We start from the raw sequence: 461373 nt of genomic DNA, 5'->3' as shown, positions 1-461373 counted from the left end.
GCCGAGTGGCGCGGCCGCGAGGTTCCCTCCGTGCTGCTGAGTGGCAACCACGCAGCGATCGACGCCTGGCGGCGGGAGCAGCGCATCGAGCGCACCCGACGCGTGCGACCCGAGCTGCTGCCCCGCGAGTTGCGGGGCGAGTCCCGCGGTCGTCACGCGGCCGAGTGACGGGCGAGCACCGCTAGGCTTGAGCCATGCGTGATGTTCTCTCCGCCGTCGTCGGCAAGACGGTGCGGCAGGTGGCCAAGCTTCGCGGCGGCGGCGGTTCCGCGCTGCCCGGCCTGGTCGTCGAAAAGCTCGATCCCGGGTTCATGGGCCGGGTGCTCGGCCGCCTGCCCTACGGGGTGATCGCCGTGAGCGGTACCAACGGCAAGACCACCACCACGAAGATGATCGTGGAGATGTTGCAGGCCAGGGGCCTGCGCGTGTTCACGAACAAGACGGGTTCGAACTTCTCGCGGGGCGTGGTCGCCGCGGCGATCCAGGAGTGCTCGCTCGGCGGCCGCCTCGACGCCGACATCGCGGTGCTCGAGCTCGACGAGGCTCACGCCATGTACTTCATCGACCGGGTGAAGCCGCGATTCACGCTGCTCCTCAACGTGCTGCGGGATCAGCTCGACCGCTTCGGCGAGATCGACACCACCGCGAAGCTGCTGCAGCGCATCGCGGACGCGACGACCGAGGGCCTCGTCGTCAATCGCGAGGATCGCCTGGTCGCCGCGATCGGCGAGCGCACGCGGGAGCGGGCGGGATCGGGCGGCGGATCCGGATCCTCGTCCCCGCAGCCGGCCCTCCGCCCCGAGGTGCGCGAGTTCGGCCTCTCCACCGCGCTGCTCAGCACCTTCCCGAGCGACGACGACTTCCACGCGACTCCGCTCGAGGGAGCCGCCGAGGCGGCTCCCGAGCGGCCCGATGCCGACGTGACGCTCGTCGAACTCGGCGACCACGAGGCCGTGTTCAGGATCGAGGGAGAGGACCATCGCACCTCTCTGAAGCTCGAGGGCCTCTACAACACCTTCAACGCGGCGGCCGCGCTCGCGACGGTGCGCCTGGCGCTCGACGCCGGCCCGCTGCCCGGACACGCCGCGCGTCACCGCGACGCCGACACCGATGGAGCGCTCATCGCCGCGCTCGCGGAGGTGCGCCCGGCCTTCGGGCGCGGTGAGCAGTTGCAGCTCGACGGGCAGCCGCTCGAACTCGTACTCGTGAAGAACCCCGCTGGCTTCAGGCTGGGGCTCGCCTCGTTCGACGCGGCGGGCGTCGACGTGATGATCGCGATCAACGATCAGTACGCCGACGGCCGCGACATGTCGTGGCTGTGGGACGTCGATTTCACGTCGCTCGCTGAGGGCGGGGTCGATACGGTGAGCGGCACGCGCGCCTGGGACATGGCGCTGCGCCTGGAGCATGACGACGTGCCGGTGGGGACCGTGGAGGAAGATCTGGGCCGAGCGCTGGTCTCCTTCCGCGAGCGCACGCTGGTCGAGGGTGCCGCCTCGCGCCCGCGGCGCATCTACTGCACCTATACCGCCATGCTCGAGCTGCGCCGCGCGCTGGCCGAGCTGACCGATGTGGAGGACATCTGGTGAGCGCGAACGAGAACCGGCTCGAGCGCGAGCTCGTCATCGTGTCGCTGTACCCGCGCGACATGAACATCTACGGCGACCGCGGCAACGTGCTGTCGCTCGCCAGGCGGGCGCGCGCTCAGGGCTTCGAGCCCCGGGTCGTCGAGGTGAACCCCGGGGACCCGCTGCCCGAGCGCGTCGATATCGTCGTGGGCGGCGGCGGTCAGGATTCGGGGCAGGGCCGCGTCGCGAGGGATCTCGCGCTGCGCGCCGACGAGATCCGGGCTCTCGCCGACGCCGGTACCCCGATGCTCATGGTGTGCGGCCTGTACCAGCTCTTCGGTCACCGCTTCGTGACCTACACGGGCGAGGAGCTCGTGGGGATCGGCGTGCTCGACGTCGAGACGCGCGGCGGCGACGTGCGGATGATCGGCAATATCGTGCTCGAGTCCGACGAGTTCGGCGAGATCATCGGATACGAGAACCACAGCGGCAACACGAGACTGGGGCCGGGTTCGCAGCCGCTCGGCCGGGTGACCCAGGGAGCGGGCAACAATCCCGACGACGGAGTCGAGGGAGCGCGCACCGGCAACGTGATCGGCACCTATCTGCACGGCTCCCTGCTGCCCAAGAATCCTGCGCTCAGCGACTTCCTCATCGGCGAGGCGGCGCGCCGCCGCTACGGCTCCTTCGAGCCGATCGCCGGGGTGGACGAGACGGTCGAGCGAGCCCGGGCGAGCGCGAAGCGACGCCCGCGCTGAAAAAAATTTATATGCACGGGAATATAGTTCTGGATCGGCCGGTTGTCGTTCTGTGAGGCCGTCGAGCGGCGGCGCCAACAGCAGAAAGGCAACAACATGAGCATCACCGCAGATCAGATCCCCGGTTACCGCGTCGGCACCTGGAAGGTCGACCCCACGCACTCCGAGGTCGGCTTCTCGATCCGTCACCTCGCGATCAGCAAGGTGAAGGGCAAGTTCGAGCAGTTCGACGCGACCTTCGTGACGGCGGAGAACCCGCTCGACTCCTCCGTCGAGGCCACAGCCGAGGTCGCCTCGATCAACACCAACGAGAAGAACCGCGACGGGCACCTGCGCACGGGCGACTTCTTCGCGGCCGAGGAGTACCCGCAGCTCACCTTCGTGTCCACCGGTGTGCGCGAGGAGAACGGCGAGTTCAAGGTCGACGGCGATCTCACCATGCGCGGCGTCACGAAGCCCGTCACCTTCGACTTCGAGTTCGGCGGCTTCGGTGAGGACGCCTACGGCAACTACAAGGCCGGCTTCACCGCGACCACCGTCGTGAAGCGCGAGGACTTCGGCCTCACCTGGAACGCGCCGCTCGAGAAGGGCGGCCTGCTGCTCGGCTCCGACGTGACCGTCACCCTCGACATCCAGGCCTCGCTCGAGAAGTAGGTCTCGCACGCGAAGCGCGGACCCGCCCCTCGAATCGTGGAGGGGCGGGTCCGCTGCGTGCTACTCGAGCTCGCCGACGATCCTGCCCCGCACCCGGCGCAGATCCTCCATCAGCGAGCCGATGAGCACCCAGTGGTCCGGGTGCGGCTGCGGGATCGTGTAGGGCTTCGTGAGCGCCGGCGGTTCGACCGCCTCTGAATCGTCTCCGGTGAGCGAGACGAGGCGTTCGAGGTCGTGCGCGGCGCGACGCATCTCCTCGACCATGCCCACGACCGAGGGATCGGTCACGAGATCGGGTTCGTACAGGTCGTAGACGGCGCGCGACATGCCCCCGATCTGCGTGACGATCGGCTGCAGGCGCTGGAAGAGCGCGTCATCCTCCGCGAGGCCGCGGCGGTAGCGGCGGCTGCGAGGGTTGAGGCGCAGGCTCTCGCGGGCCTGGCGCAGCAGGCCGTGCACCCGGGTGCGCTCGCTCTGCAGCGATCTGGCGTCGTCGTGCATCTGCTCGAGCCAGTCGTCGTCGCGCGGCTCGTCGAGGGCGTCGGCGATGCGCCGCAGCGACGCGGCGGCGTCGGCGGTGAGCGCGACGATGGCCTCGTGCACGGGCAGCGTGCGCACGGGGGCCGCGACGAGCGCGTTGATCGCGACGCCGATCAGGGCGCCGATGAGGGTCTCGACGAGGCGCTCCACGCCGTAGAGCAGATCGAGGCCGCCGAGCGCGATCATCAGCAGCGCGCTCACGACGATCTGGTTGGCGGCGCTCGGGGTCATGCGCAGCACCCACCCGAGCGCCAGGCCTGCGACGAGGGCCGCGATGAACAACCAGGAGTGCTGGCCCAGCAGCTCGCCCGTGATGAGCGCGACGGTCACGCCGAGCAGCACGCCGACCACTCGCTCGATGCCCTTGCTCAGCGACTGATCGACGTTGTCCTGCACCACGAGCAGCGCCGCGATCGCCCCGAAGATGGGCAGCTGCTCGGGGAAGACGAGCAGGCAGGTGAACCAGGCGAGCACCATCGCGGCGAGCGTCTTGACGACCTGCACCAGCGGGGTGCGCCGCTCGGCGATGAAGCGGCCGGTCAGCTGCCGGGGCGCTCGGCGCCAGCGCGCGGCGGAGTGCTCGGTCACAGGAGGTCCAGTTTGTGGAGCTCTTCGCGCAGCGTCGCCCCGTCCGGGCCGTAGACCCACGGGACGCCGCTCGTGCTGCGGTGCAGGCGGGCCTTCGAACGGCCGCCCGCGAGCACGGCCTCGCCCACCGAGAGCTGCCGGATCGCAACCGCTGCGACGCTGCTCGGGTGCTCGGTGGCGAATTCGTGGTACAGCGCCTCATCGTGCTGGCCGTCATCGCCGAAGAGCACCCAGCGGGTGTCCGGGAACTCCCGCACGAGGCGCTGCAGCTCGCGGCGCTTGTGCTCCTTGCCGCTGCGGAACCAGCGGTCGTGCGTCGGCCCCCAGTCGGTGAGCAGCAGCGGGCCCATGGGGTAGAGGTTGCGAGCGAGGAAGCGGCTGAGCGCGGGGGCCGCGTTCCAGGCGCCCGTCGACAGGTAGAGCACGGGTGCGCCGGGGTTCGCGGCGACGAGATGGTCGAGCATGACGTTCATGCCGGGAGTGGCGGATCGCGCGTGCTCGTCGAGCACGAAGCTGTTCCAGGCGGCGACGAACGGGCGCGGCAGGGCGGTGATGAGGATCGTGTCGTCGACGTCGGAGATGACGCCCAGCTTCGCCGCGGGGTCGACCACCGCGACCGGCGCGTCCGCCGGTTCGCTGTCGCCGGCCTGCAGGGTGATCGTGTGCCAGCCGGGGGTGAGGGAGACCGGCACGATGGCGTCGATCACGCCGCCGCGGTCGGCGGTGATCTCAGTGACGAAGTCGCCGTCGATCGAGACCCGCACCTGCTGATAGGGCACGTTGAGGCTCGTGAAGGTGCGCCAGCCGCGCACCCGCGACACCGCCGCGACATCCGGGCGCAACCGAGTGTGCTCGCGGCTCTCGGGTTTCAGATAGAGCACCCGCCCGAGCACGCGCACCCAGCCGTCGCCGCCGTAGCCGATGTACGGGATCACGGACGGCACCTTGCCTCGGGCGACCGCTCGACGCGAGCGGCGGCTGTGCACCCAGTCCTCGAGGCGCGCCGCGAGGCGAGGACGATTGTCGGGCTGGGCGTTCGGGGTCACGGATCCAGTCTAGGGGTCGGCGCCTCCGCGTCGGCGTGACGTTCGGGCTGTCTCGACGCCGAGAGAAAACTCACTCGGCATCGAACAAAAACTCTTTCGGTGTCGAGTTAAAACTCTTTCGACGTCAAGCCAAACTCGCAGCAAACTCACAGAAAGAGTAGAATTCGAGGTGGCCGGTCGCCGACCGGCAGCTCCGGCGAGAATGACATCTCGTGGCGGAACTCACTAAGGGAGTGCGTGCCTTGGTGAGGCCGCCCTCTTCGTTCAGGAGCGATACATGAACGAATTCTTCGATGCGCTGACGCTCGCGCGCTGGCAGTTCGGGCTCACGACGCTGTACCACTTCATCTTCGTGCCGCTCACGATCGGCCTGAGCCTGCTGGTCGCGATCCTGCAGACCGTCTGGGTGCGCACCGGCAAGGTGAAGTACCTCCGGCTGACCCGCCTGTTCGGCAAGATCTTCCTCATCAACTTCGCGATGGGGGTGGTCACCGGCATCGTGCAGGAGTTCCAGTTCGGCATGAACTGGTCGAACTACTCGCGGTTCGTGGGCGATATCTTCGGAGCGCCGCTCGCGATGGAGGGCCTCATCGCCTTCTTCTTCGAGGCGACCTTCATCGGCCTCTGGATCTTCGGCTGGGACAAGCTGCCGAAGAAGATCCACGTGCTGACCATCTGGTTCGTCTGGATCGGCACGGTGCTCTCGGCCTACTTCATCCTCGCGGCCAACGCCTTCATGCAGAACCCCGTGGGCTTCGAGATCAACGAGGAGCGCGGTCGCGCCGAGCTCGACAGCATCGGCTCCGTGCTGCTGAACCCCGTCGCGCTCACCCAGTTCCCGCACACGCTGTTCGCGTCGATCATGTTCGCGGGCGTGGTGATGGTCGCGGTCGCGGCCTGGCACCTGCAGCGAGGCCAGTTCGTCGACGAGATGCGCACGACGCTGCGCTTCGGCGCCTGGACCAATATCCTGGCCTTCCTCGGCGTCGGTCTCACCGGCCACGAACTCGGCATGGTGATGACGCAGACGCAGCCGATGAAGATGGCGGCGGCCGAGGCCCTGTACAACAACGCGAGCGGCGCCGACGCCTCGTTCTCCATCTTCAGCTGGGGCACCCCGGACGGCGCGCACGAGATCTTCTCGATCCGCATCCCCTATCTGCTGTCCTTCCTCTCGAACGGCACGTTCGACGGCACCGTCGAGGGGATCCGGGATCTGCAGGCCGAGTACGAGACGGCCTTCTGCGGTGCGGATTCGGCGCTCACCTGCCCGAGCGACGGCAGCTTCGTGCCGATCGTGTGGGTCACCTACTGGGCCTTCCGCTGGATGATCGGCCTCGGCGCCTTCGCCGCGCTGGTCTCGGCCGTGGGCCTCTGGATCACCCGCAAGAACGCTGAACTGCCGACCTGGGTCTGGAAGGTCGCGATCTGGACCGCGCCGATCCCGATGCTCGCCTCGCTCGTCGGCTGGATCTTCACCGAGATGGGCCGTCAGCCCTGGATCGTGTTCGGGGTGATGACCACGGAGCAGGCCGTCTCGCCCGGTGTGCCGGGATGGGCCGTGCTCGTATCGCTCATCGTCTTCACGCTCGTGTACGGCGGGCTCGCGGTGCTCGAGTTCAAGCTGATCACCCGAGCGGCGAAGGAGGGGCCGCCCGAGATCGAGATGAGCGGCGGCGCCGGCGACGACGAGGGCGAGCCCGACCAGCAGAAGCTGGCCACGGTCTACTGAGAGAAGGAACGGAAACATGGAACTCACCACACTCTGGTTCCTCATCGTCGGGGTGCTGCTCATCGGCTACTTCGTGCTCGACGGCTTCGACTACGGCGTCGGCATGTCCCTGCCCTTCCTCGGACGAGACGACACCGACCGCCGGCTCATCATCAACACGATCGGCCCGGTCTGGGACCTCAACGAGACCTGGCTCATCGTGGCGGGCGCTGCGCTCTTCGCCGCGTTCCCCGAGTGGTACGCCACGATGTTCTCGGGCTTCTACCTCGCCCTGCTGCTGATCCTCGTCGCGCTGATCCTGCGCGGCGTCTCGTTCGAGTACCGGAACCAGGGCAAGGGGCGGCAGTGGACGCGCTGGTTCGACCAGTTCATCTTCTGGGGCTCGGTGCTGCCCCCGCTGCTGTGGGGCGTCGCGTTCGCGAACCTCGTGCAGGGGCTGCCGATCTCGCTGCTGCCGCAGGGAGGCTGGATCTACGAGGGCACGCTGCTCACGCTGCTCAACCCGTACGGTCTGCTGGGCGGCATCGTGATGCTGCTGATCTGCTTCACGCACGGTCTCGTCTTCATCTCGCTGAAGACGCTGGGGGACATGCGCGAGCGGGCCCGGAAGCTCGCGACGAAGGTCGGGATCGCGGCGATCGTCGCCGGCGCAGCATTCCTGCTCTGGACGATCCTCATGCATCTCGATCACGAGATGCTGTGGCTGATCGTGGTCTGCGCGGCGGTCGCCGCGGTCGGCCTGATCGGCGGGTTCGTCGCGAACCTCGTCGGCCGCGAGGGCTGGGCCTTCACGGGTAACGCCGTCGCGATCACCTTCGCGCTGCTCACCATCTTCATGGCGCTCTTCCCGTACCTCATGTACTCGACGATCGACCCGGCGTTCTCGATGTCGATCGAGGGAGCCGCGAGCTCGCAGAAGACGCTCGAGCTCATGACCTGGGTGGCCGGCTTCACACTGCCGCTCGTGCTCGCGTACCAGGCGTGGACCTACTGGATCTTCCGCAAGCGCCTCACCCGCGAGGCGATCCCCGCCGGCGCGCACTGAGCGGCGGACCCGTGCCCGGTGACCATGCGGTCCGCCGCACCGGGCGCGGATCCGCCCACCCTCTAGGATTGACCCGATGAAACCACTCGACCCGAGGCTGCTCCGTCACGCGCGTGCCGCCCGCGGCGTACTCCTGGTCGGAGCGGTGCTGGGGATCGTGCGCACGATCGCGATCCTGGCCTGGAGCTGGCTGCTCGCGCAGGCGCTCGCGATCGTGGTGCTGCCGGCTCTCGGAGGCCTCGGCGGCGGGGCCGGTCGGGTCGCGGAGGGGGTGCTGCCCGCGGAGCATCTGCCGTCGCTGCTGCTCGGCGCGCTCCTCTCGCTGTGCGTGCGCTCCGCGGCATCGTGGGGGATGGACGCGGTCGCCGCGCGCGGTGCGGTGCAGGTGAAGGCGCAGTTGCGGGGCGCGGCCCTCGACGCCCTCGATGCCGGGTCGCCGACCCGGGAGGGCGGCGCGTCCGACGCCGAGCAGGCCACCGTGCTGGGGCGAGGCCTCGATGCCCTCGACGGCTACTTCTCGGGCTATCTGCCCCAGCTGATCCTCACCGCCGTCGCCACGCCGCTGCTCGTGCTCGCGGTGCTGCTCGCCGACCCCGTCAGCGGGATCACGGTGCTGATCGTGTTCCCGGTGATCCCGGTCTTCATGATCCTCATCGGGCTCGCGACGCAGGCTGTGCAGGATCGCCAGTGGGCTCAGCTGCAGCGGCTGTCCAGCTCCTTCCTCGACGCCGTCTCGGGCCTCGCGACACTCAAGATCTTCGGCCGCGAGCGCCGCCAGTCCGCCCGCATCGCGCGCGAGACCGAGGAGTACCGATCGCGCACTATGAAGGTGCTGCGGGTCACGTTCCTCTCGGGGTTCGTGCTCGACCTCGCGGGCACGTTCTCGATCGCGCTGGTCGCGGTGACCGTCGGCACACGGCTCGTCGACGGCGCCTTCCCGCTCGCTCTCGGCCTGTTCGTGCTGCTCCTGCTGCCCGAGGTGTTCATCCCGATCCGACAGGTCGGCGCCGCGTTCCATGCCTCGACCGAGGGGCTCGCGGCATCCGCGCAGGTGTTCGAGCTGATCGAGCGCGAGCGCGAGTCGCCCGGCGCGCCCGCTCGGGTGGAGCGCGCGGATCGCGTCGTGCTCGACGGGGCGGTGCTCGTTCGCGGCGGCCGGGCCGTCGTCGGGCCGGTCTCGCTGACCGTGGAGCCGGGGGAGATGGTCGGGATCGCCGGCCCGTCGGGCGCGGGCAAGTCATCGCTGCTCGCCGCGCTGCTCGGCTTCATCGCGCCTTCGGAGGGTCGGATCGCGCGCCCCGCCGAGGTCGCCTGGAGCGGCCAGCGACCCGGCCTGCTGCAGGGCTCCGTCGCTCAGAACATCGCGCTCGGCGAGGCCGTCGCCGATCCTCGGCTCGTGCGCCGGGCTCTCGCCGCGGTGGGCCTCCCCGAGATCGACCCCGAGACGATGCTCGGCGCAGGAGGAGCCGGTCTCTCAGGTGGTCAGGCCCAGCGCGTCGGGATCGCCCGCTGCCTCTACCGGGCGTGGCGACACGGCGCCGCCGCTCTGCTGCTCGACGAGCCGACCTCCGCGCTCGACGCCGAGAGCGAGGCGCTCGTGTGCCGGGCCCTGCGCCTCGAGGCGGAGGCGGGTCGCGCCGTGCTCGTGGTCAGCCACCGACCGGCCGTGCTCGGCGCCGTGGACCGGGTCGTGCGCGTCGAGGCCGGGGTGCTGTCATGAGCCGTGGATCCGTGCTCGCCCGGGCGATGCCCTCCGCGCGGCGGCGCGCCCCAGGAACGCTGCTGGGTGTGCTCGCCGACGCGTGCGTGGTCGGCCTGCTGGGGCTCAGCATGTGGCTGATCGTGCGCTCGGGGGAGCAGCCTCCGATCCTGCACCTCACCTTCGCCGTGGTCGGCGTGCGCGCCCTCGCGATCGGCCGCGCGGCGTTCCGGTACACGGAGCGGCTCTTCAGCCACGATGCCGCCCTCGCCCAGCTCGCGACGCTGCGCGCGCAGACGTTCGAGGCGCTCGTGCCGCGAGTCCCGGGGGCGATCGAGTCCCACCGCCGCGGCGAGGTGCTCGCGGCGTTCGTCGACGACGTCGACCAGCTGCAGGACGAGCCGCTGCGCGTGCGCCAGCCGCTCATCGTGAGCGGTGTCGTCGTGCTGCTGAGCCTGCTCGTCATCGCGCTCGTCTCGCCCCTCGCCGCTCTGATCCTCGCGAGCGCGCTGCTCGTCTCGGGAGCACTCGCCGCCTTCCTCGCCGAGCGCTTCGCCGGCGCCGAGGATCGCGAGCTCAGCGCCGCGCGGGCCGGGCTGACAGACGCGCTGCTCGAGCGCTTCGCCTCGGCCGAGGTGCTCGCGGCCTTCGGCGCCACCGGCATGCAGCGGCAGCGGATCGCGGACGCCGAAGCCAGGCTGTCGCGGGTGCAGCTGCGCCGAGCGCGCGCCGCGGGACTGACCGGGGGATTGCTCTCACTCGGCGCGGGCCTCGCCTCACTGCTGACGCTCCTCGCGCTGATGCCCGGGCTCGGGGACGGCGTCGGGGCCGGTGGAGGCGCGGGCGGCGGGGTGCTCAGCGCGCCCCTCCTCGCGGCGGTCGTCGTGGTGCCCGCCGCGGTCTTCGAGGTGTTCGCGCAGGTGCCGGCGGCTCTCGCGGCGCGGCGGGCCGTGCGGGCGAGCGCGGATCGCGTGGCGCTGCTCACCGAGGCCGCCCTGCCGCCCGAGATCCCGATCGACGCCGTGCCGACTCCCGATTCTGTCGATGAGCATCCGCGTCGCCCCGGCCCGCTCATCTCAGTGCGCGACCTCGCAGTGCGCCACCCGGGTGCCGGGAGCGACGCAGTCGCGGGTGTCGACTTCGACCTGAACGCCGGGCAGACCCTCGTGGTGACCGGTGAGAGCGGGGCCGGCAAGAGCACGCTCGCGCTGGCGCTCGTGCGCTTCCTCGAGTATCGGGGCTCGTACCGGCTGCGCGGGATCGAAGCCCGCGAACTGCCGATCGCGCAGGTGCGGCGCGTCGTCGGCCTCTGCGAGCAGACGCCGCACCTCTTCGATGCCGACCTGCGTCAGAACCTCAAGTTCGCGCGCGACACGGCGAGCGACGACGACCTGATGGCGGTGCTCGACCAGGTCGGGCTCGGCCCGTGGGCACGGGCTCGCGGCGGGCTCGACGCGCCCGTGGGGGAGCACGGCGCGCTCGTCTCTGGCGGTCAGGCCCAGCGGATCGCGCTCGCGCGGGCCATCCTCGCCGACTTCCCGATCGTCGTGCTCGACGAACCCACCGCCGGGGTCGACCGCGAACTCGCCGATCGGCTGCTCACCGACCTCGTGGGAGCGGTCCCCTCGGACCGAGCGGTGATCCTCATCACCCACACCGAACTGCCGGCCGGGATCGACGCCCGCCGGCTCGCGCTGCCGCGGAGGTGAGCTCGCGCGGGGGAGCGGTCACTCAGGAGGCGGCGTCTTCCTCGGCCGACCCCGGCGCGGCATCGGCTTCGCCCCCGGGTCTCGGCCGGCCTCCGCGAGCGCGCGCCTCAGCAGCACCTCGATCTGGGCGTTCACCGAGCGCAGATCGTCGGCGGCCCACTTCGCGATGGCCGCGTGCACCGCGGGATCGAGCCGCAGCAGCAGTTGCTTCCTGCTGCGGCCCGATCCCGTCTCGTCCTCGTGCGGCATCTCAGCTGTAGAGCGATCCCGCGTTGATCACCGGCGTGGCCCGCTGGTCGCTCGTCAGCACGAGCAGCAGGTTCGAGACCATCTGCGCGCGCCGCTCGTCGTCGAGGGAGACGATGTCCTCGTGCTCGAGACGGGTGAGCGCCTGATCGACCATGGTCACCGCGCCCTCGACGATCTTCTCGCGCGCCGCGATGATCGCGCTCGCCTGCTGGCGCTGCAGCATGGCCTGGGCGATCTCGGGGGCGTAGGCCAGCGACGAGATGCGCACCTCGAGCACCTCGAGACCCGCGATCGCCACGCGCGCCGCGACCTCCTCGGCGAGCTCGGCCGAGACGAGATCGGTGCTGCCGCGCAGGGACTGCTCGCCCGGGCCGGGCTCGTCGTAGGGGTGCGTGGTGGCGACGTGACGCAACGCCGCTTCGGCCTGCGTCTCGATGAACTCGTCGTAGGCCTCGACCGCGAAGACCGCCTTGGCGGTGTCGGCGACCTGCCACACGACGATGGCTGCGATGTGGATCGGGTTGCCGTCGGAGTCGTTGACCTTCAGCTCGTTGGTCTCGAAGTTGTGCACGCGCACCGACACCTTGCGCCCCGTGGTGAAGGGGGCGACGAAGCTGATGCCGTTGTTCCGCACCGTGCCGACGTAGCGGCCGAAGAACTGCCGCACCGAGGTCTGGCCGGGCGCGACGATCGTGAACATGGTGAAGACCAGCACGGCCGCGATGACGACCACGATGCCGAGGGCCAGCATCACCCCGCCGGACGCTTCGCCCTCGTCGAGCAAGAGGCCGCCTCTGATGACGAGCGCCCCGCCGCCCGGGATCGCGAGTATGCCGAGCAGGAACGCGGCGATGCCCGCGGCGCTGCCCCGATGCCAGGCGGGGCGCTCGGAGATGTCGACGCGGATGCCGTCGTGGCCGACGGGTTCGGTGGCGACGGGTTCGGGGCTTGCGGTCATGACGGCGCTCCTCTGCTTCCGATCGATAAGTGCTATAAAAACGATATCACTTTTTGGGGACGCGGCCGGCGGCGCTCGCTGCGAAAGAGACGCTTTCAGCGAGACTGACTGTTTCGGGGCCTCTGAAACAGTCAGTCTCGGCGAAACAGTCGGTCTCGGTGCGGCGCCGGTGCGACGAAGCGGCGAATCAGGGTGCGACGGGCTGCCAGGTCCGGTCGAGCGCCTCGCGGAACCACCGGAGGCGGTGCTTGACCGGCGCGGGCGCGGGCGCGCCGTCGACGCTCGCGACGACGCGGATCCCGTGCAGCGCGTTCACCGCCCAGATCTCGGCGCGCGCGAGCTCCGCGGGCTTCGGCCGTGCCGGGGTGAGCGCGCTCGTGCGGCCCTGCTCGGGCTTGCGCCCTACGAGTCGCTGCTGCGCGGCCTGTCGCAGCAGCCCCTCGGTCACGGACTCGACCCGGTTCCCGCGATCCCTCGCCCGCTCCTCGGCGATGTAATGACCGGACTGATCCGTGTCGTCCGTCCACCAGATCAGGCTCGTGGTCGCGCCCTCGACCGCGCAACCAATCGCGTCGAGCAGCAGCGCCTCGGCGCCGAGTTCGCGGTTCAGCTCGGCGAGGCGCGGGATGTTCGGGCCCTTGAGATACGGGCGTTCGAGGAGCACCCCGGGGGCAGAGCGCAGCTCGATCGTGTCGCCCAGCGCGGGCAGTGGCCGCAGCGAAAGGGCGAATTCGGAATCGCCCCCGGTGCGCTCGGAGCCCCAGAGCTCGAGGCGGGGAAACCCCTCGCCGTACTCGGCGATGCGGTGCAGGGCCTCGTCGAGGAACAGGTCGATGCGTTCGAGAGTCTCGGCTTCGGCGTCGCTCTTCTCGGCGGACGGCATCTGCGCGAGCACCGAGCGGCGAAAACGATCGAGATGCTCGTCGAGTCCGCGCACCTCGGCGGCGCCCGTGCGAGGGTTCACCCGCACCCGGAACGAGTCGGCGACGAGCAGTGCGCCCGGCTCGGCACCGGGCCGTGCGGCTGTCTTGGCGCCGTCCGATGCAGCAGTCACGCGTCCCAGACTACTCGCGCGGTGCGGGCATATGGGCTCGGACCGGCTGTGTGCGTGCGCTCGGTAGGGTTATCGGGTGACAGGGAGACTGGTCGGGTCGGGCGACGCCGTGGCCGCGGCGCGCCTGCTGGCCGCGAGCGGCAGACCGTGGTGCTGGTTGGACGGCGAGGCCGCGGCGCCCGGAGAGCCGCGGGTGAGCTACTTCGGTGTGGCGAGCGAGGTCAGGATCGCCGAGCCCGGTGCCGAGCGCGAGTTCCTGGCCGGTCTGCGAGCCGCTCCCGAGCGGCCCGACGCGCCGGCGATGCCGGGCTTCCACGGCGGGTGGGCCGTTGCTCTGAGCTACGAGTTCGGCGTCGCGCTGCTGGGGCTGGAGCCGGCGCGGGACGCCGGAACCGGGCTCCCCGCGCCGGCGTTCGCGCTGCGGCTCGACGGGGTGCTGGCGATCGATCACGAGCGCGGTGCGTCCGAGCTGCGCGGCGATACGAGCGAGCTGGAGGCGCTGCTCGACACGCGCCTCCCCGGCGACCTCCCATCCTTCGGACCTCACCGTTATTTCGGATCGGAGCCGGTGAATCGGTCCGAAACAACGGCGACATCCGAAGAAAGGGACGAGCGGCGCCTCTGGCGACGCACGGACGCGGACTATGCGCGCGAGGTCGAGGCGTGCCGATCCGCGATCCGCGACGGCGAGGCCTACGTGCTGTGCCTCACGGACACGGCCGAGGTGCGGGGGCGCTTCGATCCGCTCGAGCTGTTCCTGCGGCTCCGTGCCCGGGGCGGGGCCGTGCGCGGGGGTGTGATCGCGGCGGGGGATCGCGCACTGGTGAGCGCGAGCCCGGAGCGCTTCCTGAGTGTGCGGGGTCGCCGGATCCTCACCCACCCGATCAAGGGCACCAGGCCGCGGGGAGCGGACCCCGAAGCCGATCGCGCCCTCGCCGAGCAGCTCGCGGCCGACCCCAAGGAGCGCGCCGAGAACCTCATGATCGTCGACCTCATGCGCAACGATCTCGGCCGGGTGTGCGAGGCGGGATCGGTGGGCGTCGAGGGGTTTCTGCGCGTCGAGAGCCACCCGCACGTGCACCAGCTGGTCAGCACCGTCGCGGGAACGCTGCGTGCGGGGGCCGACGTCTTCGACGCGATCGAGGTCTGCTTCCCCGGCGGGTCGATGACGGGGGCGCCGAAGCGGCGCGCGGTCGAGATCCTCCGCGAGCTGGAGGGCGCGCCGCGGGGGCTCTACTCCGGATGCTTCGGCTGGGTCGGTGACGGGGGCGACGCCGAGCTCGCGATGACGATCCGCAGCGTCGAACTGCGAGCGGTCGACGGGGCGCCGGGTCTCGCGCTGATCGGGGCCGGGGGCGGGATCACGGCCGACTCCGATCCCGAACGCGAGACGGCCGAGAAGCACCTCAAGGCCGCCCCGCTGCTCACCGCGGTCGGCGCGCTCAGCTCGTCCCCGCATCCGCGGTATTCTTGAGGAATGTGTGCGCCCGCGACAGCGGGCGATCCCGAACTCCCCAACGATATCGAGGTGTGTGTGAGCGAGCGGCAAGCCGGCGGCGAGAAGAACGAGGCCGCGCAGCGGGCGCGTGAGGCCGAGGGCTACGACTTCCAGGCGATCCAGGATCGGTGGCTTCCGGTCTGGGACGAGCTGAAGCCATTCGAGGTGAGCGGCGACAGCGGCCGCCCGGCGAAGTACGTGCTCGACATGTTCCCCTACCCCTCGGGCGACCTGCACATGGGCCACGCCGAGGCGTTCTGCTTCGGCGACGTGCTCGCGCGCTACTGGCGCGGCCGCGGCTACGACGTGCTGCACCCGATCGGCTGGGACTCCTTCGGGCTCCCGGCCGAGAACGCCGCCATCAAGCGCGGCGTCGACCCCCGCGAGTGGACCTACGCGAACATCGACCAGCAGAAGGCGTCGTTCCGCACCTACGCGCCCTCGTTCGACTGGAGCCGCGTGCTGCACACGAGCGACCCCGAATACTACAGGTGGAACCAGTGGCTGTTCCTCAAGATGTACGAGAAGGGCCTCGCGTACCGCAAGGCCAGCTGGGTCAACTGGGATCCGGTGGATCAGACCGTGCTCGCCAACGAGCAGGTGCTGGCCGACGGCACCTCCGAGCGCTCCGGCGCCGTCGTGGTGAAGAAGAAGCTGACGCAGTGGTACTTCCGCATCACCGACTACGCGGATCGCCTGCTCGACGACCTCGACCAGCTCGAGGGCAAGTGGCCCACCAAGGTGCTGAACATGCAGCGCAACTGGATCGGCCGCTCGCGCGGCGCGGAGGTCGAGTTCGAGATCGAGGGCCGCGCTGAGAAGGTGCCGGTGTTCACCACCCGGCCCGACACGCTGCACGGCGCGACGTTCATGGTGGTGGCGCCCGATTCCGACCTCGCCGCCGAACTCGCAGCCGGGGCCTCTCCGGAGGTTCGCATGCAGTTCCAGGCCTACCTCGAGCAGACCCAGAAGCAGACCGAGATCGAGCGCCAGAGCGCCGATCGCGAGAAGACGGGCGTCTTCCTCGACCACTTCGCGGTGAACCCGGTGAACGGCGAGCGCATCCCCGTCTGGGCCTCCGACTACGTGCTCGCGGACTACGGTCACGGCGCGATCATGGCCGTGCCTGCGCACGACCAGCGCGACCTCGACTTCGCGCTCAAGTTCGAGCTGCCCGTGCGCGTCGTGCTCGACGTGCGCGACGAGGACGGCGCGCAGCTGCCTGATCCCGCCGAGGGCGGGGTCGCGCTCGCGGGTGACGGCACGCTGATCAACTCGGGGGACCTCGACGGTCTCGCGAAGACCGAGGCGATCGCGAAGGCGATCGAGATCCTCGAGCAGCGCGGCACCGGGCGCGCCGCCACCACGTACCGCCTGCGCGACTGGCTGATCTCGCGCCAGCGCTACTGGGGCACGCCGATCCCGATCCTGCACGGCACCGGCGAGCACGACGGCGAGATGAAGCCCGTGCCGCTGGATTCGCTTCCCGTCGAGCTGCCCTCCTCGGAGGGGCTCGATCTCAAGCCGAAGGGCTCGTCGCCGCTCGGCGCCGCGACGGAGTGGGCCTCAGTCGTCGATCCCGACACCGGTGAGAGCTGGACGAGGGATCCCGACACCATGGACACCTTCGTCGACAGCTCCTGGTACTACCTGCGGTTCCTCTCGGCGAACGACGACACGCAGCCCTTCGACCCGGCCGAGGCGAAGCGCTGGGGGCCGATCGACCAGTACGCCGGCGGCGTGGAGCACGCGATCCTGCACCTGCTCTACTCGCGCTTCATCACCAAGGTGCTGCACGATCTCGGCTATCTCGACTTCGAGGAGCCCTTCACGGCGCTGCTGAACCAGGGCATGGTGCTGCTCGACGGCGCGAAGATGTCGAAGTCGAAGGGCAATCTCGTCGAGTTCGCGAGCGAGCTGCGCGAGCACGGCGCCGATGCGCTGCGCGTGACCCTCGCCTTCGCGGGGCCGCCCGAGGACGACATCGACTGGGCCGACGTGTCGGTGCAGGGCTCGGCGAAGTTCCTGGCGCGCGCCTGGCGCATCGCTCAGGACGTGCAGGACGGCGGGGCACCGGTCGGCGCCTCGTTCGACGGCGGCGACCCCGCGCTGCGCAAGCACACGCATCACCTGCTCGCAGACGCTCCCGGGCTGGTCGAGGCCTACAAGTTCAACGTCGTCGTCGCCCGGCTCATGGACCAGGTCAACGTCACGCGCAAGGCCATCGACTCCGGCTGCGGCGTCGCCGACCCCGCTGTGCGCGAGTCGGCCGAGGCTATCGCAGTGATCCTCTCGCTGTTCGCGCCGTACACCGCCGAGGACATGTGGGCGAAGCTCGGGCACGAGCCCACGGTCGCCCTCGCAGAGTGGCCCGCGGCCGATCCGTCGCTGCTCGTCGAGGCCGAGGTGACCATGGTGGTGCAGGTCGACGGCAAGGTTCGGGATCGACTGACGCTGCCGGCATCGGTCACCGAGGCCGAGGCCGAGGCCGCCGCGCGGGCGTCGGCGGGCGTGCAGCGCGCGATCGGCGACCGCGAGATCGTGAACGTGGTCGTGCGCGTGCCGAAGATCGTGAGCATCGCCACGAAGTAGCCTTCCGGCTCAACCGGGCGTCTCGAACTTCGCTCACATCACGGGGTTTCCGCGCTAGCGGTCGACTTCTCCACAGATGCCGATATCCGGGCTTCGGGGGTGCCCCGCGCGGCTTAGCGTTGCTCCATGAGCCACGTAGAGCAGAGCGAGACCGGGCGCCCGGCGCGAGGCGCCGGGGTGTGGAGCCCGGAGGCCGTGCTGGAACGGGGGCGGTGGCGAGAGCAACCGCCCCCGGGCAAAGTGCCGGCGTCTCCTCCGGCGCTCGAGCAGGAGGAACGCGCCGGCGTTCGGCAGCGGCTGAGTCGCGCGGTCGCGGTACCGCTGCTCGCGGGCACCGCGGTGTTCGTCCTCGCTGTGCTGATCGCGATCGTCGCGGTCGTGCTGCGACCTGACGCGGGAGGCGCGGAACTGCTCGCGGCGGAGGGCACCCGAGAGCCGGTCGTCGAGGAGCCGGGCGGATCCACGGCCGCGTCATCGGCGCCCGCATCATCGCCAACGGCGTCATCGCCGGCGGTCGATGCGAGTGATTCGCCTGTATACGTGCACGTGGTGGGCGAGGTCGTGCGCCCCGGAGTGGTCGAGGTGGACGGCGGGACCCGCGTTGCCGAGGCCATCGAGGCGGCCGGGGGCGCCACCGATGCCGCGATGCTCTCCGCGGTCAATCTCGCGCGGGAGGTCGTCGACGGCGAGCAGATCCTCGTGCCCGACGCCGAGCAGGCGCGTGCAGGCGGGCCTGCCGGCGGAGGTGCGGGAGCGGGTGCCGGATCTGGTGCCGCCGCGGGCGCGGGTGCAGGTGCGGGTACGGCCGCAGGCGCGGGGGCAGGTGCGGGTACGGCCGCAGGCGCGGGGGCAGGTGCGGGTACGGCGGCGACTGGCCCACTGGATCTCAACACGGCCGACTCTGCGGCGCTCGAGACGCTGCCGCGGGTCGGGCCGGCGCTCGCGCAGCGCATCATCGAGTGGCGCGCCGCCAACGGCCGATTCGAGTCGGTGGAGCAGCTGCTCGAGGTGCCTGGGATCGGTTCGAAGACCCTCGAGGGCTTCCGCGAACTGGTGCGCGTATGAGCGGTCGCGAGCGGGAGCAGGCGGTGCGCGCGGCCGGGGCCGGTGCAGCCTGGCGCGCGCGTTCGCCGCCCGGCACCTGGCGCCTGTTCGGACCCGCCCTTGCGGTGTGGGCCTGCGCCGCCTTCGGGGTGTCGCATCCGGGCAGCGGTCGGATCTTCGCGTTGGCCGCTGGCGGCGCGGGAGTGTGCGCGATCGCGATCGCGATCGTGGCGGCCCGCAGGAGGGACGGCAGGTCGGCCGGCGCGGTAGCCGTGGGAACCGCGGCTCGCTCGGTCCTTCGGCACGGTGCGGTGGCTCTCGCGGCGCTCCTGCTGCTCGGCTCCGTCATCGACTCGGGGGAGCGGGTGCGCGCCGACCCGGTGCTCGCGCAGGCGGCCGACGAGCGTCGGGAGCTGGACCTGGAGGTGGTGCTGCGCGGGTTTCCGAAGGCTCAGGCGTCGGCCTTCGGTGGGGCGCGCAGCTGGGTGCCGGCCGAGGCGCGGGGTGCGACTGGTGCGGTGCCCGTGGTGCTCTGGCTCGACGAGCAACCGCGCGCCGCGGACTGGGCGCCCGGTGCACGGCTGACGGTGCGCGGTGCGCCGGTGGCGCTTGAGCCCGGGTCCGCGGCCGCGTACGGAGTCGGGGTGACGCGGGTGGGACACGAGGCGCCCGAGAGCTTGCTCGAGCGGCTCGTCGACGGCACCGGCGGTATCGCCGCCCGCCTGCGCGCGCACCTGCGCGATGCAGCAGCGAAGACGCCGCGCGCCGAGCTCGTGCCCGGCCTCGCGGTCGGGGACACCTCGCTCGTCGGCGAACAGCTGCAGCTGCGCATGCAGCAGAGCTCGCTCACGCACCTCGTGGCGGTCTCCGGTGATCTAGTTGATACGACAGATGCGTGGATATTCCCCGCTCCGGCAGTGATGGGCTAGTTTGCTCCCTCTGGGATAATGCTCGTATATGAGCAAGAACGAGCACCAGCCCGCCGCATGGCAGCGATTCCGCGAGCACGTCGATGCCCACCGGATCAGTAGGGGATACCAGACCGCGTACGACTTCCAGGCGCGCTGGCGCTTCGCGAGCTCGTTCAGCGCGGTGGAGGCGACCGGCTACTCGCCGACCGGCGATACCGTCGAGGGATACTTCGCGCTGCTGAAGATCCTGCTCGCCTGTACGGCGCGCGAGCAGCTCGCGTCGCTGCTCGGCACCGACTACAAGAAGCTGAGCATCGTCGATCCCGGCCTCGCCGCGCGCACCAGGAAGCACCTGTACGGCGACGGCTCGACGAAGTTCGCCGAGGCGCTGAGGAAGCCCGAGATGAGCGGCGCATACAGGCACCTCGTCCCCTACTGGAAGGGCGAGGAAGACGACGTGCAGAAGCTCGTCTTCACGATCAGGCACGGGGTCGCGCACGGTGCGCTCACGCCGTCCGGGCTCGCGCTGAAGGGCAGCGAGACGAACAAGCGGCTGCTGCTCGACCTCGCCGACGCTGTGCTGGCCGACTCCGACGAGCTCTTCACTGCGTGGGTGGACGAGGAGACGGACCGCAGGACCGGCACGCCCACTCCGTAGGCGCAGCAGCGGTGGGAGAGGGCAGCTGCCGAGCCGCTGCCGGGTGAGGGTGTGAAGACCCAGTAGGCGATGCGCCTCTGGGACCGCGACGGGAGTCGTCGCGGGAAGAGCGCACCACGAAGGAGCCCGCCATGCCCGAGAGTCCGCTGCCGCAGACCGTCACGACCCACGACATCACGGAGTTCCCCGTCAAGATCAGGGCTCCATTTGGCGTGGTGACGCTCGTGAGCCCCGTCGCGTTCCTCCACGACGTGCACTTCGCCTCGGGCTTCTACGTCGAGGGCGACACCATGGGCGACCGCGCCATACTGTTCCTCGTGGACGACGAGGAGTTCGAGGTCGTCTGAGACCATCGCATCAGCGGCTGTGCCACGCGCACAGACCGCAGCAGGAGCCGTCACGGGCAACCGTGACGGCTCCTGCTTCTATCGTGCCCACCCTGAAAGCACCAGCCGGCGAGCGGGGACTACGAACGTCCGAGGTCCCCGATAGCCTTTACGTAGACGGACTCTTCGACGACGATACGAGGTTGGAATGCTTGGTTACCGCACTGTGCTCAACGCGGACTACACAGACGCCAATCGGGAGAAGATACTGCGTGTTCTGAAACAGTGGACCACGAAGCGCAAGCGCTTCCCTTCTCTTCCTGTCGAGGGCACCGTCACTAACAAGAACGGCGCCAGGCTCAGCGCGACCTCCTTCTCGGTCGAGGGTTCCAGCGGCATGCGGTGGGAGCTGGTGGAGGAATGGGAAGATCCGGGCTGGCAGAGCATCGTCTCAACCACCGGGATCGCCGTCACGCACATCACCATAATCATGTCGAATGGCCGGCTGTGGCTATGGGTGGACATCGAGCCCCCTACTTTGACGCTCGTCGACCGGGAGGGCAAGCAGCGCGAAGAGGTCCAGTACACCGGTACGCCCGGCTTCGTGTCTGAGCTTCTCGCTGCCGTGGAGATGAGAGACGGGCGCGCTGAGCCCATGTCCGGGTTTCAGATCATCCCATCCGCTTCCTACGTCGACGAGCTGGTGTCGGTGCTTGAGGACGAGACCCGGTTGGGGGCAGTCTTCGTCACGGCCCCTCCCCAGCACGTGTCCGTCGACAGCTGGAAGCAGCAATCCGACGATCGCTCCTACGCGATGCAGGGTCTCGGGTTCGGCTACGTCCTTTCCGCTGAGGCTCTCCGCGAGTTCAACAGTCGGGCAACCCTCGGCCATTCTGTCCCCTCGGGCGGGATGCGAACTTTCGTCCCAGGCGCTGACCTGTCCAGCGCGGAGGACTCCTTCAACCACAGGCTGATGCACCCCTCGACGCTGCGTGACACCGACGACAGGAGGATCCGCAGAATACTGCGGAATGCGCAGATCGAGCGACTCCGTACGATCCGGCTCCCAGCGGAGCTCCGAGAGGCTGACTACGAGTTCCTACGTAAACGACGGATGCAGCCCTTCGATGTGCTCCATGAAGGCACGACAACAGAAACTGCGCATGCCGGGGATCGGCCAGACGCCGGAGCGCTTGCCGCTGAGATCGAGGATCTTCGTCGGCGCCTCTCCGAAGCAGAGGAACTGGCTCTGGAAGCGATGGACGACATCACCAGGCTCAAGTCCGAGCGTGACGAAGCGATCGAAGAGGCCGAGTTGAACCGCATGGAAGCGGAGGACTCCTACCTCAGATACTCGGAGCAGGCCCGTCAAGTGGACAAGCTGAATGCCCGCAATGAGCACCTGCAGCGCGAGCTCGCCAGCGTCGGCGCGGCCGCCGCAGCTTGGTCCCATGGAGAGGAGCATGAGGAGAGCCGCCCAGCGACGTTTGCGGAGCTGTTGCAGCGCCTGGGCGATCTGCACTCCGACGGAACCCTGCCGGGGGTTCGCTTCTCAGGCATCCGAGACGACACCATTGAGCTTGACGAGCATTCCGGTCTGGGCCAAGCAGCTGTCGAAAAGGTCTGGGATGCTCTGCTGACTTTCTCTGCCTATTCGACTATGAGAGCCGAGAGCAAGTTCGATCAATCGCTGAGCCACTATGTCAAAGACGGATCGCATGGCGGTTACCTCAGCATCGGCCGTATTGTCTGGAGCGAAGGAGAACAGGTAAGCAATCCCGGGGCCTTCCGAAGGCAACGGATCTTCCCTGTCGACAAGAAGGTCGATCCTTCGGGCACCCTCTTCATGCCAGCGCATCTCAGGATCTCGAACCTTAAGGGTGTCGCGCCTCGTCTCTATTTCGAGGACACGTACTCGGCGGTCGGGTATGTGACCGTTGGATACATCGGGTCTCATCTGGACAACACCTTGACGTCCTAAGCCTGCTTTGCCGTGGCGGGTCGCATAGAGCAACGATCGGCTGTCGTGACTTCCAGGGATTAGCGATCCTCCTCCGACTCTTCATCGGGCAGCCGCAGCGCTTCCCTGAGTCGATCGGATTCGATCAACGACCTCGTGCCTCCTGCACTCCTGCCCCCGCCGAACACCGCCACAAAGGCCGCCTCGTCTTCCTCGTCCAGAAGCGTGTCCGCCTCGACGAGCATCTGGTTCGCCAGGTCCGCGACTTCCTGGGTGGTGAGCTCGCCCATGGCTCGCTGGAGTTCGCGGAGATCCTCGTCGTCTCTGATCTTGACGCCATCCAAGGCACGTAGCTCCTCGGCGATGACAGCCGCGGTGAGCATGATCCGGAGCAGCCGACGCTTCACCTCAGCACTGCTTATGGGCCGGCGCGCGCCTTCGAGCACGGTCTCGATCTCCTGCGAGAAGCCTACTGAATCCAGCTGGATCGGTTCGACCGCTTCTACGGCGTCGACCCTGGCGGTGGCCTCCTCCTTCGCACGGGTGAGCCTCCTGAGCGCCGCCTTCGCGGAGGGCAGGGTGGTGCTCTGGAACCAGTCCTTGACCGCTGGGGCGGACTTCTGGACGACGATGGTGGTGACGACCGTCGCGCCGGCAACGAGCGCGTAGCCGATGATGTCCGCCAGCGGGTTCTGCTTCACCTCGATCCAGTCGGCCTGACCAGCAACCTGATTGGTGTTGTCGTCCAACGCCGCGCCGAGCTTCGCGCCCGGGGTCTTGCCGGAGTCGGCCAGGTGCATGCCGTCGGGGACGATAGGTCGGTAGACGGGCTCTTTCATGGCTCTCCTTCGCGCGCGTGCTTGAGCAAGAGCCTACCGAGAGCCGCGACCGCAATGGCACGAGTGCACAGCGGCAGAGCTACCGCAGGTGCTCGAACGGATCGACCACCGAGTGCACGCCGTGCTCCGGGCAGACGAACGCGATCCTCGCGCCGAGGCCGTCGGCACCGGTCGGCTCCGGCCTGCAGTCGGCGCCGCATTCGCCGCAGGTACGGTAGAGCTCGTCGCCTGAGCCGTCGCCGAAGCGTACCCACACGTCGTCTGGGATCTCGACGTCGTTCCAGTCGAACTCCGGCACTCCTTCGTCGCTCATGCGCTCGACCCTACGGGCACCGCGTTCTGGGCTGTCAAGCCCTCACGGCAGGTATCTCTTCGGCCCGAGCATCGGCAGCGGGCGCCCCGGCGGATGAGGATGGCGCGGCTTGCCCTGCCCGGTCAAGGAGTCGAGCGTGTAGATCTTCACGCCCATGCCCGACAGCAGCGCTCGGACGTCGGGCAACGCTCGCCTCAGCGTCGCCGAGCCGCCCATGTTCCCCCAGGCGCCGAGCACCTCGGACGCTTCCACCAACCCGAGCACGTGCTCGATCGCCTCGCAGTTCGCAGCGGACAGTCCAGCATCGTAGGGCCTGAGCGCCTTCGGCTTGGGCGAGCGCTCCGGGTACAGGTTCAGCATGAGCCAGCCCGAGTGCTCTCGTCTGGACACTTCGATGACGTGGTTCACCGTGCGGTCGGACTCGGTCTCGCGGGCGTGCGACGGGTTCATGCCGATCACGACGAGAGGCGGCGACCCGGCGGAGCGCACTCCGATCCGACCCAGCGCGAACCGGTGCCCGGCATCGGCCGGGTCCGGATCCCAGAAGTCCGGCTCCTGGCCGACGGGGTACTCGATCATGCGTCCGCACCGGCCTTCGCGCTCTCCTCGGCGAGCACCGCGTGCACGCTCCCGACCGACACGTCGAGCACACGGGCGATCACCCGGATCGACTCGCCCTTCTCGCGGCGCGCGAGGATCACGGCGCGCTTGTCGTCGTCGATGACGCGCGGGCGCCCGCCGACGCGGCCGCGCTTGCGGGCGGCGTCGAGGCCGTTCTTCGTCTTGCGGCTGATGTCGCGCCTGCGGTCCTCGGCCAGGGCGAGCGCCAGGTCGAGGATGAGCGACCGCTCGGTGTGCTCGCCAGCGGCGATGCCCTCCAGCACCTTCACCGCGATGCCGCGCTCGAACAGCTCGGTGAGCACGATCAGGCCTTCGAGCAGGTTCCTGCCGAGCCGGTCCACCTCCTGCACCGTGAGCATGTCGCCGTCACGCAGGTAGTCGAGGGCCGCCCTCAGCCCGGGGCGCTCGTCGACCGAGAGCCTGCCGCTGACCTTCTCCTCGAACACCTTCACGCAGATCGGGTCGAGCGCGTCGTGCTGCCGAGCGGTATCCTGCCCCTTCGTGCTCACCCGCACGAGTCCCACGAGTGCCATCAGTGCCGCCTCCGTTCAGAAAACCTGTTCAGTATCCATGCTCAGCACTACAGGTATTTGAACGGGTTTCTGAACACTTTTCGCGCCTGCGTGGCGGACTCCCAGCCCCCGTGTTCAGATTCAATTAATGGCCGTTTGTTGAACGACGAGTCGCTCCGTCGCGAGGGCACGGTCGTCGGTGACCTGGCTAGCCCATCCCGAGCTCTTCGGCGATCTCTTCCAGGGTCATCCCTGCACCGCTGTCGAACGCCACTGCTGCTGCCTTCTCCCCGCGCGGATCGCTTCCGCGTCCCTGGAAATCGGGGACGACCAGCGCGTAGAGGCCGTAGTCAGCGGCCTCAGGGTCGCGCTGGGGGGACTTTACGATGAGCTGCTTCCTTTCGTTGGCGCGACGACGGAGCAGCATGAGGTTCGGTGAGGATTCCATGCCATTCAGGCTAAATGGCACCCTCTCTCGCCAGAGAATATGTGCGTCTGATGTTCCCGAGCTGACGCAGCGGAGCAGACATAACCCCGGGGCATTACCGCCTCCGGATCTCTCGCTTACGGGGATTCGGGCGGACCAATAATAGGATTAGTCCATGGCGGATGAGCACGACGAAGCAGTCGACACACTAACCCTTCGGTTCACTGGTGAAGACGAGAACGGTGTGGCGATTCACGAACTCCGCGCCGCTCACGTGGCTGAAGTGCTCCAGGGCGTCGTCGGATTGGCCAGCGACTTCGACAAAGCGGGGGCGTTCAGCACCGAAGGACCGAGCGGCGCTGAAGTTCTGGTTCGTCCAGCGAAAGAGGGGTCTTTCCTTATCGAGGTCGTGCGTGTCCTTAGCGAGAACTGGGAGACTGCCGTCACCGCCGGGGCCGCAGCTGGAGTCCCATCGCTCAGCAGCGTCATCTGGTGGGCGACCCGATCGGCACGAGCCGACGTAAAGGACTTCGACTATCTCGAAAACGGAAACGTCAAAGTCACATGGCAGGACGACACCTCGCAGGAAGTCCCATCGGCCGCATGGGATGAGCTCCAAAAGCGAACTCGCAGGCGGAAGAAGCAGCTCCGGCAGATCATGGCGCCGCTCAGCGACCCCAAGGTGACATCTTTGGAAGTCGCGACCCCAACGTCCTCGGATGACGATGACATCGCGCAAGATGATGCGCCGGAAGTCTTCGTGCTGACGAGGCCCGACTACAACGCAGTCAAACCCGAGGATGACATCGAAGAATCGCAGGAGATTTTCGAGGTAGAAGCGAAGATGTCCGCGATAGACTTCGACGACCCAACAAAATGGAGGGTGAAGACGAAGGATCGGTCGAGGTCAGCCAGCGTCGAGGATCAGGACTTCCTAGGCAAAGTAGCCAAAGGCCTGGCAATCAGGAAGAACGACATCTTCCGCCTGCGGATAAGAGAAGACGTGACCAAGAAGAACGGTCGGACACGAACCGTCTGGACGGTGCTCAAAGTCGAGAGCTACAGGAGAGCGGCAGGTGACGACGAATCGTAAGAGTGCACCGCGGCGCCGTCTGGACATCGCCAGTCTCACCTTGGCCACCATTGGTCTCGTGTTCGGCCTCCTGGCGTATTGGCTCGTCATTCACAACGGACTCACACCGCTTCTGCTTGTTCCTTCAATCATCGCGTTGACGATTGGGCTCACCCACTTGGTCAAGCAAGAAGCACCGCGGTAGTAGACAAGCCGGAGCAGCCAAGGATCCCCGGTATCTCCTTCCTCCTGACGTCAGTACCCCACAGCAGCTTCGTCGTACGCGAACCGTGCATCGGAGTGGTCCAGTACCTTCGCGCGCACCTCGGTGAGCTTGAAATCGAGCACACGCAGCTTCCCGTCGATCCGGCTGATCGCCTCGATCCTGTGGAACCGGTCGCCGTAGACCTCGGCGAATCTCGCCATGCCGTGCAGCTTCCATGCGGCGTCCGGCAGCCAGTGCCCGTGCGGGTCGACGATGCTCGCGCGCACACCGTCCTCCGTGTCGACGAAGAACAGGAAGTCCGGCCGCAGCGTGCGCCACTCGCCGTGCGAGTCGCGGTAAGCGATGCTCATGGAGTCGCGGCCGCCGGTCGGGTTTCGGTACCAGGCGAGGGCACCGGGACGCGCCATCTCCGTGTCGAGCACCTCGACCTCGTCGGGGTTCAGCTTGCCCACCGGGAACATGCCCTCCTTGTCCGAGAGGAGGTGCAGCGCCCGCCGTTCGAGGAGCTGCTCGCCATCGCCGACGGTGCGCTTGGTCTCCTCCTGGCGGTTCTTCGGCAGCGCCATCGAGATCAGCTGCGGATCGGTGCTCATCGCGGTGATCTCCGCGTAGAGGCTCTGCCGCGACTCGGGCAGGCCCTTGATCGCGACGCGGTGCTCGTCGAGCCACTCCTTCGAGATGGAGTCGGCCTCCTCGTCGAGCTTCGCGCGCGTCTGCGTCAGCATCGCGAGGGCGGCGACCCGGACATAGGCGTCGCGGTAGTCGTCCTCGTCGTCGGCGTCAGCCGTGAGGTGCTCGATGTAGCTGCGCGCCACGTCGGGCGTGATCGTGCGCGCGCCGCTGCGATATGAGTCCTGGATCGCGCGATCGTCCGATTTCTCACGAAAAGATCCGTCAGCACGAGTTCCGCGTCGCTGATTCCCATGAAGGGTTGAGCCTGCGACCGTGAGCACGTCCTCGCGAGCCTTGGCGAGGTCCTTGGCGTACTGGGCCGCTAGTCCGTTCAGCACGCCGTGGAGACGTTCGTGGGCAATCTTGCCCGCATCCGCCACGAGCCCGTCTGCTGCGAGGGCGTGCGCCAGCGATGTGACCCGCTTGATCGGGTTCGCGTGCTTGCGGGGCAGCGTCTCGGCGGGAAGGGACTGGAACAGCTCCCAGACCTCGTCGGGCACTGCGTCGTTCGGCGTCATGAGCTGCGGGTCGACGAGCACGCGCTGGCCCGTGTCGCCGCCTCCCGTGAGGTCGTTGCCCATGATCTTCTCCAGCACGAGGCTGGCCGTCGCCTTGCTGAACTTCGGCAGGATGCACTCGACGCTGTTGAGCAGGTCGTCGCCCTCGACGCGTCGTGCCAGGGGCGTGCGGATCATGCGCCCGAGCAGCTGCGTGATGTGTGTCTCGTCCTTCGCGGGACGGAACGACACCATCACCTCCGCTCGCGGGCAGTCCCAGCCAGTGCTGATCGCGTCCTTGGCGAGCAGCACACGGATGTACGAGGCATCCTGCACGCGCTCCGGCGAGATGTAGGGCACGCTGTGCATGCCGAACGTCTGGGCGGTGTGGTCGCCGAACACGTGGGCGATCGCGTCGGACTCCAGCTCCGGCCACTCGTCGCGGATCACGTCGATCGCAGAGGCCACCTCGTCGGCAGCGGGCTTGTTCGGTACCTGGAGCACCATCAGCGGCTTGATCGGCTCGGTGCCCTGCTCGGCCGCGTACGTCGCCCACGCGTCCGAGAGCGCCTTCACCTTGCGCACGCCGCGGCGCAGCAGCACCGTGTTGAAGTCGCCGGTCTCCGCCGGGAAGTCGAGCACGATGTCGTCCTTCAGGAGACCCGACTCCTGGATGCGCACGGGGTCGACCTGCACTGTGCCGAGGTGCACGCGGTTCGACTGGACCTCGGCCTCCGTCATCGCGGCCTCGAAGCGCTGCACGGTCGCCGAGATGCCCCACACGATCGGCACCGGCGGCACGCCGCTGTGGCCGTTGATGAGGCGCTTTACGATCGTCGGGGTGTCTGACGGGCGCTTGCCCATGCCGCGGTGCGCCTCGTCGAGGACCATGTAGAGCGTGAGGTCGTCGTCCTCGATCGTGCTCCGCAGCGTGTCCCAGAACGTGAACGGCACGGTGTCCGGGTGCGACTGGATGCCGTCGAGGGTGTTCGAGTCGTCGTGGCCGCGCACGAGCAGGCTGTTTCGCGAGAGCTTCGACGTGTTCAGGAAGTACACGTGGCCCGGGAGCAGCTTCGGGTAGCGGAACGGATGCTCTACGGTCACGAGCCTGTTGCGCAGGCGGTCCGAGGCCTGCTCAAGCCGGTGCCGGGTCTGCTGGTTCAGAGCGGGATCGTCACTGAACCACAGCACGACGGCGCCCTCGTCGGGCACGACGTCGAAGTCGTCGCTGCCCCAGAACATCGCCTCGATCACGGCGGCGGCCATGACGGTCTTGCCCGCACCCGTCGTCGCGGTCAGCGCCACGGACGAGACCCGCTTGCTCGCGCTCCGGTAGAAGTCCCGCGCGGAGGCGAGCTCGCGCAGGGTGTCGCCGACGGCGTCGGCCTGGTAGTCCTTCAGTGTGAACCGCATCAGATGTCACCTGTGCTCTCGCAGTTGCGCAGGTAGTCCTCGTAGAGGCGCACGGTCTCGATGCCCGGGATCTCGCTCGCGACCTGCTGATAGCGGCCGTCGTCGTCGGTGACGACGTAGGCGATGCGGATGCCCTCACGGCGCTGGAGCTCGGCGATGAAGTCGCTGGCGAGGTCCAGGTCCTTGAGTATGCCGTAGCTGTCGGCGACGGCCCAGCCGCCCTCTATCGAGTCGATCCGCTCACCGGTGGCCCCGGCGCGCAGCCAGAGCATCGGCGCGATGGCGGCGAACGCTTTGTCGGCCTCGACCATCCACGGTGACTCGTAGCTCAGGGTGAAGAACGCTGCGTTCTCCTCGAAGCCGTCGGCCATCGGGAACTCGTCGACGAACTTGTAGTCGCCCTTGATCGGCTCGCCGTCCGGCGTCTCGCCGGTGATCGCGGCGCGGATGCGGGGCTTGGTGATGTAGTCGCAGATGCCCCACTGTTCCCACTCGGCATCGCCGGGGCGGAGCCCCTGTTTGCGGAGCTTCGTCTGCTCATCGGCCGACACCTCGTTGTTCGTTACCGAGATGCACTGTCGTCGCCCGTCGTCCTGTTTGTTTAGGCGCATCACCGCATGAGCAGTCGTGCCTGAACCTGAGAAAAAGTCGAGAACGACAGCGCCGGGCTTTCGTTTCACAAAGAACCGGAGGATATCTTCCACCGCGTATAGCGACTTCGGGAAGGGGAACTTACGGTCTTGCAGCATTCCGTTGAGAAGTTGAGACCCATGGCGCGTGGCGTCATGGCTTTGCATGGTCCACTGATCCGTCGGAACAAAATCACGAGCCCCTTGAAGCGAACCGATCACAGACCCGTCTTTACGGCGACCGATGATCGTGATCACGCCGTCGACAATCCGGCGCTGCTCACCCCTGGCGAGATAGTAGAGACGAGTCTTCTCGCCGTTTAGCTTTCCAACCTTCACGTATCCCTCCGACGCAGCTTTGCGCGCAGCAGGAGCGCCAAGCTGCCATCGTCCCTCGGAGCCGTCGTTCCTGATCGGCCAAACCACAACTGTCCCTGGATCGGCTGGCGTGTCTTTCCGATCAGCGGTCTCTCCGATCGGGTCACCTATTCGTTCAATTCGCCCCGATTCGATGCCGATAAAAATCGGATAGAAGGTGTCCGCGTGGCCCTGGCGCTGTGGACTGGACCCGCTGCGCCAAAGCGTATTCCAGTACAAAGAGTCGCTTGTTGACACCTTCTTGGCCCCCCAGTCGCCAGCCAAAGGGAGTGGAACCGGCGCTGCATCACCCAGCATCACAACGAACAGGTATTCAGTTGAACGCGCGAAATAGCCGTCACGAGCCACACCGCCCGGTTTGATGACACTTGACACCATCTGGATACGTGCCTCGGGGAAGGTCTGCTCCAACAACAGCCCGAGCCGTAGGTACTCCTTCTCGTCGATCGTGACGATCAGGACCGAGTCCTCCGGCTTCAGCAGTCGCTTCGCGAGCTTCAGACGGCGCTCCATGAACGCCAGCCACTTCGAGTGGCGGTAGAGGTCGTCGCCCTCGACGTAGTCGTTGTTGTATTTCCAGTCGCGGGAGCCCGTGTTGTACGGCGGGTCGATGTAGATCGCGTCCACGGAGTGCTCGTGCGTGAACGTGAGCAGCTCAAGCACATGGAAGTTCTCGCCGTTGATCACCGTGTGGAACGGCTTGTCGCCACCCCGCTCGACAGTGCCGTCTGGTCGGAGGCCCGGATAGATGCGGTCGCGGAACTCGGCTACGAGGACCAGGTCCTCGACCGGCACAGACTGCGCCTCTCGCTCCTCGCCGTTCGGCGTCGACACCTCGGCGATGCCGCCGCTGATCGAGTCGACATGCCAGAGGCGCTGATCGCCCCGCTCGGTCGAACCCCTGGGAGGGAGCACGCGGACCTTGTTGCCCTTCCGGATGCGGTGCCCCGCCAGTTCGACGGCCTCGGGCGCATGGCGCTCGAAGTTCAGGCCGAACGGCAGGCGCTTCTGGAGCGGACGGATCTCGTCGTCGAGATCCTTCGCCAGCTTGGGATCGAGCTGTTCCAGCGTGCGCAGCAGGTCCGACAAGCGCGACATCGGCACCCCTTTCTGGCAAGACGAAAGAGCCCGCTATTGCGCGTGCGCAACGCGGACTCTCTCTGATCCTACTGATTGACGAGCAGGAGCGCGAAGGGCGTTCCGCTCCGGGCATGTTCGTCTCGCCCGGCTCCCGCCGGGCCGGGATCTCTTCCGGGAGCAGCACCAGGCGGCGTAACCGCGTCGATTCACAGAGCACGACTGCCTGCCGCCGGTGCTGCCTCCCGATCCGAGCATCCTGACGAGGAGGACACCATGACCACTGCCACCGAGACGATCACACCCCGCGTCTGGATCGGCTGCCTGGCCTGCTACAACGCTGGCAGGCTCGTCGGCGACTGGCACGACGCCACCGACGCAGCTGAGGTGAGCACAGCCGACGTGCACGGCCGCCAGAGTTCCCATGAGGAGCTCTGGTGCTTCGACATCGAGAACATCCCCGTGCGCCGCGAGATGAGCCCCCACGAGGCCGCCGAGTGGGGCAGGGTCTTCGACGAGGTCGACGATCACCAGCGAGATGCCCTCTACGCGTGGGTCGCCTCAGGCGACTACGTCGCAGAGGGCACAGGCGAGCTGCCGTGCACCTCAGATTTCGAGGAACGCTACTGCGGTCGCTGGGACTCGTTCGACGACTACGCGCGCCAGCTCGCCGACGACGTCGGACTGCTGCGCGACGTGCCCGAGGAGATCGCGACCTACTTCGACTGGGACAGCTGGACCCGAGACCAGCGGTTCGACTACAGCGTCGTCGATGCCGACACCGGCGTCCACGTCTTCAGGAGCTGCTGATGAGCGCGCGTGAGATCAGCGACGAGAAGTGGATGCGCTTCTGCCTCGACTGCGACCCGCCACGCCTGTGCCACCGGGAGCTGCTGTTCTTCCCGGACCTCGGCGTGCACCGGATCAGGATCTGCCCCGAGCACGGCGCCTGCGCGATGGAGACTGTGCTGTCCACTACGGGTTCTCCCTCTGACAGAGGAGATGTCCGATGAGCGTCCTGCTCGACCGTGGCACACGGTCTCAAGAGCTCTCCATGAGGCGCAAGCAGGCCGAGCTCCAGGAGCTCGTCTCCGCCTCGGAGAGGGCGTCGCTGCTGTCTGTGTCCGTCGAGGACCTGCTGCGCCTCCTGGGGGCCGTCCAGGCCCAGGTGCACGCGTGCAGGAAGGCGGTGGTCGCCGAGGCCCGCGCGACGGGGCACGGCGACAGCGAGATAGCGGCGATGCTGAGGCTGCATGTCAGCGACTTCGCGTCACGGTTCCCGGCCGCGTGAGCGCAGCGCGAAGTACCAGAGAGAGAACAGAGAGATCCCCGCAGCATCGTGCTGCGGGGATCTCTCTGTCCTGTTGACGCTGGCTCGACTAGCCGATCTGCTGCATGCTGTTCCAGCCCGTGCCGATCTGGACACGGGAGCCGAGCGAGCCGCCGTCCTTTCCTGGGTACAGCCAGAGCCTCCCGGCCTTGTCCCGGGCGATGACGTCGGCCCGGCCGTCCCCGGAGAAGTCGCCTACGCTGTTCACCAGGTACGGCGACCAGCCGCCGGTGCCGATCAGCGTGCGCGACTCGGAGGGGAAGCCCACGTTCCGGTGGTTGCTCGGGTACGCGTACAGAGCGCCCCCGGGACTCCTCACGATGAGGTCGGCCATGCCGTTGCCGATGATGTCGCTGCCTCCGACCGGGCTCCAGCCCTTCCAGCCGGAGTAGTGCTTCTTCTTGCTCGTGATCTTGCCGCTCTTGCTCAGGGTCCACGAGTAGAGGGCATGGTCTCCCTTGCCGACTCCGACCAGGTCGGCGATGCCGTCGCCGCTGATGTCGCCGGGCGACACCAGATCGCGGATGGACTTGAAGCCGGTGCCGATCAGCGTGCGCGAGCCGAACAGACCATTGCTCCTGCCTGGGTAGAAGTACAGCTTCCCGTCGCGCTTGTCCATCGCGACGAGGTCCATGTACTCGTCGCCGCCCACGTCGCCGACGGTCACGATGCGCATGTTCTGCCAGCCACCGTTGCCGATGACCTTGCGCGCCGCGAACCCGCCCTTGCCGTTGCTCGGGTAGACGTAGAGCAGGCCGCTGCTGTGCGCTGAGACGATGTCTGCCCTTCCGTCGCGGTTCCAGTCGATGGTGCCTGCGACGGCGGTCTTCGCCGTCGGCTCCGGCTTGCCGACGAAGCGCCAGACGTCGTAGCTGCGTCCGGTGCGGTCCTTCTCGGTCTTCAGGGCGTTCACGTGAAGCGCGGGCATCCTCGCGGTCTTCGACCCCTCGCCGCCGTAGGACGCCTCGGCGACGACCTCCTTCAGGCCGCCGTGGTCGCCGACCCACATGAACGTGTGGCCCGAGGCCTTGCCGTTCGCGAGCTTGAACGGACGGGTGAGGAAGATGTCGCCCGCCTTGTAGTCCTGCGGACGGTAGTCAGCGGTCGTGCCGATCTTCTTCCACCCGTTCTGCGGCTTGGTGACGTAGTGCCACTGGTTGAGGGTGAGGTTCGACGGGAACGACGGGTCCAGCGTGTTGTTGACGACCGTCGCCGTGAACGAGCTGCAGTTCGCCCAATAGCGGTCGTCCCGGGGCATCGAGATGTTGCCGGTGCCCTTCGTGAGGCCCACCGCGCGGGTGCGTGCCTGCTGGTACGACTTGTGCACGCGGGGGCGGTCGAGCGAGCCTCCGCCGGTGAACGAGTCCGGGTGGCTCTTCTTCCCGTACGCGGTGCCGGTGCCGTAGAGCGGGAAGCTCAGCGAGACCGCGAGCCTGCCGGCAGAGGCGTAGTCGGGCTTCGACGGCGGCGCGGTCGCCTTGGCGGCGAGCGCCTGGGGGCCCGCCGCGAGGAGTGCGCCCAGCTGCCGCGGCGTGATTGCGTCGCTCGCGTCGGAGGGCTGGTCCTCCAGGGCGATGCCCTGGTCGAGCGCCTCGTCGGGGCCTTCCGCGGGCGTGGTGAAGACGACCCCTGCCTGAGGCGCGGGCGGGGAGGCGTGCGCCGCCTGCGGGATCGCGGTCGCGGCGAGGAGCACTGCGAGGCAGGTCGCCGTGCACGCCTTGAGGACCCGTGCGGGTCCGGTGTTGATGCTCATTGGTCACTCCTTGGTGATGCGCGCTGCGCGCGCCCGGTGTCTGGGACGAGCGCTGACCGCCCGTCGGCATGTCTCCCGGGGCCGCCTGCGGCGGCCCGTGGCTTTGCGCGCTGCGCTCGGCGGATATGCTGGAAGGGGCGGCCCTAGAGGCCGCCCCTTCCAGTGCGCGAACTAGGCGACGGTGCTGTCGCCCGAGGTGTCGGCCGCCGTCATCCTGCGGCGCAGCACGGCGGTCCCGAAGCCGAGCGCGGTGAGCAGCGCGGCGATGCCGCCGAGCAGCCCGGCCTTGGCCCCGGTCGATGCGAGCGGATCTCCGGTGACGGCGCCCTTCGGGTCGCCGTTGTCCGGCTTCTTCGGGGACGGCAGGACGTCGGTCTCAGTCGAGTCCTCCTGCTCGTCCGCGCCGGGGCTCGTGGCGGTCGCGACGTTCACGACCTTGCCTGCCTCGACGTCGGCTGCGGTGATCACGTGCGTGAACTCGCCCTCGCAGCTCGCGGTCGACTTCTCGTCGGCCGGAACGCCGTCGCCGGCGTGGGGAGCGAGCACGGTGCCCTCCGCGAGGCACTCCTGGCCCTCGATGCCGAGCATCTCGTCGGTGAGCTTCACGCTCTCGATCGGAGAATTGCCGGTGTTGGTGACCTCGAAGCCCCACGAGATCGTGTCGCCGGCGTCGCCGTCGATGCCGTTCTCGTTGGTGTCCTCGACGCCCGTCACGGACTTCTCGAACTCGAACGACGGGGCGAAGGCGTCCTCGTCGACCTCATCGGTGGTCGGCGGCGCGTCCTCGGGGGTGAGCGTGGCGACGTTCTTCACGCTGCCCGCGAGGCCGTCCTCCTCGGTGATGACGTAGGAGAAGTCGCCCTCCTGCTGCTCGACGGCGAGACGGGTCTCGCCCTTCGGCAGCGAGTCGGCGAGCACCTCGTAGTCGGCGAGCCCGAGGAGCTCGTCCTCCAGCTTCGCGGAGTCGAGGGGGCCGTTGCCGGTGTTCTTCACCTCGAACTCGTAGCGGATCGTGTCCCCGGCGTCCCCGACGAAGCCGTTCGCGTTGGTGTCCTCCACATCGGCGACGCGCTTGTCGAGGTCGGCTCCGGGCTTGAGGATGTTGACGAGCTCGTCGTCATCGCACTTCGAGAGCGCATCGCCGGTCTCGCAGATGTTCTCGCCCGTGACCGCAGCGACGTTCTTCGAGCTGTCGCCGACGGTGTCGAGCACCTTCGCCTTGACGGTCACGACGCGGCTCTCTCCCGGGGCGATGTCCTGGGCGGGCCAGGTCACCTTGCCGTTCGCGAGCTTCCCGCCGTCGGAGGCCGAGACGAACCCGAGGCCGGTCGGCAGCGCGTCGGTCACGACGACGCCGTAGGCGGTGCGGTACTCCTCGGTGTTCTTCACCGCGATCCGGTACTCGACGGTGTCGCCGACGAGCACCTTCCCCGTGCCGACGCGGGTCTTCTCGGTCGTCACCGCTGCAGAGCGGATCTCGCCGTCGCCGGTCCCGCCGATGGCGGCGGAGCGCACGACTCGGTTGAAGATGCCGGACTTGTCGCCCGTCTGCGTCCCGTCCTGCACCGGCGAGCCGACAGTGGTGCCGTGGATCTCGGAGTCCGCCTCGTAGTCGAAGCTCGGGCGGTCGACCACGTAGTTCACGCGGATGGAGACGCCCTGGATGAGCTCGCCGTCGGTCGGCACCACGGTGCCGGCGGGGAGAGTCGCGATGACCGACCCGTCGGGCTGGCACTCGCTGTCCGCGCGGACCTCGGTCGTCGGGACAGCGAGGCCGTTCTCGTCGAGCCAGCGGATCGAGAACGCGCCGGGCCCGCAGATCTGGGTCATGCCCGGGGTCTTCGGGTGGACGACGACCTTGACGCTCGCGGGGTCGAGGGGCTTGCCCTCGCTGCCGGCACGGACGTCGCGGTACTGGGCAATGTACTGCACGTACAGCTCGTTGTCGGGGGAGAGGATGCCCGCGCCGCCGAGCACGCCGGTCATGTTCGGAGCGTTGCGGAGGACGTTGTACGCGTCGCCCGTGCTGAGCTCGGCGCCGCTCGGGGTCGCGAAGTCGACCGGCAGGCCGTAGCGGTTCTCGGCCGTCGCCTGCGGCGTCAGGGAGAACTCGAACGACGCGGTCACGTTCTGCAGGGTCCGCACGCTGTCGGCGAGCACGAAGGTGACGGTGCCGTTGCTGCTGCTTCCCTTGGCGGTGGCGACCAGCGTGCCGTCCGCCGTCTTGATCTCCAGGCCGCTGAACGCCTTCACCCGGTAGTCCGCGGTGTCGGCCTTCAGGACGATCTCGTCGCCGGGCTCGGCCCCGTCGGGGATCTTCAGGTCGCCGCTGACGACGACGGTGCCGCTCGTGTTCGAGAGGAGCTTTCCTCCGTCGGGCGCGTTCGCGGGGGCGTCAGGTCCGACAGCTCCGTTGCTCCAGTAGTTCTGGCCGACCGTGTCCCAGCCGGAGAAGATGCCCGGGTAGTTGGTGTCGGGGATCGCGGCGTTCGCCGCGGCGGGGAGGCCTGCGCCGCCCAGGCCGAGGACCATCACGCCGGTGAGGATCCTGCGGAGCGCCCTGCGCCCCGGCTTCTGCTTTGCGGCCGAATGGCCGCGGGTGGTCAAAGTACTCATAGAGCAACCGCCTATTCGCTTCTTGCTGCGGGCCGCGTATCAGATACGGCACGCGCAGCGGACATCTACATGGGATGAGGTCGCGTCAGGAGTTGTGTCGTGGAGGTCGTCCCTGATCCGAGCTCCTAAAGCCCGGGGGTGCCTCCTCCAAGCCTATCAGAGATTCACTCGTATATCACGCAATAACTAGCCTCTGAACTGGAGTTTTGCCGCGTCCGGCATAGTGTGGAAAGGCGCATTTTCTGCTCGTATTCGAGCAGAAACGTAGCTCTGTGCGCGGTTCTGCGGGGGCAGGGGAAACAGAACGGAGGGGAGTGGCATGAGCGCCGAAGAGGTGCTCGCGCAGTGCTCCGCGCCCTCGCTGGACGGCCGCCGCATCTGAATGAGGTCTCTCAACGTCGAGGTAGGCCGCAGGTGCGCCACGGCGGCACCGTCCGCGGCGCTCACAACCACTGCCGGCGCGACCCTGTGCGAGCACCCGTTGGGACCGGAACGTACCAGGAACGTACCACGAAGCGGTGCTCGTTCGAGGTGCGTTTCGCGTTCGCGGAACAAGCGGCAAAACTCCTGGTCACAGCACGTTTCTGGCACGCAAGGAGGGGTGCCGCGAGCAAAACGTACCACTTAGCGTTCCACGAAAAAACGACGTTCTCGGCCCCTAAACTGCACGCTGACCAGGGGTTTCATCCAAAACGTACCAGGAGTACCAACATTTCTGAAGTCTTTACATGTGCGTGTGTGCGTGCGCGTATGCGTGTATATGGTTCACCATTTTGTGGTACTCCTGGTACGTTTCTCTCTATATTTATTGATAAATCAGTAAAAAAGAGTGGAAAAACGTACCACGAAGGCCTCCAGAACGTACCACGAAGCCGAAAAAACGTACCACGAAGCATTTCTAAGTGGTACGTTTTGCCCTCGTAGGCTCCCGAAGCGCCTGTCACAGCCCCTGTCCGAGCTCCTCCTGGGCGGGGATCCCTCCTCCCAGAGCGGGCTCGCACGAGGGCTGAGGGGGTCTTCGCGGTGCGCTGCGGCTGGGCTGCAGCCGCGCCATGCGCCGCCGCTCCCGCGGCCCGAGCAGCCTCCCGTGGTGGGGATCGCCTGCCTCCCGAGGGCCGCGCCGCAGGCGCGATCGACGCACTGCGGCCGCCGCCGCGCGAGCTCTCGCTGCACGCGAACAATCCGCGCTCCGGCAGTGCTGCGACTACTTGGGCTTCCGCCGACCCTTCGGGTTCGCGTCGGCAGGCCGCTGCCTCGCCGCAGGGAGCTCCTCCCTGACCTCTCCCGCGAGCAGGCCCGCTGCGTCTACGCCCAGGTGGCCCGCGTAGTCGTCGAAGGTGTCGAGCGTCACGTTCCGCTCGCCGCGCTCCAGCGCCGCCAGGTAGCGAGGTGTGACCCCGATCCTCTCGGCGAGCTGCTCCTGCGTGAGGCCCCAGTGCCTTCGCTGCGCAAGCAGTCCCGCGCCGAGCCGGCGTCTCAGAGATTCCCCCATAGCTATCAAGCGTTTCGACCGGAACGCGTGCGTACCAGGTACAGAAGCGTTCCTATTGCGCTAGGGTCTGTTCATAGACGAGCAGAAATGATGCCCGTTGAGCAGAGACGGGAGCCACCGCCCGGTCGCTTCGCCAGCACCGGAAGACTCCAGCCCCCAACGGCCCGACCTGCAGGCGATACGCACGAGCAGGAAACGAGGCAACGCCATGCGCGCCATCATCAAGAAGAAGTCCATCGCGATCGCAGCTGCGGGGGCGGCCGTACTGCTCGCCCTGACGGGCTGCTCGGGCGCGCAGCCAGGCGACGGCAGCCGGGCTGCACCAGACAACGGCGCACCGAGCGACGCGCAGACCGGCGGTGCGGGAACCTGGGACTTCACGAGCGTCGAGGCGATGTCGCAGAAGCAGTCGATCACGTTCACCATCCCGGACGACCTCGCGAGCACGGTGCCCGGCTACGAGGAGGAACGGCTGTTCAGCTCGGTCACGATCACGGGCCTCGTGGTCGAGGACGACCCCTCCCGTTGCGCCGCGCGGCTCGACTTCGAGCCCGCGCCGGGCGTGGACCTCGTCGGCATGATGAACGAACGTGCTGCGAAGCTGAACGCCGAGCCCAACCGCTCCTCGGGGCCTGCGACCACGGCGGAGCCCGCTGGGCTGCTCTACGGGGCCGTAGGCGGAGACTCCAGGTTCGTGCCCCAGATCGGAGAGCCGGACTTCGAGAACCCTTCGGAGACGGGCCTGTGGCTGTCGGAGGACTTCACCCGGCTCACGCAGTTCACCAGGTGCGCCGCGCAGCCGTTCGACCCCGACGTGGAGGGCGTCGAGGTCGTGCTGCCGTATCTCAAGACCGAGAAGCACATCTACCCGCTCAGCGTCGCGAACGTCTCCGTGATGAAGAACGGCGATCTCGCGGTGCTGTCCGCCGAGGTGCGCGACTTCAGGCTCGACAGCACCGGCACCTGGATCGCCGACTGAGACGGAACCGCGCAGCAGCCATGCCGAAGAACGAGACGGAGTACCTGCAGGAGCGCTACCGGCCCAAGACCTGGCGCATCGAGAGCCTGCTCAACGAGCGCGCCGCCGAGGGCTGGAAGGTCGAGCTCATCGAGCCCAGGGACGACCTCTACATCGTCACCTACTCGCGCGAGATCCCGGCCCACGTGCCCGCGCCGCGCACGGAGACCCGAGTCCGGTCGACCAAGACCACAGTCACCCAGTCGGTGAACCTCCAGCAATTTAATGAGGATCTGAACGAGCAGCTCCGCGCGGGATGGACGCTCCAGCACCTCGCGACGTCGGTGATCCCGATGCAGCCGCTGCACACGGTGTACTACACCTGCGTGTGGCAGAAGGTCGAGGAGCGCACCGAGTGACCCTGGCGTCGCAGGCGCGACGCACGACCAGCAGAGCACTGGCCCCGCAGCATCGCGCTGCGGGGTCTTCGCTTTCACCGTGAGCATCGACCTGCTCGGAGGACCACTCTCCCCGAGGGGCTCGCAGACAGGAGGACCAGATCGCTCTCGACACCCCAGAACAGCACCTCGCCGAGACCAGACGAGGACCACGCTTATGACACTCCGGAGGACCACGCCGAGGACCACCGAAACCGAGGAGTGACCGAGCTTCGCACGAGCTTTGACCGAGGTTCGACGCCGGATCGACAGAGAAAGCACCGAGTCTCGACGGAGCTTCGACGCACACCTGACGGGGCTTCGACCGGCTTCTGACCGAGGTTTGACGTGTCCGAGGAATGACCGAGATTCGACCGACCTTTCACCGATTTTCGACGGACTTTTGACCGAGAAATGACCGAGCTTCGACCGAGGCAAAAAACACCGAGCTTCGACCGATTTTTGACGGAGCTTCGACGCACATTTGACCGAGGTTTGACCGGCAGTCGACCGACTCCTGACCGACGAATCACCGAGCTATGACCGAGGCAGAAATAACCGAGTAATCACCGAGCTTCGACCGAGTTTCGACCGACCTTCGCCCGAGTTTTTACCGACAGATCACCGAGCTTGACACGAGACGTTTTCACCTCGTGCCAACCTCGGTCAAAACCACAGCAATCAACCGACGCTCGACCGAGCCGCTACTCGTACTGCTCCTCGTCCTCGTCGGGGCCCTCCAGGAAGGCAGGGCCCTCGTCCTCGACCGGCTCATAGATGCCGAGGGCCAGCTGGCCGCGCAGCTCGTCGCGCTCGTCGTAGCGGCCCAGGTCGTGCATCCACGCGGCCACGCGCTTCTTCTCCTCGCGGAGCACCATCTGCTCGTAGACGAGCGGATCAAGCCGGTCGCCGTGCTCGCGCAGGAACTTGTCGCCGATGCCCTTCGGCACGGTGCGGTCGTCAATGCGGTGACCGTTGGCGAGGGCGAGCAGCGCCGCGCGCTCGAACTCCGGCAGCGCGTCCAGCACCGCCTGCACGCGGGGCGTGACGGGGCGCGCAGGCTGCTCTTTCCTTGAGATACCAGGCGAAGCAGGCACGGCGACGGGCACAGCAACAGGCCCCGGAGCGGGAGCGGAGGGGCTCGCAGTGCGCTCTGCAGCGCCCTCGGCAGGAGCGGCAGGACCGTAGTAGCCCAGCATCTCCTCGATCTCCTCGACCGAGTAGTCCAGCAGGCCGCGGCCGTCGACGAGGCCGTCCTCGTCTGTGCTTTCCGGCCCTTCCGTGGACGGAGCGGGAGCGGAGTCCACGGGCTGAGCAGTGCCCGTTTCCTCCTCGTCTACGAGAGGAATCTCGTGCGCAGCAGCCTCGGCGAGACGCGCTTCGCGCTCCGCCAGCGCCGCCGCGACGCGGGTCTTCTCCGCCTCGCTGCGCGCGGCCTGCTCGGCTCCGAGCTGCGCGAGCCTCTCGCGACGGGCCGCCGCAAGGGCATCGGCCTCGGCATCAGCAGCAGCCTGCGCGGCCTCGTCCTCTGCTGCCCGGCGAGCAGCGCGCTCCGCGATGCGGGCATCAGCGGCAGCATCGAGCGCAGCCTGCCGCGCATCAGCCCTTTTCTCCTGGTCTTCGAGGCGATCCTTCCACCCGGCGGGGTCGCTGCGCAGCTCTGCGGCGAGCCTCAGCACCGTCTCGTGGTCGCCGGAATCATAAGCCTCGCCAGCGAGGTCGTAGTCCACGGCCAGCGCAGCAGAGAACTCCTCCTCCATGCGGTCGAGCTGCTCGTCGCGGGCGTACGCCAGCACGTCCCTGCGGATCGCTGCGAGCTCGGCAGGGGTCGGCGCCTCCACGGGCCGCGGAGGGCCCGCCACGACGCGCTCAGGCCGCCTCTCGCGCGGGATCCCCGCAGCATTGGCGGCCAGCTGCCTCACGGCGCTCTCGTGAGCGTAGTGGTCGCCCAGCGTGGTGCCGCGGACGTTCTGCTTCATGTCGGGCAGCCGGTAGCTCAGCGCGCGGCGCTCCCGGGGCGTGCCAGCGCGCGTTATCCGCTCGTTTACGAGCACATCCTGCTCGGCCATCACTTCAATAAACGCAGCCAGCGACACCGCGCGGGGGTCGTCCATCGCAGACTCGAACGCGTCGCGGATGATGTCGTGATTAGATTTACCGCCCTGCTTCGCCATGCGGCGGTCGCGGCTGCTGCGCTTCTCCTTGCGGCGCTCGGCAGAAGAGGGGAGCCGCTGCGGCCCCAGGCCGTACTGCGCGCCGTGCTCGGCCAGGAACTTGTCAGCCCGGTCGCGCATCTTCTCGACGTCGGTGAGGTCGCCAGCGAGCTTCGTGCCCGCCTTGTAGAGCTTGCCGTCGACCACCTGGTCGGCGTACAAAGTAGCGTTCCGCACCACGTGCACGTGGAACGCCCTGCCCTTGCCGTCGGCCTGCCCGGTCGCCATGAACTGCTCGCCCGGGTAGTCGGTGCGCATCATGTCGTTGACGAAGGCGAAGGCGTACGCCACCTGCTCGGGATCGTCGGGGTTCACCTCGTCAGGTCCGAACGACACGATCATGTGCCGCGCCTCGGCCTGGCGCACGGTCCCGCCCGGATGGCGGACGTGAGTAGCAGCCTCGCCGTCGCGCGCCTCGCGCCAGATGCGGCGGCCGTTCGGCCTGGTGACGCGCACGTGCGTCGCGATCTCGCCCGGCTCGGGCAGCGCGTAGCGCGCGGGCGAGGTGCGCGTCGCGCCCTGCGTGCCGAAGCGCCTGCGCGTCACCGCGAAGTCGACCGCCACCGTCTCCGGGCGGCAGTGGTTCCCTGCGACGTGCAGCACGCGCTCGGCAGGGTCCTGCCCGGGCTTGGGCTTGACCGTGTAGCGCGCCAGGCGCGCTGCCACCTCGGTCGACGACACCACGATGACGGGCATGTCAGCGCACCCCTTGCAGCGCGCGGTGCTGCAGCGCGGCGTCGCGCTGCGCATCGCGCTTCATCGTCCGCAGGAGCTCCTCCAGCACGCGCCCGACGCGGTGCACGGCGTCGGCGGGCACCGCCTCGCCGCTGTTCGCGAGCTTGACGATCTGGTTCCAGTTGTTGCCGATGCGCTGCAGCTGGAACGCCTGCTCGGCGTAGCGCTTCGACACGTCCTGCAGGGCGTCGCGGAGCACCACGAGCGCCTCGGGGTCCTCGTGCAGGGCAGCGCGCCTGCGCTGCGCGAGCCGCTTCTCCAGCACGGCGTCCACCTTGTCCACCGAGCCCGAGGCGAGCGCCTCGTGCACCGCTCCCACGGCTGCGCGGAGCGCATCCGAACGGCTCCCGCCGAGCTGCTCGCGCAGCACGTCGAGGGCCGCGAGCTCCTCGGCCGACAGCCTGACGGCGACGACCTCGCGAGCCCCAGAGGTCGCCGCGCTGCGCGCGTCGGCTGGCGTGCCAGTCGCTCCGCTCGGGCCCGCCTGGGCGGGGTCGGACGCCTTCGCTGCCGCTGCGACATCCTCGCCAGACGTCGGGCGCTCTCTGTTCTTCGCTCTGCTCATCACCTGCGCCCTCCGAGTCCTCAGTCACCTGCACTGTCGCCACGGGCCCTTGCCGCTACGCACGCAGGCGCCTCCGGGCTCCATTTTAGGTGACTGAGTACTGGCAAGCAACCTGACCGTTTACGTTCTTCGCTTCGCTCGAACTCAACAGTCAGGCCGGTCGTGTCTGTCTCGCTCCGCTCGACATCCACTTCCTTTGCTTGCGGGAGGGCTGCCGCCCTCCTCGACCACCCGCACACGATGCGCTCTCCGAACCTGTTCGGTTCCTCCATCGCAACGTGGTCATGCCGACCCTCGCGGCTCGTCATGACACGCTCGCCGCACCGTGCGTTGCACGCCGCCGCTCGCTCTGCAGCGCACGTCTGCAGCACCCTGACACGGGTGCTGCAGAACGTACGCTGGCTCGCGTCACACGCGACGCTCGCGCGGTGCTCTGCTGTCGCTCGGCAGTGCCTGCCGAACGGCGCAGACCACCGCTCCGCACGAGGGAGGGGACCTCCCGTCGTGCGGGGGCATAGCCCCCGCCGGGTGGGGGTGTGAGAAGAGTGCGAAGACGCACGCGCACCCACGCAACGCACGCCAGCAGCACCACCCGCGCAGGAGGTGCGACCCCACGAGGAGACACCCCCTCCCAAGAGCGCCAGCACGAACAGCGCCGACACCAGCGAAGCGGCGATGCGCAGGCGCCCCAGCTACCGGGCAAACCAGCCCGAAGAACCCGAGCAGGGAGAGCACGACGACAAGGGCGCGAGGCACGCAGCGCGGGCCCGGAGCGGCAGCGGGGAGGGGCGGGCCCAAGAGCGATCGGAACAGCCGCAACCGCGCGTCAAGAGAACCACACCGAGGACCACCGCAGAACAAGGCCCGAGGACCACGTCCTGACCCCTCGGCTGCGGAGCGGGAGCGGAGCCGCCGTGTGGTCCTCCTGGCACGTCACGAGATAACCAATGTGGTCCTCATCGCTTCTTCCGGCCCTGCAGCGGGAGCGGAGGGGGCGGTGACGGGCGCATCGCGCGCACCCAGAAGAACAGCAACGACAAACACAGAGAGAGAAAGAGCACCATGACCGAAAGCAGCAAGATCGGCGAGACCGGCGACGGTAAAGCAGCCGCCGCCCCCGACTGGACCGTCGTCTCCTCGGCGACGGTCTACGACCTCAGCTACATGGACGACCGGGGCTCCAAGCAGCTCCTGCTGATCGGCTACGACAAGTCGCACGCCATCCATGCGGCGCTGGCGCACCTGCGGGCGGTCTCCGGCCCGCAGGGCTACGCGAAGCGCACCCGCAGCGGCTGGATCGCCCGCAATGATCCGCACAGGCCCGAGGGACGCAGCAAGCGCACCGTCAACGCGCTGATGCTCGTGCACGGCTCGGAGGGCGACCCCTCGGGGGTGCGTCCAGGAGTCAACACCGAAAGGCACGCAGTGCTGCGCGAACGCCGGGCCGACGGCATCACGACGGGGCGCAGGTTCGAGGCCCGCTTCGCCACCGTCCCGGACGAGAACATCTTCTTCCCGGAGGAGACCGATGGAAACCCTTCGGGTATCGTGCGCGTCTCGTTCGATGAGCAGCACGAGAGGAAGGCGCGCCACCTGGCACCGCAGCCGACGATCCATGTGCTGAATGCCCCCGGAGCATGAGGCGTGTGCTGCGCTTGCTGGTACGGGCAAGCGCAGCACGGCGTCGCAGTGCAGGCACTGGTGCATCGCACAGAACGACAAGAGAGGAGACCGCGCCATGGCCGAGGACGACGAGCGCAGCAGCGCTCCCGCGACCCCGATGACAGAGGCAGAAGTCGAGGCCCGCCTCGCCGCAGCAGACGGCGTCCTCGGCGCTGCTGGACACGCCGTCACCGATCCCGTCACACGCGAGATCGTCCGCCGCAAGATCCGCGGTGAGATCACCGGCGAGGAAGCAGACCGGCTCATCCTCGCGCATTGCGGAGTCACGCCTCGGGAGTAGCGCCCACGAGGCCCACCCTTTTCGAATCGCGGCCGAAGCCTCCGCGTGCCATCCAGCACGAGCACGGCTGCCACCACTCGGACGCGCCGCACTCCTGCGACTGGGTCGACCACGGCGACGAGTGCCCATGGAGGCCAGCAGGCCCCACGCGATAGAATAGAAGCAGAGGAAGGCAGGCCTGAGATGCTCACCAAGGAACAGCGGCGCGAGCTCGCGATCGACACGATGGCGAGCTGGGCCCTCGAAGGCATGGAACCCTCGCCAGAGGCAGTCGGGAGGATCAGCGCCTTCGTGGAGGGAGACCTCTCGCTCGACGAGTTCATCGCCGAGGCGAAGGCGGCCGCCGCTTGAGCGAGGAATTTGTCGACCCGTACCCGTACCCCGGATCGCACGTCCTCCGCAACCTCCTCGACCAGCGCACCGCCCAGGGGCTCGCAGCAGCGGAGTACGAGCTGACGCTCGGCGCTACGAGCTCGGTGCCGCGCGCAAGCAGGAGGAGTTCTACCGCCGATTCCCGGAACTGCGGCCCGGGCAGGACGACGAACGCGGCCCTGAAGCACTCGGGCCCGAGCTCGGCTGACGCATGACGAGCGCGCTCGGGCAGAAGAGCCATCCTCCGGCAAGCGGCGGCCCCGCAGCAGACACGGGCACGCAGCCGCTCTTCGCCGACTCCGTGCTGCAGGTGATCTACGACGCGGCCGAGCCCGAGCCGGGCGGCGGCTGAGCGCATCGACGGTCGGCACGACAAGCAGAGACCCCCGAGGCACGGCGCCTCGGGGGTCTCTGCTTTCGCTCGTGCCGCACAGCAAGCACAGACTCACAGCCCGAGCGCCCGCCGGAGCTCGGTGCTGCGCTTCGCCTCGCCGAGGTCTCCCGGGCTCTCCACGATGTTGTGGAGGCGGTACAGGTCCTCGACGAGCCGAGAGCGACGCTCCTCGCGCTTCGCGGTCACCCTGGCCTGCAGAGTCTCGACCTGAGCGAGGGCGCGCTCCAGACGCTCCTCCTCGGTGAGGGGTCGCTTGCTCGTGCGCTTCCGGGGCGCAGCAGTCTCCTGAAGCACAGGGCCGACCTCCTGCTCGTCGTCGTGCTCGTAGGGGGTCGCCTCGTTGTCCTCGGCGTCCAGCGCCGCGTAGTCGATGTTGCTCATGATGATGCCTCTCTTCCGTGTGCGTGCCTGTCCTGCGTCCTGCTCAGAGCTCCATCCCGACCCCCTTGCTGGAGCCCCCAGCAGGCTCAGAGGACTCGTAGAGCTCGGGGTGCCGGTGCTGGAGCTCTGCGAGGCGCTCCTGCGTCGACGGGCCGGCAGCGGCCGGCTGATCCCGCTCCTCGCCGAGGACGACGACGAGGCGACCCGAGGGGTCCGTCTCATGCGCCAGCACCTCGCGGAAATGCGCCTCGAACACCACTTCGCGCTCGTTGCGGCTGCCGACGTCCAGGCCGCCTCCGCTGCGCATGCGCAGCAGGAGGCCCTCCTCGGCCGAGCGGCCGACCGTGCCGGCGCTGAACCGGCCCGCCTCCTCGGCCGAGGTCGTGAACGACGCGAACGGGCGGTCCTCCGAGGCCACGGGGACGAAGCCCCCGACGGGGAACGCGCTCTCCGCCCAGTCCCGGGCGCTTACGCCGTCCGGGGCCCGCAGGCCCCGGTGCACCTCGCGCTCCTGCACCGCTGGAGCGCGGCGGATCAGCCCCTTGATCGCGTCCTCCATGTACGGCGTGACGCGCATGTTGCCCCGCCACTCGTCGACCGAGGCCTCCTCGGCGAGGGACCACCCCTGTGCGGCGGCGTGCTCCGACAGGACGGCCTCCGGCACGGATGCCGCGTTGCCGTCCCAGCCCAGCCCGCGGGCGGAGCGCACTGCCTCCTCGTCGGAGATGTCGCAGTAGGCGCCACCGGGCAGGAAGTACCTCGCCATCCCCGGCCGCGCGGCGAGGAAGCGGTGCGCGTCGCCCAGGCCCTCGAACCCTGTCGTCAAGTCAGGCGCCGGTCGTGCCGCGTCGGGCGCCCGATCTCCTGGTGCGTATCGGGGGAGCGGGAGACTCTTGCGGGGCCGATCCGACCTCTGCTCGTCGATGCTCATGGTGCTTCTCTCTTTCTCTTCTTCTCGGTTCGTGCCTCTGGACTCAGCGAGGGCGCTTCCGATCCATGCGCGCAGCGAGCCTCTGGTGGCCTCCCTGCGCGGCCCAGAAGTGCAGCGCCGCGGCGAAGCAGCCCAGCGCCCCGAGTGCCAGCACGGTGATCGCCAGCATGAAGAAAGTGCGCTCGTCCATCAGGAGCTCCTCTCGTAGGTGTTCTCAAGGCCCGCAGCGGCAGCGGAGGGCTCGGGGGCGTCGAGCGGCAGCAGCGCGGGCGCGTCGACGCGGCGCAGGCACCAGCGGAAGTTCGCCGGGAGGTTGTTCGGCACTCCCAGCCGGGCCGGATCCTTCCCCCTGTAGCTGGAGTTGTACCAGTCCTCAAGCGCGTACGTGGCGACGAGCGGCTCCGGCGAGGCCATGCGCTTGGCAGTCGCGGTCTTCGCTTCCTCGGGCTTGTACCAGGACTCGGAGCCCTCGATGATCCGTTCCAGGTCGTCGAGGAACGTGCGACGGCCCATCGGCTTCCCCGAGGGGTTCGCCTTTGCGACCCAGGCCTTGAAGAGGTCGTACAGGAAGTTCGCGGGCAGCAGGTCCCAGACGAACTCGTCCTGGAACTCGTCCCAGAACTCCCGCACAGGGTCGTTGCGCAGCTTCGACTGCTCCAGCAGGTCCAGCGACGCCTGGGGCGCGACGAGCTCGTAGTAGGGCTGGAGGTCCACGAGGACCTTCTTCAGCACGTAGCGCAGCACCTCGGGGCGCTGAACAAAATCAGCCTTGATGCTCTTGTCCTCGCCTACTTCGAAGTGCTTCGTGAACGGCACGAACAGCTGCCGGCGGTAGAGAGAATCAGACTTGTCCTTGAACCTCGGGAACTCGTTCAGGCACTGCACCATGAAGCCGCGGAACTGGAACGTGATCGCCCGCAGTCCCTTGCGGTTGACGTGCAGCACGTCGTTCGTGATGACCGCCTTGAGGTTCGCGACCTTGTCCAGGAAGACGCCGACGTCGTTCTCGTCGACGATGATCGCCGTTGCGGACAGCAGCGACTCCAGCATGAAGTCCTTGCCCAGCTCGTCGAGCGGCACGCTCGCGAAGCGGCCCTCGCCGACGAGCGCGCGCTCCAGCTCGCACTCGGTGCCCTTGCCGTTGTTGCCCTTCGTGCTGAAGAACCACGCAGACTTGTTCCAGCGCACGTTCGGGCGCACCAGGGCGCCGCGGACCTGCCAGATGAGGCTCACCAGCGCGGGGTCGTCGAAGAGGCCCTCGGTCCAGCTCTCGACGTCCCACGTCGTGCCGTCGGCACGAGTGATCACGGGGTTCGTCGCCGAGAGGTCGAGCGGCGTGCCGGCCTTCTGCGTGAAGACCATGCCCGGCGAGAACGGCAGCAGCTCGCGGCGAGTATAGTGCCAGACGCCGTTGGCTACGGGCACGAGATCACGATCCGTGCTCTGCTTCACCCGTGGCGCCTGCTCGTGCAGGAACTGCCTGACCTCGGCCAGCTCGCGCGTGCTGATGCTGCTGTCGTAGAGGCGGGCGGCGCGGCTCAGCGCGGAGGCGGAGCCCGAGTACAGGCCGGCGTCGTCGCCCTCGGCCACGTAGATCGCCAACAGGTCAGCGTCCTCCTCGCCGCCCGTGGACGGCTTGATCTTAACGACGTGGTGCAGCGCGAGCAGCACCAGGCCTATGACGTGGGGCGGCAGCCTCTTCAGCAGGGGGAGCTGGTTCTTCTCGTTCGCGTCGGCCCTCGGGCTCACGGCGACCTTGTTCATCGCGTTCTGCAGCTTCAGAGCCTTGTTGATGCGGGAGAGGAGCTCGTCTTCGATGAGAGCAGGGCTGGGCACGGTGCCGCCGCCCTGGACGCGCTCGCGGGCCTCCAAGAGGTACGCGACAGCCCCGCCCTGGACGATCGTGTTGAGCGTGTTGCCGCCCTTGCTCGGGGACGAGGAGAACACAGCAGCGAGAGGTGGCAGGAACGCCTCGGTTCCTGTATCGTTGATCTCAGCGCCGCCAAACGCTTTGTTGGAGCCCTCGACCACGTCGGGGGCTTCTTCTTTTGGCGGCGACGCTCCGGGGCGAGGAGCGGCAGTGGCGGTCTCGGTCATCTCACTCGCCCCCGGTCACGACGAGGGCGTCCGCGAGCGCCGAGAGCACGACGTCGCGCTGCTCGGGCCGCAGCGGGGGAGCCGCCTCCGCCACGCGCTTCGCCCAGAGGCGGAGCGTGGCGTCGTCGGCCGTGCGCGCGCCGGCGAGCACGGGTGCCGGGCCGAAGAGCGCGTCGAGGTCTCCCGTGGAGACGCGGTGCTTGCCGTTGACGATCTGCGACGGCAGCTTGCCGTCCGCGATCCGGCGCATCAGAGTGACGCGGGACACGCCCGTGTAGATGACCGCCTGGGTCAGGTCGAGATGGTCGCCGCCCTCGCGTCCGACGAGGATGGTCCTGTTGCGCTCCGCCATGATGGCGGCCTCTCCGCAGAAGGGCGCGACGAGCGCTCACCGAACGGTGAGAGCTTCAGTCGCCTGCCGGCTTCTGGGACCTGCCCTTGCGCCCTCCCGCTTGAGAGGATGTTCAGGGGTGTGCGAAAAGTGTGGGACTCGTGTTACGTCGGTGGGCAGTCACTTCCATTCCTCCGACGCCGCCGAAGCGGGGGCATTGTTCTTCAGGTCTCTGTTGCTCCAAGCATATCTTGTGCCTGCCTGAGGTGGCAAGCACAACATGTAGTGTGTCGCGAAGTCTCCTGGGGCGACCGGGGCAGCGCTCCCGCTCGTCGTCGAGGATGAGGGATCCCTTCCCTGCGCAGGGTGCTCGGCGTGGGCGAAGAGGATCAGGAGCCCGTCGTCGCGCGAGGCGACGACGGGCGGTGATAGACGCTGGCTTCTGAACGTCTATCGAGCGTCTATCACCTATTCGTTGGTAATCCAGGCGAAACGAGGGGTCGATAGACGTTATAGACGAATAGACGGTGGCGAGGCCCGCGTGTGCGTATGCGCGCGTGTGCGCATACGTGTGAGAACTACCTAGTGTCTATAGCGTCTATAACGTCTATAAATCTGAAGTATCTGCTGATAAACCAGCAAACATGACATCCAAAACGATAGACGTTGCGATAGACGTTGGCTCGAAAATATAGACGTTAGAGGCTCCGAGACGGTCTGTGACACCTTCTGAACGTGCTCAGCTGCATCAAGCGACCTCACGCAGCCCACCGCCATGCGCCCGTCCGCCCGAGCGGCCTCATGCCCGACGAGCTCTCCCTCCCCATCGACCGTCCGAGGCGCAGCGGGAGCGCAGCCGCGGACCCCGAGAGGTCGCCAGACGCCACGAGGCTCTGCAGGCGCCCGTCTCGTCGCCCTCTCCGTGGCGCAGCGGGAGCGGAGGCGCGGGGCGAGCAGGCACCGTCGTGCTACTTCCAGCCCGGCACCACACGCTCCGGGTGGATGCCCTTCTGGCCTCGGACGCCGCGCTTCACGCGAGGTGCGAGCACTGCAGCGATCAGCCGCCTCTTCGAGAGCAGCTCCATCTCCGCCCAGGCCTCGCGGATGCTGCCCTCGCGCACGAGGCCCAGCACCCAGGGGTCCACCTCGGCGAGCTGCTCCAGCCTCCGCTGCGCCTCGGCGATCTTCGGCTCCACGCGGGCCTGCTGGTCGAACAGCAGGTCCAGGTTCCGCTCCTGTTCTGCGCGCTCCCTGACCTGCTCCAGCCACTCGCGGTGGCTGTCAATTTCTGCGAGCAGGTCCCGGCGCTCCTGCTCCGTGCTGTCGCCGCGATCACCGATACTCGCGAGAAAATCTGGACGCTCCAGCCTCGCGAGCAGCAGCTCCTCGACGATCAGGTCCAGAGACTCCTGCTTGATGGCGACGTGGAACCCCGCCTTCTCGCCGGGCACCTGCCTGCCGGAGTTCCCTGCGCACAGGTACGTCGGGTAGTGCGGCCGGTCGACGACCATCACAGGCTCGCCGTTCTCGTCGAACATCGGCCGCAGGTCGCGGGTCAGCCGCTGCTTCATCGCGACCTGCATCTCGGGCTTCCCGTCGCTGCCCATGACGGCGTTGCCGTCCTCGTCGAGCACCGGCACCATCTTCCTGCCGCCGGCGTTCTGCTTGCCGACCTTGAGCGGAGCCCCGCACACGTCGCAGAACGCCAGCCCGCTCAGCAGGTGCTTGAACTCGCGGTATGCCTCGGGGCGCTTCCGCTCGGGCGGCGACATCACCGCCTGCAGCTTCAGCCACTGCTCGTGCTCGATGAGCGCCGGCCACACGGCGTCGCTCACCACCTCGCCGCGGTGCTGGCGCTTGCCCGCATACGCGGGCATGGAGAGCATCTGCTTCACCGCGCTCCCGTCCCACCCGCTGTGTTCGCGGTGCTCTTTGCGTTTTGGCCGCCGCGGGGCGATGCCGCGCGCGTTGAAGTCCTTGGCGATCCCGTGGAACGACTCGCCGGCCATGACCCTGCGCGCCGCCTCCTTCACGACGGGCGCCTGGTCGGGGTGCTCCTCGACCCGCACGAGCTCCCTCGTCTGGGGGTCGTAGACCCGTCGGTAGCCGTAAAGGTTCTTTCCGTGGGGCTTGCCCTCCTTCGCCGCGTCTCGGACGTTGCGACGGATGCGCTCGCTCGTCTTGTCGCTCTCGTACTCTGCGTCGACGGCGTCCTCGTGCAGCGAGCGCCTGTCGCGGGCATTGGCAGGGTCGTACAACCTGCCGTGCGTCGTGACCCAGATCTTGACGCCAGTCTCCTCGCAGAGCTCGATGAGCCGTGACCACTCGCTCACCCGGCGCGAGCCACGCGACGACTCCCAGATCGCGAGCACGTCAGCGCCGAAGCGTCCGGTCTCAAGGTCCGAGACGAGCCGCTCGAAGTCTTCTCGCTCGCCCCGGGCGTAGCGGGACGCAGACCTGTCCACGTCGCGGTACGGCTCCGACGGGTGCAGTTCGAAGCCCTCCCTGGCGAACGCGGCGACGTTCTCGTGGTGCTGCTGGTCGGGCGACTTGCCCGTCTTCTTGTCGTCGCGGGACACCCGCAGGTATTCGCGGACTATTAGCTGCTTCATATCACTCACCTCTGGTAGCAACTATATCTGGCAAATTTGATGCTTCGTTCTTAGACGACGGTGAGCAATTTGTGAACTACTTTTCCCCGGTCAAACGCTATTTGTAACCCACCTTGAAATACTTGGAACAGGTGACTTTTTGGGCGCTTCTGAATGATCCGTGAGTCACCGGCCGGGGAGTGCGGGGCGGTGGCCGTCGAGGCTGAGCCTGGTGAGGGCGATGAGGGAATCGGTTGAACGGAATCCGAGGGTGGTGCGGGTGATGAGGGGGATCTTGGTGTTGACCGACACGATGCGCCCGGTGGGCAGGCCATGCGCGACGGCGGCGAGGATCCGGTTTTGGTCTTTCACGAACGAGCGTGGCACTTTCACGAACACGGGGCCCTGGCATATGGATGATCAGACCGAGGCCTTCTTTGCGCAGGTAGACGGCGTAATGTAGCTTCGAGTCGGTATTCGCGATCCACGCGAGTTTCTCGGTCTAGGACCGATAGATAGGTAGTCGGCTCTCCGCGCTTGAAAGGGATCCAGTGCCCTCCCTCCCACGCCATTCATGCGCGGTGTGAGCCAGCGTCTGCAGCTTTCTCTCGAACGAATGACAGATTCTCTGCCTTGTCTCGTTGTTTCTTGTAGAGGGGTCGAGCTAATTCGGCGTTGATCTTCTCTAAGTGGGCTGTGCAAGATTGGTCTTCCCCCCCCCAACATGGTCAACCTTGCACAGTAGGTTCAGGTTGGAGTTCAACTCATCTGAATCTAATCGGCCGTCGCTTCCCCAATTTCCCCAATAGCGGCGGCCGATTCTCGTTTGTGCCGGCAATGCGGAGAGAGGCGTAGATGGACGAGGACGAGCTGGATAGGCTTGCGCAGCTCGCTCGGGAGGGCGATCGCATGGCCGCTTCGCAGTTGTTGGTCGAGGTGATGCCTCGACTTGCGGTGATCTCCCGTCGGGAGGCGAAGGGGCTGTTGGAGCCTGAGGACCTGCAGGCGCATGCGGTTGAGAAGTTGCTCGGACTCTGGGCGGAAGGTGAGGGGCCGGCAAATGGTGTTGTCGGTTACCTGGTTCGCACGATGCACAACCGCGTCATTGACGAGGCCCGTTCACCTCGATCGCAGACCAGGAACCTGCATGAGACTGAAGACTTCGCCTCCGATGAGGATCCTTCCAAGCTCGTCGAGTTCGACCGGGAAAAGCGCTGGGTGCAAGGCGCGTTGAAGCGGTTGGTGCCGGACCAGCGCCGCGTGATGATCGGAATCTACGCAGAGGATCTGAAGCCTGCGGACTTGGCCGAGGAACTCGGCAAATCTCCGAATGCCGTGTATTCACTACATCGCCGTTCGAAGATCGCATTGCGTCGGGCGACGTTGCAGGAAGCTCTGGTCGAGGGAGCTCCGCCAGTATGTCGTGATGCCGCTGAGCAACTGCCGGATGTTATCGAGGAGGACATCGAAGAGACGCGAAACGGCGGCGCTGCAGGGATGGCACACATCACCGGATGTGACCGCTGCCGCGCAGCGTGGAGTCGATTCGGATCGATTACCTCGGCACTCGGCATCGGTGGTCTCCTCGCCCTCACTGTCAACAGCTCGACACCTGCAGTCGCACTGACCAGCGACTCGACCGCACTGTCGTACGGGGCAAAGGATTCCGCGGGCAAGCCCGGGCCTATCGAAAAGTCAAGTGGGGATGCTTCCGGCGAGCCGAGGCCTCGATGGCGGTGGGCGGCGACGGGAGCTTCCTTGGGCCTGTTGGCTGGTGCAATCGGCGGACTTGCGATCTGCAGGTACGCGGACCCCGTAACTCCGCCCGTACCATCCGGCGCCCTGACCATGTCGGTTGAGAACCGCGGTGATGTGCGGGTCACGGTCGGATTTTCCATCGACAGTGATAGCTGGGAGCAGGAGCAGTTCGAGCTCGCCTTCCCAGAATCGTTGTCACTCAAATACACTCCCGACGGTTGGGACTGCGATGAGTCCACAAGCAGCGTCCGGTGCGAAGACACCGGTGATCGGCCATTGCACGGCACGTTCGTCTTCGACGGTGATGGATCGCTGGGTGATGAGCTTCGAGTGAGTCTGCGAGCGACCTCTGAAAGCAATGAATTTCGAGGATACGCGTCATCCGAAGTTCCTCGGCCCGGTGACGCCATCACCACGCGAGCTGACGTGTTGGCAGGCGACAAATGAGCCGAAGTTGCTCGCCTCTGAATGACGTCTTCTCGGACCGACACGCCGGGTCTCGGGGGCTTGAGACAGATTTTCAGATCGAGCTCGTGGTTCTAACTGAGAGGGGTATCTCTGCCTGCGAGCAAGGCACCTGATCTCATCTCAGGAACGCGTTCGACATGACTGTCTGGACATCAAAGAGGGGAAGTGTGATGCGGCGTACGCATAACGGGAATCGTTTGGGCGTGAACCAGAGTTCAAGATCTCGCTTGAAAGCGTGCGGACGTGTTCTGTCGACGCTGCTTCTCTGCGGTGTGCTTGCCTCCTCCGCAGTTCTCCCCGCGCAGGCGCTGGACTCGGGAGACGATGTCTCTGAGACGCAAGAGTCTCAAGAAACCACACAAACAGCCGATGAGCAGAGCGGTTCCGACGCTTCCGCGGATGTGGCCGAAAGTGAAGAGTCGACGGAAGTAACCGATGACTCGACGACTGACGAGAAATCGGAAGAATCAGGCGAGACGGAAGACGAGGCTGTCGAGCCGTCCGACGAAAATAGCGACAAAGGTGATACCGATTCTTCGGCCCAGCAGAAGCCGGTGAGCTCGCGTGCGACCTCATTCGACTTTTGCAGTCCCCAGGACGTGTACGCGCTATCCGGGTATCAAACGCCGGGTTCGGATGCCAGTATTTTGCAGGTCAATCTCACCACACGCGCGACGACGAAAGTCGGAAGTTTCGGAACAATTCCGACGACTGCCGGTCAGGCCAACGCGATGGGCATTACGTCTGATGGTGGAACTGCGTACGCGCTTTTCAGTGACAGTGGATCTCCCGCGACGCTTACGGTGAGAGAGTTCTCTGCTGCCACTGGCGACGCCTCAACCGTTGCGACTCGCACCACAAATCTCGGGCATTCGATCATTGCTGGCGCTGTGAATCCCGTCGACGACGTCTACTGGGTCGGGGGCCGTGAAAGTGCCGGAAGCAACTATTGGCGCTTCTCTGCGTACGAGCCCGGATCGAATCAGCTGGTGAATCAGTTCCGGATGAACCTCGGCCACGACGCAGGCCAGGGTGACCTGTTGTTCGATCCGCAGGGGAATATGTACATCCTTGCGACCAATGGTTCAGGGTCGGCGACCGCCGCGAATCAGAACCTGTGGGTGATCCCGGCGGCGAGCATTGCTACGGCGGTCGAGAACTCCTCCCCGACCGTACTCGTGCAGGGTGCGAAGAAGGTGGTGCGGCTCAGCGAAGCCACTCGCACCTACCACAGCGTCGCGTGGGGAGCGGATGGCTACATCTACGCGGCGTCGTCGGCTAACGGCAATGGTGGGGTGCAGCGGACGCTGCATCGGATCAACCCCGTGACCGGCACGGATACGCCCTTGGGCAATATGTCTGGGACCTACCAGTCGTACATCACCGACTTCGCCTCGTGCGCCAACCCCAACACGCTGACGCTGCAGAAGGAGATCGTCGACCGGGCGGATTCGGCCGATCAGTTCGCTCTGCGCATCACCGGTTCCGGAATCCCGTCGGACTCCGAGGCGGCGTACGGCGAGACTTCGGGCGACGCCAAGGGCGTCCAGGATGACGCAGCGGCGATCGCGGGCCCGATTCCTGCGCTCCCCGGGGGCACCTACTCCTTCACCGAGACGGGTATCGGTGGGACGAGTCTTGCGCACTACGACTCGACGTACGTCTGCGTGAACGAATCGGATACCGAGGTCGCATCCGGCACGGGAACGACGTTCGATTACACGGTCCCGGCCTCTGCCAACGGCACTGCGGTCACCTGCACGTTCACGAACAAGCCGAAGCCGGCGGAGCCGATCGGAACCTGTGAACCCTCCCAATTGCTCGGGGTGACGCAAAACGGTCGAGTCTGGTCTGTAGAGGAATCTGATGGCGCCACTGCCGCAGTCGGCAGCTGGGCGTCTGTCTACAACAGTTGGACACCCTCGTATGCATCACCTGAGTCACCGGTGAAGATCGGTGTGAACGGGCTTGCGCGCGCCAGCGATGGCACCATGTACGCCTATGCGCGCGGTTATGTGGCGCGCTCCGACCTGGGACAGAACTACAACCTGCGAATCCGGTTGATGGTGAAGGAGCCGGGCGGCACCTGGAAGTTGTGGAGCGGAGGCAGTAGCAACGGTACGTTCCCCTACTCGTACGAAGTCACCAATGCGCCCGTTGCCGGCGCGATCGATCCCAAGACCGGTCACTACGTGTGGGGCGGTTTCCAAAGCGGCTACTTCGTAATCCGCGAGATCGATCTCACCACGGGTAAGAGCTACGTGACCGGTCGTGTGTCTGTCGGCGCCTCTGCGGTCAACGGCGACATCGCCTTTGACGAGGCGGGCAACCTTTATATCGTCGGACAGGGCGGCGGAAAGCTCTACGTGACGACGGTGACTGCCGCGGACCTCGCAGCGAACCGCACGGAAGGGGGCGGGTACAACTCGTGGCCGTCGAAGATTACTCCGGGGAAGACCGTGAGCAGCAACTACAGCTCAGAGGTGAACGGTATCGCCGTCGGTGAGCATGGAGACCTGTACGTTAGCACGACCCGCTACATCTATCAGGTCAATCCCCTGTCGGGAGCGCTGGTGCTGCAAGGACCGGCGGCGGAGAACCCCCATTACACCGGGTCGGGCGCATCACAACAGTCCGGATTCAATACCGACATGGCCTCATGCGCGTCGAACAGTCCGACCACGCTTACAGTGCAGAAGGACCTGCGTGACGGTGGCGAGTCGAATGACCAATTCACGCTGAGCGTCGCGCACGAGGGCAACGAGGTCGCTTCGGCGACGGCGCAGACGCGCGTCAGCGGCAGCACCATCCTGGCGGAGAAGACCGGCCCTACCTGGGTGCAGACCGGTTCCGAACTGGAGCTCACCGAGACGGGCGCGAATCTTGCAGCCTACGATTCATCCCTGAACTGCGTTATCGACGGCACCGGCGCGCCGGTCAACGTAACGGGTGCGGGGACGACAACCGGCTCGATCACGGTCCCTGAGGCGGCCGGTGGCAAGAACATCACGTGCACGTTCACCAATACGCCGGTCGTCGAAGGTGAAGTCGACTGGAGCAAGACCGACAGCGACGGCAACCGGCTGCAGGGCTCCGTCTGGACCCTCACCGGCCCGTCAGGGAGCGACTCCACTACGGTGACCGTCAAGGACTGCGTCGCAAGTACGGCGGCGGGCTGCGCCGACCAGATCGACAAGGACCATCGGGCCGGCTACTTCACGGTGACCGCATTGCCCGCCGGAGCATACACCCTCACCGAGAAGCAGGCACCCGCAGGGTACCTGCTGAGCGATGAGGTGCACCACTTCGACATCGGTACTGACTCCGGACAGACTCTCGAAGCGGATCTCGGTCCGATCGTCAACTACCTCAGGCCAGCGCTCGTGATCCCGCTGACCGGTGGGCTGGGTACGGATCTGTTCTTGATCCTCGGCGGCATTCTCGTCGCGTTGCTCATCGCTGGCGCGCTCTACCGGCGGTACTCGATGAGACGAGCTTCGCCCGGATCAGACGCCATTGCGGCCTGATCTGTCGCTGAAAAGACCCATCACAAAGACTTCTGCGGACTCCCGCAGATGAAGAAAGGAAACCCAATGACTGTACAGACCACCTCCCGGCGCCGCCGGGTGGTCGCTGCGGCGGGAGTCGCGGCGCTGAGTATCGCAGGACTTCTGGGCGTCACAGCTGCCCAGGCTGCGCCTGCGTTCGGTGATATCGATGCCAATGCAACCGGTTCGATTACCGTTCACAAGCACGAGAACCAGGGTGGCACTGCGGTAATCGGCGATCCCGCTGGCGGCTCGACGCTACCGAACCCGATCGAGGGTGCCGGTTTCACGGCTTACTCGCTGACCGGAATCGACCTGACCACGAACCAGGGCTGGGATGATGTCAATGCCGCAGTTGTGTCCGACTGCGATGCGACGCTCAATGGCACCTCGATCAAGGGTGCGTCCGCTGGCACTGGAACCACTGACGCCGACGGCGAGCTGACTTTCGGCGGCCTGGATGTCGGTGCGTACCTCGTATGTGAGACGAGTGTTCCTGCCAATGTGGATACGCCCGCTCAGCCGTTCATCGTGACGATTCCGTTCCCGGACAATCAGGCTGGCGCTCCGTCGAACAGCAATGGCTGGCTCTATGACGTGCACGTCTACCCGAAGAACACGCTGAAGTCCGAGCTCACGAAGACCGTGGACGAGCAGACCAAGGTCGGCCTCGGCGAGACCGTCAGCTTCCCGATCTCGGCGAGCGTGCCGCGCATCCCGGCCGAGAACTACTTCACCGAGTTCGGCATCGTCGATGACATGAGCGACGCGTTCACTGACGTGAAGGTCGTCAGCGTGAAGGTCGACGGCACCGACGTGGACAGCTCCTACTACTCGCAGACCGCCGACGGCGACAACCCCGTGAAGGTCTGGTTCAACGCCGACGGCCTGGAGTGGCTCAAGACGCAGGGCGGCAAGAAGGTCATCGTCACGGTCTCCGGCACCGTCACCAAGGTCGGCGCCATCGAGAACGTCGCGAACGCACGGATCTCGCACGAGCCGGGCGAGCCGACGGATCCGCCGACCGAGCCCGAGCCCTGCAACCCGGACGATCCCGAGGACCCCTGCATCACCACCCCGCCCGTGTACACCAACTGGGGCGACGCGAAGCTGCTGAAGGTCGACAAGGCCGATGGCGAGTCCACGCTCAAGGGCGCCAAGTTCGAGGTGTACGCCGCCGACAACCCCTACGCCGCCGACTGCACCACCACCTCGCCGACCGGTTCGGCCATCTCGGTGAACGGCTCGACCGAGTTCACCTCGGACGCGAACGGTGTGGTGAACATCGCCGGCCTCTTCGTCTCCGATAGCGTGAATGCCCCGCAGAACGCGCCTCAGCGCTGCTACTGGGTGAAGGAGACCGTCGCCCCGGCCGGCTACGTGCTGCCGAGCGACCCCAACTTCTCGATCACCGTGAAGACCGGGACGACCACCGGCGTCGACCTCACGGTCGAGAACGAGAAGACCACCGTGCCCGGCCTGCCCCTCACCGGCGCGCAGGGTCAGATCATGTTGGTTGCTGGTGGCATTGTGCTCATCGCGCTCGGCGTGACGCTGTACAGCATCCGCCGTCGTCAGCAGCATGCAAACCGCTGATCGATAACCGGGATTGAATCCCAGGGCGGTGGGGCGCAGTGCGCGTCCCACCGCCCATCGCGTATGACGAAACTCCAAGGAACCATGGTCACCGAAACCCTCATGTCACAAGACGAACCCAGGCACGGGGAACGAGCGACGCCTGCGAAGCGACAAAAGCGGCGATGGCGCCCAAGCTGGCTCACCTGGACGATCGTCACCTGCGGAGTCCTTGGCCTTGCGGTTCTCTTGTACCCCACGGCCTCAGCATGGGTTACTCAATACAACCAGTCGCAGATCACCGGCGACTACGCGGCGAAGGCCGAGAACACCGATCCCGATGCGGCGCAGCAGCTGAAGCTCGCGAAAGAGTACAACGACGCGCTGACCTCCGGTGTCGAGCTCAAGGCGAACGCCCACGTACCTTCCGGCACCGGTACGAGCACCGACCCGTCGCTCGACTACAACAAACTGCTTGCCGTGGATAAGACCGGGCTGATGGCGCGCCTCATGATTCCGGGAATCGACGTTGACCTTCCCATCTACCACGGAACCTCGGACGAAACACTGCTCCGTGGTGCTGGGCATCTGGAAGGGTCACACCTGCCCATTGGCGGCGACGGTACTCATTCTGTGATCACCGCGCACCGTGGGCTCGCATCAGCGCGAATGTTCACGGACCTGGACAAGGTCAAGAAAGGCGACACCTTCACGATCCAGGTGCTCGGAGAAGTCCTGACGTATCAGGTCATTGATACCAAGGTCGTGGACCCCGAGGACACTGATTCGTTGCGAGCTGTCGAAGGCGAAGACCTCGTGACCTTGGTCACCTGTACGCCTCTGGGTATCAACACACACCGCATTCTCGTCACCGGCGAACGAGTTACCCCCACGCCAAAGGCGGATCTGGAACGTGCTCATAAGCAACCGGACGTGCCCCGTTTCCCCTGGTGGCTACTTATCCTGGGTGTGAGTACCATCGGGCTAGGGATATATGCGTGGCGAGCCGGATACGCCGATGCGCAATTGGCCGAATCTCGCCGGCAAAAGCGTTCATCTTCGGACAATACTGAACCAGCATCTCTTGAAGCGGACGCGAATGAGTAGTTAGCTGTGGGCGCCAGCACCGCGCGTATGGTCTGGCGAGGGAGTAGACATGAAATGGTGGAATGAGGCAGAGCGACTCGTATATCGATCTAGGTTTGAATCGGTGTGGTCGGCTCTGCCCAGACTTCTTGTGCTCGCAACCTTGCCCGGGTGGGGCAAACGAACGTTCATGCTGCAAGGCGCTGAATACTTTCAGCGACAAGATCCGACAACACAGGTCATGTGGGCGGAAGCCGGCGCCGACATCGGCGCGCAGCTCGATGCCGCGTCCACTGAGCCCGAGTCTTCGGTACTCGTCTGCATCGACGCCAGAGACGTCCAAGACGGCTTCTGGGAGGGTCTTTCCGAGGCATTGAACGCTCGCCCTTGGGCAACTGCGGTGGTCGCATCGTATGACGCGCCACCGGAGACAGTATTCGACCAGAACACTTCGCTGACCCATGTCATCATGCATGAGCAGGATCTCGCGTTCGACGCGATCGAGCTTCAGGAATTGAGTGCGTTGCTCGCGACTTCGGGGGCGGTATTCGACACCCTTGTTGGCGGCCAGGAACGAGGATGCGCCGCGCTCATCGGGAAACGGATCACCAGGATGCTCTCTCGTGGAGGACAGGGGGCTTGGACGCACACCAGTCCCACTGTTGAAGCTGGGCTCCTCAACATGATTCGAGCGGAGAGCGCGACAGGTAGTACCTTCAGGCGCTCTCATATCGGGGCCGTCTTGAGCAGCGCGTTCGAGCTTCCCAGCTTCACTGCGGACCTTATCGATTGTGCGGCTGGTGGGCGACGACAAGCTGATGCAATGATCTCCAGGCTCGTCGCGCTGCCGCTTTTCGATGCCGATGAAGATGGCGAAACGGGAGACGAGCAGTGCGTGTGGACCCCTGCGTCCTGGGAGTCGTTGAAAGCAAATGAGAGCCGCGAGGAAACTCAAGGACGACTGAATCGAGGGCTGATAAGAGTTCAGAAGGCCGGTCGCCTTGTGCTCGAGCTACGTATCCTTCTGGAACTCGGTTGGGTCGACAAGGCTGAAGAACTTGCGAAGCAGGCCTATCGCCGACTACTGCTCCTGTCCGACACGCGAACCGCGCAAATGGTGCAGCAGGATCCCTCGATCACTGCGCAACGCCATCCGATGCTCATGATGATGCGCAACCAGTTCGTTCTGCGGACGGAAGGGTTCTCACCTCGTTTGCGTGTCCAAGACCAAGAGGTACTTGTCGAACTTCGCCGCGAAACCGCAACAGGCTGGTTCAATGAGGTGTCAAGAGTCGGTTGCATCGGATACGCAGCCTCCGCGGCAGGGAACCGGAAGACCGCCGAGAGGTACCTTCACAGCCTCGTTGAGTTGATCACCGAGGCCGAGCTTGCGGTGCACGCGAACGCGAACGAAACAGACCGACTCAAGATTGTTGACGCATGTTTCCTCGGCTATTGGTCGGCGCTGCAACTCGATCGGCCCGAGGAAGCGCTGGTCCTGGCGGAGACCATGAGCGCTTGGGGTAAGGCGACCGACCGGTTGCACCAATTCGACTCCGTTTGCCTCGAAGCGGTTATGGACAACGCTGGGCTGAGGTCACTTGAGTCTGACGGCGTCGCACCAATCTGCGATCCGTTCAATCAGGCACATTCGTTCATCGCTCTTGAAGACGGCAACGATGGAGCAGCGCTGCAAGCGGTGCAGAGGTTCATCGCGGAACTTGGAACCCACAACACCCGCTCATCGCCAGATGGCTTCGGCCTCATGCTCCTCGCCATCACGTCGCGAGACGCGGCGACGGTCGACAGAATCGAATCCGCGCTGATAGACAGCGCAGACTTCTGGGACGATCATCGACCAAGCACGTTCGTCACTTGGGCCGGTACCTTGGCGCTTTCCGCTATCGGAGCGAAAGTCGAAGCGCTGAAATGGGTCAACCGTATCTCCGATAGCAATGATGTGTATGCGCATCTCACGCGTGCCTCGTACGCCCTGTGGGACAGCCGACCAGATGAAGCTCTCAACGAGATTTCAGCTGCGCTGAAACTCACCAACCAACCTCGGACCGCGATCTGCGCGCAACTACTGGGGATCGCGGCACACGTTCAACTCGGGAACCATGACCAGGCACAACTACGTCTAGAGGAAGCCTGGCGAAGCCGACCCGCGCCGCGCCTCTTCCGATTCGCGTTGCGTCTCCTCCCGCAAACAGCATTCGGCAAACTTCATGCGCACGTTCCCGAGTCGCATCCAGCGCTCCGAACAGTATTCTCGGCAGCCGCAACAGATCACCGAACGTTGACCTGGGCTGAGAGGCCAAACTTGACTCCGACGGAGCGCGAGATCTTGAAGATGCTCAGCCAAGGGGCTTCCAACACTGCAATCGCCAACGCACGGTACATCACAGTCGGAACCCTTCGCACACACTTGAAGTCCCTCTACAAGAAACTTGGTGCTACGAACCGCGCGGAAGCGCTCACTCTCGCTTCCAGGTTCGAACTCATCGAATTTTGGGAAGGGGATACTCACAGGGGTGAGATTCCTCGATAACACCCAGCAGGATCTTAACCGTTACCTAGCCTCAGAAATAGAGGACGGGCAGCTACATGTGGTTGCCCTTTCAAACAGGGGGTAACGGGTGGAATCTGTACTGGCGCTGAAAGCAGAAGCGTGTCATAAGTCGGCTGAACCAAGCAACGATCATGCTGTTCCATGGTCTGGTTTGTCCGCTGACCGCTCAAACTGGCAAGAGATAACAGCGAAAAATGCTGCCGGCTGCATCACTGATCTGAGCGCGATGGCCGCTCACATCGGTAAGCAGTACCTCGACGGCGAAGACCTCCTGGCCGAGGTACTTGAACGGACGATGCAGCTCTGGGCAAAAGGCCGCGGCCCGACGCACAACGTCAACGGATACCTCGTGAACTCCATGCGAAACCGCGTGATCGACGAACACCGTTCTCCCCGCTCGCAAGTGGTCGGAATACCTGACAGGTACGAGGAACACGCTGTCCATGGTAATCCCGAAGCCGAATTCGAGCTCCGAGAACTCCGAGATGCCATTGACAACGCCCTCATGCAATTGCCTTACGCCAGCCGAGCGCTTGTGATCCGAGTGTTTGTCCTGAACCAGAAAGTCGGGGAGTGCGCTGCAATCACGGGGATGTCCGCAAACGCGGTATCGCTGCGGCTGTCCCGCGCCAAACGCACGATGCGCCTGCTGCTGGAATCAGATCCGAGAGTCAATGAACGATATGCCGCGTAAATCATGCGGGATCAAACGGTATGAGGAGCATGTAGGGTCTGATGCACGTTTAGGTGACATTCAACATGGCTAGTTTCGGCTGGCCTGGAAGGATGAACCTATGCCTCCTCGTTACCCGAAAGAGTTCCGTGATGACGTCATCCGGATCGCGGTAAATCGCGGCCCGGAAGTGACACTCGTGCAGATCGCGAAGGACTTCGGCATCCACGTCGGAACCCTCGATAAATGGCTTCGAGAGGAACGCGTTGAACAGGGCCAGAAACCCGGCGTGACCCGGTCTGAGAATGCTGAGCTGCGTGAGCTTCGTAAACGGAACAAGCTCCTTGAGCAAGAAGTGGAAGTGCTTCGTCGTGCGGCCGCGTATCTCTCGCAGGCGCATCTGCCGGGAAAAGGCTCTACCCGCTCGTGAAAGAGCTCGCCAATGACGGGGTCCCTGTCGTGGTGTCGTGCCGGGTATTGAAGCTTTCCCGCCAGCCTTACTACCGCTGGCTCCGCAACCCAGTGACTGAGCGTGACCTTACGCAGGCGTATCGCGCGAACGCGCTCCACGACGCCCACCTTGAAGACCCCGAGTTCGGGTACCGGTTCCTCGCAGACGAAGCGAAGAGCCTCGGCGAGCAGATGGCTGACAGAACTGCGTGGCGGCTTTGTCGTGATCAGCAGTGGTGGTCAGCGTTTGGGAAGAAGAAAGCCCGCGGGAAAGGCAGAAAGCCTGGCCCGCCCGTTCATGACGACCTGGTGCAGCGCGAGTTCGTGGCCGCTGCCCCGAACGAGTTATGGCTTTCGGACATCACCGAGCATTGGACTGGTGAAGGCAAGCTCTATCTCTGCGCGGTGAAAGACGTCTTCTCCAACCGGATTGTCGGCTACTCCATCGACGCGCAAATGACCTCCTCGCTTGCGGTGACCGCGTTGAACAACGCTGTGCTTCGCCGCGGTGATGTCGCAGGGTGTGTGCTGCACACGGATCGTGGATCTCAGTTTCGAAGCCGGAAACTACAGCGCGCGCTCACCGGTCATAGGATGGCCGGCTCGATGGGGCGTGTGGGTGCTGCGGGCGACAACGCGGCTATGGAATCGTTCTTTAGCCTGCTCCAGAAGAACGTCCTGAATCGCAAGACCTGGGCCACCCGAGACGAACTCCGGTCAGCAATCGTGGCATGGATCGAGCGCACCTATCATCGACGCCGCAGACAGGCCCGGTTGGGACGTTTGACGCCGGTCGAGTACGAGACCATCATGAACAAACAGGTCGCACTCGCTGCCTAACCAAACTGTCACCTCAACGAGCATCAGACCCCTGCGCTTATACGAACGCCTGCGTTGCAGACTCGCGGTGGTTCTCATCGTGGACGTCTTCGAATGCGCTGCTCGCTGCCGCGCATCCTTGCCGGCGATCACTGCTGCGCTCTTACTGCGCAACTTGCGTGATGGCAGAGACTCTTGTGCGTCGCGTTTGTTGCCTGGCATCTCCTGATTTACTGCAAAGGCGGTACCACCTCTGGGAACAACTATATCTGGGGCGAACTGCGCGCTGGTGACCGGCGCTGCGATCTGGTGCGCGGGCCGTCTCGGGGCCGGGCGGCGAACGAGGATCCTCCTCGCCGCGGCCATGCTGGCCGGGTTCGTGCTGGTGGTCGGTCCCGATGCCAGCGTGCAGCGAGCCGCCCTGATGGCCGTCGTCGTACTGGCCTCCGGGTTCGGCGGCAAACGGGCCGTCTCGCTTCCGGGCCTCGGCGCGGCGATGCTCGTGATGCTGCTCGCGAACCCCTGGCAGGCCCTGCAGCCCGGCTTCGCGCTCTCGGTGGCGGCGACCGCGGGGATCCTGCTGCTCGTGCCCGAGATCGAACGGCTGTTCCGCCGTGTGCTCCCGGTGCCGCGCTGGGCCGTGCTGCCGGTCGCCGTCGCGCTGTCGGCGCAGCTCGCCTGCGGCCCGCTGCTGCTCTTCCTGCAGCCGGGAATTCCGGCGGTCGGCATACTCGCCAACGTGGTCGCCGATCCGGCCGCACCGCTCGGCACGGGCCTCGGTCTGCTCGCGCTGGTGATCCTGCCGTTCTCGGCCGCCGCGGGGGAGTGCGCGGTGATGCTCGCCGGCCTCCCGGCGCGCTGGATCTCGGCCACCGCCGAGGTCGCGGCGCGACTCCCGTTATCGACCTGGCCCTGGCCCGACGGGTGGCCGGGCGCGCTGCTGCTCGCGGCAGTCGAGTCGGCCGTGCTCCTCGCCTGGGCGCTCGCGAGCCGCAGGGTCCGCCTGCCCGAGGACCGCGAGGCCGGCCGAGTGCCCTGGGTGGGGACACGCGGGCTCTCGGTGAGGGGCCGCGCCCTCGTCGCCGGGCTGCTCTGCGCGTCGGCCGGCGCCTTCACCGGGCCGGTGCTCATCGCGCCCGCGGTCGACAGGATCGGAACGCCGAACGATTGGAGCATCGTCGCCTGCGATGTCGGTCAGGGCGATGCCCTGCTTCTGCGAGATCCCTCCAGCCCGGCGCGGGTCATGCTGGTCGACACCGGCGACGACCCGGAGGCACTGCGCACCTGCCTCGATCGCTTCGGCGTGCGACGACTCGCCCTGCTCGTGCTCACGCACGACGACCGCGATCACGTGGACGCGCTGGGCGAGGTGCTCGATCTCGCCGACGCCGCGCTCGTGGCCCCCGAGAACCGCGCGGACGGTTCCGGCAGACCCGTGCTCGCACAGCTTCGCGATGCCGGCGTTCCGTATCGGGTCGGGGCTGCGGGGCAGCGCGGCGGGAACGACGGACTCGCGTACGAGGTGCTCGCTCCCCGGGCCGGCAGCGTGCCCGCCGACACGAACGCCGCCAGCGTCGTGCTCCGGGTGCGGGCCGGGGGCGTCACGGCGCTGCTGCTGGCCGACACCGGAGAGGACGAGCAGCGAGTGCTCCGGGCGGGCGGCGCCGACCTCTCGGCGGAGGTGGTGAAGGTGGCGCATCACGGCAGCCGCGACCAGGATCACGCCCTCGCGGGCGCCGCCGGGGCGGAACTCGCACTCATCTCGGTCGGCGCAGACAACGGCTACGGTCACCCGGCGACGGACACGGTGGCGGCGTTCGAAGGAGCGGGGTCCCGCACCCTGCGCACCGATCGCCACGGCTCGCTCGCCGTCAGCGGCCCGCCGGGTGCGCTGCGGGTCTGGGCCGAGCGCGCCGTCCCCGTCAGCGGTGACGACTAGGGTTGAAGGGTGGCAGCAGCAAGAGGCTCGAAGAGCAAGATCCCGCAGGTCGACTGGACCGACGCTCGGCCCGAGCCGGTCGTGCTGATCAGCGGACCCGAGACCTTTCTCGCCGACCGCGCGGGTCAGGCGATCCGCGCCGCGCTGCTCGAAGCGCACAGCGATCTCGAGGTGCACGACGTCGACGCCGCCTCGTACACCGCGGGCGAGCTCTTCACCATCGCGAGCCCCTCGCTGTTCGCCGAGCCGAGGCTCATCCGGGTCGAGGGCGTCGAGAAGTGCTCGGACGCCTTTCTCGAGGACGCGAAGCGCTACGTCGCCGAACCCGCCGACGACACCACGCTCGTGCTGCGGCACGCGGGCGGGCAGCGGGGGAAGGCGCTGCTCGACCTGGTGCGCGGTGGCGCGGGCGGCGTCGAGGTCGTCTGCGCCGAGGTGAAGAAGGATCAGGATCGCCTGGCCTTCGCCCAGGCCGAGTTCCGTCGGCTGGGCGCGCAGATCACCCCCGGAGCGCTGCGCATGATGGTCGCGGCCTATTCCGGGGGCATCGGCGAGCTCGCGGGCGCCTGCGCGCAGCTCGTATCCGATGCGGGTGTGCGCCTCACCGAAGAGGAGGTGACCCGCGCCACCGAGGGGCGGGTCGAGACCAACGCGTTCAAAGTCGCGGATGCGGCGACCGCCGGGCGGGGCGCCGAGGCGCTCGTGCTGCTGCGCCAGGCGCTCTCGACCGGTACTGATCCGATCCCCATGCTCGCCGCGCTCAATATGAAGGTGCGCGCGATGGCCCGCGTCTACGGCGCGGCCGGTTCGAGCGGGCAGCTCGCGAAGGAGCTCGGCATGGCGCCCTGGCAGGTGGATCGCGCGCTGCGCGAGGTGCGCGGCTGGCGCGAGGAGGATCTCGCGAGGTGCATCGATCTCGCCGCTGAGACGGAGTGGATGCTGAAGGGCGGCAGCCGCGATCCCGAGTACGCGCTCGAGAAGTTCCTGCTGTTCGTGGCGAAGCGCGGGCGGTGATCCGGCCCGTCAGAACTCCGGTGATTTGCGGAAGGCCGGTAGAGATCGGCCCTCGGGGACCGGTCTGGCGCGAATCACCGGTCTCGTGCGAATCACCGGTCTCGCGGGTATGCATCCATCGGGTGCCGACCGCGACGAGCCTGAGAAAGCGAAAGGCCCCGCCGGAGCGGGGCCTTTCGTGAGACTGCGGAGTGCGAGTCGCTTAGAGCGCGGCGACCTTCGTCGCGAGCTTCGACTTGCGGTTCGCGGCCTGGTTCTTGTGGATGACACCCTTCGAGACGGCCTTGTCGAGCTTCTTGCTGGCGACGGCGAGCTTCTGCTCGGCCGCGGCCTTGTCGCCCGCGGCGATGGCCTCGCGAGTGGCGCGCACGAGGGTGCGGAGCTCGCTCTTGTAGGCCTTGTTGCGCTCGGTCGCCTTGCGGTTGGTCTTGATGCGCTTGATCTGCGACTTGATGTTTGCCACTGTGAGTGGTCTCCTTCTACATAAGAATTGACGGGTTGTTCCGCTCGGTGAGAGAGGGCACCTCGCGGACTGTGTGGATTTGACCACACGCAAGCCAAGAGTCGAGTTTAGCAGAGTCGGGCTGGAACGGGCGAGACCGACACGGTCGACTCCGGGAGGACCTCGTCGCCTACGCGGACGGTGCCGGGAAGCCCCTCGTGCGAGGCCGGGAGGAGCAGCCTGCCGAGCGTCGGCTCGCTCTGCCCGAGGCGCTGCGTCAGCGTCGTGAGGATCCGCGCATCGCGCACGCCGCTATCGGGGTTCGCGTGGGTCGCGAGGCACCGCACGATGGGCCCCTCGGTGCGGAACACGATGCCGCCGATGCGCACCGCCCCGCTCCAGGTGAGCTCCTCCCACGCCCCGACGCCGTCGATGACGATGTTGGATCGGAACCTACGGTCGTCGACGGGCGCTCCGGGCGCTTCGAGCGCCGCGCTCAGGTCGGCTACGCTCGCGCGGCTGTGGAGCGAGACGTAGCCGCGCGGGCGATCCTGGAAGCGGGATCGAACGCCGTCCCCGACCAGTTCCAGGGGGAGTCTGCCGGGCCGGCGCAGTCGCGCGCCCTCCGCGGAATCGAGCACGAAGGCGGTGACCGCCTCGACGAGCGCCCGGCGGCCCTCCGGATCGAGCCCCTCGTCGGCCAGCACCTCCGCGCCGTGCAGGATGCGCACGCGCAGGGCGTGCTCGTCGTATCTCAGGCGCAGGGCGGCGAGCGAGGGAAAGTCCTGCAGCGCCAGCCCCTTCGCCTTGGGCCAGTAGTCGAGGCCGTCGCGCTGCTCGGGGGAGACGGCGTCGGCGAAGCGGAAGGCCAGCACGCGGTCTCCGGCGACGCGACCGTCGGGCTGCACGGTGAGGGCATCCACGGCTTCCGGGGTGAACCCCTTCACGGGGTAGCGGTAGAGGGCGACGACGCGGGGCATGGATCCGATTCTCCCAGGAGGCCGCGCGATCCGCGCAACCGAGTGCTTCCGCTACCGCGAGTCGTCGAGCTGCAGCCGATAGCCCATGCCCGGCTCGGTCAGCAGGTACCGGGGATGCGAGGGATCGGGCTCCAGCTTCTTCCGCAGCTGCGCGAGGTACAGACGCAGGTATCCCGTGTCCCTGGCGGGTTCGGCGCCCCAGATGCGGGTGAGCAGCATCTGCCGCGTCACGAGCCTGCCGGCATTGCGGATCAGCAGCTCCATGATCAGCCACTCCGTCGGTGTGAGTCGGATCCGGCGCTCCTCGCCACCCCCGGTGTCGACGACCGTGTGGGCCGCGATATCGACGGTGACGGTGCCCAGTCGCGCCGCGGGGGCCTCCTGCACCGCTTCGTGCCCGGGCTGACGGCGTGTGAGGGCCCGGATCCTGGCGAGCAGCTCCTCGATCGAGAAGGGTTTGACGACGTAGTCGTCGGCGCCCGCATCGAGCGCCTCGACCTTGTCCGAGGATCCGGCGCGCCCCGACACGACCAGCACGGGCATCTCCGACCACCCGCGGATCGCGCGGATCACGTCGACCCCGTCGAGCCGGGGCATGCCGAGATCGAGCAGCAGGAGGTCGGGCCGCCGATCCGCGACCGTCGACACGGTCTCCGCGCCGTCGGCGGCGGTGATGACCTCGTACCCCTTCGCGGTGAGGGTGATGCGCAGCGCGCGGAGCAGCTGCGGGTCGTCGTCGGCGATGAGGATCTTCACGGTGTCGCCCCCTCACGAGGCGGCGGGGTCGAGGACGGCAGCGACACCACCATCGTGAGTCCGGTGCCGGGCGTCTGCTCGGGGCGGAGCTCGCCGCGCATCGCCTCGACGAAACCGCGGGCGAGCGCGAGGCCGAGCCCCAGGCCCGTGGTGTTGTCGGTGTCGCCGAGGCGCTGGAACGGCATGAACACCTCGTCGCGGCGGTGCTCGGGGATGCCGGGGCCGTGATCCACGACGCGGATCTCGAGCCGGTCGCCCGCGACCGCGGTCTCGACGCGCACCGCCGCCCCGGCCGGCGAGTGGCGCACCGCGTTGGCGAGCAGGTTCACGAGCGTGCGCTGCAGCAGCACCGGGTCGCAGATCACCTCGGCATCGCCGTGATCGAGCGTCAGCTCGACATTGCCCGTGCCGAGCTGCAGCTCGTCGAGCGCGGGCAGGATCGCCTCCGCGGGGTCCGTGGCGATCTCGGCGACGGAGATCACTCCCGCCTGGAGCCGACTCGCGTCGAGCAGATCGGTGACGAGGGCGCTGAGCGCGGCGAGGCTCTCATCGGCCGTCTCGAGCAGCGCCCGCCGATCCTCTTCCGAGAGCTCCGAGCCCGCGGCGCGCAGCCCGCCCACCGAGGCGGCTGCGGCGGCGAGCGGTCGGCGCAGGTCATGGCTCAGCGCCGACAGCAGCGCGCCGCGCAGGCGATCCGAGTCGGTGACCGTCTCGAACTCGTCGACGGTCACCGCGAGGCGACGGCGTGTGCGCGCGTTGCGACCGACCACGATACTGACGAGCACCGCGATCGCGATGTGCAGCAGCAGCACGAGCACGTGGATCGGGTCGGCGATCGTGATCTCGCGGTAGGGCACGATGAACGTGAGATCGATGACGACACCGGAGAAGAGGGCCGCGAAGAGCGCCGGCCAAATTCCCCCGAGCAGGGCGACGGCGACGACGAGCAGCTGGTAGCTGAGCACCTCGAGCGCCGTGGTCTCCGCACCGTGCAGGAAGCGGAGGGGGACGAGCAGCAGCAGCCCGCCCGCGAGCGCGAGGGCGAACCCCGAGAGCTGGCGGGCCAGACTCAGACCGCGCTGCTCGCTCATCTCGTCCTCGCTCTCGTCGGTCGCAACAAGCGTATGCCGTCGCGGCGCGGCGCGCAGGATCAGGCGGCGTGCACCCATGGCCTTCGCCTCTGATCCGGCTCGGCCTCCCTGATCACCTCGCGCGTCATCGGGGCGATCTCGCCGTCGCCGAGGAACAGGAATCTGATGAGGTGGTGCAGCGGGTGGCCCTCGGTCCACCGGAAGTAGACGTGAGGGGTGCAGTCGACCTCGCGGCGCAGGTGCAGCGCGATGGCGGCGATGCCGTTCGCCACGGTGCTGCCCCGCGCGGTGAGGATGCGGAACCCGTGCCGCTCGACCCCGTGCACGACCAGCTCGTCTTCGAAGTCCGAGCTGTCGTACACCTCGATCTCGATGAACAGCACGTCGTCGTCGGGCAGATCGTGCGCGACTCGTGCGTGCTTCAGCTTGGCGCGGTAGCGCTCAGCGCTCACGTCGTTCGGCGTGTGCGCAATGAGTCGGAGCACACGATCCGATCGTGCTTCGACCATGGCGGCCGCGGCCGCGTCGAGTCGCACCGAAGTCGCGCGCAGCTCGGTGGAGCGGGCCACGCGGGATACGAAGCTCACGACGACGATGCCGACGATGAAGCAGGCCGCGATCTTGATGCCGTCGGGTCGCTCGATGATGTTCGCGATCGTCGTGTACAGGAAGACCGCGGTCGCGATCCCGAACCCGATCGCAGCCCGGTGCTGGCGTCGGCGTCGCGCGACGAGGGTGACCGCGATCGCAGCGGAGGTGATGAGCACCAGCACGCCCGTCGCGTAGGCGCCGCCCTGCGCGTTCACGTCCGCCTGGAACAGGACGGTGATCAGGAAGGCGATGCCGGTGAAGACCAGCACGAGGGGGCGGGTCGCCCTCGTCCACGCCGGCGCCATCCCGTAGTGGGGCAGGTAGCGCGGCACGAGGTTCAGCAGACCCGCCATGGCCGAGGCGCCGGCGAACCAGAGGATGGCGATGGTGATCAGATCGTAGGCGGTGCCGAAACCCTCTCCGAGGTAGGCGTGCGCGAGATAGGCGAGGGCGCGGCCGTTCGCGGATCCGCCCGCCTCGAACTCCTCGGCAGGGATGAGCGCGACGGTGGCGATCGACGAGGTGATCAGGAAGCCGCTCATGATGAGGGCCGAGGTGGTGAGGAGCCTGCGTGCGCCCCTGATGCGGCCCGCGGGCCGCTCCTCCGTGTCGCCGTCATCGCCCCGGATCTGCGGCATGACCGCGACGCCGGTCTCGAAGCCGGACAGGCCGAGCGCGAGCTTCGGGAACACGATGAGCGCGACCGCGACGACGAGCAGGGGGTCTCCGTGCTGCGTGGTGAGCGCGCCCCACCAGTCGCCGAGCGCGACGGGGCTCGCCACGAGGTGCGCGACGGCGACCGCGAGCACTACGAGGTTGAGGGTCAGGAACGCGGCGACGAGCACGGTGGCGAGCCGGATCGCCTCGCGGAACCCGCGCAGGAAGACGCCGCCGAGCGCCGCGAGCAGCACGAGCGTGACGATCACGTTCTGCCCGTGCAGCGGCTCGGGCGCGAAGGGGTTCTCGATGAGGTGCGCGGTCGCGTCGGCGGTCGAGAGCGTGATCGTGATGATGAAGTCGGTGGCCGCGAAGCCGAGCAGCACGAGCACGGCGAGCTTGCCGCGCCAGCGGGGGAGCAGCTTCGCGAGGATCGAGATGGAGCCGGTGCCGTGCGGGCTCTCCTGCGCCACCCGGCGGTAGATGGGCAGGGCGCAGAGCAGGGTGACCGCGACCAGCACGATGGTCGCGATGGGTGCCACCGCCCCCGCCGCGAGCGCCGCGATCGCCGGCTGGTAGCCGAGCGTGGAGAAGTAGTCGACGCCGGTGAGGCACATCACGCGCAGCCAATGCGCCCGGCGCCGGCCCTCCGGGCGTCCGTGCGGCCCGGTCTGGCGCCCCGGCGACTCCGCGGTGTCGGCGAGCAGCCAGCGACCCAGGGCCCGACCGCGCCGTGGCTCCGGCGCCGGTTCGGAGGCCCGGTCGGTGCTCGGAGTTCTCTCGAGTGACGAGACCGTCGATGTGTGCTTCACCCCTCCATACAAGCGCTGCGCACCGGCTCGCGGGGCGATCCTCACGATTTCCATACGGCCCGGGTACATCGGAAGCGGCGCTCGCAGGGGAGGGCGCCGCCGCTGTGGGATAATGGCGGGCAATGTCTCCTCGCAGCGTGAACCCCCCAGTGCCGGCATCGACCGACCCCGCGAAGATCCGCAATTTCTGCATCATCGCGCACATCGACCACGGCAAGTCGACCCTTGCCGACCGCATGCTGGGCATCACCGGCACCGTCTCCGACCGAGACATGCGCGCGCAGTACCTCGACAACATGGACATCGAGCGCGAGCGCGGCATCACGATCAAGTCGCAGGCCGTGCGCATGCACTGGGCGCAGGGCGGCGTCGACTACGCCCTCAACATGATCGACACGCCGGGCCACGTCGACTTCAGCTACGAGGTCTCGCGCTCGCTCGCCGCCTGCGAGGGCGCGATCCTGCTGGTCGACGCGGCGCAGGGGATCGAGGCGCAGACCCTCGCCAACCTGTACCTGGCGATGGAGAACGACCTCGAGATCATCCCGGTGCTCAACAAGATCGACCTGCCGGCGGCGGACCCCGAGCGGGTGGCCGGCGAGATCGCCGATCTCATCGGCGGGGATCCCGACGACATCCTGAAGGTGTCGGGCAAGACGGGCGCGGGTGTCGAGGAGCTGCTGGATCGCGTGGTCGAGCGGATCCCCGCACCCGTGGGCGAGATCGACGCTCCCGCGCGCGCCATGATCTTCGACTCCGTCTACGACCCGTACCGCGGCGTCGTCACCTACGTGCGCATGGTCGACGGCCGACTGACCCCGCGCGAGAAGATCCTCATGATGTCCACGAAGGCCGAGCACGAGGCGCTCGAGATCGGCGTCTCGTCACCCGGTCCGATGCCGACGAAGGGGCTCGCCGTCGGCGAGGTGGGGTACCTCATCACCGGTGTGAAGGACGTGCGCCAGTCGAAGGTCGGCGACACCGTCACCACCAAGCTGAAGCCCGCGCAGGATCCGCTGCCCGGTTACACCGACCCGAAGCCCATGGTGTTCTCGGGGCTGTACCCGCTCGACGGCAGCGACTACCCGATCCTGCGCGACGCACTCGACAAGCTCAAGCTCTCCGACGCGGCGCTCCAGTACGAACCCGAGACCTCGGTGGCGCTCGGCTTCGGCTTCCGCTGCGGCTTCCTCGGCCTGCTGCATCTCGAGATCATCTCCGAGCGCCTGCGCCGCGAGTTCGACCTCGACCTCATCGCGACCGCGCCCAGCGTGATCTACGAGGTCACGACCGACGACGGCAAGACGGTCACCGTCACCAACCCGTCGGAGTACCCGGACGGCAAGATCTCGAGCGTGCGCGAGCCGGTCGTGAAGACGGCGATCCTCGCCCCCAAGGACTACGTCGGCGCCATCATGGAGCTCTGTCAGAGCCGTCGCGGCAGCCTGCTCGGCATGGAGTACCTCGGCGAGCGGGTGGAGCTGCGCTACAGCATGCCGCTCGGCGAGATCGTGTTCGACTTCTTCGACCACCTGAAGAGCCGGACCCAGGGCTACGCCAGCCTCGACTACGAGCCGATGGGGGATCAGGAGGCCGATCTCGTGAAGGTCGACATCCTGCTGCAGGGCGACAAGGTCGACGCGTTCAGCGCGATCGTGCATCGCGACAACGCCTACCACTACGGCACGATGATGACCGAGCGGCTGCGCAAGCTGATCCCGCGCCAGCAGTTCGAGGTGCCGATCCAGGCCGCAATCGGCGCGCGCGTCATCGCTCGCGAGAACATCCGCGCGATCCGCAAGGACGTGCTCGCCAAGTGCTACGGCGGCGACATCAGCCGCAAGCGCAAGCTGCTCGAGAAGCAGAAGGAGGGCAAGAAGCGCATGAAGATGGTCGGCCGCGTCGAGGTGCCCCAGGAGGCCTTCATCGCCGCGCTCTCGGGCGATGTGGAGGGCAAGGAAGCCGCGAAGAGGTGAGCGCGATGAGCAAGGACAAGAACCAGCCCACCAGGCGCAGCAGCCACGTCGAGATGCCCGTCGCCTACGCCGCGGTCGGCGCGTCGAAGTCGCCCGACCTGCTGCGATTCCCGCCCGAGGGCAGCACCCCGTACGAGGAGGAGCTGCGGCTCGGCAGCGGCCAGGATCGCTTCCTGCTGGCGTCGAGCCTGCTGATGACCTGGGGGGCGCAGCGCGGCAGCGGCGTGCGCGTCGAGGACGTGGTGCGGGGCTCGGGCGAGCACTACTCGGGCGTGAGCTTCGACGAGGACGGGCAGCCGCAGGCCGCCGGCGAGGTCGAGGAGCACTTCGGCCCCGAGGGCGAGCCCTACCTCGTGGCCGGCACCACTGCGACGCTGCACGCGGAGGGGCAGGATCCCCGCAGCGTGCTCATCATCTACACGGTCGACGAGGAGCGCCGAGCGGGCTTCGCGTGGGGCACGCGCGACGAGGCCGGGGCCGTGGGCGAGCAGCTCTTCGTCATCGAGCACCGCGAGGACGACACGGTCTGGGCCGTCGCCCGGGGCTTCCTCTCGGCGCCCAAGGGAGGCCTGCTCGGGCTGAAGGCCCGCTCCGATCTGCGCACCGCTCTCGACGCGGTGAAGACGCAGCTCGCGGCGCTCGCGCCCGGCGCGGTCGCGGGCACCGTCCCGCCCGGGGCCGCGGATGCCGACGGCCCTGGTGCCGACTCCGGAACCACCGATACCGGAACCGACACCGGCGAAGATGCCGAGCATTCTGCCTGAGGGCGATCCGGCTCCCGCTGACGGATCCCTGCCCCCGAGCGTCGCCGACGGCGCCTCCGAGCGCCGCTTCGGGGTATACGTGCACGTGCCGTACTGCCGCGTGCGCTGCGGCTACTGCGACTTCAACACCTACACGGCCAGCGAGCTCGGCGGCACCCGGCGCGACGACTACGCGGGGCAGGTGCAGCACGAGCTGGGCTTCGGCGCCGAGGTGTTGCGGCGCGCCGGAGTGCCGGATCGCCGGGTGTCGACGGTCTTCTTCGGGGGCGGCACGCCCACGCTGCTCCCGGCCGCCGATCTGACGGCCATGTTGGGGCGGATCCGCGACGAGTGGGGGCTCGCCCCCGGAGCGGAGGTGACGACGGAGGCGAACCCCGACTCGGTCGACGAGGCGTACCTCGCCGAGCTCGCGGCGGCCGGGTTCACCCGGGTGAGCTTCGGCATGCAGTCGGCGGTGCCCCACGTGCTCGCGACGCTCGATCGCACGCACACGCCCGAGCGCGTTCCGCTCGTCACCCGCTGGGCGCGGGAGGCCGGGCTGCAGGTGAGCGTCGACCTCATCTACGGCACGCCGGGGGAGTCGCTCGCCGACTGGGAGCGCTCGATCGATGCCGCGCTCGCCACGGATCCGGACCATATCTCGGCATACGCGCTGATCGTCGAGCAGGGAACGAAGCTCGCCGCGCAGATCCGCCGCGGCGAGGTGCCCGAGCCCGACGAGGACCTGCACGCCGATATGTACGAGCTCGCCGACGCGCGCTTCTCAGCCGCGGGGTTCTCGTGGTACGAGATCAGCAACTGGTCGCGCACCCCCGAGACCCGCTCCAAGCACAACCTCTCGTACTGGACAGGCGAGGACTGGTGGGCCGCCGGTCCCGGTGCGCACAGCCACGTCGGCGGAGTGCGGTGGTGGAACGTGAAGCACCCCGGCGCCTACGCACAGCGCATCGCGGCGGGGATCTCGCCGGCGCACGCGAGGGAGGCGCTGAGCGAGGAGGCGAGGCACGAGGAGCGCGTGCTGCTCGAGACGCGGATCGCCGATGGCCTGTCCGCGGAGGTGCTCTCGGCCGATGAGCGCCGCGCGATCCCGCAGCTCATCGCCGACGGGCTCATCGACGGGCGGGCCGCGATCGCCGCTCCCGGACGGCCCGCGCGCGTGATCCCGACCCTGCGCGGGCGCCTGCTCGCCGACACGGTCGTGCATCGCCTGCTCGGCGGGTGAGCCGCGTCCCCGGGGTTATCAGGACCGTCTCGGGGTTCGCTGTCGGCGTGCGTCGCTGCGGGCGCTTACGAGGGTGCTGCGGTAGACTTGGCACTCTGAAGAGACGAGTGCCAGGAAGGATGGTCGGTCGCATGGTGTCGGAGCGCAGCCTCGCGGTGCTGCACGCAATCGTGAGCGACTACGTCTCATCGAACGAACCCGTGGGGTCCAAGGCCATCGTCGATCGGCACAGCTTCGGGGTCTCCGCGGCCACGATCCGCAACGACATGGCGCTGCTCGAGGAGGACGAGCTGATCGCTCAGACGCACACCTCCTCGGGCCGGGTTCCCACCGACAAGGGCTACCGCCTGTACGTCGACACGCTCGCCAGGATCCGCCCGTTGAGCGCCGCCCAGCGGTCCGCCATCGAGCGCTTCCTCGGCGAGTCGAGCGACCTCGACGACGTCATGGCGCGCACGGTCCGACTGCTCGCGCAGCTCACCAATCAGGTGGCGGTCGCGCAGTACCCGTCGCTGCGCCGCACGGTCGTGCGCCACATCGACCTGGTCGCGATCGGGGAGGACCGGGTGCTCTGCGTGCTCATCCTCGGCAGCGGCGTGGTCGAGCAGCAGGTGGCGTGGCTGCCGGCCTCCCGGGTCACCGAGGCGTGGGTGCACGGCCTGAAGCAGCGGATCTCGGAGACCGCGGTCGGCGCGGACGTCGAGACAGCGGTCGCCGCGGTGACGGACCTGGTCGAGCGCGTCTCCGAGTGGGCGCAGCCCGACGAGACGGAGCTGGTGCGGCGGGTGCTCTCGGTCGTATCGAGCCAGCTGCAGGCCAACCGCAGCGAGCGCATCGCCGTGTCGGGCGCCGCCAACCTCTCCCGCCCCGGCGAGTTCGCGGGGTCGCTGCCCGCGGTGCTCGAGGCGATCGAGGAGCAGGTCACCCTGCTGCGCCTGTTCGGCGAGCTCGCGCAGGACGGGCGCGACGTGTCGGCCTCGATCGGGCGGGAGAACGCGCGCTACGGCCTCGCGGCCACCTCCGTGATCGCCTCCAGCTACGAGCGCGAGGCCGACTCGGTGTCGAAGCTGGGCGTGCTGGGGCCCATGCGCATGGACTACGCGGGTAACATCGCTGCGGTGCGCGCGGTGGCGCGCTATCTCAATCACTTCCTGGGCGAGGAGCAGTAGCTCCCGCGGGCGCGTGTCGTGCGCGCCGCCGCGTCCAGTCATCGAACTCACCGAACAACACCCCTGAGGAGCACAACGTGGCCGATCACTACGAGACTCTCGGCGTGTCGCGAGAGGCGACGCCCGAAGAGATCAAGAAGGCCTATCGCCGGCTCGCGCGCGAGCTGCACCCCGACGTGAATCCGAGCGAGGATGCGGCGGAGCGCTTCAAGAACGTCACGCACGCCTACGACGTGCTGAGCGACCCCGAGCAGCGGCAGCGCTACGACATGGGCGGCGGCCAGGGCGGTGCCGCCGGCTTCGGCGACATCTTCGAGACGTTCTTCGGGGGCGGCTTCGGCGGCGCGCAGCGCGGCCCGCGCTCCCGCTCCGAGCGCGGCGACGACGCCATGATCCGCGTCGATGTCTCACTCGAAGAGGTGATCTTCGGGGCGCAGCGCGACATCACGGTCAACACCGCGGTGCTGTGCGAGGTCTGCCAGGGCAGCTGCTGCCAGCCGGGCACCCACCCGGTCACGTGCGACGTCTGCGGCGGTCAGGGTCAGGTGCAGCGCCAGGTGCGCTCGCTGTTCGGCAACGTCGTCACGATGCACCCCTGCGGCAGCTGTCAGGGCTACGGCACCGTGATCGAGCACCCGTGCGTCGAGTGCGGCGGCAAGGGTCGGGTGCGCGAGCGCCGCACGATCCCGATCGACATCCCCTCGGGCATCGACACCGGCACCCGCCTGCAGATGCGCGGCGGCGGCGAGGTCGGCCCGGGCGGCGGCCCCAACGGCGACCTGTTCGTCGAGTTCCGCGTGATGCACCACGACGTGTTCAGCCGGGACGGCAACGACCTGCTGTGCACCATGCAGGTCTCGATGACCGACGCGGTGCTCGGCACCACGGCGAAGCTGAAGGCCCTCGACGGGGAGGTCGAGGTCGACGTCGTGGCCGGCACGCAGTCGGGCGACGTCATCACGGTGCGTGGGCGCGGTATCCAGGGGCTGCGCAGCACGACCCGGGGCGACCTCAAGATCGCGGTGCAGGTGAACACGCCGATCAAGCTGTCGAAGCGCGAGCAGGATCTGGTGCGCCAGCTCGCATCGCTGCGCAGCGACGATCCGCCGCACCTGGGCGAGTTCCAGCAGGGCTTCTTCGGCAAGCTGCGCGACCGCTTCTTCCGGCAGGGCTGACCGGGCGCGGCGCCGATGGCCAATCTCTACTACCGCGAGGAGCTCGCCGACGGTGAGTTGCGCCCCGGTGCCCTCGTCGAGGTGACGGGCGACGAGGCGCGCCACGCGGTGCGCGTGAGCCGCCTGCGCCAGGGGGAGCGGATCCTGGTCGGCGACGGCGCCGGGACTCTCGGGGAGGGGATCGCCGAGCACGTGGCGAAGGATCGCTTCGCGGTGCGCATCGATCGCGTGGAGAGCGTTCCCGCGCCCTCGCAGCGGCTCGTGCTGGTGCAGGCGCTCGCGAAGGGCGATCGCGACGAGCGCGCGGTCGAGCAGGCCACCGAGTTCGGCGTCGACGACATCGTGCCGTGGCAGGCCGCGCGCTCGGTGTCGCGCTGGGACGGCGCCGGCGGTGCCGAGAAGGCGGCGAAGGGCGTCGCGAAGTGGACGCGGATCGCGCGAGAGGCCTCGAAGCAGTCGCTCCGGGCGCGCGTGCCGGGTGTGACCGACCCCGCGACCCTCTCCGATCTGTGCGAGCTCGCCTCGCGCCCCGACGCCGAGGTCGTCGCTCTGCACCCGCGGGGCGGGCGCCGGCTCGTGGAGTGGGCCGCGGGCGATTCGGCGCGGCTGGCCGAGCGGATCGTGCTCGTCGTCGGCCCCGAGGGCGGCTTCGCCGATGAGGAGCTCGACGCCCTCGAGGCTGCGGGGGCCGTCGTGCGGGTGCTCGGGGAGACCGTGCTGCGCACGTCGAGCGCCGGCCCCGCGGCGATCGCCGTGCTGAACGCCGCGCTCGGCCGCTGGTAGCCGCGGCCTCTGCGGCGGTAGACTGACCCTTATGGCACAGGACACGATTTTCGGCAAGATCGCCTCGGGCGAGATCCCCGTCGAGATTCTCGCGGAGACGGATCGCGTCATCGCGTTCCCCGATATCGCCCCTCAGGCGGCGATGCACATCCTCGTGATCCCGAAGACCGCGGAGTACGAGAACGTCGCCGAACTCGCGGCGGGCGATCCCGAGCTGCTCGCCGAGATGATCACGGTCGCGAAGCGCCTCGCCGACGAGCGCTCGAACGGCGAGTTCCGCATCATCTTCAACAACGGTGCGAGCGCGGGTCAGACCGTGTTCCACGTGCACGCGCACGTGCTCGCGGGCGATCTCGGGGAGGGTTCGCTCGTTGGAGCCTAGAGAGGGAGCCCGTGAACTCGACTGACGCTCAGGCGGCCGGGGAACCGGAACTGCAGCGCACCGTGCTCCTGGCCGGTGTCGACCTCGCCTCGTTCCTCGGCCACCGGGACCAGCTCATCGCGGATCTCGAGGCGCAGCACCCGCGGGTCGCGTTCCACGCCCGCGACCAGGTGCTCACGCTGCGCGGGCCGGCCGCCGAGGTGCTCGCCGCCGAACAGGTGGTGCACGAGATACTACAGATCGCGAAGCTCAGCGGAGCCGTCTCGCGACACGATGTGAAAGAGGTCACCCGAATGGTGCACGAGGGCAACGGGCCCATGGCTGCGCAGGTGCTCAGCGAACCCATCCTGACGGTGCGCGGCCACGCCGTTCGCCCCCAGACCCGCGGGCAGCGGGCCTACGTCGATGCGATCGACGAGCACACGATCGTGTTCGGGATCGGCCCGGCGGGCACCGGCAAGACCTATCTGGCGATGGCGAAGGCCGTGCAGGCGCTGCAGCGACGCGAGGTCGCGAAGATCATCCTCACCCGCCCCGCGGTCGAGGCCGGAGAGCGGCTGGGCTATCTGCCCGGCACGCTCGAGGACAAGATCGACCCCTACCTGCGGCCCCTGTTCGACGCCGTGGGCTCGATGATGGATCCCGACGTCGTGCCCAAGCTGCTCGCGAGCGGCACCATCGAGGTCGCGCCGCTCGCCTACATGCGGGGGCGCACCCTCAACGAGTCGTTCGTGATCCTCGACGAGGCCCAGAATACGACCCCCGAGCAGATGAAGATGTTCCTCACCCGTCTCGGCTACGGCTCGAAGATGGTGGTGACCGGCGACATCACGCAGATCGACCTGCCGATCGCCGCGAGCGGGCTGCGCGTGGTGAACCGCATCCTGCGCGGCGTCGAAGACATCCACTTCGCCGAGCTCGGCTCCGACGACATCGTGCGGCACAACCTGGTCAGCCGCATCGTCGACGCCTATTCGGCCTACGATCAGACCAGGCAGAAGGGAGACGCCGAGTGAGCGTCGAGATCAACAACGAGTCGGGCATCGAAGTCGACGAGGCCCGGCTGCAGCGGCTCTCGGCGTTCGTGCTCGAGTCCCTGCACGTGCATCCCGACACGGAACTCGGAGTGGTGATGGTCGACGAGGCGGCGATCGAGCAGCTGCACGTGCAGTGGATGGACGAACCCGGCCCCACCGACGTGCTCAGCTTCCCCATGGACGAGCTGCGCCCGGGCCGGGTCGATGCGCAGACCCCCGCGGGGCTGCTGGGCGACGTCGTCATCTGCCCGCAGGTCGCCGAGGTGCAGGCCGACGCGGCGGGGCACGACCTCGAGCAGGAGATGTCGGTGCTGCTCACGCACGGCATGCTCCACCTGCTCGGCTTCGACCACGCCACCCCCGACGAGGAGGCCGAGATGTTCGGTCTGCAGCGCGATCTGCTGCTCTCCTTCGCCATGCGCGAGCGGGGCCGCAGGTGAGCGCCGATCCTCCCAGCGGCCCGGTTCGACTGCCGCATCGGCTCTCCGCGACGGCGAAGCGCATCGGGGCGCTCGTCGCGCTCGGCCGCGGCCGCGTGCGCGACGAGGAGCAGCTGCTCTCGATCGTGGACCAGGCCGCTGAGCAGGATCTGCTCGAGGACGACGACCGCGACATCATCCACTCGATCGTCGAGTTCGGCGACACCGTCGTGCGCGAACTCATGGTTCCCCGCACCGACATGATCACCGTCGACGCGAGCCAGTCGGTGCGCGAGGCGCTCGAGGCGCTGCTCGCCTCGCGCCACTCGCGCATGCCGGTCGTCACGGGCGGACCCGATGACGTGGCGGGGATCGCCTACCTGCGCGATGCGAGCGGGTTCGTGCTGCGCCGCCCGGAGGAGGCCGAGGTCGAGCGCGTCACCCGCATCATGAAGCCCGCGATGTTCGTGCCCGAGCTGCAGCCGGCCGACAAGCTGCTGCGGCAGATGCAGCGCGAATCGAACCACCTCGCGCTGGTGGTCGACGAGTACGGCGGCATCTCGGGGCTCGTGACGCTCGAGGACCTCATCGAGGAGCTGCTCGGCGACATCGCCGACGAGCACGACCGCGAGGTGCCCGACGTGGCGCAGCGCGAGGACGGGTCGTTCCTGGTGAACGCCCGGTTGTCCGTCGAAGACCTGGGTGAGCTGTTCGGCATCGATCTCGAAGACGACGAGGTCGACACGGTGGGCGGGCTGGTGTCGAAGCACTTCGGCCGTCTCCCGGAGACCGGGGACACCGTGACCGTCGAGGGCATCGAGCTGACGGCGGCGGACACCGAGCGCAGACGGCAGCGACTGCTGACCGTCGAGGCCCGCTGGGTGGGCCCCGAAGAGGAAGAGGAAGACGAATGAGCGAGCAGCGAGCCGAGGGGGCGGATCCCGGGTCCGTGCGGTCCGAGAGCGGCGAGACGGCGCAGCCCGAGTTCCGCGCAGGCTTCGTCTCGTTCGTGGGACGGCCCAACGTCGGCAAGTCGACGCTCACCAACGCACTCGTCGGCGAGAAGATCGCCATCACGAGCCCCAAGCCGCAGACGACCCGCCGGGCGATCCGCGGCATCGCGCACCGCCCGGACGGTCAGCTCATCATCGTCGACACCCCGGGTATCCACCGCCCCCGCACGCTGCTCGGCGAGCGTCTCAACGCGCTCGTCGAGACCACCCTCGGCGACGTCGACGTGATCGGCTTCTGCGTGCCGGCGAACGAGAAGCTGGGGCCGGGCGACCGCTTCATCAACGAGCGGCTCGACGACTTCCCGCGCGCCAGGAAGGTCGCCGTCCTCACCAAGGTCGACGAGGCCTCGCAGGGGGAGATCATCGACCAGCTGACCCGTCTCGGCGCGCTCCGCGAGTGGGACGCCGTCGTGCCGATCTCGTCGATCACGCGGGAGCAGCTCGACGTGCTGAGCGACGTGCTGCTCGGCCTCATGCCCGTCTCGCCGCCCCTCTACGAGCACGAGACCACCACCGACGAGGGCGAGGACGACCGGATCGCCGAGCTGATCCGGGAAGCCGCGCTCGAGGGCGCTCGCGAGGAGCTGCCGCACTCGCTGGCCGCGACCGTCGACGACCGCGAGGAGCGCGAGCCCGACCGCGAGGGCGAGCTCGGCCTGCTCGAGATCTACGCCTCGATCTACGTCGAGCGCGACAGTCAGAAGGGCATCGTGATCGGCAAGGGCGGAGCGCGCCTGCGCGAGGTGGGGGAGCGCGCCCGGCGGGAGATCGAGTCCCTGCTGGGGCGCCGGGTGTACCTCTCCCTGCGGGTGAAGGTGCTCAAGGAGTGGCAGCGGGATCCGAAGGCGCTCGGCAGGCTCGGGTTCTGAGTCGGCGTGCGCGGGCCGGGTGCGATCCGCACCCGGTGAAGCAGTGCTATAGTGTCCTCATGCTGTTCGGCTCGCTTCTCCTTAGCTGCCGCGACGAGTCCTAATCTTCAGGCCTCCCTCGTCGCGGAGTTTCGTGTTGGCTGAACCCAGGACCCAGACGAGAAAGTTTTCGAGCCCATGAAGAACACGCAGCAGCCCTCCGGTATGCCGGTCCACCGCTACCGCCCGTACCACGAGATCATCAAGGTCGACCTGCCCGACCGCACCTGGCCCACCAAGCGCATTACCGAGGCTCCGCGCTGGTGCGCGGTCGACCTGCGCGACGGCAACCAGGCGCTCATCGACCCGATGAGCCCCGAGCGCAAGCGGATCATGTTCGACCTGCTCGTGAAGATGGGCTACAAGGAGATCGAGGTCGGCTTCCCCTCGGCGAGCCAGACCGACTTCGACTTCGTGCGTCAGCTCATCGAGGACGACGCGATCCCCGAGGACGTGACCATCCAGGTGCTCACCCAGGCCCGCGATCACCTGATCAAGCGCACCTACGAGTCGCTCATCGGCGCCAAGCAGGCGATCGTGCACCTCTACAACTCGACGAGCATCCTGCAGCGCGATGTCGTCTTCCGCTCGGATCGGGCCGGCATCAAGCAGATCGCCCTCGACGGCGCCAAGCTCTGCCGCGAGAGCGAGTCGATCTGCGAGGGCACTCGGATCTACTACGAGTACTCGCCCGAGTCGTACACCGGCACGGAGCTGGAGTACGCGGTGGAGGTCTGCAACGACGTGCTCGAGATCTTCGAGCCCACGCCGGAGCGCAAGGTCATCATCAACCTGCCCGCGACGGTTGAGATGGCGACGCCGAACGTCTACGCCGACTCGATCGAGTGGATGAGCCGGCACCTGAACCACCGCGAGAACGTGATCCTCTCGCTGCACCCCCACAACGACCGCGGCACCGCCGTCGCGGCGGCCGAGCTCGGCTACATGGCCGGGGCCGACAGGATCGAGGGCTGCCTCTTCGGCAACGGCGAGCGCACCGGCAACGTCGACCTGGTCGCGCTGGGCATCAACCTGTTCACCCAGGGGATCGACCCGCAGATCGACTTCTCGCGTCTCGACGAGGTGCGCCGCACGGCCGAGTACTGCAACCAGCTGCGGGTGCCGGAGCGCAGCCCGTGGGCCGGCGACCTGGTCTACACCGCGTTCTCGGGTTCGCACCAGGACGCGATCAAGAAGGGCTTCGAGCGCATGGCCGAGGACGCCGAGGCCGCGGGCAAGTCCGTCGACGACATCGAGTGGGCCGTGCCCTACCTGCCCGTCGACCCGAAGGATCTGGGGCGGTCGTACGAGGCCGTGATCCGCGTGAACTCGCAGTCGGGGAAGGGCGGCGTCGCCTACCTGCTCAAGACCGATCACAACCTGGATCTGCCGCGGCGCCTGCAGATCGAGTTCAGCGCCGTGGTGCAGGGGCTCACGGACACCGAGGGCGGCGAGGTCTCGAGCGACGAGATCTGGCGCATCTTCCAGGACGAGTACCTGCCGACCACCGACTCCTCGTTCGAGCGCTGGGGCCGCTACGAGCTGTTCCGCACCTCGTCGACGAGCGCGGGCGACGGTGTGACCGAGCTCACCGCCGACTACCGCGACGGCGAGGGGGAGCACCGGCTGACCGCGCGCGGCAACGGCCCGATCGACGCGTTCATCAACGGTATCAACGACAACGGCCACTCCGTCACGCTGTTCGACTACGTCGAGCACGCCATGAGCTCGGGGGGCGACGCGGTCGCCGCGGCGTACGTCGATCTCGAGGTCGACGGGCAGCGGCTGTGGGGTGTCGGCATCGATCCCGACACGACCCGCGCGACCCTCAAGGCCATCGTGTCGGCGGTGAACCGGGCGGCGCGCGCGGTTGCGGCGGCTCAGCCGGAGGCTGCGACGGTCGGCGCCTGACCCGATTCCCCCGGTTGTTCGTAGATATCTTCGAATGATCGGTGTGGCGCGGGCCCGTATCTCGGAGGTGCACCCTAGGCTGGGTGCGTGATTGCTTCGATAGGCGGGCCCGTGCTCGCATCCGGTGCCGGTTGGGTCGTCGTGGGTGTCGGCGGGATCGGCATGCGGGTGGAGGTGCCGAGCGGGCGTGTATCCCAGGCCTCGGTGGGAGAAGAGGTGTCGCTGCAGACGTCGCTCGTGGTGCGCGAGGACTCGCTCACGCTGTTCGGCTTCGCCACGCAGAGCGAGCTGGAGGTGTTCGGCCACCTCATCGCGGTCTCCGGGGTGGGGCCCCGCAGCGCGCTCGGCGTGCTTTCGGCGCTGAGCCCCGCGGAGATCGCCCGCGCCGTCGCCGCGGAGGACGAGAAGCCGTTCCGCAAGGTGTCGGGCATCGGCCCGAAGACCGCGAAGCTGATCGTGGTCTCACTGGCGGGCAAGCTGCCCGAGCTCGCCCTCGACGACGACTCCTCGGCCACCGCGGCGGCGGACCCCGCGCAGCTCGCGGCCGACGCGGTGAGCGAGGGCCTCGTGGGTCTCGGCTGGTCCGATGCGGATGCACGTCAGGCGGTGCAGGACGCGCGGGAGGCCGGAGCGCCCGATGATCACGCCGGTCTGCTGCGCGCGGCGCTCGCGCTGCTGCAGGCGGCTCGCGGCGGCACGGGGGCCCGCCGATGACGGGGGAGCTGTCGCCCCAGGCTTCGCCGTCGGAACGGGGGTACGAGGGAGCGCTGCGTCCGTCGACCCTGTCGGAGTTCGTCGGCCAGTCCAAGGTGCGACGCCAGCTGGGCCTGCTGCTCGAGGCGGCGACCATGCGGCAGCACACCCCCGACCACATTCTGCTCGCGGGCCCGCCAGGTCTCGGCAAGACCACGCTCTCCATGATCGTGGCGGCCGAGCTCGACACGCCGCTGCATCAGACCTCCGGCCCCGCGATTCAGCACGCCGGCGACCTCGCCGCGGTGCTCTCGGCGCTCACCCCCGGCGAGGTGCTCTTCGTGGACGAGATCCACCGCATGGCGCGCAGCGCCGAGGAGATGCTCTATCTCGCCATGGAGGACTTCAAGGTCGACATCATGGTCGGCAAGGGCGCCGGCGCCACCTCTGTGCCGCTCGAACTGGCCCCGTTCACGCTCGTCGGCGCCACGACCCGGGCGGGTCTGCTGCCCAATCCGTTGCGCGACCGCTTCGGCTTCACCGCGCACCTGGAGTTCTACTCCGACGACGAGCTGGCGAGCGTGGTCAGGCGCGCGGCGCGCCTGCTCGACTTCGCGCTCTCGGATCAGGGCGTCGAGGAGATCGCTCGGCGATCCAGGGGCACGCCCCGCATCGCCAACCGTCTGCTGCGGCGCGTGCGCGACTACAGCCTCGTGCACGAGACGCCCGGCGACACCCCCAGCGTGCAGGCGGCGCTCGCCCTCTACGACGTGGATCAGCACGGCCTGGACCGGCTGGACCGCGAGGTGCTGCGCGCCGTCGTCGAGCGCTTCGGAGGGGGGCCGGTCGGCCTCTCGACGCTCGCCGTCTCGGTCGGCGAGGAGTCCGAGACCATCGAGGCGGTCGTTGAACCGTTCCTCGTGCGGGCGGGCCTGCTCACGCGCACGCCCCGGGGGCGCGTCGCGACCCGCCTGGGGTGGGAGCACGTCGGCATGGAGCCGCCCGCGGCTCCGGCAGGCGCTCCGACGCTGCTCTGATCGATTCGTCATTCTGCTCGCGAACGAATGACCGGTCCGAATGATCCTGTGTCATGGGTTCTCAGCCTCGGCACGGTAGGCTAATACAATCTGTGCCTCGCGGCTCCGCTCGGGAACCGCTCCAGCGAAAGGACTCTCGTGGCTCTCGACCCGATCAGCATTCTCATGTTCGGACTCATCGCAGTTCTGATCTTCTTCATGTTCCGCAACGGCAAGAAGCGCCAGCGCGCGATGCAGGAACTCCAGAACGGTCTGCGTCCCGGCGCCGAGGTGATGCTGCAGTCGGGCATCTACGGCACCATCGAGTCGATCGACGAAGAGGACAACCGCGCGACCCTGCGCAGCGGCACCACGACCATCGTCGTGCACCGCAACGCGATCTCGCAGATCGTGACCCCGGTCGAGGGCGCCGACGAGGCCGAGCCGACCAGCCCCGCCTTCGCCCCCGACGATGATCCCGAGTTCGGCGAGCGACTCGCGAAGGGCGCCCCCGACAGCACTACCGACGAGTCCCGCCCCGCCGCCGACGCCGGCGACGAGTCCGATCGCCCCGAGGGCGACGACCGGACCGACGGGCAGACCCCCCGGGCCTGATCCGTCACTGCCGCGGAAGAGGACCGCGGCATCTCCCACTCCACTCATAGAGAAAGCAGTCAGTCTTGGCGTCCACACCCGCGGTGCGGAGGGCTCGTCGCTCCCTCGTATTCCTCCTGGTTCTGATCGTCGGCCTTGCGGGGCTCATCACCTACGGCGTGTTCCGCAGTGACGCGACGTGGACGCCCAAACTGGCGCTGGACCTGCAGGGGGGCACGCAGATCCTGCTCGCCGCCGAGCAGACCGACGGTCAGGCGGTGAGCGGAGACCAGCTGCAGCAGGCGGTGTCGATCATCCGCCAGCGCGTCGACGCGGCCGGCGTCTCCGAGGCGGAGATCACGACGCAGGGCGGCCAGCACATCTCCGTGGCGATCCCCGGAAAGGCCGATGAGGCCACTCTGAAGCGCATCGAGGCGTCTGCGAAGCTCGACTTCCGCCCCGTGCTCGCGGCCGGGATGGGCGTCGACCTCACGCAGCAGGGCGGCGAGGGCCAGGAAGCCGAGGCGGAGCCCGAGCAGGAAGCTCCTCCGACGGACGTCGATCCCGATCCGCTGCCCACCGAGGCCGGCGATACCGCATGGATCACCCCCGGCCTGCAGCAGCAGTTCGACGCGTTCACCTGCGGCTCCGAAGAAGCCCTCGACACGCGCGACGCCCCCGCGGACCGCCCGCTGATCACCTGCGACGACACCGGCGTCGAGAAGTACATCCTGGGGCCGGTCGAGCTGAGCGGCGACGTCATCACCGATGCGGTCGCCCAGATCGGCACGACGAACACCGGCGCGAGCACGGGCGAGTGGGAAGTCCGCGTCACCATGAACAGCAAGGGCGCCGACGCGTTCGGCAAGATCAGCACCCGCCTGTACGGGGCTGCCGAGCCTCAGAACCGCTTCGCCTTCGTGCTCGACGGCAGTGTGCTCTCGGCTCCCACCATGAACGGGCAGATCCTCGACGGTCGCCCCGCCATCAGCGGCAACTTCACCCAGGAATCCGCGCAGGCCCTCGCCGACCAGCTCAAGTTCGGCGCCCTGCCCATGGACTTCACGGTGCAGAGCCAGGAGGACATCTCGGCGACGCTGGGCTCGAACCAGCTGCAGGCGGGCCTGCTCGCGGGCCTCATCGGCCTGCTGCTCGTGGTGGTCTACTCGATCTTCCAGTACCGGGCGCTCGGATCCCTCACGATCGCATCCCTCGCGATCGCGGCGGTGCTCACCTACCTGCTGCTCACATTCTTCTCGTGGCGTCAGGGTTACCGCCTCTCTCTCGCGGGCGTCGCCGGCATCATCGTCGCGGTCGGCTTCACCGCCGACTCGTTCATCGTCTACTTCGAGCGCATCCGAGACGCGCTGCGAGACGGATTCAGCATCGAGAGCGCGGTGGAGCACGGGTGGAAGCGCGCGTTCCGCACCGTGCTGGCATCCGACGGCGTGAACTTCCTCGCGGCCGTGATCCTCTTCATCCTCGCGGTCGGCAACGTCAAGGGCTTCGCGTTCACCCTCGGTCTCACGACCCTGGTCGACGTGCTCGTCGTCGCCCTGTTCACCCACCCGATGATGGCACTGCTCGCCCGCACCCGCTTCTACCGCTCCGGCCACCCGGCCTCGGGGCTCGATCCGAAGCGCCTCGGCGCGGTGTACCGCGGGCGGGCGCAGTTCCGCGAGCCCGTCGTCTCGGGCAAGGGCGCCGGTAAGAGGAACGCGCGCAGCCAGAAGGAGGCTGAACGCCGCCAGACCATCGCGGAGCGCAAGGCCGCGGAGCAGGGCGCCTCCCTCGAATCCGCATCCACCGGAAAGGAGAGCTAAGCATGGCTCGCTCATTCGCCGAATTCGGCAACGCTCTCTACACCGGCGAGAAGTCGATCGACTTCGTCGGCAAGCGCAAGACCTGGTACACGATCTCGATCGTCCTCATCGTGCTCTGCGTGCTCGGCCCGCTCCTGCGCGGCGGTTTCACCTTCGGCATCGAGTTCACGGGCGGCAGCCAGTTCCAGGTGCACATCGCGGGGGACGGGGATCGCGATCCCGCGACCGCCGAGGCCGCCGTCGCGGAGGTGCTGCCCTCGGCCGCGCCCCGCGTGGCGCAGGTCGGCCCCACTGACATCCGCGTGCAGACCGAGGCCCTCGACGACGCCGAGAACCGCGAGGTGACCGCGGCCCTCGCCAAGGCCTACGGCATCGCCGAAGACGAGGTCACCTACTCCTACATCGGCCCCGCCTGGGGCCAGGACATCACCAAGCAGGCGGTCATCGCGCTCGTGGTGTTCCTGCTGTTCGCCGCGCTGGTGATGGCCATCTACTTCCGCACCTGGAAGATGTCGCTCGCGGCCATCATCGCGCTGCTGCACGACCTCGTGATCACCGCGGGCGTCTACGGCATCTCCGGGTTCGAGATCACGCCCGCTGCGATGATCGGCTTCCTCACCATCCTGGGCTACTCGCTCTACGACACGGTGGTGGTCTTCGACAAGATCCGCGAGAACACCTCGCCGGGCGAGCTGAACGACCGGCGCACCTTCGCGGAGTCGGTCAACCTCGGCATCAACCAGACGCTCGTGCGCTCGATCAACACCTCGATCGTCGCTCTGCTGCCCGTCGCCTCGATCCTCTTCATCGGCGCGTTCGTGCTCGGCGCGGGGACGCTGCGCGATATCTCGCTGGCACTGTTCATCGGCATCCTGGTGGGCGCCTACTCGACCATCTTCATCGCTGCGCCCTCGTACGCGCACCTGCGCGAGGGCGAGCCCGGCATCAAGCGGCACGACGAGAAGGTGCTCCGCGCGCGCGGTACGAAGCCGAGCTCGGAGGAGCAGCGGGACGGGGCAGCGGTCGACGCCTGACTCGGTTCGTGGGAATGACCTCTCGTGGTGTAACGTTCAAACATTCGAGGAGGTCTGAGTTTGGTCGCGAATGACGTCACGCAACAGAGCGGTGCGACAGCGCTGCGCAGACTGGTGCCGAGGATCTTCTCCCGAGGCAGCTCTCCCGGTGCCGTCGACCAGCTCATACGCACGGTGCGCGCCAACTACCCGCGCTCCGATCTCTCGGTCATCGAGCGCGCCTACACGGTCGCCGAGCGCGCGCACCGCGGGCAGAAGCGCCGCAGCGGCGAGCCCTACATCACCCATCCGATCGCGGTCGCGCAGATCCTCGCGGAGCTGGGTGTCGCCCCGGTGGCCATCGCCGCGGCGCTGCTGCACGACACCGTCGAGGACACGGAGTACACCCTCGAGCAACTGACCGAGGAGTTCGGCGAGGAGATCGCCATGCTCGTCGACGGGGTGACCAAGCTCGACAAGGTCAAGTACGGAGACTCCGCGCAGGCCGAGACCGTGCGCAAGATGGTGGTCGCGATGTCGAAGGACATCCGCGTGCTGGTGATCAAGCTCGCGGATCGCCTGCACAACGCGCGCACCTGGGGCTTCGTGCCGAGCGACTCCGCCAAGCGCAAGGCGCAGGAGACCATCGAGATCTACGCCCCGCTCGCGCACCGGCTCGGGATCCAGTCGCTGAAGGCCGAGCTCGAGGATCTCTCGTTCGCGGTGCTCAAGCCCAAGCTGTACGCCGAGATCGAGAATCTGGTGACGCAGCGCAACCCGCAGCGCGACGAGCTCGTCGGCAACGTGATCAGCTCGATCGAGAGCGACCTCCGCGAGGCGAAGATCCGCGGCGAGGTGACGGGCAGGCCGAAGGAGCTCTACTCGATCTACCAGAAGATGGTGGTGCGCGGCCGCGATTTCGACGACATCTACGATCTGGTCGGCATCAGGGTGCTCGTGAACTCGATCCGCGACTGCTACGCCGTTCTCGGTGCCGTGCACGCGCGATGGACCCCGATCCCCGGCCGCTTCAAGGACTACATCGCGACCCCCAAGTTCAATCTGTACCAGTCGCTGCACACGACGGTGATCGGCCCCGACGGCCGAGCGGTGGAGATCCAGATCCGCACCGTCGAGATGCACCAGCGCGCCGAGTACGGCGTGGCCGCGCACTGGAAGTACAAGCAGCGGCAGCAGGGACAGCAGGCCCCGGGTTCGAGCGACATGGCCTGGCTCGCGCACATCTCGGACTGGCAGGCCGAGACTGAGGATCCCAGCGAGTTCCTCGACGCGCTGCGCTTCGAGATCGGTGCGAAGGAGGTGTACGTCTTCACTCCGAAGGGCCGCGTGATCGGCCTCCCGGCGGGCGGCACCCCGGTGGACTTCGCCTACGCCGTGCACACCGAGGTCGGGCACCGCACGATGGGCGCCCGCGTGAACGGACGCCTGGTGTCCCTGGAGACTGTGCTCCAGAACGGCGACGTGGTCGAGGTCTTCACCTCGAAGGACCCGAACGCGGGTCCGAACAAGTCGTGGCTCGAGTTCGTCAAGAGCAAGCGGGCGCAGAACAAGATCCGCCAGTGGTTCACCAAGGAGCGCCGCGAGGAGGACGCGGAGAACGGCAAGGTCGAGATCACCAAGGCGTTGCGCAAGCAGGCGCTCCCGCTGCATCAGGTGATGAACTCCGACGCGCTGCAGCAGGTCGCGCTGCAGCTGCGGTACGCCGATGTGACCGCGCTCTACGCTGCAGTCGGGGCCGGGCACGTGTCGGCGCAGTCGGTGGTCGAGAAGGTCACCGCGCTCGTGTTCGACGAGCAGACCTCCACCGAGCCGGCACTCGCGACGCTGCCCATCCTTGAGGCGCCGCGCGCGAGCAAGGTCTCCGATTCGAGCGGGGTCGTCGTGAAGGGCGCGTCCGGGGTGCTCGCGAAGCTCGCGAAGTGCTGCACCCCGGTTCCGGGCGATGAGATCAAGGGGTTCGTCACCAAGTCCGAGGGCGTCTCGGTGCACCGCGTCGACTGCCACAACTTCCTGAACCTGCGCGAGCAGCAGGACCGCGTGGTCGACGTCGAGTGGGCGCCGACCTCGAAGAGCCTGTTCCTCGTGCAGATCCAGGTCGAGGCCCTCGACCGCTCGGGCCTGCTCTCCGATATCACCCGGGTGCTCTCCGAGCACCACGTCAACATCCTCTCGGCCTCGGTCAACACCTCCACCTCGCGTCTCGCGATCAGCAAGTTCGTCTTCGAGATGGCGAACGCCACTCATCTCGATCACGTGCTGGGCGCTGTTCGGCGCATCGACGGCGTCTACGACGTCTATCGCATCACCAACTGACGGCTGAGCCGGCGCTGCTGGGGCGCCGCGCTCCCGCAGCCTCGTCGAGACGGGCGAGGGCCGTGGCCCGGTACTGCGGTCTGCCGCGGGCGATCCGCGAGCAGATCGCCTCGATGCCGCCCTCGCTCATGCAGCCGAGGAGCCGCACGGCAACGCGGTGCGACAGCGGGAACGGGCCGGGGGCTCTGAGCAGATCGCATGCGGTCTGCTCAGGGGTCGTGACGACCAGGCCCTCGTCCAGGCGCCGCAGCTCGTGCTCCGCATAGGCGAACTGATGCAGGGCGATGTCCGGAGCCGTGCCGTGCCGCGCCGGGCGGCGTCGCCCGACGGTCGAGAACTCCAGCGGGCGTCCGGGCTCGCGGCAGGCTCCCCAGACCCATGCGGCGGTCATCCGCACGGCGATCCGGTCGGGCGTCAGCCAGGCCCCGAGCGCGGCGGCGCGCACCCTCGGCGTATCGGGCCAGCCCGCGCCGCGGAAGCCCGGCCCGCAGCGCACCAGCGTGCCCCGGAGATGCTCGGCGAACCGCACGGCCTCCGGCCAGCGGTCGAATCGGGGGAGTGCGGGTCGGAGCGGTGCGTCCATGCCTCAATGCTCGACCCCGAGCACCGCAAAAACCAGTCCCCGGGGTCGAATGTGGATAACTCGCCGCATCACAGGCTGATCGGCCACCTGTGAGCGAATGGCGCTCAGTCGCCGATCGCCGCGAGCCACGACTGCTGCGTGGCCAGCTTCTCCTCGACCTCGGCCTGCGCCTTCGCGTCCCCGGCCGCCCGAGCCGCCTCGAGCTGCTCGGTGAGCTCGGCGATGGAGGCTTCGAGCTGACCGCGCAGACCCTCGCTGCGGGCCTTCGTCTCCGGATCGGTCTTGCGCCAGTGCTCTTCCTCGAGCCCCTTCACGTGATCCTCGATCTTGCGCAGACGCGACTCGATGTCGCGCAGAGCCTCGCGCGGCACTCGGCCGATCTCGTCCCAGCGCAGCTGCACCTCCGTGAGCGCCTTGCGCGCTGCGGCGTGGTCGCGCTGCTCGAGGATCGGAGCGGCCTCATCGAGCAGCGCCTGCTTGGCGACGAGGTTGGCGGTGTACTCCTCGTTGGTCTGGGCGGCCTCGGCGGCCTTGGCCTCGTAGAGCACGTCGCCGGCGGCCTTGAAGCGCGCCCACAGCTGATCGTCGAGCTTGCGGCTCGCGCGACCGGCGGCCTTCCACTCGTCGAGCAGCGCACGATATGCGGGGATGCCCTCGACGCCCTTCGGCGCGAGTGCCTCGGCAGCAGCGATGATCCGCTCCTTGCGCTGCTTCACGTCCTTGTTGTTGGCGTCCATCTGCGCGAAGTGCGCGCGGCGGGCCGAGTCGAACGACTGGCGCGCGGTGCGGAAGCGCTTCCACAGCGCGTCGGCCTGAGACTTCGGGATCTGTGGCCCGCTGCGCTGCGACGACTGCCAGTCGGAGAAGAGCTGCTCGAAGGCCTGGCTCGTGTCCTTCCACCGGATCGAGTTCTCGGGTTGAGCCGCGAGCCGCTCCGCCTCGGCGACGATGGCCTCGCGCTTCGCGAGCGCCTCCTGGCGCGCAGCCTCGCGCTCGGCCTGCTGCTTCTCGCCGAGCTCCGCGGTCTTCTCGCCGAGCTTCTCGACGCGAGCGCGCAGCGCGGCGATATCGCCGACGGCCGCGGGCTCGACGAGCTGCTCGCGCAGCTTCGCGACCGTGTCGGCGGCGGACGCATCGGCGGTGCCGCGGGCGACGCGGGCCTCGAGCAGCACGATCTGACCCTCGAGATCGGCGTACTTGCGAGTGAAGTAGGCGAGAGCCTCCTCCGGCGTGCCGTCGGGGAACGAACCGACCACGCGTTCGCCGTCGCCCTCGCGCACGTAGACGGTGCGGTCGTCGTCGACTCGGCCCCAGGGCGTTTCGTTGATCGCTTCGCTCAAGGTTCTGCTCACCTGTCGTGTGGGGCCGGCTTGCCGACCAGTAACGGATAGACCCCTCCACTATGCCACAGCCGGGTTTGTCAGGGGTGCTCGGTAGCATTGGGAACGTGGAAACCTACGCTGCTCCCGCTCATACGGCACCCCTCGCGGTCCGCATGAGACCGCGCTCGCTCGACGAGGTCGTGGGGCAGCAGCATCTGCTGCGCCCGGGGTCGCCGCTGCGCACGCTCGCTTCGGAATCGGGAGGCGGCGGGGGCGCGGTCTCCGTCATCCTCTGGGGGCCTCCGGGCACGGGCAAGACCACGCTGGCGCAGGCGATCGCGCACTCGAGCGGTCGGCGCTTCGTGGAGCTCTCCGCGGTGACCGCCGGCATCAAGGACGTGCGCACCGTGATGGAGCGGGCGCTGAACGACCGGGATCTCTACGACATCGCGACCGTGCTGTTCCTCGACGAGATCCACCGGTTCACCAAGGCACAGCAGGACGCGCTGCTGCCGGGCGTCGAGAACGGGTGGGTCACCCTCGTCGCGGCCACGACCGAGAACCCGTCGTTCTCGGTGATCAGCCCACTGCTCTCGCGCTCGCTGCTCCTCACGCTCGAGCCTCTGGACGACGCTGATCTGCGCAGGCTTCTCGAGCGCGCCATCGCCGATCCACGCGGGCTCGGCGGCGAGGTGGCGGCCGATGAGGAGGCGCTCGACGCCCTCGTGCAACTCGCCTCGGGTGACGCGCGCCGCGCCCTCACGGCGCTCGAGGCTTCGGCCGCCTCGGCGCTCGCCGCGCGATCCGCGGGCGACGAGGGCGACGGGAACGAAGGCGATGAAGACGACGAAGGCGACGAAGGCGACGGCGCGGGGGCTCCGGTCGCGCTGACCTCCGATATCGTCTCCACCGCGGTCGACCGCGCGCTGCTGCGATACGACCGCAACGGCGACCAGCACTACGACGTGATCAGCGCGTTCATCAAATCCCTGCGGGGATCCGATCCCGACGCGGCGATCCACTATCTCGCGCGCATGATCGAAGCGGGGGAGGATCCGCGCTTCATCGCGCGGCGGTTGATGGTGCACGCGGCGGAGGACGTGGGGCTGGCGGATCCGCAGGCGCTGCCGATCGCGGTCGCGGCCGCCGAGGCCACGCAGCTCATCGGGCTGCCCGAGGCGCGGATCCCGCTGGCGGAGGCGACCATCTACATCGCCACGGCGCCCAAGTCGAACGCGGTCATCACGGCGATCGACACCGCGATCGCGGACGTGAAGGCGGGGCGGTTCGGCCTGGTGCCGAAGCACCTGCGCGACGCCCACTATCCGGGAGCGAAGCGGCTCGGGCACGGCAAGGGCTACGTCTATCCGCACAGCGACCCGCGCGGGGTCTCGCGCCAGCAGTATCTGCCGGAGGAACTGGTGGACCGCGTCTACTACTCGCCCACTCAGCACGGCAACGAGCGCGAGGTGTCCGATCGTCTCGAGAAGATCCGACGGATCACGCGGGGGTAGGGCCGACAGAGGTAGAACTCCGACGCATCGGCTGCGGCGGGGCTGCGCCGATATCTGCTAAGCTAGACGCTGGCCAACACCGCTACCGCGCTCGGCTGCGCGCGGAGAGTCAGGTGGCAGGCGCCCTGTAGCCGGGTTTCTGCACTGGTCGTTCCCTCACCGAAGACGGTTTGCTGCGTCGCGTGCATTGCGAGCGAGAGTTCGTGAATGCGGGCGCAGCGTGGCCGAGAGAACACGCGGCTCGATCCCGAGCCGCACAGCACAGAAACCCGAAAGGATCCACGTGTCGACTACGTCGCGTACCCGTTCACAGACCCGCCGCTCGCGCGCGCTGGGCATCGCCCTCACCCCGAAGGCGGCCCGCTACCTCGAGAAGCGCCCCTACGGCCCCGGCCAGCACGGCCGCACCAAGCGCAAGAGCGACAGCGACTACGCCGTCCGTCTGCGTGAGAAGCAGCGTCTCCGCGCCCAGTACGGCATCCGCGAGAAGCAGCTGACCATCGCCTTCAAGGAGGCTCGTCGTCAGGACGGCCTGACCGGTGAGAACCTGGTCGAGCTGCTCGAGATGCGTCTCGACGCGCTCGTGCTGCGCGCCGGCTTCGCCCGTACCACCGCGCAGGCTCGCCAGCTCGTCGTGCACCGCCACATCCTCGTCGACGGCAAGATCGTCGACCGCCCCTCCTTCCGCGTGAAGCCGGGCCAGCTCATCCACGTCAAGGAGCGCTCGGAGGGCCTCGAGCCCTTCCAGGTCGCCGCTGCCGGTGGCCACGCTGAGGTTCTGCCCGCCGTCCCGGGTTACCTCGAGGTCGAGCTCGACAAGCTCCAGGCCCGCCTGGTCCGTCGCCCGAAGCGCGCCGAGGTCCCCGTGACCTGCGAGGTGCAGCTCGTGGTCGAGTACTACTCGGGTCGCTGAGCCCCGAGCACCGTACGCCGAGGGGGCGTCGGGATCCGAGAGATCGGGATCCGGCGCCCCTTCGGCGTTTCGTCTGACGCGCGGAACGCTGTCGGCGGCTACCGCTAAGCTTGGGAGATGCTTCTCGCGCGCGGTCGCCAGGCCGCGCGGAACGCCGCTAGGAGGAATGGGAACATGCGCAAACTGCTGTGGCTGATGACCGGAGTGGTGCTGGGATTCATCGGCGCCCACTTCGTCAACCAGACGCCCGAGGGCCGGCGATTCTTCGCTCGCGTCAATCGCGGCCTCGATGAGCTGGGGAGCGCCTTCGTCGCCGGGTACCGCAAGGCCGAGGCCGAGGCCGACGAGGCGCTCGACGACGTCGAAGACGCACTGCGCAAGCTGCGCGAGCAGCGCTGATCCCGCACACCATCACCGCCCCACCCCAGAAGGACCCCGACCGGATGCAGACCGCCGAAATCCACCGCCGCTGGCTCGACTTCTTCGAGAAGAGGGGGCACACGGTCGTGCCCTCGGCCTCGCTCGTGAGCGACGATCCCAGCCTGATGTTCACGGTCGCCGGCATGGTGCCGTTCGTGCCCTATCTCTCCGGCCTCGTCCCCGCGCCGTACCCGCGCGCGACGAGCGTGCAGAAGTGCATTCGCACGAACGATATCGAGGAGGTCGGCAAGACCCCCCGCCACGGCACGTTCTTCCAGATGTGCGGCAACTTCTCCTTCGGCGACTACTTCAAGGAGGGCGCGATCCGCTTCGCGTGGGAGCTGCTCACCACGAGCGAGGAGGAGGGCGGTCTCGGCTTCGATCCGAAGGACCTGTGGGTCACCGTCTACGAGGAGGACGACGAGGCGATCGCGCTGTGGAAGCAGCACTCCACGCTGCCCGACGAGCGCATCCAGCGACTCGGCAAGGACACGAACTACTGGTCGACCGGGCAGCCGGGTCCGGCGGGCCCGTGCTCCGAGATCTTCTACGACCTGGGACCCGATCATGGCGTTGACGGCGGCCCCGCGACGGACGACGACCGCTACGTCGAGATCTGGAATCTGGTGTTCATGCAGTATCAGATCGCCGACGTGAAGTCGAAGACCGACTTCACCATCGTCGGCGACCTGCCGAAGCAGAACATCGACACGGGCATGGGGCTCGAGCGCGTCGCCTTCATCAAGCAGGGCGTGCAGAACATGTACGAGATCGACCAGGTGCGTCCGGTGCTCGACCGCGCTGCCGAGCTGGCGGGCAAGACCTACGGCGCGAATCACGACGACGACGTACGCCTGCGCGTCATCGCGGATCACGTGCGGAGCGGGCTGATGCTCATCGCCGACGGCGTCACGCCGTCCAACGAGGGCCGCGGCTACATCCTGCGACGCCTGCTCCGCCGGGTCATCCTGTCGATGCGCCTGCTCGGCTTCGACGGGCCGAGCTTCGCGGAGCTGTTCCCGGTGTCGCGCGACGCCATGAAGGCCGCCTATCCCGCGGTCGAGCGCGACTTCGACTTCATCTCCCGTGCGGCCTACGCGGAGGAGAAGACGTTCCTGCGCACGCTCGCGTCGGGGATCCAGATCCTCGACACCGCCGTCGCCGACGCGAAGAGCGCCGGCGCCGAGGTGCCGGGCGACACCGCCTTCCTGCTGCACGATACGCACGGCTTCCCCATCGAGCTCACCCTGGAGATCGCGGAGGAAGCGGGCGTCGCCGTGAACCGCGAGGTCTTCGCCTCGCTCATGGCGGAGCAGCGCGAGCGCGCGAAGGCGGATGCCAAGGCGAAGAAGGGCCAGCGCGCCGACCTCTCGGTCTACAAGGAACTGCGCGGGCTGGGCGAGACCGCCTTCGTCGGCTACGACGAGCTGAACCACGAGAGCCGGGTGCTCGGCATCGTGGTCGACGGCGCCCCGGTGCCCGAGGCCCGAGAGGGGCAGATCGCCGAGATCGTGCTCGCGGAGACCTCGCTGTGGGCTGAGTCGGGCGGGCAGGACTCGGATCAGGGCGTCATCGTCGGCGACGGCTTCGAGGCCGAGGTGCTCGACGTGCAGAAGCCCGTGCCGGGCCTCATCGTGCACACGGTGAAGGTGACGATCGGCGTCGTCGGCCTCGATGCGCGCGCCGAGACCCGCGTCGACGCCGACTACCGGCGCGGGGCGACGCAGGCGCACTCGGGCACGCACATCGTCCACGCCGCACTGCGCGAGGTGCTCGGCTCGAACGCGCACCAGGCCGGCTCCTACAACAAGGCCGGGTACCTGCGCCTCGACTTCACGCACAGCGAGGCGCTCTCCGCCGAGACGAAGAGCGAGATCGAGGAGATCTCGAACCTCGCGATCCGCAGCGACTACGACGTGGTCACGCGCGAGATGCCGCTCGACGAGGCGAAGGCCATCGGCGCCATGGCGCTCTTCGGCGAGAAGTACGGCGACCGTGTGCGCGTCGTCGACATCGGAGGCCCCTGGTCGCGGGAGCTGTGCGCGGGCACCCATGTCTCCAGCTCCTCCGAGGTCGGCATGATCAGCCTGGTGTCCGAGAGCTCGGTCGGTTCCACCAACCGGCGTGTCGAGTCGCTCGTCGGCATCGAGGCGTTCCGCAACTTCGCCGCCGAGCGCGCGATCGTGCAGCAGCTCACGAGCGGCCTGAAGGTGCCGCGCGCCGAGCTGGTGACCAAGGTGCAGGATCTCGGCGCTCAGCTGCGCGCGGCCGAGAAGAAGGTCGCGGCCCTCGAGGCAGAGAAGCTCGGCCAGCGCGTTCCCGAACTGCTCGCGGGCGCCGTGGAGGTCGGCGGCGTGCGGGCCGTGCTCGGCTCGCTCGGCTCGGTCGGTTCGGCCGACGACGTGCGGTCGCTCGCGCTGCAGCTGCGCGATCGTCTCGGGTCCGACGCCGGCGTCGTGGCGCTGGCCGGCGAGGCCGGTGGCAAGCCCGTCGTCATCGCCGCCACGACCGCGGCGGCGAGGGATCGGGGTGTGCGCGCGGGGGATCTCGCCAAGCTCGGCGCGAAGGTGCTCGGCGGCGGCGGCGGCGGTAAGCCGGATCTCGCCCAGGGCGGCGGCACCGATCCGGCGAAGATCGATGACGCGCTCGCCGAGATCCGGCGACACCTGGCAGGCTGATGCGCAGCGGCGTACGTCTCGGCATCGATGTGGGCAAGGCCCGTATCGGCGTCTCGCGCAGCGACCCCCACGGCATGCTGGCGACCCCCGTCGAAACGGTGCCGCGCGACCTCCGCGGTGACGCCGACCTGGCGCGCATCGTCGAGATCGCGGCCGAGTTCGACGCGCTCGAAGCGATCGTCGGGCTGCCGCTCAACATGCGGGGGGAGCGCACCCTCTCCACCGACGACGCGGCGGGCTTCGCCGAGCGCCTGGCCGCGCGCCTCGTGCCGACCGGTGTGCCCGTGCGCCTGGTCGACGAGCGCCTCTCGACGGTGTCGGCGCAGGGCCATCTGCGTCAGGCCGGTAAGAAGACGAAGCAGAGCCGATCGATCATCGACCAGGCCGCCGCCGTGGTCATTCTGCAGCACGCGCTCGACATCGAACGCGCGCGCGGCGAAGCACCGGGTCAGCCGGTCACGACCCCAGAGCCCCCCGAGGAGGAGACTCGAACATGAACGCTCGCACCCGCGACGACTCCCGACGCACCGGCCGGCGGGTCCTGATCTCGCTGCTGGTCGCCCTGGTGCTGCTCGGCGGCCTCGCCGCGGCGGGCGGCTACCTGTGGACGCAGTACGGCGAGCAGATCTCGCTGGCCATGGGGTGGTCCACGAACGACTACGACGACAGCGACCAGGGCGAGGAGACCACGGTCACCATTCGGGAGGGCGAGATCGGCGAGGACATCGCGGCCTCGCTCGAGAAGGCCGGTGTGGTGAAGACCTCCGACGCGTTCTACGAACTGCTGCTCGCGCAGGAGCCGCAGGTCGAGTTCTTGCCGGGCATCTACACGGTGCGCGAGCGCATGAGCTCCCAGGCCGCGCTCGAGGCCCTGCAGGATCCTGAGAACCGACAGCAGCTGAGCGCCACGCTCCCGGAGGGGCTCACGATCGAGGGCACCCTCGAGCTGCTGTCGGAGGGCTCGGGCATCCCCTATGAGGAGTTCGTCGCGGCTGCCGAGAATCCAGCCGCATACGGGCTCCCCGAGGGTGTGCCCTCGCTCGAGGGCTGGCTGTTCCCGGCGACCTACGAGTTCTCGCCCGAGATGACCGCCGAGGACATCATCGGGCTGCTGGTCAGTCATCAGGTGCAGGTGCTCGACGAGTTCGGGGTGGCCGAGGCGGATCGCGAGCGCGTGCTGACCATCGCCTCCATCGTGCAGCGGGAGGGCCGGAACGAGGACTTCTCGAAGATCTCCCAGGTCATCCACAAGCGCCTCGAAGTCGACATGGCGCTCGGCATGGACTCGACCGCCCAGTACGGTTCGGGTGAGCACGGCAGCTTCTGGTCGAGCGACGAGGCGCTCAGCGACGACAACCCCTGGAACACCTACGTGCACAAGGGCCTGCCGATCGGGCCGATCTCGAACCCGGGGCGCGCGGCGATCGACGCCGCGCTGCACCCGGCCGACACGGACTGGCTGTACTTCGTGAACGCGCCCGGCGGCGACGGCGCGCTGACCTTCACGACCAACGAGGCCGAGCACGAGGCCGCGATCCAGGAGTACCGGGACTGGTGCGCCGCGACGCCGGACAGCGGGTGCTGAGGTGACGGGCCCCGACGCGCGCGGCGGCGAGAGCGAGCGCGCCCCGATCACCGCGCTGCCAGCAGCGGCGCTGGCGGTGCTCGGCTCTCCGATCGCCCACTCGAAGTCGCCGGCGATCCACGCCGCGGCCTACGCGGAGCTCGGGGTCGACTGGAGCTACGGACGCGAGGAGCTGCAAGCCGACGACCTGGCGGCCTACCTCGCAGGGCTCGGACCCGAGTGGCGGGGGCTGTCGCTCACCATGCCGCTCAAGGAGGAGGCGCACCGGCTCGCACTCGTGCGCGATCCCGTTGCGGAGGAGAGCGGCGTGGTCAACACCCTGCTGCGCCTCGGTGCGCCCGCGCCCGGCGGGGGCACCGCGTGGGCCGGGTTCAACACCGACGTCGGGGGGCTGGCCGCCGCGATCCGCCGCGCCGGACTCGACGCCGCGCACACGGTCGTGATCGGCTCGGGCGCCACGGCCGTGTCGGCGGTGCTCGCGGCCCGTCGCCTCGGGGCGCTGCACGTCGAGGTGGTCGCCCGCAACGTCGAGAGGATCGCCGATCTGGTGGCGCGCTTCGGCGACTCCCGGGAACCGGGGGCTGACACCGCCCTGCACATGTCGGGCACCCCGCTGAGCCAGGCGGTGCATCTGGCCGCCCACTGGAGCGTACCGAACCCGTTCAACCCCGCCGAGGGCGCGCCCACACTGGTGATCTCGACCCTCCCGGGGGGTGCGATCAGCGACGTCGAACTGCCGGAGGCGCTGCTGCAGACGCCGCTCTTCGACGTCGCCTACGATCCCTGGCCCTCACCGCTGGCCGAGCGCTGGCTCGCCGCCGGGGGAGTCGCGCACTCCGGCGAGGGGATGCTCGTGGAGCAGGCCCTGCTGCAGATCAGGATCTTCGTTGCCGGCGATCCCGCTGTGCCCCTGCCGGACGAGGCGCGCCTGCTCGAGGTCATGCGAGACGCGGCCGACTCCTCGGGTGTGGGAAGATAGCAGGTATGCTGCGTTGGCTTACTGCCGGAGAATCTCACGGCCCTGAACTCATCGCCGTCCTCGAGGGGCTGCCCGCCGGCGTGCCCGTCTCGCTCGACGGGATCCGCGAAGACCTCGCTCGTCGCAAGCTCGGTTACGGCCGCGGCTCGCGCATGAAGTTCGAGCAGGACGAGCTGCACCTGTCGGGCGGCGTCGTGCACGGCGTCTCGATCGGCGGGCCGGTCGCGATCCGCATCGGCAACACCGAGTGGCCGAAGTGGACGGAGGTCATGAGCGCCGAAGCCGTCGAGCTCACCGAGAAGTCGCGCGGCCGCGGCGCCCCGCTGACGCGGCCCAGGCCGGGTCACGCCGACCTCGCGGGCATGCAGAAGTACGGCTTCGACGAGGCGAGGCCCGTGCTCGAACGGGCGAGCGCCCGTGAGACCGCGGCGCGCGTCGCGCTCGGGGCGGTCGCGCGTTCGTTCCTCGCGGAGCTCGGGATCCGGCTCGTGAGCCACACGATCTCGATGGGCGAGGTCGAGGTGCCCGAGGGGGCGCCGCTGCCGCGCCCCGACGACGTGACGACGCTCGACGCGGATCCGCTGCGCTGCTTCGATGCGGCCACGAGCGCCCGCATGGTCGAGGAGGTCGACGACACCAAGAAGACCGGCGACACCCTCGGCGGCATCGTCGAGGTCCTCGCCTACGGCCTGCCGCCCGGGCTCGGATCGTACGTGCACTGGGACCGCCGCCTCGATTCCCGCATCGCCGGGGCGCTCATGGGCATCCAGGCGATCAAGGCGGTCGAGGTCGGCGACGGCTTCGAGACCACGCGTCGCAGAGGATCGGCCGCGCACGACGAACTGCACCTCGCCGACGGAACCATCGCCCGCGAGACGGATCGAGCCGGCGGCATCGAGGGCGGCATGACGACGGGCCAGGTGCTGCGCGTGCGCGCCGGCATGAAACCGATCGCCACCGTACCCCGCGCGCTGCCCACCGTCGACATCGCGACCGGCGAGGAGGCGAAGGCGCACCACCAGCGCAGCGACGTCACCGCGGTTCCGGCCGCGGGCGTCGTGGCCGAGGCCATGGTCGCGCTCGTGCTCGCCGATGCGGTGACCGAGAAGTTCGGCGGCGACAGCCTGCCCGAGACGCGGCGCAATCTCGAGGCGTATCTCGCGGCGATCCCCGAGCGGCTGGCGACCGTCATCGAGTCGTGAACAGGAAGCGGCGAGCGGGTCGCGAGGCCGGACCGCCCGCGGCGAAGCCCAAGCCCGCGCCTCCGGCGAAGCCGGCGCCCCCGAAGGACACCACCGGGGTCGGAGCGGGTGCCGGGGCAGCGGCGGGCTCAGCGGGGCGCACCGACGCGGGGTCATCCGCGGGAGGCCCCGCGGGTGCATCCGCGGGCGCGGGTTCTCGCGGCCGGTCGCGTCGACGGCGGCGCCGGCGGTCCGGCGCCAGGCTGCCGGACCGGGCGGTCGTGTTCGTCGGCCCGATGGCCGCCGGGAAGACGAGTCTCGGCAAGCGGGTGGCGCGCGAGCTCGGGGTGCCGTTCATCGATACCGATGCGGTGTTCGTGCGGCAGCACGGGCCGATCGCGGAGTTCTTCGAGCGGCACGGCGAGCCGGAGTTCAGGCGCCTCGAGGCCGAGGTGATCGCCGCCGAGCTCGCGGTCGAGGGCGGCCGCATCGTCGCGCTCGGCGGGGGAGCCGTGCTCTCCGACAGCACCCGGCGGCTGCTCGCGAAGCATCCCGTGGTGCTGCTCATGACCACCCAGGAGGCCGTGCTGCGCACGGCGAACCTGGCGCGCAGGCCCCTGCTGCGCGACGACCCCGAGGCGTGGGGGCGGATTCTCGAGGAGCGCCGGCCCCTCTACGAGGAGGTCGCCGACGTGACCTACCGCACCGATCGGGCCACCAAGGAGCAGCTCGCGCGCCGCGTGGCGCAGTGGGCTCGCAGTTTCAGGAAGAGGAGCGACAACGCATGAGCGACACCCCGACCCTCATCGAGGTCAGCGGAGAGAACGCGTACACCGTCACCGTCGGTCGAGGCGTGCTCGACCGGGTGCCCGACGCGCTCGGCGACCGCGTGGCGAAGGTGCTCATCGTGCACACGGCCACCGTCGGCAGGCTCGCCGACGAGCTGCGCACTGCACTGCAGCAGCGCTACGGGCAGGTGCTGCTCGCCGAGGTGCCCGACGCCGAGGCCGCGAAGCGGGTCGAGGTGGCGGCCTTCTGCTGGCAGATCATGGGCCAGGCCGACTTCACGCGCACCGACGCGGTGATCGGGCTGGGCGGCGGTGCCGTCACCGACCTCGCCGGCTTCGTCGCCGCGACCTGGCTGCGCGGTGTGCGGCTCGTGCAGATCCCGACCACGGTGCTCGGCATGGTCGACGCCTCGGTCGGCGGCAAGACCGGCATCAACACCGCCGAGGGCAAGAACCTGGTCGGATGCTTCTACGCGCCCGCCGCGGTCGTCTGCGATCTCGATCTGCTCGCGACTCTGCCGAAGAACGAGATCCTCGCCGGTTTCGCCGAGGTCGCCAAGTGCGGTTTCATCGCCGAGCCCGAGATCCTCGACATCCTCGAGCGCGACGTGGAGCGGGCGACGGATCCCTCGACCCCCGAGTTCCAGCGCGCGGTCGAGCTCGCGATCGGGGTGAAGGCACGCGTCGTCTCCGAGGATTTCCGCGAGGGGGGTCTGCGCGAGATCCTCAACTACGGACACACGCTCGGGCACGCGATCGAGCACGCAGAGCGCTACCAGTGGCGGCACGGCGTCGCGATCTCGATCGGCATGATGTACGCCGCCGAGCTGGGGCGGATGGCCGGCGGGCTCTCCGACGCCGTGGTCGAACGGCATCGCAAGATCCTGAGCTCCCTGTCGCTGCCGCTCTCGTACCCCGCCGGCCGCTGGCCCGGTCTGCTCGCCGCGATGCAGCGCGACAAGAAGGCACGGGCCGGGATGCTGCGCTTCATCGTGCTCGACGACATCGCGAAGCCGCGCGTGCTCGCCGGGGTCGACGAATCGATGCTGCAGTTCGCCTACCAGGAGATCGCCTCCTGACAGTCGCCGGCGATGGCCGCGGATCCGCCCCGCCATCGCTCTTACCTCTTCCGCAGCGAACCCGCTGCAGTGTTTCCGAATATGACGCGCCTCGGGCGAGACACGCTCACGACCGATAGATTTGACGGGCCACGCGGAACGACCGTTCTGCGACACCCACCTGACACAGGAGTTTCCCATGAGCCTTCGACGCCGACTCTCGGGAGGCATCGCCCTCCTCGCCGCCGCAACCCTGCTCGCGGGATGCGCATCGGGCGGAGGCTCCGAGGAGGCCGGCACCGGCGATCCGGCCGACGCGCCGAAGATCACCTTCCTCTACTCGCCCTACGCCGACTACGCACCCTTCTTCATCGCTGAGGAGAAGGGCTACTTCGAGGACGCGGGGCTCGACGTCGAGCTGATCTCGAAGAGCGGCAGCTCCGGCGAGACCTACCAGCAGGTGAGCACCGGCAGCATCACCGCGGGCGGCGCGACCTGGGGCGCGGGCCTGTTCAACGCGACCAAGGCAGGGGCCTCGCTCTCGGTCATCGCCAGCGTGTCGAAGGTGCCCGACGAGGGCAAGAACCCGGCGCCGCTCATGGCCTCGGAGGAGTCGGGCGTCACCGACGCGAAGCAGCTCAAGGGCAAGAAGATCGGCATTCCGGGCGACGGCGGATTCGGCATCTACTCGGTGCACCTCGCGCTCGAATCGGTCGGCCTCAGCCTCGACGACGTCGAACTCGTGAACCTGAGCCCGGGCGACATCCCGCCCGCCATGGCGAACGGCTCCGTCGACGCGAGCTGGACCATCGAACCGATCTCGTCGGCCATCACCGCCGAGAACCTCGGGCACGAGCTGCTGAGCGTGGACTACCAGGCCGGCGTCGAGCTGGGCGCCCTGGTGTTCAACAGCGAGTACGTCGAGAAGTACCCCGAGGCCGTGACGGCGTTCACCGCGGCGTACCTCCGCGCGGTGCAGGAGCTGGAGGCCGGCGGCTGGCAGGATCCGGGCGACCAGGAGATCATCGCCGAGTACACCGAGCTGCCCGTCGAGACGCTCACCTCCATCGGTCTGACGCTGCAGGATCCCGACGGCGCCATCGACTGGGAGGACGTCGCCCGCCAGGAGCAGTTCTTCCGCGAGCGCGGCACCCTCGAGTTCGACGGCCCCTCGGGCATCGAGGAGGTCTTCCGCGAAGACATCCTGCAGGATGCGGTCGCGCAGGCGTCGGAGCAGGCAGATACCCAGTGACGGCGCCCGGCATCTCCATCCGCAACCTCTGGAAGGCGTTCCCGGACGCCGAGTCGAAGGGGGACGTGCTCGTCGCGGTCGAGGACGTCTCGCTCGAGATCGGCCAGAAGGAGTTCGTCTGCGTACTCGGCCCGTCGGGCTGCGGCAAGAGCACGCTGCTGCGGGTCGCCGCGGGGCTCGAGAAGCCGAGCCTCGGCGAGATCGAGACGCAGAGCCGGCCCTCCGTCGTGTTCCAGGAGCACGGGATCTTCCCCTGGCTCACGGTCGCCGAGAACGTCGGATACCCGCTGAAGCTGCGGGGCGTCCCTCGCGCCCAGCGGCGCGAGCGCGTGCGCGAGCTGCTCGATCTGGTGGGGCTCTCGGACTTCGGCAGCTACTATCCCGCGCAGATCTCGGGCGGTATGCGTCAGCGCACCTCGGTGGCGCGCGCCCTCGCCGATGACGGCGACGCCCTGCTCATGGACGAGCCGTTCGGCGCGCTCGACGAGCAGACCCGCGTCGCTCTGCAGCAGGAGCTGCTGCGCATTTGGGAGCAGACGTCGAAGTCGGTCATGTTCATCACGCACAGCGTCGACGAGGCGCTCACGCTCGCGGATCGCGTCGTGGTCATGTCGCACCGGCCCGGTCGGATCGTCGCCGAGATCGAGATCCCGTTCGAGCGGCCGCGCGACATCATCGAGCTGCGGCGCGATCCGCGCTATGGCGAGATCACCTATCAGCTCTGGAACCTGCTCGAGCAGGACTCGGCGGGGGAGGAGGCGGCGTGACCGCGCAGACGGAGAACGCGCAGTCGGGCGGCGTATCGCGCGCGGAGGTCGAGCAGCGGCTCGCGGTCGCGGTGCAGGCGGAGAAGGGCTCGCCGTGGGTGCGGCGCATCGGCCCCTACACGCCGCTGCTGCTCATCCTCGTGTGGGAGGTGCTGAGTCGGGCGGGAGTGCTCGACGCTCGCTTCTTCCCGCCCCCGAGCTCGATCGTCGAGACGTTCGTGAAGATGCTCATGGACGGCGTGCTCCTCGAGCACACCGCGATGACGCTCTCGCGCATCCTCATCGGCTTCCTCATGGGGGCGATTCCCGGCGTGCTGCTCGGCGTGCTGCTCGGTACGATCAGACCCCTGCGACAGCTGCTCGAGCCGATCTTCGCGAGCCTGCTGCCGATCCCGAAGGTCGCGATCTTCCCGCTGCTGCTGCTCATCTTCGGTCTCGGCGAGACCAGCAAGTACGTGATCGTCGCCATCGGCGTGTTCTTCTACCTGTTCTTCAACACGATGAGCGGTGTGATGCAGACACCGGCGCTGTTCGAGGACGTCGCGCGGGCCAACGGCGCCACGCGACTGCAGCGCTGGTTCACCGTGTCGTTCCCGTACGCTCTGCCCTCGATCTTCACGGGTATGAAGCTCGCCACGGGCGGTGCGTTCGTGATCATCGCGGCATCGGAGTTCGTCGGTTCTCAGAGCGGTCTCGGCTATCTCATCTGGAGTTCGTGGTCGACGTTCGCCGTCTCGAAGATGTACGTGGGGATCGTGACGATCTCGGTGCTCGGCTACGGCGCGACGGCGCTCGAGGGCTTCATCGAGCGCCGCGTGGTGCCGTGGGTGAAGTATTGAGCGAGCGCCGATGAACGCGATGGTCGAGGTGCCCGCCGATCGTCTGCGGCAGCAGATCGCGGCGGTGCTCGCCCCCTACGCGGAGGCGGGTGCGGCGCGCGGGATCGCGGCGGAGGACGCGGATCGTGCGGCGCTGTGGCTCGTGCAGGCCGAGCAGCTGGGGCTCGGCGGATTCGGCCTGGACATGCTGCTTCGAGACCTGACGAGGCTCGATTCCGGCGGCGGGCTCGAACCGGGCCTGGAGGAACCCGCGGAGCGAAGCGCGGCCGGCGTGGAGCCCGGCGCAGCGGTGACCTCCTTCGACGCGGCGGGTGTCCCGGGGCCGCTCGCTCTCGCCGCGGCGGCGAGGATCTCAGCCGGCGGCGCATCTACGCACGGCATCGGCCTCGTCGGCATCAGCGGCGTCGGGGCGCTCGGCGTGCTGGGTCTCGCGGCGCGTGCGCTCGCTGAGGAGGGCAATTTCGCGCTCGTCTCGGCCCAGGCGCCCGCGATGGTCGCACCCTGGGGAGGCCGGGAACCGGCGATCGGCACGAATCCGCTCGCATTCGGGGCGCCGCGAGACGCCGCACCGCCGCTCGTGGCCGACTTCGCGACCTCGCAGCTCACCCTCGCCGAGCTACGGCTCAGGCGCGAGACCGGGGAGGCGCTGCCCGCGGGCACCGCTCTCGACGCGGCGGGCGCGCCCACGACCGACCCCGCGGCGGCGGCTGCGCTGCTGCCGGAGGGCAGGCTCGGATCGCTGGCCGGGCTGCTGGTCGAGGTGCTCGCCGGGGCCGCGGTGGGCGGGCGGACACCGAGAGGCGATGCCGCGGCGGGCCGCGGGGCCGTGGTGCTCGCGCTGGATCCGATGCGAGCGGGCGGCGGGCGGATCGCCGAGACCGTCGCCGAGATCGCCTCGGACTGGCGCGCGGCCGGCGGCCACGTGCCCGGCCGCTTCGACGCGCTCTCCACGCCGGAGGCGCCGCCCGCGATCTCGGTGGAGCGGGGTCGCTACAGCGCTCTGGTGAATCTGGGCGCGGCATCGGCCGCGTCGTCTCCGACGCAGCACGAGGAGGAAGCATGAACGACGGGCTGCCGAGCACGGGGCTGCGGATCGAGGCGACGCCGCGATCGGGGCTGCTCTCCGAGCGCCGCCGCATCGTGATCGAATCCGCCGTGCCCGGTTCGCTCGTGACGGTGCGGGCCGAGACGCAGCGCGGAGCGGAGCTCTGGGCGTCGCAGGCGACCTTCCTCGTCGACCGGGAGGGGCGCGTCGATCTCGACCGCTCGGCGCCCGTCTCGGGCGACTACCGCGTGGCCGACGCGATGGGACTGTTCTGGGCGCAGCGACGGGAGACCGCGAACGGGGGTGCGATCGAGCCGGCGGATGTCGGCGAGCCGATCCTGACCCGCGTCGTCGCGCGCGCAGAGCCCGGCACCGGTCTGCTCGATGTGCCCGCCGAGGGCGTGTTCTCGCGAGGCGCCGCGCCGGCGTCGGCGGAGACGACGATCGAGCAGCGGCTGCTCGCCGAGGGCGTGGAGCGCAGCGAGGTGCGGACGAACGGACTCGTGGGCACCCTGTTCCGGCCGGCCGGACCCGGGCCGTTCCCGACCATCATCGTCATGAACGGCTCGGGCGGTGGCATCAACGAGTCTCGGGCAGCGCTCTACGCCGCGCACGGCATCCAGGCCTTCGCGCTCGGCTACTTCAAGGCGCCGGGCCTGCCCCGCTACATCTCGCGGACGCCGCTCGAGTACTTCGAGCGCGCGCTCGACTACGCGCGCGCCGAACTCGATCCGCTCGGCGGCGCGCCGCTCGTGAGCGGGCAGTCCCGCGGCGGCGAGCTCACCCTGCTGCTCGCCGCGACCTTCCCCGACCGCATCCTCGGCGTCGTCGCATTCGTGCCCGCGGCGTTCGTCTTCGGCGCCCAGGGCGCTGCCGACCCCGCCGAGGGGTGGAGCGGCCCGACCTGGACCCGCGGCGGAGCCCCGCTCGAGCACCTCTGGCACGACAACGCCGAGGTCGACTGGCAGCCCTGGAACGACGACCCCGCGCCCACCCGGCACTCCGACGTCTACGTCGACGGCCTGCGCGACCGTGAGCTGGCTCGGGCGTCGCGGATCCCGATCGAGCGGTTCGCCGGCCCGGTCGCGTGCGTCTCGGGACTCGACGACCGGGCCTGGCCCTCGAGCATGGCCTCGCGTATCGTGTTCGACGCGCTCGAGCGCCACGGCCACGCGGCCGAGCGCCTCCACCTCGACTACGTCGACGCGGGTCACGGGATCACGATCCCGCACCTGCCGAGCACCGAGATCGAGCGGGTGCACCCCGTCTCGGGGGTGCACTACTCGAACGGCGGCACGGCCCGCGGCAATGCCGAGGCCAGCGCCGATTCCTTCGCGCGCGTCTGCGAGTTCGTGCACCGCGCGGCCGGAGGACGGACTTCAACCCATGAACAGTAAGGAGCACCGATGCCGGTAACCGAGCACCTCGCAGGCCAGTGGCGGGAGTGGCGCCACAAGCACGTCTCGGATCTCACGCGCCCCTACGGCTGGACGGCTCTCGTCGCGCAGTACTGGCTGCACGAGGGCGCCTCCGGGGTCGAGCTCGAGCTGCTTCCCGGCACCTGGAGCGTGGAGGGCGGCCGCGTCATCTTCACCCCTCCCGCCGAGGGGCCGACCCTCTCGGTCGACGGGGAGTACCCCACCGGGCCCGTGGAGATCGTCACCGGCCGCAATCAGACCTACGGCCACGGGGCGAGCGTACCGGTCTACTTCGGCGAGTGCGAGGTCGAGACGGTGCCGCGCACCAATGACGCCGGCGATCGCATCTTCGGGGTGCGCGTGCGCGATCCGCGCGTCTCCGTTCGCGCCGACCAGATCGGCCTCACCGCGTTCGACTACGATCCCGCGTGGCGCATCCCGGCCGTCTTCACGCCGACCGAGCGCGACGACGTCGAGCAGGAGACGGTCGAGCGCGGGGTGCGCGAGACCACCAGCCGCATCGGCACGCTGCGCTTCGAGCACGGTGGGCGGGAGTACGAACTCGCGCTCATCGGCAAGGACGCGGGGGATCGCGTGCAGCCCGTCGCCCACATCCGGGATCTCACGAGCGGATCGATCACCTACGGCGCCGGCCGGGTCATCGAGCTCCAGTTCTCCGAGGACGGCGAGGGGCGCATCGACTGGATCGACTTCAACTACGCGGTCGCGCTGCCCTGCGCGGTCACGAACTTCGTGACCTGCCCGCTGCCGCCGCGACAGAACCACCTCGACTTCGAGGTGCTCGCCGGCGAGAAGAAGCCCGAGCACGACGTCGCCCGGGTACTCACCTACGAGGCGCCCGCCGGCTGAGCGGTTCCGCTCGCCGCGCTCCGCAACCCCCTTGCGCCCCGTCGCGACCCGCCATGAGGATGGGAGTGGCGGCGGAGACTCCGCCGCCACGGCGAAGGGGGATCCCATGACCACGGTTGCGCAGAACATCGTCGACACGCTCGAGGCGAACGGGGTGGAGCGCGTCTACGGCATTCCCGGTGACTCGCTCAACGGGTTCACCGACGCGCTGCGCACCTCCGACATCGAGTGGGTGCACGCCCGGCACGAGGAGGGCGCGGCCTTCGCCGCGGCGGGCGAGGCCGGGATCACCGGGCGGCTCGCGGTGTGCGCGGGCAGCTGCGGGCCGGGCAACCTCCACCTCATCAACGGTCTCTACGAGGCTCAGCGGTCTCGGGTGCCGGTGCTCGCCATCGCGGCGCACATCCCCAGCGCCGAGATCGGGTCAAACTACTTCCAGGAGACGCACCCGCAGGAGCTCTTCCGGGAGTGCTCGGTCTACGCCGAGCACGTCTCGAGCCCCGCGCAGATGCCGAGGCTGCTGCGCATCGCGATGCAGGCCGCAGTCGAGCGCCAGGGGGTCGCCGTGCTCGTGATCCCCGGTGATGTCGCACTCTCGGATGTGCCGACCGAGGAGGTCGCGAGGATCACCACCGCGCGCCCGCGAGTGCTGCCGGAGGCCGAGCAGCTGGAGCGGGCTGCCGAGCTGCTGAACCGCGCGAAGAAGGTCACGATCCTCGCCGGCGCGGGCGTCGCCGGCGCGCACGACGAGGTGATCGCGCTGGCCGACGCCCTCGCGGCCCCCGTCGTGCACGCGCTGCGCGGCAAGGAGCACATCGAGTACGACAACCCCTTCGACGTCGGCATGACCGGCCTGCTCGGTTTCGCCTCGGGATACCGGGCCATGGAGGCGGCCGACGCGATCCTCATGCTCGGCACCGACTTCCCCTATCAGCAGTTCTACCCGGCCCGCGCCGCGAAGATCCAGGTCGACGTGCGCGGCGAGCAGCTCGGCCGCCGCACGCCGCTCGATCTCGGGCTGGTCGGCGGAGTGCGCGAGACCGCCGAGGTGCTCCTGCCGCTGCTCGAGCGCAAGAAGCGCCGCGGCCACCTCGACGACTCCCTCGAGCACTACCGCAAGACGCGGAAGAAGCTCGACGAGCTCGCGACGCCGACACCCGCGGGCAGGGCGATCCACCCGCAGTACGTCGCGCGCCTGGTCGACGAGCTCGCGGCCGACGACGCGGTGTTCATTCCCGACGTGGGTTCCCCGGTGGTGTGGGCCGCGCGCTATCTCACCATGAACGGCCGGCGCCGCCTCATCGGATCGTTCAGCCACGGCTCGATGGCGAACGCGGTCTCGCAGGGGATCGGGGTGCAGGCCTCGCACCGGGAGCGGCAGGTCGTGGCGCTGGCCGGCGACGGGGGCCTGGCGATGCTGCTGGGCGAACTGCTGACGCTCGAGCAGAACGCGCCGCTGCCCCTCAAGATCGTGGTCTTCAACAACTCGTCGCTGAACTTCGTCGAGCTCGAGATGAAGGCCGCCGGGTTCGTGAACTACGGCACCGAGCTCAAGAATCCGGATCTCGCGGCGGTCGCCGGTGCGATCGGCCTGCACTCGGTGCGCGTGAGCGATGCTGATCGGCTCGAGGACGCCCTGCGCGACGCCTTTGCGCACGACGGGCCCGCCCTCGTGGAGGTGATGACCGACCGGCAGGAACTCTCGATGCCGCCCTCGATCAGCGTCGAGCAGATGAAGGGGTTCACCCTCTACGCGCTGCGCTCGGTGCTCTCCGGCCGCGGCGACGAGGTGCTCGACCTGGCCCGCACGAACCTGCGGCAGATCCTGTAGTCGCGCCCGTGGGCGCGGCTTCGGTCCCGTTCGCCTCGATCGCCCCTCGCGCAATCTGGAGATTGCGCGTAGAGTGAGGGTCATGAGCATCGCACTTCCGATCCGGCCAGGCACCGCCCTCGGCGACGGCTTCCGCATGCTGCTCGAGGCCGCGGGCAACGGTGCCCTGCTCGCGGAGCTGCTCGGGGTCACACCGTCCCAGGTGACGCGCTGGAAGCAGGGCACGCAGACCCCGTCGCCCGAGTCGGCACGCACCATCATGGACTTCGCCTACATCGTGGCTCGCGCCGAGTCGACCATGCACACGAAGGTCGTGCCGATCTGGCTCGACTCGCCCAACCAGTTCCTGCGCGGATCGACCCCCCGGGAGTGCATCAAGCTCGGGCGCATCGCCGAGGTCATCGGCGCGATCGACGCCGAGGATGAGGGCGCATACGCCTGAGCCCCGGGCCCGAACGATGCCGTCCGAAACGATGCGGCTGTACCGCTGCTACCCCCGTGTACCCGGCGCCCGTCGGGGGCGACCGGGACACTGGTCGTACGTGCCGAGCCCGCAGTTGCACGGCCGATGGGACAACGCCGATCTCTACGACTCGTGGTACTTCTCGCGTTCGGCGGTCGGCGCGGTGGCCGAGAGCTTCTACAACAAGCATCGCTGGATCGCAGAGGTGTTCCTGACGCCGGCCGGTCACCCGAGGGCGATCGCGGAGTTCGAATTCTCCGGAGCCCCGCTCCTCGACCTCGACGACGCGGCGACGCTGCTGCGCCTGGGCGTCGCTCCGAGCCGTGTCGTGGTGCAGGATCTGAGCACTACGCAACAGCTCGCCCGGCGGATCTCCGAATCCGACGAGGGAACGCACGCCGGCATCTCGTGGTGGTCGTCGCAGATGCCCTCCGAGACCTCGGTGCTGCTGTGGGGACGGGATCGGCAGCCGCCGCCCGGGCTCCGGCTGGTCGGAGTGCAGAGCCTCAGCCTCGAGCATCCCGCCGTGGTCGAGGCGGCAGCGCGGCTCTTCAGGGTCGTCGGCTGATCGGCCTTCGAGGCCGGGCGTCTCCGGTCGGACGGCGGTGTCAACCGCTCGGCTGGTCAGCCAGTACGGCCGTTCAGATCCGGAATCCCTGGCCCTGCAGGATCAGCGCGAGCACCCGGCGATCCTCCCGGTGCATCACGCCCTCCACGAAGCGCGAGAGCGCCCGTTCGAGGGAGACGGCGCCCCCGCTGCCCGCGACCTTGTGCAGGATCGCGACGAGGGTGCGAGGCGCGAGCACGGCCTCCTCGAGGCCGGGGCGCCCGTCGATCTCGCGCTCGGTGCTCACGTACTCGCCGAATCCCTCCCCGTGCTCGCCCGCGAACACCTGCTGGCTGATGAACGCGGCCCGTGCCACTCGGAACAGCTCGTCGACGCCGATCCCCGGCGGCAGGTCGCCGCGCGGGTCGGCCACCGCGGCCGCCGCGAGCAGTGCGTTCTCGGCCGGGAACTCCTCGTAGCCGAGCCCCGTGTCGGGGTAGTGCACACGGTAGGCGTTCGCACCGAAGCGGTTCACGAGTTCGGCGCTGAGGCGGTCGAGCCCCCGGTAGCGGTGCGGCGTCTGCTCGTTGGCGGTGGCGAGGATCGCGAAGCCCGGTGCGATCCGCACCTCCCGCCCCGCGTCCTCCTGCACCCCGAACGAGTCGCCCGGTCGCAGCTGCAGCACGCGGTTCAGACGCTTCAGGAACTCGGCCGGCATCGCGTTCACCTCGTCGAGGATCACCGGACGCCCCTGCGTCATCGCCCGCAGCAGCGGCCCCGGCACGAAGACGCTCACCGTCGCACCGCCGTCGGCGCGCAGCTCGTGAGTGCCGATCAGCTGGGCGCCCGTGATGTCGCCGTAGCCCGAGACGAACTCAGGATCCCCGCCCACCGCGAGCCGCGAGAGATGCTCGGCGAGCGCCGTCTTCGCGCCGCCCGTCTCACCCACGAGCAGCACGGGGTCCCCGCGCAGCACCGCGGGCAGCGCCTCCGAGATGATGCCGCGCATCTGCGCGGTCTCGAGCAGCCCGCCGCGCAGCTGCCGCGCCGCCTCGCGGAGCCGCAGTGTGCCGAGGGCTTCGAGCACCCCGTCGCGGCGGTCTTCGGAGACGATGGCGGATCGCCAACCGAGCTCGGGGGAGGCACCCGCTGCGGCGCGGAGCTCCCGCGCGCGGATCGCCTCGGATGCGGTCGGGGGCCTGCCCGCCGCGACCGCGCGTCCGATGACAGCATCCGCCTCGGCCAGCAGCCGGGCGAGGGCAGCGCGTTCTCGCCGCGCGGCCACGGCGACGCGGAGCACCGCGGCCCGCTCCGTGAGGGCACGGTCGATCGCCGAGCGGTTCTCGGGATCCTCGAGGATCGTCGCGAGCCGGGCTTCGAGCCGCTCCAGATCGGCCCTGTGGTCCGCGGCCTCGGCGTGCGACGCCGCAGCGGTGAGCGCCCGGCGCACCCTGCGGCGCTCGTCGGTGATGGACCTCGCCTCGTGCAGCACGGGGTCGGCGTCGAAAGCCAGCATGCTCGTCACGCTATCACTGGAGCGGCGCGATCCGGGCGACAGCCGGCCGGCGCGGGCTGCGGCGGCGGCCGGATAGGGTGTGGGCATGGTCGATCATGGCGCAGAGGAGCGGGAGCGGCTGCGCGCGGCCGGCGCGCTGATCGGCGTGCCGGTCTCGGTCTCCGAGGGAGACGCCTGGGAGCTCGACGCGCACGGCCTGCGGGTGGGGCTCGGGTGGTACTCCCGGCGCGGACACGGCCACGACGAGGCGGTCGCGCTGGCGCTGCTGCAGTTGTGGGAGAGCGTGCGCGATGAGCGGACGGCTCCTGACCGCGCGCGCCGCCGGCGCTCCGTGGTCGCCGCGCGCCCCGAGCTGGAGCCCATCGTGGCCGCGGTGGCTCGGCTGCAGGCCGGGGCGGAGCTGCTGGCGGGTCTGCCGGGGCTGCAGGATCGTCTCGCTGCGGCGGTGCGCCGCGGCCTGCCGGCGCAGCCGGGGGAGCAGCCGAGGCACCTGCAGTGGGTGTCGCTGCTGCTGGAGGCCGGGTTCGGGGGCGCAGCCGAACCCGACCCCGATCTCTCACCGGACGTCGCGGCCGAGTGGCGGTCGCTGGATCGGCACGCGCGGGACGCTGGGCGCGCCGCGGCCGGGGTGGGTGCGCAGGTCGAGCTGCTGCGGCGGGTGCTCGGGCCGGATCCCCGACGCGGCCCCCTCGAGCGATTCGAGCGGGCGCTCGCACTGCTGCTCCCTCCCTACGAGCGCCTGCTCGCGCTCGACGCGGCCGAGCGCGGTCTCGGGGATGCCGTGCGGGGCGCGGCGGCGCAGGAGCACGAGGGCGGGGCCGCCCCCGACGACCTGGGCGCCGCCGGTGCGGGCGGCGACGCCGAGCAGGAGGCCCCGGAGGAGGGGGATCAGCGAGGCGACGCCGCGGCTTCGGGCGAGGACGAGCGGGCCCGCGCCGGCGAGGGGAAGCAGGGCGCCGAGGGCGCCGACTTGTTCGCGGCGGAGCAGGCGGGCTTCGTGAGCACCGTGCTGGCGACCCCGATGCCGGCGGAGGGCGCCCTGCTCGAGGCTGCGGCGCTGCCCGAGATCGAAGCGGCTCCGCGGCGAGGCGAGGAGCCGAGGGAAGCGGGCGGCGGGGCCGGAGCCGGGGGCCGCGCCCCGTCGGACTACCGGGCGCGGGTCGCCGAACTGGCCGGGGCGATCGAGCGGATGCGACAGGTCTGGGCGCGCGTCATCGCGGAGCGGGTGGCGCGCGTGCGGTCGACGGGCCGCCGCCCCGCAGCGGAGGGCGAGACGCTGAGCGCGGATGCCCTCGCGCGCGCGGTGGCGGAGGCGCGCGCCGGGGTCGCGCGGCCCGCCGCCTTCCTGCAGCGGGAGATCCGACCCCGGCGGCGCCGGCGGGCGGGCAGCACCGACTACGTGCTGCTCGTCGATCGCTCGGCCTCGATGCAGGGGCGCATCGCGGAGGCCGCGGCCGACGCGGCGCTGATCATGCTGGAGGCCCTCGCCGGCGTGGAGCGCGACATCGCCCACGCCGAGCAGCGGGTCGGGATCGACCTGGACCTCGATATCCGCACGGCCCTCGTGGTGTTCGACGCGGAGCCGCTCGTGGTGAAGCCCCTGAGCCACGGGCTCGACGACGAGGTGCGCCGCGTCATGCACGGCACGATCCGCGCGCCCCGGGGTTCGACGAACGACGGTGCCGCGCTGCGGGCGGCGGCCGTGCAGCTCGGCGTGGTGCCGGGGAGGGAGGGATCCCCGACCTCGGCGCGGGACGGCGTCGAGCGCCGGCGCATCGTGCTGCTCGTCAGCGACGGCGGATCGAACGATCCGGCCGCGGCGGCGGGGGAGCTGCGGCGACTGCGAGCTGCCGGGGCGGCGGTGCACGGCATCGGAATCGGCTCCGACGAGATCGTGCGACGCTACGCTCCGAGCAGCCGGCGCATCGACGAGCCGGGCGCGATCGCCGAGGCGATCCTCGAGCTGGTGGAGGATGAGCTACCGTGAGAGAGGAGTTCATCGGCAGGGGAGGGCGCATGACCGCGACAGAATCGGGGGACCGGATCCGGCTCGTGCGGGCGCTCTTCCCCGATCTGGCGCGCGAGCTCGACGCCGCGCTCGCGGCGGCCGGCGGGAGCGCCTCCGAGAGGTTCGACGCCTGGCTCGACCGCGAGGCCGAGCACCTGCGCTCCGGGGCGCTCGCATCGGTCGCCTTCGGGGACGCACTCGACCAGGCGCAGCGGGAGCGCTTCGAGCGGGCGTTCGAGACTGCTCGGACCGTCGGGGGCTGGATCGGTCTCGCGCCGCCCGAGCCCGAAGCCTTCGCCGAGGCGGGCGTCGACCTCGACGGTCTGGGAGCCGCGCTGGCCGCCGATCCCACGCTCACCCCGGTGCCGGCCCCGTTCGGGATCGGAGCGGAGGGGTGGCGCCGGCTGTACGAGCGCGCCGCGAGCGAGGAGGGCCCGCTCGCCCGCTCCGTCGGCGGATCCCCCCTCGTGCTCGGAGGCGAGGCGGAGCGGGAGTTCTCACTGCTCGATCGGGCCCCTGACGGGGTCCCGGTGGTGCGCTCACAGCATGCGGGGACCGGCTGGACGCTGCGCCTCGTTCCCGCGGGGCTCGCACCCGCAGTGCTCGGCCTGAGCTTCGAGCACGGGCCGCACCCGACGCTGCCCGAGATGCTCATGCTGCAGCTGATGCGCGCGGTGTCGGGGGAGCCGCTCGTCGACGCCCGCAGCTTCACCTGGCTCGCGCACCCGCTCGCGGGCGGGCGCCTGGCGGCTCGCCACGTCTACGACGCGGCCGAGCGCGCGGTGCGCATCAACTGCCGGGAGATCGGCAACCAGGGCCCGCACCTCGGCGCCCGGCCGCCGATCGGCTGAGCGGCGGGATCCGGGCGGAGCCGCCACCGGCGCCGGGCGGCGGCCGCCCGAGCGAACCGTCGTGTGACGGAACATGACACGCCGAGGTGCGACGCGCGAAACCGCGGTGTCAGAATGAGGCCCCGGTCAGCGCGCGACCCTCCGCGCCGACCGGCTCCGAACGGAAAGGCCATCGATGACCCACCCGACCACCGCCCGCGCCGTCGCGGAGGAGCAGCTCGCCGCACTGCCCTCGGACTACGCTGCTCTGAGCGCGCGCTTCCAGCCGATCTTCGACGAGATCGCCGCCGGCGCCCTCGACCGCGAACTCCACCGCACCCTGCCGTTCGACGAGATCCGCGAGCTGAACGCCGCCGGATTCGGCACCCTGCGCGTGCCGGTCGAGCACGGCGGTCCCGGAGCCACGATCGAGACGCTCGTCCGGCTGCTGATCGACCTCGCGCAGGCCGACTCGAACGTGGCGCACCAGTACCGCTCCCACTTCGGCTTCCTCGACTCGCTGCGCTTCCAGCCTGAGGAGATCCAGCGCGTCTGGTACCCGCGGATCCTCGCCGGCGCGACGGTCGGCAACGCCTCCACGGAGAAGGGCGGCAACGCCCTGGGGCGCCTGAGCACGGTCATCTCCGAGACCCCGCGCGGCGCGGTGCTCGACGGCCGCAAGTTCTACACGACGGGCACGATCTTCGCCGACTACACCCGCGTCTCCGCGGCCGTCGAGGGTCGCGACGGCCGCCGCTTCGCCGTCGTCCCCACCGACGCCCCCGGCGTGACGGTGCTCGACGACTGGGACGGTTTCGGGCAGCGGCTGACCGGCACGGGCACCGCGGTCTTCGAGCGCGTCGAGGTCGAACCGGCCGGGCTTCTCGACCGCATCCCGGGCTCGAGCGACGCGGTGCACGAGGCGGCGTTCTTCCAGCTCATCCTGCTCGCGGTGCTCTCGGGCATCGCGCATGCCGCGCGCCGCGACGCCGCGGAGCTCGTCTCGCGTCGCGCTCGCACCTTCAACACGGGATCGGGGCTGCCCTTCCGCGACGACCCGCTCGTCCAGGAGGCCGTGGGACGCATCGCCGCCAAGGCGTACAGCGCCGAGGCGATCGTGGTGCAGACCGCTCGGGTGCTCGACGAGGGCGTCGCGGCGACCGCCGGCAACGCGCCCGCACCCGATGAGGTGCAGTACTCCGAGGTCGCCGTCGAGCACGCCCAGGTCACCGTGCCCGAGCTCGCGCTCGGCGCGGCGCAGGAGCTGTTCCTCACCGTCGGGGCCTCCGCGACCTCGACCTCGAAAGCGCTCGACCGGCACTGGCGGAACGCCCAGACGGTCGCCACCCACAACCCGATCGCCTTCCGCGCGCGTGCGCTCGGCGACTACTGGATCAACGGCGTGCTGCCGGAGGGCCTGAACGCCATCGGCGATGCCCCCGCGAACCCCGCCGAGAACGGAGCATCATCATGACCACGGCACTCCTCGAGCGGCCTCCGGTCGCCGCCCCGGCGAAGCCCCATGAGAAGCGCCGCGTGCTGCTCGCCGCGTTCTCGGGAACGACGATCGAGTGGTATGACTTCTATCTCTACGGCACCGCGGCCGCCCTCATCTTCAACGTGCAGTTCTTCCCGTCGGACAGCGCCTTCGCGTCGACGATCGCCTCGTACGCGTCGCTGGGCGTCGGCTTCCTCGCGCGGCCCCTCGGCGGTGTGATCGCGGGGCACCTCGGCGACCGCATCGGTCGCAAGTCGCTGCTCGTCGCATCCCTGCTCCTGATGGGCGTCGCCTCCTTCCTGATCGGGCTCGTGCCGAACTACGCCGCGATCGGATGGTGGGCCGCCCTCGCGCTCGTGCTGCTCCGCCTCGTGCAGGGCCTCGCCGCGGGCGCGGAGTGGGGCGGATCGGCGCTGCTCTCGGTCGAGCACGCGCCGTCCCATCGCCGCGGGCTCTTCGGATCATTCACCCAGATCGGTTCGGCGGCCGGCATGCTCCTCGCGACCGGCGCCTTCGTCATCGTGCAGGCGCTGACCACGGACGAGCAGTTCCAGGCCTTCGGCTGGCGCATCCCCTTCCTGCTCTCGGCGGTGCTCGTGGCGATCGGACTCTGGATCCGCCTCGGCGTGCGAGACGCGCCCGAGTTCCTGGAGCTCAAGGAGTCCGGCCGCACCGAGCGCACGCCGGTGCGCGTGATCCTCGCGCGGCACTGGCGCCCGCTGCTCGTCACGATCGCGCAGCGCATCGCCCAGAACAGCATCTACTTCCTGATCACCGTGTACGTGCTCGGCTATCTCGTCGACACGCACGGCGACCGCGAGGCCGGCGTGCAGGCCGTGATGATCGCCTCCGCGGTGGGTCTCGTGACGACCCCGTTCTGGGCCTGGCTGTCGGACCGGGTCGGCCGCCGATCCGTCACAGCCTTCGGCTTCGTGATGATCGGCGTCTTCGTCTGGCTCTTCTTCGGCTACCTCTCCGGCGAGTCGCTCGCGCTGCTCCCGCTGCTCATGATCCTCGGCATGAACGTCGCCCACGACGCCGTCTACGGCCCGCAGGCGGCGTGGTTCGCCGAGCAGTTCCCGGTCGAGGTGCGCTACTCCGGCGTGAGCCTGGGCTACCAGCTCGGCTCGGTCATCGGCGGGGGGATCATGCCGATGGTGGCGGCGCTGCTGCTCCAGCTGGGAGGGGGCGCACCGTGGCTGATCTGCGCGTACGTCACCGGTATCGCCGTCATCTCCCTCATCGCGACCCTGGCCGCGAGGGATCCGCGAGGCGCGGCCGTCCGCGCGGCCCGCGCGTCGCAGCAGTAACCCGAGAACCGAGCGAAGGAAGACATGACCCGCGAGATCCTGCTGAACGCGTTCGACATGCTGGCCCCCGTGCACCAGTCGCCGGGGCTGTGGCGGCACCCCGACTCCGGCGTCGAGCGCTATCGGAGGCTCGACTACTGGACCTCCCTCGCGACGACGCTCGAGGAGGGCGGATTCGCCTCGCTGTTCCTCGCCGACATCGTGGGCGTGTACGACGTCTACGGCGGCAACGGCGACCAGGCCGCCCGCGGCGGGGTGCAGTTCCCGCTGCTCGATCCGCTCGTCGCGGTGCCGGCGATGGCCGCGGTCACCGAGCACCTCGGCTTCGGCGTGACCGCCTCCGTGTCGTACGAGCACCCGTACCTCCTCGCACGCACCCTCACGACGCTCGACCACTTCACCGACGGGCGCGTCGCCTGGAACATCGTGACGAGCTACCAGGACTCCGCGGCGCGCAACATCGTCGGCCGCGACGCGCAGGTCCCGCACGACGAGCGCTACGACCGGGCCGACGAGTACCTCGAGGTCATGTACCGGCTGTTCGAGGGCTCCTTCGCGCCGAGCGCGGTGGTCTCCGATCGCGAGCGGGGCGTGTTCGTCGACCCCGAACGGGTGCGCGAGATCCGGCACGACGGCGAGCACTTCCAGGTGCCGGGGCAGGCGCTCGCCGAGCCGGGGCCGCAGCGCACGCCGTTCCTGTTCCAGGCGGGCGCCTCGAAGCGGGGGCAGCGGTTCGCGGTCGATCACGCCGAGGCGATCTTCTTCTCGGGAGGCAGCACGGCGCTCGTGCGCAAGTGGGTGGACGGTGTGCGCGACGGCCTCGAAGCCGAGGGGCGCCCCCGCGACGCGATCAAGATCTTCACGCTCGCGACGGTCGTCGTCGCCGAGACCGACGAGGCCGCGCAGGCACGCCTCGACGAGTATCGCTCGTACGTCGACACCGAGTCTGCGCTCGCGCTCTTCAGCGGCTGGACCGGCGTCGACTTCGCGGGCGCCCGGCCCGAGCAGGAGCTCGAGCACATCGTCACCGACGCGAACCAGTCGGCGCTCGCCTCCTTCACCACGCTCGCCGACGGCACGACGTGGACGGTGCGGGATCTCGCCGAGTTCGTCGCGATCGGCGGTCGCGGCCCCGTGATCGTCGGATCGCCGCAGACCGTCGCCGACGAGCTCGAGCGCTGGATGCGTGAGACCGGCGTCGACGGCTTCAACATCTCGGCCGCGGTGCGCCCGGCCGATCTCGAGCGCTTCGCGCGGCTGGTGTCCCCGGAGCTGCGCCGCCGGGGCCTCCTGCGGGAGCCCGCGGCGGAACCCGTCACACTGCGCGAGCGGCTGGGCGGCCGCGGCCCGCACCTCGCCGAGGACCACCGCGGCGCCGCATACCGCTTCACCGGCTGAAGCGCCGGATCCGCCCGGTCGGGTCCGGCGACCGCTCCCGCCGTGCGCGGTCGCGGGTTCCGGCCGCCTGTCAGAAATGCGTCGTCAGGTTACAGCCCGGTTTTTCGACGGGTTCGCGTTCGTGCATTCTGGTGCCTATGCCCGAACCCGTCGCATCACCCAGCGCCGCCCCCGCGGGGCACGTGCGCATCGCAGAGGTCGAACGCACCTTCCCGACCAGGGAGGGAGCTCGCACGGTGCTGCGTGACCTGTCGCTCGAGGTGCGGCCCGGGGAGATCATCGCGGTCGTCGGCCCCTCCGGCTGCGGCAAATCGACGCTGCTGCGCCTGATCGGCGGGCTCGACCTGCCGACGGCCGGATCCATCACGCTCGACGACGAGGGGATCAGCGCGCACGACGATTCGACGGCGATCGCGTTCCAGGAGCCGAGGCTGATGCCCTGGCGCACGATCGCGCAGAACATCGCGTTGGGCCTGCCCCGCGGCACCCGCGGGCGTCAGGCGAGGGAGCGCGTCGCCGAGCTGCTCGAGCTCGTGGGGCTCGCCCACGCGGCGGATCAGCGCCCGCGCGAGGTCTCCGGCGGCATGGCGCAGCGCGCGTCGCTGGCGCGCGCCCTCGCCCGCAGCCCGCGCGTGCTCCTGCTCGACGAGCCGTTCGGCGCGCTCGACGCGCTCACCCGCCTGAAGATGCACGACCTGCTGCTCGACATCCACCGGGCCCAGCCGACCACGGTCGTGCTGGTCACCCACGACGTCGAGGAGGCGCTCTACCTCGCCGACCGCGTGCTGATGCTCCGCAATCTCCACGCCGCGCAGGCCGGACCCCCGCGGCCCCGGGCACGCATCGTCGCCCTCGGTTCGTCGTCGGGCATCGACGCGCTGGGATCCGTCCGCACCCCGGGCGCCGCCCCCGAGACGGCGCCCGACTCGCGCCGCACGGACGGTTCGATCGCCCGCCTCGTCCCCGTGCCCGGCACCCGCCCTCGCGACCGCGGCGCCCGCGCCTTCACCGATCTGCGCACCAGCCTGCTCGACGGGCTGGGGGTCCACAAGCTCACTACCAAGGAGAACGCATGAGCACCATCACCCGCCGAATCATTCCCGCCACCGCTCTCGCCGGGGCGACGGCGCTGCTCCTGGCCGGCTGCGTGCAGGGGGAGGGCGCCGAGAGCGCCGCCGCGAACGCCGAGGGCGGCGAGTGGTCGACGAGCACCCTGTCGCTCGACTGGGCCACCTACAACCCGCTCAGCCTCGTGGTGAAGGATCAAGGTCTGATCGAGGAGGCGCTCGGCGACTCGGTCGAGGTCAACTGGGAGCAGTCCGCCGGCAGCAACAAGGCGAACGAGCTGCTGCGCTCCGGCTCCGTCGACATCGGCTCGACGGCGGGCTCGGCCGCGCTGTTCGCCCGAGCCAACGGTTCTCCCATCAAGGTGATCGACATCTACTCGCAGCCGGAGTGGTCCGCGCTCGTCGTCGGCCCCGACAGCGATATCACCGATGTCGCGCAGCTCGAGGGCAAGTCCGTCGCGGCCACGAAGGGCACCGACCCCTACTTCTTCCTGCTGCAGGCGCTCGAAGAGGCCGGTCTGAGCCTCGACGACGTCGAGGTGCAGAACGTGCAGCACGCCGACGGCCGGGCGCTCCTCGACGGCGGCTCGGTCGACGCGTGGAGCGGGCTCGACCCCATCATGGCGGCGGCCGAGGTCGAGTCGGGCGACAAGCTCATCTACCGCAACGTTGATTTCAACACCTACGGCTTCCTCAACGCAACCGAGGAGTTCATCACCGATCACCCGGATGTGGCGCAGGTCGTCGTCGACGCCTACGAGGAGGCGCGGGTCTGGGCGCTCGCGCACCCCGAGGAGGCGGCGCAGCTGCTCGCCGACGCGGCCTCGATCGATCTCCAGGTCGCGAAGACCGTGATCGAGGAGCGCTCGAATCTCGACGTCTCGGGCGTGCCGGGCGACGCTCAGGTGCGGGTGCTCGAGAAGATCGCCCCGATCATCGCCGAGTCGGGCGACGTCAAAGGCGGCCAGGAGGCGATCGACGAGGCCATCTCGTCGATCGTCGAGGACGAGTTCGCCCTGAAGGCGACCGAATGACCGCAGATACGGCCGCGGTCGCGGGCGCGGCGCAGCAGCGCACCTCGCCGCGACCCTCCCCGTGGTCGCGCACCTGGGTGAGGGTCGCCGGCGGCTTCGTCGTGCCGGTCGCCATCATCGCGGTGTGGCAGTTCGTCACGGGATCGGGCATGGTACCCGAGTACCGGCTCCCGAGTCCCTGGTCGGTCGTGGAGGCGGGGATCGAGCTCGTGCAGCGGGGCGAGCTGTGGCTGCACGTCGCCATCTCGGTGCAGCGCGTCTTCATCGGCTTCGCGGTCGGCTCGCTCGTGGCGCTCGCGATGGCGGCGATCGTGGGGCTGTCGCGGATCGGCGGCGTGCTGCTCGCCCCGATGCTGGTCGCGTTGCGCGCCGTCCCGTCGCTGGCGTGGGTGCCGCTGCTCATCCTGTGGATGCAGGTCGGCGAGGAGTCGAAGGTGACGCTCGTCGCCATCGGCGCGTTCTTCCCCGTGTACACCACGGTGGCCGACGCGCTCAGGCACGTCGACCCCCAACTGGTCGAGGCCGGGCGCACCTTCGGCCTGCGGGGCTGGTCGCTGTTCCGCACGGTGCAGCTGCCCGCCGTCGTTCCCGCGGTCGTCTCAGGCCTGCGGCTCGCGCTCGCGCAGTCCTGGCTGTTCCTCGTCGCGGCCGAGCTGCTGGGCGCCTCGATGGGCCTCGGGTGGATGCTCAGTGATTCGCAGCAGACGGGGCGGGTGGATCGGATCCTGCTCGCCATCGTGCTGCTCGCCCTGCTCGGCACGATCACCAACGCGATCCTCGTGCTGTTCGAGAAGGCCGTGCTCAGGAGGTGGATGTGAACGCCGAAGCGCGTCTCGCGGAGACGCGAACCTTCCCCGCACCCGCCGCCCTGGCGGCCGAGGCGAACGTGGACGCGTCGATCTACGCGGCCGCGGCCGCCGACCCGATCGCCTTCTGGGAGCGCGCGGCCGAGCGGTTGCACTGGGCGGAGCGGTGGCGCACCGCGCACACCTGGGAACCCCCGCTGGAAGGACCCGACGGCCTCACGGTGCCCCGGGCCGAGTGGTTCGCGGGCGGCTCGCTCAACGTGGCGTTCAACTGCGTCGACCGCCATGTGGAGGCCGGCCGGGGCGACAAGGTCGCACTGTACTTCGAGGGCGAGCCCGGCGATCGCGAGGCCGTGACCTACGCGGATCTGCAGCGCCGGGTCTCGCAGGCGGCGAACGGGCTGCTCGCGCTCGGCATCGAGCCGGGCGATCGGGTGGTCGTGTACCTCCCCGTGCTCGTCGAGACCGTGGTGATCGCCCTCGCCTGCGCGAGGATCGGCGCGGTCCACTCGCTCGTGTTCGGCGGCTTCTCGGCCGAGGCCGTGCGATTCCGCCTCGAGGATACAGGGGCCAGACTGCTGGTCACGAGCGACGGGCAGTACCGGCGCGGCAGGGCGGTCGAGGTCAAGTCGGCGGCCGACGAGGCGGCGCGGGATCTGCCGCACCTCGAGCACGTGCTCGTCGTGCGCCGCACGGGTCTCGACGTGCCGTGGACCGAGGGGCGGGACGTGTGGTGGCACGAGGCGATCGGGGCGCAGCCGGAGCACCATGATCCCGAGCCCTTCGACGCCGAGCACCCGCTCTTCATCATCTACACCTCGGGTACCACGGGTAAGCCGAAGGGCCTCGTGCACACCTCGGGCGGCTATCTCGCGCACGCGAGCTGGGCCCACTGGGCGCACTTCGACGCGAAACCCGACGACGTGCACTGGTGCACCGCCGACCTCGCGTGGGTCACGGCGCACACCTACGAGATCTACGGCCCGCTCTCGAACGGGCTCACGCAGGTGATCTACGAGGGCACCCCCGACACCCCGCACCGCGGACGGCACCTCGAGATCATCGAGCGCTACGGCGTGACCGTGTACTACACGGCCCCCACGCTGATCCGCACCCTCATGACCTGGTTCGGCGACGAACTCCCCGCCGCCCACGAGCCGAGCGGACACGACCTCTCGTCGATCCGGCTGCTCGGCACCGTCGGCGAGGCCATCAACCCCGAGGCGTGGGTCTGGTTCCGGCGCAACTTCGGGCGCGACGAGGTGCCGGTGATCGACACCTGGTGGCAGTCGGAGACCGGCGCCGCCATGATCGCGCCGCTCCCCGGCGTCACGACGCTCAAGCCAGGATCGGCGACGGTCCCCCTGCCCGGAATCGATATGGCCGTCGTCGACGAGCACGGGGAACCCGTCGCCCCGGGCCGCGCGGGAACCCTCGTCGCGCGCCGCCCCTGGCCGGGCATGGCGCGCACCGTCTGGGGCGATCCCGAGCGCTACCGCGACTCGTACTGGGCCGCGTACGCCGGCAAGGGGGAGCACGGGGGCTACTACGTGGCGGGGGACGGAGCCACGGTCGACGCCGACGGCTGCATCTGGATCCTCGGCCGCCTCGACGACGTCGTGAACGTCTCGGGGCACCGCCTCTCGACCATCGAGATCGAGTCGTCGCTCGTCGCGCACCCCGCCGTCGGCGAAGCCGGCGTGACCGGCGTGAGCGATGCCGTCACCGGGCAGGCGGTCGCCGCGTTCGTGGTGGACGGCGCGGCCGGGGAGGCCGACCACGACGAGCTCCGCGCGCGGGTCGCCCGAGACATCGGGCCGATCGCGAAACCGAAGATCGTGGTCCGCGTGCCAGAGCTCCCCAAGACCCGCTCGGGCAAGATCCTGCGCCGACTGCTCGCGCAGTTGTGGCAGGGCGACCCGCTCGGCGACACCACCAGCCTGCAGAACCCCTGGGCCGTCGAGGGCGTGCGCGAAGCCGTGCGCCTGGCCCAGCACCAGCATCTTCCAGAGAAGGAGAACAGATGAGCGAGCACCGTTTCGGGTTCCGCACCCGGGCCCTCCACGCGGGCGGCACACCCGACGCCGCCACCGGCGCGCGAGCCGTGCCGATCTACCAGACCACGTCGTTCGTGTTCGACGACGCGCAGGACGCGGCGAGCCTCTTCGCCCTGCAGAAGTACGGCAACATCTACTCGCGCATCGGCAACCCCACCGTCGCGGCGCTCGAGGAGCGGATTGCCTCGCTCGAGGGCGGCATCGGCGCGGTCGCGACCGCGAGCGGCATGTCGGCCGAGTTCATCACCTTCGCGGCGTTGGTCGGTCAGGGCGACCACATCGTCGCCTCGGCGCAGCTCTACGGCGGCACCGTCACCCAGCTCGACGTGACGCTGCGCCGCTTCGGCGTCGACACGACGTTCGTCGCGAGCTCCGACCCCGAGGAGTTCCGCCGCGCGATCCGCGCGAACACCAAGGTGCTGTACGTCGAGGTGATCGGCAACCCCGGGGGAGAGATCGCCGATCTCGAGGGCCTCGCGGCCGTCGCGCACGAGGCGGGCATCCCGCTCGTCGTCGACGCCACCCTCGCGACGCCCTACCTCGTGCGGCCGATCGAGCACGGCGCCGACATCGTGATCCACTCGGTCACGAAGTTCCTCGGCGGGCACGGCACCACGCTCGGCGGCGTCGTCGTCGAGGCCGGCACCTTCGACTGGGGCAACGGCAAGTTCCCGTCGATGACCGAGCCCGTCGAGTCGTACGGCGGCATCCGCTGGTGGGACAACTTCGGCGAGTACGGATTCCTCACCAAGCTCCGCAGCGAGCAACTGCGCGACATCGGTCCGGCGCTGAGTCCCCAGGCCGCCTTCAACCTGCTGCAGGGCGTCGAGACGCTGCCGCAGCGCATCGACGCGCACGTCGCGAACGCCCGGATCGTGGCCGAGTGGCTCGCGAGCGACCCCCGCGTGTCGTTCGTCACCTGGGCGGGACTCGACGGCCACCCGCATCAGGAGCGCGCGCAGAAGTACCTGCCGCTCGGCCCGGGATCGGTGTTCGCGTTCGGGGTACGGCCCACCGGCAGCTTCGATTCCGAGAGCGAGCGCCTGCAGGCGGCGCGCGAGACGGGTTCGACCTTCATCGACTCGCTGCAGCTGGCGAGCCACCTCGCGAACATCGGCGACGCCCGCACGCTGGTAATCCACCCGGCCTCCACCACGCACCAGCAGCTCACGCCCGAGCAGCTCGAGGCCGGGGGAGTGCCCGCCGACCTCATCAGAATCTCGGTCGGTCTCGAAGACCCGGAGGATATCGTGTGGGACCTGGATCAGGCCCTCGTACAGGCGACAGGAGCGCACCGATGAACGACAACACCCCCGACACCGCTGCGGATACCGCCGCGGGCGCGGCTTGCGCCCTGCCGGCTCCCGCTCCCGAGGCGGCACGTGCGGAGCGCACCTGGCGCGCGCCGAACGCGGCGGAGCGCCTCGGCATCCTGCGCCGGGCGAAATCGATCGCGATCGTCGGCGCGTCGAACAATCCCGCGCGGGCGAGCTACTTCGTCGCCACCTACCTGCTGACGAGCTCGCCCTACGACGTGTACTTCGTGAACCCGCGAGCCGATCGGATCCTCGGGCAGCAGGTCTACGCGTCGCTCGCCGATCTGCCGGTGGTGCCCGACATCGTCGACGTGTTCCGCAAGCACGACGATCTGCCCGACGTCGCACGGGAGGCGGTCGAGATCGGCGCGAAGGCGCTCTGGCTGCAGCTCGGATCGTGGAACGAGGAGGCTGCGCGCATCGCCGAGGCCGCCGGGCTCGACGTGGTCATGGACCGCTGCGTCAAGATCGAGCACGCCCGCTTCCACGGCGGTCTGCACCTCGCCGGCTTCGACACCGGCGTCATCTCCTCGAAGCGGCAGGTCGTCTCGCGGTAGCCGCGCCGAGGCGGCCCGTACTACGCCAGGCGGGTCGCCTCGGTCTCCGCGTCGAGCTCTGCCGCGGCCCTGACCTCGTCGCGGCGACCGTCGGCCGAGAGCCGCAGGCCCGTCTCGCTCGCCGAGAGCAGGTGTTTGAGCGCGCGGGTGAGCGCGCGGAAGCCCTCGGCCGCCACCGCGACGTCGGGTGCCGAGTGGTCGATGCCGAGCGCGGAGAGCGCGTCGCCGATGGCGCCGGCCGCGAGGTAGTCCTCGACCGCGAACTCGCCGTCGTCGCCCGCGAGCACCAGGTTGATCGCGGTGCGCCCGCCGCGGTCGAGCTGCTCGCGGAACACCGCGTTCGCCGTCGCGGTCGCATTGCGCAGCGAGCCCGCGAACACCGTCGGGCGCCCGGCGAGTCCGACGGCCTGCGCGGCCAGCTCGTCGGGGGAGCCGATCGCGTCGACGACCACCACGATGTCGGCCTCCGCGAGGCGCGCGAGCGCCGCGGCGCCCCATCCGAGTCGGACCTGGTACGTCGATTGCGCGCGGGAATCAGTCATCCCGCCAGTGTACGAGCGGCGCGGCACCGCGCCGGACTTCGAGGTCACGGAGCGTCACAGTAGCGGTCTCGGCCCTGGCGCGCCGCGGACGACGGCGTAGAATCGCGGACATGGCATATGAAGTCTCGAAATCGGAAGATGAATGGCGCGAGCAGCTCACCGAGGAGCAGTACGCGGTGCTGCGCCAGGCCGGTACCGAGCGCGCGTGGACGGGCGAACTGCTCGACGAGGAGCGGGCGGGGCTCTACACCTGCGCCGCCTGCGGCAATGAGCTGTTCGTGAGCGGCACCAAGTTCGACTCCCACTGCGGCTGGCCGAGCTTCTACGACGCGGTGAACCCCGACGCGGTCGAGCTGCTCGAGGACAACTCGCTCGGCATGGAGCGCACGGAGGTGCGCTGCGCCCGCTGCGGCGGTCACCTCGGGCACGTCTTCCCCGACGGATTCGGCACGCCCACCGGCCAGCGCTACTGCATGAACTCGCTGTCGCTGGACTTCAAGCCGGAGGAGTGAGCGGCGGGAGCGCTCCTCCCGCCCCTAGCTCCACACGCTGGGCGCAGCCGCGCGCGTCGACGGCAGGCGGCTCGCCCGACCCCACGCGAGGACGTCCTCCGGGACTCGCAGCCGATCAGGATCCGCCCCGCTCTTCTCGATGACCTCGGGCACCGGCACCGTGCCGCCGTCGCGACGGAGAATGCGACCCCGCACCACGGCGCGCGCGTAGACCTCGGCGCGCCCCTGCGCATCGGGGCGCACGAAGCGCTGCTCGATGAACACCGCCTGATCGTCGAAGCCGAGGATGCGCGACTCGATCCAGAACCGCATCCACGGGTTCAGCGACTTGCGATACGAGATCGTCTGCCCCACGACGACGGAGTACCAGCCCTCGCGCTTGAACAGATCGACGACCCCGTTGCGCTGGATCAGGTCGAAGCGGGCGACATCCATGACCGACAGGTACTTGCCGTTGTTCATGTGCCGCAGCACGTCGAGGTCCGTGGGCCAAACCCGGAAGCGGGATCGCGAGACGTCGCCGAAGCCGAGGCGGCGTCCCCGCGGAGCCACGAACCAGAGATGCCAGAAGGTGCGGAAGAGCATGTGCATCTCGGCAGGATAGGGTTGCCCCGACCCGCCCGCACCCCGTTTGTGGGGGACCTGCAAGTCTTCGCACCCGGAAGCGGTGTAAACTGTATCGGCGCTGCTCTGGCGCTCGAACCCGATAGAACCCGGAGAATACCCGTATGGCAACCTCGAACGACATCAAGAACGGCACCGTGATCAAGGAGAACGGTCAGCTCTGGAGCGTGGTCGAGTTCCAGCACGTGAAGCCGGGCAAGGGCGGCGCCTTCGTGCGCACCAAGCAGAAGAACGTCGTCTCGGGCAAGATCATCGACAAGACCTACAACGCGGGCGCCAAGATCGAGACCGCCAACGTCGACCGCCGCGACTACCAGTACCTCTACCAGGACGGCGCGGACTTCGTCTTCATGGACAAGAGCGACTACGACCAGCTCACCGTGTCGGGCACCGTCGTCGGCGACGCGGCGAAGTTCATGCTCGAGAACCAGGACGTGCAGATCGCGCTGCACGAGGGCGACCCGCTCTACCTCGAGCTGCCCGCCTCGGTCGTGCTCGAGATCACCTATACCGAGCCCGGCCTGCAGGGCGACCGCTCGACCGGCGGCACCAAGCCCGCCACCGTCGAGACCGGCGCCGAGATCCAGGTGCCGCTGTTCCTCGAGACCGGCACGAAGGTCAAGGTCGACACCCGCACGGGCGACTACCTCGGCCGCGTCAACGACTAGTACCGTTGTCAGCCCGGACCAAGGCGCGCAAGCGCGCCCTCGACATGCTCTTCCAGGCCGATGTGCGCGGCGAGTCGATCATCACGATCGTGAACGCCGAGGCGCAGCGGGCCTCGGGCGAACCGGATCGCGCGGCCTCCTGGCTGTACGCCCGTGAGATCGTGGACGGCGTCACCGACCACCGCGACCAGATCGACGAGCTCATCATGAGCTACGCGCAGGGGTGGACGCTGGAGCGCATGCCCAACGTCGACCGCGCCCTGCTGCGCCTCGCCACCTGGGAGATCCTCTTCAACGAGGAGGTCCCCGCGGCCGTCGCGATCGACGAGGCGGTGGAGCTCGCGAAGGAGTACTCCACCGACGACTCCAGCCGCTTCGTCAACGGCGTGCTCGGCCGCATCGCCGACTACGCCCAGGCGTAGTCCGATCCGGCCCGACCGACCAGGCCAGGATGCGGAACACCCGCGCTGAAGTGCGCCCGGAAACACCCCTCGAAAGGCGGATTTCGCACGAGATACGATTGCATCGCGTGCGAAATCCGCCTTTCGGCTATGATCCCGTGGATCATCGAACCGGCGGCTCGGGGGAGCGGGCGGCTTCGGGGGGAGCGGGCGGTGGCAGTTCGGGATCGGGTGGCGGGGCGGTTTCGGGAGCCGACCGGCCTGCTATTGTTGAAGGAAATGAGTTCCTTTAAGTCCGTCCTGTGAGGCGGGAAAGGAGTACCGGGACTGTGCGTACCCTCTTATACGCCGACGACATCTCGCGGGCGCTGACTCGCATCTCGCACGAGATCATCGAGGCGAACAAGGGAACCGGCGACCTGATGCTCGTCGGCATTCCCCGCCGCGGCAGCCTGCTGGCCCATCGCATCGCCGCGATCATCTCGCGCATCGAGGGAGTCGACGTGCCGGTCGGGAGCCTCGACGTCACGATGTACCGCGACGATCTCTCGCGACAGCCGGCCCGCGCGCCGCAGCCGACCGAGATGCCGGTGGCCGGCATCGACGGCGTCACGGTCGTGCTCGTCGACGACGTGCTCTACTCGGGCCGCACCGTGCGCGCCGCCCTCGACGCGCTGAACGACCACGGCCGCCCGCGCGCGGTGCGTCTCGCCGCGCTCATCGATCGCGGGCACCGCGAACTGCCGATCCGCGCCGACTACATCGGCAAGAACCTGCCCAGCTCCAAGCACGAGCGCATCTCGCTGCGGCTCGAGGAGCTCGACGGCATCGACGAGGTCGCGATCGGCGGCATCGATGAGGGGGCTCGCTCATGAGGCATCTGCTCGATACGCGCACGCTGAGCCGTGACGACGCGATCCTCATCCTCGACACCGCCGAGGAGATGGACGCCGCCCAGCAGCGCGAGGTGAAGAAGCTGCCGGCGCTGCGGGGCAAGACCGTGGTCAACCTCTTCTACGAGGACTCGACCCGCACCCGGATCTCGTTCGAGGCGGCGGCGAAGCGCCTGAGCGCCGACGTGATCAACTTCAGCGCCAAGGGTTCGTCGGTGAGCAAGGGCGAGTCGCTGAAGGACACGGCGCAGACCCTGCAGGCGATCGGCGCCGACGGCGTGGTGATCCGGCACCCCGCATCGGGCGCCCCGGACCGCCTGGCCCGCAGCGGCTGGATCGACGCCGGCGTGCTCAACGCGGGCGACGGCACCCACGAGCACCCCACGCAGGCCCTGCTCGACGCGTTCACCATGCGCCGGCGCCTCTTCGGCGACGCGAGCCGGGGCCGCGACCTCGACGGCGTCTCCGTGGTCATCGTCGGAGACATCGCCCACTCGCGCGTCGCCCGTTCGAACCTGTGGCTGCTGAACGCGCTCGGCGCGCAGGTGAGCTTCGTCGCCCCCGAGACCCTGCTGCCCTACGGCGCACGGGAGTGGCCGGTGAAGCTGCACCACTCGCTCGACACGGCGCTGCGCGAGGAGCGGCCCGACGTGGTCATGCTGCTGCGCATCCAGACCGAGCGCATGCACGCCGCCTTCTTCCCGAACGAGCGCGAGTACGCGCGCAACTGGGGGCTCGACGACGCCCGCCTCGCAGGGCTCACGGAGCGTGCGATCGTGATGCACCCCGGCCCCATGAACCGCGGCCTCGAGATCTCGTCGCGCGCCGCTGATTCCGCTCGCTCGACCGTGCTCGAGCAGGTCGCGAACGGCGTCTCGGTGCGCATGGCGGCCCTGTACCTGTTGTTGAGCGGATCCGAACGGAGCACCCATGAGTAACCCCGACATCCTGATCCGCGGCGCTCGCCTCGCGGCCGATCTCACGGAGCGCGGCGGCGACCTCCTCGCTGCGGAGCCCGTGGACCTGCGGATCTCCGGCGGCCGCATCGTCGAGCGCGCGGTGCATGGCGGCCTCGCGCCGCACGACGGCGAGCGGATCATCGACGCCGACGGCCTCGTCGCGCTCACTGGCTTCGTCGACCTGCACACCCACCTGCGCGAGCCGGGGTTCGAGCAGTCGGAGACGGTCCTGACCGGAACGCGGGCGGCCGCGGCCGGCGGTTTCACGAGCGTCTTCGCGATGGCCAACACCATGCCGGTGCAGGACACCGCGGGCGTGGTCGAGCAGGTGCAGTCGCTCGGCGACGCCGCGGGGTACGCGACGGTGCGCCCCATCGGAGCGGTCACCGAGGATCTCGCGGGGGAGCGCCTCAGCGAGATCGGAGCCATGGCGCAGTCGCGCGCCGCCGTGCGCGTCTTCTCCGACGACGGCAAGTGCGTGCACGATCCGCTGCTCATGCGGCGCGCGCTCGAGTACGTCAAGACCTTCGACGGCGTCATCGCGCAGCACGCCCAGGATCCCCGCCTCACCGAGGGCGCGCAGATGAACGAGGGCTCGCTCTCGAGCGAGCTCGGCCTCAAGGGCTGGCCCGCCGTCGCCGAGGAGTCGATCATCGCCCGCGACGTGCTGCTCGCCGAGCACATCGGCGCGCGCCTCCACATCTGCCACCTCTCGACCGCGGGTTCGGTCGAGGTCGTGCGATGGGCGAAGGCCCGCGGCGTGCAGGTGACTGCGGAGGTCACCCCGCACCACCTCATCCTCACCGAGGAGCTCGTGCGCAGCTACGACGCGCGCTACAAGGTCAACCCGCCGCTGCGCCGCGAGGAGGACGTCCGCGCGCTGCGCCGCGCCGTGGCCGAGGGCGTCATCGACATCATCGCCACCGATCACGCGCCGCACCCCATCGAGGCGAAGGAGTGCGAGTGGGACGTCGCGGCTTTCGGAATGGTGGGGCTCGAATCGGCGTTGCCGATCGCGCTGCTCACGCTCGTGAACGAGGGGCACGCCAGCTGGGCCGAGATCGAGACGCTGCTCTCCCGGAAGCCGGCGGAGATCGGCCGCCTCGAGGGGCACCCGGCGGCGCTCGCCGAGGGTGAGAACGCCGACCTCGTGCTCGTCGACCCGAGCGGCGCGAGCGAGTTCGACCTGTCGAGCCTGCGCGGCCTCAGCGTGAACTCGCCGTACTTGGGCATGGAGCTGCCGGGCCGCGTCGCCTACACGGTGCGCCGCGGCTACCTGACGCTCGACGACGGCGAACTGGTCGACGCGCCGAGCGTCGCCGCTGCCGCGGATCAGGCTCGGGAGGGCGCCCGATGAGCGCCTACTCGCTCGCGCTGCTCTTCGGCGCCGTCGGCGTGCTCGTGCTCATCGCGATGTGGTTCGCCTGGCGCGCCCGCGGCGAGCGTGATGCCGCGGTGACCGCTTCGTCGCGGGAGCCGGGTGGAGAGGTCATCGAGCGCTTCCCGCGCGCGGCATACGTCTCGACGACCGCGGAGGAGGCTCCGCTCGAGCGGATCGCCCTGCCCGGCCTGCGTTACAAGGGCTACTCCGATCTCACCGTGCGCCGCGACGGCGTCACGATCGAGGTCACGGGCGAGCGACCCGTGCACATCGCAGCGGATCGCGTGCTCGGCGTCGGCACGACCGGGATGCGGATCGGCAAGGCCGTCGAGCAGGGCGGGCTCTCGCTGCTCGTCTGGCGGGCCGAGCGGGCGCGCGACGGCGAGACGCCCGGCGAGACCGCCGAGAGCGGCCGCGTCCTTGAATCCAGCTTCCGCTTCGCGGACCCCGCCGAGCAGCGGCGCTTCGCAGAGGCGATCTCCGCGCTCCGCGAGAGCGAAATCCAGCACCCGGCATGAGTGTCAGAGGTGCCCGAGACAATGAACAGACCGCACACGACCCAGGAGGACTCGTGACCACGAATTCGATCGAAACCGGAGTGACCGCTCCACCGGCCTCCGCACGGCCCGAGGGCGGCGCGGTGCTCGTGCTGGAGGACGGCACGCGCTACTCCGGACGCGCCTACGGCGCCACCGGCCGCACGCTCGGCGAGGTCGTCTTCTCGACCGGCATGACGGGCTACCAGGAGACGCTCACCGATCCCTCATACGCGGGCCAGATCGTGCTCATGACCGCCCCGCACATCGGCAACACCGGTGCGAACGACACCGATATGGAGTCTCGCAAGATCTGGGTGTCGGGCTTCGTGGTGCGCGACCCAGCACGCCGCGTCTCGAACTTCCGCGCCGAGCGCTCGCTCGACGAGGATCTGGTGAACGACGGCGTCGTGGGCGTCTCGGGCATCGATACCCGCGCCGTGACGCGGCACATCCGCTCCGCCGGAGCCATGCGTGCCGGCATCTTCTCCGGCTCCGACCTGAGCCTCTCCGACGCCGAGCAGCTCGCGCTCGTGCGCGAGCAGGCCGAGATGGCCGGGCGCAACCTGTCGGCCGAGGTGTCGACCGCCGAGCGCTACGACGTGCCCGCCGCGGACGGTGTGGAGCGCGTGGGCTCGATCGCGGTGCTCGACCTCGGCATCAAGCGCGCCACGGTGCAGTACCTCTCGGAGCACGGCTTCGACGTGATCGTGCTGCCCGCCTCGACCTCGCTCGACGAGGTGCGCGCCATCGCCCCCGACGCGCTGTTCTACTCGAACGGCCCGGGCGATCCCGCCGCCTCCGACGAGCAGGTCGTGCTGCTGCGCGAGCTGCTGCGCGACGGCGTGCCCTACTTCGGCATCTGCTTCGGCAACCAGCTGCTCGGCCGGGCGCTCGGCTTCGGCACCTACAAGCTGCCCTTCGGCCACCGCGGCATCAACCAGCCCGTGCTCGACAAGCGCACCGGCCGCGTCGAGATCACCGCCCAGAACCACGGCTTCGCCGTCGACGCGCCCATCGAGGGCGTGCTCGACGCACCCGAGGGCTTCGGCCGCGTGCAGGTGAGCCACTACAGCCTCAACGACCAGGTCGTCGAGGGGCTCGAGTGCCTCGACATCCCCGCGTTCTCGGTGCAGTACCACCCCGAGGCCGCGGCGGGCCCGCACGACGCGTTCTACCTCTTCGATCGATTCCGTCAGCTCGTCAAGGACCGCGCCTCGACTTCGACCAGCTCAGTCAGCGGCGCGGAGGAGACCCACTAATGCCCAAGCGTTCAGACATCAACTCCGTCCTCGTCATCGGCTCCGGCCCGATCGTGATCGGCCAGGCCTGCGAGTTCGACTACTCCGGCACCCAGGCCTGCCGCGTGCTGCGCGAGGAGGGCGTGCGGGTGATCCTCGTCAACTCGAACCCGGCGACGATCATGACCGACCCCGACTTCGCCGATGCGACCTACGTCGAGCCGATCACCCCCGAGGTGATCGAGTCGATCATCATCAAGGAGAAGCCCGACGCGATCCTGCCGACGCTCGGCGGCCAGACCGCGCTCAACGCCGCGATCTCACTGCACGAGCTCGGCATACTCGAGAAGCACGGCGTCGAACTGATCGGCGCGAAGGTCGACGCGATCCAGCGCGGCGAGGACCGCCAGATCTTCAAGGATCTGGTGATCGAGTCGGGCGCCGACGTGGCGCGCTCGCACATCGCACACACCCTCGAGGAGGCCAAGGAGTTCGCGAAGGATCTCGGCTACCCCCTCGTGGTGCGACCCTCCTTCACGATGGGCGGCCTCGGTTCCGGCTTCGCCTACACCGAGGAGGATCTGGTGCGGATCGCCGGCGACGGCCTGCACTACAGCCCCACCAGCGAGGTGCTGCTCGAGGAGTCGATCCTCGGCTGGAAGGAGTACGAGCTCGAGCTCATGCGCGACACGGCCGACAACACGGTCGTGGTCTGCTCGATCGAGAACGTCGACGCGGTGGGCGTGCACACCGGTGACTCCATCACCGTGGCCCCCGCCCTCACCCTCACCGACCGCGAGTTCCAGAAGCTGCGCGACATCGGCATCGACATCATCCGGCGCGTCGGCGTCGACACCGGCGGCTGCAACATCCAGTACGCGGTCGACCCCGCGACCGGGCGCGTCATCGTCATCGAGATGAACCCCCGCGTCTCCCGCTCCTCGGCCCTCGCGTCGAAGGCGACCGGCTTCCCGATCGCGAAGATCGCGGCCAAGCTCGCCCTCGGCTACCGGCTCGACGAGATCCCGAACGACATCACGCAGAAGACGCCCGCGAGCTTCGAGCCCACGATCGACTACGTCGTGGTGAAGGCGCCCCGCTTCGCGTTCGAGAAGTTCCCTGCCGCCGACGACACCCTCACCACGACCATGAAGTCGGTCGGCGAGGCGATGGCGATCGGCCGCAACTTCACGACGGCGCTGCAGAAGTCGCTGCGCTCGCTCGAGAAGCGCGGCACCTCCTTCCACTGGGGCGAGGAGACGCGCTCCGTCGAGGAGATCCTCGAGACCATCAAGCGCCCCACCGACGGCCGCATCGTCGATGTGCAGCAGGCGCTGCGCCTCGGCGCGACGATCGAGCAGGTCTTCGAGGCCACCTCGATCGACCCCTGGTTCCTCGACCAGATCGCGCTGATCAACGAGGTCGCGGAGGCCGTGAAGGCCGCACCGCAGCTCACGCTCGACGTGCTGCGCGAGGCCAAGGACCACGGCTTCAGCGACGCGCAGATCGCGGCCATCCGCGGGGTGAGCGAGAGCGAGATCCGCGGGCTCCGCCACGGCCTCGGCCTGCGTCCGGTCTACAAGACGGTCGACACCTGCGCGGGCGAGTTCCCGGCGCTCACGCCCTACCACTACTCGTCGTACGACCTCGAGACCGAGGTCGCGGCCTCCGACCGCAAGAAGGTCGTGATCCTCGGCTCCGGCCCCAACCGCATCGGTCAGGGCGTCGAGTTCGACTACTCGTGCGTGCACGCCTCCTTCGCGCTGAGTGAGGCCGGCTACGAGACGATCATGATCAACTGCAACCCCGAGACGGTCTCGACCGACTACGACACGAGCGACCGCCTCTACTTCGAGCCGCTCACCCTCGAGGACGTGCTCGAGGTCATCCACGCGGAGCAGGCGTCGGGAGAACTCCTGGGCGTCGTGGTGCAGCTCGGCGGCCAGACCGCGCTCGGTCTCGCGCAGCCGCTCAAGGACGCCGGGATCCCGATCCTCGGCACCACTCCCGAGGCCATCGACCTCGCCGAGGAGCGCGGCGCGTTCTCCGGCATCCTCGAGCGGGCCGGCCTGCTCGCCCCGCGCAACGGCACCGCGATCGACGAGGAGGGCGCCATCCGCGTCGCCGAGGAGATCGGCTACCCCGTGCTCGTCCGTCCCTCCTTCGTGCTCGGCGGGCGCGGCATGGAGATCGTCTACGACACGGCCTCCCTGCGCGGCTACTTCGAGCGCATCGAGGGCCACGCCCTCGTCGGCCCCGGCCACCCCCTGCTCGTCGACCGCTTCCTCGACGATGCGATCGAGATCGACGTCGACGCCCTCTACGACGGCGAGCAGCTGTACGTGGGCGGCGTGATGGAGCACATCGAGGAGGCGGGTGTGCACTCGGGCGACTCCAGCTGCACGCTGCCGCCCGTCACGCTCGGTCACGACCAGATCGCCCGGGTGCGCGAGGCCACGCTCGGCATCGCCGAGGGCATCGGCGTGCGGGGCCTGCTCAACGTGCAGTTCGCGATCGGGCAGGGCGTGCTCTACGTGCTCGAGGCGAACCCGCGCGCCTCGCGCACGGTGCCGTTCGTGTCGAAGGCGCTCGGCATCCCGCTCGCGAAGGCCGCCTCGCGCATCATGGCCGGGGAGACGATCCAGCAGCTGATCGACTCCGGCTTCCTGCCCGAGCGCGACGGCTCGCGCGCACCCATCGACGCGCCGATCGCCGTCAAGGAGGCGGTGCTGCCGTTCAAGCGCTTCCGCACGAACGACGGCCTCGTCGTCGACTCGCTGCTCGGCCCCGAGATGCGCTCGACGGGCGAGGTCATGGGCATGGACCGCGACTTCCCGACCGCGTTCGCGAAGAGCCAGTCGGCGGCGGGGAGCGAGCTGCCGACCTCGGGCACCGTGTTCCTGTCGGTGGCGGATCGCGACAAGCGCTCCGTGGTGCTGCCCGCGCTGCGGCTGCAGGAGCTGGGCTACCGGATCCTCGCCACCCAGGGCACGCAGGTCGTGCTCGCCCGCAACGGCATCTCCTCCGAGGTGGCGCGCAAGCACAGCGCCCACGCGGAGGGCGACACCATCGTCGACCTCATCAACCGCGGCGAGATCGACATGATCATCAACACGCCGTCCGGCAGCTCGGCGCGCGCCGACGGCTACGAGATCCGCGCCGCGGCCGTCGCCGCCGACAAGCCCATCTTCACGACCGTGTCGGAGCTCTCGGCCGCGGTCGGTGCGATCTCCGCCCAGAAGGTCGGCTTCGACGTGAAGTCGCTGCAGGAGTACCAGGCGGACCGCGATGCCGCCCTCGCCGAGGCGGCATCGGCGCGATGAGCGGCGTCTCCTTCGGTGCCAGGCTCGCGGCGGAGTTCGCCGCGGGCCGGCACCTGTGCGCCGGCATCGACCCCCACGCGCCGCTGCTCGCGGACTGGGGGCTCGCCGACGACGCGGCGGGCGCCGAGCGGATGGGCCGGGAGGTCGTCGCGGCGGCCGCCGGTGTCGCGGCCTGCGTGAAACCGCAGATCGCGTTCTTCGAGCGGTTCGGCGCCGCGGGGTACGCGGCACTCGAGCGGGTGCTCGCCGACGCGCGCGAGGCCGGGCTGCTCGTGGTGGCAGATGTGAAGCGGGGCGACATCGGGTCGAGCTTCGGCGCGTACGCCGATGCCTGGCTCTCGCCCGGGTCCCCGCTCGAGGCCGATGCGATGACCGCTGCCGCGTATCAGGGCTTCGACAGCCTCTCGGGGGCGCTCGCCCACGTGCGCGAGCACGGCAAGGGGCTTTTCGTGCTCGCCGCCACCTCGAACCCCGAGGCGCGCGAGGTGCAGCGTGCGGTGCGCGAAGACGGCCGCACGGTGGCCAGCGCGATGGTGGACGACGCGCAGACGTTCAATACCGAGTTCTCGTCGGATGGGGTGGGTTCCGTGGGCGTCGTGCTGGGCGCGACGCTCGACCTCGCCGATTTCGGCATCGACACCGCGCGGCCCGCGGCCGCACCCGCACTGCCCGTGCTCGCGCCCGGCTTCGGCCACCAGGGGGCGCGCATCGAGCAGGCCGCCGAGATCTTCGGCGGCATCGGCCACGCTCTCCTCGCGAACGAGTCGCGCAGCATCCTCGCGGGCGGAGCCGACGGCCTCCACGGACGCGTGCGTCAGCGCGCAGAAGCGATCGCCTCTGCGCTCGCGGGTTCGCACGGTTAGGCTTGTCCGGGGGAGAGGAAGCAGAATCATGAGCACGAACGGGAACTCGCAGGGGCGCACCATGCCCGAGGTCGACCGAGTGGCCGCCAACCGCGCCGCTATCGCGGCTCGAAGAGCGCGCGCCGATCTCAAGCGCAGACTCCGCAGCGGAGAGGTCTCCCCGCTGCGCGTGCTCGAGCAGTCCCGAGCCCCCGGCAGCACCGAGGCTTCGCTGCGGATCACCGACTTCCTGCTCTCGTTCCCCGCCATCGGCGCGGTGAAGGCCGATCGCGTGCGCGAGGATCTCGGGATCTCGGAGCGCAAGCGCCTCGGCGGCCTCGGAGCGCTGCAGCGCGAGCGCCTCGAGCGCTTCGTACGCGAACGCACGGGCGTCTCGTCTGAACGTCCGCCGCTCACGGTGCTCGCCGGTCCGACTGCGGTCGGCAAGGGCACGGTCGCCACCTACATTCGCGAGCACTACCCGGAGGTGCGGCTCTCGGTCTCCGCGACGACCCGCCCCCCGCGCCCCGGCGAGGAGCACGGCAGGCACTACTTCTTCGTCGACGACGAGGGCTTCGACCGGATGCTCGCCTCCGATGAGCTGCTCGAGTGGGCGACCGTCCACAACAAGCACCGCTACGGCACCCCGCGCGGGCCGGTGCTCGAGGCAGCCGAGCGCGGCGAGCTCATGCTGCTCGAGATCGACCTGCAGGGGGCTCGCCAGGTGCGTGCCAGCATGCCCGAGGCGCGACTGGTCTTCCTCGCGCCGCCGAGCTGGGAGGAGCTCGTGGATCGCCTCGTAGGAAGGGGCACGGAGAACGCGGAGGAGCGCGCCCGCCGTCTCGAGACCGCGAAGGTGGAACTGGCCGCCGCTGAGGAGTTCGACGAGATCATCGTGAACGATGAGGTGGCGCGGGCCGCAGCGAGGCTCGTCGAACTGATGCGCGGCGAGGCGTAGTGCAGCTGCTCGAAGCGATCGACGAGGTCGCCTCACTCGATCCCAAGCAGTTCTTCGGCATCCCGCTCGCGCTGATCGGCGCGGCGCTGCTCGCCTTCGGTGCGCAGTACCAGTCGCGCGGCCTCAACAAGGTCGAGCGCATCGTCGGCGCGAGCGCCGGCTCGGGGCTGTCGCTGCGCCACGTGCTCGGGCTGCTCAGGCGCCCGTCCTGGGTCACGGGCACCCTGCTGCTCGGGCTCGCCGTCGCCTTCCAGATCGGCTCGCTCGCGCTCTCTCCGATCATCATCGTGCAGCCGATCGGCGTGGTGGGCCTCGTCATCACCTCGATCCTCAACTCCCGGTTGAGCGGTGTGCGCCTCGACCGGCGCGTACGGTTCTCGATCACCCTCGCGGTGCTCGGGATCGTCGTGTTCGTGACCATCGCCGCCTTCACCGCGACCGACCGACCGGTCACCGACGCGAAGCTCACCATCATCCTCATCACCTTCGCCGTCGTACTCGCGTTGGCGCTGCTCGCCTTCATGCTGCTGCGCCATCACCGGGTCGCGCTGCTCTTCATCGTCGGGGCAGGGGTGCTCTACGGCTTCGTCGCGACATTCGCGAAAGCCGTGATCGGGCGATTGCAGCAGGGGGAGTTCGAGACCCTCACCTGGCTGTGCGTCGCGGCGCTCGTCGTCGGTGCGCTCCTCGGCATGGTGTTCGTGCAGAACGCCTACTCCTCGGGCCCTCCCGATCTCGTCGTCGCGGGACTCACGGTGATCGACCCGATCGTGGCCGTGCTCATCGGCATCATCGTGCTGCACGAGGCCGCGAACGCCCCCGTGTGGGCGTCGCTGGTCTTCGTCGGCTCGGGCGCGATGGCCGTGGTGGGTGTGATCGGTCTCGCCAAGTTCCACCCGCAATCCGGGCATTCCGCGCTCGACGGGGCCCCGCAGGGTGCCGCGGGCACCGAGGGCGCGCGCGCAGGGGGTGCCGAAGGCACCGACGCCGAGAGCACCGGCACCCGCTAGGAAACCCGCGCCCGCACCGGACTCCGCGCCGTGAAAGCCCCCAGTCGACACCGCGAGGATGCTTGGGCGATTCCTAATACTTGACAAAATTAGGTTCGCCTAACCATCATGTGATGTGGCGCGGGCAGACTGCGCCTCGGGCGCTCGCCCGATCGTCATCCGGAAGGAAACGCTCTTGCGCGTCTCACGACTCCTCAGCGGCGCAGCCGCGATCTCGCTCACCGCCGCACTCGCCGCATGCTCCTCGGGAGGGGCCGAGCAAGGCGGGAGCCCGTCCTCGAGCGAGGGGTTCCCGATCGAGATCGAGCACGTCTACGGCACCACCACCATCACGGAGAAGCCCGAGCGCGTCGCGACGGTCGCCTGGGCGAATCACGAGGTGCCCCTCGCGCTCGGAGTGGTACCGGTGGGCATGAGCAAGGCGACCTGGGGCGATGACGACGGTGACGGCGTGCTGCCCTGGGTGGAGGACAAGCTCGAGGAGCTCGACGCCGAGACGCCCGTGCTCTTCGATGAGACGGACGGCATCGACTTCGAGGCGGTCGCCGACACCGAGCCCGATGTGATCCTCGCGGCGTACTCCGGCCTCACGGAGGAGGAGTACGACACGCTCTCGAAGATCGCGCCCGTGGTCGCCTACCCCGACACGCCGTGGGGCACCTCGCTCGACGACATGATCGAGCTCGACTCGACCGCCATGGGGATGCAGCAGGAGGGCGAGGCCCTCATCGAGGACCTCCACTCGCAGGTCGATGCCTCGCTCGCCGCCCACCCCGAGCTCGACGGCAAGAAGGTGCTCTTCGCCTACCTCAACCCCTCCGATCTCTCCAAGATCGGCTTCTACACGGTGCACGACACCCGCCCGGGCTTCCTTGCCGATCTCGGGCTCCCGCAGCCGGAGATCGTCGAGGAGGAGAGCGCGAAGACCGACGAGTTCTACGTCGAGCTGAGCTCGGACGTCGCGGATCGCTTCGCCGACGTGGACGTGTTCGTCACCTACGGCGATGCCGAGGGCGAGTTCGTGAAGCAGCTGCAGGCGGATCCGCTGCTCTCGAAGATCCCGGCGATCGAGGAGGGCCGGATCGCGATCCTCGAGGACGCCACACCGCTCGCGGCGTCGGCCAACCCCTCGCCGCTCTCGATCGGCTGGGGCATCGACGACTACTTCTCGCTGCTCGCCGACGCGGCAGCGGGGCAGCGCGCGGAGTGAGCCCGACGACGGCCACTCGCACCGCGGCCCCGACCGCACCGGCGCTCGTCGGGATCCTGCGCCGGGGCGCGGCCCGGCGCGGAGCGTGGATGCTGCTGCTCGTCGCGCTCGTGGTGCTGCTCGGGGCCGCCTCGGTCGCGATCGGCGCCCGCGACGTCAGCGCGGGCGACATCCTGGGAGCGCTGCAGGGATCATCGGACACTGTCGGTGAGAGCGCAGTGCTGAAGCGGCTGCCGCGCACCGTGCTCGCGGCGCTCGTGGGTGCGGCCCTCGCCGTCGCGGGCACCGCGATGCAGGCCGTGACCCGCAACCCGCTCGCCGAGCCCGGCATCATGGGCGTGTCGAGCGGGGCCGCGCTGGCGGTGGTGGCGAGCATCAGCTTTCTCGGAATGCACCGACCGTTCGCCCTGATGGGCGTGGCCATCGGGGGCGCGACGCTCGCCGCGCTCTTCGTGTACACCGTCGGCTCCCTCGGCAGCGGCGGCGCTACGCCCTACAAGCTCGCGCTCGCGGGCGCCGCGAGCGCCGCGGCCTTCATCTCCCTCACGAACGCGATCATGCTGCCCCGCGTCGACCTGCTGCGCACGTTCCAGTTCTGGCGCGTCGGCAGCGTCGGCGGTGCGAGCTGGGAGAGCATCGCGGTGGCACTGCCCTTCTTCGCGGTCGGAGCGCTCATCTGCGCGTGGACGGCGCGAGGAATGAACTCCCTCGCGCTCGGCGACGCCCTCGCGACCGGCCTCGGCGAGCACGTGCTGCGGACCCGCGCGCTCGCGGCGTGCGGCGCGGTGGTGCTCTGCGGAGCCGCGACCGCCGTGGCCGGCCCGATCGGCTTCGTCGGCCTGCTCGTGCCGCACCTGTGCCGCAGCGTCATGGGCCCGGATCACCGCTGGCTGATCCCGTGCTCGGCGCTCGCGGGCGCGGCGCTGCTGCTCGCGGCCGATGTCATCGGCCGGGTGCTCGCGCGCCCCGAGGAGCTCGAGGTCGGTGTGGTCACCGCATTCCTCGGTGCCCCGTTCCTCATCTGGATCGTCCGTCGCCAGCGGGTGAGGGAGCTGTGAGCACCGCACTGATCGCTGAGGGTCGGCGCCGCCGGTCCCGCCGCCGCTGGGCGGCCGCGGCCGCGCTGGCCGGGTCGGTGCTCATCGCGTTCGCCGTGATGCTCATGGTGGGCCGCACCTTCTACGGTCTCGACGAGGTGATCCCCGCGGTGCTCGGAGATCCCGTGCCCGGAGCCGCCTTCACGGTGGGCGAGCTGCGCCTGCCGCGCGCGACGCTCGCCGTGCTCACGGGCTTCGCGTTCGGGATCGCGGGGGCTACCTTCCAGACGATGCTCGGCAACCCGCTCGCGTCGCCCGACATCCTCGGCATCAGCTCCGGCGCCGGCGCGGCCGCGGTGTTCGGGATCGTCGTGCTCGGCCTGAACGAATCGGCGACCTCGGTCTTCGCGCTCGCCGGCGCGATGGCGACCGCCGCCGCGATCTTCCTGCTCTCGAACCGCGGCGGCTTCGCGGGAACGCGGTTCATCCTGATCGGGATCGGCCTCGCCTCGATGCTGCAGAGCATCACCTCGTACATGCTCGCCCGGGCGGCCGAGTGGGATATCCAGCGCGCCATGCAGTGGCTCACCGGCAGTCTGACGGGCGCGGGTTGGGAGCAGCTGCTGCCGCTCGCGATCGCGAGCGGCGTGCTGGTGCCGGTGCTGCTCGTCGGCAGCCGTTCGCTCGAGCTGCTGAGATTCGGTTCGGACGCGGCGACGGCGCTGGGCGTCTCCGTGGGACGCACCCGGCTGGTGCTGATCGTGGCCGCAGTGGCCCTGCTCGCCTTCGCGACGGCGGCAAGCGGCCCCGTGATGTTCGTCGCGTTCATGGCCGGGCCGATCGCCGCGCGACTCGCCGGGCCGGGATCCTCGATCCTCCTGCCCGCCGGCCTCACCGGCGCACTGCTCGTGCTGCTCGCCGACCTGGTCGGCCAGAACCTGCTCGGCGAGCGCTACCCCGTCGGGGTCGTCACGGGCGTGCTGGGTGCGCCCTACCTGATCCTCCTCCTCATCCGCATGAATCGCACAGGACACGCCTCATGACCGCTTCCCCCCACCAGCTCACGGCCGAGCGCCTGAGCGTCGCATACGGCGACCGCAGAGTCCTCGACGGTCTCGATCTGGCGTTCGAGCCCGGCAGCATCACCGCGATCGTCGGGCCGAACGGCTGCGGCAAGTCGACGCTGCTGCGCAGCTGCGCGCGCCTTCTCAAGCCGCTCGAGGGCGCGGTGCTGCTCGACGGCAGCGCCGTCCACGCGCGGTCGACGAGGGAACTCGCGCGCGTGCTGGGGCTCCTGCCGCAGAACCCCATCGCCCCGGAGGGGATCACGGTCGCCGACCTCGTCGGTCGGGGCCGGCACCCGCATCAGCACGCGATGGCCCGCTGGAGCGCCCGCGACTACGAGGTGGTCGCAGAGTCGCTCGAGGCCACCGGCACGAGCGAGCTCGCCGATCGCGCGGTCGACGAGCTCTCGGGCGGGCAGCGGCAGCGGGTGTGGATCGCGATGGCGCTGGCGCAGGAGACCGAGGTGCTGCTGCTCGACGAGCCGACCACCTATCTCGACGTCACCCATCAGCTCGAGGTGCTCGACCTCGTCCGCGACCTGGGCCGTGAGCGCGGCACCACCGTCGTGATGGTGCTCCACGACCTCAACCTCGCCGCGCGCTACGCGGACGTGCTCGTCGCCATGCGCGACGGAGGCGTTCGTGCCGTCGGACCCCCGGCCCAGGTGCTCGATCCGCCGGTCGTGCGCGACGTCTTCGCGCTCGACTGCCAGGTGATCGCGGATCCCGTCAGCGGCACCCCACTCGTCATCCCGATCGGAAGGCATCATGTCGACAACGCAGTGTGAGCAGCAGACCGAGCAGACACCCTTCACGGTAGTGCGTGCACGGGTCGAGGAGGTGGTGCGGATCTCGCCGAGCTTCATCCGGGTGACGTTCGCGGGCGACGAGCTGCGCGGCGCGGGCAATCCGCATCGCACGCTCGACCAGCGCATCAAACTGATCTTCCCTCCCGCCTCGGGGCAGCTCCCTCGCCTCGCCGACGATGCCGACTGGTACGCGGCGTGGCTCGCCGTGCCCGAGGAGTCCCGCGGTTCGATGCGGACCTACTCGATCCGGGACCTGCGCGTCGGCGATGACGGCGAGACGCGGCTCGTGGTCGACTTCGTGCTGCACCTCGAGCCCGGCGCGACGGGGCCGGCCTCGCTCTGGGCGAGCGCCGCGCGCGTCGGCGACGAGCTGCTCGTCGTCGCGCCCCGTCGGGGCCGTCTCGACGGCGGCGGGATCGAGTTCGCGCCCGGGGACGCGGCCAGCATGCTGCTCGCGGGCGACGAGACCGCGGCTCCGGCGATCGCGAGGATCCTCGAGGAGCTCCCCTCCGACGCGCGCGGCATCGCCTTCATCGAGGTGCCCCTGCGCGAGGATCGGCTCGCGATCGACGCACCCTCGGGCTTCGAGGTGCGGTGGCTGCCGCGGGGAGGCGCCCTGCACGGCGCCTCGCTGATCCCCGAGGTGCTCGCGCACCTGGGAGAGCACGGCCGGGGCGCGATCCGGCCGGACGACCGCGGAGGGGACGCCGGGCCGGTCACGGCGGAGATCGGCGTGGAGCAGCTGCTCTGGGAGACCCCGCAGTACTCGGGCTCCGGCGAGGCGATCGAGGCCGGGCCCGACCACCACGAGCGCTACTACTGGATCGCGGGGGAGAGCGGCGTGGTGACGACTCTGCGGCGCCACCTCGTGCGCGAGCTCGGGATCGCCCGCTCCCAGGTCGCGTTCATGGGCTACTGGCGCCGCGGCGTCGCGATGAAGGGCTGAGCCCCGCGTCCCGGACGGAACGCGGACACCGTCCCCTCGCCCGGGATCCAGAAGCGCCAGGGAAAGGCATCGCCGCCGGCCTCGCCGGCCACCCCCACGCGCGGCCCGCTCGCGATCTCATCGGGCTCAGCAGGTGGTGCCTCGAGCGCGAACGGCGCGGCGAAGAGGTCGAGCCCGTCGTGCGTCTCGCGAGCGATCCCGAGCGCCGCCGCGACGTTCCCCGGGCCTCGTGCCAGCATGCGCTCGGGCACCGGGGCCCCGCCTCGTTTCGCAGCGCGTCGCCGCTGCGCGATCGCGTGACCCGCTACGACCTCGCCGGCCCGGATCAGCACCCCGGAAGCGGTGCCCTCGGGCGAGCACACGAGGTTCAGCGCGAAGTGCATGCCGTAGCTGAAGTAGACGTAGGCGTGGCCCGGCGGCCCGAACATCGATGCGTTGCGCGCGGTGCGGCGATCCTTCGAGTGCGAACCGGGGTCGTACGGCCCGGGGGTGCCGACGCCGTGGTAGGCCTCGACCTCGGTCACGCGGATCGTCACCGTGCCGATCCCGCCCGTACCGTCATCGCCGGTCACGCTCAGCGCGGCGCCGAGCAGCCGCGGGGCGACCTCGAGGGCGGGGGAGAGGAAGAGCTCACGATCCATCCCTCCATCTTCTCGCAGGCGTCGTACCGTACCCTGGAGGCAGCGCCCCGGCACGCGCGAGGGGGCCGCCGAGGAGGTCGATCGTGAGTCAGCAACCCGTCGTCTACACCGCGGGCAACCCCCGCCTCCCGTGGTGGCCGCTGCTCCTGGCCGGAGCGCTCATCGCCGCCATCGGTGTCGGCTTCCTGGTGTGGCCCTTCTTCGCGGCGAGCTGGCTGCTAGTGGTGCTCTTCGGATCCGCGCTCATCGCGAACGGACTCGCGCTGCTCACGCGCGCCGGCGGCTCATCCGCGGCCCTCGTCGGCGGGATCGTGCTCATCGGAGCGGGCGTGCTCGCGATCGTCTTCTCCGATTTCACGGTCAACGCGATCGTGGCGTTCGTGGGCGTCGGCCTCGTGGTCTTCGGAGTGCTGTGGATCGCGATCGGCGCCAGATTCGCCGGCCGCAGCCCGGCCCTGCTCGTGCCGGGAGTGCTCGTGCTCGTCGGCGGGATCGTCGCCCTCGCCTGGCCGGGGCTCGCCCTCGCCGTCGTGGCCGTGATCGGAGGGATCTGCCTCGTACTGCTGGGCTCGCTCATCATCTGGACCGCGAACCGGCTGCGCCGCACCCGGCCCTCTGCGACCACCATCGTCATGTGAGGAGCACGGCGAATGCCGCGCGCCCGACTCCGGAACCGGCGGTGAGGCCCGATATAGTTGACGCTGTTCACCCCCGATCACGAGGTCGCCACATGCCAAGCACCACCCGCGGTTCGCAGAAAGCGCGCGATACGCTCGACTTCCTGCGCGGCAGGATATCGAGCGGGGAGTGGCCCGTCGGCGATCTGATCCCGAAGGAGCCCGAGCTCGTCGAGCTCATCGGGGTGGGCCGCTCCACCGTGCGCGAGGCCGTGCGATCCCTCGCGGCATTCGGCATGCTCGAGACTGTTCCCGGCGTCGGCACCTTCGTGCGATCCCGCACCCCCGTCAGCTCGATCCTCTCGGAGTTCCTCGCCGATCACGACCTCGAGGAGGTGCTCGTCTACCGGCGATCGCTCGAGATCGAGGCGGCGCAGCACGCGGCCGTGCACCGCACCGAGGAGCAGCTCGCAGAACTGCGCGCCGCGCACCAGCGCGTGCACGAGGCGATCGCCGACGACGCCGCCCCTGACTCGCTCGACACCTGCAATCGCAGCACGGCGCCCGATTCCTTTCACCGTCTCGTGGTCGAGGCCAGCGGCAGCAAACTCCTGCTCGACCTGTACCTCGGCGTAATGTCGGTGCTGGAGGGCGCGAGCACCGAGGGCCGCGTGATCCTCGGCACCACGCTCGAGACGATGCATCGCGACCACGGTGCCGTACTCGACGCGATCGCCGCTCGGGATGTGCGCGACGCGGCGCACTCCATGGCGCTGCACGTCGACCGCGACCTGGGGCTGCGCACCGACATGCTCGACTTCAACGGGCAGACGGAGCGCGCCACCTCACTGATCGACGCCGGCTACGACCCCGATCAGCTCGAGGCGTGACGCACCGCGGCGTCTCTGTAGGGCAGGCGGGGCTTGAACCCGCGACCGACGGATTATGAGTCCGCTGCTCTAACCGACTGAGCTACTGCCCCCTGGCAACCGTTCCATCTTACGGGACTGCGGATCCTCGTGCTCGCGCGCAGCATTTCACAAGACCGCTTCGACTCCTCGCGAGAGGTCAGAAAAAGTTTTGAGCCGCGAGAATCGCAGCCCTTCTCGACCTCTCGGAACCGGTCACCGGCCTCTGGACGAGGGCTCGATCGGCCCCAGATCAGACGTTATACATCAGATCTACAGGCAACCTGATGATACGGTGCAATTCATGACCGAGAACGTTCAGTCCGCTGTTGCCCCGCTCACCGATCCGCTTCCCTACGACGCGCTGCTGCTGTGCTCCTTCGGGGGCCCGAACGGCACCGAAGACGTCATCCCGTTCCTGCGCAACGTGACGCGGGGCAAGAACATCCCCGAGGAGCGTCTCGCCGAGGTGGGGGAGCACTACCACCGCTTCGACGGACGCAGCCCCATCAACGAGCAGAACCTCGCGCTGGTCGCGGCGCTCCGCGATGAGCTCCAGCGCCGCGGCATCTCCCTCCCCGTGGTGTGGGGCAACCGCAACTGGCACCCCTACACCGTCGACACCCTGCGCGACGCCTCCGCGTTTGGCGCGCGCCGCATCCTGACCATCGTCACGAGCGCCTACGCCTCCTACTCGGGCAGCCGCCAGTATCGCGAGCACCTCGCGGCGGCGGTCGCGGAGCTCGGCGGCGATGCGCCCGAGATCGATGTGCTGCGCCCCTTCTTCAACGACCCCGGCTTCGTCGACGCGAACCGCCACGCGATCGAGGAGGCGGCCTCCGGTCTCGAGGGAGGGCTCGACGGAGCGCACATCGTCTACGTCACGCACTCGATCCCCGACACGATGCAGGATGCCTCGGCGGTGACCGGCCCCGGATACCGCGAGCAGCACGAGGACGTCCGGGCCACCATCGACGCGGCGCTCGCCCAGCGCTACGGCATCGAGATCACCTCGTCGCTCGCCTACTGCTCGCGCTCGGGCGACCCGCGCACCCCCTGGCTCGAGCCCGACATCAACGACCACATCGAGTCGCTGGCCGAGCAGGGCGTCCGCAAGATCGTGATCGCCCCCATCGGCTTCATCTCGGATCACATGGAGGTCGCTTTCGACCTCGACGTCGAGGCGCTCGAGACCGCTGCTGAGCACGGGGTCGCCGCCGTACGCGCAGACACCGTCGGCGTGCGCCGCGAGTTCGTCTCCGGCCTCGTCGACATGGTGCTCGAGCGGGCCGCGCGCGAGCGCGGGGAGCAGGTCGAGGCCCGCACCACCGGATCGCTGCCCGCGCTTCCCGACAACGCGCCCGCCGGCAGCTGCCGCATGCGCCACGGCGAGGTCACCGGCATCCCGGTGATCGCCGGCACCGAAGACTGACGGTCGCGAGAACGATCCCGGCCGAACCCGATCACGAACCGCACGAACACGAGGACCCATGAGCACCGAATCATCCCGCCCGACCGTCGATCACTCCGCCGTCGCCGAGGCGATCAACGCCGACATCAACTACACCATGTACGCGGTCTTCCGCGTCGAGCGCGCCACGCCGACGGTCGGCATATCGGCAGCATGGAGCGGGATCGTGCGCGGCCTGCTCGCTGAGCTCGATTCCATCGACGGGCTCACGACCCGCGGCTGGTACGACCTCGCAGGCTACCGGGCCGACGCCGACATCCTCGTCTGGTGGCACGCGCCGACCGCCGAGGCGCTGCAGCAGGCCTATCGAACGGTGCTCGAGTGGGCCGGCGGCCGCCTCGCGCCCGTCTGGTCCTCGATCGGCGTGCACCGCGCCGCCGAGTTCAACCGGGGACACGTGCCGGCGTTCCTCGCGGGCGACGATCCTCGCGGGTACGTCTGCGTCTATCCGTTCGTGCGCGGGCGGGAATGGTACCTCCTGCCCGACGCCGAGCGCCGGGAGCTGTTGCGCGAGCACGGCGCCGCCGCGCGCGACTACGGCGATGTGCTCGCGAACACGGTCGCCGCGTTCGCGCTCGGCGACTACGAGTGGCTGCTCGCCTTCGAGGCCGACGAGCTCACCCGCATCGTCGACCTCATGCGCGAGCTGCGCGCGACGGGGGCACGGCGCCACGTGATCGAGGAGACCCCGTTCTTCACCGGGCCTCGTCGCGAGCCGGGCGAACTGCTCGCCCGCGTCGTATCCTAGGCGGAGCGCGTCCGGCCCGGTCACGGATACGAATACCGCTCGAACGAAAAACTCCCGTTGGGAGGCTGTTTAGGCAAGCCTTCTCTTGCTTGCGGATCGAGCGGATCGGCGTATCGTTGGGGGTGTACCGAGCGGAGACCTGCTCCCCGGCAGACAAGATGGAGGTTCAGCATGACTACTCTTGAACAGCAGCCGATCGCAGCGCAGGGCGAGTTCAGCCGCCTCTCCGGGGTCGCGCAGTACCTGACCCCCGTGCTGCACGATCTGATCGCACTCGCGGTGAACGCGAAGCAGGCGCACTGGCACGTGCGCGGCAGCAACTTCATGGGGGTGCACGAGTTCCTCGACGAGGTCGTGGCGCACGCGCAGGAGGCCTCCGATACCGCGGCCGAGCGCATGGTCGCCCTGGGGCTTCCGGTCGACGCCCGCATCGGCACCGTCGCGGCCCAGACCACCACTCCCGAGATGACCGTCGGCTTCCAGCAGTCCGACGTGACGGTGCGTGAGGTCGTGGCGCAGCTCGACGCGACGCTCGAGACGATCTATGCCGCCGTGAAGGGACTCGAGGAGATCGACCCCGTCAGCCAGGATGTCGCGATCGCGTTCGCGCAGCAGCTCGACAAGGATCGCTGGTTCCTCTTCTCGCACTACGCCGACTGATACGCGCCTCTGCTTCGAAGGGCCGCGTCTCTCGCTTCGAGAGGCGCGGCCCTTTCGCGTGCTCGCACTCCGCAGCGTAAACATCGGATGAAGTGTGCTATGTTTTTTCAGTAAGGCTCGCCTTACTCACATCACATGTTGATTTTCAGATGTTCGGAGGGCCGACCCGCATGATCGCCACGCTGCTCATCGGCCTGCGCGAGGGCCTCGAGGCCGCCCTCGTCGTGAGCGTTCTGCTCGCCTACGTGAAGAAGCTCGGCCGGCGTGATGCAGCCCTCAAGATCTGGCTCGGCGTCGCCGCCGCGATCCTGCTCTCCCTCGTCATCGGAGCCGTGCTCACCTACGGCGCGTACGGCCTCTCCTTCACTGCCCAGGAGGCCATCGGAGGCGCACTCTCGCTCATCGCCGTGGGCATGGTCACCTGGATGGTCTTCTGGATGCTGAAGATGTCGCGGGGGATCAGCGGCGAGCTGCGCTCCCAGCTGGATCGCGCGCTGCTCGGCAACGGCTGGGGCGTCGCGGCCGTGGGGTTCGTCTCTGTGGCCCGCGAGGGGATCGAGACGGCTCTCTTCATCTGGGCGACCACGCGGGCGAGCTCCACGACGCCGCTCCTCGGCTTCCTCAGCGCGGTCTCGGGGATACTCGTGGCCGCGGCGCTCGGTTGGCTGCTGTATCGCGGCATGCTCAGGATCAACCTCACCGTGTTCTTCCGGTGGTCGGGTGCGCTGCTCATCGTCTTCGCGGCCGGTGTGCTCGCCTACGCCGTGCACGATCTGCAGGAGGCCGGCCTGCTTCCCGGTCCGTTCGCCGAGGCACCGCCGGGCGCGGGAGCCCTCGCCGCCTGGTACGGCGAGGCCGCCTGGGCCTTCCGCGTGTCGAATGTCATCGCACCCGATGGCGTGATCGGAGTCCTGCTCAAGGGCGTTCTCGGCTTCTCGCCGGAGATGACCAGGCTCGAGGTGCTCGCCTGGGCCGCCTACATCGTCATCACCCTCCCGCTGTTCTTCGCCGCCTCGTATCGAGGCGTGCGCGCCTCCGGAAAGGAAACCCCGTGCCCACCACCAGTCACCGCCGCGGCCTCTTCGCACTAGGCGTCATCAGCGTCGCGACACTCTCCCTGACCGCCTGCGTGCCGAACGCCGGCGCCGGAGGCGCCGCCCAGTCCATCGCGGTGTCCGCCGGCGACAGCTCCTGCGACGTCGAGACGGCCAAGGCGCAGAGCGGCACCGTCACATTCACCGTCACGAACGACGGTTCCCAGGTGACCGAGTTCTACGTGCTCGGCAGCAACCGGCTCACGATCGTCGGCGAGGTCGAGAACATCGCCCCGGGATCGAGCCGCGACCTCACGGTGCAGGTGGGGGCGGGAGACTACTTCACCAGTTGCAAGCCGGGCATGATCGGCAGCGGTGTCGGCCAGGCGGCATTCACCGTCACGGGCGGCGCGGTCGAGGCCTCTCCTGAGGAGAGCGCCGTGGTGTCCCAGTACATCGGCTACGTCAAGGCGCAGGCGGAGGAGATGGTGCCCCAGGTCGAGGCGTTCGTCGCGGCTTACGAGGCAGGAGACGACGAGACCGCGCGCCGCCTGTTCCCGATCGCCCGTATCAACTACGAGCGCATCGAGCCGACGGCCTCGCAGTTCGGCGAGCTGGATCCGCGGATCGACTACCGCAAGCCCGGCGCGATCGAGGAGGGGTTGCCGTTCACCGGCTTCCACCGCATCGAGCAGGACCTGTGGCTCGACGAGGCCATCGCGAACTACTCGACGCCCGAGAAGGACCACTACCCGAAAGACGACCTGCAGCCGCTCACCCCCGAGCAGCGCAAGGAGGTCGGAGACCAGCTGGTCGCCGACGTCACCGACCTGAAGGAGAAGGTGTCCAGCCCCGACTTCACGCTCACGCTCGCGGACATCACCGAGGGCGCGAAAGGCCTGCTCGACGAGGTCGCCGCGCCCGACGGCAAGCTCCCCGGCGAGGAGAACGAGTTCGCGCACACCGACCTCTACGACTTCACGGCGAACGTCGAGGGGGCACAGGTGGGATTCGACACCGTGCGCGGCCTGCTCGTGGCGAACGGCGGAGAAGACCTCGCCGCCGAGCTCGACGAGCGCTTCGCCGACATGTTCGCATTGCTCGAGACGTACGGAGACTACGATTCCGGTTTCGTCCCGTACGACACCGTCGACCAGGCGCAGCGCAACGAGCTCGCGGCGAAGCTGACCGCGCTGAGCGAGTCGATGTCGAGGCTCACCGCCGGCGTCGTGCGGAGCTGACGGGTGGCGGTCGAACAGTCCGAGGACGGCAGGCCGGTGGATCCGGGGGCGACCCCGCAGCCCCTGCGCCCCTCGCGCCGCGGCCTCCTCGGCATGATCGGGGCCGGAGCGGCGGGTCTTGCGATCGGGGGTGCGGGCGCGACCCTCGCGACGGGGCGCGTCAGTGCCGAGGCGAGCACCCGCACGACCGGCGAGGTGCCGTTCCACGGTGCGCATCAGGCGGGGATCGTCACTCCCGCGCAGGATCGTCTGCACTTCGCAGCGTTCGACATGGTGTCAGGCGCGGGTCGCGACGAGCTCATCGAGCTGCTGCGGGACTGGACCGCGGCGGCCGAGCGCCTCGTGCGCGGCCGAGAGGTCGGTACCGGCGTCGAACCGGGCAACGGTCTGCTTCCGCCAGACGATACCGGTGAGGCGACCGGTCTCGGCGCCGGTCGCCTCACACTCACCTTCGGGCTGGGGCACGCGCTCTTCACCGGTCGCGACGATACCTCGAGTGCTGACCCGTTCGGGATCCGAGATCGGCTTCCCGAAGCGTTCGAGCCGCTGCCCTCCTTCGCCTTCGATCTGCTCGACGCGACGCAGAGCGGGGGAGACCTCTGCATCCAGGCCTGTGCCGATGATCCCCAGATCGCCGTCCACGCGATCCGCAATCTCGCGCGCATCGCCGCCGGCCGCGCGCACCTCTCATGGAGCCAGCTCGGATTCGGCCGCACGGCCTCGACCTCTCGTACGCAGGACACCCCGCGCAACCTCTTCGGTTTCAAGGACGGCACCGCGAACGTCATGGCCGAGGACGGTGACGCACTCGCGCAGCACGTCTGGGCGGGCGACGAGGCGCCCGAGTGGATGCGCGGCGGGAGCTACCTCGTGGCGCGCAAGATCCAGATGACGATCGAGAGCTGGGATCGCGCCTCGCTCGACGAGCAGGAGCGAACCTTCGGGCGGACCAAACGCGAGGGCGGGCCGCTGAGCGGCGGCGGCGAGTTCGAGGAGCCCGACTTCGAGGCGACGCACTCCGCGGACGGGTCCTCCCACCCGGCGATCGATCTCGCCGCTCACCTGCGCCTCGCGCATCCGCGGCAGAACGGCGGCGCGCGCATGCTGCGGCGCGGCTACAACTACGTCGACGGCTCGAACGATCTCGGCCAGCTCGGCGCGGGGCTCTTCTTCATCTCGTTCCAGCGCGATCCCGCGACGTTCGTGCGCGTGCAGCGCTCGCTGAAGCAGGATCTGCTCAACGAGTACATCCGGCACGTCGGCTCCGGCCTCTGGGCGATTCCCGCCGGGGTGCAGCCGGGCGAGTTCGTGGGGCAGGCGCTCTTCGATTAGCCGAGCACCGGATCGGCCGCCTCAGACTCCCTATGGCCGCCTCAGGCCCCCTGGGGCAGGCTCAGGGGCCCGAGCTCAGCGGCGGGCTTCGCCGGCCTCGAGTCGAGGTACTCCTCGACGAAGCGGCCGAGCACCATGTGCGAAGCGCGCACGTCGGCGCGCTCGACCCCCTCGAGGATCGAGTCGATCTCGGCCGGTAGGAAATAGCCGTGGTCGGCGTATGCCCGCACCCGCGAGGCGAACGACGCCGTGTCGAGTTCGGGGTGGAACTGCGTGGCGTAGACGTTACGGCCCACGCGGAACGCCTGGACCGGGCAGGTCTGCGAGCTCGCGAGCACGACGACGCTCGAGGGCACCTCGGAGATCGCCTCCTTGTGACCCACGAAGGCGTCGAACTCCGCCGGAAGCTGGTAGAACAGCGGATCGAGCGCGCCGGCGGGCGTGAGACTGATCCGCACCGCCTGCGAACTCTCGCCGTAGGTGCGATCCACCCGCGCTCCCTGATGCGCCCCGATCGTGCCGATGCCGTAGCAGACGCCGAGGAACGGGAAGTCCGCGCGTACGACCTCGTCGAGCAGTTCGGCGAGCTCCCGCTCGACGCGCAGCTCGGTCTCGGACTTGCGCTCGACGGGCTCGCTCACCGTGAACGGGCTGCCCGCGAGGATGATGCCCGAATAGCACCCGAAATCGACCGGCCCGAGCGGCGCACGGTCGATCCGCCGCCACGCGAGCTCCTCGGGAAGCAGCCCCGTCAGCCGGCAGTACGCCGCGTGCTCGTCAGCCGCGACATCGTCTTCGCCACGGGTCGTGATGAGCAGAAACGGCTTCATGACTACTACCGTAGCGCCATGAAGCCGTTCCCGCGGTCGCGTAGCGAAGTGTTACGACCGGCTCACTCGTACGAGCGGATCGCGACGACGGCGTTGTGCCCACCGAAGCCGAAGGAGTTCGAGATGGCCAGCTGCGCGCCGTCGCCGAGCGGCTGCGCCTCGACCGATGCCGAGAGCGGGATCTCGGGATCCTGGTTCACGAGATTGATCGTCGGAGGAGCGACGCGGTGGTGCACCGCGAGCACGGTGAAGAGCGCCTCGAGGGCGCCCGTGCCGCCGAGCAGGTGCCCCGTCGCCGCCTTCGTGGCCGAGACCGGGATCTCCTTGACGCGGTCGCCGAACACACGATGGAGGGCCGTGTACTCGGCGATGTCGCCGACCGGCGTCGAGGTCGCGTGGGCGTTGATGTGGGTGACCTCGTCGGGAGCCGCGCCCGCCTGCGAGAGGGCGAGCTCGACGGCGCGCGCGGCGCCCTTGCCCTCGGGGTCGTTGGCGGTGATGTGGTACGAATCGGCGGTGACGCCTCCGCCGGCCACCTCGGCGTAGATCTTGGCGCCGCGGGCGAGCGCGTGCTCCTCCGTCTCGAGCACGAGCGCCGCCGCGCCCTCGCCCATCACGAAACCGTCGCGATCGGTGTTGTAGGGGCGCGATGCCGTCTCAGGCGAGTCGACGCGCTTCGAGAGCGCCTGCGCCGAGTTGAATGCGGCGAGCGTGATCGGGTGGATCGCCGCCTCGGCGCCGCCCGCGATGACCACGTCGGCGAGGCCGAGCTGCAGATGCTCGTACGCGTTCGCGATCGACTCGGTGCTCGAGGCGCACGCGGAGGCCACGGTGCGCGCGAAGGCGCGGGCCTCCAGGCGCATGGAGACCGCTGCAGCGGGAGCGTTCGGCATGAGCATCGGGACCGTGAGCGGCATCACGCGGCGCGGTCCCTTCTCCTTGAGCGTGTCCCACGCGTCGAGCAGGGTCCAGAGGCCGCCGATGCCGGTGGCCCAGTCGACGCCGAGTCGCTCCGAGGGCACCTCGGGCTCACCGGCGTCGGCCCAGGCCTCCAGGGCGGCGACCAGCGCGAAGCGGCTGGAGGGGTCGAGACGCTTGGCCACCGGGCGCTCCAGCACCTCGGCTGGGTCGACCTTCGCCGTGCCCGCGAAGTTCACGGCAAGGCCGTACTGCTCGGCCCAGTCGTTGTCGAGCGTGTGGATACCCGACTCTCCCGCGAGGAGGGCCTGCCAGCTCTCGGGCGCGGTCCCGCCGATGGGGGAGGAGGCGCCGATACCGGTGACGACGATCTTCTTGCTCATGCTTGGGTGCTCCGCGATCTGGTGTGGAACGAACGTGGGGAAAGATTAGGACGGAGGGGCCGGGTCGGGACCCGGCCCCGTTCCGTAAGCCTTAGGCCTGAGCCTTGGCGATGAAATCGACGGCGTCGCCGACGGTCTTCAGGTTCTTGACCTCTTCATCGGGGATCTTCACATCGAACTTCTCCTCGGCGTTGACGACGATGGTCATCATCGAGATCGAGTCGATGTCGAGGTCATCGGTGAACGACTTGTCGAGGGCGACGACGTCGGCCGCGATCCCCGTCTCGTCGTTGATGATCTCGGCAAGACCTGCGAGGACCTCTTCGTTGCTGAATGCCATGGTGTGTTTCTCCTTGATATGGGTGGGGTAGTAGGAAGTGTACGTGTGGAGGGCGTCGGGGGAAGGCCGACGCGCTACGGCAGCTCGATGATCTGAGCGCCGTAGACCAGGCCCGCGCCGAAGCCGATCGTGAGCGCGAGGCCGCCTGAGAGTTCGGGATGCTCTTCGAGGAGCGCGTGCGCGGCGAGCGGGATCGAAGCCGCGGACGTGTTGCCCTGGGTCTCGATGTCGCGGGCGATGACGACCGACTCGGGAAGCTTGAGCTGCTTCGCGAACTCGTCGACGATGCGCATGTTGGCCTGGTGGGGGATGAATGCGGCGAGATCGCCGGGCTCGACGCCCGAGACCTCGAGGGTGCGCTGCGCGACCTTCTTCATCTCCCAGACGGCCCAGCGGAACACGGTCTGGCCGTCCTGGCGCAGAGTCGGCCAGGGCACCTCGCCAGGGTTGCTGCGGTACGCATCGAAGGTCGAGGTCATGCGGATCGTGTCCCACTTCTCGCCGTCGGAGCCCCACACGGTCGGCCCGATGCCCGTGTGATCGCTGGGCCCCACCACGACGGCCCCTGCGCCGTCGGCGAGCAGGAAGGAGATGCTGCGATCCGTCGGATCGATGAGCTCGGAGAGCTTCTCCGCTCCGATCACCAGCACGTTCTTGCAGGTTCCCGAGCGCACGAGCGCATCTGCCTGGGCGACGCCGTAGACGTATCCGGCGCACGCGGCGGAGATATCGAATGCCGCCGCGGGGGTGAGGCCGAGGCGGTAGGCCGCCAGCGAAGCCATCGAGGGGGTGACCGCGACGTTCGAGATGGTGGAGATGATCACGCCGTCGATCTCGGAGCGATCGAGACCGGAGCGCGCGATCGCCTCCTCCGCCGCCTCGACCGCGAGATCGACCGCTCCCTGATCCCGGCCGGCGTAGCGCCGCTGCACGATGCCGGTGCGCTGGCGGATCCACTCATCCGACGAGTCGATCGGCTCGATCACATCGGCGTTCGGAACGTCCCGGTCGCCCCTGGCCGCGCCGATGGAGAGGACCCGCGTGTGAGCGGGACCGGTCGGCTGCACGAGTGATGCCATGTGCGTGAGTCCTTTCGGTCAGACTGTCAGGCTGCCGGAGCAGTCTCGGTGATGAGTGCCACGGCGGTATCGAGGTCGGCGGGGGACTTGATCGCGACGCTCGGCACGCCCTTGAGCCCGCGCTTCGCGATGCCGGTGAGCGCACCCGCGGGCGTCAGCTCGATGAGGCCCGAGATGCCGGCCGTCTGGAAGCCCTCCATGCAGGCGTCCCAGCGCACCGGGTTCGCGATCTGCGACACGAGCAGCTCCACGAAGCGAGCTCCGTCTTCGACGATCGACCCGTCGGCGTTGGTCCACAGGCGATGGGTCGGCGCGGAGGCGGTCACTCCCTCGGCCGCTTCGCGCAGCACGGGGATCGCGCTCGCCATGTAGTCCGTGTGGAAGGCCCCGGCGACCTGCAGCGGGATCACCCGTGCGCCGCGAGGGGCATCTTCGGCCAGAGCGGCGAGCGACTCGCGCGCGCCCGCGGCCACGATCTGACCGCCGCCGTTGCGGTTCGCCGGGGTGAGACCGTGCGCCTCGATCTTGGCGAGAACATCGGCCTCGACTCCGCCGACCACGGCGGCCATGCCGGTCTCCGCCTTCGTCGCGGCCTCCGCCATGGCGCGACCGCGCACGCCGACGAGTCGCAGCGCGTCCTGCTCGGAGAGCACACCCGCCGCCGCCGCTGCCGCGAACTCTCCCACCGAGTGTCCCGCGATGCCGGCATCGGCGACCGAGGTGCGGGCGGACAGCTCACGCCAGGCGAGCAGGCTCGCGGCGACGATCAGCGGCTGCGCGACCGCGGTGTCGCGAATGGTGTCCGCATCACTCACCGTGCCGTGGGCCACGAGGTCGACTCCGGCGCGCTCCGAGGCTTCGCCGAGGAACTCGCGGCTGCCCGGCAGCTCGAGCCACTCGTTCAGGAATCCGGGGGTCTGTGAGCCCTGTCCAGGGCAGGCGATGACAATCACGCTTTCCAGTTTCTCAGATCAATGGCCCGAATCCTGCATATGGCGCACCATAAATCGTGAAAAAGGTTGTGCGAACCCGCTCATCGGCCTCCGGCGCGTCAAGACTCGGCGGCCTCATCGGCCGGCGCGGGCTCGGATCCCTCGATCAGGGGGACCAGACGCGACCCGAGCGCTCGGCTCAGCGATCTCGCGTAGGTCATCGTCAAATGATCAGAGTCGCGATACACTAGGACCTCCCCGATGACTGCCGCGCAGGAGGTCCCCGGGCAGATGTACTCGTTGAGATCGATCAGCGAGGCGCCCGGCGTGATCGATGCCGCCTCCACCAGGGCGAGGCCGCGGTCGTCGAAGACCTCCGATCGCGGTCGGGCGCACTTCGAGAGCTCGCCGCCATGCTCGGCCACGCACTCGGGCACGTCGTACTTCAACGAGGGTGTATCGCGAATGGCGATCACGGGGACGCCGATCTCGATGAACTGCTGCCAGGCGGCCGAGTGCAGTTGCGCCATACCGGAGATACCGCCCGTGGCCGGCCCTGCCGAATGGGTGTAATTGGTCGCGATGACCGCCGCGAGCTCGGACCGAGCGAGCAGTCGCTCCTGCACCTCCGCGTTCCAGAGCATGCACGTCTCGTAGACCGAGTCGTCGCCCCTGCGCAGCTCGCCGGCTGCGAACGGGCAGGCGTCGTGGAGGTAGACGTCGACGCGCCACCCGTGTTCGATCGCGATCGGCTCCAGCGCAGGGATCCACTGTTTCGCGTGCGAATCGCCCACAAGGGCTACCTGGATTCCGTCGCTCGGACCGAAGCTGCATGACTGCACCTCCGTGCCCGCGACCTCCGTCGACGGGCAGTTGTGCCAGTCGGCCGCGGCGTTCACCGGTGCCGGGGCGATGCGAGGAAAGGAGTCGGCGGGTTCCACGCCGGCCGGTGGCTCAGGCAGCGTGAGCGCTCCCTGAATGATCTCCTCCGGCCGGCCGTCGGTATCGTCCCCGGTATCCAGGCCGCTCGCCGGAGCGGTTGCGGCCGCGGCCGCGCGCGCCTGATCCTTGTTGACTCCGTCCTGATACACGACCCACATGCCGAGAAGCGCAGCGACCATCGTCATCGTCAGGCCGACCTGCATCGCTCTGACGGGTTCGGCCTCGAGGATCTCGGACTTCATGATCGGTTTCTCGACGAATCGGTAGCATCCCCAGGCGAGGATCATGGACAGCGCTGCGAGCAGCAGCGCGAGGCTCACGGAGATGCGCTCCACCATGGCGGTCGCGACGACGATGACCGGCCAGTGCCACAGATAGAGGGAGTACGAGATGTTGCCGACGAACAACGCGGGTCGGACTCCGAGCACCCCCGCCGGGCCGAAACGGGATGGCCTCGCCCCTCCCGCGATGACGAGCGCCGTCGCCGCCGCGGGGAGTAGAGCCGCTGATCCCGGATACGGTACGGTCGCCCCGATGAGCATGAGGGAGGCCGCGATGCCGGCGATCCCTGCCCAGCCCAGGAAGGCGAGAAGCGAATCGGACAGCTTCTCGGTATATCCGATCGAAGCCGCGAGAAGCGCACCGAGCGCAAGCTCCCACACTCGCGTGGGCGTCACGAAATAGGCGGAGTCGGGGCTCGCGGCGGTCATCACGATCGAGAGGGCGAATGACACCGCCGTGACCGTCGATAGCACGCAGATGACGGTCGGCCTGAATCTCCGACTGGAGATACCCGAGCCGCGGTGGCGACCGCGCGTGAAGAAGAAGCCGATGGCGATCAGGAGGAACGGCCACACGAAGTAGAACTGCTCCTCGACGCCGAGGGACCAGAAGTGCTGGAGCGGGCTCGGCGCCGCATCCTGGCTGAGATAGTCGACCGACACCGCCGCGAGCCGCCAGTTCTCGACGAAGAAGGCCGACGCGATCACGTCCCACCCGATGGACCCCCAGCGCGGCTCGGGCAGGAAGAGCAGGGTGAGGCCGACGGTCGCGGCGAGCACGAGCGCGGCGGCGGGGAAGAGGCGCTTTGCACGGCGGGCGTAGAAGCTCCGCAGGGAGATCGTCCCGGTGGATTCGATCTCGCGGAGCAGGAGCCCGGTGATCAGAAAGCCGGAGATCACGAAGAAGATGTCGACGCCGACGAACCCGCCGGGGAGCGCCGTCGGAGCCAGGTGATATATGAGAACCGCCAGCACCGCGATCGTGCGCAGTCCCTGGATGTCGCGGCGAAACGTGCGCTTCGTCGAGGAACGGGCTTCGCCGGTGAGGCGGTTCTGAAGTGTTGCAGCGGGTGCAGCTGTGGGCATGCGATCTCGTACTCCGGTAGCCCCCCCTGCCTTCGATGTGTCCGATGCGCCTGCGACGGGGCGAACCCCGTCCCCGCTCTCGCAGACGAGGCCAGCCTAACCGACCGGCGAGCCGGCCTCAAACAGCTGTCATCTTGACGACGACGCCGCACCCGGGCGGCGTCCGCTCTGCGCGATCGAGCCGGCGATGAGGGCGGACTGCAGGATCAGGGCCTCCCGGGCCCCGGTCGCATTCCAGCCGATCACCTCGGACACCTTCTTGAGCCGGTAGCGCACCGTGTTCGGGTGCACGAACAGCTCTCGCGCCGTCGCTTCGAGCGAGCGACCGTTGTCGAGGTAGCACCACAGCGTCTCGAGCAGCTCGCCCGAGTGGGCCGCGAGCGGTTCGTAGATCTGCTCGATGAGGGTGCGGCGAGCGAGTCCGTCGCCCGCGAGGGCGCGCTCCGGGAGCAGGTCGTCGGCCGCGACCGGGCGAGGCGCGTTGCGCCACGACCGTGCGACGGCGACGCCGGCGAGCGCCGCGCGGGCGCTCCGCGAGGCGTCGACGAGGTTGTCGACCGTCGGGCCGAGCACCAGCGGACCGTCCGAGAAGCCGTCGGCGAGGCGCCCGGCGATCTCGAGGAAGCTGAGCGGGGGATCGATCGGGGCGACACCGTGCTGCTGAGCGTCGAGGCGCCCGAGCACCAGCACGAGGCGCGAGCCCTGCAGACCGATCAGAGCGTCGGCACCCGCGTGTCTCGCCGAGCGGCGCAGCTGATCCACGTCGACGACGCGTTCAGCCGTGCCCACGAGCACCGCGGCCTCGCCGTCGCCGTGCCAGCCGAGCGCCGCGATCCGGCTCGGCAGTTCATCATCGCTCTCACCGGTGAGGATCGAGTCGACCACCAGCGCCTCGAGCCGCGCGTCCCACAGTCCGCGCGCCTCCGCGGCCCGCGCATACACGTCGGCGGCCGCGAAGGCCACGTCGCGCGAGTAGTGCAGCACCGCCTCGCGAAGCGCTTCGCTCCGCGGCGCGACTCGCTCCTCGACGACCGACACCACGACGCGGATCAGCTGCAGGGTCTCCTGCAGGCTGATCGAGCGCAGCAGCTCGCGCGGTGCCGCACCGAACACGTCGGAGGCGATCCACGGGGTCGAACTCGGATCCTCGTACCACTGGATGAAGGAGCTGATCCCGGTCTGCGCGACCAGCCCGACCGACGAGCGCCGACTGGGCGGCATCTTGCCGTACCACGGCAGCGTCTCGTCGAGTCGGGTGATGGTGCGCGTGGAAAGCTCGCCGGTGATCGTTCGCAACCAGGCGAGCTCCTGCTCTTTCGTGCGATCCATGCGCGATCGCTCGATCAGGCCTCGCCGCCCGCGCCGCCGGTCGTGCCGGCGTTCACGTCGTTCAGCCGGTACTGCTCGGCTGCACGACGCGGCACGTCGGCGTCGATGCGGCCCTGCGCGGCGAGGCGCTGCAGCACCTTCACGACGACGGACTCGCGGTCGATGCCGAAGTAGCGGCGGGCCGCGGCGCGGGTGTCGGAGAACCCGAAGCCGTCGGCGCCGAGCACGGAGTAGTCGCCCGGAACGTAGGGGCGGATCTGCTCGGGCACCTGGGTCGACCAGTCGCTGACGGCCACGACCGGGCCCTCCGCGCCCTCGAGCTTCTGCTGCAGGTAGGGCACGCGGGTCTCGCCGCCGAGATTGCGGAAGTTGTGCTGCTCGGCGGCGGCGCCGTCGCGCTGCAGCTCGTTCCAGCTGGTCACGCTCCACACGTCGGCCGCGACGTCCCAGTCCTGCGCGAGCAGCTCCTGCGCCTCGATCGCCCAGGGCACGGCCACGCCGGACGCGAGGATCTGAGCGCGGTTGCCGCGATCCGGAGCCTCGCTCACCCGGTGGATACCGCGCACGATGCCCTCGACATCGACGTTCTCGGGCTCCGCGGGGTGCACGATCGGCTCGTTGTAGACCGTGAGGTAGTACATGACGTTCGGATCGGGGTGCTCGCCGCCGTACATGCGCTCGATGCCGGAGCGCACGATGTGGCCGATCTCGTAGCCGTAGGCCGGGTCGTAGGCGACGACCGCGGGGTTCGTCGAGGCCAGGGCGAGCGAGTGCCCGTCGGCGTGCTGCAGGCCCTCGCCCGTGAGCGTGGTGCGGCCCGCGGTGGCGCCGATCACGAAGCCGCGCGCCATCTGGTCGCCGGCCGCCCAGAAGGCGTCGCCCGTGCGCTGGAAGCCGAACATCGAGTAGAAGATGTAGACCGGGATCATCGGCTCGCCCTGCGTCGAGTACGACGTGCCGACCGCGGTGAAGGCGGCCGTCGCGCCGGCCTCGTTGATGCCGACGTGCAGCAGAACGCCCTGCGGGCTCTCCTTGTAGGCCAGCAGCAACTCGCGGTCGACCGATACGTAGTTCTGGCCGTGCGGGTTGTAGATCTTCGAGGTCGGGAAGTAGGAGTCCATGCCGAAGGTGCGGGCCTCGTCGGGAATGATCGGCACGAAGCGCGCGCCGAAGCCCTTGTCGCGCATGAGGTCCCTGAGCATGCGCACGAAGACCATCGTGGTCGCCGCCTCCTGCGTGCCGGATCCCTTCGACGCGACCGCGTAGCTCTTGGGCTCGGGCAGCGTGACCGGCACGTGCTTGGTGCGACGCGCGGGGAGGTAGCCGCCGAGCGCGCGGCGGCGCTCGTGGATGTACTCGATCGCCTCGTCCTTCTCGCCCGGGTGGTAGTAGGGCGGGAGGTAGGGGTCGGCCTCGAGCTGCGCGTCGGAGATGGGGATGTGCATGGTGTCGCGGAAGAGCTTGAGGTCTTCGAGCGTCATCTTCTTCATCTGGTGGGTCGCGTTGCGGCCCTCGAAGTGGGGGCCGAGGCCGTAGCCCTTGATCGTCTTCGCGAGGATCACGGTCGGGCGGCCGTTGTGCTCGGTCGCGGCCTTGTACGCGGCGAAGACCTTGCGGTAGTCGTGACCGCCGCGGCGGAGACCCCAGATCTGGTCATCGGTGTAGCCCTCGACGAGCTTCAGCGCGCGCTCGTCCTTGCCGAAGAAGTGGTCGCGCACGAAGCCGCCGTTCTCGGCCTTGTAGGTCTGGAAGTCGCCGTCGGGCGTCGTGTTCATCACGTTGAGCAGCGCGCCGTCGGTGTCCCGCTCCAGCAGGTCGTCCCACTCGCGGCCCCAGATCACCTTGATCACGTTCCAGCCGGCGCCGCGGAAGTAGCTTTCGAGCTCCTGGATGATCTTGCCGTTGCCCCGCACGGGGCCGTCCAGGCGCTGCAGGTTGCAGTTGATCACGAAGGTCAGGTTGTCGAGCCCCTCGTTCGCGGCGACCTGCAGCTGGCCGCGGCTCTCGACCTCGTCCATCTCGCCGTCGCCGAGGAACGCCCAGACGTGCTGGTCGGAGCAGTCCTTGATGCCGCGGTTGGTGAGGTACTTGTTGAACTGCGCCTGGTAGATGGCGTTGATCGGGCCGAGACCCATCGACACGGTGGGGAACTGCCAGAAGTCGGGGAGGAGGCGCGGGTGCGGGTAGCTCGGGAGGCCGCCGGCGAGGTGCGACTTCTCCTGGCGGAAGCCGTCGAGCTGATCGGCGCTCAGGCGCCCCTCGAGGAATGCGCGGGCGTACATGCCGGGGGAGGCGTGGCCCTGCACGAAGATCTGATCGCCGCCGCCCGGGTGATCCTGGCCGCGGAAGAAGTGGTTGAAGCCGACCTCGTACAGCGAGGCCGCCGACGCGTACGTCGAGATGTGGCCGCCGACGCCGATGCCGGGGCGTTGCGCGCGATGCACGGTCATCGCCGCGTTCCAGCGGATCCAGGAGCGGTACCGGCGCTCGAGCTCCTCATTGCCGGGGAAGTCGGGCTCGTCCGCGGAGGCGATGGTGTTGACGTAGTCGGTGGTCGGCACCTGGGGAACGTTGAGATGCAGCTGTCGCGAGCGGTCGAGCAGGCTCGTCATGATCTCGCGGCCGCGACCGGCGCCCCGCTCCTCGACCACGGCGTCGAGCGACTCGCGCCACTCGGCGGTCTCCTGAGGATCCATATCGTCACGATCGGGCGCGTAGGGATCCTGCGTGTTCACAGCCAAGGTTGTGCTCCAATCACCACTCGGCGTACCGCGGGGCGAAGCGGGTTGGTGCAGTCGCTCACGGCATGCTCGGTCACTCCCGCCGGTCCGCGGGGTCACCCCAGACTATCGAAGTTCCACGAAGAAACGCGCATTTCCCTTGTCGAAGGTGGCCTAGTCGCACAAGATTCGCGGTCGATTACTAGGCGGGGAGCATTCGCGGGCGGAACGGGAGTCGATAGTGTGGGATCGACCGCACAACGATGGCGCCCAGTGCGCCGGTAAGGAGGCACCATGGTGCTCGAGGTCGGCGCACAGGCGCCCGATTTCACGCTCTCGGATCAGCACGGCGAGGAGCTGACGCTGTCGGAACTGGTCGCGGAGGGGCCGGTCGCGCTCGTCTTCTTCCCGTTCGCGTTCTCCGGCATCTGCACCGGCGAGCTCTGCGAGCTGCGCGACAACCTGTCGATCTTCGCCGATAACAAGGTGCGCCTGCTCGGCATCTCGATCGACTCGGTCTACGCCCTGAAGGCGTGGGCGGATCAGGAGGGCTACGAGTTCTCGATCCTCTCCGACTTCTGGCCGCACGGCGAGGTGGCGAAGCAGTACGGCGTCTTCGTCGAGGAGGCCGGTATCGCGACCCGCGCCACGCTCCTGATCGGCGAGGATCGTCGCGTGCTCGCCTCCTTCGAGACCGCTCCGGGCGAGGCGCGCGACTTCGCGGCCTACCGCGAGGCGCTCGAGGCGATCGCCTGATCCGAGCGGATTCGCGACACCGTTGACGGTGTCGATTCGCGACCGCGCGGCGGCTTCCCCTATGCTTGGGAGGTCCGCCTCGCGGGCGCGCGCCTGTAGCTCAGTTGGTTAGAGCATCTCGTTTACACCGAGAGGGTCGGGGGTTCGAGTCCCTCCGGGCGCACCGTTTCGTTCCGATCTCCTCGCCTGCGCTCAGGAGCCTCGACCGTCGACGGCACGCGCTCTGTGCCGCCGCACCGCGGCGCGATTCGCGCAGCGCACCGAGCAGTAGCGCTGCCGCCCGTTGCGGGTCACATCGACGACCACTGCCTCGCAGGGGTCCCCGGGATCCTCGCCCGCAGCGCAGCGCGCGAGTCGGTGCATGCCGCGGGTCGTCAGGTGCAGGGCGGTGCCCACGCTGATGACCGCGAAGAGCACTCGGGGGAGCGAGGTCGCGTCGTCGTCGCGGTAGTGGAGGTGCCACCCCTCGTCGTGGTGGTCGGTGAGACGCGGGTAGGCGGCTGCCCGCGCCATGTGGTCGTTGAGGATGCGGGCGCGGCTGCGGGGATCCGGGGCGTCGACGACGGTCAGCCAGTCGTCGATGACCCGGCGCACGCGCCGATGGTCGCCGGGCTCCTCGGGGAACTCCACGGTCATGCCCACCTCGCGCGCTCGAGCCACGATGCCCTCGCGGTCATCGGGCCAGTCGTTGGCGAGCGATGCGGCCAGGAGCACGGCGTACTCGCCGTAAGGGTTGAGATGCATAAGGGCATTACATCACAGTGGGAGCATGTTCAACACGACGAGCCATCCAGAACGACGAATCGCACCAGCATCCCGGCCTCACGAGCACGGCTGGCGGATAGAGTCTCGACACGCCACATCGACGGGGTACGTGCTGTATGTGCGCTGCAGCGCCTGCGGCGCCAGAAGAGTCGATATCCAAGAGCGGCCCGACCAGCCGCCTGTCGGCATCACGACAGAGCTCTGACCCCCGAGAGGCGGGTTTCGCACGGCGGGCCCGAGATGCTCATGCGAAACCAGCCGCTCGGCGGGAAGCCTCAGCGCATCACGCCGAGCGGGGCAGCGCAGCCTCGATCGCCGCGATGATCCCGGGGTCGTCCGGCTCGACCTGCGGCCGGAACCGCCGCACCGACCCGTCGGGGGCGACCAGGAACTTCTCGAAGTTCCACTTGACCCGCCCGCGCTTCCCGTCGTCATCGGGCACCTCGTGCAGCAACGCGTAGAGCGGATGCTTGTTCCGCCCGTTCACCCGGACCTTCTCCATGAGCGGGAAGGTCACCCCGTAGCTCGTCGAGCAGAAGGTCTTGATCTCGTCGGCCGTGCCGGGCTCCTGATTCAGGAACTGGTTGCACGGGAAGCCGAGGACCGTGAAGCCTCGATCCGCGTACCGCCGCTGCAGCTCCTCGAGCTTGGCGTACTGGGGTGTCAGTCCGCAGCGCGACGCGACGTTCACGACGAGCACCGCGCGATCCGCGTACTCCGCGAGCGAGGTGGGCTCGCCGTCGATCGTGGTCAGGGGTACGTCGCGGAGGTCCATGCGTCCAGCCTACGCCCGCCCCCCTCATGACGGGGGCCTCGCGGCCGTCGAGGCACGAGGGGGTCGACTCGCGGAATGATTCGGGATCGCCCCGTGTTGAGGACTCCGTCCGAGCATGCGGTCGCGCCCGCGGCCGCCGAGACGAGGGAGGACCACCGGAATGACCATCGATCCGCAGGCCGAGCACATCGGGGCCGCAGCGCTCAAGAGCGCCTTCCGCGAGCACCCCGCGGGCGTCGCACTCATCACGGCGCAGACTCCCGAGGGCCCCGTCGGTCTCACGGCATCGAGCGTCGCATCGGTCGGGATCGATCCCGCAGCGCTCTCATTCTCGGTCACCCGCGCGACGGGCAGCGCCGGCGGCATCCTCGCAGCTGACACGTATCTCGTACACCTGCTCGATGCGCGGCACGCGGCGATCGGCGCCGCCTTCGCGGTCTCGGGCTCCGAGCGATTCACGCCCGAGCAGAGCTGGACGACGCTGCCCACCGGCGAGCCGCATCTGCCGAACACGCGCGTCGCGCTGCGCTGCCGCACCCTGCACTCCCTCGGCGTCGGGGCCTCGGTCGTGGTGGTCGCCGAGGTGCTCGACGCCGTGTTCGGCGAGCCGGCGGATCCGATGGTGTACCTCGACCGCGCATTCCGCACGCTCGCTCCCGTGGAGTAGCGGCCCGCCCGCGCTACTCCACGACCGCGATACCGACCGTGTTGAGACCCTTGGCCTTGTCGCGACGCTCCACCGCGTTGCTGAGCAGCACGAGGCTCAGGCCGAGCGCGGCCAGCACCACGCCGACCCAGCCGGGCGCCAGGTAGCCGAGGCCGGCCGCGATCACCACGCCGCCCAGCCAGGCGCCGAGGCTGTTGCCGATGTTGAACGCGGCGTGGTTGATCGCGGCGCCGAGCAGCGCCGCCTCGTCCGAGATGCGGACCAGGCGGGACTGGATCGACGGGATCAGCAGCGACGAGGTGACGCCGAGCATGAACACGCAGACGAAGAGCCCGACCGGATGCCACGCGAACTGCGTGTAGAGCACGAGCGTGGCGATGAAAGCGCCGAAGCCCCAGGTGACCGTGCGGCGGGGGCTGCGGTCGGTGGCCCACCCGCCCAGCACGTTGCCGATCGTCATGCCGATGCCCAGGCAGGCGAGCACCCACGGCACAGTGGTCGGGGCGAAGCCCGTCTCGCGCGTCGTGACCTCGGCGATGTAGGAGTAGACCGCGAAGAACCCGCCGAAGCCCACCGACCCGACCGCGATCATCACCCAGATGCGGGGGTTGCGCAGCGCCGAGAGCTCGCGCATCGGGCTGCGCTCCGGATTGCCCGGGTAGCGCGGCAGCGCGGCGAACGAGAGCAGCAGGGTCGTCGCGAAGATCAGCGCGACGAGCGCGTAGGCGGCGCGCCATCCGAACAGCTGGCCCATCCAGGTCGCGAGCGGCACGCCCACCACGTTGGCGATGGTGAGGCCTGAGAGGGCGAGCGCGATCCCGCGCCCCTGATTGCCCGGCCCCATGATGCGTGCGGCGAGCAGCGATGCCACGCCGAAGTACGCACCGTGCGGCAGCGCCGCGATGAACCGGAAGAGCGCCAGCGAACCGAAGCTGGGCATGCAGGCGGACGCCACGGTGCCGACGATGAAGAGGCCCAGCAGCCAGAACACGAGCCGCGTCTGCGACACGCGCGCCGCCAGCACGGCGAAGGTGGGCGCGCCGACCACCACGCCGAGCGCGTAGGCCGTGATCAGCATGCCGGCCTGCGCGATCATCCGGTCGGGCTCCTGATCGAAGCCCGGGATCAGGTCGCTCGCGATGTCGGGCAGCAATCCCATCGTGGCGAACTCGGTCACGCCGATGCCGAATCCGCCGAACGCGAGCGCGAAGAGCGCGACCGCGCGGCGGAGCGGGGAGAGGGAGGGAACGCTCACCAGCCGCGTGCGAGCCAGGCGTCGAGATCCGGCATCTCCGCCGCCACCGTCGTGCGCTCGCCGTGCCCGGGGCGCGCGACCGTCTCCTCCGGCAGGGTGAAGAGTCGCGTGCGGATCGACTCGACGATCTGCTCGAAGCTCGAGTAGTCCCACCGGGTCGCCCCGGGGCCGCCCTGGAACAGGGTGTCCCCGGAGAAGACCGTGCCGAGCGCCGGCGCGATGAAGCAGACCGATCCGGGAGTGTGGCCCGGCGTGTGCGCGACGGCGATCTCGACGCCCGCCACGACGAAGTCGGCCCCATCGGCGAGCTCGAAGTCGGGGAGCGTCTCGCCGTGGGTGTCGCGCCAGAGGAAGAGGTCCGCGGGGTGCAGGTACACGTGGGTGTCGAGCATCCGCGCAGCCTCCACCGCGGCGTTCACGTGATCCTCGTGCCCGTGGGTAAGCAGGATGCCCAGGGCCTCACGATCGCCCACCCCGCTCACGATCGCCTCGGCGTCGTGCGAGGCGTCGATCACCAGCGCCTGCTCATCGTCGCCGACGATCCAGATGTTGTTCTCGAGCTCGACCCCCTCCGCGGGGTACCCGGGGCGACCCGCGCCGACGAGGCCGCGGGTCACCACCCGGTCGATCCGTGCTTCCGACATGATCTCTCCCGTTCTCAGCCGCGGGTCACGACGACGGGGCAGGGCAGCGCCTGCAGCACGCCGTGGCTCACCGAGCCGAGCAGCAGCCGCGAGATGCCGCCGCGGCCGCGGCTGCCGACGACGAGCATCTCCGCGCCCTCGGCGGCCTGCACGAGCGCCGCGACCGGAGGCGACTGCACGATCTCGCGACGGATCTCGAGATCGGGGTAGCGGTCGGCCAGACCGGCGGTACCGATCGCGATGGCCTCCTCGGCAGCCGAGCGCTGGGACTCGACCAGCTCCTCGCTCCACAGGTACTCGAGGCCCGGCGTGAGCGGCGGCATCCACGCGTACACCGCGATGAGGGGCGAACCCCTGAACGACGCCGCCTCGGCGGCGACCGCGATCGCCCGCTTCGAGGCCTCCGACCCGTCGACGCCGACGACGACGCCGCGCTTCGGCTCCGCCGATGCGGTGGTGGGGATCACGGCCACCGGGCAGTGAGCCGTCGCGGCGACCTTGACCGCGCGCGTGCCGAAGAACGAACCGGCGAACCGGCTGCCGTTGTGGGCGCCGAGGATCAGCAGGTCGGCGCGCTTCGACGCCTCCTCGACCTCCGCGATCGGGTGACCGACCACCGCGGTGCCCGAGATCTTGCCCTGGAACCCGAGGCTGCGGGCGTACTCCATCTCGGCCTGCAGCATCTGCTCGGACGCCTGCTGGGCCTCCGAGAGGAACGCGACGCTCTCGGAGAGGAAGGAGTCGTCGGCGACGTGCAGCAGCTCCACCTCGGCTCCGCGCTCGGTCGCTCGGTCGAGGCCCCAGGCGAGCGCGGCCCGGCTCTGCTCGGATCCGTCTACTCCGATGAGATACTTCGCTGACATCTTCGTTCCTTTCTCTCGGGTTCCGCTGCGGGCCCGGTATCAGGCCTCGCGCGCCGGAAGGTGCGCGGGATGGTTGCCCGCCAGCTGCTCGATGATGCGCACCACCTGGCAGCTGTACCCGTATTCGTTGTCGTACCAGACGTACAGCACGGCGCTGTCGCCCGTCACGATCGTCGCGAGCCCGTCGACGATGCCTGCCCGGTTCGAGCCGACGAAATCGTTCGAGACGACCTCGGGCGACTCGACGAAGTCGATCTGGGTGCGCAGCGCGCCGGTGAGGGAGACCTCCTCGAGGAAGGCGTTGATCTCCTCGCGCGTGGTCTCCTGCTCGAGCTGGAGGTTGAGCACGGCCATCGACACGTCGGGGGTGGGAACGCGGATCGCGTTGCCGGTGAGCTTGCCCTCGAACTCGGGGAGCGCCTTCGAGACCGCCTTCGCCGCACCGGTCTCGGTGAGCACCATGTTGAGGGCGGCGGAGCGGCCGCGGCGGTCGCCCTTGTGGAAGTTGTCGATGAGGTTCTGGTCGTTGGTGTACGAGTGCACCGTCTCGACGTGCCCGCGCTTCACGCCGAAGCGGTCGTTCACGACCTTGAGCACCGGCGTGATCGCGTTCGTGGTGCACGACGCCGCGCTGAGGATGGTGTGCTCAGGGGTGATCTTGTCGTTGTTGACCCCGTAGACCACGTTCAGCATGTCGCCCTTGCCCGGCGCGGTCAGCAGCACGCGGGCGATGCCCTTGTTCTGCAGGTGCTGGCCGAGGCCCTCGGCGTCGCGCCACCGGCCGGTGTTGTCGACGAGGATCGCGTTCTCGATCCCGTACTCGGTGTAGTCGACGCTGGCGGGGTCGTTCGCGTAGATGACCTGGATGCGCACGCCGTTCGCGAGGATCGCGTTCTCGTCCTCGAGCACCTTGATCGTGCCCTTGAACGGACCGTGCACCGAGTCGCGCCGCAGCAGGCTGGCACGCTTCACGAGGTCGTTCTCGGAGCCCTTGCGCACCACGATGGCCCGGAGGTTGAGGCCGTTGCCGCTGCCCGAGTGGTCGATGATGATGCGGGCGAGCAGGCGCCCGATGCGCCCGAAGCCGTAGAGCACCACGTCGGTGCCCTCGCCGCGCGGGGCGCCGATCGCCGGCGCGAGCTCCTCGCGGAGGTAGGCCTCGAGGTCGTCGCCGCCCGAGGCGCGGAATCCGTTCGCGAGCAGCGCGAGGTCGACCGAGACGGGGCCGGGCTGGATCTTCGCGAGCGCCTCGACGATGGCCGAGGTCTCGGTCAGGGGCAGCTCGACATCGTCGATCTTGTGGGCGTAGTAGTGAGCACGGATGATGTCGATCGGGGAGCGGCCCACCAGGCTTCGTCCGTGAACGGACATGACCACGTCGTGGTCGCGGTAGAGCTGGCCGATCAGCGGGATCATCCGCTCTGCGAGTTCCTGCTTCGCCTTCCAAGCTTCGAGGTGAGCATCAGCACGCTGAATCATGTGAACGGAGGGTTCCTTTCAACACTGTCATGAAGAGAATTCGGCCTGCCCGCCGGGGACGCTTGTTCGTCACGTCAAGTATCCCATGACGGCGCCTGAATGACGCCGTGTGACACCCTGATTTCCGCTCGGGCGCGCGATCCCGCACCCTTGAACCCGTACCTGCCGCGCCCCGAGCGGCATCATCTCGACTCGCACATCGATCATGAGGAGCATCATGACCTTCAGGAAGCGCGGCGTCCTCGCCGCCTCGATCACCGCCCTCGCGCTCGCGGCCACCGCTGCGCTCGCGGGCTGCTCGGCCTCCGACGATTCGGGGGAGAACTCCGACGCGGCGTCGGAGACCGTCCGCATCGGCGTCGTCGGCGCCAGCGACCCCTACTGGGAGACCTTCACCGAGGCCGCGGCGGCCGAGGGGATCAAGGTCGAGCTCCAAGATTTCACCGACTACAACCAGCCGAACCCGGCGCTCAGCGAGGGCGAGCTCGACCTCAACCAGTTCCAGCACATCCAGTACCTGGCCGATTACAACGTCTCGAACGACGACGACCTCGTCGCCATCGGCTCGACCGCGATCTACCCGCTCGGCGTGTTCTCGACCAAGCACGACAAGCTCGAGGACATCCCCGAGGGCGGCACCGTCGCGATCCCCTCCGATCCCAGCAACCGCGCCCGCGCGCTCAACGTACTGCAGGCCGCCGGGCTCATCGAGCTCACCGACGGCGGCAGCCTGTTCTCGACCCCCGACGACATCGACGCCGACGCCTCCAAGGTCGAGGTCACCGAGATGGACGCCTCCTTCACCGCGACGTCGCTCTCCGACGTCGATGCGGCCGTGGTCAACAACGACTTCGTCACCGACGCCGGTCTGAAGTTCGACGAGGCCCTGTACCAGGACGATCCCGAGGACGAGGGCGCGAAGTACTTCATCAACATCTTCGCGGCGAAGGCGGAGGACAAGGACAACGAGACCTACAAGAAGCTCGTCGAGATCTACCAGACCGATGAGGAGGTGCAGGCCGGCGTCTTCGAGAACTCGGGCGACAGCGCGATCATGCTGAACACCCCGGTGTCGGAACTGCAGGAGATCCTGACCGACGCCGAAGAGCAGGTCCGCGAGAACAAGTAGCCGTCGACCCGCGCGAGCGGGGCCGGCAGCGCATAGGATCGGGGCGTTCGGTTTTCCGGGCGCCCCGATCCGCATCTGCCCGGCGCCCGGAGCGCGGCACCGGGCAGAAGGCAGCAAGCAGGAGGGAGACCGCGTATGACGCGCGTCCAGATGATCGGCGTCTCGAAGCGATATCCGGGCCGCGGCAAGGCCGCCGCCCCGGTGGTCGCGGTCGACGACGTCTCGATCGATGTCGCCTCCGGCGAGATCCACGCCATCATCGGCTACTCGGGGGCGGGCAAGAGCACGCTGCTGCGGCTGGTGAACGGTCTCGAGCAGGCGAGCTCGGGCCGCATCCTCGTGGGTGACGACGAGATCACGAGCCTGCCCGAGTCGAAGCTGCGGGCGGTGCGCGGCGGCATCGGCATGATCTTCCAGCAGTTCAACCTCTTCCACTCCAAGCGGGTCTCGAAGAACATCGAGTACCCGCTCGTGGTCGCGGGGGTGTCTCCGGCCGAACGCAAGCGCCGCGCCGCGGAACTGCTCGACTTCGTCGGCCTCGGCGACAAGGCCGACGCCTACACCGACCAGCTCTCGGGTGGGCAGAAGCAGCGCGTCGGCATCGCCCGCGCGCTCGCCACGAACCCCGGCGTGCTGCTCGCCGACGAGGCGACGAGCGCCCTCGATCCGCAGACCTCCCAGGAGGTGCTCGCGCTGCTGAAGCGCGTCAACGAGGAGTTCGGGATCACGATCATCCTCATCACGCACGAGATGGAGGTCGTGCGCGAGATCGCGGATCGCGTCACGGTGATGGACGGCGGCAGGGCCGTCGAGCAGGGCGACGTGTTCGAGGTGTTCTCGAATCCGCAGAGCGCGACCACGAGGCGCTTCGTCTCGACCGCGCTGCCGACGGAGCCCGAGGCCGAGCACCTCGAGCAGCTGCGCGAGCGCCACCGCGGCAGGCTCGTGACCCTGACGTTCCGCGACGGCGACGTGGATCAGCCCGTCGTGTTCCGCACCCTCGCCGAGCGCGGCGTCGGCGTGAGCATCGTGCACGGCGGCATCACCGACGTGGGCGGCCGGAGCTTCGGCAAGCTCACGCTCGAACTCATCGGAGACGATCTGCGCGTCGAGCACGCGATCGCGGCGCTCGCGCAGGAGACCGACCTGGAGGTGCTGGCCTGATGCGCGCATCCAACATCCTCGCCGAGAACGGCAAGATCGACGACCTCTTCAAGCTCTTCGAGAACGGGAGCTTCCTCGAAGCGACCCTGGAGACCCTGCAGTACGTGGTGGTCGCGATGGCCGTCGGCGGCATCCTCGGCCTCGTCATCGGAACGGCGCTGACGGTCACGCGCTCCGGGGGGATCCTGGCCAACCGACCGGTGTTCTGGGTGCTGAACTTCCTCGTGAACTTCTTCCGCCCGATCCCGTTCGTGATCCTGCTCGCTGCGATCCAGCCGCTCGGGCGCCTGATCGTCGGCACCGGCATCGGCGACCGATTCCTCATCTTCGTGCTCTCGTTCGCCGCGACGTTCGGGATCGCGCGGCTCGTCGAGCAGAACCTGCTCACCGTGCCGCCGGGGGTCATCGAGGCCTCGCGCGCCATGGGGGCCGGCCCTCTCCGCACGATCCTCACGGTGCTGATCCCCGAGGGGCTCGGCCCCCTCGTGCTCGGCTACACCTTCGCCTTCATCGCGGTGGTGGACATGACCGCGATGGCCGGTGTCATCGGCAGCGGCGGCCTCGGAAACCTCGCGCTGCAGTACGGCTACCGGCAGTTCAACCCGTGGATCACCTGGTCGGCCGTGCTCGTCATCATCGTCATCGTGCAGCTCGTGCAGCTGCTCGGCAACGTGTTCGCCCGCAAACTGCTCCGGAGGTAGCCCGTGTCACCCGCCCCCTCTCAGACCCTCGCCGACCTGCAGCGGGTCGCGGAAGAACTCTGGCCCGCCGCGACCGCGGAGGGGTGGGACCGCGTCGGACTCGTCTCCGGCGCGAGCGATGCGCCCCTGCGCCGCGTGCTGCTCGCCGTCGACGCGGTGGCCGTGACGGTCGACGAGGCCCTCGAGTGGGGCGCCGACGCACTGCTCACCCACCACCCGCTGCTGCTGCGCGGCATCCACACCGTCGCGGAGGACACCTCGAAGGGCGCGCTGCTCGCGAAGCTGATCCGCGGCGGCTGCGCGCTGCTCGCCGCGCACACGAACGCCGACCAGCCCGAGGGAGGGGTGTCGGCGGTGATCGCGGAGCGCCTGGGCCTCCGCTCGGCCGAGGCGATCGCGCCCGCCGAGGGGCCGAGACCCGGAGAGGTGTTCGGCATCGGTCGCGTCGGCGACCTCGAGACCCCGATCGCGCTCCGCGAGTTCGCGGAACGGGTGGCCGCGATCCTGCCGCGCACGGCGAGCGGCGTGCGCGTCGCCGGAGATCCCGAGCGCCCGATCTCCCGAGTCGCTCTGCTCGGCGGCGCCGGTGACAGCCTGCTCGACCATCCGGCCGTGCGCGCGGCCGACGTGTACCTCACCTCGGATCTGCGGCACCACCCCGCGCAGGAGTCGCTCGAGCAGTCACTCGCGACCGGCGGCCCCGCCCTCGTCGACGTCGCGCACTGGGCGAGCGAGTCGCTGTGGCTCGAGGGGGCGGCCGAGCTGCTCTCGGAGCGGCTGCCAGGCGTCGAGTTCCGCGTGAGCGGGATCCGCACCGACCCCTGGAGCTTCACGGTCGGCGCGGAACGACCGACCGCGTGAACGGCGCCCCTGCGCCCCGGTAGGCTGGACCCATGAAAGCCAGCCCTCGCCAGCAGCAGCTGCTGCTCGACCTGCAAGACCGCGACAACACGATCGCCCGGCTTCGCCGCAAGCGCAGCACGCTGCCCGAGCGCGCCGAGCTCGAGGGCCTGACCGACGAGGCGGAGCAGGCCAAGGCTCGCTTCATGGCGGCGCAGCGCGAACTCGACGCGCAGAACGCCGAGATCGCGCGCGTCGAGGCCGACGTGCAGATGGTGAGCCAGCGCCGCGAGCGCGACGAGCAGTTGCTCGCCGCCAGCACGTCGTCGAAGGAAGCGCAGGCGCTGCAGAACGAGCTCGACACGCTCACCCGCCGCAAGGGCGAGCTCGAGGATCGCGAGCTCGAGCTCATGGAGGTGCAGGAGCGCGCGCAGGCGGAGTTCTCGGAGGCTCAGCAGGTGCTCGCCGGCGTGGATGAGCGCCGCGCCGTCATCAGGGCGAAGATCGCGGAGGCCGAGCAGCGTCTGGACCGCGAGATCGCGTCGAACAGCGAGGAGCGGGCCGGTCTCGCGGCCGAGCTGCAGCGGGACCTGCTCGACCTGTACGAGGAGCTGCGGGGCCGCATCGGGATCGGCGCCGCGCGCCTGCGCGGGAGCGTCTCGGAGGCGAGCAACATGTCGCTCACGCCGGCCGAGCTCAGCGAGATCCGCGCCGCCGCGCCCGACGAGCTGGTGTTCTGCCCGGGCACCGGCGCCATCCTGGTGCGCGTCGAGGGGGAGTAGCGGCCTGGGTGCCGCCGCCGGCTCCGCGTGAGCGCCGAGCTTGCCGGCCTTCCTGTGTGTTCTCTGCGCCGAGATACGGGTTTCGCAGGCCGATCCGCGGGTCCTCGTGCGAGATCCGTATCTCGGCGCGGTAGACTGGACTCCGGGATGGGCCGGCGGACGGTCGCGTCGCGGATCGCTTCGGCGGTGCCGCGCCGAGGAACGTCCGGGCTGCACAGAGGAGGACGGTGGGTAACACCCACCCGGGGCGACCCGCGAGAAAGTGCAACAGAGAGCAGACCAGCCTTCTCGGCGCAGCCGGGAAGGTCCGGGTGAAAGGGTGGTGTAAGAGACCACCGGCGTTCGTGGTGACACGGGCGGCCAGGCAAACCTCGTCCGCAGCAAGGTCAGACAGCAGACGTCGACGCTCCTCGCCGAGTCTGCGGGTAGACCGCTAGAGGGTACTGGCAACAGTGCCCCGAGATAGATGACCGTCACCGGCCGGTTCGCCGGCCGGCACAGAACCCGGCGTACAGCCGGCCCATTCCCCCGCCCCTCCGCTCCGGACGGGGCCGCAGTGTCCGGGCTCATCGACTGAGCGCCAGAATCGCGACGAAGACGGCGACGAGGATGTCGAGCACGGCGCAGAACCGAGCGAGCGCGCGGTCGACGACGCGGTCGACGCGATGGTGATGGATGTCCCATATCGCGTGGCCGAGGAGCGCCGCTGCGACGAACAGGCAGCCGGCCATCGGGCTCAGTTGCAGCGCGACGAAGGTGATCGCCCCGAGAATCAGCATGGCCACAGCCTGCAGCGGGAACGACCACCAGGGGCGGACGCGGCGCCAAGCGATCCCCGCGGCCAGGAGCACCGCGGCCAGGGCGAACAGCCAGGGGAGGGCGTCGAGGCCGGCGAATTTGTCCAGAGTGATCAGGAGGAAGGTGGCGGCGAACGCGATCCACGCCGCCGCACGGTGCCCGCTGGCTCCGGCCGCGAGATACACCAGCCCGGAGGCCGCGATGACAGGAGCGGCATCCCGGGCGTCGGTGAGCCCGTACACGGTGCCGGCTGCGACGAGCATCCCGAGCGCGGCGGGCCAGATCCATCGCCACGCCGCGCCCCGCTGTCCGTTCGCATCTGCCACGGCGTGGCCCCTCTTCGGTGGGGTGACGGCTACCATGTCGACTCCTGTGAGCATCGCGGTACGGGTTGCATAAACCGTACATCCAGGTTCAAGTTAATGGAAGGGCGCTCTCCGATAAAGTGAACATCAACGTCCAGCCTCGGAGGTCACACGATGCCCGGAACCCAAGCGACGGCGAGAGAGCCCCTACGGGGCGGACCTGCTCGCCCGAAGCGCGCCGATGCGCTGCGCAACATCGAGGCGATCATCGACGCCGCGACACGATTACTCGCCATGAACCCCGAGGCGAGCATGAACGAGATCGCGAAAGAAGCCGGGGTCGGCCGCATCACGCTCTACGGCCACTTCGAGTCGCGGGCGGCACTGCTCCGCGAGGTGGCCGACCGCGCCATCGCCCACAGCGAGCAGGAACTCGCTCTGGTGGATGTCGGAGGGGATCCGCGAGACGCGCTCGGCAGATTGCTGGAGGCCTCGTGGGCACTGACGCATCGTTACGGGGCTCTCGTGATCGCCGCCTCGCAAGCGCTGTCGCCCGAGCAGCTGCGCCGTGCCCACGACGAGCCCTTCGCCCGCGCTCGCGCGCTGCTGGAGCGCGGTCGGGAGGCGGGGGAGTTCCGCGACGGCGTCTCGATCGACTGGCAGCTCAGCCTCGCCCAGGCGATCCTGCACGGGGCTTCGGCCGCGGTCCACCGAGGCGACATCTCCGCCGACGAGGCACCCGCCCTGGTCCGCGACGCCGTACTGGCGACCCTCACCCGCTGATATCAACCCACTCGCTCAAGCGCGTGGGATGTCGTTGCCGGTGGGCCGGTATTCGATCAGCAGGATCCTTCCATCGAGGACGCGCTGAGAAACGAGCTCGAGCTCATCCGATGCGACACCCGAGAAAGCGGGTTCGCGTCCGGCATCCCCGGCGAAGAGGGGGAACATCATGATCCGGAGCCGGTCGACCAGCCCCGCCTTGAGCAGTTGGCGGGCGATGGACATGCTGCCCCAGGTTCGCAACGGCACGTCTCCGTCGGCCTTGAGGCCGGTGATCTCGGGGATGAGGTCGCGGCTGATGCGGGTGTTCGGCCAGTCCACGCTCTCGAGACTCGAGGAGAACACGATCTTCTCGAGCGCGTCGACCCCGGCACGAGTGTCGCCCCAGGCCGCGTCGGGCAAGGAGGCGAGAGCCTCGTAGGTGCGCCGTCCCATGATCACACGCTGCGGTTTCGCACTCTCGGCAGCGTTCCACTCGGCGAGGTCGGGGCCGAGGTAGCCGAAGTACCCGGGCAGCCCGTCACTGCCGGCCCATCCGTCGACCGAGATGAAGAGGTCGACCGTCAGCGTGCCTGCCATGATTGCTTCCCTTCCTGTAGACACCCTCGGCCACCGCCCGGTATTGAACCGAGGTGCACGAGATGCTGTAATCGTACACGGCAGTTCAACTTAATCGGAAGACCCCTCATGACCGATTCTGAGTACGGACGGAAGGAACTCACTCTGATGCCCACGGACAACGACACCCAGATCTTCGCCGGCCTTCCCGTTCGCGATCTCTCAGCCGCGCTCGATTGGTATACGGCATTCTTCGGACGCCCGGCCGACGAGGTGGTCGGTGACGAGGCGATGTGGCAGGTCGCTGAGACCACCTGGCTCTTCATCGCCCCGGATGAGCTGCGCAGCGGCGGCGGCCTCATCACCCTGGGCGTGGGCGACCTGGAGCCCTACCTGTTGCGGTGGCGCGCCGCGGGAATGGCGCACCAACCGGTCGAGACCTACGGCAACGGGGTGAAGCACGTCACCATCGTCGACCCCGACGGCAACAGCCTCTCCCTCGCTTCGCGCGGCTGAACGGACGGTGCGGGGGAGCATGAATCCGGTGGCGATGGCGGCAGGTGGAGCGGGGTGTCGACGGTGAGACCGCCTCTGCATTCCACTCGGCCATCTCGCCCGATAGGGGAGGAGATCGAACTCAGTACGGGTACCCGCGCTCGATGAGGAAGACGCCTCCCGACGCGAGCGCGTAGACCAGGAACGTCACAGCGATCCACGGGCATGCCCACCGGCTCGTCTGGTATTCGGCCCGTCGCAGCGCGGGCAGCATCAGCAGCAGGCCGATCACCTGCACGATCGCGAGCGCGATGTACGACCAGTCCTCGAAGACCCACGCCAGCGGAGCGAAGTGCAGGGCGACGCAGAGTCCGATCCACCACCCGTACCATCGCGTCTGATCGCGTCTCGCGAGCGCGATGCAGCCGCCCCCGATGACCACGGCCTCGGCAAGCACGACCAGACCGAACACCCAGTAGCGTCCGTCGAGCGCTGTCGGGGTCGACCAGTTGCGCCACACGAGGATCCCGAAGCCGATCGCGGTCAGGATCCCGATCACCGAACCGGCTCCCAACCAACCGCGGAGCCGTGGCTTCGGGTCCTCCTGCGACCACCCGAACCAACCGGCGGCCATGACTGCCAACCACGCGATCGCGAAGGCCTGGCCCCTCAGGAACTCCGTGAACATGATGCCCTCCCCGTCTTCGCAGCCGAGCCGTTGGTCAGATACTCGCACAGCATCCCGGGAACCTCTCGCAGCCTCGTGGTTTTCCTTGACGGGCGACCTCGGTCGATCTACGGTCAAAGTACATACCGCGGGGGCGACGGCGCGCCGTGGCTCAGCGGGCCTCGAGGCCGGAGGAGGGATCGCATGGGTCTTCTCACGTTCAGCATCAACGTCACCCTGGACGGTTGCGTGGATCATCAGGAGGGCATCGCCGACGACGAGACGCACGCCCACTTCACCCGCCTCATGGACGAGACCGGAGCGATGCTGTGGGGCCGCACCACCTACGAGATGATGGAGAGCTACTGGCCGGCGGTCGCCCGCGGCGAGGTCGAGGCGCCGGCGGCGGAGCGCGACTGGGCGCGGGCACTCGAGACCAAGCAGAAGTACGTGGTGTCATCGACGCGGAGCGACTTCCCGTGGACCAACAGCCATCATCTCACCGGTGACCTGCGCACGGCGGTGCAGGAGCTCAAGGACCGGACACCCGCTGGGGTGCTCGTCGGCAGCGGCAAGCTCGCGACGGCGCTCGACCGTCTGGATCTGATCGACGAGTACAGCTTCCTCGTGCACCCCGCGATCGCCGGCCACGGCCCGACCCTGTACCAGGACGGCCTGCCCGGCACCCGCCGCCTCGAGCTGATCTCGTCGATCCCGCTCAGCAACGACGCCGTCGTCATGCACTATCGTCGGGCCGAGCCGGGGTGAGCGCTCCGCGAGCGATGATGAGGGGCTCCGGGCCGAAGCCGTCGAGTGCGGCCCTCCGACCTCTCCGCTATGGTCGATCAGGATGAAGAATCTGAAGCGCTGGGCCGTCGTGCTCGTCGTACTCGCGGTGCTCGGCGGCGTTCTCGAGCTCTCGCTGCGCGCGGTGATCCCGTCGGCGATCGAGGGCGGCGCGCGGCTCGCGCTGCGGGTTCCGCAGGCGCAGGCGGTCACCGTCGACACCGAGGGCTCGATGCTCTTGAACGCCCTGCGCTGGCGCGTCTCCGACGTCACCGTCACCGCCGACGGCGTGCCCCTCGCCGAGGATGTGACGGCGAGGGCGACCCTCGAGGTGGGCTCGATGCCGTTGTTCCCGGCGTTCGGCAAGCTCAGAGACGGCACGGCCTCCTTCGCAGTACCGCCCGAGCAGCTCGACGGCATGGTGCGGATCGTGAGCCGCGGGCTCGCGGACTGGGGAGAGATGCGCGACGGCGAGCTCGTCGGCGGGGGAGTGCTCACCGATCAGCAGTTCGACCTGCCCTACAGCCCCGCGTTCGAGATTCCCTACGAGGGGGCAGTGGGTCTCGGGGTCGAGGCGGGTGAGATCGTGGTCACCCCGAGTGATGTGATCGTGCAGGATCAGGGGCCGGTCGGCGCCTTTCTAGCGGGGGCGATGAGCGAGCCCCGGAGCATCTGCTTCGCCGACCGCCTCCCGGCCGGAGTCACGCTGACCGGAATCGAGGTGCGCCCCTCCGGCGAGGTCATCATGCAGGCGGCCCTGTCGGAGAGGCTGCTCTCGAGCCCCAAGGAGCGATTCCGCGGCACCTGCCAGTAGGGGTGACGTGCCGCCGAGCGGTCCCGTCATCGTCGCCCTCCGGTCGGCGGTGCGTCATCGGCATCGGGGGTGAATATCTGCTCGATGGGGAGGGAGAAGGTTGCGGCGATGCGGAAGGCGAGCGGCAGCGAGGGATCGTAGCGGCCGGTCTCGAGCGCGTTCACGGTCTGGCGCGAGACCCCCAGCGCCTCGGCGAACTGCACCTGGGTCCAGCCCCGCTCCGTGCGCAGGCGCCTCACCTCGTTCTTCACCGATCGACCCGGAGGGTCAGCACCATCGCGGCGATGCCCCAGGCGGACATCCCGCCCGAGAAGACGATCCACTCCGGCATGGGCACGTCGAGGCCGCTCATCCGGAGCATGCCGACGGTGACCGCGACGAGCATAGCGACCCCGAAGCCCACGGCGAGACTCTTCACCAGCAGCTGCCGCTGCATCTCATCGATCCTGCGGAGATGCCCGAGCAGCGCGACGACGATCCAGAGCAGCGGGAGGATCGGCAGGACCGCTAACGCGATCGCGAGCGGCGTACCGCGCTCGGCGTCGAGTATCTGGCTGAGCACGAGCAGCAGCACGTACAGCACCATCGCGGCGCCGAACTGCCGGTTGTACCTTCGTCCGGTACGCGCCTCGGCCTCGGTGCGTCTCTCGGACGCTTCTCTTCTGGTCATGACAGCGCCTTTCCGGGGTCGCGGAGCATGTCTCTGCCGCTCATCGCAGCGCCGCCTCAGTCCGACACGGTGAGCAGCTCGAACCCGTCCTCGCGCACCACGATCGTGTGCTCGAACTGCGCGGTGATGCTCTTGTCGCGCGTGGTGACGGTCCAGCCGTCATCCCACTGATCCCACTCGTGCGAGCCCAGCGTCAGCATGGGTTCGACCGTGAACACCATGTTCGGCTTGATCACGTCGCCGTAGGCCGGAGCGGAGTCGTAGTGCGGGATGATGAGCCCCGAGTGGAACGAGGCGCCGACGCCGTGGCCGGTGAAGTCGCGCACCACCCCGTAGCCGAAGCGCTTGGCGTACGTCTCGATCACGCGGCCGATCACGTTGACCTGGCGGCCCGGCTTCGCGGCCTTGATGCCCCGCATCATCGCCTCGTGCGTGCGCTCGATGAGCAGGTCGACGTCCTCCGAAACCCGCCCCACCCGGAACGTGCGATTGGTGTCGCCGTGGAAGCCGTCGAGGTAGGCCGTGATGTCGACGTTCACGAGATCCCCGTCGCGGAGAACGGTGTCGTCGGGAATCCCGTGGCAGATGACTTCGTTCACGGAGGTGCACGAGGAGGCCCGGTAACCGCGGTAACCGAGCGTCGACGGGTAGGCGCCCTGAGAGACGACGAACTCATGGGCCACCCGATCGAGCTCCGCCGTCGTCACGCCGGGGCGCACCGCCTCCCCGACGGCGTCGAGCGCGCGCGAGGCGATCCGTCCCGCCGCTCTGATGCGACCGATCTCGTCCTCGGAGTAGGTGTTGTCTCCCGTATAGGCGGGAGGCACCGCGAGCCCGACGTAGGGCGGCCGTGCGATGTGCTGGGGGACGGTTCGCTGTGGGGGAACCGAGCCCGGGATCAAATGTCCGTGTGCGTCGAAGGGCATGCCTCTAGTCTATGAAGGGAGAGACCCACGACACAGGGAGGCCGCAATGAGCAAGCGCGACTGGGGAGTCGAAGACCCCGAGGAGACGTACTGGTACAACACCCGCACCGGGCAGGTCGAGGAGGGCCCCCAGTCGCTCGGCATCGACCGCATCGGGCCGTTCAAGACCCGCGAGGAGGCGGCGAACGGGCCCGCGAAGCTGCAGGAGCGCGCGAAGGAGTGGGCCGAGGAGGAGGCGCAGGAGGATTCCTGAACGCGCGCCGTGCTCCTGCGCGCGGCGCGCAGGAGCAGCCGCCCGCCCTGAGCCGCTTCCGCGGAAACGGCCGCTGAAACACGAATGTCACAGGGGCGCGCTAGTCTGGCAATAATCGTCAACTGAGCGAACGGAGCCGGTGTGAGCAAGCAGCGCGATTTTGTTCTTCGCACCATCGAAGAGCGGGGCGTGAAATTCGTACGCCTGTGGTTCAGCGATGTCTCCGGCACGTTGAAATCCGTGGCGCTCGCACCGGCCGAGGTCGAGGGCGCGTTCAGCGAGGGCATCGGCTTCGACGGCTCCGCGATCGAGGGGCTGACTCGCGCGTATGAGTCCGATCTGCTCGCGGTGCCGGATCCCTCGACCTTCCAGCTGCTGCCGTGGCGCAGCATGTCGGCGCCGACGGCCCGCATGTTCTGCGATATCCGCACCCCCAACGACGAGCCCGCGGTCGCTGATCCCCGTAACGTGCTGAAGCGCACGCTCGCGCAGGCTGCGGAACAGGGATTCACGTTCTACACGCACCCCGAGATCGAGTTCTACCTGCTGAAGTCCGCACAGTACGGGCCGGAGGGGCCCGTGCCGGTCGACCGCGCCGGGTACTTCGACAATGTTCCGGGGGGCACGGCGCATGATTTCCGGCGCGAGAGCGTGGCCATGCTCGAAGAGCTCGGAATCTCCGTCGAGTTCAGCCACCACGAGGCCGGCCCCGGCCAGAACGAGATCGACCTTCGCTACGCGGACGCGCTCACGACGGCCGACAACATCATGACGTTCCGCACGGTCGTGAAGGAGGTGGCGATCGCCCAGGGCGTGCACGCCACCTTCATGCCGAAGCCCCTCGTCGGCCATCCGGGATCCGGTATGCACACGCACCTCTCGCTCTTCGAGGGCGATACCAACGCCTTCTACGATCCGGCCGCCCGCTACCAGCTCTCGCAGACGGGGCGACGCTTCGTCGCCGGCCTGCTGCGCCACGCGCCCGAGATCACGGCCGTCACCAACCAGTACATCAACTCGTACAAGCGACTCTGGGGCGGTGACGAGGCGCCGTCGTTCGTGAGCTGGGGCCACAACAACCGCTCGGCGCTCGTGCGCGTTCCCATGTACAAGCCGGGCAAGGGCGGCGCCGCACGCGTCGAGTACCGCGGCATGGACAGCGCGGTGAATCCCTACCTCGGTTTCTCGGTGCTGCTCGCCGCCGGCCTCAAGGGCATCCGCGACGAGTACGAGCTGCCGCCCGAGGCCGAGAACAACGTGTGGGCGCTGAGCGACGGCGAGCGACGGGCGATGGGCTTCGACCCGCTGCCGACGAGCCTCGACCACGCGCTCGCGGTCATGGAGCGCTCCGAGCTCGTCGCAGAGACGCTCGGAGAGCAGGTCTTCGCGTACTTCATCCGTGACAAGCGGCGCGAGGTCAGCGAGTACCGGGCACAGGTCACCCCCTACGAGCTCGGCTCGATGCTCGACACGATCTGAGAGAGGCCGGACGGTGGCCGAGCAGACGGTGCTGCGTCTCGCCGATGTGGCGCGCGCCGGGTTCCAGGACCTCTCCGAAGCGCGCGAGGAGCTGCACGCGCTCGGCCGCAGCCTCGACGCGCCCGTCGATGCGCTGCTGCGGGCGTTCGCCCGCGCAGCGGACCCAGACGCCGCGCTGATCCGGGTGAGGCATCTCGCCGAGTCCCACCCTGAGCGGATGCGGGATCTCGAGCCGCGGCATCTCCACAGACTCTGCCTGCTCGTCGGCGCCTCGCCGGCCCTCGGCGACTTCTTCGCGCGGCGCCCCGAACGACTCGCCGAGATCCTCGACGCAGGCGGCCGAGTGATCGAGGCCGAAGAGGCCCGCTTCGAACTGCTCGATGCCGTGCAGGGCGGGGAGGACGGCGGACCGCTCGCCGCGGAAGCCGGGTGGAACGCACTGCGCGTGCGCTACCGGGAGCTGCTCTCCGAACTGATGCTCTTCGATCTCCGGCACGGGCGGAAGGGCCGGGCGCCCGAGGTCTTCGAGCGGGTCGCGACCTCGCTCTCGGCGCTCGCGGGCGCGGCGATTGAGGCATCGCTCGCCGTCGCGCGCGCGAGCCTCGCCGCCGGCTGCTCGGGCCCCGCCGTGAGCGACGAGCGCATCGCGGCCGCCCGTCTGGCAGTGGTCGCCATGGGCAAGTGCGGCGCCGAGGAGCTCAATGTGGTCTCCGACGTCGACGTCGTGTTCATCGTCGCCAGCACGGACGACGAGGTACTCGGAGACGACGCGCTGATCCGCGTCGGCACGAGACTCGCGAGCGAGACGATGCGGGGCATCCACGATCCCGCCCTCGAACCCCCGCTCTGGCAGCTCGACGCGAACCTCCGCCCCGAAGGCCGCCACGGCGCACTCGTGCGCACGCTCGGCTCCATGCTCAACTACTACGAGCGCTGGGCCAAGGCGTGGGAGTTCCAGGCCCTGCTCAAGGCGCGCCCGCTCGCGGGCGATATCCGCCTAGGGGGCGAGTTCGTCGAGCGAACGCGCGACATGGTGTGGGCGTCGTCGTCGCGCGAGGACTTCGTCGGATCGGTGCAGCGCATGAGGCAGCGCGTGACCGAGCACATCGCCGACGGGGAGCTCGAGGTGCAGCTCAAACTCGGCCCCGGCGGGCTTCGCGATATCGAGTTCAGCGTGCAGCTGCTGCAGCTCGTTCACGGCCAGTACGACGATCGCCTGCATCTGCGCGGCACGCTGCCCGCTCTGCGCGCGCTCGTCGACGGAGGCTACGTGGCGCGCAGCGACGGCGAGCGGCTCGCTGCCGACTACCGGTTCCTGCGTGTGCTCGAGCACCGGCTGCAACTGCGCGAGCTGCGCCGCACGGCCCTCATGCCCACCGATGAGGAGGGGTTGCGCGTGCTCGCGCGCGCAACGGGCCTCGCCGAGACGGGCGAGGTGCTGCTGCAGACGTGGGAGCGCACCAAGCGCGAGGTGCGCGAGCTACACCTCAAGATCTTCTACGCCCCGCTGCTCAGCGCCGTCGCCTCGCTGCCCGAAGAGGAGCTCGTGCTCGGCAGCGACGAGGCGCGCGCCCGGTTGGTCAGCATCGGCTTCCGCGACCCCGACGGGGCGATGCGGCATCTCGCCGCCCTCACGCGCGGCACGTCGCGACGCGCGCGGATCCAGCGCAATCTCATGCCCGTGCTGCTGCAGTGGTTCGCCGAGGGCACCGATCCCGACTACGGCCTGCTGGCCTTCAGACGCGTCAGCGAAGCCAACAGCGAGACCCCGTGGTACCTGCGGCTGCTGCGAGACGGCACCGAGGCCGCCGAACGGCTCACGAGAGTGCTGTCCTGCTCGCGGTTCGCGGCCGAGCTGCTCGAATCGCTTCCCGAATCCGTGGCGTGGCTCGAACGCGACGAGCAGCTGCGCCCGATGAGCCGCGCGCAGCTGTTCGCCGAGATGCGATCCCTCTCCTCCCGCCGCCCCGGCGCCGAGGCGGCGGCCACCACTCTGCGCACCGTTCACCGCAGGGAGGTGCTGCGCCTCGCCATGGGCCGCATCACCGGCGTCATCGACGATGCCGAGGTCGCGATGGGCCTCGACGCAGCCCACACCGCGCTTCTCGACGCGCTGCTCACGGCCATCCGCATCGATGCGGCGGCGAAGTGGGAGGGCGACCCGATCGAGCTCGCGATCATCGGCATGGGGCGCTACGGCGGGGGAGAGCTGGGATTCGCCTCGGATATCGATGTGGTCGCGGTGTTTCGCGCGCCCGACACGGTGGCTCCGGATCGCGCCTCGCGTGAGGCGGTGCGGCTCATCTCGGAGCTCCGGCGCCTCGTATCGGATCCGCGATTCCCCGTCGACCTCGACTTCGACCTGCGCCCCGAGGGCAAGAACGGCCCGCTCGCGCGCAGCCTCGACGCCTACCGCGCGTATTACCGCCGCTGGTCGGTTACGTGGGAGGCGCAGGCGCTGCTGCGTGCGAGGGCCGTCGCCGGCGATGAGGGCCTCGGCGCCGACTTCATCGACATGGCCGATGAGGTCCGCTATCCCGCGAGCTTCGGAGAGAACGAGGTACGCGAGGTACGCAGGATCAAAGCGCGGGTCGAGGCCGAACGGCTGCCGCAGGGAGCCGATCGCAGACGCCACCTCAAGCTCGGCCCAGGGGGAATCAGCGACGTGGAGTGGCTGGTGCAGCTGCTGCAGATGCGGGCGGGGGCGCAGCACGGCGAGTTGCGCACCGTGTCGACCCTCCGCGCGCTCGAGGCCGCGAGCACGCTCGAGATGCTCGACCCGGGCGATGTCGAGCATCTCGCAGACTCCTGGCGCTTCGCGAGCCGCGTGCGCTCGGCTCTGAAGCTGTGGACCGGACGTGCCTCCGATTCGCTGCCGGTCGATCGCAACGACCTGGAGGGCATCGCGGGCGTGCTCGACCTGCCCCGTGGGCGCACCTTCGAGCTGGAAGAGCGGTGGTTCGCGGTCTCCCGACGCGCGCGTGCGGTGTTCGAGCGGGAGTTCTTCGGGTACTCGGACGACGACGTTCGCTACCCGCTTCCCTGAGCCGTTCACCGTCACGTCACGAAATATGCGACCCGTGTTCACCAGGGGGACTAGTCAAATCAGCGCAAGAAGCGTAACCTGATTGTTATGAAGTACCTACAGTCATTCCTCGAGGCCATCCTCGCCGAAGACGGTGCTGAGCTCGAAGACGAACTCGAATCCTGACTCGGTGAACCGATCGCGACACCGCTGTCGCCCGACACCAACTCGAAAGCCCCCGGCCGCTTGGCCGGGGGCTTTCGGCGTTCGGGCGGCTCCCATGGGCAGAGCACCACTCGACAGACGAGTTTGCACGCAATCATCTGATGTAGATAAGGTGAGGATTGCTTTAATCGGATGATCGGGGTCACAGCCCCGCCAGGGGAGGCATGTTCATGGCCCATCGCGACTTCGTCACGCACCCGCTCGTTCTGCGCAGGCTCGACGTGCTCGCGGTGCGCGACGTGACCCCGCGGATGCGTCGGGTGACCCTCGGAGGGCCGGAGATGGGCGGGTTCGAACGCGACGGCCTGACGCTCGGCCCGTTTCACTCGCCGACGTTCGACGATCACGTCAAGGCGATCTTCGCCGACCCCGCCGAACTGCCCGACGTGCTGCCGACGCAGTTGGCCCAGGGCATCGAGTGGACCGCTGCGCCGGCGCGCATCGCCCGAGACTACACGCCCCGCCGTGTCGACGCCGCCTCCGGCGAACTCGACCTCGATTTCGTGCTGCACAGCCACGGCCCGGCCTCCGACTGGGCTCGTGAGGCCCGCGTCGGCGACGATCTGTGGATCGTCGGGCCGAAGTCGTCGATCGTCCTGCCCGAGCGGCTCGACTGGATCGTGCTCGTCGGCGACGAGACAGCGCTTCCCGCCATCGGCCGCTTCCTCGACGAACGCCCGCTCGACGTCCCTGCCCGGATCGTCGTCACCATCGAGCAGCCCTTCGCGCGTCAAGATCTCGCGGTGCGGGAAGGTGACGCGCTCGACTGGGTCGTCGCGTCCCCCACCGACCGCGCGGCCCTCGAGAAGGCGGTGCGGGCCGCTGTGCCGACGGACGGCGACGGCTTCGTCTGGGCAGCGGGCGAGAGCCGCACGTTGCTGCCGCTGCGCAGGTTCCTCGGCCGTGAACGGGGCATGCCGAAGGACCGCGTGTGCATCACCGGATACTGGCACGCCGACGACGAGGAACTCGGTGTCGCCTTCCCCGAGGTCCCCTCGCCGGTCGCCTGGCTCGTTGTGAGGGCCGCCTGCGAGAGCGGCCTCATCGACCTCGTGGCCGACCGACCGGGCACGCCGGCCTCCGACCTCGCCGAGCGGCTCGGCATCCAGGAGGAGGCCCTCGCCGCCCTGCTGCCCACGCTCGCCCACCACGGGATCGTCGAGGAAGATACCGCGGGCCGACTCTGTCTGGGAGCCGCGGGGGAGGCGCTCCTCGCGGACGAGCACACCCGCGAGGCGTTCGACGGGCACGAGGCGCGCGTGCTCCGAGCCCTCATCGAGCTGCCGGACGCGATGAGAGGGTCCGGAGCAGCATGGGACCGGGTCCACGGCTCGTCCCTCGCGAGCGTGCTCGATACCGACGAGGCCCTGTTCGCCGAGCAGTGCGAGGAGGCCGCAATGCTGCGCTTCTTCGCCCGCGGGCTCTTCGAGGACCCGGTCTGGGACGGGGCGCGTCGCGCGCTGTTGACCGGACCGGGCGCCGCGGAGCTGGCGGGCATCGCCCGCGAGACCGACGTCGGCGCAGACCTGCTGTTCGGCGGGGGAGCGGCGCAGCGCCGTGTGCTGCTCGGGATCTCCGACCACGGTGCCGCCGACGATGATCGCCCTGTCGACATCGCCGTTCTCGCCCTCGCTCTCGGGGATCGCACCGACGCAGAGGCTCACGAGATGCTCGCCGGCCTACTCGGCCGAACCGGGTCGCTCGTCGTCGTCGAGCGGGCGAGAGCCGACTCGCTCGACCCCGCCGCCCACGAGGCGCACGTGCGCGCCCTCGCCGTGAACGGCGCCGGCCTGCGCGAGGCCGAGGCCATCGCCCGCCTCGGGGCCGGCGCCGGGTGGCGCCTCGAACGGGCCTTCCCGCTCGGCTGGGGGATCGACGCGATGATCCTCGCCCCCGCCCCCTGAACCCGAGACCGGCCTCGGACCAGCCTCAACGGAGGCGGGTCCGGCTTCTCAGCTGTACCCGAACCACCAATGAAAGGAACCTCATCGTGAAGAGATCGCTTCGCGTCATCACGGCGGCCGCAGGGGTCGCCCTCCTCGCCCTCACGGGCTGCGCCTCCTCCGGCTCCTCGGCAGAAGGGGACGCCGCCGCCGGCGACGCCGACGGCGCCTGGCCGCGCACCATCACCCACGACGCCGGTGAGACCGAGATCCCGGAGAAGCCCGAGAACGTGGTCTCGACGAGCGTGACCCTGACGGGCTCGCTGCTCGCGATCGATGCCCCGCTCACCGCCACCGCCGCGGCGGGTGTGACCCCGCTGACCGACGACAAGGGTTTCTTCTCGCAGTGGGCCGAAGTGGCCGACGAGCGCGGGGTCGAGACGCTGTACTCCGACCTCGAGCTCGACCTCGAGGCGGTGGAGCTCGCCGAGCCGGACCTCATCGTGGCCTCGAGCATCGGTGCCGATAACACCCTCGAGGCCTACGACCAGCTCAGCGAGATCGCACCGACGATCATGATCGACTACGGGTCGCACGACTGGCGCGAGATCATGGCCCAGCTCGGCGAGGCGACGGGCCACGAGGCCGACGCCGACGCCGCGCTCGACGAGTTCGACCAGTGGGTCGCAGGCGAGGCCGAGAAGATCACCCCGGTCGACGGCCCGGTCACGGCCCTCTCCTACAACGGCGCCGATCCCTCGATGGTCTTCACCGAGAACAGCTCGCAGGCCGAGATCCTGACGGAGCTCGGCTTCGAGTACAAGGAGCCGGCTGAGGATCTCGTCGCGCAGAAGCGCTCCGACGCGCTCGGCATCACGCCCGAGAACCTGCCCGCCGCGATCGGCGACATGAGCGCCCTCTTCATGGTGAGCATCGAGCGCGACGGCGTCGAGGGCATCAAGACCGATCCGCTGCTGAAGAATGCGAAGGCGGTCGCCGACGACACTGTGGTGCCCGTCGGCAGCACCTCCTTCCGCATCGACCCCTACAGCGCGCGCCTGATGGTCGAGGCGGTCGTGGACGCATTCGGTTCCGAGCGGTAAGCTCCGGGCCGCAGACATAGAGCAGTGACCTCGGCAACGCGTTTCGCGACGGTCGTGACCGCGAGTATCATCGTGCTCGCGGTCACGACCGTGCTGAGCCTCGGGCTCGGCTCGCACCACGTGCCGGCGAGCAGCGTCATCGACGCCCTGCTGCGCTACGACTCGACGAACGACGACCATCTCATCGTGGTGAGCTCCCGCCTCCCGCGCGCCGCGCTGTGCGTCGTCGTCGGCGTGGGCCTGGCCGTCGCCGGAGCCGTCATGCAGTCGCTCACCCGCAACCCGCTCGCGGAGCCCGGCCTGCTCGGCCTCAACGCCGGGGCCTCGCTCGCCGTCGTGATCGGCATCGTCTGGTTCGGTGTCACGAACCTCGTCGGATATCTCGGCTTCGCGTTCGCGGGGGCCGCCGTCGCCGCGGTGGTCGTCTACGCGCTCGGCACGGCCCACCGTTCGGGCGCGACGCCCGCCCGTATGGCCCTCGCCGGGGCTGCGGTCGCGATGTTCCTCAGCGCCATCACCACAGCGGTGCTGCTTAGCCGTGAGTCGGCCTACGACCAGTTCCGCTTCTGGGCGGTCGGCACCCTGCAGGGTCGCGACCTCGGGGTGACCGCGACGGTGCTGCCCTTCATCGCCGCGGGCGCGCTCGGCGCGCTGATCCTCACCCGCTCGCTGAACGCCCTCGCGCTCGGCGACGACAGCGCCCGGTCGCTCGGCGTCTCGGCACCGCTGGCGCGAGGGGGAGGAGGCCTCGTGGTCGTGCTGCTCGCCGGGTCGGCGACCGCCGCGGCGGGGCCCATCGGCTTCATCGGCCTCGTCGCACCGCACGCCGTGCGCATGCTCGTCGGGTCCGACCACCGCTACGTGATCCCCGCGACCATCGTCGTCGGGCCCGCGACGCTCATGGTCTCCGACGTGCTCGGACGGGTCGTCATCGCTCCGGCCGAGATCCCCACCGCCGTCGCCGCGGCGATCATCGGGGGTCCGGTGTTCGTCGCGCTCGTGCGCAGTAAGAGGAAGGTCGCCGCATGACCGCTCCGCCTCCCGTCGTCCGCAGCATCCCCGTCAGGGTCGGACCCTTCAGCGCCCGACTCGACGTGCGGACTGCCGTCCTCGCGGCGGCGCTCATCGTGCTGCTCGCCGGCATCGGCGCCGTCAGCCTGATTCTCGGCTCGATCACCCTCGAGCCCGCCGAGGTGCTGCAGGCGCTGTTCGGCGTCGGGGAGGAGCGCAGCGTCCGCACGGTGCAGGGGCGCCGTCTCCCGCGCCTGCTCTGTGCCCTGCTCGTCGGTCTCGCCCTCGGCATCGCCGGCTGCGTCTTCCAGAGCCTCTCCCGCAACGCGCTCGGCTCGCCCGACATCATCGGTTTCACCTCGGGGGCGGCGACCGGCGCCGTCGCGCAGATCACGTTCTTCGGCGGCGGCGTGCTCGAGACCGCCCTCGCCGCGGTGGCCGGCGGCCTCGTGACCGCGTTCGTGGTCTACCTGCTGGCGCGCAAGGACGGCGTGACGGGCGGCATCCGCCTCGTGCTCGTCGGCATCGGGATCGGCGCGATCATGGCCGCGATCACCGACCTGCTGCTCGTGCGGGCCGGCGTCGCCCAGGCCTCCGCGGCGCAGGTCTGGCAGGCCGGCTCCCTCACGGGGCGCGGCTGGCCCCACGTCTGGAGTATCGTAGCGGCGCTCGTCGTCCTGCTGCCGATCGTGCTCGCGTTCGGCCGCGCGCTGCGCATGATCGAGATGGGCGACGAGGCAGCGGCGGGCCTCGGGATCGCGGTCGAGCGGATCCGCTTCGGCATGCTCGTCGTCGGCGTACTGCTCACGGCGGTGGCCACCGCCGTCGCGGGGCCGATCGCGTTCGTCGCCCTCGCCGCCCCGCAGATCGTGATCCGGATCGCCCGTCGGGGGAGCGTGCTGCTCGTGCTCTCCGGGCTCATGGGCGCGATCCTGCTCGCCCTCGCCGACATCGTGTCGCAGCACGTCGATGTCGGCCTCCGCCTGCCCATCGGCATCGTCACCTCGATCATCGGCGGCCTGTACCTCATCTGGCTGCTCGCGCGCCGCGTCTGAGCACCCGCCCGAACCGGAGGATCCCACCCATCATGAACGCATCCACACTGGCCGCCGAGGCGATCAGGGTCGGCTACCACGGCCGCACCGTGATCGACCGGCTCGACCTCACCGTGCCCACCGGCGCGTTCACCGCGATCGTCGGCCCGAACGCCTGCGGCAAGTCGACGCTGCTGCGAACGCTCGGGCGCATGCTGCACCCCGAGGCGGGGCGCGTCGTACTCGACGGGAAGGCCGTCGGCGACATGCGCGGCAAGGAGTTCGCCCGACGCGTCGGCCTCCTGCCGCAGTCGCCCGTCACCCCGGAGGCGATCACCGTCGGCGACCTGGTCGCCCGCGGGCGGTACCCTCATCAGAGCCTGCTGCGTCAGTGGTCCGAGGACGACGAGCGGATCGTCGCGGACGCGCTCGACGAGGTCGGCATGCGCGATCTCGCGGGGCGCATGGTCGACGAGCTGTCCGGCGGTCAGCGGCAGCGCGTCTGGATCGCGATGGCCCTGGCGCAGGAGACGGGGATCCTGCTGCTCGACGAGCCCACCACCTTCCTCGACATCGCCCATCAGATCGACGTGCTCGAGCTCTGCGCGAGCCTCACGCGCCGCGGCCGCACGGTCGTGGCCGTGCTGCACGACCTCAACCTCGCGGCCCGCTACGCCGATCGCATGGTCGCGATGCACGAGGGCGCCGTCATCGCACAGGGCACCGCCGCGGAGGTCGTCACCCCCGAGGTGCTCGCGACCGCCTACTCGCTCGACGCCATCGTGCTCGACGACCCCGAGACGGGGCGGCCGCTCGTGGTGCCCCGCGCACGACAGGGGAGGGTGGAGTGATGTTCCCCGATCCGCCCCGCGGTGATGGGGCCATGACCATGACGGTGCCGCCGCAGGCGACACGCCCCGACCCGGTGCGACGGGTAGCCAGCCCCCGGATCGCCGCGCTCGGCAATCGGCCCGGGCCGCTCGCCGTCGCCGAGTTCTGGGGTGAGATCAAGACCACGGGCGCGCCCCTGCTCGAGGACGTGGCTGACGGTGCATGCACCTACACCTTCGTGCACCGCGGCGGCCCTGGCACCGAACGGGTCGCCCTCTTCGGCAACAAGATCGTGGACCCGAAGGAGATCGAGCATGCTTTCTTCTCCCACGTGCCGGGGACGGACATCTGGTGGTACGCGATACGCCTGGGATCGGGCTGGCGCGGCAGCTACGCGATCGCCGCCCAGGGCGGCCCGCAGTCCCGGGTCGCTCCCGAGGTCGCCCAGATGATCGAGCTGCGCAGGCCCCGCGCCCTCGCCGCCGCCGAGCCCGAGCACCGCGACCGCATCGCGATGTGGTTCGACCTGCAGCACTGCGCAGTCGCCGACCCCTTCGCCCGCGAATCAGCCCGGCCCGGCGGTTACCTCCCGTCGGTCGCGTCGGGGCCTGACGCGCCGGCGAGCGTGCTGTCCGCAGGCCCCCCTGACGCGCCCCGGGCCACGGCCGGTCCGGGGCGGGTGGTCCCCGTCGGCGACCGGGCACGTGCCGACCTGTGGTGGCACATCCCGGCCGGGCCGGCGCCCGAGACATGGGACGTGCTCGTGCTGCTCGACGGTGAGCGCTGGGTCGACTCGGGACATGTGCTCGACGAGTGGCAGGCCGCGGGGGTGCTGCCGCCCACCGTGACGCTGCTCGTCGGCTCAGGAGACCTGGAGCGGCGGGTGCGAGACCTCACCTGCTCTCCCGAGCTCGTCGCCGATCTCGTGCGGGTGCTGAACGCTCACACGGGCGACGGTTTCGACTCAGGGGGACCTCTCGGAGCGCCGCTGACCGCAGACCCGGCGCGGACGCGGATCGCGGGTCAGAGCCTCGGCGGCCTCACCGCCCTCTACGCGCAATGCGCGGCACCCGAGCGGTTCGGCGTGTCGGTGTGCCAATCGGGATCGTTCTGGTGGCCGAACGCCGTGAGCGGCGCGCACGAAGCCGAGTGGTTGACGCGAGCGATCGCCGACAGCGGCGTGCGTCTCGGCACGGTGACGCTCGAGGTGGGTCTGCAGGAGTGGGTGCTGCTCGAGCCCACCCGTCGATTGCGCGAAGTCCTGGGGAGGGTCTGCGAGCGTTTCTCCTACGGCGAGTTCGACGGCGGGCATGACGAGGCCTGCTGGTCGACGAGCCTGCCGGGGCTGCTGCGCGACACGGTCCGCCGTGCATGAGGCCTGCGGGGACGGCCGGCGGCTGAGCATCGGCCTCGCCGTCTCGCCGACCTGGCTGCGCGGCGACGCCTGGCGAGCCGAGGACAGCCGCGTGGAGGAGCTCTTCGACCTGGCCCCCTTCGCCGACCTCGCGGCCGCCGCGGAGGCTGCCGCCCTCGACTTCCTCTTCGCCCCCGACTCCGGCTTCCTCGAACCCGCGACGCTGGATCGTGCGCCCGGTTTCAGCACCCACGACTCGCACACGCTCGTGACGGCGCTCGCGGCGCGCACCTCGCGCATCGGGGTCGTACCGACGGTGCAGACGCTCATCGACTCGCCCTATGCGGCGGCGCGGCGTCTCATGTCGTTGCATCGCCTCAGCGACGGACGAGCCGGGTGGAACGCGGTCACAGCCCTCGGCGGAGCCGAGAACCACGGGATCGAGGCCCCGACGGGGGAGGAACGGTATAGCCGCGCCCGCGCGTTCGTGGACGCCGTGCGCGAGCTCTGGGGCAGCTATCCGGCCGACGCGCTGATCCTGGACCGTGCGGCAGGGCGGTTCGCCGACCGGGGTCGGGTACGCCGTGTCAACCGGGATGACGGTCGGTACCGCATCGCGGGCCCGCTGACCGTTGCCGCGCACCCCTCCGGCGAGCCGCCGCTGTTCCAGGCGGGGGCTTCGCCTCAGGGCGTCGCCCTCGCCGGGGCGTGCGCGGACGCGGTGTTCGCGGTGACCGGGTCCATCGACGACGCGGCGTCGCAGCGCGCGGCTCTCCGCGACGCCGCGGCGCGCGCGGGGCGGGCCGCCGACGCGGTTCGGTTCCTCCCCGGCCTCGTGGTGACGCTCGCCGACACGCGCGCCGAGGCCCGGCGCATCGCGGGCGCGCAGCGCACCGGAACTGGGCCGGGGCACTGGAGCGTGACGGGCACGCCCGAGGACGCCGTCGAAGAGATAGCGATGTGGGCCCGCGCCTCGGCGATCGACGGGTTCATCGCGCTCGCCGGTGGTTCCTGGCGGTCGATCGAGCTGTTCCTCGGGCGGGTCGTGCCGGCGCTCGTCGAACGGGGACTCTTCCGCCGCGGCTACGAGGGACGCACGCTGCGGGAGCACCTCGGCCTGCGGTGGCCGTCCGACGGTTGACGGGCCTCGGCTCCCGGCATCCTGATCTCACGGCTACCCCGGGGCGCGGAAAGGCCGGCACCTCCAACTGGTATCAGCAGAGGTGCCGGCCTGATTCTCGGGCACGGGTTGGGCGTAACCGGAACCGATTTCGATGGAGTTCGCTGTGGCTAGCTGCAGGTCAGAGTCTCCTCGCATCCCTCGCTACCACGATGATCGAGCGAGAAAACCCGATCACAGAACAATCGAGACAGTCCGAGTTTCAGACTCCAAAATAGAGCTCGTACTCGAAGGGATGCACGCGCACCGCCATCGGCAGGATCTCGTACTCGCGCTTGTACTCGATCCAGGTCTGGATGAGCTCCTCGGTGAACACGCCGCCCTCGAGCAGGAACTGGTGGTTCGCCTCGAGCGCGTCGAGCGCCTCCTCGAGCGAACCCGGCACCTGAGGAATGTTCTTGGCCTCCTCCGGGGGCAGCTCGTAGAGATCCTTGTCGATCGGCTCCATCGGCTCGATCCGGTTGCGGATGCCGTCGAGGCCCGCCATCATCTGCGCCGCGAATGCGAGGTAGGGGTTGCCCGACGCATCGGGAGCCCGGAACTCGATGCGCTTGGCCTTCGGGTTCGAACCCGTCAGGGGGATGCGCACGGCCGCCGAACGGTTGCCGGCGGAGTAGGCGAGGTTGACCGGGGCTTCGTAGCCCTTGACGAGGCGGCGGTAGCTGTTGATCGTGGGGTTGGTGAAGGCCAGCAGCGCCGGAGCGTGGTGCAGGATGCCGCCGATGTACCAGCGGGCGATATCCGAGAGCTGCGCGTAGCCGTTCTCGTCGTAGAACAGCGGCTCGCCGCCCTTCCACAGCGACATGTGCGTGTGCATGCCCGAGCCGTTGTCTCCGAAGACCGGCTTCGGCATGAAGGTGGCCGTCTTGCCCCACAGCTCGGCCGTGTTCTTGACGATGTACTTGAATTTGAGCACGTCGTCGGCGGCCTTCACGAGCGTGTCGAAGCGGTAGTTGATCTCCGCCTGGCCGGGGGCGCCGACCTCGTGGTGGGAGCGCTCGAGCTCGAGTCCGGCCTCGATGAGGCGGAGCGAGATGTCGTCGCGCAGATCGGCCTGCTTGTCGACGGGGGAGACGGGGAAGTATCCGCCCTTCGCGGGAGTGTGGTGGCCGAGGTTGCCGCCCTCATCATCGCGAGCGGAGTTCCAGCCGGCCTCCTCGGAGTCGATCTCGAAGAAGGTTCGGCGGGGCGTGGTCTCGTGGCGCACCGAGTCGAAGATGTAGAACTCGGCTTCGGGGGCGAAGAAGGCGGTGTCGGCGATGCCGGTCGAGGCGAGGTACTGCTCGGCCTTCTTCGCGATCTGACGCGGATCCTTCGAGTAGATCTCGCCCGTGCGGGGGTTGAAGATGTCGCAGATGAGGATCAGGGTGCGCTCGGCGCGGAACTGATCGATGTAGGCGGTGCTGACATCGGGGATGAGCTGCATGTCGGATTCGGCGATGCCCGCGAACCCGCGGATCGAGGAGCCGTCGAACATCTGCCCCACCTCGAAGAAGTCGAGGTCGACCGTGGAGGCCGGGATGTTGAAGTGCTGCTGCACGCCGGGAAGATCGACGAAGCGGATGTCGACGAACTTGACGTCGGTCTCCTTGATGAAGTCGATCACTTCTTGGGGTGTGGTGAACATACTGCTCCTCGTGTCAGATCGGACCGCTCTTCACGACGGATCGGCCCGATTGCGTGTTACCAGCCTATGCGACCCTGATTTCAAAACCGTGATTCCGATGTTTCGCGGGTGTTACACCGGCGTCGACCTCGGTCGAGACAGGATCAGGCACGGATCAGCACCGTCCCGGCGACCTTGTCGTGGAATCCGCGCTGATCCGAATCCCAGACCAGCACCGGGATCACGAGGAGCAGCAGGACCGTGCGCACCAGGGGTCGCCAGGGGCCGACCCAGCCGCCCGAGATCGAGGCAACGCGAAGGCCGAGCAGGCGGTGTCCGATCGAGCCACCGATGGTGGGGATGAAGAGGATCTGCATCACGCCGAAGATCAGAATGTTCCACAGCTCTGGGTGCGGACCGCCGACGAGCAGGTACGCGGGCAGAGCCGCGAGTCCCCAGTCGATCAGGATCGCGAGCGCGCGGCGGCCGATCCGCGCGACGGAGCGAGGGCCCGATTCGGGCAGGCCGAGTCGCTCGCCCGGCCACTTGCTGGGCTCGAGGTCGCCGAAGCGCTGGGGCGCTGAGGAGGCAGGCATCGGGATCAGCGCGGACGCTGCGGGCGCACCCGATTCGGGTCCATGCCCTTCGGAATGCCGACGGGCGTCGACTGCAGCGATGAGAGGCGGTTGTAGACGGCCGTCACCTCGTTGCGGTTGAGCTTCGGCTTGAGCTTGATCAGCGTCTTCGACAGCTTGGGCAGCGGCACACCGTCACCATCGGGGCCGACGTACAGGTGCACGACCTCGACGTTGCGCAGCGCGCGCTTGATCTTGCGCTCCTCATCGGCGGCCATGCGCTGCGTACGCTGGCGCGACCCCTCGGAGATGAGCACGACGCCGCCGCGACCGACGACCCGATACACGGCATCCTGGTTGCGATTCATCGCAACCGGCACCTCCGAACCGCGCCAGGAGCGCCGGAGCGCGCTCTGCACGACGGCTCCCACGGCGCCAGGACGGCCCTCGATCTGCCGGTAGGCCATGCTCTCCGCGCGACGACCGAGCACGATCATCGCGAGCAGGATACCGACGAGCACACCGGTGACAGGCCAGATCACCCAGCCGAACCAGCCGCCGTTCAGCAGCCACGCGAGCACGACGGAGACGGCGACGGGAGCGATGAAGCACAGCAGCAGCACCCAGGGGAGGTTGGGATCGTGGACCTTGGTGGTCTTGTAGATCTCCACCATCTGCCGGATGCGACCGTTGCGCTTCGCCTTCTCTTCTGCCATGCCATCTAGGATATCGGCTCCGGCGCGGGTCGTTGACCGTTCGCAGAGGATCGCCCCGCGTCAGACAGGCCTTGTTCGCTCACAGCACTCGATCGAGATGGACTTCGGACGAGTTATCCACGGATGGCGCGATCGGCGCTCGCTCCGGCAGTCCGGCCCGGCACACTGGGAGTGATCGGGCGAGCACGCGAGTCCGTGAGCGCACACCGAGGAGGCGACGTGAGCACCGGAGAACCCCGCGACAGCCGGAGCGGAGCCGCCGCCGCCCTGGCCGGGCGCCTGGAGAGGATCTGCTGCGCGGGAATCGAACTGCGGCAGTGGGGAAGCTGCGCGCCGCCGGACGGCGGCACTCGTCGACGAGCGCGGCACCGGCACGACCGAGGCTGTCGCACTCTCGGTCTCCCGCTGCATCTGCTCGAGCGCTCGCTGCGTCGCTGGGACACGGTGGGTGCGGCGGGCCTGCTTCTCGAAGCGGTGGCTCAGGCGGTAGCCGAGGTCGAGGCGCACGGCGAGCCCTGGAGCGCGCGGCGCGCGACCGAGGCCCTCGCCTACGCGCTGCACGGCCGGATAACGCCGCGGGCCGCGGCCACCGGAAGAGGTGGCCGCGGCCCGTGAGCGGATTGCGCGATGCGGCGCCGATCAGATTCCGAGGCTGCCCTCGAAGTCGCCGGCCTCGAGCCGCTGCTTCATCTGGGTGAGGAAGCGGGCGGCATCCGCGCCGTCGATGATGCGGTGATCGTAGGAGAGCGCGAGGTAGACCGTCGAACGAACGGCGATCGCGTCGCCGTCGGGACCCGAGACCACCGCCGGCTTCTTCACGACTGCGCCGGTCCCGAGAATCGCCGACTGAGGCAGGAACACGAGCGGGGTGTCGAAGAGCGCACCGCGCGAACCGGTGTTGGTCAGCGTGAACGTGCCGCCGGCGAGCTCGTCGGGCTTGAGCTGGTTGTCGCGGGTGCGCGCTGCGAGGTCGGCGATCTCACCCGCGATCTGCGCGATGTTCTTCTCACCCGCGTCGCGGAGCACCGGGGTCAGCAGACCCTTCTCGGTGTCGACCGCGATGCTGATGTTCTCGTGGTCGGGGTAGACGATCGAGTCGCCGTCGACGGTCGCGTTGATGATCGGATAGGTGCGCAGCGCCTCGGCGGCGGCCAGCGCGAAGAACGGCATGAAGGAGAGCTTCGAGCCCGTCTTCTGCAGGAACTCGTCCTTCTTCGCCTGACGCAGCTGCGCGACTCGCGTCACGTCGACCTCGACCACCGTGGTGAGCTGAGCAGTGCTCTGGAGCGATGCCACCGCGCGCTCGGAGATCACCTTGCGCAGACGGCTCATCTTCTGAGTGGTGCCGCGCAGCTCGGAGACCTCGACCTTCGGCGCTGCAGCGGGAGCCGCGGTAGCGGTCGCCGGAGCCGCGCTCTTGACGCTCTCCGCAGCGGCGAGCACGTCCTCCTTGCGAATGCGCCCTCCAACTCCGGTTCCGGTGACCTTGGAGAGGTCCACGCCGGAGTCATGGGCGAGCTTGCGCACGATCGGCGTGATGTACCCGGAGGAGGGGGCGGCCTGCTCGCTCGACGGCGCCGGAGCGGCGGGGGCGGGCTGCTGAGCGGGGGGCGCCGCGGGAGCGGCCTCGGGCTGCGTGGTCTCAGCCGCCGGAGCGGGGGCTTCGGCGGCTGCCGGCTGCTCGGGCTCGGCCTGCTGCGCCGACGCGGCCTGCTGCGCGGGGGCGGCCTCGGGCTGAGCGGGAGCTGCCTCCTGCACCGGCGCGGCCTCGGGCTGGGAGGGGGCGGCCTCCTGCGCCGGCTCGGCGGCCGGGGCGGCGCCGCTGCCGACGCGTGCGAGCACGCCACCGACCTCGACCGTGTCGTCCTCCTGCACGACGATCTCCTGCAGCACACCCGCGATCGGCGAGGGAACCTCGGTGTCGACCTTGTCGGTCGACACCTCGAGCAGGGGCTCGTCGACCTCGACGGTGTCGCCGACGTTCTTCAGCCAGCGGGTCACCGTGCCCTCGGTGATGCTCTCGCCGAGCGAGGGCAGCACGATCTCCTGAGAATCGGATCCGGCTGCCTCGGAGGCCGCGGGGGCGGCCGCCTGAGCGGGCTGGGAGGCGGGCTCAGCAGGCGCCTCGGGCTGCGCGGGCGCGGCCTGCTGGGCGGGCGCCGGCTGCTCGGCCGGAGCCGCCTCGGCGGCCGGTGCGGCTGCCTCGGGAGCGCCGCCCTGCGCAGCGGAGCCGCTGCCATCGCCGACGCGGGCGAGCACGGCGCCGACTTCCGCGGTCTCGTCCTCCTGCACGAGGATCTCTTCGACAACACCGGCGACGGGGGACGGGATCTCGGTGTCGACCTTGTCGGTCGACACCTCGAGCAGGGGCTCGTCGACCTCGACGGTGTCGCCGACGTTCTTCAGCCAGCGGGTCACCGTGCCCTCGGTCACACTCTCACCCAGTGCGGGGAGGACCACCGATTCACTCATCGTGCTTATCTCCGTTTCGTTCGTAAAAGTCTGTCGGCCGCGCTCAGATGGCGTGGAGCGGCTTGCCCGCGAGCTTGAGCATGGTCTCGCCGATGGTCTCGTTCTGGGTGGGGTGGCCGTGGATGAAGGGCGCGACGTCCTCGGGGTAGGCCTCCCAGTTGACGATGAGCTGAGCCTCGCCGACGAGTTCGCCGACTCGTGCACCGATCATGTGCACTCCGACGACGGGGCCGTCGTTGACGCGCACGGCCTTGACCGTTCCGGCGGTGCCGAGGATCGAGCTCTTGGCGTTGCCCGCGAGGTTGTACTCGTAGCTCGAGACGTTCTCAGCGCCGAACTGCTCCTTGGCCTTCGCCTCGGTGAGGCCGACGGAGGCGATCTCGGGATCGCAGTAGGTCACCTTCGGAATGTTCACGTCCTGCACCACGACGGGGTTGAGGCCGGCGATCTCCTCCGCGACGAAGATGCCCTGCTGGTAGCCGCGGTGGGCGAGCTGGAGACCGGGGACGATGTCGCCGACGGCGTAGACGCCCGGCACGTTCGTCGCGAGGCGCTCGTTCGTCAGCACGAAGCCGCGATCCATCTCGACGCCGACCTCCTCGAACCCGAGTCCCTGCGTGGCGGGGCCTCGTCCGACGGCCACGAGCAGGTAGTCAGCCTCGAGCTGGGTGCCGTCCTCGAGCGAGACCGTCACACCGTTCGCATCCTGGGACACCGACTGGAAGCGCACGCCGACCTTGAAGTCGATGCCGCGCTTGCGGAAGGCGCGCTCGAGCTGCTTCGAGACCGACTCCTCCTCGTTGGGGACGAGGTGGGGCAGACCCTCGACGATCGTGACCTCGGCGCCGAAGGAGCGCCAGACACTCGCGAACTCGACGCCGATCACTCCACCGCCGAGGATGACCACGCGCTTCGGGATCTCCTGCAGCTCGAGAGCGTGCTCGCTCGCTATGACGCGACCGCCGATCTCGAGACCGGGCAGCGATCGCGAGTAGGAGCCGGTCGCGAGCACGACGTGCTTGCCGATCACCCGATCCTCACCGACCTGCACGGTCGTGGGGGAGACGAGCCGGCCCTCGCCCGCGATGACCGTGATGCCGTTGGCCTTGAGCAGCCCCTGCAGACCCTTGAACTTGCCGGCCACGAGATTCTCGCGGAAACGGGTGACACCCGCGATATCGACACCCGAGACGCTCGAGAGCACGCCGTAGGCCTCGCCCTCCCTGGCCACGTCGGCGATCTCCGCCGAGTGGAGCAGCGCCTTGGTCGGCACGCACCCGCGATGCAGGCAGGTCCCTCCGAGCTTGTCCTTCTCGATGACGGCGGCGCTGAATCCGAGTTGTTTGGCGCGGATGGCGGCTGCGTAACCGGCGCTTCCGCCGCCCAGGACGACGATGTCAAACTGCTGATCGGCCAAGTGGGATCTCCCTCGGGGTGTTCGCAATGGGTACTGCCGCCCGGGATGGTGTCGGGCGCACTGCGTCCAGCCTACACCCGGCGATGATCGGCGCAGCGGGCGTTGCAGCGCGGCTGCGGGTTCGCTACGGGCGTGACTCCGGGCCGCGCCACGGGCGCCCCGTCTCCCTAGGATGGAAGGGTGACCGATTCGATCTTCTCCGCAGACTACGCCGAGCGACGCGCAGCGGTGCCGCGCGGGCTTCCGCTCGTGGTCGCCATGCAGGGGCTGACCGATGCCGGCGGGGCGATCTCCCAGCTCGAGGAATACCTCTGGAGCCGCTACGAGCCGCAAGAGCTGCTGCGCTTCAACGCCGACCTCCTGCTCGACTACCGCGCCAGGCGGCCCGTGATCACCTTCGACGAGGACCACCTGATCGACTATTCGCCCGAGGAGCTGACCCTCAGCCTCGTGCACGACGAGCTCGGGAGCCCGTTCCTCCTCCTGAGCGGCTACGAGCCGGACTTCCGATGGGACCAGTTCATCGATTCGGTTCTGCTGCTGGTGCACGAGTTCGAGGTGTCCACCACGGTGTGGTCGCACGCGATCCCGATGCCCGTGCCGCACACCCGACCCGTCGCGACGACCGTCAGCGGATCCCGTGACGATCTCATCGAGGAGCGTTCGGCCTGGCGCCCGACCACACGGCTGTCGGCCTCCGCGGCCCACGTGCTGGAGTACCGCCTGCACGGCATGGGGGAGGAGGTCGTCGGCTTCGCCCTGCTGATTCCGCACTACCTCGCGAACACCGAGTACCCGGAGGCGCTCTACGCGGCTCTCGACGGCATCATGGCCGCGACGGGGCTCATCCTCTCGACCGACTCGGTGCGGGAGGCCTCGCGCAAGTTCATGGCCCAGGTCGACCAGCAGATCGCGAGCAACCAGGAGTCCCTGGACATGGTTCGGACGCTCGAGGAGCGCTACGACGCCTATATGGAGGATCAGACGATCCGTTCCCCGCTCGTCGGTGAAGACGGCATGATCCCCACGGCCGAGCAGCTCGCGAGCGAACTCGAGCGCTTCCTGGCCGAGCGCCAGGCGGGATCCGGATCCGACGACGGCGAGGACGACGGCGAGCCCCGAGGCTGAGCACCCCGGCGCGCGGTCGATCGGCCGCTGCGCGACGTGCAATAATAGAGGTCGTAACCCATTCAATCCAGCGTTTTCCCGTTTTCGGGAATACAACGGGCTTGACATGGGTTTTCATGCTGTGAGCACCCGTCGGCACCATCGACGACTCCGGCGGAGACACCAGACAGAGAGGCGGCTGCGTGGCAACTGCATCCAAGACCAGGACTCGTGCGACGTCCGCGAAAGCGGCGAAGAAGGATTCCGAGGCGACCGAGCAGGTCGTCGCGGCGGAGGACACCGCCGCAACCGAAACCGCTGCGCCGAAGAAGGCCGCCGCGAAGAAGGCTCCCGCTGCCAAGAAGACCGCGACGAAGAAGACCGCCGCGGCCAAGAAGCCCGCGACTCGACGCGCCAAGAAGGACGACCTGCTCGACGAGGTGGATGCCGAGGTCGAGGAGGAGTCGGCGGAGGTCGTCGAGGAGGAGAAGCCCTCGCCCGTCGTGACCGAGCCGCTGCCGACCGGCGCGATCGTGCTGAAGGCCTCCGATGAGGAGGACGTTCCCGCCGTCACGACCGCGATCCCCGGGGCTACGGCCGATCCCGTCAAGGACTACCTGAAGCAGATCGGCAAGGTCGCGCTCCTCAACGCAGCGGAGGAGGTCGAGCTCGCGATGCGCATCGAGGCCGGCCTCTTCGCCGAGGAGAAGCTCGCCACCGAGAAGAACCTCCCCAAGAAGCTCACCCGCGAGCTCAAGTGGGTCGCTCGCGACGGACAGCGCGCGAAGAGCCACCTGCTCGGCGCGAACCTGCGTCTCGTGGTCTCGCTCGCCAAGCGCTACACCGGCCGCGGCATGCAATTCCTCGATCTCATCCAGGAGGGCAACCTCGGCCTGATCCGCGCCGTCGAGAAGTTCGACTACACCAAGGGCTTCAAGTTCTCGACCTACGCCACCTGGTGGATCCGCCAGGCCATCACCCGCGCCATGGCCGACCAGGCCCGTACGATCCGCATCCCGGTGCACATGGTCGAGGTCATCAACAAGCTCGCCCGCGTGCAGCGCCAGATGCTGCAGGACCTGGGCCGCGAGCCCACCCCCGAGGAGCTGAGTCGCGAGCTCGACATGACCCCTGAGAAGGTCGTCGAGGTGCAGAAGTACGGCCGCGAGCCGATCTCGCTGCACACGCCGCTCGGCGAGGACGGCGACAGCGAGTTCGGCGACCTCATCGAGGACACCGAGGCGGTCGTTCCGGCCGACGCGGTGGGCTTCACCATGCTGCAGCAGCAGCTCGAGCAGCTGCTCGACTCGCTGTCCGAGCGCGAGGCCGGCGTGATCCGCATGCGCTTCGGACTCGGCGACGGCATGCCCAAGACCCTCGACCAGATCGGCGACACCTTCGGGGTGACCCGCGAGCGCATCCGTCAGATCGAGTCGAAGACCATGGCGAAGCTGCGCCACCCCTCGCGGTCGCAGCAGCTGCGCGATTACCTGGAGTGATCCGGTCCTGAAGCAACGCGACAGAGAAAGGCCCCGCCCCTGAACTCATCAGGGGCGGGGCCTTTTTCGTCGTCCGGCTCAGGCCTGGAGACGGTGGCTCTCGTCGTGCCACACCTCGGCCAGCGGGCGAAGCTTCGCCTCGTGCTTGTTGGCGTGGTGGGCGCAGAACAGCAGCTCGCTGCCGTTCAGCATCACGCGCACATAGGCCTGGGCGCCGCAGCTGTCGCAGCGGTCCAGGGCACTGAGCGGGCGATCCGCTGCCTCGACCTCGGTCGCACGATCCTGCTCGAGTGTCGTCATGGCATCCTCCCGTTCATCCGATCAATCGATGCACCTCTATCCAAGCACGCCCCGACCGTTTTCGGGCTGGATACCGGGACGGTTCGCTGTGCGCGTAGCGACGGACGCGCCAGATCCTCACTCGCCGAACCGCCAGACCGTGAGTGTCCGAGGTTTGCCCTAGGGTAGACGCGTCCATACGAGCAGAGGAGATCCCGCAGTGGCATCTGAGTCTTCAGCCACCACCCCGAAGCCCCGGTCGGAGGAGTCGAACTATTCGGCGCGCCATCTGACCGTCCTCGAAGGTCTCGAAGCGGTGCGCAAGCGCCCCGGCATGTACATCGGCACGACCGACTCCCGCGGGCTCATGCACTGCCTCTGGGAGATCATCGACAACTCGGTCGACGAGGCGCTCTCGGGCCACGGCACGGAGATCGGCATCACCCTGCACGCCGACGGCAGTGTCACCGTCAGCGATCGCGGTCGGGGCATCCCCGTCGATGTCGAACCCAAGAGCGGCCTCTCCGGCGTCGAGCTCGTCTTCACGAAGCTGCACGCGGGCGGCAAGTTCGGCGGGGGCGGCTACGCCTCCTCGGGCGGTCTGCACGGCGTCGGAGCCTCGGTCGTCAATGCGCTCTCCTCTCGTCTCGACGTCGAAGTGGATCGTGACGGCAAGACCTGGGCGATGTCGTTCCGCCACGGCGAGCCCGGTGTGTTCGACGGCGAAGGCCCCGATGCCGCATTCACGCCCTTCGAGGAGTCGTCCGAGCTCCGTGTCGTCGGCAAGGTGAAGAAGGGCGTGACCGGCACGCGCGTGCGCTACTGGGCCGATCCGCAGATCTTCCTCGCCTCCGCCCGCTTCGAGCCCGAATCGCTCGTCACCCGCGCCCGCCAGACCGCGTTCCTCGTGCCCGGCCTCGCCATCGAGATCACCGATCAGCGCGCCGAGTCGCTCGATGAATCGGGCGCGCCCGCCGTGCACCGGTTCGAGTACGAGGGCGGCATCTCCGAGTTCGTCGATTACCTCGCCGTCGATGCGCCGCTCACCGACACCTGGCGGGTGAGCGACGGGGGCACCTTCACCGAGACGGTGCCGGTGATGGACGAGAAGACCGGCCACCTCGTGTCGCGCGAGGTCGAGCGGCACTGCGATGTCGACATCGCTCTGCGCTGGGGCACCGGCTACGACACCGAGGTGCAGAGCTTCGTCAACATCATCGCCACCCCGAAGGGCGGCACCCACCTGAGCGGCTTCGAGCAGGGCCTCACGAGGTTCTTCCGCAAGCAGATCGAGCAGAACGCGCGCAAGCTCAAGGCCGGGAGCGACAAGCCCGACAAAGACGACATCCTCACCGGCCTGACCGCCGTCGTCACGGTGCGGGTGCCCGAGCCCCAGTTCGAGGGTCAGACGAAGGAGGTGCTCGGCACCGCCGCGGTGCGCTCGATCGTGTCGCGCGCGATCGTCAAGGGCCTCGAGCAGCGCTACGAGTCAACCAAGCGCGACGACAAGGCGCAGACCGGCGCACTGCTCGAGAAGATGGTCTCGGAGATGAAGGCGAGGATCGCGCTCCGCGCCCAGCGCGACACGGCACGACGGAAGAGCTCGCTCGAGAGCTCCTCGCTGCCGGCGAAGCTCATCGACTGCCGATCGAAGAACGTCGCCGAGACCGAGCTCTTCATCGTCGAGGGCGACAGCGCCCTGGGCACCGCCCGGCCGGCTCGCGACAGCGAGTTCCAGGCGCTGCTTCCGATCCGCGGCAAGATCCTCAATGTGCAGAAGGCCTCGGTCGCCGAGATGCTGAGCAACGTGGAGTGCGGAGCCATCATCAAGGTGATCGGCGCGGGATCGGGCCGGGACTTCGATCTCGAGGCGGCTCGCTACGGCAAGGTGATCCTGATGAGCGACGCCGACGTCGACGGCGCGCACATCCGCACGCTGCTGCTGACCCTGTTCTTCCGTTACATGCGCCCCATGCTCGAGGCCGGTCGGGTCTACGCCGCGGTGCCCCCGCTGCATCGGGTGATCGTGCAGAACTCGGGCCGCAAGCCCAACGACGTGATCTACACCTACAGCGAACGCGAGCTCAACACGCTCCTGGCGGATCTGCGCCGTCGCGGCAAGAAGTACCAGGAGCCCATCCAGCGGTACAAGGGCCTCGGCGAGATGGACGCGGATCAGCTTGCGGAGACCACGATGGACCGCTCGCAGCGGGCTCTGCGCCGCGTCCGGGTGGAGGATGCGCAGGCGGCCTCGAAGGTCTTCGAGCTGCTGATGGGCAACGAGGTGGCTCCGCGCAAGGAGTTCATCGTGGAGAACGCGGACGACCTGGATCGGGAGCGCATCGACGCCTGAGCCCGCCCCGATCAACCTTTCGAAGATTCGGCCCGTCCCCACCCTTTCATTCCCTTCCCGTCCCCGCCCTGTCATGCCTTCCCGCCCTTTTCCGAAATTGGGGTCGCTCAGGACGCTTCCGTGCCGAAATAGACGCCGCGAGCGACCCCGATTCCAGAAGAAGCGGGCCGAGGGGGGTGTGCTCGGAGGCGGCTCGGTCGGGTCGGTCGGATCGACCGCAAGCGGCTGAACCTCGCTCACAGAGTCTGCTCTGCGACTCTGGTCCGAGAGTTATGCACATTCTCGCTGAAACAGGCCTTCGGCCTGTCTCCTACGGCGAGACTGGGCACATGCCGCGTCTCCTCACCCCGCTCCCGGATGAACTCGGGGCTGCTTTCTCCACCCGAGCCGCCCGCGAGCACGGCGTGACGCAGGCGCGACTGCGTGGCCGCGACCTGGAGCACCCCTTTCGCGCTGTCTATCGTCGACGCGATATGTACGACGACGAGATCGAGGATCTCAACCCGCACCCCGCGTCCGCCTGGCGCAGGCGCCAGCGGCAACTCGCCAGGGCCCTGGCACCCGAGTTGCCGCCCGGTCGGTTCTTCTGCGGTCGCACCGCCGCTGCACCCTGGCGGTTACCGGTGCCCGCGACCCCAGGGGACGCGCTCGAGGTCGCCTGTCTGTCGCCTCGCCGTGCGCCGCGGATGGCAGGGGTGATCGGATACAGGATCGCCCCGCACCTCGCACGCGTAGTCGTTCACGAGGGGGTTCCGGTGAGCGACGTTCCCACCACTTGGAGCATGCTCGGGCCCCGCCTCAGCCGGCGGGACGCGATAGCACTCGGGGAGGGTGCGATCCATCTGCCGCGGATCGCCGGAACGCAACGGTTGTCCCGGCCTCCCCACGCCACGCTCGAAGAACTCGAGGCATCTGCCGCTGCGCCGTATCGGCGCGGCGGAGCGGCCCTGCTCGAGATGCTCCCGCTCCTCTCGACGCACAGTGCCTCCGCCCCGGAAACGCATCTGCGCCTCGCGCTGGCAGAGTGGGGAGCCCCCGAACCTGAGCTCGATTTCGATGTGTATGACTCAGCGGGTCGCTTCCTGGGGTGCAGCGAGATCGCCTTCCCCGAGTTCCGGGTGCTGCACGAGTACGAGGGGGACCATCACAGAGTGCGGCGGAAGCAGTGGCATCGGGACGTACAGAAGCTTCGGGACTACGTGCGCGCGGATTGGGATCCGATCCGCGTCACCTCGTCGCTGCTCTACCGAGAACCGCACAAGCTTCGGGATCAGACCTTCGAGGCTCTCATCAAAGGGGGTTGGTCCCCATAAGGTCGAGCAGAGACCTCCGCAGCCTTGAACATCTGAGAGAATCGGGGTCGCTGAGGGCGCTTCCGAGCCGAAATAAACGCAGCAAGCGACCCCGATTTCGGGACGACCCCCTGCCGCGCTCCTACGGCGCTACGCCCACGTAGGCGGCGGCGCCGTCGATCGGCTGGCCCGACCCGTCGCGCTTGCCGAGCTCCGTGGGCAGCTTGCGCGCCGAACCGTCGGCGGCCAGCGCGCGCGGTTCACCCGTGCCGACCCAGGCGCAGGCGATCTGATCCTCCCACTTCAGGAAGCGCTGCGCCCGCACGCCGCCGGTCGCGCGCCCCTTCGCGGGGAACTCCGCCCAGTCCGAGACCTTCGCCGTCGCCACATCGGTGCCGGGCAGCGTGATCGAGCTGTCGGCTACCGTGACGACGCGGGCCTCGGCGCCCTCGGGCACGGCCCCGGCGAAGACGACGCGGGCCTCGTCGCCGAGCCTGATGCCCGCCATGCCGGCGGCCGGGCGCCCCTGCGGCCGCACCGCTGAGGCGGGGAACCGCAGCAGCTGCGCGTCGCTCGTCACGACCGCGAACTCTGAGTCGTCGGGGGCCGCGAAGGCGCCGATGAGGCGGTCGCCGGCCTTGAGTCCGATGACCTCGAACTCGGGCTTGGCGGGCAGGTCGGTGAGCACGACGCGCTTCACCGTCCCCTGCTCGGTGAACAATCCGATCGGGGTCTCGGTATCGAGCGGCACGAGCCCCACGACACGCAGCTTCTTGTCGGTGAGGCCGAGGTAGTCAGCGATCTTCACGCCCGCCGAGAACGCGATGGATGCGGCGGGGACGATGGGGAGATCGACCGGGGTGAAGCGGTGCAGGCTGCCGTCGCTGAGGATCGCGCCGAGCTCTCCGCGCACGGTGCTTTCGGCGCTCGACATGATGGCCCCGTGCTTGGTCGCGCGCGAGGCTGAGCGCGGGGAGTCGGGAGCCTCCGGGTCCCGATCGATGCGCAGCGCGCGGCCCGTGGCCGAGAGCAGCACGGTGCACGGGGTGTCCGCGACCTCGAGCGATTTCGCCGCCGCCGAGGCTCGCGCGGGCCGGGCCACGGCTCCCGTGAGCACGGTGCGGCGGGGCGTGCCGAAGGCCTCGGCCGCCTGGTCCAGCTCGTCGGCGACGACCGCGCGCAGCCTCTCGTCGCTGCCGAGGATCTCGAGCAGCGCTTCGATCTCGGCCCGCAGCTCGTCGCGCTCGGCTTCGAGTTCGACGCGGGAGAACTTGGTGAGGCGGCGCAGCCGCAGTTCGAGGATGTACTCGGCCTGCGCCTCGGAGAGGTCGAACACCTGCATGAGTCGCGTGCGCGCGGTCTCGGCGTCGTCGCTCGTGCGGATGAGCTGGATGACCTCGTCGATGTCGAGGATCGCGATGAGCAGGCCCTCGACGAGGTGCAGGCGCTCGCGCCGCTTCTTGAGCCGGAACTCGCTGCGCCGGGTGATGACGGAGATGCGGTGGTCGAGGAAGACGCGCAGCATCTCGCGCAGGCCGAGCGTCTGCGGCTGACCGTTGACGAGTGCGACCGAGTTGATGCTGAACGAGTCCTCGAGTGGCGTGTAGCGGTAGAGCTGCTCGAGCACGGCCTCGGGGGAGAAGCCCGTCTTGAGCGTGATGACGAGGCGCAGCCCGTTCTTGCGGTCGGTGAGGTCGGCCACGTCGGAGATGCCCGAGAGCTTCTTCGCCTCGACGCCCTGCTTGATCTTCTCGATCACGCGTTCGGGGCCGACGAGGTACGGCAGTTCGGTGACGACGAGGCCCGTGCGGCGGGGGCCGAGCTGCTCGACCGCGACCTTCGCGCGGGTGCGGAAGGCCCCGCGACCGGTGCGGTACGCGTCCTTGACCCCGTCGAGCCCGACGATGATGCCGCCGCCGGGCAGGTCGGGGCCCGGAATGAACTCCATGAGCTCGTCGACCGTCGCCTCGGGGTGGTGCAGCAGGTGCTTCGCTCCGTCGACCACCTCGACGAGGTTGTGCGGCGCGAGGTTCGTGGCCATGCCCACCGCGATGCCGCTCGCCCCGTTCACCAGCAGGTTGGGCACCGCCGAGGGCAGCACGTCGGGCTGCATGATCTGGTTGTCGTAGTTCGGCACGAAGTCGACCACGTCTTCGTCGAGCGCCTCGGTCATCGCGAGCGCCGCGCCCGTGAGGCGGGCCTCGGTGTAGCGCGACGCGGCCGGGCCGTCGTCGAGCGACCCGAAATTGCCGTGCCCGTCGACGAGGGGCAGGCGCATGGCGAAGCCCTGCGCGAGACGCACGAGGGCGTCGTAGATCGAGGCGTCGCCGTGCGGGTGCAGCTTGCCCATGACCTCGCCGACCACGCGCGCCGACTTCACGTGCCCCTTCTCGGGACGCAGCCCCATGTCCTGCATCATGAAGAGGATGCGGCGCTGCACGGGCTTGAGGCCGTCTCGCGCGTCGGGCAGCGCGCGGGAGTAGATCACCGAGTACGCGTACTCGAGGAACGATCCCTCCATCTCCTGCGAGATATCGATGTCTTCGATGCGTTCCCCGGCCAGTTCATGGGGGGCGTCACTTCGGGCTTCCGTCATAATGGAGAACATGCTACCGACGACCGCCGACAACGGCGTGAGGCTGGCCGCGATTCTGCCAAGCGGCATCTCAGCGGTCGCTCTGGGGCTCGGGATCGAGCCCCGCGCCGCGTTCGACGCGGCCCCCGGAGTGCCGATCCCGGATCCCGAGCGGCTGCCCGCGCTCCGATCGTTCGTGATGATCGTGGTCGACGGCCTCGGCCACGCGAATCTGAACGCCCGCAAGGGACAAGCTCCCGCCCTCGCCCGGCTGCCCCGGCGGCGCATCGAGACGGTCGCTCCCTCGACGACGGGCGCGGCCCTCACCACGCTCACCACCGGCCGCCTGCCGGGCCAGCACGGCCTGATCGGGTACCGGATCCGGCATCCGGAGCTGGGTCTCGTCACGACTCTCAAGGATTGGGAGGGCATCGACGACCGCCGAGCGTGGCAGCGGGCGGCACCGCTGTTCGGGATCGCCAGCGCGATCGGCGCGCGCGCCGTGGCCATCGGAAGGCCGGCGCACGCGACCGGCGGGCTGACGGAGGCGATCCTGGGAGGCGCGGAGTATCACGCGGGGCAGAGGATCGAGGATCGCTTCGCCGTGGCCTCGCAGCTGCTGCGCAGCGGCGATCCCGTCGTCGCCTACCTGTACGTCGACGAGCTCGACAAGGCGGCGCACGAGCACGGCTGGCAGAGCGACGCCTGGGTTCGCCGGCTGGAGCGCCTCGACGGCGAGCTCGACGCGTTCCTGCGAGCCCTGCCCGCGGACGTCGGTGTCGTGGTGACCGCGGACCACGGGATCGTCGATGTCGGGCCGCACCAGCAGATCATGCTCGATGCGGATCCCGAACTGTTCGCCGACGTGGCGGAAGTCGGGGGAGAGCCACGTTTCCGCTCGCTCTATCTGCGGGAGGGCGCGGACGCCGATAGCGTGGCCCGCGAGTGGGCCGCGGCCGAGGGGGCACGGGCTTGGGTCGCGACGCGGGATCAGGCGATCGCTTCAGGCTGCTTCGGCCCCGTCGCGGACCCTGTGGCCCCGCGGCTCGGCGACGTGATCATCGCGGCGCGCAAGCAGGTGGCGTACTACAGCAGCGCCGACGATCCGCGCTCGCTCGAGATGGTCGGCCAGCACGGCTCCTTCAGCGAGGATGAACGCGGAGTTCCACTTGCACTCGCGGGAGCGCTCGCGGGAACCGGGTTCGCATCAGCCGTTGCCTCCGCCGAGGTGCGTGCCGCCGGCTGAGCCCTGCGAATCGGGCGGGCCCGCCGCAGCCGCGGCGGTTGCGTTCCTTGAATCCGGTCGGGTTACGCGGGGTCCTCGTCGCTCCGGGTGCCGAAGAGGATGTCGTCCCAGCTCGGGATCGACGCCCGCCCCTTGCGTGCTCCCCGCTCGCCCTCCGCGGGCTCGCCCTTGCGTCCCTTCGGAGCCTCGCGCGCCGACTCGGGCTGCTGCGCGCCGCGGCCGTTGCGACCGCCACGCTCGCCGCGATCGGCGTCACCGGACACGCCCGCGGCACCCCAGATGCTGCGGGGGGCGGCCGGCGCCGGCTCCGGATCGCGGCCGCGGTCCGAGGCTTCCGGCTCGACCGGCGCGGGGGAGTCGAGCTGCTCGTCGGCGATTCCGCGGCTGCGATCCCGCTCTCCGCGCCGCTTGCGCAGGGCGTCGAGCAGATCCGCGGTCTGGCTCAGATCCGAATTCGCGTTCTCCGTCTTGATCGCTCGCTGGTCGATCTCCCTGCGGCGCTGGTACTCGGCGTTCGCGTCCGAGAGCGGCGCCGTCGTCTCCGGCACGGTATCGGTTTCATCCGCCCGCTCGGTCCGGGATCCCTGCTCCGTCTGCGACTCGTCCGAGGCCTCGGGATCCTCCGTCCCGCCCCCCGAGGATGCGAACGCACCCGACTCGAAGCGGTTCGCGGGCTCCTCGCTGTCGACGGCCCTGAGCTTCGGGATCAGCCGGTCTCCCACATCGCCCTGCTTCGACAGGTTGACCGCGTCCGGGTTGACCGGCGAGAGGAGGCCCTTGCGGTGCTCGAACGACCAGACCGCGCGATGCGCCACGTCTCGGGAGATGAACTCGAGGGAGATCATCCAGCCGGTTTCGGGGTCGCGCCACGACGACCACTCGCTCGTGTCCGATCCGAGGGCGATGAGACGCTCCGCGATGACCGCGCCGAAGCGCTGCTCGCCGTCGTCGTCCGAGCTGGTGCGCACGGGGACGGCGTGAGCCCGCTCGAGCACGTAGTTGCGCTCGGCGATGACCGGCTCCTCGTACCGCTCGATGTCGGCCTCTTCGAGGCCGGTGAGCTCCGCCACCTGGGAGCGCGTCTTGCCGGCGCGGATCAGGGCCTGGATCTCACGGGGGCGCACACGCGAGGTGTCGCCTCGTTCGCGACGGCTCAGGTGCCGCATCTCGCTGAGCACGGCGTCGTCGACAACGAGGCTGAATTCCTCGCCGGCCTCGTTCGCAACGATCAGCGAGCGGTCTTCGCGTCGCACAAAGCGCAGTTCGTCCATCGGCGCATCCCTTCGTGAGTCGCGACCCAGGCTGCCACAGAACGGCGCCGAACCGCGGTATTGACTCGGCGCGTGGGAAAGAATCACGCGGCTCGAGCTGCGGATCCGAGTCCGCCGGAATTCGCGCTCAGAGAACTCCCGGCTGAACAGTTTGCGCCGGAGCCTGATCGTAGGGCAGACTATGGCCGCTCGAACGATGAGGTGCCGCACCGCGGCACGGGAATGCAGGAGAGAATGGCCACCGATTACGACGCCCCGCGCAAGTCCGAGGAAGAAGCCGAGTCCATCGAGGCTCTGAAGGAACGCGGACCGGCGAAGGGTGCCTCCGGCATCGACTCAGAGGATGCCGACAACCCGAGCTTCAACATGGGCGGTTCGGACCTGTCCGATATCGAGCTCGACGTGGTGGTGCTGCCGCAGCAGGACGACGAGTTCACCTGCGTGAGCTGCTTCCTGGTGCGTCACCGCTCGCAGATGGCGGAGCAGACCGACCTCGGCCCGATCTGCGCGGAATGCGCGGGCTGAATCGCGGCTTGAGCTGAGGCAAAACGCGCCAGCGTTTTGCGCGAAAGCCGGTGCGGCCACTGCCGCGGGCGTTCTAGCGCATTCCGCGCCGCGGCCACTGCCGCGGGAATGCGCGGGCTAGACCTGCCGATGGCCTCGCATTCCTAGCGCGCCGCCTCGATGGCCTCCGCGAGCTTCTGCGGGTGGCGAGTGGTGATGATCCACTGCGGCGCGGGATCTGCGGCGTCGATGTTCTCGATGCGCACACCGCGGTGGATCCAACCGCGCACGACGAGGTAGCTGCGCGCGTCGACGCCGGGGCCGATCGCGGCCCGCATACCGTCCGCACCGAGGAGTTCGATGCGCCCGAGCTCGCTCACCGGGATCTCGGCGCGGCCCGCGACGAGGCGCCCGTTCTGCACCGAGACGACGGGGCACATGAGGGTGATCGCGCCCGCGACGATGAGGTAGACGGCGATGCCCGTGGGCAGGGCGATCCCGGCGTTGACCGGCGTCAGCACGAGGGCGACGGCCGGCACGAGCAGCAGCAGCGCGATGAAGAACCCGATCCCGGGTACGAGCCGCTCCCGGTAGCTGCGGGCGGTGGTATTTACTGCGGTTCGACTCGTCATGCCTCCATTATCCTCCGCGCGGTGTCGAGAACCCCGAATGCCCCGGCAGGCTTCACAGGGGTTCCTGGCTCGATCCGGTAGCCTGTGCGGGTGACCGATGTCGTAGAGATCCCCATCCGAGCCGAGGTTCCGCCCCGGTACGCGCATTCCGACGATGCAGGCGCCGATCTGTTCTCCGCGGAGGCGGCGGTGCTGCAGCCGGGGGAGCGCGCGCTGATCGGCACCGGCGTGGCGATCGCGCTGCCGGAGGGCTACGCCGCGTTCGTCGTGCCCCGCAGCGGCCTCGCGGCGAAGCACGGCATCACCGTCGTGAACTCGCCGGGCACGATCGACGCCGGGTACCGTGGCGAGATCAAGGTGACCTTGCTCAACACGGACCGGGAGCAGCCGTTCCGGGTCGAGGTCGGCGACCGCATCGCCCAGGTGATCATCACGCCGGTCTCCCGAGCCGTGTTCGTGCCGGTCGACGAGCTGCCCTCGAGCGAGCGCGGCGCGGGAGGGTTCGGCTCGACGGGGGTGCGCGGCTGAGTCCGCGCCCGCATAATCAGACGTAATGCCCGGTGGAACGGGCGCGAGCAAGGAGTGTTCGAGTATGAGCGAAGAACGACAGGCCGATGAGATCGAGCTGAGCGAACCGCAGGCTCCCCAGATCGACGATTCGAAGTCGGCGCCCAAGGACCGCGCAGAGAACGGCCCGTTCGACGCGAGCGAGGTGCCGTCGATGCGCCCCTACGTCGACCTGGGCGGCATCAAGGTCGCACCCCGGGAGGGGCTGCAGCTGCGCCTCGAGGTTGACGAGCGGGCGAACCGCGTCGTCGCCGTCTCGCTCGACTACGCGGAGTCCCTGCTGCAGGTGCAGGCGTTCGCCGCGCCGAAGAGCACCGGTCTCTGGAACGGCGTGCGCGCGGATCTCGCGCAGCAGATGGCGTCGCAGGGCGCGATGGTCGCCGAGGAAACCGGCGACCTCGGGCCCGAACTGGTGGCGCAGACCCCGGTTCCCGCTGAGCAGGGCGGCGGCTCTCGCGTGGCCCGCTTCGTGGCGGTCGACGGCCCCCGCTGGATGCTGCGCGGAGTGATCATGGGCAAGGCCGCGGTCGATGCCGCCGCGCGCGAGCGCGTGATCGATCTGTTCCGAGAGCTCGTGGTCGTGCGCGGCGAGCAGCCGATGCCGCCGAGCGAGCTGCTGCCGCTCCGAGTGCCCGCGGGCGTGCAGGCGCAGCGCCAGACCCCGCCCGCCGCCGACGGCTCGCCCGGGAGCGGGGCTCAGGAGGCGTGAGCGAGGGGGAGCGCGACGCTGGAGCGGGCGCCGCACCGCGCGGGGCTGCGGCGCGAGGCGGCCTCGGGGGAGTCGTCGAGGCGGGTCTCAGCGGTGAGAGCGTCTCCGCCCGCGGCGTGCTGCAGGCGATCGGCGGTTGGCGCGGGATCGCCGAGACGCTCGTGCCTGCGACGCTCTACCTGGCGGTCTTCGTCTTCACCCGCGACGCTCGCGTATCCGCGATCGCCCCGCTCGCGCTGGCGCTGGTGGCCTTCGGTTGGCGCCTGATCCGCCGCGAGCCGGTCCAGGCCGCCCTGTCGGGGCTGATCGGCGTCGTGGTCTGCGTCGGCGTGACGCTGTTCACCGGCCGCGGCGAGGACTACTACCTGCCCGGTTTCTGGATCAACGCGGCGTGGATCGCAGCGCACGCCGTCTCGCTGCTCGTGGGTTGGCCGCTCATCGGCCTGCTTCTCGGCTTCCTGCGCGGTTCGCTCACCGAGTGGCGCAAGACGCCCGTGCTCCGGCGCGCCGCGAACCTCTGCACAGTGTTTTGGATCGTGGCGTTCGGTGCGAGACTCGCCGTGCAGCTGCCGCTCTACTTCGCAGCGCAGGGCGGCGACGCCGCCGCGGTCGACGCGCTGGGACTCGCCCGGCTGCTCATGGGCGTTCCGCTGTTCGCACTCGCGGCGATCCTGACCTGGCTCGTGCTCAGCCGCGTCTCCGCCTCGCTCGACAGCGCCAAGAACGACGCCACATCATCTGATGATTAGCGCCGTGAAATCGAAGCGGGGCCTGGGCTCCGCCCTCCGGTAGAGTGATCTGAGCACACCCGGATCCGGTGTAGAATTATCTCGACATCGAGATAAATAGCCTCAGCGCACCTCGCGGATGCGGAGTGTCGGGACATGAGTGGAGGAACTGCAATGACAGCGGTCAACAGCTTCGGTGCGAAGGGCACCCTCGCCGTCGGCGAGAAGGAATACGAGATCTTCCGGATCGATCAGGTGCCGGGGCACGAGCGCCTGCCGTACAGCCTCAAGGTGCTGCTCGAGAACCTGCTGCGCACCGAGGACGGTGCCAACGTGACGCGGCAGCATATCGAGGCCCTCGGCGGCTGGGATCCCGCGGCCGAGCCCGACACCGAGATCCAGTTCACGCCCGCCCGCGTGATCATGCAGGACTTCACCGGCGTTCCCTGCGTCGTCGACCTCGCCACGATGCGCGAGGCCGTCACCGACCTCGGCGGCGATCCCGACAAGATCAACCCGCTCGCCCCCGCGGAGCTCGTCATCGACCACTCGGTCATCTCCGATGTCTACGGCCGCGAGGACGCCTTCGCGAAGAACGTCGAGATCGAGTACCAGCGCAACGGCGAGCGCTACCAGTTCCTCCGCTGGGGCCAGGGCGCCTTCGACGACTTCAAGGTCGTGCCCCCGGGCACCGGCATCGTGCACCAGGTCAACATCGAGTACCTGGCGCGCGTCACCTTCACCCGTGAGGTCGACGGCGTGGTGCAGGCCTATCCCGACACCTGTGTCGGCACCGACTCCCACACCACCATGGAGAACGGCCTCGGCGTGCTCGGCTGGGGCGTGGGCGGCATCGAGGCCGAGGCCGCGATGCTCGGCCAGCCCATCTCGATGCTGATCCCGCGCGTCGTCGGCTTCAAGCTCTCGGGCCAGATCCCCGCCGGCGTGACCGCCACCGACGTCGTGCTCACCATCACCCAGATGCTGCGCAAGCACGGCGTGGTCGGCAAGTTCGTCGAGTTCTACGGCGAGGGCGTCAGCTCGGTGCCGCTCGCCAACCGCGCCACCATCGGCAACATGAGCCCCGAGTTCGGTTCGACCGCCGCCATGTTCCCGGTCGACGACGTCACGCTCGACTACATGCGCCTCACCGGCCGCCCCGAGGAGCAGATCGAGCTCGTCAAGGCGTACACCCAGGCCCAGGGCATGTGGCACGATCCCTCCCGCGAGCCCGAGTTCAGCGAGTACCTCGAGCTCGACCTGTCGACCGTGGTCTCCTCGATCGCCGGCCCGAAGCGCCCGCAGGACCGCATCGAGCTCACCAACGCGAAGACCCAGTTCGAGACCGACCTCAAGAACTACGCCCAGGCCGCGAACCCCGCCAAGGTGAAGGACGGGTCGGGCCGCGAGTTCGAGCTCGATCACGGCGCGGTGACCCTCGCCTCGATCACCTCGTGCACCAACACCTCGAACCCGTCGGTCATGCTCGCCGCAGGCGTGCTCGCCCGCAACGCCGTGGCCAAGGGGCTCAAGGCCAAGCCGTGGGTGAAGACCACTCTCGCCCCCGGTTCCAAGGTCGTCACGGACTACTACGAGAAGTCGGGTCTGCGCGACGACCTCGAGGCGCTCGGCTTCTACCTCGTCGGCTACGGCTGCATGACGTGCATCGGCAACTCGGGTCCCCTCAACGAGGAGATCTCGAACGCCGTCAACGAGAACGACCTCGCCGTCACCGCGGTGCTCTCGGGCAACCGCAACTTCGAGGGCCGCATCAACCCCGACATCAAGATGAACTACCTCGCGAGCCCGCCCCTCGTGGTCGCCTACTCGCTGGCGGGCACGATGGACTTCGACTTCGACGCCGAGCCGCTCGGCCAGGACGAGGCGGGCAACGACGTGTTCCTGCGCGACATCTGGCCCGACCCGGTCGAGGTGCAGAAGATCGCCGACGCGTCGATCGACTCCGGCATGTTCAACAGCAAGTACGCAACGGTGTTCGACGGCGACCAGCACTGGAAGTCGCTGCCCACGCCCACCGGCAACACCTTCGAGTGGGACGAGAAGTCGACCTACGTGCGCAAGGCGCCCTACTTCGACGGCATGCAGCTCGAGCCCGAGCCCGTCAGCGACATCTCGGGCGCGCGCGTGCTGCTGAAGCTCGGCGATTCGGTCACCACCGACCACATCAGCCCCGCGGGCAGCTTCAAGGCCGAGACCCCGGCCGGTCAGTACCTCGTCGCCAACGGCATCGCGCCGAAGGACTTCAACACCTACGGCTCGCGCCGCGGCAACCACGAGGTCATGATCCGCGGCACCTTCGCGAACATCCGCATCCGCAACCAGCTGCTCGCCGGTGAGAACGGCGGCAAGGGCGTCGAGGGCGGTTTCACCCGCGACTTCACCCAGGAGGGCGGCCCCCAGGCCTACGTCTACGACGCCTGCCAGAACTACCAGGCCGCGGGCATCCCGCTCGTCGTGCTCGGCGGCAAGGAGTACGGTTCGGGTTCTTCGCGCGACTGGGCGGCGAAGGGCACGCGCCTGCTGGGCGTGAAGGCGGTCATCACCGAGAGCTTCGAGCGCATCCACCGCTCGAACCTGATCGGCATGGGTGTGCTGCCGCTGCAGTTCCCCCAGGGCGAGAGCGCCGACAGCCTCGGACTCGACGGCACCGAGACCTTCGACATCACGGGCGTCGAGAAGCTCAACGAGGGCGTGACCCCGAAGACGGTCGCCGTCACCGCGACGAAGGCCGACGGCACGCAGGTCGCGTTCGACGCGATCGTGCGCATCGACACCCCGGGTGAGGCCGACTACTACCGCAACGGCGGAATTCTGCAGTACGTGCTTCGCTCGCTCGTCTGAGCGGGGCGATAAGAGCCGACTGACGGGAAAGGCCCGGGCGCGATGGCGCCCGGGCCTTTTCCGTATCCGCCGAGCCGCGGCAACCGGACGAAGAGTGTGCCTGCCAACCCCTTCAGGCCGGCTGACGGGTCGTGACGCGTCGTGTTCCGCTGAAAACCAGAGAGCACGAAGGCCCGGAGATCCCGAACTGTTGCTTCGGTCTCGGTGAACTGCTCGTCGCCGGCCAGTGCGGAATTCATGAGAACAGCCCTAAACCTCGAGACCGACGGTTTCAGCGAGACGCACTGTTTCAGGGCCTCTACAAAAGTCGGTCTCGCTGAAAGCGTCGGTCTCGGCACGGGGGCAGCGTGCCGGTCGGGCTTCCACCATGCTCCGGAGCGGTAGACTGAGGGGATGCCCGGCGCATCCAGCCGGAATCGACAGCGGAGGTACCGAGTGGCGATCCTGGATCGAATCGAGTCTCCTCGCGATCTCGACGCGCTGACTCCGGAGGAGTGCCGCCAGCTCGCGGCCGAGATCCGCGAGTTCCTGATCGCAGAGGTCGCGAAGACGGGCGGCCACCTCGGCCCGAATCTCGGCGTGGTCGAACTCACGATCGCGATCCACCGCGTCTTCGAGTCGCCTCGCGACCCGATCGTCTTCGACACCGGCCATCAGAGCTACGTGCACAAGCTGCTCACCGGCCGCAAGGACTTCTCGCGGCTGCGGCAGCGGGGCGGGCTCGCCGGCTACCCGCAGCGCGCCGAGAGCGAGCACGACATCGTCGAGAGCTCGCACGCGTCCAGTTCGCTGAGCTGGGCGGACGGCATCTCGCGCGCGTTCGCGCGGCGCGCGCAGACCGACCCGTCGCAGCTCGACCGCCACGTGGTCGCGGTGGTCGGCGACGGCGCGCTCACGGGGGGCATGACGTGGGAGGCCCTCAACAACATCACGGACGACAACGATCGCAACCTCGTGATCGTCGTGAACGACAACGGCCGCTCGTACGCCCCGACGATCGGCGGCATGGCGCGCTTCCTCAACGGCGTGCGCACCTCGTCGAGCTACCGCGACCTCCAGGAGGGCAGCGAGAAGTTCTTCTCCGCCTTCGGCGCCCCCGGCCGCACGGTGTATCGCGCCACCCGCGGCGCCATGCGCGGCATCGCGAGTCGCGCGAGCAACAATCAGGATCTCTACGCGAACCTCGACATCAAGTACGTCGGCCCGATCGACGGCCACGACCTCGAAGCCGTCGAGCAGGGTCTGCGCCAGGCGAAGGGCTACGGGCGCCCCACGCTCGTGCACGTCATCACCGAGAAGGGGCGCGGCTACGCGCCGGCCGAGAACGACGAGGCCGACCAGTTCCACTCGGTGGGCAAGATCGACCCCGATAGCGGCGTCCCCGTGCAGGCGTCGTCGGGCGCGAGCTGGACCTCGGTGTTCCGCGAGCGCATCGTCGAGCTCGCAGAGGCGGACGACCGGATCGTGGGTATCACGGCGGCGATGCTCGCGCCGACCGGGCTCGACCTGCTCGCCGAGAAGCACCCGGCGCGCGTGTACGACGTCGGCATCGCCGAGCAGCACGCTGTGACGAGCGCCGCCGGTCTCGCCTACGGCGGCCTGCACCCCGTCGTCGCCGTCTACGCGACGTTCATGAACCGGGCCTTCGATCAGCTGCTCATGGACGTCGCGCTGCACCGCGCGGGCGTCACCTTCGTGCTGGATCGCGCCGGCATCACCGGCCCCGACGGCGCGAGCCACAACGGCGTCTGGGACCTCGCGACGCTCCAGATCGTGCCCGGAATCAGGATCGCGTCGCCGCGAGACGAGTCCGTGCTGCGCGAACTGCTGGGGGAGGCCGTGCTGGTCGACGACAGCCCCACGGTGATCCGATACCCGAAGGGCGCGGTCGGCGCGCCGGTGCCCGCGGTGCGCCGCACGGCCGACGGCGTCGACGTGCTGCTCGAGCCCGGTGAGGGCGGCGCCGAGGGCAGCGCGACCGACGTGCTCTTCGTGACGGTCGGCCCGATGGCCCGCGTCGCGCTCGACGCCGCCGCGCTGCTCGCCGAGCAGGGGATCACCTCGACGGTCGTGGATCCCCGCTGGGTGGTACCGGTCGCCGATTCCGTGACCGAGCTCGCCCGCAGCCACCGGCTGCTGATCAGCATCGAAGACGGGATTCGCGTGGGCGGAGTCGGCACGAGGATCAGGCAGGCCCTGCGCGACGCCGGCGTCGACACCGCGGTGAGCGAGCTCGGCACCCCCGATGCCTTCCCCGAGCACGCCTCCCGCGACGAGCTGCTGCACGATGCGGGGCTGACCGCGGAGCAGATCGCCGCGGCGGTCGCCGACCAGGTGCGGGGCAAGCGGATCCCGATCGCCCGCCCGGAGTAATCGGAGCGCAGGGCTTCGGCCCCTAACGCAGCAGGCCCCCTCGCCGATCGACCGGCGAGGGGGCCTGCTGCGAGATCGACGCTACCGCGATCCCGCGATGCGGGGCTCGTGGAAGGCCCCTCCGAAGGCGCGCTCGCTTGCGCCGACCCGGTCGAGGTAGGGGGTCGCACCGCCGGCCTGGAACGGCCAGCCGGCGCCGAGGATCAGACAGAGGTCGATGTCCTCGGCCGCGGCGACCACGCCCTCGTCGAGCATGATCCTGATCTCGTTCGCGAGCTCGTCTTCGACGCGGCGCAGGATCTCCTCCTCGCCGACAGCGTCCTTGCCGACCGTGATCGCCTTCCGACCCGCCTTCGACAGGTCCTCGACCTTGCCGAGCTTGGTCTTGACGAGCGGCGCGTCGACCTCGGCCAGCCGGTGCAGGTTCTCCGAGGCGTAGAAGCGCTCGGGGAAGGCGTGCACCATGGTGTCCTGCACGTGCGCCGCGACCTTCCAGCCCACCAGGTCGATGAGTTCGAAGGGTCCCATGGGCAGGCCGATGGGCGCGAGCGCCCGCTCCACCACGGGCATGGGCGTGCCCTCGTCGAGGGCGCGGGCCGCCTCGCCCATGACCTTCGCCAGCAGGCGGTTCACCACGAAGCCGGGGCGGTCCGCGGTGATGACGGCGCTCTTGCCGAGCTTCTTCGCGACCGCCATCGCGGTGGCGAGCGTGGGATCATCGGTGCCCGGAGCTTTCACGACCTCGATCAGCGGCATCACGGCGACGGGGTTGAAGAAGTGGAAGCCGACGAGCCGCTCGGGGTGTTCGAGCTTCGCGCCGATCTCCTCGACCGACAGCGACGAGGTGTTGGTGGCGATGATCGCCTCGGGGGAGATGATCGGCTCGATCTCGCCGAACACCTGCTGCTTCACACCGAGCTCCTCGAAGACGGCCTCGATCACCCAGTCGCAGTCGGCGTAGAGCGTCTTGTCGGTCGTGCCGCTCACGAGCGCGCGCACCTGATTCGCGTCGTCGGACGAGAGGCGGCCCTTCTGCTCCATCTTGTCGATCTCGCCGCGGATGTACTCGAGGCCCTTGTCGACCCGGGCCTGGTCGAGGTCGGTGATCAGCACGGGAACCCGCAGTTTGCGCGCGAAGAGCAGCGCGAACTGGCTCGCCATGAGTCCGGCGCCGATCACGCCGACCTTCTTGATCGGGCGAGCGAGCTCGCGATCGGGTGCGCCGGCGGGCCGCTTCGCACGCTTCTGCACGAGGTCGAAGGCGTAGACCGAGGCTGCGAACTGGTCGCCCGAGATCAGCTCCGCGAGCGCCTCGTCCTCCCGCTCGAATCCGCGCTCGATGTCGTTGTCGCGAGCGGCGTTCAGCAGATCGAGTGCAACGTAGGGAGCCTTGGGCGTGGAGCCGATGCGCGCCTTGAGGGTGTCGCGCGCGATCTTGATCGCGGCGGGCCACTTGGTGAGGCGCTCGAGCTTACCCGGCACGTTCGGGCGCTCGACCTTGATCCGGCCCTCGAGCACGCCGTCCGCCCAGGCGACCGACCGCTCGAGGAAGCTCGCGGCGCCGAACATGGCGTCGAAGAGGCCGAGTTCGTAGGCCTGCTCCGGCTTCAGCATGCGGTTGTTCTTGAGGGGGTTCGAGACGATGATCTCGAGCGCCTTCTCGATGCCGATGAGGTTCGGTACGAGGGTGGCGCCGCCCCAGCCGGGGATGATGCCGAGGAAGACCTCCGGGAAGGCGAGAGCCGCCGCCGACGAGTCCAGCGTGCGGTAGTCGGAGTTCAGTGCGATCTCCATCGCGCCGCCGAGCGCGAGCCCGTTGACGAACGAGAACGAGGGCACGCCGAGCGTGCGGAGCTTGCCCAGCACTCGGTGACCGTACTGCGCCATGAGGCGCGCGTTCTGCTCGGTCGCGAGCGTCGACACCTTCGAGAGGTCGGCGCCCGCCGCGAAGATGAAGGGCTTGCCCGTGACGGCGACGGCGCGGATCTCGCCGGCCGCCGCACGGTCGCGCTGCTCATCGAGCACCCGCTCGAGGCCCTGGAGGGTGCGGGGGCCGAGCGTGTTGGGGCGCGTGTGGTCGCGCCCGTTGTCGAGGGTGATGAGTGCGAGCGTGCCTCCCGAGGGCAGCGCGACGTCGCGCACGTGCGCCTCGGTGACGACCTCGTCGGCCGAAGCCTCGATGATCGGCGAGAAATCGATCTTGCTGTAATCGGTCATGGCGGTTACTTCTTGCCCTTCTTGCCGTCGAAGTGAGGATTCTCCCAGATGGCGGTGCCGCCCTGGCCGAGGCCGACGCACATGGCGGTGATGCCGTAGCGCACGTCGGGGCGCTGCTCGAACTGGCGAGCGAGCTGGATCATCAGGCGCACGCCGGAGGCCGCGAGGGGATGCCCGAAGGCGATCGCTCCGCCCCACGGGTTGATGCGCGGATCATCGTCGGCGATCCCGAAGTGATCGGTGAACGAGAGCACCTGCACCGCGAATGCCTCGTTGAGCTCGAAGAGCCCGATGTCGTCGATGGTGAGGCCCGCGCGCTTCAGCGCCTTCTCGGTCGAGGGCACGGGGCCGAGCCCCATCACCTCGGGCTGCACACCCGCGAAGGCGAAACCCACGAGGCGCATCCTGGCACTGAGTCCCAGTTCCTTGGCCGTGTCGGCTCCGGCGAGCAGCGATACCGTCGCCCCGTCGGTGAGCGGCGAGGCGTTGCCCGCGGTCACGCGACCGTGAGGGCGGAAGGGCGTCTTGAGGTTCGCGAGGCCCTCCATCGTGGTCTCGGGACGGCGGCCCTCGTCCTCCGTGGCGAGGCCCCAGCCGCTCTCGGAGCGCATGGCGACGGGCACCAGGTCGGCCTGGATGTCACCGCGGTCGTACGCCGCCTGCACCTTGTGCTGGCTGAGCATGCCGAATCGGTCGGCTCGCTCCTTGGTGAGCTCGGGGAATCGGTCGTGCAGACGCTCCGCGGTGATGCCCATGTTGAGTGCGTCGGGGCTCACGAGCTTCTCCGCGACGAAGCGGGGGTTGGGATCGGCGTCGAGTCCGATGGGGTGCCGCCCCATATGCTCGACGCCACCGGCGATCGCGAGGTCGTACTGGCCGGATCCGATCGCGGCCCCCATGAACGACGCGACGGTGAGCGCCCCCGCGCACATCCGGTCGAGCGCGAAGCCCGGCACGGTGACGGGCAGCCCGGCGAGCATAGCCACCGTGCGGCCGAGGGTGAGCCCCTGATCGCCCTGCTGCGTCGTCGCCGCGATCCCCACGTCGTCGATGCGGTCGAGCGGCAGCGCCTCGTTGCGCTCGAGCAGGCCCTGCAGCGCCTTGACCGCGAGGTCGTCGGCGCGGGTCCCCGCGTACATGCCCTTTTCGCCGGCGCGTCCGAACGGGGTGCGCACCCCGTCGACGTAGACGACTTCTCTCATTGCGGCCACTGTGCCTCCATCAGGTGTGTGATCTGCGTACCCACCATCCTAGAGACGGAGTCTCACTGACGGAAGGGGGCGTGCGGGATCCCCGCAATTCCAAGCAGTTCCGAGTCAGGAATTATGCAAGATCGACAAAAGCCGCAGCGATGAGTGGTGCGGTGATCCCAATCTGCCAGTCGCGCGCGCCGAGCTCTTTGAGACGCAGTGCCACGTCGTCGGCGGATCGCTCTCCCGGAGGATCCCAGGCCACGCGCCGCAGCGTATCCGGGGTCAGCAGGTTCTCGAGCGGGATGCGCTGCCGCTCGGCCTCGGCCTCGAGGGCGGCGCGCGCCGCCGCGAGTCGAGCGGCGGCCTCCGGATGCCGCTGCGCCCAGCCGCGGTGATGGGGAAGGGCGCCGGGATCCCGCGGCTTCGGCCCCGGCAGATCCTCGGTCGTCTTGCCCCTCAGGATCGCCCGCCACCAGCGGTCGATCTCGGTGCGGCTCGCGCGCCCCCTGAAGGTCTGCAGGCGCGCGAGATCGTTCTTGGAGCGCGGGTTCGCACCGGCCGCGGCGACGATCGAGGCGTCGGGGATGAGCCTGCCGGGCGCGACGTCCCGCTCGCGGGCCAGCTCGTCCCGGGCGAGCCAGAGCTCGCGGGCGATGGCGAGCGCTCTCGGGGACCGCAGCGCATGGCCGCCCGACAGTTTGCGCCACGGCTCGGGATTGCGCGGCTTCTCGGGGCGCGTGCGCACCGCCTCGAATTCCTGCAGGGCGAACTCCGTCTTGCCCTGAGCCTCGAGATCACGGGACACGGCGTCGCGCAGATCCGGTAGCAGCGCGACGTCGAGGGCGGCGTACTCCAGCCACGGCTCCGGTAGGGGGCGCTGCGACCAGTCTGCTGCCGAATGCGCCTTCTCGAGGCTGATGCCGAGCAGGGATTCGACGACGGCGCCGAGCCCCACGCGCTCGTAGCCGAGCAGCCTCGCGGCCAGTTCCGTGTCGAAGAGCCTCCGCGGCTCCAGGCCGATCACGCGGAGGCACGGGAGGTCCTGGCTCGCGGCGTGCAGGATCCACTCCTCGTCGCCGATGGCCGCCGCGAGCGGCTCGAAGCTGGATATCCCGGTGGGATCGAAGAGGAAGGGCCGGCTGCCCCGACGGAAGGCCTGCACGAGATAGGCCTCGGAGCCGTAGGTGAACCCGGATGCCCGCTCGGCATCGACCCCGACGGGGCCGCTGCCCGATGCGAGGGCCTCGGCGGCCCGATCGAGACCGGCCTGGTCGGTGACGAGCGACCAATCGGTCTCGAGATCCGACTGCTCGACCACGGTCACTCGCCCTCCCGGTGCGGGAGACCCGCGAGCAGGCACAGCAGTTCCGCCCAGGCCTCGGCGTGGGCGGAGAAGTCGGAGCCGAGCGGGGTCCACGAGGCGCGCAGCTCGATCTGCGCGGCATCGCCCTGCGCCTCGAGCGTGCCGAAGCCGCTCGAGAGCGTCTTCGTCGCCGTGCCGGAGATGTAGGTGTAGTCCGCGCCCCGGGAGTCGAGAGCGTCGACGAGCCAGGACCATGCGACATCGGAGATGAAGGGGTCGACGCCGATCTCCACTTCGAGGGGCGCCTGCGCGAAGCAGACGATGCGGAAGGGGGCTCCCCACTCCTCGGCGGACTCCGGATCGTGCATGAGCACCAGACGCCCCGCGCCGTGGTGCGAATCGATCGTCGCCTCGGGGGAGGGGCCGCGTTGCGGCCCGCGGGCGACGCCGGCAGCGAGAGCTATCGATCGGGGCGCGATGCGCTCGGGCGCCGGGATCTCCTGCGTCACGAGCTCGCTGCGCAGGCGTGCGCTTCGGATCTGCTGGGCGGCGACGTCGAAGTCGACCGACTGCAGACCAATCCTTGCCATCACAGAGGGAACACTAGAGTTTGCTGTGAGAGTTTTCACGATGCCACGCCGTGCAGGCGAGGATCGCGGAGAGAGGAGAGCGCACATGGGGAACTGGCAGCGGGGAGCGGCGCGCGCACTCGGATTCGCGGCTGGGGCGGCGGCGATCGGTGCGGCGGGCGTCGTGGCGGGCGGCGTGGTGCTCGCGCGAATGGCGGTCACTCCCGAGCAGGAGGCGGAGTCCCCCGTCACGGTGACGGCGTTGCAGCGGCGCGGATCAGCCGCCGTCGTCAGGCTGCGCGGCACGGACTGCGATCTGCCCGGCCGCTATTCGCTGGTGTTCGACGGCGGCGCCGGGCACGCGAGGCTGGGGCCCGTGATCGCCGCCGGCCGGGAGGGCGTCGCCCGGGAGCTGCTGCGCGTGGATCGCGGAGAGCTGCAGGAGGGGACCCGCGGTCGCCTGACCGGATGGTGGTACACCTCGCCCGACGAGCTCGGATACAGAACCGAGCGCATCGAATACCCGACCGAGCTCGGCGACGCCGAGGCATGGATCGTTCACCCGGCCCGGTCGCGCAAGAAGCGATGGGCGGTCCACGTGCACGGCCGCGGCGCGCCGCCCGAGGAGACCCTGCGCGGCGTCGCCCCTCTGGCTCGCGCCGGCATCACGAACCTCGTCATCAGCTATCGCAACGATCCGGGAGCCCCCGGCGGCGCGCACGGCCGATACGGCGTGGGGGTGTCCGAGGCCCGCGACGTCGACGCGGCCATCGCGGAGGCGCGCCGCAGGGGAGCGGAGCGCGTGACCCTCTTCGGCTGGTCGATGGGCGGCACCGCGGCCCTCGTCGCGGCCACGCGCGGCGCGCACCGCGACCTGCTCGACGGCCTGATCCTCGATTCTCCTGCGGTCGACTGGGATGAACTGCTGCGCTATCACGCCGCGGGCAAGCGGGCACCGCGGCTCGTCGCCGAGCTCGGGATCCGGTTGCTCTGGCAGGGCAGGGTGCGCGGCGGCGAAGCCGGAGGCATCGCCTTCGACGAGCTCGGCGCGGCCGCGTTCGGCCGCGATCTCCGGGTGCCGGTGTTGATCCACGCGAGCCGGCAGGACACCTTCGTGCCGTGCAGCGGATCCGAGAGGCTAGCCGCGGCCAGGCCCGATCTGGTGCAGCTGCGGCTGCAGCAGCGGGGAGAGCACGTGAAGCTCTGGAACGTCGACCCGAAGGCCTGGGAGGCCGTCACCGAGCAGTTCGCCCGCGCACTGCCCCGCCCCGCCTGGCGCGGCTGAACGCGACGGCGCGCGCGGCCGAGGCGATAGACTGACTCGCGATGTCAACTGACCCCCAGCACAGCTCAGCCCGGCTCGTCGACCGGCGCCCCAATATCACCGGCGCCGAACTGGTCGCGACCCTCGTTCCTCCGCCGCAGTTCGATCACGCCTCGTTCGACTCGTACCGGCCCGATCCCGAGTACCCGTCGCAGGAGGAGGCCCGCAGCCTGCTGCGGTCGTTCACCGAGCCCGAGCCGGCCGTCGCCCGCGGCGGCTTCTTCGGTTTCGGCCGCAAGAAGCCGGCGGAGACGAGGACGAGTTCGCCGAGCAAACCCGGCGTCTACCTCGACGGCGGCTTCGGCGTCGGCAAGACCCACCTGCTCGCCGCTGCGTGGCACGCCACCGCCGGGCGCAAGTACTTCGGCACCTTCATCCAGTTCACCGCACTGGTCGGCGCCCTCGGCTACGACGGGGCCGTGGGAGTGCTGCAGGGCGCGAAGCTCATCTGCATCGACGAGTTCGAGCTCGATGATCCGGGCGACACGATGCTGATGACGCGGCTCATCAAGGATCTGACCTCGACGGGTTCCCGGTTCATCGCGACCTCGAACACCCCGCCGAACGCTCTGGGCGAGGGGCGCTTCGCAGCCGCCGACTTCATGCGGGAGATCCAGGCCATGGCCGACCGCTTCGTCACCGTGCGCATCGACGGCGTCGACTACCGCCAGCGCGACATCGAGGGCGACGCCGTCGCCCTCACCGACGACGCCTACCGTTTCGCGCTCGCCGATGTCGCGGCATCGGGCGAGCGCATGACCGACGATGACTTCGGGCAGCTCATCGCGCACCTCGCCACCGTGCACCCGTCCAGCTACGTCGGCATGCTCGACGGCGTGCAGTGCATCGGTCTCCGCGACGTGCACGAGCTCACCGACCAGTCGGCCGCGCTGCGCTTCGTCGCGTTCATCGACCGCGTCTACGATGCGCAGATCCCGGTCCGCGCCACCGGCATCCCGCTCACCTCGATCTTCGGGGGCGGCATGCTCGACGGCGGGTACCGCAAGAAGTACCTGCGCTGCATGTCCCGCCTCAATGCGCTCACCGCGAGCGAGCTCGAGGCGTAGGCCGGGAGCATGGCGAGCACCGGATCCGGCCGCGGGCTGCTGCGCGGGATCGCGCGCGCCGTCGTCGATGCGCTGATCGGGTCGCAGAAGGGCTCCGGATCCCGAGGAGCGTCGGGCGGATCGGTGCGCTCCCGCGACTCCGCGGGTTCTTCGGTCAGACGGGCCCGGCTGCGGGCATCGCGGGATGCGCACCCGCGATCCCGATCCTCGCAGCTCGACCTCGAGCACAGTCCCGGGCGCGATGGCGTCGGAGCCACTCGCGATCTGAGTCCCGAAGAGATCCGCTCCCTGCGCCCGAGCTACGAGCCGCAGCCCGACGGCGATCCCGACCCCGGCGAGGTCGTCTGGACCTGGGTGCCCTACGCGGAGAACGACGGACGGGGCAAGGATCGCCCGGTGCTCATCATCGCGAGGGCCGGTGGCGGGGCCGTGGCGGGCTGCTACCTCAGCACGAAGCAGCATGCGGGTTTCGTGTCGGTGGGCGCCGGGGGCTGGGACAGCCAGGGCCGGGAGAGCTTCCTCGCGCCCGACCGCGTGCTGCGCATCACGGACGGCGGCATGCGTCGAGAGGGGCACGTGCTCTCGCGGGAGCGGTTCGTCGACGCGGTGCGCGTCATCGCCGGGCTGCACGGTATTCGCGGATGATTTTCGCCTCGCCTCTGTCGCAGACCCTCTGAAGCGCGCGATAATGGCGCCAACGCGACGAATCCGTCGGCGCGCGATGAGAGGAAATCAGACATGGGTATCGAGGATCTGGGCAAGCAGGCATCCGAGCTGGCCGGTAAGGCCGGCGAGTTCGCGAAGCAGAACGCGGGGAAGATCGAGGAGGCGCTGAAGAGCGAGCAGGCCGAGAACATCAGCGACAAGATCCTCGACGGCGCAGCCGACCTGGCGAACAAGGTGACCGGCGGTAAGCACAGCGACACGGTCGCCGATGTGCGCGACAACCTCGACGGCAAGATCGGCAACGCCTAGTCGATCCGCGTGCTCGATCCGCGTCGGCCCCTCGCGCTTCGGAGCGAGGGGCCGACGCCGTCAGCGCCGCAGCGCGCCGCGCACCCCTCGCAGCCGGCTCCCCGCCCAGACCCCCGCAGCCGCGACGAGCAGTGTCGCGAGCAGGCCGGCGACGGTCGCCGCGAGCAGTGGCAGGCCGCGTTCGGGAAGCAGGAAGCCGTACGGCACCCAGCCATCGGTCGCTCCGCGCACGAGCACGACCGTCAGCCACAGCACCGGGTAGGGGAGCACGATCCAGATCCGCCGCCACGGCAGTCTCGGTCGATCGCCGACGAGCATCCAGTCGAGCACCGCGGCGAACGGCAGCACGGCGTGCAGGATGGCGCTCACCCACGGGGGAGCGGAGGCTGTGCCAGGCACCAGCCCGTTGTAGATCACGGCCACCACGATCATGCCGGTGATCGAGGCGGCGCGGGCCGAGACGAGCACGGTGCCGGGGCTGCGTCCCCGGAGCGTGCTCGAGCCCGAGGCGATGAGGATCGCGCTCGTCAGGAGGCTCGTGAGGTTGGTGAAGTAGCCGAAGTAGTCGAACGGGTTGCTGCGGCCGTGGGAGAGGCCCTCGAGATAGCCGTACCCGAGCACCGCGATGACGCACGCTCCGAAGAGGATCCTCGCGACTCCGATCGCGGCAGCGGCGGTCGGAGTCGCGGTCTCGGTCGGAGTCGCGGTCTCGATCGGAGTCGCGGTCTCGATCGTGCCGGCAGGATCCGGCATTCCGGCCCTAGAGGTCCGCATACCGTGCCCGGAAGACGCAGAAGATCCCGTACGCCGCGAATCCGACGCCCATGACCGCGACGAGGGCGCCGCCGAAGGGGAGTGCTCTCAGAGTCTCTACCGCGGCGTCGAGGCCGCCCGCGGCGTGGGGGTCGCGCTTCACCGCCGCCAGGATCAGCAGCGCCCCGATCACGGCGAACGCGAGACCCTTGATGACGAAGCCGACGACGCCGATCCCCGCGATGACGGAGCCGGTCCGGCCCTCCGGGAGCGTCACGCGCCGGCGGAAGCTGCGTCGCGCCCCCATCACCACCCACGCGGCTCCGCCGACCACGAACCCCGCACCGATCAGCCCGAGCAGCACCGGACCTCCCGGAAACGTGAGCAGCCCTCGGCTCGCCTCCCGGGCGCTCGAGTCGGGATCCGGGTGACCGCCCACGGCGACGACCGCCGCGATCACGCCCATTCCGATGAAGAGCGCGGCCTGAGCCCACTCGGCTATCCGGCGTCTCCACCGTTCGGGAGCGCGTTCGATACGCAGTGCCAGACCGTGAATGCCGTGGTAGATGCCGAGCGCCCACAGCAGCACAGCCACCGCCCACAGCGCGGTGAAGCCGAGCGGCGCGGACGCGATCGCGGTGAGCGCCCCGGCCTGATCCGACTCACCGTGCCCGCTCGATGCGAGCACCAGAGCGATCCCGCCGATGATCAGGTGGATGACGCCGCTCGCGACGTACCCGCCACGGGCGAGCACCCGCAGCTGCGGTGTGTTCTCGGCGCTCCGTGCGGCGGCCTTCACCTCTGCTCTCACGCTTCGAGCGTAGCCGCATCCCGCCCGCTTCGGTGGCACACGGCCCAGCGCGGGCCCCTGCCGCCGCAGCCGCAAATCTTGGCACAGTCGAGCGCCCGAGACAAGCCCCTGGAGGCGATCCGCTCGCCCTGGAAGAGTAGGCCCCGACGACGACACGAAGGAGGCTCCACATGAGCGCATCGGACAAGCTGTCAGCAGGAATGGACAAGGCCAAGGGCAAGGCGAAGGAGGCCCTCGGCAACGTCACCGGCGACGAGAGCAAGGTCGCCGAAGGTAAGGCGGATCAGGCGAAGGGCGACCTCAAGAACGCCGCCGAGAAGACCAAGGACGCGGCGAAGGACGCCTTCGACCGGTAACCGTCCCGCGATCCCCGCGGCTCCCGACCGGGAGTCGCGGGGATCCGTCGTATCTACCGTCGGGAGCGAACGAACGGAAGAGCAGATGGCAGACGCATCCCGCGCGGGAACCGGGAACCGCCTGTGCGTGCTGGTCGTCGCCGATCCCGGGCTGCCCAGCCGACGCGCGCACGACGTGCGCCACCGTCTCGAGAACGCGCTCGCGGCTGCGCTCGCCTCACCGGTCGAGGTGCGCGTGCGCACCGAACTGATCAGGATCGACCCCGACGACACCCTCGACATCACCGATGTCAAGCACCTCTCCGCCGAGTACGAGCGCGTCGACGCGATCCTGATGATCACCGAGATCCCGAGGCACCGGCACGGGAAGCCGCTCGTCGCCGAGGTGCTGACCTCCGACGACGTGGGCGTCGTGTCGTTGCCGACGCTCGGCGCGGGCGCCACGCGCAGACGGCTCGTAGCGGTGCTCGTGGCATGCGCGCAGCAGATGCACGGCGGATGGGGCGACGAACGCGATCGGATCTCGTGGGCGCGGTGGGTCGACGCCCCCGAGAACTCGAACCGGCTGCTGCAGTCGCGGAGGCTGGTCGGGGGAGCGCGCACCGTGCTCGGCATGGTGCTCACCAACCAGCCCTGGCGGATCCTGCCCAAACTCTCGAGCGCCCTCGCTGCCGCCGCGGCGGCCGGCGCCTTCGGCATCTTCTACAACTCGATCTGGCAGATGTCGGCGGTGCTGAGCCCGGCGAGGCTGGCCGTGATCAGCGTACTCGCGATCTGCGTGATCGTGGCCTGGCTGCTGATCGGCAATCGGCTGTGGGACCGGCCGGGGCACGCGAGCTTCACCGAGGTCATCCTGCTCTACAACCTCTCGACGGTACTCACGCTGGTGCTGTGCGTGCTCGCCCTCTACGTCTCGCTCACGGTGATCATCCTGCTGAGCGCGCTCATCGTCATCGACCCCGACTTCATGAGCGAGGTGCTCGGTTCGAAGGCCGAGTTCTCGAACTACCTCGACATCGCCGTGCTGAGCGCCGCCATGGGCACCGTCGCCGGCGCGCTCGGCTCGAGCTTCGACCGCGATGCCGACGTGAGGCAGCTCACGCACGGCCGACGGGAGCGGCAGCGGATCAACTCCGAGGAGGAGTAGGGGCTGCCGGGCGGCTCCGCGTCTGCGCGCGGCGCAGAACTGCGGGCGGTGTTTGCCGCGGCGTCAGTGCGTGACGGTCGTCTGCTGGTACAGCGCGAGCCGCGGCTCCCCGTCGACGCGGACGTAGACGCTCGACATCAGGGCGACGAACGGCTCGGGCAGGTCGTCCCGATGCGACGTGGATCGGTACACGAGCGCGGCGCTGTCGGTGCCGATCGGGACGAGCCGCGCATCGCTGATCTCGTACGACTCCCACGCGGGGGCGCCGTCCAGGGAGCCGGCCACCTCGGAGCGCGTCATCGCCGTCCCGTTCACCAGGACAAAAACCGCGTCGGAGGTCATGAGCGTGCCGTAGAAGGAGCCGCCCCTCGACTCGCAGAGCGAGCGCCAGCCCGCGTGCTCGAGGGCGAGAAGCTCGTCCAGGGTGAAACCGTCCATGCACTCAGGTATACCCCTCGGGGCTGTGTGACGCGACCGTGGCGCCGATGCTGCGAGAAAACCCCTCAATCATCAGGGGCTTCTCTCTGTGTGCGATACCGGGATCGAACCAGCGCGAGAATTTCAAAGCGGGCGCGAAGCGTTCGCCACTCTCGAGAGGTCACAGCAGAGACCCAGCGGCGCGCACGAAAAAGGCCCCTCCGAAGAGGGGCCTTGCTGTGCGCGATACTGGGATCGAACCAGTGACCTCTTCCGTGTCAGGGAAGCGCGCTACCGCTGCGCCAATCGCGCCTATACAGGCTATTCAATTGTAAGCGAGGTGGCGACGGGATTCGAACCCGTGTATACGGCTTTGCAGGCCGCTGCCTCGCCTCTCGGCCACGCCACCGTAGTAGTGGTTGACACCACAAGCGGCCGAGTCAAACTCGGCCACTGGAGCGGATGACGAGACTCGAACTCGCGACCCTCACCTTGGCAAGGTGATGCGCTACCAACTGCGCTACATCCGCATAATCACCCCGCTGCGTTTCCGCTGCCGTGGCGACCTGAATAACTATATGCGGGTCCAGGGTGCGGCGCAAATCAGGGCGAGGCTCCCGGGCGTGCCGCGCTCGCCAGGCGCATGATTTCGCGGTTTCCGCTCTTTTACCCCTCGATTCGGTTACGGAATCGCCCCGCCGGAGCTCGAGTCCGGATACCTTGGATGCATGGCCAGGGGGGAACGATCGGCGCTGCGACGCTGCATCACCCTGTTCTGCGTGCTGCTGCTGGCGGGCCTCGCCGGCTTCGCCCTGATGCACCGCCAGGAGATCCGCGATCACTTCACCGCGCTCGGTTTCGATCCCGCGCCCCGCATCACCGAGATCAAGCGGGAGCTCGACCTCACACCGGCGGGGGAGCGCGTGTTCCTCGCGACGCAGCCGACGATCGACGGCAGTCAGCACTTCAACGAGCAGTGCGCGGAGGTCGACCACTCCGAACACGGGCACGTGCTCGGCTGCTTCACGGCCGATCGCATCCATCTGTTCGGCGTGACCGACGAGCGCGTGCAGGGAATCGTCGAGGTCACCGCCGCCCACGAGCTGCTGCACGCCACGTACTCGCGGATGGGGGAGGGCGATCGCGCGGCGCTGGCGCCGAAACTGCGCGCCGTGTACGAGGATCTCGCCGAGGACGACCCGCGGCTGCGCGAGCGCATGCAGGTGTACGAGCACTTGCCCGACGCGGCATTCGCGAACGAACTGCACTCGGTGCTGGGAACGGAAGCGCGCGATCTGCCCGACTGGCTCGAGCGGCACTACGCGCAGTGGTTCGACGACCGCGACGCCCTCGTCGACACCTTCGAGGCCTACCACTCGGTCTTCGTCGACCTGCAGCAGCAGGCGGAGAACCTGGAGTCCGAGATGACAGCGCTGCGCAGGGACATCGAGGCCCGCAAGGCCGCGTATGACGACGAGGTGCGCCGTTTCAACGACGACGCGGCCGACTTCAGCGCGCGCAACGAGCGGTACGAGTTCTCCGACGACCCCGACGAGTTCGATCGGATCCAGGCGGAGCTCGCGGAGCGCCGCGAGACTCTCGAGGGGACCCTCGCGACGCTGCAGGCGGACATCGATCGCTACAACGGACTCGGCGAGCAGCTGAAAGAGCTCGGAGAGATCAGCTCCGAGCTCGACCAGCAGCTCAACAGCGACCTCGCCCCCGTCACGACACGCCCGACCGATTGAGACGCCGATGGGGAGAGAACCGCGATATCTCGCCGTTCGAGCGGGAGGTGGAACAGCCGACTCGTGATCCGTGTATGATCGTTCAGGTTGGTACGGCTCCTCGAGTCGGATCACACGGGCGATTGGCGCAGTTGGTAGCGCGCTTCCTTCACACGGAAGAGGTCATCAGTTCGAGTCTGGTATCGCCCACCGCAGCGCAGAAGGCCCCCGGGAGACCGGGGGCCTTCTGCTGTATCGGCACGGCATCCGAGACGCGGGAACGGTAGAATCGTCGGGTTAGTGCTTCCGTTCCGAAGGAGTGTGCCCCTGTGGCCGATGGCTTCTCCCTGTTCACCGATCGCTCGATCGTCGCAATGCGCGTCAACGGCGAGCTCAAGGATCTCGCGGCGACGGTCACCGAGACGGACACGGTCGAACCGGTGGCGATCGACTCCGAGGACGGCCTGAGCATCCTGCGTCACTCCGCCGCCCACGTCCTCGCCCAGGCGGTGCAGCGCATCAACCCCAAGACGAAGCTCGGCATCGGCCCGCCCATCACCGACGGGTTCTACTACGACTTCGATCCCCAGACGCCGTTCACCCCCGAGGATCTGAAGGCCCTCGAGAAGGAGATGCAGAGGATCGTCAAGCAGGGCCAGCGCTTCGTGCGCCGCGTGGTGACCGAGGAGGAGGCGCGCGAGGAACTCGCGGACGAGCCGTACAAGCTCGAACTCATCGGCCTCAAGGGAGGGGCGGATCAGGGCGCCGACAACGAAAGCGTCGAGGTCGGCGGCGCCGAGCTCACCATCTACGACAACGTCGACCCGAAGACCGGCGAGACCTGCTGGAAGGACCTCTGCCGAGGCCCGCACGTGCCGAGCACCCGCGTGCTCGGGAACGGCTGGGCGCTCATGCGGTCGGCGGGCGCCTACTGGCGCGGCAGCGAGAAGAACCCGATGCTGCAGCGCATCTACGGCACCGCCTGGCCCACGAAGGACGAGCTGCGCGCCTACCAGACCCGTCTCGAGGAGGCGGCGAAGCGCGACCACCGCAAGCTGGGCGTCGAGCTCGACCTCTTCAGCTTCCCCGATGAGATCGGATCGGGCCTCGCGGTGTTCCACCCGAAGGGCGGCATCATCCGCCACGAGATCGAGTCGTTCATGCGCGGCGAGCTGCTGAAGAACGGCTACGAGGTGGTCAACAGCCCGCACATCACCAAGGGCACGCTGTTCGAGACGAGTCAGCACCTCAACTGGTACAAGGACGGCATGTTCCCGGCGATGCACCTCGACGAGGTCACCGACGGCGAGGGCCACGTGGTCAAGCAGGGCCAGGACTACTACCTGAAGCCCATGAACTGCCCGTTCCATAACCTCATCTTCCGCGCCCGCGCCCGCAGCTACCGCGAGCTGCCGCTGCGCCTCGCGGAGTTCGGCACGGTCTACCGCTACGAGAAGAGCGGCACCCTCTCGGGCCTCACCCGCGTGCGCGGCCTGACCCAGGACGACGCGCACATCTACGTGACCGACGAGCAAGTGAAGGACGAGATCAAGCGCCAGCTGGAGTTCGTCTTCGCCACGCTGCGCGCCTACGGTCTCGACGACTTCTACCTCGAGCTCTCGACCCGGGATCCCGAGAAATCGGTGGGCACCGAGGAGCAGTGGGCGGTCGCCGAGCAGACCCTGCGCGAGGTCGGCGAGGAGTCGGGCCTCGAGCTCGTCGCCGATCCGGGCGGCGCCGCGTTTTACGGCCCCAAGATCTCCGTCCAGGCGCGCGACGCCATCGGCCGCACCTGGCAGCTGTCGACCGTGCAGCTCGACTTCAATCAGCCCGAGCTGTTCGAGCTCGAGTACGCGGCGGCCGACGGAACGCGCAAGCAGCCGGTCATGATCCACCGCGCCCTGCTCGGCTCGGTGGAGCGGTTCTTCGCGATACTGCTCGAGCACTACGCCGGCGCCTTCCCGGTCTGGCTGTCGCCCGTGCAAGTCGTGGGCATCCCGGTGGCCGAGCAGTACGGCGAGTACCTCGACGGCATGATCGCGAAGCTGCGCGAGCGTGGGGTGCGGGCCGAGGTGGATCACGGCGACGACCGCATGCCGAAGAAGATCCGCACGCACACCAAGGCGAAGGTGCCGTTCCAGCTCATCGCGGGCGAGGACGACCGCGCGGCGGGCGCGGTGAGCTTCCGCTTCCGCGACGGCACCCAGCTGAACGGCGTTCCCGTCGACGAGGCCATCGAGCGGATCACGCGCTCGATCCAGACTCACGAGCAGGTGTCGACGGCATGGAGCGAGTAGAGCCCCTCGGCGAGACCGCCGCGGTCGGCGCACCGGATGACATGCAGCGCCTGTGGGTGCCGCACCGCATGGTGTACGTGAAGGATCACCACCAGCCGGATCGCACCGACTGCCCGTTCTGCGCGGCCCCCGCCAGCACCGACGAGGACGCCCTGATCGTGGCCCGCGGCGAGACCGCCTACGTGCTGCTCAATCTGTTTCCGTACAACAACGGCCACATGCTCGTCTGCCCGTACCGCCACATCTCCCAGTACGACGAGGCGACCGCGGAGGAGGTGGCCGAGATCGGCGCGCTGACGCAGACGGCCATGCGGGTCGCGCGCGAGGTGATGGGCTGCGACGGCTTCAATCTCGGCATGAACCAGGGGCAGATCGCGGGGGCGGGGATCGCCGCCCACCTGCACCAGCACATCGTGCCGAGGTGGGAATCCGATGCCAACTTCTTCCCGATCATCGCGAAGACGAAGGCTCTTCCGCAGCTGCTCGGCGATGTGCGGGCGTCGATCGCGGCCGCCTGGCCGGTCGACCCCGGGCCGGCGTGAGCCGAGCCTAGACTGACCTACTGAACTTCCAACGACAGAAACAGGAGCTCCCGTGTCCGGACACTCCAAGTGGGCGACCACCAAGCACAAGAAGGCCGTCATCGACGCACGCCGCGCGAAGGCCTTCGCCAAGTACATCAAGGTGATCGAGGTCGCCGCCCGCATCGGCGGCGCCGACCTCGCGGGCAACCCTGCCCTCGCCGACGCCGTGCACAAGGCCAAGAAGAACTCGGTGCCCGGCGACAACATCGATCGCGCCATCAAGCGCGGCGCCGGCCTCGACGGCGACGCCGTCGAGTACATGACCATCATGTACGAGGGCTACGGACCGAACGGCGTCGCCCTCATGATCGAGTGCCTCACCGACAACAAGAACCGCGCCGCCGCCGAGGTGCGCACGGCGCTCAGCCGCAACGGCGGAACGCTCGCCGATCCCGGCAGCGTCGCCTACAACTTCGCCCGCAAGGGCGTCATCACGGTGCCCGCCGAGGGCACGACCGAGGACGACGTGCTCATGGCCGTGCTCGACGCCGGCGCCGAGGAGGTCGTGCAGACCCCCAACGGCGAGTCGTTCGAGGTCTTCACCGAGGCCTCCGACCTCGTGGCGGCCCGCACCGCTCTCGTCGACGCCGGCATCGACTACGAGTCGGCCGACGCCGAGTTCGTCCCCAACCTCAAGGTCGAGATCGACGCCGACACCGCGCGCAAGGTGTTCCGCCTGATCGACGCTCTCGAGGACAGCGACGACGTGCAGAACGTGTTCTCGAACTTCGACCTGTCGCCCGAGGTGCAGGCCGAGCTCGAGAACGACGAGTAGCGGAACGCGGGAAGGCCAGGGTCTCCCTGTGTCACGGATCATCGGCATCGACCCTGGCCTGACCCGCTGCGGCATCGGCATCGTGACCGCCGGCGCCACGCGCCGAGTCGCGTTCGAGCATGTGGAGGTGCTCACGAGCACGGCCGACATGCCGCTGCCCGAGCGCATCCACCGCATCGGCTCGAGCATCGAGCGTCTGCTCGACGGCGAGAAGCCGGCCGGCATCGCGCTCGAGCGGGTCTTCGCGCAGGACAACGTCGCGAGCGTCATGGGGGTCGCGCAGATCAGCGGAGTGGTGATGTATCTCGCCGAGGAGCGCGGGATCCCGGTCTCCCTGTACACCCCGAACGAGGTGAAGGCGCAGGTCACCGGCTACGGCAGCGCCGATAAGGCGCAGGTCACCACCATGGTCACCCGGCTGCTCGGTCTGGCCGCGCCCCCCAAACCCGCCGACGCCGCCGACGCGCTCGCGCTCGCGATCACGCACGCCTGGCACCTCGGCCGGGGAGGCGCGGCGAGCCGGATGGAGCGCTTCGATCGCCCCGCGGCGGGTGGCGGCGAGACTCCGGCGCAGCGCGCGTGGCGCGAGGCCGAGTCGAAGCTCGGCCGCAGGCGCGGCGCGCGATCCTGACCCGGCTCCTGGCGCTCAGCGGGCTCAGCGGGCCTTGGGCCGCGGCGGATCCTCGTCGCCCTCGGCCTCATCCCCGAACGGATCGGGCAGCACGATCGGCAGCGTGATGGTGCCGGTCTGTAGCGCCTCGTCGATGACCTGCTCGACCTGCCGCTGGCGGCGGAGTCTCACGCGGCTGAGCGCGCGCTGCTCGGGCAGGCTCCAGCCAAAGCGCACCGCGAGCAGGCGCACGGCGGTCGTCACGACGACGCACACGACGCCGCAGATCATCACCGGCACGCCGAAGGCGAGCAGCACGGCCAACACCGACACCCCGACGAGGCTCGCCACGGCGTAGAGCGATCCGACGTGCATCACGGCGATGGGCAGGTTGAGCATCACGTCGCGCAGCGCGCCGCCGCCCACTGCGGAGATCACTCCGATGAAGAGCGCCGGCACGATCGGCAGGCCCATCGCCAGCGCTTTGGTGGTGCCGATGGCGCCGAACATGCCGATCCCGATCGCGTCGAGCAGCGAGATGAGGGGGTCGAGCCGCCTGAACAGCCGCGGCAGCAGCATGCCGAGCAGCGCGGCACCGATCGCGACCGCGAGGTAGAGGTTGTTCGAGAACGCGGCCGGGGTCACCCCGAGCAGGATGTCGCGCAGCAGGCCGCCTCCGATGCCGGTCGCCACGCCGATGAACGCGACGCCGAGCAGGTCGATGCGCTTGAACCCCGCGGCGAAGAGAGCGCCCTGCAAGCTGCCGGCCGTCACCGCGATCAGATCGGCGGGGAGGGGCGTGTTGAAGGTCTCGTCGAGCACACGACCATTCTCCCGCACTCGCCCGGGTGCGAGAATGGAGGGGTGCCCCTCTACCGCGAAGAAGGCGTCGTGCTGCGCACCCACAAGCTGGGCGAGGCCGACCGCATCGTCACGCTGCTGACCCGCGGCCGCGGATTGCTGCGCGCCGTCGCCAAGGGGGTGCGCCGCACCTCGTCGAAGTTCGGGGCGCGGCTCGAGCCGTTCATGGTGGCCGACATCCAGTGCTTCGAGGGCCGCACGCTCGACACGATCACGCAGGCCGAGACGCTCGGCGCGTACGGCCCCGCGATCAGTGCGGACTACGACCGCTACCGCGCGGGCAGCGTGATGGTCGAGACCGCCGAGCGCCTCGCGGAGGGAGCGCCGTCTCGCCAGCAGTACGCCCTGCTGATCGGCGCGCTGCGCACGCTCGCGGCGGCGAGGATCCCGGCGGAGCTCGTGCGCGACGGCTACCTGCTGCGGGCCATGAGCCTCGCGGGCTGGACACCCGGTTTCGACGCCTGCGTGAACTGCGGCGCCCCCGGGCCGCACACCGCGGTCGCGGTGCAGCTGGGCGGGGTGACCTGCGAGAACTGCCGGCTGCCGGGTTCGCCTCGGCTCGATCCAGGATCCATCGCCCTGCTCGCGGCGCTGCTGGCCGGAGATTGGGATGCCGCGCTCGCGAGCGGCGACCGGGAGCGCGGGCAGGCCGCGGGGATCGCGGCCGCGTACACCCAGTTCCACCTGGAGCGCGGGCTGCGCTCGATCCACGCCCGCCGCCAATAGACTTTCAGCCATGCACCACGCCCCCGACAGCCTCGTCCCGGTCGACTGGACGGGCGAGCAGCCACCCGCGTTCACCGGCCCCGTACCGCAACACGTCGCCATCGTCATGGACGGCAACGGGCGATGGGCGAATCGGCGCGGTCTGCCGCGCGTCGAGGGTCACCGCATGGGGGAGCAGGCGCTGCTCGACGTGGTCGCCGGCGCCGTGCAGGCCGGCGTGAAGCACCTGAGCGTGTACGCCTTCTCGACCGAGAACTGGCGGCGCTCGCCCGACGAGGTGCGGTTCCTGATGGGCTTCAACCGCGACGTGCTGCGACGACGACGCGCCCAGCTCGACGCCTGGAACGTTCGGATGCGCTGGGCGGGGAGGCGCCCGAAGCTGTGGGGCTCCGTGATCAGCGAGCTGAAGGCCTCCGAGCGCGCGACCGCCGACAACACCGGTCTCACCCTCACCATGTGCGTCAACTACGGCGGCCGCAACGAGCTCACGGACGCGGTGCGCGCGGTCGCGGCCGAGGTCGAGGCGGGGCGGTTGAGCTCGCGCGGGATCACCGAGCGCACGATCGAGCGGCACCTCTATGTGCCCGAGCTGCCCGACGTCGACCTGTTCCTGCGCAGTTCGGGGGAGCAGCGGATCAGCAACTTCATGCTGTGGCAGTCGGCCTACGCCGAGATGGTGTTCCTCGACACCCTCTGGCCGGACTTCGGGCGCCGGGACCTGTGGCGCGCGATCCAGGAGTACCACTCGCGCGACCGGCGCTTCGGCGGCGCGGTGGATTCGCCGACCGCGTAGCGTCTGCGGGTCGCCCGGGGTCAGCGGGCCTCCGGGGGTCTGCGGGCTACCTGAGGTCTGCGGGCCTCCTGGGGCCTGCCTGCCTCCCGGGGTCAGCGGGCTTCCTGGGGTCAGGAGGCCCGCCCCCAGGTAGGAGATCCTCGTTCAAGCGGGAGAATCGGGGGAAAAGTACCCGCTCGGGCGCGGATCTCCTGCCTGGGCACGGCAGGATCCGAGAACACCCAGCAGGATCCGAGCCCGCGGCGGGATCCGAGAGCACACGGCAGGATCTGAGAGAATAGGGAGGATATGACTCCTCAGACTCTTACGCGCCTGCGCATCGGGCCGCTCGAACTCGACGTGCCCGTGGTGCTCGCGCCCATGGCCGGCATCACGAACACCGCGTTCCGCCGACTCTGCCGCGAGTACGGCGCGGGCCTCTACGTGAGCGAGATGATCACGAGTCGCGCCCTCGTCGAGCGCACGCCGGCCTCGCTGCGCCTCATCAAGCACCACGAGAGCGAGACGCCCCGCTCGATCCAGCTCTACGGCGTCGACCCGAAGACGGTCTCCGAGGCGGTGCGCTTCCTGGTGGATCAGGATCTCGCCGATCACATCGACCTCAACTTCGGTTGCCCCGTGCCCAAGGTGACCCGCAAGGGCGGCGGATCCGCGCTGCCCTGGAAGAGCGATCTGTTCGACGCGATCGTCACGGGTGCGGTGCGGGCGGCGGGGGAGATCCCGCTCACAGTGAAGATGCGCAAGGGCATCGATCCGGATCACCTCACCTATCTCGATGCCGCGAAGGCGGCCGAGCAGGCCGGGGTCGCCGCGATCGCCCTGCACGGACGCACCGCCAACGAGTTCTACTCCGGACACGCGGACTGGAATGCGATCGCCACGCTCAAGGAGACGATCACGAGCGTGCCGATCCTGGGCAACGGCGATATCTGGTCGGCGGACGACGCGATCCGCATGGTCCGTGAGACCGGCTGCGACGGTGTCGTGGTGGGCCGGGGCTGCCTCGGCCGGCCCTGGCTGTTCGGCGACCTCGCGGCCGCCTTCCGCGCCGAGGCGGGGGAGATCTCGCGCGCCGAGGCCGACGCCGCGCTCGCGCGCCCGCCGCTCGGCTTCGTGATGGACGCGATGCGCCGCCACACCGAGCTGCTGGTCGAGTTCTACGACGGCGACGAGGGGCGCGCGTGCCGCGACATCCGCAAGCACGTGGCCTGGTACTACAAGGGCTACGGCGTGGGCGGCGATACCCGGCGCGCACTTGCGGCGGTCGAGTCGCTCGCCCAGATGGACGACATCTTCACCACCATGGACGCCTCGATGCCGTACCCGGGCGAGGGCGCCGAGGGGCAGCGCGGTCGCGCCGGAAGCCCGAAGCGCGTGCATCTGCCCGACGGCTGGCTCGACAGCCGCACGACGGACCGCGCCGCACGCGCGGTGGTCGCAGAGGCCGAGCGCAGCGACGGCGGGTCCGACGGTGGCTGATCGCGCGCTCCCTCCCGGTTATGAAGCCGTCGACGCCGAGCGCTTCGTCGTCGAGCAGCACAGCGGCCACCGCAGCGATTTCGCGCGGGATCGCGCCCGAGTACTGCACTCGAGCGGCTGGCGGCGGCTCGCGGCCAAGACCCAGGTGCTGAGCCCGACCGCCGGCGTCGACTTCGCCCGCAACCGCCTGACGCACTCGCTCGAGGTCGCGCAGATCGGACGGGAGTTGGCGGTCGCCCTCGGCCTATCGCAGGACGTGGTCGACACCGCGTGCCTCGCCCACGACCTCGGCCACCCGCCGTTCGGCCACAACGGCGAGCGCGCGCTGAACGAGTGGATGGCGGAGTTCGGCGGTTTCGAGGGCAACGCTCAGACGCTGCGCATCCTCACCCGCCTCGAGCCCAAGCACTTCGGCCCCGACGGCGAGAGCGTGGGCCTCAACCTGACGCGGGCGACGCTCGATGCGAGCTGCAAGTACCCGTGGTCGCTCTCCGAGGCGCAGGCGGGGCGGACGCCGGCGGGCCCCTCGAAGTTCGGCTACTTCGCCGACGACGCCCCCGTCTTCGAGTGGTTGCGCAGCGGCGCTCCCGAGCACCGCAAGTGCGTCGAGGCGCAGGTGATGGACCTCTCCGACGACATCGCGTACTCGGTGCATGACTTCGAGGACGCCATCGTGGCGGAGCACATCGATCCTCAGTTCCTCACGGCCCGTTCGGGGCACGGCGCGCTCATCCGCGCGGTCGCGGAGTGGGCGGGCGGCAGCTACTCCGCCGACGAGCTGGGGGCGGCGTTCGATCGCATGTCGGCCAGTGAGAACTGGCTCGGCGGCTGGGACGGCTCCCGGCGCGACCAGGCCAGGCTCAAGAACTTCACGAGCGATATGATCGGCCGCTTCGCCCGCGCCGCGATCGGAGCCACGCTCGCCGACACCGACGGGCGTCCGCTCGCCCGCTACGGCACCGACGTGGTGGTGCCTCGCGAGATCCGCGCCGAGATCGCCGTGCTCAAGGGGGTCGTCGCCGCGTTCGTGATGCAGAGCGGACGGCGGCAGCCGACCTACCGCCGCCAGCGCGGACTGCTGATCGAACTGCTGCACACCCTCTGGGAGTCGGGCGCGCACCGGTTGGAGCCCGCCTACGCCGCGGATTTCAGGGCCGCAGACGACGAGGCGACCGCTCGGAGGGCCGTGGTGGATCAGGTCGCCTCGCTCACCGATCAGTCGGCCATCGCCTGGTACGAGCGGCTGTGCACCGCTTCCCTCGTGTAACCGCGACCCGAGCGCGGCGAGACTAGACTCTGACACTATGGCAGGGCGGATCCGGGCGAGCGACATCGAAGAGGTGAAGCGCCGCACCAATCTCGCCGACCTCGTGGGCGACTACGTCACGCTCAAGAACGCCGGCATCGACTCGATGAAGGGACTCTGCCCCTTCCACGACGAGCGCAGTCCGAGCTTCCACGTGCGGCCGGCGCTCGGCTACTACCACTGCTTCGGCTGCGGCGAGTCGGGCGACGCCTTCACCTTCCTGCAGCGCATGGACCACCTCACCTTCACGGAGTCGGTGGAGCGGCTCGCCGCGCGCATCCACTACGTGCTCACCTACGAGGAGGGCGGTGAACGCCGGCAGGACGGCCCGAACCGCGCGCGCCTCCTCGCGGCGAACCAGGCGGCCGCCGCGTTCTACGTGACCCAGCTCGCAAGCGAGGAGGGCGCCGCCGGCCGAGAATTCCTCTCGCAGCGCGGTTTCGACCCCGCCGCCTGCGAGCGCTTCGGCGTGGGGTACGCCCCGCGCGGATGGAACAACCTCACCGACCACCTGCGCCGGCAGGGATTCACCCCGCAGGAGCTGGCGCAGGCCGGTCTCGTCTCGGAGGGGCAGCGCGGCGTCTACGACCGCTTCCGCGGCAGAGCGGTATGGCCGATCCGCGACACGAGCGGCCAGACCCTCGGTTTCGGCGCTCGCAAGCTCTACGACGACGACAACGGCCCGAAGTACCTCAACACGCCCGAGACTCCCGTCTACCACAAGTCCCAGGTGCTGTACGGACTCGACCTCGCGAAGAAGGCGATATCGCGCGGCAGGCGCGCCGTCGTGGTCGAGGGGTACACCGATGTGATGGCCTGCCATCTGGCGGGGGAGGAGGCCGCGGTCGCCACCTGCGGCACGGCCTTCGGCAAGGATCACATCGCGGTGCTGCGGCGGATCATGGGCGACGACTCGGCAGCCGAGGTTGTCTTCACATTCGATCCCGACGAGGCCGGGCAGAAGGCCGCGCTGCGGGCGTTCAGCGAGGAGAAGCGCTTCACCGCGCAGACCTACGTCGCGGTCGCCCCGGGAGGCCTCGATCCCTGCGATCTGCGTCTGCACCGGGGCGACGAGGCGGTGCGCGAGCTGTTCACCCGCAAGACGCCGCTCTTCGAGTTCGCGCTGCGGCAAGCGGTCTCGCGCTTCGACCTCAACAGTGTCGAGGGGCGGGTGAACGCCCTGCGATCCGCCGCCCCGATCATCTCCGAGATCAAGGATCCCTCCCTCCGCCCGGGCTATACGCGGGAGCTCGCCCGCATGCTCGGCAGCGAGCTCGCCGAGGTGCAGCAGGCGGTGCGCGCTGCCGAGCGGAACCCCCGCGGCGGTGTCGGATCCTCCCCGGCGCCCGAGCCCCACCAGCAGGCCGGGACAGCGCCCACCGAGCCGCCGCGTCCCCGCATCGGACTCTCCTCGCTGCGCAACGCGCCCACCACCTGGCTCGAGCGCGACGCGCTCATGGCGATGCTGCAGCAGGGCGAGGCCGTCGGGCTCGACCTGCTGCAGCAGGCGGTGACCGCGCAGGTATCCGAGCCGAACCTGCGGGTCGTGCGCGACGCGATCGCGGCGGCACTGCCCGCGTTCGGCACCTCCGGGTGGCTCGAAGCGGTGCTCGCGGCCGCCCCCGACTCGCACGGGAGCCTCGTGCGCGAGCTCGCGATGGCTCCGATGCCGCAGCGCAGGCCCGAGCTCATCGCCGCCTATGCGCGCGACGTGGTGATCTCGCTGCTCGACCGCGATCTGCTCGCGCTCAAACAGGAACTGCTCGCGCGGCACCAGCGGATCGGGGACGCCTCCGATCCGGGGGCGCGTCGCATCCAGCAGCAGCTCGTCGCCCTCGAGGCCGCGCGACGCGGCCTGCGCGAGGAGTAGGATCGTGAAGCATGGCACACCCCGTACTCGACGCCGACCCGACGGTACAGGTCTCCGACCTCTCGCTCTCCTACCCGGCTCACGCGGGAGGGCGTGAGTTCCAAGCGGTCGAGGGAGTCACCTTCGACGTGGCGCGCGGCGAGGTGGTCGCCCTGCTCGGGGAGAGCGGATCGGGCAAGTCGACGCTCACCAGGTTCCTCGCCGGCCGCGCCGCCGACGCGGGCGAGAAGGCGGCGCGGATCAAGCTCACGGGCGGAGAGGCCACGGTGCTCGACGTGCCGATGCGCCGGCTCGGCCGCCGCACGCGCTCGCGCCTCACCGCGTACGTCGGACATCTCGCCCAGGACGCGGGGGCGACGCTGACCCCCGAGCTCAACGTCGGTGACATCCTCTTCGAACCGATCGTCGAGCGCAGCAAGCACTTCGACCGCGAGGAGCTCGGCGAGCGCATCGCCGAGATGATGGACATCGTGGCGCTGCCGCTCGCGAAGCTGCAGGAGTACCCCTACGAGCTCTCGAAGGGCCAGCGCCAGCGCGTCGCGGTGATGCGCTCGCTCATGCTCGATCCCACGCTGCTGATCGCCGACGAGCCGACGCTCGGCGTCGACGCCAACAATCGCCCGAAGATCGTCGAGCTGCTGAAGTGGTACCGCGAGCGCACCGATGCGACCATGCTGCTCATCAGCCACGACATCGGCATGCTCGAGGCGCTCGTGCAGGAGGTGATCGTCATGCAGCACGGCCGTTTCGTGGGCCAGGGCGATATCAACGAGATCTTCAGGCACGCGGATCACGGTTACGTGCAGCGGCTCGCCCAGGCTCTGCGGGCGACCGCGTACGACGAGATCGCCGATGAGTAGGGCCCCGATGCGCCGCGCCCGGGATGCGGACATCGATTTGCAACCCCTCAATCGCGCTTGCTAGCATAGAGGGGTTGCTGCGGCAATGATCCCCTGTAGCTCAGTTGGCAGAGCGCTTGACTGTTAATCAGGATGTCGCTGGTTCGAGCCCAGCCGGGGGAGCGATCAGGCCCTCACCCTCGCGGTGGGGGCCTTCTGCTATTCAGGGCTCTGCAATTATTCAAGGCTTCTGCAATGACTGTCGGCCCCGTTCGAAGGAGAATCAGATGACCGAGCAGCATCCCGACCACCACGGCACCCTCATCGCCGTCGAGGAGTACGGCACTCCCGACGTGCACGACACCGCCTGGATCGCACCCGGGGCGGTCATCGTCGGCAATGTCGTCATCGGTGAGGAGTCGAGCATCTGGTACAACGCCGTCGTGCGCGGCGATTCGGGATCGGTGCGCATCGGCGCACGCAGCAATGTGCAGGATGGCGTGGTGATCCATACCCAGCGCGGCGAGGGCGGCGGAGCGATCATCGGCGACGACGTGTCGATCGGCCACAACGCCGTCGTGCACGGCGCGACGGTCGAGAACGGCTGCTTGATCGGCATGGGCTCGACCGTGCTCAGCGGGGCCGTCATCGGGGAGGGATCCCTCATCGCCGCCGGCGCGCTCGTGCCGCAGGGAGTCGTGATCCCACCGCACTCCCTCGTCGCGGGGATCCCCGGCCGGGTCGTGCGCGACCTGCGCGATACCGACCGCGAGTCCGTGCGCCTGAACGCCGAGGTCTACGCCGCCTACACCGACAATCATCGCCGAGCGACGCGCGGACGATGAGTCGATGTGCGAAGCGGCCCCCGGAATGCACTATGATCGTTGAGGTGCTTCTGCACACGGCTGCTTCTCGCAGCTCGGGGATGTAGCTCAATGGTAGAGCCTCAGTCTTCCAAACTGATTACGCGGGTTCGATTCCCGTCATCCCCTCCGCTTCGCTCCGGGGACTCCGGTAATCCCCGAGAACCCGGAACTGGCGTCGCAGGCTCCGCCAGCGGCGTGGCCGCGCAACGCTGACGCGTTGCCTTGAGCGGCCGGCCGGGGTTCGATTCCCGTCATCCCCTCCGCTTCAACAACGAAACCCCCGCCGCAGCCGACGGGGGTTTCGTGCATCCCGGCCACTTTCGGCTAGACTTGCTCGGGTTGCGCGCTCACGCGCGTCTCCACCGTGAAACCTGCCGGTTTCGGGGCGTAGCTCAGCTTGGCTAGAGCGCCCGCTTTGGGAGCGGGAGGTCGCAGGTTCGAATCCTGTCGCCCCGACCAGGGTCACCCGGCCCGATATGCAGCACGACATTCCGACGATGAGAGGCCAAATTGCCGAAGACGACCGCTGAGAAGCTCACTCCGACCCGCGCCAAGCTGAGCGTCGAGGTCACGCTCGACGAACTGGAGCCCTACCTCAAGCAGGCGTACAAGACCATCGCCGAGCAGGTTTCGATCCCCGGCTTCCGCAAGGGCAAGGTTCCCGCTCCGATCATCGACCAGCGCGTCGGCCGCGAGGCCGTGGTGCAGGAGGCCGTCAACGCCTCGCTCGACGACTTCTACCAGGCGGCGCTCGCCGAGGCCGATGAGCGCCCCATGGGCCGCCCGACCGCCGATGTCGAGCAGTGGCTCGACGCCAAGGATCCGAAGAGCACGCTCGTGCTGGTCTTCGAGGTCGAGGTGCGCCCGGAGTTCACCCTGCCCGACTACGACGGCATCGAGCTGACCGTCGACAACGCCGAGATCGACGATGAGGCCGTCGAGGCCGAGCTGACGAAGCTCCGCGAGCGCTTCGGCACCCTCGTCACCGCCGACCGTCCCGCCAAGCAGGGCGACTTCGTCGAACTCGACCTCGTCGCCCGTATCGACGGCAACGAGGTCGATCAGGCCAGCGGCGTCTCCTACGAGATCGGCGCCGGCAACCTGCTCGAGGGCATCGACGAGGCCATCGAGACGCTCACCGCCGGCGAGTCGACCACCTTCACCTCGCAGCTGCTCGGCGGCGACTACGAGGGCCAGGACGCGGAGGTCGAGGTCACCCTCACCGCGGTCAAGGATCGCGAGCTGCCCGAGGCCGACGACGAGTTCGCCCAGCTGGCGAGCGAGTTCGACACGATCGCGGAACTGCGCGAGAGCCTGAAGGATCAGGTCGCCCGCGCCTCGGTGTTCGCGCAGGGCCAGCAGGCTCGCGACCTCTTCACCGAGACCCTCATCGAGAAGGCCGGCATCCCGGTCTCCGAGGAGCTCGTCGAGGAGGAGGTGCACCGCCACCTCGAGAGCGAGGGTCGTCTCGAGGACGACGAGCACCGCGCGGAGGTGCGCAAGTCGGCCGAGCAGCAGATCCAGCTGCAGCTCCTGCTCGACGCGATCGTCGAGGCCGAGGGCGTCACCCCCACGCAGAACGAGCTCTCGCAGTACATCTTCCAGTCGGCTCAGCAGTACGGCATGGAGCCCACCCAGTTCCTGCAGGCGATCAGCCAGGGCAACCAGATGGGTGTCATCCTCGGCGAGGTCACCCGCAACAAGGCCCTCGCCATCGCGCTCGGCAAGGCCAAGGTCGTCGACCAGGCCGGCAACACGGTCGACCTGAGCGAGTTCACCGCGGTGGACTCCGAGGATGAGGCCGAGGCGGAGACCGTCGAGGAGGCCGAGGAGATCGTCGAGGCCGCTGAGGCGACCGAGGCTCCCGCTGAGGAAGCGCCCGCTGAGGAGCCGGCTCCCACCGCAGAGGACGAGGAGGCCGCGAAGAAGGCAGCCCGCTCCGCGGCTGCGAAGAAGGCGGCCGCGACCCGCGCGGCGAAGAAGGCAGCCGCAGAGGCCGAGGCCGCGCGCGAGTAATCGCGCCGCCTCGACGTCCGCGGAGCACCCGCGCACCAGGATCCCCCTGCACCCGCACCACGCGGGCAGGGGGATCCTGCTGTCCGCGGACCCATGCGCCGCGGGCCACGGGCCACGCCGTGGGCGAACACGGCGGCGCAGCGCCCACCGAGTCGATACGCTCGAATCAAGCAACAACGAATGGAGCGCCGCATGGCAGAACAGACGCCACCGCCGAACCAGGTGTTCGATCGCCTGCTGAAGGATCGCATCATCTGGCTCGGGTCCGAGGTTCGCGACGAGAACGCGAACGAGATCTGCGCGAAGATCCTGCTGCTCGCAGCGGAGGATCCGAAGGCCGACATATACCTCTACATCAACTCGCCGGGCGGCTCGATCACGGCGGGCATGGCGATCTACGACACGATGTCCTTCGTGCCCAACGACATCGTCACCGTCGGCATCGGCATGGCCGCCTCGATGGGCCAGTTCCTGCTGACCGCCGGCACCAAGGGCAAGCGCTACATCACGCCCAACGCGCGCGTGCTGCTGCACCAGCCCCACGGCGGCTTCGGCGGCACGGCGAGCGACATCCAGACCCAGGCCCAGCTCATCACCTCGATGAAGAACCGCCTCGCCGAGATCACGGCGGCCCAGACGGGCAAGACCGTCGAGCAGATCAACGAGGACGGCGATCGCGATCGCTGGTTCACCGCCGATGAGGCGCTCGAGTACGGCTTCGTCGACTACATCCGCGACTCGGCCTCCGACGTGGTCGGCGGCGGCGGCACGGACAAGTAGGCGCGAGAGAAAGAGAACGAAGCGCATATGAACATCGACATGCCCAGCTCCCGGTACGTGCTGCCCTCCTTCGAGGAGCGCACCGCCTACGGCTACAAGCGCCAGGACCCCTACGCCAAGCTCTTCGAGGATCGCATCATCTTCCTCGGCGTGCAGGTCGACGATGCATCGGCCGACGACGTGATGGCACAGCTGCTCGTGCTCGAAAGCCAGGATCCCGAACGCGACATCACCATGTACATCAACTCGCCCGGCGGTTCCTTCACGGCGATGACGGCCATCTACGACACGATGCAGTACATCCGCCCCCACGTGCAGACGGTGTGCCTCGGGCAGGCCGCTTCGGCCGCGGCCGTGCTGCTCGCCGGCGGTACGCCCGGCAAGCGGCTGGCCCTGCCGAACGCCCGCGTGCTCATCCACCAGCCGTCCACGGGCCAGGCGGGTCACGGCCAGGCCTCGGACATCGAGATCCAGGCCCGCGAGATCATGCGCATGCGCGAGTGGCTCGAGGAGACCCTCTCCAAGCACTCGAAGCGCAGCATCGAAGAGGTGAACCGCGACATCGATCGCGACAAGATCCTCAGCGCACAGGAGGCCTTCGAGTACGGCCTCGTCGACCAGGTGCTGACCAGCCGCAAGAATCCGCAGCCGGTCATCTCCCAGTAGTCCCTCATCCGCCGGAGGCGGGCGCCCCGTGCCCCTGCCTCCGGCGGATTCCGTCGCCCGGGCCCCATCACGGCGTGCCAGTCCATGAATGTCAGTGGTCCCGGATAGTCTCTGAGTGTCTCGTTTCCGTTCGAGTGTGAAGGAGCCCCGCATGGCGAGAATCGGCGAAAGCAGCGAGTTGCTCAAGTGCTCCTTCTGCGGCAAGTCGCAGAAGCAGGTGCAGCAGCTCATCGCCGGGCCGCAGATCTACATCTGCGATGAATGCGTCGCCCTCTGCAACGAGATCATCGAAGAGCGCATGGCGGAGCACCAGAGCGCCGAGCCCTCCGACTTCACGCTGCACAAGCCTCGCGAGATCGCCGACTTCCTCGACCAGTACGTGATCGGCCAGGAGCGGGCGAAGCAGTCCCTCGCGGTCGCCGTGTACAACCACTACAAGCGAGTGCGCGCCGCGTCGACGCTCACGAGTGCAGACGCCGCCGCCGAGCAGGTCGAGATCGCCAAGTCGAACATTCTGCTGATCGGCCCCACCGGCTGCGGCAAGACGTACCTCGCGCAGTCGCTCGCACGCCAGCTGGGCGTGCCCTTCGCGGTCGCCGACGCGACGGCGCTCACCGAGGCCGGCTACGTCGGCGAAGACGTCGAGAACATCCTGCTGAAGCTGCTGCAGGCCGCGGACTTCGATGTGCAGCGCGCCGAGACCGGCATCATCTACATCGACGAGATCGACAAGATCTCACGCAAGGCCGAGAACCCGTCGATCACCCGCGACGTGTCGGGCGAGGGCGTGCAGCAGGCCCTGCTCAAGATCCTCGAGGGCACGGTCGCCTCGATCCCGCCCCAGGGCGGGCGCAAGCACCCCAATCAGGAGTTCCTGCAGCTCGACACGACCAACATCCTCTTCATCGTCGCCGGCGCATTCGCGGGCTTGGAGGAGATCGTCGGATCGCGTCTCGGCAAGGGCGGCATCGGCTTCGGCGCGCCGGTCTCCAGCAAGCGAGACGACGATCAGCTCTTCGCGCAGGTGCAGCCGGAGGACCTGCACAAGTTCGGCCTGATCCCCGAATTCATCGGCCGCCTGCCCGTGGTCGCGACGGTCGATCCCCTCGACGTCTCAGCCCTCACCCGGATCCTCGTCGAACCGCGCAACGCGCTCGTCAAGCAGTACCAGCGCATGTTCGAGATCGACGGGGTCGATCTCGAGTTCGAAGACGCGGCGCTGGAGGCGATCGCCCAGCAGGCCGTCGAGCGCAAGACGGGAGCGCGCGGGCTGCGCGCGATCCTCGAGAGCATTCTCGGCCCGGTGATGTTCGAAGTCCCCTCCGACGGCGACGTGACCAAGGTGATCGTGACCCGCGAGTCGGTGCTCGGCGAGACCGCGCCGCGTGTGCTCCAGTCGCGTCGCGGCCGCGAAAGCGCCTGACCTGGGCACGCGCCTAGGCCGCCACCACCGCATCGATCACGCTGGGGCACTCACACTGGGGCACTCACTCTGCGCCGCTCACCCCTCGGGCTGCGCCGTGAGGTCGTAGCTGAGCAGCACCGACCCGTCGTCCTGCGGCAGCATCAGCGCGAACACCTCGAGCCCCGACCCCCGCAGCGTCGCCGACGCGTCGCGCTGCGGGTCGCCCGCCTGATCGGAGGCCTCGAAGCCGCCGCCGGTGATCACCCCGTTCCACAGCGCCTCGGCCTCCTGAGCGTCCTCCGCCCGGAGCACGACGAACCACTCGCCCGACGCGCGCTCGCCCGTGTCATCGATCACGGCTCCCTTCGGCAGCGGGAAGGCTTCTGAGGGGAAGCCGTCGGGCAGTTCCGTGTGCTTCTGGATCGCGTCGTCCGGGATCTCGGCGCGCTCGCCCCGATCCTCGGCATCCCCGGAACCGTCGCTCTCGGCGATCTGATCCTTCGTCTTCGCCCCCGCGATCTCGTCGGGCTCGGGCGCGCACGAGGCGAGCGACACCGTCAGCAGCGCCGCGAGCGCGACGGAGAGGATGGCGCGCGGGCGGGGGAGGTGCAGGGTTTCGCGAGGGACCATGTCTTCGCCTTTCAGGGTTTTCGAGGCTCTCAGCAACTCCGAGACTTCAGTATCTCCGAGACTTCACCATCTCCGAGGCTCCAGCGTTTCCGAGACTTCATTCGAGGCTTCCAGACCTTCTAGAGCAGCCAGTCGTCATCGTCGTCGATCCCGTCGGGCGTTCCGCGGGCCCCTGCTCCGTGATCCGCACCCGAGGATCCCGGAAGCACCCGCGGCTCGCCCGCGGTGTCGAGCGTCACGATCACGAGGTCGTCGAGCGCGCACCGCGGCCGCCCCTCGAGCCAGGTCAGTGTCCACGACCCCGCGTCGGGGTGCGCTTCTTCCTGCTCGGCGATCACCGGGTGCAGCAGCGGGGGCACACCGCGGTGGGGCGCATCGCCCACCCGCCAGCGCGCCCCCAGCTGCATGATCAGGCCTCGGCCTGCTCGAGCTCGATCTGGGAGACCGTCACCGCATCGACGTCGGCGGCCTCGATCCGCAGCTCCGAGATGCGTCCCACCGCTGCCAGGTCGTCGGCCGCGAGGGCGAGACGATCCCGAACGTCGGCGGGCGCCTGCACCACGGCGAGCGTCACCGGGGTGCGCTGCGAGGCCTTGGAGGCGGTCTTCGCACCGCGCACGCCGACGAGCGCACCGCCCACGAGGCTCAGCAGCCCCGCATCGGCGTCATCTCCGGCGAGGAGGGTGGCCTCGTCCGCGATCGGCCAGGCCGCGCGGTGCACCGAGCCCTCGCCGAACCACGACCAGACCTCCTCCGTGGCGTAGGGCAGGAACGGCGCGAGCAGGCGCACGAACACCGAGAGCGCGGCGCGCAGGGCGGTCACCGCCGAGGCCTGCGCCTGTCCCTCGCCGTTGTGGGCGCGCTCCTTCACGAGCTCGAGGTAGTCGTCGCAGAACGTCCAGAAGAACGACTCGGTCAGTTCGAGCGCGCGTGCGTGGTCGTAGGCTTCGAAGGCCCGGGTGGCGCCCTCGATGACCCCCGCGAGCCCGGCGAGCATCGAGCGGTCGATCGCCTCGGTCACGGCGCCCCCGTCGGCGGAGTCGGCGCCGGACGCGTCGAACGAGAGCGTGAACTTGGCGGCGTTGAGCAGCTTGATGGCGAGGCGGCGGCCGATCTTGATCTGGGTGGGGTTCTGCGGATCGAATGCCGCGTCCGTGCCGAGCTTCGCCGAGGCGGCCCAGTAGCGCACCGCATCGGAGCCGTGCTGCTCGAGCAGGCCCGCGGGGGTGACCACGTTGCCCTTCGACTTCGACATCTTCTTGCGGTCGGGATCGAGGATCCAGCCCGAGATGCCGGCGTTCTGCCACGGCAGCCGCCCCTCCTCGAGCTCGGAGCGCAGCAGCGTCGAGAAGAGCCAGGTGCGGATGATGTCCTGGCCCTGCGGGCGCAGGCTGTACGGGTAGACGAGGTCGAAGAGCTCGGGATCCCGCTCCCAGCCGCCCGCCAGCTGCGGGGTGAGCGACGAGGTCGCCCAGGTGTCCATCACGTCGACCTCGCCCTGGAAACCGCCGGGCACGCCGCGCTGCTCCTCCGAGTACCCGGCGGGAGCGTCGCTCGAGGGATCGACGGGCAGCTGGTCCTCCGTCGGGAGGATCGGCTGATCGAACACCGGGTTGCCCTCGGCGTCGAGCGGATACCAGACGGGGATCGGCACGCCGAAGAATCGCTGGCGCGAGATCAACCAGTCGCCCGACAGGCCCTCGACCCAGTTCTCGTAGCGCACCCGCATGAAGTCGGGGTGCCAGTCGAGCTCGCGGCCGTGCGCGAGCAGGCGCTCGCGCAGATCCTCGTCGCGCGCGCCGTTCTTGATGTACCACTGACGGGTGGAGACGATCTCGAGCGGCTTGTCGCCCTTCTCGAAGAACTTCACGGGGTGGCTGATCTTGCGGATCTCGCCCACCAGCTCGCCCGAGGCGGTGAGCGCCTCGACCACCGCGGCCTTCGCGCTGAATACTGTCTTGCCCGCGATCTGCGCGTAGGCCTCGCGACCGCGCTCGCTCTGGATCGCCTCGGGGGCCTCGGAGATCACACGACCGTCGAAGCCGAGGATCGCACGGTTCGGCAGATCGAGCTCGCGCCACCAGATGACGTCGGTGACGTCGCCGAAGGTGCAGATCATGGCGATGCCGGTGCCCTTGCCCTGCTGGGCGAGGTGGTGGGCCACGACGGGCACCTCGACGTCGAACAGCGGGGTGCGCACGGTCGTGCCGAAGAGCGGCTGATAGCGCTCGTCGTCGGGGTGCGCCACGAGCGCGACGCAGGCGGCCAGCAGCTCGGGGCGGGTGGTGTCGATGAGGATGTCGCCGGATCCGTCGGACTTGTGGAACGCGAGCGTGTGGTACGCGCTCGGCTGCTCACGATCCTCGAGCTCGGCCTGCGCCACCGCGGTGCGGAAGGTCACGTCCCACAGCGTGGGGGCCTGCGCCTGGTACGCCTCGCCGCGCTCCACGTTGCGGATGAACGCGAGCTGCGAGGCGCGCAGCGACTCGTCCCCGATGGTGCGGTATGTCTGCGTCCAGTCGACCGAGAGGCCGAGCGTGCGCCACAGATCCTCGAACTGCTTCTCGTCCTCGACGGTGAGCCGCTCGCACAGCTCGATGAAGTTGCGGCGCGAGACGGGCTGCTGATCCGCGGCCTTGATGCTCTTGCCGTCACCGCCCTCGTGAGGGGGCACGAAATCCTCGACGTAGGGGAGCGAGGGATCGCAGCGCACGCCGTAGTAGTTCTGCACACGGCGCTCGGTCGGCAGGCCGTTGTCGTCCCAGCCCATCGGGTAGAAGACGCGCTTGCCCTGCATGCGCTGGTAGCGGGCGACGGCGTCGGTGTGCGTGTACGAGAACACGTGGCCGACGTGCAGCGATCCCGACGCGGTGGGCGGGGGAGTGTCGATGCTGTAGACCTCTGCCCGCTCGGCGCCCTCGCGGTCGAAGCGGTACGTTCCCTGCTCCTCCCATACCTGACCCCACTTGGCTTCGAGGCCTTCGAGTTTGGGCTTGTCGGGGATCGTGCTCATGCAGGGCTCCGTCTTCGATATAGGCGGCACCGTGTCAGTGCGCCGCCCGAACGGGCGACCCTGGTGCCTGAATGGTCATCCCGACCATCCTAGCGCGACGCGCCGGAGCGCGCCGGGACCAACACCCGCCGCGAAGGGGGTCTACTCTGAGCATGGAGCGGCCCCGTGCCGCGTGAATCAGCGTCGATTCGGAAGGAAGAGACCATCGTGAGTTCCAATACCCCGCGGGAGCATCTCGCCGACAATGAGCACCTCTCCGTGCTCGGCTACGAGGGCGAGTTCGATCGCTCGATGAGCCTGTGGGCCAACTTCGCCCTCGGCTTCACCTACCTCTCGCCGCTCGTCGGCGTCTACTCGCTCTTCGCGGTCGCGCTGTCGACGGGCGGACCGCCCTCGATCTGGTGGATCGTCATCGTCGCCTGCGGGCAGTTGCTCGTCTCCCTGGTGTTCGGCGAGGTCGTCTCTCAGTACCCGATCCACGGCGGCATCTATCCGTGGGCGAGACGCCTCTGGGGCAGGCGCTACGCCTGGATGGCGGCGTGGGTGTACATCTGGGCGATGATCGTCACCATCACCTCGGTCGCCGAGTTCGGTGCGGGCTTCGTGGCGAGCCTGTTCGGCATCGAGCTGACCGCCAACTCCACGCTCGTCATCTCGCTCGGCCTGCTGCTGCTCGCGCTGCTCATCAACTTCACCGGCACGAAGTGGCTCGCGCGCATCGCCAGGCTGGGTCTGTTCGCCGAGCTCATCGGCGTGATCGGGGTGGGCCTGTACCTGCTGATCTTCCAGCGCCACCACGGCTTCGGCGTCTTCTTCGACACCATGGGCACGGCGGGCGACGGCTCGTACGTCCCGGTCTTCCTGGCCTCGGCGATCGCCGGGCTCTTCCTCTTCTACGGCTTCGAGGCCTGCGGCGACGTAGCCGAGGAGGTGTCGGATCCGGCGCGTCGGATCCCGCGCGCCATGATGATGACCATCGTGGTCGGCGCGGTCTCGGCCCTGTTCTCCTTCGCGGGGTACGTGCTGGCGGCCCCGAACCTCGAGGCGATCGTCGCGGGGGAGGAGGGCGACCCGATCCCGGCGATCCTCGAGGCCAGCCTCGGCACCGTCGGCGCCAAGATCTTCCTCGTGATCGCGGTGCTCGCCTTCATCTCCTGCGTGTTGAGCCTGCAGGCCGCCGCGAGCCGCCTGCTCTTCTCCTTCGCGCGCGACGGCATGATCCCGGGTCACCGCTGGCTGTCGAAGGTGACCGAGGGCAGCCGCGTCCCGGCCAACGCGCTCATCGTGGCGTGCACCGTGCCCGCCCTCATCTGCGTGCTGATCTGGTTGAACGACGGCATCCTGGTCGCCGTGACCTCCTTCGCCATCCTCGGGATCTATCTCGCGTTCCAGATGGTGGTGCTGGCGGCGCTGCGGCAGCGCTTCAAGGGGTGGCGCCCGGCCGGCCCGTTCAGTCTCGGCGCCCTCGGAGCAGTGGTGAACATCGTCGCCCTCGCGTACGGGGTCTTCGCGATGGTGCTGCTCGCCGTGCCGGGCAGCAGCGGTTCGTTCGTGTCCGACTACATCGTGCACATCGGGCTCGTCGTGGTGCTCGCCACCGGCCTGCTCTACCTCTTCATCGCGCGTCCTGACCGCAAGTCGACCGCGCCCCAGGGCGACGCGGTCGCGGTCGCGGAGGAGATCCGCACGCGCACGGGGCAGCATCGGGTGTAGCCGGGGCGCGCGGGGCGGGATCCGGCCCGGATCAGGATCAAGATCGGATCCCGATCTTGATCAGGATCAGGATCGGGATCCGGTTCGGGATCCGGATCGACTCGGGATCCGATCCCGCCCTGAGGCGCCCTCATCGCCGCGAGCCCGTCACTCCGCCAGGTCGACACCGATCAGCGTCTCGTTCAGCGCGGGATCACCGCCCGGCTCGGGCTCCGTCAGGTACTGCTCCCACGAGATGCCCGTGGGAGTGAGGCCCCGATCGGAGATCCAGGCGAAGAGGTGCTCGTAGGCGGCCGAGAGCCGCGCGTAGTCGCCCTTGACGAGCAGCGTGGCCGCCCGACACGCGGGCAGGGTCTCGGCCCCGACCTCGCCGTCGGGCTCGAACGGCTGCGCGACCGGTACGGCGACCGAGAGGTCGAGCCCGGAGCTCGGCGCACCGTGCATCACTCCCATAGGGGCCGCGGCGGGAGCGATGCCCGCTCGCGACAGTGCCCCGAAGATGGCCGGGTAGGCGCGGTCGTAGAGCTGCGGGATCGCGTCGAATGCGACGGTCTCGCGCACGACGGCGAGGTGCCGCTCGGGGCGGTCGACGATCTCGGGGGACGGGAACTGCTCGGTCACGGGTTCTCCTCTGCTCGGGTGCGCGCAGCCCGGCATCGACCGTGCGCGACACTGCGTCATGCCCGATCCTACGCACTGCAGGGCGAAGGATACTGGCCACGGCGCGTAACTCTTCCGCGGCGAACAACATGAGCGACATCGTTTAACGATGTTTTCATATCGATAAACAATATATGCTGTATGCATGAACCGACTCACCACCACCACCGTCAAGGTGCTGATCGTACTGCTCTCGCTCATCGTCCTGATCTTCATCGGGCTGCTCATGCCGAGCCTGTTCTTCGAGAGCGAGGGGCTGCTCGGTGAACCGCCCGTCATCTCTCAGGTACTGCTCTGGGTCTGCGTCGAGGGCTTCCTCCTGTGCGCGCTCTTCCTGCTCGCCTGCACCTGGCGGCTCGTCTCGCTCGCGGCAGCCGACCGCATCTTCGACGAGCGTGCGTTCCGCTGGGTGAATGCGGCGCTCGGCTCTATCGCAGTGGCCACCGCGCTCGACGTCATCGCAACCGTGATCGTGTTGTTCCAGCAGAGCGAGTCTCCCGGCGCGATGGTCATCGTCGTCGGCGTCACCGGCGCGCTCATCGGCAGCGGTCTCGCACTCGTGGTGCTCGTGATGCGTGCGCTGCTCAAGCAGGCGACGGGCCTGAAACGCGAACTCGAGGAGGTCGTCTGATGGCCATCCGCATCGACCTCGATGTGCAGCTCGCCAAGAAGAAGATGGGAGTGGCCGAGCTCGCGGATGCGATCGGTATCACCCCCGCCAACGTGTCCATCCTCAAGAACGGCCGGGCGAAGGCCGTGCGCTTCACCACGCTCGACGCGATCTGCCGTGTGCTCGACTGCCAGCCGGGGGACATCCTGAGCCGGGTACCCGATGAGGAGTGACGAGGACCGAGCGCCTACGACTGAGGAGCGCTTCGGAGACCCCCACCGAGGATTTCGGCACCGACGGACCGCCTGGAGGATACTGAACGTTCTCGCCGCGTCCGTGCTCACCCTGTCGACTGCGGTGCTCTGCACCCTACTCGCGTTGCAGGGGCTGGTGTTCTCGGACCCCGCGGCAGCTCCATACTTCCAAGACGAGGTGGATTTGCAGGCGATGACGGCGCGAACACTGTCCATCACCCGGAGCACCATGGGCCTGCTCGTGACCTGCTCCGTCGCCGTGGCCGCGGCAGCGGCCATCACCGCGGTCGCGGCCTGGCGGCGCAACCGTATCTGGCTCTCGTTCGGCTCGCTCAACGGCGCGCTGCTCGTGGGCTCGCTCATCCTCGTCGACTTGTTCGGAACGACCGGGCTCGCCGAGGCCGCGCAGCGCGTGCGCGAGGCCGGCGATCCCGTGCGCCTGGTGACGCCCGAGAACGGCACTCGCGTCGAGTCGCTCGGGGATCCGCCCCCGCCGCCCGCCTTCACCTGGGCAGAGGCCGAGAGCGAGGCTCGCGCACTCGTCGCGGCCGTCGTCGAACAGACGGAGGAGCCGCTGATCGTCGTGGATCGAAACACCACTCACCGCACCGCCTACGACCCCGCAGCGGCCCTGCCGAGGATCGCCTGCACACCCGCTTCCGAGGGCGGCCCAGGCGAACAGCTCGCGCTGGTGATCGAGCTTCAGAGCGACGATGGGGGCCTCACGAAGCAGCGCATCCTTGACGCCTGGCGGGTGCTCGGTTACCCCGAGACCGGCACGATGCGGTCGGAGAGCTTCGCCGGCCACGAGGAGGACAGCCCGCTGCGGTACCTCTCGGTCAACGATCGCTACACCATCGACGGCACGCTCACGGTACGCATCGAGAGTCGATGCCTCTGAACGACCCCGGGACGCACGCGGGCCCGGCCGCCGAAGCGACCGGGCCCGCGTGATTCTCGGGATTGCCCGACGAGGAGGTTACTCGGTGAGCAGGCCGGGGAACGCGTCAGGGTTCTCCGCGATCCACGCGTCGACGGCACCCTCGGGATCGCCCTCGTACTCGTCGCCGGTCACGAGGCCCTCGAGAGAGTCGTAGGCCTCGTCGCTCAGCTCGATGCCCGCGATGAACTCCGCGGCCTCGGGGAACTCCTCCTTGAAGCCGTCCTTGCCGAGGAAGTGCAGGCCCTCGGGCTCGCCCATCGCGCCCTTCGGATCCTCGAGATCCTTCAGCGAGAAGGCGCTGTTCGCCCAGAACGGGCGCCACGACGTGACGACGATGTCCTCCTCGTTGGCGGTGGCCTCCTGCAGCGACGCCAGCATGGCCGCGGTCGACGAGGTGACGAGCTCGTACTCGCCGTCGAGCCCGTACTCGGGCATCGCGGTCTCCTGCGTCTGCTTGGTGAGGCCGGCGCCGGGCTCGATGCCCATGATCTGGCCGCCGAAACGATCGCCCTGGCCGACGAGATCCTCGATCGAGTTCACGTCCTCCATGTAGTCGGGCACCGCGAGCGTCAGCACGGCCCCGCCGTAGTAGGTGCCGATGTCCTCGATGCTGTCGCCGAACTGCTCCATGTAGTCGGCGTGGGTGGCCTCGGACCAGGCCGAGGGGTACATGTCGAAGTCGCCGCCTGCGAGGCCCGCGTAGAGCACGCTGACCTCGGTCTGCTCGTCGAGCTCGACGTCGTAGCCGAGCTTGCCGAGCTGGTCCTCGAGCAGGTAGGCGGTGCTGAGACCATCGGTCCAGCTGGGGAGGAAGCCGAGCTTGATGGTGCCCGAGGCACCCGACGCGTTCCCCTCGCCAGCGCCCTCGGCGTCGCCGCCGCCGTTCGAGCAGCCGGCGAGTGCGAGGCTCGCGACCGCTCCGAGTGCGAGCAGTCCGGTGAGCTTCTTCTTCATCATCATCTTCATTCCTTTCTCTCCCGCGCACGGAGCCGTGGCGGGTGGGATTCGGTCTTCGATCAGGTCTGGTGCCGCGTGACGCGAGCGCTACATCCCCGGGGAGGGGCGCAGCGCGGCTCCGGCCTTCTGCGCGTCGTCCCGGGCCTGCGAGGCCGGGTCGCCCGAGCCGCCCTGCCGTCGCGCCCGCTGGGTGCGCCGCTTGCGCAGGCCGCCCAGCAGCGACGACTTGAAGTCTCCGGGGTTGCCGAGCGCCGCGGTGATCCGGTCGAGGAACACGGCGAGGAACACCACGCTGAGGCCCGCCTCGACGCCCAGCGCGATATCCAGCGTCGAGATCGCCGAGACGACCTCCTTGCCGAGGCCGTTCGCGCCGGCCATGCCTGCCACGACCGCCATCGACAGCGCGAGCATGATGACCTGGTTGATGCCCGCCAGGATGGTCGGCGTGGCGAGGGGCAGCTGGATGCCGCGCAGGATCTTGCCGGGCGTCGCGCCGAACGCGTAACCCGCCTCGACGGTCTCGGAGTCGACTCCGCGGATCCCGAGCTCGGTGAAGCGCACCCCGGGCGGCAGCGAGAACAGCACAGTGGCGAAGACGCCGGGCACGAAGCCCACGCTGAAGAAGATCACCGCGGGGATCAGATAGACGAAGGCGGGCATCGTCTGCATGAAGTCGAGCACGGGCCGCAGGATCGCGCTGAAGGTGTCGTTGCGCGCGGCGAGGATGCCGAGCGGCACCGCGATCACCACCGCGATCAGCGCGGCGATCAGCACGAGCGCCAGCGTCAGCATCGCGTTCTCCCACTGGCCCACGCTGACGATCAGCAGCATGGTGACGACGGTGCCGATGGCGAACTGCCACGAGCGCACCAGCCACGCGAGCAGGGCGAAGATCAGGATCAGCGCGGGGAACGGCACGGCCAGGAGTACGTCGCCGAGCCCCTCGACCAGCCATCGCACGACGATCGTCACGATGTCGAGCAGCCAGTCGAAGCTCGCCTTGAACCTGTCGAGGGCGTCGGCGGCCCAGCGACCGATCGGGAAGTGGAAGCCTTCCATCAGCGCACCTCCTCGTTCTCGACGGCCTCGGTTCCGACGGCATCACCCACGGGCCCCTTCGCGAGCGTCTCGGTGATCATCGCGGCGGGAACATCCGGCGTCGGTTCGATGACGGGGATCTCAGTGGTGGTGGCGGGGATATCCGCGAGTGCCGCCAGCAGGGTCACGCGGGGCACGACGCCGATGAGGCGATCCTCGTCGTCCGTCACGGCCACGGGGAGCGGACTCTCGACCGCGAGCTCGAAGAGATCGGCGATGAGCTGGTCCTTCTTGACGATGGACGGCGTGGGCCGCAGGCGCTCGGTGAGGTCGGTGCCGCCCTCGCGCACCTGCCGCAGCACGTCCTTATCGCGCACGACGCCCAGGAGCTTGCGCCCGGCGGTCGTCACGAAGCAGGCCGAGGTCTGGAGATCCCGCATGGTGCGGAGCGCGGTGCGCGGCCCCGCCGAGGCGAAGACCACGGCGTGCGGCGGTTCCATGACGTCGCCGGCCGTGAGCACACGTGCGCGATCCACGTCCTGCACGAACTGCGCCACGTAGTCGTTCGCCGGATCCGTGAGGATGTCGTTCGGCGTACCGACCTGCACGATCCGTCCGTCGCGCATGACGGCGATGCGATCGCCCAGGAACATCGCCTCATTGAGGTCGTGCGTGATGAACACGATCGTTTTGTTGAGCTCCTGCTGCAGTTCGATGAGCTGCTCCTGCATCTCACGACGGATGAGCGGATCGAGCGCAGAGAAGGCCTCGTCCATGAGCAGCACGTCGGTGTCGGCGGCAAACGCGCGGGCGATGCCCACGCGCTGCTGCATGCCTCCCGAGAGCTCGCCCGGGAAATGGTCCTCCCAGCCGGAGAGACCGACGCGATCCAGCCACGACTTGGCACGTTCGCGGCGCTCCGGCGCTGCGACGCCCTGCAGCTCGAGTCCGTACGCGACGTTATCGAGCACGGTGCGGTGGGGGAGCAGCGCGAAGTGCTGGAAGACCATCGACATGCGGTCGCGGCGCAGCTCTCGCAGCTCGGCCGCGCTGCGACCGACGACCTCGCTGCCGAAGACGGTGATCGAGCCGTCGGAGGTCGGGTTCAGGCCGTTGAGCATGCGGATGAGCGTCGACTTGCCCGAACCGGAGAGACCCATGACGACGAAGATCTCGCCCGGGCGCACCGCGAAGTCGGCGTCGATCACGGCGGCCGTGCCGAGGGCGCGGAGCTCGTCACGAGCCGCTCCCTCCTTGAGGCGCCGCACCGCTTCCTTCTCCTTACGTCCGAAGACCTTGTAGGCGTGCTTCACCTCGATGGCGTATCCCGCCTCGCCGTTCGGTGAGGGGGATTGTTCGATTGTGGGGTTCACTTGTTCAACTCCTCGAGTCGCGGAGGCGTTCGGCTGGTACTCCGAAGCCGCCCGGTCCGGCCCCGCGGATGCGGCAGCACTGAATCCGGGCCTCCCGACAGGCCGGTTTTCGTATTGCGGAAATGCGGATCGGCCACCTGCCACCGCATCCACCCCGGTCCGCCGTAGCTCGGCGGAATTTCGGTCCGGGGGATGCGATGAGCGGCATCTGATGAGCACTCAACGCTGCTCCGACGCTAACAACGTCGCAGCGCAAGTTGCAAGGCGAGCGACGGGCCCCGACCGATCCGAATGCTGCCTTACTTCGACCCGACCAGGGGTTTTAGCTCATCCGCATCGTTATATGGACGTTACATAGGAAGCGCCACGGCAGAGCGTGCGGTAGACTTTTCCATTAGCGACTGCGATCCGGCCATCACCGGTGAGTCTTCGGAAGAACGGTGCGCGCCCCCGGGTTCGCACTCATTAGAACCGAACGGGTACGGCCCGTCACAGCCGAATGAGAGGCAGGTGCTCGCCCGTCGAGGGTGGGCACACGGCAAGCGGGGTGGTACCGCGGGTTCCGGGATCCAGCATTCCGAGGCTCGTCCCGGCACTGACACACCGCCGTTCCGATCCCGTGACCACGAATGTCCGTGGTTCCGATCAGACTGGCGGCAGACAGACCGAGAAGCCAGGAGCGAGCAATGCCCTACCCCCAGCAGTCGACCGGAACGCCCCAGGGGCCCTCGTCGCCCTCGGGCGAGCAGACCAGCGCCTTCGGAGTGAGCCCTTCGCCCCGGTTCCCCGAGATCGAGCGTCAGGTGCTCGCATTCTGGAAGGACGACGACACCTTCCGGGAGTCGATCCGTCGCCGGGACGGCCAAGAGGAGTGGGTGTTCAACGACGGCCCCCCGTTCGCGAACGGCCTGCCGCACTACGGTCACCTGCTCACGGGCTACGCGAAGGACGTCTTCCCCCGGTTCCAGACCATGCGGGGCAAGAAGGTCGAGCGTCGCTTCGGCTGGGATACGCACGGCCTGCCCGCCGAGCTCGAGGCGATGAAGCAGCTCGGCATCACCGAGAAGGCGCAGATCGAGGAGATGGGTGTCGCCGCGTTCAACGAGAAGGCGCGCGAATCGGTGCTGCAGTACACCCGGGAGTGGGAGGAGTACGTCACCCGCCAGGCGCGCTGGGTCGACTTCGAGAACGACTACAAGACGCTCAATCTCAGCTACATGGAGAGCGTGATCTGGGCGTTCAAGCAGCTCTACGACCGGGGCCTCGCCTACGAGGGCTCGCGCATCCTGCCCTACTGCTGGCGCGACGAGACGCCCCTGTCGAACCACGAGCTGCGCATGGACGACGACGTCTACCAGATGCGCCAGGATCCCTCCGTCACCGTCACGTTCCCGCTGATCGGCGATCGGGCGGCCGAGCTCGGTCTCGAGAGCGTGCGCGCCCTCGCCTGGACCACGACCCCCTGGACCCTTCCCACCAACCTCGCCCTCGCGGTCGGCCCGGACATCGAGTACGCGGTGGTGCCGGCCGGTCCGCTCGGCGCGGCCGACGGAGCGGAGCCCGGGGCGGCGGCCTACCTGCTCGCCGCAGACCTCCTCGGCGGCTACGCCAAGGATCTCGGTTACGAGTCGGCCGATGCCGCTCGAGAGGCCGCGAGCCGCACGATCACCGGCAGCGAGCTCGCCGGGGTGCGGTACGAGCGCGTGTTCGACTACTACGCCGACGCCGAGGTCTGGGGCACCGAGAACGCCTGGCAGATCCTGGTCGACGACTACGTCTCGACCGCCGACGGCACCGGCATCGTGCATCAGGCGTCCGCGTACGGCGAGGACGACATGCGGATCACCGGCGCCGCCGGCATCCCCGTCATCGTGAGCGTGGACGACGGTGGCCGCTTCCTGAACGCCGTCACCGACGTCGCGGGCGAGCTCTGGATGGACGCGAACCGACCGCTGATCCGTCTCATGCGCGAGCGCGGCCGGCTGCTGCGCGAGGCCAGCTACGAGCACTCGTACCCGCACTGCTGGCGCTGCCGCAATCCGCTCATCTACAAGGCCGTCTCGAGCTGGTTCGTGCGGGTCACCGAGCTCAAGCAGCGCATGCTCGAGACCAACGAGCAGATCACCTGGGTACCCGAGAACGTCAAGCACGGGCAGTTCGGCAAGTGGCTCGAGGGGGCTCGCGACTGGTCGATCAGCCGCAACCGCTTCTGGGGCAGCCCCATTCCCGTGTGGAAGAGCGACGATCCCGAGCACCCCCGCGTCGACGTCTACGGCTCGGTCGCGGAGCTCGAGCGCGATTTCGGCGAGCTGCCGAGGAACGCGGCGGGCGAGGTCGACCTCCACCGTCCGTACATCGATTCGCTGACCAGGCCCAACCCCGACGATCCCACGGGCAAGTCGACGATGCGCCGCATCGAGGACGTGCTCGACGTGTGGTTCGACTCCGCCTCGATGCCGTTCGCGCAGGTGCACTATCCGTTCGAGAACCAGGAGTGGTTCGACACGCACCAGCCGGCCGACTTCATCGTCGAATACATCGGGCAGACGCGCGGCTGGTTCTACGTGCAGCACGTGCTCGCCACCGCGCTCTTCGACCGGCCGGCGTTCAAGAACGTGGTGAGCCACGGCATCGTGCTCGGCAGCGACGGCAACAAGATGTCGAAGAGCCTGCGCAACTACCCCGACGTGAACGAGGTCTTCGACCGCGACGGATCGGACGCGATGCGCTGGTTCCTCATGGCCTCGCCGGTCGTGCGGGGCGGCAACCTCATCGTCACCGAGGAGGGCATCCGTGAGGGCGTGCGCCAGTTCATCCTCCCGCTGTGGAGCACCTGGTACTTCTTCAGCCTCTACGCCAACGCCGACGGCGTGATGGGGCAGTGGCGCACCGACTCGACGGACCCGCTCGACCGCTACATCCTCGCCAAGACCGGTCGGCTGGTGCGCGACGTCGAAGCGCATCTCGACGCTCTCGACACGACCTCGGCCGCTGAGACCCTGCGCTCGTACGCGGAGGTGCTCACCAACTGGTACGTGCGGCGCTCGCGCGACCGTTTCTGGGAGGGCACGACCGGGGAGAACGGCAAGCCGGGCAACCGACAGGCCTTCGACACGCTCTACACCGTGCTCGAGACCGTTGCGCGCGTCGCCGCGCCTATGGCGCCGCTCGTGACCGAGGAGCTGTGGCGCGGCCTCACCGGAGGCCGCTCCGTGCACCTCGAGGACTGGCCCTCCGCCGACGCGTTCCCCGACCCCTCGGACCCGGCCGTCGACGAGCTCGTCGCCGCGATGGACGAGGTGCGCCAGATCACCTCGCAGGCCCTCGCGCTGCGCAAGGCGCGCCGTCTGCGGGTGCGCCTGCCGCTCGCCGAGCTCACCGTCGTCACCGCGAGGCCGGAGGCGCTGCGGCCGTTCGCCGGCATCCTGCGCGAGGAGCTCAACGTCAAGGCCGTGCGGCTCGTGCAGCAGACCGAGACGAGCGCCGAGGAGCACGGCATCGTGCAGACCCTCGCGGTGAACGCGCGCGCCGCGGGCCCCCGCCTCGGCAAGCAGGTGCAGCAGGCGATCAAGGCCGCGAAGTCGGGCGACTGGTCGGAGCAGGACGGCGTGATCTTCGCCGGCGGGATCGCGCTCGAGCCGCACGAATACGAGCTGACGCTCAGTGCGGGGGACGGCGGCGCGAGCGGTGCCGGCGGCGGCCCGGCGCTCGCGCTGATCCCCGGCGGCGGCTTCGTGCTGCTCTCCACCGAGACGACGCCCGAGCTCGAGGCGGAGGGCGTGGCGCGCGACGCGATCCGCGCCGTGCAGGAGGCGCGCAAGAACGCGGGCCTCGAGGTGAGCGACCGCATCGTGCTCGCGCTGAACGCCTCGCCCGAGCACGCGGCGTCGCTGGAGGCGCACGCCGATCTGATCGCGGGGGAGACCCTGGCCGAGGGCTTCGCCGCCGCGGCGCTGCCTGACGACGAGTTCGCCGCACTGATCGCCGAGCTTCCCGAAACAGGCCCCGGCGTCTTCATGTCTCGTGCAGATGCTCTCGGCACAGGCAAGGACCCCCTCATCATCACGATCGACGTCACCCGGCACGGGAAGCAGGCCTCAGAGTGAACCCCGCGAACTCCGGCGCCGCAGCGCGCGTCTACGAGCAGCTGCTCGCCCGCGTCGGCGAGGCGAATCCACGACCGCGCATCGAACCGGTGCGTCGGCTCGCCGAGCTCGCAGGGTCTCCGCAGCTGTCGTACCCGGTGATCCAGATCGCGGGAACAAACGGCAAGACCTCCACGAGCCGCGCCATCGAGTCGCTGCTGCGCGCCCACGGGCTGCGCACGGGCCTCTTCACGAGCCCGCACCTCGTCGACTTCACGGAACGGTTCCAGATCGACGGCGCCCCGATCGACGGCGAGGCGCTCGCGTCGGCCTGGGAGGAGCTGAGGCTGCCCCTCGAGGTGGTCGACGCCGAGCTCGAGGCGGCCGGGCAGGGCCCGATCACGTTCTTCGAGGCGCTCGCGGTTCTCGCCTTCGCGGCGTTCGCCGACGCGCCGGTCGAGGTCGCGGTCATCGAGGTCGGCATGGGCGGAGAGTGGGACGCGACCAACATCGCGGATGCCCGCGTCGCCGTCTTCACGCCCATCGACCTCGACCACACGGCGATCCTCGGGCCCGATATCGAGACCATCGCCCGCACCAAGGCCGGCATCGTGAAGCCCGGCAGCGCGATCGTCTCCGCCGAACAGGATCCCGCCGCCCTCGCCGAGCTCGAGGCCGCGGCGGAGCGCACGGGTTCGCCGCTCGCGGTGCAGGGTCGTGACTTCCGCCTCACAGAGGACCGGGTGGCGGTCGGCGGTCGCCAGGTCGAGGTCGTCGGGCTCACCGGACGACCGTATGACCCCGCCTTCGTGCCGCTCTTCGGGCGCCATCAGGCAGAGAACGTGACGCTCGCCGTCGCGGCGGTCGAGGCGTTCTTCGGCGCCGAGCGCCCGCTCCCCGAGGAGGTGCTCGACGAGGGCCTCGGCCAGCTCACCTCGCCGGGCAGGCTGCAGCTCATCGGCGCCGATCCCGTCATCTACGTCGACGCGGCCCACAACCCGCACGGGGCGGAGGCCCTCGTCAGGGCCGTCACCGAATCGTTCGGCTTCGAGGAGCTGGGGCTCGTCGTCGGCGTGCTCGAGGAGAAGGACGCGCACGGCCTGCTGCGGGCCCTCGCTCCCATCGCCCACCGCGTCACGATCACCAGAGTCGACTCGCCGCGCTCCACCGATATCGCAGAGCTTCGCGAGATCGCGGAGGACGCGATCCCGGACACGCCCGTGGAGGTCGCCGAATCGCTGCCCGAGGCGCTGGACGAGGCCCGCGCCTGGGCTGTGCGAGCCGAGGGCCGGGCAGTGCTCGTGGTCGGATCCGTGCTGCTCGCGGGCGAGGCCATCGCGCACGCCCGCGCCGAAGAATGGGGGATCGCGTGAGCGACGAGAACACCGACGACGAGCTCAAGCTCTCGCCGTCCGAGGCCATGGCCCACAACTCGGCGATGCGCATCTCAGGAGCGCGCCGGGGCGCGCAGTCCACGCAGAAGACTCTCGCCTCGATCGTGCTCGGGTTCGAGCTCATCATCGTGGTGCTCATCGGGCTCTCGCTGTTCGGCCTCAGCGTGCTCGAGCCCCGCGAACTCGGCCTCTACATCGGCGGCGGGCTCGGTCTGCTGATCATCGTCGCTCTGGGCGTGATGCGCGTAGGTCGCGCCGGCATCGTCCTCGGGTGGGTGGTGCACGGGCTCATGCTCGCCACGGCGATCCTGCTGCCCATGGCGCTCATCGTCGGCCTGCTCTTCTCCGGGCTCTGGATCTACTGCATGGTGAAGGGCTCCGGAATCGACCGCGCACGGATCGCCTGGACGGAATCGCACAGCGATTCCGTGTGATCCGTCGCGGCGCCACCGTGCTGCGCCGCCCGGCTCGCGGCGCAGCACTAGACTTTTCAGGGGGCGAGATACGCCCCCTCGACGACCCGCTACCGAAGGAGCGTGCATGTCCGCTGAAGAGACCCTCATCCTGGTGAAGCCCGACGGCGTGGCCCGCGGCCTCACCGGCGAGATCCTGCGCCGCATCGAGGCGAAGGGGTACACCATCGCCGACCTGCGCATGGTGCGTGCGGATCGCGAACTGCTCGCCGCCCACTACGCCGAGCACGAGGGCAAGCCCTTCTACGAGCCGCTCATCGAGTTCATGAGCTCCGGGCCCGTCGTCGCCGTGCGCGCCCAGGGCGAGCGCGTGATCGAGGGCTTCCGCTCCCTGGCTGGCGCGACCGACCCCACCGCCGCCGCCCCCGGCACGATCCGGGGCGATCTCGGCCGCGACTGGGGGCTCAACGTGCAGCAGAACCTGGTGCACGGCAGCGATTCCACGCTGTCCGCGGAGCGCGAGCTCGGTCTCTGGTTCGCCTGACCGGGGCGTCGTGGAGTCCCTGAGCGCCGCTGAGGCGCGTCGCGTCGCCCTGGCGGCTCAGGGCTTCTCGGGCAGCGCGAGGCTGCGCAAGCGCCGTCCGTTCGATCCGGCGCTCGACGCGCTGCACGTGCTGCAGATCGATTCCGTCAACGTCTTCGCGCGCAGCCACTACCTGCCCGTGTTCTCCCGCCACGGCGGCTACGACCTCGGGGCGCTCGATCGTCACCTGTGGCGCAGCGGCGAGTTCACGGAGTACTGGGCCCATGAGGCGGCGTTCATCCCGGTGCGCGATCGCGCGCTGTTCGGATGGCGCATGGACGATTACCGGGAGCGCCACAGGCGCGACGGCCGGGCCGAGGCTCTCGCCGCGACCGTCGAGCGGGTCCGTGCCCGACTGGCTTCGAGCGGCCCGCAGTTCGTGCGCGAGCTCGAGGAGGAGCCCCGGGGCGGTCGCGGCCCGTGGTGGGACTGGAGCGACACGAAGCGCGCCGTCGAGCTGCTCTTCGCCTGGGGCGAGGTCGCGACCGCGGGCCGCGAGGGCTTTCAGCGCCGCTACGCGCTCGCAGAGCAGGTGCTGCCTGCTGAGGCTCTCGTGCCGGTCGCCCGCTCCGAGGCGCAGCGCACCCTCGTCGACCGCGCGGCCCGCTCGCTCGGCGTCGCCACGCTCGCAGACATCGCCGACTACCACCGCTTGAAGGCGGCCGACGCCCGTGTCGCGATCCGCTCGTTGGAGGAGGAGGGGATCCTGATCCCCATCCGCGTCGCGGGTTGGAGCTCCTCATCGGGCAAACCCGAGGCCGCGTGGATGCACCGGGACGCGCGCCTGCCCGCGCGGCTCGCCCCCGACGCGCTGCTCACACCGTTCGACCCGGTGGTCTGGTTCCGCCCGCGAGCGGAACGGATGTTCGATTTCCACTACCGCATCGAGATCTACACCCCGAAGGAGCAGCGCCGCTTCGGCTACTACTGCCTGCCTCTGATGGTCGGCGGCCGGCTCGCGGGGCGGATCGACCTCAAGGCCGACCGTCGAAACAGGGCGCTTCTCGTGCAGGCCGCGTGGCGCGAAGAAGGTGCTCCGCAGCGCACTGCGGAGGTCGCCGAACGCCTGCTTTCCCAAGCAGCGACTTGGCAGGGACTGGATTCGGTGAGGTTCAGCGGCGCCGGAAATCTGAGCTTGCCTTCGGCCTTCGATGCGTCCTGATGGGTGCGTCGGGAGGGGCTGACGTGGGCGCAGATCGCCGAGGCGATGAGATTCCGCTCCCCGCAAGCCTGCCAGCAGTATCCAGAATCCGAGTTTGGCGAGTATTCGACCACCTCATCGCCTCGTTCCTGATCGTGCGCACCAGGGGAGCCCGGCTCCGTGTGGATCGCGAGTTCACCGGTCTTCACCCAGGAAGCGACGGAGTTCGACGAACCCTGCTCAATCAGCCGTCCAGGCTCGCGAGTACCTCGCGGGCCTCGTCGGTGCTGACGGCCGCTTGCGGGGGCCTGATCGTGTTGCCCCGTTCGATGGCGTCGAGCGCCTCCTGTGCGCTTCGCCGCGCGGCGTCGAGATCCCCGAGGACCGCGAGGATGCGCGCCTGAGTTACGAGCATCGGGCCGAGCAGGGCCGGGTCGTTCGGCCGCGTCTGCTCGACGGCCTTCCGGCGCAGCGGCACGGCGCGCTGGATCAGCTCCAGCGCCTCGTCCGCGCGCCTGCACCCGAGCAGCGCCTGGGCCTTGACCGCGTAGGCCTCGTCGAGATGGAACCTCCCGATGAACCCCTGCGTCTCGGCGGTGGTTCCTGCGGCTCCGGCTTCCGCTTCCTCCGCGGCCGCGAGCGCCTCGTCGAACCGTCCGAGCGCGAAGCGCATCCGCGACACCCGCAGCAGCTGCACGGTCGGCGCACCCCGATTCCGACCCTTCGCCGGTGCGAGCTCCATGAGCGTCTCCCCGCACGCGAGGCACTCGGCGACGCGGCCGTGCTCCTCGTGGGCATCCGCGAGCTCGCACAGCAGGATCTCCAGGGACTCGATGTCGTCGAGCGTGCCGTTCGGACGCAACGCCTGGGCTTTGCGCGCCTCGAGGCCGGCGTGCAGTTCCTCGGCCACCCGGGTGTTCCAGCCGGAGTCCGGGAGCGCCGCGAGCGCGTACAGGGCGCGATCGAGGCTCGCCGCCCACGTGTTCGGCCGGGCCGCGATGCGCGCACGGGCGTGCGCGCTCAGACCTGTCAGCGCCGAGACATGGGCGGGAGCGGGCGCACCGTCGCATAGGGCTGCCTCGACGCGGAAGAAGTCGAGCGTCCACTTCGCCACGGCGTCCTGTCGCGGGATCTGTTCGAGCTGATCCACCCGCTTCCGGCTCTCCTCATGTCCGGCCTCCGCGGCCTGGGCGGCCCAGTGGTAGGCCTCCCAGGTCTTCCCCTGATCCTGGGCCCGATCGGCGAGCAGAGCCATCGCGTCCTGGTTTCCCGATGCGGCGGCCCGTCGCAGCAGCGGTTCGCCGGCGTGCGGACGCAGGATCTCGCACTCGAGGTGGCCGCGGAACAGGAAGGCGGCGGGCTCGCCCTTCTCCATCAGCGGCGCCAACCACGCACGGGCGAGCACCTCCCGCCGGGGCGTGAACGGGGATCGGTTGCGCAGCAGCCGATACCCACTCCACCACCCATCTGATGCGCCGGCCTCCGCCCCGCGGCGGTACCAGCTCAGCGCGGTGTCGAGCTGCTTGTCCCGCTCGGCGACGCGGCCCCTCGCGACCATGAGTCGTACGTCCCCGGCCGCGGCTCCTTGCTCCATCAGCGTGACCGCAAGATCGTGGTCCCCGCTGTCGTAAGCCGCTTGGGCGCGCTCGCGCAGATCAGCGGCGGGAACAGGTTCAGGTTCAGGTTCAGTGGCGGGTGCCGTCATCGACTCCGACTCTGCTGTTGACACTGCTGACGATTCAGGATCGGGCCCCGTGTCGGGCTCTGGTTCGGACTGCGGATCAGGTTCGGGGGACACCTCTGGTCCTGCCTGGGCCTCTGGTTCGGGCTGCGCCTCCGGCTCCACGTGAGCCTCTGACTTGGGCAGCGCCTCGGGAGCTACCGCCAGCACCTGCGCCATGCCCGGCTCCGGTTCCGACGCTGAGCCTGGGACGGGCTCCGGTTTCTGCTCTGCATCGAAGTCGACCGGCGGAGCAGGCAGCCACGGCATGCGCTGGAGCTGCTCGGGTGTGAGGTCGCCCCGGGCCCTCGCCCGCATGAGTCTCAGGTGGTTGGGGAGGACGTAGCAGGTCTGCGGGTTCTTGCCCGTCCAGCTCACCGGGACGTCCTCGCCCGTGTTCAGGCTGACGTCTTGCTGCGTCGTAACGAACAGGAACACCGCTCCCTGGGACTCGTCGCGGGCGTAAACGAGTCCCCTCCACCCTTTCCCTTGGTAGACCAGGTTGTCCCAGTCGGCCATCAGCACCCTGCCGATGGTCCGGTGCTTGCCGCGACTGTGCATCTTCTCTTTGATGATCCGCAGGAAGACAATGCCCCACCCCCATTCGAATCCCCAGAACCCCAGCACCACGCAGGCGCTCACGGCGAGGATCCTCCACCACTGCCAACCGAGGGCGAGTAGAAATGGCGTCGCGGCCGCGAAGATGGCCACGAGAATCGTGACTGAGACGAGCGAGAGCCCGGTCCTGGGGATGGGAAACAACGGGAAACGGTATTTGCGATCGTTTGGATCGAGCGGGATCCCGTAGCGCTCCAGCAGCTCTTCGGGCGTCTCATCCCCATCCGGCTGTCTCCCCAGCGACACACGGTACATACTCAAAAGTTAAGCATGGAACACGGCCGGGGGGTGGGCGTCGCACCGACGGCGTCCAGTTCACGTCGGCGCGACAAGCACTTCGCTCATATGGTTTTCGCGCCCCGGGATTGCTCTCGGCTCTCAGCTCCCGCCGAGGTCGCCGCTCGGTGCCGACGGGGATCCTGCATCCAGTTGATCCCGCACGCACTCGAGCACCGCGCGCGGATCATCGGCCCAGAAGCGGAGCACCGTCACCTCGTGCTCGCCTCCCTTCGGAGAACGCCCCGGCAGGCACAGACGGGTGGGGCCTTCGAACTCGATCTCCAGATTCGTCTCGCCGCCGACCCAGAGCGCGCACACCCGTTCGCCGTCGTGCTCGAACACCCGCCCGGGCTTGTCGGTGCCGGCCGGATCGATGCTCTGCTCGGACACGTGCCGCTCTCGGAGCGAGGCGAAGTCGTCCCAGGACACCAGCAGATCGAGTTCGAGCCCCTCGCGCACCCGGATCCCCTCGGGGCCGACCGTATGGGGGCGCGTGAGGTAGGCGCAGAGCAGGCCGAGCATCCAGGTCAGCCCCCAGATCCCGACGGCGAGAAAAGCGATCCGCACCGGGGTCCAGCGATGCACGATCAGATCGATGATCGGTATCTCCACGGCCGACAGCACGATGAAGATGATGAGCACCGTGAGCACCGGCCCGTGGTAGCGGAACCCGGTCGCCCCGGCGGCGATGCTCGGCCGGCGGATGATGAACCGCCACAGGCTCTCGTAGATGCGCAACTCCATGCGCAGCACGCGGCGGATGATGCCGGGCGGCCGGCGGGCCCCGGCTGGGGAGTCGCCCGCGCTTGAAGCATCCGAGGTGCCCGAGATGCCCGAGACACGCGAGCCACCCGACCCACCGGAGGCACGCGCAGCATCCGACCCGCCCGCCGGGGTGCTCACGGTCGCCCCTCCCGCTGCTCTCCTTCAACGCCCGCGTAGTGCACTGATTCGTCGCGCACCAGCTCGCTCAACCGCCAGAACACCGCGCCCACGCCCCGCGCGAAGGCAGGGCGATCGACATCCTCCACCGCAGCGAGCAGGTCTTCCGCCAGCCTCCGGTGATCCTCCTGCATTCGAGCCATCATCTGTTCCGCCGACGGGGTCAGCGTGACCAGCACGGCGCGGCGATCGTCCGGGTGGGGCCTGCGTTCGACGTAACCCGCCGTCTGCAGACCGTCGACCAGCGCCGAAACGCTGCGCGGCGTCGTGCCCAGTGCCTGCGCGAGCGTCTGCTGCGTCGAAGCGCCCGCGTGGTGCAGCACCCAGAGGGCGTGCACGCGAGACTCGGTGAGGGAAGTGCCCGAGAAGGCGCGATGCATGTCCCGCTGGAACAGGGAACTGATAGCCAGCAGGCGGTCGAGGATGGTGGGCTGCATATCGTTACACTATCACTTATTTACATGGTGTAACTACTTACGGTCTCGGCCCGCGCGATTTCGCCGAGCACTCACCGAAACTCCGCCAGAGGAGAACCCCGCGCGCGACAGATGATGATGAGATGGAGTCATGCCGACTTCCGAAGCTCCGCCACCCGTTCTCGCGATCCGCAATCTGCACAAGAGATTCGGCCAGAAGATCGCGGTCGACGACCTGTCGCTGGATGTGCCCGCCGGATCCATGCTCGGCCTGCTCGGACCCAACGGCGCTGGCAAGACGACGGCGCTGGCGATGACCACCGGTCTGCTGCAGCCCGATGCGGGCACAGCCCGGGTGCTCGGCACGGACGTGTGGCAGGATCCACCCGCGGCGAAGGCGAGGATGGGCGTGCTGCCCGACGGTGTGCGCATGTTCGACCGGCTGACGGGCGCCGAACTGCTGCGCTACAACGGACTGCTGCGCGGCATGGGCGAGGCGGAGGTGGCGAGCCGCACCGCCGAGCTCCTCGATGCGCTCGGCCTCGCCGAGGCCGGCGGCACGCTCGTGGTCGACTATTCCGCGGGCATGAAGAAGAAGATCGGCCTGGCCTGCGCGCTCATCCACGCACCTCGGCTGCTGATCCTCGACGAGCCCCTCGAGGCGGTCGACCCGGTGTCGGGTGAGACCATCAGGCAGATCCTGCGTGCGTTCGTGACGGGCGGCGGCACGGTGGTGCTCTCGAGCCACGTGATGGAGCTCGTGGAGTCGCTCTGCGACCGTGTCGCGATTCTCGCCGAGGGACGGCTGCTCGCTCACGGTTCGCTCGATGAGGTGCGCGGCGGCGAGAGTCTGCAGCAGCGGTTCCTCGGGCTCGTCGGCGCGCATGATCTCGGAGAGGAGACGCTGGCATGGTTGCGCTCCTCATAGGCCTGCGCTGGCGCCAGCTCGCCCACCAGCTCGGCAGGAACCCGTGGTACATCGTCGCGCTGGTGGTGAGCACCCTGACGGCGCTCGGATTGCTCGGCACGCTCACCCTCCTGCTCGTGGGGGTGCGGGTCGCCGCTCCCGATGCCGCGGTGGTCTCACTGGTGATCGCGGGATCGATCATCACCGCGGGGTGGTGGGCCGGGGCGGTGATCGTCAGCGCCGACGACTCGCTCGCCCCCGAGCGCTTCGCCCTGCTCCCCGTGCCCGCCCGCAAGCTGCTGCCCGGTCTCGTTGCGGCGAGCGCGACGACCATCGGCGGCATCGGGACGACGCTCGCGCTGCTGCTGATGCTCGTCGGATGGTCGGTCAGCGTTGCGGCGACGGTGGCGGCGATCGTGCTCGTTCCCGCGGCGCTGATCATCTGCGTGCTGGGGGCGCGGGTGGTGAGCGGAGTGCTCGGGAAGTGGCTCGCTCGCCGCGGTACCCGCGATCTGGTCGTCACCCTCGGTGTCCTCCTGGTCGCCTGCTCGGGCGTGCTCCTCAACCTTCTAACCTCGGCGATCATGGGCATGTCCGACCCCGGGGCGGGTTTCAGCGCCGTCGGAGACGCGCTGGGCTGGACCCCGATCGGGGCCGCGTTCGGGGTTCCCGCCGCACTGGCCGAGGGGCGATGGGCCGCCGCCGCACTCCGGCTCCTGATCGTGCTCGCGACGATCGCGGCGCTCTGGCTCGCCGCCGAACGACTGCTGCGGACGCGTCTGATCGCCCCGATCGCGGAGAGCGGAGGCGGGAGGGTGCGCTCGGGCGGTCTCCTCGACCGCCTGCTCCCGGCATCGCCGATCGGCGCCGTCGCCGCGCGCTCCCTCCGGTACCGCCGCAGGGACCCTCGGCACCTCGTGAACACGATCATGCTGATCGCGTTCCCGGCCATCATGTTCGGCGCGTTCGCGATGAACGGCTTCCAGGGCGAGGGCGGTGCGATCGGCCGCGCAGTGATCCTGCTCCCCGCGATCAATGCGCTCATGGTGTCGACCATCGTGCAGATGGATCTCGCATACGATCACGACGCCCTCGCACTGCACGTCATCTCCGGAGTGAGCGGGATCGCCGACCGCGCCGGCAGGCTGCTCGGGATCGGGATCATCGCGGTTCCCGTCACCGCTCTGCTCTGCGTGCTCGCCTGCCTGGTGACCGGATCGTTGGAACTGCTTCCGGCGAGTCTCGGGGCGGCGTTCGGACTGTCGCTCGCCGCTGCGGGAGCAGGGACGCTGATCGGGGTGTACCTCCCAGGACGCGCCCCCGCGCCCGGTACGAATCCCTTCGGGCGGGGCTCGTCGGGCGGGGTGCAGACGCTCCTCGCCATGATCCTCATCGCGCCGATCACCCTCCTGGTGGGTGCGCCGGCCCTGGGCTTCGCGATCGCCGCGCTCTGGAATCCTGCGCTCGGATGGATCAGCCTGGCCTGCGGGCTCGTGCTCGGCTGCGCGGCCGTCTGGGGCGGCACGGTTCTCGGAGGTCGTGCACTGGATCGGCGCTGGCCCCGGGTGCTGGCCGAGGTGACGAGCGAGAGCTGAGGGCGGCGGTAGCCGAGGGGCCGTCGAGAGCCGGGCAGAGGGCCGCCGAGAGCCGGGGATCGCCGAGAGCCGGGCAGAGGGCCGCCGAGAACCGGGGATCGCCGAGAGCCGGGCAGAGGGCCGCCGAGAACCGGGGGAGCCCGGCGACGCGATCCGCTCCGACCCATTTGTCGGGGGTGCGGAGTACGCTCGACAACATGGAAACCACACGCAGCGTTCGACCGTTCGAGGTCATCAGCGAATACGAGCCGAGCGGCGATCAGCCGCAGGCGATCGAGGAGCTCGCGAGGAGAATCAACGCTGGTGAGACCGACATCGTGCTGCTCGGCGCGACCGGCACGGGCAAGTCAGCGACCACCGCGTGGCTCATCGAACAGGTGCAGCGACCGACCCTGATCCTCGCCCACAACAAGACGCTCGCGGCCCAGCTCGCGACGGAGTTCCGCGAGCTGATGCCGAACAACTCGATCGAGTACTTCGTCAGCTACTACGACTACTACCAGCCCGAGGCCTACGTCCCTCAGACCGACACCTTCATCGAGAAGGATTCATCGGTCAACGCCGAGGTCGAGCGCCTGCGCCACTCGACCACCAACGCGCTGCTCTCGAGGCGTGATGTCGTGGTCGTCTCCACCGTCTCGTGCATCTACGGCCTCGGCAAACCCGAGGAGTACTACGAGGCGATGGTGCCGCTCGTGGTGGGGGACCGGCTGGATCGCGATGTGCTGCTGCGCCGCTTCGTCGACATGCAGTACCAGCGCAACGACATCGAGTTCGTGCGCGGTAACTTCCGCGTGCGCGGCGACACCGTCGAGATCATCCCGATGTACGAGGAGCTCGCGATCCGCATCGAGTTCTTCGGCGACGAGATCGAGGCTCTCTACTATCTGCACCCGGTGACCGGCGACGTGATCAAGCAGGTGGAGTCGGTGTCGGTGTTCCCCGGGTCGCACTACGTCGCGAGCCGCAACGTCATGAACCGCGCGATGGGCACGATCTCCGAAGAACTCGAGGCGCGCACGAAAGAGCTCAAGCAGCAGAACAAGCTCGTCGAGGAGCAGCGGCTCCGCATGCGCACCACCTTCGACCTCGAGATGATGGAGCAGATCGGGTTCTGCTCGGGCATCGAGAACTACTCGCGTCACATCGACGGCAGGCAGCCGGGGGAGGCCCCCCACTGCTTGCTCGACTACTTCCCCGACGACTTCCTGGTGGTGATCGACGAATCCCACGTCACCGTGCCGCAGATCGGGGCCATGTACGAGGGCGACGCCTCTCGCAAGCGCACGCTGGTCGACCACGGCTTCCGTCTCCCCAGCGCGCTCGACAACCGGCCGCTCAAGTTCAGCGAGTTCAAGGAGCGGGTGGGGCAGACGGTCTACCTCTCGGCCACGCCCGGCAGCTACGAGCTCGAGCGGGCCGACGGCGTCGTCGAGCAGATCATCCGCCCGACGGGGCTCGTGGACCCCGAGATCGTCGTGAAGCCCTCCGAGGGCCAGATCGACGACCTCCTCGAGGAGGTTCGCGTACGTGCCGAGCGCGACGAGCGCGTGCTGGTCACCACGCTCACCAAGAAGATGGCAGAGCAGCTCACCACCTTCATGGAGGAGGCCGGCATCCGGGTTCGCTACCTGCACTCCGACGTCGATACGCTGCGCCGCGTCGAGCTGCTCACCGAGCTGCGCGCCGGCATGTACGACGTGCTCGTGGGTATCAACCTCTTGCGCGAGGGGCTCGACCTCCCTGAGGTGTCGCTCGTGGCGATCCTCGATGCCGATAAGGAGGGCTTCCTGCGCTCCTCGACGTCGCTGATCCAGACGATCGGTCGCGCCGCCCGAAACGTCTCCGGCCAGGTGCACATGTACGCGGACACCATCACCCGGTCGATGCGCGAGGCGATCGACGAGACGAATCGACGTCGCGAGATCCAGATGGCCTACAACGCCGAGCACGGCATCGACCCGCAGCCGCTGCGCAAGAAGATCGGCGATATCACCGAGATGCTCGCGCGCGAGGCGGCAGACACCGAGGACGTGCTCTCGCGTACCGGGGCTCATGCGCAGCGCAAGGGCGGGTCGCCGCAGCGAGCCAAGGGCAAGGCCGCGGCCCGTGCCGGCGCGATCGGCGCGGAGGGCGGGGCAAAGCTCGAAGAGCTCATCTCGGATCTCACCGAGCAGATGCTCGCGGCAGCCGAGGAACTGAAGTTCGAGCTCGCGGCGCGGCTGCGCGACGAGGTCTCCGAGCTCAAGCGGGAGCTGCGCAGCATGGACGCGGCAGGGCACCTGTAAGGCCTCGCGTGTACCGCGAGATCGCGATCGCCGGCCTGGGCACCCTGTGGGTCTCCGAGGCCGGCGGGGCAGCGGCGCGGATACCCGCGGACGGCTGCGCAGACATCATCCTGCGCGACGACGAACTGGTCGTCGCCGGTCCGTCCACTCGCTGGGTCGAGGCCCGCGGGAGCGCTCGGCTCCCGACCGTCGGGCTGAGATTCGCTCCGGGGTTCGCCGGCGCGGCCCTCGCGATCGACCCGACCGAGGCTCGGGATCGTGTGCTTCCCGCAAGCGAGCTGCTGGCGAAGGAGGTCCGAGAGCGCGGCGAGCGCGCCCTGCGATCCCTACTCGTGCCGGGCGCGCTTCGCGAGGCCGCTGCGATGATTCCGCGGGAGCTCGGGATGGACCTGGACCCGGCGCAGCCCGCGCGGGTCGACCTGCGGTGGATACCGGAGGTGAGTGCAGCGGCCCGGCGCGAAGAGCCCTTCGCACGGCTTTCCGCTCGGCTCGGATACTCCGAACGGCAGCTGCGCAGGCGGATGTTGCACACCTTCGGCTACGGGTACGCCGCGCTCCGACGGGTGCTGCGCTCGGAACGTGCTCGCGATCTGATCGGTCGCGGGGCGAGCCTCGCCGAGGCCGCGGAGCTCGCGGGGTACGCCGACCAGTCCCACCTGACCAGGGAGTTCGCGCGGGTGATCGGCGTCACCCCCTCGCAGCTGGCTGCGGCGAAGGACTCGCGGAGGCGCGAACAGGTAGGGGGGGCGAACAAAGGTAGGGGCGAACAAAGGCAAGGAGTAAAGAAAGGTGGGAGCAAAGAGAGGTAGGGGCAAAGAAAGCCTAGGGAGCAAGGAACGGGCGAAGGCACCCGGGAACGCTCAGGCGAGCGGCGCGTAGAGGTCGATCGAGTTGCCGTCCGGGTCGAGCACGGTCGCGTAGCGCTGTCCCCACGGAGCATCCCAGGGGGAGGTGTGCGCCGCATCCGGATACTGCTCGATGATCCGGGCATAAGCGCCGTCCACCTCCTCGGGGCTTCCCGCGCGCACGGCCAGCCCGATCCGACCGCCTCCTACGGGGAGTTCGAAGTCAGGCATGAAGCTTCGAATGGTCGAGACGGGATCCCAGGCGAGCGTCATCCCTCCGGGAAGCTGCGCCTCGGCATGAGGCGCATCCTCCTGGCCGGGCGGAACATCAACCCCCAGCGCGCGATAGAAGGCGAGCGAGGCTGCGAGGTCGGCGGTGACGATACCGATGAAGTCGAGTCGAAGTGTCATGCCGCCAGCGTATGCCGCACTGTCCACGCCCGATAGAACGAAACGGACACGTCACGCCGCGGCCTGCGGTAGTCATGGCGGGGCCTGGGGCACTCATGGCACGGACTGCGATACTCATGACGCAGCCTGCGGTACTCGTGACACAGCCTGCGGTACTCGTGACACAGCCTGCGATACTCACGCCGCGGCTCCGGTCCGGGGCTGACCAGGTCTGACCCGCCCGGGGCCACCCGGGCTCTGCCCCGGATCACCCGGACCCTGCCCAGATCACCCGGGCCCTGCCCCGGCCACGGATGCTCCGGCCCGTCCGTGATCCCCGGCCAGTCCGCGATCCCCCCACTCGCCTCGATCTCCGGAAGCACCCCGATCTCCTGGAACGCCCCGATCTCCAGGACCGCATCGTTCTCCAGGACCACCCCGATCGCCCTCTCCCTTCACGGCCCGGAACATCACCCGGGAGGGCGGCCGGTCCCGGCGCGCCCGCCCGGATGGACTCCGCCAGAGCAGATCACCGCCGCGGAGCTGCTGCACCTTCACTCCCGCATGATGCTTCATCGTGTGATGTCGTCGACACAGCAGAGCGAGATTGCCGGTCGAAGTGTCGCCGCCCAGGGCGGCGTCGAGAGTGTGGTCGCGGTCGGCCCTGAACGGAGGCACCGTGCAGCCTGGGAATCGGCAGTACTGATCCCTCGCCTCGAGGAAGCGGACGATCTCCGCCGAGGGGCGATACCGATCGACCTTGAGCAGTTCGCCCGTCCCCGGGTCGAACAGCGACCGGTCCCATCCGGCCGCGACCGCGGCCACTCTTCGAGCGGTGGCGGCGTCGATGGGGCCGAAGCCCGCCAGCACGGCGGCGCCGGCTCCGCGGCCGGTGCCCTCGCGGTAATCCGAGGCGAGCAGCACCGAGGCGGGTACCGTCACCTGCACACGCGCGTCGAGCCGCTCGAGGCCGACGACGCCACTGGAGTTCGAGGGCGCTCCGTTCAGCAGGAGATCCACTGCGAGGTCGGCGCGTATCTGATCCAGCGACCGCGGTCGAGGCGCCCCCAGCTCTTCCGCTTCCGTCGCGGCCCGCTGCACTCGCACCTCGGATCGCCGCACCTCGTGCGCCTGCCGGCTCAGGCGGTCGTGCACCGCGTAGACCGATACGGCATCGGCTACCGCATGCAGCTCGGCCATGCCGTCGCCCAGCTCCGTCACCCAGACCCGACGTTCGGAGTGGGCCCGCTCGAAGCGCTGTTCGAGGGTGCGAGCGGCGTGCTTCTCGGCGATCACCTTCGCGAGGCGGCGCACTCGGTTCGGTGTCTCCGCCTCAGCAACGGTCAGCGCCTCGATCTCGTAGGCAGCCCGGGTTTCATCCAGTTCCGCGTCTCCGCCGGCGCGTCTGCTCTCGCCGGGGCCGCTATCTCCGCCCGCGTCACTAGCTTCGCCCGCGTCACCAGCTTCACCCGCGTCGCTATCTCCGCCCGCGCCGCAGTTCCCACCGGCGTCGATGACGACGCCCGCATCAACGACGCCCACCGCGTGCGCGAGCGCGATGCGACCGGCCGCGAGCGACGCGTGCACGCGCGGGTACTGCTCGTGCAGCCGGTAGGCCCGCTCCATCAGGTGCTCGGCGCTCCGATCCGCGATGCCGAGCACGAAGGCCACCTCGGCCGCCGCAGCGCGATGCGCCATCTCCGCGCTGCGGCTATCCGCCGACAGCTGATCGCGCTCCTCCTCGGTGAGGCGCGCCACCTCGGCCAGCAGCTCCGTCTTGCGCGCATCCAGCCCGCGCAGCCCCCGCTCGACCTCCTCGAGGTCGGAGGCGAGCCGCAGCAGCTTCGCGTGCGATGCGCCGCCGGGGGAGAAGGGGATAGGAGACATGGATCCAGTCTCCCGAGCACCACTGACACTGATGCCTCCTCGGAGACCGATCCCGATCCAAAATCCGGACCGTATCTTTGGTGAGCGCTCTACAAACGTGGTGAGCTACAAGACCACCGCGAGCCGGGCACCGGGGGCACCTCGCGCGTACGAGGAGTAAGGCCGCACGAACTCACCGCGCGAAATAGAACTCACCGCGCGAAATAGAACCCACCGCGCGATAGAACTCACAGCACGAGATACCCGTAGCGTTCGGCGATCCTGTCGATGACCCCCAGCAGCTCGTCCCGGTCCAGACGCAGCAGAGCGGTGGGGTGCTCGGGCAGTGCATCGGCGGCGCCGGCCCAGAGTGCGACGACTCGCGAGGTGGGGATGAGCGACGACGCCGAGACCACGCCGTCCAGCTCGGGATAGCGCTCAGCGATCGCGCGGGCCCAGAGTCTCGAGCGCTCCCGATCACCGGAGGAGATCGCCGAGTTGCCGCCCGCCACCGTGATCCAGTCGCTGTCCGAGAGGTCGAGCAGCCTCAGCGGTCGCCGCACCTCGAACGCCGCCAACGTGGGGGCGCCATCCCTCAGCCGGATCATCCGCTGCGCCTGGAACACCTCGAGCAGCGCGGCCGCGAAGGGGCCCTCCAGAGCCCCGTGCGTCCCGATCTCCGAACTCGCGGCTGCCCTCGCGGCGCCATCTCCGCCCGAGGCAACGCCGTCCACTGTCCGGCGACCGCCCGAAGCATCACCGGCCGAAGCATCACCTGCAGACGCCCCCGCCGGGGCGCCGACGGAGCTCTCCAGCACGCCGTACATCACGCCGACGCCCTCGTGGTCACCGACGGGCAGGGGGTGCGGATCAAAGCGACCGTCGAGCGGACCGAAGGATCGGAACTCGTGCCACTCGACCGGGTAGGCCCCGCTCGCGCGGAAGATGCGCGCGATCAGCGTCCCCTCGGGGATCTGCCGCACCCACCGAGGGTCGTCGTCGAGCCGCGGGAATAGCTCCGGTTCCGGCTCGGGCAGATACTCGCTCACGGCAGCCGGTTCAGCGCGTCGGAGACCGCTGCGGCGGCGAGATCCGGATCCCCTCCCTGAGCCAGCCACTCGAACGGCGCGAGCTCCTCGCCGTCGACTCGCAGGCGCATCGCGGGCGAGGTGAGCACCCGCTCGACGACCAGCAGTGGAGTGCCGGCCGGAATCGCGGGGGCGACCGACGACCAGCCCGGCAATTCGCGCTCGTCCGGGAACTGGAAGAGCGGCAGGCGCCAGCCGTCGCTGCGGCGCTGGGCGAGCAGCGTGCCCGCAGCGCAGCGCTGCCGAACGCGAGCGGGAGTGACCCCGAGCATCGCCGCCGCATCGCCGACGGTGACGCTGCGCTCAGCGTGCTGACGCTCCCAGAGCCGACTCCGCCGACTCGCGGGCAACGAGGTGGGTTCGCGTAGCTCGTCCTCCGTCACCCCGAGACGGGCAAGCGCCGACACCTCGACTCCGGTCAGGCTTCTGAGGTCTGCCCGCTGGTGGGCGACGATGTCCGAGAGCAGCTCCTCGGCCATGGCGAGCCGATCGTCTTCGAGCTGAGTGATGAGTGCGGTCAGCCGATCCCGCTCCGACCGGCCCGGGATGGCCACCGGGCGCCGCGGAGTCTCGGCGGGGAGATGAGCGATCGACATGAGAACTCCTTTTGTTCGCTTGCGTCAATAATATCCGATAACACCTTCTCCCGCATCACCGAGCGGAGCGACCCGGAGAGTACCGAATCGAACACCCGGGCGGGAATGCGCCAGGGGCGAAATCACTCGTACATACATTCGAATATTCAGCCGCGCAGACGTAAGATGGAGCAGTGACTTCGAAGAGCGCCGCATCCGCCACCCCCGCCCCGATTCGTTCATCCGCTGCCCACGCGCAGATCAGCGTGCAGGGCGCACGAGTCCACAATCTGCAGGACATCGACCTCTCGATCCCTCGCGACTCGATGGTCGTGTTCACCGGCCTCTCGGGCAGCGGCAAGTCGAGCCTCGCCTTCGACACGATCTTCGCGGAGGGGCAGCGGCGCTACGTCGAGTCGCTCAGCGCCTACGCGCGCCAGTTCCTCGGCCAGGTGGATCGGCCCGACGTCGACTTCATCGAGGGACTGAGCCCGGCGGTCTCGATCGATCAGAAGTCGACCAACCGCAACCCCCGAAGCACGGTGGGCACCATCACCGAGATCTACGACTACATGCGCCTGCTCTGGGCCCGCGTCGGCATCCCGCACTGCGCCGTCTGCGGCGAGCGCATCGCCTCGCAGACCGTGCAGCAGATCGCCGATCGACTCATGGAGCTGCCCGAGCGCACGCGCTATCAGGTATTGGCACCCGTCGTCAGCAAGAAGAAGGGGGAGTTCGTCGACCTCTTCCAGGATCTCGCCGCCGCCGGGTACTCGCGCGCGCTCGTCGACGGGGAGCTGGTGCAGCTGAGCGATCCGCCCAAGCTCAAGAAGCAGGTCAAGCACGACATCTCGGTGGTGGTCGACCGCCTCGTCGCCGATCCCGGCGCGCTCGGCAGGCTCACCGACTCGCTGGAGACGGCCCTGCGGCTCGCGGGCGGCGTGGTGGCGATCGATTTCGTGGATCGCGATCCGGGCGACGAGGATCGCACGCAGCTGTTCTCCGAGCACCTCAGCTGCCCCAATCAGCACCCGGTGCAGCTCACCGAGATCGAGCCGCGCACGTTCTCGTTCAACGCCCCCTTCGGCGCCTGCCCCGCGTGCTCCGGCCTGGGCACGAGCATGTCCGTCGACGAGGATCTGGTGCTCGGAGATCCCGAGCTGTCGATCGCCGAGGGCGTCATCGTCCCCTGGACGAGCCAGGGGAAGAGCCTCTACCAGTACTACGAGAAGCTGCTCGTGGGCCTGTCAGCGGATCTCGACTTCTCGCTCAAGACCCCCTGGGGCGAGCTGAGCGACGAGGTGCGCGAGGCCGTGCTCTACGGCAACAACTTCAAGGTCAACGTGCGCTGGAAGAACCGCTTCGGGCGCGAGGTGAAGTACTCCAGCGGCTTCGAGGGCGTCATCCCGTTCATTGAGCGGCAGTACGCCGAGGCCGAGAGCGATACGAAGCGCGACCGGTGGCAGGAGTTCCTGCGCGAGGTGCCCTGCCACGTCTGCCACGGTCAGCGCCTGAAGCCCGAAGTGCTCGCCGTCACCGTGAACGGCGAGTCGATCTCGGGAGTCACAGAGTTCAGCCTCACCGACGCGAAGCGTTTCTTCGACGAGGTGGTGCTCACCGAGCGCGAGGCTCGCATCGCCGCGCAGGTGCTGCGCGAGATCCGCCTCCGCTTCGACTTCCTCATCGAGGTCGGCCTGGGCTACCTCACCCTCGCCCGCGCCGCGGGCACTCTCTCGGGCGGTGAGGCGCAGCGCATCCGTCTCGCCACGCAGATCGGCTCGGGCCTCACCGGCGTGCTCTACGTGCTCGACGAGCCGAGCATCGGCCTGCACCAGCGAGACAACCGCCGCCTCATCGAGACGCTGCTCAAGCTGCGGGATCTCGGCAACACCCTGATCGTGGTCGAGCACGACGAGGAGACCATCGAGGCCGCCGACTGGATCGTCGACATCGGCCCCGGCGCCGGCGTCGAGGGCGGCACGGTCGTCCACTCGGGGGAGTACGGCGAACTGATCGAGAACCGACGCTCGATCACGGGCGACTACCTCGCGGGGCGCCGCAGCATCGAGACCCCGAAGAAGCGCCGCAAGCGCGATCGCAACCGCGAGCTCAAGGTCGTGGGGGCGCGCTCCAACAACCTGCAGAACGTCGACGCCACTTTCCCGCTCGGCGTCATGACCGCCGTCACGGGCGTCAGCGGCTCTGGCAAGTCGACCCTCGTCAACGACATCCTGTACCGCGTGCTCGCCAACCAGCTCAACGGCGCCCGCCTCGTGCCGGGCAAGCACACGCGCGTCACGGGCCTCGAGCACCTCGACAAGGTCGTGCACGTCGACCAGGCCCCCATCGGGCGCACGCCCCGCTCGAACCCCGCGACCTACACCGGCGTGTTCGACAAGATCCGCACCCTCTTCGCCGAGACCCCCGAGGCGAAGACCCGCGGCTACCTGCCCGGCCGGTTCAGCTTCAACGTCAAGGGCGGCCGCTGCGAGGCCTGCTCGGGCGACGGCACACTGAAGATCGAGATGAACTTCCTGCCCGACGTCTACGTCGCGTGCGAGGCCTGCGGCGGCAAGCGCTACAACCGCGAGACGCTGCAGGTGCGCTACAAGGGCAAGAACATCTCCGAAGTGCTCGACATGCCGATCGCCGAGGCCGAGGAGTTCTTCAGGCCCATCTCCTCGATCCACCGCTACATGAAGACCCTCGTCGACGTCGGCCTCGGCTACGTGCGCCTCGGCCAGAGCGCGACCACGCTCAGCGGCGGCGAGGCGCAGCGCGTCAAGCTCGCCACCGAACTCCAGAAGCGCTCGAACGGCCGCAGCATCTACGTGCTCGACGAGCCCACCACCGGTCTGCACTTCGAGGACGTGCGCAAGCTGCTGCTGGTACTGAACGGGCTCGTCGACAAGGGCAACACGGTCATCACGATCGAGCACAACCTCGACGTGATCCGCAGCGCCGACTGGGTCATCGACCTCGGCCCCGAGGGGGGCTCCGGCGGCGGCACGATCGTCGCGACCGGCACCCCCGAGCAGGTCGCGAAGCACCCCGAGAGCCACACGGGCCGCTTCCTCGCCGAGGTGCTCGAGGGGTGGGCGGCCAAGTCGGCCAAGGCCGCGAAGACCGCCAAGGCTGCCAAGTCAGCCAAGGCCACGAAGACCGCCAAGGCCGCCAAGGCCGCCAAGGCCACGGAGACCGCCAAGGAGGCCAAGGCCGAGAGAACGGCCGACGCTGCCAAGTCGGCGAAGGCCGGGGAGCCGGCCGAGTCGGCGCGCGCCGCGCAGGCCCTCGAGAACGCGAGGGCGTCCGCTTGATCCAGCCCGTCGATAATCGCGCCGCGTTCCGGCCCGCCCAGGGGGAGATCCCCACGAGCCCGGGCGTCTACCGGTTCAGCGACAAGCACGGGCGCGTGCTCTACATCGGCAAGGCGAAGAACCTGCGGGCCCGGCTCTCCAACTACTTCCAGCCGCTGCACTCGCTGATGCCGCGCACGCGCACCATGCTGTCGCTGGCCGCGAAGGTCGACTGGACCGTGGTCGCGACCGACACCGAGTCGCTCGTGCTCGAGCACACCTGGATCACCGAGTTCAAGCCGCCCTTCAACGTGCAGTTCAAGGACGACAAGACCTACCCCTACCTCGCGGTCACGCTGCGCGAGGAGGCTCCGCGGCTCATCATCACGCGCAACGAGAAGATCCGCGGCGCGCGCTACTTCGGCCCCTACCCGAAGGTGTGGGCGCTCCGGGAGACCACCCGGCTGCTGCAGCGCGCGTTCCCGATCCGCACCTGCAACGACGCCGACTACAAGCGCGCCATGCAGAGCGGCCGCCCCTGCCTGGCCGGCCAGATCGGCCGCTGTCACGGCCCGTGCTCTCAGCTCATCACGATCGAGGAGCACCGGGAGCGGGTAGGCGAGCTCGTCTCGTTCCTCGCCGGCGGCGATATGCGGCATCTGCGCACGCTGCAGCGGGCGATGCGCGACGCGGCGGCCGAGCAGCGCTACGAGGACGCGGCGCGGTTGCGGGATCAGGCCCAGGCGGTCGAGCACGTCATGGAGAAGAACGCCGTCGTGCTCGGCAGCGGGTCGCGCACCGGCGTCAATCTCGACGTGTTCGGCCTGCGCGCCGACGAGCTCGCGGCCGCGGCTCATCAGTTCATCATCCGGGAGGGCAGGATCCGCGGCGAACGCAGCTGGATCGTCGACGTCGAGCTCGACGATTCGCCCACGACGCTGCTGGAGCAGGTGATCCAGTCGGCCTACGACGGCGAGCGGGAACCGCCGCCCGAGATCCTCGTGCCCGTGCTGCCCGAGAACACCCCCGCGCTCGAGGAGGCGCTGAGCGCGCAGCGGCCGCGGCACGGCAGGGTGAGGGTGCGCGTGCCCGAGCGCGGCGACAAGGCGCAGCTCATGGAGCGCGCCGTGCTGAACGCGGGGGAGAACCTGATCCGGCACAAGCTCAAGCGCGCCGCGGATCTCACCGCCCGCACCGACGCCCTCGCCGAGCTGCAGCAGGCGCTCGGCATGGACGAGCCCCCGCTGCGGATCGAGTGCATCGACGTCTCCCACCTGCAGGGCACGGGAGTGGTGGCCTCGCTCGTCGTCTTCGAGGACGGCTTGCCCGCCAAGGGGGCCTACCGCAAGTACCGCATCGAGCAGACCCGCGACGACACCGACTCGATCCACCAGGTCGTCTCGCGCCGCGCCGCGCAGCTGAACGCCGCCCGCGAGTCGGGCGAGCAGCCGAGCGGCGTCTACCGCGACCGCCCCCAGCTGCTCATCGTCGACGGCGGCGAGCCGCAGGTGCGCGCCGCGGCCCGGGCTCTCGAGGAGGCGGGGATCACCGACGTCGCCCTGTGCGGGATCGCGAAGCGCCTCGAGGAGATCTGGTTGCCTGCCGATCCGTTCCCGGTGATCCTGCCCCGCACGAGCGAGGCGCTGTTCCTCGTGCAGCGGGTGCGCGACGAGGCCCACCGCTTCGCCATCACCTTCCAGCGGCAGCGCCGCAGCACGTCGATCGCGAGCCGCCTCTCCGAGATCCCGGGGCTCGGCCCGAAGCGGGTGCAGGGCCTGCTCAAGCACTTCGGGTCGGTGGCGCGCCTGCGGGCCGCCTCCCACGACGAGCTCGCGTCCGCCCCCGGCCTCGGCCCGAAGCTCGCCGAGCAGATCCTGAGCCACCTCGGCTCCATCCCACCGGCAGAGGCTAAACTTGAGGCATCGAACGATGCGGCATCGCTGAGCGCATCAGGCGGCGCACCAGACGAGGGGAACACGGCGTGAACGAGCAGGTATCCGGGCAGGAAATCCTCATCGTCACGGGTATGTCGGGAGCCGGTCGCAGCACCGTCGCCAACACGCTCGAAGATCTGGGCTGGTACGTCGTCGACAATCTCCCTCTTTCGATGTTGAAGACGCTCGCCGACATGGCCGACCGCTCCGGGGGAGCGCTGCCGCGCATCGTGGCGGTCGTCGATGTCCGCGGCCGCGACCTCTTCGCCGAGATCCAGGACGTGATCGACGAGCTGCGGGAGAGCGCCACTGTGCGCGTCGTCTTCCTCGACGCGACCGACGAGATCCTGGTTCGGCGCTACGAGTCGGTACGCCGCCCGCATCCGCTGCAGGGCGAGGCCGGCAGCCTGCTCGAGGGGATCCGCCTCGAGCGCGAGCGCCTGCAGGAGCTGCGGGCCTCGAGCGACGTGGTGATCGACACCTCCCGCTACAACGTGCACGACCTCTCCACCGCGACGCGGGACCTGTTCTCCGACGACAACACGCCCGGCCTGCAGCTCTCGGTTCTGAGCTTCGGCTTCAAGTACGGCGCACCGACGGACGTGGACCTCATGGTCGACATGCGCTTCCTGCCGAACCCCTTCTGGATCCCCGAGCTCCGCCCGCTCACGGGCGTGGACCCCGAGGTGAAGGACTACGTGATGAGCCGCGACGGCGCCGAGGAGTTCCTCGACCACTACATCGCGGCGCTCACCCCGGTACTGGCCGGTTTCCAGCGGGAGAACAAGCGTCACGCCTCGCTCGCGGTAGGGTGTACCGGCGGCAAACACCGCTCAGTCGCAACGGCCCGCGAACTCGCCGATCGCCTCGCCGGACTGCCCGGCGTGAGCGTCAGTCTGCGCCACCGCGATCTCGGTCGCGAGTGATCAGCGATCCGTTTCGCCTGAAACCTCTCCAACCTCATTCTCCGAAAGGATCCGATTCGTGCTGTCTACTCCCGAGGTGAAGAGCGAACTCGTACGGTTCCCGGTGCAGCGCACCGGCGAGCGCGTCGCCGAGGTCGCCACGATTCTGCGTCTCGCGGGCGGGCTCCACACGATCTCGGGCCGCATCGCGCTCGAGGCCGAGCTCCACACGCCGCAGATCGTGCAGCGGGTGCGCAAGGATCTGGCGGAGCTGTACGGCGTGCGCTCCGAGGCGAAGCAGCTGCCTCCGTCGAGCACGCGCCCGGGCGCCCCGCAGTTCCTCGTGCGGGTGATCGACGGCGAGACGCTGGCGCGCCAGCTGGGGCTGCTGGATCAGCGCCGCCGTCAGATCCGCGGCCTGCCGAATCGTCTCACCACGGGCGCGCAGCCCGAGCTCGCGGCCATCTGGCGCGGCGCCTTCCTCGCGAGGGGCGGCATCACGGCTCCGGGCCGCTCCGCCGCGCTCGAGATCATCTGCCCCACGAGCGAGGTCACGATGGCGCTGGTGGGTGCGGCGAGCAGGATCGGGATCGAGGCCAAGAGCCGCGAGATCCGCGGCCAGAACAAGGTCATGATCCGCGACAGCGAGACGATCGGCGAGATGCTCGGCGCGATGGGCGCGCAGCAGGCCCGTTCCGCGTGGGATGAGCTCCGCCGCGCCCGGGAGACGCGCGCGACGGCGAACCGCCTCGTGAACTTCGACGACGCGAACCTGCGCCGCTCTGCGCAGGCCTCCGTCGCCGCGTGCGCCCGCGTGGAGCGCGCGCTCGAGATCCTCGGAGACGAGGTACCCGACCACCTGCGGTACGCGGGGGAGCTCCGCCTGCGTCACCGCGAGGCGAGCCTCGACGACCTGGGCACGCGCGCCGATCCGCCCCTCACCAAGGACGCGATCGCGGGCCGCATCCGCCGCCTCCTCGCCATGGCCGACAAGGAGGCCGAGGCCCGTGGGATCCCGGGCACCGAGGCCAGCCTGCCCGAGGAGCTCGACTCGATGTAGCCGCGCACGCGGGTCCCGCGGCAAACGGTCCATTTCTCCAACATTTCGGAGCCGCGGAGCCATAGACTTGAATCGTCCATCGTCGAACGCAGAGATCGGAGCACTTTATGGCTACCTATTCACTCCCCGAGCTTCCCTACGATTACGCAGCTCTCGAGCCGCACATCAGCGGCAAGATCATGCAGTTGCACCACGACAAGCACCACCAGGCCTATGTGACCGGTGCGAACACGGCGCTCGAGCAGCTCGGCGAAGCCCGCGAGTCCGGCAACCTGGCGGCGGTGAACAAGCTCGAGAAGGACCTCGCGTTCAACCTCGGCGGCCACGTCAACCACACCATCTTCTGGAACAACCTGTCGCCCGAGGGCGGCGGGGAGCCCGAGGGCGAGCTCGCCGCGGCGATCAAGGATCAGTTCGGCTCGTTCGCGGCCTTCCAGGCCCACTTCACGGCGGTCGCGACGGGCATCCAGGGCTCGGGTTGGTCCGTGCTCGCCTGGGATGCGCTGGGTCAGCGCCTCGCGATCTTCCAGCTGTTCGATCAGCAGGCGAACGCACCGCTCGGCCTCACGCCCCTGCTGATGCTCGACATGTGGGAGCACGCCTTCTACCTCGATTACCTCAACGTGAAGGCCGACTACGTGAAGGCGTTCTGGAACATCGCCAATTGGCAGGATGTCGCGAAGCGCTTCGAAGCTGCCCGCGCGCAGACCCCCGGCCTGATCTGAGGCCCGCCCCGACATGCGCACCATCGACACTCTGGGAGACCTGCGCTCCCGCACCGTTATCGTCCGCTGCGATCTGAACGTGCCGCTGTCAGACGGCGTCATCACCGATGACGGCCGCATCCGCGCCTCGCTCACCACGATCCGCGAGCTTCGCGAGGCGGGGGCCAGAGTCGTTCTCATCAGCCACCTGGGCCGCCCCAAGGGGGAGCCCGAGGCCCGGTTCTCGCTGGAGCCGGTGGCGGTGCGCATGTCGGAGCTGCTGGGCGCGCCGGTCCGGTTCGTCGGCGAGACCGTCGGGGCCGAGGCCTCGGCGGCCGTCGCCGCGCTCGGCGACGGGGACGTCGTCATGCTCGAGAATCTGCGCTTCAACGCGGGTGAGACGAGCAAGGACGACGCGGATCGCCGGGCCTTCGCGCAGCAGCTCGCCGAGCTGGGCGACGCGTTCGTCTCCGACGGTTTCGGCGTGGTCCACCGGCGCCAGGCCAGCGTCACCGATCTCGCCGAACTGCTGCCCAGCGCCGCCGGCCGCCTCGTAGCGGCCGAGCTCGAGGTGCTGCAGCGCCTCACCGTCGATCCCGCACGCCCCTACACGGTGGTGCTCGGGGGTTCGAAGGTCTCCGACAAGCTCGGCGTCATCTCCCATCTCATCGAGCGCGTGGACACCCTGCTCATCGGCGGCGGCATGCTCTTCACCTTCCTCGCGGCGCAGGGCCACGGCGTCGCCTCGAGCCTGCTCGAGCAGGACCAGCTCGAGACGGTGCGCGGGTATCTCGCCGAGGCCGAGAGGCGCGGCGTGCGCATCGTGCTGCCGACCGATGTGGTTGTGGCCGAGGCCTTCGCCGCCGACGCGGCCCACGAGGTGGTGCCCGCCGACGCGATCGAGTCGTCGAGCTTCGGCGAAGCGGGCATCGGGCTCGACATCGGGCCGGAGTCGGCCGAGGCCTTCGCCGCCGTGATCGCGGATTCGGCCACCGTCTTCTGGAACGGCCCCATGGGGGTCTTCGAGATGGAGGCGTTCGCCGCGGGCACGCGCGCGGTGGCTCGGGCGCTCACCGAGACCGACGGCTTCACCGTGGTCGGCGGCGGCGACTCCGCTGCGGCGGTGCGCGCACTCGGCTTCTCCGACGACCAATTCGGCCACATCTCGACGGGCGGTGGGGCGAGCCTCGAGTTCCTCGAGGGCAAGCAGCTCCCGGGACTGGAGGTTCTCGCATGACCCAGAACGCACAGCGCACGCCGCTCATCGCCGGCAACTGGAAGATGAACCTGGATCATCTGCAGGCCATCGCCCTGGTACAGAAGCTCGCGTGGGGTCTGAAGGACGTCAAGCACGACTATAGCGACACCGAGGTGGCGGTCTTCCCGCCCTTCACCGATCTGCGGTCCGTGCAGACGCTGCTCGCCGCCGACAAGCTCTCCCTCGTGCTCGGCGCGCAGGACGTGTCTCCTCACGAGAGCGGCGCCTACACCGGTGACGTCTCGGCCCAGATGCTCCGAAAGCTCGAGGTGCGCTACGTGCTCGTCGGCCACTCCGAGCGCCGGCACGGGCACGGCGAGAGCGACGAGCTCGTGGGGCAGAAGGCGCTCGCGGCGCATCGCGCCGGCATGGTGCCGATGATCTGCGTCGGCGAGACCGCCGAGGATCTCGAGGAGCACGGCGCTGCCGCGATTCCGCTCGCGCAGCTGGCGGCGGCGCTCGCGCCGCTCCCGAAGGATGCCGAGTTCGTCATCGCGTACGAGCCCGTCTGGGCGATCGGCAGCGGTCAGGCCGCGACGCCGGAACAGGCGCAGGAGGTCGCGAAGGCGATCCGGGACTCGCTGCGCGAGCTGCGCGGCGACGAGCAGGCCGATGCGACTCGCGTGCTCTACGGCGGCTCGGTCTCCAGCCAGAACGTGGCGGGTTTCCTGCGCCAGCCCGATGTCGACGGAGCGCTCGTCGGCGGTGCGAGCCTGAAGGCCGACGAGTTCACCCGCATCATCCAGTTCAAGAAGCACGTCACCGCCGCCTGATCGAGACGCCGCGCTCTCGCATCGTCGCTCCGCGCGAGCAGAGCGAGTCGCGGGACCCTCCGCCTGCGAGATCCTGTGCGCGGCGTTCGACTCGCGGAGGTATACTGAACGTTGGCTTACCGCGCCCTCAACCCCTGAAAGGTGGACCGCGTGCTCATCCTCAAGATCGCCCTGATCGTCCTCCTCGTGATCACGAGCCTGCTGCTCACCCTGTTCATCCTGCTGCACAAGGGCCGCGGCGGCGGCCTCTCCGACATGTTCGGCGGCGGTGTGACGTCGAGCCTCGGCTCGTCGGGAGTGGCGGAGCGCAACCTCAATCGCATCACCGTCGTGGTGTCGCTGGTGTGGGTCGCCTCGATCATCGGGCTCGGGCTCATCGCCCGGTTCTCGGTGGTCTGACCCCGCCTCGATCGCCGCAGTTTCGTAGTAGAAAGGTATTCAGTGCCTGGCAGTAACGCCATTCGCGGCGCCCGCGTCGGATCCGGCCCCATGGGGGAGAAGGACCACGGTGCGCGCGCCGAACGCATTCAGATCTCGTACTGGGATGCTCTCGGCAACGAGACGGTCCGATACTTCGCGGCCGACGTCGCCGCAGAGGACATTCCCGATCAGATCGACTCGCCGACCACCGGCCTCCCCGCCGGACGCGACCGCGAGAACCCGCCGCTGCTCCCCAAGAACGAGCCCTACAAGACGCACCTCGCGTACGTGAAGGAGCGCCGCACGCCCGAGGAGGCCGAGGAGTTGCTCGAGGCCGCGCTGCAGAAGCTGCGCACTCGTCGCGGCACGGCGAAGCAGTCGGCGTAGCACTGCACGAGATGCGGCCCCGGGATCGGAAGATCCCGGGGCCGCATTCGTATGCCGCTCAGACCTCGGCGAGCAGCGCGTCGATCACCGCGGTATCACCGTATGGGAGCGTGACCGCGATCACCGGGCGACCGCGCTCGGTCAGCACCTCCCGGTCGCCGCGCGCCTGAGCTGCGATGAGCACTCCGAAACTCTGGGAGTCGGGGATCGGCACATCGGGCGCGCCCTCGTCGGTGATCTGCAGGAAGGCGCCGAGGGCGGGGCCGCCCTTGTGCAGCTGGCCGACGGAGTGCAGGTAGCTCGGCCCGAAGCCGAGCGACACCGGCACCCGCAGGTGCGCCGACAGGCGGTCCCTCAGCTCGCCCAGCGGGGCGGCGAGTGCCCCCTGCGGATCGACGTAGGCCTGGATCGAGAGATATCCCTCGGAGGGAACCGCCTCGCGCAGGCGCTTCAGGATCTCCCCGGCCGACGACGGGGTGGCAAGAAGTGCCTGCTGAGCCCCCACGCCCTCGGCTCCGGCCGTTCCGGACCCGTCCGCCCCATCGAGGCCCGCAGCCCTGCCGGCCTCGGCGAGAGCCGCGCGGGCGGCCACCTTGGCGGCCTCGACATCGGGCTGATTGAAGGGATCGATGCCCATGAGTCGTCCGAGCGCCGCGGTCGCGACCTCCCAGAGCAGCATCTGGGCGCCGAGGGGAGCGGCGACCAGGATGCCCGTGTCGCAGGGTTCCGCCGCGGCGTCCTCGGTGCCGGCCACCGTTGCCACCACCGTGTTGGGCGGCGGGTCTCGGAACTCGGGGGCGGATGCGGGCAGCGCGATCGGCAGCACCCCGTGCCCGTCCTTGCCCGTGGACTCGGCGATGAGCTGCTCGATCCATGAGCCGAGGCCCCACCGAGCGCTCTCGGCCTCCCGCACCGCGAGAATGCATCGTTCGGGCAGCCCGGCGGCGATCGCGGCGGCGAGCCGCAGCGCCGGATTCTGCGCCCCGTCGACCGCGAGCGCCTCGCGCACGGCCTGCGCCTCGTCGACCAGCCGCCGGACGTCGACGCCCGCGAGCCCGGAGGGCACGAGGCCGAAAGCGGTGAGCGCCGAGAACCGGCCGCCGACGTTCGGGTCGGCGTTGAAGACGTGACGCCCCGCGGCGCGGGACTCGTCGTCGAGCGGGGAACCCGGGTCCGTGACGATCACCACGCGCGAGGCGGGGTCGATGCCGGCCTCCCGGAAGGCCTGCTCGAAGGCGGCGAGGTGGCTGCGGGTCTCAATCGTGCTGCCGGACTTGGAGCTGACCACGACCGCGGTGCGCGCGAGGTCGCCGCCGAGCACTCGCGCGACGGCGGCCGGGTGGGTCGAGTCGATCATGGTGAGGCCGGCGTCCGCCCAGCGGGCGATGACGGCGGGGGCGAGGCTCGATCCTCCCATCCCGCACAGCACGATGCGATCCACGCCCGCGGCCGAGAGCTCCGCCCGCAGGGCCTCGACCCGGGGGAGCAGCTCGTCGGCGGCTGCGGCGAAGTCCGTCCAGCCCAGCCTGATCGCGGCCTCGGCTTCGGCTGCGGAGCCCCACAGGCCGGCATCGTGCGCGAAGATCCGGCTCGCCACGCGGTCCCGCACCAGGCTCTCGAGGAGCTCGTCCGCGCGTCCGCCGTTCGCGTGCTCGATGTCATCGCCGAAGGCGATCCCGATCCCACCCATCATGGCTCCCCTCTTCGCTACTGCCTCGATCGACCGCTCGCTGCTCCAGGCCCGCCCGCTGCCTCTAGGCCCGCTCGGCGAGCGCGCGTTCCACGGTGTCGCAGAGCTCGGCCCACGAGGCGTCGAACTTCTGCAGCCCCTCGAGCTCGAGCTTCTCGGTGACATCGACGTAGTCGACGCCCTGCGCGTCGAGCGCGTTGAGCAGCTGATTCGACTCGAGGTACTCCGACGTGATCGTCTCGCCGCGCACCTCGCCGTGGTCGGCGAACGCGTTCAGCGTCGCCTCGGGCATGGTGTTGACGGTCTCGGGCGCGATCAGCTCCTCGACGTACAGGGTGTCGCGCAACGACGGATCCTTGACACCGGTGGACGCCCACAGCGGGCGCTGCGCGTTGGCCCCGAGCTCGAGCAGCAGGCGAGCCCGCTCCGACGAGAAGGACTGCTCGAAGACCTCGTAGGCGAGGCGCGCGTTCGCGACACCGGCCTGGCCCTTGAGCGCGAGCGCCTCGGGAGTGCCGACCGCCGAGAGGCGCGCGTCGATCTCGCTGTCGACCCGCGACACGAAGAACGAGGCGACCGAGTGGATGCCCGACAGGTCGTGCCCTGCCTCGCGGGCCCGCTCGAGGCCCGTCAGGTAGGCGTTGATCACCTGGCGGTAGCGCTCGAGGCTGAAGATCAGCGTGACGTTGACGCTGATGCTGGCTGCGATGGTCTCGGTGATGGCCTCGAGGCCCTCGACGGTCGCGGGGATCTTGATCATCGCGTTGGGGCGGTCGACCTTGGCCCACAGCTCGCGAGCCTGCGCGACCGTGCCCGCGGTGTCGCGGGCGAGACCCGGCTCCACCTCGATCGATACGCGGCCGTCGCGGCCGTGCGACGCGGCGTAGACCTCGCCGAAGACGTCGCAGGCGTCGGCGACGTCGGCCGTCGTGAGCTCCACGATGGTCTCGGCGACGTCGAGGCCGCGCTCGGCGCACTCCGCGATCCGCTCGCCGTAGCCGACGCCGCTGCCGATCGCACCCGCGAAGATCGTCGGGTTGGTGGTGACGCCGACCACGTCGTGACTGGAGATGAGGGCGCTCAGCTCTCCGCTCTCGAGACGCGAACGCGAGAGGTCGTCGAGCCAGATGCTGACGCCCGCGCGGCTGAGGGAACTGGTCGATGCGCTCATCGTGCTGCCTCCACTGCCGCCAGGCTCTCCCGGGCGGCGTCGACCACCGCGTCGGCGGTGATCCCGAACTCTCTGAACAGGGTCTCGTAGTCGGCGGAAGCGCCGAAGTGCTCGATCGAGACCGATCGGCCGCGGTCGCCGACGTAGCGCTCCCAGCCGAGTGCCAGGCCGGCCTCGACGCTGACGCGCGCGAGCACGGAGGCGGGCAGCACGCTCTCGCGGTACTCGTCGCTCTGCTCGGCGAACCACTCGAGGCAGGGCGCGCTCACGACGCGGGCGCCGATGCCGTCGGCGGCGAGGCGATCCCGGGCCTCCACCGCGAGCTGGACCTCGGATCCGGTCGCGATGAGCAGCACGTCCACCGATCCGGTGGGGGAGTCGGCGAGCACGTAGGCGCCCCGTCCCACACCCTCGGAGGAGGTGCCCTCGAGCACCGGCACGTTCTGCCGCGTGAGTGCGATGCCCGTGGGGCCGGCGTGGCGGCTCAGCACCTCGTGCCAGGCGAACGCGGTCTCGTTCGCGTCGGCGGGGCGCACCATCGCGAGGTTCGGGATCGCGCGCAGCGAAGCCAGGTGCTCGATGGGCTGGTGGGTCGGGCCGTCCTCGCCGAGCGCGATGGAGTCGTGCGTCCACACGAAGATGCTGGGCACGTTCATGAGCGCGGCGAGACGCACCGCCGGGCGCATGTAGTCGGCGAACTGCAGGAAGGTGCCGCCGTAGCTGCGGGTCTTCCCGTGCAGCTGGATGCCGTTGAGGATCGCCGCCATCGCGTGCTCGCGGATGCCGAAGTGCAGCACCCGCCCGTAGGGGTCGCCCTGCCAGGCCGAGGTCGAGCGACGGCTCGGGACGAAGGAGGGGACGCCCGGGATCGTGGTGTTGTTCGAGCCGGCGAGGTCGGCCGAGCCGCCCCACAGCTCGGGCATGATCGGGCCGAGCGCCGCGAGCACCTTGCCGCTCGCCGAGCGCGTGGCGATGCTCTCGCCCGGCTCGAAGACCGGCAGCGCCTCGGCCGCGCCCTCGGGCAGGGCCCCCGCCTCGAGGCGATCGAGCAGCGCCTTGCGCTCGGGGTTCGCCGCCGCCCAGGCGTCGAACGAGCGCTGCCACTCGGCGCGCTTCTCGGCACCCCGGTCGACCGCCTTGCGGGCGTGCGCGAGCACCTCGGGGGCGACCGCGAAGTGCTGCTCGGGATCGAAGCCGAGCGCCCGCTTGAGGCCCGCCAGCTCCTCGGCGCCCAGCTTGGAGCCGTGGATGCCGCCCGTGTTCTGCTTGCCGGGGGAGGGCCAGCCGATGATGGTCTTCAGGATGATGAGGCTGGGCTTGCCCGTCTCGGCCTTCGCCGCCTCGATGGCGTCGTTCAGCTCGACCAGATCCTCGACGTACTCGCCGGTCTTCTTCCAGTCGACCTCGATGACCTGCCAGCCGTACGCCTCGTAGCGCTTCGCGACGTCCTCGGAGAAGGAGATGTCCGTGTCGTCCTCGATCGAGATCTGGTTGGAGTCGTAGAACGCGATGAGGTTGCCGAGCTCCTGGTGACCCGCGAGGCTCGAGGCCTCGGCCGTCACGCCCTCCTGCAGGTCGCCGTCGCCCGCCACGACGTACACGAAGTGATCGAAGGGACTCGTCCCCGGGGCGGCCTCGGGGTCGAAGAGGCCGCGCTCGTAGCGCGCGGCGTAGGCGAAGCCGACGGCGGAGGCGAGGCCCTGGCCCAGCGGGCCGGTCGTGATCTCGACGCCCGCGGTGTGGCCGTACTCGGGGTGACCGGGGGTCTTCGAGCCCCAGGTGCGCAGCGCCTTCAGGTCGTCGAGCTCGAGCCCGTAGCCGCCGAGGTAGAGCTGCACGTACTGGGTGAGCGACGAGTGGCCGACGGACAGGATGAACCGGTCGCGACCGAGCCAGTCCGCATCGGTCGGATCGTGCCGCATCACCCGCTGATGCAGCAGATATGCGAGGGGAGCCAGGCTGATCGCGGTGCCCGGGTGGCCGTTGCCCACCTTCTCCACCGCGTCAGCGGCCAGCACCCGCGCGGTGTCGACCGCGCGATCATCGAGCTCGTCCCACTGCAGTTCGTTTCCCAAGAGTCACCTTTCGACGGGAAGAATCCGAGCGCGTTCGCGCACACACCGACAATCCTACGGCAGCAGGGGCCGGGTTTATCGGTAGAAATATGTGGACGGGTTCGCGCGTGTCGACCTCCGGCGGTCGACCCGGGGTACGATAGAGGGTGATGTCCACCGAGATCTCAGCCCAGACGCAGACCCCGCGAGCCGAACGGCCCCGATCCCGCCGTCCCCTCGGCCGGGTCATCAAGAACTACGTCGCGCTCACCAAGCCCCGTGTCATGGAGCTGCTGCTCGTGGTCACGGTGCCCGCGATGATCCTCGCGCAGGGCGGTCTGCCCGACCTCTGGCTGGTGCTCGCGACCCTCATCGGCGGTGCGATGAGCGCGGGATCGGCCGGCGCGTTCAACTGCTACATCGACCGCGAGGCCGACCGCCTGATGCAGCGCACCAAGAACCGCCCGCTGGTGACCGGCGAGATCTCCGACCGCAACGCGCTCGTGTTCGCGTGGGTGCTCGGGGTGCTGTCGATCGCGTGGCTCGCCGCCACGACCAACTGGCTCGCCGCCGCGCTCGGCGCCGCGGCGATCTTCACCTACGTGGTCGTCTACACGATGTGGCTCAAGGGTCGCAGCGAGCAGAACATCATCTGGGGCGGGATCGCCGGCTGCTTCCCGGTGCTGATCGGCTGGGCGGCGGTGACCGGATCGCTCGACTGGCCCGCCTGGGTGTTCTTCGCGATCATCTTCCTCTGGACGCCGGCCCACTACTGGCCGCTGTCGATGCGGTACCGCGAGGACTACGCCGCTGCCGGCGTGCCGATGCTGGGGGTCGTGCGCGGGCGCGCGACCGTCGGGCTGCAGGTCATCCTCTACACCTGGGCCACCGTCGCGTCGAGCCTGCTGCTCATCCCCGCACCGGGCATCGGCTGGATCTACACGGCCGTCGCCCTGCTCGCGGGCGGCTACTTCATCCTGCAGGCCCACCGCCTCTACGGCAGCGCGATCCGCGGCCAGGAGGGCAAGCCCATGCAGGTCTTCCACGGCTCCATCACCTACCTCTCGGTGCTCTCGCTCGCGATCGCGATCGACCCGCTGCTGCCGTTCTGAGCGGTGTAGCCTGACTGGCATGAGCTTCGAACCGTCCCTTCGCCCGGAGACCTCGGTCGTCGCACTCGGACGGCCCGATCCCGCACCCGACGGCCCGCTCAACCCGCCCATCTCGCTCAGCTCCACGTTCCGCAGCGCGGGCGAGCCCGGTCCGGGGGATCGCGTCTACGCCCGCTACTCCAACCCGACGTGGGAGCCGCTCGAGGAGGCGATCGCATCGCTCGAGGGCGGCGGAGTCGCCGGGCTCGCCTTCGCCTCCGGCATGGCCGCGGTCTCGGCGGCGCTCTCGCTCGCACCGATCGGGGGCGTCGCGGTCGTGCCGAGCGCCTCGTACAACGGCACGATCGGTCTCGCGCGAGAGCTCGCCGCGACCGGGGCGCTCGTCCTGCGCGAGATCGATCCGCTCGACATCGACGCCGTGATCGAGGCGCTCGACGGGGCCGATCTGCTCTGGCTGGAATCCCCGACCAACCCCATGCTCGACGTCGTGGACCTGCCCCGGCTCGTGTCGGAGGCGCGTCGCCGCGGGGTCACCGCCGTCGTCGACAACACCTTCTCCACGCCCCTCAGGCAGCGGCCCCTCTCCGTCGGGGCCGACGTGGTCGTGCACTCGGCGACGAAGTTCATCGCCGGGCATTCGGATGTGCTTCTCGGCCTCGTCGTCGCCCGCAACGCCGAACTGCGAGCGCGGCTCGCCCGGCACCGTACGCTGCACGGCGGCATCCCCGGCCCGTTCGAGGCCTGGCTCGCCCTGCGCGGGCTGCGCACCATGGCCCTCCGTCTCGAGCGCGCCGAGTCCAGCGCCGGAGAGCTCGCCGGGCGGCTGCTCGAGCACCCCGCGGTGAGTCGCGTGCGGTACCCGGGTCTGCCGAGCGATCCGAACCACGGCCGCGCCCGCGCGCAGCTCACGGGCTTCGGCGCCGTGGTCTCGATCGAGCTGAGCGGGGGAGCGGAGGCGGCGGATCGCTTCGTCGACGCGGTCGAGCTGTTCACGCCGGCCACCAGTCTCGGCGGCGTGGAGTCGCTCGTCGAACGGCGGCGGCGGCACCCCGTGGAGCCCGTGGATGTGCCCGAGGCGCTCGTGCGTCTCAGCATCGGCATCGAGCACGTCGAGGATCTCTGGGCGGATCTGGAGCGGGCGCTGGGAGCGGTAGGCACGGCTGACGCCTGAGCGCTCCTGGGATCCCAAGCGCCTGCCGACGAAGGTATCGAAAAGGGTTCCCGTCACCGACGAGCCGAACCCTTTTCGACCTCTCGCGCGTTACTCCGCGGCTACGGCGGGACGCTTCAGGCGCAGCACGGTGACCGTCATCGCCGCCGCGGTGAGCGAGGCGAGCACCATGTGCACGCCGACCGCAAGCGGGGGCAGACCGCTGCGCGCCTGGTAGACGCCCACCCCGATCTGCACGAGCAGCGCGAGCAGCAGCGCCAGGGTCCACCTCGCCGGGCGCAGCTTCGCGGCGACGGCCCACACGGTCACGGCCAGGGTGAGCGCCAGGGCGATGTACCCCGGCCACGCGTGGATGTGCGCGAGCAGCGTCGCGTCGAAGCCGTCGCGCACCACGTTTTCGTCGCCGGAGTGGGGGCCCGCACCCGTGGTGAGCACCCCCACGAAGATGGTCATCGCCATCGCCAGGGTGGTGATGTGGGTCAGGATCGCGAACGGCCTGGGCACCGCGAGCTCACGAGGCGCGGGGGCCTCGTACATCCGCACGAGATAGGCGGCGGTGAGGCACACCAGCAGCAGCGATACCACGTAGTGGAATCCGACCAGGTTGGCGTTGAGGTGCAGCCACACGATGACCCCGCCCACCACGGCCTGCAGGAGCACGAGGCCGAGCACCAGCGTCGACAGCACGGCCAGGTCGCGTCGCAGCACGCGCTGCAGCTTGAGGTGCAGCCGCCAGCTCAGCACGACCACGAGCACGGCGAAGAGCAGGATCGGGCCGCTGATCGTGCGGTTGCCGAACTCGATGAGGCCGTGGATGCCCATCTCGGGCGTCGGGGTGAGCGATTCGGGGGTGCAGAGCGGCCACTCGCTGCAGCCGAGGCCGGACCCCGTGAGTCGCACCGCGCCGCCCGTGCCGATGATGATGACGTTGAGCACGAACGAGGCCCAGGCGGAGAAGCGCAGGAGCCCCGACGGGCGGGCGGCTCCTCCGACGAAGCCGAAGTCCGTGCCCCCGGTGCGAGGCGCTGAAGTGGCGGTCGAACTGCTCGCGTCGGACAACGCGTCTCCTCTCATGAGCTTCTCGTCATGCACAGGTCGTGCCCAGGGGCGCGCCCCTCCCGTTTCAGGCGGGAACCTGTAGAATGGGAAGCTGTGGTTGCGTACGGCGAGCCGGCATCGGGTGCTCAGCACCGGACCGGCTCCGTCCGAAGCCCAGACTACTGCACCGCTGCAGAGCCAGACCTGTGCGCTCGATGTCAAATCGTGCGCCCGCGCGTCTGAGCTCGGCGAGACGAAGAATTGAGGGAGTGATCATGCCAGAGGTATTGATCGACCGACCCGAGCTCGAAGGCTTGGGCCAGTACGAGTTCGGCTGGCACGACAGCGATGAGGCGGGCGCTACGGCGAAGCGCGGCCTCAACGAGCAGGTCGTGCGTGAAATCTCGGCGCTGAAGAACGAGCCCGAATGGATGCTGCAGCGACGCCTGAAGGCGCTGCAGATCTTCGGCCGCAAGCCGATGCCCACCTGGGGCGCCGATCTCTCCGAGATCGACTTCGACAACATCAAGTACTTCGTGCGCTCCACCGAGAAGCAGGCCACCACGTGGGAGGAGCTGCCGGAGGAGATCAAGGAGACCTACGAGAAGCTCGGGATCCCCGAGGCCGAGCGCCAGCGCCTGGTCGCCGGCGTCGCCGCGCAGTACGAATCCGAGGTCGTCTACCACCAGATCCGCGAGGATCTGGAGGCGCAGGGCGTGCTGTTCCTCGACACCGACACCGCGCTGCGCGAGCACCCCGAGATCTTCGAGCAGTACTTCGGCACGGTCATCCCGTCGGGCGACAACAAGTTCGCCGCGCTCAACACGGCCGTCTGGTCGGGCGGATCGTTCGTGTACGTGCCGAAGGGCGTGCACGTCGAGATCCCGCTCCAGGCGTACTTCCGCATCAACACCGAGAACATGGGGCAGTTCGAGCGCACCCTGATCATCGCGGACGAAGACAGCTACGTGCACTACATCGAGGGCTGCACCGCCCCGATCTACAAGAGCGATTCGCTGCACTCGGCGGTCGTCGAGATCATCGTGAAGAAGAACGCGCGCGTGCGCTACACGACGATCCAGAACTGGTCGACCAACGTGTACAACCTCGTGACCAAGCGCGCCGTGGCCGAAGAGGGCGCCACCATGGAGTGGGTCGACGGCAACATCGGCTCAAAGGTCACGATGAAGTACCCGTCGATCTTCCTCACCGGCGAGCACGCGAAGGGCGAGACCCTGTCGGTCGCGTTCGCGGGCCCCGGCCAGCACCAGGACGCGGGCGCGAAGATGATCCACCTCGCACCCCACACCAAGTCGTCGATCCTGTCGAAGTCGATCGCGCGCGGCGGCGGCCGCACCGGCTACCGCGGCGAGGTGCGCGTGGAGGCGAACGCCCACCACGCCGCCAACTCCGTCGTCTGCGACGCGCTGCTCGTCGACACGATCTCGCGCAGCGACACCTACCCGGCCATCGACATCCGCACCGATGACGCGGAGCTGGGCCACGAGGCCACGGTTTCCCGCGTCAGCGAGGATCAGCTGTTCTACCTGATGAGCCGCGGTCTCGCCGAGGAGGAGGCCATGGCGATGATCGTGCGCGGCTTCATCGAGCCGATCGCGCGCGAGCTGCCCATGGAGTACGCCCTCGAACTGAACAAGCTCATCGAGATGGGCATGGAAGGATCCGTCGGATAATGACCGAAGCTGTAGCAGAGAAGACCGCCCAGCACGGCCTCGCCGCGCACTCGGACGGCGACTGGGAGAACCGCGTACCGGTGCAGACGCGCTCCGAGCGGCCCAAGTCGACCGACGTCGCTGACTTCGCCCGGGTGACCGGCCGCGAGGCAGTCTGGAAGTTCAGCCCCGTCGCAAAGCTCGACACGCTGCTGAACGGCGAGCTCGACGGCTCGCGCATCCCCGTCGAGGTGCACGGCGCCGAGGGTGCGGGATCCGAGGCCCCCGGCGTGACCTCCGAGTGGATCTCCCGCGACGACGCCCGCATCGGGCGCGCGGGCATCCCCGAGGAGCGCGGCGCAGCGGCGGCGTGGAGCGCGTTCGGCGAGGCGCACCTCGTCACGCTCGCGAGCGAGGAGAAGACCACCGCGGTGATCACCCGGGACGCGCTCGGCAGCGACGCGCGCGCGGGGCACACGGTCATCGAGGCCGCACCGCACAGCCAGGGGCTCGTGATCCTCGAGAACACCGGGTCGGCGCAGCTCTCCGAGAACGTCGAGATCGTCGTCGGCGACGGCGCGAAGCTCACCGTCGTCTCGGTGCAGCAGTGGGCCGACGACGCGATCCACCTCGCGAGCCACTACGCCACCGTGGGCCGCGACGCCTCGCTCACCCACATCGTCGTCTCGCTCGGCGGGCAGGTCGTGCGCCTGAACCCGTCGATCCACCTCGACACGGAGGGCGCGAACGGCGAGGCCCTCGGGGCGTACTTCGCCGACGCCGGCCAGCACCTCGAGCATCAGGTCTACCTCGACCACAACGCTCCCCACACCCGCAGCCGCGTCACCTACAAGGGCGCGCTGCAGGGCGAGGGCGCGCACACGGTCTGGATCGGCGACGTGCTCATCCGGCAGAACGCGAACGGCACCGACAGCTACGAGCAGAACCGCAACCTGGTGCTCACCGAGGGCACCCGCGCCGACTCGATCCCGAACCTCGAGATCGAGACCGGCGACATCGAGGGCGCGGGCCACGCCTCGGCGACCGGTCGCTTCGACGACGAGCACATCTTCTACCTGCAGAGCCGCGGCATCTCCGAGGAGGAGGCCCGCAAGCTCGTGGTGCGCGGATTCCTGCTCGAGGTCATCGCGCAGATCGGCGACGAGGCGACCGAGCAGCGGCTCCAGGCGGCAGTCGAGGCCGAACTCGCGGACTCCGTCCGCTGATGTCGCGCCACAAGGTGCTCGCACTCGGCGATCTGGTGCAGGATCAGGCGACGCGCGTCGTCGTCGAAGATGTGCCGATCGCCGTGGTGCTCGATTCCCAGGGTGTCGTGCACGCCATCGGCGACACCTGCAGCCACGGGCAGATCAGTCTGTCCGAGGGATTCGTCGAGGGCGACACGCTCGAGTGCTGGGCCCACGGCTCCGCGTTCTCGCTGTGCACCGGCATCCCGCAGAACCTCCCGGCCTACGAGCCGGTTCCCGTCTACGTTGTCGAGATCGAAGACGGCGACGTGTACATCGACCCCAACGTTACGAAAGAGATTGAACAATGAGCTCCGTTCTTGAAATCAAGGACCTGCATGTCAGCGTCGAGACCGAGCAGGGCGAGAAGCAGATCCTCAAGGGGGTCGACCTCTCCATCAAGCAGGGTGAGACCCACGCGATCATGGGCCCGAACGGTTCGGGCAAGTCGACCCTCGCCTACGCCATCGCGGGCCACCCCCGCTACGAGGTGACCGGCGGGTCGATCCTGCTCGACGGCGAAGAGGTGCTCGAGATGGGCGTGGACGAGCGCGCCCAGGCCGGCCTCTTCCTCGCGATGCAGTACCCCGTCGAGATCCCCGGCGTGACCAACGCCAACTTCCTGCGCACCGCCAAGACCGCGATCGACGGCGAGGCGCCCTCGATCCGCACCTGGATGGGCGAGGTCAAGGAGGCGATGCGGAACCTGCGCATGGACGAGTCCTTCGCGGCCCGCAACGTCAACGAGGGCTTCTCGGGCGGCGAGAAGAAGCGCAACGAGATCCTGCAGCTCGAGCTGCTGAAGCCGAAGTTCGCGGTGCTCGATGAGACCGACTCGGGCCTCGACGTCGACGCGCTCAAGATCGTCTCCGAGGGCGTCAACCGCGCCAAGGAGAACACCGGCCTCGGCGTGCTGCTCATCACCCACTACACCCGCATCCTGCGGTACATCAAGCCCGACTTCGTGCACGTCTTCGTCAACGGCCGCGTGGCCGAAGAGGGCGGCCCCGAGCTCGCGGACCGTCTCGAGGAAGAGGGCTACGACCGCTTCCTCGCGTCGGCCTAGGGGCGTAGGCTGGTCGTATGAGCGACGAGACTACGACGGTTCCGCAGTCGATCGACCCGGAGTTCCGCGAGCAGGCCACGGAGGCGCTGAAGAACGTCTCCGACCCCGAGCTCGGCGTCAACATCGTCGACCTCGGCCTGATCTACGATCTGGCCTACGACGAGGAGCATGACGCCCTGGTCATCAGCATGACGCTGACGAGCGCGGGCTGCCCGCTCACCGACGTGATCGAGAACGACATCGCCGAGGCGCTGGACGGGCTCGTCGCGGCGTTCCGCATCAACTGGGTGTGGATGCCGCCGTGGACGCCGGAGCGCATCACGGACGACGGACGGGACATGATGCGCGCGCTGGGCTTCGCCATCTAGATGAGTCCTGCCAACCCGCTGCGCTCGCCCGGCGATCCTCGTCTCAACAGGATCGCCGGGCCGAGCGCTCTCGTGATCTTCGGCGTGACCGGCGACCTGTCGCGCAAGAAGCTGATGCCGGCGGTCTACGACCTCGCGAACCGCGGCCTGCTGCCGCCCGGTTTCGCGCTCGTCGGCTTCAGCCGCCGCGACTGGGCGGATCGCGACTTCGCGGAGATCGTGCACGATGCGGTGCGCAAGCACGCGCGCACGCCCTTCCGGGAGTCGACGTGGCGGCAGCTCGCCGAGGGCATCCGCTTCGTGCAGGGGCGCTTCGACGATCCCGAGGCGTACACCCGCCTCCGCGAGACCGTCGACGCGCTGGATCGGGAGCGGGGCACGATGGGCAACCACGCCTTCTACCTGTCCATCCCGCCGAAGTCGTTCCCCGAGGTGGCCCGGCACCTGAGCAGCTCGGGTCTCGTGGATCGCACCGTCGACGATCAGCGCTGGCGGCGCGTGATCATCGAGAAGCCGTTCGGGCAGGATCTGCAGTCGGCACGGGATCTCAACGACACCCTCGAGTCGGCCTTCCCGGCCGACTCGATCTTCCGCATCGATCATTACCTCGGCAAGGAGACGGTGCAGAACATCCTCTCGCTGAGGTTCGCGAACTCGATGTACGAGCCGATCTGGAACCGCAACTACGTCGACCACGTGCAGATCACGATGGCCGAGGACATCGGGGTCGGCGGGCGCGCCGGCTACTACGACGGCGTGGGCGCGGCCCGCGACGTGATCCAGAACCATCTGCTGCAGCTGCTCGCCCTCACCGCGATGGAGGAGCCCATCTCGCTCAGCGCCGATCACCTGCGCGCGGAGAAGGAGAAGGTGCTCGAGGCGGTGCGGCTGCCCGCGGATCTCGCTACCGCGACCGCGAGGGGGCAGTACGCCGGCGGCTGGCAGGGCGGCGAGCTGGTGCGAGGGTTCCTCGAGGAGGAGGGAATGGATCCCGCATCCCGCACCGAGACCTACGCCGCGATGAAGCTGTTCGTGAACACCCGACGATGGTCGGACGTCCCCTTCTACCTGCGCACCGGCAAGCGCCTCGGGCGGCGGGTGACCGAGATCGCCGTGGTGTTCCGCCGCGAGGCGGGGGAGCTGTTCGCGAAGGCGCACGGCAGCGATCAGGGTTCGAACGCCCTCGTGATCAGGGTGCAGCCCGACGAGGGCATCACCATGCGCTTCGACGCGAAGGTGCCCGGCACGGGCACGCGGGTGCGCGACGTCACCATGGATTTCGGCTACGGACACGCGTTCACCGAGGCGAGCCCCGAAGCCTACGAGCGTCTGATCCTCGACGTGCTGCTCGGCGACGCGCCGCTCTTCCCGCGCCAGGCGGAGGTCGAGCTGTCGTGGCGGATCCTCGATCCCATCGAGGAGTTCTGGGCATCGCGCGGTGAGACGCCCGAGCAGTACGCCCCCGGCTCCTGGGGCCCCGCCTCCGCCGACGATCTTCTGGCCCGCGACGGCCGCAGTTGGAGGCGCCCGTGATCGAGCATCTTCCCAACACCACGGTGAGCAAGGTCGCTCGCCGCCTCGTCGCCATGCGCCTCGAGGGCGGCGTCTCCGCGCTCGGTCGCGTGCTCACCCTCATCATCGCCACCTCCGAACCCATCGACGAGTCGGTGGTCGAGGCGGCCAATCACGCCTCGAGCGAGCACCCGATGCGCGTCATCGTGCTCGTCGCGAACCCCGCGTCGGCGGAGCCCCGGCTCGACGCCGAGATCCGCGTCGGAGCCGACGCCGGCGCCAGCGACGTCGTCGTGCTGCGCGCCTACGGCGAGGTCTGCACCGGGATCGAGAGCCTCGTCACCGGGCTGCTGCTGCCCGACGCGCCGGTCGTCGTGTGGTGGCCCGGGAACGCCCCCGAGCGCCCCGGCGCGCACCCGCTCGGCAGGATCGCCCAGCGCCGGATCACCGACAGCGCGGCCTCCCCGGCCGAGGCCTTCGCCGCCCGCGCCTCCGACTACACGCCGGGCGACACCGACCTCGCCTGGACGCGCCTGACGCGTTGGCGGGAGTACCTCGCCGCGATCCTCGACCAGCCGCCGTTCGATCCCGTGACCTCCGTCGAGGTCGTCGGCGGGGCCGACTCGCCGTCGACGAAGCTGCTCGCGACCTGGCTCGAGCTCATGCTGCAGGTGCCCGTAGACTGCCGCCTGGAGGATCGCTCGACGGTGTCCGGCGGTGTGCGCTCGGTGGCGCTGCGGCGCGCCTCGGGCGACGCGGTGCTCGAGCGGGTCTCCACCGACCGCGCGGTGCTGAGCCAGCCCGGGCAGCCGCGGCACGAGATCTCGCTGCCGCGCCGCACGCTGCGGGAGTGCCTGGCCGAGGAGCTGCGCATCCTCGACGAGGACTCGATGTACGGCGGCGTCGTGAAGCAGCTCGAAACGAACAACCGAACGGAGCCACAGTCTTGAGCGGAACAGAGCACGCAGCAGTGAACGGCGCAGGAGCCGCGGATACGCCCGCGGCGACGGCAGCGACGGCGAACATCGGGGTCGTCGGCCTCGCTGTGATGGGGGCGAACCTCGCCCGCAACCTGGCGAGCCGCGAGGGCAACACGGTCGCGGTGCTGAACCGCAGCCCCGAGCGCACCGAGAGGCTCGTCGCCGAGCATCCCGAGGCCGGGTTCGTCCCCGCCTACTCCTACGCCGAGTTCGCCGCGAGCCTCACGCGCCCGCGCACCGCGATCATCATGGTGCAGGCCGGTGCCGCGACCGATGCCACGATCGACGCCCTCGTCGAGGTCTTCGAGCCCGGCGACATCATCGTCGACGGCGGCAACGCCCACTTCCCGGACACGATCCGCCGCGAGCGCGCGGTGCGCGAGACCGGCATCAACTTCGTCGGGGCCGGGATCTCGGGCGGCGAGGAGGGTGCCCTCAACGGCCCGAGCATCATGCCGGGCGGATCCGACGAATCCTGGGTCACGCTCGGCCCGATCCTGAAGTCCATCGCCGCGGTCGCGGAGGGTGAGCCCTGCGTCACCCACGTTGGCCACGACGGCGCGGGCCACTTCGTGAAGATGGTGCACAACGGCATCGAGTACGCCGACATGCAGCTGATCGCCGAGGCCTACGACCTGATCCGCCGCGGCACCGGCAAGAGCCCCGCCGAGATCGCGGAGATCTTCGCCGAGTGGAACTGGGGCGAGCTCGAGTCGTATCTCATCGAGATCACCGCGGAGGTGCTGCGGCAGAACGACGCCACCACCGGCCGACCGCTCGTCGACGTGATCCTCGACCAGGCGGGGGCGAAGGGGACGGGCGCCTGGACCGTGCAGACCGCGCTCGCGCTCGGCGTGCCGGTCTCGGGGATCGCGGAGGCGACGTTCGCCCGCTCGCTCTCCTCGCACCCCGAGCAGCGCGCCGCGGCGGCCGACCTGCCCGGGCCTGCCGAGGCCTTCGCGGTCGCCGACGAGGCCGAATTCATCGAGGACGTGCGCCAGGCCCTCTACGCCTCGAAGATCGTCGCGTATTCGCAGGGCTTCGACGAGATCCGGGCCGGCGCGGCGGAGTACGACTGGCGCATCGACCTGGGCGCGATCTCGAAGATCTGGCGCGGGGGATGCATCATCCGCGCGCAGTTCCTGGGCAGGATCGCCGACGCCTACGCCGAGCAGCCCGATCTGCCGCTGCTGATGGCCGCACCCTACTTCGCCGATGCCCTGAGCCGCGGCCAGGCCGCATGGCGGCGGGTCGTGATCGCTGCGACGACGGCCGGCATCCCGGCCCCGGCGTTCTCCTCGTCGCTGGCCTACTACGACGGCCTGCGCGCCGAGCGCCTGCCGGCCGCGCTCATCCAGGGGCAGCGCGACTTCTTCGGCGCCCACACCTACCGGCGCGTCGATCGTGAGGGCGTGTTCCACACCCGCTGGTCGGGGGACCGCACCGAGGTGGAGGCGTAGCGATGGTGAGTCCGCGGGTCGAGCGGGTCGCTGACCTGCAGACGCTCGGCGAAGCCGTCGCGGCGGCCCTGATCGAGGTCTGCCGCGAGCGCCAGGAGGCCGGGGCCGTGCCGTGCGCGGTGCTGACCGGCGGGCGCGCGGGCGCCCAGGTGCTGCTGGCCGTGCGCGACCACGCCGAGCGCGACTCCGTCGACTGGAGCCGCGTGCGCTTTCTCTGGGGCGACGAGCGGTTCGTTCCGGCCGGCCACGAGGATCGCAACGATCTGCTCGCCGACCAGTCGCTGTTCGCGGCGGTCGAGACCGACCCGACGCTGGTGCACCGTGTACCGGCCGCGGACTCGGGGCTCTCGCTCGACGAGGCCGCCGCAGAGTACGCGGGCATCGTGGATCGCGTGGAGCGGATCGACGTCGCCCTGAGCGGCGTGGGGGAGGACGGACACGTCGCCTCGCTGTTCCCGGGGCGATCCGAGGTGCTGCTGGTCGACGGCCCCTCCGCTCTGGCGGTGCGCGACTCTCCGAAGCCGCCGCCCGAGCGGGTGACGTTCTCGCTGCCCGCGCTGAATCGCGCCGAGCGCTCGTGGCTGCTTGCTGCGGGGGCGGGCAAGGCCGACGCCGTGCGGGCCCTGCTCGCGCGGCCCGAGCCGCTCGTGCCGGCCGCGCGCCTGGCCGGGCGCACTGAGACGGTGCTCTGGGCGGACCCGGCGGCGCTGGGGGAGTAGCGGTCATCCTGCGCGAGCGGCGCGAGTCGCAGGATCCTGACGCGCCGAGTAGACTAGCGAGGTTGCGCGCTCGCCGACCGGCCGCAGCACGTTCACCGCACGTTCAAGGAGCTTTCCAGCATGATCACCGTCGAAGACCTCGCCATCGATGTGGGCGCCCGTCGCCTCATGGGGGGAGTCAGCTTCCGAGTGAACCCCGGTGACAAGGTCGGTCTCGTCGGGCGCAACGGCGCGGGGAAGACCACGCTCACGCGCACCCTCTCAGGTGAACTGCAGCCGGCCGAGGGCAAGGTCACCGTGTCGGGCGAGCTCGGATTCCTCCCGCAGGATCCGCGCTCCGGCGATCCCGAGCAGATCGCACGGCACCGCATCCTCGACGCCCGCGGCCTCGGCACGCTCACGAAGAACATCGCGAAGGCGACCGAGGAGATGTCCTCCGACGACCCGAAGGTCGCCGAGAAGGCGATGAAGCGCTTCGGCAACCTCACCGACCGCTTCCACGCGCTCGGCGGGTACGCCGCCGAGTCGGAAGCGGCGTCGATCTCGCACAACCTCGGCCTGCCCGACCGGGTGCTCGACCAGCCGCTCAAGACTCTGTCGGGCGGCCAGCGGCGTCGCATCGAGCTCGCCAGGATCCTGTTCAGCGACGCCGACACAATGATCCTCGACGAGCCGACGAACCACCTCGACGCCGACTCGATCGTGTGGCTGCGCGAGTTCCTGAAGAGCTACAAGGGCGGCTGCATCATCATCTCGCACGACGTCGATCTCGTGGGGGAGACCGTCAACCGGGTCTTCTACCTCGACGCGAACCGCCAGGTCATCGACGTCTACAACATGAACTGGAAGCTCTACCTGCGCCAGCGCGCCGCCGACGAGGAGCGCCGCCGCAAGGAGCGCGCGAACGTCGAGAAGAAGGCGTCGGCACTCAAGGATCAGGCCGCAAGATTCGGAGCGAAGGCCTCGAAGGCCGCCGCCGCGCACCAGATGGTCGCGCGAGCAGACAAGATGCTCGCGGGCCTCGAGGAGGAGCGCCAGGTGGATCGCGTCGCGAAGCTGCGCTTCCCCGACCCCTCGCCCTGCGGCAAGACCCCGATCATGGCGCAGGGCCTCTCGAAGTCGTTCGGCTCGCTCGAGATCTTCTCCGGCGTCGACCTGGCGGTCGACCGCGGATCGAAGGTCGTCGTGCTCGGACTCAACGGCGCGGGCAAGACCACGCTGCTGCGTCTGCTGGCCCAGGTGGACGAACCCGACACAGGCGAGATCATCGCCGGACACGGGCTCAAGGTCGGCTACTACGCCCAGGAGCACGAGACGCTCGACGTCAAGGCGAGCGTGCTGCAGAACATGGTCTCCGTGTCGCAGCACCTGACCGAGACCGAGGCGCGCAAGGTGCTCGGCTCGTTCCTCTTCACCGGCGACGACGTGCACAAGCCCGCGGGCGTGCTCTCCGGCGGAGAGAAGACCCGTCTGGCACTCGCGATGCTCGTGGTGTCGAGCGCCAACGTGCTGCTGCTCGACGAGCCGACGAACAACCTCGACCCGGCCAGCCGCGAGGAGATCCTCGACGCCCTCGCGCACTTCACGGGCGCGGTCGTGCTCGTGTCGCACGATCCGGGCGCCGTCGAGGCGCTGAACCCCGAGCGGGTGCTCATCATGCCGGAGGCCACCGAGGACCACTGGTCGAAGGAGTACCTCGAGCTGATCGAGCTGGCCTAGCCGGCCCGGGCCCGATCCGGACCCGCCCGAGCCGGCCCGGCCAGATCCCGACCCGCGCGAGCCGGCCCGGCCAGATCCCGACCCGCGCGTCTCTGCGCCGCTCGCCCTCACTCCGCGAGCGGTGCCGCCCGTCAATCCTCGAGCGACGCCCTCGCGCGCTCGGCGGCGCGCTCCTCGCGGTCCGAGACGTAGTGCGGAGCGAGCGAGAGCGCGCTGAAGCGGAACGGCCGGTCGACGCGGTTGAAGCCGAGCGGGCAGTGCTCGACCCCCGCGGGGATGTACACGCAACCGGAGGTCGTGATGGTGTGCCGCTCGCCCTCGATGTCCATATAGATCTCGGCGCCGAGGTCGTGGGGGTTGTCGGGATCGCCGCCCGTCCAGATGAGGATCTCGTCGTAGTCGTGCACGTGCGGCACGACCCAGAGCTCGGGCACCTCGGTCTCGTGGATCCAGATGTGGGTCATGTTGACCTTGGCGTCGGGCACGAGGCCCGCGTGCAGCAGCCAGTTGGCCTCGCCGAGATTCTTCGGCGGCGCCAGCTCGGCGGCCTCGCCCTCGTTGTTGAAGTCGTCGGGTCCGCAGACGGGCATCTGCGTCACGAACAGGTGGTCGTACTTGCCGGGCATCGGTACCTCCTCGCCGTGCCCGCCGCGTTGCGGGCACTCGCCTCCCACGCTACACGGCTTCCCCCTACGAATCAGCGCGGTCGTGCGGGTCGAGCCTCGTGATCGCGAACGCCGCACCGTCCTGCTGCATGCCGTTGTCGAAGTACTCGACGTGGCCTGACTCGTCGAGGTCGAGCGTGCTCTGGCAGATGAAGTCGCGAGCGGCGCAGTAGTCGCGCAGGCGGTCGGCGAAGGCGTCGAGGCTGCCCTCCGGTCGCGCGAGAAGGCCGCTCACCGCGGGATCGTAGTCGCCCGCGTTGTACGGCTCGCTGCCCACGAAGCGCGGATCCCCGTAGAGCACGACGGAGAGGATCCTCTCGGCCGCGTCGGCCCCCACCTCTCCGACCGTGGCGCCGACGAGCCGCGCGTCGGGCTGCGCGAGCGCGTCTCCGATCACGAGCGCGCCCTGGGAGTAGCCGAGCAGCACGAAGCGCTGGTCGGGGCACGCCTCGGCCTGCACGTTGAGCGTGTCGACGAGCGTGCGGACTCCGACCGTGCCGCCCTCGTTCACATCGGTGTCGGCGGGGTAGTCGAGGTCGAGCACCTCGATCTGATCGGGGCGCGCTGCGGATATCTCGCGTGCGACGGGGGAGAGCAGCTGCCCCTTCGCGGGCTCTCCGGTACCCCGCACCGTGATAACGAGGTATCGGGAGCAGTCCTCCGGCTCCACGATGGGTTCGGGGTGCCGTTCGGCGTCATACAGCTCGGCCGCCTCGGGCGGCGTCGGCTCCTCGGTCACCTCGGTGAGGGACTCGCGCGTGGCTGCCGGGTCCACGGAGGTCGCACAGCCCGACAGGGCGGTCGTCATCAGCACGGCCGCAGCGCAGAGCATCGTTACGATCGGAGCGCGTCGGGGGAGCGTCGGGGAAACCACACTCCAGGGTAGCCCGACCCGCCCTTGGAGTCGGCTCCACGCGGGCCTCATGCTGCGGTCTCCGGCGGTCGCCGATCCGCCCCCGCCTTCCGGCGCGTGCCGACCGCGTCAGTCGAGACAGAACTCGTTTCCCTCGACATCCTGCATCACCTGGCAGGACTCGTTCTCCTCGTCGGCCGGCATCAGGTACAGGCGTTTGGCGCCGAGCGCCTCGAGCCGGTCGGCTTCGCGCTCGAGCGCGGCGAGACGCTCCTCCCCGTGCAGCCCGGCGCCGACGCGCACGTCGAGATGCACGCGGTTCTTCGCGACCTTCGCCTCGGGCACGCGCTGGAAGAAGAGCCTGGGGCCCACGCCGTCGGGATCCTGACAGGCCCAGAACGCGCCCCTGTCCTTCTCTGGGAGCGAGTCGTCGAAGTCGCTCCACGATGCGAAGCCCTCAGGGACCGGGGGATCGACATACCCCAGCACCGCTTTCCAGAACTCCGCGACCTCGCGCGGCCGCTCGCAATCGAACGTGACCTGCACCTGTCTCACCGCACTCATAGCCCTCAGAGTATTGGAACGAGACCCCCGGGGGAAACCCCGCGCCTCGGCAGGCCCCCGCACCGGCGGGACGCGTTCAACCCCCGATCAGCGCGTCCTCTTCCTCCGCGTCGCTCGGCCCCCGGCGGCGCCTGCGCTCGGCGCTGCGCCGATCCTGCTCCTGCACAGCGCTGCTGTCCGGGTTCAGTCCGCGGTACTCCCGCCGCGCGGCGTACCCGACGCCGACCGCCGCGATACCGATGAAGACGTACCACTGCAGGGCGTAGGAGAGGTGCGGTCCCTCGTCGCGCTCCGGCTTCTCGGGCAGCGCACCGTGCTCGCCGGAGGGGGTCTCGGAGATCAGCATGCCGTAGGCGCCCGTGTACGCGTCGCCCTCGGTACCGCTGAGACGCGCGAGCTCGGGCAGCTCGATGCTCGCGACCGTGCTCCCGACGGAGGTTCGGCCCGGGATCGCGGGTTCGGAGGCGCGCAGCCTCGCCTCGACGCGCACCTCTCCGCTCGGCGCCTGGGGCAGATCCTCGGCGGGGACCTCGCCCGACTCCGCCTCGTGGCCGTCGATCGGCACCCAGCCGCGATCCACGAAGAATACGCGCCCGTCGGAGGTGCGCAACGCCTGGATCAGATTCGATCCGACGCCCTCGCTGCCCGGCCGATTGCGGGCCAGATAGGGGTCGCCGATGTACTCGCCCACGGCCTCGACCGTGCGCCACTTCTGCGCATCCTCGTCGAACGCGGCCGGATCGGGCAGCTCCTGCGCGAGCGGCGTCGCCGGAGCACCGTAGTTCGCGTCGATGCGCGCGATCTCGGCTCGCGCCTCGTCGCGTCGGTCGAACTGCCAGTTGCCGAGGAAGACGCACGCGACCGAGAAGATCGCGAGCATCGCGAAATAGCCGATCCAGCGCCCGGAGTAGAGGAAGCTCCAGCCCACCTCACGTGCCTCACCCATCGAGGTCACCCACTGCTCGGACCTCGAGCGGGAAGTCGCGCGCCGCGAGGAACTCGCGCAGCACGTCGAGGTGCGCTTCGCAGGCCAACCAGGTCTTGCGGCGATCGGCGTCGTGGATCTTCGGGTTGCGCCACAGGATCGCCCAGTCGGCCGCCTCCCGGCAGCCCGCTCGGGAGCACTCGAAGCGGTGCGAGGGTGCCCCTCCCAGAGTCACGGCGCTCATCACCCCGCCGCTCACGCGGCACCGCCCGGGGATCCGGGTGTTCCGGGTTCGTCGCGATCCGCGACACCCGCCTGCTCATCAGAAGCCTCCTGCGCGGCCGTTCCCGCTTCGTGCGCCGGGGCCGCGCGACGCTCCGGCTCGACATCGATCACGATGAGCGTGTCTTCAGCCTCGCCCGGTTCAGGAGAGGAGGCGCCCTCGATCCTCAGCGGCTGCGGCGCATCGGGGGCCTCACCCCCGTTGTGCGCGACGGCGTTGCCGACCATCACCGCGAACCAGGGGAGCAGCACCGCGCCTGCGGCCGCGAGCAGCACCCACCAGCCGTGCAGCCAGAACAGCGAGACCACGCACACCACGCGCAGCGACATCGCCGTGAAGTACATGCGCATGCGATGCGCGCGATCCTCGGCCGGATTCACTCCCGCCGACGTCACGCTGTAGCTTGGTGCAGCACCAGAATTCTTCGCCATGCGCCCTTTCCTCAGTACCAGCCCAGCCTACGCCGTCCGTCTGGGACTGCGCCCACATGCAATAGGCTGGTGGGATCGCGCCAGCAGCACCGATGGAAGGACCCCCATGAGCACCTCGCGCACCGTACTCGTCACCGGCGGCAACCGCGGAATCGGCTACGCGATCGCCGAACGCATGATCGCCGACGGGCACCGCGTCGCCGTCACCGCCCGCTCGGGGGAGGGGCCGGAGGGGTCGCTCACGGTGCGCGCCGAGATGACCGACTCCGACTCCATCGACGCGGCGTTCACCGAGATCGAGGCGCAGCTCGGCCCGGTCGAGGTCGTGGTGGCCAACGCCGGCATCACGCGCGACACCCTGCTGCTGCGCATGACCGAGGAGGAGTTCACGAGCGTCATCGACACGAACCTCACGGGCACCTTCCGCGTCGTGAAGCGCGCGTCGAAGGGGCTGCTCAAGGGGCGTTTCGGGCGCGTCATCCTCATGTCGTCCGTCGTCGGGCTCTACGGCGGCCCCGGCCAGATCAACTACTCGTCGTCGAAGGCCGCGCTCGTCGGCTTCGCCCGCTCGCTCACGCGCGAACTGGGCGCCCGCAACATCACGGCCAACGTGATCGCCCCGGGGTTCATCGAGACCGACATGACCGCGGCGCTCCCCGAGGAGCAGCAGAAGCAGTACCTCGCGAACATCCCGGCGAACCGCTTCGGCCAGGTCGCCGAGATCGCCGGCGTCGCATCGTTCCTCGCCGGGGACGACGCCGCCTACATCTCGGGCGCCGTGATCCCGGTCGACGGTGGCCTCGGCATGGGGCACTGAGCGTCCCGCTGCGCTCCGCCCCTATCCGCTGCGTCCGGCCCCTATCCTCCGCCCCCGGCTCCTAGTCCTCCGCTTCCTCGCTCCGCACCCCTATCCTCTGCGCTTCGCCCTTATCCTCAGCCCTCCGCCTCCTCGTGCGCTGTACCGTTCTTCGGTTCTCACCCGTGTTTCGGATCGAACCGGGGGATACCGTCCGAAATACGGGTGAGGTCCGAAGCAGTGGCGATCCCAGCTCACTGATGCCGTCGCGGGGCGTCGAGCCCGGGTCTGAACTGCCCGGATCCATGAATGTCAGTGGTCACTGATGCAATGGGCTCATGACCGATCAGCACCACAGCGAGACTCCCGGCCTCGGCGACGAGCCCCGGGCCCGGTGCAGCGGTGTCGAGGTGGCGGTGTCCTGGGTGGAACGGCTCGAGTTGCAGCAGCGGGCGTGCGACGCGACGCGTTTGCGGTTGATCGCCTCGGCGATCGACGAGGCGACCCGGGGCGGAGCGGAAGGTTTCGGTTCGGGATCCTCCCGGGAGCTGCGGTATCGATCGCTGCGGGCCGAGCTCGCGACCGCGGTCGCACTGAGCGAGCACCAGATCGAGGGGCAGATGGACCTCGCCACTCGTCTCGTCCACGGGTTCTCGGCCACCGTCGACGCGCTGGAGCGCGGTGAGGTATCCCTCTCTCACGGGAGGGTGATCGCCGACGCCGCACTCGTGATCGGCGCAGGGGATACCCTCGAGATCCGTGAGCGGCGCGCGGGGTACGAGGCCGAGGTACTGGACGTTGCACGGCGGGAGACTCCGAACCGTCTGCGTCCGATCGCACGGCGGATCGCGGAGCGGTGGGCCGAGCGCCCGCTCGAGGAGCGTCACCGAGAGGCTGTGGCCGGACGGTGCGTGCGCGTCATCGAGGGTGAGGACGGCATGGCTGACCTCGTCGCCACGCTGCCCGCGATGCAGGCGTACGCGATCCATGACCGGCTCACCCGTATCGCGCGAGCCGCCGAGCGCGGCGAACGCACTGTGCCGGCGGAGAGCCTCCCAGACGCCGCACCCGATCCCACCGAATCCGATCCCGTCGCACTCGGTCCTGCCGATGGTTCCGCGGGTGTCGACGTGCCGCGGTCGCGCGATCAGCTGCGCGCCGACGCCTTCGCGGATCTCCTGCTGTGCGGAAGCGAAGACACCATGTTCTCCGGTTCGCCCGCGGAGGCGATTCGGGCGCGCGTACAGGTCATGGCCCCGGTCGACGCCTTCACCGCAGTCGCCGCAGGCAGCACCGCGGGGGCTGCCGACAGCACCGCGGGGACCGCCGGCGGCACCACGGTGACTGCCGAGAGCACCGCGGGGACCGCAGAGAGCACCGCGGGGACCGCAGAGAGATCCGCCGCACAAGTCGCGTCGGGCGGCGCCGCGGTATGCGAACTCTCAGGCCATGGTGCGATCGACCCCGCATCTGTCCGGGACCTCGCAGCACGAACCGAGCACTGGGACAGGGCGCTCTCCAATGCTTCGGGAGAGGTGATCAGCGTGGACCGATACCGGCCCAGCGAGCATATGCGCCGCTTGCTCAGCGCCAGGGACCGGCGCTGCCGATTTCCCGGCTGCCGGGTCCCGATCTCACGCTGCGACCTCGATCACACCGTCGACGCCGCCAGGGGTGGGCCGACCGCCACCGACAACCTCGCACACCTGTGTCGCGGACACCACACCCTGAAACACCACGGCGGGTGGGGCGTCGAACAGCGATCCGCCGGCGTGCTCCGCTGGACCAGCCCCACCGGGCGCACCTACACCGACCGACCGCCCGGCGCCCGGTCGAGCCCGGTCCGCTTCAGGGCCTGATCCGCTACGCCAGTCGATCCAACAGCGGGATCGCCAGCGCCAGATCGCCCTCGATCGAGACATCGGCGCGATCCCGCACCACCGGCTTCGCGTTGTAGCCGACGCCGACGGCGGCGACCGCCATCATCTCGAGGTCGTTCGCACCGTCGCCGATCGCCATCGTGGCGGAGATCGGGATCCCGCTCGCCTCGGCCCACTCCCGCAGCGACGCCGCCTTCACGGCCGCATCGACGACGGGCCCGACCGTGCGACCGGTCAGCCGTCCGTCGCCGATCTCGAGCCGGTTCGCGCGCCAGAAGTCGAGTCCCAGATCCTCCGCGATCGGATCCAGCACCTCGTGGAACCCGCCGGACACCACGCCCACCTTGCCGCCCCGATCGTGCACGGCCGCGATGAGTTCGCGGATGCCGGGGGAGAGGCGCACCCTGCCGTAGGCCTCGGCGAACACTGTCTCGGGCGTGCCGGCAAGCGTCGCGACGCGCTCGGCGAGACTCTCGGCGAAATCGAGTTCGCCGCGCATGGCGCGTTCGGTGACCTCCGCCACCCGCTCTCGACTGCCGGCGGCGTCGGCGAGCAGTTCGATCACCTCGTCCTGGATCGTAGTGGAGTCGCAATCGAGCACAACAAGCGGTGAAACGGTCATGAGAAGCAGCCTAGTGCGCCCGCCCGGGGCGATAGGCTAGAACCCATGGTCAACGTGCTCCGCTTCAACGACGTCACCTACGTGCGCGACCGCCGTCCGATCCTCGACGGGATCGACTGGGCGGTCGAGGATTCGGAGCGCTGGGTGATCCTCGGCCCCAACGGCGCCGGCAAGACCACGCTCATGAAGCTCGCCACGGCGAACGACTACCCGACCACCGGCACGGTCGAGGTGCTCGACAAGCGACTCGGTCGGGTCGACATCTTCGAGCTGCGCAACCGCATCGGCTTCGTGTCGTCGGCGACCGGTCGGCGCATCCCCGCTTCCGAGACCGTGCGCAACCTCGTGCTGACCGCCGCCTACGGTGTCGAGGGCCGGTGGAACGAGCACTACGACGAGGTCGACGTGCGGCAGGCCGAGCGCATCCTCGCCGAGTGGGATCTCGCCGAGTACGTCGACCGCGCCTACGGCACCCTCAGCGACGGCGAGCGGAAGCGCGCGCTCATCGCGCGCGCCGTGATGACCGACCCCGAGATGCTGCTGCTCGACGAGCCCAGCGCCAGCCTCGACTTGGGTGCGAGGGAACGGCTGCTGCAGATGCTCTCGGGCTTCGCCCGGTCGCCGCACTCGCCCGCGATGATCATGGTGACTCACCACGTCGAAGAGGTACCGCCCGGGTTCTCCCACGCGCTGCTGCTGCGCGACGGGCGCGTGCAGGCCGCGGGCCCCATCGCCGACACGCTCACCGCCGAGAATCTCGAAGCGACCTTCGGCATGCCGTTCGACCTCTCGGTCTCGAACGGTCGGTACGCCGCGGTCGCCCGCCCGTAGACACGTGCGGATTCTCACGGGGATGGGCCGGTCGTCGGACCCAGAGCGCCGGCCAGCTCGACACCTCCAGATTCTCACGGGGAACGACCGTATCGTCTGATAAGCTAGATCCTTGGTGCGGCGCCGCCGCAGATCCCAAGTCCTCAAGGTGTGCTGTTACACACCATCATCAAGGCAACAATAAGGAACACTCATGAAGACCGACATCCACCCCGAGTACAACGCAATCGTTTTCCGCGACCTGGCCTCGGGGGAGACGTTCCTCACCCGCTCCACGCTCACCAGCGACAAGACGATCGAGCTCGACGGCGAGACCTACCCCGTCATCGACGTCGAGATCTCCAGCGCCTCGCACCCGTTCTACACGGGCAAGCAGCGCATCATGGACTCGGCCGGTCGCGTCGAGAAGTTCAACCAGCGCTTCAAGGGCTTCGGCGCGTAAGCGCTCGGATTCAACGAGAATGGCGGAGGCAGTGCCTCCGCCATTTTTGTGCCCGCAGCACGGGATGCGCCGCCGGTCGGGCCGCGCCCGGCCATGCGGCGCTCGCCGAGATGCTCGCCGACCGGTGCCCGGCCCCGGCCCCCGGCCCCCGGCCCCCGGTCGCCATCCGTCGCCCGCCGGCGGGCAACGCCGGTTGCGCAGCGCCGGTCGCTCAGCGCCAGTCGCGCAGCGCCAGTCGCTCAGCGTATCGGCCACCGCCCGTCGGCGATGAACGAGGGATCGCGCACCCGGCGCATATACTCCTGGAAGCTCTCGGCCTGCGCGGCGGCCCACGAGACCTGCGCGCGATGCAGTTCGTCGAGGTCGCCCGGGATCACGTCGGCGTACTTGCGGGCGATGCACTGCAGCACACGGCCCGCCGCGATGGCGTCGTCGCCCGCGTCGTGGGCGGTTCCGATCTCGACGCCGTGATGAGCCGCGACCGCCTCGAGCGTGCGCTTGCCTCTGCGGTAACGGTCGAATTGCTTGTCGAGGATCAGCGGATCGAGCACCGGCGAGAGCTCACCCGGCCAGGCGACACCGTGACGCGCGGCCTCGGCTGCGAGCAGGGTGAGATCGAAGGGGGCGTTGTACGCCACGATCGGGAAGCCTCGCTCGATCATCTCCAGCAGCTGGGTCACGATCTGCTGCACGCCGACCGCGGCCTCGATGCCGCTCGCCCGGGCGATCTCGGTGGTGATGCCGTGCACCCTGGCCGCCGGCTCGGGAATCTCGACACCGGGGTCGAGCAGCCAGTCATAGCGCTCCTGCACCTCGCTGGCCGGTCCGAGCAGGGCGATCGTCGAGCTCACGACGCGCGCGTGTGAGGTGTCGATGCCGGTGGTCTCGGTGTCGAACACCGCGAGGTTCGCCGCCCAGAGCGGGAGTTCTTGGGTCACGGGGATCCTTTCGTTCTCCAGAATGCTATCGAGCACCGCCGACACTCGCCCGCAGGGCGCTGCCAGGAGCTCACGGGTACCATCGGGGAGTGACCGTTTCTCCGACTCTTCTGCGCGTGCCGACGCTCGGTATCGACACCCGCGCGTGGCAGTACGGCGACCCCGAGGCCGCTCCGCTGCTGCTCGTGCACGGGTTCCGCGGCGACCACCACGGCCTCGAGGGCCTCGCTCAGGGTCTCGTCGAGGCGCTGCCGGGGGTGCGGGCGATCGTGCCCGATCTGCCCGGGTTCGGGAAGTCCCCGGCGATCCCCGGTCGAGAGCACGACCTCGAACTCTACGGCGAGTGGCTGCGCGCGTTCGCGCGGGAGATCGCACCCGGCGGCTCCGGTGGATCCACCGATCCGCACGGCTCCAACGATCCGCACGGCTCCAACGATCCGCACGGCTCCGCCGACTCCACCGAGCGACACGGCTTCGCGGTGCTGGGCCACTCGTTCGGCTCGCTCGTCGTCGCCTCCGCCATCGCCAGCGGGTTGGCGCCGAGCAGGCTGATCCTCATCAACCCGATCTCCGCGCCCGCCCTCGAGGGGCCCCAGGCCGCTCTGACGCAGCTGGCCATCGGTTACTACCGCGCCGCCGAGCTGCTGCCCGGTCGCGCCGCGCGCGAGCTGCTCGGCAATCCGCTGATCGTGCGGGTGATGAGCGAGGTCATGGCGAAGACCGGCGATCCCGCGCTGCGATCCTGGATCCACGGACAGCACAGCGCCTACTTCAGCACCTTCTCGGATCCGACCACGCTGCTGCAGGCGTTCCGCGCCTCCGTGTCGCACACCGTCCCCGAGTTCGCGTCGGCGTTCACCATGCCGACGCTGCTGATCGCGGGGGAGCGCGACGACATCACGCCGCTGCAGAAGCAGCTCGAGCTGCAGCACCGGGTGGCCGGATCGCGGCTGCGAATCATCCCGGGCACCGGCCACCTCGTGCACTACGAGGCCGTCGATGACGCGGTCGCCTTCGTCTCGGAGTTCCTCGCCGGCTCCCGGGTGCGCGAGAGCGAGGCGGCCGCGTGAAGCTCACCCGCATCGACGATCTCGCCGCACCCGAGCTCGCCGACTACACCCGATTGACGGACGTGGCGCTGCGCCGCGTGCGCGAACCGGAGGAGGGGCTGTACCTCGCGGAATCCCCGAAGGTGATCGAGCGTGCGCTCCGCGCGGGCCACCGCCCACGCTCGGTGCTGCTGCTCGAGGAGTGGCTGCCGGGAGTCGAGCCCCTGCTCGCGGGTCATCCCGACGTGCCGGTGTACGTGGGGGAGCCGCGGCAGCTCGAGGCGCTCACCGGCTTCCACATGCACCGAGGCGCGCTCGCATCGATGCACAGGCCCGCCCCGCTCGATCCGGTCGAGCTGCTGCGCGCCTCGACGCGCGTGGTCGTGCTCGAGGATCTCACCGACCACACCAACGTCGGCGCCATCTTCCGCTCGGTCGCGGCGCTCGGCGCCGATGCGGTGCTGCTGTCGCCGGCCTGCGCCGATCCGCTGTATCGTCGCGCGGTGCGGGTAAGTATGGGCGCCGTGCTCCAGGTGCCGTGGGCGCGCCTGCCCGAGTGGCCGATCGCGGGGCCGATGTTCCGCGAGGAGGGGTACGAACTGACCGCCTTCGCGCTGCGCGAGGACGCCGAGGACCTCGCGGATTACGTGAGCGAGCTGCCCGAGCGCCTGGCCCTGCTGTTCGGATCCGAGGGCCCCGGGCTGTCGCGACGCGCGCTGGCCTCGGCCGCTCGGTCGGTCGTGATCCCGATGGAGCACGGCGTCGACTCGCTCAACGTCGCGACCGCGGCGGCACTCGCGCTCTGGGCGGTGCGCACCGCCGATCGCCGGAGGAGCGGGGGAGCGCCCGAGCAGGGGAGCGCGCCCTATGCCGGACCGGAGGACCAGATCGACGCACGGCAGGGCGGCGCTGCCGGGTCCGAGGTCATGACCGGCTCGACGACCGCAGCAGGATCGGAGAGCCCGGCATGATCGGCGGGGGAGGCCGCAGGCGGGCTCTCTGGTTCGCGATGTTCTGGATCGCCGTGGGCGTCGGCGCGTATGTGCTCGGCGTGCAGCTCGAACTCGGACAGCGCGCCGAGGACACGGCGCTCGACGCCGCGGAGTTCACGTACAGCCCGCCACCGCCGTTGAACCTGGTCTCGATTCCGGCAGTGGCGATCGCACTGGGCGTCGTCGCGGTGATCGCGCTGCTCTCGCACGGGATCCGGCGCGCGATCGTCGTCACGGTGATCCCCGTGCTCGCGATCGTCGCGTCGCAGCTGCTCAAGCAGGTGTGGCTGACTCGCCCGCAGCTCTTCGACCTCGACGTGCCGAACACGTTCCCGAGCGGACACATGACCGTGTTCACCGCGGTCACCGCCGCGCTCGTCTGGGCGGTTCCGACGCGGGCGCGCGGCATCGTCGCAGTGGGCGGCGCGGCGCTGCTCGCCGCGGTGGGCTGGCAGCTGCTCGCGTACGGATGGCATCGACCGAGCGATGTGCTGGGCGGGATCGCGCTCGGCACCGCGGCGTTCGCGCTCGCGTGCCTGATCCGCCCCGCGACCTCGCGGGGGAGCATCGCCCTAGGACGCACGGTGGCGGTGAGCCTGTTGGTGATCGGCTGGCTCATGGTCGCCGGAGCGCTCGTGCTCGGTGCGATTGCCGTATGGAACGAGAACGCCGTGACGCTCCTGACCGCGGGGGAGCTCGGCTGCATCGGAGCGACGACGCTCGCGTCTCGCGCGCTGCTGCTGCTCAGCGTGGGGAGAAGCTGACATAATGCGCAACATGCGCAGATCAGGTACTTTCCGTAGCACATCGTCGGCGCGCTACCAACTACGACTGGGGGGGAACCTACACAGCCGATAGATTAAGCGTTATGGAAGAAGACTCCTTCAGAGACCCCGACGTCCCAGGCAGTTCTAGCTCCGCGCCCAGAAAGCTTCTCTGGGGACTCAGTAACCAGGCGCGCATAAAGATCACGGCGTTTGGAATAGGTCTCTTGTTATTCGCTGTTGGTGGCATTTGGTTAGTTCACGACTTTTCTCAAAGACGAACAGTTCCCGATGTGCTGGGTCGAATGCCATCCGGCGCTATTCATATGCTCGAAGAAGTCGATCTCATCGCCTCCACGACGATTCCCCCTTCAGTGGGAGAGCTTCGTGAATTCAACCAGAACGTCGCAAAGCAGGTCCCTGCAGCAGGCGAGGCAGTGAGAGCTGGAGACGAAGTACAGATCATAGTAGGACCACGAAAAGTCGAAGTGCCAGATTTCGTTGGAGTGACGCTAATCGACGCCAAAGAACTGGCAGATCAGGGGGAGTTCGAGTTTGAAGACGGGCTAGAAGACAATGCCCCGGGATCCAGTTGGCCAATCTCAGCGCAAAGCATTCAGGCGGGCGAGATTTCTCCAGCCGGATCAGTAATAGAACTCGAATTCGATATTCCTGAAATCATCATGCCCGACGTCTCAGGACAGAAACTCCAGGACGCTGTAATAGCGCTTGAAACGATTGGGCTAAAAGCAGTCTCAGTGGGTGATGGTGATCACGTCATCTCCTCAGATATTGCAGCCGGCACAACGCTTGAGCCTTTTACTTCCATCTCGCTATCAACGGGATACGTCATGCCGGACGTCGTGGGAAAACCATTGAGGGAAGCAAGAGAAGCCCTCAAAAACTTCCCCAATACGTCTACGTCGACATCTTCAACATTTGAGGTTACCGCCCAAAGCATTCCCGCGGGCAGCATCATCCCAAAAGATACGGAGATTCTCCTAACGGTCCCAGGCCCTTCCACGACATATCGGATACTCGGAAATGGTTCTGTCTCGGCGGTTACATGGGCAGCTCCTGGGGCATTCAGCATTCAACAGGCAACAGGAGTCAGCCTCCCATGGGAAGTAACCTTTCCGACTGATACCGGAACCGCAGTCTTTAATGCGCAGCTCCAGGACGGCGACACCATTACCTGCCAGATTCTCCGGAACGGCAAGGTCGTCAGAGAACTGACATCGACGGGCGCCTTCGCATTCGTTCAGTGCGGATAATGCATCCGCAAAGCGAAAAACTCCTAGGTCACTACGACCGGGTCAGTGCCGTTTCCCGGTCGATTATCATGCACGAGGGCGCAAGCGCCCAGTGCATGATAATCGATATTATGTCAGTTTAAGGACTGCGCGCACCTCCCTCTCGCTCGCCCGCGCCGCATCCGCACGGCACCTCCCGTCTAACGACTCTTCCACACGCCCACCCACACATCCCCGCCCATAGCCGCTCCTCCCACTCAGACCCTCGCAGGCTCGGGCGCCAAGAACGACGCCACACGCACCGATCAGCCGTCAAACACAAGAAACCGGCGCATCGGCTGTGCTTCTGGGCAGATCTGCGCCGCTGGACGGCTCGCTGCTTCACGGACCCTGGTTGAATAGGTGACAACCGTGTCTCACTCGTCGACGACGGGTCTCGTCACTGACGGAGCTCGCCCCCGACGGGTCTCGTCCAGGGAGTTCCTTGCATCCACAGCCTCCGCCCGAGCCAGCTCAGTCGGAGCCAGCTCAGTCCGAGCCAGCCCCGTCCGAGCCAGCTCCGCCCGAGCCCGCTCCGCCCGAGCCAGCTCCGTCCGAACCCGCTCCGTCCGAGCCCGCTCCGGCGATCCCGCATCGAACGCAGTCGCCGCACCCCGAGGCGCGAGCGCTCGCCCCCGATCTCGCCCGCGGCTGGATGCTGCTGCTCATCGCGGTCGCAAACGTCTCCGCATATCTCTGGGGGCACGACATCCCGCCCTACACGACGCACCCGACAGAAGGGTCACCGGTGGACCGCGCCCTCTCGGCGCTGACCATCCTCTTCGTCGACGCGAGGGTCTACCCCATGTTCGCGTTCCTCTTCGGATACGGAATGGTGCAGTTCGCGCGCTCGCGCGAGGCACGTGGAGTGTCGCAGTCCGCGGTGCGGGGCATGCTCTGGCGGCGCCACTGGTGGCTCCTTGCGTTCGGCTTCGCGCACGCGATGCTGCTGTTCGGGGGCGACATCCTCGGTGCGTACGGTCTGACCGGCCTTGTGCTCACCGCCACGCTGTTCCGGCACTCGGATCGCGTGCTGCGGTTCGCGGTCTGGACGATGCTGATCCTCTTCGCCTTCGGCGCCGCCGCGATGCTGGGCTTCGCACTGCTGATAGCCGCCGCGGCGCCCGAAATCACTCAGGCGATCTTCACCGACGACACGCTCGGCACGAACGCGGACATGCTGAGCGGCATCGCGGGATACGGGTGGGCGCTGCTCGCGCGGCTCGGCCTCTGGTTCGTGGCGACGCCGACGACCGTGCTCTCCCTGCTCGTGCCCGCGTGCGTGCTGCTCGGCTGGATCGCCGGGCGCCACCGCTGGCTGGAGGGCGCGGCGTCGCGCGTCGGCCTCGGCGCCGTCGCCGCTTGGGGCATCCTCATCAGCGCACTCCTCGCAGCACCGATGGCACTGCTCTACCTCGGCCTGCTTCCGGCTCTCGAGCCCATCGCCTGGGCGCTCGCGTTGCTCGACCAGCTCGCGGGCGTGGCGGGCGGCATCGGCTACGCCGCGCTCTTCGGTCTGATCGGGATACGCCTGCAGCCCGGGAGAAACAGCGCTCGGCCGAAGCCCGGCCCCGGCGCGGTGACGCGCGCGGTCTCGGCACTGGGAAGGCGCTCACTGAGCGGGTACCTGCTGCAGTCGATGGTCTTCGCTCCCCTGCTGTCGGCCTGGGGGTTCGGGATCGGCGCCCGGATCAACACGACGGCCGCGTTCGGGATCGCCCTCGGCGTGTGGCTCCTGACGCTCGTGACGGCGGTGATCCTCGATCGCCGCGACGCGCGCGGCCCGGCCGAGGCGCTGCTGCGTCGACTCACCTATTCCCACCTCGACTCGGTACGATGAGAAGCGCTCTCCCGCGCCTGGCGCGCGAAGCGGGCCCGACCGATTCCGACTGGAGCGAACGATGTACGTGAAGATCTGCGGCCTCCGCGACGCGAGCACCGCGGCCCACGCCATCGACGCCGGAGCCGATGCGGTGGGCGTAGTCATGAGCCCGCAGAGCCCTCGCCACGCGACGTTCGCGGAGGCCACTGATGTCGTCTCGGCGGCGCGTTCTGCGGATCGCCGCGTCGACGCGGCCCTCGTCGTCAACCGCATGCCCGCCCGCGAGGCGGCGGAGACCGCTCTCGGGCTGGGTTTCGATGTGCTGCAGCTGCACGGCGCCTACACCGCGGACGACTTCGCGGCAGCCCGCAAGATCCTCCCCCGCCTCTGGCGAGCCACTTCCCTCGCCCAGCACCCCGCCCTTCGCGCCGGCGCCTTCGGCGAGGAGCGCTTGCTCGTCGACGGCGCTTCTCCCGGTTCCGGCCGGCCGTGGGACCTCTCACTGATCGACGGCGCCGTGCTCGGCGACGCCTGGTTGCTGGCCGGCGGTCTGAACCCCGAGAACGTCGCCGCCGCGATCTCGGCGACCCGCCCCGCGGGGGTCGACGTCTCGAGCGGGGTCGAGCGCGCTCCCGGAGAGAAGGATCCCGACCTGATCACGCGTTTCATCCGGGCGGCACGCTCGTGAGGCGGCACCGGCAGGAATCCGGGGCCGACCGCGCGCAGCATCCCGGCCGCGCGCAGCGCCCCGACGACACGGCGATGGACCAGGCGGATCCGGCGCTCCCCGAGCCCGAGCGGATCGACTTCCAGCTCGACTCGCGCGAGCTCCATCTCTTCCGATGGTCTCGGCCCGGAGCACCCCGCGTGCTGCTCGTGCACGGCATCGGCATGGGCCATAGCGTGTACGACAGGTTCCTCTCCGAGATCCAGACCGAGTGCGAGGCGATCGCGATCGACCTCCCGGGGTTCGCCGACTGCCCCGAACCGGCCGATCCCCTGACGATGCCGCAGACCGCCGACCTCGTGGCCGCGGCCCTTCGCTCGCTCGGAATCGGCTCGCTGGTCGCCGTCGGGCACTCCATGGGCGCGCAGGTGGTCTCCGAGCTCGCCGCTCGCCACCCGGATCTCGTGCGGCGCGTCGTGCTCATCGCTCCGTCGGTGAATCCGGCCGAGCGCACCGCCCTGATGCAGGGGTACCGCATGATCCAGGACCTCGCCGAGGGTGAGCCGCTCTCGGTACTGAGGAAGGCCACGAAGACCTACCTTCAGGCCGGCCCCGTCTGGTTCTTGCGCAAGTTGCGGCAGATGCTCGCGCATCGCCTCGAGCACTGCCTGCCCCGGGTCTCGCAACCGGCGCTCGTGATACAAGGCACCCGCGACCACGTGTCCCCGCGAGGCTGGGCCGTGCGCATCACCGGGCTCCTCCCCGACGCCGAGATGCGGCAGATTCAGGATCGCGGGCACGAGGCCCTCATCAGCTCCGGGCAGCCCGTTGCGCGTCACGTGCTCGAATGGATCGGCGCCGATGAGGCTCCCCGCTCCCCCGGCGCTGACTCCTCCGACTCCCCCGGCGCTGACTCCTCCGGCTCCGCAGCAACGGCTCGCCCGGCTCTCGCGGCGGAGGAACTTGCGTCTGGTATTTCTCACGCAGACGCTGTAACCTAAACGTTATCTTTTGCCGCGGCAGTGCGGCGATCCGCGAACCCCACGAAAGACCGAATGACCGACGCCAACGATCTCAGCGAGTCCCGCGCCTCCGCCGCTTCCGGCTACCCGTCACGCAGGTCGCTCCGAGAGCAGCAGCGACCCGAACCGCAGGCCGTGCATTCGCAGTCCGAACACCCCGCAGCACCCTCGGCCCCCTCGGTGCCGATGACCCCCACCGGCTCGGTGCGGCTCCCTTTCATCGAGCACGATCCGACAGCGCATCCCGATCCGGCCGCCGGTGAGACGTCGAAGCCGGCGAAGGTTCCGTTCCGCCGCCGTCTCGCGGCCGCGGCCGCCGCGGCGAGCGTCGGAGGCCTGGTGCTCACCGTCGCCCTGCCGCTCTTCGCCCCGACCGGCGCCGGCACGGCGAGCGAAGCGAGCGCGGCCGGCGGTGTCGTCGCGGCGCAGGAACTCTTCTCGGAGGTATCGCTCGACGAGCTGCCGACGTCCTTCACCGAGATCGACGGCGCCGTCTCCGAGCTCGAGGCGCGTGCCGAATACGTCTTCCACCCGGAGGCGCTCGTCAACTACCCGTTCGCCTCGAGCGTCACGCTCACCGACGGCTTCGGCTACCGCACCGCCCCCGTGGAGCAGTTCCACGACGCACAGGACTTCGCGGCCCCCGCGGGCACGCCGATCCAGGTGATCGCCGACGGCGAGGTGCTCGAAGCGGGCTTCGCGAGCGACGGCTGCGGCTTCGGCCTCAAGGTCGAGCACGAGATCGACGGGCAGACGGTGACGAGCCGCTACTGCCACATGCAGAACGATTCGCACTCCTACCAGGTGGGCGACATCGTCAAGATGGGCGACCAGGCCGGCAAGGTGGGCAACACCGGCATGTCCTTCGGCCCGCACCTCCATCTGGCGCTCCGCATCGACGACGAGCCGGTGGACCCGATGCCCTTCCTCTCGAAGTACACGCGCATGGAGCGCAACGCCGCCCCGTCGACCGCCGCATCAACGACCGACGCACCGTCGACCGCCACACCCGCGGCTCCCTGAGCAGTCCCGCCTGGGCGGTGCCACGTCCTTCGCACGACGGGTTCGGGCGCGCCGCCACGGCCCCGGACGACCCGCCCTCCGGTTCGTCTCAGGCGTCGGCGAACCCGGAGGTGGCATCGACCCACTCGGCCAGCTTCGCAGCCGCTCGCCCCGAGTCGATGGCATCTGCCGCCACACTCAGCTTCTCCCCGAGCCGTTCGAGCAGCGCGCGCTCCGCCGACTCCGGCCGCTCCGCCAGCTCGTAGGCCACGAGCCCCGCAGCGGCGTTGAGCAGTACGATGTCGCGCACCGGCCCCCGCTCCCCCGCGAGCACCCGGTGTACGGTCTCCGCGTTCTCATCGGGAGTGCCGCCGAGCAGATCCTCGATCGAGGCGCGCGGAATCCCCAGATCGCGAGGATCGATGTCGTGCTCCGTCATGCCGCCGCGGTTCACCTCCCACAGCCGGGAGTGCCCCGTCGTGGTGAGCTCGTCGAGCCCGTCGTCGCCGCGGAACACCAGCGCCGAGGCACCGCGGATCCGGAAGACGCCCGCGATCAGCGGCGCTGCAGCGGGATCGGCGACGCCCACGGCCGAGGCTTCCGGACGCACCGGGTTGCACAGCGGCCCGAGGAAATTGAAGACGGTGGGGATCCCCAGTTCCGAGCGCACGGAGGCGACGTGGCGGAACCCTGGCAGGAAACGCGCCGCGTGCACGAAGGCGATACCCGCCCGGGCGAACACCTCTGCGAGCTGATCCGCATCGAGCGACAGGCCGATCCCGAGCGATGTCAGCACGTCCGAGGATCCCGACTTGCTGCTCGCGGCCTTATTGCCGTGCTTCACGACCGGCGCCCCGGCGGCGGCGGCCGTGATGGATGCCATGGTCGACACGTTCACCGTGCCGAAGCGGTCTCCCCCCGTTCCGACGATGTCGAGCGACATGGCGGGAAGCGAGATCGGGGCCGACTCCGCGAGGATCGCGTCGCGGAAGCCGACGATCTCGTCCACCGTCGCTCCCTTCGACCGCAGCGCGACGAGGAACGCCCCCATCTGGGCGCCGCTGGCCTCGCCGGTCATGAAGCGCGCCATCGCCCACTCCGCTTGCGAGACGCTGAGGTCGTCTCCCTCGAGGAGCGTCGTGAGCACGGTGGGCCAACTGCGTTCGTCGATCATGCGCCAATCCTATCGATCGAAGCGACGCCGGTCCCCCGCACGTCGACCCGAAAACCCCAGCAGGAAACCGGTATTCATCTGATGAGAGAAGGGTCCGTGGTGCACATCCGACCCCTCTCAACACGGTAGGCTGATCGGGAAACTCGCAGAAAGTTCGGCGCGCCGGGTCCGAGTGAAAACGCACACCAAACTTTCAGCCATAATGGAGGGGTGACAACGACCACTATGAATACCAAGTCAGCCGTGCCCTCGGTGAAGCGACCGAATATCGTCGCCGTGGGCACGATCGTATGGCTCGGCAGCGAGGTCATGTTCTTCGCGGGCCTCTTCGCCATCTACTTCACGCTGCGCGCGATGAACCCCGAGTTGTGGGCCGAGAAGACCGCGCTGCACAACTTCCCGTTCGCGCTGGTCAACACGATCATCCTGGTCGCCTCCTCCTTCACGGCCCAGGCGGGCGTGTTCGCAGCCGAGCGCATGCAGCCGCGCGCGACGGGCGCCAGCCCGGCGAAGTGGGGCACGGTCGAGTGGTTCTTCCTCACCTTCTTCATGGGCGCGGTCTTCGTCTCCGGGCAGGTCTGGGAGTACGCGACCTTCGTCTCCGAGGGCATCACCCTCAGCTCGGACCCCTACGGTTCGGCCTTCTACATGACCACGGGCTTCCACGGCATCCACGTGGCCCTCGGCCTCGTCGCGTTCCTGCTGGTCATCGGCCGCATCTACGCCGTCAAGAACTTCACGCACAAGGAGGAGACCACCGCGGTCGTCGTGTCCTACTACTGGCACTTCGTCGACATCGTGTGGATCATCCTCTTCATCGTCATCTACGTCCTCAAGTAGGGGTCAGGAGTAATCGAGAACATGGCTCGCGCCAAGAAAAACGTTCGCAAGTCCGGCCGACGGCACCCGCTTGCCACCGCCGCTCTCGTTGCGGTCGGCCTCCTCGTGACCGGAGCCGCCTACACCGGCTTCAGCCAGACCTCCGCCACCGCCGAGATCGACCTCGAGTCCCCCGCCACCATCGAAGCGGGCGAGAAGCTGTTCGGCGCCAACTGCGCCACCTGCCACGGCGCCAATGCGCAGGGCACCGATGACGGCCCTTCGCTCATCGGCGCCGGTGCGGCCGCGGTCAATTTCCAGGTCGGCACCGGGCGCATGCCGCTCGCCTTCCAGGGTCCCCAGGGCATGGTCAAGCCCCAGCAGTTCACCGAGGAGCAGACCCTGCAGATGGCCGCCTACGTGGCATCGCTCGCCCCGGGGCCGGCGCTGCCCGACAGCCGCTACATCCAGGCCGACAGCGACGACGAGGGCATCGCCCGCGGCGGCCAGCTGTTCAAGATCAACTGCGCCATGTGCCACAACGTCGCCGCAGCCGGCGGCGCCCTCACTCAGGGCAAGTTCGCCCCGAAGCTGACGGGCGTCCCCGCCACCCACATCTACGAGGCCATGGTCACGGGCCCGCAGAACATGCCCGTCTTCAACGATGCGAACATCACTCCGCAGGAGAAGGCCGACATCATCTCGTTCCTCAAGTACACCGAGGAGCAGCCCGCGGTCGGAGGCCTCACCCTGGGATCGATCGGACCGGTGGCGGAAGGCCTCTTCATCTGGGTGATCGGCCTCGGCGCGATCGTCGGCCTCACCGTCTGGGTCACCGCGAAGTCGAACTGATCCGACGGCGCACAAAGAGTTCATGAGTCAGGAGTCAAGGAGCAACATGGCAGAGGAAGCGAAGAACAACGGCGGCGCAGACGCCGTTGTCGCCGCCCAGGGCCACAGCTCGGCCGAAGCTGCGGCAGGCACCGCGGTCATCGCGGCCGATGCTGTGCAGAATCCGGGCCTTCCCCCGCACCGGAAGCGCGTCACGGATCTCGATCCCAAGAGGGAGAAGCGCGCTGAGCGCACCGTCTACACGCTCTTCTACATCTCGATCGCGGGCAGCCTCGGCGCGGTCCTCGCCTACATGTTCTTCCCGATCGAAACGGGCGACATGATGGCGATTCGACTGCACACCATGTTCGTCGGTCTCGGCATGGCGCTCGCGCTCCTCGCCGTCGGCGTCGGTGCCGTCCACTGGGGCAAGGCCATCATGGCCGACCACGAGTCGATCGATGTGCGCCACCCGGTGCCCAGCGACGAAGAGACCCGTGCGGCCTCGGCCGAGGTGTTCAAGCTCGCCGACGAGGAGTCCGGGTTCTCCCGCCGCTCCCTCGTCCGCAACAGTCTCATCGGCGCGCTCATCGCGTTCCCCCTCCCCGGCATCACGCTGCTCCGCAGCCTCGCCCCGCAGGATCGCGACCCCGTGCAGCTCCTGAAGCACACCATGTGGGACAAGGGCGTCCGTCTCGCCCGCGACCCCTCCGGCGTTCCGATCAAGGCCAGCGAGGTCACGATCGGTTCGGCATTCCACGTGATTCCCGAGACTCTGAACCACGAGGACTTCCACAACCTCAGCCTCGACGAGCGCGGAGGCAGCGAGAACCTGCTCGACGCCAAGGCGAAGGCCATCGTGCTGCTGATGCGTCTCGATCAGTCGGAGCTCAAGGAGCTCCCCGAGCGCGAGGACTGGTCCTACAACGGGATCGTCGCCTACTCGAAGGTCTGCACGCACGTGGGTTGCCCCGTTGCGCTGTACGAGCAGCACACCCACCATCTCCTCTGCCCCTGCCACCAGTCGCAGTTCGATGTCTCGGAGCACGCGAAGGTCGTCTTCGGCCCCGCCAAGCGTCCGCTGCCCCAGCTGCCCATCACCGTGGACGACGAGGGCTACCTCGTCGCGCAGAGCGATTTCCATGAACCTGTCGGCCCGAGCTTCTGGGAGCGCCTCAAGTGAGCAGCACCGTAACCGAATCCCCCGCTTCGAACGGGCAGGCGCAGAGCGGTTCGAGCCGCTTCACCGCTGCCGCAGCGAACTACATCGACGAGCGCACCAAGATCGGCGTCGCCGTCAAGGAGTTCGGCCGTAAGGTCTTCCCCGACCACTGGTCGTTCCTGCTCGGCGAGGTTGCGCTGTACAGCTTCGTCGTGATCCTGCTGTCGGGCACCTTCCTGACCCTGTTCTTCCAGGCCTCCATGGTCGAGACGCACTACACCGGTCCCTACGTGCCGATGAAGGGCCTTGAGATGTCGGTCGCCATGGCGTCGACCCTCGATATCTCGTTCTCGGTGCGCGGCGGTCTGCTCATGCGTCACGTGCACCACTGGGCCGCGCTGCTGTTCGTCGCCTCCATCGGCCTGCACATGCTGCGCATCTTCTTCACGGGTGCGTTCCGCAAGCCGCGCGAGCTCAACTGGCTCATCGGCTTCGTGCTCTTCGTGCTCGCGATGGCCGAGGGCTTCACGGGATACTCGCTCCCCGATGACGTGCTCTCGGGCAACGGCCTCCGCATCATCGACGGCATCATCAAGGCGATTCCGGTGATCGGCACCTACCTGTCGTACTTCTTCTTCGGAGGCGAATTCCCGGGCACCGACATCGTCGGCCGCCTGTACATGCTGCACATCATGGTGCTGCCCGCACTCGTGATCCTCTTCGTGGCACTGCACCTCGCATTCGTGGTCATCCACAAGCACACGCAGTACCCCGGGCCGGGCAAGACCCAGCAGAACGTTGTTGGGTTCCCCGTGCTCCCCGTGTACGCGGCGAAGGCCGGCGGCTTCTTCTTCATCGTCTTCGGCATGATCGTGCTGATCGCCTCCTTCGTCGGCATCAACCCAATCTGGAACTACGGCCCCTACGATCCCTCGCCGGTTTCCGCCGGTACCCAGCCCGACTGGTACATCGGCTTCGCCGACGGCATGCTGCGTCTGGTCCCGCCGGGGCTCGAGACCGAGTGGTTCGGCTTCACCTGGTCGTGGAACATGCTGCTGCCGCTCATCATCATCGGCATCTTCCTGGTGCTGGTGGCCATCTACCCCTTCATCGAGTCCTGGGTGACCGGCGACAAGCGCGAGCACCACATCCTCGACCGTCCCCGCAACGCCCCCACCCGCACCGCCATCGGCGCCGCCGGCGTCGTCTTCTACGCGGTGATGTGGGCGGGCGCGAGCTCGGACCTCATGGCCACGCACTTCCAGCTCTCCATGGAGGGTGTGATCCACGCGCTGCAGGCGCTGCTGATCCTCGGTCCGATCTTCGCCTACTTCGTGACCAAGCGCATCTGCCTCGGTCTGCAGAAGAAGGACCGCGCGATCGCGCTGCACGGCTACGAGTCGGGACGCATCGTGCGTCTCCCCGGCGGCGAGTTCATCGAGGTGCACAAGCCGCTCAACGAGTACGAGCGCTGGGAGCTGGTCAGCTACCACGACTACGCGCCGCTCATGCTCCGCCCCGACGATGACGGCCGCATCCCGTTCTCGAAGCGTCTTCGAGCCGGCTTCAGCCGCTGGTTCTTCGAGGACCGGATCGTGCCGCCCTCGCAGGGCGAGATCGAGAAGGGCCACCACGAGGGCCACTGACCCTCTCCCGGCGTGTGAGGCCCCGCAGGTTCATTCCTGCGGGGCCTCACGCGTTTTTGCATGCCCTCGCCCGCGCGCCCGCACCTTCTTCAGTGAGTGCTTGCCTCACCCGCGCGCCCACGCCCTCTACGGCGCATGCCTGCGCCGTCTGCCTGTCTGCGCATGCCTCTTCGAGCTGCGCCGCTATGAGCTGCTAGCCTTCGGGAGATGAGTCACGACCAGGATCAGGATCAGGATCACGAGCTCGAAGAGCACCGCGTCGAGGCGGCGTACTCGGAGCGCGCCGCAGAGTACACCAGCCTGCTCGGCAGCGTCGCGGCGATGAACCCGCTCGATCGGACGCGCATCACGTCGTGGGCTTGCGCAATCGATGGGCCCGTGCTGGATCTCGGGTGCGGCCCGGGCCATTGGACGGCTCACCTGGCCCGCCACGGCGTCCCCGTCTCGGGAGTGGACCTCACCCCCGAGTTCGTGCGCATCGCGCGAGACCGCTTCCCCCACGTCACGTTCTCGATCGGCGACGCCTCGTCCCTCGACGCGGAGGACGGCTCGCTGGCGGGCGTGCTCGCCTGGTACTCGCTGATCCATACCGATCCTCGAGAACTCCCCCGGCAGCTGAGCGAGGCGGCCCGGGTGCTCGAGCCCGGCGGGCAAATCCTCATCGGTTTCTTTGACGGGAACGCCGACGAGGCCTTCGAGCACGCGGTGACGACCGCCTACTTCCACTCGATCGAGCAGATCTGCGCACTGCTCGAGGAGGCCGGCCTCGAAGCGATCGATTCGGAGCAGCGGCGGGCCCCCGACGCCCGTCCTCACGCATCGGTGCTCGCGATCAAGCGCTGAAGAGCCCGGTCAGAAACTTCCAGGTGCCGCGGAGCCGCTCGCACCGGCAGCGCTACCGCTCGAGGGGTCCGAGAGCAGTACGCGTGCACCATCGGCGAGCAGGCGATCGAAGCTCGACTCCCCCAGTTCCTCGCGCAGCTCGCGCAGGGCAGGTCGTAGCACGTCTCCCATCTCGGGTGCAGAGGCCGCACCGACTGCCTGGTAGACGAAGCGCAGAGCGCTCTCTGAGACGCTTTCAGCATCCTCCGCGACCAGTGAGACGCGGAGCCTGTCGAAGCACGCGAGAAACAGCGCCTGCTTCGTCTCGAAGTTGGCGTAGACGTGCGGCTGGGGCACACCCGCGCGGGCCGCGATGGAACTCGTCGATGCGGCGTGATAGCCGAAGAGGCCGAACTCGATGAGTCCGGCCTCCAACAGGCGTTCCCGGTTCTCTCCGGGACGTCGCCGTGCGCGACGCTGTGCGGTGCTCACCCGAGGTCGAGGACCTTGCGGTAGTGCTCGCCGACGGGCTCGAAGTCGCGATGGTTGTAGAACGACCCGATGCGCGCGGTCGACGCCGAGAGCTGGCGCACGCCGCGACCCATGCAGTAGTGCTCGTTGGCCTGCATGAGCCGATCCCCCACGCCGTGGCCGCGGGAGCCCTCGTCCACGACGATCTCCTGCAGGTGCGCCGTGAGGCCCGGTGCGTGCAGCAGACGTGAGACGGTCATGAGCGAGTAGCCGACGACCCGCCCCTCGAGCTCCGCGACGAAGAGCACATTGGTCTCCTGGTCGCGGTGCCGCAGCACGTTGTCGAAGGCAACGAGGAACTCGTCGCGGCCGATCGGCTCGCGCCCGGTGGTGAACTGGCGGGCCAGAGCGAAGACGGACTGCCCGTCCTCGCTCCGGCCGCGGCGGATGATGATACTCAAGCGAATGCCTCTATCGCGCGAAGTTGCCGCGGTAGTACTCGTACACCCAGCCGACGATGCCGACGATCACGAGCGGCAGCGTCAGGAAGGAGAGCCAGAAGTTGAAGCCGACGCACATGCCGAGCACCACCATCGACGCGCCGAAGGCGAGGAACAGCGGCCACCAGCTCCAGGGGCTGAACTCGCCGAGCTCCGGGTCGCCGTCGTCGATGTCGGCCTCGAGGCGATCCTCGATGAGCACGCCGCCCTGCTTCCTCTTGACGAGTCCCAGGTAGAAGGCGATGAAGCCGGTGAGACCGCCTGAGAGCAGGATGGTCGTCGAGCCGGCCCACTCGATGTAGCCGTGAGCGATCAGATTCCACACCGTGTACACCGAGGCCAGGAGCAGGAAGTACGCGGTCAGCAGCCAGAAGATGAAGATATTGGATTTCATGGTTCAGTATCTCCTCGACGTCACTTCTTCTCGGCGAGCGCGGGCTCGCGGACCGGCTGCTCGACACCGCTGATCTCGGGGTGGTTGAGATCGAAGGCCGGCGACTCCGAGCGGATGCGCGGGATCGACGTGAAGTTGTGTCGGGGCGGCGGGCAGGACGTGGCCCACTCGAGCGAGCGGCCGTAGCCCCAGGGGTCGTTCACCGTGACCTTGGGAGCGCGGCGGGCGGTGACGTACACGTTCAGGAGGAACGGGATCATCGAGGCGCCGAGCACCATCGCACCGATGGTCGACAGCTGGTTGCCCCAGGTGATGCCGTCGGCGGGCAGGTAGGTCGCGTAGCGGCGGGGCATCGCCATGACGCCGAGCCAGTGCTGCACGAGGAACGTCATGTGGAAGCCGATGAACAGCACCCAGAAGTGGATCTTGCCGAGCCGCTCGTCGAGCATGCGGCCGGTCCACTTCGGCCACCAGAAGTAGAATCCGGCGAACATCGCGAACACCACGGTGCCGAACACGACGTAGTGGAAGTGCGCCACCACGAAATAGGTGTCCGAGAGGTGGAAGTCGAGCGCCGGCGACGCGAGGATCACACCGGTGAGACCGCCGAAGACGAAGGTGACCAGGAAGCCGAGCGACCACAGCATCGGCGTCTCGAAGGTGATCGACCCCCGCCACATGGTGCCAATCCAGTTGAAGATCTTCACGCCCGTGGGGACGGCGATGAGCATCGTCATCAGCGCGAAGAACGGCAGCAGCACGGAGCCGGTGACGTACATGTGGTGCGCCCACACGGTCATCGAGAGGGCCGCGATGGCGATGGTCGCGTAGATGAGGGTCTTGTAGCCGAAGATCGGCTTGCGGCTGAACACCGGGAACACCTCGGAGACGATGCCGAAGAACGGGAGCGCGATGACGTAGACCTCGGGGTGCCCGAAGAACCAGAACAGGTGCTGCCAGAGGATGGCCCCGCCCTCGCCGTTGTAGATGTGGGCGCCGAAGATACGGTCGGCCGCGAGACCGAACATCGCGGCGGCGAGCACCGGGAAGACCAGCAGGATCAGGATCGAGGTGATGAGCGTGTTCCAGGTGAACACCGACATGCGCCACATGGTCATACCGGGGGCGCGCATCGTGATGATCGTCGTGATGAAGTTCACGCCGCCCATGATGGTGCCGAAGCCGCTGATGCCCAGACCGAGCACCCAGAGGTTACCTCCCACACCCGGCGAATACGTCATCTCCGAGAGCGGGGCGTATGCGAACCAGCCGAACGACGCGGCGCCCTGCGGGGTGAGGAAGCCGCCGACCGCGATGAGCGAGCCGAAGGTGTAGAGCCAGAACGCGAAGGCGTTGAGTCGCGGGAACGCGACGTCCGGTGCACCGATCTGGAGCGGCATCATGACGTTCGCGAACCCCGCGAAGAGCGGGGTGGCGAACATCAGGAGCATGATCGTGCCGTGCATCGTGAACAGCTGGTTGTACTGCTCCTTGGTACCGATGATCTCGAGGCCCGGCGCGAACAGCTGCGCGCGGATCAGGAGAGCCATCAGGCCGCCGATCAGGAACCACACGAAGGAGCTGATCAGGTACATGTACCCGATCACCTTGTGGTCCGTGGACGTCAGCCACGAGACAATGACGTTGCCCTTCTTCATGTTTCTGTTTCCCTCAGTTAGTCGTTCTGCGCCTTCGCGCGATCGTTGTCGATGGGCAGACGCTCCTGGTTCGCGTTGAACTCGGCGGTCACCTGACCGGTGTTGCCGGCGTCGCGCAGCGACTCGATGTAGGCGTCGTACTCGTCCTGCTCGACGACGCGGACCTCGAAGAGCATCATCGAGTGGTACTCGCCGCAGAGCTCGGCGCACTTGCCCATGAAGGTGCCGGTCTTCGTCGGAGTGAAGCTCATGTAGTTGGTCTGCCCCGGGATCATGTCCTTCTTGTAGAGGAACTCGACCACCCAGAACGAGTGGATGACGTCGCGGGTCTCGAGACGGATCTCGGTGGTCTTGTCGACGGGGAGGTAGAGCACCGGCATGGTGTCTTCGTCGGGGTTGCCGTCGGCGTCGGTCTGCACCTGGACGCCCTGGAAGTAGACGTCGTCATCAACGTAGTTGAAGTCCCAGGCCCAGCGCTTGCCGATGACCTCGACCGTGTTGTCGGGGTTGTCGACCCTGGTCTCGATCTTGCTCTGCTCCTGCGCGGTGAAGGCGAAGAAGCCCAGCACCAGGATGACCGGGACGACCGTGAAGAAGGTCTCGATCGGCATGTTGTAGCGGAGCTGCACGGGCAGGCCGGTCTGGCCCTTGCGACGCCGGTAGGCGATGGTGGCCCAGATGATCAGGCCCCACGTGACGACGCCGACGGCGAGCAGCACGATCCAGGAGGTGACCCACAGGCCGGTGATGCCGTCCGTGTGGTTAGTGGCTCCCTCGGAGCCCTCGGGCAGGAAGCCCCGCTGCTGCTCGGGGGTGCAGCCGGCGAGCAGCAGCGCTGCCGAGAGCGCCACCGGGGCCGCGACCCATTTCATTCGACGATTGGAACGCACCGCATACCTTTCGAACTGTTTTCTCGCCGGCTCGGATGGCGGGCGAAGCTGATGACTCCCTGATAGCTTAGCGCGATCCTGAGCATTCCCCGAACCGACACCGGGTGTCGCGAACTCTCGATGCCCGACGCGTTTCAGCTGAAGCTGTCGCCGCAGGCGCAGCTGCCCTGAGCGTTCGGATTGTCGATGGTAAACCCCTGCTTCTGAATGGTGTCCTCGAAGTCGATGGTCGCCCCGTTGAGGTACGGAATGCTCATCGCATCGACGACGACCTCGACCCCGTCGAAGCTCACCACGGCGTCGTTCTCCAGCTCCCGCTCATCGAAGAACAGCTGGTAGATCAGACCCGAGCAGCCGCCCGGCTGCACCGCGATGCGCAGACGGAGGTCGTCGCGCCCCTCCTGCGCCAGCAGGCTGCGCACCTTCTCCTGCGCAGCCTGGCTGAGTGCGACTCCGTGCGCGCGCTCAGCCGCCGCGGTCTCCGCGGCGATCGTCTCAGTGCTCATGCGTAAACTCCTCGCTCGCTCGTGAACCGTATCCCCTCGATTCTACGCCCGCTCCCCGATATCTCGTCAGTCGCGCACGGTAGTCTGGACGCAGCAGTCGAAGCAGTTCGACAGAGGTCTACATGGAACGCGCTCATGCGCATCGATCGAGAGGACAGGCGTGGCTAAGAAGGGCCCTGACAACGCGGCCGCCGCGAACGACAGCGAGGCGATCGTCGGCAAGGGTCGGCCGACCCCCTCGCGCAAGCAGGCGGAGGCCGCGAACGCGCGACCCATCGTCGGCTCCAAGGACAAGGCGCTGCTGAAGGAGCAGCGCCGCCAGCAGGCCGAAGCCCGGGAGCGGGCCCGCATCGGCATGATGCAGGGCGACGACCGCTTCCTCACCCCGCGGGACAAGGGCCCGCAGCGGCGGTACGTGCGCGACTACGTCGACGCGCGCTGGAGCGTCGGCGAACTGCTCATCCCGATGATGCTCGTCGTGCTGGTGATGACGTTCATCCCCGGCGTCATGCAGGTCGTCAGCCTCATCGTGATCTGGGCGTTCGTCGGGCTCGCGATCCTCGACGCCGTGTTCCTCGGCTTCCGTCTGAAGAAGCGCCTGGGTGAGAAGTTCGGCGAGGATCGCGTGCAGCCCGGCTTCCGCTGGTACGCCGCGATGCGCGCCTTCCAGTTCCGACCGCTGCGCGTTCCCAAGCCCCAGGTCAAACGAGGCGAATTCCCGAGTTAAGGGCCGCCTGAGGCCTCACGCCCCGAGTTCACCCGCAGCACAGCGGTGCGGACTCGGGGCGTTCGACTTCAGGCCGGATGAAAGAGCCTCGTGAGCCGGCGCACCCGGGTCGAGGCTCCGTGTCTAGCCCGCCTGGCGCCATCCGGCGCGTCGCAACCCGCGGTTGATCGCCCGCGCCCACAGCGGGCCCTCGTAGATGTACGCCGTGAAGCCCTGCACCAGCGTGGCCCCCGCCAGCAGGCGCTGCAGCACGTCGTCCGCGGTGGTCACTCCGCCGACCGAGATCACGCAGAAGTCGGGATCGGGAGCGGCCGCTCGAATGCGGGTGAGCACCTCGAGGGAGCGCTCGCGCAGCGGCGCGCCCGAGAGCCCGCCGGCTCCCATGCGCTCGATCTCTGCGGCGGACTCCGTCAGACCCTCGCGCGAGATCGTGGTGTTGGTGGCGATGATGCCGTCGAGTCCGAGCCGCTGCGCGAGCGCCACGATGCCGTCGATCTGCTCGTCGCCCATGTCGGGTGCGATCTTGACGAGGAGCGGGGTCGATCCCGCGGCGTCGCGCACCGCGGCGAGGAGCGGCTCGAGCATCTCGAGCTCCTGCAGCCCGCGCAGCCCGGGCGTGTTGGGCGAGCTGACGTTCACCGCGAGGTAGTCGGCGATCGGCGCGAGGCGCTGCGCGCTCCAGACGTAGTCCTGCACCGCGTCGTCGACCTCGGTGACACGGCTCTTGCCGATGTTCACCCCGATCACGGGACGGCGGCCGGACAGTCGCGCGCGCTCGATGCGGGGCACGGCCGCGGCGGATCCGCCGTTGTTGAACCCCATGCGGTTGATGAGCCCGCGGTCGCCCACGAGGCGGAACATGCGCGGCTTGGGGTTGCCGGGCTGGGCGTGACGGGTGAGGGTGCCGACCTCCACGTGCCCGAACCCGAACTCGCCGAGCCCGAGAATGCCCTGGGCGTTCTTGTCGAAGCCTGCGGCGAGGCCGAACGGACTCGGGAAGTCGATGCCGAGAGCGCGGGTGCGGAGACTCGGGTGGGGCGCGCAGAGGCGGCGCACGATGCCGGCGGTGAAGGGAGCCGCCTGGATCACCTTGAACGCCAGGTGGTGGGCGGGCTCGGGCCCCATGCGTCGCAGCACGGTGTTGAAGAGCAGCGGGTAGAGACGCATGGTCAGTCCTCCGTGGGGGTTGTGGCCGATAGGTCGCGGGCGGTGGGACAGGGCGCGGAAGCCTCAGTCCTCCGTGGCCGTGGGTGCAGTGGCCGATGCCTCACCGGCGGGGTGGGCGCGCAGCTCGGCTATGGCCGCGTCGAAATCGGCGAGGGACTCGAACGCCTGATACACGCTCGCGAAGCGCAGATACGCGACCTCGTCGAGCTCGCGCAGATGCGGGAGCACGGCGAGACCGATCTCGTTCGCATCGAACTGGGCGATGCCGCTGGAGCGCACGGATTCCTCGACCTGCTGCGCGAGCACGGCGAGGTCGGCGTCGGTGACGGGCCGGCCCTGGCAGGCCTTGCGCACGCCGCTCATCACCTTCTCCCTGCTGAACGGTTCGACCACACCGGATCGCTTGATCACGGTCAGACTCGCGGTCTCGGTCGTGGTGAAACGGCGGCCGCACTCGGGGCACTGACGCCGACGACGGATCGAGAGCCCGTCGTCAGCGGTGCGCGAGTCGATCACGCGGCTGTCGGGGTGACGGCAGAAAGGGCAGTGCATCAGGCGTCGCCTCCCGAGGTCTCGGCTGTGTTCTCCGGGTCCCCGGCCGTGTTCTCCGGGTTCCCGTCTGCACTCCCCGGGTCCCCGGTCTCGGACCGCGCGCCTCCGGTGCCGGACCGATCCCCCTCGAACCGCGCGCTGACGGCCTCGCCGTGCGCCGGAAGCCCCTCGGCGCCGGCGAGGGCGAGCAGCGGCCGCTCGACCTCGGCGAGAGCGGATCGGTCGTAGCCGACCACCTGCTGGGGGCGGAGGAAGGTGTGGGCGCCGAGGCCCGAGGCGAAGCGCGCCGTGCCGCCGGTGGGCAGCACGTGGTTGGAGCCGGCGAGGTAGTCGCCGAGGCTCACCGGCGTGTAGCCGCCCATGAAGATCGCGCCGGCATCGGCGATGCCCTCGAGCACGGCCTCGTCGTCGGCGGTCTGGATCTCGAGGTGCTCGGGCCCGTAGGCGTTGCTGACGCGCGCGGCGGTCTCGAGATCGTCGACGAGGATCACGGCCGACTGGGGGCCGCCGAGCGCGGTCGCGACTCGTTCGGCGTGCCGCGTCGCCGCCGAGCGGATCCCGATCTCCTCGAGCACTCGCTCGGCGAACTCCGCGGAGTCCGTGACGAGCACCGAGGCCGCCGCCTCGTCGTGCTCGGCCTGGCTGATGAGATCGGCTGCGACGAAGCGCGGATCGGCCGTCGCGTCGGCGATGACGAGGATCTCGGTCGTACCGGCCTCGGAATCGATGCCGACGAGCCCGTTCACCACCCGCTTCGCGGCTGCGACGAAGATGTTGCCAGGCCCGGTGATCTTGTCGACGGGGGCGAGACCGATGCTCTCGACCCCGTGCGCGAAGGCCGCCACGGCGCCCGCGCCGCCGATCGCGTAGACCTCGTCGACGCCCGCGAGCGCCGCTGCCCAGAGCACGACCTCGTGGGGCAGCCCGTCGTTGTCCGGCTGCGCGGGCGATGCCAGCGCGAGCTCGGGGACGCCTGCGGCCTGAGCGGCAACGGCGTTCATGATGACCGAGGACGGGTAAGCCGCCTTGCCGCCCGGCGCGTAGAGGCCGACGCGGCCGACCGGCTGCCAGCGCTGCCGGATCACGGCGCCGTCGCCGAAGCGGGTGATCTGCTCGGGCGGCACCTGGGCGGCCGAGCCGAGCCGAAGCTTCTCGATGAGCAGTTCGAGCGCGGTGCGGATCTCGGGCGGGCAGGTGTCGAGCGAGGCCGTGATGCGCTCGGCGGGGACGCGCAGCGCGTGCCCCTCCACTCCGTCGAAATCACGGGCCTGCTCCCTGAGCGCGGCCTCGCCCCGATCGCGCACCGCGTCGACGAGCGGGCGCACCCGCTCGACGGCGGTGCCGATGTCGAGCGCGGCGCGCGGCACGAGCCGCAACAGGTCGGCGCGCGAGAGCTGCTGCCCCCGCAGATCAATGGTTCGCATCACCCGACCAGTTTACCGGTGAGCGCGTCGCGATGATTTCGTGCCCCGCGAGCTGCTGCGCGGCGCGCCACAGGTCGGGTTCCACGTGGATCGGTGCCCGCAAGGATCGGTGCCCCCAAGGATCGGTTTCCGCGTGAGCCGCATCTACGCGGCCCGCATCTGCGAGGATGGGAAGGATGCGCAAGAGAGAAGCACGGGCATGACCCTCGCAACGGGTGCGCTGATCCTCGGCCTCGTCGTCATCGGCGCCGTCGCGCAGCGCGTCGCCGGGCTCGGCTTCGCCATGCTCATCTCGCCCTTCATGACGCTCCTCATCGGGGCCCACTCCGGGGTGGTGCTCGTGAACGTGCTCGGGGTCCTGTCGAGCGCGCTGATCGTGCCCCGGGTGTGGCGCTCCATCGACTGGTCGATGTTCCGCTGGCTCAGCGCGTTCGCCGTGGTCGGCTCGCTCACGGGGGCGTGGGTGGCGGGGCTGTTCTCACCCCCGGTGATGGCCGTGGCGGTCGGCGGGGTCGTGATCGTCGGCCTCGGCGCCTCACTGCTCGTACGGAGCGGCCGCCTCACGACGGAGCCCCGCGCTCCGCGAGCGGTCGCGGGACTGCTGTCGGGCCTGACGAACTCGCTCGCGGGGGTCGGCGGCCCCGCCGTGAGCGCCTACGCCGTGCTCACCCGATGGCCGCAGGTCTCGTTCGCCGCCACGCTGCAGCCCTACTTCCTGCTGATCGGCGCGACGTCCGCCACCGCGAAGCTGCTGCTCGATCCGCGCGCGCTGCCGGCGACCGACTGGTGGTTCTGGGGTCTGGTCGTACTCGCGCTGCTCGCCGGCATCGGGCTCGGCGAGCGGCTGCTGCGCCGGGTCACGGCGGGACAGGTGCGGCGGGTCGTGATCCTGCTGGCGTTCGCTGGCGCGGCGGCGTCGGTGGTCCAGGGACTGGTCGAGCTGCTGGCCTGAGCGGATCGCGCATCGGAGCCGGGATCTAGGATCCGGATCGGATCCGATCCCGGCCGGACGATCCGCGGCTCACTCGGCGGGGGTGAGCATGCCGAGCCACGCGAGTTCCCGCGTGCCCGCGACCAGCGCCTCGGCCGCCGCACCGGCGTCGACCTCGAGCAGGGTGGCGAGCGCGTCGGCGATCCGGCCGAGCGAGAGCTCGCCGTCGCACACGCCGACGGCGGCCGCGATCAGCGGATCCGCGGCGACCCTGCGGGCGATCGGTCGATCGGTCGTGAGGCGGATCGCGCGCGGCGCCTCCTCACCCGGCGTGTGCTCGCGCTCCTCCACGACGGCCTCGGCGCGCACCCAGTGAGTCGCGAGAATCTCGGCGTCGCTCATGCGGCTCGCGGCGGCGCCCGCCTCGAAGGCCGCCTCCAGCCATGCCCCGAGCGCTTCGGTCGTGTAGGCGCCCGCGGCCTGATCGATCTCGACGAGGGTCGGGCCGGGTCTCCCGGCTTCGGCCTCCACGCGCCTGCGGATCCGGATCGAGCCGAGGCCGATCGCCGTGATGCGACGCGCGGAGAAGTCGTCGAGCCAGGAGGCCATGAGCCGTTCGAACTCAGGCGATCCGGGCCGGGCTCCCCCGTCGCGCGCCCAGGTCTCGGCGTACTGCGCGGGATCGACGCGGTCGCGCTCGACCACCCAGGCGTCGAGGACCCCCGCGGATCCCGCAGCAGCTCCCGCCGCTCCCGCTGCGGAACCGGCCGCGGCCTCGATCCAGCCCCGCACCCGCTCGAGCCCGTTGGCGCCCCACGGCGACTCCCAGTTGGCGAGGCAGAGCGCCGTGCCGCCCGGCGCAAGATGACCGGGAGCCTCCGTCACCACACGCTCCGCGAGCGCGTCGCCGGCCATGCCGCCGTCGCGGTACTCGTAGACGGGGGCGTCGCCGTCGCCGCGCGGGGTGATCACGAACGGCGGGTTCGAGAGGATCAGGTCGAAGCGCTCGCCCGCGACCGGGGCGAACAGGTCGCCGAGGCGGAAGTCGATCCGGTGCTCGACCCCGTTCAGGCGCGCGTTCGCCCGCGCCATCGCGAGCGCGCGCTCGGAGATGTCGGTCGCGACGACCCGACCGCGCAGGGAGAGGTGCATCGCGACGATGCCGCACCCGGCGCCCAGGTCGAGGCACCGCTCCGCGTCGCCGGGCGGCGCCTGGGAGACGAGGGAGCGGGTCGCGCCGCCGACGCCCATGACGTGATCGGGGCGGGCAGGCGCGCGGCGCAGCTGGTCGTCGAGGTCCGAGATGATCCACCAGCGCGCCGGATCCCCGAGGCGCGCGTCCGCGACCTCGACCGGGTTCAGCGACAGGGCGGCGCGGAGCAGGCGGGCTCCCCCGTCGGCCGATGCCGCTGCCCCGTCGACGGCGGTGTCCGTCGCCGTCTCGCCGGTGGTGTCCGTCATCTCCTCGCCGGTGGCGTCTCCCGCCCCGTCGGCGGCAGGCTCCCCCTCCGGGTCATCGACGCGCACCAGCCCCAGCGCGAACGCCCCGTCGACGCCGAGCTCGGGCAGGGCGCGCGCCAGCTCGGCCTCGTCGACGGGCTCGGCGAGCAGGAACAGCCGCACGAGCGAGGCGAGCGGGCTGTCGCCGCGCTCGCGCAGCACCCGGAGCGCCGGCGCGAACACCCCGCGCTGCCGCGCGCCGTCGGCCGCCGCTCCGAGCAGTCCGGTGACGGTCGCGGCGCGGTAGTCGGCGCGGTCGAGATCGGCGTGCAGGCGGTCGATGAGTTCGGGATCCACCACTCCAGAGTATTGCCTGCGGCGGCGCGGATCCCGACCCCGCTCCTAGTAGGCGACGGTGAAGCGTTCGCGGTGGTGCTTCGGCTCTTCGATCTCGTCGACCACGGCGACGCCGAAGTCGGCTCCCGAGATCTCGGAGCGGCCCTCGGCGTCGGTGAGCAGCACGTCGCCGCCCACCCGGTACTCGCCCCGGTACTCCCCCGCTGCCCAGGCGCCGAAGGTGGCCGGCGGACTGATGAGGAACCAGTCGAGCTCCTCGGGCGCGGCGCGCAGGTCGTCGAGCACGCCGCCCATCTCAGCCGCCTCGGGCTTCACCGCCTCGGCGAAGTCGGGGCCGTTCATCACGAGGTCGCCGCCCTCGCTCTGCAGCAGGGAGCCCGCGCCTCCGATCACCCCGAGACGCACTCCGGCCGCCGCCGCTTCGGAGGCGAGTTCCGCGATCGCGGCGCGCACGCGGCCCTCCATGTCCCCGCGCGGCGACACCGCGACGATGACGACGTCGGCGCCCTCGAGGGCCCGGGCGCGGTCGGCCGCATCCGTGATGGAGCCGCGCAGATACTCGGCCCCGGAGATCTGCTCCGCCGTCTCACCCCGGCTCATGCTCCGCACCGCGAGGCCGCGCACCGCGGCCGCCTCCACGATGTGCGATCCCGCATAGCCGCTGCCGCCGATCACCGTCACTCTGGTCATCTCTGCCTCCTCGAGTCGTAGGCCCGCCGATGCGGCGGGTGCTCCTGCGAGAACGGCGCGCGGGGCCGGGGTATTCCCGCCGCAGCCCTCGAGTCGAGCGACGCAGGATCGACACCCGCTCCGGTCGCCGAGACCGCCCTCCACCGTCAGCACCGAAGGCAGTCTCGACGACGGGAGGTCGATTCGACGACGGGAGAGCCACTCGACGACGAGAGAATCACTCAGCGGAGAGAGTCGCAGGCAGACGAGCGTTGCAGGCCGCCGCGCGCACGACGGGCCCTACGCGAAGGCGCGGTCGTGGGCGGTGACGGGGCTCGGCAGCACGGTCTCGCCGGTGAGGTAGGCGTCGACCGAGGCTGCGGCGGCGCGACCCTCCGCGATCGCCCACACGATGAGCGACTGGCCGCGCCCGGCGTCTCCGGCCACGAACACACCCGGCACCTCGGTCGCGTAGTCCCCGGTGCGCTCGAAGGCGCCCCGCGGCCCGCGTCCGAGCGGCACAGCCGGATCCTCGATCCCCTCGGGCCCGGTGAAGCCCATCGCGATCAGCACGAGGTCGGCGTCGATGAGCCGTTCGGTACCAGGGATCGGCTCGCGGCCGCGCTCCGTGAACCCGGTCTCCGCCACGCGCAGCGCGCGCACGGCCCCGGAGTCGTCGCCCACGAACTCGACGGTCGACGCGAGGTAGCTGCGCTCACCGCCCTCCTCGTGCGAGCTCGACACCTCGAAGAGGGTCGGATGCACCGGCCAGGGCTGCGCATCGGTGCGCGTCGGCGACGGCTTGCGGCCGATCGCGAGGCTGGTCACCGACCTGGCGCCCTGGCGGTGCGCGGTGCCGACGCAGTCGGCGCCCGTGTCGCCGCCGCCGATGACGACCACGTGCTTGCCTGCGGCGTCGAGGCCCGGGGACACTCGGCCGAGCTGCCCCGCCTCGCCAGGCTGCCCGGCCTCGCCAGGCTGCCCCGCCTCGCCGAGCTGCCCGGCCTCCTCCAGCGCGCGGTTCTGCGCGGTGAGGTACTCCATCGCGTAGTGCACGCCCGAGAGCTCGCGACCGGGCAGCGGCAGCTCGCGCGGCACGGTGGCTCCGGTCGTCACGACGACGGCGTCGAAGCGGCGGCGCAGCTCGCTCCACGACATGTCGCGCCCGATCTCGATGCCGCAGCGGAACCGGGTGCCCTCGGCCTTGAGCTGCTCGATCCTGCGCGTCACGAGGTGCTTCTCGAGCTTGAACTCGGGAATGCCGTACCGCAGCAGGCCTCCCGGCTGCTCGTCGCGCTCGTACACCGCGACCGTGTGACCGGCGCGGGTCAGCTGCTGGGCGGCGGCGAGGCCCGCCGGGCCCGATCCGACCACCGCGACAGTCTTGCCCGTGAGGCGGGCCGGGGGCTGCGGCACGACCCAGCCCCGCTCGAAGGCCTCGTCGATGATGCTGTTCTCGGTCTGCTTGATCGTGACGGCGGGCTGGTTGATGCCGAGCACGCACGCCGACTCGCAGGGCGCGGGGCAGGCGCGGCCGGTGAACTCGGGGAAGTTATTGGTCTCGTGCAGGCGGTCGATGGCCTCCCGCCAGCGATCCCGGTAGACGAGGTCGTTCCACTCCGGGATCAGGTTGCCGAGCGGGCAGCCCTGGTGGCAGAAGGCGACGCCGCAGTCCATGCAGCGCGACGCCTGGCGCGCGACGATGGTGGGGTCGGCCGGATCGACAACCTCCCGCCAGTCCTTGAGCCGCAGCGCGACCGGGCGCTTCGGGGCGAGCTCTCGCTCGCGCACCTTCAGGAATCCGCGGGGATCAGCCATGGGTCGCCTCCAGGATCTCGGTCCACACCCGCTCGCCGTCGGGGTCGATGCCTTGTTCGTTCGCGCGTTCGCGGATCTCGAGCACCCGCGAGTAGCCGCGCGGGATCAGGCGGGTGAACCGCGCGAACACGCTCTCGGGGTCGGTATCGATCTCGGTGAGCAGCGCGCTCGCCAGCTCGGATCCGGTCTGCTCGACGTGCCGCTTCAGCAGCGTCACGACCTTCTCCCGCAGCGGGTCGTCGAGCGGCGTGAGGGTGAGCGCGCCGGAGCCGAGCTCGGCCGAGTTCACGTTCGCCGGGTCCAGATCGAGGATCACCGCCTCGCCACCCGACATGCCCGCGCCGATGTTGCGCCCCGTCGGCCCGAGGATCAGCGCGAAGCCGCCGGTGAAGTACTCGAGTGCGTGGTCGCCCGTGCCCTCGACCACCGCGGTGGCGCCCGAGCCGCGCACGAGGAAGCGCTCGCCGACCGTACCCGCGATCCACATCGCTCCGCCCGTCGCGCCGTAGCCGATGGTGTTGCCCGCGATCACGTTGCCCCAGGCGGCGTGGCCGGCCTCCGGGTGCGGCCGGATCGCGATCTCGCCGCCCGACAGCCCCTTGCCGACGTAGTCGTTCGCGTCGCCGACGAGCCGCAGCGTGATGCCCGCCGGGATGAAGGCGCCGAGCGACTGCCCGGCCGAGCCTGTCAGCGTGATGTCGATGGTCTCGGGGGCGAGGCCGTCTGCCCCGTGGCGCTTCGTGACCTCGTGGCCGAGCATCGTACCGACGGCGCGGTCGATGTTGCGGATCGGCAGGTCGATCACGACGGGTTCGCGGCGCTCGAGGGCGTCGGCGGCCATCTCGATGAGGCCGCGGTCGAAGTGCTCCCCGAGCTCGTGGTCCTGCTCGCGGCCGTGGCGACGCGGCTCGTTCTCGGGGAACGAGGGGCCGCGCAGGATCGGCGTGAGGTCGAGGCCCTCGGCCTTCCAGTGCCGGATCGCGTCGTCGACGTCGAGCGCCGCGGTGTCGCCCACCGCCTCGGCGAGCGTGCGGTAGCCGAGGGAGGCGAGGATCTCGCGCACCTCCTCGGCGATGAAGCGGAAGAAGTTGACGACGTGCTCAGCCTGCCCGGTGAAGCGCTCGCGCAGCTCGGGGTTCTGCGTCGCGACGCCGACGGGGCAGGTGTCGAGGTGGCAGACGCGCATCATGATGCAGCCCGAGACGACGAGCGGAGCCGTGGCGAAGCCGAACTCCTCGGCGCCGAGCAGTGCGGCCACGACCACGTCCCGGCCGGTCTTGAGCTGCCCGTCGGCCTGCAGCACGACGCGCTCGCGCAGGCCGTTGAGCATGAGGGTCTGCTGCGCCTCGGCGAGGCCGAGCTCCCACGGCGAGCCGGCGTGCTTCAGCGAGTTCATGGGGCTCGCGCCCGTGCCGCCGTCGTGGCCCGAGACGAGGATCACATCGGAGAGCGCCTTGGCGACTCCGGCGGCGACGGGACCGATGCCGCTCTGAGCGACGAGCTTCGTCGAGATGCGCGCGGCGGGGTTCGCGCGCTTCAGGTCGAAGATCAGCTGCTTCAGATCCTCGATCGAGTAGATGTCGTGGTGCGGGGGCGGCGAGATGAGGCCGACGCCCGGGGTGGCGTGCCTGGTGCGGGCGATCCACGGGTACATCTTCTGCGGGGGCAGCTGACCGCCCTCGCCCGGCTTCGCCCCCTGGGCGAGCTTGATCTGGATCTCGTCGGCGTGCGTGAGGTACATCGAGGTCACGCCGAAGCGGCCGGACGCCACCTGCTTGATGGCGCTGCGCCGCTCGGGGTCGAGCAGCCGTTCCTCGGCCTCGCCGCCCTCGCCCGTGTTGGACCTGCCGCCGAGCCGGTTCATGGCGATCGCGAGCGTCTGGTGCGCCTCGGGCGAGATCGAGCCGTAGCTCATGGCGCCCGTGGCGAAGCGCTTCACGATCTCGCTCACCGGCTCGACCTCGCCGAGCGGCACCGGAGGCCGCTGCGGGGCGAACTTGAAGAGGCCCCGCAGCGTCATGAGCCGCTCCTGCTGCTCGTTCACGCGCCGCGTGTACTCGGCGAAGATCTCGCGCTTGCCGGTGCGGGTCGCGTGCTGCAGCTTGAAGATCGTCTCGGGATCGAAGAGGTGGGGCTCCTCGCCGCGCCGCCAGCGGTACTCGCCGCCGGTTTCGAGCTTCTTGTGCGCCAGCGGGGCCGGGTCGTCGGGGTAGGCCGCGCGGTGGCGGGCCGCGACCTCGGCGGCGATCACGTCGAGGCCGACGCCCCCGAGCCGCGAGGCGGTACCGGTGAAGTAGCGGTCGACGAGCTGCTGCGACAGCCCGATCGCCTCGAAGGTCTGCGCGCCGCAGTACGAAGCCACCGTCGAGATGCCCATCTTGCTCATCACCTTGAGCATGCCCTTGCCGAGCGACTTGATGAGCCGCGCGACGGCTTCTTCCTCGGTGACTCCCGGGATCGAGCCGTCGCGCACGAGCAGGCCGACGGTCTCCATGGCAAGGTACGGGTTGACCGCCGCGGCGCCGTAGCCGATGAGCGCGGCGACGTGGTGCACCTCGCGCACGTCGCCCGCCTCGGCGATGAGCGCGACGCTCATGCGCTGCCCCTCGCGGATGAGGTGGTGGTGCACCGCGGAGATCGCGAGCAGCGACGGCACGGGGGCGAGATCCTTGTTCGAATCGCGATCCGACAGGATCAGGAACTCCGCCCCGGCCTCGATCGCGGCGCTCGCCTCCCAGCACATGGCCTCGAGGCGGTCGGCGAGGCCCTTCGCGTCGTAGTCGACGGGGTACAGCCCGCGGATCGTGACCGCGCGCTCGCGCTCGGGGTCGTCGCCGAAGTGCTGGATGCGGGCGAGTGCGTCGTTGTCGATGACGGGGAAATCGAGGATCACCTGGCGCGCGTGGTCGGCGGACTGGGTGAGGAGGTTCTGCTGCGGACCGATGCTCGTGACCAGGCTCGTGACGAGCTCCTCGCGGAGGGCGTCGAGCGGCGGGTTGGTGACCTGCGCGAACTGCTGCACGAAGTAGTCGTAGATGTGGCGGGGCCGCTCCGACAGGGCCGCGATCGGCGTGTCGGTGCCCATGGCCGCGATCGGCTCGATGCCGTCGCGGGCCATCGGGGTGAGCAGCAGCCGCAGCTCCTCCTCGGTGTACCCGAAGGTGCGCTGACGACGGGTGATCGACGCGGGAGGATGCACGAGGTGCTCGCGCTCGGGCTGCTCGGAGAGCCGGATCCGCCCCTCCTCGAGCCACTCGCCCCAGGGCGCGAGGTTCGCGAGTTCGCCCTTCACCGCCTCGTCGTCGCGGATGGTGCCGCTGACGAGGTCGACGGCGAGCATGCGTCCCGGCTGCAGGCGACCGCGGCGGATCACACGGCCGGGCGCGATGTCGAGCACACCTGTCTCGCTCGCGATCACCATGATGCCGTCGCCGGTCACCAGGAAGCGTCCCGGGCGAAGCCCGTTGCGGTCGAGGGTGGCGACGAGCTCGACGCCGTCGGTGGCGATCATCGCCGCAGGCCCGTCCCACGGCTCCATCACGAGCGAGTGGTACTCCAGGAAGCTCACGAGGTCGGGGTGCAGACCGGTCTCGGACTCCCACGCCTCGGGCACCATCATGGCGAGCGCGTGCGGCAGCGAACGCCCCGCACGCACCAGCAGCTCGAGCACCTCGTCGAAGCTCGCCGAGTCGCTGCCGCCCTCGGAGCAGATGGGCGAGAGCTGCCGCACGTCGCCGAGCAGCGGGCTCTCGAGCTGCGCCTCGCGGGCTCGCATCCAGTTGCGGTTGCCGCGCACAGTGTTGATCTCGCCGTTGTGCGCGACGAGGCGCAGCGGCTGGGCGAGGTGCCACGACGGGAAGGTGTTGGTCGAGTAGCGCGAGTGCACGATCGCGAAGCGGCTCTCGAAGCGCTCGTCCGACAGCTCGGGGTAGAACGCCGGCAGCTGCAGCGTGGTGACCATGCCCTTGTAGACGATCGTGCGCGCGCTGAGCGAGGGCAGGTAGCAGCCGGTCTCGTGCTGGATGCGCTTGCGGGTGCGGAAGGCCCGGCGCTCGAGGTCGTCGGTGTCGAGCGGCCGAGCAGAGGGCACGGTTCCGTAGCCGCTGAGTCCGCCCGGCTCGGAGGCGCCCTGCTGAGGAACGAGGATCAGCTGCTCGATCGCGGGACTCACCGCGCGGGCGCTCTCCCCCAGCACCTCGGGACGCACCGCGACCGGACGCCAAGCGAGTACCGAGAGTCCTTCCTCGGCGGCGATCGCGCCGATGCGGTAGCGCACGGCCTGCCGCTCGGTCGACGCCTGGGGCAGGAAGGCGAGGCCGGCCGCGTAGCCGCCGGCGGCGGGCAGTCGCAGGGTCGAGTCCATCTCGCCGAGCGCCTCGCGGATGAAGCGGTCGGGCAGGTCGCTGAGGATGCCCGCGCCGTCGCCGGTGCCCGCGTCGGAACCGACCGCGCCTCGGTGCTCGAGGTGCTCGAGCGCCTCGAGCGCGAGGGAGACGATCTCATGGCTCGGCTCGCCCGTGAGCGAGACCACGGAGGCGAGGCCGCAGGCGTCGCGCTCGTCGGCGGGGTCGTAGAGCCCGACGCGCTCGGGAAAGCCCGCGGGCTGTGCTGCAGGGGTCTTGGCTCGCTCGCTCATCAACGTCCTTTCTCTCGGCGGGACGTCGGCGGCCCTGGCGTAACCACCGGTGGAATCGGTCTGCGACAGCGCCGTCCCAGTGAGCCACGGTGGATCTGGAGACCTCAGTTTACCAATCGTTTCTTCGGTGAAACTAATCAGTCAACGCACTTTATGCAGAGGATTCACGAATAGCGGCACATGATTGAAATATTCTTCGGAAGTTATTGACAATCCCCGAACAGTCCGATTTCACGAAACATAATCGAAACACTGTCGTCGCACCACCGAAACCGGACACGCAAAAGCCGGCGTCCGATAGTCGCGACGGTCGGATTCGACCGTTCGATTATCGGACGCCGGCAGGTGCGTTACTACTTGTCCTCTGCGCCGAAGCTGCTCGTATCGCCCACGAGACGGGTGTTGTCGGCGGGAACGGGGTCCACCGCGGCCCGGGCGACCTCGGCCGCGAACTCGGACACGTTGTAGAGCTTGCCGGCCTGCTCGCGCCGCTCCTCGATCGCCCCGGGGTTGAGCCGGTTGAGCAGCGTCGCGGTGACGGTGCCCTCGATCATGTCACCCGAGACCACGGTGAAGCCGATCCCGCGCTCCTCCAGCTCCGGGATCCGCTCGCGCAGCGCGTCCTCACCCGCCCGCTTCGAGAGCGCCACGCCCTCGTACTCGGGCATCGTGGGAGTGGTGCGGATGAAGTGCGCCTGGTGGCTGGTCACGAAGACGACGCGAGCCCCCTCGCCCAGCAGCGGCAGCGCAGCGTCGAGCACCGAGAGCTGCGCATCGCGGTTCAGCTTCAGCGCGTAGTCCTCCTCCATGCCGCTCTCCATGCCGCCCGAGGCGTTGAGCACGAGGATGTCCAGGCCGCCGAACTCCTCGCGCACCGCATCCATCATCGCCGCGACCGACTCGGGATCGGTGAGATCCGCGCCCTGCACCAGGGCTCGGACCCCCAGCTCGCGCAACTGCTCGGCGAGCTTCTCAGCCCGCGGAGCCTTGTTTCGGAAGTTGACCACCACGTCCGCGCCGGCCTCGGCGAAATACCGCACCGTGTCGGCGCCGATACCGCGGGAGGACCCCGTCACGAGCGCGCGGCGGCCGGCCAGACTGCCCGGTTCAAGAATCTGAGTCACAAGTGCTCCTCGTCGTTTCGAAATACGTGCCTCCCAGAGTAGTGGACCGGCAGCGACCGGACACCGCCCGGATCGTGGTCGATGCAGCGCACCCCGGCGCAGTGTCGGGCATTCCCAGGGGGTATCGCGAACCCGGCGGAAGCGAGTACGCTGCAAGGAACGGCAGGGGCGCCCGCGGAACCACGAGTGCCCCGTCCGTCCACCACCGGCGAGGAGGTCCAGCATGGCTGATCGAACGCTTAGAGGAACGCGCATCGGCGCGACGAGTCTGCAGGGCGAGGAGGGCGTCGAGCTCTCGCCCAGACGCACCGTCGAGTATCTGACGGACAGAGGGGTGCGGTTCAGCGTGCTCTTCGACGCCGACGCCGAGCCGCCAGCCGAGTGGGTGGATCAGAAGACAGGCGAGATCGGATTCCTCGACGACGAGGCCGGCCGGGCCGCTCGCGCGGAGTTCGAGGAGAAGGAGTCCTCGCAGCGCACGCCCTGGGACATGCTCATCGAGCGCCGCAGCCGCGAGGAGCTCGAGGAACTGCTCGAGGAGCGCCTGCAGCTGCTGCGCGCGCGGCGCGGCTCGCAGTAGGTGTATCCGGCGCAGTAGGTGAGCACCCCGCAGCGCTCACCGGCGCCCTCTCATCCGCGACAGCGCTCCGGCGGCGAGCCCGAGTGCGCCCGCGATCATCCACGCCGCGGCGATGCCCGACCCGAGGCGCAGCGCGGAAGTCTTCCCTGTGACGAGCGGCACCTCTGCGACCATCGCGTCGGCGGTGAACGGCTCGAGCGCGGCGAGATCGCGTCCGCTCGGATCCACGACGGCGCTCGTGCCGACCGTGGAGATGTTGATGAGCGCGCGCCCGGTCTCGACGGCGCGCAGCCTCGCGATCGCGAGCTGCTGCGCGCTCTCGTCGGTGCGCCCGAAATCCGCGTTGTTCGTCTGCGCGAAGATCACCTCGGCACCCTCGTCGACCATCCCGACGGCGTGCGCGTCGAAGATGATGTCGAAGCAGATGGCGAGACCGGCGCGCACGGCCCCCGCAGGCGTCGTCACATCGAAGGCCGCGGGCAGTCGGCCGTGCGCGTACTCCAGTTGCACGAGGTCGACCAGATCGGGCGCGAGGGCGTGGAAGAACTCGCGATTGGGCATGTACTCGGCGAAGGGCACGGGGTAGCGCTTGTCATAGCGCACGGGCTCCGGACCGTCGGCGCTCCAGACCAGTGAGCTGTTGGTGTAGCTGCCGTCGGGATTCTCCAGGACCGTGCCCACGACGATGGGCGCGTCGGCGCGCTTCGCGAGGCGCGCGATCCGTTGCGATGCGAGCGGGTTGTCGGGCAGCCCGAACTCGGCGCTGTTCTCGGGCCACACGATCACGTCGACGTTCTCGCGCTCCGCCTCGAGCTCGTCGAGCAGCCGCTCGGTCGCCACGAGGTGGTCGCGCAGCACATCGCCCGACTCGCGGTCGTCGAAGATGCCCGACTTCGAGTTGCCCTGCACGGCCGCGACCCGCAGCGTTCCTGTCTGGGGCAGAGCGGCCGCGGGGGCGAGCGCCAGAACGACCAGGATCACGAGGGAACCGGCGAGAGCCGGAAGCGCGACCCGGCGCGGGCGGCAGAGGAACACCGCGGCGACCGGAAGCGCGACCGCGAACGCGATCGCCCCGGAGAGCCCGGCGAACCCCAGCCACGACACCGCCTGGGCGAGCGGCCCGTCGGCCTGCGTGTGCGCGAGCCTCCCCCAGGCGAAGCCGCCGTAGGGCCAGGCCCCCTGCACCTCCTCGCGCAGCACCCAGAGCCCGGCCGCCGCGGCCGCCTGGCAGAGCACTATCCACCATGCGCGGAACCCGTTCCGGCCCAGCAGCGCGAGCCCCCGCGTCGCGACCGCGGCCGCGATCCCGAACAGTGCGAACCAGAGGATCATCACCGCGCACAGGCCGAGCCACGGCACCGGGCCGAGGTAGAGCGTGAGCCAGGAGATGTGGGGCCCCCAGAACGCGGCGCCCGCGACGAAACCGGCCAGCAGTCCGAGCGCCCAGCGCTGCTGCCAGACAGACGCGAGGATCAGCGCGGCACCCGCGAAAGCCGCCGGCCACCACGCGAGCTCCGGGCTCGCGACATCGAGCAGGTACCCGCCCGCGGCCGCGGCGAGCACCGAGGCCCACCACGGCAGGTGCACGATCCTCCCCGTCACGACGCGCTCGACGCCTCGACGATGCCGCGGCGCACCCCGCGCTTCGCCTCCCGTGCGAGCTTCGCGAGCTCGCCCAGGCGGTCCTCGTCGAGCCCGGCCGCGCGACCCGCACCAGCATCGCGCCCCGCGGGCGCGTGCGCCGGCCCGGTCTGCACGGCGGTCTCGCACGCCTGCGCGATCTGATCGAGCAGGTCGATGGTCTGCTTCGCCCAGCGCACGAAGTCGCCGGCGCCGATCCCCGACCGCTCGAGCACGACCTCGATCGGCGTGCCCGAGGCCCAGGAGTGCATCGCGGAGGCGAGCCCGGCATGGGGCATCTCGCTGCGCGGCAGCCGGTAGCGCTCGAAGAGGTCGTCGAGCTCCACCCACAGGTCGAGCACGCGGTCGTGGGCGTCGGCGAAGAGCCGGCCGCCAGGCAGCCTGGGCTCTCCCTCGTCGTCGCGCCTCGGCTCGTAGCTGAGCACGCAGCACATCGCGGCGAGGCCCGCCGCGTCGAGCCCTCGCAGTGCGTCTCGGCGCAGGCACTCGGCCACCAGCAGATCCCGCTCGCCGTAGATCCGGCGCAGCAGTTCGCCCCACGGGGCGACCTCCGGCTCGTCTGCGGGGCCCTCGAGGTAGTCGAGGTCGAAGAGCAGATCGACCACCCGATCGAAGGTGCGGGCGATGGTCCCCGTGCGCGACGCGATCTGCCTGCGACCGCGCTCGATCCGGCGGCGCAGCTTGCGCGCGCGATCCTCCCAGCGCTTGCGATCGGCGCCCTGGGCGCGCGCGGCAGCGGCGTCGTAGCCCGCGAGGGACTCCTGCTCGGCGCGCAGTTCACGGGCCTGGTCGACCACCGCGCGATCCGCCTGGAACTGCGCGAACGAGAGTTCGAGGGTCTCGCGCACCTGCTCGGTATCCATCCGTTGCAGCAGGTTGACGGCCATGTTCGGAGTGGGCCTGAAGCTCGAGCGCACGGGGAAGGACCGCGCCCCCGCGAGGTGCGCGAGGGCCTCGAGATCGACCCCGTCGTTCCAGACCACCACCGCGTGCCCCTCGGTGTCGATGCCGCGCCGACCGGCCCGCCCGGTGAGCTGCGTGTACTCCCCCGAAGTGAGCGGTACGCGCTGCTCGCCGTTAAACTTGTCGAGTCGCTCGATCACCACGGCTCGCGCGGGCATGTTGATGCCGAGCGCGAGGGTCTCTGTGGCGAAGACGAGTTTCACGAGACGGCGCTGGAACAGCTGCTCGACCACCGTCTTGAACGTCGGGAGCAGGCCGGCGTGGTGCGCCGCGATGCCGCGCTCGAGGCCGGCCACCCACTCGCGCACGCCGAGCACGCGGCGCTCCTCGTCGCTCATGTCGCGGGTGGCGGATCGCGCGATGCGCCTGATCTCCTCGCGCTCCTCGCGCGAGGTCAGGGCGATGCCCTCGAACAGGCACTGCCGCACGGCCTGGTCGCAGCCGTTGCGGCTGAACACGAAGACGATCGCGGGCAGCAGGCCGGTCTCGTCGAGCGCCCGGGCGATGTCGGCGCGGGAGACGCGGCGCGAGCGGCGCAGGGGCGGCCCGCCGCGGGCGCGCCCGCGATCGGCGTAACCATGGCTGCGGCCGCCGCGGCGCTGGCCCCGGCCGTTTCCGCGATCCCGTTCATCCCGGCCCTGGCCGCCGCGACCACGCTCTCCGTGTCCCCGGCCGCCGCCGTCGCGATCGCCCCGGCCGCCCCCGCGGGAGTACCCGCGCCCGTCGAGCATGCGCAGCTCGGGGTTGAGCCGGCCGCCCGAGGCGGTCGCGGCCGTCTCGCCGTCTCTGCCGACGTACAGCGGCAGCAGCGCCTTCGACGTGAGCACGTGCTGGTAGAGCGGCACCGGCCGGTGCTCGGAGAGGATCACGTCGGTGTCGCCGCGCACCGCGTGCATCCAGTCGCCGAACTCCTCGGCGTTCGACACCGTCGCCGAGAGCGACACGAGCCGCACCTCGCGCGGCAGGTGCAGGATGATCTCCTCCCACACGGCGCCGCGCCAGCGGTCGCCGAGGTAGTGCACCTCGTCGAGCACGACGAAGGCGAGACCGTCGAGACCCGCGCGCGAGCCACGTGAACCGCCGCTGTCCTCGCCGCCTTCGGCGTAGATCATGTTGCGCAGTACCTCGGTCGTCATCACCACGATCGGGGCGTCGCCGCGCAGGTTGACGTCACCGGTGAGCAGGCCCACCTCGTCCTCGCCGTACTCCTCGCACAGCTCGTGGAACTTCTGATTCGAGAGCGCCTTGATGGGCGCCGTGTAGAAGATGCGCGCGTCGCGCTCGCGCCGCGCCAGGTAGACGGCGAACTCCGCCACCGTGGTCTTGCCCGACCCGGTCGGAGCCGCGACGAGCACGCTGCGGCCCTCTTCGAGCCGCTCGCAGGCGGAGCGCTGGAACGCGTCGAGCGGGTAGCCGATACGCGCAGCGAACGCGTCGAGGGCGCTCTCCCCGGTCACACCGCGTCTCCGGCACCGCGCTTGCCCGGTCGGGTCGACGGCTCCTCGGCGAGGCCGTACTCGGCGAGCTCCTTCGCCTGCCGCTTGTCGACCCGTCGATCGTGCAGGATCGTGACGAGTGCCGCGCCGAAGTACAGCACGACGATGGGCGCGGCGAGCAGGAACATGCTCATGAGGTCGGCGGCCGGCGTCGCGATCCCCGCGAACAGGATGATGCACAGCAGCGCGACCCGCCAGCTCTTCAGGATCGACTTGCCCCTCAGCACCCCGATGAAGTTGAGGAAGACGAGGAAGACGGGCATGACGAAGCCCACTCCGATCGCGAGCAGCAGTTTGATCGCGAAGTCCAGGTAGCCGCGCGCGGTGATGAAGGCGGCGTCCTCTTGGGGGGCGAAACTGGTGAGCAGGCGCACGATGTTCGGGATCACCAGCCAGCCCGCGTATGCCCCGAGCAGGAAGAGCGGCACCGCGGTGCCGAGGAAGCCGAAGGCGGTCAGCTTCTCCTTGCGGGTGAGCCCGGGCGCGATGAAGGCCCAGATCTGGTAGAGCCAGACGGGGCAGGCGAGCAGGATCGCGATGAACAGGGCGATCTGCACCTTCGTATCGAAGGCGCTCGTGATGTCGCCGTAGTTGATCTGAGCGTTGCGTCCCTGCTGCTCCTGGATATCGATGACGGGCTGCCGGAGCACGTCCCATACCCAGTCGGAGAGGAACCAGCCGGCGACGAGCGCGATCACGATCGCTATGGCCGAGATGAGGAGGCGCTTGCGGAGCTCGACGAGGTGCTCCCCGAGGCTCATGCGCCCCTCGGAATTGCGCTTCTTGCGCGCCTTTTCTGCCATTCGCTCAGTTTATCCCAGTGCGCGGGGTATGCACCGCAGAGCCCACCCCGAGCGCCTGCTCGGCCCAGGCCCGCACCGCCTCGCGGGCGTGCTCGGGCGACTCGATCACGATCTCGCCCGGCGCGGTCTGCACGAGCCGGATCGCTGCTCCCTCGTGCCACGCCTCGATGCGCACCCGAACGCGCCCCTCCGGGGACTCCCCGATCGTCTCGGGCTCGAATCCCCTGATGCGCGGGAGCAGGTGCGCCGGCAGGCTCGCCACGAGATCGAAGGAGACGCGCGCCTCCTCGGCGGGCAGGTCGTGCGGATCGGCCGCGAGCTCCAGCGCGCGAACGTCGCTCATCTGGTCGACGCGGAAGCTGCGCGGCGCGTCACGGTCTCGGCAGTGCGCGCGCAGGTACCAGGCGCCGGCCTGCTGGGTGAGCACGAGCGGATCGACCGTGCGCGAGCTGGCGCGTCCGGCCGCGTCGCGGTAGTCGAACGCCAGCGCGCGGCCCGCGTCGATCGCCGAGACGATGATCGGGATCCGCGGATCCCGATCGTCCGCCGTCACCGACAGCGTCGGGGCTCCCGCCCCCAGCGCCGCGCCCAGCTTCGCAGCGGTCCGCTGCGCGACCCGCGCGTCGGCTTCGGGCAGCATCGGCGTGAGCGCCTGCAGGCCCGCGATCAGGGCGGCGGTCTCCGAGGGCGCGAACCGGGGAGCATCGTCGACGGCGACCGTGCGCGTGAGGCTGACGACGTCGTCTCGCTCGAGCGCGTCCCAGTCGATATCGAAGAGATCCTCGTGCTGATAACTCAGCGTCTCGCCCGGCACCCCCGCCGTGCCGAGGAAGCGCACGAGCCGGCGCAGCAGATCGGGGGCGACGTCGAAGGCCTCCGCGAGCTGCGGCACGGGTGTCGGGCCGTGCTCGCGGAGATACGGGATCAGGGAGAGCAGCAGCAGCACCCGCTCGGGGGCGAGCACATTCTTACGCATCGGCGTCTCCCTCAGACACGGCGCGTGCGCTGCGAGCGGCAGCTCCGCCGTGCGCCGCCGCGATCCTCCGCAGGCCGCCGGTCACCAGGTCTCGCAGGCTCTCGGGGGCCGTCACCACGACCTCCGCCCCGTACCCGATGATCTCCTCCGCGAGAAGGTGGGGGTCGAGCATGCCGACCACGAGTGCGATTCGGCCTGCGGTCTCCGAGCCGGGCGCGTCGCCGTCCTCGCCCGAGCGGGGCGCCTCGAGCGCGCGCGGGGCGAGGCGCGCCTCGGCGATGCTTCCGCGTCGCACGAGCAGCTCAGCTCTGCGGCTCTCGCGCAGGGCGAGCAGTTCGGCGATCGCCGCGTCTCCGCGCTCTCGCAGGGAGGGGTCGAAGCGCTCGCTCGTCAGGCGCACCTCCCCGACGATGCGCGAAAGCAGGAACGTGCGATCCGCGTCCCTGTCGAGATCCCACGCCACGAGGTGCCAGCGTCCGTCGAGCCGGTGCAGTCGCAGGGGCGCCGCTCGCCGCTCGAGCGGCGCCCCTCGCCCCGGCACGGCGTAGTCGAAGCGCACCGTGCGGCCGCCGTCGATCGCGCGCTGCAGCGGGGCGGCCGCGGGCTCGGCCGTGCCGAGGCTCGGCGCGACACCGAGGTGCTGCACGTCGAGTCCGGCGCCCAGGGCTTCGAGCCTCATGGCTGCGCGGCGCGACTCGACGCTCAAGCTGCCCTCTCGCCAGGCGAGCGCCGCGAGGCGCAGCAGCATGAGCTCGCGCTCGTCGAAGCGCAGTTCGCTCGGGAACTCGAGCTGATCCTTCGAGATGCGGTAGCGGGTGAGCTGGTTGTTGCCCGGCTCCGTCGGAGAGTCGAGGGTTTCGATCTGAATGCCGAGTTCGCGCAGCTGCTCCTTGTCACGCTCGAACTGGCGGTCGAGCGCGGCCCGATCGGACGCGGATCGGGCGCGGTCGGCGTACCCGTGCACCGACGACAGCAGTTCCTGCTTCGTGAGCCCGGCCGGGCTCACGACGAGGGCGAGAACGAGGCTGAAGACGCGCTGCTCGCCGGGAACGCGACCGCTCACCCGCGCCTCAGCCGACCCCGAGGATGTCGACGACCACGACCTTCGCGTCGCTGTCCGACTCGTTCTCGACGACGACGACCTGCGACCCGACCTTCTTGCCCGTCAGCTCGCTGCGGAACGTGAAGCCCGACTGAGCGATCTGCTCCTCGTTGCCGAGGCCCATGACGCCCGTGTTCCAGCTGTTGGTCTGCACGGTGCCGTCCCAACCGACGGAGAGCACCTGGGCGATCACGCTGTCGTCGGCCTCGACCTCAGCGCCGTCGCCCTCGATCCGCACCGCCGAGGAGGTGCCCGCAGGCGCGTTCCGCGGGGGCAGCACGATCCCCGGCCGGCCCTCGTGGTCGGTGACGACCGCGGGGTAGCCGTTCGGCAGGCCCCGAGCAGCGCCCTGAGCCGCGAGCGGGCTGGCGGACACGACGTCGATCACGCCCACGAGGGCGGCGTTCGGATCTCCGCCGAGCTGCGTCGCGAACGGAGCGCCGTCCTCGGGCGAGAGCGCGACCACCAGGCGGTCGCCCGGTGCGCTGCAGCGCAGCGAGTCGCTCAGCGGGTTCGGCGCGTCCTGCGACACGAGCAGGAACTCCGCCGACTGAGCCGAGTCCGCGAACGCGGGGCTCTGGTAGAGCGGCTTGCCGCTCGCCGCGTCGAAGAACGCCATGTTGACGCCCACGAGCGCCTGGTCTCCGACGGCGCGGTCGCGATCCCCGGCGCGCTCGACGACGGTCCGCTGCGAGGAGAGCGCGTCGATGTCGTCGGGAACCGAGACCTCGGGAGCCTCCCCGAAGCTTCCGGTCACCCGCACGGTGTCGCTCAGCGCACCGGGCTGGAGAGCCGGCTCGCAGTCCGCCGCCGCGGCCTGCTGCGCGCCGCAGCCTGTGACCCCGACGAGGAGCAGCGCTGCTGCTGCGGTGGCGGGAACGAGTCGACGAAGCATGTGCACCTCTCGGAGAAGCCGATTCTGGCCCGCGCGGGCCGAACTGAACCCCGCTATCCTATCGCGCTTCGTGCTCGACGCTCGCCGAAGGGCGGGGGTTGCGGAGCAAGACGGCCTACTCGGCCTCGGCACCGCGCTCGCGAGCGAACTGCTGGGCCTCGCGCGCCTTCTTGCGCAGCACCTTATCGCTCTTGCTGCGCTCGCCGACCGCCTCGGGTGTCCACGCGTTCGGGTCGCCCTGATCGCCCATGTCGGGCAGCCAGCTGGCGAGATCCTCGTCCGTGAACTCGCTCTTCGAGGCGCGGCGCTTGAGCTCGGGCAGCCTGGCGCCCGGTGCGAGCCTGCGCGCGGTGATGAGGAATCCGGTGTGCGCCACCATGCGATGGTCGGGTCGCACCGCGAGCCCCTCGACGTGCCAGCCGCGAACCATGGTCTCCGACGACTGGGGATGCGTGAAGAGGCCGCTGCGGCGAATCTGCTCGGCGGTGCGCGAGAGCTGGGTCACCGTGGCGACGTAGCAGATGAGCACACCGCCGGGCGCGAGCGCGCCGGCGGCGACGTCGACGCACTCCCACGGGGCGAGCATGTCGAGCACGACACGATCGACGCTGCCGTCCTCGCAGGTCGACGGCAGCGTCTCCTGCAGGTCGCCGACCGTGACCGTCCAGTTCTCGGGGGCGCCGCCCGAGAATGCCGCGACGTTGCCGCGCGCGACATCGGCGAACTCCTCGCGCCGCTCGAATGAGAACAGGCGGCCCTCCCGGCCGATCCCCCGCAGCAGATGCAGCGACAGCGCGCCCGAGCCGACACCGGCCTCCACCACGCGCGCGCCGGGGAAGATGTCTGCGAGGGACAGGATCTGCGCCGCGTCCTTCGGATAGACGATCGCCGCGCCCCGCGGCATCGACATCACGAAGTCGGAGAGCAGCGGACGCAGCGCGAGGTACTCCTCGCCGCTGCTGTTCACGACGACCGACGCGTCGGGGAGACCCACGATCTCCTCGTGCCGGATCATGCCCCGGTGGCTGTGGAACTCGCCCCCGGGGATGAGGGTGATGGTGTTGAGGCGGCCCTTGGGGCCGGTGAGCTGCACGCGGTCGCCGTAGCCCAGAGGGCCGCGCGCCGCGGGCCCGGGTTCTGCGCTGCTCGTCTCCGCACCGTCTGCCGCACTCATCTCTGCTCCGCCCGCAACACTCGTGTCCGCTCCGTTCTCGTTCCGCAGGGCGCGGAAGCGCTCGGAAAGTCTATCCGCGTCGATCCCGGCCAGCGTCGGCCAGATCTCGTGCGCCGTCGCACCCCCCAGGTCGAGCAGGTTGGGCACGCCGATGGCGACCGCACCGGAGGCGTGGGCCGCCGCGAGGCCGGTGAACGAGTCCTCGATCGCGAGGCAGCGCTCGATGGGCACGCCGAGCATGGCTGCACCGCGCAGGTAAGGGTCCGGATCCGGTTTCTCCCGAGCCACCTCGTCTCCCGCGACGATGCCCCGGAAGACACCCTCGGGAAGCATCGAGACCACGGCGTCGGCGATGGAGCGCACGGCCATCGTCACCAGCCCGCAGGGGATCCCCGCGGCCGCGAGCGATTCGAGCAGCTCGACCGCCCCGGGGCGCCACTGCGGCCCCGCCTCGCGCAGGCCCGCGATCACACCGGCCTCCCACTCGGCGATGATCTCGTCGACGCCCATCGGCACACCCAGCTCCTGGAAGACCCCCGCGGCGCGGCGCAGTCCCGAACCGATCAGGCGATCCCGCACCTCCGCGGTCAGCTCGATGCCGTACCGAGCGAGCATCGCGAGCTCCGCCTCGAGCCACAGCGGCTCCGAATCGATGACGGTGCCGTCCATGTCCCACAGCACGGCAGCGGGTGCTTCTTTTCCGATAGGAGCGCTCATCCGGTCAAGTCTAGCCGCGCCCGGCACTCTCCCCGCTGAGCGCCGGATATCCTGGAAGGCATGTCTGAGACCGCCTTCCCGCAGCCCCGCGTGCTCATCGTCGCTTTCCAGGGCTGGAGCGATGCGGGCGACGCCACCACCGAGGTGCTGCAGCATCTCGGCGGGCTCATCGATGCCGAGGTGCTGCACGTCATCAGCTCGGAGGGGTACGTCGACTTCCAGGTGCACCGCCCGAAGCTGCTCTTCGACTCCGAGGGCAACCGCGTGCTCGAGTGGCCCGACACCCGCCTCTACGGCACGGTGCAGCGCCCGGGCGAGCAGCCGCCGCCTCCCCGCCCCGGCGAGGAGACGCTGCGCCGCATCGACGGCACCCCCGTCACCGACCTCTTCCTGCTCGCGGGCGTCGAACCCGCGCGCGACTGGCAGAACTTCGCCGACGAGATCGTCGAGCTGGTGGACGTCTGGAGCATCGATACCGTCATCATCCTCGGCTCGATGTTCTCGGATGCCCCGCACTCCAGGCCCATCGCCGTCTCCGTCTCGACCGAGAGCGCCGAGCGCCGCGCCGAGACGGGCGCCGTGCGCAGCAGCTACGAGGGGCCGGCGGGCATCGCCACCGTCGTCGACCTCGCGCTCGCCCAGGCCGGCATAGCCGCGATCTCCCTCTGGGCGCAGGTGCCGCACTACGTGCACAGCACGCCGTCCCCCAAGGCGACGCTCGCCCTGCTCGACAAGCTCGAGGAGCTGCTCGACATCGTGATTCCGCGCGGCGATCTGCTGGTGCAGGCCAACGAGTGGGAGGCGAACATCAACCGCATCGCCGCCGCAGACGAGGACATGTCCCGCTACATCCGCGGCCTCGAGGAATCGCGCGACGAGGCGCTGGCCGCCGAGGCCACCGGAGACGCGATCGCCCTCGAGTTCGAGAAGTTCCTCGAGGGCGGAACGGGCGGCGCGGATCTGCGCCCCCGGGACGACACTGACGGACGGGCCGGAGCTGACGGGCGGGCCGGAGCTGACGGGCGGGCTGAGGCTGACGCAGCCGGGCGGAGTGGATCCGACGCAGCCGAGCGGGCTGGATCCGACACAGCAGGGCAGCCTGGATCCGACACAGCAGGGCAGCCTGGACCCGACACCGCCGGGCAGCCTGGACCCGACACAGCAGGGCAGCCTGGACCCGACACCTCCGGGCAGCCTGATTCAGGCGACGGCGATCCCGGCGACGACGGTTCGTCTGAGACGCCCCCGGAGTCGGGGAAGAGCTGACCCTCGGCTCGAGCGGGCTCGGCTCTCCTCGCTACAGCTTGACGCCGAGCAGCGCCTGGACGGCGTCCGCCACGAGTTCGGGATCGTCGACCCCGCGGTCGAGGGCGGCGTCGAGGGTGGCGAGCATCACCGGCGTGTCGAGGTCGTTCGCGAGCGCGGCGCGCAGCTGCTGCAGCACCGCGGCCGATGACGCCGGGTCCGAGCTGCCGCGACGCAGCCCCTCGCGCCACCCCTCGAGCCTGCGGTTCGCGGTCTCGAGATCGGAGTCGTGCCACTCCCACTCCGAGCGGTAGTGGTGGGCGAGCAGCCCGAGGCGGATCGCGGAGGGGTCGGCGGGAATGCCGGCGCACGCGCCGTGCGTGCCGTCGAGCAGTTTCGACACGAAGACGAGGTTGCCGCGCGACTTCGACATCTTGTGCCCCTGGTAGGAGACCAGCCCGGCATGGCAGTAGGCGTGCGCGAGCGGCGTGCCCGAGATCGCCGTCGCGTGCGCCGCGGTGAACTCGTGATGCGGGAAGACGAGGTCGGTCCCGCCGCCCTGCACCGTGAAGGCACCGCCGAGGGCGCCGGTCGCGATCACCGAGCACTCGATGTGCCAGCCGGGGCGCCCCTCGCCCACCGCGCTCTCCCAGCTCGGCTCGCCCGCACGTGCGGCGCGCCACAGCAGCGGGTCGAGCGGGTTGCGCTTGCCCGGGCGCTGCGGGTCGCCGCCGCGCTCGGCGCTGAACCGCAGCATCGTGCCGTGATCGTAGGGCGCGACGTCGCCGAGTCGCCACTGCGACTCGCGCTCGGCGGCGTCGGTGTCGAAGTAGATGTCGTCGCCGTCGGCGTCGGGCGTCGGCACCGAGTAGGCGAGGCCGCGCTCGGAGAGTTCGCGCACGGCGGCGGCGATCTCATCGATCTGCTCGGTCACGGCGATGTAGTGCTCGGGCGGGATCATCCCCATGCGGTACATGTCGGATCGGAACAGCCCGATCTGTTCGTCCGCCAGGGCGCGCCAGTCGACGCCGGTGGCTTCGGCCCGCTCGAGCAGCGGATCGTCGACATCGGTGATGTTCTGCGCGTAGGTGGTCTCGATGCCGGCGTCGCGCCACGCTCGCTGCATGATGTCGAACGCGAGGTATGTGAACGCGTGGCCGAGGTGCGTGGCGTCGTAGGGGGTGATGCCGCAGACGTAGAGGAGGGCGCGCCCCTCGGAGATCGCGGGGTACTCGAAGCGCTCCGTCGCGGTGTTGAACAGCTTCGGGGTGAGGCCCGTGCCGGGCAGCTCGGGCAGTTCGGGCGGCGTCCAGGTTCTCATCGGAGCGCTCCCGTCGTCGAGGGATCGATGGCCTGAGCGGCGACGGCGCCCCCCTCGGCGTCGAGCAGACCGGTGCCGAGCAGTACGAAGAGCAGTGCACCGAGCGCGAGGCGGTAGATCACGAACGGCATGAAGCTGCGCTTCGAGATGTACCCCATGAAGAACTTGATCACGAAGATCGCGACGACGAAGGCGATGGCGGTCGCCACGAGAGTCATCGACATCGGAGCGCCGCCGCTCGGCTCGCTCACCTCCTTGAAGAGCTTGTAGAACCCGGATCCGAGGACCGCGGGGATCGCGAGCAGGAAGGAGTAGCGCGCCGCCGCCTCGCGCTTGTACCCCATGAACAGGCCGGCCGTGATCGTGCCGCCAGACCGGGAGACGCCGGGGATCAGCGCGAGAGACTGCGCCAAGCCGTAGATCAGGCCGTGCTTCCAGGTGAGCTTCTCGAGCGGACGGGTCTTGCGGCCCGCCCAGTCGGCGAGGCCGAGCAGCAGGCCGAAGACGATGAGCATCGTCGCGGTGAACCACAGCGAGCGCAGGGTCGTGTCGATCGCGTCCTCGAACAGGAGGCCGAGCACCACGATCGGGATCGACCCGAGGATGATCCACCACCCCATCAGCGCGTCGGGGTCGTTGCGCGGCACGCGGCCGGCGAGGGATCGGAACCAGTTACCGATGATGCGCACGATGTCGCGCCAGAAGAACACGATGACCGCCGCCTCCGTACCGATCTGCGTGATCGCGGTGAAGGCGGCCCCGGCGTCGCCGATGCCGAGCAGCTCGCTCGCGATGCGCAGGTGGGCGCTCGACGAGATCGGCAGGAACTCCGTGAGGCCCTGCAGAATTCCGAGCAGGATCGCGTCGAAGAAGCTCATCATGTCCTTTCGTGGCGGATGAACGCGTGCGGCCCTTTCGGGCCGCCGTCAAGGATAGCCCAGTCCCCCGACGGCCCGGCTGACAGCCGGCGAGCCGCAGGATCCGCCCCCGGGCGAGATCCAGGGCGTCGATCAGTACGTGCGCAGCAGATCTGCGCTCGACGGCGAGGCCGGTCGCAACGTGCACCGTCGATCAGTACGTGCGCAGCAGGTCGACGAGCACGCTATGCCCGAAGTCGAGTGCGTCGAGCGGCACGCGCTCGTCGACGCCGTGGAACATGCCCGGGAAGTCGAGGCCGGCAGGCAGGCGGAGCGGCACGAAGCCGTAGCCAGTGATGCCGAGCCGCGAAAGAGCCTTGTTGTCGGTGCCGCCCGACAGCAGATAGGGCAGCACGCGCGCCTCGGGATCGGCGCGGCGCAGGCTCTCGGTCATGGCGTCGACGAGCTCGCCTCCGAACGGCACTTCGAGACCGATGTCGCTGTGCACGGTCTCGATCTCGATATCGGGGCCGACGATGCGCTGCACCTCGGCGAGCACCTCGCCCTGCTGGGTCGGCAGCGAGCGCACGTCGACGAGCGCCTCGGCCGTGTCGGGAATGACGTTGTGCTTGTATCCGGCGGTGAGCACCGTCGGGTTGCTCGTGTTGCGCAGGCTCGCCTGAATGAAACCGCCGCCCTTGCCGAGCCGCAGCACCAGCTCGTCGGGGGCGACCTGCTGCGGATCCTCGCCGAGGATCGCCGCGAGGTGATCGATCAGCTCGCGCGTGGTGTCGCAGAGCGCGATGGGCCACTCGTGACGCCCCAGCGCCGCGATGGCCTCGGCGAGCCGGGTGATCGCGTTGTCGTGCCAGACGCGAGATCCGTGTGCCGCCGTGCCCCGGGCGCGAAGCCGGATCCAGTCGAGCGCTTTCTCCCCGGTCTGGATGAGGTAGGCGCGCGTACCCTCGACGTCGATGGAGTACCCGCCGACCTCGCTGACGGCCGTGGTGGCGCCGGCGAAGAGCTCGGGGTGGTGCTCGACCAGGTAGTGCGAGCCGTAGACGCCGCCGTTCTCCTCGTCGGCGAAGAACGCGAGGACGATCTCTCGGCGGGGCCGCTCCCCCGCGCGCAGCAGCTCGGCCACAGCGGTGAGCATCATCGCGTCCATGTCCTTCATATCGACCGCGCCGCGTCCCCACAGCATGCCGTCCCTCACCACGCCGGCGAAGGGATTGACGCTCCAGTTAGCCGCGTCGGCGGGCACCACGTCGAGATGGCCGTGCAGCACCATCGCCGGCAGCGCCGGGTCGGTGCCGGGCACCCGCGCGACCACGCTCGCGCGCCCCGGTGCCGACTCGAAGATCTCGGGCTCGAGGCCGAGGTCGCGCAGATAGGCGGCGACGTAGTCGGCGGCGGGTCGCTCGGGCTCGGCGTCGCCACCGCCGCGGTTGGTGGTGTCGATACGGATGAGGTCGCGCGCGACCCGGGCAGTCTCGGAGAGGCCGGCCCCGGAGGCTCCGGGGGCCTCGGAGACTTCGGCGCCCCCGAAAGCCTCTGAGGCATCTGAGACATCTGAGGCATCTGAGGCATCTGAGGCTGCCGAGGCTGCCGAGGCTGCCGAGGGCTCGGGGGTCACGGGCGTCACGGGGTCGTCGGTCTCGCTGCTCATGCTCCCAGGGTAGCCGTCCCCTCAGACACGGACGCGAAGATGACGCCGAGCGGCGTGAGCACGCTACTCTAAACGTAATGAGAATCATTACTCCTACGAAGCTCGCGATCGCCGCGCTCCTCGCGCTGATCGCCGCGGTCACCGCCGGGGGGCTCGCGGCGCTCTGGCCCGACTACGCGGAGGTGAGTCGGGTGGCGGAGCGAACCCCCTTCGTCGCCGCCGACACCACGTTCGAGACGGGCGAGCTGCTGAGCCTCTCGGAGGGCTGCGAACTGCCCGCACAAGCAAAACCTCAGCCACAGGCACAGGCACAGGCACAGGCCCCACCTCAGCCCCAGCCCCAGGCCCAGACTCAGGCCCAGGCCCAGACCCAAGCCCACTCCGACGGGTGCGTGACCCTCGCCATCGGCCTGAGGACCGGGGATGACGCCGGACGGGTCATCGACCTCCCCGTCCGCGGCGCTATCACCCGCGCCGACCTGCAACCGGGAGACCGCCTCGAGCTCCTGGCGCACGCCGGTCAGGAGGCGGGGTCGCGCTACGAGCTGAACAACGATTACAGCGTGTCGGGAGTCTTCCGCGGGCTGCCCCTCGCGATCCTCGCCCTGGTCTTCGCCGCCGTGGTGATCGCGGTCGGCCGGCTCCGCGGCCTGCTGGCGCTGCTCGCGCTCGGGATCAGCGCGGCCGTGATCCTCGCCTTCCTGCTGCCTGCGCTCGTGACCGGCGCGCCCGGTCTGCTCGTGGGAGTCGTCGCCGCGAGCGCGATCATGTTCGTGATCCTCTACCTGGTGCACGGCTTCAACATGCGCACGACCTCGGCGCTCATCGGCACGCTCTGCGGCATCGCGATCATGGCCGGAGTGTCGCTGCTCGCCATGCAGGCGACGCGCCTCAGCGGCATCGGGGACGAAGCCTCGGGCGTGCTCGCGGGCATGGTGCAGCACATCGACTTCCGCGGGCTGCTCAGCTGCTCGGTGATCGTCGCCGGGCTCGGGATCCTCAACGACGTCACGATCACGCAGGCGTCGTCGGTCTGGGAGCTGCGGGCCGCCGCCCCCGCGATGCCGCGGCGGGAACTCTACGCGAGCGCCATGCGGATCGGCCGCGACCACATCGCCTCCACGGTGTACACTGTGTTCTTCGCGTACGTCGGAGCGGCACTGGGAGTGCTGATCCTGCTCTATCTCTACGATCGTCCGCTGCTCTCGCTGCTCACCCACGAGGACATCGCGATCGAGGTCGTGCGCACCCTCTGCGGGAGCATCGGGCTCGTGCTCGCGGTGCCCATCACGACCTGGGTGGCGGCGGTGCTCGCGCCGCAGGGGCGGGAGCCGATGAGCTCGCAGCGCGCGTCGGAGCCGTCGCCGATGAGAGACTGAGCGCATGGGATACCGCGCACTCATCACCGGGGCGTCGGCGGGACTCGGCGCCGAGATCGCCAGGCAGCTCGCCAAGCGGCGCATCGATGTCGTGCTGGTCGCGCGCGATCGGGCGCGCCTCGAACGGCTCGCGGATCGGCTGCGCCTGGAGTACCGCGTGAGCGTCGAGGTGCTCGCCGCGGATCTCACGGATCGCGAGGATCTCGAGCGCGTCGCCCACCGGGTCTCGGAAGCCGGCTCGCCCGTCGACATCCTCGTCAGCAATGCGGGCTTCGGCGTCTACGACGGTTTCGAGGTCAGCCGCATCGACGACGAGCGCCGCCTGCACGAGCTGCTCTCGTGGGTGCCGCTGCGGCTCGCGCACGCGGCGATCCCCGGAATGCTGGCTCGAGGCCGCGGGTGGATCCTGAACGTGGCGAGCGTCGCGGCGTTCACGCCGAGCGGCACGTACGGCGCGGCTAAAGCGGCGGTCGTGTCGCTCTCGCGATCCCTCAGCGCCCGCTACCGTACCCGCGGGGTGCGCGTCACGGCGCTGTGCCCGGGCCTCCTCGACACCGAGTTCCACGTGCGCATGGGCGAGGATCACCTGCCGCGCCTGCCGCGCATCGCGTGGGCCGACACCGCCCGAGTCGCCCGCGAGGGGCTGCGCGGCCTCTATCGCGGGCGGCCGGTCGTCGTCTCGGACTGGCGGTACCGTCTGCTGCGACCCATCATCGCGGTGCTGCCCGATCGCGTGCTCGAGCGGACCACCACCACGAGCGAGTGACGGGATCGGCCGCCGAGGGCCGGGTTCCCGCATACGCCGCGTCGACGGCGGCGAGCTACGGCAAGATCGACCGCGAGCCGGGTCGCCTCGCTCAGCCCGCGGTGATGAGGCTCGAGATGAGCGAGACCGCCATCGCCACGACGAGGGCGTTGAAGGCGAAGGAGATGAAGGTGTGGGTGCGCACCGCGGCGAGTCCCGCGCGCGTGCGCGGCTCCCCCGCAGCCATCGCACCCACCGACGAGACCATCACGGCCATCGAGACGAAGTCGGTGAAGTCGGGCCGCTCGACGATCCTGAATTCGATGGTCTCCCCTGCCGCGTGCAGCCGGAAGTAGCGCAGCGCGAAGGCGTACACCACGGTCGCCCACGACGCGCCGACCGTGATGAGCACGAGCGCCGGCATCCAGTCGCCGCCCTCGCGCGCACCGAAGACCGCGGCGACCACCGAGACCATCAGTGCGACGAGGGCGGCCGTCATACCCCAGTCCTCCGCGGTCTTGAGACCGATGACCCTCGAGAGGCGGCTGGCTCCGCGCCGGTGCTGCGCGGCGGCGATCCGCAGGGCCTCGTCGGGATCGGCGCGGGAGAAGAGCAGGTGCGTCCAGACCAGATAAACGAGGAAGAAGACGGTGAAGCTCGCGCACAGCGCGGCGAGCACGAGCCCGGGATTCTCACGCAGCCCGGCGCGTCCCAGCACGATGAGCGGAGCGGCGAGGATCGGGCTCGACACCAGCATCGCGATGCCGCCCCGGAAGCCGTCGTCGTATCGGATCGGGACCACTCGTGGCGCCCTGCGCCGCACTCTGCCGCGGATCATCCCAGCGATTCTACCCGGGAGACCCGCGCATCGTGGATCCCGCGGCGGCAGCGCGCTGACGATGGATGCGGCGGCGAGGTCGAGGTCCGCCGCCCGCCACCGACCTAGTCACGCATGTGCGGCGGCCACCGCCTCGGGGATCGGCGTGTCACCCGAGTTGAAGCGGATGGTGCGCCCGACGGTGCTGTCGTCGGCCAGCACCGCGGCGATCACCGCTGCGACGTCGGCGCGCGGCACGCTGCCCGAGCGATCCGCCGCCGTGTCGATCCGACCGGTGCCGGGATCGAGGGTCAGCCTGCTCGGGCCGAGCACGGTCCAGTCGAGCGAGGACGCCCGCAGATGCTCGTCGGCCGCCGCCTTGGCTTCGGCGTAGGCGAAGAACGAGTCGCCCGGATCGACGCCGTGATCGCGCGACGACCTGAAGTACGAGACCATCACGTAGCGCCGCACTCCCGAGCGCTCGGCCGCGTCCATGGTGCGCACCGCAGCATCGAGGTCCACCGCGCGGGTGCGCTCGGGATTACCCCCGCCGGCGCCCGCAGACCACACGACCGCGTCGTGCCCCGCGATCAGGCGCTCGAGTTCGGCGACGTCCAGTTGCTCGATGTCGGCGACGAGCGGCTCGGCTCCGGTGGCGCGCACGTCGTCGGCGTGGTCGGGATTGCGGATCACCGCGGTGACCGAGTCGCCTCGCTCCGTGAGCAGCGGCTCCGCGAGGAGCGCGATCTTGCCGTGTCCGCCGAAGAGAATGATGCGTGCCATGGGATCCACCCTACGCGCCGGGGCCCGAGGGCGACAGGCCCGGGCAGCGAGGGAGCTGGGCGCTGGGCGCTGAGTGTTGAGTGTTGGGCGCGGAGTGCGGAGCGCAGGACGCAGGGCGAAGGAGCCGGGCGGTCGGCGCAGGGCGCAGGGCGAAGGAGCCGGGCGGTCAGCGCAGGGCGCAGGGAATCCGGCGCCGGGCGCCGGAACCGGGCGGTCAGCGCAGGGCGCAGGAACCGGGTGCCGCAAGATAGCGAATCGAACGGGTGCGCGCAACGGGGTGCAAAGCGATATGGCGAGGCGATTGACTGGAGGTGTCCGACGCACGCCACGAGATTGGAGAACACCATGTCGCATCTGAGCGGAAAGCGCGTAGCGATCCTCGCAACGAACGGGTTCGAGGATTCCGAGCTGACGGAGCCTCTCGCCGCGGTGAAGGAGCACGGGGCCGAGGTCGATATCGTATCGACGAACACGGGCACGATCCGGGGCAAGAACGGTCACGAGGCCAACGTGAGCCGCGCCACCTCGGATGTCAGCGCAGGCGACTACGACGCGCTGGTGCTGCCGGGCGGGGTCGTGAACGGAGATCACATCCGCATGGACGAGCACGCGGTGGCGTTCACCCGCGATTTCTTCGAGCAGCACAAGCCGGTCGGGGCGATCTGCCACGGAGGCTGGATCCTCGCCGACGCCGATGTGCTGCAGGGACGGAAGGTGACGTCGTACCCGAGCCTGCGAACCGATCTGCGGAACGCGGGAGCGACCTGGGTGGACGAGGAGGTCGTGGTGGATCAGGGCCTCGTGACGAGCCGGACCCCCGACGACCTGCCCGCCTTCAACGCGAAGCTGGTCGAGGAGATCGCGGAGGGCAAGCACCGCGGCCAGACCGCCTAGCCTCGCCGAGTGCCCGTCCGGCGCCGGCTTCAGCCGCACGGGCCCCCGGACACGTAGAGCACCTGACCGGAGACGAAGCTGCTCGCCTCGGACGCGAAGAAGGCCACGGCGTTCGCGACGTCCTCGGGCGCTCCGACGCGCCGGACGGGCACCGCGGCCGCTTCGCGTTCGACGAGTTCGTCGAAGCTGATGCCGAGCCGCTCCGCCACGGTGCGCGTCATGTCCGTCACGGTGAAGCCGGGCGCGACCGCGTTCGCGGTGATCCCGAACCGGCCGAGTTCGATGGCGAGGGTCTTCGTGAAGCCCTGGATACCCGCCTTCGCCGCGGAGTAGTTCGCCTGGCCCGCATTGCCGAGGGCGGAGGTGCTCGAGATGTTGACGATGCGCCCCCAGCCGCTCTGCACCATGTGCTGCTGCACCTCGCGGCTCATCAGGAAGGCCCCACGCAGGTGCACGTCCATCACCAGATCCCAGTTCTCGAGGGGCATCTTGAACAGCAGGTCGTCGCGCAGCACGCCCGCGTTGTTCACCAGGATCAGCGGAGGGCCGAGGCGGCTCGCCACCTCTGACACCGCGACGCGCACGCTCTCCTCGTCGCTCACATCGACGGCGAAGGGTTCTGCTACCGGTCGGGGGCCGGCACTGGCACTGGCACCGGCGTCGGCACTGGCACCGGCGTCGGCACTCGCGCCCGCGATCGTGCCCGCTCCCGCCCCCGCTCCGGCTCCGACTCCCGCGATCGTGCCCGCGCCGGCCGCCACACCAGCACCAGGACTCGCGCCGGCGGTCGTGCCCGCGTCAGCGATGGTGCCCGCGTCAGCGATCGTTTCCCGGATCAGCCGCGCCGTTTCGGCTGCGCCCTCGACATCGAGGTCGAGCAGGGCCACCCGCTCCCCGCGTCGCGCGAGTTCGAGGGCGATCGCCCTTCCCAGTCCCTTCGCGGCTCCGGTGACGATCGCGGACCGCTGCTGAGAATCAGTCACGGTGCATGCCTCCCTGTGCTCGTGCCGGCTGTGCTGCGGCGTACGTACGCTGCCTTCCCCGTACCCCGAGCCCCACGATGCGCTCCTTCGCGTGTCGGGCCGGTCATACCGGGACCTGCACTCTCTATGCCACCATACCTTCGAGGGCGCGACCGGCTCGAAAGCCACGCGCTCTGACGCCACCGGTAGCAGCACTTTGCCGCCTCACGAGCGCGCCGGACAGCCAAGGTACTGGACAGAACTGCGAACGCGTTCAGAACGGACACTCTTCCGGCTTCAGGGCTTTCTCTCGAACTTTCTCCCGAGCTTTCTCCCGAGCGTTGTCTCCTGGATGGCTTCGCGGCTTCGGCCCGGCCGAGGCACCGGGGTGTCGCCCGCGACGCGCCTGACCGGCTCCCGGTGGGCTCGGGTCTTCGTCATGCGGGGGCACGGGTCTGAAAGCTACCCGTGAGCGCGGCCTGTCGGTGATCACCGTGCCGAGCGGAGAGACCCAGCGGATCTCGCCGTCGGGGAGCATGCGTGCCTCGACTCCCGTGTTGTGCTTGATCGTGTGATGGTAGCGGCACAGCACCTGCAGGTTGTCGGTGGCCGTCGCCCCGCCGAGGGCGGCATCGACTGCGTGATCGATGTCGGCACGGTGGGGAACGACGAGGCATCCCGGGTACCGGCAGTGCTGGTCACGCGCGAACACCCGCCGCCGCAGGCCCTCGCTCGGCCGATAGGCGTCGACCGCCAGGACTTCGCCGGTTTCGGGGTGGCAGCTCACCGCGTCCCAGGTCGGCTGGATCGACGCGAGAAACCTCGCGGTGTCGGTATCGATCGGCCCGCAACCCGCGAGCATCGCCGCGCCCTGCAGCCCGGCGATACCGGTGCGATGCTCGGGGCGCTGTTCCTCCGGCAACAGGCCGAGGACGGGGACCGTGACCTGGATGCGGGCGCTGACACCGGAAAGATCAACGTCACCAGTCTCGTTGGAAGGAGCCGCGTGCAGCAGCTCATCGGTGAGAATACTCACCCGGATCTGATCGAGCGGGCGCACCCCAGCCACTGCGCGCGCCTCGGATCCGCGCAGAGAGGCACCGTCCCCACCGCTGCTTCCCCCGCCGGCTCCGACTTCGGCGCTCCTGGCATTACTCGCGGGACCGGAACCAGCCGCACGACCAGAACCATCCGCACGACCGGCATCACCCGGGCAACCGGCAGGGCTCCCCCGCACCGCCCGCCCTTCGGCATCTCGGGCAGAGGACAGCTCGCGCCTCTGAACTGAACGGGCCTGCCTCGTGAGACGATCCTTGATCGCGTGCGCATGCACGGCCTCCATGACCGCCCGCAACTCCGCCAGCCCGTCGTCGAGGTCGACCACTTCGACTCGCGCACGCAGACGCTGCGCAACTCGTTCTCGCTCCTCACGCTCGGGCACGTACTTCGCAGCGACCACTCTCGCCAGACGTCTCACCCGATTCGGGGTCTCTTCCACCGCGATCCCGGCCATCTCGGCTCCGTAGGCGGCACGATCCCGGTCTTCCGCGATGATTCCGCCGGCATCGACCACCGCCCGAGCATGGGGCACTCCGATCCGCCCCGCGCTCATCTGCTCGTGCAGCACCGGGTGATCGCTGTCGAGCCGCATCGCGAGCTCCAGGTCGCGCATCACCTCGCGATCCGCTGTTCGCACGGCGAACCCCACCTCCGCGGCCACGGTACGGTAGCTCATCTCAGCCGCCGCGCCGCTCACACTGGCCACGTCGCCGAGGGCTCCACCGCCCGGGGGCCTATCACCCACGGCACCCTCACCGATCTTATCACCGGGGCCGCCATCATCGGCCTTATCACCGCCGCCCCCATCGCCGACCGCATCGTCGCCCGGAGCGCCGTCGCTGCGGGAGGGCCGGCGCCCCAGACGCAGCGACTCCTCATGCGCGAGCCGCCCCATCTCGATGAGCAGCCACAACCGCTCCGCTTCGATCTTGCGGATCTGCCGAGTCGCGTCGGCATATCTTGTCACCAGCGCACCCAGGCTGCGCAGCTGGGGGCTGCCATCGGGGAACGGAAGATTTCGCATGACCGCAGTCTCGCAGCCACCACTGACATTCTTGGACGAAAATCAGCCCCTGAACTGGATATTTATAAACCCCGCATCAACTTCGACGAGGCATTCACGTCGGCCGAAGGATCTTCATCGCAGAAGTCTGGGGACTCGAAGAACCTGCAGGACCGGCGCGGAGCGGCGGCGATGCTCGGGAGAACTCACGTCCCGCAGTAGGTGATGTGACGGCGCCCCTCGGGGTCGGGAGCCGCATACCGCTCGAGACCGGGCCGCACCGCGTACGGCCTCGTCACAGCATCGAGCAGCTCCTCGAAGGGGGCGAGATCCCCGTCCGTCGCCGCGACGAGCGCCTCGTCCACGAGGTGGTTGCGAGGGATGTAGACCGGGTTGACCGCGTCCATGGCAGCGGGATCGGGGCTGAGCGAGAGCCAGCGCTCGAACCAGGGGCCCGGCTCCCTCCCGTCTCGGAACAGCTCCGCATAGGATTCGGGCTCCGCACCCCCGGCACCGCCGCCAGAGCCAGCACCAGCGCCACCAGCACCAGCAACACCGCCGGCACCCCGGCCGCCCCGCACCCGGGCCGCCTCGGCGAGGGCGCGGAACGCTCCCGTGTAATCCAGCCCCTGCTCGTGCAACTCGCGCAGCAGCTCCGCGGCGAGCGCGGCCACCGACTCATCATCGGCAGACGGCGCGACCTCATCATCGGCGGTCCCGGCGGCCTCAGCGGCCCCGCTGCCCCCGGCAGCCCCAGTGGCCTCAGCAGCCCCGGCAGCCCCAGTGACCCCAGCAGTCCCAGTGACCCCAGCAGCCCCAGCGCCCCCGGCAGCCCGGTCCGCGTCCCCGCTCGCCAGACCGAGCTTGCGCCGCATCCCCGCGGTCCAGGCCTCGTCGTAGGCTCCCCCGAAGCGCTGCAGCGCCCCGAGCGCGAGCCGCTCGGCCTCGCCGGGGTCGTCCGAGAGCAGCGGCAGCACGGCTTCGGCGAATCGTGTGAGATTCCATCCCGCGACGGCCGGCTGTGCCCCGTAGGCGTATCGGCCGCGATGGTCGATCGAGCTGAACACCGTCGCCGGGTCGTACGCGTCCATGAACGCGCACGGCCCGTAGTCGATGGTCTCCCCTGAGATCGTCATGTTGTCGGTGTTCATGACGCCGTGCACGAAGCCGACGAGCATCCAGGAGGCGACGAGGCGCGCCTGCGCATCGATCACAGCCTCCAGCAGCGCGAGATAGGGGTGCTCTCGGGCTGCGAGCTCGGGGTAGTGCCGCTCGATCGCGAAGTCGGCGAGGCGCCGCAGCAGTTCGATGTCCCCGAGGGATCGCGCGTACTGGAAGGTGCCGACGCGGAGGTGGCTGCTCGCGACCCTCGCGAGCACGGCACCGGGCAGCGGGTCGAGCGAGTCGTCGCGCATGACCCGCTGCCCCGTCGCGACGACGGTGAGCGCGCGGGTCGTGGGGATACCGAGGGCGTGCATGGCCTCACCCATGAGGTACTCGCGCAGCATCGGTCCGACCGCGGCGAAGCCGTCTCCGCCGCGCGCGAACGGCGTGCGGCCCGATCCCTTCAGGTGCAGGTCTCGCATGGTCCCGGCCGCATCGACGATCTCGCCGAGCAGCAGCGCGCGGCCGTCGCCGAGTCTCGGCGAGTAGGCGCCGAACTGATGCCCCGAGTAGACCTGCGCCACGGGCCTGCTGCCCTCGGAGAGCTCGTTGCCGAGCAGCCAGCGCACGCCGCGCTCCCCTCGCAGGGAACCTGGATCGATCCCCAGCTCGCGGGCGAGCGGTTCATTCAGGGCGAGGATCGCCGGATGCTCGGGCCGCATCGCCTTCCAGGGCAGGGCGAGCTCGGGGATGCGATCCGCGAACGAGCTGCCGAGTTCGACGCTCTCGAGCGGACCGCCGCCGAGCGACCGCTCACGCGGGGCTGCGGGATCCGTCCGCGGATGGTCGACGCTCGTATCGTCGCTGGTCTCGGTGGTAGCCATGATCCGAGCGTACGCCCGGTTCCTCCCCGCGCATTCAGGTGACGGCGGGCGTAGGATCGGGAGCACGGCGCCGGTGGGCCGGAGCGGTGGCTCCTCCGCTGTCGCAGGCGTACCGGGCACGACGACAGGGGGCGACGATGGGCGGACACGTGGTGATCGCGGGCGGATCGGGACTGATCGGCGGTGCTCTCACCTGGTTGCTGCAGGCCGAGGGATTCCGGATCACCCACCTGGTGCGGCGCCCGCCGGCCGGGTCGCACGAGGTCGAATGGCTCACGGCCGCGCCCGCGCACCTCGACCCCGCCGTGCTCGACGGCGCCGACGCGGTGATCTGCCTCAACGGCGCGAGCATCGGCCGGCTGCCCTGGACGGCCTCGTACCGCCGCACCCTGCGGGAGTCACGGCTGATCCCGACCCGCACCCTCGCCACGGCTCTGCGCGAGCTGGGCACGCGTGCCCCCGCGTTCCTCTGCGCCTCCGCCGTCGGCTACTACGGCGACCGGCCCGGGGAGGCGCTCGACGAGACGAGCTCGCAGGGATCCACATTCCTCGCCGAGCTGTGCGGGGCGTGGGAGCGCGAGGCGCTCGCCGCCGGACGGCACACGAGGGTCGTGCTGCTGCGCACCGCACCGCTGCTGCACGCGGAGGGCGTGCTGAAACCCATGATCGCCCTCGCGCGTCTCGGGCTGAGCGGTCCGCTCGGGCGGGGCACGCAGCTCTGGCCCTGGATCTCGCTCGATGACGAGGTGCGGGCGATCCGGCATCTCATCGGCACCGACATCGAGGGTCCGGTCAATCTCTGCGGCCCGACCCGCGCCTCCGCGGACGAGATCGGCCGCGCGCTCGCCACCGCGCTGCACCGGCCCTACCTGCTGCCCGCGCCGGCGCCGGCGCTAAGATTGGGGCTCGGCAGCGATGCCGCCGAGTCGCTGCTGCTGGCGGATGCCGATGTGCGCCCCGCGGTGCTCGAGCGCTCCGGTTTCGAGTTCGAGCATCCGACCGCCGCGCAGGCGATCGCCGCCGCGCTCGCGGGGTGAAGCAGGGCGAGTCGGGGCGAGTCGAAGCGAAGCAGGGCGAGTCGCAGCGAAGCAGGGCGAATCGGAGCGAAGCGGGCTGAAGACGTCGGAAGGGCGAGCGGGCACGGCACCGCGGAGGAGGCTGAACATGGCACAGCAGCGGGCGAAGCGCGCGGTACGGCGGAACATCCGCGGGGTTCGGGCTGCCGCCGCGACCGGCACGACCGCGGCGCCGATCCTCACCAGACACATCGTCGACGGTCGCCCCCGCCAGGTCTCAAGGGACGTCTCGCTCGTCGAGTCGCTCGCGTTCACGCAGGCGGACCCGGCCCACATGTCGCTGACCGTGATGTCTTCTCCGACCCCCGAGAGCATCGCCGAGCTCGCGTCGGCGTGGCAGCTGCATCCGCTCCTGGTCGAGGACCTGCTGCACGGCGGGCAGCGGCCCAAGCTCGAGCGCTACGGCGACGTGCTGTTCCTGGTGCTGCGCTCGGCCCGCTACATCGATGAGAGCGAGGAGGTGGAGTTCAGCGAGTTCCATCTGCTCGTGCGCCCGCGCGCGCTCGTGATCGTCTGCCAGGACGGGCGACTGGTCGACGGCACCGAGATCCCCTCGGGGTTCTCTCCGGAGCCCGAGGCCCCGCTCGGCATCGGGGCGCCCCTGCTCGAGCACGAGCACCTGCTGCGGCTCGGGCCCGAGGGCATGGTCTATCAGCTGCTCGACGCGATCGTCGACGGCTACTTCCCCGTGCTCGACGGCGTGCAGATCGACAAGGAGCAGATCGAGCGCCAGGTCTTCAGCGGGGACGCGGCGGCCGCCGCGCGCATCTACCACCTCAGTCAGGAGGTGATCGATGTGCTGCACTCGACCGCCGCGCTGACCAGGGTGCTGCACCGGCTGCAGCAGGGCGCCGACAAGTACGCGATCCCGGATGCCCTGCAGGCCTACCTGCAGGACGTCTCCGATCACCTCACCCGCGTGGTCACGGAGACCACCGAGCTGCGCGACGCGCTCTCCCAGATCCTCAGCGTCAACGCGACCCTCGTGGCCCAGCGGCAGAACGAGGACATGAAGAAGATCTCGGGCTGGGCGGCGATCCTCTTCGCCCCGACGCTCATCGCGGCGGTGTACGGCATGAACTTCGACGTGATGCCCGAATTGCACTGGGCGGCGGGCTACCCGCTCGCGGTCGGCGGCATGGTCGGGTTCGCGGTGCTGCTGTACGTGCTGTTCAAGCTGAAGAGATGGATGTGACGGTCGGCTCGCGAACGCCGCGATGTCCGCGGATGCCGCGTCCGCGCACGCCGCAGGCCGGCGAGCGCGACGGCGAATACCGAGGTGAGGATCAGCGCCAGTGCGGGCGCGGCCGTGGTCCATGGCGCGCGCTCCACGTAATCGATGCCCTCGGAGAGCAGCAGCCCCCACTCGGGCAGCGGCGGCTGCGCACCGAGGCCGAGGAAGCCGAGGGCGGCGAGCGCGAGCGCGACGCCCGGCAGCCGCAGCATGCCGTGGCGCAGCAGCGGCGGCACGGTTGCGGGCAGCACGTGCCGCGTCCAAATCTCGAACCGCGACACGCCTGACAGCGGCAACCAGCGCACGTGCGGCAGCGCCAGCGCCTCATCGATGAGCGCCGCCGCGTGCGCGGTCAGCGGTGGCCACGTCACCCACAGCACGGCGAGCGCCGCCCCGCCCACCGACGGGCCGAGCAACGCGGCGATGATCACGCCGGCGAGGATCGGCGGCGTCGCGTTCGCGATCTCCGCCGGCCCGCGCGCTACCTCGCCGAGCACGGCGAGCAGCAACCCGACGACGATCGCGAGCAGCACGATCAGGAATGCGGGGGTCAGTGTTCCGATGGTGCCGTGGGCCACGCGGGCGAGCAGATCGCGCCCGCTGGCGTCCGCCCCGAACGGGAGTTCCATGCTCGGCGGCGCAAGGCGCGGATAGAGGATCGAGTACGGATCGCGCGGCAGGCCGAACGCGAGGATCGCGAGCAGCACCGCGGCGGTCAGCACCGCGGTCCAGCGCGCCGTCCGGCCGTCGCCGCGCGCCTCGGGAGGAGGCGGCAGCGACCCGGGAGGCAGCGAGCCGCCGCGCAGCAGCCGCCTCGCGAGGGTCGTCACCACGCCGACGAGCACGGCGGCGAGCGCCATGAGCAGCACTCCGGCCTGCAGCGCGGGCAGATCCTGTGCGTTCGCCGAGCCGAGCAGATAGCGCCCGAGACCCGGGATCGCGAAGATCTGCTCCACCGCGACCGCTCCGCCGAGCAGGCCGATGAACACGAGTCCGAGCTGGTCGACGACCGCTGCAGCAGCCCGCCGGAGCACGCCGGCGAGGATCACCCGCCTCGGCGCCCGCGCAAGCCGCCAGACGTTCACCCAGCGTTCCTCGGCGACGGCCGATACGGCGTCGGAGAGCAGGCGGCCGAGCAGACCTCCCGCGGGCACCCCCAGGGAGAGGGCCGGCAGGATCGCGGTGCCGAACCCCGTCCACCCGTACGGGGGCAGCCACTGCAGCTGCACGGCCACCACTACGAGCAGCGCGCTCGCGAGCAGGAACTCCGGGAGCGCGGTGAGCGCGACGCCCACCGGCCCCGAGCCGCGCTGCGGCTGATCCCGCAGCACGCGCAGGGCGGCGGGGACGACCAGGGCCGTGGCGATCGCGAGAGCGACGACGCCGGCGAACAGGGTCAGCGTCGCGGAGGTGCCGAGCGCCTGCCACACGCCGGGACCGATCTCCCCGCCGCTCACCCAGGAGGTGCCGAGGTCTCCTCGCAGCACTCCCGACCACCATCTCAGGCTCGTGGCGAGCGGCCCGCCGTCGAGCCCGAGCTCCTGCCGGATCGCTGCGAGAGCCTCGGGCGTCGGCTCGAGCTCCGCGTAGCGGGCGCGCAGAACCGCGGCCGCGGGGTCGAACCGCGACAGCCAGGGCAGTGCCCCGGCGACGAGCAGCAGCACGACCCCGCTGAGCACGCGGGAGAGGAGTCCGAGAGTGTTGCTGTGCCTCACGGTGCCCGTCTCTCCTATTCGGCGTCGAGGTGCGTGTCGGCGGTGATGAGGATCCGCTCGCGGGGGTCCCGGGCTGCTTCGTGCACGCTCAGCGCCTCTCCCTGGATCACCCGCTCGTGCAGCAGCGGGATCGCGGCATCGGTGCCGAGCACGCTCGCCTCGGCGAGCATGATGCTGTGCTGCCGCTCTTCGCCGGCCTCCGTCTCGGAGGCGACCCGGATCTGCTCGTCGACCTTCGAAGAGCAGAGCTGCGAGATGGAGAAGCCGCCGTCGCAAGTGAAATCGGAGGCGAGGTATGCCACGGGATCGCCGGAGTCGAGCACCGTCGCACGGGACAGGATGAAGGCGTCGAAGACTCCGTCGAGGGCGTCGGCTTCAATGTACTGGTACTCGCGCACGTCCTGCTGCACGTCGAAGCCGGCGGCTTCGAGCTGCTGCTCGAGCATCACGGCGACCTCCGGCAGCTCCGCCCGGTCGGTGAATGTGCCGAGCGTGATCCTCACGCCGTCGACCTCCGCGGGGTCGGCCCTGCCGTCGAGCAGTCCGCGGTAGTCGGCGTCGGCGCGGAAGCCCGCGGCATACGGCAGTGCCGGGCCGAGCAGGCCCTCGGCGACGTCGGCGCGGCCCTCGTACACCGATTCGACGATCGCAGCGCGATCGATGGCCTCGCGGGCTGCGGCGCGCACCGCGGGGTCGGCGAACGGACCGGTCTCGGTGTTCAGGTAGAGCGTGTTGGTGCGCGGCATGGGCACCTCGGTGAGCAGGTCCTGGTCGACCGAGGCGGCCTGGCCGGCCGGGATCGCCTCGACGACGTCGGCCTCGCCCGTGCGCAGCGCGGCGGATCGAGCCGTGCCGTCGGGCACGAACTTCACATCGATGCCATCCGCGATCGCGGGGTCGCCCCAGTAGTCGTCGTATCGGTCGAGGGTGGCGCCCGAGACGCCGTCGACGTCGACGATCTCGAACGGCCCGGTGCCGGTGCCGACGGGGTTCACGCCGTTCTCCGTGTAGGCGGCTGCGTCGAAGATCGCGAGCTGCGGGCTCGACAGGCGGTGCGGCAGCAGCGGATCGGGTTCGCCCGTCTCGATGCGCACCTCGTGCTCGCCCTCCGTCCGCACTGTCAGCTGCACCCCGTCGAGGATGCGCGGCACGGGTGTCGCGTCGACGGCGTGCTGCAGGGAGTTCACCACGGAATCGGCCGTGAGCGGCTGCCCGTTGTGGAAGGTGACCCCGTCGCGGATCGTGAAGCGCCAGGTCAGGTCGTTCTCGCGCTCCCACTCGGATGCGAGACCGGGCAGCGCCTCGCCCGCTTCGTCGAGCACCACGAGCGTCTCGGACGCCGACCAGCGGGACAGCTTGAACGCGTCGTCGCTCAGCGGGCTGAGGCCCGAGCGCGGCGGTTGCATGTGGGCGACGGAGATGCGGTCGCCGGTGCCGCGGTGGTCGCCGCCCCCGTCGGAGAAGCAACCGGAGAGCGCGAGGATGCCGGCGAGCGGGATCGCTGCGAGCACGAGGGAGCGGGATCTGGGCTTGGAGAGGGGCATCGATGGGTCCTGTTCGTGTGTCATTCGGGTCGGGTCGGTGAAACGATGGTCATCGTTCGGGAGCAGCGCGCGGCGAACTCCGGATCGTGGGTGACGAGGAGCAGCGCGATGCCGGCCTGCGCGACGCCGGCGAGCAGCGCGGATGAGACGGAGAGCGCCGTCGCGGGGTCGAGTGCGCTGGTCGGCTCGTCGGCCACGAGCACTGCGGGCTCCACCGCGAGCGCTCGCGCGATCGCGGCGCGCTGCGCCTGTCCGCCGGAGAGCTCGGCGGGGCGGCGGTCGAGCAGCTCGAGGTCGAGGTGGGCGAGTTCGGCGGCGCGGCGGATACGTGATTCCACCTCTGCAGCGCCGGCGCCGTTGCCCGGTACGGGGGCGAGCCGGCGCAGGGCCTGTTCGATGGCGCGTCGGATCGACCAGCGCGGCACGAAGGACGCCGCGGGATCCTGCGATACGCCCTGCACGAGTCGACGCAGGCGCTTCGCCGGCCGCAGCGAGGGCGCGCACCACTCGTTCCCCGACACCCTGACTGCTCCGGTTGCCGGAGCTCGCAGGCCCAGCACGATATCGGCGAGAGTGGACTTGCCCGCGCCGGATCGGCCGACGACGGCGAGCGACTCGCCGCGGTGAACGGTGAGGCTCGTCGGGGCGAGCACGGTGCGGGAGCCGGCGCCCCGCCCATGGGAAGCGGTGACCCCGCGGACCTCGACGGCCGGAGCGGCGGTCGATGCGTCGGTGGCGGCGTGCGGGTTCATCACGCGGCGCCTTCGTGCTCGCTGATCGGTTCTCCGGTATCCCGGGCCCCGCCGACCGGGGTCTCGGTGACGCGTCCGTCGACCACCCTGATGTGACGTGTGGCGATGGCTTCCGCGACGACGGTGTCGTGGGTCGCGACGATCAGTGCCTGGCCGGGGTTCACGATGCGGGTCAACAGGCCGAGCATGAGGTCGCGCGATTCGTGATCGAGGGCGCTGGTGGGTTCGTCGGCGAGGATCAGCGGCGCCCGCGTCAGCAGCGCAAGCGCGAGAGCGCCTCGCTGCGCCTGACCGCCGGAGAGTTCCGCGGGGCGCCTGCGCCCCAGCTCGGGATCATCGAGCCCGACCGAGCAGAGCACCTCGGCGATCCGCCCGGGGCTCGCGCCGGTCACGCTCCGCAGCTGCCGCCCGAGCGGAATGAGCGGGTGGAGGGCATCGAGGCCGCGCTGCGGCACGAACCCGATCCGCGATCCGCTCGCCGTACGCTCTCCTTCGGCGCGCAAGCCCGCCGCCCACCGTCCGCAGAGGCAGCTCAGCAGCATGGACTTCCCGCTGCCCGAGGGGCCCGTGACGACGACGCGCTCGCCGGCGGCGATATCGAGCTTCGGGATCCGCAGCAGGATCCGCCCGTCCGCCTCCGCCCGCACGACGATGTCGCGCAATGCGAGCAGCGGAGCGTCGGGCAGGTCTGGCAGCGGAGCGTCGGGCAGGGCTGTCGTGTCGGACGTCGTGAGCGCGGTCTCCCCCGGAGTCGGCGGTCGCCCGGCGCTTGCCCATCGAGTATTGTCGATAACCATAATGAGAATGATTATCAATCAAGAACAGAACGCTGCGCAAATCGCGAGGAGGGAGAACGACTCGCCGAGCTACTGCCGCGCGAGGTCGCGACGGCTGAAGCCGGCGAACCCGACGAGCAGGAAGAACAGGGTGACGAGGCTGATCCACACGAGCCCCCACCAGTCCGCGTCCGTCTCGGTGACGTTCGGGATGTGCCAGAACGGGCTGATCGCCAGCACCCAATCCCAGAGCTTGAACGTCGGGCCGAGCAGAGTGAGCACGAACGAGGCGAGCACGCCGACCCAGGCCGCGAGCGACACTTTCGGACGCGCGCCGATCACCGCGACCGACACGGCGACCACGGTCCACACGGCGGGGATCGTCACGAGCGCCTGCAGCAGTGCGTCGCCGAAGCGCACGCCGATGTCGGCACTCGACGCGAGGGATGCGATCACGACCCCCGCGATGAGCACGTACGCGGCGGGAGCCAGGAGCGCGATGAGCACGTTTCCGCCGTAGTAGCGGGAACGGGCGACGGCTCCGGCCAGCAGGGGCTCGACTCGATCCTCCATCTCCTCGCCCCGCACCTTCAGCATGGTCTGCACCCCGGGGATCGCCGCGAGGATGCCGACGAGGCTCAGGATCGTGACAAGGAACGCCGAGATCAGCGCGTCGTGGGTGGTCGCCCCGGCGGCGAGGATCTGCGAGACCGCGCTGTCCTTGCCGAGGATGTCCTGGATCGAGGTGGCGAAGTACCCGAACACGACCCCGAGCACGGCGAAGGCGATCGTCCAGGTGATGATCGGGCCGGCGTTCAGGCGGAGCGCCAGCCGCCAGGTCGAGCGCACTCCCCCGCGAGCGGGACCGGGACGGGGCGCGATGGCACCCTGGCCGAAGTCTCGGCGCGCCTGCAGCGCGAACGCGACCCCGAACGCGACGACCGCGAAGGCGAGCGCGTAGAGGAGCGGCCACCAGTGGTTCCCGTTCGCGGGGCGGGTCTCCGTCATCCAGCCCAGCGGGTTCGCCCAGATCGCCCAGGCGCCGGCGTCGATCGAGTACGCGAATCCGCGCAGCACGAACAGTGCCCCGAGCACGCCGACGGCCATCGAGCTCGCGGTGCGGGAATCGCCACCCAGCTGCGCCGCGACCGCCGCAACCCCGGCGAACATCCACCCGGATGCGGTGAAGGTCGCCCCGAGCAGCATCGAGGATGGCCAGTCGCCCCCGCACAGCCCCGTCACGCCCCCGGCGATCAGGCCGACCAGCAGCGAGCCGATGACCGCGAGGCCCGCTCCGGCGAGGAGTCGAGTCGCGCGACCCATCACCCCGGACGCGAGCAGTTCCGCCTGCCCGGAATCCTCCTGCCCGCGAGTGGCCCTCACCACTGCGAATATCGCGCCCAGCGCAGTCAGGAACCCGCCGAGGGCGAGGGAGCGCCAAGCGTTGAACCCGTCGACGGTCGAGAGGTCGAACGCGGGCCCGAAGATCAGGCCGAGCGCGGGGTTCGCGCCGACCGCGGCGGCGAGGCCCGCGCGTTCCTGCTGATCGGGGAATACCCACGGATAGACGAGCACCGAGGAGGCCGACAGCGCGGTGGCGATCACGATCCACGGCGCGAAGCCGCGCCCCTCGTGCTTCAGGGACGCGCGCAGCAGAGGCGCGGCCCCGGCGAGGGCGCCCATCAGGCGCTCGCAGCGTCTGCATCGTAGAGCCGCAGGAACAGCGACTCCAGCGACGGCGGCTCCACCGTGAGCGACACCAGCCCGTACGGCGCGAGCAGCGTCATCGCCTCGCCCACGCGATTGGCGTCGGCGGTCGCGGTGAGCCGGTTGCCGTCCAGGCGCACGTCGTGCAGCGACGCGAGTTCGGCCGGCCGGGGCACGCGCTCGAGCGTGGCGTGGATCGAGGTGCGGGCCTGGCCCTGCAGCTCGGCGAGCGTGCCGGTCTCCACGATCCTCCCGTCCCTGATGATCGAGAGCCGGTCGGCGAGCGACTCGACCTCCGCGAGGATGTGGCTCGACAGCAGCACGGACGCGCCGCGCGCCCTGGCCTCGCCGATCACCTCCTGGAACACGTTCTCCATGAGCGGGTCCAAGCCGCTCGTCGGCTCGTCGAGGATCAGCAGCTCGACGTCCGAGGCGAGCGCCGCGACGATCGCGACCTTCTGCCGGTTGCCCTTCGAGTACTGGCGCCCCCGCTTCGTCGGGTCGAGCTCGAACCGCTCCACCAGTTCCGCGCGCCGGCGCTCGTCCAGACCTCCGCGCAACGACCCGAGCAGGTCGATCGCCTCACCCCCGGTCATGCCCGGCCACAGCGACACGTCGCCGGGCACGTAGGCGAGTCTGCGATGGAGCTCCACCACATCGCGCCACGGATCGCGACCGAGCACGGTCGCCGCGCCGCCGTCGGCCCGCAGCAGACCGAGCAGCACGCGGATCGTGGTCGACTTGCCGGCACCGTTGGGGCCGAGAAAGCCGTGCACGCTCCCCCGCTCCACCGACAGGTCGAGGCCGTTCAGGGCTCGGAATCTGCCGAAGGACTTGGTCAGCCCCCGCACATCGATCACTGCGTCCGTGCCCATCAGTGCGCCTCGCTTCCGCCGGTCTTCGCGTGTGAGAGCAGTGTAACCCCGCGCTCGACCTCGGCGGCCGACGGATCGACCTAGCGCTTCTCCGGCGATCGCCTCCCGAAGGCGCCGCGGGTGCGGGTGAGGCGGTAGTCGATGCGGTCGTCCACCCAGGTCTCGAGCTCGGGGATATCGGTGATCGAGCCCGCGAGCTCGTGCGAGACGTGCTCGGTGACCCGCTCCAGGCGCGCGATCCGCTCGGCCCGCTCGAGCACCCGGTCATCGATGCGCAGAGCCCGCAGCGTCGCCCAGGCCATGAGCAGCAGCACCACGCTGAACGGCAGCGCCGTCGCGAGAGCCGCCGCCTGGAGCGATTTCAGACCGCCCGCGAGCAGCAGGGCGATCGCCACCACGCCTTCGAGAACCGACCAGAGCACCCGCGACCAGGTCGGCGGGTTGGGGTGACCGCCCGAGGCGAGCATGTCGACCACGAGCGAACCGGAGTCCGACGAGGTGATGAAGAAGATCGCGACGAGCAGGATCCCGATGACGGAGAGGATCGTGCCGAGCGGCAGGTCGCCGAGCACCTTGAACAGCGCGCTCTCGACGTGCACCTCGCCGCCCTCGACGAGGTCGCCCTGGCCGAACAGCTGCCGGAAGAGGCCGGCGCCGCCCATCACCGAGAACCAGATCATGCCGACGATCGTGGGCACGAGCATGACCCCCGCGATGAACTCGCGCACCGTGCGACCGCGAGAGATGCGCGCGATGAAGATGCCCACGAAGGGCGACCACGAGATCCACCATCCCCAGTAGAAGATCGTCCAGTCCGAGAACCAGCTCGTGGCCTCACCGCGCTGATAGGCGCCCACGTCGAACGTCATCTGCATGACATTCGCGAGGTAGAAGCCGATCGACTCGGTGAGGTTCTGGAACAGGAAGAGCGTGGGGCCGAGCAGCAGCACGCTGATGAGCAGCACACCGGCCATCGACAGGTTGATGTTCGAGAGCCACTTCATGCCGGCCCCGATACCGCTGATCACCGAGATCATCGCGATGAGCGTGATGACGAGGATCAGCACCACGAGCATCGTGTTGCTGACGGTATCGACGACCCCGATCTCGGCCATGCCCGCGGAGATCTGCTGCACCCCGAGGCCGAGCGAGGTCGCGACGCCGAAGACGGTGCCGAAGATCGCGAGCACGTCGATCACATCGCCGGTCCACCCCTTCACCCGCTCGCCGAACAGCGGCTCGAGCGCCCATCGGATCGAGACGGGCCGCCCGCGCCTGTGGATCGCGTAGGCGATCGACAGGCCGATGATCGCGTAGATCGCCCACGGGTGCAGCCCCCAGTGCACGAAGGTCTGCGCCATCGCGAGGCCGGCCAACTCGCCCTCGCTCCCCTCCCAGCCGGGCTTCGGCTGCACGGTCGCGTAGGTGAGCGGCTCCCCCACCCCGTAGAAGACGAGACCGATGCCCATGCCCGCAGCGAACAGCATCGAGAACCACGACAGCACGCCGAACTCGGGCGTATCGTCGTCACGGCCGAGGCGGATCCTGCCGAGCCGGGAGAACGCGATGAAGGCGGCCACGCCGATGAACACCGCGACGACGATCATGTAGTACCAGCCGAGGTGCGCGACGATCCAGCCCTGCACGGCGGTGAACACGGCGTCCGCCGCACTCGGAGCGAGGATCGCGAAGAGCGAGACCAGCAGGATCACGATGAGCGCCGGCCAGAAGACGCCGGGCGAGATCATGCCCTTGCCGATGCGCACGCCGTGACGTCGCAGCTTCTCGGTGATGCGCGCGTCGGAGTCGTCCTCGGCGATGTGCACGGAGAGCGGGAGGTGGACGGTGCTCGGGATCCCCGGCTCGGCGGGGAATGCGGCGGCCGCTCCGGTGACCGGCTCGGCGGAGGACGGCGCACCCGCGTCGAACGGGGCCTCGTGCCCCGCCTCGGGTTGCGTCCCGCCGTCCTCGCGCGGCCGCTCGGTTGAGCTCATCGTCGTTCCCCTATCTCGTTCGACGAACAAATTCGACCTTTCTACCTTTGCGGGCTGCGGGTGCTATTGCAAGCCGAGCCCAAGGGACAGCAGGTCGTCGAGAGCGCTGCGACGGCGCGTTTCACCATGTGCGGACGCAATCCCGATGCAAGTGAACTTGAAAGTTCGCCATGTCGAACTTTATGATGAGGTACCATCGAATCCAGATCGAGGCGCATCGTCCGCGCTCGATCCGAAGCACGCGAAGGAGATCCATGTCGTCCCGCCCCTCACGCCCGGCATCGCGCGGAGCCCTCGCGCTCGTCGCCGGACTGCTGCTGTCCACGGCCCTCACGGCGTGCGGTCAAGAGGCCCCCGTGAGCCCGGAGGCCGACGACGGACGACCGGTCGTGCTCACCACCTTCACGGTGCTCGCGGACATGGCCCGGAACGTCTCGGGAGATCACCTGCGCATCGAGTCGATCACCAAGCCGGGGGCCGAGATCCACGGGTACGAACCCACCCCCAGCGATATCCGCAAAGCCGCCGAGGCCGACCTGATCCTCGATAACGGCCTCGGCCTCGAGGCGTGGTTCGAGCAGTTCGTAGCCGACCTCGATGTGCCCCACCGCGTGCTGAGCGAGGGTGTCGATCCCATCCCGATCGCCGACGACACGAACGAGGGCCTTCCCAACCCTCACGCTTGGATGAGCCCTGAAAGCGCCCGGATCTACGTCGACAACATCGTCGACGCATTCAGCGAGCTCGATCCGCAGCACGCCTCCGACTACGCCACCAACGGCGAGGCGTACAGCGCCGAGCTGGTCGCCGTGCAGCAGGAGCTCGTGACCGACCTCTCGTCCCTCCCCGAGCAGCAGCGCGCGCTCGTCACCTGCGAGGGCGCCTTCTCCTACCTCGCCAGGGACGCGGACCTCACCGAGCGCTACATCTGGGCGGTCAACGCCGAGCAGCAGGCGACCCCGCAGCGGATCGCCTCGGTGATCGACTTCGTCAGGAGCAACGAGGTCCCAGCCGTGTTCTGCGAGTCGACGGTCTCGGACAAGACCATGCGGCAGGTCGTCGAGTCCACCGACGCGGAGTTCGGCGGGACGCTGTACGTGGATTCGCTCTCCGAACCCGACGGGCCCGTGCCGAGCTACCTCGAGCTCATCCGCCACGACGCGGAGCTCATCGCCGACGCGCTGACGGGGGCGGAGGCGCCGAACGACGCTGACGCGCCGGCCGAGGCGGCTGCGCTGGGCGAGGCAACAGCTCCGAACGAGGCAGCAACTCTGACCGGGGCAGCAACTCCGACCGGCGCGTCCGCTCCGAACGGGGGCGAAGCATGACCGGCACGACCGCTCCCGCACTCAGCGTCTCCGGGCTCACCGTGCGCTACGGCGAGGTGACCGCCCTCGACGGCGTCGACTTCTCCCTCGCCTCCGGTCGAGTCTGCGGCCTCATCGGCATGAACGGCTCGGGCAAGTCGACGCTGTTCAAAACGATCATGGGCATGATCCGCCCTGACTCGGGGTCGGTGCTCATCGACGGCGATCCGCCCGCACGTGCGCTCCGTGCCGGCCGCGTGGGCTACGTGCCGCAGAGCGAAGACGTCGACTGGGCCTTCCCCGTCTCCGTGCGCGACGTCGTCATGATGGGGCGCTACGGCCGCCTCGGGATCACGCGCCGTCCCCGCCGCGACGACCGGCGAGCGGTCGATCACGCACTCGAGCGCGTCGAGCTCACCGACTACGCCGACCGACAGATCGGGCGACTCTCGGGGGGCCAGCGCAAGCGCGCCTTCGTCGCCCGCGGGATCGCGCAGGGGGCCACAACACTGCTGCTCGACGAGCCGTTCGCGGGCGTCGACAAGCGCTCCGAGGCGACGATCACCCGCCTGCTGCGCGAGCTCGCCGCCGACGGACGCACGATCCTCGTCTCCACCCACGATCTGCACGCGCTGCCGACGCTCGCCGACGAGGCGATCCTGCTGATGCGCCGCGTGCTCATGCACGGCGCTCCGCGCGAGGTACTGCGGCCCGAATCGCTCGCACTCGCGTTCGGACTCGACGTGATGGGCGGGGAGGATCGCGCATGAACCCCCTCGACCTCCTCCTCGAGCCGCTCGGCTACGACTTCATGGCCCGCGCGCTCCTCACCGCGCTCATCGCCTCCGTGGTGTGCGCCGTGCTCTCCTGCTGGCTGGTGCTCATCGGCTGGTCCCTGATGGGCGACGCCGTGTCGCACGCCGTGCTGCCGGGGGTCGCGCTCGCCTACCTCGTCGGCGCCCCCTTCGCCCTCGGCGCCGTGGTGTTCGGGATGCTCGCCGTCGCACTCATCGGAGCGGTGCGCGACACGAGCCGGGTGAAGGAGGACGCGGCGATCGGGATCGTCTTCACGACGCTGTTCGCACTCGGCCTCGTGATCATCTCGGTGGTGCCCTCGCAGACCGACCTCACGCACATCATCTTCGGAAATCTCCTCGGGGTATCCCAGGCCGACCTGCTGCAGATCGCGGCGCTGGGCGCACTCGTGCTCGCGGTGCTGGTGATCAAGCGCCGCGACTTCACCCTCTTCGCGTTCGATCCCACCCACGCGCACGCGATCGGCCTCCGCCCGAGGGTGCTCGGCGCGATCCTGCTCGGCCTGCTCGCCATGACCTCGGTCGTCGCCCTGCAGGCGGTGGGCGTGATCCTCGTCGTCGCGATGCTCATCATCCCCGGGGCGACCGCCTACCTGCTGACCGACCGCTTCGCCCGGATGCTGCTGCTCGCCCCGACCGTCGCCGCGGCCTGCGCGTTCATCGGTCTCTACGCGAGCTACTATCTCGACACCGCTTCGGGGCCCATGATCGTGCTCGCCCAGGGCGCGGCCTTCGCGCTCGCCTATCTCTTCGGGCCCAGGCAGGGACTCATCGCGACCCGGCTGCTCGCGCGACGGCGAGCGCGGACCGCCGCACAGTAGGGGCGCTCGCGACCCCTACAATCGAGGCATGCCTCACAGGGACGCCCCCGCCGCTGATTCGCGGCCCCTCAGCGCCAGCGAGGTGCGGGCTCGGTTGGAGCTGCTCTCCGAGCTCGGATACGGTCTGCTCGAGTCGGGATTGACCAGCGCGCAGACGACGCGGGAGCTCGCCCGGCACGCCCGCGCACTCGGACTCGGAGAGGCGGACTTCAGCGCCTTCGGCCGGATGCTGAGCATCGAGAAGGCACTCGACGACGGCACCACGGTGTCGGTGACCGGAACCGCACGGGCCCTCGACCTCATCGACTGCACCCGCTCGAAGGCGCTCGTCGAGGTCGCGGAGCGCGCGGAGGGCGGCGGCGCGCGCACCGAGGTCGGCGGCGGACGCACACGGGACGGCGGCGAGCCCGAGGGCGGCGGCGATCCCGAGGCCGACTGCGGGCGCACAGCTGCCGGCAGCGCATCCGAGCCCGTCCTCGCTGAGGCTCGAGCAGAGCTCCGGCGCCTGCGCGACACCGCAGCCCCGGGATGGGCCGTCGCGCTCGGCATGACCATGCTCGCGTTCTTCATCAGCATGCAGGTCGGGGTGAGCTGGCGGGCATGGGTCGCGGCCGCGGCGCTGCAGATCCTCTCGTCGGGCGTCGGTTTCACACTCGGCGGCCTGCGCCCGCCGAAGGTGCTCACGATCGCGGTGCAGAGCTCGGCCGCGGGTGCGTTCGCGACGCTGCTCGTGCAGCTCGATTTCGTCGACCCCGTGGGCGCCGCCGTCGCGATCGCGGTGAACTGGCTGCTCCTGCTGCCCCTGCCCCAGGTGATCGGGGCCGTGACCGATGCCGTCGAGGCCGACTACATCTCGGCGCTCTCCCGCGTCGCGAGCGTCGGCATGGCGGCACTCGGCATCTTCATCGGCGGCGCCTTCACCTTCACGCTCGGCGAAGCCCTCGGGATGGAGCACCCCAGGCTCGACTCGCTGCCCAGCCTGCCCTGGTACCTGGTGCTCGTCTTCTCCGCGCTGGGGGCGATCGCGAACGCTTTCGCCAACGGGGGCCGCGCGCCCCTCGTGATGCCGGCCGCGGGGCTCGGCCTCGTGACGGGCGCCGTGAGCCAGGCCCTGCTGCTCGTCTTCGGGGTGCCCGTGCTCTGGGCGAGTTCCTTCGCCGCGCTCGTGCTCGGCGTGGTGAGCACGTTCATCGCGGCCCGCACCGGCTACCCCCAGCAGGTGCTGGCGCTCATGGGCATCACGGGCGCGCTGCTGCCCGGCATCCCGGTCTTCTTCGGCATCCTGCAGGAGATGGGAGGCGGCACCGGTCTCGGCCACTTCGCCCATGCGGCTGCGATCTGCCTCGGCATCGGCACGGGGGTCGCGCTGGGCTCCTACCTGGCGGGGCTCGGCATGCGGGATCGCAGCTCGGGATCGGGCGGCGCGGTATCTGAGTGAGAATCGGGATCCGCCTCGTGTCCCCGGGAGCCATACCTGCGACCGCCGGGTAGCACCTGAACTCGTACATTGGCAAGGCCCTGCCGCGGGCACGGCCGACCTCGTTACCGTGAGGTCATGTCTGATTACAGCGAGTACCGATATCTGATCATCGGCGGCGGTATGGTCTCGGACAGCGCCGCCCGCGGCATTCGCGAGCTCGATCCCGAGGGGACGATCGGCATCGTCGCGGAGGAGGAGACCCCGCCCGTCGCCCGCCCCGCCCTCTCGAAGAAGCTGTGGACCGACGCGTCGTTCGCGTTCGACGACGCATGGCTCGACACCGAAGCGGATACGGGGGCGACCAGGCACGCCGGAGAGCGGGCGGTCGACATCGATCGCTCCGAGCGCACCGTTCGCACCGAGCACGGCCTCACGATCCGCTATGAGCAGCTGCTGCTCGCGACCGGGGGCACACCCAACAGGCTCGAGCTCCCCGAAGACGAGCGGATCGTCTACTTTCGCTCGGTCGAGGACTACCGACGCCTGCGCGAGCTCTCCGGCGATCAGCGGCGGGTGGCCGTGATCGGCGGCAGCTTCATCGGCACCGAGCTGGCGGCCGCCCTCGCGCAGAACGATACCGAGGTCACCCTGGTCTTCCCCGACGAGGTGCTCGGCGGCGCGAAGTTCCCTGCCGACCTGGCGGAGCGCTTTCAGGGGCTGTACGAGCGGGCTGGCGTGACCCTGGTGCCGAGCGCCAGGGTCGAGGCCGCGGAGGTCGACTCACCCGGCCCGATCCGCCTCTTCCTCTCCACCGGAGCGGTCGTGGAGTGCGATGCCGCCGTCGTCGGCGTCGGAGTGACCCCGAACATCGAACTGGCGGAACGAGCCGGACTCGACACCGGCGACGGGGTGCTCGTCGACGATCGGCTGCGCACGAGCGATCCTCGGATCTTCGCCGCGGGCGATATCGCCTCCTACCCCGACGCCATTCTGGGGCGCCGCCGCATCGAGCACGTCGACAACGCCGTCGAGATGGGGCACCAGGCCGGCCGCAATCTCGCCGGCGCAGACGAACCCTACGATCACACCCCGTACTTCTACTCGGTGGTCTTCGGCAACCGCTACGAGGCGGTGGGCTCGCTCGACTCCTCCCTCGAAACCGTCGAGCGCTGGGACGGCGACCGCGGAGTCGTGTACTACCTCGACGGCGACCGCGTCGCGGGAGTGCTCCTCTGGAACGTGCAGGGGAGCCGCGATGCCGCGCGCGAGGCCATCGAGCACGCCGACGGAACGGATCCCGAGGCCCTTCGACGGCGCATCCCGACGGAGGACGGCGAGACCGGAGGCTGACCCGGGCCTCGATCCTCGGTCCCGGCATCAGCACTCGACGGAACACCGCAGCGGAAGGAGCAACATGGATCTCGGCATCGCGGGGCGCACCGCCCTCGTCACCGGCGGAGACTCGGGCATCGGATGGAGCACGGCCGCCGAGCTCCTGAGAGAGGGAGCGACGGTCGTGCTCAGCGATCGCGACCCCGAGAAACTCGACGAGGCCGCGTCGAAGCTCGACGCCCCCGCAGGCCGGCTGCACGCCTTTGCGGCGGACCTCACCGATCCGGAGGCCATCGCAGAGCTCCACCGCAGTGCCGCCGCCTCCGCAGGCCCCATCGACACGCTCGTGCACTGCGCGGGCATCACCGGCGCCCAGGGCAAGTTCCACGAGATCGGCGACGACGGCTGGATCTCCACCCTCGACATCGACCTGCTCGCCCCCGTGCGCGTCGCGAGGGCCTTCCTCGACGAACTGCGGGCCAGCGGGCGGGGACGCATCGTCTTCATCGCGTCGGAGGACGCCGTGCAACCCTACGACGACGAGCTCCCGTACTGCGCGGCGAAGGCCGGAGTGCTCGCGCTCGCGAAAGGGCTCTCCCGCAGCTACGCCCGAGAAGGCCTGCTCGTGAATACGGTCTCGCCCGCGTTCATCCGCACCCCGATGACGGATGCGATGATGGATCGTCGGGCCGAGCAACTCGGCTCGACACGCGAGGAGGCCATCCGGTCCTTCCTCGACGAAGAGCGCCCCTTCCTCGAGCTGAAGCGGAGAGGCACTCCGGAGGAGGTGGCCGCCGTGATCGCATTCCTGTGCTCCGACCGGGCCTCTTTCGTAACCGGTTCGAACTATCGAGTGGACGGAGGATCCGTCGCCACGCTCTGAGCAGCGTCTCCGACGGAACAGCGATATGAATGCACGGAGAATACTCATCGACCTCGCCGGACGCCCGAGAGACGCCGCGGAGGCCCTGCGGATCGCGCTCACACCGGGCCTGCTGAACGACCACCCCCACCACGACAACTCGATCGCCTGGCTGCTGTGGCACGCGGCGAGAGAGATCGATGAGCAGCTCGCCGCTCTCGCCGGGACGGAACCGCTGTGGACCGCACAGGGCTTCGACCGGCGCTTCGACCTCGGCATCGACGCCCACGAGATGGGGTACGGCCACACTCCGGAACAAGCGAGAGCGATCGAAGTCGAGGATCCGGATCTGCTGCTCGCACACCTCTCGGCCGTCGTCGACGCGCAGATCGCGTATATCGAAACCCTCGATGCGGACGCGCTCGACGAGATCGTCGACGACCAGTGGGATCCACCGGTGACCAGGGCCTCGCGACTCGTGAGCATCTCGGTCGACGCCGCCGAGCACGTCGCGCAGGCCGCCTACATCACGGGTATGAGGGCAGAAGCCTTCGAGTGAGGACGGGATCGGTCCTCAGACGGTCTCAGGCGCCGGTCGACCGGCGCATACCGTGCTCCATCCCCCACTTCACGGCCTGCGCCCGCCGCTCCACCCCCATCTTGCGGTAGGCCGAGCGAATGTACGACTTCAGCGAGTTCGGGCTGAGGAAGAGCGACGCGGCGATCTCCGTATTCGTGTGCCCCTGCACGATCAGGGCGACCACCTCAGCCTCGCGAACGCTGAGGCCCTCCTGCTTGCCGGGCCACGAGGTCTGCGGTTCGGCGAGCCGCGGCACCGCGTCTGCGGGCCTGCGCTCGGCCTCACGCCGACCCGCGATCCGCTCGAGGCCACTGACGAGCTCAGCCGCGGGAAGCGACTTGTCCAGGTAGGCGAAGCCCTGGGCGGCCCACGGCGCCTCCTCCGCGAGATCGGTGCCGGCCCAGGCGTAGATCACGAGGGTTCCCACGTGCGGATCGGCCGCCAGCTCCTCGAGTTCGCCCTGCCGAGGGCGAGACCGCCCGAAGGTGTCGTAGAGGGTGATATCGACGCGTCGGTCCGAGACGCCGCGGACGTCCTCCTCCACCACTTTCACCCGGCTCTCGAAGGGTCGCAGCATCGCCGCCAGACCGGCGACGACCACCTCGTAATCATTCAGCAGACGCAGCCGCAGTGGTTCCTTGCTCACACGATGAGTATAGGGGGCCGCTGACCCGCCGGGCGCCTCCTCGCGATCCGAATAATCCGCGTGATTCCGCGGAATTCTAGCGGTGTCGCGATGTTCAAACCACACCCCCAGGGGTGAGGCCGCTGCCGCTACAGTTTGGGGCGGGAAGCATGCGGCTTTCCGCTCCATCACTGGTCGGCAGGCCGAGGATCGGGCGACGCGCAGCGTCGCGGGAGCAGCCTCAGGCTTCGACACGAAGGGGACCGTGGGAACACTCATCTATGGCCGGACACAGGAATACGAGTTCGACGATCGCACGCTCGAGCACCTGCGTGTCGTGATCACGTCGAGAGTGAGGAAGAACGAGTCGTTCTTCCTCACCTGGACCGCTCAGCGCCATCGACAGACGGTTACGACGTCGCTCTGGATATCCCCCGCCGTTCCTCTCGTCTTCAGCTTCTCCAGCGACACGAGAGTGCCGATCTCCCGGGAGTGGCTGCAGCAGCTCACCAGGTCTTCCTACTCGTCTCAGGGCCTGGTGATACTGCCGGAACCCGCTTCCGAGGGCTGCCCGCGCTGAGGCGCCGCGTCTTCGCCCGCCTGCGGGCAGCGTCAGATTCTTCCGTCACCGCTTCCGCTTCCGCTTATAACGCAAAAGCCCCGAGGGCCGAGCCGTCTCCAGCCGAGCCTTCGGGGCTTTTATGTAGCGGATACGAGGAAAGCCCTGATGCGCGCGCCGGCGGTGGCGGGGGCATCAGGGCTTTCCTGAATGGGTGTCCGGCGGTGTCCTACTCTCCCACGAGGTCCCCCTCGCAGTACCATTGGCGCTGTCAGTCTTAGCTTCCGGGTTCGGAATGTGTCCGGGCGTTTCCCTGACGCTATGGCCGCCGTAACTCTGTCAACATGTCGACACACCCCGAGTGTGTGGGGGTGTGGGCCGTCTGTTGGGAACCACAAAGTGGACGCGAATCATCGTTACATTTGCATGCTCACCCCCCTGGGGGGTGGGGTGTTTTCAAGTTGTTGGTGTATTAGTACCAGTCAGCTCCATGAGTTGCCTCACTTCCACATCTGGCCTATCAACCCAGTCATCTCCTGGGCACCTTCAGAACCGAAGTTCTCGGAGATCTCATCTTAAGGCCGGCTTCCCGCTTAGATGCTTTCAGCGGTTATCCATCCCGAACGTAGCCAACCAGCCATGCCCTTGGCAGAACAACTGGCACACCAGAGGTCCGTCCAACCCGGTCCTCTCGTACTAGGGTCAGATCCTTTCAAATCTCCAACGCGCGCAGAGGATAGGGACCGAACTGTCTCACGACGTTCTAAACCCAGCTCGCGTACCGCTTTAATGGGCGAACAGCCCAACCCTTGGGACCAACTCCAGCCCCAGGATGCGACGAGCCGACATCGAGGTGCCAAACCATGCCGTCGATATGGACTCTTGGGCAAGATCAGCCTGTTATCCCCGAGGTACCTTTTATCCGTTGAGCGACAGCGCTTCCACAAGCCACTGCCGGATCACTAGTCCCGACTTTCGTCCCTGCTCGACCTGTCAGTCTCACAGTCAAGCTCCCTTGTGCACTTACACTCGCCACCTGATTGCCAACCAGGTTGAGGGAACCTTTGGGCGCCTCCGTTACTTTTTGGGAGGCAACCGCCCCAGTTAAACTACCCACCAGGCACTGTCCCAGAACCCGATCAGGGTCCGTAGTTAGATATCCAATATGACCAGAGTGGTATTTCAACAACGACTCCACGATAACTAGCGTCACCGCTTCATAGTCTCCCACCTATCCTACACAAGCCACACCGAACACCAATACCAAGCTGTAGTAAAGGTCACGGGGTCTTTCCGTCCTTCTGCGCGTAACGAGCATCTTTACTCGTACTGCAATTTCGCCGAGTTCACGGTGGAGACAGCTGGGAAGTCGTTACGCCATTCGTGCAGGTCGGAACTTACCCGACAAGGAATTTCGCTACCTTAGGATGGTTATAGTTACCACCGCGTTTACTGGGGCTTAAATTCAAAGCTTCGACCCCGAAAGGTCTAACCTCTCCTCTTAACCTTCCAGCACCGGGCAGGCGTCAGTCCGTATACATCCACTTGCGTGTTGGCACGGACCTGTGTTTTTAGTAAACAGTCGCTTCCCACTGGTCTCTGCGGCCACCACACCCTTTCGGAGCAAGTCCTAATAAGCGGGTGGCCCCCCTTCTCCCGAAGTTACGGGGGCATTTTGCCGAGTTCCTTCACCATGATTTTCTCGATCTCCTGAGTATTCTCTACCTGACCACCTGAGTCGGTTTGGGGTACGGGCAACAGCAAACCTCACGTCGATGCTTTTCTCGGCAGCATAGGATCACCAGCTTCCCCATACGGGTCCGCATCACATCTCACCCACAGAACCCATCTCTTAAACAGGTTCGGGCTACATGTTTACACCGGGACAACCATCGCCCGGCACTGGCTACCTTCCTGCGTCACACCTCACGCTCACCACCCCAGCATCGGGTTCACAGCCGCCACCAGCACATCACCCGAAGGATCCATGCCGGTCTTGGTTTGTTTAGCACTACTGGTTAGGTCTTTGACGGTTTACCGCCGGTACGGGAATATCAACCCGTTGTCCATCGACTACGCCTGTCGGCCTCGCCTTAGGTCCCGACTTACCCAGGGCAGATTAGCTTGACCCTGGAACCCTTGGTCTTCCGGAGGACGGGTTTCTCACCCGTCTTTCGCTACTCATGCCTGCATTCTCACTCGTGTAGGCTCCACGACTGGATCACTCCGCCGCTTCACTGCCCACACGACGCTCTCCTACCCAACCGGACAACTGAACCACGAAGGCTTGTCTCAGTCCGATTGCCGCAACTTCGGTGGTGTGCTTGAGCCCCGTTACATTGTCGGCGCGGAATCACTTGACCAGTGAGCTATTACGCACTCTTTCAAGGGTGGCTGCTTCTAAGCCAACCTCCTGGTTGTCACAGCAACTCCACATCCTTTTCCACTTAGCACACGCTTAGGGACCTTAGTTGGCGATCTGGGTTGTTTCCCTCTCGACTATGAAGCTTATCCCCCACAGTCTCACTGCTGCGCTCTCACTTACCGGCATTCGGAGTTTAGCTGACGTCAGTAACCTTGTAGGGCCCATCGGCCATCCAGTAGCTCTACCTCCGGCAAGAAACACGCAACGCTGCACCTAAATGCATTTCGGAGAGAACCAGCTATCACGAAGTTTGATTGGCCTTTCACCCCTATCCACAGCTCATCCCCTCAGTTTTCAACCTAAGTGGGTTCGGCCCTCCACGCGCTCTTACACACGCTTCAGCCTGGCCATGGATAGATCACTTCGCTTCGGGTCTAGGACACGCGACTGAACCGCCCTATTCAGACTCGCTTTCGCTACGGCTTCCCCACACGGGTTAACCTCGCCACGTATCGCTAACTCGCAGGCTCATTCTTCAAAAGGCACGCCATCACAGAAACAAAGCCTGCTCTGACGGTTTGTAAGCAAACGGTTTCAGGTACTCTTTCACTCCCCTCCCGGGGTACTTTTCACCTTTCCCTCACGGTACTAGTCCGCTATCGGTCATCTGGGAGTATTTAGGCTTATCAGGTGGTCCTGACAGATTCACACGGGATTTCTCGGGCCCCGTGCTACTTGGGATACACACCACGCGGCGTACGCATTTCGGGTACGGGACTCTCACCCACTCCGGTCGCTCGTTCCAAAGCGTTCCCCTATACGTCCGCACTCACGTTTGAGACTCAGCAGCGTCTCACGGCATGTCCCGCAACCCCGGTGATGCAACCCCTGCCAGGTATCACACACCACCGGTTTAGCCTGATCCGGGTTCGCTCGCCACTACTACCGGAATCACTATTGTTTTCTCTTCCTGTGGGTACTGAGATGTTTCACTTCCCCACGTTCCCTCACCCCGCCCTATATATTCAGGCGGGAGTCACCAGGTACGCACGCGCCCTGGCGGGGTTTCCCCATTCGGAAATCCTCGAATCACAGCCCGTTTATCGGCTCCCCGAGGCTTATCGCAGATTACTACGTCCTTCTTCGGCTCCAGATGCCAAGGCATCCACCGTTTGCTCTTGATCACTTGAAATCACATAAGCATTAAATTCGAACACACACCCCACCACCCCGCAAAAGAGCGGCTTGGTCGGGTGCGCGACCAATGAAATTAAAGTAAATACACCACCATCAACCCCGCACTCACCGGCACCCCTTTCTCACCCGAAAGCAAAAAAGACGCACCCGCGAACCGCGGAAAAATTTGACGCTGGCGTAGATGCTCGCGTCCACTGTGTAGTTCTCAACGTACGGCCGATCCCACCATCACCGGCAACACGTCCGATGACCGCGGGTCAGAAAACCAAGTCCACCCACACCCCACAAAGAAGGTGTGTGCCGGCTGGGCTTCCAGGACCCAATAGCATGCACTCAAAGACACCCCGAACCACTCACCCATCCTTTCCAACACCACGCCCCGCAAAGGGCACAGTGCGTACTCGCACAGACGAACAGTCACGGCATGCCGTGTTGTTTTATGTTCCACCCTTGAGCAGCATGCGTCACGCGTTTGGTGACGTTCATGCTTTCTCTGCACACCCCGGAGGGTGTGAGTGCTCCTTAGAAAGGAGGTGATCCAGCCGCACCTTCCGGTACGGCTACCTTGTTACGACTTAGTCCTAATCACCAGTCCCACCTTCGACAGCTCCCTCCCACAAGGGGTTAGGCCACCGGCTTCGGGTGTTACCGACTTTCATGACTTGACGGGCGGTGTGTACAAGGCCCGGGAACGTATTCACCGCAGCGTTGCTGATCTGCGATTACTAGCGACTCCGACTTCATGGGGTCGAGTTGCAGACCCCAATCCGAACTGAGACCGGCTTTTTGGGATTCGCTCCGCCTTACGACATCGCAGCCCTTTGTACCGGCCATTGTAGCATGCGTGAAGCCCAAGACATAAGGGGCATGATGATTTGACGTCATCCCACCTTCCTCCGTGTTGACCACGGCAGTATCCCATGAGTTCCCACCATCACGTGCTGGCAACATAGGACGAGGGTTGCGCTCGTTGCCGGACTTAACCGAACATCTCACGACACGAGCTGACGACAACCATGCACCACCTGTACACCAGTGTCCAAAGAGTTGACCATTTCTGGCCCGTTCTGGTGTATGTCAAGCCTTGGTAAGGTTCTTCGCGTTGCATCGAATTAATCCGCATGCTCCGCCGCTTGTGCGGGCCCCCGTCAATTCCTTTGAGTTTTAGCCTTGCGGCCGTACTCCCCAGGCGGGGAACTTAATGCGTTAGCTACGACACAGAACCCGTGGAACAGGCCCTACATCTAGTTCCCAACGTTTACGGCATGGACTACCAGGGTATCTAATCCTGTTCGCTCCCCATGCTTTCGCTCCTCAGCGTCAGTTACGGCCCAGAGATCTGCCTTCGCCATCGGTGTTCCTCCTGATATCTGCGCATTCCACCGCTACACCAGGAATTCCAATCTCCCCTACCGCACTCTAGCCTGCCCGTACCCACCGCAGACCCGAAGTTGAGCCTCGGGCTTTCACGGCAGACGCGACAAGCCGCCTACGAGCTCTTTACGCCCAATAATTCCGGACAACGCTTGCACCCTACGTATTACCGCGGCTGCTGGCACGTAGTTAGCCGGTGCTTTTTCTCCAGGTACCGTCACCCAAAGGCTTCTTCCCTGACAAAAGAGGTTTACAACCCGAAGGCCGTCATCCCTCACGCGGCGTTGCTGCATCAGGCTTGCGCCCATTGTGCAATATTCCCCACTGCTGCCTCCCGTAGGAGTCTGGGCCGTGTCTCAGTCCCAGTGTGGCCGGTCACCCTCTCAGGCCGGCTACCCGTCGTCGCCATGGTGAGCCATTACCCCACCATCCAGCTGATAGGCCGCGAGTCCATCCCCAACCGATAAATCTTTCCCGCACCAGGCCATGCGACCAGTGCGCGTATCCAGTATTAGACACCGTTTCCAGCGCTTATCCCAGAGTCAGGGGCAGGTTACTCACGTGTTACTCACCCGTTCGCCACTCATCCACCCCCTGCAAGCAGGGAGCTTCAGCGTTCGACTTGCATGTGTTAAGCACGCCGCCAGCGTTCGTCCTGAGCCAGGATCAAACTCTCCGTAAAAAAACAAATGCGAACACGACAACGGAATAAGCCGCCGCGCTCACGAGTCTGACCTGACAAAAAAGACCAAACATCAACTGACATTCAATCCATTGTCCAAAAAACATCACCAACACCAACCACAACCGTGATCAATGCCGGCAACAAAATAATTGGCATAAAACAATCAAGTGCACACTATTGAGTTCTCAAAGACCAGACACCACCCGTACCAACCCAACGGCCTTCCGAACAGCAACCTGTCCACGCAGACACCATGATCGGCATCCGCCGCGCAACATAATAAACCGGACCACCCTAGCGGCCCGGCTCCGTCGCGCTGACAAGGGAATACATTACGCTCAGCCCACCTCCACCGCAACACGGCCACGCATCCCGGGCGTGTCGCGGCACGGGAGCAGCATTCTGCGCCGAGACCGGGCCCCGTCGCGCGCCACTCCTCCGTCGCGGCGCGACCCCGAGACGCCCGGAACTCCAATCACTCACCGACGGAAGCGGCACCCCGCATTCTCGTCAAGCTGCACGGCGAAGGAATCGCAGGATCCACCAACCTGCTTCACTCACGCGGGAATCATCGAACCCCAGCTGCCGCACGAGGAGCGGCGCATCCTCACGGAGTCGGTGCAGCGGTAGCCCAGGGCAGCGGCACGGGCCGGCGCGGCAGACCGCGCTCCGTCGACTCTGCCTCCGGCCGTCGAGACCGCCCCCGCCGCTGACGGCCAAAGGACGTCTCGGCGGACACAGACGGTTTCACAGTGCGAAGGCCGGCCACTACAGCGGAGGGCGGGGCAGCAGCGGAATCCGCAGGCGTCGCAGCGCTTCAACGGTTACGGATAACCTCGTCGGGCCGACAACCCCCGACAACCCGGTCTTCTCCGCACAACGCAAATGGCCCCCGGCTCGGAAGTCTCTTTCCGAAGCCAGGGGCCATTTCATTCACGTGCGCGGAGGGGGACTTGAACCCCCACGCCCTAATACGGGCACTAGCACCTCAAGCTAGCGCGTCTGCCATTCCGCCACCCGCGCGAACGTTTCGGACCTTCATCGGCCGAACAGAGAATAACTTAGCACGGATATCGTCACCGCACGAATTGCGATCGATTCGCCGGGCGCGTCGCCCCTCGCCCCGCCCCGGGGCATGCGCTGCTGCGTGCGCGCCACCGCATTTACACCGCCGCGTTTGCGCCACCTCATGCCGCGCGGGAGATCACGGCGACGATCGCATCGGTGGCGCGTACCAGATCGTGCGGCGCGAGCTCGATGTCGAGGCCTCTCCGCCCACCCGATACGAGCACCGCGTCGTGCTCCAGAGCCGATTCGTCGAGCACCGTGCGCAGACGAGTGCGCTGGCCCAGTGGGCTGATACCGCCGACGACGTATCCCGTTCTCCGCTCCGCGACAGCGGGATCCGCCATGCTCGCGCGCCTGCCGCCGAGCGCCGACGCGAGCGCCTTGAGATCGAGCCGTCCCGAGACGGGCACGATCCCCACAGCGAGCACGCCATCCACCTCCGCGAGCAGCGTCTTGAACACGAGCGACGCCTCGACGCCCAGTGCCGCTGCGGCCTCTCCCCCGAAGTCCGTCACCGACGGATCGTGCGCATAGCTTCGGATCTCGAACGAGATCCCCGCTTTCGTCAGCGCGACCGTCGCCGGCGTCGAGCCCGCAACCGATCCCGAGCCCCTCTTCTTTCCCACGCGACCGATTCTAGGGAACCCCTCTGCTACGGGCGGAGTCGACGACGCAGCAACTCGATGCGCTTCTGCAGCTGCGTCACCGACGCCTGCGCCACCGGCGGGCCGCCGCACACGCGCCGCAGTTCGGTGTGGATGTCCTTGTGGGGCTCCCCCGACACCTTGGCGTACATGCCGACGAGGCTGCTCAGGAGTTTGCGCTGCTCGCCGAGCGTGCGGTGCAGCGCCTCGGGAGCCTCCGCTCGTTCGGGTGCGTGCTCGAGGATCCCCTGCCGTGCCGCGGATCGCCTCGCCTGCCGCGCCTGCCGCTGCTGCAGCAGCGCCTTCACCTCCTGCGGTTCGAGCAGACCGGGGAACCCGAGGAAGTCGAGCTCTTCCTCGGTCTCGACCTCCGCGTAACCGCCGAACTCCGCCCCGTCGAACACGGCGCGGTCGAAGTGGGCGTCGGATCCGAGCGCCTGATACTTGAACCCCTCCTCCTCGAGCAGTTCAGACGACGCCTGATCCCCGCGTTCCGCCTCCGCCATGAGTGCGGCCTCGGCATCCCACATCTCCTCGGCGCTCTTCGGCCCCTCGAGCACGTGGTTGCGCTCCTTCTCGAGCTCCGAGGCGAGCTGCATGAGCGCCGGAACGTTCGGGATGAACACGGAGGCCACCTCGCCGCGGCGCCGGGAGCGCACGAAACGGCCGATGGCCTGCGCGAAGAACAGCGGGGTCGAGGAACTCGTCGCGTAGACGCCGACCGCGAGACGGGGCACATCGACGCCCTCCGACACCATGCGCACCGCGACCATCCACCGCGAATCCCCCTCGGAGAAGGCGTCGATCCGCTCGGAGGCACCGTCGTCGTCGGAGAGGATCAGTGCGACCTCCTCTCCGGTGATCTCGCGCAGCTGACGGGCGTAGGACTTCGCGGCCGCGTGGTCGGTGGCGATGACGAGTCCGCCCGCGTCCGGGATCTGCTGCCGCACCTCGGTCAGGCGCCGGTCGGCGGCGCGCAGCACCTTCGCGATCCAGTCCCCGGCCGGGTCGAGAGCGGTGCGCCAGGCCTGCGAGGTCACGTCCTTCGTGTTGCCCTCGCCGAGCGCGGCCTCCATCTCCTCGCCGGCCGAGGTCTGCCATCGCATCTTGCCGGCGTAGACCATGAAGATGACGGGGCGCACGATGCCGTCGGCGAGCGCGCGGCCGTAGCCGTAGTCGTAGTCGGTGAGCGAGAGCCGGGATCCGTCGCCCTGCGGGGCGTACTGCACGAACGGGATCGGGGCATCGTCGGAGCGGAACGGCGTGCCCGTGAGCGAGAGCCTGCGCTTCGCATTGCCGTACGCCTCGCGGATCGCATCGCCCCAGCTGAGCGCGTCGCCGCCGTGATGCACCTCGTCGAGGATCACGAGCGTGTCGGCGTTCTCCGTGAGCAGACGGTGCTGCACCGGTTTCATCGCGACCTGCGCGTAGGTCACCGCCACACCGTGGAAGTGGCGGCCGTAGCCGAGGCCGTCGCTGTTCGAGTAGTGGGGGTTGAGGCGGATGCCCGCGCGCGCGGCGGCGTCCGCCCACTGGGTCTTGAGGTGCTCCGTGGGGGCGACGACGATGATCTGGCTGACCGTGTGGTTGGCGCGCAGGATCGACGCGAGCCGCAGGGCGAACGTCGTCTTTCCCGCGCCGGGGGTCGCCGAGGCCAGGAAGTCCCGGGGGTTCTGTTCGAGGTACTGCTTGATGGCCTCCTCCTGCCAGGCGCGCAGGCGGGGTGCGGTGCCGTGGGCGGCGCGCTCGGGATAAGCCGGAGGCAGGTGTTCGGCGGCGCTCGTTCCCGGGAGGTGGAGGGCTGGATCCGAATCTGTCACAGCGATCTAGACTAGACCGTGTAGGTCGCGGGCGTTCTCAGACGGGCGCCGCTCGAAGAACAGGGGCTGGCAGTGACAGAGGATCAGGCGGGAATCGAGCTTCCCTGGTCGCGTTTCGTGGCCATCGGCGATTCGTTCACCGAGGGGGTCGGAGATCCGGACGCCGACAGCCCCGGTGGGCTGCGGGGCTGGGCCGACCGCTTCGCGGAGGTGCTCAGCGGGTACGACGAGGAGTTCGCGTACGCCAATCTCGCCGTGCGCGGCAAGCTCATCCAGCAGATCGCCGACGAGCAGGTGGAGGCGGCCCTGGATCTGCGGCCCGACCTCATCAGCGTGTGCGCCGGCGGCAACGACGTGATCCGCCCGGGGACCGATCCCGACGAGGTCGCGGCGAAGCTCGACCGCGTGATCGAGCGGCTGAGCACGGGCGGAGCGACGATCCTCGTCTTCACCGGCGTCGACACGGCGTTCCAACCCGTGTTCCGCACGATCCGCGGCAAGGTCGCGATCTTCAATGAGAACGTGCGCAAGGTCGCGAAGCGCCACGACTGCGTAGTCGTGGATCAGTGGGCCCTCGAGGAGCTGCAGGACAGCCGCTACTGGGCCGGCGATCGCCTGCACCTCAACGCGCTCGGTCACCACACCATCGCGCGCGCCGCACTCGATGCGCTGAACGTGCCGCACGAGCTGACCCCGCTCGACCCGCCGCCCCTGCCGCTGCGCGACTGGCGCCAGGCCCGCAAGGAGGACGTGGTGTGGGCGAAGGAGCACCTCGTGCCCTGGGTGATCCGCCGCATCAAGCACGTCTCATCGGGCGACGGGATCGAGGCCAAGCGCCCCCTGCCTGAGCCCGCGCGCCGCGGCCGCTACGGTTCAGCCGAGGCCTGAATTCCCGAGACGGATCACGGGGCGAGCGGGTAGGGTGTGGACATGGCATCTCTCACTCAGCAGCTTGCAGACACGGTCACCCAGGTAGGCGTCAACGCGTCCTACGGCGAGCCCGTCGAGGTCGACGGCGCCACCATCATCCCCGTCGCGTGCACCTCGTACGGCTTCGGCGCCGGCGAGGGCGGCGGCGGTCTCGAGGACGCCCAGGGCGAAGGATCCGGCGGAGGCGGCGGGGGCATGTCGGTGCCGGTCGGCGCCTACGTGACCCGCGGCGGCGAGACCCGCTTCGAGCCGAACATCATCGCCCTGCTCGCGGTCGGCGTGCCCTTCGTGTGCGTCGCCGGGCGCGCGCTGGCGCGCATCATCAGGGCGCTCAAGAAGTAACGAGGCGACGGGGCGGTCACGCCGGCCTGCCCCACGTCCAAGGGGCGCGGGGCAGGGCGGCCGGGTCGAACCTGGCGAGGAGCCGATCGATGGCGACCCGCTCGCCCGGGGCCGCGAGATCGAGCGATACCGCGAGCGTGCTCAGCACGTCCGCGGCAGTGATCCCGCGCTCCCGCAACTGCGCGAGGGTGACCGCGCCGTCGCGCTTCGCGAGCCGCTTGCCGGTGGGGCCGAGCACGAGCGGCACGTGGGCGTACTCGACTGCCGGTGGCGAGGGCAGCTCGAGCAGGCGCTGCAGCAGGATCTGTCGTGGAGTCGACGGCGCCAGGTCGTCGCCCCGCACGATCTGGTCGACTCCCATTGCGGCGTCATCGACCACGACCGCCAGGTTGTACGCGACCGTGCCGTCGCCGCGTCGCAGCACGAAGTCGTCGATGTCGCCCCGGGTTCTGCCGAGCACGAGGTCGTCGAACTCGAGTTCGTGCACGTCGGCGGGTGCGCGGAGCCGCAGAGCGGGCTGCCGGGGCAGGATCGCGGCGCGCGCAGCGGCTCGCTCCGCGTCGGTGCGGTTGCGGCAGGTGCCGGGGTACGCGCCCGGCGGAGCGTGCGGGGCGCTCGGCGCAGCGAGGATGTCACGACGCGTGCAGGTGCACTCGTAGACGAGGCCGGCGAGGGAGAGACGGCGGATCGCCGCCGCGTGGTCGGAGGCGCGCTCCGTCTGCAGCACCGGTTCGCCGTCCCAGTCGATCCCGATGCTCGCGAGATCCTCGAGCTGCCGCTCCCCCGTCCCCGCGTCGCGCGCGCGATCCAGATCCTCGATGCGCATGAGGAACTCGCGCCCGCTCTTCCGCGCGAACAACCAGGCCAGCAGCGCTGTGCGCAGGTTGCCGAGGTGCAGGTCCCCCGACGGGCTCGGAGCGTATCGGCCCGCGCCGGGAGTCGCCGCCCCAGGAGTCGCCACCGCGCCGGGAATCGCCGGGCCGGGAGTCACCGCGCCGCGAGCCGCCGCCGCGCGGGCCGCCGCGCCGGGGGCCGCTGTCGCGCGGGCCGCCGCCCCGCCGGAACCCCGCGCCTCGCGTACCGCGCTCGCTCGATCCTCCATCCCCTCATCCTCCCACGCCCACCCACGGCCCACGGCCCCCGCGACCCTACCGCCCCATCGCCCCACGGCCCCACGGCCCCACGGCCCCGCCGCGAAACGCGGAGTCCCGAACTGCTGCTTCAGGATGCCGCGTACCAGCGATTCGGGACTCCGCGTTCGCCGCTCGGAGCGGGGCGGGCCTACGGGCACGCGACGGCAGCGAGGCGCGCGGGCAGCGCGCGGCGGGCACGCAGCAGGCGGGCGCTCAGCACGCCGGCGTGCGATAGCGTGGATCACGGCACGCCGTCATCGATCGAGGAGCCAGGGTGGAGACATCGCTTCAGCAGCTGCAGCACGCACTCGGTGATCGGCTGGTGACCGATCCCGAGCTCATCGCACCGTACGCCATCGACACGTCTCGGGCCGTGCCGGCGGGCACGCCGCTCGCCCTCGTGCTGGCGTCCTCGACCGACGACGTGTCGGCGGCCCTGGCGTGGGCGCACGAGCACGGCACCCCCGTGAGCGTGCGCGGCGCGGGCACCGGGCTCGCCGGAGGCGCCATGGCCTACGACGGCGGCATCATCGTCTCGCTGGAGCGGATGAACCGCATCGTGCGGATCGACGCTGCGAATCGCCTGGCCGTCGTGCAGCCGGGTGTGATCACGGCCAAGCTCGACGCCGCGTGCCGGGAGCAGGGCCTCTTCTTCCCGCCCGACCCGGCCAGCGCGCGCATCTGCACCGTCGGGGGCAACATCGCGACCAACGCGGGCGGCCTGCGCTGCGTCTCGCACGGCGTGACGACCGACTCGGTCGCGGCGCTCGAGGTAGTGCTCGCCGACGGGCGGGTGCTGCGGGCCGGCGCGCTCACCCGCAAGAACGTGGTCGGCTACGACCTGAAGAGCCTCTTCATCGGGTCGGAGGGCACGCTCGGGGTGATCACGGAGGCCACGGTACGACTGAAGGCGGTTCCGCCGGGCACGCCGCGCACCTTCCGCGCGAGCTTCGACACGCTCGAGGACGCGGGTCGCGCGGTGACCGCGATCGTGGGCGGCCCGGCTCAGCCCGAGGTGCTCGAGCTCATGGACGCGCTCAGCGTGGAGATCATCGAGTCGTTCCACCCCAGCGGCCTCACCGTGCCTCGAGGCGCGATGCTCGTCGGCCAGACCGTGGGGCTCGACGCCGAAGAGAAGGCGCGGGCCATCACGGCGACCTGCTCGGCGCACGGGGCGACCGACACCGGCATCTCGGACTCGGATGCCCTGCTCGAGGCGCGCCGCCTCTCGAACCCGGCGCTCAACGCGCGCGGCCTCAAGATCTCGTGCGACGTCGGGGTGCCGGTCGCCGCACTGGCGGAGGTGTTCCGCGGTATCGCCGAGATCTCGGAGCGGCACGGCCGTCGCGTCTCGACGGTCGCTCACGCGGGCGACGGCAATCTGCACAGCACCGTCGAGGCTCCCGACACGCCGGAGGGCATCGCCCTCGCCGACCTCGTCATCGACGACATCACGAAGCTCGCGATCTCCCTCGGCGGCACGATCTCGGGCGAGCACGGCATCGGTTCGCTCAAGCGCCACGAGTTGCCCTGGCAGCTCGACCCCGTCGCGCTCGATGTGCAGCTCGCGATCAAGGCCGCGCTCGACCCGCGCGGCATCCTCACGCCGGGGCGCGCGATCTGAGAGATTGGTCCATCTGTACCCGTCTCCATTGGTACACGAGATGGACCAATGCGAGGATCGAAGCATGCGCGTACTCTCGATCCAATCCTCGGTCTCCTACGGTCACGTCGGCAACTCGGCGGCGGTGTTCCCGCTGCAGCGCATCGGCGTCGAGGTGATGCCGGTCTCGACCGTCTGCTTCTCGAACCACACGGGCTACGGCTCGTGGCGCGGCCCGATGCTGAGCGGTGACGACGTGCGCGAGATCGTCACCGGCATCGAGGAGCGCGGCGGGCTCGAGAACGTCGACGCCGTGCTCTCGGGCTATCAGGGCGGCAGTAGCATCGGCGACGCGATCCTCGACGCCGTCGAGCGCGTGAAGCGCCACAGCCCGAACGCGATCTACGCCTGCGACCCGGTGCTCGGCAACGCGAAGTCGGGGTGCCACGTCGCCCCCGAGGTGCAGGATCTGATCCGCGACCGCGTCGTGCCGCGCGCCGACTTCATCACTCCGAACCAGTTCGAGCTCGGCTTCATCACCGGCACCTCCCCCGACACGCTCGAGTCGACGCTCGACGCCGTGGACCGGGCCAGGGAACTCGGCCCGAGCACCGTGCTCGTGACGAGCGTCGAACGCCCCGGCCGCCCCGTCGGCGCAGACGGCGAACCCGCCACGATCGAGATGCTCGCCGTCACGGATGACGGCGCCTGGCTGGTCGAGACGCCCCGCCTGCCGCTCAAGCGCAACGGCTCCGGCGACGTGACCGCCGCGCTCTTCACGGCGCACCTCCGCCGCGAAGGCGATGCGGCCGGGGCGCTCTCGCGCACCGCGGCGAGCGTCTTCGAACTGCTCGAGCGCACTCTCGCGGCGGGCACGCGCGAGCTGCAGCTCGTCGAGTCGCAGGAGGCCTACGCGAACCCGACGCACTCCTTCGAGGCACAGCGGGTCCGCTGAGCGGGGCGCTGCGGGGCACGCCGCGCAGGTGCGTGGCTCGCGCAGGTGCCTGGCTCGCGCAGGTGAGATCCCGCGACTCCTCCGTCGCACGGGAAGACGGAGTGATCGGTCGTCGCCCGGGGTGACGGGGCGGTCAGGATCGGCCGAACAGGATCCCGCACACCGCGATTCCGGTCGCGAGGATCAGCATGCCGGGTCCGTTCCACAGCGCCGCCCCGTAGCGCCGCGCCGCCAGCAGGCGCACGCTGTCGAGGCTCGCGGTGCTGAACGTCGTGTATCCGCCGAGAAACCCGGTCGAGAGCACGCTCGCGATCGGGTGGTCGAGCGCGAGGCCGACGAGCAGGCCGAGGGCGAAGGATCCCGTGAGGTTGATGAGCATGATGCCCCAGGGGAAACGGGCGCGAACGCGGTCGGGCAGGCTCGAGTCGACGAGGTGCCTGAGGGCGGCGCCGAGGCCTCCCGCGGCCGCGATCCCGAGCGCCAGCGCGAAGCCGCTCATCGCGGTACCTCCCCCGCCGCATCCCGAGGCCGGCGGACGAGCATCCGCCCCGCCAGTACACCGCACCAGCTCGCCGCACCGCCGAGCACGAGCGTGAGCACCGCATACAGCGCCGCCACGCCGAAGGCTCCGTCGAGCAGCAGGCCCGCCAGGTCGGCGGCCAGCAGGCTGTAGGTCGTGAAACCGCCCAGCGCGCCCGTGCCGAGCAGCAGGCGCGCCGTGCGCCAGCGTCCCCCGTCGCCGCCTGCCCGGGTGACGACTTCCACGAGCAACCCGAGCAGCAGCGCCCCGACGACGTTGACCACGAGCACGGCGAGCGGGAAGTCGCCCCGGGAACCGATCGCGAGCGATAGGAGGTACCGGGCGAGGGATCCGGCTGCGCCGCCCACCGCGACCACGGCGAGATCGGGCAGCAGGGATCGCGCCCTCGCTCCGCTCCGTCCCCTGCTCACCCGGGTACTCTACTCCGACGCGACGGCTCTCCGCTGCTCCGCGCTGCGCCCGGGGACCCGCTGTACGCCGGGGTCCGGGGCCCAGGCCACCGATCACACCCCGGGCGTCTCCACCGGCTCCCCCGGCCGCAGATCCAGGCGGCGCAGCAGCTGCGCGTTGAGCGCGACCACCACCGTCGAGAGCGACATGAGCACCGCCCCCACCGACATCGGCAGCACGAAGCCGATCGGCGCGAGCACCCCCGCCGCGAGCGGCACCGATACCAGGTTGTAGCCGGCCGCCCACCAGAGGTTCTGCCGCATCTTGCGGTAGCTCGCGGCGGACAGATCGATCACCGACACCACTCCGCGCGGGTCGTCGCTCGCGAGGATCACCCCGGCCGATGCGATCGCGACGTCCGTTCCCGCTCCGATCGCGAGGCCCACGTCGGCCTGCGCCAGCGCCGGCGCATCGTTCACGCCGTCGCCGACCATCGCGACGCGGCGCCCCTCGCGCTGCAGATCCTCGACGCGAGAGGCCTTGTCCTCGGGGCGCACGCCGGCGAAGAAGCGGTCGATGCCGAGCTCCCTCGCGACCGACGCGGCCACCGCCTCGGCATCGCCCGTGATCATCATCACCTGCACCCCGCGTCGGTGGAGCTCAGCGATCGCCGCACGGGATTCGGGACGCACCTCGTCGGCGAGCCGCAGCGCGCCGACCGTGCGCCCGTCCACGAGCACGTGCAGGATGATCGCGCCCTCCGCGCGCCACTCGTCGGCGACGGGCAGCTCGCGCGCCCCCTCCTGCTCGAGCAGGTACGGGCCCCCGACCTGCACCGAGCGGCCGTCGACCTCGGCTCGCACGCCGACCGCGGGAGAGGACGAGAACCCGCGGGAGTCGGGCACCGCGAGACCGCGCTCCTCCGCCGCCCGCACGATCGCCCGCGCGAGGGGATGCTCGGAATCGGACTCGGCCGCTGCCGCGAGCGCGAGCAGTTCGTCGGGATCGGCGGCGCCGGCCGGCTCCACGGCTGTCACCGCCGGGGTCCCCTTCGTCAGGGTGCCCGTCTTGTCGAAGAGCACCGCGTCGACGCCGCGCATGCTCTCGAGCGCCAGGCGATCCTTCACCAAGATGCCCGCGCGCGCCGCGCGCTCCGTCGCGATCGAGACGACGAGCGGGATCGCCAGCCCGAGCGCGTGCGGGCAGGCGATCACCAGCACGGTGACCGTTCGCACCACCCCCTCGTCGGGCAGGCCGACGAGGGCCCAGACGATCCCGGTGATCACCGCGGATCCGAGTGCGAACCAGAACAGCAGCGCGGCCGCGCGATCCGCGATCCTCTGCGCCCGCGAGGTGGAGTTCTGCGCCTGCTCGACCAGCCGCTGGATCCCCGCGAGAGCGGTGTCGCCGCCGATCGCGGTGACCTCGACGCGCACCCCGGAATCCGTGGCCACCGTGCCGGCCACGACCCGGTCGCCCTCGCCTCGCCGCACGGGGCGCGACTCCCCCGTGAGCATCGACTCGTCCATGCTCGCCGACCCCTGCACGATACGTCCGTCCGCAGGCACACGACCGCCCGGACGCACCACGACGAGGTCGTCGATCCGCAGCTCGGTCGGCGCCACGGTGACGACGTCGTCGCCCTCCAGCCGCTCGGCCTCGTCCGGCAGCAGCGCCGCCAGCGAGTCGAGCGCCGAGGTCGTCTGCGCGAGCGAGCGCATCTCGACCCAGTGCCCCAGCAGCATGATCACCACCAGCAGCGCCAGCTCCCACCAGAAGTCGAGCTGGTGGTCGAGCAGGCCCAGACTCGCACCCCACGAGGAGAAGAACGCGACGGTGATCGCGAGCCCGATGAGCAGCATCATGCCGGGTTTGCGATCCCGGATCTCGCTCACCGCACCGCTCAGGAACGGCGCCCCGCCCCAGGCGTACATGACCGTGCCGAGCGCCGGCGACACCCAGAGTGCCCACGCCGGCACCTCGTACCCGAGCAGCATGGCGAACATTGGCGAGCAGGCGACCACCGGCACCGCGAGCACGAGCATGATCCAGAACAGCCGCTGGAAGCGAGCGGCGTGGCCGACATGACCCGCATGACCCGAGTGACCGGAGTGCCCCGCATGACCCGAGTGCCCCGCGTGGCCCATGCGGGCCTCGTGATCTCCGTGCCCCATATGGGCTTCGTGACCGGCGTGATCCTCCCCGCCTCGGTGCCCCTCGCGGTCGGCCCGGTCTTCGCGCTCGGCCCGCTGGTCGTGGTCAGCCGCGTGATGATGGTGCTCGCTCATGCGCCCCTTCCCTCTCCTACCAGCCTGGGCGATGCCCTCCCCCTTCCGCAAGGGCCGCGGGGTCCCGATCCTCGTCCACCCAGGCGACGAGCCGGGCCGGTGCCCCGTCGGCTCCCGCGAGCGGCAGCGGGAAGATCCCGATCTCGGCCCGCTCCCCGAGCGCTTCGAGGCCGCGGGCGTTCTCGACGATGGCGCCGTCGCCCCCGAGCACCACGGCGTGCACCGGCAGCGCCTGCTCGGGATCGACGTCTCCCGGCAGGCTCCCGGAGGCGCCGGCCGGCACCGGCGCGGAGGGGTCGGTCTCGGAGGAAACGGGCGCAGAGGGATCCGGGCTGAGCGTGTCGACGATGAGCACGCGCATGCCGCGATCCCGCAGTTCCCGCGCGGCCTCCGGGCAGAGGAAGGGGTGGCGCAGCGCGCGCTCCTCGCCGAAGCGGCGATCCCAGCCCGTGCGGATCGCCACGAGCGGGGGCACCGATGCGAACCGCTCGAGCCCGAGCATCGCGGCGTCGATGCGCTGCGACTCCCCCGCCCGGTCGGCGACGTGCAGGACCAGCGCCTCTCCCGTCAGTGCGTCGAGCGGGATCCGGTCGATCGTGCGGCCACCCTCGACCGTGTGCGAGGGCGCGTCGATGTGGGTGCCGGTGTGCGAGCCGAGGGTGAGCTCCGTGACCGCGACGCCGTCCGAGCCGACGTGGAGGGCCTCGTGCGAACGCACCTCCGGGTCGCCCGGGTAGACCATCATGCCGGCCGTCACCGGGTGGCTGAGGTCGATCATGCGCATGGCGTCAGGCTCCGCTCACCGGCTCGTGCGGGTGTCCGCACCGGTCTGCGGATTCCGAGGGCGAGCCGTGAGAGGTCCTTGCGCACATGCTCACGAGCATAGTGTCGATGGTGAGACCCCGGCACCCCGTCAGGCATCCGGTATGCGAACGCGGCGTCGCGAGGCCGTCGGGTTCCTCGCGAGCCGAGCACTCGCAATAGTCTGAAGCGGGATCGATAGCGAAGGAGCGCACCATGCGGATCGATGTGAACAGCGACCTGGGCGAGCACTACGGCGCCTGGCGCATGGGAGACGACGAGGCGATGCTCGACGTGGTGACGAGCGCGAACGTCGCCTGCGGGTTCCACGCGGGAGACCCGCGCTCGGTACTCGAGACTCTGCGTGCCGCGACCGCGCACGGGGTCACGGTGGGGGCGCACGTCGCCTACCCCGACCTCGTCGGATTCGGGCGGCGCGAGATGAATCTGTCGGACGCCGAGCTCGAGGCCGACGTGATCTACCAGATCGGCGCGCTGCAGGCACTCGCGCGCGTCGCCGGAACCGAGGTGCGCTACGTGAAGCCGCACGGTGCGCTCTACAACACGATCGCGCGGGACGAGCGGCAGGCCGCGGCGGTGATCCGCGCGATACGCGCGGTCGATCCCGAACTGCCGCTCGTGTGCCTCGCTGCCTCGCAGCTGGTGGATCAGGCAGAGGCTGCGGGCATGCGCGCCGTGCCCGAGGCCTTCGCCGACCGCGCCTATGAGCCGAGCGGAGCGCTCGTATCGCGGCGCGACCCGGGAGCGGTGCTGCACGACCCGGTCGAGGTCGCCGATCGCATGGTGCGCCTCGTGCGGGAGGGCGTGGTCACCGCGCGCGACGGCAGCGAGGTGCGGCTTCGGGCCGAGTCCATCTGCGTGCACGGCGACAGCGACGGCGCGGTGCGGATGGCGGTGGCGGTGCGGGATCGGCTGATCGACGCAGGCGCGACGCTGGAGTCCTTCGCGGGGCGGCGATGAGCCCCGTGGAGCGGGTGCGCCTGCGCGCCGCGGGCAGCGACGCCGTGCTGCTCGACTGCGGCAGCCTCGAGGGCGCCCTCGAGGTGCTCGCCGCGCTGACCGCCGCCGGTGAGAGCGGTGAGCTGCGCTTCGACGAGTTGGTGCCGGCCGCCGAGACCGTGCTGGTGCGCGGCGGCGAGGCCCGCGACGCGCGCGCTTTCGAGACCCGCCTCGGAGCTCTGCTCGAGGGCGACCCGGCGGCGAGCGCACGCGCCGACGGCGGATCCGAGACGCTGATCCCGGTGAGCTACGACGGCGTCGACCTCGCCGAGGTGGCCGAGCTCACCGGCATGAGCGTCGATCAGGTCATCGCCCGGCACAGCGCCCCGCAGTACACGGTCGCCTTCACCGGATTCGCCCCGGGCTTCGCCTATCTCTCCGGCGGCGACCCCGCCCTCGACGTGCCGCGCCGTTCGAGCCCGAGACCGCGCGTCGACGCCGGTTCGGTGGGCCTCGCGGGCCCCTTCTCGGGGGTGTATCCCAGGCGGAGCCCCGGCGGGTGGCAGCTGATCGGGCGCACCGATGCCGTGATGTGGGATCTGGATCGCGAGCGGCCGGCGCTGCTGACTCCCGGCGACCGGGTGCGGTTCGCCCCCGTGCGAGCACCGCTGCGCGTCACCGCGGCCGCCGAGACCGCTGAGACCGCCGAGACCGCCGAAGCCGCCGGGGTAGCTGGGACCGCTGCCGGGATCGGCACCGAGCGCGCTGGTCAGCCCGGGAGGACGGGCGAAACGGGCGAGCCTCGTGAACCCGGCCCCTCCGCAGGGCCCTCCCTGACGGTCGTGAGCCCGGGCCTCAACACGACGATCCAGGATCGCGGTCGCGCCGGCCTCGCTGCAATGGGAGTGGGCGCTTCGGGAGCCGCGGATCGCGGCGCGCTCGACAGTGCCAACAGCCTGGTCGGTAACGACCCGAGCGCGGCGGTGCTCGAGCTCGGTCTCGGCGAGTTCGCGGTTCGGGCTCGTGCCGATACCGTGCTGGCGATGACCGGCGCTCCGCGGCCGGGGCGGATCGCCGGCGCGCTGGGCGAGCGGTCCGTGCCGCACGGGCAGGCATTCGAGCTATCGGCGGGCGAGACGCTCGCGCTCGCCGAGCCCGGCAGCGGCCTCCGCACCGTGCTGGCGCTCCGCGGCGGCGTCGACGCTCCGATCGTGCTCGGCAGCGCGGCGCGCGACACTCTCGCGGGGCTCGGACCCGCGCCGCTCGAGGCGGGCGCTACCGTGCATGCCGGGCGGCTGGCAGTGACCGATCCGGCCGATCCGGCCCCGACTCGCGGCAGGCTGCCGCGCGCCGATCGGGTCGCCGTGCTGCGCGTCGTGCCCGGCCCGCGCGACGACTGGTTCGCGCGCGAGGACCCGACGGGAGCCGCGCGGCTCTGGAACCAGGTCTGGAGCGTCACCCCGAGCAGCGACCGGGTGGGGGTGCGGTTGGCGGGCACGCCGCTGATCCGCTCAGACGATCGCATCGGGCTCGAACTCCCCAGCGAGGGGCTCGTCACCGGGGCCCTGCAGGTCCCGCCCGACGGGCAGCCCGTTCTGTTCCTCGCCGATCACCCCTTGACGGGGGGCTACCCCGTGATCGGCGTCGTGTGCGAGGAGGATCTCGATCTCGCCGCGCAGCTGCCCGCCGGCGCGAGAGTGCGCTTCGTCCCCCACGCTCCCCCGAACCGCTCCTCCCATGAGAGCGGGCGGGCGATGAGCTCGCCCTCGGACGCGCCCGCCCGCCCCGTCTCCACCGTGCTCGTCGCGAACCGAGGCGAGATCGCCGTGCGCGTGATCCGGGCCGCCCGAGAGGCCGGGCTGCGCTCGGTCGCGGTGTACGCCGATGGGGAGGCCGACGCGCTCCACGTGCGGGCGGCGGACGACGCCTACGCGCTCCACGGCGAGACGCCCGACGAGACGTACCTCGATACCGGGAAGCTGCTCGAGGCTGCCCGGCTCTCGGGCGCCGACGCGGTGCATCCCGGGTACGGCTTCCTTTCCGAGAGCGCGGCCTTCGCGCGCGCCGTGACCGAGGCGGGTCTCGTGTGGATCGGCCCGGATCCCGAGACCATCGAGCTGCTGGGAGATAAGGCGCGGGCCCGCACGCTGGCGGCGGAGGTCGGTGCGCCGCTCGTGCCGGGGACCAACGCTCCGGTGCGCACCGCAGCCGACGTCGAGGCGTTCGCCGACGCGCACGGTCTTCCCATCGCGATCAAGGCGGTGCACGGCGGCGGCGGTCGCGGCATGCGGGTGGTGCACGAGCGCGAGTCGATCGCCGAGGCGTACGAGTCGGCGGTGCGCGAGGCCGTGGGGGCCTTCGGGCAGGGCGAGTGCCTCGTCGAGCGCTTCCTCGAGCGTCCCCGCCACATCGAGGCCCAGGTGCTGGGTGATCGGACCGGCCGCATCGCGGTGCTCGGAACCCGCGACTGCTCGCTGCAGCGCCGCAACCAGAAACTGGTCGAGGAGGCGCCCGCACCGTTCCTGAGCGACGGGCTGCGGGAGAGGATCCACCGCGCCGCAGCCGACATCTGCGGTGCTGCGGGGTACGTGGGCGTCGGCACCGTCGAGTTCCTGCTCGGCTCAGACGGCACTCTCTCGTTTCTCGAGGTGAACACGCGCCTGCAGGTGGAGCATCCCGTCACGGAGCAGGTGACCGGGATCGACCTCGTGCAGGAGCAGTTCAGGATCGCAGCAGGCGACCCCATGCGGGTGCCCGATGAGATACCGGTCTTCGGCCACGCGATCGAGTTCCGCATCAACGCCGAGGATCCGGGACTCGACTACCTGCCGACGCCGGGCACGCTCACCCGCTTCGATCCGCCGGGCGGCCAGGGCGTGCGCCTCGACTCGGGGTTCGAGGCCGGGCAGGCGATCCCCGGTTCCTTCGATTCGCTCCTCGCCAAGCTGATCATCTGGGGGCGGGATCGCGAAGAGGCGCTGGCCCGCGCCCGACGTGCGCTCGCCGAGTTCGAGATCGAGGGTGTCGCCTCGGTGCTGCCCTTCGACCGGTTCGTGGTGGAGGATCCCGCGTTCACAGCGACCGGGGAGGCCGGCTTCGCCGTGCACACGCGCTGGATCGAGGAGGAGTGCAGCGCCGAGTTCTCGCCGGCGGCCGCAGCCACGGCTCCCGGGGAGGACCGCACTCCCGACCCCGGCGAGGTGCTGGCACCCTTCGCGGGCACGCTCAGCTCGTGGAGGGCCGCTGACGGCTCGACCGTCGCAGAGGGCGACACCGTGGCTATCGTCGAGGCCATGAAGATGGAAGTGCCGATCAAGGCGCCGCGCGCGGGACGCCTGCGGCACGGCCTCGAGGCCGGCTCCCCCACGACCGCGCGCCAGCCGCTCGGCACGGTGGAATGAATGCGGCTGCGCGGGCGGGGCTGCTTCGATCGGCGTTCGGTCTGATCCGCGATGCCCGGTTCTCCCGTCATCCTGCGCCCCGCGGCGCCAACCCGAGTTCGTACCCGAGGATCACCGCGTGAACCCGATCACGCAGCCTCAGTTTGGCGAAGATCGAGTTGACGTGGGATTTGATCGTCGACGGAGCGAGGAAGAGCTCCTCCCCGATCTCGGTGTTGCTCAGGCCCCGCACGATCGCGATGAAGATCTCCCGTTCTCTCGGGCTGAGCACCTCGAGGGTGCCGCTCTCATCGACGGGCTCGTCCGCGCGCATCGGGTCGGACCGCCCGAGATAGTGCTCGATGAGCTTCGCCGTCAATCGCGGAGCGGCGACGGCCGATCCTGATGCGACGGTCTTCACCGCGTCGATGAGCGCCGCGGGCTTCGTGCTCTTCAGGAGGAACGCGCTCGCCCCGGCCTTGAGGCTGCCGAAGGCGTACTCGTCCAGGTCGAACGTCGTGAGCACGATGACCCGCGTGCCCGGCTCGCGCTCGGAGATGATCCGGGTGGCTTCGATGCCGTTCATGAGCGGCATCCGCACGTCCATGAGCACGATGTCCGGTCGTGCCTCCGCGACCACCCCGAGGGCCTCGACGCCGTCGCCCGCCTCTGCGACGACCTCGATCTCGTCGTCCGAGTCGAGGATGAGGGCGTTCCCGGCGCGCTCGAGCGGCTGGTCGTCGACAACGACGACGCTGATCCTCGGCGGTGTCCGGTCCGTCATGCTGCTCCCTCCTCACGGGAGAGGGACACGGGTAGGGAGACGCGCGTACGCCATCCGCGGCCCGGAGCGTCGTCGCGACTCGGGATGGGCCCGGCCGAGAACTCGCCGCCGAACGCCGCCGCCCGCTCGCGCATCGCTCGCAGCCCGACCCCGGCGCCGACGCTCGACCCCGGTTTCGTCCCGGATCCGTTGTCCGTCACCGACACGATGATCCGCCCGTCGGCGTGCGCGACCTCGACGGCGACGAAGGTGGCGTCGCCGGCGTGGCGGAGCGCATTGGTGAGGGCCTCCTGAACGATCCGGTGCACCGTGGTCTGCAGCACCGGGTCGGCACTCGCGTCCGCGAGCTCCGCGCCCTCGGCGGTCAGGGTGACGGGAAGCCCCGCTGCTCTGAACACCTCGACGAGTTCTTCGATGGACGGAACGTTGTGGCCGGATGTCTCGAGGTTCCGGTCCAGCTCCGCGTCGTTCTCGCGGAGCACCCGGAGGATCCGCTGCATCTCTTCGAGGGTGCGCGCTCCGACGCTGCCGAGCTGGTCGAGGGCGGTGCGCGCCCGCTCGGGGTGCTTCTCCCAGCCCGCCGCGGCTCCCCCGGCGAGGGCGATCATGACGGTCACCGAGTGCGCGACCACATCGTGCATCTCGGCGGTGATGCGCGCCCGCTCGGCGGCCGCGGCGCGGTCCTCGCGGAGCGTCACGAGCTCCTCGATCGCCTCGCGGCGCGATCGGCTCGCCCGCACCGCGATGCCGAGGGCGAGCGCGACGAGGGAGCCCAGCTGGAGCCCCACGGCGGGCCAGCCGTCGCGGATCCCCAGCACGATCGCGAGCCCGGCCGTGGCGAGGATCACGCCTTCACTGAGCAGGTACCCGATGATCGCCGTCCGCAGCCGCGAGTAGCTCGCGAGCGCGTAGAGGGCGAAGGCACTCTCGAAGAACGCCGTCGTCACACCCCTTTCCGAGAGCGGGTTCAGCGTCGCGAGCGCGACGACGGCGAGCAGCACGATGAGGGGATGGCTGCGTCGCCACCAGAAGGCGACCGCGACCCCCGCGGCGCACAGGTAGCCGAGCCAGGCGTGCGGGGGCGGGACGAGGATCAGCGCCGCCAGGGTGGGGACGGTGCACGCGAGGATCACGAGCACGTCGGCGATTCGCGGGCGCGCCGCGAACCAGCGCACGACGCGGGGGCGCCGGAGCACCGGCTCGTCGAGCGCGACGGCATCGAGCGCACCGGGATCGAACAAAGTGGCGTCGCCTCTCATGGTCCCTCCTCGTGTCTCCGTCGTCCCGTAGGCCGCTCCTCGGTCGCCGAACGACTGCCAAGCCCGGCCGCCGCTGGATCCCGCGCCTTCACGGTATCGGGGCGAGGCCGAGGCGACCACCACCCGCGGGTGGAACTCCGTGCGCTGCGCCGCCTCCGACGTACCACCCGTGGGTGGTGTCGCCGGCGCGGCGCGGCTCCCTAGCGTGAACAGTACCGCTGAATCGCCCCGAACGTTGAGAGGCTCCGATGAACACCGGGACCGACCGCACCCCCGCCGCCGTGAAAACCGCCGCGAGGTGGCTGCTGCGTGCCACGGGCGCGAGCAAGTCCTTCGGGCAGACGCACGCGCTGAGGAACGCGGATGTCACGGTCGCGCCCGGCGAGTCGGTGGCGATCGTGGGGCCGAGCGGATCGGGAAAGTCCACGCTGCTGCACGTCCTCGCCGGGATCCTTCCCGCCGACAGCGGCACCGTGATCCTGAGCCGCCCCGACGGCAGCGGCTGCGACGACCTGGCCGCCCTCTCAGAGGACTCGCGGTCGTCGTTCCGGCTGCGGCGTTTCGGTTTCGTATTCCAGCAGGGGATGCTGCTGCCCGAGCTCACCGCGGCGGAGAACGTCATGCTGCCGCTGCTGCTCGCGGGAGCCTCCCGCGCCGCGGCAGGCGAACGCGCCGACGCCGAGCTCGGACGGCTGGGGCTCGCCGGTCTCGGCGGTCGTCGGATCGGGCAGCTCTCCGGCGGCCAGGCGCAGCGCGTCGCGATCGCCAGGGCCCTCGTCACCGCCCCGAGCCTGATCTTCGCCGACGAACCGACCGGCGCCCTCGACTCTCACACCGCCTCCGACGTGCTGGACGCGCTGCTCGAGGCGGGGCGCGGGGCCGAACGCGCACTGCTGATCGTGACGCACGACGCGCAGGTCGCGTCCCGGTGCGACCGGATCATCCGCCTGCGCGACGGCCGGATCGAGGCCGACGCATGAACCCGCACGCCGCACTCCTGCTGATCCGCCCGCATCGCGCCTCGGCGGCGATCACCGGGCTGCAGATCTTCGCGTCCGGCGTCACCGCCCTGCTCGCGTTCGCCGTCGCGATGCTCGCCTTCGCGTTCTGGAACGCCGCTACCGACGAGATCGGGTACCGGGTGCTCGCGTTCGGGCTCGTCGCGCTGCTCGTCGTGCCGCTGATCACGCTCGGCACCGGGACCGCCAGACTCGCCGCGCGCAGCCGCGACGACCGGCTCGCGACGCTGCGGCTGCTCGGGGTCGGTGCCGGGCGGGTGCGCCGTCTGGCCGTCGCCGAAGTCACGGTCATCGCCGGCCTCGGCGTCCTCATCGGCACAGCGCTCTCCGCGCTGCTGCCGTTCGCGCTCGCCCTGCTCCCCGTGCACGGCGAAAGCCTGCGTGCCTCGGAGCTGTGGCCGCCCTGGTGGCTGGCGGCCGCGATCCCTCCCGCGCTCGTGCTGATCGCGGCGCTGAGCGCGATGCTCGGGCTGCGCCGGGTCGTGCTCTCGCCGCTCGGGGTGCGCACGCGTCAGGACGCGCCGCGGATGAGCCGGTTCCGTGTCGTCATCGCGCTCGTGGTGCTCGGCGCCGCGGTGCTCGTCACGCAGCTGATGTCGCCGGGATGGGGCGTGATCGTGCTCCTCGGCGCACTGACCGCGGTCGTGCTGGCGGTGATGGCCGTGCTCGGCGTCGCCGGGCCGTTCGTTCTCGCATCCGTCTCCCGACGGATGGGCGCCCGGACCTCCGACCCGGCGAGACTCGTCGCCGTGCGCGGCATCCAAGACGACCCCCGGGCTGCATGGCGCAGCGTCTCAGCGCTGGCCCTGGCGACGTTCATCCTGATCCCGGCGGGTTCGCTGCTGGGGTGCCTCGACACGATCAGCCGCAGCGCCAGTCGGCAGGTGATGACTCGGGATCAGCTGCTGATGTTCGCCGACGCGCGCACGATGCTGCTCGCCCTCGTCGGAGTCTCATTTCTCGTGGTCGCGTGCCAGGTCGCGATCACGCAGACCGCCGCGATCCTGGAGAATCGCGAGCTCCACGTGGCGCTCGACCGGATCGGCATGCCCCGATCAGAGATCGATCGGATGCGCCGTCTACGGGTCATGACATGCGCGAACATCGCGGTGATCGGCTCGGCGGTCGCTGCTGTGGCCGTGACCTTCTTCATCGTGGCCGTCGCGGTGATCGTCGCACCGCTCTTCGGCCTCGCGATCCTCCTCGTGCTGCTGCTCGGCCTGCTGCTGATCCGCGCGGGCGTCTCCGTCACCCGGCCGGTGCTCGAGCGCGTGCTCGAAGCGCCGGAGAGAGGCGAGTGAGATGAGCCCGGCTTTCTAATGGGAACTGTTCTCGGGAAGCTGGACGAGGTTGGCGTCGATGCCCTCGAGGAACCGGGCGCCGAGATCTGACAGGGCGAGCTCTTTGCGCTTGGCCCCGGTGCGGGGTGCGGCCACATCGTCGCTGGTGAGGAAGCCGGAATCCTGGAGACGCTTCACGGTGCGATACAGGCCCCGTTCGGTGATCTGCCATCCGGTACGGGCAGTCAGATCGGCCAGGAGCGTGGCAATGGTGACGGGCTGATGAATCGCGACCAAGCGCAGAATGACCGGGGTGAGCATGGCCTTCTTGTAGGTCTCGACCCACGACTCGATCCGGCCGCTCATCCACTCTTCGTTCTCGCCCGGATGCGTCGGATTCATGCCTCAATCCTCCCAGCCGCGGCCGAGGACCACGCCGACCAGGTGGATGAGTAGCCCGATCCCCCAGGCGGCGCTCATGACGAGCGTCGCCCCGAACCACGGGGTCGCCAGCAGGTCGCGGGAGACGGTCTCGAAGCCTTCGGGTCCGGAGCCGAGGATGAAGGCGCGCAGTGCCGCATGCGCGTTGAACGAGGTCGTCACGGTGACGAAGGCCAGCGCATGAGCGACGGCCACTCCGAAACGGACTCGGGTCAGTGCCCGGTAGTTGGCCAGCAGCCAGACGACGATCCCGAGCGCGACGACAGCGGTGAGGATGATCGCGAGCAGGGTGATGCGACCGCCCGTCAGGGCGATCACCGCTTGGACGATTCCCATCGCGACCACGAGCGTGAGCGCGTATGGCAGCAGAAGCGTGCGCGCGTTGACGGTATTCGGGGGTGAGACGGTGGTATCCATATAGGTACTGTACCGCTGGAACAGTACCTAGGGAATATCTGTTTCGTTATCCCCGCATCGGAGTGGCGATTCGTCGTTGAGGCGCGCTCCTCAGAGCAGAAAGCCCGAGAGTTTCTGAACCCTGACCCCATCGACGGTCACGAGCACGTCGACGTTGCCGAGGCTGCCCTGATCGATGTGAGCGGTGAGCATCTTTCCGCCGGGAAGCTCGCCGCTCAACGCAAACTCGCCCGTCTTCTTCTGCGAGTCCACGACCTCGTCATCGATAACGAGGCTCCACTCGGGGTTCGTGGCCTTCGTGACGCCGCGGATCTCCACCCAGGTTCCGCCGACATCGAAGCCGTACTGCTTGCTGGTAAGGCTCATGGTCCCTGTCTCCTTTCCTGTGGTTCGTACATTTTGCCGAGTTCCTGTGCAGGTTTCCTGACCGGATGATTCGCACCGCGTGCCCGAGGTCGTCGGCCATAATGGACCGATGCGATTCCGATGGATCAGTGCCGCTGCCCTCGCTGGGCTCCTCGCTCTGAGCGGATGCTCCGGATCCGCCTCGAACGACTCCGAACAGCCGCGAACTGAGGACACGCAGTCCCAGAGTCGACAAGCCGCGGAGGACACCGCCGGGGCAGCACCGACCGGGGACCCCGAATCCGATGACGATTCCGCTGAGCCGAAGCTGGTTCTCGATACCGGTGAGAAGACCGTCATCATCGAACCCACCGACGTCTACTGCTCCGGGGAGGTGGGCAAGCTCCAGCACATCATCGGGAAGACGAACAACGGACTGCCGCTGGTCGAGGCCGAGGGCGACCGCTTCGTCATGGTCAAGATCGAGCAGGGGCGCCCATACAAGGCGAACGATCCCGACGGCGTGGCCGTCGGCGACGACAGCGTGACGTTCGACAGAACCAGGCTGGGCTCGGCCACCCTCGAGGGAACCATGACCTGCACCGCCTGGGAGGACTAAGCAGCGAGATTGGAACCCGACATCAGAGCGGAGTCGTGAAGTTCCCTGGATTGATTGATCGTCGAGAAGTACAGTGCTTCGCGGGTGCATCGAGTCATAAAGTACATGTTTGAGGAGTCCCGATGAATGAAGATGTGACGGCGAATCTGGTGCGCGCCCTGATCGAGCACATGCGCAAAGCGCCTGAGGATTGGGAATCGATGTCAATGATCCTCGGATTCGACTCCGAGGGCGTCAACAGGGTGACCGGGTTCGTCTACGACGACGTCGGCGCGTACACGTCCGTAACCGCGTCACCGTACGACATCGGACCGGTCGTGAAAACGTACACCGACAGTCGATATCAGCCCGAAGAGCCGCTACCCGTCAGCATGCTGCTGCAGTTCGACAAGACGAGCGGGGAGTGCCAGGTGACCTTCGAGGATAACGATGCGGGCCGCTGGCGACTGACTCCAGACACTTGGGATTCTCTTCCCGAAGGCCTGCGCCCGGATTTCGACTGACTTCAGAGCTGCCCGCCGATCTCGTCGTCTACGCGACGGGCTACGGATCGATGAACGGCTGGGCCGCCGACCTCATCAGCCAGGAGGTGGCGGATCGAGTCGGTAATTGCTGGTGGACTCGGCTCGGACACCACGAAGGATCCCGACCCTGGGAGGGCGAGCAGCCCAACATGTGGAAGCTCACCCAGCAGGAGCACCTGCTGGGCGCAGGCATGAACAAAGCCCCTGACCCGACATGAGATGTCTGATCAGGGGCTTTGTTCTCGTGGTGGATCTGAGGGGACTCGAACCCCTGACCCCCTGCATGCCATGCAGGTGCGCTACCAGCTGCGCCACAGACCCTTGGAGTCGGAGAAGTGCTCCCCCGACAACTCTTCTACCTTACACCGACACTGGGTGCGGTGCGCAAATCGCCCAATCCCGGGCGCGTCGCGCACCTCGAGTCACTCGCCACCCTCGGCGTCGGCCGCATCGACCCGCGCCGTCTCGTCGGCAGCCTCGAGCATCGGACCGACCTCGATTACCGGGCAGTCCTGCCAGAGACGCTCGAGCTGATAGAAGTCGCGCTCCTCCTGATGGAAGACGTGCGCGATGAGGTCTCCGAAATCGAGCAGCACCCATCGTCCGCTCTCGCGGCCCTCGCGCCGCACAGTGCGCACGCCGGCTGCGTTCAGCGCATCCTCGATGGCATCCGAGATCGCCTGCACGTTGCGCTCGACGCTACCGGTCACGATCAGGAACACGTCGGCGAGGCCGAACTGCTCCGTCACCTCGAGCGCGACGGGAGCGGTCGCACCCTTCTCGTCGGCGGCGCGAACCGCGATGCGCAGATCCGACAGCACGTCGCGGGTCTGGTTCACTTCAGTCTTCAGTGTGTTTCCTTCGTTCGGCGAGCTCACGCCCGCAATCGAGAAATCGATCGGGAATCGCTCGGGGCCTAGCCGAACATCCCGTTGCTCGCGCCCCAGACTCCGAGAGCGACGACTGCGACGAGCAGCCCTCCACCCGTGAGCGAGAGCACGAGCGGCAGCTTGCTGCGCTCCCGCGCGGGCTTCGCGACCACCGGCACACCCGACGCGGCTCGCGCGCTCACGGCGTGGCGCGCCGACACCGGGGCCGGCCCCTCCGAGGTCATGCCGGGATCACCCGTCTCCTCGCCCGTGATGGGGTCCATCTCGATCGAGTCGTGCAACGCCGAGTGCCCGCCCGTCTCGCCGAGCGACTTCGGCAGCTTCAGCGAGCCCGTGACGTACAGTTCGCCCGTGGTGCCGATCGGCCCTGCGAGCCCGCCGGTGTCCTCCGGCATGGCGGGCAGGATCAGCGCCGAGGTGCCGGCCGTCGTCGACGTGCTCTCCTGCGCGACCGCGCGAGAGATGAGGTCGTCGAAATCGCCGCCCTGGCCGCCCTGATCCGGCACCTTCCGGGACGAGGGATCGTCGAACACCGAGCGCCACTCCTCCGGAGGGGCGATATCGGGGAACGAGTAGGTCGTCTTCTGCGAGGGGTTCTCCTCGGCGGGCGCTGCAGCGGCCTCACCCGCGGCGGGGTCCGCGATCTCCGCGATCGCGGCCGCCTCTTCGTCGGCGACCGGCTCGGGATCGGCGACGGGCTCCTGCGCGGCAGGTTCACCCGCTGCCTCCGCGGTCTCGACCTTCGGCTGAACGGTTTCGGCCGGTTCCGGCTCCACCTCCGCAGCCGGAACCTCCGGCTCGGCGTTCATCGGCTCCTCGGGAGCGGCGGCCTTCTCCGCCCCGGCACTCTCCGCAGCGGCGGTTTCCGTGGACTTCCGCTGCCACGGGAACCGCCGCTTGGGCTTCTCCGCGGCCGGCGCGGGCTCCTCCGCGGGCGCAGGCTCCTCCGCGGCAGGCTCGGCCTCCGAGGGCTCCTCAGCGGAGGCGGTCTCGGGCTCGCCGGACGGCGTCTCCGCCTCGCGAAGCTCAGCGACGGTGAAGGGCTCGGTCGGCGGCGCGATCAGCGTATCGAAATCCGGCGCATCGGCCGCCTCATCGGCCGCCGTCTCTTCGACGGAGGCATCGGCAGCGGCCTTCGCGTCAGCAGCGGGTTCCTCAGCAGCCTGCTCCTCACTCGCCGCCTCGCTCTGCACGGGCTCGGCCTGCGTCGGGCGCACCGCGGGAATCGGAGCGGGGACGGGCTCGGCCTCGACGGTCGGCTCTTCGGTGGATACAGGCTCCTCAGCGGGCGCCAGATCCTCGGCGGGTGCGGCCTCCTCAGCAGGCTCCGACTGGCCCTCGGCGGTCGCGGTCGCGGAGGCGTCCGGCCGATCCGTAGCGGGTGATGCCTCCGCCTCGGGTGCGGCGGGCTCCTTCGCCTCGCCGCCCTTCGACTCGGAGCCAGCAGTAACGTCGGTATCCTCAGCAGCCCGGGCACCCTCCGCGCGCGCTTCGCGCAGCGCGGCACGCTCAGCGAGCGCGCGCTCCCGCAGCTCGCGCATCTCTCGACGGCTTCGCGGAGTGCCGTCCTCGTGGAACGGCGAGATCTCGATCTCAGCTTCGGGGGCCTCGGCTTCGGGGGTCGCCGACTTCGGCGCCGCCTCGATGTTCCCGATCTCCGAGAGATCCAGCGCGCCGGTTTCGGCCATCTCCCGCAGCCGCCGCTCGCGGCGGGTCAGCGGTCGCTGTTCGTCGTCCTGCTCACTCATTCTCTGTCGCTTCCTCGGTGTATAAACCGTGCTTCGCGATGTATTGCACTACACCGTCCGGCACGAGGTACCACACCGGATATCCCCTTGCCACCCGTGCGCGGCAGTCCGTAGATGAAATAGCCAACGCGGGGACTTCCAATAAGCTTACGTGCTCCCCCGACAAACCTGAAAGCGACAGCTCGTGCCCGGGGCGCGAGACCGCGATGAAATGGGCCAGATCCCACAGCTGATCGATGTCTTTCCAACCGATGATCTGCTCGACCGCGTCTGCGCCGGAGATGAAGAAGAGATCGTCATCGGGGTACTGGGCGCGAAGATCGCGGAGCGTGTCGACGGTGTACGTAGGGCCGGCGCGATCCACGTCGACGCGACTCACGGTGAACCGAGGATTCGAGGCGGTCGCGATGACCGTCATCAGATATCGATGCTCGCTGGGCGAGACGTTCTGCTTCTGCCACGGTCTCCCCGTCGGCACGAAGATGACCTCATCGAGGCTGAAGCTCTGCGCAACCTCACTCGCCGCGACCAGGTGGCCGTGATGAATCGGATCGAAGGTGCCGCCCATCACTCCGATGCGGCGTCGTGCTGTCACCGAGGTCGGGTCCTAGTGATGCTGAGCTGCGCCGTGCTCGCGCGCGTAGGCCTCGGCCTTCTCGGCGTGACGGTTCGCGACGTCGCGGAACGAGAAGGTCACCAGAGCCAGGGCGGTGAACACTGCGAAGGCGATGACACCGTAGAGGATTCCCGGCATCGGCAGCTCATTGACGACGTGATGCCCCTCTTCGGCGGCGACGGCGATCGTGGCGAGAAGTGACATTGAGACCCCTGCATTCATAGCGGATAACTGAAGTTGACACCCAGTGTATCGGGTTTGATCAGCGAATCTGACCGGCGCCCCGCACGAGCCACTTCGTGCTCGTGAGCTCGGGCAGCCCCATGGGGCCTCGTGCGTGCAGCTTCTGGGTCGAGATGCCGACCTCGGCACCGAAGCCGAACTCGCCCCCGTCGGTGAATCGGGTCGAGGCGTTCACCATCACCACGGCCGAATCGACCTCGGCGAGGAAGCGCTCGGCGTTCGCGTAGTCCTGCGTGACGATCGCTTCCGTGTGTCGTGTCGAGTACCGTTCGATGTGCGCGAGCGCCTCGTCGAGCGAATCGACCACCTTCACGCCCATCTCGAGCGCGTGGTGCTCCGTCGCCCAGGTCTCTTCGTCGGCGGCGAGCACGCCCGCGACTGCGGAACGCGCGGCCTCATCGCCGCTCAGCTCGACACCCGCGCCGATGAGCTCACCCGCGAGCCTCGGCAGTAGGCGCTCGGCCGCATCGCGATGCACGAGCAGCGTTTCGGCGGCGTTGCACACACTGGGACGGTGCGTCTTCGCGTTCTTGACGACCGACACGGCCATCTCCTCGTCGGCGCTCGCATCGACGTACACGTGCACGATCCCCGACCCCGTCTCGATGACGGGCACGGTCGATTCGTTGACCACGGTCGAGATCAGGCCGGCGCTGCCGCGCGGGATCAGCACGTCGATGTATCCGCGGGCCCGCATCAGGCGCGAGGCGCCCTCGCGACCGAACTCGTCGATGGTCTGCACCGCGTCGCCGTCGAGGCCGGCGCGGCTGATGGCGCGCTGGATCAGCGAGACGAGCACGCGGTTCGAGTGCTCGGCGGCGCTTCCGCCGCGCAGCACCGCACCGTTGCCGCTCTTGAGGGCGAGGGCCGCGATATCGACCGTGACGTTCGGCCGGGCCTCGTAGATGGCGCCGACGACGCCGAAGGGCACGCGCACCTGGCTGATCGCGATGCCGTTCGCGAGGGTGCTCCCCCGTACCACCTGGCCGACGGGATCGGGCAGCGCGATCACCTCGCGCACGGCGGCGGCGAGGCCGCGCAGACGCTCCTCGTCGAGACGAAGGCGATCCAGCAGTCCCTCTCCGATGCCGTTCTCGACACCGCGCTCCAGGTCCTTCGCGTTCGCGGCGACGACCTCGTCGACGCCGTTCTCGAGCTCGACGGCGATGGCCTCGAGCGCCGCGTTCTTCTGGGTGGTGGTGACGGTCGCGAGTCGCTTCGAGGCGGCGCGGGCGAGCTCGAGCTTGTGCAGAAGGGGATCAGCCTGGGACATGCCCCTAGCCTACCGATTCACCGAGGTCCTTCGCCCCGAAATGAGTGCCGTACCGTTCGCCGTCGAGCACCGCCGAGAGCAGCTTCGTCTCGGTGAGCAGCACCGCCGTGCCCGCGTCCGCGGCGAGGCGCGCGGCCTGCACCTTCGTGGCGGCGCCGCCGGTGCCCCAGCCCGACTGCGATTCGCCGATCTCGATCCCATCGAGCGGATCGCCGTAGGGCACGTACTCGATGCGCTCGGCGCCCGCCATCATCGGCGGCGCCGTGTACAGGGCATCCACGTCGGAGAGCAGTACGAGCCGATCGGCGCCCACGAGCCGCGCCACGAGAGCCGCGAGCCGATCGTTGTCGCCGAAGCGGATCTCGTGGGTCGCCACGGTGTCGTTCTCGTTGATGATAGGGAGGATCCCGAGCTGCAGCAACCGCTCGATCGAGCGCCGGGCGTTGCCCCGGTGCGTGGGATTCTCCATGTCGTGCGCAGTGAGCAGCACCTGGCCCGCGATGATCTCGTGCGCCGTCAGCGCCCGCTGATAGCGGTTCACGAGGATGTTCTGACCGACCGCCGCCGCCGCCTGCTGGGTCGCGAGATCCTCGGGCCGCTCCTCGAGGCGCAGGAAGGGCACACCGGTCGCGATCGCGCCGCTGGAGACGAGGATCACCTGCGCCCCGGCCTTGTAGAGCCTGGCGAGGCACGAGACCAGATGCGGGATCTGCGTCGCGTTGTCGCCGCTGACGGACGAGGATCCCACCTTCACCACGACGCGGCGCGCGCTGAGCAGCCCCTCGCCGGTCGTGAGCACCTCGGAGGTCACGACTCGCTCTCCCACATCCCCGCCTCGCGCTCGCGCTGTAGCTCGGCGCGCGCTTCGGCCTTCGCGTCCATGAGGCCGTGGTACTCGACCCGGCGCTGCTTGTTGGTGCGACGCTCGTTCTGATCGACGCGCAGGTCGGTGCCGCGCGACCCCATCTGCACCTCGGCTGCGCTCGTGACGGTCGGCTCCCAGTCGAAGACCACGCCGGATCCCGGTCCGATCACCACGGTCGAACCCGCGGTCGCGCCCGCCTTCACCAGCGCATCCTCGATGCCGAGCTTCTGCAGTCGATCGGCCAGGTAGCCGACGGCCTCGTCGTTCGTGAAGTCGGTCTGCTCGACCCAGCGCTCGGGCTTGACGCCGAGGATGCGGTAGATGGTGCCGTAACTGCCGCCCTCGGTGACCACGCGGAAACCGCCGTCGTCGACCGCCTTCGGCTGCAGCACGATGCGGGGGTGCTGCTCGGCCTCGGCGAGCTCGCGATCCCGCGCAGCCTCGACCAGCTCGGCGAGCGCGAAGCTCAACTCGCGCAGGCCCTCGTGCGACACGGTGGAGATCTCGAACACGCGATAGCCCTGAGCCTCGAGCTCGGGTCGCACGAAGTCGGCCAGCTCCCTGGCCTCGGGCACGTCGATCTTGTTGAGCGCGACGAGCTGGGGCCGCTCCAGCAGCGGAACCTGCCCCTCGGGCACGGAGTACGCGGCGAGCTCCGCCCGGATCACCTCGAGATCGGAGAGCGGATCGCGGCCGGGCTCGAGCGTGGCGCAGTCGAGCACGTGCAGCAGTGCGCTGCAGCGCTCGACGTGGCGGAGGAAGTCGAGCCCGAGCCCTCTGCCCTCGCTCGCGCCCTCGATCAGGCCGGGCACGTCGGCCACCGTGAAGCGATGGTCGGCGACCTGCACGACGCCCAGATTCGGGTGCAGCGTGGTGAAGGGGTAGTCGGCGATCTTCGGCCGCGCCGCGCTCATCGCGGCGATGAGGCTCGACTTGCCGGCGGAGGGGTAGCCGACGAGCGCCACGTCGGCGATGGTCTTCAGCTCGAGGGTCACGGTGCAGCTCTTGCCCTCGGTGCCGAGCAGCGCGAAGCCGGGCGCCTTGCGCTTGGCGCTCGCGAGCTGGTTGTTGCCGAGGCCCCCGATACCGCCCTTGGCGGCGACAAAGCGGGTGCCGGGCTCGGTGAGGTCGACGAGGGTCTCCCCCGCCTCGTCCTTCACCACCGTGCCGACGGGCACCGGCAGCACCAGCTCCGCGCCGTGCGTGCCCTCGCGGTACCCGCCTGCGCCGTAGCCGCCGTTCTCAGCGGTGCGGTGCGGGCGGCGATGGTACTCGAGCAGGGTGGTCACCTGGGGGTCGGCGACGATCACGATGTCGCCGCCGTGCCCGCCGGCGCCGCCGTCAGGCCCCGCGAGCGGCTTGAACTTCTCCCGTCGAACCGACACGCAGCCGTTGCCGCCGCGCCCGGCCTGGAGGTGCACCTGCACCCGATCGACGAACGTCACCATACTCGAATTCCCTCGCTAGATACGGCAAAAGGCGAGCCGAAGCCCGCCTCGCCGTTGTGTGCCTGAAACTTAGGCAGCAGCCACAATGTTGACGACCTTGCGGCCGCCCTTCACACCGAACTCGACCGCGCCGGCCGCCAGTGCGAACAGGGTGTCGTCGCCGCCGCGACCGACGTTCGCACCGGGGTGGAACTTGGTGCCGCGCTGGCGGACGATGATCTCGCCCGCGCCGACCTGCTGGCCGCCGAAGCGCTTCACACCGAGGTACTGGGGGTTCGAATCGCGACCGTTGCGGGTCGAGCTTGCGCCCTTCTTATGTGCCATGAGTCTCTACTCCTTCAGTGATACGCGGTTACTTGATGCCGGTGACCTTGAGGCGGGTCAGGTCCTGACGGTGACCCTGGCGGCTCTTGTAACCGGTCTTGTTCTTGTAACGCTGGATGACGATCTTCGGGCCGCGAAGGTCGTTGAGCACCTCTGCGGTCACCTTCACCTTGGCGAGAGCCGAGGCATCGGTCGTCACCTTGTCGCCATCAACGAGGAGCACTGCGGGAAGCTCGAGCTTGCCCTCGGCGTCGCCCGCCACACGATTCACAGTGATGATCGAGCCAACCTCGACCTTCTCCTGACGGCCGCTTGCGCGCACTACTGCGTAAACCACTTGTCACCCTTTTCTTGAGGATTTTCTTCCGTGTCGAAGCGCAGCCGCGCCGCCTTCGAAGTCTGAGGTGTCGTCACCCATCGGGTGACACCAACGCTCAATAATATCTTGAACTACCCCGCGCGGTCAAATAGGCCGCGCAGCGTGTCACTCCTGCCCCGCACCCTTCCGGCGCGCGGTGGCGTCGAGCGCCTCCGCGAGCACCCGCTGGGCAGATTTCACCGCGTCGTCGTCCTTCGACGCGACGGGCTTCTCGATCCCTCCGCGCAGCGGAGCCGTCGAGACACGACGATTCCGAGCACGGCCGGTGCCGGCGCTCGGTGCCTCGGGCAGGGCGTCGAGCACGGAATCGAGCAGCGTGCCGCCGGCGGCCGAGGCCCCGGAATCCGCCGGCTCCCTCCCGGCCTGCTCGCGGGCCCCCCGCGACGACACCCGGCCCGTGAGATCCGAGGACTCCCGCGGGGCCCGGCGCTCACGTCCGTCTCTCGCGGATCGCTGCGGAGCGGCAGACTCGACGGCCTCGCCCTCACCGCCGTTCTCGGCGCGATCCGCGGCCTTCGAACCCTGAATCGTGGACGCGGCCACCTGGGCGAGCATGTTCTTCGCACCGTCGGTGATCGCGTGCGTCTGATTCTTGGCGTCGTGCTGGTTCGAGTGGGACTGCGCGCCCTTGCTCCGCTTGGAGTTGCGGGGAGCCCCCTCGCTGCGGTGCTTCGCGACGGGTTCGTGGTGCACGATCACGCCGCGCCCGGCGCAGACCTCGCAGGGCTCGCTGAACGATTCGAGCAGGCCGAGACCCAGCTTCTTGCGGGTCATCTGCACGAGGCCGAGCGAGGTGACCTCCGCGACCTGGTGCTTCGTACGGTCTCGACTCAGGCACTCCACGAGGCGCCGCAGCACCAGATCGCGGTTCGACTCGAGCACCATGTCGATGAAGTCGACCACGATGATCCCGCCGATGTCGCGCAGCCGCAGCTGACGCACGATCTCCTCGGCGGCCTCGAGGTTGTTCTTCGTGACGGTCTCCTCGAGATTGCCGCCCGACCCCACGAACTTGCCGGTGTTCACGTCGACGACGGTCATCGCCTCGGTGCGGTCGATCACGAGCGAACCGCCCGAGGGCAGCCACACCTTGCGGTCGAGCGCCTTCGCGATCTGCTCGGTGACGCGGAACTCGTCGAAGATGTCGCGCTCGCCCTCGTAGCGCTCGACGCGCTGCAGCAGGTCGGGGGCGACCTGCGAGAGGTAGTTCTCGATGGTCGCGTAGGTGTCGTCACCAGCGATGCGCAGACGGTGGAAATCCTCGTTGAAGACATCGCGCACGATCTTGATGAGCATGTCGGGCTCGGAATGCAGCAGCACCGGCCCGCCGCCCTTCTCGACGCGGCTGCGGATCGACTCCCACTGCCGGGTCAGCCGCTGGACGTCGTGGGTCAGCTGATCCTCGCTCGCCCCCTCCGCGGCCGTGCGCACGATCACGCCGGCGCCGCTCGGCAGCACCTCCTTGAGGATCTTCTTGAGACGCGCGCGCTCGGTGTCGGGGAGTTTGCGGGAGATCCCGTTCATCGCGCCGCCCGGCACGTAGACCAGGAAGCGCCCGGGAAGCGAGATCTGACTCGTGAGTCGCGCGCCCTTGTGCCCGACCGGATCCTTCGTGACCTGCACCAGCACCTGATCGCCGGGCTTCAACGCGTTCTCGATGCGGCGAGCGGTGTTGCCGCCCTCGAACTCCGACCAGTCCACCTCGCCCGAGTAGAGCACCGCGTTGCGGCCGCGCCCGATGTCGACGAACGCCGCCTCCATGCTGGGCAGCACGTTCTGCACTCGACCGAGGTAGACGTTGCCGATGAGCGAGGACTCGCTCGAGCGTGCAACGTAGTGCTCGACCAGCACCTTGTCCTCCAGCACGCCGATCTGCACGCGATCCGCGGTGGTGCGCACGATCATCTCGCGATCCACGGACTCCCGACGGGCGAGGAACTCGGACTCCGTGATGACCATGCGCCTGCGGCCGGCATCGCGTCCGTCGCGCCGCCGCTGCTTCTTCGCCTCGAGGCGGGTGGATCCCTTGACCTTCTGCGGCTCGGTGACGACCGGGGCCTGGCGCTCGCGGCGACGACTCGACTCGTCGTCCGAGCCGTTCTCCCGCTCGCCCGACCGGCGGCGCGTGCGCCGAGACCCGCCGTCGCGCTCCGGCTCGTCGTCGCGCTGGAACTGCTGATCGAGCAGGTCGTCGAGCTGGCTCAGCTCGCCCTGGTGCCGCTCCCCCTGTCGCTGGAGGGGCTCGTTCCGCCGCCACTCGATGCGGCGCGGGCGGGGCTGCACCGGAGGCACGTCGGGTGCGAGGAAGATGAGGCGCGTGGTGGCGCGGAAGCGCTCCTCGGGCGTCATGTCAGCGAGCGGGAGCAGCAGGTTCGGAGCCTCAGAGGCGCTCTTGCCGTCGGCCGTCTCGGGCTCGTCCGCCTTCGCCTCCGGTTCGGTCGGCACCTGTTCGGTCGACGCCTGCTCGGTCGACGCCTGCTCGGTCGGCGCCTGTTCGTCGAGGCCGGCGTTCTCCTCGTCTACTGCGTCTTCGTGGTGTTCTTCTGTTGTGTTCTTCACCATTGCTGGTGTCTCCTCTACCCGGGGAGAAACTCGTTCTCGCCGGAAACCCTATTGGTGCGGTGTGATCCGCAAATCCTGTTCTCCGCGAATGCCGCGCACTCGCGCTCGGTCGGTCTTCGACCGGTGACGGCCTCTCAGCCACCAAAAGACTGTTCGTGCGATACGCCTTCTCGGCGTTTCGCAACGCTCTCCATTATGTCACGGAGTCGACTGAGGACGTGTCTCTCGGATCGTCGCCCTCTGCACGCGTCCTCGCAGGTACCGCGAGATAGGATCGCCCCATGAGTTCCGAGTCCCGCGTCGCGTCGCGTCCGGTCGCCTTCGCAGTCTTCTCCATCATCGCCGGCGCTATCGGCTGGTTCGCCTCGTTCGAGTTGCTCACCGAGTACATGAAGACCCTCGCAAACCCCGACTACGTGCCGAACTGCGCGGTGAGCGTGCTCGTCACCTGCGGCCCCAACATGGGTTCGTGGCAGGGATCGCTGCTCGGGTTCAGCAACACGATCATCGGCGTATCGGCGTTCATGGCGCCGATCATCGTCGGGGCGGCCCTGCTCGCGGGCGCGCGCTTCTCCCCGTGGTTCTGGCGGGTCTACCAGCTGGGGCTGCTCGCGGGCTTCGCGTTCGTCGTCTGGCTGTTCTCGCAGAGCGTGTTCGTGCTCGGCACCCTCTGCCCCTGGTGCATGGTGGTCTGGACCGTGATGATCCCGCTGTGGTGGGTCACTGCGTTCCGACCCTACGCCGCGGGCGACGTGCCGCTGAGCCGGAAGAGCAGGGATCTCTTCCAGCGCCTCTACTCCTGGACCTGGGTGATCGTGCTGCTCTGCTATGTGCTGATCGCGTTCATCGCGCAGCTGCAGCTCGACTGGCTCGCGGAGTTCGCCCGCGCCTGACCGCTCGGACCGCGGAGGGCGATCCTCCCCCTCTGCCCCGCTGAGGAGCGCTGAGGCGCAGAACCGCGCTCCCGACCCGGCGCTTCGACTCTCAGCCCGCGCCGTGCAGATCGGCCCAGAGCCGATCCACCTGGGCGATCGTCTCGTCCTCGCTGCCCGACGTGTCGATGATCCGATCCGCGATCGCTCGCCGCTCCTCGTCGCTCGCCTGGTTGGCGATGCGTGCGCGGGCATCCCCCTCGCTCATGCCCCGCAACTCCATCAGGCGCGCGACCCGCTGCTCGACCGGCGCATCCGCCACCACCACGAGGTCCACACCCTCGCGAGCGGCAGCCCCGCCTTCCACGAGCAGGGGCACCTCGTAGACGACAGCGGCCTCCGGGTCCGCCGCCTCGGCCTCGGCGACTCGAGCCGTGAAGATACGGCGCACCTCGGGGTGAACGATGGCGTTCAGCTCTGCAAGGGCATCGGCATCCCCGAACACGATCCGTCCCAGTGCGGCGCGATCCAGCCCTCCCTCGGGATCCAGAATCCCAGACCCGAAGCGTTCGACCACCCTCGCCAGGCCCTTTGATCCGAGTGCCACCGCGTCTCGGGCCAGCTGATCCGCGTCGATCCGCACCGCCCCCAGAGCTGCGAGGCGCCGCCCGATCGTCGATTTGCCCGATGCGATACCACCCGTCAACGCGATGAGCTTCATGCTCCTCACACTACCGGCAGGAAGACGTTGCGTGCGGTTATGCTGGCCCCATGCTCGAACTCATCACCGGGATCACGCTCGCGGCCTCGGCCGGTCTGAACGCCTATATCCCGCTGCTGGGCCTCGGGCTGCTGTCGAGATTCACGGGGCTCGTGCAGCTCCCCGATGCGTGGGCGTGGCTCGAGAACGGCTGGAGTCTCGGCATCATCGGCGTGCTGCTCGCCGTCGAGGTGCTCGTCGACAAGTTCCCGGTGCTCGATACCGTCAACGACGTGCTTCAGACCGTGGTGCGCCCGGCCTCAGGCGGGATGGTCTTCGCGGCGGGGTCGTCGAGCGAGACCGTCGCGATCTCCGATCCCGCCGGGTTCGTGGCGTCGGCGCAGTTCTGGCCCTTCGTGCTCGGCATCGCCATCGCTCTCGTGCCGCACCTGCTGAAAGCCGTCGCGCGACCCGTGATCAACGCGCTCACCGGTGGGGCCGGCGCCGCGGCGACGAGTTTCCTCGAGGATCTCGGCGCACTCGTGCTCACGCTTCTCGCCGTGGTCGTGCCCGTTCTCGCGATCGTGCTGCTCATCGCCATCATCGTGCTGCTCGTCCGACGCCTCAGGCGCGCCCGGCTGCGCCGCCGCGAGCAGCGTGCCGGGGCCGCGGGCGTGGCGGCTCCCCCGGCCTGATCCGAATCCCGGGCCGCTTCGGCGAGAGGCCGGCTCTCCGGCAGCCTGTTCCGAGCCGTTTTCGACCCCTCGTGAGATGCTGCCGCCCGCACCCCGAAACGCCGAAGGCCCGGCCCCCGAAACGGGGACCGGGCCTTCGTGCATTCACCGCAAGCGGCTCCGCGAGTGTCAGTTGCCCTCGAGCTGAGCCTTCAGCGCGGCGAGCGCGGCGTCGTCGGCCAGCGCACCGGTCGAGGACGAATCGCTCGAGAAGCTCGAGGAGGCGTTGTCCGCGGCCGGAGCGGGAGCGACCTCGTTGAGCGAAGCGGCGACCTGCTTCTTGTGAGCTTCCCAGCGCTCCTGGGCAGCAGCGTACTCCTGCTCCCACTTCTCGCGCTGAGCCTCGAAGCCTTCCTTCCACTCCTGGGTCTCGGGATCGAAGCCCTCGGGGTACTTGTACTCGCCGTTCTCGTCGTACTCCGTGGTCATGCCGTACAGAGCCGGATCGAACTCGGTGCCCTCGGGATCCACGCCCTCGTTGGCCTGCTTGAGGCTGAGCGAGATGCGGCGACGATCGAGATCGATGTCGATGATCTTGACGAAGACCTCCTGGCCGGCCGACACGACCTGCTCGGCGAGCTCGACGTGCTGGCCCGACAGCTCGGAGATGTGCACGAGGCCCTCGATGCCGTCCGCGACACGCACGAATGCGCCGAAGGGCACGAGCTTGGTGACGACGCCCGGAGCGATCTGGCCGATCGCGTGGGTGCGGGCGAAGACCTGCCACGGGTCCTCCTGGGTCGCCTTGAGCGACAGCGAGACGCGCTCGCGATCGAGCTCGACGGAGAGCACCTCGACGGTGACCTCCTGGCCGACCTCGACCACGTCGGAGGCGTGCTCGATGTGCTTCCACGAGAGCTCGGAGACGTGCACGAGGCCGTCGACGCCGCCCAGGTCGACGAACGCGCCGAAGTTGACGATCGACGAGATGACGCCCTTGCGCACCTGGCCGGGCTTGAGCTCGGCGAGGAACGACGAACGGGTGGCCGACTGCGTCTCCTCGAGGAGGGCGCGACGCGAGAGCACCACGTTGTTGCGGTTCTTGTCGAGCTCGAGGATCTTGGCCTCGATCTCCTGACCCAGGTACGGGGTCAGGTCGCGCACGCGGCGCAGCTCGATGAGCGAGGCGGGGAGGAAGCCGCGGAGCCCGATGTCGACGATCAGGCCGCCCTTGACGACCTCGATGACGGTGCCGGTGACGACGCCCTCGGTCTCCTTGATCTTCTCCACATCGCCCCAGGCGCGCTCGTACTGAGCACGCTTCTTGGACAGGATGAGGCGACCTTCCTTGTCCTCCTTCTGGAGCACGAGCGCCTCGACGGGATCGCCGACCTGAACGACCTCATCGGGGTTCACGTCGTGCTTGATGGACAGCTCGCGCGAGGGGATGACGCCCTCGGTCTTGAACCCGACGTCGAGGAGCACCTCGTCGCGGTCGATCTTCACGACGGTGCCCTCGATGAGGTCGCCGTCGTTGAAGGACTTGATGGTCAGTTCGACCGCTGCAAGGAAGTCATCGGCGGATCCGATGTCGTTGATCGCGACCTGCTTGCTTTCGGTCGTTGCGTTCGTCATGTAAATGGTCTCCAGAATGGACAGGGATTCAGGCGGGCACGCGCTGAAAGATCAGCCGGATCCGACGGACCCGCGAGGCACACCCACGTGTGGACATGGTTGAGTCGCCACAGAAAAGTGACACTCGATCTTATCGCGAGGACACGCCCGGGATCAAGTGCACGGCGCCCCCGGTCTCGTCAGGCAGCGCTCTGCCCCAGTCATGCAGGACCCTTGCCCGCTCCAAGCAGCGTCCCGGCCCACTCCAAGCAACACCCTGCCCGCTCCACGCTGGGCCCCGGCCCTTCCAAGCGCCACCCGGCCTCCCCAAGCAGCACCCGGACCCATTCCAAGTAGGAGATCCGCATCCACGCGGGCCAATCCGCCGGCGATCTCCCGCTCAGGGAAGGATCTCCTCCTCAGATGCCGCGCACGGCCGACCATGTGCCGCGCACGGCCAACCGTACTTCGCTCACAATCCGCCGATCGACGATTCCGCCTCGAGTTATCCCCATTTTGTCGCGGATCGCGCATCGCGGGTCGGGATCGGCCTCACCATCGAATCATGCACCTGACTCAACTGCTGCGGGACCCCGGAGGGATCCTGCACGTCCGCCGGCTCCGAGCAGCGGGATTCACGTCGCACCGGATCGCCACCGCGCTCTCGTCGGGCGCGGTGATCAGACCGCAACGCGGTTGGATCGCCCTGCCCGGGAGCGATCCCGAGCTCCTGCAGGCGGCCTCCGAGGGCACGATCCTGAGCTGCGTCTCCGTCACCCGTCGTCTCGGCCTGTGGCTCCTCGAGCAGCCCGAGCCGCACTTCGCAGCGCGTTCGCCGCACGCCCACCCGCAGACCACCGCCAAGGTGCACTGGCGAGCTCCGGTTCGACGCCGCGAGCCCCAGACTCTGCTCGACCCGCTCGAGAACGCGCTGAACTACATCGCGTACTGCCAACCTCCGGAGGAGGCCATCGCCATCTGGGAGTCCGCGCTCAACAAGCGGCTCGTCACCCTTACCGCGCTGCGGCGCTATCCGTATGTCGGGAGAGCGAAGGAGATCCTGCAGTCCGTCACTCCGTTCTCGGATTCAGGGCTCGAAAGCTACGTCGGTACACGTCTCCGGGCGCTCGGGCTGCGCTTCGTCGTTCAGGCGTACCTGCATGAGCATCGACGCGATTTCCTGATCGAGGGGTGGCTGATCCTGGAGATCGACGGGGCGACGCACACCGGAAGGCAGCGCGATCTCGACAACGCGCAGGACTGGGAGCTGTCGATCAACGGACTCGGTCGCATCCGCGCCGGATACCGTCAGGTGCTCGAGTGCTGGCCCGAGGTCCAGGATGCGATCATGCGGCTCCTCTCCCAGGGCCGCCCCGTCGTTCAAGGAGGAGATCGTCTTCCAAACGGGCCTCAACACGGAAAGAACCCGCGTGAAAAATGATCTCCTCCCTGAACACGGCCGTAGCGCGCAGAAGCCCCGGTGCCCGGCAGCACCAGTGCATGGCAGCCCGGTGCGCGGCAGCACGCGCCGGCGCCGCAACCGCACTGCTAGTGCGCGGCGGCGTTCCAGTTCGCTCCGCGGCCTACCTGCACCTCGAGGGGCACCGACAGCTCCGCCGCGCCCGCCATCTCCTCGCGCACGATGGCCTCCAGGGCGTCCCACTCCCCCTCGGCGACCTCGAACATGAGCTCGTCGTGGATCTGCAGCAGCATGCGCGACTGCATGCCCGCCATGCGCCCCTCGACCTTGATCATGGCGCGCTTGATGATGTCGGCCGCAGAGCCCTGGATGGGCGCGTTCAGCGCGGCCCGCTCCGCGTTCTCGCGCAGGATGCGGTTGGGGCTCGCCAGATCCGGGAAGGGCCGGCGGCGGCCGAAGATCGTCTCGGTGAAGGTGTCGCGCTTCGCCTGGTCCACCACGGAACGCAGGTAGTCACGCACGCCGCCGAACCGCTCGAAGTAGTCGGACATGAGCTGCTTCGCCTCTGCCGCCGAGATGCCGAGCTGCTTCGAGAGACCGAACGCCGAAAGCCCGTATGCGAGGCCGTACGACATGGCCTTCACCTTCGACCGCATCTCGCTCGTGACCTCCTCCGGGGGCACGCCGAAGATCCGCGAACCGACGAATCGGTGCAGATCCTCCCCCTCGTTGAAGGCCTGGATGAGCCCCTCGTCGCCCGAGAGGTGCGCCATGATCCGCATCTCGATCTGGGAGTAGTCGGCGGTCATCAGCGTCTCGTACTGCGCGGCGTGGATGAATCCCTCGCGGATCCGCCGCCCCTCCTCGGAGCGCACCGGGATGTTCTGCAGGTTGGGGTCGGTCGACGCGAGTCGGCCCGTGCTCGAGCCGATCTGCACGAACGTGGTGCGGATCCGCCCGTCGTCCTCCACCGCCTTGATGAGCGTCTCGACCATCTGCCGCAGCTTGTTCGCGTCGCGGTGCGCGAGAAGCGCGTCGAGGAAGGGGTGAGGGTTCTTCGCCTGCAGGTCGACGAGCGCGGCCGCGTCGGTGGTGTACCCGCTCTTGGTCTTGCGCGTCTTCGGCATGTCGAGCTGCTCGAACAGCACCTCCTGCAGCTGCTTCGGCGACGACAGGTTGACTTCCCGCCCGATCGCGTCGAACGCCCGCTGCTGCAGATCGCTCACCCGCTCCTTCAGCTCGGCATCGTGGGCTTCGAGCAGCGGCAGGTCGATCTGCACGCCGCGCTGCTCGAGAGCCGCGAGGACCGGAACGAGCGGCAGCTCGATCTCGCGGTAGATCTCGATGGTGCGCGACTCGAAGCGCCCGACGGCCGCCTCGTGCGCTCGCACGATGTACCAGGCCAGTGCCGCCGCATCCGCGACGCTCCCCTCGTCGGGCACGAGCTGGTTGGGGTCCCCCTCGGGCACCTGCTCGCCGAGGAAGCGGAACACCGCCTCCTCGATCGACTTGTCGGGGGTCTGGGGGCGCAGCAGCCAGGAGGCCAGCAGGAGGTCGCCGTCGATACCGCCGATCGTCGCACCCGCGCGCGCGGCGACCGCGATCTGCTGCTTCGCGTCGAAGAGCACCTTGGGCGCGTCGGAGGCGAGCCACTGCTCGAAGAGCGCGTAGTCGCGCCCGCCTGGCAACCAGTGGAACAGCACCGACGACTCGGGCGTCGCGACGCCGACCTCGAGCCCCGCGACGCTCTCGCTGATCCGCACCGCGGGCCGATCCGCCTTCGCGAGCCAGTCGGCCAGCTCCTCGTCGATGAGGTTCTTCGCCTCGGGCTGCTCGGGCACGAGCGACACCGTCGTCGCTCCCCCCGTCGGCACCTCGGCACCCGCGAGCTTGCCCACGCGCTGCAGCAGCGTGCGGAACTCGAGCTTCGAGAACACCTGCTGCACGGCGGCCATGTCGATCTCGCCCCGCTTCAGCTCGTCGAGCGTGACCTCGAGCTCGACGTCGCGCACCAGCCGGTTGAGCCGGCGGTTGCGCTCGGCGAGATGCGCGTTCTCGCGCAGGCTCTCTCCCACCTTGCCGCCGATCTCGTCCTGTCGTCGGAGGATCTCCTCGAGCGAGCCGAACTGGTTGATCCATTTGACGGCCGTCTTCTCGCCGACGCGGGGAACACCGGGGAGATTGTCGCTCGTCTCGCCCACGAGCGCCGCGATCTCGGGATACTGCTCGGGACGCACCCCGTAGCGCTCGAGCACCTTCTCGGTGTCGTAGCGCGTGAGCTCGCTCACCCCCTGCTTCGACGGGTAGAGCAGCGTGATGCGGTCGTCGACGAGCTGGATCGTATCGCGGTCACCGCTGACGACGAGCACCCGGTACCCCGCCTCCGCGCCGCGCGTGGCGAGGGTCGCGAGGATGTCGTCGGCCTCGTAGTTCTCCTTCTCGAGGGTGCGGATGCCCATCGCGTGCAGCGCCTCCTGCAGCAGCGGCACCTGCCCCTTGAACTCCGGCGGCGTCTCGCCGCGGGTGCCCTTGTACTCGGGGTACTCCTCCGTGCGGAACGAGTGGCGCGAGATATCGAAGGCGATCGCCAGCGCGTCGGGGTTCTCGTTGCCCAGCAGGTTGATGAGCATCGAGATGAAACCGTGAATGGCGTTGGTGTGCTGCCCCGTCTGGGTCTGGAAACTGTCGACGGGGAGGGCGTAGAACGCCCTGAAGGCCAGCGAGTGGCCGTCGATGATCATGAGGGTAGGCTGAGGCGTATTCGACACGCGTCCAGCCTACAAGCCGCCACCGACAAGGAACCAGCCGCACCATGACCGATTCCACCGGAGCCGCAGCTCAGCATGCGCCCGCCCCCGGCCTCGACTACATCCGCGAGCGCGGCCTCGGCGCCCTCGCCGACCGGATGGGCATCGAGGTCATCGAGTTCGAGCGTGAGCGCGCCGTGGCGACCATGCCCGTCGAGGGCAACACGCAGCCCATCATGCTGCTGCACGGAGGCGCATACGTGGTGCTCGGCGAGACCCTCGGCTCGATGCACGCGAACTTCCTCGCGCCCGAGGGGTACGTCGCCGTGGGCGTCGACATCAATGCGACCCACACCGGCTCGGCCGTCTCCGGCCTCGTCACCGGCATCTGCACCCCGATCAAGCTCGGCCGCACGCTCACAGTGCACGAGATCGTGGTGAACGACGAGCACGGGCGGCGCTGCTCGACGGTGCGCATCACCAACTTCTACAAGCCGTTCGGCTGAGCGGTCGGGGCTCCCGGTCGAGCCTCACCCCGCACATGCGAACGCCCCGACCGTGAGGCCGGGGCGTTCGCATGAGAGCTGACTCGGAACGGACTCAGTCCTTCTTCGGTCCGAGCTGATCGATGATCGTCTTCGCGACGTCCTGCATCGTGAGGCGACGATCCATCGAGGCCTTCTGGATCCAGCGGAACGCCTCGGGCTCGCTCAGCCCCATCTTGTCGTTGAGGATCCCCTTCGCGCGGTCGACCAGCTTGCGCGTCTCGAAGCGCTCGGCGAGATCGGCGACCTCGCTCTCGAGCGCGACGATCTGCTGGAAGCGCGAGAGCGCGATCTCGATCGCGGGGATCAGATCGGCGGGCGTGAACGGCTTCACCACGTAGGCCAGGGCACCGGCCTCGGTCGCGCGCTCCACGAGCTCGCGCTGGCTGAAGGCGGTGAGCAGCACCACGGGCGCGATGTGGTCCTTGTTGATCTGCTCCGCCGCCGAGATGCCGTCGAGCTTGGGCATCTTGACGTCCATGACCACCAGGTCGGGGCGCAGCTCCTCGACGAGGCGAACCGCCTCCTCGCCGTCACCGGCCTCGCCGACGACGTCGTAGCCGTTGTCGCGAAGCGTCTCGACGATGTCGAGGCGGATCAGGGACTCGTCTTCCGCCACCACGACGCGTCGTGCGGGTGCGGTGCTCTGTTCAGTCATGCTGAGTAGTTTACTCCTGCGTTCTAGGGAGATAGCGGGGTACTTGCCTGGAGCACCCCTGAGGGATCAGGGGTGTCGGTGCCGGATAAGGGACTCGAACCCTTACACCTTTCGGCAGCGCATTTTGAGTGCGCCGTGTCTGCCAATTCCACCAATCCGGCCTAGGCCAGCAGCCTAGTCTACCGGATCACTCCGGCGCTCCGCCGCGCGCGTGCTTGCGCGGGCCCGCCTCGGGCAGCTGACCGGTGGCCTCGCCGATCCGATGGATGCGGAGCGTGTTCGTGGTGCCGACCACCCCGGGAGGCGATCCCGCGATGATGACGACCTTGTCGCCGATCTGCGCGCGCGAGTGCTCGAGCAGCACGTGGTCGACCTGCTCGAACATCTCGTCCGTGCTGCCGACGCGCGGCACCTCGTAGCTGCGGGCGCCCCAGGTGAGCTCCATACGGCGCCGGGTTCCGGCCTCCGGCGTGAAACCGATGATCGGGATCGGCCGGCGCAGTCGCGACATGCGGCGCACCGTGTCGCCCGACTCTGTGAACACGCAGATGTACCGGGCGCCCACGAAGTCGGCGACCTCCGAGGCGGCGAGCGTGAGGGCGCCGCCCTGCGTGCGAGGGGCGCTGCCGAGGGGCTCGATGCGGTCGAGCGCGTGATCCTCGGTGGCGGTGATGATGCGTGCCATGGTCTCGACGGCCTGCACGGGGTACGCGCCGACGCTGGTCTCGCCCGAGAGCATCACGGCATCCGCCCCGTCGAGGATCGCGTTCGCGCAGTCCGACGCCTCCGCACGAGTGGGGCGGGGGCTCTCGATCATCGACTCGAGCACCTGGGTCGCCACGATCACCGGCTTCGCATTGCGGCGGGCGAGGGCGATCGCCTCGGTCTGCACGAGCGGTACGCGCTCGAGCGGCAGTTCGACGCCGAGGTCGCCGCGGGCGACCATGATCCCGTCGAACGCGTCGACGATCTCCTCGAGGTGCTCCACGGCCTGCGGCTTCTCGATCTTCGCGATGACCGGGAGGCGGATCCCCTCCTCCTCCATGATCTCGTGCACGCGGGTGATGTCGGCCGCATCGCGCACGAAGGAGAGCGCGATGTAGTCGACGCCGAGCTGCAGAGCCCAGCGCAGGTCCTCCTCGTCCTTGTCGGACAGCGCGGGGACGTTGACCGCGACACCCGGGAGGTTGATGCCCTTGTTGTTCGAGACCGATCCCGGGATCTCGACGGTCGTGTAGACGGTGTCCTCGGTCACGCGCACGGCGCGCAGCGCCACCTTGCCGTCGTCGATGAGCAGCGGATCACCCGGGCTCACGTCGCCGGGCAGCCCCTTGTGGGTGGTGCTGCTGATGGTGCGATCACCGACGATGTCTCGAGTGGTGATCGCGAACTCGTCGCCGACCTCGAGGGGGTACGGGCCGCCCTCGAACTTGCCGAGGCGGATCTTGGGACCCTGCAGGTCGGCGAGCACCGCGATCGGGCGACCGACCTCGGTCTCGGCGCGGCGGATGTTGCGGTAGATGCCCTCGTGCACGTTGTAGGTGCCGTGCGACATGTTGAGTCGAGCGACGTTGACGCCGGCCCGGATCAGTTCGAGCGTGTGGTCATAGCTTGAGACCGCGGGGCCCCAGGTTGCGACGATCTTGGCGTGGCGCAT

General features: G+C 69.2%; 407 protein-coding genes, 12 tRNA genes, 3 rRNA genes, 1 other RNA gene and 6 pseudogenes (1 of these 429 only partly in view). 253 read left to right on the top strand and 176 right to left on the bottom strand.

Annotation, left to right across the window (positions count from 1 at the left end):
* The 4 genes from trmD to KVY00_RS02115 all read left to right on the top strand — a co-directional run.
* Positions 1-168, top strand: the end of a protein-coding gene (trmD, locus tag KVY00_RS02130; protein ID WP_223044113.1) for a tRNA (guanosine(37)-N1)-methyltransferase TrmD. It extends 597 nt beyond the left edge of the window; only the last 168 of its 765 coding nucleotides appear in the window; its start codon lies beyond the left edge, outside the window; the stop codon is at positions 166-168.
* A gap of 26 nt (positions 169-194) precedes the next feature.
* On the top strand, positions 195-1589 hold the full coding sequence (locus tag KVY00_RS02125; RefSeq protein ID WP_223044112.1) for a Mur ligase family protein: 1395 nt from the start codon (positions 195-197) through the stop codon (positions 1587-1589).
* On the top strand, positions 1586-2326 hold the full coding sequence (locus KVY00_RS02120; RefSeq protein WP_255572716.1) for a type 1 glutamine amidotransferase: 741 nt from the start codon (positions 1586-1588) through the stop codon (positions 2324-2326). Before KVY00_RS02125 ends, KVY00_RS02120 begins: the two co-directional genes overlap by 4 nt.
* A gap of 96 nt (positions 2327-2422) precedes the next feature.
* Entirely contained in the window at positions 2423-2980 is a 558-nt protein-coding gene (locus tag KVY00_RS02115) for a YceI family protein (RefSeq protein WP_223044111.1), read from the top strand.
* Positions 2981-3040: 60 nt separating this feature from the next.
* Here the strand turns inward: KVY00_RS02115 and KVY00_RS02110 are convergent, their stop codons facing one another.
* Positions 3041-4108 carry an FUSC family protein gene (locus KVY00_RS02110; protein WP_223044110.1) on the bottom strand — a complete coding sequence of 356 codons (1068 nt, stop codon included), beginning with the start codon at positions 4106-4108 and terminating at the stop codon, positions 3041-3043.
* A complete protein-coding gene (locus KVY00_RS02105) occupies positions 4105-5154 on the bottom strand; it encodes an App1 family protein (RefSeq protein WP_255572715.1) in 1050 nt (349 codons plus the stop codon). Before KVY00_RS02105 ends, KVY00_RS02110 begins: the two co-directional genes overlap by 4 nt.
* A 277-nt stretch (positions 5155-5431) precedes the next feature.
* On the opposite strand from KVY00_RS02105, the gene KVY00_RS02100 reads away from it, so the two are divergent.
* The 4 genes from KVY00_RS02100 (at position 5432) to cydC (ending at position 11339) form a co-directional block, all read left to right on the top strand.
* A complete protein-coding gene (locus KVY00_RS02100) occupies positions 5432-6886 on the top strand; it encodes a cytochrome ubiquinol oxidase subunit I (protein ID WP_223044109.1) in 1455 nt (484 codons plus the stop codon).
* 16 nt (positions 6887-6902) lie between these two features.
* Positions 6903-7931: a cytochrome d ubiquinol oxidase subunit II gene (cydB, locus tag KVY00_RS02095; protein WP_223044108.1), complete on the top strand. Its 1029-nt coding sequence runs from the start codon at positions 6903-6905 to the stop codon at positions 7929-7931.
* 76 nt (positions 7932-8007) lie between these two features.
* Complete coding sequence (cydD, locus tag KVY00_RS02090; protein WP_223044107.1) at positions 8008-9651, top strand: thiol reductant ABC exporter subunit CydD; 1644 nt, start codon at positions 8008-8010, stop codon at positions 9649-9651.
* Complete coding sequence (cydC, locus tag KVY00_RS02085; RefSeq protein ID WP_223044106.1) at positions 9648-11339, top strand: thiol reductant ABC exporter subunit CydC; 1692 nt, start codon at positions 9648-9650, stop codon at positions 11337-11339. Before cydD ends, cydC begins: the two co-directional genes overlap by 4 nt.
* Before the next feature lie 18 nt (positions 11340-11357).
* On the opposite strand, the gene KVY00_RS02080 is transcribed toward cydC, so the two are convergent.
* From KVY00_RS02080 to KVY00_RS02070, 3 genes are all read right to left on the bottom strand, one after another.
* Positions 11358-11588: a hypothetical protein gene (locus KVY00_RS02080; RefSeq protein ID WP_223044105.1), complete on the bottom strand. Its 231-nt coding sequence runs from the start codon at positions 11586-11588 to the stop codon at positions 11358-11360.
* 1 nt (position 11589) lies between these two features.
* Positions 11590-12546: an SPFH domain-containing protein gene (locus KVY00_RS02075; RefSeq protein WP_223044104.1), complete on the bottom strand. Its 957-nt coding sequence runs from the start codon at positions 12544-12546 to the stop codon at positions 11590-11592.
* Between the two features lie 187 nt (positions 12547-12733).
* Positions 12734-13600: an aminotransferase class IV gene (locus KVY00_RS02070; protein ID WP_223044103.1), complete on the bottom strand. Its 867-nt coding sequence runs from the start codon at positions 13598-13600 to the stop codon at positions 12734-12736.
* 76 nt (positions 13601-13676) lie between these two features.
* Between KVY00_RS02070 and KVY00_RS02065 the strand changes: the two genes are divergently transcribed.
* From KVY00_RS02065 to KVY00_RS02035, 7 genes are all read left to right on the top strand, one after another.
* Positions 13677-15074 carry an anthranilate synthase component I family protein gene (locus KVY00_RS02065; RefSeq protein ID WP_223044102.1) on the top strand — a complete coding sequence of 466 codons (1398 nt, stop codon included), beginning with the start codon at positions 13677-13679 and terminating at the stop codon, positions 15072-15074.
* A 3-nt stretch (positions 15075-15077) separates the two neighbouring features.
* Positions 15078-17690 carry a leucine--tRNA ligase gene (gene leuS / locus KVY00_RS02060; RefSeq protein WP_223044101.1) on the top strand — a complete coding sequence of 871 codons (2613 nt, stop codon included), beginning with the start codon at positions 15078-15080 and terminating at the stop codon, positions 17688-17690.
* Between the two features lie 126 nt (positions 17691-17816).
* Complete coding sequence (locus tag KVY00_RS02055) at positions 17817-18755, top strand: ComEA family DNA-binding protein (RefSeq protein WP_223044100.1); 939 nt, start codon at positions 17817-17819, stop codon at positions 18753-18755.
* The gene (locus KVY00_RS02050) at positions 18752-19663 is read left to right on the top strand and encodes a hypothetical protein (RefSeq protein ID WP_223044099.1); all 912 of its coding nucleotides are present in this window, start codon (positions 18752-18754) and stop codon (positions 19661-19663) included. The genes KVY00_RS02055 and KVY00_RS02050 overlap by 4 nt, the downstream gene beginning before the upstream one ends.
* A 28-nt stretch (positions 19664-19691) precedes the next feature.
* Positions 19692-20303: a hypothetical protein gene (locus KVY00_RS02045; RefSeq protein WP_223044098.1), complete on the top strand. Its 612-nt coding sequence runs from the start codon at positions 19692-19694 to the stop codon at positions 20301-20303.
* Positions 20304-20434: 131 nt separating this feature from the next.
* A complete protein-coding gene (locus KVY00_RS02040) occupies positions 20435-20650 on the top strand; it encodes a hypothetical protein (RefSeq protein WP_223044097.1) in 216 nt (71 codons plus the stop codon).
* 187 nt (positions 20651-20837) lie between these two features.
* Positions 20838-22610, top strand: coding sequence for a hypothetical protein (locus KVY00_RS02035; protein ID WP_223044096.1), 1773 nt, complete (start codon positions 20838-20840; stop codon positions 22608-22610).
* Positions 22611-22669: 59 nt separating this feature from the next.
* Here the strand turns inward: KVY00_RS02035 and KVY00_RS02030 are convergent, their stop codons facing one another.
* The 5 genes from KVY00_RS02030 to KVY00_RS02010 all read right to left on the bottom strand — a co-directional run bounded on the left by KVY00_RS02030 (position 22670) and on the right by KVY00_RS02010 (position 25322).
* Complete coding sequence (locus KVY00_RS02030; RefSeq protein ID WP_223044095.1) at positions 22670-23428, bottom strand: hypothetical protein; 759 nt, start codon at positions 23426-23428, stop codon at positions 22670-22672.
* 79 nt (positions 23429-23507) lie between these two features.
* Complete coding sequence (locus KVY00_RS02025; protein WP_223044094.1) at positions 23508-23741, bottom strand: hypothetical protein; 234 nt, start codon at positions 23739-23741, stop codon at positions 23508-23510.
* A gap of 42 nt (positions 23742-23783) precedes the next feature.
* Positions 23784-24320, bottom strand: coding sequence for a DUF1643 domain-containing protein (locus KVY00_RS02020; RefSeq protein WP_223044093.1), 537 nt, complete (start codon positions 24318-24320; stop codon positions 23784-23786).
* Positions 24317-24895 (bottom strand): recombinase family protein, encoded by a 579-nt coding sequence (locus KVY00_RS02015; RefSeq protein WP_223044092.1) that lies wholly within the window; start codon positions 24893-24895, stop codon positions 24317-24319. The genes KVY00_RS02020 and KVY00_RS02015 overlap by 4 nt, the downstream gene beginning before the upstream one ends.
* A gap of 187 nt (positions 24896-25082) precedes the next feature.
* Complete coding sequence (locus KVY00_RS02010) at positions 25083-25322, bottom strand: hypothetical protein (protein WP_223044091.1); 240 nt, start codon at positions 25320-25322, stop codon at positions 25083-25085.
* Between the two features lie 154 nt (positions 25323-25476).
* On the opposite strand from KVY00_RS02010, the gene KVY00_RS02005 reads away from it, so the two are divergent.
* On the top strand, positions 25477-26394 hold the full coding sequence (locus KVY00_RS02005; protein ID WP_255572714.1) for a hypothetical protein: 918 nt from the start codon (positions 25477-25479) through the stop codon (positions 26392-26394).
* Between the two features lie 234 nt (positions 26395-26628).
* On the opposite strand, the gene KVY00_RS02000 is transcribed toward KVY00_RS02005, so the two are convergent.
* The gene (locus tag KVY00_RS02000) at positions 26629-29181 is read right to left on the bottom strand and encodes a DEAD/DEAH box helicase (protein ID WP_223044090.1); all 2553 of its coding nucleotides are present in this window, start codon (positions 29179-29181) and stop codon (positions 26629-26631) included.
* Positions 29181-31286, bottom strand: a complete 2106-nt coding sequence (locus KVY00_RS01995) for a site-specific DNA-methyltransferase (RefSeq protein ID WP_223044089.1) — start codon at positions 31284-31286, stop codon at positions 29181-29183. Before KVY00_RS01995 ends, KVY00_RS02000 begins: the two co-directional genes overlap by 1 nt.
* A gap of 255 nt (positions 31287-31541) precedes the next feature.
* Between KVY00_RS01995 and KVY00_RS01990 the strand changes: the two genes are divergently transcribed.
* From KVY00_RS01990 to KVY00_RS01980, 3 genes are read left to right on the top strand one after another with little or no spacing between them, the layout of a single operon-like run.
* Complete coding sequence (locus tag KVY00_RS01990; protein WP_223044088.1) at positions 31542-32075, top strand: antirestriction protein ArdA; 534 nt, start codon at positions 31542-31544, stop codon at positions 32073-32075.
* Positions 32075-32278, top strand: a complete 204-nt coding sequence (locus KVY00_RS01985; RefSeq protein WP_223044087.1) for a hypothetical protein — start codon at positions 32075-32077, stop codon at positions 32276-32278. The genes KVY00_RS01990 and KVY00_RS01985 overlap by 1 nt, the downstream gene beginning before the upstream one ends.
* A gap of 41 nt (positions 32279-32319) precedes the next feature.
* Positions 32320-32556 (top strand): hypothetical protein, encoded by a 237-nt coding sequence (locus KVY00_RS01980; protein WP_223044086.1) that lies wholly within the window; start codon positions 32320-32322, stop codon positions 32554-32556.
* Between the two features lie 88 nt (positions 32557-32644).
* Here the strand turns inward: KVY00_RS01980 and KVY00_RS01975 are convergent, their stop codons facing one another.
* The 3 genes from KVY00_RS01975 to KVY00_RS01965 form a co-directional block, all read right to left on the bottom strand.
* On the bottom strand, positions 32645-34348 hold the full coding sequence (locus tag KVY00_RS01975) for an FG-GAP repeat domain-containing protein (RefSeq protein WP_223044085.1): 1704 nt from the start codon (positions 34346-34348) through the stop codon (positions 32645-32647).
* A gap of 171 nt (positions 34349-34519) precedes the next feature.
* On the bottom strand, positions 34520-36964 hold the full coding sequence (locus tag KVY00_RS01970) for a DUF7507 domain-containing protein (protein WP_223044084.1): 2445 nt from the start codon (positions 36962-36964) through the stop codon (positions 34520-34522).
* 1204 nt (positions 36965-38168) lie between these two features.
* Positions 38169-38456 (bottom strand): helix-turn-helix domain-containing protein, encoded by a 288-nt coding sequence (locus KVY00_RS01965; protein ID WP_223044083.1) that lies wholly within the window; start codon positions 38454-38456, stop codon positions 38169-38171.
* 208 nt (positions 38457-38664) lie between these two features.
* On the opposite strand from KVY00_RS01965, the gene KVY00_RS01960 reads away from it, so the two are divergent.
* Both KVY00_RS01960 and KVY00_RS01955 read left to right on the top strand, forming a co-directional pair.
* Complete coding sequence (locus tag KVY00_RS01960) at positions 38665-39435, top strand: hypothetical protein (protein ID WP_223044082.1); 771 nt, start codon at positions 38665-38667, stop codon at positions 39433-39435.
* Between the two features lie 20 nt (positions 39436-39455).
* Entirely contained in the window at positions 39456-39833 is a 378-nt protein-coding gene (locus tag KVY00_RS01955; protein WP_223044081.1) for a hypothetical protein, read from the top strand.
* A gap of 722 nt (positions 39834-40555) precedes the next feature.
* On the opposite strand, the gene KVY00_RS01950 is transcribed toward KVY00_RS01955, so the two are convergent.
* Positions 40556-42760 carry a relaxase family protein gene (locus KVY00_RS01950; protein WP_223044080.1) on the bottom strand — a complete coding sequence of 735 codons (2205 nt, stop codon included), beginning with the start codon at positions 42758-42760 and terminating at the stop codon, positions 40556-40558.
* A 1-nt stretch (position 42761) separates the two neighbouring features.
* Positions 42762-43364, bottom strand: a complete 603-nt coding sequence (locus KVY00_RS01945; RefSeq protein ID WP_223044079.1) for a MobC family plasmid mobilization relaxosome protein — start codon at positions 43362-43364, stop codon at positions 42762-42764.
* A 1062-nt stretch (positions 43365-44426) separates the two neighbouring features.
* On the opposite strand from KVY00_RS01945, the gene KVY00_RS01940 reads away from it, so the two are divergent.
* The 5 genes from KVY00_RS01940 to KVY00_RS01920 all read left to right on the top strand — a co-directional run bounded on the left by KVY00_RS01940 (position 44427) and on the right by KVY00_RS01920 (position 46051).
* Positions 44427-45005, top strand: a complete 579-nt coding sequence (locus tag KVY00_RS01940; protein WP_223044078.1) for a hypothetical protein — start codon at positions 44427-44429, stop codon at positions 45003-45005.
* 97 nt (positions 45006-45102) lie between these two features.
* Positions 45103-45327 (top strand): antitoxin VbhA family protein, encoded by a 225-nt coding sequence (locus KVY00_RS01935; protein WP_255572712.1) that lies wholly within the window; start codon positions 45103-45105, stop codon positions 45325-45327.
* A 183-nt stretch (positions 45328-45510) separates the two neighbouring features.
* A complete protein-coding gene (locus KVY00_RS01930; protein WP_223044077.1) occupies positions 45511-45678 on the top strand; it encodes an antitoxin VbhA family protein in 168 nt (55 codons plus the stop codon).
* Positions 45675-45914, top strand: coding sequence for a hypothetical protein (locus KVY00_RS01925; RefSeq protein ID WP_223044076.1), 240 nt, complete (start codon positions 45675-45677; stop codon positions 45912-45914). Before KVY00_RS01930 ends, KVY00_RS01925 begins: the two co-directional genes overlap by 4 nt.
* On the top strand, positions 45911-46051 hold the full coding sequence (locus KVY00_RS01920) for a hypothetical protein (RefSeq protein WP_223044075.1): 141 nt from the start codon (positions 45911-45913) through the stop codon (positions 46049-46051). The genes KVY00_RS01925 and KVY00_RS01920 overlap by 4 nt, the downstream gene beginning before the upstream one ends.
* A gap of 93 nt (positions 46052-46144) precedes the next feature.
* On the opposite strand, the gene KVY00_RS01915 is transcribed toward KVY00_RS01920, so the two are convergent.
* The 7 genes from KVY00_RS01915 to KVY00_RS01885 form a co-directional block, all read right to left on the bottom strand.
* Positions 46145-46474, bottom strand: a complete 330-nt coding sequence (locus KVY00_RS01915; RefSeq protein ID WP_223044074.1) for a hypothetical protein — start codon at positions 46472-46474, stop codon at positions 46145-46147.
* Between the two features lie 43 nt (positions 46475-46517).
* Positions 46518-47300 (bottom strand): hypothetical protein, encoded by a 783-nt coding sequence (locus tag KVY00_RS01910; RefSeq protein WP_223044073.1) that lies wholly within the window; start codon positions 47298-47300, stop codon positions 46518-46520.
* 148 nt (positions 47301-47448) lie between these two features.
* Positions 47449-47595 (bottom strand): hypothetical protein, encoded by a 147-nt coding sequence (locus tag KVY00_RS01905; protein WP_223044072.1) that lies wholly within the window; start codon positions 47593-47595, stop codon positions 47449-47451.
* Positions 47595-49502, bottom strand: coding sequence for a DNA primase family protein (locus KVY00_RS01900; RefSeq protein WP_223044071.1), 1908 nt, complete (start codon positions 49500-49502; stop codon positions 47595-47597). The genes KVY00_RS01905 and KVY00_RS01900 overlap by 1 nt, the downstream gene beginning before the upstream one ends.
* Position 49503: 1 nt before the next feature.
* The gene (locus KVY00_RS01895; protein ID WP_223044070.1) at positions 49504-49854 is read right to left on the bottom strand and encodes a helix-turn-helix domain-containing protein; all 351 of its coding nucleotides are present in this window, start codon (positions 49852-49854) and stop codon (positions 49504-49506) included.
* A 947-nt stretch (positions 49855-50801) separates the two neighbouring features.
* Positions 50802-52445 carry a recombinase family protein gene (locus KVY00_RS01890; RefSeq protein WP_223044069.1) on the bottom strand — a complete coding sequence of 548 codons (1644 nt, stop codon included), beginning with the start codon at positions 52443-52445 and terminating at the stop codon, positions 50802-50804.
* 165 nt (positions 52446-52610) lie between these two features.
* Positions 52611-52817, bottom strand: a complete 207-nt coding sequence (locus KVY00_RS01885; RefSeq protein ID WP_255572840.1) for a transposase — start codon at positions 52815-52817, stop codon at positions 52611-52613.
* A gap of 462 nt (positions 52818-53279) precedes the next feature.
* Here KVY00_RS01885 and KVY00_RS01880 point away from each other — a divergent pair, with 462 nt between their 5' ends.
* The 9 genes from KVY00_RS01880 (at position 53280) to holA (ending at position 68326) form a co-directional block, all read left to right on the top strand.
* Complete coding sequence (locus KVY00_RS01880) at positions 53280-54629, top strand: sigma-70 family RNA polymerase sigma factor (RefSeq protein WP_223044067.1); 1350 nt, start codon at positions 53280-53282, stop codon at positions 54627-54629.
* A 224-nt stretch (positions 54630-54853) separates the two neighbouring features.
* A complete protein-coding gene (locus KVY00_RS01875; protein WP_223044066.1) occupies positions 54854-58177 on the top strand; it encodes a prealbumin-like fold domain-containing protein in 3324 nt (1107 codons plus the stop codon).
* A gap of 66 nt (positions 58178-58243) precedes the next feature.
* On the top strand, positions 58244-59794 hold the full coding sequence (locus KVY00_RS01870; RefSeq protein WP_223044065.1) for a SpaH/EbpB family LPXTG-anchored major pilin: 1551 nt from the start codon (positions 58244-58246) through the stop codon (positions 59792-59794).
* Between the two features lie 84 nt (positions 59795-59878).
* Positions 59879-60880, top strand: coding sequence for a class C sortase (locus KVY00_RS01865; RefSeq protein ID WP_255572711.1), 1002 nt, complete (start codon positions 59879-59881; stop codon positions 60878-60880).
* Between the two features lie 169 nt (positions 60881-61049).
* On the top strand, positions 61050-63410 hold the full coding sequence (locus KVY00_RS01860; RefSeq protein ID WP_223044064.1) for a helix-turn-helix transcriptional regulator: 2361 nt from the start codon (positions 61050-61052) through the stop codon (positions 63408-63410).
* 88 nt (positions 63411-63498) lie between these two features.
* On the top strand, positions 63499-64125 hold the full coding sequence (locus KVY00_RS01855) for an RNA polymerase sigma factor (RefSeq protein WP_223044063.1): 627 nt from the start codon (positions 63499-63501) through the stop codon (positions 64123-64125).
* A gap of 100 nt (positions 64126-64225) precedes the next feature.
* Positions 64226-65394 (top strand): IS3 family transposase gene (locus tag KVY00_RS01850; protein ID WP_223044062.1). Its coding sequence is split into 2 segments (ribosomal slippage): positions 64226-64510 and positions 64513-65394, totalling 1167 coding nucleotides; the frame shifts between segments, so codons are not numbered across the junction.
* Positions 65395-65626: 232 nt separating this feature from the next.
* Positions 65627-67312 carry a ComEC/Rec2 family competence protein gene (locus KVY00_RS01845; protein ID WP_223045137.1) on the top strand — a complete coding sequence of 562 codons (1686 nt, stop codon included), beginning with the start codon at positions 65627-65629 and terminating at the stop codon, positions 67310-67312.
* A gap of 9 nt (positions 67313-67321) precedes the next feature.
* Positions 67322-68326 (top strand): DNA polymerase III subunit delta, encoded by a 1005-nt coding sequence (gene holA / locus KVY00_RS01840; protein WP_223044061.1) that lies wholly within the window; start codon positions 67322-67324, stop codon positions 68324-68326.
* Between the two features lie 202 nt (positions 68327-68528).
* On the opposite strand, the gene rpsT is transcribed toward holA, so the two are convergent.
* From rpsT to KVY00_RS01815, 5 genes are all read right to left on the bottom strand, one after another.
* On the bottom strand, positions 68529-68789 hold the full coding sequence (gene rpsT, locus KVY00_RS01835) for a 30S ribosomal protein S20 (protein ID WP_223044060.1): 261 nt from the start codon (positions 68787-68789) through the stop codon (positions 68529-68531).
* A 107-nt stretch (positions 68790-68896) separates the two neighbouring features.
* Entirely contained in the window at positions 68897-69748 is an 852-nt protein-coding gene (locus KVY00_RS01830; protein WP_223044059.1) for an MOSC domain-containing protein, read from the bottom strand.
* 51 nt (positions 69749-69799) lie between these two features.
* Positions 69800-70504, bottom strand: coding sequence for a response regulator (locus tag KVY00_RS01825; protein ID WP_223044058.1), 705 nt, complete (start codon positions 70502-70504; stop codon positions 69800-69802).
* A complete protein-coding gene (locus KVY00_RS01820) occupies positions 70501-71673 on the bottom strand; it encodes a sensor histidine kinase (protein ID WP_223044057.1) in 1173 nt (390 codons plus the stop codon). Before KVY00_RS01820 ends, KVY00_RS01825 begins: the two co-directional genes overlap by 4 nt.
* Positions 71655-73460, bottom strand: coding sequence for an APC family permease (locus tag KVY00_RS01815; protein WP_223045136.1), 1806 nt, complete (start codon positions 73458-73460; stop codon positions 71655-71657). The genes KVY00_RS01820 and KVY00_RS01815 overlap by 19 nt, the downstream gene beginning before the upstream one ends.
* 317 nt (positions 73461-73777) lie before the next feature.
* Here KVY00_RS01815 and lepA point away from each other — a divergent pair, with 317 nt between their 5' ends.
* The 18 genes from lepA (at position 73778) to KVY00_RS01725 (ending at position 93887) form a co-directional block, all read left to right on the top strand.
* Positions 73778-75631: a translation elongation factor 4 gene (gene lepA / locus KVY00_RS01810; RefSeq protein WP_223044056.1), complete on the top strand. Its 1854-nt coding sequence runs from the start codon at positions 73778-73780 to the stop codon at positions 75629-75631.
* A gap of 5 nt (positions 75632-75636) precedes the next feature.
* Entirely contained in the window at positions 75637-76395 is a 759-nt protein-coding gene (locus tag KVY00_RS01805) for a DUF1990 family protein (RefSeq protein ID WP_223044055.1), read from the top strand.
* On the top strand, positions 76376-77617 hold the full coding sequence (gene hemW, locus KVY00_RS01800; RefSeq protein WP_223044054.1) for a radical SAM family heme chaperone HemW: 1242 nt from the start codon (positions 76376-76378) through the stop codon (positions 77615-77617). The genes KVY00_RS01805 and hemW overlap by 20 nt, the downstream gene beginning before the upstream one ends.
* Positions 77618-77748: 131 nt before the next feature.
* A complete protein-coding gene (hrcA, locus tag KVY00_RS01795) occupies positions 77749-78786 on the top strand; it encodes a heat-inducible transcriptional repressor HrcA (RefSeq protein ID WP_223044053.1) in 1038 nt (345 codons plus the stop codon).
* Between the two features lie 77 nt (positions 78787-78863).
* Entirely contained in the window at positions 78864-79961 is a 1098-nt protein-coding gene (dnaJ, locus tag KVY00_RS01790; protein WP_223044052.1) for a molecular chaperone DnaJ, read from the top strand.
* A gap of 15 nt (positions 79962-79976) precedes the next feature.
* On the top strand, positions 79977-80744 hold the full coding sequence (locus tag KVY00_RS01785) for a 16S rRNA (uracil(1498)-N(3))-methyltransferase (protein ID WP_223044051.1): 768 nt from the start codon (positions 79977-79979) through the stop codon (positions 80742-80744).
* 31 nt (positions 80745-80775) lie between these two features.
* Positions 80776-81126, top strand: coding sequence for an HIT domain-containing protein (locus KVY00_RS01780; protein ID WP_223044050.1), 351 nt, complete (start codon positions 80776-80778; stop codon positions 81124-81126).
* An 11-nt stretch (positions 81127-81137) separates the two neighbouring features.
* Positions 81138-82142 carry a PhoH family protein gene (locus tag KVY00_RS01775; protein ID WP_223044049.1) on the top strand — a complete coding sequence of 335 codons (1005 nt, stop codon included), beginning with the start codon at positions 81138-81140 and terminating at the stop codon, positions 82140-82142.
* Positions 82139-82603, top strand: a complete 465-nt coding sequence (gene ybeY, locus KVY00_RS01770) for an rRNA maturation RNase YbeY (protein WP_223044048.1) — start codon at positions 82139-82141, stop codon at positions 82601-82603. The genes KVY00_RS01775 and ybeY overlap by 4 nt, the downstream gene beginning before the upstream one ends.
* The gene (locus tag KVY00_RS01765) at positions 82600-83496 is read left to right on the top strand and encodes a hemolysin family protein (RefSeq protein WP_223044047.1); all 897 of its coding nucleotides are present in this window, start codon (positions 82600-82602) and stop codon (positions 83494-83496) included. Before ybeY ends, KVY00_RS01765 begins: the two co-directional genes overlap by 4 nt.
* Positions 83493-84464 carry a GTPase Era gene (era, locus tag KVY00_RS01760; RefSeq protein WP_223044046.1) on the top strand — a complete coding sequence of 324 codons (972 nt, stop codon included), beginning with the start codon at positions 83493-83495 and terminating at the stop codon, positions 84462-84464. The genes KVY00_RS01765 and era overlap by 4 nt, the downstream gene beginning before the upstream one ends.
* A gap of 177 nt (positions 84465-84641) precedes the next feature.
* A complete protein-coding gene (gene leuA, locus KVY00_RS01755; RefSeq protein WP_223044045.1) occupies positions 84642-86414 on the top strand; it encodes a 2-isopropylmalate synthase in 1773 nt (590 codons plus the stop codon).
* An 87-nt stretch (positions 86415-86501) separates the two neighbouring features.
* Positions 86502-87128, top strand: coding sequence for a Holliday junction branch migration protein RuvA (gene ruvA / locus KVY00_RS01750; RefSeq protein ID WP_223044044.1), 627 nt, complete (start codon positions 86502-86504; stop codon positions 87126-87128).
* Positions 87125-88144, top strand: coding sequence for a Holliday junction branch migration DNA helicase RuvB (ruvB, locus tag KVY00_RS01745; protein ID WP_223044043.1), 1020 nt, complete (start codon positions 87125-87127; stop codon positions 88142-88144). Before ruvA ends, ruvB begins: the two co-directional genes overlap by 4 nt.
* 138 nt (positions 88145-88282) lie before the next feature.
* Positions 88283-88738 (top strand): preprotein translocase subunit YajC, encoded by a 456-nt coding sequence (yajC, locus tag KVY00_RS01740; RefSeq protein ID WP_223044042.1) that lies wholly within the window; start codon positions 88283-88285, stop codon positions 88736-88738.
* Between the two features lie 65 nt (positions 88739-88803).
* Entirely contained in the window at positions 88804-90540 is a 1737-nt protein-coding gene (gene secD, locus KVY00_RS01735; protein WP_223044041.1) for a protein translocase subunit SecD, read from the top strand.
* A 2-nt stretch (positions 90541-90542) separates the two neighbouring features.
* The gene (secF, locus tag KVY00_RS01730) at positions 90543-91574 is read left to right on the top strand and encodes a protein translocase subunit SecF (RefSeq protein ID WP_223044040.1); all 1032 of its coding nucleotides are present in this window, start codon (positions 90543-90545) and stop codon (positions 91572-91574) included.
* Between the two features lie 60 nt (positions 91575-91634).
* A complete protein-coding gene (locus KVY00_RS01725) occupies positions 91635-93887 on the top strand; it encodes a RelA/SpoT family protein (protein WP_223044039.1) in 2253 nt (750 codons plus the stop codon).
* Here the strand turns inward: KVY00_RS01725 and KVY00_RS01720 are convergent.
* Positions 93877-94470 (bottom strand): hypothetical protein, encoded by a 594-nt coding sequence (locus KVY00_RS01720; protein WP_223044038.1) that lies wholly within the window; start codon positions 94468-94470, stop codon positions 93877-93879. The genes KVY00_RS01725 and KVY00_RS01720 overlap by 11 nt on opposite strands.
* A gap of 104 nt (positions 94471-94574) precedes the next feature.
* Positions 94575-95810, bottom strand: a complete 1236-nt coding sequence (locus KVY00_RS01715; RefSeq protein WP_223044037.1) for a DUF349 domain-containing protein — start codon at positions 95808-95810, stop codon at positions 94575-94577.
* A gap of 155 nt (positions 95811-95965) precedes the next feature.
* Here KVY00_RS01715 and KVY00_RS01710 point away from each other — a divergent pair, with 155 nt between their 5' ends.
* The 19 genes from KVY00_RS01710 (at position 95966) to KVY00_RS01620 (ending at position 115961) form a co-directional block, all read left to right on the top strand.
* Positions 95966-97306 carry a replication-associated recombination protein A gene (locus KVY00_RS01710; protein WP_223045135.1) on the top strand — a complete coding sequence of 447 codons (1341 nt, stop codon included), beginning with the start codon at positions 95966-95968 and terminating at the stop codon, positions 97304-97306.
* Positions 97307-97589: 283 nt separating this feature from the next.
* The gene (rpsD, locus tag KVY00_RS01705) at positions 97590-98219 is read left to right on the top strand and encodes a 30S ribosomal protein S4 (protein WP_223044036.1); all 630 of its coding nucleotides are present in this window, start codon (positions 97590-97592) and stop codon (positions 98217-98219) included.
* A gap of 174 nt (positions 98220-98393) precedes the next feature.
* Complete coding sequence (locus KVY00_RS01700; protein WP_223044035.1) at positions 98394-98618, top strand: hypothetical protein; 225 nt, start codon at positions 98394-98396, stop codon at positions 98616-98618.
* Positions 98619-98662: 44 nt separating this feature from the next.
* Positions 98663-101317: an alanine--tRNA ligase gene (gene alaS / locus KVY00_RS01695; RefSeq protein ID WP_223044034.1), complete on the top strand. Its 2655-nt coding sequence runs from the start codon at positions 98663-98665 to the stop codon at positions 101315-101317.
* Positions 101317-101814, top strand: coding sequence for a Holliday junction resolvase RuvX (ruvX, locus tag KVY00_RS01690; RefSeq protein WP_223044033.1), 498 nt, complete (start codon positions 101317-101319; stop codon positions 101812-101814). The genes alaS and ruvX overlap by 1 nt, the downstream gene beginning before the upstream one ends.
* The gene (gene mltG / locus KVY00_RS01685) at positions 101811-102902 is read left to right on the top strand and encodes an endolytic transglycosylase MltG (protein ID WP_223044032.1); all 1092 of its coding nucleotides are present in this window, start codon (positions 101811-101813) and stop codon (positions 102900-102902) included. Before ruvX ends, mltG begins: the two co-directional genes overlap by 4 nt.
* A 1-nt stretch (position 102903) precedes the next feature.
* Entirely contained in the window at positions 102904-103881 is a 978-nt protein-coding gene (locus KVY00_RS01680; RefSeq protein ID WP_223044031.1) for a shikimate dehydrogenase family protein, read from the top strand.
* Between the two features lie 5 nt (positions 103882-103886).
* Positions 103887-105083, top strand: coding sequence for a chorismate synthase (gene aroC, locus KVY00_RS01675; RefSeq protein ID WP_223044030.1), 1197 nt, complete (start codon positions 103887-103889; stop codon positions 105081-105083).
* Entirely contained in the window at positions 105080-105850 is a 771-nt protein-coding gene (locus KVY00_RS01670) for a shikimate kinase (protein WP_223044029.1), read from the top strand. The genes aroC and KVY00_RS01670 overlap by 4 nt, the downstream gene beginning before the upstream one ends.
* Positions 105847-106929, top strand: a complete 1083-nt coding sequence (gene aroB, locus KVY00_RS01665; protein ID WP_223044028.1) for a 3-dehydroquinate synthase — start codon at positions 105847-105849, stop codon at positions 106927-106929. Before KVY00_RS01670 ends, aroB begins: the two co-directional genes overlap by 4 nt.
* Before the next feature lie 178 nt (positions 106930-107107).
* A complete protein-coding gene (locus KVY00_RS01660) occupies positions 107108-108160 on the top strand; it encodes an ABC transporter substrate-binding protein (protein ID WP_223044027.1) in 1053 nt (350 codons plus the stop codon).
* Positions 108157-108927 carry an ABC transporter ATP-binding protein gene (locus KVY00_RS01655; RefSeq protein WP_223044026.1) on the top strand — a complete coding sequence of 257 codons (771 nt, stop codon included), beginning with the start codon at positions 108157-108159 and terminating at the stop codon, positions 108925-108927. Before KVY00_RS01660 ends, KVY00_RS01655 begins: the two co-directional genes overlap by 4 nt.
* On the top strand, positions 108924-109766 hold the full coding sequence (locus KVY00_RS01650) for an ABC transporter permease (protein ID WP_223044025.1): 843 nt from the start codon (positions 108924-108926) through the stop codon (positions 109764-109766). Before KVY00_RS01655 ends, KVY00_RS01650 begins: the two co-directional genes overlap by 4 nt.
* 10 nt (positions 109767-109776) lie before the next feature.
* A complete protein-coding gene (locus KVY00_RS01645) occupies positions 109777-110829 on the top strand; it encodes an Ldh family oxidoreductase (protein WP_223044024.1) in 1053 nt (350 codons plus the stop codon).
* The gene (locus KVY00_RS01640) at positions 110826-112208 is read left to right on the top strand and encodes an acyl-CoA thioesterase/bile acid-CoA:amino acid N-acyltransferase family protein (protein WP_223044023.1); all 1383 of its coding nucleotides are present in this window, start codon (positions 110826-110828) and stop codon (positions 112206-112208) included. The genes KVY00_RS01645 and KVY00_RS01640 overlap by 4 nt, the downstream gene beginning before the upstream one ends.
* Before the next feature lie 9 nt (positions 112209-112217).
* A complete protein-coding gene (locus tag KVY00_RS01635; RefSeq protein WP_223044022.1) occupies positions 112218-113099 on the top strand; it encodes a DUF1684 domain-containing protein in 882 nt (293 codons plus the stop codon).
* A 106-nt stretch (positions 113100-113205) separates the two neighbouring features.
* The gene (gene poxB, locus KVY00_RS01630) at positions 113206-114930 is read left to right on the top strand and encodes a ubiquinone-dependent pyruvate dehydrogenase (protein WP_223044021.1); all 1725 of its coding nucleotides are present in this window, start codon (positions 113206-113208) and stop codon (positions 114928-114930) included.
* A gap of 82 nt (positions 114931-115012) precedes the next feature.
* A complete protein-coding gene (locus tag KVY00_RS01625; RefSeq protein WP_223044020.1) occupies positions 115013-115372 on the top strand; it encodes a helix-turn-helix domain-containing protein in 360 nt (119 codons plus the stop codon).
* Entirely contained in the window at positions 115353-115961 is a 609-nt protein-coding gene (locus KVY00_RS01620) for an RES family NAD+ phosphorylase (RefSeq protein WP_394358259.1), read from the top strand. Before KVY00_RS01625 ends, KVY00_RS01620 begins: the two co-directional genes overlap by 20 nt.
* A gap of 73 nt (positions 115962-116034) precedes the next feature.
* Here the strand turns inward: KVY00_RS01620 and KVY00_RS01615 are convergent, their stop codons facing one another.
* Positions 116035-117456: an AAA family ATPase gene (locus KVY00_RS01615; protein WP_255572836.1), complete on the bottom strand. Its 1422-nt coding sequence runs from the start codon at positions 117454-117456 to the stop codon at positions 116035-116037.
* An 85-nt stretch (positions 117457-117541) separates the two neighbouring features.
* On the opposite strand from KVY00_RS01615, the gene KVY00_RS01610 reads away from it, so the two are divergent.
* From KVY00_RS01610 to KVY00_RS01560, 11 genes are all read left to right on the top strand, one after another.
* Positions 117542-119443, top strand: a complete 1902-nt coding sequence (locus KVY00_RS01610) for a vWA domain-containing protein (protein WP_223044017.1) — start codon at positions 117542-117544, stop codon at positions 119441-119443.
* Positions 119444-119472: 29 nt separating this feature from the next.
* A complete protein-coding gene (locus KVY00_RS01605) occupies positions 119473-120315 on the top strand; it encodes a hypothetical protein (protein ID WP_223044016.1) in 843 nt (280 codons plus the stop codon).
* A gap of 175 nt (positions 120316-120490) precedes the next feature.
* Positions 120491-121768 (top strand): acyl-CoA dehydrogenase family protein, encoded by a 1278-nt coding sequence (locus KVY00_RS01600; RefSeq protein ID WP_223044015.1) that lies wholly within the window; start codon positions 120491-120493, stop codon positions 121766-121768.
* Entirely contained in the window at positions 121765-123102 is a 1338-nt protein-coding gene (locus KVY00_RS01595) for an MFS transporter (RefSeq protein ID WP_223044014.1), read from the top strand. Before KVY00_RS01600 ends, KVY00_RS01595 begins: the two co-directional genes overlap by 4 nt.
* A gap of 24 nt (positions 123103-123126) precedes the next feature.
* Positions 123127-124500, top strand: coding sequence for an LLM class flavin-dependent oxidoreductase (locus KVY00_RS01590; RefSeq protein ID WP_223044013.1), 1374 nt, complete (start codon positions 123127-123129; stop codon positions 124498-124500).
* Positions 124501-124637: 137 nt separating this feature from the next.
* Entirely contained in the window at positions 124638-125576 is a 939-nt protein-coding gene (locus KVY00_RS01585) for an ABC transporter ATP-binding protein (RefSeq protein ID WP_223044012.1), read from the top strand.
* Positions 125573-126601, top strand: coding sequence for an aliphatic sulfonate ABC transporter substrate-binding protein (locus KVY00_RS01580; RefSeq protein ID WP_223044011.1), 1029 nt, complete (start codon positions 125573-125575; stop codon positions 126599-126601). The genes KVY00_RS01585 and KVY00_RS01580 overlap by 4 nt, the downstream gene beginning before the upstream one ends.
* The gene (locus tag KVY00_RS01575; RefSeq protein WP_223044010.1) at positions 126598-127419 is read left to right on the top strand and encodes an ABC transporter permease; all 822 of its coding nucleotides are present in this window, start codon (positions 126598-126600) and stop codon (positions 127417-127419) included. Before KVY00_RS01580 ends, KVY00_RS01575 begins: the two co-directional genes overlap by 4 nt.
* On the top strand, positions 127410-129434 hold the full coding sequence (gene acs, locus KVY00_RS01570) for an acetate--CoA ligase (RefSeq protein WP_223044009.1): 2025 nt from the start codon (positions 127410-127412) through the stop codon (positions 129432-129434). Before KVY00_RS01575 ends, acs begins: the two co-directional genes overlap by 10 nt.
* On the top strand, positions 129431-130765 hold the full coding sequence (locus KVY00_RS01565) for an O-acetylhomoserine aminocarboxypropyltransferase/cysteine synthase family protein (RefSeq protein WP_223044008.1): 1335 nt from the start codon (positions 129431-129433) through the stop codon (positions 130763-130765). Before acs ends, KVY00_RS01565 begins: the two co-directional genes overlap by 4 nt.
* Positions 130762-131337 (top strand): CoA-binding protein, encoded by a 576-nt coding sequence (locus tag KVY00_RS01560; RefSeq protein WP_223044007.1) that lies wholly within the window; start codon positions 130762-130764, stop codon positions 131335-131337. Before KVY00_RS01565 ends, KVY00_RS01560 begins: the two co-directional genes overlap by 4 nt.
* Before the next feature lie 20 nt (positions 131338-131357).
* Here KVY00_RS01560 and KVY00_RS01555 read toward each other — a convergent pair whose 3' ends face one another.
* Positions 131358-131879, bottom strand: a complete 522-nt coding sequence (locus KVY00_RS01555) for a 2-phosphosulfolactate phosphatase (protein WP_223044006.1) — start codon at positions 131877-131879, stop codon at positions 131358-131360.
* A gap of 110 nt (positions 131880-131989) precedes the next feature.
* On the opposite strand from KVY00_RS01555, the gene msrB reads away from it, so the two are divergent.
* Positions 131990-132391, top strand: a complete 402-nt coding sequence (gene msrB / locus KVY00_RS01550; protein WP_223044005.1) for a peptide-methionine (R)-S-oxide reductase MsrB — start codon at positions 131990-131992, stop codon at positions 132389-132391.
* A gap of 24 nt (positions 132392-132415) precedes the next feature.
* Here msrB and KVY00_RS01545 read toward each other — a convergent pair whose 3' ends face one another.
* A complete protein-coding gene (locus KVY00_RS01545) occupies positions 132416-132982 on the bottom strand; it encodes a thioesterase family protein (RefSeq protein ID WP_223044004.1) in 567 nt (188 codons plus the stop codon).
* A gap of 137 nt (positions 132983-133119) precedes the next feature.
* Here KVY00_RS01545 and efp point away from each other — a divergent pair, with 137 nt between their 5' ends.
* The 16 genes from efp to KVY00_RS01465 all read left to right on the top strand — a co-directional run bounded on the left by efp (position 133120) and on the right by KVY00_RS01465 (position 150293).
* Complete coding sequence (gene efp / locus KVY00_RS01540) at positions 133120-133683, top strand: elongation factor P (RefSeq protein ID WP_223044003.1); 564 nt, start codon at positions 133120-133122, stop codon at positions 133681-133683.
* A gap of 5 nt (positions 133684-133688) precedes the next feature.
* The gene (gene nusB, locus KVY00_RS01535) at positions 133689-134105 is read left to right on the top strand and encodes a transcription antitermination factor NusB (protein ID WP_223044002.1); all 417 of its coding nucleotides are present in this window, start codon (positions 133689-133691) and stop codon (positions 134103-134105) included.
* A 281-nt stretch (positions 134106-134386) separates the two neighbouring features.
* Positions 134387-134959 carry a bifunctional pyr operon transcriptional regulator/uracil phosphoribosyltransferase PyrR gene (gene pyrR, locus KVY00_RS01530; protein WP_305069213.1) on the top strand — a complete coding sequence of 191 codons (573 nt, stop codon included), beginning with the start codon at positions 134387-134389 and terminating at the stop codon, positions 134957-134959.
* Positions 134956-135915: an aspartate carbamoyltransferase catalytic subunit gene (locus KVY00_RS01525; protein ID WP_223044000.1), complete on the top strand. Its 960-nt coding sequence runs from the start codon at positions 134956-134958 to the stop codon at positions 135913-135915. Before pyrR ends, KVY00_RS01525 begins: the two co-directional genes overlap by 4 nt.
* Positions 135908-137293: a dihydroorotase gene (locus KVY00_RS01520; protein ID WP_223043999.1), complete on the top strand. Its 1386-nt coding sequence runs from the start codon at positions 135908-135910 to the stop codon at positions 137291-137293. The genes KVY00_RS01525 and KVY00_RS01520 overlap by 8 nt, the downstream gene beginning before the upstream one ends.
* Positions 137290-137835 (top strand): PH-like domain-containing protein, encoded by a 546-nt coding sequence (locus KVY00_RS01515; RefSeq protein WP_223043998.1) that lies wholly within the window; start codon positions 137290-137292, stop codon positions 137833-137835. The genes KVY00_RS01520 and KVY00_RS01515 overlap by 4 nt, the downstream gene beginning before the upstream one ends.
* A gap of 80 nt (positions 137836-137915) precedes the next feature.
* Positions 137916-139115: a glutamine-hydrolyzing carbamoyl-phosphate synthase small subunit gene (carA, locus tag KVY00_RS01510; RefSeq protein WP_394358277.1), complete on the top strand. Its 1200-nt coding sequence runs from the start codon at positions 137916-137918 to the stop codon at positions 139113-139115.
* On the top strand, positions 139115-142417 hold the full coding sequence (gene carB / locus KVY00_RS01505) for a carbamoyl-phosphate synthase large subunit (RefSeq protein WP_223043997.1): 3303 nt from the start codon (positions 139115-139117) through the stop codon (positions 142415-142417). Before carA ends, carB begins: the two co-directional genes overlap by 1 nt.
* A complete protein-coding gene (pyrF, locus tag KVY00_RS01500) occupies positions 142414-143280 on the top strand; it encodes an orotidine-5'-phosphate decarboxylase (RefSeq protein WP_223043996.1) in 867 nt (288 codons plus the stop codon). Before carB ends, pyrF begins: the two co-directional genes overlap by 4 nt.
* 28 nt (positions 143281-143308) lie before the next feature.
* On the top strand, positions 143309-144217 hold the full coding sequence (gene gmk, locus KVY00_RS01495; protein WP_223043995.1) for a guanylate kinase: 909 nt from the start codon (positions 143309-143311) through the stop codon (positions 144215-144217).
* Positions 144217-145227, top strand: a complete 1011-nt coding sequence (locus KVY00_RS01490; RefSeq protein ID WP_223043994.1) for a DMT family transporter — start codon at positions 144217-144219, stop codon at positions 145225-145227. The genes gmk and KVY00_RS01490 overlap by 1 nt, the downstream gene beginning before the upstream one ends.
* 175 nt (positions 145228-145402) lie before the next feature.
* Entirely contained in the window at positions 145403-146437 is a 1035-nt protein-coding gene (locus KVY00_RS01485; protein WP_223043993.1) for an iron-siderophore ABC transporter substrate-binding protein, read from the top strand.
* Positions 146434-147495: a FecCD family ABC transporter permease gene (locus KVY00_RS01480; RefSeq protein ID WP_394358258.1), complete on the top strand. Its 1062-nt coding sequence runs from the start codon at positions 146434-146436 to the stop codon at positions 147493-147495. Before KVY00_RS01485 ends, KVY00_RS01480 begins: the two co-directional genes overlap by 4 nt.
* Positions 147492-148517, top strand: coding sequence for a FecCD family ABC transporter permease (locus KVY00_RS01475; protein ID WP_255572706.1), 1026 nt, complete (start codon positions 147492-147494; stop codon positions 148515-148517). The genes KVY00_RS01480 and KVY00_RS01475 overlap by 4 nt, the downstream gene beginning before the upstream one ends.
* Positions 148514-149326, top strand: a complete 813-nt coding sequence (locus KVY00_RS01470) for an ABC transporter ATP-binding protein (RefSeq protein ID WP_223043992.1) — start codon at positions 148514-148516, stop codon at positions 149324-149326. Before KVY00_RS01475 ends, KVY00_RS01470 begins: the two co-directional genes overlap by 4 nt.
* Positions 149307-150293, top strand: a complete 987-nt coding sequence (locus KVY00_RS01465; RefSeq protein WP_223043991.1) for a siderophore-interacting protein — start codon at positions 149307-149309, stop codon at positions 150291-150293. Before KVY00_RS01470 ends, KVY00_RS01465 begins: the two co-directional genes overlap by 20 nt.
* Here KVY00_RS01465 and KVY00_RS01460 read toward each other — a convergent pair.
* Positions 150260-150934 carry a DNA-3-methyladenine glycosylase gene (locus KVY00_RS01460; RefSeq protein WP_223043990.1) on the bottom strand — a complete coding sequence of 225 codons (675 nt, stop codon included), beginning with the start codon at positions 150932-150934 and terminating at the stop codon, positions 150260-150262. The two genes, KVY00_RS01465 and KVY00_RS01460, sit on opposite strands and share 34 nt — an antisense overlap.
* 83 nt (positions 150935-151017) lie before the next feature.
* Here KVY00_RS01460 and KVY00_RS01455 point away from each other — a divergent pair, with 83 nt between their 5' ends.
* Together KVY00_RS01455 and KVY00_RS01450 are read left to right on the top strand one after the other, a co-directional pair.
* Complete coding sequence (locus KVY00_RS01455; RefSeq protein WP_223043989.1) at positions 151018-151572, top strand: DUF308 domain-containing protein; 555 nt, start codon at positions 151018-151020, stop codon at positions 151570-151572.
* A gap of 92 nt (positions 151573-151664) precedes the next feature.
* The gene (locus tag KVY00_RS01450) at positions 151665-152441 is read left to right on the top strand and encodes a FadR/GntR family transcriptional regulator (protein WP_223043988.1); all 777 of its coding nucleotides are present in this window, start codon (positions 151665-151667) and stop codon (positions 152439-152441) included.
* An 18-nt stretch (positions 152442-152459) separates the two neighbouring features.
* Here KVY00_RS01450 and KVY00_RS01445 read toward each other — a convergent pair.
* A tRNA-Ile gene (locus tag KVY00_RS01445) sits at positions 152460-152533 on the bottom strand.
* 230 nt (positions 152534-152763) lie between these two features.
* Between KVY00_RS01445 and KVY00_RS01440 the strand changes: the two genes are divergently transcribed.
* From KVY00_RS01440 to efeB, 6 genes are all read left to right on the top strand, one after another.
* On the top strand, positions 152764-153891 hold the full coding sequence (locus tag KVY00_RS01440; RefSeq protein WP_223043987.1) for a ferrochelatase: 1128 nt from the start codon (positions 152764-152766) through the stop codon (positions 153889-153891).
* Between the two features lie 58 nt (positions 153892-153949).
* Entirely contained in the window at positions 153950-154678 is a 729-nt protein-coding gene (gene hemQ / locus KVY00_RS01435) for a hydrogen peroxide-dependent heme synthase (protein WP_223043986.1), read from the top strand.
* A 171-nt stretch (positions 154679-154849) separates the two neighbouring features.
* Complete coding sequence (locus tag KVY00_RS01430; RefSeq protein ID WP_223043985.1) at positions 154850-155338, top strand: Dps family protein; 489 nt, start codon at positions 154850-154852, stop codon at positions 155336-155338.
* A 170-nt stretch (positions 155339-155508) separates the two neighbouring features.
* The gene (efeU, locus tag KVY00_RS01425; RefSeq protein ID WP_223043984.1) at positions 155509-156429 is read left to right on the top strand and encodes an iron uptake transporter permease EfeU; all 921 of its coding nucleotides are present in this window, start codon (positions 155509-155511) and stop codon (positions 156427-156429) included.
* Positions 156390-157613, top strand: a complete 1224-nt coding sequence (gene efeO / locus KVY00_RS01420) for an iron uptake system protein EfeO (protein ID WP_223043983.1) — start codon at positions 156390-156392, stop codon at positions 157611-157613. Before efeU ends, efeO begins: the two co-directional genes overlap by 40 nt.
* A 3-nt stretch (positions 157614-157616) precedes the next feature.
* Positions 157617-158945 (top strand): iron uptake transporter deferrochelatase/peroxidase subunit, encoded by a 1329-nt coding sequence (gene efeB / locus KVY00_RS01415; RefSeq protein ID WP_394358257.1) that lies wholly within the window; start codon positions 157617-157619, stop codon positions 158943-158945.
* Positions 158946-158986: 41 nt separating this feature from the next.
* Here efeB and KVY00_RS01410 read toward each other — a convergent pair whose 3' ends face one another.
* The 8 genes from KVY00_RS01410 to aceE form a co-directional block, all read right to left on the bottom strand.
* Positions 158987-159775, bottom strand: a complete 789-nt coding sequence (locus KVY00_RS01410) for a glutamine amidotransferase (protein WP_223043982.1) — start codon at positions 159773-159775, stop codon at positions 158987-158989.
* A gap of 62 nt (positions 159776-159837) precedes the next feature.
* The gene (locus KVY00_RS01405; protein ID WP_223043981.1) at positions 159838-161076 is read right to left on the bottom strand and encodes a beta-ketoacyl-[acyl-carrier-protein] synthase family protein; all 1239 of its coding nucleotides are present in this window, start codon (positions 161074-161076) and stop codon (positions 159838-159840) included.
* 91 nt (positions 161077-161167) lie between these two features.
* Positions 161168-161416, bottom strand: a complete 249-nt coding sequence (locus tag KVY00_RS01400) for an acyl carrier protein (protein WP_024356007.1) — start codon at positions 161414-161416, stop codon at positions 161168-161170.
* 74 nt (positions 161417-161490) lie between these two features.
* A complete protein-coding gene (locus KVY00_RS01395; RefSeq protein ID WP_223043980.1) occupies positions 161491-162495 on the bottom strand; it encodes a beta-ketoacyl-ACP synthase III in 1005 nt (334 codons plus the stop codon).
* A gap of 26 nt (positions 162496-162521) precedes the next feature.
* Positions 162522-163448 (bottom strand): ACP S-malonyltransferase, encoded by a 927-nt coding sequence (locus KVY00_RS01390; RefSeq protein ID WP_223043979.1) that lies wholly within the window; start codon positions 163446-163448, stop codon positions 162522-162524.
* A 98-nt stretch (positions 163449-163546) separates the two neighbouring features.
* Entirely contained in the window at positions 163547-165736 is a 2190-nt protein-coding gene (locus KVY00_RS01385) for an acyltransferase family protein (RefSeq protein ID WP_223043978.1), read from the bottom strand.
* Between the two features lie 129 nt (positions 165737-165865).
* Positions 165866-167065: a PucR family transcriptional regulator gene (locus KVY00_RS01380; protein WP_223043977.1), complete on the bottom strand. Its 1200-nt coding sequence runs from the start codon at positions 167063-167065 to the stop codon at positions 165866-165868.
* A 14-nt stretch (positions 167066-167079) separates the two neighbouring features.
* A complete protein-coding gene (gene aceE / locus KVY00_RS01375) occupies positions 167080-169806 on the bottom strand; it encodes a pyruvate dehydrogenase (acetyl-transferring), homodimeric type (RefSeq protein WP_223043976.1) in 2727 nt (908 codons plus the stop codon).
* Between the two features lie 273 nt (positions 169807-170079).
* On the opposite strand from aceE, the gene KVY00_RS01370 reads away from it, so the two are divergent.
* A complete protein-coding gene (locus tag KVY00_RS01370) occupies positions 170080-170541 on the top strand; it encodes a peroxiredoxin (protein WP_223043975.1) in 462 nt (153 codons plus the stop codon).
* 89 nt (positions 170542-170630) lie between these two features.
* Positions 170631-170704, top strand: a tRNA-Val gene (locus KVY00_RS01365).
* Between the two features lie 29 nt (positions 170705-170733).
* Here the strand turns inward: KVY00_RS01365 and KVY00_RS01360 are convergent.
* The gene (locus KVY00_RS01360) at positions 170734-171285 is read right to left on the bottom strand and encodes a CGNR zinc finger domain-containing protein (protein ID WP_223043974.1); all 552 of its coding nucleotides are present in this window, start codon (positions 171283-171285) and stop codon (positions 170734-170736) included.
* Positions 171286-171589: 304 nt separating this feature from the next.
* Complete coding sequence (locus KVY00_RS01355) at positions 171590-172081, bottom strand: glutathione peroxidase (RefSeq protein WP_223043973.1); 492 nt, start codon at positions 172079-172081, stop codon at positions 171590-171592.
* A gap of 160 nt (positions 172082-172241) precedes the next feature.
* Here KVY00_RS01355 and KVY00_RS01350 point away from each other — a divergent pair, with 160 nt between their 5' ends.
* Positions 172242-172748, top strand: coding sequence for a flavin reductase family protein (locus KVY00_RS01350; RefSeq protein ID WP_223043972.1), 507 nt, complete (start codon positions 172242-172244; stop codon positions 172746-172748).
* A gap of 13 nt (positions 172749-172761) precedes the next feature.
* Here the strand turns inward: KVY00_RS01350 and KVY00_RS01345 are convergent, their stop codons facing one another.
* From KVY00_RS01345 to KVY00_RS01330, 4 genes are read right to left on the bottom strand one after another with little or no spacing between them, the layout of a single operon-like run.
* The gene (locus KVY00_RS01345; protein WP_223043971.1) at positions 172762-174003 is read right to left on the bottom strand and encodes an MFS transporter; all 1242 of its coding nucleotides are present in this window, start codon (positions 174001-174003) and stop codon (positions 172762-172764) included.
* Complete coding sequence (locus tag KVY00_RS01340) at positions 174000-174647, bottom strand: MBL fold metallo-hydrolase (protein WP_223043970.1); 648 nt, start codon at positions 174645-174647, stop codon at positions 174000-174002. The genes KVY00_RS01345 and KVY00_RS01340 overlap by 4 nt, the downstream gene beginning before the upstream one ends.
* 14 nt (positions 174648-174661) lie before the next feature.
* On the bottom strand, positions 174662-175510 hold the full coding sequence (locus tag KVY00_RS01335; RefSeq protein WP_223043969.1) for a universal stress protein: 849 nt from the start codon (positions 175508-175510) through the stop codon (positions 174662-174664).
* A 39-nt stretch (positions 175511-175549) separates the two neighbouring features.
* Positions 175550-176989, bottom strand: coding sequence for a glyceraldehyde-3-phosphate dehydrogenase (locus KVY00_RS01330; RefSeq protein WP_223043968.1), 1440 nt, complete (start codon positions 176987-176989; stop codon positions 175550-175552).
* 217 nt (positions 176990-177206) lie between these two features.
* Here KVY00_RS01330 and KVY00_RS01325 point away from each other — a divergent pair, with 217 nt between their 5' ends.
* The 6 genes from KVY00_RS01325 (at position 177207) to rnpB (ending at position 182133) form a co-directional block, all read left to right on the top strand.
* Positions 177207-178118, top strand: a complete 912-nt coding sequence (locus tag KVY00_RS01325) for a MetQ/NlpA family ABC transporter substrate-binding protein (RefSeq protein WP_223043967.1) — start codon at positions 177207-177209, stop codon at positions 178116-178118.
* A gap of 135 nt (positions 178119-178253) precedes the next feature.
* The gene (locus KVY00_RS01320) at positions 178254-179282 is read left to right on the top strand and encodes a methionine ABC transporter ATP-binding protein (RefSeq protein ID WP_223043966.1); all 1029 of its coding nucleotides are present in this window, start codon (positions 178254-178256) and stop codon (positions 179280-179282) included.
* Positions 179282-179983 (top strand): methionine ABC transporter permease, encoded by a 702-nt coding sequence (locus tag KVY00_RS01315; protein ID WP_394358256.1) that lies wholly within the window; start codon positions 179282-179284, stop codon positions 179981-179983. The genes KVY00_RS01320 and KVY00_RS01315 overlap by 1 nt, the downstream gene beginning before the upstream one ends.
* Before the next feature lie 3 nt (positions 179984-179986).
* The gene (locus tag KVY00_RS01310) at positions 179987-180844 is read left to right on the top strand and encodes a Nif3-like dinuclear metal center hexameric protein (RefSeq protein ID WP_223043965.1); all 858 of its coding nucleotides are present in this window, start codon (positions 179987-179989) and stop codon (positions 180842-180844) included.
* Positions 180845-180876: 32 nt separating this feature from the next.
* Positions 180877-181605, top strand: coding sequence for a zinc ribbon domain-containing protein (locus tag KVY00_RS01305; protein WP_223043964.1), 729 nt, complete (start codon positions 180877-180879; stop codon positions 181603-181605).
* A gap of 147 nt (positions 181606-181752) precedes the next feature.
* Positions 181753-182133: RNase P RNA component class A (gene rnpB, locus KVY00_RS01300), an RNA gene on the top strand.
* Positions 182134-182171: 38 nt separating this feature from the next.
* Here the strand turns inward: rnpB and KVY00_RS01295 are convergent.
* The gene (locus KVY00_RS01295) at positions 182172-182729 is read right to left on the bottom strand and encodes a hypothetical protein (protein WP_223043963.1); all 558 of its coding nucleotides are present in this window, start codon (positions 182727-182729) and stop codon (positions 182172-182174) included.
* A 153-nt stretch (positions 182730-182882) separates the two neighbouring features.
* Here KVY00_RS01295 and KVY00_RS01290 point away from each other — a divergent pair, with 153 nt between their 5' ends.
* Positions 182883-183491 carry a TetR/AcrR family transcriptional regulator gene (locus KVY00_RS01290; RefSeq protein WP_223043962.1) on the top strand — a complete coding sequence of 203 codons (609 nt, stop codon included), beginning with the start codon at positions 182883-182885 and terminating at the stop codon, positions 183489-183491.
* Between the two features lie 15 nt (positions 183492-183506).
* Here the strand turns inward: KVY00_RS01290 and KVY00_RS01285 are convergent, their stop codons facing one another.
* Complete coding sequence (locus KVY00_RS01285) at positions 183507-184070, bottom strand: dihydrofolate reductase family protein (protein ID WP_223043961.1); 564 nt, start codon at positions 184068-184070, stop codon at positions 183507-183509.
* A 147-nt stretch (positions 184071-184217) separates the two neighbouring features.
* Between KVY00_RS01285 and KVY00_RS01280 the strand changes: the two genes are divergently transcribed.
* The gene (locus KVY00_RS01280) at positions 184218-184565 is read left to right on the top strand and encodes a VOC family protein (RefSeq protein WP_223043960.1); all 348 of its coding nucleotides are present in this window, start codon (positions 184218-184220) and stop codon (positions 184563-184565) included.
* A gap of 121 nt (positions 184566-184686) precedes the next feature.
* Here KVY00_RS01280 and KVY00_RS01275 read toward each other — a convergent pair whose 3' ends face one another.
* Positions 184687-185232, bottom strand: coding sequence for a hypothetical protein (locus KVY00_RS01275; protein ID WP_223043959.1), 546 nt, complete (start codon positions 185230-185232; stop codon positions 184687-184689).
* A gap of 183 nt (positions 185233-185415) precedes the next feature.
* Here KVY00_RS01275 and KVY00_RS01270 point away from each other — a divergent pair, with 183 nt between their 5' ends.
* The gene (locus tag KVY00_RS01270) at positions 185416-185979 is read left to right on the top strand and encodes a dihydrofolate reductase family protein (protein ID WP_223043958.1); all 564 of its coding nucleotides are present in this window, start codon (positions 185416-185418) and stop codon (positions 185977-185979) included.
* 82 nt (positions 185980-186061) lie between these two features.
* Positions 186062-186811: a DUF2993 domain-containing protein gene (locus KVY00_RS01265; RefSeq protein WP_223043957.1), complete on the top strand. Its 750-nt coding sequence runs from the start codon at positions 186062-186064 to the stop codon at positions 186809-186811.
* A 26-nt stretch (positions 186812-186837) separates the two neighbouring features.
* On the opposite strand, the gene KVY00_RS01260 is transcribed toward KVY00_RS01265, so the two are convergent.
* Genes KVY00_RS01260 through map form a run of 3 tightly spaced genes read right to left on the bottom strand, consistent with a single transcriptional unit; the run spans position 186838 to position 188407 of the window.
* Entirely contained in the window at positions 186838-187062 is a 225-nt protein-coding gene (locus KVY00_RS01260) for a helix-turn-helix transcriptional regulator (protein WP_223043956.1), read from the bottom strand.
* Entirely contained in the window at positions 187059-187481 is a 423-nt protein-coding gene (locus KVY00_RS01255) for a hypothetical protein (RefSeq protein ID WP_223043955.1), read from the bottom strand. The genes KVY00_RS01260 and KVY00_RS01255 overlap by 4 nt, the downstream gene beginning before the upstream one ends.
* Positions 187482-187537: 56 nt before the next feature.
* Entirely contained in the window at positions 187538-188407 is an 870-nt protein-coding gene (gene map, locus KVY00_RS01250; protein WP_223043954.1) for a type I methionyl aminopeptidase, read from the bottom strand.
* 46 nt (positions 188408-188453) lie between these two features.
* On the opposite strand from map, the gene KVY00_RS01245 reads away from it, so the two are divergent.
* From KVY00_RS01245 to KVY00_RS01200, 10 genes are all read left to right on the top strand, one after another.
* Positions 188454-188660: a methionine aminopeptidase gene (locus KVY00_RS01245; protein ID WP_223043953.1), complete on the top strand. Its 207-nt coding sequence runs from the start codon at positions 188454-188456 to the stop codon at positions 188658-188660.
* A gap of 141 nt (positions 188661-188801) precedes the next feature.
* Positions 188802-190139, top strand: coding sequence for a type I glutamate--ammonia ligase (gene glnA, locus KVY00_RS01240; protein WP_223043952.1), 1338 nt, complete (start codon positions 188802-188804; stop codon positions 190137-190139).
* 13 nt (positions 190140-190152) lie between these two features.
* A complete protein-coding gene (locus KVY00_RS01235; protein WP_223043951.1) occupies positions 190153-193185 on the top strand; it encodes a bifunctional [glutamine synthetase] adenylyltransferase/[glutamine synthetase]-adenylyl-L-tyrosine phosphorylase in 3033 nt (1010 codons plus the stop codon).
* Between the two features lie 374 nt (positions 193186-193559).
* Positions 193560-195293, top strand: coding sequence for a siderophore-interacting protein (locus KVY00_RS01230; protein ID WP_223043950.1), 1734 nt, complete (start codon positions 193560-193562; stop codon positions 195291-195293).
* 86 nt (positions 195294-195379) lie between these two features.
* On the top strand, positions 195380-196375 hold the full coding sequence (fepB, locus tag KVY00_RS01225) for a Fe2+-enterobactin ABC transporter substrate-binding protein (protein WP_255572705.1): 996 nt from the start codon (positions 195380-195382) through the stop codon (positions 196373-196375).
* Positions 196376-196399: 24 nt separating this feature from the next.
* Positions 196400-197404, top strand: a complete 1005-nt coding sequence (locus KVY00_RS01220) for a FecCD family ABC transporter permease (protein ID WP_223043949.1) — start codon at positions 196400-196402, stop codon at positions 197402-197404.
* Complete coding sequence (locus KVY00_RS01215) at positions 197401-198441, top strand: FecCD family ABC transporter permease (RefSeq protein ID WP_223043948.1); 1041 nt, start codon at positions 197401-197403, stop codon at positions 198439-198441. The genes KVY00_RS01220 and KVY00_RS01215 overlap by 4 nt, the downstream gene beginning before the upstream one ends.
* A gap of 32 nt (positions 198442-198473) precedes the next feature.
* Positions 198474-199271, top strand: coding sequence for an ABC transporter ATP-binding protein (locus tag KVY00_RS01210; protein WP_223043947.1), 798 nt, complete (start codon positions 198474-198476; stop codon positions 199269-199271).
* Positions 199271-200626, top strand: coding sequence for an enterochelin esterase domain-containing protein (locus tag KVY00_RS01205; protein WP_223043946.1), 1356 nt, complete (start codon positions 199271-199273; stop codon positions 200624-200626). Before KVY00_RS01210 ends, KVY00_RS01205 begins: the two co-directional genes overlap by 1 nt.
* Positions 200619-201746 carry an LLM class flavin-dependent oxidoreductase gene (locus KVY00_RS01200; RefSeq protein ID WP_223043945.1) on the top strand — a complete coding sequence of 376 codons (1128 nt, stop codon included), beginning with the start codon at positions 200619-200621 and terminating at the stop codon, positions 201744-201746. The genes KVY00_RS01205 and KVY00_RS01200 overlap by 8 nt, the downstream gene beginning before the upstream one ends.
* Before the next feature lie 241 nt (positions 201747-201987).
* Here the strand turns inward: KVY00_RS01200 and glnA (KVY00_RS01195) are convergent, their stop codons facing one another.
* The 3 genes from glnA (KVY00_RS01195) to KVY00_RS01185 all read right to left on the bottom strand — a co-directional run bounded on the left by glnA (KVY00_RS01195) (position 201988) and on the right by KVY00_RS01185 (position 204682).
* On the bottom strand, positions 201988-203412 hold the full coding sequence (glnA, locus tag KVY00_RS01195; protein ID WP_223043944.1) for a type I glutamate--ammonia ligase: 1425 nt from the start codon (positions 203410-203412) through the stop codon (positions 201988-201990).
* Between the two features lie 143 nt (positions 203413-203555).
* Positions 203556-203987, bottom strand: coding sequence for an RDD family protein (locus KVY00_RS01190; RefSeq protein WP_223043943.1), 432 nt, complete (start codon positions 203985-203987; stop codon positions 203556-203558).
* 5 nt (positions 203988-203992) lie between these two features.
* Entirely contained in the window at positions 203993-204682 is a 690-nt protein-coding gene (locus KVY00_RS01185) for a DUF4191 domain-containing protein (RefSeq protein ID WP_223043942.1), read from the bottom strand.
* Positions 204683-204901: 219 nt separating this feature from the next.
* Between KVY00_RS01185 and KVY00_RS01180 the strand changes: the two genes are divergently transcribed.
* On the top strand, positions 204902-205297 hold the full coding sequence (locus tag KVY00_RS01180) for a hypothetical protein (protein ID WP_223043941.1): 396 nt from the start codon (positions 204902-204904) through the stop codon (positions 205295-205297).
* Between the two features lie 24 nt (positions 205298-205321).
* On the opposite strand, the gene sucB is transcribed toward KVY00_RS01180, so the two are convergent.
* Both sucB and lpdA read right to left on the bottom strand, forming a co-directional pair.
* On the bottom strand, positions 205322-207154 hold the full coding sequence (gene sucB / locus KVY00_RS01175; protein WP_223043940.1) for a 2-oxoglutarate dehydrogenase, E2 component, dihydrolipoamide succinyltransferase: 1833 nt from the start codon (positions 207152-207154) through the stop codon (positions 205322-205324).
* Between the two features lie 43 nt (positions 207155-207197).
* Complete coding sequence (gene lpdA, locus KVY00_RS01170) at positions 207198-208571, bottom strand: dihydrolipoyl dehydrogenase (protein ID WP_223043939.1); 1374 nt, start codon at positions 208569-208571, stop codon at positions 207198-207200.
* Between the two features lie 180 nt (positions 208572-208751).
* On the opposite strand from lpdA, the gene KVY00_RS01165 reads away from it, so the two are divergent.
* Complete coding sequence (locus tag KVY00_RS01165; protein WP_223043938.1) at positions 208752-209699, top strand: proteasome assembly chaperone family protein; 948 nt, start codon at positions 208752-208754, stop codon at positions 209697-209699.
* Positions 209700-209881: 182 nt separating this feature from the next.
* A complete protein-coding gene (locus tag KVY00_RS01160) occupies positions 209882-211177 on the top strand; it encodes an RNA polymerase sigma factor (protein ID WP_223043937.1) in 1296 nt (431 codons plus the stop codon).
* A gap of 78 nt (positions 211178-211255) precedes the next feature.
* Here KVY00_RS01160 and KVY00_RS01155 read toward each other — a convergent pair whose 3' ends face one another.
* A complete protein-coding gene (locus KVY00_RS01155; protein WP_223043936.1) occupies positions 211256-211477 on the bottom strand; it encodes a DUF7455 domain-containing protein in 222 nt (73 codons plus the stop codon).
* Between the two features lie 199 nt (positions 211478-211676).
* Between KVY00_RS01155 and KVY00_RS01150 the strand changes: the two genes are divergently transcribed.
* Both KVY00_RS01150 and KVY00_RS01145 read left to right on the top strand, forming a co-directional pair.
* On the top strand, positions 211677-213809 hold the full coding sequence (locus KVY00_RS01150) for a DNA gyrase/topoisomerase IV subunit B (RefSeq protein WP_223043935.1): 2133 nt from the start codon (positions 211677-211679) through the stop codon (positions 213807-213809).
* A 755-nt stretch (positions 213810-214564) separates the two neighbouring features.
* Positions 214565-215122, top strand: coding sequence for a hypothetical protein (locus KVY00_RS01145; RefSeq protein WP_223043934.1), 558 nt, complete (start codon positions 214565-214567; stop codon positions 215120-215122).
* A gap of 121 nt (positions 215123-215243) precedes the next feature.
* On the opposite strand, the gene KVY00_RS01140 is transcribed toward KVY00_RS01145, so the two are convergent.
* The gene (locus KVY00_RS01140) at positions 215244-217697 is read right to left on the bottom strand and encodes a DNA gyrase/topoisomerase IV subunit A (protein ID WP_223043933.1); all 2454 of its coding nucleotides are present in this window, start codon (positions 217695-217697) and stop codon (positions 215244-215246) included.
* A 10-nt stretch (positions 217698-217707) separates the two neighbouring features.
* Here KVY00_RS01140 and KVY00_RS01135 point away from each other — a divergent pair, with 10 nt between their 5' ends.
* Positions 217708-218922, top strand: a complete 1215-nt coding sequence (locus KVY00_RS01135; protein ID WP_255572704.1) for an alkaline phosphatase family protein — start codon at positions 217708-217710, stop codon at positions 218920-218922.
* 62 nt (positions 218923-218984) lie between these two features.
* Here KVY00_RS01135 and sepH read toward each other — a convergent pair whose 3' ends face one another.
* The gene (gene sepH, locus KVY00_RS01130) at positions 218985-220193 is read right to left on the bottom strand and encodes a septation protein SepH (protein WP_223043931.1); all 1209 of its coding nucleotides are present in this window, start codon (positions 220191-220193) and stop codon (positions 218985-218987) included.
* Between the two features lie 234 nt (positions 220194-220427).
* Between sepH and KVY00_RS01125 the strand changes: the two genes are divergently transcribed.
* On the top strand, positions 220428-220718 hold the full coding sequence (locus KVY00_RS01125) for a DUF4193 domain-containing protein (protein ID WP_223045128.1): 291 nt from the start codon (positions 220428-220430) through the stop codon (positions 220716-220718).
* Between the two features lie 143 nt (positions 220719-220861).
* On the opposite strand, the gene KVY00_RS01120 is transcribed toward KVY00_RS01125, so the two are convergent.
* Positions 220862-221329 carry a DUF3093 domain-containing protein gene (locus KVY00_RS01120; protein WP_223043930.1) on the bottom strand — a complete coding sequence of 156 codons (468 nt, stop codon included), beginning with the start codon at positions 221327-221329 and terminating at the stop codon, positions 220862-220864.
* A 90-nt stretch (positions 221330-221419) separates the two neighbouring features.
* Here KVY00_RS01120 and dut point away from each other — a divergent pair, with 90 nt between their 5' ends.
* From dut to dxs, 5 genes are all read left to right on the top strand, one after another.
* On the top strand, positions 221420-221857 hold the full coding sequence (dut, locus tag KVY00_RS01115) for a dUTP diphosphatase (RefSeq protein ID WP_223043929.1): 438 nt from the start codon (positions 221420-221422) through the stop codon (positions 221855-221857).
* 64 nt (positions 221858-221921) lie between these two features.
* Entirely contained in the window at positions 221922-222605 is a 684-nt protein-coding gene (locus tag KVY00_RS01110; protein WP_223043928.1) for a DUF3710 domain-containing protein, read from the top strand.
* Positions 222602-223354 carry a DUF3159 domain-containing protein gene (locus KVY00_RS01105; protein WP_255572703.1) on the top strand — a complete coding sequence of 251 codons (753 nt, stop codon included), beginning with the start codon at positions 222602-222604 and terminating at the stop codon, positions 223352-223354. Before KVY00_RS01110 ends, KVY00_RS01105 begins: the two co-directional genes overlap by 4 nt.
* A 153-nt stretch (positions 223355-223507) precedes the next feature.
* Complete coding sequence (acnA, locus tag KVY00_RS01100; protein ID WP_223043927.1) at positions 223508-226195, top strand: aconitate hydratase AcnA; 2688 nt, start codon at positions 223508-223510, stop codon at positions 226193-226195.
* Between the two features lie 435 nt (positions 226196-226630).
* Complete coding sequence (gene dxs / locus KVY00_RS01095; protein ID WP_223045127.1) at positions 226631-228568, top strand: 1-deoxy-D-xylulose-5-phosphate synthase; 1938 nt, start codon at positions 226631-226633, stop codon at positions 228566-228568.
* A gap of 81 nt (positions 228569-228649) precedes the next feature.
* Here dxs and KVY00_RS01090 read toward each other — a convergent pair whose 3' ends face one another.
* The 4 genes from KVY00_RS01090 to KVY00_RS01075 all read right to left on the bottom strand — a co-directional run bounded on the left by KVY00_RS01090 (position 228650) and on the right by KVY00_RS01075 (position 233871).
* Positions 228650-230785, bottom strand: coding sequence for a 3-hydroxyacyl-CoA dehydrogenase NAD-binding domain-containing protein (locus KVY00_RS01090; protein WP_223043926.1), 2136 nt, complete (start codon positions 230783-230785; stop codon positions 228650-228652).
* Between the two features lie 5 nt (positions 230786-230790).
* Positions 230791-231987: a thiolase family protein gene (locus tag KVY00_RS01085; RefSeq protein ID WP_394358255.1), complete on the bottom strand. Its 1197-nt coding sequence runs from the start codon at positions 231985-231987 to the stop codon at positions 230791-230793.
* A 121-nt stretch (positions 231988-232108) separates the two neighbouring features.
* On the bottom strand, positions 232109-233302 hold the full coding sequence (locus KVY00_RS01080; RefSeq protein ID WP_223043924.1) for an HRDC domain-containing protein: 1194 nt from the start codon (positions 233300-233302) through the stop codon (positions 232109-232111).
* Positions 233299-233871: a DUF3000 domain-containing protein gene (locus KVY00_RS01075; RefSeq protein WP_223045126.1), complete on the bottom strand. Its 573-nt coding sequence runs from the start codon at positions 233869-233871 to the stop codon at positions 233299-233301. The genes KVY00_RS01080 and KVY00_RS01075 overlap by 4 nt, the downstream gene beginning before the upstream one ends.
* A gap of 85 nt (positions 233872-233956) precedes the next feature.
* On the opposite strand from KVY00_RS01075, the gene KVY00_RS01070 reads away from it, so the two are divergent.
* The 4 genes from KVY00_RS01070 to KVY00_RS01055 all read left to right on the top strand — a co-directional run bounded on the left by KVY00_RS01070 (position 233957) and on the right by KVY00_RS01055 (position 237216).
* Complete coding sequence (locus KVY00_RS01070; protein ID WP_223043923.1) at positions 233957-235135, top strand: alpha/beta hydrolase family protein; 1179 nt, start codon at positions 233957-233959, stop codon at positions 235133-235135.
* Between the two features lie 41 nt (positions 235136-235176).
* Entirely contained in the window at positions 235177-236241 is a 1065-nt protein-coding gene (gene zapE, locus KVY00_RS01065) for a cell division protein ZapE (RefSeq protein WP_223043922.1), read from the top strand.
* 9 nt (positions 236242-236250) lie between these two features.
* Positions 236251-236886 (top strand): hypothetical protein, encoded by a 636-nt coding sequence (locus tag KVY00_RS01060; protein WP_223043921.1) that lies wholly within the window; start codon positions 236251-236253, stop codon positions 236884-236886.
* A gap of 93 nt (positions 236887-236979) precedes the next feature.
* Positions 236980-237216: an Rv0909 family putative TA system antitoxin gene (locus KVY00_RS01055; RefSeq protein ID WP_223043920.1), complete on the top strand. Its 237-nt coding sequence runs from the start codon at positions 236980-236982 to the stop codon at positions 237214-237216.
* A gap of 60 nt (positions 237217-237276) precedes the next feature.
* Here the strand turns inward: KVY00_RS01055 and KVY00_RS01050 are convergent, their stop codons facing one another.
* Positions 237277-237969: a Pr6Pr family membrane protein gene (locus tag KVY00_RS01050; protein WP_255572702.1), complete on the bottom strand. Its 693-nt coding sequence runs from the start codon at positions 237967-237969 to the stop codon at positions 237277-237279.
* 7 nt (positions 237970-237976) lie between these two features.
* A complete protein-coding gene (locus KVY00_RS01045) occupies positions 237977-238780 on the bottom strand; it encodes a DUF1206 domain-containing protein (protein WP_255572701.1) in 804 nt (267 codons plus the stop codon).
* A 170-nt stretch (positions 238781-238950) separates the two neighbouring features.
* Between KVY00_RS01045 and KVY00_RS01040 the strand changes: the two genes are divergently transcribed.
* Both KVY00_RS01040 and KVY00_RS01035 read left to right on the top strand, forming a co-directional pair.
* The gene (locus tag KVY00_RS01040; RefSeq protein ID WP_223043919.1) at positions 238951-239136 is read left to right on the top strand and encodes a CsbD family protein; all 186 of its coding nucleotides are present in this window, start codon (positions 238951-238953) and stop codon (positions 239134-239136) included.
* An 85-nt stretch (positions 239137-239221) separates the two neighbouring features.
* Positions 239222-240283 carry a hypothetical protein gene (locus KVY00_RS01035; RefSeq protein WP_223043918.1) on the top strand — a complete coding sequence of 354 codons (1062 nt, stop codon included), beginning with the start codon at positions 239222-239224 and terminating at the stop codon, positions 240281-240283.
* Positions 240284-240346: 63 nt separating this feature from the next.
* Here KVY00_RS01035 and KVY00_RS01030 read toward each other — a convergent pair whose 3' ends face one another.
* The 4 genes from KVY00_RS01030 to KVY00_RS01015 form a co-directional block, all read right to left on the bottom strand.
* Positions 240347-240721: a nuclear transport factor 2 family protein gene (locus tag KVY00_RS01030; RefSeq protein ID WP_223043917.1), complete on the bottom strand. Its 375-nt coding sequence runs from the start codon at positions 240719-240721 to the stop codon at positions 240347-240349.
* Positions 240722-240940: 219 nt separating this feature from the next.
* Positions 240941-241012, bottom strand: a tRNA-Val gene (locus tag KVY00_RS01025).
* Between the two features lie 26 nt (positions 241013-241038).
* Positions 241039-241109, bottom strand: a tRNA-Cys gene (locus tag KVY00_RS01020).
* A gap of 45 nt (positions 241110-241154) precedes the next feature.
* A tRNA-Gly gene (locus KVY00_RS01015) sits at positions 241155-241230 on the bottom strand.
* A gap of 198 nt (positions 241231-241428) precedes the next feature.
* On the opposite strand from KVY00_RS01015, the gene KVY00_RS01010 reads away from it, so the two are divergent.
* The 6 genes from KVY00_RS01010 to ruvC all read left to right on the top strand — a co-directional run bounded on the left by KVY00_RS01010 (position 241429) and on the right by ruvC (position 246714).
* On the top strand, positions 241429-242448 hold the full coding sequence (locus KVY00_RS01010; protein ID WP_223043916.1) for a hypothetical protein: 1020 nt from the start codon (positions 241429-241431) through the stop codon (positions 242446-242448).
* Positions 242449-242564: 116 nt separating this feature from the next.
* A tRNA-Val gene (locus KVY00_RS01005) sits at positions 242565-242637 on the top strand.
* A 119-nt stretch (positions 242638-242756) separates the two neighbouring features.
* A complete protein-coding gene (gene thrS / locus KVY00_RS01000; protein WP_223043915.1) occupies positions 242757-244724 on the top strand; it encodes a threonine--tRNA ligase in 1968 nt (655 codons plus the stop codon).
* On the top strand, positions 244712-245266 hold the full coding sequence (locus KVY00_RS00995) for an HIT family protein (RefSeq protein ID WP_223043914.1): 555 nt from the start codon (positions 244712-244714) through the stop codon (positions 245264-245266). The genes thrS and KVY00_RS00995 overlap by 13 nt, the downstream gene beginning before the upstream one ends.
* Before the next feature lie 52 nt (positions 245267-245318).
* A complete protein-coding gene (locus KVY00_RS00990; RefSeq protein WP_223043913.1) occupies positions 245319-246083 on the top strand; it encodes a YebC/PmpR family DNA-binding transcriptional regulator in 765 nt (254 codons plus the stop codon).
* Positions 246084-246111: 28 nt separating this feature from the next.
* Positions 246112-246714, top strand: coding sequence for a crossover junction endodeoxyribonuclease RuvC (ruvC, locus tag KVY00_RS00985; RefSeq protein WP_223043912.1), 603 nt, complete (start codon positions 246112-246114; stop codon positions 246712-246714).
* Between the two features lie 24 nt (positions 246715-246738).
* Here the strand turns inward: ruvC and KVY00_RS00980 are convergent, their stop codons facing one another.
* The gene (locus KVY00_RS00980; RefSeq protein WP_223043911.1) at positions 246739-247515 is read right to left on the bottom strand and encodes a trimeric intracellular cation channel family protein; all 777 of its coding nucleotides are present in this window, start codon (positions 247513-247515) and stop codon (positions 246739-246741) included.
* 42 nt (positions 247516-247557) lie between these two features.
* Here KVY00_RS00980 and recO point away from each other — a divergent pair, with 42 nt between their 5' ends.
* The 14 genes from recO to clpX all read left to right on the top strand — a co-directional run bounded on the left by recO (position 247558) and on the right by clpX (position 260318).
* The gene (gene recO, locus KVY00_RS00975) at positions 247558-248280 is read left to right on the top strand and encodes a DNA repair protein RecO (protein WP_223043910.1); all 723 of its coding nucleotides are present in this window, start codon (positions 247558-247560) and stop codon (positions 248278-248280) included.
* A 10-nt stretch (positions 248281-248290) separates the two neighbouring features.
* Positions 248291-249073 carry an isoprenyl transferase gene (locus tag KVY00_RS00970; protein WP_223043909.1) on the top strand — a complete coding sequence of 261 codons (783 nt, stop codon included), beginning with the start codon at positions 248291-248293 and terminating at the stop codon, positions 249071-249073.
* Positions 249074-249361: 288 nt separating this feature from the next.
* Positions 249362-250552 (top strand): tRNA dihydrouridine synthase DusB, encoded by a 1191-nt coding sequence (dusB, locus tag KVY00_RS00965; protein ID WP_223043908.1) that lies wholly within the window; start codon positions 249362-249364, stop codon positions 250550-250552.
* A complete protein-coding gene (locus KVY00_RS00960) occupies positions 250545-251819 on the top strand; it encodes a deoxyguanosinetriphosphate triphosphohydrolase (protein WP_223043907.1) in 1275 nt (424 codons plus the stop codon). Before dusB ends, KVY00_RS00960 begins: the two co-directional genes overlap by 8 nt.
* Before the next feature lie 37 nt (positions 251820-251856).
* Positions 251857-253728: a DNA primase gene (dnaG, locus tag KVY00_RS00955; RefSeq protein WP_223043906.1), complete on the top strand. Its 1872-nt coding sequence runs from the start codon at positions 251857-251859 to the stop codon at positions 253726-253728.
* Positions 253729-253739: 11 nt separating this feature from the next.
* Positions 253740-254588, top strand: a complete 849-nt coding sequence (locus KVY00_RS00950; protein WP_223043905.1) for an ATP-binding cassette domain-containing protein — start codon at positions 253740-253742, stop codon at positions 254586-254588.
* 89 nt (positions 254589-254677) lie between these two features.
* Positions 254678-254750 (top strand) — tRNA-Asn (locus KVY00_RS00945).
* 104 nt (positions 254751-254854) lie between these two features.
* Entirely contained in the window at positions 254855-255412 is a 558-nt protein-coding gene (locus KVY00_RS00940) for a gamma carbonic anhydrase family protein (RefSeq protein ID WP_223043904.1), read from the top strand.
* A 76-nt stretch (positions 255413-255488) separates the two neighbouring features.
* Positions 255489-255559 (top strand) — tRNA-Gly (locus KVY00_RS00935).
* 255 nt (positions 255560-255814) lie between these two features.
* Positions 255815-255892 (top strand) — tRNA-Pro (locus tag KVY00_RS00930).
* A gap of 51 nt (positions 255893-255943) precedes the next feature.
* Positions 255944-257449 (top strand): trigger factor, encoded by a 1506-nt coding sequence (gene tig, locus KVY00_RS00925; RefSeq protein ID WP_223043903.1) that lies wholly within the window; start codon positions 255944-255946, stop codon positions 257447-257449.
* 180 nt (positions 257450-257629) lie between these two features.
* Complete coding sequence (locus KVY00_RS00920) at positions 257630-258229, top strand: ATP-dependent Clp protease proteolytic subunit (protein ID WP_223043902.1); 600 nt, start codon at positions 257630-257632, stop codon at positions 258227-258229.
* Between the two features lie 27 nt (positions 258230-258256).
* Positions 258257-258895, top strand: a complete 639-nt coding sequence (locus tag KVY00_RS00915; RefSeq protein ID WP_223043901.1) for an ATP-dependent Clp protease proteolytic subunit — start codon at positions 258257-258259, stop codon at positions 258893-258895.
* 151 nt (positions 258896-259046) lie between these two features.
* Positions 259047-260318, top strand: coding sequence for an ATP-dependent Clp protease ATP-binding subunit ClpX (clpX, locus tag KVY00_RS00910; RefSeq protein WP_223043900.1), 1272 nt, complete (start codon positions 259047-259049; stop codon positions 260316-260318).
* A gap of 78 nt (positions 260319-260396) precedes the next feature.
* Here the strand turns inward: clpX and KVY00_RS00905 are convergent, their stop codons facing one another.
* From KVY00_RS00905 to valS, 3 genes are all read right to left on the bottom strand, one after another.
* Entirely contained in the window at positions 260397-260930 is a 534-nt protein-coding gene (locus KVY00_RS00905) for a hypothetical protein (protein ID WP_223043899.1), read from the bottom strand.
* A gap of 119 nt (positions 260931-261049) precedes the next feature.
* Positions 261050-261337 (bottom strand): Fe-S oxidoreductase, encoded by a 288-nt coding sequence (locus tag KVY00_RS00900; protein WP_223043898.1) that lies wholly within the window; start codon positions 261335-261337, stop codon positions 261050-261052.
* Positions 261338-261339: 2 nt separating this feature from the next.
* Positions 261340-263943, bottom strand: a complete 2604-nt coding sequence (gene valS / locus KVY00_RS00895; protein WP_223043897.1) for a valine--tRNA ligase — start codon at positions 263941-263943, stop codon at positions 261340-261342.
* A 207-nt stretch (positions 263944-264150) separates the two neighbouring features.
* Between valS and KVY00_RS00890 the strand changes: the two genes are divergently transcribed.
* Complete coding sequence (locus KVY00_RS00890) at positions 264151-265656, top strand: APC family permease (protein WP_223043896.1); 1506 nt, start codon at positions 264151-264153, stop codon at positions 265654-265656.
* A 147-nt stretch (positions 265657-265803) separates the two neighbouring features.
* On the opposite strand, the gene KVY00_RS00885 is transcribed toward KVY00_RS00890, so the two are convergent.
* Positions 265804-266277, bottom strand: a complete 474-nt coding sequence (locus tag KVY00_RS00885; protein ID WP_223043895.1) for a GyrI-like domain-containing protein — start codon at positions 266275-266277, stop codon at positions 265804-265806.
* Between the two features lie 184 nt (positions 266278-266461).
* Here KVY00_RS00885 and KVY00_RS00880 point away from each other — a divergent pair, with 184 nt between their 5' ends.
* The 3 genes from KVY00_RS00880 to KVY00_RS00870 all read left to right on the top strand — a co-directional run bounded on the left by KVY00_RS00880 (position 266462) and on the right by KVY00_RS00870 (position 268081).
* Entirely contained in the window at positions 266462-266947 is a 486-nt protein-coding gene (locus KVY00_RS00880; RefSeq protein ID WP_223043894.1) for a DUF2975 domain-containing protein, read from the top strand.
* Positions 266947-267159, top strand: coding sequence for a helix-turn-helix domain-containing protein (locus KVY00_RS00875; RefSeq protein ID WP_223043893.1), 213 nt, complete (start codon positions 266947-266949; stop codon positions 267157-267159). The genes KVY00_RS00880 and KVY00_RS00875 overlap by 1 nt, the downstream gene beginning before the upstream one ends.
* A 214-nt stretch (positions 267160-267373) precedes the next feature.
* Positions 267374-268081 carry a hypothetical protein gene (locus KVY00_RS00870; protein WP_223043892.1) on the top strand — a complete coding sequence of 236 codons (708 nt, stop codon included), beginning with the start codon at positions 267374-267376 and terminating at the stop codon, positions 268079-268081.
* Between the two features lie 78 nt (positions 268082-268159).
* Here KVY00_RS00870 and KVY00_RS00865 read toward each other — a convergent pair whose 3' ends face one another.
* The 3 genes from KVY00_RS00865 to KVY00_RS00855 form a co-directional block, all read right to left on the bottom strand.
* Positions 268160-269080, bottom strand: a complete 921-nt coding sequence (locus KVY00_RS00865; RefSeq protein WP_223045123.1) for a glycine betaine ABC transporter substrate-binding protein — start codon at positions 269078-269080, stop codon at positions 268160-268162.
* A gap of 87 nt (positions 269081-269167) precedes the next feature.
* The gene (locus tag KVY00_RS00860; protein ID WP_223043891.1) at positions 269168-270139 is read right to left on the bottom strand and encodes an ABC transporter permease; all 972 of its coding nucleotides are present in this window, start codon (positions 270137-270139) and stop codon (positions 269168-269170) included.
* Positions 270139-271491, bottom strand: coding sequence for a quaternary amine ABC transporter ATP-binding protein (locus tag KVY00_RS00855; protein ID WP_255572700.1), 1353 nt, complete (start codon positions 271489-271491; stop codon positions 270139-270141). Before KVY00_RS00855 ends, KVY00_RS00860 begins: the two co-directional genes overlap by 1 nt.
* Positions 271492-272177: 686 nt before the next feature.
* On the opposite strand from KVY00_RS00855, the gene ileS reads away from it, so the two are divergent.
* The 5 genes from ileS (at position 272178) to KVY00_RS00830 (ending at position 279128) form a co-directional block, all read left to right on the top strand.
* A complete protein-coding gene (gene ileS / locus KVY00_RS00850; protein WP_223043890.1) occupies positions 272178-275597 on the top strand; it encodes an isoleucine--tRNA ligase in 3420 nt (1139 codons plus the stop codon).
* On the top strand, positions 275594-276949 hold the full coding sequence (locus tag KVY00_RS00845) for a bifunctional folylpolyglutamate synthase/dihydrofolate synthase (RefSeq protein ID WP_223043889.1): 1356 nt from the start codon (positions 275594-275596) through the stop codon (positions 276947-276949). The genes ileS and KVY00_RS00845 overlap by 4 nt, the downstream gene beginning before the upstream one ends.
* Complete coding sequence (locus tag KVY00_RS00840; protein ID WP_255572699.1) at positions 276946-277404, top strand: DUF4233 domain-containing protein; 459 nt, start codon at positions 276946-276948, stop codon at positions 277402-277404. Before KVY00_RS00845 ends, KVY00_RS00840 begins: the two co-directional genes overlap by 4 nt.
* A 106-nt stretch (positions 277405-277510) precedes the next feature.
* Positions 277511-277927: a nucleoside-diphosphate kinase gene (gene ndk, locus KVY00_RS00835; protein WP_223043887.1), complete on the top strand. Its 417-nt coding sequence runs from the start codon at positions 277511-277513 to the stop codon at positions 277925-277927.
* A 10-nt stretch (positions 277928-277937) separates the two neighbouring features.
* Positions 277938-279128, top strand: coding sequence for a winged helix-turn-helix domain-containing protein (locus tag KVY00_RS00830; protein ID WP_223043886.1), 1191 nt, complete (start codon positions 277938-277940; stop codon positions 279126-279128).
* Positions 279129-279351: 223 nt separating this feature from the next.
* Here the strand turns inward: KVY00_RS00830 and KVY00_RS00825 are convergent, their stop codons facing one another.
* The 3 genes from KVY00_RS00825 to KVY00_RS00815 all read right to left on the bottom strand — a co-directional run bounded on the left by KVY00_RS00825 (position 279352) and on the right by KVY00_RS00815 (position 283103).
* On the bottom strand, positions 279352-281589 hold the full coding sequence (locus tag KVY00_RS00825) for a hypothetical protein (RefSeq protein WP_223043885.1): 2238 nt from the start codon (positions 281587-281589) through the stop codon (positions 279352-279354).
* 234 nt (positions 281590-281823) lie between these two features.
* Positions 281824-282627: a hypothetical protein gene (locus KVY00_RS00820; RefSeq protein ID WP_223043884.1), complete on the bottom strand. Its 804-nt coding sequence runs from the start codon at positions 282625-282627 to the stop codon at positions 281824-281826.
* Positions 282624-283103 (bottom strand): MarR family winged helix-turn-helix transcriptional regulator, encoded by a 480-nt coding sequence (locus KVY00_RS00815; RefSeq protein ID WP_223043883.1) that lies wholly within the window; start codon positions 283101-283103, stop codon positions 282624-282626. The genes KVY00_RS00820 and KVY00_RS00815 overlap by 4 nt, the downstream gene beginning before the upstream one ends.
* A 130-nt stretch (positions 283104-283233) precedes the next feature.
* Between KVY00_RS00815 and KVY00_RS00810 the strand changes: the two genes are divergently transcribed.
* The 4 genes from KVY00_RS00810 (at position 283234) to KVY00_RS00795 (ending at position 288681) form a co-directional block, all read left to right on the top strand.
* On the top strand, positions 283234-284010 hold the full coding sequence (locus KVY00_RS00810) for an ABC transporter ATP-binding protein (protein WP_223043882.1): 777 nt from the start codon (positions 283234-283236) through the stop codon (positions 284008-284010).
* Positions 283992-285584, top strand: a complete 1593-nt coding sequence (locus tag KVY00_RS00805) for a hypothetical protein (RefSeq protein WP_223043881.1) — start codon at positions 283992-283994, stop codon at positions 285582-285584. The genes KVY00_RS00810 and KVY00_RS00805 overlap by 19 nt, the downstream gene beginning before the upstream one ends.
* Positions 285585-285781: 197 nt before the next feature.
* The gene (gene uvrB, locus KVY00_RS00800; protein WP_223043880.1) at positions 285782-287872 is read left to right on the top strand and encodes an excinuclease ABC subunit UvrB; all 2091 of its coding nucleotides are present in this window, start codon (positions 285782-285784) and stop codon (positions 287870-287872) included.
* An 8-nt stretch (positions 287873-287880) separates the two neighbouring features.
* Positions 287881-288681 carry a helix-turn-helix domain-containing protein gene (locus tag KVY00_RS00795; protein ID WP_223043879.1) on the top strand — a complete coding sequence of 267 codons (801 nt, stop codon included), beginning with the start codon at positions 287881-287883 and terminating at the stop codon, positions 288679-288681.
* A gap of 51 nt (positions 288682-288732) precedes the next feature.
* On the opposite strand, the gene KVY00_RS00790 is transcribed toward KVY00_RS00795, so the two are convergent.
* The 4 genes from KVY00_RS00790 to KVY00_RS00775 form a co-directional block, all read right to left on the bottom strand.
* A complete protein-coding gene (locus KVY00_RS00790) occupies positions 288733-289128 on the bottom strand; it encodes a VOC family protein (RefSeq protein WP_223043878.1) in 396 nt (131 codons plus the stop codon).
* Between the two features lie 267 nt (positions 289129-289395).
* Positions 289396-290994: a DUF222 domain-containing protein gene (locus KVY00_RS00785; RefSeq protein WP_223043877.1), complete on the bottom strand. Its 1599-nt coding sequence runs from the start codon at positions 290992-290994 to the stop codon at positions 289396-289398.
* Positions 290995-291221: 227 nt separating this feature from the next.
* The gene (locus KVY00_RS00780; RefSeq protein WP_223043876.1) at positions 291222-292022 is read right to left on the bottom strand and encodes a hypothetical protein; all 801 of its coding nucleotides are present in this window, start codon (positions 292020-292022) and stop codon (positions 291222-291224) included.
* Positions 292019-292657, bottom strand: a complete 639-nt coding sequence (locus KVY00_RS00775) for a hypothetical protein (protein ID WP_223043875.1) — start codon at positions 292655-292657, stop codon at positions 292019-292021. Before KVY00_RS00775 ends, KVY00_RS00780 begins: the two co-directional genes overlap by 4 nt.
* A gap of 212 nt (positions 292658-292869) precedes the next feature.
* Here KVY00_RS00775 and uvrA point away from each other — a divergent pair, with 212 nt between their 5' ends.
* The 9 genes from uvrA (at position 292870) to KVY00_RS00730 (ending at position 303373) form a co-directional block, all read left to right on the top strand.
* The gene (gene uvrA / locus KVY00_RS00770) at positions 292870-295953 is read left to right on the top strand and encodes an excinuclease ABC subunit UvrA (protein WP_255572834.1); all 3084 of its coding nucleotides are present in this window, start codon (positions 292870-292872) and stop codon (positions 295951-295953) included.
* Complete coding sequence (gene uvrC / locus KVY00_RS00765; RefSeq protein ID WP_223043874.1) at positions 295950-297917, top strand: excinuclease ABC subunit UvrC; 1968 nt, start codon at positions 295950-295952, stop codon at positions 297915-297917. Before uvrA ends, uvrC begins: the two co-directional genes overlap by 4 nt.
* Positions 297914-298792 (top strand): RNase adapter RapZ, encoded by an 879-nt coding sequence (rapZ, locus tag KVY00_RS00760; protein ID WP_223043873.1) that lies wholly within the window; start codon positions 297914-297916, stop codon positions 298790-298792. The genes uvrC and rapZ overlap by 4 nt, the downstream gene beginning before the upstream one ends.
* 58 nt (positions 298793-298850) lie before the next feature.
* A complete protein-coding gene (gene whiA / locus KVY00_RS00755; RefSeq protein ID WP_223043872.1) occupies positions 298851-299831 on the top strand; it encodes a DNA-binding protein WhiA in 981 nt (326 codons plus the stop codon).
* A gap of 107 nt (positions 299832-299938) precedes the next feature.
* Positions 299939-300556 (top strand): superoxide dismutase, encoded by a 618-nt coding sequence (locus tag KVY00_RS00750; RefSeq protein WP_223043871.1) that lies wholly within the window; start codon positions 299939-299941, stop codon positions 300554-300556.
* 13 nt (positions 300557-300569) lie between these two features.
* The gene (locus tag KVY00_RS00745) at positions 300570-301772 is read left to right on the top strand and encodes a phosphoglycerate kinase (protein ID WP_223043870.1); all 1203 of its coding nucleotides are present in this window, start codon (positions 300570-300572) and stop codon (positions 301770-301772) included.
* Positions 301769-302566: a triose-phosphate isomerase gene (gene tpiA / locus KVY00_RS00740; RefSeq protein WP_223043869.1), complete on the top strand. Its 798-nt coding sequence runs from the start codon at positions 301769-301771 to the stop codon at positions 302564-302566. The genes KVY00_RS00745 and tpiA overlap by 4 nt, the downstream gene beginning before the upstream one ends.
* Positions 302567-302716: 150 nt before the next feature.
* Positions 302717-302965 (top strand): preprotein translocase subunit SecG, encoded by a 249-nt coding sequence (gene secG / locus KVY00_RS00735; protein WP_223043868.1) that lies wholly within the window; start codon positions 302717-302719, stop codon positions 302963-302965.
* Between the two features lie 42 nt (positions 302966-303007).
* The gene (locus tag KVY00_RS00730) at positions 303008-303373 is read left to right on the top strand and encodes an RNA polymerase-binding protein RbpA (RefSeq protein ID WP_223043867.1); all 366 of its coding nucleotides are present in this window, start codon (positions 303008-303010) and stop codon (positions 303371-303373) included.
* A gap of 58 nt (positions 303374-303431) precedes the next feature.
* Here KVY00_RS00730 and KVY00_RS00725 read toward each other — a convergent pair whose 3' ends face one another.
* From KVY00_RS00725 to tkt, 3 genes are all read right to left on the bottom strand, one after another.
* The gene (locus KVY00_RS00725) at positions 303432-305066 is read right to left on the bottom strand and encodes a glucose-6-phosphate isomerase (protein ID WP_317133965.1); all 1635 of its coding nucleotides are present in this window, start codon (positions 305064-305066) and stop codon (positions 303432-303434) included.
* 61 nt (positions 305067-305127) lie between these two features.
* Positions 305128-306234: a transaldolase gene (gene tal / locus KVY00_RS00720; RefSeq protein ID WP_223043866.1), complete on the bottom strand. Its 1107-nt coding sequence runs from the start codon at positions 306232-306234 to the stop codon at positions 305128-305130.
* Positions 306231-308309, bottom strand: coding sequence for a transketolase (gene tkt / locus KVY00_RS00715; RefSeq protein ID WP_223043865.1), 2079 nt, complete (start codon positions 308307-308309; stop codon positions 306231-306233). Before tkt ends, tal begins: the two co-directional genes overlap by 4 nt.
* Positions 308310-308458: 149 nt before the next feature.
* Here tkt and KVY00_RS00710 point away from each other — a divergent pair, with 149 nt between their 5' ends.
* Both KVY00_RS00710 and KVY00_RS00705 read left to right on the top strand, forming a co-directional pair.
* Positions 308459-309400, top strand: coding sequence for a heme o synthase (locus KVY00_RS00710; protein WP_223043864.1), 942 nt, complete (start codon positions 308459-308461; stop codon positions 309398-309400).
* A 19-nt stretch (positions 309401-309419) separates the two neighbouring features.
* Positions 309420-310571 (top strand): trans-sulfuration enzyme family protein, encoded by a 1152-nt coding sequence (locus KVY00_RS00705; RefSeq protein ID WP_223043863.1) that lies wholly within the window; start codon positions 309420-309422, stop codon positions 310569-310571.
* A gap of 90 nt (positions 310572-310661) precedes the next feature.
* Here KVY00_RS00705 and KVY00_RS00700 read toward each other — a convergent pair whose 3' ends face one another.
* Complete coding sequence (locus tag KVY00_RS00700; RefSeq protein WP_255572698.1) at positions 310662-311630, bottom strand: COX15/CtaA family protein; 969 nt, start codon at positions 311628-311630, stop codon at positions 310662-310664.
* A gap of 254 nt (positions 311631-311884) precedes the next feature.
* Between KVY00_RS00700 and sufB the strand changes: the two genes are divergently transcribed.
* From sufB to KVY00_RS00650, 10 genes are all read left to right on the top strand, one after another.
* Positions 311885-313303, top strand: a complete 1419-nt coding sequence (gene sufB, locus KVY00_RS00695; protein WP_223043861.1) for a Fe-S cluster assembly protein SufB — start codon at positions 311885-311887, stop codon at positions 313301-313303.
* Positions 313303-314508, top strand: a complete 1206-nt coding sequence (gene sufD, locus KVY00_RS00690; RefSeq protein WP_223043860.1) for a Fe-S cluster assembly protein SufD — start codon at positions 313303-313305, stop codon at positions 314506-314508. The genes sufB and sufD overlap by 1 nt, the downstream gene beginning before the upstream one ends.
* A complete protein-coding gene (locus KVY00_RS00685; protein WP_223043859.1) occupies positions 314508-314840 on the top strand; it encodes a non-heme iron oxygenase ferredoxin subunit in 333 nt (110 codons plus the stop codon). Before sufD ends, KVY00_RS00685 begins: the two co-directional genes overlap by 1 nt.
* Positions 314837-315595 (top strand): Fe-S cluster assembly ATPase SufC, encoded by a 759-nt coding sequence (gene sufC / locus KVY00_RS00680; RefSeq protein ID WP_223043858.1) that lies wholly within the window; start codon positions 314837-314839, stop codon positions 315593-315595. The genes KVY00_RS00685 and sufC overlap by 4 nt, the downstream gene beginning before the upstream one ends.
* A gap of 17 nt (positions 315596-315612) precedes the next feature.
* On the top strand, positions 315613-315963 hold the full coding sequence (locus tag KVY00_RS00675; RefSeq protein ID WP_017884676.1) for a metal-sulfur cluster assembly factor: 351 nt from the start codon (positions 315613-315615) through the stop codon (positions 315961-315963).
* Complete coding sequence (gene zwf / locus KVY00_RS00670; protein WP_223043857.1) at positions 315964-317496, top strand: glucose-6-phosphate dehydrogenase; 1533 nt, start codon at positions 315964-315966, stop codon at positions 317494-317496.
* On the top strand, positions 317493-318425 hold the full coding sequence (locus KVY00_RS00665) for a glucose-6-phosphate dehydrogenase assembly protein OpcA (RefSeq protein WP_223043856.1): 933 nt from the start codon (positions 317493-317495) through the stop codon (positions 318423-318425). Before zwf ends, KVY00_RS00665 begins: the two co-directional genes overlap by 4 nt.
* Positions 318426-318445: 20 nt before the next feature.
* The gene (gene gndA, locus KVY00_RS00660) at positions 318446-319915 is read left to right on the top strand and encodes an NADP-dependent phosphogluconate dehydrogenase (protein WP_223043855.1); all 1470 of its coding nucleotides are present in this window, start codon (positions 318446-318448) and stop codon (positions 319913-319915) included.
* Between the two features lie 2 nt (positions 319916-319917).
* Positions 319918-320634, top strand: coding sequence for a 6-phosphogluconolactonase (gene pgl / locus KVY00_RS00655; RefSeq protein WP_223043854.1), 717 nt, complete (start codon positions 319918-319920; stop codon positions 320632-320634).
* Positions 320635-320754: 120 nt separating this feature from the next.
* Positions 320755-322353 (top strand): ABC-F family ATP-binding cassette domain-containing protein, encoded by a 1599-nt coding sequence (locus tag KVY00_RS00650; RefSeq protein WP_223043853.1) that lies wholly within the window; start codon positions 320755-320757, stop codon positions 322351-322353.
* A gap of 131 nt (positions 322354-322484) precedes the next feature.
* Here KVY00_RS00650 and KVY00_RS00645 read toward each other — a convergent pair whose 3' ends face one another.
* The 6 genes from KVY00_RS00645 to KVY00_RS00620 all read right to left on the bottom strand — a co-directional run bounded on the left by KVY00_RS00645 (position 322485) and on the right by KVY00_RS00620 (position 326074).
* Positions 322485-322979, bottom strand: coding sequence for a hypothetical protein (locus tag KVY00_RS00645; RefSeq protein ID WP_223043852.1), 495 nt, complete (start codon positions 322977-322979; stop codon positions 322485-322487).
* Between the two features lie 64 nt (positions 322980-323043).
* The gene (locus tag KVY00_RS00640; protein ID WP_223043851.1) at positions 323044-323850 is read right to left on the bottom strand and encodes a cutinase family protein; all 807 of its coding nucleotides are present in this window, start codon (positions 323848-323850) and stop codon (positions 323044-323046) included.
* A gap of 150 nt (positions 323851-324000) precedes the next feature.
* Complete coding sequence (locus KVY00_RS00635) at positions 324001-324435, bottom strand: VOC family protein (RefSeq protein ID WP_223043850.1); 435 nt, start codon at positions 324433-324435, stop codon at positions 324001-324003.
* 76 nt (positions 324436-324511) lie between these two features.
* A complete protein-coding gene (locus KVY00_RS00630; protein ID WP_223043849.1) occupies positions 324512-325381 on the bottom strand; it encodes an SURF1 family cytochrome oxidase biogenesis protein in 870 nt (289 codons plus the stop codon).
* Positions 325374-325604, bottom strand: a complete 231-nt coding sequence (locus KVY00_RS00625) for a hypothetical protein (protein WP_223043848.1) — start codon at positions 325602-325604, stop codon at positions 325374-325376. Before KVY00_RS00625 ends, KVY00_RS00630 begins: the two co-directional genes overlap by 8 nt.
* A gap of 11 nt (positions 325605-325615) precedes the next feature.
* Positions 325616-326074 (bottom strand): DUF3099 domain-containing protein, encoded by a 459-nt coding sequence (locus tag KVY00_RS00620; protein WP_223043847.1) that lies wholly within the window; start codon positions 326072-326074, stop codon positions 325616-325618.
* 106 nt (positions 326075-326180) lie between these two features.
* Here KVY00_RS00620 and fabG point away from each other — a divergent pair, with 106 nt between their 5' ends.
* Entirely contained in the window at positions 326181-326891 is a 711-nt protein-coding gene (fabG, locus tag KVY00_RS00615; protein WP_223043846.1) for a 3-oxoacyl-ACP reductase FabG, read from the top strand.
* A 317-nt stretch (positions 326892-327208) separates the two neighbouring features.
* Complete coding sequence (locus KVY00_RS00610) at positions 327209-328729, top strand: HNH endonuclease signature motif containing protein (RefSeq protein WP_223043845.1); 1521 nt, start codon at positions 327209-327211, stop codon at positions 328727-328729.
* A gap of 4 nt (positions 328730-328733) precedes the next feature.
* On the opposite strand, the gene serB is transcribed toward KVY00_RS00610, so the two are convergent.
* Positions 328734-329372, bottom strand: a complete 639-nt coding sequence (gene serB, locus KVY00_RS00605; RefSeq protein ID WP_223043844.1) for a phosphoserine phosphatase SerB — start codon at positions 329370-329372, stop codon at positions 328734-328736.
* Positions 329373-329417: 45 nt separating this feature from the next.
* Between serB and KVY00_RS00600 the strand changes: the two genes are divergently transcribed.
* Entirely contained in the window at positions 329418-330203 is a 786-nt protein-coding gene (locus KVY00_RS00600) for an ABC transporter ATP-binding protein (RefSeq protein ID WP_223043843.1), read from the top strand.
* A gap of 193 nt (positions 330204-330396) precedes the next feature.
* Complete coding sequence (locus tag KVY00_RS00595; protein WP_208045187.1) at positions 330397-330645, top strand: type B 50S ribosomal protein L31; 249 nt, start codon at positions 330397-330399, stop codon at positions 330643-330645.
* A gap of 239 nt (positions 330646-330884) precedes the next feature.
* On the opposite strand, the gene KVY00_RS00590 is transcribed toward KVY00_RS00595, so the two are convergent.
* Complete coding sequence (locus tag KVY00_RS00590; protein ID WP_223043842.1) at positions 330885-331583, bottom strand: exonuclease domain-containing protein; 699 nt, start codon at positions 331581-331583, stop codon at positions 330885-330887.
* Positions 331584-331672: 89 nt separating this feature from the next.
* Between KVY00_RS00590 and KVY00_RS00585 the strand changes: the two genes are divergently transcribed.
* The 8 genes and pseudogenes from KVY00_RS00585 to KVY00_RS00550 all read left to right on the top strand — a co-directional run bounded on the left by KVY00_RS00585 (position 331673) and on the right by KVY00_RS00550 (position 340214).
* The gene (locus tag KVY00_RS00585) at positions 331673-332653 is read left to right on the top strand and encodes an alpha/beta fold hydrolase (protein WP_255572697.1); all 981 of its coding nucleotides are present in this window, start codon (positions 331673-331675) and stop codon (positions 332651-332653) included.
* A pseudogene (locus tag KVY00_RS00580) lies at positions 332650-333471 on the top strand (TrmH family RNA methyltransferase); the annotation flags it as partial. The gene KVY00_RS00585 and the pseudogene KVY00_RS00580, both read left to right, overlap by 4 nt.
* A 128-nt stretch (positions 333472-333599) precedes the next feature.
* Positions 333600-334388: a phosphatase PAP2 family protein gene (locus tag KVY00_RS00575; RefSeq protein WP_223043841.1), complete on the top strand. Its 789-nt coding sequence runs from the start codon at positions 333600-333602 to the stop codon at positions 334386-334388.
* A gap of 104 nt (positions 334389-334492) precedes the next feature.
* Positions 334493-335662 (top strand): MmpS family transport accessory protein, encoded by a 1170-nt coding sequence (locus KVY00_RS00570; RefSeq protein ID WP_223043840.1) that lies wholly within the window; start codon positions 334493-334495, stop codon positions 335660-335662.
* A gap of 673 nt (positions 335663-336335) precedes the next feature.
* Entirely contained in the window at positions 336336-337520 is a 1185-nt protein-coding gene (locus KVY00_RS00565) for a DUF418 domain-containing protein (RefSeq protein ID WP_223043839.1), read from the top strand.
* 61 nt (positions 337521-337581) lie between these two features.
* Positions 337582-338190: a phosphoribosylanthranilate isomerase gene (locus tag KVY00_RS00560; protein WP_223043838.1), complete on the top strand. Its 609-nt coding sequence runs from the start codon at positions 337582-337584 to the stop codon at positions 338188-338190.
* On the top strand, positions 338187-339170 hold the full coding sequence (locus KVY00_RS00555) for an alpha/beta fold hydrolase (protein WP_223043837.1): 984 nt from the start codon (positions 338187-338189) through the stop codon (positions 339168-339170). The genes KVY00_RS00560 and KVY00_RS00555 overlap by 4 nt, the downstream gene beginning before the upstream one ends.
* A 54-nt stretch (positions 339171-339224) precedes the next feature.
* Positions 339225-340214 carry a M23 family metallopeptidase gene (locus KVY00_RS00550; protein WP_255572696.1) on the top strand — a complete coding sequence of 330 codons (990 nt, stop codon included), beginning with the start codon at positions 339225-339227 and terminating at the stop codon, positions 340212-340214.
* 88 nt (positions 340215-340302) lie between these two features.
* Here the strand turns inward: KVY00_RS00550 and trpD are convergent, their stop codons facing one another.
* The gene (trpD, locus tag KVY00_RS00545) at positions 340303-341367 is read right to left on the bottom strand and encodes an anthranilate phosphoribosyltransferase (RefSeq protein ID WP_223043836.1); all 1065 of its coding nucleotides are present in this window, start codon (positions 341365-341367) and stop codon (positions 340303-340305) included.
* 225 nt (positions 341368-341592) lie between these two features.
* Here trpD and ctaE point away from each other — a divergent pair, with 225 nt between their 5' ends.
* From ctaE to KVY00_RS00520, 5 genes are all read left to right on the top strand, one after another.
* The gene (gene ctaE, locus KVY00_RS00540; RefSeq protein WP_223043835.1) at positions 341593-342207 is read left to right on the top strand and encodes an aa3-type cytochrome oxidase subunit III; all 615 of its coding nucleotides are present in this window, start codon (positions 341593-341595) and stop codon (positions 342205-342207) included.
* Between the two features lie 21 nt (positions 342208-342228).
* Positions 342229-343038, top strand: coding sequence for a cytochrome bc1 complex diheme cytochrome c subunit (qcrC, locus tag KVY00_RS00535; protein ID WP_223043834.1), 810 nt, complete (start codon positions 342229-342231; stop codon positions 343036-343038).
* Positions 343039-343084: 46 nt separating this feature from the next.
* Positions 343085-344200: a cytochrome bc1 complex Rieske iron-sulfur subunit gene (gene qcrA, locus KVY00_RS00530; RefSeq protein WP_223043833.1), complete on the top strand. Its 1116-nt coding sequence runs from the start codon at positions 343085-343087 to the stop codon at positions 344198-344200.
* Positions 344197-345825, top strand: a complete 1629-nt coding sequence (gene qcrB / locus KVY00_RS00525) for a cytochrome bc1 complex cytochrome b subunit (protein WP_223043832.1) — start codon at positions 344197-344199, stop codon at positions 345823-345825. The genes qcrA and qcrB overlap by 4 nt, the downstream gene beginning before the upstream one ends.
* Before the next feature lie 207 nt (positions 345826-346032).
* Positions 346033-346668 carry a class I SAM-dependent methyltransferase gene (locus KVY00_RS00520; protein ID WP_223043831.1) on the top strand — a complete coding sequence of 212 codons (636 nt, stop codon included), beginning with the start codon at positions 346033-346035 and terminating at the stop codon, positions 346666-346668.
* 9 nt (positions 346669-346677) lie between these two features.
* On the opposite strand, the gene KVY00_RS00515 is transcribed toward KVY00_RS00520, so the two are convergent.
* The 6 genes from KVY00_RS00515 to erpA all read right to left on the bottom strand — a co-directional run bounded on the left by KVY00_RS00515 (position 346678) and on the right by erpA (position 351066).
* Complete coding sequence (locus KVY00_RS00515; RefSeq protein ID WP_223043830.1) at positions 346678-347139, bottom strand: TetR/AcrR family transcriptional regulator; 462 nt, start codon at positions 347137-347139, stop codon at positions 346678-346680.
* Positions 347136-347579, bottom strand: a complete 444-nt coding sequence (locus tag KVY00_RS00510; protein ID WP_223043829.1) for a GNAT family N-acetyltransferase — start codon at positions 347577-347579, stop codon at positions 347136-347138. The genes KVY00_RS00515 and KVY00_RS00510 overlap by 4 nt, the downstream gene beginning before the upstream one ends.
* A gap of 10 nt (positions 347580-347589) precedes the next feature.
* Positions 347590-348012, bottom strand: coding sequence for a cytochrome c oxidase subunit 4 (locus tag KVY00_RS00505; RefSeq protein ID WP_223043828.1), 423 nt, complete (start codon positions 348010-348012; stop codon positions 347590-347592).
* 20 nt (positions 348013-348032) lie between these two features.
* The gene (gene ctaD, locus KVY00_RS00500) at positions 348033-349670 is read right to left on the bottom strand and encodes an aa3-type cytochrome oxidase subunit I (RefSeq protein ID WP_223043827.1); all 1638 of its coding nucleotides are present in this window, start codon (positions 349668-349670) and stop codon (positions 348033-348035) included.
* Positions 349671-349687: 17 nt separating this feature from the next.
* Positions 349688-350542: an aa3-type cytochrome oxidase subunit II gene (ctaC, locus tag KVY00_RS00495; protein WP_223043826.1), complete on the bottom strand. Its 855-nt coding sequence runs from the start codon at positions 350540-350542 to the stop codon at positions 349688-349690.
* A 152-nt stretch (positions 350543-350694) separates the two neighbouring features.
* Entirely contained in the window at positions 350695-351066 is a 372-nt protein-coding gene (erpA, locus tag KVY00_RS00490) for an iron-sulfur cluster insertion protein ErpA (protein ID WP_223043825.1), read from the bottom strand.
* A 160-nt stretch (positions 351067-351226) separates the two neighbouring features.
* Between erpA and KVY00_RS00485 the strand changes: the two genes are divergently transcribed.
* Positions 351227-351793: a DUF3043 domain-containing protein gene (locus KVY00_RS00485; protein WP_223043824.1), complete on the top strand. Its 567-nt coding sequence runs from the start codon at positions 351227-351229 to the stop codon at positions 351791-351793.
* A gap of 123 nt (positions 351794-351916) precedes the next feature.
* On the opposite strand, the gene KVY00_RS00480 is transcribed toward KVY00_RS00485, so the two are convergent.
* The 3 genes from KVY00_RS00480 to hisD all read right to left on the bottom strand — a co-directional run bounded on the left by KVY00_RS00480 (position 351917) and on the right by hisD (position 354936).
* Positions 351917-352960: a quinone-dependent dihydroorotate dehydrogenase gene (locus KVY00_RS00480; protein ID WP_223043823.1), complete on the bottom strand. Its 1044-nt coding sequence runs from the start codon at positions 352958-352960 to the stop codon at positions 351917-351919.
* A 63-nt stretch (positions 352961-353023) separates the two neighbouring features.
* Positions 353024-353512 carry a transcriptional regulator NrdR gene (gene nrdR, locus KVY00_RS00475; RefSeq protein WP_223043822.1) on the bottom strand — a complete coding sequence of 163 codons (489 nt, stop codon included), beginning with the start codon at positions 353510-353512 and terminating at the stop codon, positions 353024-353026.
* Positions 353512-354936: a histidinol dehydrogenase gene (hisD, locus tag KVY00_RS00470; RefSeq protein WP_255572833.1), complete on the bottom strand. Its 1425-nt coding sequence runs from the start codon at positions 354934-354936 to the stop codon at positions 353512-353514. Before hisD ends, nrdR begins: the two co-directional genes overlap by 1 nt.
* 199 nt (positions 354937-355135) lie before the next feature.
* Between hisD and KVY00_RS00465 the strand changes: the two genes are divergently transcribed.
* Positions 355136-355888 (top strand): sulfite exporter TauE/SafE family protein, encoded by a 753-nt coding sequence (locus KVY00_RS00465; protein WP_223043821.1) that lies wholly within the window; start codon positions 355136-355138, stop codon positions 355886-355888.
* A gap of 69 nt (positions 355889-355957) precedes the next feature.
* Here the strand turns inward: KVY00_RS00465 and KVY00_RS00460 are convergent, their stop codons facing one another.
* From KVY00_RS00460 to KVY00_RS00440, 5 genes are all read right to left on the bottom strand, one after another.
* On the bottom strand, positions 355958-357664 hold the full coding sequence (locus KVY00_RS00460) for a DUF7059 domain-containing protein (RefSeq protein ID WP_223043820.1): 1707 nt from the start codon (positions 357662-357664) through the stop codon (positions 355958-355960).
* Between the two features lie 45 nt (positions 357665-357709).
* A complete protein-coding gene (locus KVY00_RS00455; RefSeq protein WP_223043819.1) occupies positions 357710-358354 on the bottom strand; it encodes an NAD(P)-dependent oxidoreductase in 645 nt (214 codons plus the stop codon).
* Positions 358355-358633: 279 nt separating this feature from the next.
* On the bottom strand, positions 358634-360151 hold the full coding sequence (locus KVY00_RS00450; RefSeq protein WP_223043818.1) for a glutamate synthase subunit beta: 1518 nt from the start codon (positions 360149-360151) through the stop codon (positions 358634-358636).
* Positions 360144-364787, bottom strand: coding sequence for a glutamate synthase large subunit (gltB, locus tag KVY00_RS00445; RefSeq protein ID WP_223043817.1), 4644 nt, complete (start codon positions 364785-364787; stop codon positions 360144-360146). Before gltB ends, KVY00_RS00450 begins: the two co-directional genes overlap by 8 nt.
* Positions 364788-365140: 353 nt before the next feature.
* The gene (locus KVY00_RS00440; RefSeq protein ID WP_223043816.1) at positions 365141-365911 is read right to left on the bottom strand and encodes an SDR family oxidoreductase; all 771 of its coding nucleotides are present in this window, start codon (positions 365909-365911) and stop codon (positions 365141-365143) included.
* Between the two features lie 223 nt (positions 365912-366134).
* On the opposite strand from KVY00_RS00440, the gene KVY00_RS00435 reads away from it, so the two are divergent.
* The gene (locus KVY00_RS00435; protein ID WP_223043815.1) at positions 366135-366491 is read left to right on the top strand and encodes an RNA polymerase-binding protein RbpA; all 357 of its coding nucleotides are present in this window, start codon (positions 366135-366137) and stop codon (positions 366489-366491) included.
* A gap of 36 nt (positions 366492-366527) precedes the next feature.
* Here KVY00_RS00435 and lnt read toward each other — a convergent pair whose 3' ends face one another.
* The 8 genes and pseudogenes from lnt to KVY00_RS15510 all read right to left on the bottom strand — a co-directional run.
* Complete coding sequence (gene lnt, locus KVY00_RS00430; RefSeq protein ID WP_223043814.1) at positions 366528-368093, bottom strand: apolipoprotein N-acyltransferase; 1566 nt, start codon at positions 368091-368093, stop codon at positions 366528-366530.
* Positions 368090-370552 (bottom strand): DEAD/DEAH box helicase, encoded by a 2463-nt coding sequence (locus KVY00_RS00425; protein ID WP_223043813.1) that lies wholly within the window; start codon positions 370550-370552, stop codon positions 368090-368092. Before KVY00_RS00425 ends, lnt begins: the two co-directional genes overlap by 4 nt.
* Complete coding sequence (gene tatC / locus KVY00_RS00420) at positions 370549-371394, bottom strand: twin-arginine translocase subunit TatC (protein ID WP_223043812.1); 846 nt, start codon at positions 371392-371394, stop codon at positions 370549-370551. Before tatC ends, KVY00_RS00425 begins: the two co-directional genes overlap by 4 nt.
* 4 nt (positions 371395-371398) lie before the next feature.
* Positions 371399-372370: a helix-turn-helix transcriptional regulator gene (locus KVY00_RS00415; protein ID WP_223043811.1), complete on the bottom strand. Its 972-nt coding sequence runs from the start codon at positions 372368-372370 to the stop codon at positions 371399-371401.
* A complete protein-coding gene (locus tag KVY00_RS00410; RefSeq protein ID WP_223043810.1) occupies positions 372363-373433 on the bottom strand; it encodes a helix-turn-helix transcriptional regulator in 1071 nt (356 codons plus the stop codon). Before KVY00_RS00410 ends, KVY00_RS00415 begins: the two co-directional genes overlap by 8 nt.
* A gap of 7 nt (positions 373434-373440) precedes the next feature.
* The gene (locus tag KVY00_RS00405; protein ID WP_223043809.1) at positions 373441-374367 is read right to left on the bottom strand and encodes a peptidylprolyl isomerase; all 927 of its coding nucleotides are present in this window, start codon (positions 374365-374367) and stop codon (positions 373441-373443) included.
* Between the two features lie 115 nt (positions 374368-374482).
* Positions 374483-375541: a tRNA (adenine-N1)-methyltransferase gene (locus tag KVY00_RS15515; protein WP_255572832.1), complete on the bottom strand. Its 1059-nt coding sequence runs from the start codon at positions 375539-375541 to the stop codon at positions 374483-374485.
* A 156-nt stretch (positions 375542-375697) separates the two neighbouring features.
* Positions 375698-376258, bottom strand: a pseudogene (locus tag KVY00_RS15510) (HAD family hydrolase); the annotation flags it as partial.
* A gap of 60 nt (positions 376259-376318) precedes the next feature.
* Here KVY00_RS15510 and KVY00_RS00395 point away from each other — a divergent pair.
* Positions 376319-377524: a PAC2 family protein gene (locus KVY00_RS00395; protein WP_223043807.1), complete on the top strand. Its 1206-nt coding sequence runs from the start codon at positions 376319-376321 to the stop codon at positions 377522-377524.
* A gap of 31 nt (positions 377525-377555) precedes the next feature.
* Here the strand turns inward: KVY00_RS00395 and mshC are convergent, their stop codons facing one another.
* The 3 genes from mshC to KVY00_RS00380 all read right to left on the bottom strand — a co-directional run bounded on the left by mshC (position 377556) and on the right by KVY00_RS00380 (position 381350).
* Positions 377556-378824: a cysteine--1-D-myo-inosityl 2-amino-2-deoxy-alpha-D-glucopyranoside ligase gene (gene mshC, locus KVY00_RS00390; protein ID WP_223043806.1), complete on the bottom strand. Its 1269-nt coding sequence runs from the start codon at positions 378822-378824 to the stop codon at positions 377556-377558.
* Positions 378821-379702 (bottom strand): undecaprenyl-diphosphate phosphatase, encoded by an 882-nt coding sequence (locus tag KVY00_RS00385; protein ID WP_223045118.1) that lies wholly within the window; start codon positions 379700-379702, stop codon positions 378821-378823. Before KVY00_RS00385 ends, mshC begins: the two co-directional genes overlap by 4 nt.
* 193 nt (positions 379703-379895) lie before the next feature.
* Entirely contained in the window at positions 379896-381350 is a 1455-nt protein-coding gene (locus KVY00_RS00380; protein WP_255572695.1) for a M20/M25/M40 family metallo-hydrolase, read from the bottom strand.
* A 77-nt stretch (positions 381351-381427) separates the two neighbouring features.
* Here KVY00_RS00380 and KVY00_RS00375 point away from each other — a divergent pair, with 77 nt between their 5' ends.
* Complete coding sequence (locus KVY00_RS00375; protein WP_223043805.1) at positions 381428-382729, top strand: YibE/F family protein; 1302 nt, start codon at positions 381428-381430, stop codon at positions 382727-382729.
* Positions 382730-382733: 4 nt separating this feature from the next.
* The gene (locus tag KVY00_RS00370) at positions 382734-383495 is read left to right on the top strand and encodes an SDR family NAD(P)-dependent oxidoreductase (protein WP_223043804.1); all 762 of its coding nucleotides are present in this window, start codon (positions 382734-382736) and stop codon (positions 383493-383495) included.
* 91 nt (positions 383496-383586) lie between these two features.
* On the opposite strand, the gene KVY00_RS00365 is transcribed toward KVY00_RS00370, so the two are convergent.
* Entirely contained in the window at positions 383587-384312 is a 726-nt protein-coding gene (locus tag KVY00_RS00365) for a DUF1345 domain-containing protein (RefSeq protein WP_223043803.1), read from the bottom strand.
* A 108-nt stretch (positions 384313-384420) separates the two neighbouring features.
* Positions 384421-385074, bottom strand: coding sequence for an NAD(P)H-binding protein (locus KVY00_RS00360; RefSeq protein ID WP_223043802.1), 654 nt, complete (start codon positions 385072-385074; stop codon positions 384421-384423).
* A gap of 345 nt (positions 385075-385419) precedes the next feature.
* Here KVY00_RS00360 and KVY00_RS00355 point away from each other — a divergent pair, with 345 nt between their 5' ends.
* On the top strand, positions 385420-385968 hold the full coding sequence (locus KVY00_RS00355; RefSeq protein ID WP_223043801.1) for a type 1 glutamine amidotransferase domain-containing protein: 549 nt from the start codon (positions 385420-385422) through the stop codon (positions 385966-385968).
* Between the two features lie 29 nt (positions 385969-385997).
* Here KVY00_RS00355 and KVY00_RS00350 read toward each other — a convergent pair whose 3' ends face one another.
* From KVY00_RS00350 to KVY00_RS00335, 5 genes and pseudogenes are all read right to left on the bottom strand, one after another.
* Positions 385998-386708 (bottom strand): SDR family oxidoreductase, encoded by a 711-nt coding sequence (locus KVY00_RS00350; RefSeq protein WP_449405450.1) that lies wholly within the window; start codon positions 386706-386708, stop codon positions 385998-386000.
* 144 nt (positions 386709-386852) lie between these two features.
* Positions 386853-386951 (bottom strand): annotated as a pseudogene (locus tag KVY00_RS15690) (oxidoreductase); the annotation flags it as partial.
* 253 nt (positions 386952-387204) lie between these two features.
* Positions 387205-387999, bottom strand: a complete 795-nt coding sequence (locus KVY00_RS15505; protein ID WP_255572693.1) for an HNH endonuclease signature motif containing protein — start codon at positions 387997-387999, stop codon at positions 387205-387207.
* Between the two features lie 264 nt (positions 388000-388263).
* Positions 388264-388665, bottom strand: a pseudogene (locus KVY00_RS15630) (HNH endonuclease signature motif containing protein); the annotation flags it as partial.
* A 533-nt stretch (positions 388666-389198) separates the two neighbouring features.
* Positions 389199-390980, bottom strand: coding sequence for a protein adenylyltransferase SelO (locus KVY00_RS00335; protein WP_223043799.1), 1782 nt, complete (start codon positions 390978-390980; stop codon positions 389199-389201).
* Positions 390981-391117: 137 nt separating this feature from the next.
* Between KVY00_RS00335 and KVY00_RS00330 the strand changes: the two genes are divergently transcribed.
* Entirely contained in the window at positions 391118-392017 is a 900-nt protein-coding gene (locus tag KVY00_RS00330) for a TIGR01777 family oxidoreductase (protein ID WP_223043798.1), read from the top strand.
* Positions 392018-392144: 127 nt separating this feature from the next.
* Positions 392145-393251 carry a magnesium and cobalt transport protein CorA gene (locus tag KVY00_RS00325; RefSeq protein WP_223043797.1) on the top strand — a complete coding sequence of 369 codons (1107 nt, stop codon included), beginning with the start codon at positions 392145-392147 and terminating at the stop codon, positions 393249-393251.
* On the opposite strand, the gene KVY00_RS00320 is transcribed toward KVY00_RS00325, so the two are convergent.
* The 7 genes from KVY00_RS00320 to KVY00_RS00290 all read right to left on the bottom strand — a co-directional run bounded on the left by KVY00_RS00320 (position 393173) and on the right by KVY00_RS00290 (position 402653).
* On the bottom strand, positions 393173-395005 hold the full coding sequence (locus KVY00_RS00320; protein WP_255572691.1) for an ABC transporter permease subunit: 1833 nt from the start codon (positions 395003-395005) through the stop codon (positions 393173-393175). The genes KVY00_RS00325 and KVY00_RS00320 overlap by 79 nt on opposite strands.
* Positions 395006-395019: 14 nt before the next feature.
* Positions 395020-396549, bottom strand: a complete 1530-nt coding sequence (locus tag KVY00_RS00315) for an ABC transporter substrate-binding protein (RefSeq protein WP_223043796.1) — start codon at positions 396547-396549, stop codon at positions 395020-395022.
* Positions 396550-396569: 20 nt separating this feature from the next.
* Positions 396570-397301: an ATP-binding cassette domain-containing protein gene (locus KVY00_RS00310; protein WP_223043795.1), complete on the bottom strand. Its 732-nt coding sequence runs from the start codon at positions 397299-397301 to the stop codon at positions 396570-396572.
* Positions 397301-398098 carry an ATP-binding cassette domain-containing protein gene (locus tag KVY00_RS00305; protein ID WP_223043794.1) on the bottom strand — a complete coding sequence of 266 codons (798 nt, stop codon included), beginning with the start codon at positions 398096-398098 and terminating at the stop codon, positions 397301-397303. The genes KVY00_RS00310 and KVY00_RS00305 overlap by 1 nt, the downstream gene beginning before the upstream one ends.
* 69 nt (positions 398099-398167) lie before the next feature.
* Positions 398168-399760 carry an ABC transporter permease gene (locus tag KVY00_RS00300; RefSeq protein ID WP_255572690.1) on the bottom strand — a complete coding sequence of 531 codons (1593 nt, stop codon included), beginning with the start codon at positions 399758-399760 and terminating at the stop codon, positions 398168-398170.
* Complete coding sequence (locus tag KVY00_RS00295) at positions 399760-400659, bottom strand: ABC transporter ATP-binding protein (protein ID WP_223043793.1); 900 nt, start codon at positions 400657-400659, stop codon at positions 399760-399762. Before KVY00_RS00295 ends, KVY00_RS00300 begins: the two co-directional genes overlap by 1 nt.
* Positions 400660-400739: 80 nt before the next feature.
* Entirely contained in the window at positions 400740-402653 is a 1914-nt protein-coding gene (locus tag KVY00_RS00290) for a BCCT family transporter (protein WP_223043792.1), read from the bottom strand.
* Positions 402654-402907: 254 nt separating this feature from the next.
* Here KVY00_RS00290 and KVY00_RS00285 point away from each other — a divergent pair, with 254 nt between their 5' ends.
* From KVY00_RS00285 to KVY00_RS00255, 7 genes are all read left to right on the top strand, one after another.
* The gene (locus KVY00_RS00285; protein WP_223043791.1) at positions 402908-403981 is read left to right on the top strand and encodes a metal ABC transporter substrate-binding protein; all 1074 of its coding nucleotides are present in this window, start codon (positions 402908-402910) and stop codon (positions 403979-403981) included.
* Complete coding sequence (locus tag KVY00_RS00280) at positions 403978-404730, top strand: metal ABC transporter ATP-binding protein (protein WP_223043790.1); 753 nt, start codon at positions 403978-403980, stop codon at positions 404728-404730. Before KVY00_RS00285 ends, KVY00_RS00280 begins: the two co-directional genes overlap by 4 nt.
* Entirely contained in the window at positions 404727-405596 is an 870-nt protein-coding gene (locus tag KVY00_RS00275) for a metal ABC transporter permease (RefSeq protein ID WP_223043789.1), read from the top strand. The genes KVY00_RS00280 and KVY00_RS00275 overlap by 4 nt, the downstream gene beginning before the upstream one ends.
* A gap of 28 nt (positions 405597-405624) precedes the next feature.
* Positions 405625-407034 carry a threonine/serine exporter family protein gene (locus tag KVY00_RS00270; RefSeq protein ID WP_223043788.1) on the top strand — a complete coding sequence of 470 codons (1410 nt, stop codon included), beginning with the start codon at positions 405625-405627 and terminating at the stop codon, positions 407032-407034.
* A 117-nt stretch (positions 407035-407151) separates the two neighbouring features.
* Positions 407152-408366 (top strand): NAD(P)/FAD-dependent oxidoreductase, encoded by a 1215-nt coding sequence (locus tag KVY00_RS00265; protein WP_223043787.1) that lies wholly within the window; start codon positions 407152-407154, stop codon positions 408364-408366.
* 64 nt (positions 408367-408430) lie between these two features.
* Complete coding sequence (locus KVY00_RS00260) at positions 408431-409231, top strand: SDR family NAD(P)-dependent oxidoreductase (protein WP_223043786.1); 801 nt, start codon at positions 408431-408433, stop codon at positions 409229-409231.
* A gap of 25 nt (positions 409232-409256) precedes the next feature.
* Positions 409257-409769, top strand: coding sequence for a mycothiol transferase (locus KVY00_RS00255; RefSeq protein ID WP_223043785.1), 513 nt, complete (start codon positions 409257-409259; stop codon positions 409767-409769).
* Between the two features lie 25 nt (positions 409770-409794).
* On the opposite strand, the gene KVY00_RS00250 is transcribed toward KVY00_RS00255, so the two are convergent.
* Positions 409795-410436 (bottom strand): helix-turn-helix transcriptional regulator, encoded by a 642-nt coding sequence (locus KVY00_RS00250; protein WP_223043784.1) that lies wholly within the window; start codon positions 410434-410436, stop codon positions 409795-409797.
* A gap of 244 nt (positions 410437-410680) precedes the next feature.
* On the opposite strand from KVY00_RS00250, the gene KVY00_RS00245 reads away from it, so the two are divergent.
* Entirely contained in the window at positions 410681-410995 is a 315-nt protein-coding gene (locus tag KVY00_RS00245) for a DUF7882 family protein (RefSeq protein WP_223043783.1), read from the top strand.
* A gap of 195 nt (positions 410996-411190) precedes the next feature.
* Here the strand turns inward: KVY00_RS00245 and rrf are convergent.
* From rrf to KVY00_RS00215, 6 genes are all read right to left on the bottom strand, one after another.
* Positions 411191-411307 (bottom strand): 5S ribosomal RNA (gene rrf, locus KVY00_RS00240).
* A gap of 119 nt (positions 411308-411426) precedes the next feature.
* A 23S ribosomal RNA gene (locus KVY00_RS00235) occupies positions 411427-414531 on the bottom strand.
* 531 nt (positions 414532-415062) lie between these two features.
* Positions 415063-416592 (bottom strand): 16S ribosomal RNA (locus KVY00_RS00230).
* Together the 16S, 23S and 5S rRNA genes form the textbook arrangement of a ribosomal RNA operon.
* Positions 416593-417533: 941 nt before the next feature.
* Positions 417534-417618: transfer RNA gene (locus KVY00_RS00225), tRNA-Leu, on the bottom strand.
* A gap of 164 nt (positions 417619-417782) precedes the next feature.
* A complete protein-coding gene (gene ybaK / locus KVY00_RS00220) occupies positions 417783-418289 on the bottom strand; it encodes a Cys-tRNA(Pro) deacylase (protein WP_223043782.1) in 507 nt (168 codons plus the stop codon).
* Positions 418290-418315: 26 nt separating this feature from the next.
* Positions 418316-420127, bottom strand: a complete 1812-nt coding sequence (locus tag KVY00_RS00215) for a DEAD/DEAH box helicase (protein ID WP_223043781.1) — start codon at positions 420125-420127, stop codon at positions 418316-418318.
* Between the two features lie 72 nt (positions 420128-420199).
* On the opposite strand from KVY00_RS00215, the gene KVY00_RS00210 reads away from it, so the two are divergent.
* Both KVY00_RS00210 and KVY00_RS00205 read left to right on the top strand, forming a co-directional pair.
* A complete protein-coding gene (locus KVY00_RS00210; protein WP_255572689.1) occupies positions 420200-421015 on the top strand; it encodes an SGNH/GDSL hydrolase family protein in 816 nt (271 codons plus the stop codon).
* A gap of 42 nt (positions 421016-421057) precedes the next feature.
* Positions 421058-421399: a spore germination protein GerW family protein gene (locus KVY00_RS00205; RefSeq protein WP_223043780.1), complete on the top strand. Its 342-nt coding sequence runs from the start codon at positions 421058-421060 to the stop codon at positions 421397-421399.
* A 16-nt stretch (positions 421400-421415) separates the two neighbouring features.
* Here the strand turns inward: KVY00_RS00205 and gluQRS are convergent, their stop codons facing one another.
* A complete protein-coding gene (gene gluQRS, locus KVY00_RS00200; protein ID WP_223043779.1) occupies positions 421416-422501 on the bottom strand; it encodes a tRNA glutamyl-Q(34) synthetase GluQRS in 1086 nt (361 codons plus the stop codon).
* A gap of 305 nt (positions 422502-422806) precedes the next feature.
* Here gluQRS and KVY00_RS00195 point away from each other — a divergent pair, with 305 nt between their 5' ends.
* Entirely contained in the window at positions 422807-424156 is a 1350-nt protein-coding gene (locus KVY00_RS00195; protein WP_255572688.1) for an FAD-binding oxidoreductase, read from the top strand.
* 64 nt (positions 424157-424220) lie between these two features.
* Positions 424221-425090: a pyridoxal kinase PdxY gene (gene pdxY / locus KVY00_RS00190; RefSeq protein ID WP_223043778.1), complete on the top strand. Its 870-nt coding sequence runs from the start codon at positions 424221-424223 to the stop codon at positions 425088-425090.
* A 133-nt stretch (positions 425091-425223) separates the two neighbouring features.
* Here the strand turns inward: pdxY and KVY00_RS00185 are convergent, their stop codons facing one another.
* The 4 genes from KVY00_RS00185 to KVY00_RS00170 form a co-directional block, all read right to left on the bottom strand.
* Positions 425224-425589 carry a fluoride efflux transporter FluC gene (locus KVY00_RS00185; RefSeq protein ID WP_223043777.1) on the bottom strand — a complete coding sequence of 122 codons (366 nt, stop codon included), beginning with the start codon at positions 425587-425589 and terminating at the stop codon, positions 425224-425226.
* Entirely contained in the window at positions 425586-426041 is a 456-nt protein-coding gene (locus KVY00_RS00180; RefSeq protein ID WP_255572687.1) for a CrcB family protein, read from the bottom strand. Before KVY00_RS00180 ends, KVY00_RS00185 begins: the two co-directional genes overlap by 4 nt.
* Positions 426042-426134: 93 nt before the next feature.
* Complete coding sequence (locus tag KVY00_RS00175; protein WP_223043776.1) at positions 426135-428309, bottom strand: heavy metal translocating P-type ATPase; 2175 nt, start codon at positions 428307-428309, stop codon at positions 426135-426137.
* Between the two features lie 16 nt (positions 428310-428325).
* Entirely contained in the window at positions 428326-429093 is a 768-nt protein-coding gene (locus KVY00_RS00170) for a cyclase family protein (RefSeq protein WP_255572686.1), read from the bottom strand.
* Positions 429094-429326: 233 nt separating this feature from the next.
* Here KVY00_RS00170 and KVY00_RS00165 point away from each other — a divergent pair, with 233 nt between their 5' ends.
* From KVY00_RS00165 to KVY00_RS15490, 3 genes and pseudogenes are all read left to right on the top strand, one after another.
* Entirely contained in the window at positions 429327-430091 is a 765-nt protein-coding gene (locus KVY00_RS00165; RefSeq protein WP_223043775.1) for a LamB/YcsF family protein, read from the top strand.
* Positions 430088-431770: pseudogene (locus tag KVY00_RS15495) on the top strand (5-oxoprolinase subunit B/C family protein); the annotation flags it as partial. The gene KVY00_RS00165 and the pseudogene KVY00_RS15495, both read left to right, overlap by 4 nt.
* A 54-nt stretch (positions 431771-431824) precedes the next feature.
* On the top strand, positions 431825-433471 hold the full coding sequence (locus KVY00_RS15490; protein ID WP_255572877.1) for an acetyl/propionyl/methylcrotonyl-CoA carboxylase subunit alpha: 1647 nt from the start codon (positions 431825-431827) through the stop codon (positions 433469-433471).
* 67 nt (positions 433472-433538) lie between these two features.
* On the opposite strand, the gene KVY00_RS00155 is transcribed toward KVY00_RS15490, so the two are convergent.
* Both KVY00_RS00155 and KVY00_RS00150 read right to left on the bottom strand, forming a co-directional pair.
* Complete coding sequence (locus KVY00_RS00155; protein WP_223043773.1) at positions 433539-434234, bottom strand: response regulator transcription factor; 696 nt, start codon at positions 434232-434234, stop codon at positions 433539-433541.
* Positions 434231-435493 (bottom strand): sensor histidine kinase, encoded by a 1263-nt coding sequence (locus KVY00_RS00150; RefSeq protein WP_223043772.1) that lies wholly within the window; start codon positions 435491-435493, stop codon positions 434231-434233. The genes KVY00_RS00155 and KVY00_RS00150 overlap by 4 nt, the downstream gene beginning before the upstream one ends.
* 248 nt (positions 435494-435741) lie before the next feature.
* Between KVY00_RS00150 and KVY00_RS00145 the strand changes: the two genes are divergently transcribed.
* Together KVY00_RS00145 and KVY00_RS00140 are read left to right on the top strand one after the other, a co-directional pair.
* The gene (locus KVY00_RS00145) at positions 435742-436473 is read left to right on the top strand and encodes an ABC transporter ATP-binding protein (RefSeq protein WP_223043771.1); all 732 of its coding nucleotides are present in this window, start codon (positions 435742-435744) and stop codon (positions 436471-436473) included.
* Positions 436470-437813: an FtsX-like permease family protein gene (locus tag KVY00_RS00140; protein ID WP_223043770.1), complete on the top strand. Its 1344-nt coding sequence runs from the start codon at positions 436470-436472 to the stop codon at positions 437811-437813. The genes KVY00_RS00145 and KVY00_RS00140 overlap by 4 nt, the downstream gene beginning before the upstream one ends.
* A gap of 15 nt (positions 437814-437828) precedes the next feature.
* Here the strand turns inward: KVY00_RS00140 and KVY00_RS00135 are convergent, their stop codons facing one another.
* The 3 genes from KVY00_RS00135 to KVY00_RS00125 all read right to left on the bottom strand — a co-directional run bounded on the left by KVY00_RS00135 (position 437829) and on the right by KVY00_RS00125 (position 439016).
* Positions 437829-438194, bottom strand: coding sequence for a helix-turn-helix domain-containing protein (locus KVY00_RS00135; protein WP_223043769.1), 366 nt, complete (start codon positions 438192-438194; stop codon positions 437829-437831).
* A 3-nt stretch (positions 438195-438197) separates the two neighbouring features.
* On the bottom strand, positions 438198-438650 hold the full coding sequence (locus KVY00_RS00130; protein WP_223043768.1) for a hypothetical protein: 453 nt from the start codon (positions 438648-438650) through the stop codon (positions 438198-438200).
* A 90-nt stretch (positions 438651-438740) separates the two neighbouring features.
* Positions 438741-439016, bottom strand: a complete 276-nt coding sequence (locus KVY00_RS00125; RefSeq protein WP_223043767.1) for a hypothetical protein — start codon at positions 439014-439016, stop codon at positions 438741-438743.
* Between the two features lie 109 nt (positions 439017-439125).
* Here KVY00_RS00125 and KVY00_RS00120 point away from each other — a divergent pair, with 109 nt between their 5' ends.
* The 3 genes and pseudogenes from KVY00_RS00120 to KVY00_RS00110 all read left to right on the top strand — a co-directional run.
* Positions 439126-439614 (top strand): hypothetical protein, encoded by a 489-nt coding sequence (locus tag KVY00_RS00120; protein WP_223043766.1) that lies wholly within the window; start codon positions 439126-439128, stop codon positions 439612-439614.
* 122 nt (positions 439615-439736) lie between these two features.
* Positions 439737-440117 (top strand): hypothetical protein, encoded by a 381-nt coding sequence (locus tag KVY00_RS00115; protein WP_223043765.1) that lies wholly within the window; start codon positions 439737-439739, stop codon positions 440115-440117.
* 2 nt (positions 440118-440119) lie between these two features.
* Positions 440120-440335 (top strand): annotated as a pseudogene (locus KVY00_RS00110) (NAD(P)/FAD-dependent oxidoreductase); the annotation flags it as partial.
* Between the two features lie 48 nt (positions 440336-440383).
* Here KVY00_RS00110 and KVY00_RS00105 read toward each other — a convergent pair.
* The 11 genes from KVY00_RS00105 to KVY00_RS00055 all read right to left on the bottom strand — a co-directional run bounded on the left by KVY00_RS00105 (position 440384) and on the right by KVY00_RS00055 (position 450486).
* Positions 440384-440459 (bottom strand) — tRNA-Ala (locus tag KVY00_RS00105).
* Positions 440460-440560: 101 nt separating this feature from the next.
* Positions 440561-440977 (bottom strand): ribosome silencing factor, encoded by a 417-nt coding sequence (gene rsfS / locus KVY00_RS00100; RefSeq protein ID WP_255572685.1) that lies wholly within the window; start codon positions 440975-440977, stop codon positions 440561-440563.
* Positions 440978-441054: 77 nt separating this feature from the next.
* A complete protein-coding gene (locus KVY00_RS00095; protein WP_223043764.1) occupies positions 441055-442776 on the bottom strand; it encodes a hypothetical protein in 1722 nt (573 codons plus the stop codon).
* Positions 442769-443371 (bottom strand): nicotinate-nucleotide adenylyltransferase, encoded by a 603-nt coding sequence (gene nadD, locus KVY00_RS00090; RefSeq protein ID WP_255572684.1) that lies wholly within the window; start codon positions 443369-443371, stop codon positions 442769-442771. Before nadD ends, KVY00_RS00095 begins: the two co-directional genes overlap by 8 nt.
* A gap of 12 nt (positions 443372-443383) precedes the next feature.
* A complete protein-coding gene (locus KVY00_RS00085) occupies positions 443384-443596 on the bottom strand; it encodes a hypothetical protein (protein WP_223043762.1) in 213 nt (70 codons plus the stop codon).
* 58 nt (positions 443597-443654) lie between these two features.
* Entirely contained in the window at positions 443655-444908 is a 1254-nt protein-coding gene (locus tag KVY00_RS00080; RefSeq protein WP_223043761.1) for a glutamate-5-semialdehyde dehydrogenase, read from the bottom strand.
* A gap of 4 nt (positions 444909-444912) precedes the next feature.
* Entirely contained in the window at positions 444913-445734 is an 822-nt protein-coding gene (gene proB / locus KVY00_RS00075; RefSeq protein ID WP_255572683.1) for a glutamate 5-kinase, read from the bottom strand.
* Entirely contained in the window at positions 445716-447221 is a 1506-nt protein-coding gene (gene obgE, locus KVY00_RS00070) for a GTPase ObgE (protein ID WP_223043760.1), read from the bottom strand. Before obgE ends, proB begins: the two co-directional genes overlap by 19 nt.
* Before the next feature lie 69 nt (positions 447222-447290).
* Positions 447291-447545, bottom strand: a complete 255-nt coding sequence (gene rpmA / locus KVY00_RS00065) for a 50S ribosomal protein L27 (protein WP_223043759.1) — start codon at positions 447543-447545, stop codon at positions 447291-447293.
* 28 nt (positions 447546-447573) lie between these two features.
* Entirely contained in the window at positions 447574-447882 is a 309-nt protein-coding gene (gene rplU / locus KVY00_RS00060; protein WP_223043758.1) for a 50S ribosomal protein L21, read from the bottom strand.
* Between the two features lie 147 nt (positions 447883-448029).
* On the bottom strand, positions 448030-450486 hold the full coding sequence (locus tag KVY00_RS00055; RefSeq protein WP_223043757.1) for an Rne/Rng family ribonuclease: 2457 nt from the start codon (positions 450484-450486) through the stop codon (positions 448030-448032).
* A 281-nt stretch (positions 450487-450767) separates the two neighbouring features.
* Here KVY00_RS00055 and KVY00_RS00050 point away from each other — a divergent pair, with 281 nt between their 5' ends.
* Positions 450768-451379 (top strand): vitamin K epoxide reductase family protein, encoded by a 612-nt coding sequence (locus KVY00_RS00050; RefSeq protein ID WP_223043756.1) that lies wholly within the window; start codon positions 450768-450770, stop codon positions 451377-451379.
* 91 nt (positions 451380-451470) lie between these two features.
* Here KVY00_RS00050 and coaE read toward each other — a convergent pair whose 3' ends face one another.
* On the bottom strand, positions 451471-452079 hold the full coding sequence (coaE, locus tag KVY00_RS00045) for a dephospho-CoA kinase (RefSeq protein ID WP_223043755.1): 609 nt from the start codon (positions 452077-452079) through the stop codon (positions 451471-451473).
* Positions 452080-452129: 50 nt separating this feature from the next.
* Between coaE and KVY00_RS00040 the strand changes: the two genes are divergently transcribed.
* Positions 452130-452753 carry a DUF4126 domain-containing protein gene (locus tag KVY00_RS00040; protein WP_223043754.1) on the top strand — a complete coding sequence of 208 codons (624 nt, stop codon included), beginning with the start codon at positions 452130-452132 and terminating at the stop codon, positions 452751-452753.
* Between the two features lie 168 nt (positions 452754-452921).
* Here the strand turns inward: KVY00_RS00040 and rpsA are convergent, their stop codons facing one another.
* The gene (gene rpsA, locus KVY00_RS00035; protein WP_223043753.1) at positions 452922-454367 is read right to left on the bottom strand and encodes a 30S ribosomal protein S1; all 1446 of its coding nucleotides are present in this window, start codon (positions 454365-454367) and stop codon (positions 452922-452924) included.
* Between the two features lie 544 nt (positions 454368-454911).
* Here rpsA and KVY00_RS00030 point away from each other — a divergent pair.
* Entirely contained in the window at positions 454912-455787 is an 876-nt protein-coding gene (locus KVY00_RS00030; protein WP_223043752.1) for a DNA/RNA helicase, read from the top strand.
* Positions 455788-455894: 107 nt separating this feature from the next.
* On the opposite strand, the gene polA is transcribed toward KVY00_RS00030, so the two are convergent.
* A complete protein-coding gene (gene polA / locus KVY00_RS00025) occupies positions 455895-458507 on the bottom strand; it encodes a DNA polymerase I (protein ID WP_223045108.1) in 2613 nt (870 codons plus the stop codon).
* Between the two features lie 71 nt (positions 458508-458578).
* Between polA and KVY00_RS00020 the strand changes: the two genes are divergently transcribed.
* On the top strand, positions 458579-459019 hold the full coding sequence (locus KVY00_RS00020) for a hotdog fold thioesterase (protein WP_223043751.1): 441 nt from the start codon (positions 458579-458581) through the stop codon (positions 459017-459019).
* A gap of 94 nt (positions 459020-459113) precedes the next feature.
* Here KVY00_RS00020 and KVY00_RS00015 read toward each other — a convergent pair whose 3' ends face one another.
* From KVY00_RS00015 to pyk, 3 genes are all read right to left on the bottom strand, one after another.
* Positions 459114-459716: an ANTAR domain-containing response regulator gene (locus tag KVY00_RS00015; RefSeq protein ID WP_024355737.1), complete on the bottom strand. Its 603-nt coding sequence runs from the start codon at positions 459714-459716 to the stop codon at positions 459114-459116.
* Positions 459717-459795: 79 nt separating this feature from the next.
* A tRNA-Leu gene (locus KVY00_RS00010) sits at positions 459796-459877 on the bottom strand.
* A 26-nt stretch (positions 459878-459903) separates the two neighbouring features.
* Entirely contained in the window at positions 459904-461373 is a 1470-nt protein-coding gene (pyk, locus tag KVY00_RS00005; protein WP_223043750.1) for a pyruvate kinase, read from the bottom strand.

It is taken from the genome of Leucobacter tenebrionis, from assembly GCF_019884725.1.
Taxonomy (GTDB): Bacteria; Actinomycetota; Actinomycetes; order Actinomycetales; family Microbacteriaceae; genus Leucobacter; species Leucobacter tenebrionis.
This window is presented reverse-complemented; position numbering and strand designations above follow the sequence as displayed.

Excerpts from the sequence above, each read along its gene's own strand:
- KVY00_RS02125 (WP_223044112.1), top strand. The coding sequence starts at position 195 with ATGCGTGATGTTCTCTCCGCCGTCGTCGGCAAGACGGTGCGGCAGGTG.
- KVY00_RS02115 (WP_223044111.1), top strand. The coding sequence starts at position 2,423 with ATGAGCATCACCGCAGATCAGATCCCCGGTTACCGCGTCGGCACCTGG.
- KVY00_RS02100 (WP_223044109.1), top strand. The coding sequence starts at position 5,432 with ATGAACGAATTCTTCGATGCGCTGACGCTCGCGCGCTGGCAGTTCGGG.
- cydB (WP_223044108.1), top strand. The coding sequence starts at position 6,903 with ATGGAACTCACCACACTCTGGTTCCTCATCGTCGGGGTGCTGCTCATC.
- cydD (WP_223044107.1), top strand. The coding sequence starts at position 8,008 with ATGAAACCACTCGACCCGAGGCTGCTCCGTCACGCGCGTGCCGCCCGC.
- cydC (WP_223044106.1), top strand. The coding sequence starts at position 9,648 with ATGAGCCGTGGATCCGTGCTCGCCCGGGCGATGCCCTCCGCGCGGCGG.
- KVY00_RS02080 (WP_223044105.1), bottom strand. The coding sequence starts at position 11,588 with ATGCCGCACGAGGACGAGACGGGATCGGGCCGCAGCAGGAAGCAACTG.
- KVY00_RS02075 (WP_223044104.1), bottom strand. The coding sequence starts at position 12,546 with ATGACCGCAAGCCCCGAACCCGTCGCCACCGAACCCGTCGGCCACGAC.
- leuS (WP_223044101.1), top strand. The coding sequence starts at position 15,078 with ATGTGTGCGCCCGCGACAGCGGGCGATCCCGAACTCCCCAACGATATC.
- KVY00_RS02055 (WP_223044100.1), top strand. The coding sequence starts at position 17,817 with ATGAGCCACGTAGAGCAGAGCGAGACCGGGCGCCCGGCGCGAGGCGCC.
- KVY00_RS02050 (WP_223044099.1), top strand. The coding sequence starts at position 18,752 with ATGAGCGGTCGCGAGCGGGAGCAGGCGGTGCGCGCGGCCGGGGCCGGT.
- KVY00_RS02045 (WP_223044098.1), top strand. The coding sequence starts at position 19,692 with ATGAGCAAGAACGAGCACCAGCCCGCCGCATGGCAGCGATTCCGCGAG.
- KVY00_RS02040 (WP_223044097.1), top strand. The coding sequence starts at position 20,435 with ATGCCCGAGAGTCCGCTGCCGCAGACCGTCACGACCCACGACATCACG.
- KVY00_RS02035 (WP_223044096.1), top strand. The coding sequence starts at position 20,838 with ATGCTTGGTTACCGCACTGTGCTCAACGCGGACTACACAGACGCCAAT.
- KVY00_RS02030 (WP_223044095.1), bottom strand. The coding sequence starts at position 23,428 with ATGAAAGAGCCCGTCTACCGACCTATCGTCCCCGACGGCATGCACCTG.
- KVY00_RS02025 (WP_223044094.1), bottom strand. The coding sequence starts at position 23,741 with ATGAGCGACGAAGGAGTGCCGGAGTTCGACTGGAACGACGTCGAGATC.
- KVY00_RS02020 (WP_223044093.1), bottom strand. The coding sequence starts at position 24,320 with ATGATCGAGTACCCCGTCGGCCAGGAGCCGGACTTCTGGGATCCGGAC.
- KVY00_RS02015 (WP_223044092.1), bottom strand. The coding sequence starts at position 24,895 with ATGGCACTCGTGGGACTCGTGCGGGTGAGCACGAAGGGGCAGGATACC.
- KVY00_RS02010 (WP_223044091.1), bottom strand. The coding sequence starts at position 25,322 with ATGGAATCCTCACCGAACCTCATGCTGCTCCGTCGTCGCGCCAACGAA.
- KVY00_RS02005 (WP_255572714.1), top strand. The coding sequence starts at position 25,477 with ATGGCGGATGAGCACGACGAAGCAGTCGACACACTAACCCTTCGGTTC.
- KVY00_RS02000 (WP_223044090.1), bottom strand. The coding sequence starts at position 29,181 with ATGCGGTTCACACTGAAGGACTACCAGGCCGACGCCGTCGGCGACACC.
- KVY00_RS01995 (WP_223044089.1), bottom strand. The coding sequence starts at position 31,286 with ATGTCGCGCTTGTCGGACCTGCTGCGCACGCTGGAACAGCTCGATCCC.
- KVY00_RS01990 (WP_223044088.1), top strand. The coding sequence starts at position 31,542 with ATGACCACTGCCACCGAGACGATCACACCCCGCGTCTGGATCGGCTGC.
- KVY00_RS01985 (WP_223044087.1), top strand. The coding sequence starts at position 32,075 with ATGAGCGCGCGTGAGATCAGCGACGAGAAGTGGATGCGCTTCTGCCTC.
- KVY00_RS01980 (WP_223044086.1), top strand. The coding sequence starts at position 32,320 with ATGAGGCGCAAGCAGGCCGAGCTCCAGGAGCTCGTCTCCGCCTCGGAG.
- KVY00_RS01975 (WP_223044085.1), bottom strand. The coding sequence starts at position 34,348 with ATGAGCATCAACACCGGACCCGCACGGGTCCTCAAGGCGTGCACGGCG.
- KVY00_RS01970 (WP_223044084.1), bottom strand. The coding sequence starts at position 36,964 with ATGAGTACTTTGACCACCCGCGGCCATTCGGCCGCAAAGCAGAAGCCG.
- KVY00_RS01965 (WP_223044083.1), bottom strand. The coding sequence starts at position 38,456 with ATGGGGGAATCTCTGAGACGCCGGCTCGGCGCGGGACTGCTTGCGCAG.
- KVY00_RS01960 (WP_223044082.1), top strand. The coding sequence starts at position 38,665 with ATGCGCGCCATCATCAAGAAGAAGTCCATCGCGATCGCAGCTGCGGGG.
- KVY00_RS01955 (WP_223044081.1), top strand. The coding sequence starts at position 39,456 with ATGCCGAAGAACGAGACGGAGTACCTGCAGGAGCGCTACCGGCCCAAG.
- KVY00_RS01950 (WP_223044080.1), bottom strand. The coding sequence starts at position 42,760 with ATGCCCGTCATCGTGGTGTCGTCGACCGAGGTGGCAGCGCGCCTGGCG.
- KVY00_RS01945 (WP_223044079.1), bottom strand. The coding sequence starts at position 43,364 with ATGAGCAGAGCGAAGAACAGAGAGCGCCCGACGTCTGGCGAGGATGTC.
- KVY00_RS01940 (WP_223044078.1), top strand. The coding sequence starts at position 44,427 with ATGACCGAAAGCAGCAAGATCGGCGAGACCGGCGACGGTAAAGCAGCC.
- KVY00_RS01935 (WP_255572712.1), top strand. The coding sequence starts at position 45,103 with ATGGCCGAGGACGACGAGCGCAGCAGCGCTCCCGCGACCCCGATGACA.
- KVY00_RS01930 (WP_223044077.1), top strand. The coding sequence starts at position 45,511 with ATGCTCACCAAGGAACAGCGGCGCGAGCTCGCGATCGACACGATGGCG.
- KVY00_RS01920 (WP_223044075.1), top strand. The coding sequence starts at position 45,911 with ATGACGAGCGCGCTCGGGCAGAAGAGCCATCCTCCGGCAAGCGGCGGC.
- KVY00_RS01915 (WP_223044074.1), bottom strand. The coding sequence starts at position 46,474 with ATGAGCAACATCGACTACGCGGCGCTGGACGCCGAGGACAACGAGGCG.
- KVY00_RS01905 (WP_223044072.1), bottom strand. The coding sequence starts at position 47,595 with ATGGACGAGCGCACTTTCTTCATGCTGGCGATCACCGTGCTGGCACTC.
- KVY00_RS01900 (WP_223044071.1), bottom strand. The coding sequence starts at position 49,502 with ATGACCGAGACCGCCACTGCCGCTCCTCGCCCCGGAGCGTCGCCGCCA.
- KVY00_RS01895 (WP_223044070.1), bottom strand. The coding sequence starts at position 49,854 with ATGGCGGAGCGCAACAGGACCATCCTCGTCGGACGCGAGGGCGGCGAC.
- KVY00_RS01890 (WP_223044069.1), bottom strand. The coding sequence starts at position 52,445 with ATGAAGCAGCTAATAGTCCGCGAATACCTGCGGGTGTCCCGCGACGAC.
- KVY00_RS01880 (WP_223044067.1), top strand. The coding sequence starts at position 53,280 with ATGGACGAGGACGAGCTGGATAGGCTTGCGCAGCTCGCTCGGGAGGGC.
- KVY00_RS01870 (WP_223044065.1), top strand. The coding sequence starts at position 58,244 with ATGACTGTACAGACCACCTCCCGGCGCCGCCGGGTGGTCGCTGCGGCG.
- KVY00_RS01865 (WP_255572711.1), top strand. The coding sequence starts at position 59,879 with ATGGTCACCGAAACCCTCATGTCACAAGACGAACCCAGGCACGGGGAA.
- KVY00_RS01860 (WP_223044064.1), top strand. The coding sequence starts at position 61,050 with ATGCTGCAAGGCGCTGAATACTTTCAGCGACAAGATCCGACAACACAG.
- KVY00_RS01830 (WP_223044059.1), bottom strand. The coding sequence starts at position 69,748 with ATGCCCCGCGTCGTCGCCCTCTACCGCTACCCCGTGAAGGGGTTCACC.
- KVY00_RS01820 (WP_223044057.1), bottom strand. The coding sequence starts at position 71,673 with ATGGGTGCACGCCGCCTGATCCTGCGCGCCGCGCCGCGACGGCATACG.
- KVY00_RS01815 (WP_223045136.1), bottom strand. The coding sequence starts at position 73,460 with ATGTGCCTCACCGGCGTCGACTACTTCTCCACGCTCGGCTACCAGCCG.
- lepA (WP_223044056.1), top strand. The coding sequence starts at position 73,778 with ATGTCTCCTCGCAGCGTGAACCCCCCAGTGCCGGCATCGACCGACCCC.
- KVY00_RS01805 (WP_223044055.1), top strand. The coding sequence starts at position 75,637 with ATGAGCAAGGACAAGAACCAGCCCACCAGGCGCAGCAGCCACGTCGAG.
- hemW (WP_223044054.1), top strand. The coding sequence starts at position 76,376 with ATGCCGAGCATTCTGCCTGAGGGCGATCCGGCTCCCGCTGACGGATCC.
- hrcA (WP_223044053.1), top strand. The coding sequence starts at position 77,749 with ATGGTGTCGGAGCGCAGCCTCGCGGTGCTGCACGCAATCGTGAGCGAC.
- KVY00_RS01785 (WP_223044051.1), top strand. The coding sequence starts at position 79,977 with ATGGCCAATCTCTACTACCGCGAGGAGCTCGCCGACGGTGAGTTGCGC.
- KVY00_RS01780 (WP_223044050.1), top strand. The coding sequence starts at position 80,776 with ATGGCACAGGACACGATTTTCGGCAAGATCGCCTCGGGCGAGATCCCC.
- era (WP_223044046.1), top strand. The coding sequence starts at position 83,493 with ATGAGCGAGCAGCGAGCCGAGGGGGCGGATCCCGGGTCCGTGCGGTCC.
- leuA (WP_223044045.1), top strand. The coding sequence starts at position 84,642 with ATGAAGAACACGCAGCAGCCCTCCGGTATGCCGGTCCACCGCTACCGC.
- ruvB (WP_223044043.1), top strand. The coding sequence starts at position 87,125 with ATGACGGGGGAGCTGTCGCCCCAGGCTTCGCCGTCGGAACGGGGGTAC.
- secF (WP_223044040.1), top strand. The coding sequence starts at position 90,543 with ATGGCTCGCTCATTCGCCGAATTCGGCAACGCTCTCTACACCGGCGAG.
- KVY00_RS01720 (WP_223044038.1), bottom strand. The coding sequence starts at position 94,470 with ATGGACGCACCGCTCCGACCCGCACTCCCCCGATTCGACCGCTGGCCG.
- KVY00_RS01710 (WP_223045135.1), top strand. The coding sequence starts at position 95,966 with ATGAGACCGCGCTCGCTCGACGAGGTCGTGGGGCAGCAGCATCTGCTG.
- KVY00_RS01700 (WP_223044035.1), top strand. The coding sequence starts at position 98,394 with ATGCGCAAACTGCTGTGGCTGATGACCGGAGTGGTGCTGGGATTCATC.
- alaS (WP_223044034.1), top strand. The coding sequence starts at position 98,663 with ATGCAGACCGCCGAAATCCACCGCCGCTGGCTCGACTTCTTCGAGAAG.
- ruvX (WP_223044033.1), top strand. The coding sequence starts at position 101,317 with ATGCGCAGCGGCGTACGTCTCGGCATCGATGTGGGCAAGGCCCGTATC.
- mltG (WP_223044032.1), top strand. The coding sequence starts at position 101,811 with ATGAACGCTCGCACCCGCGACGACTCCCGACGCACCGGCCGGCGGGTC.
- aroC (WP_223044030.1), top strand. The coding sequence starts at position 103,887 with ATGCTGCGTTGGCTTACTGCCGGAGAATCTCACGGCCCTGAACTCATC.
- aroB (WP_223044028.1), top strand. The coding sequence starts at position 105,847 with ATGAGCGACACCCCGACCCTCATCGAGGTCAGCGGAGAGAACGCGTAC.
- KVY00_RS01660 (WP_223044027.1), top strand. The coding sequence starts at position 107,108 with ATGAGCCTTCGACGCCGACTCTCGGGAGGCATCGCCCTCCTCGCCGCC.
- KVY00_RS01645 (WP_223044024.1), top strand. The coding sequence starts at position 109,777 with ATGAACGCGATGGTCGAGGTGCCCGCCGATCGTCTGCGGCAGCAGATC.
- KVY00_RS01640 (WP_223044023.1), top strand. The coding sequence starts at position 110,826 with ATGAACGACGGGCTGCCGAGCACGGGGCTGCGGATCGAGGCGACGCCG.
- KVY00_RS01635 (WP_223044022.1), top strand. The coding sequence starts at position 112,218 with ATGCCGGTAACCGAGCACCTCGCAGGCCAGTGGCGGGAGTGGCGCCAC.
- poxB (WP_223044021.1), top strand. The coding sequence starts at position 113,206 with ATGACCACGGTTGCGCAGAACATCGTCGACACGCTCGAGGCGAACGGG.
- KVY00_RS01625 (WP_223044020.1), top strand. The coding sequence starts at position 115,013 with ATGAGCATCGCACTTCCGATCCGGCCAGGCACCGCCCTCGGCGACGGC.
- KVY00_RS01620 (WP_394358259.1), top strand. The coding sequence starts at position 115,353 with ATGAGGGCGCATACGCCTGAGCCCCGGGCCCGAACGATGCCGTCCGAA.
- KVY00_RS01615 (WP_255572836.1), bottom strand. The coding sequence starts at position 117,456 with ATGCTGGCTTTCGACGCCGACCCCGTGCTGCACGAGGCGAGGTCCATC.
- KVY00_RS01610 (WP_223044017.1), top strand. The coding sequence starts at position 117,542 with ATGGTCGATCATGGCGCAGAGGAGCGGGAGCGGCTGCGCGCGGCCGGC.
- KVY00_RS01605 (WP_223044016.1), top strand. The coding sequence starts at position 119,473 with ATGACCGCGACAGAATCGGGGGACCGGATCCGGCTCGTGCGGGCGCTC.
- KVY00_RS01600 (WP_223044015.1), top strand. The coding sequence starts at position 120,491 with ATGACCCACCCGACCACCGCCCGCGCCGTCGCGGAGGAGCAGCTCGCC.
- KVY00_RS01595 (WP_223044014.1), top strand. The coding sequence starts at position 121,765 with ATGACCACGGCACTCCTCGAGCGGCCTCCGGTCGCCGCCCCGGCGAAG.
- KVY00_RS01590 (WP_223044013.1), top strand. The coding sequence starts at position 123,127 with ATGACCCGCGAGATCCTGCTGAACGCGTTCGACATGCTGGCCCCCGTG.
- KVY00_RS01585 (WP_223044012.1), top strand. The coding sequence starts at position 124,638 with ATGCCCGAACCCGTCGCATCACCCAGCGCCGCCCCCGCGGGGCACGTG.
- KVY00_RS01580 (WP_223044011.1), top strand. The coding sequence starts at position 125,573 with ATGAGCACCATCACCCGCCGAATCATTCCCGCCACCGCTCTCGCCGGG.
- KVY00_RS01575 (WP_223044010.1), top strand. The coding sequence starts at position 126,598 with ATGACCGCAGATACGGCCGCGGTCGCGGGCGCGGCGCAGCAGCGCACC.
- KVY00_RS01565 (WP_223044008.1), top strand. The coding sequence starts at position 129,431 with ATGAGCGAGCACCGTTTCGGGTTCCGCACCCGGGCCCTCCACGCGGGC.
- KVY00_RS01560 (WP_223044007.1), top strand. The coding sequence starts at position 130,762 with ATGAACGACAACACCCCCGACACCGCTGCGGATACCGCCGCGGGCGCG.
- KVY00_RS01555 (WP_223044006.1), bottom strand. The coding sequence starts at position 131,879 with ATGACTGATTCCCGCGCGCAATCGACGTACCAGGTCCGACTCGGATGG.
- msrB (WP_223044005.1), top strand. The coding sequence starts at position 131,990 with ATGGCATATGAAGTCTCGAAATCGGAAGATGAATGGCGCGAGCAGCTC.
- KVY00_RS01545 (WP_223044004.1), bottom strand. The coding sequence starts at position 132,982 with ATGCACATGCTCTTCCGCACCTTCTGGCATCTCTGGTTCGTGGCTCCG.
- efp (WP_223044003.1), top strand. The coding sequence starts at position 133,120 with ATGGCAACCTCGAACGACATCAAGAACGGCACCGTGATCAAGGAGAAC.
- KVY00_RS01525 (WP_223044000.1), top strand. The coding sequence starts at position 134,956 with ATGAGGCATCTGCTCGATACGCGCACGCTGAGCCGTGACGACGCGATC.
- KVY00_RS01520 (WP_223043999.1), top strand. The coding sequence starts at position 135,908 with ATGAGTAACCCCGACATCCTGATCCGCGGCGCTCGCCTCGCGGCCGAT.
- KVY00_RS01515 (WP_223043998.1), top strand. The coding sequence starts at position 137,290 with ATGAGCGCCTACTCGCTCGCGCTGCTCTTCGGCGCCGTCGGCGTGCTC.
- carB (WP_223043997.1), top strand. The coding sequence starts at position 139,115 with ATGCCCAAGCGTTCAGACATCAACTCCGTCCTCGTCATCGGCTCCGGC.
- pyrF (WP_223043996.1), top strand. The coding sequence starts at position 142,414 with ATGAGCGGCGTCTCCTTCGGTGCCAGGCTCGCGGCGGAGTTCGCCGCG.
- gmk (WP_223043995.1), top strand. The coding sequence starts at position 143,309 with ATGAGCACGAACGGGAACTCGCAGGGGCGCACCATGCCCGAGGTCGAC.
- KVY00_RS01470 (WP_223043992.1), top strand. The coding sequence starts at position 148,514 with ATGACCGCTTCCCCCCACCAGCTCACGGCCGAGCGCCTGAGCGTCGCA.
- KVY00_RS01465 (WP_223043991.1), top strand. The coding sequence starts at position 149,307 with ATGTCGACAACGCAGTGTGAGCAGCAGACCGAGCAGACACCCTTCACG.
- KVY00_RS01460 (WP_223043990.1), bottom strand. The coding sequence starts at position 150,934 with ATGGATCGTGAGCTCTTCCTCTCCCCCGCCCTCGAGGTCGCCCCGCGG.
- KVY00_RS01450 (WP_223043988.1), top strand. The coding sequence starts at position 151,665 with ATGCCAAGCACCACCCGCGGTTCGCAGAAAGCGCGCGATACGCTCGAC.
- KVY00_RS01440 (WP_223043987.1), top strand. The coding sequence starts at position 152,764 with ATGACCGAGAACGTTCAGTCCGCTGTTGCCCCGCTCACCGATCCGCTT.
- hemQ (WP_223043986.1), top strand. The coding sequence starts at position 153,950 with ATGAGCACCGAATCATCCCGCCCGACCGTCGATCACTCCGCCGTCGCC.
- KVY00_RS01430 (WP_223043985.1), top strand. The coding sequence starts at position 154,850 with ATGACTACTCTTGAACAGCAGCCGATCGCAGCGCAGGGCGAGTTCAGC.
- efeU (WP_223043984.1), top strand. The coding sequence starts at position 155,509 with ATGATCGCCACGCTGCTCATCGGCCTGCGCGAGGGCCTCGAGGCCGCC.
- KVY00_RS01410 (WP_223043982.1), bottom strand. The coding sequence starts at position 159,775 with ATGAAGCCGTTTCTGCTCATCACGACCCGTGGCGAAGACGATGTCGCG.
- KVY00_RS01405 (WP_223043981.1), bottom strand. The coding sequence starts at position 161,076 with ATGAGCAAGAAGATCGTCGTCACCGGTATCGGCGCCTCCTCCCCCATC.
- KVY00_RS01400 (WP_024356007.1), bottom strand. The coding sequence starts at position 161,416 with ATGGCATTCAGCAACGAAGAGGTCCTCGCAGGTCTTGCCGAGATCATC.
- KVY00_RS01395 (WP_223043980.1), bottom strand. The coding sequence starts at position 162,495 with ATGGCATCACTCGTGCAGCCGACCGGTCCCGCTCACACGCGGGTCCTC.
- KVY00_RS01385 (WP_223043978.1), bottom strand. The coding sequence starts at position 165,736 with ATGCCCACAGCTGCACCCGCTGCAACACTTCAGAACCGCCTCACCGGC.
- KVY00_RS01380 (WP_223043977.1), bottom strand. The coding sequence starts at position 167,065 with ATGGATCGCACGAAAGAGCAGGAGCTCGCCTGGTTGCGAACGATCACC.
- KVY00_RS01370 (WP_223043975.1), top strand. The coding sequence starts at position 170,080 with ATGGTGCTCGAGGTCGGCGCACAGGCGCCCGATTTCACGCTCTCGGAT.
- KVY00_RS01360 (WP_223043974.1), bottom strand. The coding sequence starts at position 171,285 with ATGCATCTCAACCCTTACGGCGAGTACGCCGTGCTCCTGGCCGCATCG.
- KVY00_RS01355 (WP_223043973.1), bottom strand. The coding sequence starts at position 172,081 with ATGGACCTCCGCGACGTACCCCTGACCACGATCGACGGCGAGCCCACC.
- KVY00_RS01350 (WP_223043972.1), top strand. The coding sequence starts at position 172,242 with ATGACCATCGATCCGCAGGCCGAGCACATCGGGGCCGCAGCGCTCAAG.
- KVY00_RS01340 (WP_223043970.1), bottom strand. The coding sequence starts at position 174,647 with ATGTCGGAAGCACGGATCGACCGGGTGGTGACCCGCGGCCTCGTCGGC.
- KVY00_RS01335 (WP_223043969.1), bottom strand. The coding sequence starts at position 175,510 with ATGTCAGCGAAGTATCTCATCGGAGTAGACGGATCCGAGCAGAGCCGG.
- KVY00_RS01330 (WP_223043968.1), bottom strand. The coding sequence starts at position 176,989 with ATGATTCAGCGTGCTGATGCTCACCTCGAAGCTTGGAAGGCGAAGCAG.
- KVY00_RS01325 (WP_223043967.1), top strand. The coding sequence starts at position 177,207 with ATGACCTTCAGGAAGCGCGGCGTCCTCGCCGCCTCGATCACCGCCCTC.
- KVY00_RS01320 (WP_223043966.1), top strand. The coding sequence starts at position 178,254 with ATGACGCGCGTCCAGATGATCGGCGTCTCGAAGCGATATCCGGGCCGC.
- KVY00_RS01315 (WP_394358256.1), top strand. The coding sequence starts at position 179,282 with ATGCGCGCATCCAACATCCTCGCCGAGAACGGCAAGATCGACGACCTC.
- KVY00_RS01305 (WP_223043964.1), top strand. The coding sequence starts at position 180,877 with ATGAAAGCCAGCCCTCGCCAGCAGCAGCTGCTGCTCGACCTGCAAGAC.
- KVY00_RS01290 (WP_223043962.1), top strand. The coding sequence starts at position 182,883 with ATGCCCGGAACCCAAGCGACGGCGAGAGAGCCCCTACGGGGCGGACCT.
- KVY00_RS01285 (WP_223043961.1), bottom strand. The coding sequence starts at position 184,070 with ATGGCAGGCACGCTGACGGTCGACCTCTTCATCTCGGTCGACGGATGG.
- KVY00_RS01280 (WP_223043960.1), top strand. The coding sequence starts at position 184,218 with ATGCCCACGGACAACGACACCCAGATCTTCGCCGGCCTTCCCGTTCGC.
- KVY00_RS01275 (WP_223043959.1), bottom strand. The coding sequence starts at position 185,232 with ATGTTCACGGAGTTCCTGAGGGGCCAGGCCTTCGCGATCGCGTGGTTG.
- KVY00_RS01270 (WP_223043958.1), top strand. The coding sequence starts at position 185,416 with ATGGGTCTTCTCACGTTCAGCATCAACGTCACCCTGGACGGTTGCGTG.
- KVY00_RS01265 (WP_223043957.1), top strand. The coding sequence starts at position 186,062 with ATGAAGAATCTGAAGCGCTGGGCCGTCGTGCTCGTCGTACTCGCGGTG.
- KVY00_RS01255 (WP_223043955.1), bottom strand. The coding sequence starts at position 187,481 with ATGACCAGAAGAGAAGCGTCCGAGAGACGCACCGAGGCCGAGGCGCGT.
- map (WP_223043954.1), bottom strand. The coding sequence starts at position 188,407 with ATGCCCTTCGACGCACACGGACATTTGATCCCGGGCTCGGTTCCCCCA.
- KVY00_RS01245 (WP_223043953.1), top strand. The coding sequence starts at position 188,454 with ATGAGCAAGCGCGACTGGGGAGTCGAAGACCCCGAGGAGACGTACTGG.
- KVY00_RS01230 (WP_223043950.1), top strand. The coding sequence starts at position 193,560 with ATGGCCCATCGCGACTTCGTCACGCACCCGCTCGTTCTGCGCAGGCTC.
- KVY00_RS01215 (WP_223043948.1), top strand. The coding sequence starts at position 197,401 with ATGACCGCTCCGCCTCCCGTCGTCCGCAGCATCCCCGTCAGGGTCGGA.
- KVY00_RS01210 (WP_223043947.1), top strand. The coding sequence starts at position 198,474 with ATGAACGCATCCACACTGGCCGCCGAGGCGATCAGGGTCGGCTACCAC.
- KVY00_RS01205 (WP_223043946.1), top strand. The coding sequence starts at position 199,271 with ATGTTCCCCGATCCGCCCCGCGGTGATGGGGCCATGACCATGACGGTG.
- glnA (WP_223043944.1), bottom strand. The coding sequence starts at position 203,412 with ATGTTCACCACACCCCAAGAAGTGATCGACTTCATCAAGGAGACCGAC.
- KVY00_RS01190 (WP_223043943.1), bottom strand. The coding sequence starts at position 203,987 with ATGCCTGCCTCCTCAGCGCCCCAGCGCTTCGGCGACCTCGAGCCCAGC.
- KVY00_RS01185 (WP_223043942.1), bottom strand. The coding sequence starts at position 204,682 with ATGGCAGAAGAGAAGGCGAAGCGCAACGGTCGCATCCGGCAGATGGTG.
- sucB (WP_223043940.1), bottom strand. The coding sequence starts at position 207,154 with ATGAGTGAATCGGTGGTCCTCCCCGCACTGGGTGAGAGTGTGACCGAG.
- KVY00_RS01155 (WP_223043936.1), bottom strand. The coding sequence starts at position 211,477 with ATGACGACACTCGAGCAGGATCGTGCGACCGAGGTCGAGGCAGCGGAT.
- KVY00_RS01140 (WP_223043933.1), bottom strand. The coding sequence starts at position 217,697 with ATGACGGAAGCCCGAAGTGACGCCCCCCATGAACTGGCCGGGGAACGC.
- KVY00_RS01135 (WP_255572704.1), top strand. The coding sequence starts at position 217,708 with ATGCTACCGACGACCGCCGACAACGGCGTGAGGCTGGCCGCGATTCTG.
- sepH (WP_223043931.1), bottom strand. The coding sequence starts at position 220,193 with ATGGACGAACTGCGCTTTGTGCGACGCGAAGACCGCTCGCTGATCGTT.
- KVY00_RS01125 (WP_223045128.1), top strand. The coding sequence starts at position 220,428 with ATGGCCACCGATTACGACGCCCCGCGCAAGTCCGAGGAAGAAGCCGAG.
- KVY00_RS01120 (WP_223043930.1), bottom strand. The coding sequence starts at position 221,329 with ATGACGAGTCGAACCGCAGTAAATACCACCGCCCGCAGCTACCGGGAG.
- KVY00_RS01110 (WP_223043928.1), top strand. The coding sequence starts at position 221,922 with ATGAGCGAAGAACGACAGGCCGATGAGATCGAGCTGAGCGAACCGCAG.
- acnA (WP_223043927.1), top strand. The coding sequence starts at position 223,508 with ATGACAGCGGTCAACAGCTTCGGTGCGAAGGGCACCCTCGCCGTCGGC.
- KVY00_RS01090 (WP_223043926.1), bottom strand. The coding sequence starts at position 230,785 with ATGACCGATTACAGCAAGATCGATTTCTCGCCGATCATCGAGGCTTCG.
- KVY00_RS01085 (WP_394358255.1), bottom strand. The coding sequence starts at position 231,987 with ATGAGAGAAGTCGTCTACGTCGACGGGGTGCGCACCCCGTTCGGACGC.
- KVY00_RS01075 (WP_223045126.1), bottom strand. The coding sequence starts at position 233,871 with ATGGCAAGGATTGGTCTGCAGTCGGTCGACTTCGACGTCGCCGCCCAG.
- KVY00_RS01070 (WP_223043923.1), top strand. The coding sequence starts at position 233,957 with ATGGGGAACTGGCAGCGGGGAGCGGCGCGCGCACTCGGATTCGCGGCT.
- zapE (WP_223043922.1), top strand. The coding sequence starts at position 235,177 with ATGTCAACTGACCCCCAGCACAGCTCAGCCCGGCTCGTCGACCGGCGC.
- KVY00_RS01060 (WP_223043921.1), top strand. The coding sequence starts at position 236,251 with ATGGCGAGCACCGGATCCGGCCGCGGGCTGCTGCGCGGGATCGCGCGC.
- KVY00_RS01055 (WP_223043920.1), top strand. The coding sequence starts at position 236,980 with ATGGGTATCGAGGATCTGGGCAAGCAGGCATCCGAGCTGGCCGGTAAG.
- KVY00_RS01050 (WP_255572702.1), bottom strand. The coding sequence starts at position 237,969 with ATGCCGGATCCTGCCGGCACGATCGAGACCGCGACTCCGATCGAGACC.
- KVY00_RS01040 (WP_223043919.1), top strand. The coding sequence starts at position 238,951 with ATGAGCGCATCGGACAAGCTGTCAGCAGGAATGGACAAGGCCAAGGGC.
- KVY00_RS01035 (WP_223043918.1), top strand. The coding sequence starts at position 239,222 with ATGGCAGACGCATCCCGCGCGGGAACCGGGAACCGCCTGTGCGTGCTG.
- KVY00_RS01030 (WP_223043917.1), bottom strand. The coding sequence starts at position 240,721 with ATGGACGGTTTCACCCTGGACGAGCTTCTCGCCCTCGAGCACGCGGGC.
- KVY00_RS01010 (WP_223043916.1), top strand. The coding sequence starts at position 241,429 with ATGGCCAGGGGGGAACGATCGGCGCTGCGACGCTGCATCACCCTGTTC.
- KVY00_RS00995 (WP_223043914.1), top strand. The coding sequence starts at position 244,712 with ATGGAGCGAGTAGAGCCCCTCGGCGAGACCGCCGCGGTCGGCGCACCG.
- KVY00_RS00970 (WP_223043909.1), top strand. The coding sequence starts at position 248,291 with ATGCACCACGCCCCCGACAGCCTCGTCCCGGTCGACTGGACGGGCGAG.
- dusB (WP_223043908.1), top strand. The coding sequence starts at position 249,362 with ATGACTCCTCAGACTCTTACGCGCCTGCGCATCGGGCCGCTCGAACTC.
- dnaG (WP_223043906.1), top strand. The coding sequence starts at position 251,857 with ATGGCAGGGCGGATCCGGGCGAGCGACATCGAAGAGGTGAAGCGCCGC.
- KVY00_RS00950 (WP_223043905.1), top strand. The coding sequence starts at position 253,740 with ATGGCACACCCCGTACTCGACGCCGACCCGACGGTACAGGTCTCCGAC.
- KVY00_RS00940 (WP_223043904.1), top strand. The coding sequence starts at position 254,855 with ATGACCGAGCAGCATCCCGACCACCACGGCACCCTCATCGCCGTCGAG.
- KVY00_RS00920 (WP_223043902.1), top strand. The coding sequence starts at position 257,630 with ATGGAGCGCCGCATGGCAGAACAGACGCCACCGCCGAACCAGGTGTTC.
- KVY00_RS00915 (WP_223043901.1), top strand. The coding sequence starts at position 258,257 with ATGAACATCGACATGCCCAGCTCCCGGTACGTGCTGCCCTCCTTCGAG.
- clpX (WP_223043900.1), top strand. The coding sequence starts at position 259,047 with ATGGCGAGAATCGGCGAAAGCAGCGAGTTGCTCAAGTGCTCCTTCTGC.
- KVY00_RS00905 (WP_223043899.1), bottom strand. The coding sequence starts at position 260,930 with ATGGTCCCTCGCGAAACCCTGCACCTCCCCCGCCCGCGCGCCATCCTC.
- KVY00_RS00900 (WP_223043898.1), bottom strand. The coding sequence starts at position 261,337 with ATGCAGCTGGGGGCGCGCTGGCGGGTGGGCGATGCGCCCCACCGCGGT.
- valS (WP_223043897.1), bottom strand. The coding sequence starts at position 263,943 with ATGAGCACGATCCCCGACAAGCCCAAACTCGAAGGCCTCGAAGCCAAG.
- KVY00_RS00880 (WP_223043894.1), top strand. The coding sequence starts at position 266,462 with ATGAACCGACTCACCACCACCACCGTCAAGGTGCTGATCGTACTGCTC.
- KVY00_RS00875 (WP_223043893.1), top strand. The coding sequence starts at position 266,947 with ATGGCCATCCGCATCGACCTCGATGTGCAGCTCGCCAAGAAGAAGATG.
- KVY00_RS00870 (WP_223043892.1), top strand. The coding sequence starts at position 267,374 with ATGACGGCGCGAACACTGTCCATCACCCGGAGCACCATGGGCCTGCTC.
- KVY00_RS00865 (WP_223045123.1), bottom strand. The coding sequence starts at position 269,080 with ATGATGAAGAAGAAGCTCACCGGACTGCTCGCACTCGGAGCGGTCGCG.
- KVY00_RS00860 (WP_223043891.1), bottom strand. The coding sequence starts at position 270,139 with ATGGAAGGCTTCCACTTCCCGATCGGTCGCTGGGCCGCCGACGCCCTC.
- ileS (WP_223043890.1), top strand. The coding sequence starts at position 272,178 with ATGCCCTACCCCCAGCAGTCGACCGGAACGCCCCAGGGGCCCTCGTCG.
- ndk (WP_223043887.1), top strand. The coding sequence starts at position 277,511 with ATGTCCGCTGAAGAGACCCTCATCCTGGTGAAGCCCGACGGCGTGGCC.
- KVY00_RS00815 (WP_223043883.1), bottom strand. The coding sequence starts at position 283,103 with ATGCAGCCCACCATCCTCGACCGCCTGCTGGCTATCAGTTCCCTGTTC.
- KVY00_RS00810 (WP_223043882.1), top strand. The coding sequence starts at position 283,234 with ATGCCGACTTCCGAAGCTCCGCCACCCGTTCTCGCGATCCGCAATCTG.
- KVY00_RS00805 (WP_223043881.1), top strand. The coding sequence starts at position 283,992 with ATGGTTGCGCTCCTCATAGGCCTGCGCTGGCGCCAGCTCGCCCACCAG.
- uvrB (WP_223043880.1), top strand. The coding sequence starts at position 285,782 with ATGGAAACCACACGCAGCGTTCGACCGTTCGAGGTCATCAGCGAATAC.
- KVY00_RS00790 (WP_223043878.1), bottom strand. The coding sequence starts at position 289,128 with ATGACACTTCGACTCGACTTCATCGGTATCGTCACCGCCGACCTCGCA.
- KVY00_RS00785 (WP_223043877.1), bottom strand. The coding sequence starts at position 290,994 with ATGTCTCCTATCCCCTTCTCCCCCGGCGGCGCATCGCACGCGAAGCTG.
- KVY00_RS00775 (WP_223043875.1), bottom strand. The coding sequence starts at position 292,657 with ATGTCGATCGCTCATCTCCCCGCCGAGACTCCGCGGCGCCCGGTGGCC.
- KVY00_RS00750 (WP_223043871.1), top strand. The coding sequence starts at position 299,939 with ATGGCTACCTATTCACTCCCCGAGCTTCCCTACGATTACGCAGCTCTC.
- KVY00_RS00745 (WP_223043870.1), top strand. The coding sequence starts at position 300,570 with ATGCGCACCATCGACACTCTGGGAGACCTGCGCTCCCGCACCGTTATC.
- tpiA (WP_223043869.1), top strand. The coding sequence starts at position 301,769 with ATGACCCAGAACGCACAGCGCACGCCGCTCATCGCCGGCAACTGGAAG.
- KVY00_RS00725 (WP_317133965.1), bottom strand. The coding sequence starts at position 305,066 with ATGATGGGTGGGATCGGGATCGCCTTCGGCGATGACATCGAGCACGCG.
- tal (WP_223043866.1), bottom strand. The coding sequence starts at position 306,234 with ATGAGCGCATCGACCAGTTCCCTCAGCCGCGCGGGCGTCAGCATCTGG.
- KVY00_RS00710 (WP_223043864.1), top strand. The coding sequence starts at position 308,459 with ATGTCCACCGAGATCTCAGCCCAGACGCAGACCCCGCGAGCCGAACGG.
- KVY00_RS00705 (WP_223043863.1), top strand. The coding sequence starts at position 309,420 with ATGAGCTTCGAACCGTCCCTTCGCCCGGAGACCTCGGTCGTCGCACTC.
- sufB (WP_223043861.1), top strand. The coding sequence starts at position 311,885 with ATGCCAGAGGTATTGATCGACCGACCCGAGCTCGAAGGCTTGGGCCAG.
- sufD (WP_223043860.1), top strand. The coding sequence starts at position 313,303 with ATGACCGAAGCTGTAGCAGAGAAGACCGCCCAGCACGGCCTCGCCGCG.
- KVY00_RS00685 (WP_223043859.1), top strand. The coding sequence starts at position 314,508 with ATGTCGCGCCACAAGGTGCTCGCACTCGGCGATCTGGTGCAGGATCAG.
- sufC (WP_223043858.1), top strand. The coding sequence starts at position 314,837 with ATGAGCTCCGTTCTTGAAATCAAGGACCTGCATGTCAGCGTCGAGACC.
- KVY00_RS00675 (WP_017884676.1), top strand. The coding sequence starts at position 315,613 with ATGAGCGACGAGACTACGACGGTTCCGCAGTCGATCGACCCGGAGTTC.
- zwf (WP_223043857.1), top strand. The coding sequence starts at position 315,964 with ATGAGTCCTGCCAACCCGCTGCGCTCGCCCGGCGATCCTCGTCTCAAC.
- pgl (WP_223043854.1), top strand. The coding sequence starts at position 319,918 with ATGGTGAGTCCGCGGGTCGAGCGGGTCGCTGACCTGCAGACGCTCGGC.
- KVY00_RS00650 (WP_223043853.1), top strand. The coding sequence starts at position 320,755 with ATGATCACCGTCGAAGACCTCGCCATCGATGTGGGCGCCCGTCGCCTC.
- KVY00_RS00645 (WP_223043852.1), bottom strand. The coding sequence starts at position 322,979 with ATGCCCGGCAAGTACGACCACCTGTTCGTGACGCAGATGCCCGTCTGC.
- KVY00_RS00640 (WP_223043851.1), bottom strand. The coding sequence starts at position 323,850 with ATGCTCTGCGCTGCGGCCGTGCTGATGACGACCGCCCTGTCGGGCTGT.
- KVY00_RS00635 (WP_223043850.1), bottom strand. The coding sequence starts at position 324,435 with ATGAGTGCGGTGAGACAGGTGCAGGTCACGTTCGATTGCGAGCGGCCG.
- KVY00_RS00630 (WP_223043849.1), bottom strand. The coding sequence starts at position 325,381 with ATGGGTGAGGCACGTGAGGTGGGCTGGAGCTTCCTCTACTCCGGGCGC.
- KVY00_RS00625 (WP_223043848.1), bottom strand. The coding sequence starts at position 325,604 with ATGAGCGCCGTGACTCTGGGAGGGGCACCCTCGCACCGCTTCGAGTGC.
- KVY00_RS00620 (WP_223043847.1), bottom strand. The coding sequence starts at position 326,074 with ATGGCGAAGAATTCTGGTGCTGCACCAAGCTACAGCGTGACGTCGGCG.
- fabG (WP_223043846.1), top strand. The coding sequence starts at position 326,181 with ATGAGCACCTCGCGCACCGTACTCGTCACCGGCGGCAACCGCGGAATC.
- KVY00_RS00610 (WP_223043845.1), top strand. The coding sequence starts at position 327,209 with ATGACCGATCAGCACCACAGCGAGACTCCCGGCCTCGGCGACGAGCCC.
- serB (WP_223043844.1), bottom strand. The coding sequence starts at position 329,372 with ATGACCGTTTCACCGCTTGTTGTGCTCGATTGCGACTCCACTACGATC.
- KVY00_RS00600 (WP_223043843.1), top strand. The coding sequence starts at position 329,418 with ATGGTCAACGTGCTCCGCTTCAACGACGTCACCTACGTGCGCGACCGC.
- KVY00_RS00595 (WP_208045187.1), top strand. The coding sequence starts at position 330,397 with ATGAAGACCGACATCCACCCCGAGTACAACGCAATCGTTTTCCGCGAC.
- KVY00_RS00575 (WP_223043841.1), top strand. The coding sequence starts at position 333,600 with ATGATCGGCGGGGGAGGCCGCAGGCGGGCTCTCTGGTTCGCGATGTTC.
- KVY00_RS00570 (WP_223043840.1), top strand. The coding sequence starts at position 334,493 with ATGGAAGAAGACTCCTTCAGAGACCCCGACGTCCCAGGCAGTTCTAGC.
- KVY00_RS00565 (WP_223043839.1), top strand. The coding sequence starts at position 336,336 with ATGCTGCTGCTCATCGCGGTCGCAAACGTCTCCGCATATCTCTGGGGG.
- KVY00_RS00560 (WP_223043838.1), top strand. The coding sequence starts at position 337,582 with ATGTACGTGAAGATCTGCGGCCTCCGCGACGCGAGCACCGCGGCCCAC.
- KVY00_RS00550 (WP_255572696.1), top strand. The coding sequence starts at position 339,225 with ATGACCGACGCCAACGATCTCAGCGAGTCCCGCGCCTCCGCCGCTTCC.
- trpD (WP_223043836.1), bottom strand. The coding sequence starts at position 341,367 with ATGATCGACGAACGCAGTTGGCCCACCGTGCTCACGACGCTCCTCGAG.
- ctaE (WP_223043835.1), top strand. The coding sequence starts at position 341,593 with ATGAATACCAAGTCAGCCGTGCCCTCGGTGAAGCGACCGAATATCGTC.
- qcrC (WP_223043834.1), top strand. The coding sequence starts at position 342,229 with ATGGCTCGCGCCAAGAAAAACGTTCGCAAGTCCGGCCGACGGCACCCG.
- qcrA (WP_223043833.1), top strand. The coding sequence starts at position 343,085 with ATGGCAGAGGAAGCGAAGAACAACGGCGGCGCAGACGCCGTTGTCGCC.
- KVY00_RS00520 (WP_223043831.1), top strand. The coding sequence starts at position 346,033 with ATGAGTCACGACCAGGATCAGGATCAGGATCACGAGCTCGAAGAGCAC.
- KVY00_RS00505 (WP_223043828.1), bottom strand. The coding sequence starts at position 348,012 with ATGAAATCCAATATCTTCATCTTCTGGCTGCTGACCGCGTACTTCCTG.
- ctaD (WP_223043827.1), bottom strand. The coding sequence starts at position 349,670 with ATGAAGAAGGGCAACGTCATTGTCTCGTGGCTGACGTCCACGGACCAC.
- ctaC (WP_223043826.1), bottom strand. The coding sequence starts at position 350,542 with ATGAAATGGGTCGCGGCCCCGGTGGCGCTCTCGGCAGCGCTGCTGCTC.
- erpA (WP_223043825.1), bottom strand. The coding sequence starts at position 351,066 with ATGAGCACTGAGACGATCGCCGCGGAGACCGCGGCGGCTGAGCGCGCG.
- KVY00_RS00480 (WP_223043823.1), bottom strand. The coding sequence starts at position 352,960 with ATGCGTCTCTACCCGCTGCTCTTCAACACCGTGCTGCGACGCATGGGG.
- nrdR (WP_223043822.1), bottom strand. The coding sequence starts at position 353,512 with ATGCACTGCCCTTTCTGCCGTCACCCCGACAGCCGCGTGATCGACTCG.
- hisD (WP_255572833.1), bottom strand. The coding sequence starts at position 354,936 with ATGCGAACCATTGATCTGCGGGGGCAGCAGCTCTCGCGCGCCGACCTG.
- KVY00_RS00465 (WP_223043821.1), top strand. The coding sequence starts at position 355,136 with ATGACCCTCGCAACGGGTGCGCTGATCCTCGGCCTCGTCGTCATCGGC.
- KVY00_RS00455 (WP_223043819.1), bottom strand. The coding sequence starts at position 358,354 with ATGACCAGAGTGACGGTGATCGGCGGCAGCGGCTATGCGGGATCGCAC.
- KVY00_RS00450 (WP_223043818.1), bottom strand. The coding sequence starts at position 360,151 with ATGGCTGATCCCCGCGGATTCCTGAAGGTGCGCGAGCGAGAGCTCGCC.
- gltB (WP_223043817.1), bottom strand. The coding sequence starts at position 364,787 with ATGAGCGAGCGAGCCAAGACCCCTGCAGCACAGCCCGCGGGCTTTCCC.
- KVY00_RS00435 (WP_223043815.1), top strand. The coding sequence starts at position 366,135 with ATGGCTGATCGAACGCTTAGAGGAACGCGCATCGGCGCGACGAGTCTG.
- tatC (WP_223043812.1), bottom strand. The coding sequence starts at position 371,394 with ATGGCAGAAAAGGCGCGCAAGAAGCGCAATTCCGAGGGGCGCATGAGC.
- KVY00_RS00415 (WP_223043811.1), bottom strand. The coding sequence starts at position 372,370 with ATGCGTAAGAATGTGCTCGCCCCCGAGCGGGTGCTGCTGCTGCTCTCC.
- KVY00_RS00405 (WP_223043809.1), bottom strand. The coding sequence starts at position 374,367 with ATGCTTCGTCGACTCGTTCCCGCCACCGCAGCAGCAGCGCTGCTCCTC.
- KVY00_RS15515 (WP_255572832.1), bottom strand. The coding sequence starts at position 375,541 with ATGAGTGCGGCAGACGGTGCGGAGACGAGCAGCGCAGAACCCGGGCCC.
- KVY00_RS00395 (WP_223043807.1), top strand. The coding sequence starts at position 376,319 with ATGTCTGAGACCGCCTTCCCGCAGCCCCGCGTGCTCATCGTCGCTTTC.
- mshC (WP_223043806.1), bottom strand. The coding sequence starts at position 378,824 with ATGAGAACCTGGACGCCGCCCGAACTGCCCGAGCTGCCCGGCACGGGC.
- KVY00_RS00385 (WP_223045118.1), bottom strand. The coding sequence starts at position 379,702 with ATGAGCTTCTTCGACGCGATCCTGCTCGGAATTCTGCAGGGCCTCACG.
- KVY00_RS00380 (WP_255572695.1), bottom strand. The coding sequence starts at position 381,350 with ATGAGCAGCGAGACCGACGACCCCGTGACGCCCGTGACCCCCGAGCCC.
- KVY00_RS00375 (WP_223043805.1), top strand. The coding sequence starts at position 381,428 with ATGAGAATCATTACTCCTACGAAGCTCGCGATCGCCGCGCTCCTCGCG.
- KVY00_RS00370 (WP_223043804.1), top strand. The coding sequence starts at position 382,734 with ATGGGATACCGCGCACTCATCACCGGGGCGTCGGCGGGACTCGGCGCC.
- KVY00_RS00365 (WP_223043803.1), bottom strand. The coding sequence starts at position 384,312 with ATGATCCGCGGCAGAGTGCGGCGCAGGGCGCCACGAGTGGTCCCGATC.
- KVY00_RS00360 (WP_223043802.1), bottom strand. The coding sequence starts at position 385,074 with ATGGCACGCATCATTCTCTTCGGCGGACACGGCAAGATCGCGCTCCTC.
- KVY00_RS00355 (WP_223043801.1), top strand. The coding sequence starts at position 385,420 with ATGTCGCATCTGAGCGGAAAGCGCGTAGCGATCCTCGCAACGAACGGG.
- KVY00_RS00335 (WP_223043799.1), bottom strand. The coding sequence starts at position 390,980 with ATGGCTACCACCGAGACCAGCGACGATACGAGCGTCGACCATCCGCGG.
- KVY00_RS00330 (WP_223043798.1), top strand. The coding sequence starts at position 391,118 with ATGGGCGGACACGTGGTGATCGCGGGCGGATCGGGACTGATCGGCGGT.
- KVY00_RS00325 (WP_223043797.1), top strand. The coding sequence starts at position 392,145 with ATGGCACAGCAGCGGGCGAAGCGCGCGGTACGGCGGAACATCCGCGGG.
- KVY00_RS00315 (WP_223043796.1), bottom strand. The coding sequence starts at position 396,549 with ATGCCCCTCTCCAAGCCCAGATCCCGCTCCCTCGTGCTCGCAGCGATC.
- KVY00_RS00310 (WP_223043795.1), bottom strand. The coding sequence starts at position 397,301 with ATGAACCCGCACGCCGCCACCGACGCATCGACCGCCGCTCCGGCCGTC.
- KVY00_RS00305 (WP_223043794.1), bottom strand. The coding sequence starts at position 398,098 with ATGGTTATCGACAATACTCGATGGGCAAGCGCCGGGCGACCGCCGACT.
- KVY00_RS00300 (WP_255572690.1), bottom strand. The coding sequence starts at position 399,760 with ATGGGCGCCCTCGCCGGGGCCGCGCCTCTGCTGCGCGCGTCCCTGAAG.
- KVY00_RS00295 (WP_223043793.1), bottom strand. The coding sequence starts at position 400,659 with ATGGGCACGGACGCAGTGATCGATGTGCGGGGGCTGACCAAGTCCTTC.
- KVY00_RS00290 (WP_223043792.1), bottom strand. The coding sequence starts at position 402,653 with ATGAGCTCAACCGAGCGGCCGCGCGAGGACGGCGGGACGCAACCCGAG.
- KVY00_RS00285 (WP_223043791.1), top strand. The coding sequence starts at position 402,908 with ATGTCGTCCCGCCCCTCACGCCCGGCATCGCGCGGAGCCCTCGCGCTC.
- KVY00_RS00280 (WP_223043790.1), top strand. The coding sequence starts at position 403,978 with ATGACCGGCACGACCGCTCCCGCACTCAGCGTCTCCGGGCTCACCGTG.
- KVY00_RS00275 (WP_223043789.1), top strand. The coding sequence starts at position 404,727 with ATGAACCCCCTCGACCTCCTCCTCGAGCCGCTCGGCTACGACTTCATG.
- KVY00_RS00270 (WP_223043788.1), top strand. The coding sequence starts at position 405,625 with ATGCCTCACAGGGACGCCCCCGCCGCTGATTCGCGGCCCCTCAGCGCC.
- KVY00_RS00265 (WP_223043787.1), top strand. The coding sequence starts at position 407,152 with ATGTCTGATTACAGCGAGTACCGATATCTGATCATCGGCGGCGGTATG.
- KVY00_RS00260 (WP_223043786.1), top strand. The coding sequence starts at position 408,431 with ATGGATCTCGGCATCGCGGGGCGCACCGCCCTCGTCACCGGCGGAGAC.
- KVY00_RS00255 (WP_223043785.1), top strand. The coding sequence starts at position 409,257 with ATGAATGCACGGAGAATACTCATCGACCTCGCCGGACGCCCGAGAGAC.
- KVY00_RS00205 (WP_223043780.1), top strand. The coding sequence starts at position 421,058 with ATGGCATCTCTCACTCAGCAGCTTGCAGACACGGTCACCCAGGTAGGC.
- gluQRS (WP_223043779.1), bottom strand. The coding sequence starts at position 422,501 with ATGGAGGATCGAGCGAGCGCGGTACGCGAGGCGCGGGGTTCCGGCGGG.
- pdxY (WP_223043778.1), top strand. The coding sequence starts at position 424,221 with ATGCGCGTACTCTCGATCCAATCCTCGGTCTCCTACGGTCACGTCGGC.
- KVY00_RS00185 (WP_223043777.1), bottom strand. The coding sequence starts at position 425,589 with ATGAGCGGCTTCGCGCTGGCGCTCGGGATCGCGGCCGCGGGAGGCCTC.
- KVY00_RS00175 (WP_223043776.1), bottom strand. The coding sequence starts at position 428,309 with ATGAGCGAGCACCATCATCACGCGGCTGACCACGACCAGCGGGCCGAG.
- KVY00_RS00170 (WP_255572686.1), bottom strand. The coding sequence starts at position 429,093 with ATGCGCATGATCGACCTCAGCCACCCGGTGACGGCCGGCATGATGGTC.
- KVY00_RS00165 (WP_223043775.1), top strand. The coding sequence starts at position 429,327 with ATGCGGATCGATGTGAACAGCGACCTGGGCGAGCACTACGGCGCCTGG.
- KVY00_RS15490 (WP_255572877.1), top strand. The coding sequence starts at position 431,825 with ATGAGCTCGCCCTCGGACGCGCCCGCCCGCCCCGTCTCCACCGTGCTC.
- KVY00_RS00155 (WP_223043773.1), bottom strand. The coding sequence starts at position 434,234 with ATGACGGACCGGACACCGCCGAGGATCAGCGTCGTCGTTGTCGACGAC.
- KVY00_RS00150 (WP_223043772.1), bottom strand. The coding sequence starts at position 435,493 with ATGAGAGGCGACGCCACTTTGTTCGATCCCGGTGCGCTCGATGCCGTC.
- KVY00_RS00145 (WP_223043771.1), top strand. The coding sequence starts at position 435,742 with ATGAACACCGGGACCGACCGCACCCCCGCCGCCGTGAAAACCGCCGCG.
- KVY00_RS00140 (WP_223043770.1), top strand. The coding sequence starts at position 436,470 with ATGAACCCGCACGCCGCACTCCTGCTGATCCGCCCGCATCGCGCCTCG.
- KVY00_RS00135 (WP_223043769.1), bottom strand. The coding sequence starts at position 438,194 with ATGAATCCGACGCATCCGGGCGAGAACGAAGAGTGGATGAGCGGCCGG.
- KVY00_RS00130 (WP_223043768.1), bottom strand. The coding sequence starts at position 438,650 with ATGGATACCACCGTCTCACCCCCGAATACCGTCAACGCGCGCACGCTT.
- KVY00_RS00125 (WP_223043767.1), bottom strand. The coding sequence starts at position 439,016 with ATGAGCCTTACCAGCAAGCAGTACGGCTTCGATGTCGGCGGAACCTGG.
- KVY00_RS00120 (WP_223043766.1), top strand. The coding sequence starts at position 439,126 with ATGCGATTCCGATGGATCAGTGCCGCTGCCCTCGCTGGGCTCCTCGCT.
- KVY00_RS00115 (WP_223043765.1), top strand. The coding sequence starts at position 439,737 with ATGAATGAAGATGTGACGGCGAATCTGGTGCGCGCCCTGATCGAGCAC.
- KVY00_RS00095 (WP_223043764.1), bottom strand. The coding sequence starts at position 442,776 with ATGAGTGAGCAGGACGACGAACAGCGACCGCTGACCCGCCGCGAGCGG.
- KVY00_RS00085 (WP_223043762.1), bottom strand. The coding sequence starts at position 443,596 with ATGTCACTTCTCGCCACGATCGCCGTCGCCGCCGAAGAGGGGCATCAC.
- KVY00_RS00080 (WP_223043761.1), bottom strand. The coding sequence starts at position 444,908 with ATGTCCCAGGCTGATCCCCTTCTGCACAAGCTCGAGCTCGCCCGCGCC.
- obgE (WP_223043760.1), bottom strand. The coding sequence starts at position 447,221 with ATGGTGACGTTCGTCGATCGGGTGCAGGTGCACCTCCAGGCCGGGCGC.
- rpmA (WP_223043759.1), bottom strand. The coding sequence starts at position 447,545 with ATGGCACATAAGAAGGGCGCAAGCTCGACCCGCAACGGTCGCGATTCG.
- KVY00_RS00055 (WP_223043757.1), bottom strand. The coding sequence starts at position 450,486 with ATGGTGAAGAACACAACAGAAGAACACCACGAAGACGCAGTAGACGAG.
- KVY00_RS00050 (WP_223043756.1), top strand. The coding sequence starts at position 450,768 with ATGAGTTCCGAGTCCCGCGTCGCGTCGCGTCCGGTCGCCTTCGCAGTC.
- coaE (WP_223043755.1), bottom strand. The coding sequence starts at position 452,079 with ATGAAGCTCATCGCGTTGACGGGTGGTATCGCATCGGGCAAATCGACG.
- KVY00_RS00040 (WP_223043754.1), top strand. The coding sequence starts at position 452,130 with ATGCTCGAACTCATCACCGGGATCACGCTCGCGGCCTCGGCCGGTCTG.
- rpsA (WP_223043753.1), bottom strand. The coding sequence starts at position 454,367 with ATGACGAACGCAACGACCGAAAGCAAGCAGGTCGCGATCAACGACATC.
- KVY00_RS00030 (WP_223043752.1), top strand. The coding sequence starts at position 454,912 with ATGCACCTGACTCAACTGCTGCGGGACCCCGGAGGGATCCTGCACGTC.
- polA (WP_223045108.1), bottom strand. The coding sequence starts at position 458,507 with ATGATCATCGACGGCCACTCGCTGGCCTTCAGGGCGTTCTACGCCCTC.
- KVY00_RS00020 (WP_223043751.1), top strand. The coding sequence starts at position 458,579 with ATGACCGATTCCACCGGAGCCGCAGCTCAGCATGCGCCCGCCCCCGGC.
- KVY00_RS00015 (WP_024355737.1), bottom strand. The coding sequence starts at position 459,716 with ATGACTGAACAGAGCACCGCACCCGCACGACGCGTCGTGGTGGCGGAA.
- pyk (WP_223043750.1), bottom strand. The coding sequence starts at position 461,373 with ATGCGCCACGCCAAGATCGTCGCAACCTGGGGCCCCGCGGTCTCAAGC.